This window comes from Dysgonomonas sp. HDW5A (genome assembly GCF_011299555.1).
Classification (GTDB): domain Bacteria; phylum Bacteroidota; class Bacteroidia; order Bacteroidales; family Dysgonomonadaceae; genus Dysgonomonas_A.
Genome location: NZ_CP049857.1, coordinates 749,731 through 1,211,103 on the forward strand (window position 1 = coordinate 749,731; position 461,373 = coordinate 1,211,103).

382 protein-coding genes, 6 tRNA genes, 3 pseudogenes and 2 riboswitches (2 of these 393 cut by a window edge) are annotated in these 461,373 nt (G+C 36.9%); of the genes and pseudogenes, 194 read left to right on the top strand and 197 right to left on the bottom strand.

The genetic code is table 11. The features are described from left to right. From coaBC to G7050_RS03130, 3 genes are all read left to right on the top strand, one after another. Positions 1-859: the 3' portion of a bifunctional phosphopantothenoylcysteine decarboxylase/phosphopantothenate--cysteine ligase CoaBC gene (gene coaBC, locus G7050_RS03120; RefSeq protein ID WP_166111068.1), read on the top strand. Its footprint begins 344 nt before the window's first position; only the last 859 of its 1,203 coding nucleotides appear in the window; its start codon lies off the left edge, out of view; its stop codon occupies positions 857-859. 306 nt (positions 860-1,165) lie between these two features. Further along, positions 1,166-2,863, top strand: a complete 1,698-nt coding sequence (locus tag G7050_RS03125; RefSeq protein WP_166111071.1) for a M23 family metallopeptidase — start codon at positions 1,166-1,168, stop codon at positions 2,861-2,863. Positions 2,864-2,899: 36 nt separating this feature from the next. After that, the gene (locus G7050_RS03130) at positions 2,900-3,517 is read left to right on the top strand and encodes a hypothetical protein (RefSeq protein WP_166111074.1); all 618 of its coding nucleotides are present in this window, start codon (positions 2,900-2,902) and stop codon (positions 3,515-3,517) included. Positions 3,518-3,519: 2 nt separating this feature from the next. Here the strand turns inward: G7050_RS03130 and G7050_RS03135 are convergent, their stop codons facing one another. Continuing rightward, on the bottom strand, positions 3,520-4,434 hold the full coding sequence (locus tag G7050_RS03135; protein WP_166111077.1) for a LysR family transcriptional regulator: 915 nt from the start codon (positions 4,432-4,434) through the stop codon (positions 3,520-3,522). Further along, complete coding sequence (locus G7050_RS03140; RefSeq protein ID WP_221412820.1) at positions 4,428-5,468, bottom strand: low specificity L-threonine aldolase; 1,041 nt, start codon at positions 5,466-5,468, stop codon at positions 4,428-4,430. The genes G7050_RS03135 and G7050_RS03140 overlap by 7 nt, the downstream gene beginning before the upstream one ends. Positions 5,469-5,682: 214 nt before the next feature. Between G7050_RS03140 and G7050_RS03145 the strand changes: the two genes are divergently transcribed. The 6 genes from G7050_RS03145 to G7050_RS03170 all read left to right on the top strand — a co-directional run bounded on the left by G7050_RS03145 (position 5,683) and on the right by G7050_RS03170 (position 11,761). Next, positions 5,683-6,336 carry a YceI family protein gene (locus G7050_RS03145; RefSeq protein ID WP_166111080.1) on the top strand — a complete coding sequence of 218 codons (654 nt, stop codon included), beginning with the start codon at positions 5,683-5,685 and terminating at the stop codon, positions 6,334-6,336. Between the two features lie 104 nt (positions 6,337-6,440). Then, complete coding sequence (gene ygiD, locus G7050_RS03150; protein WP_166111084.1) at positions 6,441-7,280, top strand: 4,5-DOPA dioxygenase extradiol; 840 nt, start codon at positions 6,441-6,443, stop codon at positions 7,278-7,280. A 44-nt stretch (positions 7,281-7,324) separates the two neighbouring features. After that, positions 7,325-8,041: a pirin family protein gene (locus G7050_RS03155; RefSeq protein WP_166111087.1), complete on the top strand. Its 717-nt coding sequence runs from the start codon at positions 7,325-7,327 to the stop codon at positions 8,039-8,041. A gap of 79 nt (positions 8,042-8,120) precedes the next feature. Continuing rightward, entirely contained in the window at positions 8,121-10,922 is a 2,802-nt protein-coding gene (locus tag G7050_RS03160; RefSeq protein WP_255499249.1) for a prolyl oligopeptidase family serine peptidase, read from the top strand. Positions 10,923-10,979: 57 nt separating this feature from the next. After that, on the top strand, positions 10,980-11,345 hold the full coding sequence (locus G7050_RS03165) for a hypothetical protein (protein ID WP_166111090.1): 366 nt from the start codon (positions 10,980-10,982) through the stop codon (positions 11,343-11,345). After that, the gene (locus tag G7050_RS03170) at positions 11,342-11,761 is read left to right on the top strand and encodes a hypothetical protein (RefSeq protein WP_166111093.1); all 420 of its coding nucleotides are present in this window, start codon (positions 11,342-11,344) and stop codon (positions 11,759-11,761) included. The genes G7050_RS03165 and G7050_RS03170 overlap by 4 nt, the downstream gene beginning before the upstream one ends. 69 nt (positions 11,762-11,830) lie before the next feature. Here G7050_RS03170 and G7050_RS03175 read toward each other — a convergent pair whose 3' ends face one another. The 3 genes from G7050_RS03175 to G7050_RS03185 form a co-directional block, all read right to left on the bottom strand. Then, on the bottom strand, positions 11,831-13,600 hold the full coding sequence (locus tag G7050_RS03175) for a hypothetical protein (RefSeq protein ID WP_166111096.1): 1,770 nt from the start codon (positions 13,598-13,600) through the stop codon (positions 11,831-11,833). Between the two features lie 127 nt (positions 13,601-13,727). Next, positions 13,728-14,381 carry a hypothetical protein gene (locus tag G7050_RS03180; protein ID WP_166111099.1) on the bottom strand — a complete coding sequence of 218 codons (654 nt, stop codon included), beginning with the start codon at positions 14,379-14,381 and terminating at the stop codon, positions 13,728-13,730. A gap of 67 nt (positions 14,382-14,448) precedes the next feature. Beyond that, positions 14,449-15,300, bottom strand: coding sequence for a mechanosensitive ion channel family protein (locus tag G7050_RS03185; protein ID WP_166111102.1), 852 nt, complete (start codon positions 15,298-15,300; stop codon positions 14,449-14,451). A gap of 317 nt (positions 15,301-15,617) precedes the next feature. On the opposite strand from G7050_RS03185, the gene G7050_RS03190 reads away from it, so the two are divergent. Both G7050_RS03190 and G7050_RS03195 read left to right on the top strand, forming a co-directional pair. Further along, positions 15,618-17,270: an AMP-binding protein gene (locus G7050_RS03190; protein ID WP_166111105.1), complete on the top strand. Its 1,653-nt coding sequence runs from the start codon at positions 15,618-15,620 to the stop codon at positions 17,268-17,270. 384 nt (positions 17,271-17,654) lie between these two features. Continuing rightward, positions 17,655-18,044, top strand: coding sequence for a hypothetical protein (locus G7050_RS03195; RefSeq protein ID WP_166111108.1), 390 nt, complete (start codon positions 17,655-17,657; stop codon positions 18,042-18,044). 69 nt (positions 18,045-18,113) lie between these two features. Here the strand turns inward: G7050_RS03195 and G7050_RS03200 are convergent, their stop codons facing one another. The 4 genes from G7050_RS03200 to G7050_RS03215 form a co-directional block, all read right to left on the bottom strand. Next, on the bottom strand, positions 18,114-18,494 hold the full coding sequence (locus G7050_RS03200; RefSeq protein WP_166111111.1) for a VOC family protein: 381 nt from the start codon (positions 18,492-18,494) through the stop codon (positions 18,114-18,116). 44 nt (positions 18,495-18,538) lie between these two features. Continuing rightward, a complete protein-coding gene (locus G7050_RS03205) occupies positions 18,539-19,258 on the bottom strand; it encodes an MBL fold metallo-hydrolase (RefSeq protein ID WP_166111114.1) in 720 nt (239 codons plus the stop codon). Between the two features lie 142 nt (positions 19,259-19,400). Continuing rightward, positions 19,401-20,189: a hypothetical protein gene (locus G7050_RS03210; protein WP_166111117.1), complete on the bottom strand. Its 789-nt coding sequence runs from the start codon at positions 20,187-20,189 to the stop codon at positions 19,401-19,403. 150 nt (positions 20,190-20,339) lie between these two features. Beyond that, positions 20,340-21,110: an XRE family transcriptional regulator gene (locus tag G7050_RS03215; RefSeq protein WP_166111120.1), complete on the bottom strand. Its 771-nt coding sequence runs from the start codon at positions 21,108-21,110 to the stop codon at positions 20,340-20,342. A 286-nt stretch (positions 21,111-21,396) separates the two neighbouring features. Here G7050_RS03215 and G7050_RS03220 point away from each other — a divergent pair, with 286 nt between their 5' ends. From G7050_RS03220 to G7050_RS03230, 3 genes are all read left to right on the top strand, one after another. After that, a complete protein-coding gene (locus G7050_RS03220) occupies positions 21,397-21,555 on the top strand; it encodes a hypothetical protein (RefSeq protein ID WP_166111123.1) in 159 nt (52 codons plus the stop codon). 67 nt (positions 21,556-21,622) lie between these two features. Further along, complete coding sequence (locus G7050_RS03225; RefSeq protein ID WP_166111126.1) at positions 21,623-21,877, top strand: hypothetical protein; 255 nt, start codon at positions 21,623-21,625, stop codon at positions 21,875-21,877. 78 nt (positions 21,878-21,955) lie between these two features. Next, a complete protein-coding gene (locus G7050_RS03230; RefSeq protein WP_166111129.1) occupies positions 21,956-22,579 on the top strand; it encodes a sigma-70 family RNA polymerase sigma factor in 624 nt (207 codons plus the stop codon). 69 nt (positions 22,580-22,648) lie between these two features. On the opposite strand, the gene G7050_RS03235 is transcribed toward G7050_RS03230, so the two are convergent. Both G7050_RS03235 and G7050_RS03240 read right to left on the bottom strand, forming a co-directional pair. Beyond that, complete coding sequence (locus G7050_RS03235; protein ID WP_166111132.1) at positions 22,649-23,287, bottom strand: DUF4377 domain-containing protein; 639 nt, start codon at positions 23,285-23,287, stop codon at positions 22,649-22,651. A 161-nt stretch (positions 23,288-23,448) separates the two neighbouring features. Beyond that, positions 23,449-23,940: a hypothetical protein gene (locus G7050_RS03240; protein ID WP_166111134.1), complete on the bottom strand. Its 492-nt coding sequence runs from the start codon at positions 23,938-23,940 to the stop codon at positions 23,449-23,451. 147 nt (positions 23,941-24,087) lie between these two features. Here G7050_RS03240 and G7050_RS03245 point away from each other — a divergent pair, with 147 nt between their 5' ends. Continuing rightward, a complete protein-coding gene (locus G7050_RS03245) occupies positions 24,088-25,614 on the top strand; it encodes a sulfatase (protein ID WP_166111137.1) in 1,527 nt (508 codons plus the stop codon). 72 nt (positions 25,615-25,686) lie between these two features. Here the strand turns inward: G7050_RS03245 and G7050_RS03250 are convergent, their stop codons facing one another. Then, positions 25,687-26,223: a C40 family peptidase gene (locus tag G7050_RS03250; protein ID WP_166111139.1), complete on the bottom strand. Its 537-nt coding sequence runs from the start codon at positions 26,221-26,223 to the stop codon at positions 25,687-25,689. Positions 26,224-26,587: 364 nt separating this feature from the next. Here G7050_RS03250 and G7050_RS03255 point away from each other — a divergent pair, with 364 nt between their 5' ends. Beyond that, positions 26,588-29,530 (top strand): tetratricopeptide repeat protein, encoded by a 2,943-nt coding sequence (locus G7050_RS03255; RefSeq protein WP_166111142.1) that lies wholly within the window; start codon positions 26,588-26,590, stop codon positions 29,528-29,530. Positions 29,531-29,993: 463 nt separating this feature from the next. Beyond that, entirely contained in the window at positions 29,994-30,269 is a 276-nt protein-coding gene (locus tag G7050_RS03260; protein ID WP_166111145.1) for a hypothetical protein, read from the top strand. An 84-nt stretch (positions 30,270-30,353) separates the two neighbouring features. Here the strand turns inward: G7050_RS03260 and G7050_RS03265 are convergent, their stop codons facing one another. After that, complete coding sequence (locus G7050_RS03265; RefSeq protein WP_166111147.1) at positions 30,354-30,821, bottom strand: lysozyme inhibitor LprI family protein; 468 nt, start codon at positions 30,819-30,821, stop codon at positions 30,354-30,356. Between the two features lie 240 nt (positions 30,822-31,061). On the opposite strand from G7050_RS03265, the gene G7050_RS03270 reads away from it, so the two are divergent. Next, positions 31,062-31,853, top strand: coding sequence for a tetratricopeptide repeat protein (locus tag G7050_RS03270; protein ID WP_166111150.1), 792 nt, complete (start codon positions 31,062-31,064; stop codon positions 31,851-31,853). Positions 31,854-32,159: 306 nt separating this feature from the next. Here the strand turns inward: G7050_RS03270 and G7050_RS03275 are convergent, their stop codons facing one another. Both G7050_RS03275 and G7050_RS03280 read right to left on the bottom strand, forming a co-directional pair. Beyond that, positions 32,160-33,617 (bottom strand): M56 family metallopeptidase, encoded by a 1,458-nt coding sequence (locus G7050_RS03275; protein WP_166111153.1) that lies wholly within the window; start codon positions 33,615-33,617, stop codon positions 32,160-32,162. Then, positions 33,614-34,003, bottom strand: coding sequence for a BlaI/MecI/CopY family transcriptional regulator (locus tag G7050_RS03280; RefSeq protein WP_185154943.1), 390 nt, complete (start codon positions 34,001-34,003; stop codon positions 33,614-33,616). Before G7050_RS03280 ends, G7050_RS03275 begins: the two co-directional genes overlap by 4 nt. A 279-nt stretch (positions 34,004-34,282) precedes the next feature. Between G7050_RS03280 and G7050_RS03285 the strand changes: the two genes are divergently transcribed. Next, complete coding sequence (locus tag G7050_RS03285) at positions 34,283-34,837, top strand: hypothetical protein (protein WP_166111155.1); 555 nt, start codon at positions 34,283-34,285, stop codon at positions 34,835-34,837. 173 nt (positions 34,838-35,010) lie between these two features. Here the strand turns inward: G7050_RS03285 and G7050_RS03290 are convergent, their stop codons facing one another. Next, positions 35,011-35,547 (bottom strand): PsbP-related protein, encoded by a 537-nt coding sequence (locus tag G7050_RS03290; protein WP_166111158.1) that lies wholly within the window; start codon positions 35,545-35,547, stop codon positions 35,011-35,013. Between the two features lie 228 nt (positions 35,548-35,775). On the opposite strand from G7050_RS03290, the gene G7050_RS03295 reads away from it, so the two are divergent. From G7050_RS03295 to G7050_RS03310, 4 genes are all read left to right on the top strand, one after another. Next, a complete protein-coding gene (locus tag G7050_RS03295; protein ID WP_166111161.1) occupies positions 35,776-37,020 on the top strand; it encodes a glycoside hydrolase family 88 protein in 1,245 nt (414 codons plus the stop codon). Between the two features lie 203 nt (positions 37,021-37,223). Further along, positions 37,224-37,946 carry a head GIN domain-containing protein gene (locus tag G7050_RS03300; RefSeq protein ID WP_166111165.1) on the top strand — a complete coding sequence of 241 codons (723 nt, stop codon included), beginning with the start codon at positions 37,224-37,226 and terminating at the stop codon, positions 37,944-37,946. 113 nt (positions 37,947-38,059) lie between these two features. Next, the gene (locus G7050_RS03305) at positions 38,060-38,779 is read left to right on the top strand and encodes a head GIN domain-containing protein (RefSeq protein ID WP_166111168.1); all 720 of its coding nucleotides are present in this window, start codon (positions 38,060-38,062) and stop codon (positions 38,777-38,779) included. Positions 38,780-38,933: 154 nt separating this feature from the next. Beyond that, positions 38,934-41,291, top strand: coding sequence for an ATP-dependent helicase (locus G7050_RS03310; RefSeq protein WP_166111171.1), 2,358 nt, complete (start codon positions 38,934-38,936; stop codon positions 41,289-41,291). Here the strand turns inward: G7050_RS03310 and G7050_RS03315 are convergent, their stop codons facing one another. The 5 genes from G7050_RS03315 to ruvA form a co-directional block, all read right to left on the bottom strand. After that, positions 41,292-42,011 (bottom strand): SGNH/GDSL hydrolase family protein, encoded by a 720-nt coding sequence (locus G7050_RS03315; protein ID WP_166111174.1) that lies wholly within the window; start codon positions 42,009-42,011, stop codon positions 41,292-41,294. A gap of 239 nt (positions 42,012-42,250) precedes the next feature. Next, positions 42,251-42,970 carry a response regulator transcription factor gene (locus tag G7050_RS03320; protein WP_166111177.1) on the bottom strand — a complete coding sequence of 240 codons (720 nt, stop codon included), beginning with the start codon at positions 42,968-42,970 and terminating at the stop codon, positions 42,251-42,253. A 7-nt stretch (positions 42,971-42,977) separates the two neighbouring features. Then, positions 42,978-44,525, bottom strand: a complete 1,548-nt coding sequence (locus G7050_RS03325; protein ID WP_166111182.1) for a sensor histidine kinase KdpD — start codon at positions 44,523-44,525, stop codon at positions 42,978-42,980. A gap of 223 nt (positions 44,526-44,748) precedes the next feature. Further along, a complete protein-coding gene (gene sprA, locus G7050_RS03330) occupies positions 44,749-52,221 on the bottom strand; it encodes a cell surface protein SprA (protein WP_166111185.1) in 7,473 nt (2,490 codons plus the stop codon). Positions 52,222-52,256: 35 nt separating this feature from the next. After that, entirely contained in the window at positions 52,257-52,838 is a 582-nt protein-coding gene (ruvA, locus tag G7050_RS03335; protein ID WP_166111188.1) for a Holliday junction branch migration protein RuvA, read from the bottom strand. A 389-nt stretch (positions 52,839-53,227) separates the two neighbouring features. Between ruvA and G7050_RS03340 the strand changes: the two genes are divergently transcribed. Continuing rightward, complete coding sequence (locus G7050_RS03340; RefSeq protein WP_166111191.1) at positions 53,228-55,342, top strand: M3 family metallopeptidase; 2,115 nt, start codon at positions 53,228-53,230, stop codon at positions 55,340-55,342. A 74-nt stretch (positions 55,343-55,416) separates the two neighbouring features. Here the strand turns inward: G7050_RS03340 and G7050_RS03345 are convergent, their stop codons facing one another. The 3 genes from G7050_RS03345 to G7050_RS03355 all read right to left on the bottom strand — a co-directional run bounded on the left by G7050_RS03345 (position 55,417) and on the right by G7050_RS03355 (position 60,222). Next, positions 55,417-57,348 carry an LTA synthase family protein gene (locus tag G7050_RS03345; protein ID WP_166111194.1) on the bottom strand — a complete coding sequence of 644 codons (1,932 nt, stop codon included), beginning with the start codon at positions 57,346-57,348 and terminating at the stop codon, positions 55,417-55,419. 192 nt (positions 57,349-57,540) lie between these two features. Continuing rightward, positions 57,541-58,548, bottom strand: coding sequence for an aspartate-semialdehyde dehydrogenase (locus G7050_RS03350; protein WP_166111197.1), 1,008 nt, complete (start codon positions 58,546-58,548; stop codon positions 57,541-57,543). A gap of 657 nt (positions 58,549-59,205) precedes the next feature. Then, positions 59,206-60,222, bottom strand: coding sequence for an LLM class flavin-dependent oxidoreductase (locus G7050_RS03355; protein ID WP_166111200.1), 1,017 nt, complete (start codon positions 60,220-60,222; stop codon positions 59,206-59,208). Between the two features lie 453 nt (positions 60,223-60,675). Here G7050_RS03355 and G7050_RS03360 point away from each other — a divergent pair, with 453 nt between their 5' ends. Then, positions 60,676-63,630, top strand: coding sequence for a PEP/pyruvate-binding domain-containing protein (locus G7050_RS03360; protein ID WP_166111203.1), 2,955 nt, complete (start codon positions 60,676-60,678; stop codon positions 63,628-63,630). A gap of 149 nt (positions 63,631-63,779) precedes the next feature. Here G7050_RS03360 and G7050_RS03365 read toward each other — a convergent pair whose 3' ends face one another. Continuing rightward, a complete protein-coding gene (locus tag G7050_RS03365) occupies positions 63,780-65,114 on the bottom strand; it encodes an NADP-specific glutamate dehydrogenase (RefSeq protein ID WP_166111206.1) in 1,335 nt (444 codons plus the stop codon). Positions 65,115-65,601: 487 nt separating this feature from the next. Here G7050_RS03365 and G7050_RS03370 point away from each other — a divergent pair, with 487 nt between their 5' ends. Then, positions 65,602-65,970 (top strand): hypothetical protein, encoded by a 369-nt coding sequence (locus tag G7050_RS03370; protein ID WP_166111209.1) that lies wholly within the window; start codon positions 65,602-65,604, stop codon positions 65,968-65,970. A gap of 193 nt (positions 65,971-66,163) precedes the next feature. Here the strand turns inward: G7050_RS03370 and G7050_RS03375 are convergent, their stop codons facing one another. From G7050_RS03375 to G7050_RS03400, 6 genes are all read right to left on the bottom strand, one after another. Next, positions 66,164-67,306, bottom strand: a complete 1,143-nt coding sequence (locus G7050_RS03375) for an OmpA family protein (RefSeq protein ID WP_166111211.1) — start codon at positions 67,304-67,306, stop codon at positions 66,164-66,166. Positions 67,307-67,337: 31 nt separating this feature from the next. After that, complete coding sequence (locus G7050_RS03380; RefSeq protein WP_304487126.1) at positions 67,338-68,438, bottom strand: GDP-L-fucose synthase; 1,101 nt, start codon at positions 68,436-68,438, stop codon at positions 67,338-67,340. A 6-nt stretch (positions 68,439-68,444) separates the two neighbouring features. Then, positions 68,445-69,596 (bottom strand): GDP-mannose 4,6-dehydratase, encoded by a 1,152-nt coding sequence (gene gmd, locus G7050_RS03385; RefSeq protein WP_166111215.1) that lies wholly within the window; start codon positions 69,594-69,596, stop codon positions 68,445-68,447. Between the two features lie 115 nt (positions 69,597-69,711). Continuing rightward, the gene (locus tag G7050_RS03390; RefSeq protein ID WP_166111217.1) at positions 69,712-71,241 is read right to left on the bottom strand and encodes a DUF4301 family protein; all 1,530 of its coding nucleotides are present in this window, start codon (positions 71,239-71,241) and stop codon (positions 69,712-69,714) included. A 143-nt stretch (positions 71,242-71,384) separates the two neighbouring features. Next, positions 71,385-71,717 (bottom strand): hypothetical protein, encoded by a 333-nt coding sequence (locus G7050_RS03395; protein WP_166111219.1) that lies wholly within the window; start codon positions 71,715-71,717, stop codon positions 71,385-71,387. A 135-nt stretch (positions 71,718-71,852) separates the two neighbouring features. Further along, the gene (locus G7050_RS03400; RefSeq protein WP_166111221.1) at positions 71,853-72,455 is read right to left on the bottom strand and encodes a hypothetical protein; all 603 of its coding nucleotides are present in this window, start codon (positions 72,453-72,455) and stop codon (positions 71,853-71,855) included. Between the two features lie 177 nt (positions 72,456-72,632). On the opposite strand from G7050_RS03400, the gene G7050_RS03405 reads away from it, so the two are divergent. After that, positions 72,633-74,840 (top strand): bifunctional (p)ppGpp synthetase/guanosine-3',5'-bis(diphosphate) 3'-pyrophosphohydrolase, encoded by a 2,208-nt coding sequence (locus tag G7050_RS03405; RefSeq protein WP_166111223.1) that lies wholly within the window; start codon positions 72,633-72,635, stop codon positions 74,838-74,840. Positions 74,841-74,953: 113 nt separating this feature from the next. On the opposite strand, the gene G7050_RS03410 is transcribed toward G7050_RS03405, so the two are convergent. The 6 genes from G7050_RS03410 to G7050_RS03435 form a co-directional block, all read right to left on the bottom strand. Then, positions 74,954-75,874: an NAD(P)-dependent oxidoreductase gene (locus tag G7050_RS03410; RefSeq protein WP_166117623.1), complete on the bottom strand. Its 921-nt coding sequence runs from the start codon at positions 75,872-75,874 to the stop codon at positions 74,954-74,956. Between the two features lie 39 nt (positions 75,875-75,913). Next, positions 75,914-76,984 carry a 3-phosphoserine/phosphohydroxythreonine transaminase gene (serC, locus tag G7050_RS03415; RefSeq protein WP_166111224.1) on the bottom strand — a complete coding sequence of 357 codons (1,071 nt, stop codon included), beginning with the start codon at positions 76,982-76,984 and terminating at the stop codon, positions 75,914-75,916. Between the two features lie 160 nt (positions 76,985-77,144). Continuing rightward, complete coding sequence (locus G7050_RS03420) at positions 77,145-78,704, bottom strand: phosphoethanolamine transferase (RefSeq protein WP_255499292.1); 1,560 nt, start codon at positions 78,702-78,704, stop codon at positions 77,145-77,147. A gap of 104 nt (positions 78,705-78,808) precedes the next feature. Further along, positions 78,809-79,273, bottom strand: coding sequence for a nucleoside deaminase (locus G7050_RS03425; RefSeq protein ID WP_166111228.1), 465 nt, complete (start codon positions 79,271-79,273; stop codon positions 78,809-78,811). A gap of 106 nt (positions 79,274-79,379) precedes the next feature. After that, positions 79,380-79,988 carry a ribosome biogenesis GTP-binding protein YihA/YsxC gene (gene yihA, locus G7050_RS03430; protein ID WP_166111230.1) on the bottom strand — a complete coding sequence of 203 codons (609 nt, stop codon included), beginning with the start codon at positions 79,986-79,988 and terminating at the stop codon, positions 79,380-79,382. A gap of 60 nt (positions 79,989-80,048) precedes the next feature. Next, entirely contained in the window at positions 80,049-81,224 is a 1,176-nt protein-coding gene (locus tag G7050_RS03435) for an MFS transporter (protein WP_166111232.1), read from the bottom strand. Between the two features lie 226 nt (positions 81,225-81,450). Between G7050_RS03435 and G7050_RS03440 the strand changes: the two genes are divergently transcribed. Beyond that, a complete protein-coding gene (locus tag G7050_RS03440) occupies positions 81,451-82,641 on the top strand; it encodes a M20 family metallopeptidase (RefSeq protein ID WP_166111234.1) in 1,191 nt (396 codons plus the stop codon). Positions 82,642-82,836: 195 nt separating this feature from the next. Here the strand turns inward: G7050_RS03440 and G7050_RS03445 are convergent, their stop codons facing one another. The 5 genes from G7050_RS03445 to G7050_RS03465 form a co-directional block, all read right to left on the bottom strand. After that, a complete protein-coding gene (locus tag G7050_RS03445) occupies positions 82,837-83,979 on the bottom strand; it encodes a fimbrial protein (protein ID WP_166111236.1) in 1,143 nt (380 codons plus the stop codon). A 37-nt stretch (positions 83,980-84,016) separates the two neighbouring features. After that, positions 84,017-84,322, bottom strand: coding sequence for a hypothetical protein (locus G7050_RS03450; protein ID WP_166111238.1), 306 nt, complete (start codon positions 84,320-84,322; stop codon positions 84,017-84,019). Between the two features lie 31 nt (positions 84,323-84,353). Then, the gene (locus G7050_RS03455) at positions 84,354-87,908 is read right to left on the bottom strand and encodes a T9SS type A sorting domain-containing protein (RefSeq protein ID WP_166111240.1); all 3,555 of its coding nucleotides are present in this window, start codon (positions 87,906-87,908) and stop codon (positions 84,354-84,356) included. Between the two features lie 775 nt (positions 87,909-88,683). Further along, a complete protein-coding gene (locus G7050_RS03460; protein WP_166111242.1) occupies positions 88,684-89,658 on the bottom strand; it encodes a hypothetical protein in 975 nt (324 codons plus the stop codon). 379 nt (positions 89,659-90,037) lie between these two features. Then, positions 90,038-90,481, bottom strand: a complete 444-nt coding sequence (locus G7050_RS03465; RefSeq protein ID WP_166111244.1) for a copper resistance protein NlpE — start codon at positions 90,479-90,481, stop codon at positions 90,038-90,040. 225 nt (positions 90,482-90,706) lie between these two features. Here G7050_RS03465 and pnp point away from each other — a divergent pair, with 225 nt between their 5' ends. Next, positions 90,707-92,893, top strand: coding sequence for a polyribonucleotide nucleotidyltransferase (gene pnp, locus G7050_RS03470; protein WP_166111246.1), 2,187 nt, complete (start codon positions 90,707-90,709; stop codon positions 92,891-92,893). An 84-nt stretch (positions 92,894-92,977) separates the two neighbouring features. Here the strand turns inward: pnp and G7050_RS03475 are convergent, their stop codons facing one another. From G7050_RS03475 to G7050_RS03485, 3 genes are all read right to left on the bottom strand, one after another. Beyond that, positions 92,978-93,886 (bottom strand): NAD(P)-dependent oxidoreductase, encoded by a 909-nt coding sequence (locus G7050_RS03475; protein ID WP_166111248.1) that lies wholly within the window; start codon positions 93,884-93,886, stop codon positions 92,978-92,980. A gap of 179 nt (positions 93,887-94,065) precedes the next feature. Further along, positions 94,066-95,700, bottom strand: a complete 1,635-nt coding sequence (gene groL / locus G7050_RS03480) for a chaperonin GroEL (RefSeq protein ID WP_166111250.1) — start codon at positions 95,698-95,700, stop codon at positions 94,066-94,068. Positions 95,701-95,772: 72 nt separating this feature from the next. After that, positions 95,773-96,042 carry a co-chaperone GroES gene (locus G7050_RS03485; RefSeq protein WP_110310987.1) on the bottom strand — a complete coding sequence of 90 codons (270 nt, stop codon included), beginning with the start codon at positions 96,040-96,042 and terminating at the stop codon, positions 95,773-95,775. A gap of 163 nt (positions 96,043-96,205) precedes the next feature. On the opposite strand from G7050_RS03485, the gene G7050_RS03490 reads away from it, so the two are divergent. The 4 genes from G7050_RS03490 to G7050_RS03505 all read left to right on the top strand — a co-directional run bounded on the left by G7050_RS03490 (position 96,206) and on the right by G7050_RS03505 (position 101,385). Further along, a complete protein-coding gene (locus tag G7050_RS03490; RefSeq protein WP_166111252.1) occupies positions 96,206-97,519 on the top strand; it encodes a deoxyribodipyrimidine photo-lyase in 1,314 nt (437 codons plus the stop codon). A 330-nt stretch (positions 97,520-97,849) separates the two neighbouring features. Then, entirely contained in the window at positions 97,850-98,953 is a 1,104-nt protein-coding gene (locus G7050_RS03495) for a TlpA disulfide reductase family protein (RefSeq protein ID WP_166111254.1), read from the top strand. A 78-nt stretch (positions 98,954-99,031) separates the two neighbouring features. Continuing rightward, positions 99,032-100,135, top strand: a complete 1,104-nt coding sequence (locus G7050_RS03500) for a TlpA disulfide reductase family protein (protein ID WP_166111257.1) — start codon at positions 99,032-99,034, stop codon at positions 100,133-100,135. A 122-nt stretch (positions 100,136-100,257) separates the two neighbouring features. Continuing rightward, entirely contained in the window at positions 100,258-101,385 is a 1,128-nt protein-coding gene (locus G7050_RS03505; protein ID WP_166111260.1) for a TlpA disulfide reductase family protein, read from the top strand. Between the two features lie 331 nt (positions 101,386-101,716). Here G7050_RS03505 and G7050_RS03510 read toward each other — a convergent pair whose 3' ends face one another. The 3 genes from G7050_RS03510 to G7050_RS03520 all read right to left on the bottom strand — a co-directional run bounded on the left by G7050_RS03510 (position 101,717) and on the right by G7050_RS03520 (position 104,381). After that, the gene (locus tag G7050_RS03510) at positions 101,717-102,073 is read right to left on the bottom strand and encodes a hypothetical protein (RefSeq protein WP_166111263.1); all 357 of its coding nucleotides are present in this window, start codon (positions 102,071-102,073) and stop codon (positions 101,717-101,719) included. Positions 102,074-102,145: 72 nt separating this feature from the next. Next, the gene (locus tag G7050_RS03515; protein WP_166111266.1) at positions 102,146-102,679 is read right to left on the bottom strand and encodes a TetR/AcrR family transcriptional regulator; all 534 of its coding nucleotides are present in this window, start codon (positions 102,677-102,679) and stop codon (positions 102,146-102,148) included. A 649-nt stretch (positions 102,680-103,328) separates the two neighbouring features. Continuing rightward, complete coding sequence (locus G7050_RS03520) at positions 103,329-104,381, bottom strand: CDP-glycerol glycerophosphotransferase family protein (protein WP_166111269.1); 1,053 nt, start codon at positions 104,379-104,381, stop codon at positions 103,329-103,331. 330 nt (positions 104,382-104,711) lie between these two features. Between G7050_RS03520 and G7050_RS03525 the strand changes: the two genes are divergently transcribed. The 3 genes from G7050_RS03525 to G7050_RS03535 all read left to right on the top strand — a co-directional run bounded on the left by G7050_RS03525 (position 104,712) and on the right by G7050_RS03535 (position 106,796). Next, positions 104,712-105,422 (top strand): hypothetical protein, encoded by a 711-nt coding sequence (locus G7050_RS03525; protein WP_166111272.1) that lies wholly within the window; start codon positions 104,712-104,714, stop codon positions 105,420-105,422. A 418-nt stretch (positions 105,423-105,840) separates the two neighbouring features. Then, positions 105,841-106,422: a hypothetical protein gene (locus G7050_RS03530; protein WP_166111275.1), complete on the top strand. Its 582-nt coding sequence runs from the start codon at positions 105,841-105,843 to the stop codon at positions 106,420-106,422. 158 nt (positions 106,423-106,580) lie between these two features. Next, positions 106,581-106,796, top strand: a complete 216-nt coding sequence (locus tag G7050_RS03535; protein WP_166111278.1) for a hypothetical protein — start codon at positions 106,581-106,583, stop codon at positions 106,794-106,796. 86 nt (positions 106,797-106,882) lie between these two features. On the opposite strand, the gene G7050_RS03540 is transcribed toward G7050_RS03535, so the two are convergent. Both G7050_RS03540 and fldA read right to left on the bottom strand, forming a co-directional pair. Further along, positions 106,883-107,224 carry a DUF2023 family protein gene (locus G7050_RS03540; protein WP_166111281.1) on the bottom strand — a complete coding sequence of 114 codons (342 nt, stop codon included), beginning with the start codon at positions 107,222-107,224 and terminating at the stop codon, positions 106,883-106,885. A 47-nt stretch (positions 107,225-107,271) separates the two neighbouring features. Then, complete coding sequence (gene fldA, locus G7050_RS03545) at positions 107,272-107,772, bottom strand: flavodoxin FldA (RefSeq protein WP_166111284.1); 501 nt, start codon at positions 107,770-107,772, stop codon at positions 107,272-107,274. Between the two features lie 846 nt (positions 107,773-108,618). On the opposite strand from fldA, the gene G7050_RS03550 reads away from it, so the two are divergent. Together G7050_RS03550 and G7050_RS03555 are read left to right on the top strand one after the other, a co-directional pair. Beyond that, entirely contained in the window at positions 108,619-110,742 is a 2,124-nt protein-coding gene (locus G7050_RS03550) for a Tex family protein (protein WP_166111287.1), read from the top strand. 63 nt (positions 110,743-110,805) lie between these two features. Beyond that, positions 110,806-111,711 (top strand): sugar phosphate nucleotidyltransferase, encoded by a 906-nt coding sequence (locus G7050_RS03555; protein ID WP_166111290.1) that lies wholly within the window; start codon positions 110,806-110,808, stop codon positions 111,709-111,711. A 49-nt stretch (positions 111,712-111,760) separates the two neighbouring features. Here G7050_RS03555 and G7050_RS03560 read toward each other — a convergent pair. Both G7050_RS03560 and G7050_RS03565 read right to left on the bottom strand, forming a co-directional pair. Further along, positions 111,761-112,918, bottom strand: a pseudogene (locus G7050_RS03560) (class I SAM-dependent RNA methyltransferase); the annotation flags it as partial. Positions 112,919-113,045: 127 nt separating this feature from the next. Continuing rightward, on the bottom strand, positions 113,046-114,596 hold the full coding sequence (locus G7050_RS03565) for a glycoside hydrolase family 10 protein (RefSeq protein ID WP_166111293.1): 1,551 nt from the start codon (positions 114,594-114,596) through the stop codon (positions 113,046-113,048). A 195-nt stretch (positions 114,597-114,791) separates the two neighbouring features. Between G7050_RS03565 and G7050_RS03570 the strand changes: the two genes are divergently transcribed. From G7050_RS03570 to G7050_RS03605, 8 genes are all read left to right on the top strand, one after another. Next, positions 114,792-115,031 (top strand): hypothetical protein, encoded by a 240-nt coding sequence (locus G7050_RS03570; protein WP_166111296.1) that lies wholly within the window; start codon positions 114,792-114,794, stop codon positions 115,029-115,031. 7 nt (positions 115,032-115,038) lie between these two features. Beyond that, positions 115,039-116,301 carry a metallophosphoesterase gene (locus tag G7050_RS03575; protein WP_166111299.1) on the top strand — a complete coding sequence of 421 codons (1,263 nt, stop codon included), beginning with the start codon at positions 115,039-115,041 and terminating at the stop codon, positions 116,299-116,301. 139 nt (positions 116,302-116,440) lie between these two features. Then, positions 116,441-117,691, top strand: coding sequence for a hypothetical protein (locus G7050_RS03580; protein WP_166111302.1), 1,251 nt, complete (start codon positions 116,441-116,443; stop codon positions 117,689-117,691). Continuing rightward, positions 117,688-119,247: an aldolase catalytic domain-containing protein gene (locus G7050_RS03585; protein WP_166111305.1), complete on the top strand. Its 1,560-nt coding sequence runs from the start codon at positions 117,688-117,690 to the stop codon at positions 119,245-119,247. The genes G7050_RS03580 and G7050_RS03585 overlap by 4 nt, the downstream gene beginning before the upstream one ends. A 4-nt stretch (positions 119,248-119,251) precedes the next feature. After that, positions 119,252-119,935: a cytidylyltransferase domain-containing protein gene (locus tag G7050_RS03590; RefSeq protein WP_166111308.1), complete on the top strand. Its 684-nt coding sequence runs from the start codon at positions 119,252-119,254 to the stop codon at positions 119,933-119,935. A gap of 1 nt (position 119,936) precedes the next feature. After that, a complete protein-coding gene (locus tag G7050_RS03595; protein WP_166111311.1) occupies positions 119,937-120,968 on the top strand; it encodes a glycosyltransferase in 1,032 nt (343 codons plus the stop codon). Then, the gene (locus G7050_RS03600) at positions 120,965-121,903 is read left to right on the top strand and encodes a glycosyltransferase family 2 protein (protein WP_255499251.1); all 939 of its coding nucleotides are present in this window, start codon (positions 120,965-120,967) and stop codon (positions 121,901-121,903) included. Before G7050_RS03595 ends, G7050_RS03600 begins: the two co-directional genes overlap by 4 nt. Next, a complete protein-coding gene (locus G7050_RS03605; RefSeq protein ID WP_166111314.1) occupies positions 121,896-123,299 on the top strand; it encodes a DUF6056 family protein in 1,404 nt (467 codons plus the stop codon). Before G7050_RS03600 ends, G7050_RS03605 begins: the two co-directional genes overlap by 8 nt. A 51-nt stretch (positions 123,300-123,350) precedes the next feature. On the opposite strand, the gene G7050_RS03610 is transcribed toward G7050_RS03605, so the two are convergent. Next, entirely contained in the window at positions 123,351-125,966 is a 2,616-nt protein-coding gene (locus G7050_RS03610; protein ID WP_166111317.1) for a valine--tRNA ligase, read from the bottom strand. 228 nt (positions 125,967-126,194) lie between these two features. Here G7050_RS03610 and G7050_RS03615 point away from each other — a divergent pair, with 228 nt between their 5' ends. The 3 genes from G7050_RS03615 to dinB all read left to right on the top strand — a co-directional run bounded on the left by G7050_RS03615 (position 126,195) and on the right by dinB (position 128,150). Continuing rightward, complete coding sequence (locus G7050_RS03615; protein ID WP_221412821.1) at positions 126,195-126,569, top strand: TM2 domain-containing protein; 375 nt, start codon at positions 126,195-126,197, stop codon at positions 126,567-126,569. Between the two features lie 7 nt (positions 126,570-126,576). Further along, positions 126,577-126,999 carry a DUF2752 domain-containing protein gene (locus G7050_RS03620; RefSeq protein WP_166111320.1) on the top strand — a complete coding sequence of 141 codons (423 nt, stop codon included), beginning with the start codon at positions 126,577-126,579 and terminating at the stop codon, positions 126,997-126,999. Between the two features lie 80 nt (positions 127,000-127,079). Further along, positions 127,080-128,150, top strand: coding sequence for a DNA polymerase IV (gene dinB, locus G7050_RS03625; RefSeq protein ID WP_255499252.1), 1,071 nt, complete (start codon positions 127,080-127,082; stop codon positions 128,148-128,150). Here dinB and G7050_RS03630 read toward each other — a convergent pair. The 11 genes from G7050_RS03630 to G7050_RS03680 all read right to left on the bottom strand — a co-directional run bounded on the left by G7050_RS03630 (position 128,131) and on the right by G7050_RS03680 (position 138,256). Then, the gene (locus tag G7050_RS03630) at positions 128,131-128,724 is read right to left on the bottom strand and encodes an RNA polymerase sigma factor (RefSeq protein ID WP_166111326.1); all 594 of its coding nucleotides are present in this window, start codon (positions 128,722-128,724) and stop codon (positions 128,131-128,133) included. The two genes, dinB and G7050_RS03630, sit on opposite strands and share 20 nt — an antisense overlap. Before the next feature lie 158 nt (positions 128,725-128,882). Next, positions 128,883-129,521: a pyridoxamine 5'-phosphate oxidase gene (gene pdxH / locus G7050_RS03635; protein ID WP_166111329.1), complete on the bottom strand. Its 639-nt coding sequence runs from the start codon at positions 129,519-129,521 to the stop codon at positions 128,883-128,885. A 354-nt stretch (positions 129,522-129,875) separates the two neighbouring features. Beyond that, the gene (tsf, locus tag G7050_RS03640; protein ID WP_166111332.1) at positions 129,876-130,700 is read right to left on the bottom strand and encodes a translation elongation factor Ts; all 825 of its coding nucleotides are present in this window, start codon (positions 130,698-130,700) and stop codon (positions 129,876-129,878) included. A 195-nt stretch (positions 130,701-130,895) separates the two neighbouring features. After that, positions 130,896-131,738 (bottom strand): 30S ribosomal protein S2, encoded by an 843-nt coding sequence (rpsB, locus tag G7050_RS03645; RefSeq protein ID WP_166111334.1) that lies wholly within the window; start codon positions 131,736-131,738, stop codon positions 130,896-130,898. A 193-nt stretch (positions 131,739-131,931) separates the two neighbouring features. After that, entirely contained in the window at positions 131,932-132,318 is a 387-nt protein-coding gene (gene rpsI, locus G7050_RS03650; RefSeq protein ID WP_050710317.1) for a 30S ribosomal protein S9, read from the bottom strand. A 5-nt stretch (positions 132,319-132,323) separates the two neighbouring features. Next, a complete protein-coding gene (gene rplM, locus G7050_RS03655; RefSeq protein WP_166111337.1) occupies positions 132,324-132,779 on the bottom strand; it encodes a 50S ribosomal protein L13 in 456 nt (151 codons plus the stop codon). Between the two features lie 237 nt (positions 132,780-133,016). Beyond that, positions 133,017-133,760, bottom strand: coding sequence for a hypothetical protein (locus tag G7050_RS03660; RefSeq protein ID WP_166111340.1), 744 nt, complete (start codon positions 133,758-133,760; stop codon positions 133,017-133,019). Between the two features lie 170 nt (positions 133,761-133,930). Continuing rightward, the gene (locus G7050_RS03665; protein WP_166111343.1) at positions 133,931-134,725 is read right to left on the bottom strand and encodes a hypothetical protein; all 795 of its coding nucleotides are present in this window, start codon (positions 134,723-134,725) and stop codon (positions 133,931-133,933) included. Between the two features lie 62 nt (positions 134,726-134,787). Continuing rightward, entirely contained in the window at positions 134,788-136,113 is a 1,326-nt protein-coding gene (locus G7050_RS03670; RefSeq protein WP_166111346.1) for a hypothetical protein, read from the bottom strand. Then, positions 136,110-136,658: an RNA polymerase sigma factor gene (locus G7050_RS03675; protein WP_166111349.1), complete on the bottom strand. Its 549-nt coding sequence runs from the start codon at positions 136,656-136,658 to the stop codon at positions 136,110-136,112. The genes G7050_RS03670 and G7050_RS03675 overlap by 4 nt, the downstream gene beginning before the upstream one ends. A gap of 182 nt (positions 136,659-136,840) precedes the next feature. After that, positions 136,841-138,256 carry an ATP-dependent RecD-like DNA helicase gene (locus tag G7050_RS03680; protein WP_166111352.1) on the bottom strand — a complete coding sequence of 472 codons (1,416 nt, stop codon included), beginning with the start codon at positions 138,254-138,256 and terminating at the stop codon, positions 136,841-136,843. Between the two features lie 121 nt (positions 138,257-138,377). Between G7050_RS03680 and G7050_RS03685 the strand changes: the two genes are divergently transcribed. The 6 genes from G7050_RS03685 to G7050_RS03710 all read left to right on the top strand — a co-directional run bounded on the left by G7050_RS03685 (position 138,378) and on the right by G7050_RS03710 (position 142,973). Continuing rightward, positions 138,378-139,202 carry a DUF3822 family protein gene (locus G7050_RS03685; protein ID WP_166111355.1) on the top strand — a complete coding sequence of 275 codons (825 nt, stop codon included), beginning with the start codon at positions 138,378-138,380 and terminating at the stop codon, positions 139,200-139,202. Further along, positions 139,199-139,747, top strand: a complete 549-nt coding sequence (locus G7050_RS03690; RefSeq protein WP_166111357.1) for an RsmD family RNA methyltransferase — start codon at positions 139,199-139,201, stop codon at positions 139,745-139,747. Before G7050_RS03685 ends, G7050_RS03690 begins: the two co-directional genes overlap by 4 nt. Further along, a complete protein-coding gene (locus tag G7050_RS03695; RefSeq protein ID WP_166111360.1) occupies positions 139,744-140,637 on the top strand; it encodes a glycosyltransferase family 2 protein in 894 nt (297 codons plus the stop codon). Before G7050_RS03690 ends, G7050_RS03695 begins: the two co-directional genes overlap by 4 nt. A gap of 105 nt (positions 140,638-140,742) precedes the next feature. Beyond that, entirely contained in the window at positions 140,743-141,285 is a 543-nt protein-coding gene (locus tag G7050_RS03700; RefSeq protein ID WP_166111363.1) for a DUF4924 family protein, read from the top strand. Positions 141,286-141,331: 46 nt separating this feature from the next. Further along, positions 141,332-142,285 (top strand): dTDP-4-dehydrorhamnose reductase, encoded by a 954-nt coding sequence (gene rfbD / locus G7050_RS03705; RefSeq protein ID WP_166111366.1) that lies wholly within the window; start codon positions 141,332-141,334, stop codon positions 142,283-142,285. Between the two features lie 97 nt (positions 142,286-142,382). Continuing rightward, positions 142,383-142,973: a MarC family protein gene (locus tag G7050_RS03710; RefSeq protein WP_166111369.1), complete on the top strand. Its 591-nt coding sequence runs from the start codon at positions 142,383-142,385 to the stop codon at positions 142,971-142,973. A gap of 86 nt (positions 142,974-143,059) precedes the next feature. Here G7050_RS03710 and G7050_RS03715 read toward each other — a convergent pair whose 3' ends face one another. From G7050_RS03715 to G7050_RS03730, 4 genes are all read right to left on the bottom strand, one after another. Then, positions 143,060-143,602 (bottom strand): acetyl-CoA carboxylase biotin carboxyl carrier protein subunit, encoded by a 543-nt coding sequence (locus tag G7050_RS03715; protein WP_255499253.1) that lies wholly within the window; start codon positions 143,600-143,602, stop codon positions 143,060-143,062. Between the two features lie 6 nt (positions 143,603-143,608). Beyond that, positions 143,609-145,111, bottom strand: coding sequence for an acetyl/propionyl/methylcrotonyl-CoA carboxylase subunit alpha (locus G7050_RS03720; RefSeq protein ID WP_166111372.1), 1,503 nt, complete (start codon positions 145,109-145,111; stop codon positions 143,609-143,611). Positions 145,112-145,128: 17 nt separating this feature from the next. Next, positions 145,129-146,673, bottom strand: a complete 1,545-nt coding sequence (locus tag G7050_RS03725; protein ID WP_166111375.1) for an acyl-CoA carboxylase subunit beta — start codon at positions 146,671-146,673, stop codon at positions 145,129-145,131. A gap of 248 nt (positions 146,674-146,921) precedes the next feature. Further along, positions 146,922-147,130: riboswitch (cobalamin riboswitch) on the bottom strand. A 45-nt stretch (positions 147,131-147,175) separates the two neighbouring features. Then, positions 147,176-148,033 carry a hypothetical protein gene (locus tag G7050_RS03730; protein ID WP_166111378.1) on the bottom strand — a complete coding sequence of 286 codons (858 nt, stop codon included), beginning with the start codon at positions 148,031-148,033 and terminating at the stop codon, positions 147,176-147,178. Between the two features lie 490 nt (positions 148,034-148,523). Here G7050_RS03730 and eno point away from each other — a divergent pair, with 490 nt between their 5' ends. Continuing rightward, positions 148,524-149,819, top strand: a complete 1,296-nt coding sequence (gene eno / locus G7050_RS03735) for a phosphopyruvate hydratase (RefSeq protein WP_166111381.1) — start codon at positions 148,524-148,526, stop codon at positions 149,817-149,819. 100 nt (positions 149,820-149,919) lie between these two features. On the opposite strand, the gene G7050_RS03740 is transcribed toward eno, so the two are convergent. Both G7050_RS03740 and xerD read right to left on the bottom strand, forming a co-directional pair. Continuing rightward, positions 149,920-150,543 (bottom strand): inorganic pyrophosphatase, encoded by a 624-nt coding sequence (locus tag G7050_RS03740; RefSeq protein WP_166111384.1) that lies wholly within the window; start codon positions 150,541-150,543, stop codon positions 149,920-149,922. A gap of 130 nt (positions 150,544-150,673) precedes the next feature. Then, positions 150,674-151,606 carry a site-specific tyrosine recombinase XerD gene (gene xerD / locus G7050_RS03745; protein ID WP_185154944.1) on the bottom strand — a complete coding sequence of 311 codons (933 nt, stop codon included), beginning with the start codon at positions 151,604-151,606 and terminating at the stop codon, positions 150,674-150,676. 110 nt (positions 151,607-151,716) lie between these two features. Here xerD and G7050_RS03750 point away from each other — a divergent pair, with 110 nt between their 5' ends. Together G7050_RS03750 and G7050_RS03755 are read left to right on the top strand one after the other, a co-directional pair. Then, the gene (locus tag G7050_RS03750) at positions 151,717-152,019 is read left to right on the top strand and encodes a septum formation initiator family protein (RefSeq protein WP_166111387.1); all 303 of its coding nucleotides are present in this window, start codon (positions 151,717-151,719) and stop codon (positions 152,017-152,019) included. Positions 152,020-152,038: 19 nt separating this feature from the next. After that, on the top strand, positions 152,039-152,386 hold the full coding sequence (locus G7050_RS03755; RefSeq protein ID WP_166111390.1) for a hypothetical protein: 348 nt from the start codon (positions 152,039-152,041) through the stop codon (positions 152,384-152,386). A 4-nt stretch (positions 152,387-152,390) separates the two neighbouring features. Here the strand turns inward: G7050_RS03755 and G7050_RS03760 are convergent, their stop codons facing one another. Continuing rightward, the gene (locus G7050_RS03760; RefSeq protein ID WP_166111394.1) at positions 152,391-152,828 is read right to left on the bottom strand and encodes a hypothetical protein; all 438 of its coding nucleotides are present in this window, start codon (positions 152,826-152,828) and stop codon (positions 152,391-152,393) included. Positions 152,829-153,072: 244 nt separating this feature from the next. On the opposite strand from G7050_RS03760, the gene G7050_RS03765 reads away from it, so the two are divergent. The 3 genes from G7050_RS03765 (at position 153,073) to G7050_RS03775 (ending at position 155,360) form a co-directional block, all read left to right on the top strand. Beyond that, positions 153,073-153,915, top strand: a complete 843-nt coding sequence (locus tag G7050_RS03765) for an RsiV family protein (protein ID WP_166111397.1) — start codon at positions 153,073-153,075, stop codon at positions 153,913-153,915. A 70-nt stretch (positions 153,916-153,985) separates the two neighbouring features. Continuing rightward, a complete protein-coding gene (rsmG, locus tag G7050_RS03770) occupies positions 153,986-154,606 on the top strand; it encodes a 16S rRNA (guanine(527)-N(7))-methyltransferase RsmG (RefSeq protein WP_166111400.1) in 621 nt (206 codons plus the stop codon). A gap of 109 nt (positions 154,607-154,715) precedes the next feature. Next, positions 154,716-155,360, top strand: a complete 645-nt coding sequence (locus tag G7050_RS03775) for an MBL fold metallo-hydrolase (RefSeq protein WP_166111402.1) — start codon at positions 154,716-154,718, stop codon at positions 155,358-155,360. A 109-nt stretch (positions 155,361-155,469) separates the two neighbouring features. On the opposite strand, the gene G7050_RS03780 is transcribed toward G7050_RS03775, so the two are convergent. The 5 genes from G7050_RS03780 to G7050_RS03800 form a co-directional block, all read right to left on the bottom strand. Further along, positions 155,470-155,928, bottom strand: a complete 459-nt coding sequence (locus G7050_RS03780) for a DUF4293 domain-containing protein (protein ID WP_166111405.1) — start codon at positions 155,926-155,928, stop codon at positions 155,470-155,472. Next, on the bottom strand, positions 155,929-156,261 hold the full coding sequence (locus tag G7050_RS03785; protein WP_166111408.1) for a DNA-directed RNA polymerase subunit omega: 333 nt from the start codon (positions 156,259-156,261) through the stop codon (positions 155,929-155,931). Positions 156,262-156,290: 29 nt separating this feature from the next. After that, entirely contained in the window at positions 156,291-157,154 is an 864-nt protein-coding gene (locus G7050_RS03790) for an outer membrane protein assembly factor BamD (RefSeq protein ID WP_166111411.1), read from the bottom strand. A gap of 120 nt (positions 157,155-157,274) precedes the next feature. Beyond that, positions 157,275-158,789, bottom strand: a complete 1,515-nt coding sequence (locus G7050_RS03795; RefSeq protein WP_166111414.1) for a GH3 auxin-responsive promoter family protein — start codon at positions 158,787-158,789, stop codon at positions 157,275-157,277. After that, on the bottom strand, positions 158,786-159,487 hold the full coding sequence (locus tag G7050_RS03800) for a Crp/Fnr family transcriptional regulator (RefSeq protein ID WP_166111417.1): 702 nt from the start codon (positions 159,485-159,487) through the stop codon (positions 158,786-158,788). The genes G7050_RS03795 and G7050_RS03800 overlap by 4 nt, the downstream gene beginning before the upstream one ends. Before the next feature lie 371 nt (positions 159,488-159,858). On the opposite strand from G7050_RS03800, the gene tig reads away from it, so the two are divergent. The 11 genes from tig to metH all read left to right on the top strand — a co-directional run bounded on the left by tig (position 159,859) and on the right by metH (position 175,797). Then, positions 159,859-161,229, top strand: a complete 1,371-nt coding sequence (tig, locus tag G7050_RS03805) for a trigger factor (RefSeq protein ID WP_166111420.1) — start codon at positions 159,859-159,861, stop codon at positions 161,227-161,229. A 331-nt stretch (positions 161,230-161,560) separates the two neighbouring features. Continuing rightward, positions 161,561-162,226, top strand: a complete 666-nt coding sequence (gene clpP, locus G7050_RS03810) for an ATP-dependent Clp endopeptidase proteolytic subunit ClpP (protein ID WP_166111423.1) — start codon at positions 161,561-161,563, stop codon at positions 162,224-162,226. Between the two features lie 127 nt (positions 162,227-162,353). Continuing rightward, positions 162,354-163,598 carry an ATP-dependent Clp protease ATP-binding subunit ClpX gene (clpX, locus tag G7050_RS03815; RefSeq protein WP_166111426.1) on the top strand — a complete coding sequence of 415 codons (1,245 nt, stop codon included), beginning with the start codon at positions 162,354-162,356 and terminating at the stop codon, positions 163,596-163,598. Between the two features lie 146 nt (positions 163,599-163,744). Further along, entirely contained in the window at positions 163,745-165,931 is a 2,187-nt protein-coding gene (gene recQ / locus G7050_RS03820) for a DNA helicase RecQ (protein WP_166111428.1), read from the top strand. A 27-nt stretch (positions 165,932-165,958) separates the two neighbouring features. After that, on the top strand, positions 165,959-166,420 hold the full coding sequence (gene coaD, locus G7050_RS03825) for a pantetheine-phosphate adenylyltransferase (protein ID WP_166111431.1): 462 nt from the start codon (positions 165,959-165,961) through the stop codon (positions 166,418-166,420). 177 nt (positions 166,421-166,597) lie between these two features. Next, positions 166,598-168,199: a S41 family peptidase gene (locus tag G7050_RS03830; RefSeq protein ID WP_166111434.1), complete on the top strand. Its 1,602-nt coding sequence runs from the start codon at positions 166,598-166,600 to the stop codon at positions 168,197-168,199. A gap of 33 nt (positions 168,200-168,232) precedes the next feature. After that, complete coding sequence (locus G7050_RS03835) at positions 168,233-168,670, top strand: hypothetical protein (protein WP_166111437.1); 438 nt, start codon at positions 168,233-168,235, stop codon at positions 168,668-168,670. Between the two features lie 49 nt (positions 168,671-168,719). Then, a complete protein-coding gene (gene smpB / locus G7050_RS03840; protein WP_166111440.1) occupies positions 168,720-169,172 on the top strand; it encodes an SsrA-binding protein in 453 nt (150 codons plus the stop codon). A 107-nt stretch (positions 169,173-169,279) separates the two neighbouring features. After that, positions 169,280-170,659: a DUF6056 family protein gene (locus G7050_RS03845; RefSeq protein ID WP_166111443.1), complete on the top strand. Its 1,380-nt coding sequence runs from the start codon at positions 169,280-169,282 to the stop codon at positions 170,657-170,659. A 23-nt stretch (positions 170,660-170,682) separates the two neighbouring features. Then, a complete protein-coding gene (locus tag G7050_RS03850; RefSeq protein ID WP_166111446.1) occupies positions 170,683-172,089 on the top strand; it encodes a DUF6056 family protein in 1,407 nt (468 codons plus the stop codon). A gap of 15 nt (positions 172,090-172,104) precedes the next feature. Further along, on the top strand, positions 172,105-175,797 hold the full coding sequence (metH, locus tag G7050_RS03855) for a methionine synthase (protein WP_166111449.1): 3,693 nt from the start codon (positions 172,105-172,107) through the stop codon (positions 175,795-175,797). Positions 175,798-175,908: 111 nt separating this feature from the next. On the opposite strand, the gene G7050_RS03860 is transcribed toward metH, so the two are convergent. From G7050_RS03860 to G7050_RS03925, 14 genes are all read right to left on the bottom strand, one after another. After that, positions 175,909-176,358: a GatB/YqeY domain-containing protein gene (locus G7050_RS03860; protein ID WP_166111452.1), complete on the bottom strand. Its 450-nt coding sequence runs from the start codon at positions 176,356-176,358 to the stop codon at positions 175,909-175,911. 63 nt (positions 176,359-176,421) lie between these two features. Beyond that, positions 176,422-177,714, bottom strand: coding sequence for a cell division protein FtsZ (gene ftsZ / locus G7050_RS03865; protein ID WP_166111455.1), 1,293 nt, complete (start codon positions 177,712-177,714; stop codon positions 176,422-176,424). Between the two features lie 160 nt (positions 177,715-177,874). Further along, entirely contained in the window at positions 177,875-179,278 is a 1,404-nt protein-coding gene (gene ftsA / locus G7050_RS03870) for a cell division protein FtsA (RefSeq protein ID WP_166111458.1), read from the bottom strand. A 162-nt stretch (positions 179,279-179,440) separates the two neighbouring features. After that, positions 179,441-180,175, bottom strand: coding sequence for a cell division protein FtsQ/DivIB (locus G7050_RS03875; protein ID WP_166111461.1), 735 nt, complete (start codon positions 180,173-180,175; stop codon positions 179,441-179,443). A 17-nt stretch (positions 180,176-180,192) separates the two neighbouring features. Next, positions 180,193-181,566: a UDP-N-acetylmuramate--L-alanine ligase gene (gene murC / locus G7050_RS03880; RefSeq protein ID WP_166111464.1), complete on the bottom strand. Its 1,374-nt coding sequence runs from the start codon at positions 181,564-181,566 to the stop codon at positions 180,193-180,195. A gap of 7 nt (positions 181,567-181,573) precedes the next feature. Further along, the gene (murG, locus tag G7050_RS03885) at positions 181,574-182,689 is read right to left on the bottom strand and encodes an undecaprenyldiphospho-muramoylpentapeptide beta-N-acetylglucosaminyltransferase (protein WP_166111465.1); all 1,116 of its coding nucleotides are present in this window, start codon (positions 182,687-182,689) and stop codon (positions 181,574-181,576) included. Positions 182,690-182,701: 12 nt separating this feature from the next. Continuing rightward, complete coding sequence (locus G7050_RS03890) at positions 182,702-183,907, bottom strand: FtsW/RodA/SpoVE family cell cycle protein (protein WP_166111468.1); 1,206 nt, start codon at positions 183,905-183,907, stop codon at positions 182,702-182,704. Between the two features lie 57 nt (positions 183,908-183,964). Next, entirely contained in the window at positions 183,965-185,299 is a 1,335-nt protein-coding gene (gene murD / locus G7050_RS03895; protein ID WP_166111471.1) for a UDP-N-acetylmuramoyl-L-alanine--D-glutamate ligase, read from the bottom strand. Positions 185,300-185,355: 56 nt separating this feature from the next. After that, entirely contained in the window at positions 185,356-186,618 is a 1,263-nt protein-coding gene (gene mraY, locus G7050_RS03900; RefSeq protein WP_166111474.1) for a phospho-N-acetylmuramoyl-pentapeptide-transferase, read from the bottom strand. A 56-nt stretch (positions 186,619-186,674) separates the two neighbouring features. Then, entirely contained in the window at positions 186,675-188,135 is a 1,461-nt protein-coding gene (locus tag G7050_RS03905; RefSeq protein WP_166111477.1) for a UDP-N-acetylmuramoyl-L-alanyl-D-glutamate--2,6-diaminopimelate ligase, read from the bottom strand. 40 nt (positions 188,136-188,175) lie between these two features. Next, positions 188,176-190,383 carry a penicillin-binding protein gene (locus tag G7050_RS03910; protein ID WP_166111480.1) on the bottom strand — a complete coding sequence of 736 codons (2,208 nt, stop codon included), beginning with the start codon at positions 190,381-190,383 and terminating at the stop codon, positions 188,176-188,178. Positions 190,384-190,410: 27 nt separating this feature from the next. Then, complete coding sequence (locus G7050_RS03915) at positions 190,411-190,749, bottom strand: FtsL-like putative cell division protein (RefSeq protein ID WP_166111482.1); 339 nt, start codon at positions 190,747-190,749, stop codon at positions 190,411-190,413. A gap of 91 nt (positions 190,750-190,840) precedes the next feature. Further along, positions 190,841-191,776, bottom strand: a complete 936-nt coding sequence (gene rsmH, locus G7050_RS03920; RefSeq protein ID WP_166117629.1) for a 16S rRNA (cytosine(1402)-N(4))-methyltransferase RsmH — start codon at positions 191,774-191,776, stop codon at positions 190,841-190,843. A 1-nt stretch (position 191,777) separates the two neighbouring features. Continuing rightward, on the bottom strand, positions 191,778-192,227 hold the full coding sequence (locus tag G7050_RS03925) for a division/cell wall cluster transcriptional repressor MraZ (protein ID WP_166111485.1): 450 nt from the start codon (positions 192,225-192,227) through the stop codon (positions 191,778-191,780). A 340-nt stretch (positions 192,228-192,567) separates the two neighbouring features. On the opposite strand from G7050_RS03925, the gene G7050_RS03930 reads away from it, so the two are divergent. From G7050_RS03930 to G7050_RS03945, 4 genes are all read left to right on the top strand, one after another. Continuing rightward, a complete protein-coding gene (locus G7050_RS03930) occupies positions 192,568-193,416 on the top strand; it encodes a 1-acyl-sn-glycerol-3-phosphate acyltransferase (RefSeq protein ID WP_166111487.1) in 849 nt (282 codons plus the stop codon). 86 nt (positions 193,417-193,502) lie between these two features. Next, positions 193,503-194,528, top strand: a complete 1,026-nt coding sequence (locus G7050_RS03935; RefSeq protein ID WP_166111490.1) for a GNAT family N-acetyltransferase — start codon at positions 193,503-193,505, stop codon at positions 194,526-194,528. A 113-nt stretch (positions 194,529-194,641) separates the two neighbouring features. Next, positions 194,642-195,868, top strand: a complete 1,227-nt coding sequence (aroA, locus tag G7050_RS03940) for a 3-phosphoshikimate 1-carboxyvinyltransferase (protein WP_166111494.1) — start codon at positions 194,642-194,644, stop codon at positions 195,866-195,868. A gap of 58 nt (positions 195,869-195,926) precedes the next feature. Then, complete coding sequence (locus tag G7050_RS03945) at positions 195,927-196,757, top strand: metal ABC transporter permease (RefSeq protein WP_166111497.1); 831 nt, start codon at positions 195,927-195,929, stop codon at positions 196,755-196,757. A 174-nt stretch (positions 196,758-196,931) separates the two neighbouring features. Here the strand turns inward: G7050_RS03945 and G7050_RS03950 are convergent, their stop codons facing one another. The 3 genes from G7050_RS03950 to G7050_RS03960 all read right to left on the bottom strand — a co-directional run bounded on the left by G7050_RS03950 (position 196,932) and on the right by G7050_RS03960 (position 202,958). Then, complete coding sequence (locus G7050_RS03950) at positions 196,932-198,809, bottom strand: carbohydrate-binding domain-containing protein (RefSeq protein WP_185154945.1); 1,878 nt, start codon at positions 198,807-198,809, stop codon at positions 196,932-196,934. A gap of 219 nt (positions 198,810-199,028) precedes the next feature. Beyond that, entirely contained in the window at positions 199,029-201,152 is a 2,124-nt protein-coding gene (locus tag G7050_RS03955; RefSeq protein WP_166111500.1) for a S46 family peptidase, read from the bottom strand. A 312-nt stretch (positions 201,153-201,464) separates the two neighbouring features. Continuing rightward, positions 201,465-202,958, bottom strand: coding sequence for a polysaccharide biosynthesis C-terminal domain-containing protein (locus G7050_RS03960; protein ID WP_166117631.1), 1,494 nt, complete (start codon positions 202,956-202,958; stop codon positions 201,465-201,467). 330 nt (positions 202,959-203,288) lie between these two features. Between G7050_RS03960 and G7050_RS03965 the strand changes: the two genes are divergently transcribed. Further along, on the top strand, positions 203,289-205,103 hold the full coding sequence (locus tag G7050_RS03965; protein ID WP_166111503.1) for a long-chain fatty acid--CoA ligase: 1,815 nt from the start codon (positions 203,289-203,291) through the stop codon (positions 205,101-205,103). Continuing rightward, on the top strand, positions 205,104-206,234 hold the full coding sequence (gene hemW / locus G7050_RS03970) for a radical SAM family heme chaperone HemW (protein WP_166111505.1): 1,131 nt from the start codon (positions 205,104-205,106) through the stop codon (positions 206,232-206,234). A gap of 55 nt (positions 206,235-206,289) precedes the next feature. Here the strand turns inward: hemW and G7050_RS03975 are convergent, their stop codons facing one another. From G7050_RS03975 to G7050_RS03985, 3 genes are all read right to left on the bottom strand, one after another. Next, a complete protein-coding gene (locus G7050_RS03975; protein WP_166111508.1) occupies positions 206,290-207,120 on the bottom strand; it encodes a hypothetical protein in 831 nt (276 codons plus the stop codon). A gap of 199 nt (positions 207,121-207,319) precedes the next feature. Next, positions 207,320-208,433, bottom strand: a protein-coding gene (gene prfB / locus G7050_RS03980) for a peptide chain release factor 2 (protein ID WP_166111512.1) whose coding sequence is annotated in 2 segments (ribosomal slippage) — positions 207,320-208,369 and positions 208,371-208,433 — 1,113 coding nt in all. Because the reading frame shifts where the segments join, the coding sequence is not laid out codon by codon here. A 70-nt stretch (positions 208,434-208,503) separates the two neighbouring features. Further along, the gene (locus G7050_RS03985; RefSeq protein ID WP_166111515.1) at positions 208,504-210,150 is read right to left on the bottom strand and encodes an alkaline phosphatase; all 1,647 of its coding nucleotides are present in this window, start codon (positions 210,148-210,150) and stop codon (positions 208,504-208,506) included. A 188-nt stretch (positions 210,151-210,338) separates the two neighbouring features. Here G7050_RS03985 and surE point away from each other — a divergent pair, with 188 nt between their 5' ends. Continuing rightward, complete coding sequence (gene surE, locus G7050_RS03990) at positions 210,339-211,121, top strand: 5'/3'-nucleotidase SurE (RefSeq protein ID WP_166111518.1); 783 nt, start codon at positions 210,339-210,341, stop codon at positions 211,119-211,121. A 39-nt stretch (positions 211,122-211,160) separates the two neighbouring features. Then, positions 211,161-212,303, top strand: coding sequence for a lipid-A-disaccharide synthase (lpxB, locus tag G7050_RS03995; RefSeq protein ID WP_166111522.1), 1,143 nt, complete (start codon positions 211,161-211,163; stop codon positions 212,301-212,303). Positions 212,304-212,313: 10 nt separating this feature from the next. Here lpxB and G7050_RS04000 read toward each other — a convergent pair whose 3' ends face one another. After that, positions 212,314-213,315, bottom strand: a complete 1,002-nt coding sequence (locus G7050_RS04000; protein WP_166111525.1) for a Stealth CR1 domain-containing protein — start codon at positions 213,313-213,315, stop codon at positions 212,314-212,316. 271 nt (positions 213,316-213,586) lie between these two features. Here G7050_RS04000 and G7050_RS04005 point away from each other — a divergent pair, with 271 nt between their 5' ends. From G7050_RS04005 to G7050_RS04020, 4 genes are all read left to right on the top strand, one after another. Beyond that, complete coding sequence (locus tag G7050_RS04005; protein WP_166111528.1) at positions 213,587-214,696, top strand: glycosyltransferase; 1,110 nt, start codon at positions 213,587-213,589, stop codon at positions 214,694-214,696. 152 nt (positions 214,697-214,848) lie between these two features. Then, positions 214,849-216,042 (top strand): aminopeptidase C, encoded by a 1,194-nt coding sequence (locus G7050_RS04010; RefSeq protein WP_166111531.1) that lies wholly within the window; start codon positions 214,849-214,851, stop codon positions 216,040-216,042. 236 nt (positions 216,043-216,278) lie between these two features. Continuing rightward, positions 216,279-217,796 (top strand): glutamate--tRNA ligase, encoded by a 1,518-nt coding sequence (gltX, locus tag G7050_RS04015; RefSeq protein ID WP_166117632.1) that lies wholly within the window; start codon positions 216,279-216,281, stop codon positions 217,794-217,796. A 104-nt stretch (positions 217,797-217,900) separates the two neighbouring features. After that, complete coding sequence (locus G7050_RS04020) at positions 217,901-219,139, top strand: 3-deoxy-D-manno-octulosonic acid transferase (protein WP_166111534.1); 1,239 nt, start codon at positions 217,901-217,903, stop codon at positions 219,137-219,139. A gap of 94 nt (positions 219,140-219,233) precedes the next feature. Here G7050_RS04020 and G7050_RS04025 read toward each other — a convergent pair whose 3' ends face one another. Beyond that, on the bottom strand, positions 219,234-219,764 hold the full coding sequence (locus tag G7050_RS04025) for an RNA methyltransferase (protein WP_166111537.1): 531 nt from the start codon (positions 219,762-219,764) through the stop codon (positions 219,234-219,236). Positions 219,765-219,788: 24 nt separating this feature from the next. Then, entirely contained in the window at positions 219,789-220,142 is a 354-nt protein-coding gene (gene folB, locus G7050_RS04030) for a dihydroneopterin aldolase (protein ID WP_166111539.1), read from the bottom strand. A gap of 183 nt (positions 220,143-220,325) precedes the next feature. Here folB and G7050_RS04035 point away from each other — a divergent pair, with 183 nt between their 5' ends. The 7 genes from G7050_RS04035 to G7050_RS04065 all read left to right on the top strand — a co-directional run bounded on the left by G7050_RS04035 (position 220,326) and on the right by G7050_RS04065 (position 227,883). Next, positions 220,326-220,676, top strand: a complete 351-nt coding sequence (locus G7050_RS04035; protein ID WP_166111542.1) for a polymer-forming cytoskeletal protein — start codon at positions 220,326-220,328, stop codon at positions 220,674-220,676. A gap of 104 nt (positions 220,677-220,780) precedes the next feature. Then, positions 220,781-222,565, top strand: a complete 1,785-nt coding sequence (locus tag G7050_RS04040; RefSeq protein WP_166111545.1) for an aminopeptidase P family protein — start codon at positions 220,781-220,783, stop codon at positions 222,563-222,565. A gap of 119 nt (positions 222,566-222,684) precedes the next feature. Continuing rightward, positions 222,685-223,206 (top strand): gamma carbonic anhydrase family protein, encoded by a 522-nt coding sequence (locus tag G7050_RS04045; protein ID WP_166111548.1) that lies wholly within the window; start codon positions 222,685-222,687, stop codon positions 223,204-223,206. A gap of 152 nt (positions 223,207-223,358) precedes the next feature. Continuing rightward, complete coding sequence (locus tag G7050_RS04050; RefSeq protein ID WP_255499254.1) at positions 223,359-224,171, top strand: endonuclease/exonuclease/phosphatase family protein; 813 nt, start codon at positions 223,359-223,361, stop codon at positions 224,169-224,171. A gap of 15 nt (positions 224,172-224,186) precedes the next feature. Continuing rightward, positions 224,187-226,556, top strand: coding sequence for a penicillin-binding protein 1C (gene pbpC, locus G7050_RS04055; protein WP_166111554.1), 2,370 nt, complete (start codon positions 224,187-224,189; stop codon positions 226,554-226,556). Between the two features lie 78 nt (positions 226,557-226,634). Next, a complete protein-coding gene (locus G7050_RS04060; protein ID WP_166111557.1) occupies positions 226,635-227,561 on the top strand; it encodes a DnaJ C-terminal domain-containing protein in 927 nt (308 codons plus the stop codon). Between the two features lie 7 nt (positions 227,562-227,568). Then, positions 227,569-227,883, top strand: coding sequence for a chaperone modulator CbpM (locus G7050_RS04065; RefSeq protein WP_166111560.1), 315 nt, complete (start codon positions 227,569-227,571; stop codon positions 227,881-227,883). 47 nt (positions 227,884-227,930) lie between these two features. Here G7050_RS04065 and G7050_RS04070 read toward each other — a convergent pair whose 3' ends face one another. The 3 genes from G7050_RS04070 to pepE form a co-directional block, all read right to left on the bottom strand. Beyond that, positions 227,931-228,299: a hypothetical protein gene (locus G7050_RS04070; protein WP_166111563.1), complete on the bottom strand. Its 369-nt coding sequence runs from the start codon at positions 228,297-228,299 to the stop codon at positions 227,931-227,933. Between the two features lie 30 nt (positions 228,300-228,329). Further along, positions 228,330-230,405 (bottom strand): HD family phosphohydrolase, encoded by a 2,076-nt coding sequence (locus G7050_RS04075; protein ID WP_166111566.1) that lies wholly within the window; start codon positions 230,403-230,405, stop codon positions 228,330-228,332. A gap of 122 nt (positions 230,406-230,527) precedes the next feature. After that, positions 230,528-231,241 carry a dipeptidase PepE gene (pepE, locus tag G7050_RS04080; protein WP_166117633.1) on the bottom strand — a complete coding sequence of 238 codons (714 nt, stop codon included), beginning with the start codon at positions 231,239-231,241 and terminating at the stop codon, positions 230,528-230,530. A gap of 190 nt (positions 231,242-231,431) precedes the next feature. On the opposite strand from pepE, the gene G7050_RS04085 reads away from it, so the two are divergent. Together G7050_RS04085 and G7050_RS04090 are read left to right on the top strand one after the other, a co-directional pair. Beyond that, on the top strand, positions 231,432-231,734 hold the full coding sequence (locus G7050_RS04085; protein ID WP_166111568.1) for a Dabb family protein: 303 nt from the start codon (positions 231,432-231,434) through the stop codon (positions 231,732-231,734). A gap of 3 nt (positions 231,735-231,737) precedes the next feature. Then, the gene (locus G7050_RS04090; RefSeq protein ID WP_166111571.1) at positions 231,738-232,406 is read left to right on the top strand and encodes a DNA alkylation repair protein; all 669 of its coding nucleotides are present in this window, start codon (positions 231,738-231,740) and stop codon (positions 232,404-232,406) included. On the opposite strand, the gene G7050_RS04095 is transcribed toward G7050_RS04090, so the two are convergent. From G7050_RS04095 to G7050_RS04120, 6 genes are all read right to left on the bottom strand, one after another. Further along, on the bottom strand, positions 232,403-233,134 hold the full coding sequence (locus G7050_RS04095; protein WP_166111574.1) for a biotin--[acetyl-CoA-carboxylase] ligase: 732 nt from the start codon (positions 233,132-233,134) through the stop codon (positions 232,403-232,405). The genes G7050_RS04090 and G7050_RS04095 overlap by 4 nt on opposite strands. A gap of 5 nt (positions 233,135-233,139) precedes the next feature. Beyond that, positions 233,140-233,511 carry an MmcQ/YjbR family DNA-binding protein gene (locus tag G7050_RS04100; RefSeq protein WP_166111577.1) on the bottom strand — a complete coding sequence of 124 codons (372 nt, stop codon included), beginning with the start codon at positions 233,509-233,511 and terminating at the stop codon, positions 233,140-233,142. 11 nt (positions 233,512-233,522) lie between these two features. After that, positions 233,523-233,888 (bottom strand): MmcQ/YjbR family DNA-binding protein, encoded by a 366-nt coding sequence (locus tag G7050_RS04105; RefSeq protein WP_166111580.1) that lies wholly within the window; start codon positions 233,886-233,888, stop codon positions 233,523-233,525. Between the two features lie 68 nt (positions 233,889-233,956). Continuing rightward, a complete protein-coding gene (locus G7050_RS04110) occupies positions 233,957-234,322 on the bottom strand; it encodes a YraN family protein (RefSeq protein ID WP_166111583.1) in 366 nt (121 codons plus the stop codon). A gap of 166 nt (positions 234,323-234,488) precedes the next feature. Beyond that, entirely contained in the window at positions 234,489-236,750 is a 2,262-nt protein-coding gene (locus G7050_RS04115) for a hypothetical protein (RefSeq protein ID WP_166111586.1), read from the bottom strand. 128 nt (positions 236,751-236,878) lie between these two features. Continuing rightward, positions 236,879-239,200 carry a glycoside hydrolase family 3 N-terminal domain-containing protein gene (locus G7050_RS04120; RefSeq protein ID WP_166111589.1) on the bottom strand — a complete coding sequence of 774 codons (2,322 nt, stop codon included), beginning with the start codon at positions 239,198-239,200 and terminating at the stop codon, positions 236,879-236,881. A 324-nt stretch (positions 239,201-239,524) separates the two neighbouring features. Between G7050_RS04120 and pyrH the strand changes: the two genes are divergently transcribed. The 16 genes from pyrH to yaaA all read left to right on the top strand — a co-directional run bounded on the left by pyrH (position 239,525) and on the right by yaaA (position 255,050). Then, a complete protein-coding gene (pyrH, locus tag G7050_RS04125) occupies positions 239,525-240,235 on the top strand; it encodes a UMP kinase (protein ID WP_166111592.1) in 711 nt (236 codons plus the stop codon). A gap of 66 nt (positions 240,236-240,301) precedes the next feature. Then, positions 240,302-240,862: a ribosome recycling factor gene (frr, locus tag G7050_RS04130; protein ID WP_166111595.1), complete on the top strand. Its 561-nt coding sequence runs from the start codon at positions 240,302-240,304 to the stop codon at positions 240,860-240,862. A gap of 249 nt (positions 240,863-241,111) precedes the next feature. Beyond that, positions 241,112-242,356, top strand: a complete 1,245-nt coding sequence (locus G7050_RS04135) for a DUF1015 domain-containing protein (protein ID WP_166111598.1) — start codon at positions 241,112-241,114, stop codon at positions 242,354-242,356. A 248-nt stretch (positions 242,357-242,604) separates the two neighbouring features. Next, positions 242,605-243,531, top strand: coding sequence for a ribosome small subunit-dependent GTPase A (rsgA, locus tag G7050_RS04140; RefSeq protein WP_166111601.1), 927 nt, complete (start codon positions 242,605-242,607; stop codon positions 243,529-243,531). 139 nt (positions 243,532-243,670) lie between these two features. After that, on the top strand, positions 243,671-243,922 hold the full coding sequence (locus tag G7050_RS17865) for a DUF2809 domain-containing protein (protein WP_255499293.1): 252 nt from the start codon (positions 243,671-243,673) through the stop codon (positions 243,920-243,922). Next, positions 243,923-244,315: a hypothetical protein gene (locus G7050_RS04150; RefSeq protein ID WP_166111607.1), complete on the top strand. Its 393-nt coding sequence runs from the start codon at positions 243,923-243,925 to the stop codon at positions 244,313-244,315. It begins immediately after the preceding gene. Continuing rightward, positions 244,312-245,754 (top strand): cardiolipin synthase, encoded by a 1,443-nt coding sequence (gene cls, locus G7050_RS04155; RefSeq protein WP_255499255.1) that lies wholly within the window; start codon positions 244,312-244,314, stop codon positions 245,752-245,754. Before G7050_RS04150 ends, cls begins: the two co-directional genes overlap by 4 nt. Position 245,755: 1 nt before the next feature. After that, a complete protein-coding gene (locus tag G7050_RS04160; protein ID WP_166111610.1) occupies positions 245,756-247,042 on the top strand; it encodes a folylpolyglutamate synthase/dihydrofolate synthase family protein in 1,287 nt (428 codons plus the stop codon). A gap of 319 nt (positions 247,043-247,361) precedes the next feature. Next, positions 247,362-248,426 (top strand): phosphate ABC transporter substrate-binding protein PstS, encoded by a 1,065-nt coding sequence (pstS, locus tag G7050_RS04165; RefSeq protein ID WP_166111613.1) that lies wholly within the window; start codon positions 247,362-247,364, stop codon positions 248,424-248,426. Positions 248,427-248,522: 96 nt separating this feature from the next. After that, a complete protein-coding gene (pstC, locus tag G7050_RS04170; RefSeq protein ID WP_166111616.1) occupies positions 248,523-249,371 on the top strand; it encodes a phosphate ABC transporter permease subunit PstC in 849 nt (282 codons plus the stop codon). Then, entirely contained in the window at positions 249,368-250,246 is an 879-nt protein-coding gene (gene pstA / locus G7050_RS04175) for a phosphate ABC transporter permease PstA (protein WP_166111619.1), read from the top strand. The genes pstC and pstA overlap by 4 nt, the downstream gene beginning before the upstream one ends. Further along, complete coding sequence (pstB, locus tag G7050_RS04180) at positions 250,231-251,010, top strand: phosphate ABC transporter ATP-binding protein PstB (RefSeq protein WP_166111622.1); 780 nt, start codon at positions 250,231-250,233, stop codon at positions 251,008-251,010. Before pstA ends, pstB begins: the two co-directional genes overlap by 16 nt. 67 nt (positions 251,011-251,077) lie before the next feature. Continuing rightward, on the top strand, positions 251,078-251,758 hold the full coding sequence (gene phoU, locus G7050_RS04185; protein WP_166111625.1) for a phosphate signaling complex protein PhoU: 681 nt from the start codon (positions 251,078-251,080) through the stop codon (positions 251,756-251,758). Further along, complete coding sequence (locus G7050_RS04190) at positions 251,742-252,437, top strand: response regulator transcription factor (RefSeq protein ID WP_166111628.1); 696 nt, start codon at positions 251,742-251,744, stop codon at positions 252,435-252,437. Before phoU ends, G7050_RS04190 begins: the two co-directional genes overlap by 17 nt. Positions 252,438-252,481: 44 nt before the next feature. Further along, a complete protein-coding gene (locus G7050_RS04195) occupies positions 252,482-254,209 on the top strand; it encodes a cell wall metabolism sensor histidine kinase WalK (RefSeq protein ID WP_166111630.1) in 1,728 nt (575 codons plus the stop codon). 79 nt (positions 254,210-254,288) lie between these two features. Next, the gene (gene yaaA / locus G7050_RS04200) at positions 254,289-255,050 is read left to right on the top strand and encodes a peroxide stress protein YaaA (RefSeq protein ID WP_166111633.1); all 762 of its coding nucleotides are present in this window, start codon (positions 254,289-254,291) and stop codon (positions 255,048-255,050) included. 72 nt (positions 255,051-255,122) lie between these two features. Here yaaA and G7050_RS04205 read toward each other — a convergent pair whose 3' ends face one another. Both G7050_RS04205 and G7050_RS04210 read right to left on the bottom strand, forming a co-directional pair. Then, complete coding sequence (locus G7050_RS04205; RefSeq protein ID WP_166111636.1) at positions 255,123-255,569, bottom strand: nucleoside deaminase; 447 nt, start codon at positions 255,567-255,569, stop codon at positions 255,123-255,125. Then, positions 255,566-255,781 carry a hypothetical protein gene (locus tag G7050_RS04210; RefSeq protein ID WP_166111638.1) on the bottom strand — a complete coding sequence of 72 codons (216 nt, stop codon included), beginning with the start codon at positions 255,779-255,781 and terminating at the stop codon, positions 255,566-255,568. The genes G7050_RS04205 and G7050_RS04210 overlap by 4 nt, the downstream gene beginning before the upstream one ends. 81 nt (positions 255,782-255,862) lie before the next feature. Here G7050_RS04210 and G7050_RS04215 point away from each other — a divergent pair, with 81 nt between their 5' ends. The 10 genes from G7050_RS04215 to G7050_RS04260 all read left to right on the top strand — a co-directional run bounded on the left by G7050_RS04215 (position 255,863) and on the right by G7050_RS04260 (position 267,773). Next, a complete protein-coding gene (locus G7050_RS04215) occupies positions 255,863-256,615 on the top strand; it encodes a CPBP family intramembrane glutamic endopeptidase (protein ID WP_166111641.1) in 753 nt (250 codons plus the stop codon). Positions 256,616-256,619: 4 nt separating this feature from the next. Continuing rightward, positions 256,620-257,831, top strand: coding sequence for a DUF763 domain-containing protein (locus G7050_RS04220; protein WP_166111644.1), 1,212 nt, complete (start codon positions 256,620-256,622; stop codon positions 257,829-257,831). 118 nt (positions 257,832-257,949) lie between these two features. Next, a tRNA-His gene (locus G7050_RS04225) sits at positions 257,950-258,025 on the top strand. A gap of 155 nt (positions 258,026-258,180) precedes the next feature. Beyond that, positions 258,181-258,627, top strand: coding sequence for a hypothetical protein (locus tag G7050_RS04230; protein ID WP_166111647.1), 447 nt, complete (start codon positions 258,181-258,183; stop codon positions 258,625-258,627). A gap of 163 nt (positions 258,628-258,790) precedes the next feature. Continuing rightward, positions 258,791-259,687: a hypothetical protein gene (locus G7050_RS04235; RefSeq protein ID WP_166111649.1), complete on the top strand. Its 897-nt coding sequence runs from the start codon at positions 258,791-258,793 to the stop codon at positions 259,685-259,687. Positions 259,688-259,843: 156 nt separating this feature from the next. Next, positions 259,844-261,136 carry a TolC family protein gene (locus G7050_RS04240; protein ID WP_166111652.1) on the top strand — a complete coding sequence of 431 codons (1,293 nt, stop codon included), beginning with the start codon at positions 259,844-259,846 and terminating at the stop codon, positions 261,134-261,136. A gap of 30 nt (positions 261,137-261,166) precedes the next feature. Further along, positions 261,167-262,258 (top strand): efflux RND transporter periplasmic adaptor subunit, encoded by a 1,092-nt coding sequence (locus G7050_RS04245; RefSeq protein ID WP_166111655.1) that lies wholly within the window; start codon positions 261,167-261,169, stop codon positions 262,256-262,258. 101 nt (positions 262,259-262,359) lie between these two features. Continuing rightward, positions 262,360-265,452, top strand: coding sequence for an efflux RND transporter permease subunit (locus G7050_RS04250; RefSeq protein WP_166111658.1), 3,093 nt, complete (start codon positions 262,360-262,362; stop codon positions 265,450-265,452). A 229-nt stretch (positions 265,453-265,681) separates the two neighbouring features. Continuing rightward, a complete protein-coding gene (locus tag G7050_RS04255) occupies positions 265,682-266,368 on the top strand; it encodes a response regulator transcription factor (RefSeq protein WP_166111661.1) in 687 nt (228 codons plus the stop codon). A gap of 52 nt (positions 266,369-266,420) precedes the next feature. Then, on the top strand, positions 266,421-267,773 hold the full coding sequence (locus G7050_RS04260) for a HAMP domain-containing sensor histidine kinase (protein WP_166111664.1): 1,353 nt from the start codon (positions 266,421-266,423) through the stop codon (positions 267,771-267,773). 30 nt (positions 267,774-267,803) lie between these two features. Here G7050_RS04260 and G7050_RS04265 read toward each other — a convergent pair whose 3' ends face one another. Beyond that, a complete protein-coding gene (locus tag G7050_RS04265) occupies positions 267,804-268,253 on the bottom strand; it encodes a GNAT family N-acetyltransferase (RefSeq protein WP_166111667.1) in 450 nt (149 codons plus the stop codon). A gap of 209 nt (positions 268,254-268,462) precedes the next feature. Between G7050_RS04265 and G7050_RS04270 the strand changes: the two genes are divergently transcribed. Next, positions 268,463-270,835 (top strand): DUF5686 family protein, encoded by a 2,373-nt coding sequence (locus G7050_RS04270; RefSeq protein ID WP_166111670.1) that lies wholly within the window; start codon positions 268,463-268,465, stop codon positions 270,833-270,835. A gap of 221 nt (positions 270,836-271,056) precedes the next feature. Here G7050_RS04270 and holA read toward each other — a convergent pair whose 3' ends face one another. Beyond that, positions 271,057-272,061 carry a DNA polymerase III subunit delta gene (holA, locus tag G7050_RS04275; RefSeq protein WP_166111673.1) on the bottom strand — a complete coding sequence of 335 codons (1,005 nt, stop codon included), beginning with the start codon at positions 272,059-272,061 and terminating at the stop codon, positions 271,057-271,059. Positions 272,062-272,067: 6 nt separating this feature from the next. After that, positions 272,068-272,847: an AMP nucleosidase gene (locus tag G7050_RS04280; RefSeq protein WP_166111676.1), complete on the bottom strand. Its 780-nt coding sequence runs from the start codon at positions 272,845-272,847 to the stop codon at positions 272,068-272,070. 94 nt (positions 272,848-272,941) lie between these two features. On the opposite strand from G7050_RS04280, the gene G7050_RS04285 reads away from it, so the two are divergent. After that, entirely contained in the window at positions 272,942-273,400 is a 459-nt protein-coding gene (locus G7050_RS04285; RefSeq protein WP_166111679.1) for a type I restriction enzyme HsdR N-terminal domain-containing protein, read from the top strand. Positions 273,401-273,458: 58 nt separating this feature from the next. Here G7050_RS04285 and G7050_RS04290 read toward each other — a convergent pair whose 3' ends face one another. From G7050_RS04290 to G7050_RS04345, 12 genes are all read right to left on the bottom strand, one after another. Next, positions 273,459-273,899: a carboxymuconolactone decarboxylase family protein gene (locus G7050_RS04290; RefSeq protein WP_166111682.1), complete on the bottom strand. Its 441-nt coding sequence runs from the start codon at positions 273,897-273,899 to the stop codon at positions 273,459-273,461. A 165-nt stretch (positions 273,900-274,064) separates the two neighbouring features. Next, on the bottom strand, positions 274,065-276,347 hold the full coding sequence (locus G7050_RS04295; RefSeq protein WP_221412822.1) for a GH92 family glycosyl hydrolase: 2,283 nt from the start codon (positions 276,345-276,347) through the stop codon (positions 274,065-274,067). Positions 276,348-277,034: 687 nt separating this feature from the next. After that, on the bottom strand, positions 277,035-278,162 hold the full coding sequence (locus G7050_RS04300; protein ID WP_166111687.1) for a metallophosphoesterase: 1,128 nt from the start codon (positions 278,160-278,162) through the stop codon (positions 277,035-277,037). Beyond that, a complete protein-coding gene (locus G7050_RS04305; protein WP_166111690.1) occupies positions 278,159-279,277 on the bottom strand; it encodes a metallophosphoesterase in 1,119 nt (372 codons plus the stop codon). The genes G7050_RS04300 and G7050_RS04305 overlap by 4 nt, the downstream gene beginning before the upstream one ends. 108 nt (positions 279,278-279,385) lie before the next feature. Next, positions 279,386-280,066, bottom strand: coding sequence for a zinc metallopeptidase (locus tag G7050_RS04310; RefSeq protein WP_166111693.1), 681 nt, complete (start codon positions 280,064-280,066; stop codon positions 279,386-279,388). Between the two features lie 124 nt (positions 280,067-280,190). Further along, entirely contained in the window at positions 280,191-281,465 is a 1,275-nt protein-coding gene (locus tag G7050_RS04315; protein ID WP_166111696.1) for an adenylosuccinate synthase, read from the bottom strand. Beyond that, positions 281,462-281,974 (bottom strand): Fur family transcriptional regulator, encoded by a 513-nt coding sequence (locus G7050_RS04320; protein ID WP_166111699.1) that lies wholly within the window; start codon positions 281,972-281,974, stop codon positions 281,462-281,464. The genes G7050_RS04315 and G7050_RS04320 overlap by 4 nt, the downstream gene beginning before the upstream one ends. Before the next feature lie 129 nt (positions 281,975-282,103). Continuing rightward, positions 282,104-283,510, bottom strand: coding sequence for a RagB/SusD family nutrient uptake outer membrane protein (locus G7050_RS04325; protein ID WP_166111702.1), 1,407 nt, complete (start codon positions 283,508-283,510; stop codon positions 282,104-282,106). Positions 283,511-283,549: 39 nt separating this feature from the next. Next, the gene (locus tag G7050_RS04330) at positions 283,550-286,570 is read right to left on the bottom strand and encodes a TonB-dependent receptor (protein WP_166111704.1); all 3,021 of its coding nucleotides are present in this window, start codon (positions 286,568-286,570) and stop codon (positions 283,550-283,552) included. 374 nt (positions 286,571-286,944) lie between these two features. After that, positions 286,945-288,360, bottom strand: a complete 1,416-nt coding sequence (locus tag G7050_RS04335; RefSeq protein WP_166111707.1) for a tetratricopeptide repeat protein — start codon at positions 288,358-288,360, stop codon at positions 286,945-286,947. Positions 288,361-288,371: 11 nt separating this feature from the next. Next, positions 288,372-290,063, bottom strand: a complete 1,692-nt coding sequence (locus G7050_RS04340) for a glutamine--tRNA ligase/YqeY domain fusion protein (protein ID WP_166111710.1) — start codon at positions 290,061-290,063, stop codon at positions 288,372-288,374. Between the two features lie 23 nt (positions 290,064-290,086). Then, positions 290,087-290,416: a hypothetical protein gene (locus tag G7050_RS04345; RefSeq protein WP_166111713.1), complete on the bottom strand. Its 330-nt coding sequence runs from the start codon at positions 290,414-290,416 to the stop codon at positions 290,087-290,089. A 345-nt stretch (positions 290,417-290,761) separates the two neighbouring features. Here G7050_RS04345 and G7050_RS04350 point away from each other — a divergent pair, with 345 nt between their 5' ends. The 4 genes from G7050_RS04350 to G7050_RS04365 all read left to right on the top strand — a co-directional run bounded on the left by G7050_RS04350 (position 290,762) and on the right by G7050_RS04365 (position 298,088). Beyond that, the gene (locus tag G7050_RS04350) at positions 290,762-293,173 is read left to right on the top strand and encodes a TonB-dependent receptor (protein WP_166111716.1); all 2,412 of its coding nucleotides are present in this window, start codon (positions 290,762-290,764) and stop codon (positions 293,171-293,173) included. A gap of 331 nt (positions 293,174-293,504) precedes the next feature. Beyond that, on the top strand, positions 293,505-294,626 hold the full coding sequence (locus tag G7050_RS04355) for a PepSY domain-containing protein (protein ID WP_166111720.1): 1,122 nt from the start codon (positions 293,505-293,507) through the stop codon (positions 294,624-294,626). Between the two features lie 190 nt (positions 294,627-294,816). Further along, positions 294,817-297,207, top strand: a complete 2,391-nt coding sequence (locus G7050_RS04360) for a transglycosylase domain-containing protein (protein WP_166111723.1) — start codon at positions 294,817-294,819, stop codon at positions 297,205-297,207. A gap of 11 nt (positions 297,208-297,218) precedes the next feature. Beyond that, a complete protein-coding gene (locus G7050_RS04365; protein WP_166111726.1) occupies positions 297,219-298,088 on the top strand; it encodes a beta-1,6-N-acetylglucosaminyltransferase in 870 nt (289 codons plus the stop codon). Between the two features lie 67 nt (positions 298,089-298,155). Here G7050_RS04365 and G7050_RS04370 read toward each other — a convergent pair whose 3' ends face one another. After that, positions 298,156-299,589, bottom strand: a complete 1,434-nt coding sequence (locus G7050_RS04370) for a CCA tRNA nucleotidyltransferase (protein WP_166111729.1) — start codon at positions 299,587-299,589, stop codon at positions 298,156-298,158. A gap of 191 nt (positions 299,590-299,780) precedes the next feature. Here G7050_RS04370 and G7050_RS04375 point away from each other — a divergent pair, with 191 nt between their 5' ends. Continuing rightward, positions 299,781-300,638 carry a hypothetical protein gene (locus G7050_RS04375; RefSeq protein WP_166111732.1) on the top strand — a complete coding sequence of 286 codons (858 nt, stop codon included), beginning with the start codon at positions 299,781-299,783 and terminating at the stop codon, positions 300,636-300,638. Here the strand turns inward: G7050_RS04375 and miaA are convergent. Further along, the gene (gene miaA, locus G7050_RS04380) at positions 300,618-301,538 is read right to left on the bottom strand and encodes a tRNA (adenosine(37)-N6)-dimethylallyltransferase MiaA (RefSeq protein ID WP_166111735.1); all 921 of its coding nucleotides are present in this window, start codon (positions 301,536-301,538) and stop codon (positions 300,618-300,620) included. The genes G7050_RS04375 and miaA overlap by 21 nt on opposite strands. Positions 301,539-301,855: 317 nt before the next feature. On the opposite strand from miaA, the gene rsfS reads away from it, so the two are divergent. The 5 genes from rsfS to mtgA all read left to right on the top strand — a co-directional run bounded on the left by rsfS (position 301,856) and on the right by mtgA (position 307,746). Then, on the top strand, positions 301,856-302,215 hold the full coding sequence (gene rsfS / locus G7050_RS04385; RefSeq protein WP_166111738.1) for a ribosome silencing factor: 360 nt from the start codon (positions 301,856-301,858) through the stop codon (positions 302,213-302,215). Between the two features lie 100 nt (positions 302,216-302,315). Continuing rightward, the gene (gene ftsH, locus G7050_RS04390) at positions 302,316-304,358 is read left to right on the top strand and encodes an ATP-dependent zinc metalloprotease FtsH (RefSeq protein WP_166111741.1); all 2,043 of its coding nucleotides are present in this window, start codon (positions 302,316-302,318) and stop codon (positions 304,356-304,358) included. 190 nt (positions 304,359-304,548) lie between these two features. Beyond that, positions 304,549-305,400 (top strand): phosphatidate cytidylyltransferase, encoded by an 852-nt coding sequence (locus tag G7050_RS04395; RefSeq protein WP_255493317.1) that lies wholly within the window; start codon positions 304,549-304,551, stop codon positions 305,398-305,400. 277 nt (positions 305,401-305,677) lie between these two features. After that, entirely contained in the window at positions 305,678-306,829 is a 1,152-nt protein-coding gene (locus G7050_RS04400) for a porin (RefSeq protein ID WP_166111744.1), read from the top strand. Positions 306,830-307,065: 236 nt separating this feature from the next. Then, the gene (gene mtgA, locus G7050_RS04405) at positions 307,066-307,746 is read left to right on the top strand and encodes a monofunctional biosynthetic peptidoglycan transglycosylase (RefSeq protein WP_166111747.1); all 681 of its coding nucleotides are present in this window, start codon (positions 307,066-307,068) and stop codon (positions 307,744-307,746) included. Between the two features lie 18 nt (positions 307,747-307,764). On the opposite strand, the gene G7050_RS04410 is transcribed toward mtgA, so the two are convergent. Further along, on the bottom strand, positions 307,765-309,057 hold the full coding sequence (locus G7050_RS04410; protein WP_166111750.1) for an MATE family efflux transporter: 1,293 nt from the start codon (positions 309,055-309,057) through the stop codon (positions 307,765-307,767). A 278-nt stretch (positions 309,058-309,335) separates the two neighbouring features. On the opposite strand from G7050_RS04410, the gene G7050_RS04415 reads away from it, so the two are divergent. From G7050_RS04415 to G7050_RS04445, 7 genes are all read left to right on the top strand, one after another. Continuing rightward, entirely contained in the window at positions 309,336-311,300 is a 1,965-nt protein-coding gene (locus G7050_RS04415) for a peptidylprolyl isomerase (protein ID WP_166111753.1), read from the top strand. Between the two features lie 143 nt (positions 311,301-311,443). Continuing rightward, complete coding sequence (locus G7050_RS04420) at positions 311,444-312,349, top strand: peptidyl-prolyl cis-trans isomerase (RefSeq protein WP_166111756.1); 906 nt, start codon at positions 311,444-311,446, stop codon at positions 312,347-312,349. A 96-nt stretch (positions 312,350-312,445) separates the two neighbouring features. After that, on the top strand, positions 312,446-313,816 hold the full coding sequence (locus tag G7050_RS04425; protein ID WP_166111759.1) for a peptidylprolyl isomerase: 1,371 nt from the start codon (positions 312,446-312,448) through the stop codon (positions 313,814-313,816). A 149-nt stretch (positions 313,817-313,965) separates the two neighbouring features. Then, complete coding sequence (locus G7050_RS04430) at positions 313,966-315,624, top strand: OstA-like protein (RefSeq protein ID WP_166111762.1); 1,659 nt, start codon at positions 313,966-313,968, stop codon at positions 315,622-315,624. 113 nt (positions 315,625-315,737) lie between these two features. Then, a complete protein-coding gene (gene mutL, locus G7050_RS04435) occupies positions 315,738-317,573 on the top strand; it encodes a DNA mismatch repair endonuclease MutL (RefSeq protein ID WP_166111765.1) in 1,836 nt (611 codons plus the stop codon). A gap of 134 nt (positions 317,574-317,707) precedes the next feature. Continuing rightward, entirely contained in the window at positions 317,708-318,796 is a 1,089-nt protein-coding gene (locus tag G7050_RS04440; protein ID WP_166111768.1) for a hypothetical protein, read from the top strand. A gap of 32 nt (positions 318,797-318,828) precedes the next feature. Continuing rightward, positions 318,829-319,854, top strand: a complete 1,026-nt coding sequence (locus G7050_RS04445) for a hypothetical protein (protein ID WP_166111771.1) — start codon at positions 318,829-318,831, stop codon at positions 319,852-319,854. 64 nt (positions 319,855-319,918) lie between these two features. On the opposite strand, the gene G7050_RS04450 is transcribed toward G7050_RS04445, so the two are convergent. The 7 genes from G7050_RS04450 to G7050_RS04480 all read right to left on the bottom strand — a co-directional run bounded on the left by G7050_RS04450 (position 319,919) and on the right by G7050_RS04480 (position 328,460). Then, a complete protein-coding gene (locus G7050_RS04450) occupies positions 319,919-320,521 on the bottom strand; it encodes a cysteine hydrolase family protein (protein ID WP_166111774.1) in 603 nt (200 codons plus the stop codon). A 1-nt stretch (position 320,522) separates the two neighbouring features. Next, positions 320,523-321,683 carry a nicotinate phosphoribosyltransferase gene (gene pncB / locus G7050_RS04455; RefSeq protein WP_166111777.1) on the bottom strand — a complete coding sequence of 387 codons (1,161 nt, stop codon included), beginning with the start codon at positions 321,681-321,683 and terminating at the stop codon, positions 320,523-320,525. A 129-nt stretch (positions 321,684-321,812) separates the two neighbouring features. Continuing rightward, the gene (rlmD, locus tag G7050_RS04460) at positions 321,813-323,222 is read right to left on the bottom strand and encodes a 23S rRNA (uracil(1939)-C(5))-methyltransferase RlmD (RefSeq protein ID WP_166111780.1); all 1,410 of its coding nucleotides are present in this window, start codon (positions 323,220-323,222) and stop codon (positions 321,813-321,815) included. Positions 323,223-323,402: 180 nt separating this feature from the next. Then, complete coding sequence (locus G7050_RS04465; protein ID WP_166111783.1) at positions 323,403-324,833, bottom strand: peptide MFS transporter; 1,431 nt, start codon at positions 324,831-324,833, stop codon at positions 323,403-323,405. 350 nt (positions 324,834-325,183) lie between these two features. Next, complete coding sequence (locus tag G7050_RS04470) at positions 325,184-325,864, bottom strand: porin family protein (RefSeq protein WP_166111786.1); 681 nt, start codon at positions 325,862-325,864, stop codon at positions 325,184-325,186. Then, positions 325,861-327,654 (bottom strand): LysM peptidoglycan-binding domain-containing protein, encoded by a 1,794-nt coding sequence (locus G7050_RS04475; RefSeq protein WP_166111789.1) that lies wholly within the window; start codon positions 327,652-327,654, stop codon positions 325,861-325,863. The genes G7050_RS04470 and G7050_RS04475 overlap by 4 nt, the downstream gene beginning before the upstream one ends. A gap of 71 nt (positions 327,655-327,725) precedes the next feature. Then, positions 327,726-328,460, bottom strand: coding sequence for a 1-acyl-sn-glycerol-3-phosphate acyltransferase (locus tag G7050_RS04480; RefSeq protein ID WP_166111791.1), 735 nt, complete (start codon positions 328,458-328,460; stop codon positions 327,726-327,728). A gap of 726 nt (positions 328,461-329,186) precedes the next feature. Here G7050_RS04480 and G7050_RS04485 point away from each other — a divergent pair. Further along, positions 329,187-329,990, top strand: a complete 804-nt coding sequence (locus G7050_RS04485) for a phosphorylcholine transferase LicD (protein WP_166111794.1) — start codon at positions 329,187-329,189, stop codon at positions 329,988-329,990. 4 nt (positions 329,991-329,994) lie between these two features. On the opposite strand, the gene G7050_RS04490 is transcribed toward G7050_RS04485, so the two are convergent. The 3 genes from G7050_RS04490 to G7050_RS04500 form a co-directional block, all read right to left on the bottom strand. Continuing rightward, complete coding sequence (locus G7050_RS04490; protein WP_166117636.1) at positions 329,995-330,645, bottom strand: SGNH/GDSL hydrolase family protein; 651 nt, start codon at positions 330,643-330,645, stop codon at positions 329,995-329,997. A 96-nt stretch (positions 330,646-330,741) separates the two neighbouring features. Further along, positions 330,742-332,661, bottom strand: a complete 1,920-nt coding sequence (locus tag G7050_RS04495) for a DUF3857 domain-containing protein (protein WP_166111797.1) — start codon at positions 332,659-332,661, stop codon at positions 330,742-330,744. 10 nt (positions 332,662-332,671) lie between these two features. Further along, positions 332,672-334,654 (bottom strand): DUF3857 domain-containing protein, encoded by a 1,983-nt coding sequence (locus G7050_RS04500; RefSeq protein WP_166111800.1) that lies wholly within the window; start codon positions 334,652-334,654, stop codon positions 332,672-332,674. Between the two features lie 450 nt (positions 334,655-335,104). Between G7050_RS04500 and G7050_RS04505 the strand changes: the two genes are divergently transcribed. Beyond that, a complete protein-coding gene (locus G7050_RS04505) occupies positions 335,105-335,464 on the top strand; it encodes a hypothetical protein (protein ID WP_166111803.1) in 360 nt (119 codons plus the stop codon). A gap of 66 nt (positions 335,465-335,530) precedes the next feature. Here G7050_RS04505 and G7050_RS04510 read toward each other — a convergent pair whose 3' ends face one another. The 3 genes from G7050_RS04510 to G7050_RS04520 form a co-directional block, all read right to left on the bottom strand. Next, the gene (locus tag G7050_RS04510) at positions 335,531-336,019 is read right to left on the bottom strand and encodes a nuclear transport factor 2 family protein (RefSeq protein ID WP_166111807.1); all 489 of its coding nucleotides are present in this window, start codon (positions 336,017-336,019) and stop codon (positions 335,531-335,533) included. A gap of 18 nt (positions 336,020-336,037) precedes the next feature. Further along, complete coding sequence (locus G7050_RS04515; protein WP_166111810.1) at positions 336,038-336,817, bottom strand: SDR family NAD(P)-dependent oxidoreductase; 780 nt, start codon at positions 336,815-336,817, stop codon at positions 336,038-336,040. Positions 336,818-336,922: 105 nt separating this feature from the next. Then, positions 336,923-337,213 (bottom strand): putative quinol monooxygenase, encoded by a 291-nt coding sequence (locus G7050_RS04520; protein WP_166111813.1) that lies wholly within the window; start codon positions 337,211-337,213, stop codon positions 336,923-336,925. A gap of 118 nt (positions 337,214-337,331) precedes the next feature. On the opposite strand from G7050_RS04520, the gene G7050_RS04525 reads away from it, so the two are divergent. The 3 genes from G7050_RS04525 (at position 337,332) to G7050_RS04535 (ending at position 339,312) form a co-directional block, all read left to right on the top strand. Further along, complete coding sequence (locus G7050_RS04525) at positions 337,332-337,637, top strand: MerR family transcriptional regulator (RefSeq protein WP_166111815.1); 306 nt, start codon at positions 337,332-337,334, stop codon at positions 337,635-337,637. 98 nt (positions 337,638-337,735) lie between these two features. Next, positions 337,736-338,371, top strand: coding sequence for a nitroreductase family protein (locus G7050_RS04530; RefSeq protein WP_166111818.1), 636 nt, complete (start codon positions 337,736-337,738; stop codon positions 338,369-338,371). After that, entirely contained in the window at positions 338,368-339,312 is a 945-nt protein-coding gene (locus tag G7050_RS04535; RefSeq protein WP_166111822.1) for a DMT family transporter, read from the top strand. Before G7050_RS04530 ends, G7050_RS04535 begins: the two co-directional genes overlap by 4 nt. 12 nt (positions 339,313-339,324) lie before the next feature. Here G7050_RS04535 and G7050_RS04540 read toward each other — a convergent pair whose 3' ends face one another. Continuing rightward, entirely contained in the window at positions 339,325-343,284 is a 3,960-nt protein-coding gene (locus tag G7050_RS04540) for a hybrid sensor histidine kinase/response regulator transcription factor (RefSeq protein WP_255499257.1), read from the bottom strand. A 402-nt stretch (positions 343,285-343,686) separates the two neighbouring features. On the opposite strand from G7050_RS04540, the gene G7050_RS04545 reads away from it, so the two are divergent. The 7 genes from G7050_RS04545 to G7050_RS04575 all read left to right on the top strand — a co-directional run bounded on the left by G7050_RS04545 (position 343,687) and on the right by G7050_RS04575 (position 353,791). Next, the gene (locus tag G7050_RS04545) at positions 343,687-346,791 is read left to right on the top strand and encodes a glycoside hydrolase family 2 TIM barrel-domain containing protein (RefSeq protein ID WP_166111828.1); all 3,105 of its coding nucleotides are present in this window, start codon (positions 343,687-343,689) and stop codon (positions 346,789-346,791) included. A 213-nt stretch (positions 346,792-347,004) separates the two neighbouring features. Next, positions 347,005-348,168, top strand: a complete 1,164-nt coding sequence (locus G7050_RS04550; RefSeq protein WP_166111832.1) for a glycoside hydrolase family 88 protein — start codon at positions 347,005-347,007, stop codon at positions 348,166-348,168. Positions 348,169-348,191: 23 nt separating this feature from the next. After that, positions 348,192-349,412, top strand: a complete 1,221-nt coding sequence (locus G7050_RS04555; protein ID WP_166111835.1) for a DUF2264 domain-containing protein — start codon at positions 348,192-348,194, stop codon at positions 349,410-349,412. Positions 349,413-349,584: 172 nt separating this feature from the next. After that, positions 349,585-350,040: a RagB/SusD family nutrient uptake outer membrane protein gene (locus G7050_RS04560; RefSeq protein WP_166117637.1), complete on the top strand. Its 456-nt coding sequence runs from the start codon at positions 349,585-349,587 to the stop codon at positions 350,038-350,040. Positions 350,041-350,154: 114 nt separating this feature from the next. Beyond that, positions 350,155-351,333: a glycoside hydrolase family 43 protein gene (locus G7050_RS04565; protein WP_166111838.1), complete on the top strand. Its 1,179-nt coding sequence runs from the start codon at positions 350,155-350,157 to the stop codon at positions 351,331-351,333. Next, a complete protein-coding gene (locus G7050_RS04570) occupies positions 351,330-352,619 on the top strand; it encodes a BNR repeat-containing protein (RefSeq protein ID WP_166111841.1) in 1,290 nt (429 codons plus the stop codon). Before G7050_RS04565 ends, G7050_RS04570 begins: the two co-directional genes overlap by 4 nt. A gap of 266 nt (positions 352,620-352,885) precedes the next feature. Further along, a complete protein-coding gene (locus G7050_RS04575; RefSeq protein WP_166111844.1) occupies positions 352,886-353,791 on the top strand; it encodes a sugar phosphate nucleotidyltransferase in 906 nt (301 codons plus the stop codon). Between the two features lie 112 nt (positions 353,792-353,903). Here G7050_RS04575 and G7050_RS04580 read toward each other — a convergent pair whose 3' ends face one another. The 15 genes from G7050_RS04580 to thiM form a co-directional block, all read right to left on the bottom strand. Continuing rightward, on the bottom strand, positions 353,904-356,240 hold the full coding sequence (locus tag G7050_RS04580) for an alginate lyase family protein (RefSeq protein ID WP_166111848.1): 2,337 nt from the start codon (positions 356,238-356,240) through the stop codon (positions 353,904-353,906). Positions 356,241-356,383: 143 nt separating this feature from the next. Beyond that, positions 356,384-359,032 (bottom strand): glycoside hydrolase family 2 TIM barrel-domain containing protein, encoded by a 2,649-nt coding sequence (locus G7050_RS04585; protein WP_166111851.1) that lies wholly within the window; start codon positions 359,030-359,032, stop codon positions 356,384-356,386. Between the two features lie 168 nt (positions 359,033-359,200). Then, positions 359,201-359,734: a hypothetical protein gene (locus G7050_RS04590; protein WP_166111854.1), complete on the bottom strand. Its 534-nt coding sequence runs from the start codon at positions 359,732-359,734 to the stop codon at positions 359,201-359,203. A 98-nt stretch (positions 359,735-359,832) separates the two neighbouring features. Then, positions 359,833-361,482 (bottom strand): RagB/SusD family nutrient uptake outer membrane protein, encoded by a 1,650-nt coding sequence (locus tag G7050_RS04595; protein WP_166111857.1) that lies wholly within the window; start codon positions 361,480-361,482, stop codon positions 359,833-359,835. A 106-nt stretch (positions 361,483-361,588) separates the two neighbouring features. Further along, positions 361,589-364,702, bottom strand: coding sequence for a TonB-dependent receptor (locus tag G7050_RS04600; protein ID WP_166111860.1), 3,114 nt, complete (start codon positions 364,700-364,702; stop codon positions 361,589-361,591). 275 nt (positions 364,703-364,977) lie between these two features. Continuing rightward, on the bottom strand, positions 364,978-365,340 hold the full coding sequence (locus tag G7050_RS04605; protein ID WP_166111863.1) for a DUF1801 domain-containing protein: 363 nt from the start codon (positions 365,338-365,340) through the stop codon (positions 364,978-364,980). Positions 365,341-365,355: 15 nt separating this feature from the next. Next, on the bottom strand, positions 365,356-365,811 hold the full coding sequence (locus G7050_RS04610; RefSeq protein WP_166111865.1) for a GyrI-like domain-containing protein: 456 nt from the start codon (positions 365,809-365,811) through the stop codon (positions 365,356-365,358). Positions 365,812-365,854: 43 nt separating this feature from the next. Further along, complete coding sequence (locus G7050_RS04615) at positions 365,855-366,583, bottom strand: YafY family protein (protein WP_166111868.1); 729 nt, start codon at positions 366,581-366,583, stop codon at positions 365,855-365,857. Between the two features lie 16 nt (positions 366,584-366,599). Continuing rightward, positions 366,600-367,121, bottom strand: coding sequence for a GNAT family N-acetyltransferase (locus tag G7050_RS04620; RefSeq protein WP_166111872.1), 522 nt, complete (start codon positions 367,119-367,121; stop codon positions 366,600-366,602). A 223-nt stretch (positions 367,122-367,344) separates the two neighbouring features. Beyond that, a complete protein-coding gene (gene bla / locus G7050_RS04625; protein WP_166111875.1) occupies positions 367,345-368,088 on the bottom strand; it encodes a subclass B1 metallo-beta-lactamase in 744 nt (247 codons plus the stop codon). 156 nt (positions 368,089-368,244) lie between these two features. After that, on the bottom strand, positions 368,245-369,294 hold the full coding sequence (locus tag G7050_RS04630; RefSeq protein WP_166111878.1) for a hypothetical protein: 1,050 nt from the start codon (positions 369,292-369,294) through the stop codon (positions 368,245-368,247). 139 nt (positions 369,295-369,433) lie between these two features. Then, positions 369,434-370,246, bottom strand: a complete 813-nt coding sequence (thiD, locus tag G7050_RS04635) for a bifunctional hydroxymethylpyrimidine kinase/phosphomethylpyrimidine kinase (RefSeq protein ID WP_166111881.1) — start codon at positions 370,244-370,246, stop codon at positions 369,434-369,436. 28 nt (positions 370,247-370,274) lie between these two features. After that, positions 370,275-370,928 (bottom strand): thiaminase II, encoded by a 654-nt coding sequence (gene tenA, locus G7050_RS04640; RefSeq protein WP_166111884.1) that lies wholly within the window; start codon positions 370,926-370,928, stop codon positions 370,275-370,277. After that, a complete protein-coding gene (gene thiE, locus G7050_RS04645) occupies positions 370,925-371,566 on the bottom strand; it encodes a thiamine phosphate synthase (protein WP_166111887.1) in 642 nt (213 codons plus the stop codon). Before thiE ends, tenA begins: the two co-directional genes overlap by 4 nt. After that, positions 371,566-372,360, bottom strand: coding sequence for a hydroxyethylthiazole kinase (thiM, locus tag G7050_RS04650; protein ID WP_166111890.1), 795 nt, complete (start codon positions 372,358-372,360; stop codon positions 371,566-371,568). Before thiM ends, thiE begins: the two co-directional genes overlap by 1 nt. Before the next feature lie 79 nt (positions 372,361-372,439). Next, positions 372,440-372,539: riboswitch (TPP riboswitch) on the bottom strand. Between the two features lie 110 nt (positions 372,540-372,649). Between thiM and G7050_RS04655 the strand changes: the two genes are divergently transcribed. The 7 genes and pseudogenes from G7050_RS04655 to G7050_RS17870 form a co-directional block, all read left to right on the top strand. Then, on the top strand, positions 372,650-373,102 hold the full coding sequence (locus G7050_RS04655; protein ID WP_166111893.1) for an aminoacyl-tRNA deacylase: 453 nt from the start codon (positions 372,650-372,652) through the stop codon (positions 373,100-373,102). Positions 373,103-373,121: 19 nt separating this feature from the next. Further along, a complete protein-coding gene (locus tag G7050_RS04660) occupies positions 373,122-373,556 on the top strand; it encodes a GNAT family N-acetyltransferase (RefSeq protein ID WP_166111896.1) in 435 nt (144 codons plus the stop codon). Between the two features lie 149 nt (positions 373,557-373,705). Then, on the top strand, positions 373,706-374,263 hold the full coding sequence (locus tag G7050_RS04665; protein ID WP_166111899.1) for a sigma-70 family RNA polymerase sigma factor: 558 nt from the start codon (positions 373,706-373,708) through the stop codon (positions 374,261-374,263). 10 nt (positions 374,264-374,273) lie between these two features. Then, positions 374,274-374,549: a hypothetical protein gene (locus tag G7050_RS04670; RefSeq protein WP_166111902.1), complete on the top strand. Its 276-nt coding sequence runs from the start codon at positions 374,274-374,276 to the stop codon at positions 374,547-374,549. A gap of 79 nt (positions 374,550-374,628) precedes the next feature. Beyond that, positions 374,629-375,066 (top strand): DUF417 family protein, encoded by a 438-nt coding sequence (locus G7050_RS04675; protein WP_166111905.1) that lies wholly within the window; start codon positions 374,629-374,631, stop codon positions 375,064-375,066. A gap of 6 nt (positions 375,067-375,072) precedes the next feature. Next, positions 375,073-376,164, top strand: coding sequence for a peptide-methionine (R)-S-oxide reductase MsrB (gene msrB / locus G7050_RS04680; RefSeq protein WP_166111908.1), 1,092 nt, complete (start codon positions 375,073-375,075; stop codon positions 376,162-376,164). Positions 376,165-376,635: 471 nt separating this feature from the next. Then, positions 376,636-376,875 (top strand): annotated as a pseudogene (locus tag G7050_RS17870) (VOC family protein); the annotation flags it as partial. 127 nt (positions 376,876-377,002) lie between these two features. Here the strand turns inward: G7050_RS17870 and G7050_RS04690 are convergent. From G7050_RS04690 to G7050_RS04700, 3 genes are all read right to left on the bottom strand, one after another. After that, positions 377,003-378,220, bottom strand: a complete 1,218-nt coding sequence (locus tag G7050_RS04690; protein WP_166111911.1) for a hexokinase — start codon at positions 378,218-378,220, stop codon at positions 377,003-377,005. Positions 378,221-379,160: 940 nt separating this feature from the next. After that, complete coding sequence (locus tag G7050_RS04695) at positions 379,161-379,532, bottom strand: nuclear transport factor 2 family protein (RefSeq protein WP_166111914.1); 372 nt, start codon at positions 379,530-379,532, stop codon at positions 379,161-379,163. Continuing rightward, entirely contained in the window at positions 379,529-379,735 is a 207-nt protein-coding gene (locus G7050_RS04700) for a 4-oxalocrotonate tautomerase family protein (protein ID WP_166111917.1), read from the bottom strand. Before G7050_RS04700 ends, G7050_RS04695 begins: the two co-directional genes overlap by 4 nt. 390 nt (positions 379,736-380,125) lie before the next feature. Here G7050_RS04700 and G7050_RS04705 point away from each other — a divergent pair, with 390 nt between their 5' ends. Beyond that, entirely contained in the window at positions 380,126-380,956 is an 831-nt protein-coding gene (locus G7050_RS04705; RefSeq protein ID WP_166111920.1) for an AraC family transcriptional regulator, read from the top strand. A gap of 285 nt (positions 380,957-381,241) precedes the next feature. Next, positions 381,242-382,159, top strand: a complete 918-nt coding sequence (locus tag G7050_RS04710; protein ID WP_166111923.1) for a hypothetical protein — start codon at positions 381,242-381,244, stop codon at positions 382,157-382,159. Positions 382,160-382,409: 250 nt separating this feature from the next. On the opposite strand, the gene G7050_RS04715 is transcribed toward G7050_RS04710, so the two are convergent. Then, complete coding sequence (locus G7050_RS04715; protein WP_166111926.1) at positions 382,410-383,594, bottom strand: MFS transporter; 1,185 nt, start codon at positions 383,592-383,594, stop codon at positions 382,410-382,412. An 85-nt stretch (positions 383,595-383,679) separates the two neighbouring features. Here G7050_RS04715 and G7050_RS04720 point away from each other — a divergent pair, with 85 nt between their 5' ends. Next, positions 383,680-384,099, top strand: a complete 420-nt coding sequence (locus G7050_RS04720) for a helix-turn-helix domain-containing protein (protein ID WP_166111929.1) — start codon at positions 383,680-383,682, stop codon at positions 384,097-384,099. Between the two features lie 80 nt (positions 384,100-384,179). Here G7050_RS04720 and G7050_RS04725 read toward each other — a convergent pair whose 3' ends face one another. From G7050_RS04725 to G7050_RS04735, 3 genes are all read right to left on the bottom strand, one after another. Then, the gene (locus G7050_RS04725) at positions 384,180-384,851 is read right to left on the bottom strand and encodes a class I SAM-dependent methyltransferase (protein WP_166111932.1); all 672 of its coding nucleotides are present in this window, start codon (positions 384,849-384,851) and stop codon (positions 384,180-384,182) included. 316 nt (positions 384,852-385,167) lie between these two features. After that, positions 385,168-385,716 (bottom strand): carboxymuconolactone decarboxylase family protein, encoded by a 549-nt coding sequence (locus tag G7050_RS04730; RefSeq protein WP_221412823.1) that lies wholly within the window; start codon positions 385,714-385,716, stop codon positions 385,168-385,170. A 69-nt stretch (positions 385,717-385,785) separates the two neighbouring features. Next, positions 385,786-386,361 (bottom strand): Crp/Fnr family transcriptional regulator, encoded by a 576-nt coding sequence (locus G7050_RS04735; RefSeq protein WP_166111935.1) that lies wholly within the window; start codon positions 386,359-386,361, stop codon positions 385,786-385,788. Positions 386,362-386,674: 313 nt separating this feature from the next. Between G7050_RS04735 and G7050_RS04740 the strand changes: the two genes are divergently transcribed. From G7050_RS04740 to G7050_RS04760, 5 genes are all read left to right on the top strand, one after another. Beyond that, a complete protein-coding gene (locus G7050_RS04740; protein WP_166111938.1) occupies positions 386,675-387,061 on the top strand; it encodes a Crp/Fnr family transcriptional regulator in 387 nt (128 codons plus the stop codon). After that, positions 387,027-387,437, top strand: a complete 411-nt coding sequence (locus G7050_RS04745) for a HEPN domain-containing protein (RefSeq protein WP_255499258.1) — start codon at positions 387,027-387,029, stop codon at positions 387,435-387,437. Before G7050_RS04740 ends, G7050_RS04745 begins: the two co-directional genes overlap by 35 nt. Positions 387,438-387,861: 424 nt before the next feature. After that, the gene (gene istA, locus G7050_RS04750; protein WP_255499085.1) at positions 387,862-389,385 is read left to right on the top strand and encodes an IS21 family transposase; all 1,524 of its coding nucleotides are present in this window, start codon (positions 387,862-387,864) and stop codon (positions 389,383-389,385) included. A gap of 35 nt (positions 389,386-389,420) precedes the next feature. After that, positions 389,421-390,167 (top strand): IS21-like element helper ATPase IstB, encoded by a 747-nt coding sequence (gene istB, locus G7050_RS04755; RefSeq protein ID WP_166111946.1) that lies wholly within the window; start codon positions 389,421-389,423, stop codon positions 390,165-390,167. Between the two features lie 232 nt (positions 390,168-390,399). After that, entirely contained in the window at positions 390,400-391,230 is an 831-nt protein-coding gene (locus G7050_RS04760) for a hypothetical protein (protein ID WP_166111949.1), read from the top strand. Positions 391,231-391,290: 60 nt separating this feature from the next. Here the strand turns inward: G7050_RS04760 and G7050_RS04765 are convergent, their stop codons facing one another. From G7050_RS04765 to G7050_RS04800, 8 genes and pseudogenes are all read right to left on the bottom strand, one after another. Beyond that, positions 391,291-392,049 carry a hypothetical protein gene (locus G7050_RS04765; RefSeq protein ID WP_166111952.1) on the bottom strand — a complete coding sequence of 253 codons (759 nt, stop codon included), beginning with the start codon at positions 392,047-392,049 and terminating at the stop codon, positions 391,291-391,293. Between the two features lie 10 nt (positions 392,050-392,059). Beyond that, on the bottom strand, positions 392,060-392,593 hold the full coding sequence (locus tag G7050_RS04770) for a hypothetical protein (protein WP_166111954.1): 534 nt from the start codon (positions 392,591-392,593) through the stop codon (positions 392,060-392,062). A 2-nt stretch (positions 392,594-392,595) separates the two neighbouring features. Then, positions 392,596-393,117: pseudogene (locus tag G7050_RS04775) on the bottom strand (type II toxin-antitoxin system death-on-curing family toxin); the annotation flags it as partial. Positions 393,118-393,167: 50 nt separating this feature from the next. Continuing rightward, positions 393,168-393,626, bottom strand: coding sequence for a hypothetical protein (locus G7050_RS04780; RefSeq protein ID WP_166111957.1), 459 nt, complete (start codon positions 393,624-393,626; stop codon positions 393,168-393,170). 37 nt (positions 393,627-393,663) lie between these two features. After that, entirely contained in the window at positions 393,664-394,764 is a 1,101-nt protein-coding gene (locus G7050_RS04785; RefSeq protein WP_166111960.1) for a site-specific integrase, read from the bottom strand. Positions 394,765-394,766: 2 nt separating this feature from the next. Further along, positions 394,767-395,693, bottom strand: coding sequence for a helix-turn-helix domain-containing protein (locus G7050_RS04790; RefSeq protein WP_166111963.1), 927 nt, complete (start codon positions 395,691-395,693; stop codon positions 394,767-394,769). Between the two features lie 256 nt (positions 395,694-395,949). Then, positions 395,950-397,341, bottom strand: a complete 1,392-nt coding sequence (gene mnmE, locus G7050_RS04795) for a tRNA uridine-5-carboxymethylaminomethyl(34) synthesis GTPase MnmE (RefSeq protein WP_166117640.1) — start codon at positions 397,339-397,341, stop codon at positions 395,950-395,952. 496 nt (positions 397,342-397,837) lie between these two features. Further along, a complete protein-coding gene (locus G7050_RS04800; RefSeq protein ID WP_166111966.1) occupies positions 397,838-399,682 on the bottom strand; it encodes a glycoside hydrolase family 13 protein in 1,845 nt (614 codons plus the stop codon). A 254-nt stretch (positions 399,683-399,936) separates the two neighbouring features. Between G7050_RS04800 and G7050_RS04805 the strand changes: the two genes are divergently transcribed. Together G7050_RS04805 and G7050_RS04810 are read left to right on the top strand one after the other, a co-directional pair. Beyond that, positions 399,937-400,845, top strand: coding sequence for an AraC family transcriptional regulator (locus tag G7050_RS04805; RefSeq protein WP_166111969.1), 909 nt, complete (start codon positions 399,937-399,939; stop codon positions 400,843-400,845). A gap of 96 nt (positions 400,846-400,941) precedes the next feature. Beyond that, a complete protein-coding gene (locus G7050_RS04810) occupies positions 400,942-401,934 on the top strand; it encodes an aldo/keto reductase (protein WP_166111972.1) in 993 nt (330 codons plus the stop codon). A gap of 105 nt (positions 401,935-402,039) precedes the next feature. Here the strand turns inward: G7050_RS04810 and G7050_RS04815 are convergent, their stop codons facing one another. The 5 genes from G7050_RS04815 to G7050_RS04835 all read right to left on the bottom strand — a co-directional run bounded on the left by G7050_RS04815 (position 402,040) and on the right by G7050_RS04835 (position 405,513). Beyond that, the gene (locus tag G7050_RS04815) at positions 402,040-402,597 is read right to left on the bottom strand and encodes a hypothetical protein (protein ID WP_166111975.1); all 558 of its coding nucleotides are present in this window, start codon (positions 402,595-402,597) and stop codon (positions 402,040-402,042) included. 267 nt (positions 402,598-402,864) lie between these two features. Further along, positions 402,865-403,296, bottom strand: coding sequence for a GNAT family N-acetyltransferase (locus tag G7050_RS04820; protein WP_166111978.1), 432 nt, complete (start codon positions 403,294-403,296; stop codon positions 402,865-402,867). A gap of 105 nt (positions 403,297-403,401) precedes the next feature. Beyond that, on the bottom strand, positions 403,402-403,968 hold the full coding sequence (locus G7050_RS04825; protein ID WP_166111981.1) for an alpha/beta hydrolase: 567 nt from the start codon (positions 403,966-403,968) through the stop codon (positions 403,402-403,404). 16 nt (positions 403,969-403,984) lie between these two features. Continuing rightward, positions 403,985-404,647: a vancomycin high temperature exclusion protein gene (locus tag G7050_RS04830; RefSeq protein ID WP_166111984.1), complete on the bottom strand. Its 663-nt coding sequence runs from the start codon at positions 404,645-404,647 to the stop codon at positions 403,985-403,987. Then, complete coding sequence (locus G7050_RS04835; protein ID WP_166111987.1) at positions 404,647-405,513, bottom strand: nucleoside phosphorylase; 867 nt, start codon at positions 405,511-405,513, stop codon at positions 404,647-404,649. The genes G7050_RS04830 and G7050_RS04835 overlap by 1 nt, the downstream gene beginning before the upstream one ends. Positions 405,514-406,130: 617 nt before the next feature. Here G7050_RS04835 and G7050_RS04840 point away from each other — a divergent pair. Then, positions 406,131-406,871 (top strand): hypothetical protein, encoded by a 741-nt coding sequence (locus G7050_RS04840; RefSeq protein WP_166111989.1) that lies wholly within the window; start codon positions 406,131-406,133, stop codon positions 406,869-406,871. Positions 406,872-407,125: 254 nt separating this feature from the next. On the opposite strand, the gene G7050_RS04845 is transcribed toward G7050_RS04840, so the two are convergent. Further along, the gene (locus G7050_RS04845; RefSeq protein WP_166111992.1) at positions 407,126-408,742 is read right to left on the bottom strand and encodes a SusD/RagB family nutrient-binding outer membrane lipoprotein; all 1,617 of its coding nucleotides are present in this window, start codon (positions 408,740-408,742) and stop codon (positions 407,126-407,128) included. A 139-nt stretch (positions 408,743-408,881) separates the two neighbouring features. Next, positions 408,882-412,088 (bottom strand): SusC/RagA family TonB-linked outer membrane protein, encoded by a 3,207-nt coding sequence (locus G7050_RS04850; RefSeq protein ID WP_166111995.1) that lies wholly within the window; start codon positions 412,086-412,088, stop codon positions 408,882-408,884. A gap of 542 nt (positions 412,089-412,630) precedes the next feature. Between G7050_RS04850 and rlmH the strand changes: the two genes are divergently transcribed. From rlmH to G7050_RS04870, 4 genes are all read left to right on the top strand, one after another. Further along, positions 412,631-413,104 carry a 23S rRNA (pseudouridine(1915)-N(3))-methyltransferase RlmH gene (rlmH, locus tag G7050_RS04855; RefSeq protein ID WP_166111998.1) on the top strand — a complete coding sequence of 158 codons (474 nt, stop codon included), beginning with the start codon at positions 412,631-412,633 and terminating at the stop codon, positions 413,102-413,104. A 383-nt stretch (positions 413,105-413,487) separates the two neighbouring features. Beyond that, positions 413,488-416,142, top strand: a complete 2,655-nt coding sequence (locus G7050_RS04860; RefSeq protein WP_166112001.1) for a carboxypeptidase-like regulatory domain-containing protein — start codon at positions 413,488-413,490, stop codon at positions 416,140-416,142. Between the two features lie 19 nt (positions 416,143-416,161). Next, complete coding sequence (locus G7050_RS04865) at positions 416,162-418,087, top strand: choice-of-anchor J domain-containing protein (RefSeq protein WP_166112004.1); 1,926 nt, start codon at positions 416,162-416,164, stop codon at positions 418,085-418,087. A gap of 251 nt (positions 418,088-418,338) precedes the next feature. Next, the gene (locus G7050_RS04870; protein WP_166112007.1) at positions 418,339-419,130 is read left to right on the top strand and encodes an RNA methyltransferase; all 792 of its coding nucleotides are present in this window, start codon (positions 418,339-418,341) and stop codon (positions 419,128-419,130) included. Between the two features lie 125 nt (positions 419,131-419,255). On the opposite strand, the gene secG is transcribed toward G7050_RS04870, so the two are convergent. From secG to G7050_RS04910, 8 genes are all read right to left on the bottom strand, one after another. After that, positions 419,256-419,618 (bottom strand): preprotein translocase subunit SecG, encoded by a 363-nt coding sequence (gene secG, locus G7050_RS04875; protein WP_166112010.1) that lies wholly within the window; start codon positions 419,616-419,618, stop codon positions 419,256-419,258. A gap of 9 nt (positions 419,619-419,627) precedes the next feature. Beyond that, positions 419,628-420,521 (bottom strand): hypothetical protein, encoded by an 894-nt coding sequence (locus G7050_RS04880; protein ID WP_166112013.1) that lies wholly within the window; start codon positions 420,519-420,521, stop codon positions 419,628-419,630. Positions 420,522-420,547: 26 nt separating this feature from the next. Beyond that, positions 420,548-421,054 carry an LptE family protein gene (locus tag G7050_RS04885; RefSeq protein WP_166112016.1) on the bottom strand — a complete coding sequence of 169 codons (507 nt, stop codon included), beginning with the start codon at positions 421,052-421,054 and terminating at the stop codon, positions 420,548-420,550. Then, positions 421,051-422,325, bottom strand: coding sequence for a sigma-54-dependent Fis family transcriptional regulator (locus tag G7050_RS04890; protein WP_166112018.1), 1,275 nt, complete (start codon positions 422,323-422,325; stop codon positions 421,051-421,053). The genes G7050_RS04885 and G7050_RS04890 overlap by 4 nt, the downstream gene beginning before the upstream one ends. 195 nt (positions 422,326-422,520) lie before the next feature. After that, positions 422,521-423,357, bottom strand: coding sequence for a lysophospholipid acyltransferase family protein (locus G7050_RS04895; RefSeq protein ID WP_166112021.1), 837 nt, complete (start codon positions 423,355-423,357; stop codon positions 422,521-422,523). Between the two features lie 140 nt (positions 423,358-423,497). Continuing rightward, positions 423,498-424,883 carry a phosphoglucosamine mutase gene (glmM, locus tag G7050_RS04900; protein WP_166112024.1) on the bottom strand — a complete coding sequence of 462 codons (1,386 nt, stop codon included), beginning with the start codon at positions 424,881-424,883 and terminating at the stop codon, positions 423,498-423,500. 23 nt (positions 424,884-424,906) lie between these two features. Continuing rightward, the gene (locus G7050_RS04905; protein WP_166112027.1) at positions 424,907-425,485 is read right to left on the bottom strand and encodes a DUF4827 domain-containing protein; all 579 of its coding nucleotides are present in this window, start codon (positions 425,483-425,485) and stop codon (positions 424,907-424,909) included. After that, positions 425,482-426,534: a bifunctional oligoribonuclease/PAP phosphatase NrnA gene (locus G7050_RS04910; RefSeq protein ID WP_166112030.1), complete on the bottom strand. Its 1,053-nt coding sequence runs from the start codon at positions 426,532-426,534 to the stop codon at positions 425,482-425,484. The genes G7050_RS04905 and G7050_RS04910 overlap by 4 nt, the downstream gene beginning before the upstream one ends. Positions 426,535-426,963: 429 nt before the next feature. On the opposite strand from G7050_RS04910, the gene G7050_RS04915 reads away from it, so the two are divergent. After that, entirely contained in the window at positions 426,964-427,692 is a 729-nt protein-coding gene (locus G7050_RS04915; protein ID WP_166112033.1) for a hypothetical protein, read from the top strand. Between the two features lie 46 nt (positions 427,693-427,738). On the opposite strand, the gene G7050_RS04920 is transcribed toward G7050_RS04915, so the two are convergent. From G7050_RS04920 to G7050_RS04930, 3 genes are all read right to left on the bottom strand, one after another. Next, positions 427,739-429,709, bottom strand: coding sequence for a ComEC/Rec2 family competence protein (locus G7050_RS04920; RefSeq protein WP_166112035.1), 1,971 nt, complete (start codon positions 429,707-429,709; stop codon positions 427,739-427,741). A gap of 21 nt (positions 429,710-429,730) precedes the next feature. Beyond that, a complete protein-coding gene (gene rpe, locus G7050_RS04925) occupies positions 429,731-430,381 on the bottom strand; it encodes a ribulose-phosphate 3-epimerase (RefSeq protein WP_166112038.1) in 651 nt (216 codons plus the stop codon). Between the two features lie 137 nt (positions 430,382-430,518). Continuing rightward, positions 430,519-430,686 (bottom strand): hypothetical protein, encoded by a 168-nt coding sequence (locus G7050_RS04930; protein WP_166112041.1) that lies wholly within the window; start codon positions 430,684-430,686, stop codon positions 430,519-430,521. Between the two features lie 142 nt (positions 430,687-430,828). Between G7050_RS04930 and G7050_RS04935 the strand changes: the two genes are divergently transcribed. Then, positions 430,829-431,650, top strand: a complete 822-nt coding sequence (locus tag G7050_RS04935; RefSeq protein ID WP_166112044.1) for an RsiV family protein — start codon at positions 430,829-430,831, stop codon at positions 431,648-431,650. A 91-nt stretch (positions 431,651-431,741) separates the two neighbouring features. Here G7050_RS04935 and G7050_RS17995 read toward each other — a convergent pair whose 3' ends face one another. The 6 genes from G7050_RS17995 to G7050_RS04965 form a co-directional block, all read right to left on the bottom strand. Beyond that, positions 431,742-432,017: a DUF1294 domain-containing protein gene (locus G7050_RS17995; RefSeq protein WP_166112047.1), complete on the bottom strand. Its 276-nt coding sequence runs from the start codon at positions 432,015-432,017 to the stop codon at positions 431,742-431,744. A 20-nt stretch (positions 432,018-432,037) separates the two neighbouring features. Then, on the bottom strand, positions 432,038-433,180 hold the full coding sequence (gene nspC / locus G7050_RS04945; RefSeq protein ID WP_166112050.1) for a carboxynorspermidine decarboxylase: 1,143 nt from the start codon (positions 433,178-433,180) through the stop codon (positions 432,038-432,040). Between the two features lie 110 nt (positions 433,181-433,290). After that, entirely contained in the window at positions 433,291-435,735 is a 2,445-nt protein-coding gene (gene thrA / locus G7050_RS04950) for a bifunctional aspartate kinase/homoserine dehydrogenase I (protein ID WP_166112053.1), read from the bottom strand. Between the two features lie 205 nt (positions 435,736-435,940). Continuing rightward, positions 435,941-437,329 (bottom strand): S41 family peptidase, encoded by a 1,389-nt coding sequence (locus G7050_RS04955; RefSeq protein WP_166112056.1) that lies wholly within the window; start codon positions 437,327-437,329, stop codon positions 435,941-435,943. Positions 437,330-437,388: 59 nt separating this feature from the next. Further along, positions 437,389-437,997: an L-threonylcarbamoyladenylate synthase gene (locus tag G7050_RS04960; RefSeq protein ID WP_166112059.1), complete on the bottom strand. Its 609-nt coding sequence runs from the start codon at positions 437,995-437,997 to the stop codon at positions 437,389-437,391. A gap of 166 nt (positions 437,998-438,163) precedes the next feature. Beyond that, positions 438,164-438,982, bottom strand: coding sequence for an enoyl-ACP reductase (locus tag G7050_RS04965; RefSeq protein ID WP_166112062.1), 819 nt, complete (start codon positions 438,980-438,982; stop codon positions 438,164-438,166). A gap of 763 nt (positions 438,983-439,745) precedes the next feature. On the opposite strand from G7050_RS04965, the gene rpsU reads away from it, so the two are divergent. The 20 genes from rpsU (at position 439,746) to G7050_RS05065 (ending at position 456,065) form a co-directional block, all read left to right on the top strand. Then, positions 439,746-439,937, top strand: a complete 192-nt coding sequence (gene rpsU, locus G7050_RS04970; protein ID WP_050708328.1) for a 30S ribosomal protein S21 — start codon at positions 439,746-439,748, stop codon at positions 439,935-439,937. Between the two features lie 59 nt (positions 439,938-439,996). Continuing rightward, a complete protein-coding gene (gene xerC, locus G7050_RS04975) occupies positions 439,997-440,881 on the top strand; it encodes a tyrosine recombinase XerC (protein WP_185154946.1) in 885 nt (294 codons plus the stop codon). A 26-nt stretch (positions 440,882-440,907) separates the two neighbouring features. Further along, positions 440,908-441,207: a ribosome hibernation-promoting factor, HPF/YfiA family gene (hpf, locus tag G7050_RS04980; protein ID WP_166117642.1), complete on the top strand. Its 300-nt coding sequence runs from the start codon at positions 440,908-440,910 to the stop codon at positions 441,205-441,207. A gap of 113 nt (positions 441,208-441,320) precedes the next feature. Continuing rightward, positions 441,321-441,394 (top strand) — tRNA-Thr (locus tag G7050_RS04985). A 45-nt stretch (positions 441,395-441,439) separates the two neighbouring features. Then, positions 441,440-441,522 (top strand) — tRNA-Tyr (locus G7050_RS04990). Positions 441,523-441,533: 11 nt separating this feature from the next. Continuing rightward, a tRNA-Gly gene (locus tag G7050_RS04995) sits at positions 441,534-441,606 on the top strand. A gap of 6 nt (positions 441,607-441,612) precedes the next feature. Continuing rightward, positions 441,613-441,685 (top strand) — tRNA-Thr (locus G7050_RS05000). Positions 441,686-441,781: 96 nt separating this feature from the next. Beyond that, a complete protein-coding gene (gene tuf, locus G7050_RS05005) occupies positions 441,782-442,969 on the top strand; it encodes an elongation factor Tu (protein ID WP_166112065.1) in 1,188 nt (395 codons plus the stop codon). A 55-nt stretch (positions 442,970-443,024) separates the two neighbouring features. Next, positions 443,025-443,097 (top strand) — tRNA-Trp (locus tag G7050_RS05010). An 18-nt stretch (positions 443,098-443,115) separates the two neighbouring features. Further along, positions 443,116-443,307, top strand: coding sequence for a preprotein translocase subunit SecE (secE, locus tag G7050_RS05015; RefSeq protein ID WP_166112068.1), 192 nt, complete (start codon positions 443,116-443,118; stop codon positions 443,305-443,307). Between the two features lie 22 nt (positions 443,308-443,329). After that, on the top strand, positions 443,330-443,875 hold the full coding sequence (nusG, locus tag G7050_RS05020; RefSeq protein ID WP_166112071.1) for a transcription termination/antitermination protein NusG: 546 nt from the start codon (positions 443,330-443,332) through the stop codon (positions 443,873-443,875). Between the two features lie 69 nt (positions 443,876-443,944). Beyond that, complete coding sequence (gene rplK / locus G7050_RS05025; RefSeq protein ID WP_166112074.1) at positions 443,945-444,388, top strand: 50S ribosomal protein L11; 444 nt, start codon at positions 443,945-443,947, stop codon at positions 444,386-444,388. Between the two features lie 18 nt (positions 444,389-444,406). Next, positions 444,407-445,105 carry a 50S ribosomal protein L1 gene (rplA, locus tag G7050_RS05030; protein ID WP_166112077.1) on the top strand — a complete coding sequence of 233 codons (699 nt, stop codon included), beginning with the start codon at positions 444,407-444,409 and terminating at the stop codon, positions 445,103-445,105. 16 nt (positions 445,106-445,121) lie between these two features. Continuing rightward, the gene (gene rplJ, locus G7050_RS05035; protein WP_166112080.1) at positions 445,122-445,634 is read left to right on the top strand and encodes a 50S ribosomal protein L10; all 513 of its coding nucleotides are present in this window, start codon (positions 445,122-445,124) and stop codon (positions 445,632-445,634) included. A 41-nt stretch (positions 445,635-445,675) separates the two neighbouring features. Continuing rightward, entirely contained in the window at positions 445,676-446,047 is a 372-nt protein-coding gene (rplL, locus tag G7050_RS05040) for a 50S ribosomal protein L7/L12 (protein WP_110310220.1), read from the top strand. Between the two features lie 106 nt (positions 446,048-446,153). After that, entirely contained in the window at positions 446,154-449,966 is a 3,813-nt protein-coding gene (gene rpoB / locus G7050_RS05045; protein ID WP_166112083.1) for a DNA-directed RNA polymerase subunit beta, read from the top strand. 85 nt (positions 449,967-450,051) lie between these two features. Then, the gene (rpoC, locus tag G7050_RS05050; RefSeq protein WP_166112086.1) at positions 450,052-454,335 is read left to right on the top strand and encodes a DNA-directed RNA polymerase subunit beta'; all 4,284 of its coding nucleotides are present in this window, start codon (positions 450,052-450,054) and stop codon (positions 454,333-454,335) included. Between the two features lie 229 nt (positions 454,336-454,564). Beyond that, on the top strand, positions 454,565-454,732 hold the full coding sequence (locus G7050_RS05055) for a hypothetical protein (RefSeq protein WP_166112089.1): 168 nt from the start codon (positions 454,565-454,567) through the stop codon (positions 454,730-454,732). Positions 454,733-454,814: 82 nt separating this feature from the next. Then, the gene (locus tag G7050_RS05060; RefSeq protein WP_166112093.1) at positions 454,815-454,982 is read left to right on the top strand and encodes a hypothetical protein; all 168 of its coding nucleotides are present in this window, start codon (positions 454,815-454,817) and stop codon (positions 454,980-454,982) included. A gap of 171 nt (positions 454,983-455,153) precedes the next feature. Continuing rightward, positions 455,154-456,065: a DUF4097 domain-containing protein gene (locus G7050_RS05065; protein ID WP_166112096.1), complete on the top strand. Its 912-nt coding sequence runs from the start codon at positions 455,154-455,156 to the stop codon at positions 456,063-456,065. Positions 456,066-456,167: 102 nt separating this feature from the next. Here G7050_RS05065 and G7050_RS05070 read toward each other — a convergent pair whose 3' ends face one another. After that, a protein-coding gene (locus G7050_RS05070; protein ID WP_166112099.1) for an alpha-2-macroglobulin crosses the window boundary here: on the bottom strand, positions 456,168-461,373 show its 3' portion. It continues 374 nt past the right edge of the window; 5,206 of the gene's 5,580 nt are visible here — the last part of the coding sequence; its start codon lies off the right edge, out of view; its stop codon occupies positions 456,168-456,170.

A 461,373-nucleotide genomic window follows, 5' to 3' on the forward strand; every position in this document is an offset into this window, starting at 1 on the left:
AGCGCCTGTATTTATTGCTCCGGCAATGGATCTTGATATGTTTGCACATCCATCTACAACACGCAATATATCATTGCTTCAATCATACGGTAATCATATAATAGAACCGGCATCCGGAGAACTAGCCAGTCACCTGATAGGTAAAGGGCGTATGGAGGAGCCTGAGAATATTGTTGCTTACATCAAAGAATATTTTGAGAAACAGGAATCTCTTTCAAAAAAAAAAATCCTGATAACGGCTGGACCGACGTATGAAAAACTAGATCCTGTTCGTTTTATTGGAAATTACTCTTCTGGAAAAATGGGTTTTGCCTTGGCTGAAGAATGTGCGGAAAGAGGTGCAGAAGTGGTGCTTATTGCCGGTCCTGTATCCTTAAAAACCACACACTCTAGTATCAGGAGAATTGATGTAGAATCGGCTGAACAAATGTATCAGGCTGCAACAACCGAATTTACGGATAGTGATGCAGCTATACTGTGTGCTGCCGTAGCAGATTACCGTCCAAAAGAGCAAGCGGATAATAAAATAAAAAGAAAAGAAGGAATTAACCTGACTTTAGAATTGATTCCCAATAAAGATATCGCCGCATCGTTGGGAAAGGCTAAAAAAGAAGGACAAACTTTGATTGGCTTTGCTTTAGAGACAAATAATGAAGAACAAAACGCACTCTATAAAATCACAAAGAAAAATTTAGATTATATTGTTCTCAATTCTCTGAATGATAACGGAGCCGGATTCCAGCACGACACCAATAAAATAGCCATTCTCAATAAAAATGGACTTCGTACAAATTTTGAATTAAAGAATAAAAAAGAAGTCGCTAAAGATATTATTAATTATACCTTGGGGCGCGATTAAGTTCGCAGAACTATGTATTGCTTTTTACTTACCTAAACCACAAGCAGGTCTGACATCTTGATAAGATTGAATATCATTCTTTTATCTATCAATAAAAGAGAGGAAAGACAAAAAAAGGTAACAGTAAAAAAAGAAAATAAAAAACTACTCAAAAAGTGTCACTTTTGTAACCTTTGTAACCTTTTGAATAATTATCAACTGATTACAAGATGATTACGAAAACAACAAAAGTTACAAAAGTAATATCAGTTTGTCACCTTTTTGACAACTTTTTGTACTCGATGAACTCTTGAAAATAAACTTACAATGAACAAAATTATCGTTATTATATCTCTATTATTATCGTTTCATACTTCCGCACAAGAATACCGAAGTCCTCTGGATATACCGCTATTATTAAGTGCTAATTTTGGAGAGCTTCGCAATAACCATTTTCATTCGGGAATTGATATAAAGACGCAAGGTGTAGAAGGAAAGCCTGTTTACAGTATAGCTGACGGCTATATTTCTCGGATAGGGGTTTCACCCAGTGGATATGGACTCGTTTTATACATAGATCACCCTAACGGACAAACTTCGGTTTACGGGCATTTGAGCTCTTATAATGTAAGGATATCCGAATATGTAAAACAAGAACAATATAAACAGGAAAGCTTTAGGATTGATGTAAAACTTTCTCCTTATCAAATCCCAGTAAAAAAAGGAGACTTAGTCGCCTATACAGGTAATACGGGCGGATCAGGTGGTCCACATTTGCATTTCGAAATAAGGGAAACTAAGACTGAGAAAGCATTAGACCCTTTAGTGTATTACAAAAAAATTATTGCAGATAATAAATCGCCTGAAGTTAAAGGAATTGCAGCCTACCCTGTTCCCGGAAGAGGTGTTATTAACGGAACAATTCTTCCCTTACACCAATCTGTAACACAATTAAAAGCCGGAGGCTATTCTCCCCTGAAACAATCTATTGAAGCATGGGGATTAATAGGACTTGGAATAAAAGCATACGATAGAATGGATGCTACATCTAATATCTATGGAGTACGGGTTGTAAGCTTATCAGTAGACAATAAAGAAGTTTTCAGATCCGAAGTGGCCGGTTTTCCTTTTGATCAAAGCCGTATGATAAATACGTTTACTGAATTTGCAGACTGGAGACTCAATAAGTCATTTTATATGCAGTCGTTTATTGAACCGGGAAACAAATTGCCATTTTATTCATCTATCAACAGTGGCTATATCAATATAAATGAGGAACGCCCTTATCAAATCTCTTATGAGTTAGAAGATCTTTACGGGAACAAGTCTGTCTATGATTTTACCGTTATTGGTAAAAAACAGAATATCATAACGCCCTCGGCTTGTAATCAAGTTCTAATTTGGGATAAGGATAACAAGTATAATACCGATCAGTTTACGTTATCGATTCCCAAGGGAAATTTATACAACGATGTATGTTTTACACTGTCTCAAGCATCCTCTACAGAATATTATTCAGATATTTATTCAGTAAATAAAACACCCGTGCCGCTTGATAAATCGGGAGAGGTAAGTATCAAACTATCATCCGATCCTTTGAGTAATAAGAAACAGTACGGTGTAGTCCAACTAACAAACAACAGGGCATCGTGGATAGGAGGCTCTTACAAAAATGGTTCTATTATTGCCAAAATACGCGAGTTAGGGATACGCTTGGCAGTTTCGGCTGACACTGAAGCACCCAAAATCACCCGCATAGAAACATCGGGAAAAGGGAAAAGAAGAATAGTTGTGCCCAAAGATGAGATAAGAATACGTATGAGCGACAATCTCAGTGGAATAGCAACATTCAAAGGAACTATAGATGGCAAGTTTGCCCTATTCACACATGATATGAAATCTTCGATATATACTTATAAGTTTGATCCTGCCCGATTTAAAAAAGGGATCACTCACAAAATTGTATTTACAGCCACCGACGGTTGCGGAAATACAGCTCAATATACAGGAGAATTTTTCTATTAAGTTCGCATAGCTATCTATTTTACTTAATATGCAATTATGAAGTTTGAGAAGACAATACGAAGATTGACCATTTTAAATATACTTTTTGTTTCGATTGTTTTCTTTGCTCAAGCACAGGAGACAACAGAACTGAAAGAAGTAAAAAAGAATGACAAAATGACTTCCGGTCAGGCGATTATTTACGGAAGCTTTATACAACGCTTATCGACTAACAGTATCGGTTTTCCTCAGGATATACGGATAGTTAATATAACGACCACCGAGGTATTTTCGTTCAGAGTAAAGCCAACCTTCAAGATGACAAAAGAAAATACCTTTTGTTACTTCCTCGAACCCGGCACTTATATGATATTGGATTATTGGTGGACAGATAGTAAATGGTATGGAGGCAATGGCATGATTGAGCCCGTTTACAAGGGAATCGATGCAACTGATAGTTTAAGAGAGAAAATAGACAGCAACAGAATCAGTCAACGTGACCTGAAACGTTTTGCTTTTACAATAGAAAGTAATACCCTTAATTATGTAGGAACATGGCACTTCGATACAGGTATGGTTTATTTTACCAACGATAAAGCTCAGTTAGACGAAAAACTAAAAAAGAAATATAAGAAACTCGACTTTCACAAAGCTGCAACAATTATTCCCGAATAAAATTATCTATCTCGAAAACTCTGCAAACCTAAATTCACAAAGTTTCTAATTTCATCTAATAGTTTAGGCTCTATTTTTGTTTTATCATGAGCAATATACAACTCATTCGTTGCAGGTTGGAAGCCTTTCCACAAGACCCTGACAGTACCGTTGTCCAAAGCCCTGCCGGCAATAAGGTCAGACGATACGGCTAAGCCATTACTATTTGCTACTGCTTCTAAAATCGCATTATTATCAGGTATCGCAGCCTGTAGTTTAAGCAAAGGACGCTTTTTGAAGTTCTCCCTCCAGAATCTTCTCACTAATACCAGATTACTATTGTATGCATACCATTGTTGAGCCTGTAACCATTTTTCGATTTGTTCTAAGTCAGCAGATTCAACTAAGCTATCAAATTCAGACGAATCGAATTCAGGACTACATACAATATTAAAAGATTCTGTCAATAGAGGTTCATAAGTCAGAAATTCATGTGTAGCATTACGCTGTGTTATTATAGCTACATCTAACTCTTTACTGACCAGTTTATCAATCAATTCGGAAGCTAATCCATATTCTACAATCAGGTAAGACTTCAGTTGTGATACGTTCTTAGCCAGATAGATACTGAAGAATTCGGCAGGACTGCCTAATTTTATAGTGGTATTCTTATTTAGGATCGTTTTTTTAAACTCAGCCTCAACCCTTTCCAGATTATCGATTGATTCTACAACCTGTGTGTAAAGCTGCTTGGCATAATCCGTAGGAACCATTTTTCGGGGTAGCCGTATAAACAAAGCATGACCAATATAACTTTCGAGTGCAGCCAACTGAACACTCACATTGGGCTGAGAAAGAAGTAACTCCTGAGCCGCTTTAGTTAATGTGCCATTCTGATAGATTGCCTTAAAAGTTCTGTACCATTCGAGATTTACCATAGTTTACATGTTTCTTTGAGGTCATTTATAAACATATCGACTTTCTCTTCCGGTGTTGCCCATGAAGTGACCATTCTTATGGCAGAATTGTCAACATCAACAGGCTCCCATACATAAAATCCGTATTTGAGGATTAGCTTATCAATCACCTTATTGGGTAAGATAGGGAATATTTGATTGGAATCCGATTCTGTAAGGAAAGAGTACCCTAACTCTTTAACTGCATCTGTAATCTTGGCGGCCAAAACGTTGGCATGATTCGCCAGTTCAAAAATCAAATCATCTTTAAATAGCTGCTCGAACTGAATACCAAGTACCCTACCTTTCGCCATCATGGCTCCACGCTGTTTTTGATGGTATTTGAAGTCTTTTTTCAGCGTATCATTTGTGATAACAACCGCTTCTCCAAGCAATGCCCCAGACTTAGTTCCCCCAATATAAAAGACATCTATCAAGCGAGCCACATCGGAAAGCGTAAGATCATTAGAAGCTGCCATCAAAGCCGAAGGAAGCCTTGCTCCATCCATAAATAGGATCAGATTATTTTCTTTACAAAAATTCGACAAAGTGGTTAATTCCTGTTTAGAGTAAACAGTACCTATTTCTGTTGAATTAGAAATATAGACGACTCTTGGTTTTACGGTATGATATTCGGGAAACTTATTCAAGACTGGCTTAATCAGCTCACAAGTCAATTTTCCATCGGGACTAATAACCTCTTCTATTTTATGCCCTGTTGCTTCTATCGCTCCTGTCTCGTGCGTACTAATATGCCCTGTATGGGCTGCTATTACCGACTCGAATGGTTTCAATATAGATGCCAAGACCAATAGATTAGTTAATGTTCCTCCAGAAATCAAGTGTACATCGACACTGTTATCGCCAATCTTACTTTTAATCGCCTCAACAGCATTCAATGTATATATATCATCACCATATCCCGTTTGTTGAACAAGGTTGCTTTGATTTAAGGCTTGCAAAATAGAAGGGTGACATCCTTCGCTATAATCATTTGTAAAACTGTGAATAATCATCTTCCGAATTAATTTAAGATAGGATATCTATTTAATAGTTATTAATATAACAGCAATAAAACACGATAATAAACAAACAAAACAGGTATTTATGCGTTATAATAAGAGTTCACACAAATTTATAAAAATTTTAATAGATAAGTATAAAAACATCTATTTTGAGAATAAATAAACTCCATTTATATTTGCATCAGAATAATAAACAAAAACAATTATGAAATCGTATTTATTAGTATTATCAATTGTATTATTTGCTGCGTCATGTAGCAATAGTCCTAAAAACAAAATTGAAGGAACCGACTCACAAGCAATAGCTGACGGTAGTGGCGAACAATTAGTAGTTGATACACAAGCATCATCTATCCATTGGGTAGGAACTAAACCGGGCGGAAGCCATCACGGAACTATCGGGATAAAAGAGGGTAGTCTGGCAATTAACGGAACAGAAGTAGCCTCAGGCTCATTTATCATAGACATGAATGCAATTGTAAACGAAGATCTTACTGATCAGAAAATGAATGAAATGCTGGTTAATCACCTAAAAAGTGCAGATTTCTTCGATGTTGAAAAATATCCAACAAGTAGTTTTGCAATTACTAAAGTAGAAGCTGTTGCGGGTAATGATTCTATTACACACCGTATAAGCGGTAATCTGAAAATGAAAGATGTAGATAAAAATATCACATTCGATGCTAAGATCACAAAAGAAGGCGATGCTTACAAAGCGGTAACTGTACCTTTCACTATCAACCGTACACAGTGGAACGTTCAATATGGCTCAAAAAGTATCTTTGCTGACTTAAAGGATAAGTTCATCGATGACAATATTGAATTACAAATAACTATTATAGCTAAAGCTGCTAAATAAGAGAGAGTTTTTTGACAGTGAATTTTTTCCTGATCGGCTTTAGCAACTGTTAGCTAAAGCCGATTTTTTTATTCTAAATATAATGGAGGAGGGTTATAAAAAATATGTCAACAAATAGTTTACAACATTTACATAAACAATTATCATACTTAAGCGATACCCCGCTGATGCCTGCATTATTCGTGGGTCATGGTACACCGATGAATGCCATTGAGGACAATGAGTTTGCAAAAAAGTGGATTGAGTTGGGACGAGAGCTTCCCCAGCCGCAAGCGATATTATGCGTATCGGCACACTGGGAAACTCGGGGAACATATGTTACGGCTATGGAAACCCCAAAAACAATTCACGACTTTTATGGCTTTCCCCGCGAGTTGTACATGCAACAATATCAGGCTCCGGGGTTTCCCGACCTGGCAAATGATATAAAATTAAACGCTCAGAATTTTACAATTGAAACAGATTACGAATGGGGATTAGACCATGGAACATGGAGCGTATTGAAATATTTTTATCCCAAAGCCAATATCCCTGTCCTGCAACTAAGTATTGATTATACCAAAGATATGCAGTACCATTATGATTTGGCTCAGGAACTAATGTATTTACGAAGAAAGGGGGTACTTATTATAGGCAGCGGCAATATGATTCACAATCTGCGCATGCTGCAAGTAGAAGGAGACGATTTCAATGCCCAACATGGTTACGACTGGGCTATTGAACTCAACAATCTTTTCAGAGAAAAAATAGAACTAAGCGATCACCGCTCTTTAATTCATTACAAGTCATTAAGCAAATGGACACAATTAGCTATGCCCACATTGGATCATTATATTCCGATGATATATGCTTTGGCATTGCAAACGAAAGGAGAAAAAGCCGATCTGTTTAATGACAAAATAGTAGCAGGTGCATTATCTATGACCTCTATCATTATTCATTAAGGTCTGCTAAAAATCAATTTTAATTAAAAGAAAGAAGAAAAATTATGAAAACTATTTTATATAAAGCAGAAACACGTGGTCACGCACAACATGGTTGGTTAAACGCACACCACACTTTTAGTTTTGCAAACTATTACGATCCCGAAAGAATACATTTCGGAGCATTACGTGTATTGAACGACGATATCATAGACGGAGGTAAGGGCTTTGGCACCCACCCGCATGATAATATGGAGATCATCACCATACCTCTATCGGGTAGCTTGCGTCACGAAGATAGTATGGGACACGGAGGTGTTATCGAATCGGGAGATATACAGGTTATGAGTGCAGGTACAGGAGTTTACCACAGCGAGTTTAATGCACAAAAAGATAAACCTGTAAACTTGTTTCAAATATGGGTATTTCCCAATAAAAAGGATGTAACACCCAGATATGAGCAAAAGACGTTGGATTTTTTGAACCATAAAAATACATTCCAATTGGTTGTATCTCCTACTCCTTCCGAAAACGCATTGTGGATACATCAGGACGCATGGTTCTCCATAGGATCTTTCGACAAAGGAGTAATAGAAAAATATGACCTGAAATCGAAGTCGAACGGAGTATTTGCCATGGTTATACAAGGCAGCTTTAATGTTTCAGGGACGGTTCTTGACAACAGAGACGGACTTGGAATATGGGATACGGAATCTCTTACCATCGAATCCCTATCCGACGATGCAAGGCTTCTACTGATGGAAGTTCCCATGGTATTCTAAGATCATATAGTTAAATACAAATCATTCGAGCCAATCTTATTTACAAAGGGATTGGCTCGTTTTATTTTATTAACTTTGTATGAAATCAATAAATATATCTTTTATGTTTAGAAAAGAGTATTCAAAATACCTGATTCTCTGTTTTTCAATAATCAGTTCACTCTCTATTACGGCACAAAAAAAAGTGTTAGATCACACTGTTTATGACTCATGGAAAAGTCTCTCTGAAATGGCAATTTCCAACGATGCAAAATATGCTGCAACAGTGGTTAAAGCACAAGAAGGGGACGATTATTTATTAATACGCAACCTATCAAATAAAAAAGAGTTGATTGTTCCTCGTGGATATAACTATTTAATCACACCCGATCAGAAATATATTGTAGCACAGATAAAAGCACCTTATGAAACGACACGTCAAGCTAAAATAAAGAAAACGGCTGACGAGAAAATGCCTAAAGACTCATTGGTTATTATTTCACTAGACCAGCTCTCGTTATCAAAGATTCCGAATGTAAAAACATTCAAAACAGGAAAAGATTTCTCCGACTATTTGGTATATACCATAGATGATACCCTTAAAATAAAGGATAAAGCGAAAGCTGATGCAAAAGCACGTACTTTAATAGTTCGCAACATCTATACAGCAAAAGAAGATACTGTAAAAAATGCGACTGATTTTATATTTAGCAGAAACGGGAAAAGTTTGGCAGTAGTTACCAAACCCGAAGCTAAAGACACAATAAATAAACCCTGTGTTATTTATTTCGACCTAGACAAATATAATCGAAAAACAGTTTCTACAGGTAAAACGCTTTATAAGAACCCTGCATTATCCGATTCAGGAGAAAGACTTGCTTTTTTAGCAACAACAGATAGTCTAAAAGCAGAGATAAAAAACTACAGCTTATATTATTTCTCAACACATGACGATTCTGCCAAACTTATCGTTGATAAGAATAAGGCTGGAATGCCAAGAGAGTGGAATGTGAGCGAAAATTACAACCCGGAATTTAGCAAGAACGGCAAAAGGCTTCTTTTGGGCACTGCACCTATAGCCCTACCCAAAGATACAACTATCCCCGATTTTGAAAAGGCTCAACTCGATTTGTGGCATTGGCAAGAGCCATTAATACAGCCTCAACAATTAATCGAGTTAGAAAAAAAGAAAAAGCAGACTTATCTTTCTTATGTTGATCTGGAGGATGGTTTTAAGTTCTATCAATTGGCAACAGAACAGATGCCAATAGTAAATATCTCGGACGAAAACAATGGTAAATACGCACTAGGCACATCTAATCTGAACTATCTTTTCGATACTCAATGGGACGTTGCCGCAAGATTAACCAATGATATTTGGGTTCTCGATCTTAATAATCACACCTCAAAACAAATACAAACAGGTTTACAGGCTGAACTAAGTCTTTCTCCTGATGGCAAATATCTTGTATGGTACAATGTTAATGACCGTCAATATTATGCCTATTCGTTTGATACCGGAAAAGAAATATGCTTGACTGATAAACTTAATATCAATTTCTGGGACGAGAAGAACGATACTCCTTCCATCCCCAATTCATACGGTTTAGGTGCTTGGATGGAAAAAGACGGTGCTTTCTTGGTGTACGATGCTTATGATATATGGAAACTTGATCCTAGCGGTGTAAAAACTCCTGTAAATATCACCCAAAATGTAGGTCGTAACAATAAGTTGACATTACGATATATCAAAACTGATAAAGAAAGCCGATTTATTAAAAATAATGAAAAGATATTACTCTCAGCTTTTGATAATGCAAGCAAAAAACATGGTTTTTACGAATTAGAGAAATCTAATTTAAAACCATTAATTATGGATGAATACATATTTTCGTCACCTGAAAAAGCGAAAGATAAAGAGGTTTATTTGTTTGCAAAGAGCAACTTCAATACCTCTCCCGATCTTTTTATCACCAATAATAATTGGAAAACAGATACTCGATTATCAGACATCAACCCTCAAATGAGAGAATACAATTGGGGAACAGCCGAACTTATGGAATGGACTACCTTTGATGGTAAACAATCGCAAGGTATTATCTATAAACCTGAAAATTTCGACCCGAATAAAAAATACCCGTTGATGGTATATTTCTACGAGAAGCACTCGGACAATTTATATCAATATTCCCCACCTGCACCAAGCCGTTCTATTATCAACATTCCGTTCTATTGCAGCAGAGGATATATTGTATTCACGCCTGACATTCAGTATACAACAGGACATCCGGGCGAAAGTGCATATAACTCAATAGTTTCGGGAGTAGAGGAGTTAGCTAAAAACTCTTGGATAGATCGTGATAACATGGCTATACAAGGACAAAGCTGGGGAGGCTATCAAGTAGCATACCTTGTTACTCGAACTGACATGTTTAAAGCTGCGGGATCAGGGGCACCCGTATCCAATATGTTCAGTGCATATGGAGGCATACGCTGGGAAACCGGACGAAGCCGTCAGTATCAGTACGAACAAACACAATCGCGCATTGGAGCGACTATGTGGGAAGCTCCCGAACTATATAAGGAAAATTCCCCTATATTCTTTGCCGACAAGGTAAAAACGCCTCTACTGATAATGCACAACGATAAAGATGGTGCTGTGCCTTGGTATCAGGGTATCGAATACTTTATGGCACTCAGAAGGTTACACAAGCCAGTATGGTTATTACAATATAACAACGAAGCCCATAATCTTAAAGAGCGCCGCAATTGCAAAGACCTGAGTATTCGTTTGCAACAGTTTTTCGACCATTATCTGAAAGGCGATCCAGCTCCTGTATGGATGAAAACAGGAATACCTGCTACCGAAAAAGGTAAAACATATGGATTCGAAATAGAATAGGGTTACAGATATTCTCAATTAAAAGAAAGTAGTAGTAATAAAATAAAGTTATCAGACATGGTTAAGCCCGGTTATAAATTATTATTTCATCTTGATAATGAAAAAGTTGAAATCGTAGAAGTTAGACGAAACGGAATTTTAGAGGAAGATAAGAACAAGCTCTATATATGGCTTTTATACGACAAGGTAAATGATATGATCAGCCGCCTTGAGTTTGTCTCTATGAAAAGTACAGAGAACAAAGAGTACCGCGAATTTGAAAACAGCAAATTGGTGATGGATAAAGTTTCGGGAACTTATACAGAGGGAAATAAAACATTCGAAATGAAAGTTATTCCATCAGATAAGCCCCTGTCTACAATTTTGCAGGATGCTGTAAGTGATTATCTGCTGTTATTAAACTTCAGAAGCGAGAGACGATGAAGTTTCTATTGATTATAATTACGCTACTAGGAGTTTCTCTTTCGGGTAAAACACAAAATACTCTACTCGAAAACAAAGAGTATTCGATTGTCATAAGCGAATCCTGCAAATCGTTTCAAGATGGAGGGTGTCTGGTTACGACGTACAATATTCTAAAATTCGAAAAAGATAGTGTATCCATAGAAGCGTATACGAAAGCAGATTGTGACTCTAAGGAACGAGATCAGTATTATAATCAGAGAAGTTTACTCGGAAAATTTCCTTATCAGATTCACAAGAAAAAAGGGAGTGCTAATCATTTTATACGTATCAACGGATATTCATTCACACTGTTGGAAGTATTTCCCGATTACCTGATAGAGTTAAATCCCGATCATACGACTAATTCGGATCACATTTTTAATCTCATAAAGTAAAATCGAAAGAAGAGAATAAAAAAAGATCGAGCCACAATGGTTCGATCTTTTTTATTTATCTTAGAAATGTTATCTCCAACCTGAAAGCCTGAAAGAATCAACCATACGATCATATTCTGTTTTCCAGAATGGATATTCACTCTCGGACGAAGTAAGTGTTACCTGCATCTGTATAGTGGGTGTATAAAAATAAGTTACACATATATGCTTAGGTTCGGTTCCGCTCAATTGTTGAGTATAAGAATAGCTGATAATACGACTCCCCTTTACCATGCACGAGTTAAAAGAGTCCCAACCAATCAGAGAATAACCTGTATTTTTCAAGTTTCGTTCCACAGAGGCTTTTATTTCAAATTCAATAGTACTCAGACTAATAGAATCGGGGTGACTTAATTTACTGAAGTCTCCTTCCTGTACATTTATTGTTATACTACTGAACGATTCTAATTGAGTCGAATCATTTTGATTAAAATCATCTTTAAGGAATAATAAAGCCGGACGGAAACGTTCGTAGTCAATCGAATCTCCCAGTTTCTTTTTAGATTCTTTATCCACTAAAACTTCGAATGGGATATCGCTTCTCTCTTCGAGATGAACAGGGTAATACATTGTTCCGACATTAGGTATATTAACCAAGCGTTGATAAGATTCCAATATTTTATCATAACGATTTTTCCAGTCGGGTAAAGTATTTATTGGAGAAGACATACTTATCTGAACTTGTGCCGGCTTATCGAATATGTATGTAGAGTGAACTTCCGAAGGCTGCTCATCCCTTAATTGTTGCTCGTATGAGTATTGTATGGCCGGAACTCCACCTAATTCTACCACTTTAAACTCGCCCCACTTATTAATCCGATAATCGGTAGAATCGATATTTTGTTGCACATTCAATTTAATATTGCTTTCCAAGACATCAACCTTTATCGAATCTTTCGATAGAGTTCTCTTTTTATACTCGGGCAACACATTAAACGAAAGACTACCGAAAGCCGGTACATTAGTTGTATCTGTTATTGCGAAATCACGATCCAAGAACAACAATCCGGGACGGAATTGTTCATAATCGACAGAGTCTCCCAATATTTTTTTAAATTCATTATCGACCAAATGTCTAAAGGGGATATCTTTCCGATCCTGAATTTCTGTCGGATATTCAAAGGTCGCTATATCGGCAATATTTACTTTACGATTGAACGTTTGTATCATCTGATTATAATATGCCAACCATTTCTTATATTCTTTTTTAGGAGCAGATAGTACAATCTGAAGTTGGACATCGGAATCATAAAGATTGGTAGTAATAATATTCGTTTGATCTTTACCTCTTAAAGTCTGTTCATACGAATACTGAATAGCAACCAAGCCATTGATATTTTTAAATTCGAAAGGATTCCATTTTTTAACCAAAAATTGAGTTCCTACGAGATTTGTATCAACATCTTGTTTGATATTACTTTCTATTTTAGCTTTCTGAATATCAGACATTTCTTTGGGAAAACGATAAGTACCCGATACTGCTGTTACGCTAATATATCCGAATGAAATCTTCTTATCGGGAAACTGAGGTGCTACGAATCCTTTTTCGAAGAATATCAATGTAGGACGGAATTTTTCATAATCAATCGAATCACTCATCAATTTTCGAAACTCTTCATCTACCAGAATTTTGAATGGAATATCGCTTCTCTCCTCCAAGGCCTGAGGATAAGCTATTGAGCCTATGTTTAGAATATCAATTTTATGAAGAGTAGTAGTCGGTATGTCTTTAGCGAAAATATAGTTCGTTTGAACAAGAAGTGATAGTAATAATAGTAGTGTAGTGTATTTTTTATTCATCTTATTTAGTAAGTAATTTCAACTATTTAATAATACATTATTAAAAGCATGATTATCTATTGTTATTGAACAGCTCTGCAAATCTAATTATAGAACTGATTTATAAAACCTTTGTCAATAAAAAGAATCAGTCAATCGAAACATTATTCAGTATGTTATCATAAATTGAAGCCCATTCTTTCAAATTTTTATCAGGCGACGATAAAGTTATCTCAACTTGTTTATCATTTTTAAATAGATAAGAGACAATAATATTAAGTATTTTCTTGTTTTGACTTTCCAGTTTATATTCAAACCTCAACACCTTTGCTCCATTTATTTGACTAATAGGTAATTCATTCCAATTAGATACGGTAGATGATGTACGGTCCGCATTCTCGTATATCATATTATGTATAGCCTTGCCTAAAGAGATTGCATATTCGGTTTCTAAAATTGATGCGTCAAAACTATCTATAGTCAATGCATTAACTATGATATTCGGAAACTCTTTTAGTTGAATACTGTCTTTCTCATTAAAGCCTTTCTTTAATAGAATTAAATTAGGTCTGAACTTTTCATAGTCAACGCTATCAGGTAATAATTTCTTATCTACAGGGTTAATCAACAATTCGAATGGTATGTCATTACGTACTTCAACACTTGCAGGGTATGAAACGACAGCAATTCCCTTTACATTAAACGATTGGTCTTTTGAATCCTCTAAACTCATTGTATGCAACTGAACCAGACCCCAGATTACAGCAGCAAATACAAATACAAAAATTACATTTTTTCTCATCTTACAAATTTATTAAATATTATCGATCTCTAACCGAGTCAATTTATTCAAATTGTTTTTGTTCTTTTTAGCTTATCATTTTCACAGAAATAGAAGATGACACAAAAACTCTTTTTTGAGACAAAGCATCATAAATTGCCTCATTCAAAGCAACGCTTACAATTCCATAGTCTTCGTTCAATACCCATGCACGTATTACAATATCAAAATTCCCATTATTGATATTGGTTATTCCGACAAATGGAGATGGAGCTTTCAGTATCTTCTCATTCTGATTTACAACATCTGCCAATACAGCTTTAAGCTCATCAATATTATTACCGTAGTTAATATTAAGAGTTATGTCAACCCTTCTGTTTTCCTGAGTAGAATAATTGGTTATACTTCCTGTCGAAAGTGGTCCGTTAGGAATATAAATAGTACGTCCATCGGCCGTAAGGAGTATAGTATAAAGGATACCAATTTCCATTACAACACCATCCATACCCTGAACCAAGATCCGATCATTCAATTTAAAAGGTTTATTCATCAGAATCATAATTCCTCCCGCAAAATTCGAGAGGTTATCTTTCATAGCCATACCAATGGCAAGTCCACCGGCTGCAATAATAGCAGCTAAAGACGTTGTCGGGATACCGAGAATACCAATAATAGCCACCACTAATATCACTCTTAGCAAAGTATTTACCAGGCTGTTTATAAATGTCGACACAGCACCATCCACCTGCTTTCGGCTCAGGAGTTTCCTCACCAATTTACGTAGCCAAGAGATAACCCAGGACCCTATAAAATATACAATGACAGCACCAATCAACTTTTCTCCCAATCCAACTAAACGCTCTAACAATCCTTGAACCAGAGGTTGCAGAGAAGAAGTACTAATCTGCTCAATACTTTGCAATAAAACCAGACCTAACATAAAAACTTATTATATTTTAAATTATTATTAACTGATATAAATCATACAAATATAATAAAAACCATTATTTCCATATCTATAAAGTCCAAACTAACAAAGTAATATCTCTAATCTAAGACCGAATCAGAGATATCCAGAGCTCAAGCAAACTGTATTTTTTTGATTTGATTCGCAGATTATTTCGTTATATTTGCACTAGATCAAAGCTTTATAATAAATATATGACATCCGCCAACTTATCGCTTTGGTTGGTGTTATAAAGAGATCAAGATAATAACAATTTATCGGTATAGAGCCGATTATATAGCATAGCAGTCATGGAAAATACAGATAGATTTTTAGGCCTAATAAAAAGCAGCATCAGCACCAACTGGGACAAGCCTGCTTTTAGTGATTATAATGGAAGTACTCTGCTATTTAAAGATTTTGCTCAGAAAATAGCAGAATTACATATCATTTTTGAAACTATAGAAGTACAGAAAGGTGATAAAATTGCACTTTGTGGTCGCAATTGTACCAATTGGGCAGTAACTTTTTTTGCTGCTATGAGCTATGGCGCAGTCGTAACTACCATCTTACATGATTTTGACGGAGAAAGCATCCACAATATTGTTAATCATTGCGATGCCAAAGTTTTTTTTGTAGGAGAACATGTTTGGGATAAGGTAGACCCTTTAAAAATTCCAAATGTAAAGACTATTATCACCATAGAAGATTATGCTATTCAAAAATCACGCTCTCAAGCACTCAATCAGGTGTGTGATAACCTAAGCATTGTATTCAAAAATAAATATCCCAAAGGATTTTCTCAAAACGATTTAATATTTCATCAGGAGCAGCCCGAAGAGATGGCTCTTATCAATTATACATCGGGAACCACAAGCAAACCTAAGGGTGTTATGATTCCTTATCGCAGCTTATGGTCTAATACTAAATTTGCAATCGAAAGTATCTCGTTTGTTAAGCCGGGAGATGGTATCGTGAGTATGCTGCCAATGGCACACATGTATGGTTTGGCTTTCGAGATACTATTATCTGTCGCCAAAGGATGTCATGTACATTTCCTTACCCGCTTGCCTTCACCACAAATAATAATGAGTGCATTCGAGAAGGTTAAACCAACTCTCATTATTGCCGTGCCTTTAATTATAGAGAAAATAATTGTGTCTAAAGTCTTTACCGAACTGAATAAGCAACCGACAAAGACTCTTATAAAAATTCCTTTTATCAGAGAGAAAATATTCTCTAAGGTTAAAGACAAACTAATCTCGGTTTTTGGAGGTCAGGTTGTAGAAATAGTAGTAGGAGGAGCAGCATTAGACAGTGAAGTCGGTAAATTTCTTTCCCGTATTAAATTCCCTTATACGGTTGGATACGGTATGACCGAATGCGGACCGCTTATTTCGTACGATTTCTGGGAAACCTACCGTGCAACATCTTGTGGAAAGCCTGTTGACCGAATGGAAGTAAAAATTGACTCTACTGACCCTCAAAACATAACAGGTGAAATTATGGTGAGAGGTACTAATACAATGCTGGGATATTATAAAAATCCCGAAGCAACAGCAGATGTATTGGCTTCTGACGGATGGCTTAGAACCGGAGATCTCGGAGTGATGGACGAAAGTCAATATGTTTACATAAAAGGAAGATCTAAAACAATGATATTAGGACCTTCCGGTCAAAATATATATCCCGAAGAAATAGAACAGTTATTAAATAACACCCATTATGTAGCCGAATCATTAATTGTTGAACGAGAGGGAAGATTGCATGCTCTGATTTTTCCTGATCAAGATGCAATACAAGCCAGTCACTCTAAAGAAAGCATAGAAAATCTTTTGAAAGCGGAAATAACTAATCTCAACAAACGTCTGCCTAAATACAGCCAGATTGCAGACTATACAATACAAAAAGTTGAGTTTGATAAAACACCCAAAAGAAGTATCAAACGCTTTTTATATAAATAATTGTGCTAACTGATATAAATTAAGGTCTAAGGTCTTTTTATTACTTTAGTAAGCATAACCTTAGCAACTTGTTATAATTAATATATGTAATTAAATACTTTTATTAACTTACTATCAGACAAGAAAGCCTGAGTTAGGAGAAACCTGGCAAGTAACAAACACTAAGATTTTATTGTTGCGATCGATAAATGAGTTGTTTTGCGAACAACACCATAATTAATTCATCCTCAACATGAGTGGTATTTTAAATTACTAACCTATGAATGATTACGATCTGCAAACCAATAAAACAGACTTATATTGATTTTATAAGAAAACAATATATGACACAAAACAAACACAATACTATTTTTCACTTTATTCACTCAAGGACTAATCAATATTATGGAAGAAGTAATTAATCCTTTATCAAATAACGCAATAAAAAATATTCTCCAAACCGCTCAAGCACTTATCGGGCGTAGTACTATAGCTTTAGAGCGAGAGTTTCCTCGATCGAGACGAAAGCATGCAGATTCTAATAGCTATTTTATAAAATACAAAGACTCTTCTATCATTTGGATACCCAATATCTTTAATGTCTGTGACATGAGCCTCGTACAATTCCATCATTTAATAGATGTACAGAGTTGCTGCAAGCTATGTAACAATACCATGGAGACATTAAAGCCAAACCTGTGGATAGATGAAGACACTATTATTCAATGTTATACTGAAGCCTCAGGACAAAACAATTTTCTGATCGGCTGGAAATATTCATGCCTTCTTCGATAATAGACCTCTCATAATATTTGTCTGCTATAAATAAAAAACCGGAATTAATTCCGGTTTTTTATTTATTCTCTATTTTACCAAAGGTAATATCTCAATCCAATAATCGTCAGGATCATTTATAAAATACAATCCCATCTTTTGGTTTTCAAAACAAACGCAATTCATTTCTTTGTGAAACTTACGGATTTCATCATAATCACCCTGTACTCTAAAGCATAAATGACTCTCATTCTCCCCCAGTTCATATGCTTCGGGGTGATCTCTGAGCCAAGTAAGCTCTAATGAAAAGGGACTTACTCCATCCGATAAATAAACCAATATAAATGATCCGTCAGGAGCCTCTTTTCTTCTGAGCTCAGACAGACCTAATGCCTTTTGATAAAATTCGATACTACGCTCCAAATTGGTAACATTGATATTGAAGTGGTCAAATCTGCTTACTATTTTCATATCACTTTTCCTTAATTATAATTATTAGGACCATAGCCCTCTCTTTATATTTCAATAACATCGCCTCTATGCAAGGGAACAAAAACCTCAGCTTTGCATTTTTCTGCTACAACCTCTATTGCTGCCGCTTTTTCATATGCCACATCAAAATGCATGGGAATAAACAAACCTGTTGGTATTCTTTCCATAAACTGACCTGCTCCCTTCATATAATCTTTACCTAATCGAGGATCAACAGGAAACATGGCAACATCTACAAAAGGGGTCAACGCAGCGATATGATCAAGTTCTCTTAAATAAAAATCCTCAGCATCCTTTATTTCCTCCTCTGTAGATTCTTCATTCCAATGCCAGTTATTTAAATCACCGGCATGAAAGATTACTTTGTTATCCGCTTTAATTCTGAATGAAATACCTAAGTCTGTAGAACCAAAAGCATCAATCTGTAATATATCATCTACGTATTGCTCATCCTTGTCGATAAAAATTACATCTGTAGAATCCATCTTGAGTGACTTTTCGACATCCTTCGAAAATATATACGTTATATCATGTCTATTCTTTCTCCATTTAAGAATTTCCGGATTAAAATGATCGGCATGCCCATGTGAAACCAAGACATATAGCTTCTGTGGACGATGTAATAATCTATCCACTACCACCCCATGCGTCTCACTGATGGAATCCTGATAATAATCAATGATAATAGTAAAATTTTCTGCTTCAATAGCAAACCCACTATGATATATGTAAGTTAATCTCATTTTTTTATTTATTTAAGTAGCACTAAATATATATTACTACATTTTACAACTATAACTGCCTCTCGCTATTATGCTTACCAAAGCAACAAATAGGTCTGAGACCTTAATTATATATTTTTCGAGGCAACAAAATAGCATAACACTAATCTCGGAACTGATCGGATGTAGCAAAACGCACACCTCGCTCTCTTGCCTTATCATACATGATTATTGCTCGCTCGTTCTCCGGATTAATCCATGAACAACAATCTGTTAGAATAATTATTCTTTCTGCTAGATGCGGTGCCACTTCCAACATATCATTTAACGAGTTGGCGACGCAATAATCTGCTGCCTCTCCCATTATTAAAATATTATCAAACTGCTCCAACTTGGATAACAATTTCTCATTTAGTTTTGTTTCCTCACTATCCTCATACTCTACTACAGCCTTAAAAATGCTGTAATGCTCGGTAGCCTGATGCATACCTTTATAGAATAAGTCGTAATTCACACCTTCGTTAATACTCCATGAGTAAAGCGCTTTTATCAGTATCTCATTTATAGCCCAACCTTTACTGCCCTGTATACAATGAGCAGGCCATATAGTACAAACTTCGCCCTTGCCCTCCAAATCCTGAAGATATTCCAAAGCTAAATCTTCATTAAATTGAGGCATCCATTTTCCGGCTTCAACATCAGCAGCATACACTACGGTAAATAATGCAGGTGGATAACCCTCTTTGTCTTGCCAATAATGCTGATTGGCAATGTGGATAGGCTGATGAGAATCCAGGGTAAGTGCAACATAATCAATACTCGACCCATACTCTTCTATGAAAGTAGCCATTCGTCTCACATCGGCATCGGCTCCATTCACAAACAAAGCTCCTGCTGGTTGCGTAAAATCATTTTGGACATCAATGCCTAGGACGGCGGTTTTTCCTTTCATAGCTGTAGTAATTTAAGGCCTCAGACCCATTTGTTTTTAATAAACAGAGAAACACCCGATCGTTATAATTCCGATGTCATATTATCTCATTCTTAATTAACAGATTCAGAATGATGCAATAAAGATAGAAAATAATTCAAAAGCCAAGCCTTAAAACTGTACCGATTGTCGGGCTACAATATTACAGAGTTGACTGATATCATTCATACTTAATTTAAAGTCTGCATATTCAGGAGATGAATTCAAAGAATGGCAGGTTATTTCGCAACGCTCCAAGTCCTGATCAATGATCTGTTTACAGACAATAGTATTACCTAGTATTACAATCCAGAATGGATATTCATCATTATGTAATTTATCGCGCCAATAATCTTTAGATAATTCGCGAGCAAGAACGATGTCCTTATCACAAATACTACGTTTCGATCCGTCATCCATACTATCTCCTTTTATCTCGAAAGCATAATAACGCCCAAGCCCTATTTTATCCACAATAAACTCAACTTCCTCCAAATCATTCACAAACTCAGCATCACGATACTCATCTATATACTTAGCATACGCCTTTACGGGAATCAGAGGTACCCGCATACGAAAACGACCGTTAGGCATTTCGTAATATTTCACACCTGAACTATTGACAAAATAAGGTTCTTGCTCTGTATCGACTGCAAGCTTTAGATTTATATCTTTCTCATCAGTACGATACATTTCACCTCGTCCGGTCAACAACCAATCAGGATTTATATTCGGTTCGGCACTCATTATTTTATCTATCAAACCAAATTTTGGCTCTGTTGAGCCTTTAATACAATCATTCAAGGTTGTCTGAGCTATATTAGCAAACTCAGCATAAGCCCTAACGGACTTAGAACTTTGCGATACAATCTTTTTAATACGCTCATTTATTGAATTTTTCATATCATATAATTTAGACTGATTCTAAACAGACGAAATATCGAACATTTATCCTTTAAGAACTTGCACATATTCGACAAACCGAATATATTTGCATTATCAATTCGAAACAACAAGACACAAAGATATAAATTTAAACAATAAAACCCTAATAATTAATGAATATTATAAACATCGCGCACAAAACAAAGAAGAAGAAGAAGAAGAAGAAGATTAACGAAAAACCGAATACTTATAATTCTTATTATTCTATATAAAAAATACAAATAACAAACCAAATAATCAAAATATGACAACCGACGAATTATTATGGAATGCCGCATTTGAACAAGAAAATCCAAAAATCCATAATTCTTATAACTACAATGAAGAATGGGCTATGGAACGATATTACGAAGACAAAGAATTATTTGAACGATTCGGCGATTTTTTCAAAACCGCCAGTTGAAAAAGACTCTCCTTGAACACAAACCAATTTTACAAACAGCCTTACAAACTTAAAGAAACAAATAATTATGCAAACCCAATCACCTACAACAAAAAGACGATACAAAACATTTGATCACTCAGAAGCAATCAAGCAAGCTCAAAAACTAATTGATCATGCCAATGAAAAGCAACAGAATCTTCGCTCAATACGAATTGATGCAGACACTATCGTACAAGTAAAAGCAGATAGCCCCAATATTGAGCGGATTATCGAACGATTCAAGCACAAGATACGAACAATCAATATAGTTGACCAGATTGAATACGGACAATATGCTTAACCCTCTATAAAAGCTGAAATATTCTACTATTCTGCGATTATTCACCTCAATTCGCAATAAATTAAAAACCACAAAACAATGAGACTAGGAAACAGTGGCGCAAACAATAAAGGCAAAAAATACATCAAAATAAAACCGGGCGCAGTGGCAACACCCGAAAATCAAGCAAAAGCCGATATATTCAAAGAATGGTTCGGGTCATTTTACCCCCGCCTTCAAACAGAACTAATCAATAAAGACACTTATGATGAAGATGTATTAAACGACACCTTCTTAAGGATATACGACAAAATACGCTTTGGCGGGTTAGAAATAGCCGATTATAAAGCATACTTTCATCGGGCATTTTTCACTAATTTTATGCAGATCAATATACAAGAATCCCAAAGCATAGTAACACCTTTGGATAATCACGACAAGATAGATGATTCTGAAAATGACGAAGAATTAATAAAGAGCAAATGGGAACTTGAGAATGATATATTTGATTTCGTATATTCGAAATACCCTATCCATGAGTTTGAATTATTCAAGATGTATGTACGTCTTAAACCCGCAATTACTTATGCCGATTTATCTGACATCACATCCCTATCTACAAGCAGGATAAGCGAAATTATTTCGAAAATCCGACGTGATATTTGCAAACAAAAGGACTTTACACAGAGAAGAAAGTCTACTTTACGGAAAACCGAATGTTGAGAAAACATTATAAATTAAAACAGCGATAGTTTATAAACCATCGCTGTTTCAGCTCATATATCATACCGTTTACCGTACCAAATCCTGCACATCAGTTTCCAACATATACACACCCAAAGCATGAGCCGGATGCATATCTTTCGCTTTGAAAACATACTCTCTTCCTACAATAGGCATAACTTTTGGTGAAGCCACAAGTTCGCAATGAATAGTATCTCCATCCTTAAACTCGTCAGTTTCGGAACTGGTAACCAACACCTCTAAAACAGTTACGCTCATTTTTCCCTTAGCAGCCCCACGTCCAATATTTTCTTCTGCAATCCTTAAAACGCGTCCACCCCATTGATAATTCGGAACAGCTGATTTTACAGACTCAGGTAATCCTTCAGAAACCGCAGGAGTCTTAGACACCTCTTTAACCAAAATATATTTCAACGATGATGCATCAGCAGGTACATTTTCAACTTTTTCCTCTTTTACCTCCAATACATACTCATACCCGGGTTCGTACTGAAACCCTTCTATCTGATTGTAGAAAAATGTCCAATTAGTATCCGTACCCATTTTTACCAGTAAACACTTCTGAGGTGCAACACCTACACAATCGCCCTGCTGCGAAGCCACAATCATTTTTACTGTTCCCTTATTTGAAGCACACGAAGCAAATAACAAAGGCAATAAAAACAATAGTCCAATTAATTTTTTCATATCTGAATATTTTATAAATAACTTCTTTTTAAACGATAGACACGTCAAAATGTTTTGTGCTTAATTATTAAATCTACAAGAAAAGCAGATTCAATCGACACTCAATCCCCCGGGTTAAACATTAGAGGATTAAAGAAGTCAACTTCAAGAATAAAATTACCCTATCCTATCCAAGTACCATTTTGGGTCTTCTTCCAAAAATCGATAAAGAAATATGTTTGAGGCAAAATAAACGCCAGCGAATAATAAGCAGTCTGCATATAATATTCTTTAGATGGAATTTGTGGCGATACAATCCAAAAAGCAATAAATAACGGTAGGAACAAGAAGGAAATAAACGACAGAAGAAAATTTTCCCGTACAGAACTTATCTTACACAGAAATATAGAATATGAAGCGAGAGCACAACTAAAACAAACAAAAAAGGGATAGAAAAACAGCTCTTTATTATCCACATTCATATACTGCTTCATATCCACACCATTAAAAATACTGCCTGATACAATCCATAAAATAAGAGCCAACCCCAAGCTTATCAAAAGCACCTTGAGAGGGGTATACAAGCAGAAGCGAGTCAACTTATTTGTAGAAAACAAACTAGTCAACAACCCCACAATCAACAAAACGGCTATCATAATAAGACGCACCTTCATTTAGCAAATATAAAAACAAAAACACGCAGATAGCATAATTAGAACTTTTTTTAATACAGTTAAGAGGTTATCTCTTATAAGGTTTAACCAAAGAAAAATTATACCTTTACAAATATAACCTATGAAAAACATTAATTGATCTTCGAAATGAAATGGAAATCTATTGTACCATTAATAGTATTTGTTCCCTTGACATCTCTTGCTCAGAAAAAAGTACAAGACCGCCCGAACATCATTCTATTTTTAGTTGATGATATGGGATGGCAAGACACTTCATTACCCTTCTGGACAGAGAAGACAACATGGAATGACCTCTACGAAACACCCAACATGGAGCGCTTGGCAAGCCGGGGAATGATGTTTACGCAAGCATACGCATGCAGTGTAAGCTCTCCTTCGAGAGTTAGCCTACTTACGGGAATGAATGCAGCCAGACATCGTGTTACAAATTGGACGCTAGAGAAAAATAAGACAAACGATGGAAAAAGCAGTATAATTCAACCTCCCGAATGGAATATCAATGGGATTTGCCAAATACCCGATATTGAGCACACTTATCAGGTGACATCATTAGCCCAAGTTTTAAAAGATAATGGCTACCATACTATACATTGTGGAAAAGCACATTTTGGAGCAATAGATACTCCGGGAGAAAACCCCTATCATTTAGGTTTTGAAGTAAACATAGCCGGACATGCAGGCGGAGGACTTGCCAGCTATTTGGGCAGTGAAAACTTCGGAAATAAAACCAATGGACAAAAAAGTCCGCTTCAGGCAATACCCGGACTCGATAAATATTGGGGACAAGATATATTTGTTACCGAAGCTCTTACTTTGGAAGCGAAGAAAGAACTTGATCATGCTCAAAGACTCGAACAACCGTTCTTCTTATATATGGCACATTATGCCATACACATCCCGATTCAAAAAGACATGAGGTTTTACCCAAAATATGCAAACAAAGGCATGACTGAGGTTGAGGCTGCATACGCTTCTCTTATCGAAGGCATGGATAAAAGCCTTGGAGATTTGATGGATTATCTGGAAGCCAACAATTTATCAGATAATACAATAATCTTATTCATGTCTGACAATGGCGGGTTGGCTGCCACCACACGCAGCGGAAAACTTCACACACAAAACTCTCCTCTCAATAGCGGAAAAGGATCAGCTTACGAAGGTGGGATACGTGAACCGATGATTGTTTCATGGCCCGGCAAAGTAAAAGCGGGCTCAAAGTGCAATGAGTATCTTATCATTGAAGATTTTTACCCGTCGATTTTAGAAATGGCAAAAGTAAAAAATCACAAAATAATTCAGCCGATTGACGGAAAAAGCTTTGTCCCATTATTGACTGAAAGCGGAAATCCGGCTAATGGGCGAAAACTATACTGGAACTTTCCCAATATATGGGGACCATCGGGACCGGGAATAGGTGCAACATGCTCTATCAGGGATGGTTATTGGAAACTAATATATTATTACGAAAGTGGAAAGAAAGAACTTTTTAATATTTCCGAAGATATAGGCGAAGTAAATGATCTTTCAGAAAAACATGCCGACATAGTAAAGAGCCTTTCGAAAGATCTGGGCAAACACCTGAGAAGTGTAGATGCTCAACGCCCCAGTTTCATCGCGACAGGAAAGCCGACACCATGGCCTGACGAGATCTAAACATTCTAAAGAATAAAAAAGCGAACATATCAAAAATATGTTCGCTCCTTGATTTTTTATATATGGGTCGAGTTATTTGACTCTACCTCCTTTTTGCCAAGTTTTTTTATAATAGTCCTCATTCAAACTGCTTACAATAACACCTTTGGAGGTAGAAGCATGTACAAAATAGCCATCTTTAAGGAAAATACCTACATGATCTATCTTTTTCGATTTTTTAGACGTTCTAAAAAACACCAAATCTCCGGGTTTAAGACCTCCTTTCCCAACTTTATGCACATCTTTTTTTGCCTGATCATCGGATGATCTCTCCAGATTCTTACCGTAAACCCTCCGATAAACCTGCCAGACAAAACCCGAACAGTCTGAACCCGCTTTTGTATTTCCACCATAACGATAAGGTACGCCCAGCCACAGCGATGTTTCAGCATAAAGAGGAATATTAGGATCATCATTATTAATCGGAATACGTAAAGTCCGGGATAATTGCTCTACTTCCACCGGATTATATAAAACCTTCTTGCTGCTTCCACATGAAGATAATGCTAGCAGTAAAGATAATCCTACCGTAAATACACCAAACCTTATTATCCTATAAATCTTACTCATACACATCCAATTCTCATTCTAATAAACAAATCAGAAGATAAAGATAGTAAAATGATTAAAGCTTATAATTAAAAGAATGCAACCTTGTGTTAAATTCTCTGATTCTTTTTCACATTTAAAAATTCTCTTTAGGCACCTAAATGTTAATGTTTTTTCTTATTTTTGTGTTTTCGAGAAAGATATATCTATTACACACGTAGATACATTTTTGATATTATAAATATACATTAACAACAAATGCATTAAATATAGATACCTTATTTAACATGTTATAAAGTCTCAGAACACTTTATAATATGCATTTATTGTAGAAATACATATCTATTTAGAATTTTCAATTTAACTATTATAAAAAAGCTGTATTATGGCTATTGACAAAAACAGGAAAACTTCTCGATTTATCAATTTTGGATGGTTTGCATGTATACTCATTGCACTTACTTTTGTTGCAGGAGGTATAAGCTATACAAATACTAAACGAATAGTAGATCGTGCCGAGCAAAATAACCAAGAACTGCAAGAGTTATTCGGAATGTTACGGGATAATTCACAATATGTAGTAGCAACCGATCAGGTAGGACGTCATTATATTGACAGTATTAATTTGGTTAAGACTCAAAAAGCTCAAAAAGCAGAAGAAGCTATTATCAAACAAGCCACTATTCAATTAACCGAATACTCAGGCATGTTGTCACGAACAGCCGACAATACAGTTATGCTGCTATTTGTCTGGGCAGCCGTATTAGCACTTATCACGCTCATTTTTTCATTCCTTGGATTTATGGAATTGAAAGACAGAATGAAAGCTGTTGAGGATACTTTAGATAAAGTAACCGATAAAAATGAAGAAATAGATCATAAGAAGAAAGACATTGATACGAAGAAACTTGAAATTGATGCTCAGAAAGAACAGATTGATGCAAAAACTCAAGAAATAGATGACCGAAAGGATGAAATAAATGCAGCCTTGGGTAAAGTAGAAAGTACGCTTTCGGAGGTTGAAAAGATAGGAATAAATATCAAAGAAGACGCACGTACTTCAAGTTACAATTTCGACATTCATGCTGCTATAAGCAAAGCTGATATGGCAACCAAAATAGGGTCACTAGAGGATATTGCAAAAAATATTGAAAAAGATGAGGTAATAGATAAAGACCGCAAAAGCAGCTTACTATATCAAACTTATTTTTATTTAGCACAAGCCTACTCTGCAAATAAAGACACGAATAAGTCTGTAGAAACATATACTAAACTGATCGAAATAAATGCTAATCAGCCTCAGGTTTTCAACAACAGGGGCAATGTATATAACAGCACAGGCGACTACGACAAAGCAATTGCCGACTATGACAAGGCTATCGAATTAAATTCTAATTATACGGAAGCTTACTACAATAAAGGAACTGCTTACAGCAGCAAAGGGCAATACGATATGGCGATTGAGAATTACAATCAGGCTCTACAATTAAAACCCGACTACGCCGAAGCATATTTCAACAAAGGAACTGCATATAGCGATAAGGGAGACTTCGATAGAGCTTTGGAGAATTACAATACAGCAATAAGCCTGAATCTGGATGATGCCGAAACCTTCTACAACAGAGGTACTACACTTAGCAACATGGGGCAATTTGATAAAGCTATCCAAGATTACAACGAAGCTCTACAATTGAATCCAAACTATACAAATGCATATTATAATCGTGCAAATGCCTATTTCAACCTAGGACTGTTTGATGATGCCATTCAGGATTATGATACAACCCTCAAGATGAATCCATACGATGCTAAAGCATACTTCAACAGAGGTTTGATATGTAAAAGCAAAGGATTATACGACAAGGCAATTGAGAACTTTGATGCAGCGTTACGAATTAAACCTAATAATATAAAGGCTTACCTCAACAGAGGTCTGGTTTATTTGGCACTGGACAATTACGATAGAGCTATTGAAGATTTTAATGCAACGCTCAGACTTAATCCGAATGACAAGGAAGCATACTACAACAGAGGGCTTGCATATTCGAAAGTGAACGAATTGGATAAAGCGATTAACGACTATAATGCTACAATTATTATCTCTCCTGATTATGATAAAGCGTATTACAGCCGAGGATTAGTATACTACACCAGAAACGAGTACGACCGGGCAATTGACAATTTCAATACCGTACTTCGATTGAATCCCGAAGATGCAGTGGTTTACAATCTTAGAGGAACAATTCTGCTAAAACGTGGTGAGATTGATAAAGCTATCGAAGATTTCAACAGAGCCATTGAACTGAATCCCGAAAATGCCGAAGCATACAACAACAGAGCTAGTGCATATAATACCAAAGGTGATCATAACAGAGCAATAGCAGATTGTAATGAGGCTTTACGCCTCGACCCCGGCAGTGTAGATATGCTTAGCCGTGGGAATGTATATTTCAGTATTGGTGAATATGATAAAGCAATTGCTGATTTTACGGAAACAATCGAGACTAAGCCTAATGAGGTTGGTGCTTATTTTAAAAGAGGTGAATCTTACTTTATAAAGAAAGAGTACGATAAAGCAATTGCTGATTTTGATGAAGTTCTTCGTCTAGATTCTAACAATACAGATGTATATGGATACAGAGCTGATGCGTACTTCCAAACTAATCAGTTTGCTTTAGCGATCAACGATTATAATCAAGTTATTTTCAATCAGAAAGCAGGACTCGAGACATATCAGAATTTGGCTACAGCCTATTTTAAACAAGAAGAATATCCGGAGGCAATTACCAGTTACGACAAAGTATTGGAGCTGTCGCACGACAACGAGGAGGCTTTTCTCAACAGAGGATTAGCATATGCATATCTTAAAGATTTTGATGCGGCAATCTTCAACTTCAATGAGCTACTGCGTGTATCTCCCGAAAATGCTGAAGGATACTTTAACAGGGGAAATGCTCATACAAACAAACAGGCATACGATGCGGCAGTAAAAGATTATACTGAAGCTATTCGTTTCAATCCCGAATTAGCAGAGACTTATTTTAACAGGGGAAATATTTACTATAATCATAGCCAACATAGTGTAGCTATTGAAGATTACAGCAAAGCTATCGAATTAAACCCCAACTATACTAAAGCATATTTCAATAGAGGTTTGGCGTGTAAAATAACTGAGCAATATCAACAAGGTCTTGACGACTTTATAAGAGTGATGTCTCTGGAGCCAAACAACCAACGATTGATCGAAAAAGCTCAAAAACAAGTTGATCTAATTACCAAATTGATGAAGGTACAATCTCCTGATTCAAATGATAATCTGGAAGAATAAGGATCAGATCATATTGTCATAATAAAAGAAGAAGAAATCAAAATTGGTTTCTTCTTTTTTTATCTATATGAAAAAACATCTCCTTATGCTAACATTATTTTTAGTTTGTATTTCGATAAATTTATCAGGTATTCTACTCGGAAAAGTATTAACCGAGCATCCAGATTTCTCACTAACACGATTTTCTAAAAAATTCAATCGCAAACCCTTCAACTGTAAACCCTGCTTAACTTTTCATCTTTTATGGATAATTTATACAATTGTGTCAATCACTTTATCCTCATGGTTAATATGGACTATTGGGCTTATATTTTCGGTCATCATATTTATAATACTATATCTTGATGACAATTCGAAAATTATTAAATAAGATTTTATTTCCTACTCTTACTGTAAACACGAGGAGCACTTATATCCAAAAACGCATCATTAAATATTCCCTATTCACTAAATTACATATAGTATGACACTTACAAAAACAAAACAAACGACAGATACATTAGTACAAAAAGTTGAATTTCTTTTAAAAGAAGTAAACTCAACCCATCGCTATAGCATGAGCCGCATTTATGGATTGTATAATGAGGTATTTGCTGTAGCCGAAATTCCCCAATCATGTGCCAGTTGCCTTATCCGAAAAGTAAACGAGTTAAAATCATGGCTAATCCAACAATCTAAAGACGAAAATAGTGTAGATATTAAAACCGATCTAAAAGTTGCAAAAAAGGGAAAGAAGTAAAGCAACCCAGACTAACATGCAAAATAAAAAGAAGGTTTACTCGGTATACGAAGTAGACCTTCTTTTTATTTTCGGAGCTGAGCTTCAATTAAGAGTCGAAAACATCAATAAATCATATAATTCAAAAACGCGTCGACGTGTAATATCAGCATCTGCACCCGCTGCAATGACATTCCATATAGTTCCTCCGCCCGAAGCCTCGTAGGTCTGATTCTTCATACCCCAAATCAATTTCTTCTCACTATCTCTCAACGAGATCCAATTACGCTGACTCATCCTCAATAATTCTTTATTCTCATCGTTTAAGATATTCAATAATACCTTATAATATTTATTGAGCAGTTTATCATATCCCTGCTCCAGATAACGTGAGGCTTCGATCATACCATATGTTGAATAGTCTTTATCCAACATCACTCTCACCGACTGTTCTACTTGTGCGGTGTCTTGCTTAAATTCGTTTTTTTTGCTCTCTGACCAATCATAGTCCTGTGCTTTAAGATCATTATTTAAACAAATTAAACTTAGTAAAAAAAATAAATAGACTCTCATTTCGTTTATATTAAATACATCAAAATAAAACAGACCTTCTGATTAATAATTAGAAAGTATATTCGGTTACTGCATTTTCTCCAATACAATAGTAAAGAGAAGATTCACGACTTTAAAGCTATAAAATATTAATGCTAATTTCTATATCCGGTAAGTTGATAATTCCTTATTGAGGCTATTTTAATTACTTTTGTATATATATTTAAATAAAAAACGGATAGGTCTCTGACCTTTTAATATATGGGTAACAACGGATTAAATAAAATATTAGGATTTTTAGGATTAGATAAATCCGAAAATAGCCAATCTTATGAGCAAGAGAACTACTCATCTCTTTACTCTGAAAAATTAAGAGATGCTTTATCTCAACCACCTGGTGCTGAGAAAGCCGGTGCTCTCAGAGAATTAATCGGAGAGATCGAGAATGAAAATTTATCTTTAGAAGAAGAATCTCCGGCTCAGAAAGTCGACAAATATAGTAGTGCCGGAGTAGCATATTCTGAATTACAGGAGTATGAAAAGGCAATACAATATCACAACAAAGCTATCGAAATAGCTAACAGCATTCCAGCTCTTTACTACAACAGAGCAAATACCTACAATAAACTTGGTGAATATCAAAAAGCTATAATCGACTACAAAAAGGCAATTACGCTGGATCCCGACAATGCTGATTATCATTGTAATTTAGGATATACCTACGACGATTTGGGTATGTACGAGGAAGCTGTTGATAATTACAATAAAGCAATCGAAATAAATCCGTATAATACAATCAACTTAAGTTGCAGAGCCGCAGCCTATGTCAATATTAAAGAATTTGAAAAGGCAATTAACGACTATAATCAAGCTATAGAGCTTGACCCTTTCGATCCGCAATTGTTTTTTAACAGAGGACTAGCTCTAGCCAATAGTGGACAAATAAATGATGCTATCAAAGATTTTGAAGAGTGTCTTGCGATTGACCCGCAGAATCACTTTGGACAGAAAGGTCTGGCAGTATTAGCTCTCGAAAAATTACGTCCCATTTGATTAGACTACTTCAATTTTCTCTTCATTCTTCAAGTTGTTCTTTCGCTTTAGAGTCTATCACTCGAAGTATTCAGATACTGATTGAAGTAACAGCTCAGGCAATTCAAATAATACTTTTTGATTATGCTTGTTACGTAATTTTCAGAATTAGTTTTCCTTTGGTGCTGCCTTATAATATAAGGATGAGTTTTCTATATAGATAAAAAACTCATCCTTAACTCAGAAATCCATTATGTTCGTAGTATTTATATGAAGTAAGGTCGTCTTAAATATATTTATAGCTATTATACCAGCTAAACTGCGACCTTAATTCTTTTTTAGAGTAACGAGTATTACACCGTCTTTAGCTCTTTCTCCGTATGATTCAATAGCCTTATCTCCTTTCAGAACTTCTATACGTTCTATTTTATCAGGGCTTAATGCTTGAAGGATCTCGCCTGTTGCCTCCTTACCATTTATAAAGACTATAGGTTTACCCGCTTTAATATTTGTCATTTTAAAACCCTCATCGTTATCAGAAGAAATTACAGATAATCCGTTCTTGTCTTCATTTACAGATATAGTGTTCGTACCGGACTGTCCTTGATCTGATGCTACAGGGTCACTAATATTTATCATTATCGGAACGGATACAGAAGCCCCTTTTTTAGTTGTAATTACGATTACCCCATTTTCGCCTTTGCTCCCATATGCCGCTATTGCAGACTTGTCTTTAAGCACTGAGACTGATTCTATATTTTTAGAGTCAAGCCCTTTCATTCCTGAAACTGACGATTCTTTACCGTCAATAATATAGAGGGCTTTATTCGCATCGGAATTATTATTAATATGGTCGGCTGCAAATCCAATAACCTTTACTGAATCCCGGGCAAAGACAGATGACACATTATCAGAGTTCTCTCCAGTAGATTTAAATATAAAACGAGGTGTTGCCGAAGCCCAGAAGAATAATCCAAAAGAAGGGATAAGAGCCAGCACAGCTGCTCTTCTCCAAGGTGAAGTTTTTTCTTTCTTAATCATAAATAAACGATTTAATTGGTTTGGATAAGTAAATGAATTAGAGAAAGAAAACACCGGGCCCTGAAATCTTTGATTGATAAGTGCAGCCTGATATATGGCAGGAGAAATACCCGCATCTATTACCGCTTTATCAGCTAAGAATTCGTGATTCTCTTTCTGTGAAGACACGTATAACCACATCAAGGGATTGAACCATTGCAGTAATAGTGCACATTCGCTGCATAATAGATCTATCCAATGTTTTTGAGATATGTGAGTTATTTCATGTTTTAATATTACGTCTTTTTCAATTTCACTCATATTCATTGTATTGATAGCAATGCAATTGAGTACTGTAAAAGGTGATTTTATCAGAGGGCTGTCTACCACTTTGTAGTAATCGGTTTTAGTTTGTATTCCGGATTTTATTAATCGAATTATTTTCCGGTATGATGTCAGATTACGTAACAATTGTATTATAATGCCGGTTATGTAAACAACGGACAAAAGAAACCATATATTTATTTCTGCCGTTTCTTCCACGAGGGGTATTGATGGATCAGAAAGTGAAGACACAGATACAGGAAGAACTACATCGTATGAAAAACGTATCGTTGGTAAAATGAATGAGGCTAATAATCCCGACAAGAGAAATATACGATTGAATCGGAAAAATGTGGAGGAGCGAAGGAACATTCTATAAATAATAAAGAATATTCCAATACAAATAGCGGATTGACCTATATATATGATAAACTCTTTCATAATCCTTTTTCTTTTTTGTTTTGATCTTCCTGTAATGACTGTCTGGTTTCCTCCAAAAGCTTATCCAAGTCATCTATTGATAAATTGGCTTCTTTGGCAAAGAAAGAAGTCATCGAAGAAAAAGATCCGTCGAAATAGTTTTTCAAAAAGCCGAATAATTGTTTTTTCGAGTAGTCTTCTTTTTTTATAATCGCCCAGTAAACATTCGATCGACCATCCGTTCTGTGAGCCACAAACTCTTTAGTCTCTAATATTCCTAAAATGGTAGCTATGGTAGTTCTTGCTGGTTTCTCTTTAATAAACTCCTTTAATATATCCTGCACTGTGCCCTCCCCTAGAGTCCACAGTATCTGCATAATTTGTTCTTCAGCCTTTGTCAGTTGCATAATTATTCGATGTTATGAAGCAAATGTATGTCTAAAAAATTAGACATACAATAGTCCACCTCTTTTTTCGTCTAAAAAGTTAGACATATAGAGATTTCAGTCCCCAATTTAGTTAAAATATATATTATTAATAAGCTATATAAATACCACGGAGTGCGTTTCGGCTAACGAGAAAACCCTTATATCGGATTTGAACTGCTTTATTAAAGAATGTAAATAGATTAAACCTCTACTCTTATTTCAGGTCAAAGATGCATAAACAATTAAAAGTAAGAAAATATGAAAAAGATATTATTGTCATTAGCATTATTAGCAAGTATTTCATTCGGGGTATCAGCTCAAGGCAAAGATGGCGGACGCAGAGGTGGCGACAGAACTAAAGCTCTTCAAGAGTTGAACCTGACAGCAGAGCAACAAGAGAAAATGAAAGCTTTGACAGAAGATTTTAAAACAAAGAACAGTGCATTACGAAGTCAGCAAAGAGATTTACGAAAAACTCATCAGGCAGATATAAAAGCATTACTTACACCCGAGCAGCAAGTAAAATGGCAAGCTATGGTTGATAAGAAAACAAAGGGAGATAATAGAGGTGGTAAGAATTTTGGAAACAGAAACAGAGGCGGAAAACAAATGAAGTTAGATGCTGCAACGACAGCTAAATTAGCAGATTTGAAATCGAATTTCGAAAAAGAAAAGAAAGCTGTAGAAATGACCCGCATAGCTCCCGAAGTTCAAAAAGAGAGAATTCAAGCTTTAAGAGATAAGTATAGAACCGAAAAAAGAGCAATCATAAAAGAAGCACGCCCTAAAAAAGACGAAAACCGTGTAGTGTAAATAAAGTTTATAGTTTAATACATGAAGAGGCTGCCCGCAAAAGTGGGGCAGCCTCTTTTATTTTCGACTCCGGATATTCTTATTATTTAAGTTCGCAGAACTATTTATTGCTTTGGCAAGCAAAACAGCGATAGGCTGTTATGCCTTTAAAATGTGTCATTAAATATTTCCTTTTACTTAAATGAGTTGAATATAGGAGAAATCATTGCATTATAAGTGTCTTTTTCTTCTTTTGGATATTTAAGAATAGCTGTAACTAAAGCTCCTTTCGTGAAAATTGTCTTTTGATAATAGAGCATGTCTCCATCCAGACCCGATATAACATAATAATTGGGACTCAATGCACTATGAGCAATCTGACGTCCTTTTTTATCGGCTATGTCTTCTTCATAAGCTGCATTAAAAGCCAGAGAGGCACCACTCTTATCTGTACGCTTATCGCTATAAATACGCAACTCTGCTTTTCCTTCGGCAGCCTTGAAAATTTGCTCTTCACTATTTGCTGAGGCATCCTGAGGTAAAAGTATATCTTTCGGATAGCTTATACTGTATCCCAAAAGTTCATTGGTATAAGTACCTGCTGCTACTTTGTTACTATCGGCAACCTGTTCAACAGATTCACTCTGTGCATTCTCTTTATTTGAATTTCCACCGCAACTAACAACCATTACGGCTAGTGCTAAGATAATTGTACTTTTAATAAGTTTCATATTATTTTATTTAAAGGTCTCAGACCTGTTTATTGATTAAGCAACAAAGAAACTATATCGAAATATACAGTCCCATATTTACACAGATGATAAAGATATAGAAAATCATCGTATCGGCATTACTTTTTCAGGTTCGATTATGCATATCAACTATTTATACCTTACAATACATGTTAAAAGATTATTTTTCCTATTTTTGGAATTATACAACCTTAATTTATTTATTATATGAAAACATCAAAAATAACAGTACTCACTTTTTTATTAATGGGTACCTTCTTTATCACTTCTTGCACAAAAGAAAAAAAGAAAGAAAAAGAAAACTTCATCAACGAAAATGTAGAGTTTGCCTCAGCACAAACAAAGCTTATGCTTGCTAATGTAGGAGAACCAACAGGCAAAAACTATCCACGCACGGCCAATGAGAACGGTACACTGAGAGTTACCGATATGTATGACTGGACTCCCGGATTTTTTCCCGGTTCGCTATGGTATTTATATGAATTGACCGGTGATACTACATGGAGATACAATGCCGAGAAATGGACACATTCGCTCGAACCTCTAAAAACGTATACTGGCAATCACGATCTTGGCTTTATGATGTATTGCAGCTATGGTAATGCCGAACGGTTGGCTTCTAAGCCTGAATACAAGGATATACTGATTGAGAGTGCCCGGTCTTTATCAACACGATATGATGATAAAGTACAATCGATAAAGTCCTGGAATGGGGGTAAGGCATGGGGAGATACTACAAAATGGACTTTTCCGGTTATCATTGATAATATGATGAATCTTGAGTTACTTTTCAATGCTTCGAAAATATCGGGAGATAAACAATTCTACGATATTGCTGTAAAGCATGCTAATACAACCATCAAAAATCATTTCCGGGAAGACTTCAGCTCGTATCATGTTGTAGATTACGATACCATAACGGGGGACGTCCGTTTCAAAGGAACAGCTCAGGGTTTTAGCGACAACTCTACATGGGCTCGCGGTCAGGCATGGGCAATTTACGGATTTACTATGGTCTACAGGGAAACAAAGGATTCAACTTATCTGAATACAGCTAAACAGTTGGCTGATTACTTCATAAAAAATTTACCTGCCGATTTTATACCTCTATGGGATTTTAATGTAGCCCAGACCGGATATACCCCTCAGGGAAAATCATATGCTGTAGAGTTTCAGGAAAAATTAAAAGATGCATCGGCAGCAGCCATTGTCTGCTCTGCCTTATTTGAATTAGGGGAGTTTACTCAGAATAAATCTTACACCGAAATGGCGATCAAAATGCTTCATAGCTTGGCATCTCCAAATTATAGAGCAACTTTAGGCACAAATGCTAATTTCATAATTATGCATTGTGTGGGAAGTATTCCTCATAAGTCAGAGATTAACGTTCCGTTATGCTATGCCGATTACTACTTCTTAGAAGCACTGGTTAGATATAAGAATCTTAAATAAGGTCTCCGACTAGTAAAAAAGAGGGTGTGACAAAAGAAGTTAGTAACGCATAACACACAGATACTATACTTTCTGTTTTTTCAGTGTAATCGTTGTTCTATCTAGACTTTTGGCACACCTTCTTTTTTTTTCGTGAATTTTCTTTTATTTTTTTGTAACCAATCACACTTCAAGGTAGTCATATAAGAAAAACCTAAACAATTATGAAAATACTAGTATGCGTCTTGATGAGTGTCATAGTTATGACTTCGTGTAACATGTCCGCTTTTAAAAACGGAGTCAAAGGAAATGGCAATATGGTTTCTAAAGAAATAGCCATAGACGATTACAATAGCATTTCAGTAAGTAACCAGTTTGATATTGTCTACACACAAAAAGTAGATGAGAAACCTTATTTACGTATCGAAATCGATGAAAACCTAGTTAATTATGTATCGGCAACAGTAGAAAACAACAAGTTAACGATAGAGTCTACCTCAGAGATTAATCCTAAGTATTATAAAATATATACTAACTCGACTTCTTTATCTGAGCTTTCGGCTGGTGGAATAAATGATATCGAATTAAAAGACTCGATCTATTCCGAAAATCTGCAAATATCAGGGTCGGGAGCCGGACATATTACAGCCAAAAATCTGCATTGTAAGAATATAAACATAAATATGTCAGGTATTGCAGATATAACTCTTGGTGGAGAAGCTTCTAATCTAAATATGTCTGTTAGTGGGAAAGCCAATATTAATGCATACGAGTTGGAATCGGAGAATGCAGATTGTTCTGTATCAGGAATGGGATATGTCGATATATATGCATCCCAAGTACTTTCTGCTCATGTTAGCGGTGTAGGGAAAATCAATTATAAAGGGAATCCGAAAGAAAAAAATCTATCAACCAGTGGCATCGGTAGTATAAAAGCAAAAGAATAGTCTAAAAAACTATTTTGTTGTAACATATCATCAAACAAAAGAGTCTTACATAAAAAGACGGGGAGAATTGCTATTCTCCCATACAAGATATTCACTTTACTTAAATTGCAATTATGAAAAAAATCTTAGCTGTCCTATGTGTACTAGTCGCAATCACATCCTGTAAGGCAAGTTCCAACTCTTCCACTAAAGGGAATAAAAAAATAACTTCTGTTGAAAAGTCTGTAACTTCATATTCTGAAATATCCGTTGCCGGATCTTGTGATATCATTTATGAACAGAAGTCCAATCAGAAACCGTATTTGCGTATTGAAATAGATGATAATCTTCAACAATACGTAAAAGCTCAAGTCAAGAATGGTGTCTTGCAAGTATCACTAGACGGTAGAAACATTCAACCAAGCAAATTCAGGGCTTATACAAACTCTGCCTCTCTAACTAAGGTAAGAATAGCCGGATCGGGAGATGTGACACTCAAAAATGAGCTTAAATCTCCTTCATTAAATATATCCATAGCAGGTTCGGGAGACCTAACTGCCGAGAACCTTCAATGCAACGATTTCTCTATTTCTATAGCAGGTTCGGGTGATGCTGAATTGAAAGGCAAGGCAACCAACAGCAATATTTCGATAAGTGGAAGTGGCGATATAGATGCCGGTAATCTGGTAACAAAAAACACAATCTGTTCAATACAGGGTTCGGGAGGAGCCAGAGTATATGCAACTGAAGAACTCACTGCAAAAATAAGTGGTAGCGGAGATATTCGATTTAAAGGAAATCCCATAAAACTCAACAAAACAGTTAGAGGATCGGGAAGTATATCTTCTTTTTAAAATATAAAACGCCCTTTTTTAAGTAAAGCCGATATTTGCAATATAGATTGCGAGTGTCGGCTTTATAAGTAGTTCAACAAACCTATCGAAATAAATTTACTCAATTTGTTTCAGTGGGTTTGTTGCATTATGTATCTTTGTCTTATATATGGATATGGATAATCTACTACAAGAACTCAACGGATCACAACGTGAAGCTGTTGAATATAATGACGGTCCCTCACTCGTTATAGCCGGAGCCGGATCGGGTAAGACACGTGTACTTACTTACAAAATTGCCTATTTACTACATCTGGGGCTTCCCCCGCACAATATATTATCGCTCACTTTTACCAACAAAGCGGCACGTGAAATGAAAGCACGTGTAGGACAATTAATGGGCGAAAGTGTAGCACGCCGTTTATGGATGGGTACATTCCACTCGATATTTTCAAGAATTCTCAGAACCGAAGCCGAAAAGATTGGATTCACGTCTAATTTTACCATCTTCGATTCAGCCGATTCACGTAACCTGATAAAGACCATTATCAAAGAATATCAGTTGGATGATAAAGTGTACAAGCCCGCCCGTATACAATCGATGATTTCCAATGCAAAGAATGCTTTAGTATCGCCTATTGCCTATGCCCAAAGTAAAGAGATGCAGGAATATGATATGAAAGCTAAAGTTCCGATGGTTAAGGATATCTACAGATCGTACAATGCCCGTTTGCAGGCGTCTAACACCATGGACTTTGATGATTTGCTATATTATACCAATAGATTATTCAGAGACCACCCTGAGGTCTTAAAGAACTACCAGGATCGTTTCCAGTTTATTCTAGTAGATGAGTATCAGGATACTAACTTTGCTCAATACCTTGTAGTTAAACAATTGGCTGATGCACATCATCGTGTATGTGTGGTAGGAGACGATGCACAAAGTATCTACTCGTTTCGTGGAGCTAATATCGATAATATTCTTAATTATAAGAGTAATTATCCCGAAGCTCGTATATTTAAACTTGAACAGAATTATCGTTCTACTCAGAATATTGTAAATGCAGCCAATAGCCTTATCAAACAAAATAAGGGGCAGATACAAAAAAATGTTTTTTCAGAAAATCAGGTAGGCGAAAAACTCGAAGTAGCCAGTGCATTCTCGGACTTCGAAGAAGGAGTAATCGTTGCCAATAAAATACAAGACCTCCGACGACATAGAGATTCATCTTACAGTGATTTTGTAATTCTTTACAGAACCAATGCACAGTCGCGTGTATTCGAAGAGTCGCTTCGTAAGAAGAATATACCGTATCGTATATATGGCGGACTTTCGTTCTACCAACGAAAAGAAATAAAAGATGTTATTGCCTATTTTCGTATGGTAGTCAATCCGAAAGATGAGGAAGCATTTAAACGTATCATCAATTATCCGACCCGGGGAATAGGAAATACGACAGTGGGTAAGATTGTAGATACAGCCCAGCTTCACAATCTCAGTTTATGGGAAACGATAAGTGATCCGTTAGGTCATAATCTGAATGTAAATGCAGGAACAGCTAAAAAGCTTAAAGATTTCCAAATTCTAATTGATGGCTTTATAAAGGAATTGCCTGTAGCTTCAGCATACGAATTAGCTACTAAAATAGTCAAGGAAAGTGGTATCGCCAGAGAAGCTTATCAAGACCAAACACCTGAAGGAATGAGCCGTCAGGAGAACTTACAGGAGCTTTTAGGTGGTATACATGAATTTTGTGAATCGAGAGTGGAGGAAGGCGAGCAAAATATCGGATTGATTGATTTCTTATCCGAAGTTTCGCTATTGAGTGATCAGGATACCGATAAGGAAGGGGATCATGAGAAAGTAACTATGATGACTATTCATGCCTCGAAAGGACTTGAGTTTAAGAATGTGTTTGTTGTTGGATTGGAAGAAGATCTTTTCCCGTCCTCTATGACTAAATCCGAACCCAAAGGCTTGGAAGAGGAACGTCGCTTATTTTATGTAGCCATAACCAGAGCCGAACAGTTTTGTATGCTTACCTATGCAAAGAGTCGTTTTCGTAACGGGCAGACCAACTCCTGCAATCCAAGTCGGTTCCTTAAAGATATAAATCCGGAGTACCTCAATGCCAATGCAGGTGTATTGGAAGGCAGTATGGGTGGATTCTCTCAACAAACACAAGGCAGCTTCTGGGATAATGTACGTAAAAACAGAGAAGAGAAAGAGGAAATTAGGCAGGTACAACTAAGAGAGGATTCGATTTTCGAAAGCCCCCAGATACCATCACGAGAAAATAAATACTCTAAGCCCAACTTTGTAAATGCACGAACCGCCGAGCCTAAAACGCCTCTAACAAAGGATATTTATGGTATACAAGTGGGTGCGGTAATCAAGCACGAACGATTCGGTATAGGTACAGTTAGTGCTATTGAGGGTGATGCCGCGAGTCGAAAAGCGACTGTCGAGTTCGAAAATGCTGGGGTAAAACAATTACTCTTAAAATTTGCCCGATTCGAGATTATCGGTTAATTATAAAGCCAACTCGTTATAAATGATACGGGCCATATCCTCATATCCTTTTTGATTGGGGTGTACGCCATCCATCGTAAAAACGCCTCTATTTGTGTGTACATCTGTTGGCGGAACCCAATATGGCTCTTTTGAAAAGTCCCAGTCACATAAGTTATAGAAGTCTATGCAATGAACCTTATATTTATTGCAACATTCAACAACTGCATCTCTTTTTCGGAGCCAATTGTCTGATCTTGAAAATTTATTGAATCTGTTACTTCGTTTTTGAGGTAAAGTGGTACAAAATACCAGAAATGGTCTTTCGGGAGAAATATCCTCAGCACTTAACATATGAGTACTGTCATCCATGTTATAATGCTTATCGATTTTTTCTATTATATGTGCTACTGCCTGTATAAAAGTATAACCTGAATAATCTTTTGTAATGTCGGTTTCTTTGACCGGAATTTCATCTGTTGCCCCAAAAGTACCTACTTCACCCTTTACTCCGGCATCATTTCCTCCTACTAAACAGATTATAATATCAGGCTTATAGTCAAAAATCAGCTGCAATTGTGCATCTCTGGCTAACTGACTTGTTGTGTATCCGGGAAAGCCTCCCGCATATACTTCGGCTCCTGTTAATTCTTCAAGTGCCGATTTATACCACGGGTATTCCGATGAAGAAATACTGTCGCCATATAAAAGAATCTTTTTTCCTTTTAATGGGATTTTCATGTTTTTACGGTATACTTTTAATTGATTGATATCTTTGCTCTTATGCCCATAGTTACAACTCGGTGCAGAGAGTATAAACATCAGCAAGATTATTGTAAACCTGACTACTGTAGATAGGTTATTAGACTTAGATAATATCATAAGATAGGTTCTCTAAAATTAGTAGGCAGACCTCATAAAAAAGAAAGCCACCTTTAAATTAAAGTTGACTTTCTTCTTTATAGTAGTAACGTTTTTATTTAAGCTTCGCTATCATCAGCGTCTTCGTTTACCGGAGCTATCAGCTTGTAACCTTTTCCGTGAATATTGATAATTTCAATTTCAGGATCAGCTTTTAACAGCTTTCTAAGCTTAGTAATATAAACATCCATACTTCTGGCATTAAAGTAGTTATCATCTACCCATATTTGTTTTAAAGCATGGTTACGTTCCAAAATATCATTAGCATGAGCACAAAGTAATCCTAAAAGTTCCGATTCCTTTGTTGTCAATTTGGTACTCTCTCCACTAATGGTTAGGATTTGTTTTTGAGTATCAAAAACCATTTTACCAAATTGATATACTTGACGATCTTTACCTTTTTTGCCTTTTACTCTTCTGAATATAGCTTCGATACGAAGCACCAATTCTTCCATACTAAAAGGTTTGGTAATATAGTCATCAGCTCCGGCCTTAAAGCCATCCAAGATATCATCCTTCATATTTTTAGCTGTTAAAAATATAATTGGAATATCCGGATTAATTGCTCTAATTTCTTTTACCAATGTTATTCCGTCTTTCTTGGGCATCATTACGTCTAAAACACATAAATCGTATTTTTCTTTAACAAAACCCTTATACCCGGCTTCTCCGTCCGGATATAAATCTGTGTCGAATCCTTTAGCTTGGAGGTACTCTCTGAGTAACATTCCTAGGTTTTCGTCATCTTCACATAAAAATAATTTCAACTTCTCTTCCATAATATCTCTACTTTATATTGAATAAACTTATAATAAATTTGGTTCCTTGTCCCAATTCACTTTCTACTTTAATAGTTCCTTTATGATCTTCAACTATTTTCTTAACATAAGCCAGACCTAATCCAAAACCTTTTACATCGTGTAGGTTTCCGGTAGACACCCTAAAGAAGCGTTCAAAAATCTTTTTAGCATCTTCTTTTTTTATACCTATTCCATTATCTTCAACACTTATATATATCTTATTGTTTTGATTCCATGTCCTTATCATCAATTCTAAGGTCACATCTTCGCGTCTATATTTAAGTGCATTATCTAACAAATTAAATAAAACATTTGTAAAGTGCATTTCATCTGCACTTATTAATGTATCATTTGCTTCGAGATCAATATCAATTTTTCCTCCGAATTTTTCAACCTTAAGCTGAAAAGTGTTCGCTACATTTACGATTACATCATTTGCATCTAACTCTTTGAATTTCAGCGTTGCCTTTTGCTTCTCGAAAAGAGACATCTGCAAAACCTTTTCTACCTGAAAACTCAGACGTTTAGTTTCATCATTTATAACACTTGATATGTGTTTAAATATTTCCGGTGACTTCATTATTCCCGGATCTTTTAGCATCTGGGCAGCCAAAGAAATTGTCGATACAGGAGTCTTCAACTCGTGAGTCATGTTATTCATAAAGTCGCTCTTCATTTCCGACAAACGCTTTTGTCTGAATATTAAATAGATTGATATTATAAATGTCACTAAAAGAATTAATGTAAATACAAAAGCCGGTACTATAAACGAAATCTCATCACTAAAAAGATAATCTTTCTTTGTAGGAAAAGATACCCTCAGGTAGTTTAACTTATCAATAGGATCATTAGGATATAATACCTGAGTATATAATGCATTCTTATCAGGCTCTCCATAATTCTCCTGTTTATATACAGGTTTATCATTTTTATCTACAATTTCGAACCGAAATGGTAAATCGATACCATTGTATCGGAGTTCGTCTTTTATATTATCGTTTAATGTTTTATAATTTAATTTTTCATCCAGAGGAACTGTACTTGATGTTTGAATTAATTTATAGATCACATTATCTAATAACTGCCTTTGATAATCGTAACGTTGCTTAAATAATTCTTGTATATTAAACGATGCCTGTGCTAAAGCATTTGCTCCTCCACGCGAAGCATTGTTGCTCTTTGGCGATTTTATACTGGTCGTTTGAGAAATATTATACTCCATATTCATGATCGGAGCACCCGTAGGGTCAGTAATTTGTATTTGCTGAGTATGTGTTACGGTTTTTTCTCCTCCTAATGGATCTTTATACCCATTTTTATTCTGAAAATCAATAATTTCCTGATCCAGATATTTTTTAGTCTGATCCAGTTCTAAATTTTTAGATACTTGGTAAAGGCTTCTGCTTACTGCCTCTTCAAACTGATCATTCCTCATTTTAAGGGAGATACGGAAATAACTAATCTGCAAGTACAGTAGACCGAAAAAGGTGAAAGCCATCACCCCTGCGAGTAACCATATCGTTGATTTTTTCATTTTCTTTTATTTTCCATATACATTATAACCGAGCAATTATCAAGTACCTATGATATCTTAAAACAAAGATAATCTATTTTTGTTTAACATTTAGACTTAAAAATCGAAGATCTCTTTTTTTTTATTTTATTAAAAATCTTAGACAAAAATAAAGAAAATAAATAGAATTCATCTATAAAACCCCATCAAAGTCTATTAATATAGAACACAGACGATTCATCTACTACTCTGTAAGAGTAAATCGAAGACTTATTCCGAAATTAGTATTGGATGTTGGGTAGGAACTTGATGATATTAGTGGTGAATTTACAACACGATCGTAGAAAGCCCGTAGTAATAAGGCTCTGCTTAATGTGTATTCGGCCGATAGTTTGAGTGTCAATATCGTACTACCGCTTGTAGCATCAGTAAATCCTTCGTCTATCCGGCGTATCAAAGCATGATTTGTTCTTCTGGAGATATCGGCGGTCACATTTAAATCATTATTAAATCCTCTGTCGTTTTTAATCGGCAGTCCTATCAATTTATTAAATTCGTTAATACGATACCCTGCACCCAAAACAAAATCCTTTTGGAGTGTCTCTACAATTTGGAATGATGTTATGCTGAGGTTCAACATTCTGGAATAATTATATCGTGCTTTCAAAGTCAGGTTATTAGTCATAGTACCTTCCGCTCCCAGTAGTGGATTGAACTGTTCGATAAGGTTAACAGAAGATATGTCGTATGCCGAGGTTGGAAGAGGCATAGCTACATCATCCAGACTCTTTATGAATCCTATATTATCACCGGCTTCAATCCAAGTTAGGAACGACGAATATGATCCGACACTGTATTGAGCTGTATAGGCATGTGATAGAATAAAATTCTTGAACTTATCTTTAAACCAAGGTAAGGTTGTCAATCCATCGTAATTTACTCGCCAGTTAGGCAACATCGACAATAATTTCGGGAATGCAGTCAAAGCAATATTATTGGCACTACCTCCACTTGTATAGGCTGAAAGAAATGCAGGAATCAGAACATCCGGTGAATTTGGATTCACAACTCCATTGGCTGGATCAAATAACTTATTACCTAATCCTGCCTCAGCGATAAAACCAACATTAGGATAATAAATACCCGAATATTTATCCGTCAATCGTTTTGCTATAATATCCCTGTTTTTTAAGAACTTACTAAATGATGCTGATTTATAGTTATTTCCAATATTACTACTTTCGAAACTCGATCCAATGGCAATTGTACTCATCGTAAAGCTACCTCCAAATATTTTTGTGACATTAGCCTGAGTATCGTACTGGAATGTGGTCCGGTCATTTTTTTCATGCAAAGCAGTCAGCCTGACTTTCAATCCGCGTATAGGTTCTATCTGGGCTTCGAAATCGAATTTACTAATTGAATTATATACCGCAGGACTTATGCTCATTTCATTCAACACCAGCCAGTCATTACGAAGCGATTTATCGATATACTGTTCACCACCGTCGAACCCAAAAGCAAACCCAACACCGGGGGTCATTCCATATTCGGTTTGTTTTTGTCCAAAGACATCTCCAATGCCCGGTCGGAAGCCTCCGATGGCTGTTTCTTCACGAGTAGAGTAATTAAATGAGACTGATCTTACTGACATTAATCCTCGAGCTGTATACTGGGCTATTTTATATAAAGTGGTCTCTTCCTGATCTCCTTTTTCGACAATATTGATTTTTATTTGTGCCGTATCCTTCGTTGTGATACGTATGGTATTTTCGTCAACACGCTTGTATTTAACTTTAAACAACTTAGTACCTTGTCTAGCTACAAGCTGAATATTCTTCGTATTCATCCCATGCTTCACGATGGTTGCAGAATCGGTATTTAATCGAACCTCCTGCTCGAAACGTTTCTTTCGGTTCTCGGAAGGGCGTCTCTCTCTTTGGGCATTCTGACGACGACGGTTAATATCGAATTTATCATTTACTTTCTTCAAGAAGGGAGATCTATTGTATAGTGATGTAAGGTCTAACCTATTATTGAATGTCAAGGTCAGATTATTAGTTATGGTATTTCCTACCTCTACAGTAGTATCTATAACCGCTCCCCGATCCCAAGTGTAGCCACTGTCGTAATTGGCCGATGAGCTGATCCAGTCTAAAAACGGTATATTATTTAGAGGCAATGCATATGTTACCCTGGCAGTCTGTCTGTATGCCAGCGGGTCTCCCAGATTACGTATGCTTCGCAAAACATCATCTCGCCAAAGCTCATAATCATCTCTATTCAATTTTTTATTCACCTGCAAAAAAGGCTCTTCTATTTCGGCTCGGGTACCTGTTTGAATACTTATTTTTAAGTTTCTTAATAGATCCCAATTAATACTAAAGTCTCGATCCCAATAAAAGTTCTGGCTCCAAGTCAAAAATAAGTTTTCATTAGTACTGCCTCCTCCTAAAATATATCCATCTAAATCTCTTACCAATGTTTCTGTATAAAAACGTGTCATATACGAATTGAAAGATATATTGCTCGGCAAATAATTTATTCCCAGAGACTTCGGATATTTAGCCAATGGTGCTTTGCTTTGCATGCTCTTAAATGGAGCCCAAGTCTTCATCGAAGGTGAATATGAATAGTTTAAGCTTGCTTTGTAATTCTTCGTCTGATCGTAAACTGTAGTCGGATTCTTCACTTCGGTCTGACTATATGCGTAGCCGAAAGTAAAGTTTGCAGGGTCATAAGGCATTGGAGTCTTACTCTGAATATTTACTTTCATATTGGTTAAGCTCAAATTCTTTGTCGTAGTTCGGTCTTGAGCTAAACTTTTTATTGAATCTTTTTCGGCTCTTGTTTCTACAATGCTCAACGATTCTTTCAAAGTTACATCCTGATCCAACGGATCATATTTAGGTGTAGTAGTTTGATTAGAATAAGAATAATAAAGGGGCAGATTCACTTTTGCTTTCTCGGGTAAGAACCTTCCTAAATCTACAGTTGTAGCAATATCATACGAATAAAAATCATCTAAACGCCGTTCCATCAGGTTTTGATCGATTGAACCAAATCCGGAGGTTTCTTTTCTTCCCGAAAAAGAAATTGTTCCAACATCCGACAATGCAATGTTCAGATTGCCTTGTGCCGCCCATCCATTCTCATCGTCATAGTCTGTCAATCGCAGTTCATTCACCCACACCTCGCCTGATTTTACCGTACGCGAATTATTACGTATACCGATCATTATTACGTTTACTTCCGAAAGACTTGGATTACCGATAACAGTTATCTTATTGGCAACCTTCTCCGGATCGTAATCCGAATATCGCTCTGTATACGAAACTTTCGACCCAACCTGTCTCTTCTCCTTATTTCTTTTAAGTTTCAGATTCTTTAAAATCTCCAAAGGAAAATCAAACATGTTATTAGTTGGCCATACGATCCGTTGGTCGGTGGGGTTATTCGTATTATAATTCCCGGCAGGAGTTATAGATAAAGGTATTTCGTATTCGTAATAATTACTTCTATAATCGGATCCTAATCTCAGAAAAACGGTCATCTCACCATCGGCAATTGGGGGACCATCGATAAGTTCCTCTGCATGAGTAAACATTTGCAAGCGTTTGTAGCGACGAAGATCATAACTGGTCGGCTTAAATACAGCTCTGGCATCTTCCGGCTCCAGTTTTAAAACCTGCAAAGCAAGTGCTTGCTCATTCTCTTGTCTTACCTGAGGTTGACTAGGATCTAAAATACGTGTAACTCCCGGAGGAAGAACATAATTAACAGGAGTTTTTGTACTGTTTTCTTCAATATTTACAGCGAATATATTTAGTGATCCCAATCCTTGATTTATACCATCCTGAAGGGTTTGTGTGTATACTCGCCAATCACCTCTCACTAAATCGAGTGTACCGAACCTCAAATACGTAGTTTGTTTGAAGCCGGTAAGAAACATACGCATAAAACGTATTGAAGTAAAATCTTTAATATTTCCTACTACTTCTTTTTGAGGCGTACGGATAGGTACCTGAAACTGATACCATGTTATATTTCCTTTCTGACCGTTACGTAACTCCACTTCAACAGTACGCTTATCTGAAATGAAATTTCTTCCCACCTCCATTTGGTCCGGCTGTAAATGTACCTTGTATTGGTAATACCGTTCGTTCTCGTTCATGGTATTATCCTGATCCAAATCTTCTACATCCGGATGAATGGTAGCTGCCATCGAAAAACCGTTTGCACCCGAATCTCCCTCTGCAGAGTTTCCTTCGGTTCCATTAAAGTATTTATACCTTGCAATAATACCCAGTCTCTCTCTATCATAATCTGCCCCACGATAATGGTGGTACTTATCGCCTGATAAGTCATTTAACGGCGAAAAAGGGTCTTGCAACATGGCAGCCTCTGTTGCTCCCGAAATCTTAGACCTAAAAGTTGCCAGATATTTTGCGTATGTTTCGAATTGAGCTTCTTCGGTTCTACTCAAACCGTTTAAACCCACATCTTGTTTAGCTATAGAAGCAGCTCCCCCCGAAAGGTCAAAGGCATATACCGTAGATTGACGGGTAGGAACCTTACCCCAAACATTATAGGTATAAGCTGATGGATCATCATCTAAAGGAAGCCCGTTTTCATAAAACTTCCGACCGTCTTTTAATATGTCTTCCGAGATATCTCCCAGATTAAAATATAAATCTCCTCCATCATTTTTATACTTCGCTTGATCATTATACACAAAAGGATCCATCAGCCAAAATTGGATATACTCAATATTGGTACTTTCAAAATCTCTGTTATCTATCTTGCGGGTAATCCCTCCCCATCTTTTGTCCGGGTTTAGCAATGTACCTTCGGGAGTGATATTTGTAGCATCGAGGTTATACATACCTCTTTCCTGAGGGTAGTAAGTTAAGTTAAGAGTCGAAATAAGCGGTGGTTCATTTGCCAAAATATCCCGATTTGGATAAATTTCTGATTGCTGAATCTCCCTCACAAAATGGTTAGATAAACTATCGGCATTAATATAATCGGGTCTCAATGATGAATTTTTACGAGTAAACAGGTTATCAATTGTATACCACGACAAATGAGCTCTGTTATTGCCATACTCAATATTATCATTCAGTTTTGACTCCGGAAACATCGAGGGTGTAGAAGATAGTTTCCATGCATAAGGATTATTCAAAGAAACAGTCGATTTAGCCGATTCGAAATCATCCAGATACGAGTATCCATGTAAATATTGGTTCTGGTAATGCCCTCCAATCATATGAGCAAACTCGGCATTCAAAGCTATCTGAGATGGTGCTGTTGCTGTAAGGAATGGAAGTTTATCAATCAAATTGGTTAACCATTGCGATTGTGCCCGATAGGAAGTATTCAAACCCCAGATTGTATTCTTGATCGCTTCTTCACCGATACCCACTTTCATGGTCAGTGGCCTTTCGTACATATGCATAACTGTAGCACCGACTGTAAAATCTTTGGTAAATTCGTAACTAAGATTCATCCCAAGCAGGGTTTTCCTCTGCATACTGAACAAGGCTTGATTTTCGAGAGTTACATTAATAGGTGTTCCGGCATCAATGAGTGCTTGATTGAGAATAGTAACCGTTCCGGCTGAATAATCGACCGTATAATCGGCATTTTCCACTAAAGGAATTCCATTGGCAGTAACCACCACCGATCCGCGTGCAACATTCATTGCATTAAGATTTATCACCGAATTAGATGCTGATGCACGATAAGAACCGCTTATCCTGAATTTATTTCTATCGGCAATTTGTATTGCTACAAATTGTGTTGAATCATATAACTGTTGATAAACAAATTGATCAGCAATAGCATCATTAGCTATTTGCTTACGGAGATGTGAACCAAAAGGCTCTACAACCGGAAATATGATCCTGCCCGTTTCGGGAAGAATTGTAAAACCCGGTAAAAAGTCAAAAATACCGTCCGGATGCGGGTTTTCCTGTGCATCCAAACGATCTAAGTTCATTACTCTTAGCAAGAGTTTATTCTGTATTGCGCCTGCCGGTAAATAGTTGATGTAAGTACCTGTTGTGTCACTTAAGTAGGTAATATTCAATCGGAACTTATCCTTTTGAATCTGTCTATCTCCAAGACGGTAGACGTTTTTCATCATCAAATCCCATGCATAAGAATTGGGCGATAGTGCTACGGGTTTTACCAGTTTTATAAACAAAGCTCCCGACTTGGTTCCCTGTTGTACTTTATTGGGAATCTCACTGGCAAACTCCCCTACTCTATATGCCTGACCATTCATAGTATACTCGAAGGCTACTGCCAAAACTTCATCATCGGCCAAGGCTGATTTTAGGGATACGAACCCGAGTTGTGTATTCACCGTATATTCATTGGCATCCAATAACCTGGCACTTTCCAGCTTCTCATAATCCTGTCCGCTTACCAAGCCTGCCTGATTAGTCAGAACCTCATTTACATCACTTATATTACGAGCTTTGGCATATGTACTGTTTACAACGCTATATAAATTATTTGCCGTGTTACTGGGGAAAATAGACGAACCTTGGCTAGTCCATTTATTCTTATTCTTTATATTATCACCATGCTCTCCCATATCCACAAATCCGACTATGTTACGAGCATTATCAAAATTACCTCGTTTATTAGTCACCCATAGTTCTATACGGGTTATCAGTATAGGTGAATTTACAAAGGGAAGCTTACTCATTCCGTCATCAAACTTATCCCTAAAGTATCGGGTTAAGAAAAAGTGCTGATTTTCATCGTATTTAGATGCATCAAACTGATAATTTGTGGTTTGTACGCCACCTTTCGATCCAACTGATTGTGTTTCTGATTCCTGTTGAGAAATTACCGTATTTACTCTTAATTTTCCGAACTGTAAATCGGCACGAATACCGAATAAGGATGCACCGCCACTAATAAGCGAATTGGTAGTATTCAGAGCTACGTTTCCTGCTCCGAGGTATTTTATTATTTCATCTTCGTCACCTTCATAGGCTAGCTTCAAGCGTTTTGAATCAAAGTCGAAGGTGGCTTCTGTGTCATAATTTAGCCCAAAATTGACTTTATCCCCAACCGAAGCGTTGACATTCATTTGTATTTTCTGTTGAAAATCGAACATCGTACGGCTCCTGTTTTTGAGAGCTAAAGTCGGATTTTCAGTAGTTGTATGCCTTATACCTGCCGAAACTTCGGTATACCCCTGAGTTTTAAGCTGAACTCCTCCGGGACCAAAAATACGTTCCAAAGATCCGAGGTTAACTTTAATATCTTTCAGTGAGAATTCTTCCTTTTTATCTTTTTGATCGAATGCTTCGGAATTTTTTGCCCTAAAATATTGTGACATGGATTCTTTAAGTGAGTAATCCATATACTGCTGAGGATTCAGCGTAAAAGGTGTAACCCACTCACCATCGTCAATCTTTGTACGGAATAAATAGATATTATGTTTTACGTCAAACTCTACTTCTGTTTTCACGTTCGACGGATCACGAAGATCAACAGGTGTTTTCTGTATAAGGTCTTCATAATTTGTGATCTGAGTTTTCCGTACCGGATAAATAGCTCCTGTATCCTGAGGTAAAGCTACTTCTGCATTTATATCCGGCAGTATATAGTCTATCCGTCCGGTAGTGCCGGAGAACAAACTTATACCACAAATAAAGAGTGATAAGAGAATAAAATATTTAAAATTCTTCTTCAACTAAATACAGCTTAAGCCCTTGATCCGGAAATTTCTCACAGTATTTTCAATGCAGCCTTTATTACTTGTTCTATTGTACTGTCTGGTTTGTCTTTCATCAGTTTCGACACTACTTTTTGAGAAGGAGCCTGATTAAAACCAAGCATCACCAGAGCGGCTATAGCCTCATTAGCAGTTTCGCTATTTATGGTGATATCGCCTTTCTCGTGATTACCCGATACTTTTATCTTATCTTTCAGGTCAACTATAACACGCTGTGCAGTTTTCAACCCAATACCTTTGACTGTTTTCAACATATCGGCATTACCTGATGATATTACAACCTCAAGTTCACTTGGACTCATCGAAGACAGAATCATACGGGCAGTGCTCGCTCCGATACCCGAAACGCTGATCAAATGCATGAACAATTCTCTTTCTTGCTTGTTTATAAAACCAAATAATTGATGTGCATCTTCACGAATTGACTCGTAAATAAATAATTTTGCATTCGCCTTATTCTCCAATGCCGAATAGGTGTTCAGAGAGATACTGATAAAGTATCCAATTCCATTAACATCCAGAGTTGCTGAAGCAGGTGTTAACTCTGCTATGTCTCCTTTTATATAATCAATCATAATTATAGTGCAGTAATTTGAAGTTTCTATCTAAATAGGTCTCAGACCTCCTTGTTTATTTAACTAGTAATATAACAACAATAGAGAGTTATGATTTTAAACGTATCATTACCTATTTTCTGTAATTTATTTAATCCATTAACATAGTCTAAATGCCGATTATCCTCTACTGCTTCAAGGCAGTCGGGACTATCCCTAGTTATGCAAAAGTAACTTTATTATTGTTTATTTTCAAGTATCGCCTTAGTTAATACAGACATTAATTTGCACTTACGAAGAAAAAAGAAGAACTTTGTTTACAAATTGAATCATTATTAACAAAAGATTTACTAACTTGATAGTATACATGTATGAGAAAAACCTTTATTTTAATTTTATTTATAGCAATTATGACAGCTAATATTAATTCTCAAAATCCTTTCTTTTCGACATATAAGACACCTCATGGAACGACTCCTTTTGACAAAATCAAAAACGAGCACTATGAGCCTGCATTTGAAAAAGGGATAAAAGAACAAGAGGTTGAGATCGACCAAATTGTTAATAATCCCGATCTTCCAACATTTGCAAATACAATTGAGGCTTATGAGAAATCAGGCGAACTATTGTCTAATGTAGGTTCGGTATTCTTCAATCTTCTGAGCTCTGAGAGTAATGACGAAATGATGGAGATTTCGCAAAGATTATCCCCTAAGTTATCGGAACATAGTAACAATATCGGCTTAAATGAGAATCTTTTTGCTCGTGTTAAGGCTGTATATGATAAACGTAATGATTCGGGGTTAACACCTGAACAAATACGTTTAACAGAAAAAATCTATGAGGGATTCGAAAATAAAGGGGTTACCCTTTCGGCTCAGGACAAAGAAACCTACAGAGCACTATCTACTGAACTTAGTAAAGTAACTTTAGATTTCGGTCAGAATGCTTTAAAGGAAAGTAACAAATACGAAATGGTACTGACCGATGAGGCAGATTTAGCCGGATTACCTCAAAGTGTGCGTGATGCTGCTAAAGCCAAAGCAAAGCAAAAAGGCAAAGAAGGATGGGTATTTGATCTTTCGGGACCAAGCTATATCGCTTTTATGAAATATTCGGATCGCCGTGACCTACGCGAAAAACTATATCTTGCATATACTACAAAATGTGTAGCTGGTGGTGAATTTGATAATCAGGAAAATGTTAGAAAAATAGCAAACCTTCGTCTTCAAATAGCTCAACTTCTTGGATACCCTGATTATGCGACTTTCACGCTGCGAAATAAGATGGCGAAAAACGAGAAAGGTGTATTCAATCTTTTGGATAATCTATATGATGCTTTTGCTGAGAGAGCTAAAGAAGATGTTGCAGACGTTCAGAATTATGCTTCGAAATTCGAAGGCAAGCAGGTAGACCTTCAACCTTGGGATTGGGCTTATTATTCTGAAAAGCTACAAACCGAAAAGTATGATTTGAATGACGAGATGGTACGTCCATACTTCGAATTGGAAAATGTAAAGAAAGGTGTTTTCGGCTTGGCTACCGATTTGTATGGTGTTACTTTCAAAAAGAATACAGATATACCGGTATACAATCCCGAAGTAGAGGCTTTTGAAGTATTTGATGCTAACGGAAATTACATTGCTGTATTATATACAGACTTCCATCCTCGTGAAAGTAAACGTCAAGGTGCGTGGATGACCGAATACAAAGGTCAGTATAAACGTGATGGTAAAGATTCTCGTCCTCATGTATCATTGGTAATGAACTTTACCCGTCCTACCGAAACAGATCCTGCTCTATTGACTTTTGACGAGGTAGAGACTTTCTTACACGAGTTTGGACACGGCTTGCATGGTATGCTTACCGAGTGTACTTATGAAACTCTGTCAGGTACTAACGTAGCTCGTGACTTTGTTGAGTTACCTTCTCAGGTAATGGAGAACTGGTTGACAGAGAAAGAATACCTGGATAGATTTGCGGTGCATTACAAAACAGGAGAACCTATTCCTGCCGAATTAGTAAATAAACTGATCGATGCTTCTAATTTCAATGCAGGATATATGTGTTACCGCCAGTTATCGTTTGGTTATCTGGATATGGCTTGGCACACTTTAAAAAATCCGTATACTGGTGATGTTAAAGATTTCGAAAAGAATGCAATGCTAAAGACGGCTCTTCTTCCTGTTGCTGACGGAACTAATATGTCGACCTCATTCGGACATATTTTCTCGGGAGGTTATGCTGCAGGATATTACAGCTACAAATGGTCGGAAGTGTTAGACGCTGATGCTTTTGCGGCTTTCAAAGAGAATGGAATTTTCAATAAAGAAACAGCGGAAGCTTTCAGAAAGAATGTACTTGAGAAAGGAAATACTGAAGATCCGATGGAATTATACGTTAAATTCAGAGGTCAGGAACCAACTATCGATGCATTATTGGAAAGAAGCGGGGTAAAAAAGAAAGCTACTCCTACAAATCCAAGCAATGTGGCAAAAGATGTTGATAAAAAGAGAAAGAAATAAATATTGGCAATTTCATATACGAAAAAAGGAGAATAGCTATCAAACTATTCTCCTTTTTTATGTTTCATTTGTTTCTATTTCAATCGGTACTTCTTTTCCTTATACAGATCGTCTGCTGCAATAACATGCCCTAATGCATCTTTTGCCAGTTCTGTATCTAATTCAACAGGAACAAGAGTTGTATCATTTTTAACCTCAAATTGCAGAGGCTGCTTATTGGGTTGCATAATAACCACTTGATTTTCTACTCTGAAAGCATTAATATCATGGAATTGCATGATTGCACGCCCCGGAATACTATCGGCAAGTTGAAGTATATTACGTCCCGGCATAGGAGTTTCGACTTTCATTCCGACAAAGGATAATAAAGTAGGTGCGATATCTATCTGACTTGATAACTTATCATATTTTACACCTTGTGGAACATTCGGTCCAACTATCAGAGCCGGAATACGGAATTTATTGATAGGAACTAAATTCTTTCCATAGGTGCGAGTATTATGGTCGGCAATTACAACGAATATGGTATTCTTGAAATAATCTTCTTTTTTTGCCAGTTCAAAGAATTTACCTATCGAGAAATCGGCGTATTTGATCGCATTATGAACCGTATTTTTGGGTTGTTCATAGAGTTCTATGCGTCCGTCGGGAAATTCAAACGGATCATGATTTGAACTCGAAAACATAAATGAAAAGAATGGCTTATCGCCCATGCTCTTGAAATATTCGTTTGCTTTTGTCACCAAGTCTTCATCCGAATATCCCCATGTGCCTTTGAAAGCATAGGTGTTTCCATCTTTATCAAATACCGACTCATCGATAATATTATCAAAACCATTCCCATTAAAGAATGATGCCATATTATCAAAATTAGCCATACCTCCATAGATAAAACTGGTATTATATCCGGCTTGTTTCAACAAAGCACCAAGTGTGAAAAAATCGGTTTGAGCTCCACTCAATTTGACTACACTTTCTGATGGTGAGGGCAAAAATCCGGTAGCCACAGCCTCTATCCCTCGTACACTTCGAGTACCGGTACTATAAAGCCGACTAAATAACAAACCTTCTTTCGCCAGTTTATCCAGCTCGGGAGTAAGGGGCATTCCTCCTAAAGAACCTACAAACTCAGCTCCCAGACTTTCCTGTAAAAATATCACCAGATTATAAGGTCTGCTCATTAAGGTATCAGGCATCTGTATATGCGTCAACGGTAAATTGGGATCTGTGAAATTATCCTCCGAAACATTCATATATTTCTTCACACGAAGAATAGCTTCTTCTGGGTCCATTTTTCCGTACATTTTACTGGCGTCCACTTCATTTTTCAGCCCATAAGCTGCATAAAAGAGTGTATATGTAGAATTTAATGCCAGACAATTGGTCAGCTGATCATTCGAAAACATTGCACTACTCGGGTTTACCGGTCTTTTGCTGGTTAGACTACCTCTGGCTCCCCAAAATAGAAAGAAACCTAGCAGAGGGAACAAAAGTAATCTGTACTTATAATCTGTCGGGCGAACCTGAAATAGTTTCGCTCCTTTTTTGAAGCCGAAATAAAGGGCTACTCCCGATAAAGCGAGAACAACAATAACAGTCCAGACACGTCCTTTAAGTAACATATTGGCTACCTCTTTGGGATATATCAGATATTCGAGGAATAATTTATTGGGACGTGTATCATATTGATCTATAAAGTCGGGGCTTACGATCTCCATAAAGAAGATAAGGAACAGAAATGTAATAAAATAAATGGTCAGAAACCGGCTGGTATACTTTGCTACTTTATCGGGTAAAAAGGATAAAAGCACGGCAGGGATAAATGATAGATAGCATATAAGAATCAAATCAATTCTCAATCCAATAGGAAATATTTCCCAATAGTTATCTACTGATATTACACGGTCTTTATACATCATGAATAGCACAAAACGGCTGATTGTGGTAATCAGCAGAGCTATAAATGCAAAGTTTAGCAGAGGTTTTAAGAATTGTAGTTTCTTCATATTATTAGTGCATTATTTATTCTTTATTTTTAGTGTCAGGTCTCAGACCTTATTATTTCCATTGGGCAGATAAAAAGCAAGATATTGTTATCGATAAATGCCAGTGTGAATATTTTACAGGACTTATAAGTAAAGGGAATACCTGTTGAGATACTCCCTTAATTATATTATAGTAATATATAGTTGACTTTCTTACAACGCATTTTCCTTGATAAGGTATTCTGCAATTTGAACAGCATTTAAAGCTGCTCCTTTTTTTATCTGATCGCTTACCGACCAGAATGACAGCCCGTTCGGATTGGTTAGATCTTTACGGATACGGCCTACATATACCGGATCTTGCCCTGCAACATGAAGCGGCATAGGATATACATTTTTATCGGGGTTATCCTGAAGAACAATACCGTCACCTTCGCTGAAAGCTTTGCGTGCTTCGTCTATAGAAATAGGGTTCTCTGTTTCGACCCAAGTAGCTTCTGAATGGGCACGTATAACAGGAACACGTACGCAAGTTGCACTGACCTCGATATCGGAATGCATAATCTTGCGGGTTTCGTTATACATTTTCATCTCTTCTTTTGTATAACCGTTCTCAGTGAAAATATCGACCTGAGGTATTACATTATATGCCAATTGAGCTACAAATTTCTCAACAACAACCGGCTCTTTATTTACAATTTGCTTAAACTGATTTACCAATTCTTCCATAGCGGTAGCTCCTGCTCCCGATGCCGCCTGATAGGTAGCCACATGTACTCGTTTGATCCGAGACAATTTCTCAATGGGCTTTAATGCAACCACTAGCTGAATTGTGGTACAGTTAGGGTTTGCAATTATATTACGAGGACGTACTTTTGCATCCTCACCATTCACTTCGGGTACAACCAATGGAACATCATTATCCATACGGAAGGCACTCGAATTGTCGATCATTACAGTGCCGTGTTTTGTGATTGTTGAGGCAAATTCAACAGAAGCACTTCCTCCTGCCGATACAAAAGCAATATCTATTCCCTTAAAATCGTCGTTATGCTTCAGTTCTTTCACCGTATACTGTTTACCCTTGAAGGTATATTCTTTTCCGGCACTACGACCCGAACCAAACAAGACTAATTCATCAAACGGGAAATTGCGTTCGTCAAGAACTCTTAAAAATTCTTGTCCGACAGCACCACTTACGCCAACAATAGCAATTTTCATTTTTGTAGAGAATTTGAATAAATAATATTTCTTTTATTTACAGTGCTTCTGTACCCACGAGGACATAGAAACCCAATATGCAAATATAGAAATTTTTATTCCTCTTAGTTATAAGTAACCTTAGATATTTATTTTTTTATATCAAGGACCTTTTCTCTGTTTAGTTTATAGTAGTATATTATGCTGCTAATAATTCGAGTTTTCAGTTAAAATAAACGTTCTATTTTTCACTACGCGTAATCAAAGATTACTTGTATTCCTTTTGCCCAAAGCCGCAAAAGGAATCAAAAAGGCTTTGTGCTGAGTGGCTCGTCTGTCTGACTTAAGCTTGCGGGCTAAACTAAACTTATTGCCTTTCGGCACGTTTAGTTTTACGCCTGCTTTGCTTGTCAGCCAACGGCTGTGCTAACGCCTGCAAATGGCTTTTGCCCGTCAGGCTTCTCGACCTTGCCGGTTGCACGGGGTACCCGCAGGATGAAGAAAGCGTTAAGAAACAAAAGGATATCAATAGTAAATGTTTTCTTTTGTTTTAGCTTTCGAGTCCGTAGCGGGTCGGGCAAAAAGGCACAGTCTTGATCTTTTGTTTCGTTTTGCATCAAGGCAAAATGAAAAACAAACCCAAAGGGTGCGTTAGTAAAAAACGTTTATATAGGCAAATCAATGACCTAACTGAAACATATCCGCTAAGATTTCATAGGAATGCAAGCGGTCTTCGAATCTTTCGGCATAAGTTACAAGCATTATTTCATCCACACCGTAATCTTCGGCTAAACCAATTAATTTTTCTTTCATTATTTCAGGAGTAGCAAATATAGTTCTGGCTCTGTTTATCTTAATCCTCTGAAGTTCAAATTCGGAATAAGGCATATGCTTAATATCTTCGTAAACGACAGGGGCAAGACCTCCTCCTCGTTCGAGTTGAATAAAGCGGTAATCCATTAACGCCTGCTGCTTTCTTACCACTTCTTCATCTTCGTTACAGAACGCAAATATGGCAACATTAGCTTGTGGAGTTTTCAAGTCTTCCGACGGCTTGAAGTTTTTGCGGTATGCCTGTATCACATCGGCTCCTAAATGTGGATTAATAAATTGAGCATAAGACAACGCCATTCCAAAATGTGCAGCAATCATTCCACTCTCGCCGCTCGAAGTAAGCAACCAACGGTGGGGAACTGTTGATATAGAGGGATATGCTTTTACTTTACTGTAAATGGTATCCTTTTTATCTGCATCATGAAAGAAATTATCCAGATGATAAAGCTGTTGTATAAAATCCTGCTCATCGAAACGATTACTTGGATTAAGCAATGAGGCAGTTAACCTATCCGTACCGGGTGCACGACCAATTCCCATATCTATCCGGTTAGGATATAAGGCTTCAAGTAACCTGAAATTCTCGGACATCTTCAATGCACTGTGATTGGGTAACATAATTCCACCCGAACCAACCCGTATATTTTGAGTATGATTAGCCAGATGAGCAATCAATATTTCGGGTGAAGTTCCGGCAAGACTCTCTGCGTTATGATGTTCCGATACCCAAAAGCGGGTATACCCTAACCGATCTGTTAGTTCTGCCAATCGGGTGGTTTCGGACAAAGCCTCTGAGGCTGTTTTATTTTTATTGATGGGTGACTGATCCAGTACACTCAATTTTAATCTTCTCTCTTCCATAATCTTTAATCTCTTTACTTCTCAGCCCTATTTGGAACTGAGGCAACTATAACAATGGTAGATTGTTATAGTTTTTGTCTAATGCTATTATTACATTTATTTATTTTCCTTAAACATTTCGATTCACTCGGACAAGAGGCAGCATTACTTTATCTATCTATAAAGAATACAGAATAATATGGAAGAAAAACAAAGAACTATGCAAAGAGTGTCACTTTTGTCACTTTTGTAATGTTTCCCGAGTCTAACTACTGATAAACAAATCATTAACAAATATACAAAAATTACACTTTGATGAACAGAACTGTAACCTTTGTTGCCTTATTGATTACTTTATGTAACTTATGTCACCTTATTTCAGAAGTTTTTCACGACTCGTTTTCCAACCCAAATTATTATTCCTATTTTTAAGCTTTAAGTAAAGCACCACTCATTAAGATCACTTATAAATATATGCAAAATATATCAGATATAAAACGGTACCAGTTTAAAGATACTTCATTTGCCAGCTTGATGAATAAACGTATCTATAATATATTATTGATAGCTACGAAATACGATATTTTTATATTGGAAGAGGATGGGCGTGTCGATGAGCAGATATTCGATGAATATACATCCCTAAACCTACGCTACCCTCCCCGATTTACCCAAGTGTCTACCGCTGAAGATGCCTTTGAGCATCTGAAGGAAAACCATTATGAGCTTGTCATCTATATGCCGAATATGGACGATGCTGATATGTTTGCAACAGCCAGAGAGATTAAACATTTACATTCGGAGATACCTTTAATCGTATTAACTGCCTTCTCTAAAGAAGTTTCAAAACGTTTTGCGACCGAAGACCTCACTTTTGCCGATTATGTTTTCAGTTGGTTAGGAAACTCCAATTTATTATTGGCAATCATCAAGTTGATAGAAGACTCGATGAACGTAGAGCATGATACCCAAATGGTAGGGGTACAAATCATACTCTTGGTTGAAGACTCTATCCGTTTTTATTCATCAGCTTTATCAGCTCTATTCAAAATTGTACTGAAAGAATCTCGCGAGTTCTCGAAAGAAGCGCTTAACGAACATCAAAAGATGCTTCGAATGAGAGGCAGACCCAAAATTCTTCTTGCTCGCAGCTATGAAGAAGCTGCTGTTATATACAAACAATACAAGGATAACATATTGGGGATAGTTACCGACATGAGCTATATGCATGGCGGAATCAAAGAAAAGCTTGCCGGTTATAATCTGGCAAAATGGATAAAGACACAGAACAGGTTCTTACCCATTATATTCAATTCATCAGAGGAAAGCAACAAAGTATATGCAGATGAGCTTGCGTGCAGTTTCATTGATAAAAACTCAAAAAGCTACCCTCTTGATCTTCGGACTCAAATTGTTGAACAGTTTGGTTTTGGTGACTTTATTATAATAGATCCGGATACTAAAGAAGAGATTGTGCGGATAAAAAACCTGAAAGATTTACAGAAATCGATATTAACAATTCCTGATAAATCACTGGCTTACCACATGTCTCATAATCATTTCTCGCGGTTTCTCTACTCCAGAGCGATGTTCCCCATTGCAGAGACTCTTAAGAAAATTGATGTTGATGATCTTTCGAATATAGATGAGGCTCGAAAAATCATTTATGATACTATAGTTGAATACCGTAGAATGAAGAATTCGGGTATAATTGCAGTTTTTGAAAAAGACCGCTTCGATGAGTTTTCGAATTTTGCACGTATAGGTAACGGATCATTAGGGGGCAAAGGGAGAGGTCTGGCCTTTCTGGGGAATATCGTAAAGACTAATTTCGAACTGAATGAGAATCCAAATTTCCCCGTTTTACTGCCTAAAACGGTTGTACTCTGTACCGATATTTTTGATGATTTCATGGAGTCTAATAACCTGTATCCCATAGCTCTGTCGGATAGAAGTGATGAGGAAATCCTGCAGCACTTTTTAGATGCCGATCTGCCGGAAAGTCTGGATGATGATTTCTTAACCTTTTTCGAGGCTGTTAAATCACCTTTAGCCATACGTTCTTCGAGCTTACTTGAGGATTCGTATTACCAACCTTTCGCAGGCATATACTCGACCTATATGGTGCCTGCTTTGGAAGATAAACATAAAATGATACAACTGGTCAAGGCTGCCGTAAAGTCGGTTTATGCCTCTGTATTTTACGCCGACAGCAAAGCTTATATGACAGCCACTCAAAATGTGATTGATCAGGAAAAAATGGGAATTGTTTTACAAGAAGTTGTAGGAAGCAGATACGGAGACCGTTTCTACCCAACAATGTCGGGAGTTACACGATCTCTTAATTTCTACCCTATCGGTCACGAGAAAGCCGAAGAAGGGATTGTAAATATCGCACTAGGACTAGGCAAATACATTGTTGATGGGGGTACGACACTTCGGTTTTCGCCTTACCACCCGAATAACATTCTGCAACTAAGCTCGGTAGACTTTGCCTTGCGAGAAACTCAAAGGCAGTTTTATGCACTTGACATGAAGGATATTACACAGGAATTCTCTATCAATGATGGTTTTAACTTACTGAAATTGAATGTAAATGATGCCATAGCCGATGACTCACTACGATTTATCGTTTCGACTTTCGACCCTATCGACCAAACTATATACGAGGGGTTTTATGAAGGGGGACGTAAGATTATCTCATTTGCCAATATTCTTCAACACGAATTATTCCCATTATCAAGCGTGCTTCAAAAAGTTCTGAAAATTACACAATTCGAAATGGGGAGGGCTGTAGAGATTGAATTTGCGGTTAACCTGAAAAGTAAAGATGAGGCAACTTTCTACCTACTTCAAATCAGACCGATTGTTCAGAATAAAGAAGTCTTAAATGAAGACCTTACAAAAATACCTGTAGAAGATACTATTCTGACTTCCAATAATGCATTGGGCAACGGAATTATTGACGATGTATGCGATATTGTATATATCAAAACCGAAAACTTCAATGCTTCGAACAATCAGTTATTAGCTTACGAGATTGAAAAGCTGAATAAGCGATTTACAGAGGAAGACAGAGGTTATATTCTGGTTGGACCCGGAAGATGGGGAAGCAGCGATTCATGGCTGGGAATCCCCGTAAAATGGCCTCATATAAGCAATGCACGACTCTTAGTTGAATCGGGATTAGAAAACTACCGGATAGAACCCAGCCAAGGCACGCACTTCTTTCAGAATCTGACCTCTTTTGGTGTGGGATATTTTACGATTAACTCTTATCTTAAAGAAGAGGGTACTTTTGATGAAGCATTTCTTAATAGCCAGCCGGCACTATACGAATCAGATGCAATTCGCCATGTACGATTTTCAAAACCTTTAGTCATAAAGATTAATGGTAAGAAAAAGTATGGAGTAGTACTAAAAGATTAATAAAAAGAGAGCCATTAAAAAATGGCTCTCTTTTATTTTAAGTAAAAGAAAATATTTAATGACTCATTTTAAAAGCATAACAACCTGTTGCTGTTTTGCTTGCCAAAGCAATAAATAGTTCTGCGAACTTAATATAAGATGGAGGTTAATTATAGTACCCCTTGTGCCATCATGGCTTTGGCAACTTTCATAAAGCCTGCAATATTAGCACCCTTTACATAGTTTATAAAACCATCTGCATCTTTTCCATATTTAGAGCAATTCTCATGGATATCTTTCATAATAGTCTTCAATCGATTGTCGACCTCTTCTATAGACCAGCTTAAACGCTCTGAATTTTGAGACATTTCTAAACCGGAAACCGAAACACCTCCTGCATTAGCAGCTTTACCGGGTGCATATAATATTTTAGCATCTAAAAATACATTTACAGCTTCAGGAGTAGAAGGCATATTAGCCCCTTCTGATACGGCAAAGACACCATTAGCTACAAGTAATTTTGCATCATCACCATTCAACTCATTTTGTGTAGCCGAAGGCAATGCAATATCTGCTACTTCACCCCAAGGACGACCACCTGCAACAAATTTACAGTTATATTTTTCAGCATATTCCTTGATACGTCCTCTGTAAAGATCTTTAAGCTCTTTTACATATTCTAATTTCTCTTTAGTTATTCCCTCCGGATCATAGATATATCCATCTGAATCTGACAATGTCATTGGAATAGCTCCCAATTCGATCAATTTCTCACAAGTATATTGAGCAACATTACCCGAACCCGATACTAAGCATTTTTTACCTTTAATATCGATATTTCGAGTTTTCAACATTTCAAGAAGAAAGTACACATTACCATATCCTGTAGCTTCAGGTCGAATTAATGATCCTCCAAAGGTTAAGCCTTTACCGGTAAATGTTCCTGTAAATTCACGAGCTAATTTTTTATACATACCAAACATGAAACCAACCTCACGTCCTCCAACACCGATATCTCCTGCAGGCACATCTGTATCAGGACCAATATGTCTCCAAAGCTCAGTCACAAATGCTTGACAAAATCTCATAATTTCAGCATTTGACTTTCCTTTAGGATTAAAGTCCGAACCACCTTTTCCTCCACCCATAGGAAGAGTTGTCAGCGAATTTTTGAAAGTTTGTTCAAAAGCTAAGAACTTCAGAATAGATAGGTTTACCGATGAGTGAAAACGTATGCCTCCTTTATATGGTCCGATAGCATTACTATGTTGTACGCGATATCCCATATTCACATGTACTTTCCCCTTGTCATCAACCCATGTTACACGGAATGAAAATATACGTTCTGGAATACAAAGCCTTTCGATAAGATTTACTCTTTCAAATTCTGGATGCTGATTGTATACTTCTTCAATAGATTCTAAAACTTCATGTACAGCTTGATGGTATTCGGGCTCATTTGGAAATCGACGTTTTAATTCAGATAAGGTTTGTTCTGTTTTCATTTAATAAAAATTATTCTGTTACTAATTCAAAAGATAAGTGTGATAACGAAAAGAATAAAGATAGTTTGTTTTTTACAGACTCGCAAATATAAAGTTCTGATATATTATTTTTCGATTAGCATAAAAACGTCATAAATAAAACAGAAACAATAGAAAAAAGACATTTCACCATGTCGATAAAGTATTTAATTAATGGTATATATTATTACTAAATAGTTACTATAATGTGACATATTCGTAAATACACAAGCAAATAACTATGTAGATAAATCAATATGATTCGTTATCGATATTTTCAATATCAAAACATCAATAAAAAGCTATAAATATTATCCCATCTAAGAAAAATGTACTATATTTGTAGTATAAATCTACAGACAGAATATACCATGAAGTTAAAAACTCGGGTGTGTTCTGTCTTTTTTTATTTAGGTTAGGTTATAATTAGGGTTATCAAAAGATTGTTTTATTTTTAAAATTTTAGGTTATGAAACGTTTATTTATTTTAGCAGTTGCTATATTCTCGTTAGGTTCAGTTACTTTCGCCTCAAATGGTGATTATGCTTTTTTATCAAAATTGAATGAAAAAGAAAAGTTCAATGGATTGGTTAATTATCTTGAAGCAGACTATGAGCAACAAAGATATTTGAAAGAGATTTTTGAATTATCTTCTCAAAAAATGGAAAGAGCATCTCGCAGTGGAGAAAATTCCGAAAAAGAGGTAAGAAAAGCACTTGCCTTCAACTTGGCAAATACAAAAAGTGTTTTATCTGCAGAACAATACAAAAAATATCTTATCGTATTGAACATGACTTCTATCAATAGCAATAACACAGCATTACTAGCTGAGAAATAAAGATTAATCTGTTACTCTCTCATGAAATAACAGATTAAATATATATTAGAAAGCCGTCAAAAGAATCTTTTGACGGCTTTCTAATATGTATCGCTTTATCAAGAGATAAACTTGAATCGTTTACATAAGCAGATAAAAAAAAGAAGCTACCTTAAGGCAGCTTCTTTTTTTTATCTGTTGTTCTACGCAAATATTATTGAGCGAAGAATATAGCAACACGGTTCCATGCGTTTTCTTTGTATGGTTGTTCAGAAGAACCTTTCCATTCAACTTGAACGCGATCGCTACTGATTTTGTATTTATCAGTAAGAACTTTAGCAACGTTTCTAGCACGTCTTTCTGAAAGCTTAAGGTTATATTCAGCTGTACCAGTTAATTTATCAGCATAACCAACAATCTTAACTTTAGCATTTGGATTAGCTTTCAAGAATTGAGCTGTGTTATAGATACTAACTTCTTGATTGTTGTCAATGTTAGCACTATTTAGACGGAAGAATACTACATTAGGAATGTAAGTATCAGGAGCTACAGCAGCTGGTTGTACCTCTGGGCATGGAACTGCTGGAGGACAATTAGGTTTGCGGTTTCTCAAGTCATCGTTTTCTCTTCTCAGTTTGTTGATTTGTCCGTTCAAGTCATTAAGTAGATCGTTGTCCATAAGAACAGCTTCGCTGAATCCAACTTTTCCAACTTTCAACATAAGACCTGCAGTACCTGTAGCGATACCATTCCAATGAGTTTTACCTTTAGGACCTCTATCAAATCTTTGTTCAACAATAAATCCACCAACTTCAGCAAAAGCAGATAATCTATCTGAAATTCTGAATGTATTCAATAAACTAGCATTGAATGTAGGACCGTTAAATCCACGTTGTTTGAATTTATCTTCAAAACGGTGATTATAACCAACACCTACAGTAGGGATAAAGTTATAAAAACGATTTTCATTGTATTTACCCAAGTAGTTTGTAACATTGAACATAAAGTCCACAGTAGCATTAACGTGAGTCATGCTGTACATGTTTTGACCTTGGTTGCCACTAAATGAATGGATTTTTCCACCTTGACCGCGGAAACGTGCTCCTAAGTATGGATTGAACCATTTACCAACGAAAACCGAAGGATTAACAGTCATACGATCTAGAAAATCAGCATGTTGATCACTTGGACCAAAATAAACACTAGCACCTGCACCTGCACCGACAAACCAGTTATCCCAGAATCCGTTACGAGCAAAAGTTGCTTTTCTTCCAGCCTCAGCACTAACACCGCTTTCTTGAGCAGTAGCACTTATGCCAGCAAGAGCTAAACACAAAAGTAAACTTACCTTTTTCATAATCAATTAATTATAGTTAAACAGTTTAATTCTATTTTTTCTGGTATCTCTTATACCAATTATAAATCAAATTTACACCTTCTTCGATTTCCACTTTATGCTTCCATCCCAAAGAATGTAACTTAGAAACATCTGTTAGTTTCTTTAGAGTTCCATCAGGCTTCTCGGTATTAAACCATAATTGACCTTTAAAACCCACTATTTTTTTCACCAGCAAAGCTAGTTCTTTTATAGAAATATCTATTCCTGTACCCACATTTATATGAGTATTGCGAACTTCCTTATCTATAGTAACATCTATTAACTCCAAAAAGTTCACAGACTCCATTATATGGATTGTTGCATCAGCCATATCCTCACTCCAGAGAAATTCTCTCATTGGCTTACCCGATCCCCAAATCTCAATACTTATATTTTGATCTGCAACTTTACCAATACCGTATTTATTTAATATATATAAGATCTCATCTTCAGTTGATTTGTCATCAACACCTTCAATTGGTCTATATTGAAGATCTAATCTGATGGCACTCCAATCATTTTCTTCCAAACATTTTCCTAAATGCACTTTTCTAATCAAAGCAGGAAGGACATGTGATTTTTCTAAATCAAAGTTATCATTTGGTCCGTATAAATTTGTTGGCATTACTGCTAAAAAATTTGTTCCATACTGAATGTTATAACTTTCACACATTTTAATCCCTGCAATCTTAGCTATAGCATAAGGCTCATTTGTATATTCCAAGGGAGAAGTCAATAATGCGTCCTCTGAAATTGGCTGAGAGGCTTCTTTTGGATATATGCAAGTACTGCCCAAAAATACAAGTTTTTTTACATTATTTAGATAAGCTTGATGAATAATATTGTTTTGAATCATCAAATTTTCATAAATAAAATCAGCTCTATATTTATTATTAGCTATAATTCCTCCAACTTTAGCCGCCGCTAAAATCACATAATCAGGCTTTTCTTCTTCAAAAAAACGAGACACTGCTAGTTGGTCTTTTAAATCCAGTTCACTATGTGTTCTTAATATAAAATTAGAATAACCTCGACTCTTTAAGTTAGCCAAAATAGCGGATCCAACCAATCCTCGATGCCCTGCAATATATATCTTTGAAGACTTATCAATCATTTTTCACTCAAAATAATTAAGTATCTTATAGCCTCCTTTTCTCAAGAATTCCTCTTTTTTCATCAAGGTAACATCATGACTCATCATATCTTCACACAATCCGTTTAAGTCATACGAAGGTTCCCATCCGAGTTTCTGCTTTGCTTTAGTATTATCACCAATCAAGATATCAACTTCGGTCGGTCTAAAATATGCAGGGTCTACACCTACTACAGAATCTCCAATTCTAGTTTTGAAGTCTGCCAAGTATTCGATTCCTACTTTATTAGTAAATTTAATATCGTCAACAGCAGTTATAAAACCTTCCTCCTGTTCATTTTCTCCTTTAAAATCAACAGTTACACCCACTTCCATAAACGACATTTTAATAAAATCTCGAATTGTAGTTGTTATTCCAGTAGAAATAACATAATCATCAGGTGTATCTTGTTGCAATATTAAATACATTGCTTTGATATAATCTTTAGCATGCCCCCAATCTCTTTTGCTCGAGAGATTCCCCATGAATACTTCATCTTGAAGACCTAGAACTATGCGAGACACTGCTCTTGTAACCTTTCTCGTCACAAAAGTCTCCCCCCTTAGAGGTGATTCATGATTAAACAAGATCCCATTACTTGCATGCATCCCATAAGCCTCTCGATAATTAACTGTAATCCAATAAGCATATAGTTTCGCTACGGCATATGGACTCCTTGGATAGAAAGGCGTAGTTTCCTTTTGAGGTATCTCCTGCACCAATCCGTATAATTCTGAGGTTGAGGCCTGATAAATACGAGTTTTATTAGTCAATCCTAAAAGACGAACAGCTTCCAGCAATCTCAATGTACCGATACCATCTGCATTGGCAGTATATTCCGGAATATCGAAACTAACCTTTACATGACTCATAGCAGCCAAATTATAAATTTCATCTGGCTGAACCTCTCCTATTATCCTGGTTAGATTCATACTATCAGTCATATCACCGTAATGAAGAATTAATTCTCTATGTTCTTCGTGCGGATCTTGATATAAATGATCAATTCTATCTGTATTAAAAAGAGAGGATCTTCTTTTTATCCCATGGACAATGTATCCTTTCTTAATCAGAAATTCAGATAGATATGCTCCATCCTGTCCAGTTACTCCCGTTATTAATGCTGTTTTTGTCATTTAAAGTTCTGTTAAAATCACCTGTTTGTGACTTTTTCAAGCCACAAATATAAAGATAAATATATTTTAAACAAAATAAACATTAACAAAAGAACAGTTTACCCCCAATTATAGCTTAAGATCGATGCTCTTTCCGCAATAGATCATTAACACTTTTAACCGGATTGAAAGTACTCAAAGGGACTTCCACAAATACCGTATTCCAATCTGACATAGCCCCATTCCACAATCCGGGCAGTTCTAATGCTTTTAGAGCCCTTCCCTCTTTTGTTTTTTTACTTATAAAGCCTGTATTTTCATCAATAAATGTTATAAGGTCAAATTTCTCACCATTAAAATCTTTTACCCCACAAACAACATCAACCGGATTGAAATGTGTTCCTTTAACAAACAAATCCTTTTTTCGAGGATCATCCAAGTCTATCTGGGAGCTTTCTAATATCTGCAAAGAAACAGTACCGTCTTCATTAACTGCAAAAAATGGACCTCCTCCAGCTTCACCAACATTCTTCACCATACCACAAACCCGAATAGGTCGGTTGAGCTTCTTCTGAAGATATAAAACAAGCTCGGCATCCTCTAAATATTTAGTATCTGGATTTTTCACATTCAATTTATCCTGTAAAAAATAAAGAATTTCTAAAAGCTCCTCTCTTGAATACACTCCCGAATTTATTAACTTCAAATAACCAAAAATACGACTCTGGACATCTACCAAATATCCGGCCAACATCTTTTTATAATAAGCTTCTTCATCCTTAAACTTATCAGGAACAACATTATCAATATTCTTAATGAAAATAATATCCGCTGACAGGTCATTTAAATTTTCAATCAACGCACCATGCCCTCCGGGTCTAAACAAGAGATCCTCACCATCACGAAATGGCTCATTATTATCATCAACAGCAATTGTATCTGTCTTCTTTTTTTGCTCACTGAAAGAAATGTCAAATTTCACGCCAAATGCCCGTTCATAGCTATCTGAGACTGTCGAAATCAACTCCTTAAACAACTGACGATGCTCTGGTGAAACTGTAAAATGCAAAGTAACCCCTCCATCATTTGATTTTGCATATAATGCCCCTTCAACAAGATGCTCCTCCACTGGAGTTCTATTACAATTTTCATATGCGTGAAATTTCAACAATCCTTTGGGAAGCCCGCCATAATTCAAGCCATTCTTAAGTAAAAGAACCTCTAAAACATCTTTATACCTACCATGCAGAATCAAAGACTCCACATCCTCACCTTTCTTACTTACACAAGCGGAATTAAGATCGTCAAAAAATGCAAATGCTCGAATATTATCAAAGAATATACTTATAGAATCATTATCCGGAGATTCTGATTTCCGTTGCAGAAACTCAAATAAATCTTTAAACATACGACTTGCCGCGCCTGATGCCGGAACAAATTTAACTACTGAATGTCCTGATCGAGAATAGCCATCCCATATATTTATATATATATCAGCTTCCTCGGGACTAAGGACGGTAATTCCTTTATCATTCGTTGCATAATTTATAATTTCAAGAAAAGGAAATCCTGTTTTGAAACGATCAATTTGCTTCTGAACTTCGATAATGTCTAGACCTTGAATATTTAGTTTTTCAATATCCTTTTTTGTAAATGTCTGATGCATAAGAAATCATATTTAGGATTAATAAACACAAATATAGAAAAGATATCAACGATCAGTGTATGATATACAAAAAAAAGCAAACCAAAAATGGTTTGCTTTTATATATAGGGAAGATATAATCTTAATTGATTTTCATTAAACTCTTAAAAAGAAGCATTTCTCGATTGTGAATTACGTCTAACAAACATCAAATACACTCCTGCAAGAAATATAAATGCAAGTATATCTGTTGAAGTAAAGTTAATATATCCATTTTGAGAAGATTGATTCCCTAAATTGAACGATTGTCTGTAAGGTTTAATATTCTCATTAACAAATTCGGGTGTAGATCGGGCAGCAGAAAATGCATCCTCCATTGGAAGAAAACTAGTTGGAGCTGCAAAAGATCCAGGTGCTGAATTAGCAGCAAATGGAATAAGTAGCAAAAACAACAACACTACTAATCCTTTCTTTATTTTGATACCTAAATTTAACATAGACTAACTTTATAATAGACGTGAATATTAACAATAAAAATCACGATTCTGCGACAAAGATAATCATTGGAAAATTCTAAAACAATATCTTTCAACTAATAACATACAAATTAGTTATTTTTTAACATTTATATATCAAGAAAAACTCTCCATCTCCCGAAGCGTTATATACCTGATCTTCTCCAAATTATCAAATATCACATATCTATTAACAGTTGAGGTTGTAGTTTTGTTTGATAGTCGATCCGAAAAAGAAGGATAAATCAAGTAAATATCGGTTTCCGGAACAGCCACCAAAAGCTTATTTGAGGGATTAACGCCCACAAAATCAGCATCTGGCCCAATTCTATCTAAAATCTCTTTTTTTTCTTTTTCCAAATAATATTTGTTAAGTCTGTTGCTTCCTGCCGAAAACATCATAATTGTTTTTCCATTCTTTTTCATTAAAGGAATAGATAGACAAATTGCAAAAGGTTGCTTACCTGATATTTTTTGATTTATAATGTATTTTCGTGTTGCCTTTAACCATATTGTCCCCAACAAAAGCAGAATTATAAAAGGTATAGCATACAAACTCATCAAATGATCAACATTAAACAGGTAAAGGAAACCAAATAATGCGACAAAAAGAATTCCAGACGGTGGCACTATAGCATAATTTCGCCAAACTCCTTTAGCATAAAATTTTCTTCTGAATTTTTCATTTCGTTCCAAACGCTGTATTTTATCTGTATTCATATCATTAATATAATTTAGATCAAAAGTACAAATGTTTTTCCAGTGAATAAAAGACTAGAAGTCCAATAATTAGTAAATTTGAAATAAAAAAAACAAAAACAAAACTTCAATTGGAATGAAAATATTATTTTTACATTTTAGGTATATATGTTTTAGGATAAATAGTAAATATAAGTAATGAAAGATCATATTGCACAAGAAGATGAATTTAAGTTGTTACTGCATCAACTTTCTGCAAAGTCAAAAGAATTACAAATATCTTCGAAGGAGGAAGCTTTTATTAGATCTACCGTAAAGGAGGGAATCGCTCAAGGGATCTATAAAGTAGATGATAATAAATATTTTCATCTCATTACTGTATTAAATACTGTACTCATTGTAATTAACGAAATAGGACTCCGAAAAGCTGCCGTAATAGCTAACTTACTATACAGACCTGCCGTTAATAAGATAATTACAATAGAGCAAATTAAACAGACATTTGATCACGAAGTAGCTGATATTGTAAAAGGTCTGATGAAAATAAATCATCTTGAGGCTAATCAAACAACTTTAGAATCTGAAAATTTCATCAAGCTTTTATTATCGTTCGCCGAAGACATGAGGGTCATATTAATTATGATTGCCAACAGACTGTATTTGATGAGAACAGCCAGTGAGGTAGATGAAGCAACTCGCTTAAAACTATCGATAGAATCTTCTTACATATATATACCTTTGGCACATAAGCTCGGGTTGTATAATGTAAAATCTGAGTTAGAAGATTTATATCTCAAGTACACCGATCGTGAAATATATGACTACATATCTCAAAAATTAAATGAGAGTAAAACTGTACGTGATCAATATATAGCCGAATTTATTGCACCTCTTGAAGAAAAATTTAAAGAAACAGGACTTAAGTACGATATAAAAGGTCGGGTAAAATCTATCTATTCGATAAATAATAAACTCAAAAAGCAGAAGGTTGAATTCGAATCTATATACGACTTGTTTGCTATCCGGATAGTACTTGATTCTCCACAGCCAAAAGAGAAGGCTGAGTGCTGGCAGATCTATTCTATTGTAACGGATTTATACCAACCTAACCCTAAAAGGCTTAAAGATTGGCTGTCTATACCAAAGAGTAACGGCTATGAATCCCTGCACATTACAGTAATGGGACCTCAATCTAGATGGGTAGAAGTACAGATCAGAACTCGACGCATGGACGAAATTGCAGAGAGAGGTCTAGCCGCTCACTGGAAATACAAAGGAGTGAAAAGTGAGTCAAATATTGACGACTGGCTGACCACTTTACGCGAGGCTTTAGAGAACAAAAGTGTGGCAAACAACGAGAAACTTGAAGATTTCAAACTGGATCTTTACGATGATGAAATTTACGTGTTTACACCCAAAGGTGATTTACACAAATTACCCAAAGGAGCTACCATCCTGGATTTTGCATTCTCAATACATACTAAGCTAGGGGCTACTTGCGTATCGGGTAAAGTGAATGGCAAAAATGTATCTATTCGTCATAAATTGAATAGTGGAGATCAAATAGAGATAATGACCTCTGCTAATCAAACTCCAAAACAAGATTGGCTGAATTTTGTAACAACTACAAAAGCCAAAAATAAGATTCGCCAAAAACTAAAAGAAGAAGCAAACAAACAAGTTGATTACGCCAAAGAATTATTAAAACGTCGCTTCAAAAACAGAAAAATAGATGAAGACGAAGGCGTATTGATGCGCCTGATAAAGAAAAAAGGCTTTAAAACTGTAACCGACTTCTATATCAAAATAGCGCAGGAAACTTTAGACGTAAACTCTGTTATCGATCAATATCTTGAATTAGAGAAACGAGAGAGTGAAGTACATGATAAACATGATCTGGTTAGTGCCGAAGGCTACACAATTCAGCCCCAGAGCACCACTCAAAGTAATGACAAGTCAACGGATGAGCTTATATTAGACAAAGACCTGAAAGGGATAGATTACGCTTTGGCTAAATGTTGTAACCCTATATATGGAGATGAAGTTTTTGGTTTCATTTCATCGCAAGGAATAAAAATACATCGGACTAATTGCCCGAATGCACACGATATGTTTTCACGCTTCGGTTACAGGGTTATACCTGCACGATGGTCGGGAAAATCAGGATCAAGTTACACCATTATATTGCGTGTTGTAGGTGCTGACGATATTGGTATTGTAACAAACCTGACTTCTATAATTTCTAAAGAACAAGGGATAACACTCCGCTCGATTAGTATAGACTCAAACGATGGATTATTTCAAGGCAATTTATCCGTAACATTGCAAGATACAAATACCCTCGAAAGTTTAATGAAAAAATTGCGGACGGTAAAAGGTGTAAAACAGATCTCTAGATTAAATTAAGGCTCAAATCTTTTTTTAAGAGATTTTACATATAGAACAAAAGTCCTCCCTATAACAAAACAAAATGAGGTTATTCAATATGAATAACCTCATTTATATAATATAATAAGATATTACTTATTTACTCTGAAACGTTCGTTTCCGTTCTTTATGAAATCAACGATCTGATTAGCAGCAGCTATTCCAGCATTAGTATTCGCCTCTGCAGTTTGAGCACCCATTTTTTTAGGTGTAGAAAAATATCTTCCTTCAAATTTCTCAGCCATTTCAGCATGATTGGAAGGCATAATATCTGTTACGTATTTCACATCCGTACGATCCTGCATCAACTTCACAATTTCGGCCTCATTGATAACTTCCTTACGAGCAGTATTTATCAATAATGCTTTTTTAGGTAGTTTATTCAACAATTCGTAATTGATCGAATTCTTTGTTTCTGCCGTAGCAGGTATGTGTAACGAAACAAATTCGCAATTAGAATACAATTCTTCAACTGTTTTCACAGCTTTTACACCTTCTTTTTCGATAGCTTCCGCAGAAAGGAAAGGATCAAATGCATATACTTCCATGTTGAATCCTTTTGCAATGCGGGCAACGTTACGTCCCACATTACCATACGCATGAATTCCCAGTTTCTTACCGGCCAACTCGGTACCCGATGTTCCATTGTAGAAATTACGCACTGCATATACAGCCAAACCGAAAGCTAATTCGGCTACTGCATTTGCATTTTGTCCGGGAGTATTCATTGCACATACTCCATGAGCAGTTGCAGCCTCCAAGTCAATATTGTCAAATCCTGCACCTGCACGCACAACTATTTTCAGTTGTTTGGCTGCAGCAAAAACATCTTTATCGAAAATATCACTACGGATAATAGCTGCATCTACATTAGCCACAGCATCCAATAGCTGTTGTTTTTCTGTATATTTTTCGAGCAAAACCAATTCATAGCCTGCTGCATCTATTACATTCTTAATTCCCTTTACTGCTTCTGCCGCAAAAGGTTTATCTGTTGCTATTAATACTTTTATACTCATATCTGATTTGTATGTGAGAAGGTCTGCAACCTCTTATGCATTTTGTTTTTCAAATTCTTTCATTGCATCTACTAATGCCTGAACACCTTCGATAGGCATAGCATTGTAAATAGACGCTCTAAATCCGCCAACTGATCGGTGACCTTTCAATCCGTCAAGACCTTTGCTTACTGCAAATTTCGAGAAATCGGCTTCTTTATCTTCGTGACCTTTTGCCATTACAAAACATACGTTCATCAATGAACGGTCTTCTTTAGCTGCAGTTCCTACGAACAATGGGTTTCTATCTATTTCGGCATACAATAAAGCAGCTTTTTCTTTGTTCTTTTTCTCCATTGCAGGAACTCCACCATTAGCTTTTAACCATTTAAGAGTTTGCAAAGCTGCAAAAATAGGTACTACCGGAGGGGTATTAAACATAGACTCGTTATCGATGTGTGTTTTATAATCCAACATCGTTGGTATCTTACGAGAAACTTTCCCTAAGATATCATCTTTTACGATAACAAATGTCAAACCGGCAGGAGCCAGATTTTTTTGTGCTCCACCATATATAATACCATACTTAGTCACATCGATTACTCGTGAAAATATATCTGATGACATATCGGCAACTAAAGGCACCGGAGAATCTAAATCGGTATGTAATTCTGTTCCGAAAATAGTATTATTGGTTGTTATGTGGAAATAATCCGCATCAGCAGGAATGGTATAATCCTTTGGTATGTATGAAAAATTATCGGCTTTTGAGCTTGCTACTTCGATAACTTCGCCAAACATTTTTGCTTCTTTCTGAGCTTTACTTGCCCATGTTCCTGTATTAAGATAAGCGGCTTTTTTCTCCAAAAGGTTAAAAGGAACCATGCAGAACTGCAAGCTGGCACCTCCACCTAAAAATATTACAGAATAGCCTTCAGGTATATTCAATAGTTCTTTAAACAATGCGATAGCTTCATCCATTACAGCGATAAAATCTTTACCTCTGTGGCTAACTTCCATAAGAGATAATGTGGACGAATTGAAATCTAAAATAGCTTTTGCTGTTTCTTCGATTGTTTGTTGTGGTAAAATTGAGGGACCTGCGCTAAAATTGATTTTTTTCATATTTGCAAGAATTTGAATCGTTCTTTTCTATTATGGTTTTAAGGTCTCAGACCTTTTTATTTCAGGATTAGATGACTTTATCAACTAAGAACTCCAAATTTAATAAATATATTTGAAAATGGCACTGTTAAAATAAAATGAGTATATATTACTTCTGATTTTATTTCTTTATGTCATTAAACAGATAGGTTTTACCATCTACATGATAATAATAAAGACCATCATTTTTAGCTTTTTCTATTCCTTTTTCTGAAATTTTATAGCCCATCACCTCGGAGAGGATATAATTGAAATTTGTAGTATTTAACCTTCCATCAACAAGATATTTATCGATAATACGGTTAGTATCAATTGTATCATTATAAGGTATCACAACAAAAGGAATCATAAACTGATCCATATCTTTATCCAGAAAGCCATGCCCTTTATTTATGATTTCTCCGTGATCCGAAAAATAAAAGACAAGAGAGGAAGAGGCAACTTTCGTATCTAGTTTATTAACTATTGTATTGTACAACAATCCGATAACCCGATCGCTATGATGTATGGTTCGATCATAATCTAAGGTTGTATTAAAATCATTGGTTAAGACTCGGCAATCTGCCTTATCGTATTTCTCCTTATACTCGAGATGACTCCCTTTAAGATGAATAAAAAATATCTGCTTAATTTTAGGATTATATAATTTTTCAATAATCGGGATTAACTCCAGATCATCTTTCTGAAAATTGAAGAAACAGGAAGTATCAGCATACGAAGCGATCAATCCGATATAACTGTCGTGCATCCCTATTTTATCCTGATTAGATATCCAATAAGATTCATACCCGGCATCATTAGCCAGAGCAACTGCATTCTTGTTATTGAGCAATGGTTGGCGATCCAACGGTGTAGCAAAACTCAAAGACAGTCCTAAAGCATCCCGTGTAATGGATGCAGGAGATACAGCATTGTAGTATGATAAACGATCAGCATTTTTCAGACTATCAAGAAATGGGGTCGTTGGCAAATTATAACCATATAAACTATAATGTGTTTGCAAAGAACTTTCGCCCATAACTACAAATATTGTATTAGGACTATTTGAGGTAGTGAAAAAGCTTATTTCTTGAGGTAAAGTTTTAGGCTTAGCTAATTCGGTTCTGAACCGATACATTTCCTGACAGTAAATTACAGAGGCAAATCCCACATTCGTAAGAAGAGGAAGCCTCACTCCTAAAACTGAATAAAAATGCATGAGTGGTGAGATTCTCAACTCTTCAGGAACTTTTCTCCTTTGCGACTCATCCATCAACAGGTAAACAGAACCATAACAAATACCGAAACCGGCAATTATAAATAAGATGGAGGCTAAGATGTAAGGCTTTCGACTCTTAAGTTCCCGATAAGCCAGATACAAAACAATACTTGTTACAATAATCAGAGGAATTGCTATGCCGGCATACATCCTGATTGCACCCAGAGCCTCATGTTTATTGGTTTCGATAATAGAAGAAAACAAACCTAATGTAACTTGAGACGAAAAAGCAATAGCTAAAGTTGCTTCTATAGATATGATTATTGCCAGTAATAACACAAATATTATGGCAACTCTTTTGATATGAGAGATAAGATTTAAAAAAGACAGTATGATAATAGCATTCAACGCAGCGTATAGTAAGCTGCTTGCATGTGTAGACAAACTGAATGATTGAAACAAAGGATTCCAATCAATATACACAGTTCTCAAATAAAAGGCTAATAAAAAAAAGTAGAGAAAACAAAAAACAGAAAATCTATATTGTTGTAATACTCTACTTATACGTGTTCGAAAATGCAATAGTTTCAATATTCTATTTTATCATCTTTTTCTTCCCACATCCGAAAAGCCGATAATGCTTCCTTATGTAGTATTTGGATAGAAGGGATACTTCTCTCTTCCGGTTTAAGTTCGATTTGTTCGTATATAAATGAGTCGTCAAAACCAATATTTTTGGCGTCTTCCTTACAACATCCGTAATATATACGGTCGATACGAGCCCAATAGATAGCTGACAAACACATTGGACAAGGTTCGCACGAAGTATATATTTCACATCCGTTCAAATCGAATGTACCGAGTTCTTTACAGGCTTTGCGGATAGTGGTTACTTCCGCATGAGCTGTAGGATCATTATCCAGAGTTACACAGTTGGAGCCTTCGGCTACAACTTCTCCGTTCTTCACAATTACAGCCCCAAAAGGACCGCCACCGTTTTTCACACTATTCTCAGCCAATTTAATGGCTTGTTGCATATATTTTGGATTCATTTCTAACAAGTTCCGTTTAAGTAAAAAATAAATTTTATTGGCATATTCTATAGTTATAACAATCATATTTGTTATACTTGCCAAAGCAATAAAAAGGTCTAGAAATTTATTTTCTGTGTTTCAGCTCTTTATTTATTTTTTCTATATAGCCTAAAATTTCCTCTCCGCCGATTCTATTTTCGGAAGAAGTTATAAATATGGGAGGTAGTTCTACCCAAGTCTCTTCGAGTTTTTCGGTATATTTTGCAATATTTTCTTTGGCTTTCGATTTGCTCAACTTATCTATTTTAGTGAAAACTATTGCAAATGGAATATCATTTTCGCCCAACCACTCCATAAATTCCATATCGATTTGTTGAGGATCATGGCGGCTGTCAAGTAATAAAAACAGATTGGTAAGATCGTCTCTATTCAGAATATAATCTTCTATTATAATACGGATGTTTTCTCTACCTTCCTTACCTCTTTGAGCGTATCCATAACCGGGAAGATCGACCAGATACCATTCTTCATTTATGATAAAATGGTTTATCAATTGGGTTTTTCCGGGTTTCGATGATGTCATTGCTAACCCTTTATGGTTAGTGATCATATTTATAAGAGAAGATTTACCTACATTAGACCGACCAATAAACGCATATTCGGGTTTACCGTCTGTCGGACATTGTTTATAATCTGTGTTGCTTATAACAAACTTAGCATCTTTTATAATCATTGTTTATATTTTGGGTGCTTTACAAATGTACAATACTTGGCTCTATATCGCAAAAAAATATTATCGAACATGCTTCAACGACCTGATTAAACTTACTAAAAGCGTAATACTTAGCCCAAACATCGAGACTACGGCATACGAATATCTCAGATTGGTAAGTTCGGCTATGTATCCGATAATAGGAGGACCGAGCAGGAAGCCGAAGAAACTCACACTCGAAACGATAGTCAGTGCAATACTTGGAGAACCTTTTGTATTACGTCCTGCTATACTATATATGGTAGGAACAATACTGGATATTCCAAATCCGACAATCATAAAGCCAATAGCCGAAGGGATAAGATAGGGAAATAATACAGAAATCATCAAGCCGGTAAAGATCAGTATACCACCCAATTGCAAAACTCTTTTCTTTCCTATTCTTACGGATAACTTATCGGTCAAGAACCGCCCGATAGCCATAAAAGTCATCACAATGGTAAAACCCATAACCGTAATCATTTCGGGAGCGTGTACCACTTCTTTAAAATAGACTCCACTCCAGTCGAACATGGCACCTTCGGAACACATCCCGAAGAATCCGATCAATCCTAACTGAACGAGTAATAGTTCAGGCTTTTTAAATATCGTTTCTTTCTGTTCTGTATTCTTTTTAGGCGGATCGGGTATTAAGTCTTTCAACCTGAAAACCATCAAGCCTAGCATAACTATGGCAATTATAATAAAATGAATATAAGGTTCGATCCTGAACGGAGCAATGGATAGTGCAAAAACAGAACTCAATGCACAGGCAAAACTCCATCCTCCATGAAAGGAAGACATTATGGGTCTGCCATAAATTTCCTCCATCCGCAAACCTTGTGTATTAACTGCTATATTCAGAAAATTAGAACACAAACCAAAGAAAAACAGGCTCACAAAAAGCATTATCGAGCTGGTTGCAAGTCCTAAAGTTACAAGTACAAAACAGTACAAAACCATAGCAATAGCCAACATACGGATACTTCCATATTTGGCAATCCAAGTTCCCGAAACCGGCATAGCTGCAAGTTGTCCCAAAGCGGGTGCAAATAAAACCGTACCCAGAGCAGCTTCGCTCATCGACAAAGAGGTTTTAATGTCGGGAATACGGCTCGCCCAACTGGCAAAACCAAGTCCTTGAATAAAATAAAAAGATAATATAGCTAAACGTGCACGTCCTTTTGTGGTTTTCAGCACGTATTCATATTCTGACATAACTAGAGGATTCGATAATTGATCTTGCAAAATTAGAATAACTTTTGCTTGATATGAAACTTCGAAGCCAATATATTTAGTAATTTTAAGGTCGCAAGGTCGCAGACCTTTTTATTGCTTTGGCATTTATAACAACCAGATGTCGCTATGGTGATAACACATCGTATTAAATAGTTGAACTTACTTATATCTTTAGACTCTCTTTTTTACTTAAATTACAGAAGTTATGTCCGAAAAACTAGTTGAAACCGTAACCGAAAAGGTCAAAAAATATCATCGTGATACAGTAGCCCATTACAAGCATCTGCATCAGAACCCTGAACTTTCTTTTGAAGAAAAGAATACCTCTCTTTATGTAGAAAAGCAACTACAGGAATGGGGGGTAGAATACCGGAATAAGATTGGAGGCTATGGCATTCTGGCTTGCATCAAAGGCTCGAAACCTTCTTCCAAAACAATTGCCCTTCGTGCCGATATGGATGCACTTCCGATTACAGAGCAAAACGACATTGATTTTAAATCGAAAAATGAGGGGGTTATGCATGCATGCGGACATGACACTCATACGGCAAGCTTATTAGGAGCGGTTAAAATAATCAACGAAATGAAAGATCAATTTGCAGGAACTATCCTTTTTATCTTTCAACCCGGAGAAGAAAAACATCCCGGAGGGGCAAGCCTCATGCTAAAAGATGGGATCTTTGATACTTATAAACCTGATATAATTATCGGGCAACATGCCTATATTGATTATCCTGTTGGCACAGTCGGTTTCGAACCGGGCACAGTTATGGCATCCGCAGACGAGGTTCATATTCAAATAAAAGGACAGGGAGGACACGGAGCCATACCACAAGATCTTAACGATACGGTACTTGCCGCATCTCAACTGGTGGTATCTATGCAACAAATAGTTAGCAGGCGTTCTAATCCGTTTAAACCTTGTGTGCTTTCATTCGGTAAATTTATTGCAGACGGTGCTACTAATGTTATACCCAATACGGTAACTCTGGCAGGTTCGCTTCGTTGCATGGATGAGGAAGAAAGAAACAAGCTGAAACCAATCATACGTGATATTGCCATTCATACAGCTAAAGCATACGGTTGCGAATGTGACATCGAAATATATGACGGCTACCCTTGTACTTACAATGATGAGGAAGTTACACGCATGGCAAAAGCTTTTGCTGCTGAATACTTAGGTGAAGACAAAGTTAGGGGTTTACCCAAAAGAATGACAGCCGAAGACTTTGGCTTTTTCTCACAACTCTATCCTACCACCTTTTATAGATATGGAGTTATTGGCGGACAGCATTGCACCGGATTACATACTCCAACATTTCTGATTGATGAGGAAGCCTTAAAAACTTCAGTAGGAACTATTGCTTATTTGGCTTTACGATATTGTCAGATATAAAACTAAAAAAATCATCTCCCTCTTCTTAACCGGATACAAACCTCCGGTCGTGAAGCAGGGAGACAACCCTCTAATATACAGTTATAACTGTCGTCGTCAATACTGTTTAACTTATAAAATACATAATTTATTTATAATTTTGACAGCATAACTGTATTTCTTAAAACACACTACACATATAATAAATAATTCTGATCACTCGAAAACTGCTGTTTGCGAAATATTCAAAGCCCAAGCCGCAACATTTACTTGTACGCTAAGTGACGATGGAGCTTCGGAGCTAAATGGATTGCTAACACCCAGACCTTTTACTACGGTTTTGATACTATAAGTATTGTTACGCTTAATATAAGTATGGCCATCAGTTGCTCCAGAAACGGTAGACGCTGTTCCTTCCTTATTTATAACTACAGGAAAATAAGTATATCCACTGGCATCTACACGCCCTGGTACATTGCTGATATAAACATTATTTTGTTTGACTTTTGCTCTTATCACCAAGATAGTAGGATAAGCCATCACATTATTTACGGGTTGGTTTTCATACAGATAAAAATAAGTATTATTATTGCTAGCTGCAGTTGTCAAGAAATTATCTGATCCCGACAATACAGTACTTATTGATGGGAACAAGTCGCCCGAACCTGAAAGGCCTTCATAATAAGCCGCTGGAGCAGATGCTGTTCCTACATTTGCGATTAGTGAGCTTTTTGATGCATTTATAACAAACGCAGTCAGGTCGTCAAAACTATATTCGCTACTTTGCCATTGCATATCTTCTATTTTCACACGAGAAACCAATCTTGTCAGAGAATAAGAATGAGGAGCCAAAGAAGTTCCGTCTGAAACGCTCGACGAATATCCAATATAATTTTTACCGGGTAGAATAGTTACATCAACTATATCTGTAGCCATAGTTAAACGACCGTTATCTTTTTCATTTTTCAAGTCTGCTACTGCTTTTTTCAAATCGTCCAATGTCTTTATCAAAGAAGCATCACTGGCATAATTAGCCAATACAAATATTTTTTTCGCACCGCTTGTAACTGCAATATTATCCACTTTTGTGATTGTATTAACCGTACTGGTTGCTGTTTTATAAGCCTCAAGAGACCCATCAGCATTAAACACAAAAGCATCTAATTTTAATACTTTCTCTTCTTGGGTAGGATTTCCGGCAGCTCTTGTTTGAACACCGTTTGTTCCTGCTATTTGCAAACTGATACTTGCCGATTCAGGAGATACAACAGGGGATACAGATGCATTATCATCTGCTTTCTCGCATGATACTGCTATAAATGCAATACCTATTAATAAGAATAATTTTTGTAATTTCATTTTGTATTTTTTTTATTTGTAATTTTTCTTTTGCTTATCACTGACTTACATAAAGCCTTTTAGTCATTTTTCTCTCTTTGTTCAAAGTACGAATAGTATAGAATACAATGAATAAAAACAATGGTGCCCAGAAGTCTCCGATGGGTGCCCCGACAGCTCCCAACTCTGGAGCATCGTTATCATCATTCGGATTATATCCTGCATAGACTGTTGTATTGGCATCACTTGTCTTTTGTTCTATTGTTTCCAATGTTGATGAAGATGGCAACTCATTATTAAACGGAGTTGATGTTGATTCAGATACATTTGGATCCAAACTATTTGCATAATCAGATGTAGTCATAACTTTTATTATTTGATTTCTTTATTTCGGTTTAGAGAATTATCTTAAAGGATTTTGACCCTTGCGATGTATCGGCTTTCAATAAATAGAAGCCTTTCTCCAATACGCCCTCGTCAATCAAATAAGTAGTATTATGAATTTTGTCTTTTCGAAATACCATACGCCCCATCACATCAAATAATTCGACTCTTTCCAACTCAAAATGAGCTGATTCTATCCGGATACCGTTTGCTGATGTTATAGTTATTTCGCCGTCAGAAGTTTCATCCTCAATACCGGATGTCGATTTAGCTGTCAATTGGATGGAGAAACGATCCTCCAAGTTTTTACTTGATGTTTTGTCAAATGATACAGATGATGTTTTTCGTAAATCATATTCTTTCTTTTGTAATTTATCTATTAATATAACATCGGAATATGCAGCAAAAGCCTCTATTCCTTTGATGGTGATTATTGCTTTTCCGGTTTTAGTGGTACGGATACCGATCGGGATAGTGATGCTTTGATCGCTGTTGCCAAAAAGATTAATTTCCAGTGCTTCGGTTTCATTAGCAATAGTATATATTTCGGGCACATCAGTTCCGGGTGAAAACATTTTCCGGATATCTTCCCCTGCTATATACTTCAATGAAGCTCCCTTACGTGCTGCTAAGATTGTCTTACTTTGAATCTTATTGAAATTCAGACCTAAATAAAGAACATCTGCAAGAGCTTGATTTGAAGACCTGAGTTCAACACCGGCACCGGCTTTTGCTACCGATATGTTTTGAGGTTTAAATACCAAACTTTTTTTACCGGGTTTCGTTTCTACAAAAAACGACTGCATAGGAGGAATAAATTGTGATAAACTTTCGGCTGTCGTTTCAGAAGATAAGCCTCCCAAACCGCTCCACACTTCACTACTGCCACTACTTATGTAGGCATAAAACTTACTTCCATCCCATATTCTGTAATAACCATACATGCTATCGGCATTATCTTCTGCAAACTTCGCAAAGTCGATATGCGACATAAACGGATTGCCCACAATATTAGTAGTTCCTGCTGCTACACCTACTGTAGAAACTCCATTGGAGTAGGATTCTTCAAAAACAAACCGATATCTGTTATTTTTTTGTTTATTGGTAAGGTTATTATGACCGACAGTCCATACCGAATCGTTAGGTATACTGGCTTCGTCTCCCCGATTAAGAGGCGCTACCTGAGTCAACCAAGCTCCGCTGGTTTTATCGTGATAGCTATAAGTGACATCACGACCATCAACTAAACGACGAGGAAATTTATAAGGAGTTCCTGTTGGAAAGTTTGTATCAGCATAATTCATTCCATTAGCTTTTCCATTAACCCACAATGCAAAACCTTTCGCCGTAGGTAGATTTTCTTCTAATTTTGAGAAAGGAGTAGAAAAATCACCTACCACATATCCCGTTCTACCATCCGGGTTTTGACTATTACCGACATTGAAGTACATCATAAATATTTTAGGAGATACTGCATTAGGCCAACTCATATCACCATGATAATCGGCTGAATACATGTATCGCAACGGATCAGATAACATATACCATCTGTTACGATCGGGAGTTAACTCAACAAAAGCTTTTCTATAGAGCAGTAATTGTATCTGCCCAACACTGGCACCATTTTTAAAGGTTATATCCCGGCATGCATCTCCGGCTTTCAACACGGGATAGGTTGATGCATCTTCAGATATGGTTACATCCGTACACCAGATAGGAGCTCCTTTACCCGTTGATGATTCCCAATTTGTTGAATCAGCCCATTCTGTTGTAGCAGAGTTTGTTTTCCATGTTGCAGCAGCAGGATGTACGGTCATACTGAAAGTTTTCACTTCATTTCCGGTTTCATCTTTAATTGCATATGTGAAAGTGCCGGAAGTACCCTCTGTAAATTCGAGTTTATATGCTGTATTGAAAGTTCCTTTCTTAACCGTTCCTCTATACAATGAGTAGTTTGTACCTTCCGACATACCTGTACCCGACATCGAAACTTTAATAGGACATAAAGTACATGATGCTTCAGAAGAAACAGTGATAGAAGTAACAACTTTTGCGATGATAGTTATTTTCACTTTAGCTGATGCTTGCCCTGCAGATGACTCAGCAATAACATAAGTTATATCAGGCACAGTGAAAGGTGCGGTTAATCCGGGTACCGATCTGAAAAGAAAAGTTCCATCCTGATTTAGTGTTATCGTTCCGACTAATACGCTATTTTTATTAATCTTAGCCGTTGTTCCTGCTGCATATTTAACACCGTTCACTTCATATTCCACAACCTTCAATGAAGCACCTCTATTGCCGGGAGCATCATTCGTGATAATATTACCCCCAAGATCAGTTGCTGCCAATACTGTATAGCTATCATCTTTGGCTACGGGAACAACCACTTCCAAGCAATTAGAAATCTTGGTAAGTGTTATTTCATTAGAGTACATACGACAATTTTTCGTAGTTTTAGTATACACCGAAAGACGGTAAACGCCTGCTGTACTGGCTGTATAAGTATTTTTGGTAGCTCCGTAAATATCACTAAATGTATTACCGTTTTTCTTTTGCCATTGGAATAAATAAGAGGCGTCAGGAAAAGCGTCGGGAGAAGACACTGTTAGCGTATAAGTACATTTAGTACAATCTTTAGATAAAGTTTTAATCTGTGGAATAATAGATTTCATACTCAAATTATCCAGTGCAAGATCATTACCATTACCTCCATTTACATTATTTCGGAATGCTATATATACCTTATTCACTCCGCAGGGAACAACATAGTCGAAATAGGTATTCTCCCATACTCCCACTTTCGACATAGTTATTGTTTTGGTAGCTTTCACTGTTGAAAGCTTTGTCGGATCACTATTTATAACCAGAGCTACAGAGGGAGCTATACCGGTACCATTCAGTTGAGCCAAATCCAATCCCATGCGATATGCCTGCCCCGACTCAACGTCAACCGCCTGACTATAGAATATTTTTGTAGGATCCTGGTCAGCATTTACAACCATAAAATAATTGCGAGGAGTAGTAAAGTCTGTCTCATAACGATCATACAAGACTACAGGCCAAGCCTTATCACTCAATGACGGCAGATTATACATTCCATTAGTAGAAGTAGCCACAACATAATATCCATTATTTGGAGCATGGGGTGTAATCTGCCATGAATTATTCTTAGATTTATCAGGTAAAGTATTTGCAAAACCCGAATACCAGTTTTCGGTCAGCCCCCATTTATAGGAAGTTGTAGAACCTGCAGTTGCAGTCAAAGGCCGTCCGATAGTTACTTTGGGATTAATCGCAACTTCTTTTAAGCTATTATTGTAAAACACTGTTTGTGCAGGTTGGTAATAAACCCCCAATTTAGAAGCATCCAGTAATGGGTAAATATTCTCACCAGCTCCACCATCTCCATTTTTTCCTTGTGAATCAACAGTTTCAAATGTTCCTCGTAGTACTTTTTCCGGTCCATATACTTGAGCCGAAGCAAAAAATGTAAAGAATGTAAAGAAATAAGCGAAAAAAGAGCATTTGTTAATAGTCATTTTTATAGTCTTCTCTATTTTCATAAAATTTATTTTATTGGTATCACTTGTCTTTTAAGAAACAAAACACTATAATTTTAGCAGTTATTACATCATTTTTAGCTTACAGACGTTAATTCCGGAAAAATTAACACAAGAGACCTGATAACCAAACCATAATAGGGTCAAAAACACCCCAACCTGGCTCAGCAAGACATAGAAAAAGCACTCAACATTAATAAATTAACATTGACATTCTATTTACTCAATAAATAATTTTGAAGAATCTAATTTAAGCGGTCTTTTACTTCAAGTAACATATTGCAAATTCAAATTTTGTTGATATATAATAATTTCCCTTTCCTACTACCTATTCTATATAAGCTGCCTTAACTGATTCACGGCAGTTTAAAACCCTTAATAATCATTCACGTACCAAAACCTAAATAGTTTGTGTTTCTCAATAACATTTTTTTGGTTAAATATTTTACATTTACCCAAAAGATGCTTGTCTCCTTACATCTTTCTATTTTTAATAACATAAGTTTGATTTATTACTTTTCAGGGAGTAAAATTATATATAAATTATCGCAACTCAATACTATCTTTAGTGTTTCTACTATGTTTATAGCGACCAATTTCGCAAAAATGCGTGTAATTATTTATGAAAAAAGAGTATTCTAGAAAAACACACACCTAAAAAGACACAAATCATTAACAAAAGACTCTGAAAACGACAAAACAGAGTATCATCTGCAATAATCACTAATATTCAAGAAATATATTTTAATTATAAAAAAAGGAGAAATTAAATAAAAAGTTAATCACGTCCGATAAGCGAGACTGCCGTCCGTTGTTTTCTAAAAAAAGCAAAACGATCTACCTCTCCACTTTGTGTTATTAATGTAGAGCATCGTTTCAGAGAGTCAATCCACTCTTTCTGAACATCCGATATCCTAGAGCTTTGAGAATCCAAGCCATTAATAGCCAACACCCTAAGATGAGACACTCCTATTGTTTCAGATTCAAAATGAGAATGAGAAGCTTCCAAATCAACATTGGCCAAATAGAGAGCGACCTTTGTTCCGTTTTTATAGACTCCCGATATTGCCAAAGTTTCTAACTCACTTATTAACTCTAACAGCTCATTCTTTAACAGCTCCAACTCTTCGACTGTTATAAGACTTAACTTGAAAAAATAATTTATATCTTTTATTATAGAGTTGAATATTTCGCGATCAAGTATATACACTGCTCTTTGTATACTGCGACTTTCTAGAATAAAGTTACGATGAGCTTGTATTGCCTCTTCAGACATTATAATTTCGGAGAAAGATATTGACGATTGTGATTTATTAACCTGGTAATACCACCGGTAAAGACGAAATCTAGACAAGTTCTCAAAAGGCAAATAAAAAGAATAAGGCAAGGTGCTAAATGCAAAGCGGGCTCTTACATTTTTTTGAGTACGTAATTTTCGAAAAAACTCAACATACTCATTTACTCTACTGCAGTAATCGTCATTAAGATTATCCAAATCTAATACATTAAGATCAAAAACTGCCCGTTCATGATTTTTAACCCCTACAATTGCATCTAATGAAAAACCCATCTTTAGAGATACTTTCGCTATTTCGTCAAATGTAAAAGGAACCTCACCTCTCAATCGTCTATAAATAGCTTCTCTACCAATAGGGAGTAATTCCATCAATTCACTGATCATATTACTTCCCGGTGGTATCGAGTTTTTTATCACAGAAACAACTTGCTCATTAAGATTGTATTTGTCTTTCATAAACTAAATAAATAACGAATAATATAAATAAATTCTAATGAATGAGCATTTATCTCCTCGAAAAAAGAAAATATCACCTCTTTCCTAAATACGATTCTACCAAACAGCCCCTCCCCATTATATCTCTCTTCACTTAAAATAATTGACTCAAATGTTTTCCCCCTATTAGATGCCGGCATTTATTAATCACACATCGACATAGAAACAGACAATAACAAGAATATGTTCAAGAAAACTTAACAAAAATAGATACCTGAAGATATATTTTGTTTTATTTCTCCTAAATATCAGAATAAACCCACGAAATAAAAATTTCAGAAATAAAAAAAGAGAGACACCTAATCGTAATTAGGCGTCTCTCTTTTTTTATTTTTTCCCCTTATTTTCTCAGGATATAATCCTCTTCAATTTCACCTTTTATTTTATTTCCATCAATATCTAATTGTGTCAGGGTATTCTCTCCTACAAAATATTGATTCGGTTTATCTTCACCTTCTAATGTGATCGTATTACCTTCTTTATTCCACGAATAAGCTCCTTTCGTATAAATAGCTTTATCTCCCTTACCAACATAAAGTATCTTCTTATTGTAGGTACTATCAGATAATTCGATCATTACATCCATACCGCTTCCCGAAGCAGTAGGCAATACTCCTTTATATACACCTTTATAATCCAATGAATTCATAGCATTGTGCTCGTCTGCCACTACCGTTACAGTATCAGCCCCTTCCAACACCGCACCATCAGCGGGTCCTTCTTTAGGTTTATTGTTACAACTAAATAAGGCTAATGCAAATATTAAAACTATTCCCTTTTTCATATAATATAATATTAAAAAAACTTTATGCTTGCGACTAGGTTAAACAGACGGTGAACTAAAAAAGTTTACCGGATATGAAAAACTTAACAAGTATATATATAAATTTTCAAAAAACACATTTCTGAACGAACTTTTATATATCAAGCTGTCTTTAATCTATTTGGCAGCACAATAATTAAAAAACTTTGAGTAACTTTATGCGATTTTAAGAAGTAAAAAAGAATTATGATTAAACCGATTACAAAAAGTATCGATTTAGGTGATGGAAGGTCTATCACCTTAGAAACAGGAAAACTAGCAAAACAGGCAGATGGTTCTGTAATGCTAAGAATGGGTGACACCATGTTATTGGCAACAGTATGTGCCGCAAAAGATGCAAATCCAGGTGTAGACTTTATGCCTTTGCAAGTTGAATATAAAGAGAAGTTTGCTGCGGCAGGCCGTTATCCCGGAGGTTTCCTTCGACGAGAGGGACGTGCTTCAGATTCTGAAATTCTAGTATGCCGAATAGTCGACCGAGTACTACGTCCTCTATTCCCTGATAATTATCATGCTGAAGTATTTGTTACTATAACCATGTTTTCTTCAGACGGTATAGATATGCCTGATGCATTAGCCGGACTTGCAGCTTCTGCAGCTCTTGCTGTATCGGATATTCCTTTCAATGGACCTATATCTGAAGTGAGAGTTGGTCGTATTGATGGCAAATTTGTAGTAAATCCTACATTCCAACAATTAGCGCAAGCAGATATGGACATCATGGTTGGTGCCACTATCGACAATATAATGATGGTAGAAGGTGAAATGAAAGAAGTTTCGGAAGCAGAAATGCTTGAAGCTATCAAAGTTGCACACGAAGCTATTAAAGTACAGTGCCAGGCTCAGATCGAACTGATGGAGCTTTGCGGAACAACTGTAAAAAGAGAATACTGTCATGAAGTAAATGACGAAGACCTACGCAAAGATGTTTGGGATAAATGTTATGATAAAGCATATGTAATTGCTGCATCATGTAACACAAACAAACACGAGCGTATTGCTAATTTTAAAGCAATTGTAGATGAATACAAAGCTGCTTTAACTCCAGAAGAATTAGCTGAAAAAGGAGCATTGATCTCTCGTTATTATCACGATGTTGAGAAAGAAGCTATGCGTCGTTCTATCCTTGATGAAGGAAAACGTCTGGATGGTCGTTCAACTACTGAAATCCGCCCAATCTGGTCTGAAGTAGATTATCTACCCGGAGCTCACGGATCGGCAGTTTTCACTCGTGGGGAAACTCAGTCATTGACAACTGTTACATTAGGTACAAAATTAGACGAGAAAATTATCGATGATGTTTTATTCAACGGTAAAGAACGTTTCTTGTTACATTATAACTTCCCTCCATTTTCTACCGGTGAAGCTCGTCCACAAAGAGGAGTAGGTCGTCGCGAAATTGGTCACGGAAACTTGGCCCACCGTGCTTTGAAACCAATGATTCCTGCAAATTATCCATATGTAATACGTATAGTATCTGATATCTTGGAATCTAATGGATCATCTTCAATGGCAACTGTTTGTGCCGGAACTTTGGCTCTGATGGATGCAGGGGTAAATATTAAGAAACCTGTAACAGGTATCGCAATGGGACTTATCTCTGAAAACAAAGGAACTAACTTTGCTGTACTTTCTGACATTTTAGGAGACGAGGATCACTTGGGTGACATGGACTTTAAAGTTTGTGGAACTAAAGATGGTATCACTGCGACTCAAATGGATATAAAGGTAGACGGTTTGTCTTTCGAAATCTTGGAGAAAGCATTAAACCAAGCTCGTGAAGGTCGTTTACACATCTTAGGTAAGGTATTGGAAACTCTATCGGGACCTAGAGAAGATCTTAAACCAAATGCTCCACGTATCGAAATAATAATGATCGCTAAAGAATTTATCGGCGCTGTTATCGGACCGGGTGGAAAAATCATACAAGGTATTCAAGAAGAAACAGGTGCTACTGTAACTATTGAAGAGATCGATAATCAAGGACGTGTAGAAATATCTGCAACCAACAAAGCTTCTATTGATGCTGCGATGGCTAGAATCAAAGGTATTGTTACTGTTCCTGAAATAGGAGAAGTATACACTGCAAAAGTTCGCTCGATAATGCCATACGGTGCTTTCTGCGAATTCTTACCCGGAAAAGACGGTTTACTTCACATCTCTGAACTATCATGGGATCGTGTTGAAACTATCGAAGAATCGGGTCTTAAAGAAGGTGATATGATTGAAGTAAAACTGGTAGATGTGGATGCTAAAACAGGCAAAATCAAACTATCTCGTAAAGCTCTTCTTCCTCGCCCTCCTCGTCCTGACAGACCTGTGGTGAAAAAAGATGGCGAAGCTCCTCAAACAGAAGCTCCTGCTGCTGAATAATAGAATATAAATTCTTATTATATAGAAAAAGGCTATTCCAAATGGAATAGCCTTTTTTATTTTCAGAAACCATAATCTAAAAATTTATTTTCCATCTTTCAAAAAAGCAACCATATTTTCTATTGCTTTTTGAGATAATCTTTCTTTTGATTCTCGTGTAAATCCTGCCGACTTATCATAAAGTACAATATTTTCCATTTCCGAAAATTCTTTATAATACACTCCTGCCCCATCCGCATCAAAGAAGGCAAAAGATGTTTTATCTGCATTCATCGACTTAACAAAAGCTTCTTTATCAAACAGAGGGCCAAAAGAGGTATTGATAAATACCGAATTTTTCTTTTTGCAGGCAAATTCTTCTTCATTGACCAAAACCGTATAGCGGGGCAAATGAATGGTAACTGCATCGCAAGTAGCCATTAAATCCTTAAGAGGTAAAAACTCTGAGCCTTTAGCCTCCTCATCGGGTTTCCGTGTTTTACTGTAATAGTAGACTTTCATTCCAAATGAGCGAGCTGCAACAGCAACCATCTTACCAAGAGTACCCATACCGATTATACCTATACTCTTTCCCCCAAGCTCGCAAGGTTCTTCCTTCCATTGATATTTACCATATCCTTTGCCTAAATTAATCAATTGACTAAAGATAAACTCAACAACACCTTCATCTCCATAGTCTTTCACGCCCTTTACTACGATTCCCCGTTCTCGTGAGGCAGGAATATCAACACTCGAAGTCTCTTCACTGAAAAGGCTACAACACATGCCGATATATTTCAGATTAGGGGCAGCGTTTATAATTCGGGGAGTAAGTCGAGTTTGGAAACTCACCAGAACACAATCACTATCACCAATTCGTTCTATCACCTCTTCTTCTGATGAAGGATAGCTCCAATATAACTTCAAAGGATCGTTAGATAGCTTCTGGATTTCTGGAATTGCATTTTCGGTTAAACGACAAGCATCAATCATCGTTATTTTTTGAAATTTCATAGAAAGATTATTTTAAAGGTCACAAACCCATTTATTTCGATTAGTCACAGTAAAATTCAAACATACCTAATAAAATCCAATTTACCTAAAATGACCTATACACACATAATGCAAAAACGCTTTCGGAAAATTCCGAAAGCGTTTTCTATCATTAATTGTTTATTACAGCGAATGATTTATTACATCATTCCACCCATTCCGCCACCCATAGGAGGCATAGCTGGACCTGCATTTTCTTCTTTCTTATCTGCGATAATACATTCTGTAGTTAAGAACATACCTGCGATAGACGCAGCATTTTCAAGTGCTACACGTGCTACTTTAGCAGGATCGATAACTCCTGATGCTACCAAGTCTTCATAAATATCAAGACGAGCATTGTATCCGTAGTTACCTTTTCCTTCGCGTACTTTTTGTACTACTACTGCACCTTCTCTTCCGCAGTTGTTTACAATCTGACGAAGTGGTTCTTCGATAGCACGTTTGATGATTTCGATACCTGTAGTTTCGTCTTCATTTTCGCCTTTCAAGCCATCAAGAGATTCAATTGCACGAATATATGCAACACCACCTCCGGGTACTGTACCTTCTTCGATAGCAGCACGAGTTGCAGAAAGAGCATCGTCTACACGGTCTTTTTTCTCTTTCATTTCAACTTCCGATGGAGCACCTACGTAAAGAACTGCAACACCACCTGCTAATTTAGCAAGACGTTCTTGAAGTTTTTCGCGATCGTAATCCGAAGTTGTTTTTTCGATTTGAGTTTTGATCTGACCTACACGTGAAGCGATAGCAGCTTTATCTCCTGCACCGTTTACGATTGTAGTATTGTCCTTGTTGATAGTAATTTTATCTGCAGTACCAAGCATTTCGATAGTAGCTGCATCTAATTTGATACCTTTTTCTTCTGAGATAACTACACCACCTGTAAGAACTGCAATGTCTTCCAACATTTCCTTACGACGGTCACCAAATCCGGGAGCTTTTACTGCTGCAATTTTCAACGAGCCACGAAGACGGTTAACCACAAGAGTAGTTAATGCTTCAGAATCGATGTCTTCTGCAATAATCAATAGAGGACGTCCTGATTGAACTGTTTTTTCAAGTATTGGCAGAATATCTTTCAATACCGAAATCTTCTTGTCATAGATAAGAACGTATGGATTCTCTAGATCAGCTTCCATTTTTTCAGTATCTGTCACAAAATATGGAGATATATAACCTCTGTCGAATTGCATACCTTCTACTACATCTACGTAAGTTTCAGTACCTTTAGCTTCTTCTACAGTGATTACGCCTTCTTTTTTCACTTTACCCATAGCCTCAGCAATCAGCTTACCGATTGTTTCATCTCCATTTGCAGAGATTTTAGCTACGTTTTCTATTTTTTGTAAATCGTCGCCAATAGCTACCGATTGTGTTTTAAGATTAGCAACAACTTTAGCAACAGCTTTGTCGATACCACGTTTCAAATCCATTGGGTTAGCACCTGCTGTTACGTTTTTCAAACCTACGCTGATGATCGATTGAGCCAATACAGTTGCAGTAGTTGTTCCATCACCTGCATCATCGTTAGTTTTAGAAGCTACTTCTTTTACAAGTTGAGCTCCCATGTTTTGGAATGGGCATTCCAATTCTACTTCTTTCGCTACAGTTACACCGTCTTTAGTGATATGTGGTGCACCGAATTTTTTTTCTATAATTACATTACGACCTTTTGGACCTAAGGTTACTTTTACTGCATTTGCCAATGCATCGACGCCTTTTTTCAGTTCGTCGCGAGCATCAATATTAAATTTAATTTCTTTAGCCATGATTTTTCTAATTCTTTAAAACGTTAGAGATAAATTTAAGGTTTCAGACCTTTTCATTATTACTTGGAATACTTAAATAATAGCAAGTACATCAGACTGACGCATGATCAGAAAATTTTCGCCTTCCAATTCGATTTCAGTACCGGCATATTTACCATAAAGTACCTGATCTCCTGCTTTTAATACCATCTCTTCATCTTTTGTTCCGTTACCTACGGCAACAACTTCGCCTTTCAATGGTTTTTCTTTCGCGGTATCAGGAATAATGATTCCTCCTACAGTTTTTTCTTCTGCCGCAGCTGGCTTAACAAGCACTCTATCTGCTAAAGGTTTAATACTCATAATTCTAGTTTTTTATTATTTGTTTGTTATATTTGATGTTGATATTCTCAGTTGTTCTATAGCTAAATCTGTGCCAAAAAGATAAACTGCCAAAAAGACAGAGAGACATTCTATTCAAAACGACAAGATGTCGTTTTACAATAATTAGACATAAATTACTTATATGAAATCTGACCCGATTGCGATTTTCTGGTTCCGAAGAGACTTAAGGCTTGATGATAATGCAGGACTTTTCCATGCTTTAAATAGTGGTTACCGCATTATGCCTGTTTTTATTTTCGATACAGACATTCTTAAACAGTTTGAAACGGCAGAGAATGCACAAGTTGAATTTATTCATCAACAGTTACAAATCTTACTAAAGGAGTTAAGTATTCACGGAAGTTCGATAGAAATAGGACATTCTACTCCGGAAGTCTTTTTTGAGAAGTTATGCCGGAAATATTCTATAAAAGCAGTTTATACGAATGAAGATTATGAGCTTTCGGCTCGAACGAGAGATAGTAAAATAGAAGAGTTACTAAAAGAAGAAGGCATTACTTTTGAAACATTCAAGGATCAGGTTATCTTCAGCAAAGACGATATTCTGAAAGATGATAAAACTCCTTATACCGTTTTTACACCTTATTCGAAACGATGGAAACAAAAACTTCGCCCCGAACATTTAGAGTCGTTCGACACTAAAAGCCTCTTCTCGAATTTCTACTCATTCGAAAACAATTACATTCCCAGTTTGTCAAACTTAGGCTTTACTAAAAAAAGAGGAGTCAGCTTTCCTTCAACAGAGGTTAGTAATGAGTTGGTATCTAATTATAGTCAACAGAGAGATTATCCGTCAATAGAAGGCACTTCCCGATTAGGTATTCACTTGCGATTCGGCACAATCAGCATACGTAAATTAGTAACTCAAGCACAGGCTTTGAACGAAACTTTTCTGAATGAGCTTATTTGGCGGGAGTTTTATCAGGCTATAACCTGGCACTTTCCTCATATCTGTGAGAGCAAAGCTTTTAAACCCAAATTCGACAACATAGTCTGGAGAAATAACGAGACCGAGTTTAAAGCTTGGTGTGACGGAAAAACCGGCTACCCGATTGTTGATGCCGGAATGAGGCAACTGAACGAAACAGGATTTATGCATAACCGCGTACGAATGATTACGGCTTCGTTTCTTATCAAACATTTGCTGATAGACTGGAGATGGGGCGAAGCTTACTTTGCCAATAAACTGCTCGATTTTGATTTCGCGTCTAATAATGGAGGGTGGCAATGGGCAGCCAGCAGTGGTTGTGATGCTGTTCCGTATTTCAGGATATTCAATCCTCAACTGCAAACCGAGAGATTTGACAAACGTTTGGACTATATCAAAAAATGGATTCCCGGATTTGATCCATTAAATTATATTCCACCGATTGTAAATCATGAATTTGCACGAAAAAGAGTGCTTAAGGTATACGATGATGCTTTAAATAAATAAATGTATCTATTTACTTCAGATATCCGACCTATTTATTGCTTTAGCTGTAGGGGTGAACCTATGTGTTCGCCTATTTCGGACAGACACATAGGTCTGCCCCTACCAACAAAAATGTGCCATTAAATACTTTCTTTCACTTATTATGGGCTAATAAAACTAAGATTACTTAAAATATACATGGTTCACCTTACGAATCAAATACTTTCTATACTTTTGTTGTTAAATTGAGTAAAGGTGAACACTTTATGTTAGTATTCAGTTATAATAGTGCGTATCACCTTTGCCTGTCAGAATAATCAAAAGGTCTCAGACCTTAATATAAAATCATTTATGTACAGAAAAGTATTAGGCTTATTTTTATTTATTTCATCAGCCCTTTGTGCTCAAAACAATACTTATACACTCAAAGGTAGTATTGAGGATAATCAATATAACGGTAAAAAAGTATACCTGCAACAGTTGAATGATACCAGAAATGGCTTCACGAATATTGATAGTACAATTGTTATGGGTAACAGATTTGAATTTACGAAAGCAACTCAAGGTAATGAGCCTGCTTTAAGGTTTATCTCAACGGAAGAACCTGTAACCTATGCGCCTGCATTCTTCTTAGCCGAAGCTGGAGAAATTAGCCTAGCCATCGGTAAACAAAACAAAGTTAAAGGTACTCTCCGCAACAATCGCTTTCAAGATTTCTCTAATTTGCAGGATTCTTTGAACAAACAAATAGAGAGTGTTGTTCAAACCTATTCTCAAATGCTTCAAACTTCAGGAAATCAAGCGAAAATGATGCAGGAAGGGCAAGCTATAATGAAACAATTACAAGAAAGCAGGTATGAATTCGCCAAAGAAAACATCAATAATGACTTAGGCGAATTTATTGCTCTATCGTCATTCGAAGTACTTACACCTGATCAAGTATTGGAGTTGACATCTTTGATGAGACCTGAGTTCAGAAACAGCGATTTGGGACAGCAGGTTATTTCGTATTACGAAGCTCAAAATCTTAAAGTTGCAGGTGGTATGTATAAAGATATCAAATTAAAAGATCCATTAGGTAATGACATCGCATTGTCTGACTATGTAGGTAAAAACAAAGTTGTTCTGATAGATTTCTGGGCATCGTGGTGTGGACCTTGTATCAAAGAAATGCCATACGTGGTAGACGCTTATAAACAATACAAAGACAAAGGTTTTGAGATTATAGGAATATCTATGGATGAGGATCAGGGCAGATGGTTAGGCACTATAGACCGCTTAGGTATGACATGGCCTCAGATGTCGGATCTTAAAGGATGGAAAAGTGCGGCTGCCAAGTTATATGGCATCGACAGTATTCCATACACTTTGTTACTGGATCAAGACGGAAAAATAATTGACAGTAACCTTAGGGGAACTCAATTGGTAAATAAATTACAAGAGTTATTGGACTAAGGAGATTCAATACTTCAAAATATCTCAACCAACAAAAAATCAAGAATTTCACAATTTTAAAAATAAAAAACAATTAACATGAAAAGATTCCTATACTTACTGCCTGCCATAGCACTTTTGTTATCAGCATGTTCGCAGAAAAGTCAGCTGAATGGTAAATTTGCAAATGCGGACAACGACGGGAAGCAAGTTTATCTGTTGACGATGAAAGATTTTAATGCTCCTTTTCAACCGGTAGATTCTACTATAGTAAAAGACGGTGCATTTAGCTTCGAACTTAACGACTCTACTGAAGTGGGTGTTGCTTACATCGTAGTTAAGGAAGCTGCTGCGGGAACTCCAAACGGAATACCTTTTGTTTACGAAAAAGGGAATATCGAAATGTATATAGATAGTGTACCTAAAGTAAAAGGAACACCTTTAAATGAAAAGAGTCAGGCATTTTTCGACAAACTGGCAGTCGTTGCTAAAAAGATGGAAACTGCAGATGCGAAGGCCGCTCAAGTTACTGATCCAAACGAACGTCAAGGCTATATAGACGAGATGCAGGGTCTACAAAAGGAAATGAGTACAATCGGATATGATTTCGTTAAAGAAAATATATCCAATAGAATAGGTGAATTTTATTTGGTTTCGTTTATCGACCTTTTTGATGACAATCAGGTTCAAGACTTATTAAAACTAGCAAGTCCTGAATATCAAAAACTGATCAACAATCTGTTAGGTCTGGATGATCAACCTCAAGCACAACAAGGTAGCTTTATTGGTAAAAAATTCATTGATATTACAGGTACAACTCCTGATGGAAAAACAATCTCTATATCAGAATATGCAGGAAAAGGCAAAGTTGTTCTTGTTGACTTTTGGGCTTCTTGGTGCGGGCCTTGTATCAAAGAGATGCCTAACGTAGTGGCTGCTTACCAAAAGTACAAAAGCAAAGGCTTCGAAATTGTTGGTATATCTTTAGATGATGATAAGAGCAAGTGGACTGCTGCAATCAAAAATCTGAATATGGCTTGGCCTCAAATGTCTGATCTTAAAGGTTGGGAAAGCCAATTGAGTGCTCCATACAATGTAACAAGTATTCCTTACACGGTATTAATTGACAAGGACGGTACAATTGTAGCCGAAAACCTGAGAGGACAAGAACTTGAGAATAAGCTTAGCGAATTATTGAAATAAACGATATTAAGCTCACAGTTCTATTTATTACTTTGGTTAGTGTAATAAATAGAACTGTTTATATTCATACAATATATAATTAATTACTTTTAGTTACTTAATTTATTAATCACGTAATATTAATGAAAAAGATTTTGTCTCTACTCGCTGCAACCATTGTTATATTGATGGTTGCATGCACAGGAAAACCCACACCTAAGGAGTATACTCTTACAGGTAACTTATCAGGTGGTGGATCCGACAGCTTGTTGGTATATTTACAGGCAATAGATGAAAATACAGGAGAATTTGTATCTGTTGATACTGCAACAGTACAAAACGGAACTTTTGTATTTAAAGGTTTGGCAGAAGACAGTCCTATGCTTCGCTTTATCTCGGCAGAAGGTTTATCAAAACCTGTACTGATTGCAATTGAAAGCGGAAACATTGATGTTTCTTTTGATACAGCATTTGTGGCTACAGTTAAGGGTACTGCCCTGAACGATAAATATCAGGAATTCTCTAATAAGAGAAATAAAATATCGGATGATCTTCGTGCATTATCTAAACTAAGCAAAGATGCCGAAAATGCAGGAACTCTTACGCCTGAATATGAGAAACAATTAGATGATAAATACGACTCCTTGTATAATGGAATGAAAAAAGAAGTGTTTGACTTTACTAAAGCCAATATCACAAATCCTCTTGGGGTATATGTACTTATAGACAGAGGTGTTTCTTTTGATGCTGCTCAACTAAAGGAATTATTGCCGGCTCTTGATCCCAAGACTAAAACGAATCCTCGAATTTTAAAATTGGAGAAACGATTGGAAGCTCTTGAAGGAACTGAAATCGGAAAACAATTTGTAGATATAAAAGGAACTACTCCTGATGGCAAAGAAGTTTCATTGTCCGATTACGCCGGAAAAGGGAAGTATGTACTTGTTGATTTCTGGGCATCATGGTGTCCTCCTTGTCGTAAGGAAATGCCTCTGGTAGTAGAAGCGTATAAGAAATATAAGAATAAAGGTTTCGAAATTGTAGGTGTATCTTTAGACGATGATAAGGCAGCATGGGAGAAAGGGATCAAAGATCTTAATATTACATGGCCTCAAATATCGGATTTGAAAGGATGGAAAACCGAACTTGGTGCAGCTTATGCCGTTAATAGTATCCCTCACACAGTACTTTTAGATAAAGACGGGAAGATTATAGCCAAAGATCTTAGAGGTGATCAGTTATCTGAAAAACTAGCTGAGTTATTAAAGTAAGTAAAAACTCAAATATCCAAAAAGCGCTGCAGATTATGTTCTCTGCAGCGCTTCTCTTTTTTATATTATATTTATATTTCTTAGTTAATTATATTTCCATTTATATCGGAAATATAAATTTGTGAGCATAATTACTAGATTCAATTTATTTTGTCATTCAATAAATATTGCATATTATGATCATTAAAATCAATGATTAAGAGTCAGTTATAATAAAATTTCAAATTATTTGTTTTATTTGATATAAACTCTAATATTGGTAACGTTATCTTTTGGGGAATTATGATTTTTATATATTTCATAAAACGAAAAACTTTGTCTTAGTAGGATTTTAACGATCTCCAACTAATACTTTTTTTAAATCTCCTTTTTCTTTTGTTATCAAATAGATGAGATAGGGAGCAAAAACTATAATACCAAGAATATTAGCTGCAATTCCCATTATGATTGATGAAATAGAGAATCTGTTTCGCCACATTATCCATAGCATAGACAAAAGTAGATAACAATGGAAATCAAGGCTGAATTGACCATTCCAATTTATTGAAACGACATTTTCAAAAAAGACTTTAGCAAAGTTTCCACCATCATTCAAATTAACAATGATTGTATAAATTAGCAGGACTAATGTTTGAATAGCCAGTAATGCTTTCAGTAAGATCTGATTGTTTTTTCCTTTGGGTTGCATATTTTTTTTTAAAAGTTTATGCAAATATATATGGAAAGATCTGATTATTTTAGACGCTACCGTACAAACACACTACACAAAACTTCCAATAACTCTCTTTAAATATGCGAAATAACTCAAAAGCCATTTATGATTTATGCTTTCGACTGTCGCTTGCAGATAAAAGTTTTCTAGAGCAAGTTCAAAAATTGCCTCTAATTGCTTCTCATTTAATCTTAGTTCCATGTCTTTTACCCAACGCATTGTAAAAGCATTTCCTATTATTAAACTTGACTTGGTGAGGGTATCAGAATATTTTTTTTGTTCTCTATTTATTCGTAACTGACGATTAAAAAGTAAATCAACCTTATGCTCGACTAATATATCTATCAAATCAGGATCAATATTTTGGGCTTTAACCTCCTTCTTCGCAATGATATACGACTGTGAAATATGAAATTCAAGCAAATATTGAATAAACAAATCAAGATCAACAAAATGATGATAAAATGATGATTTACTGATTCCGATTTTTTTCGCCAACCTTTCGATTTTTAATCCGGTTATACCGCTTTTTGCAAAAATATCATATCCTGTTTTTATCCAAAGTTCTTTAGTATCTACCATGAAATTATAATTACTGCAACAAATATATAGAATATTTTACTTACATATAATTAACTAATGCCAATCAGTAGTTGGGATTATATGTTCTATTAAATTATTCTTCTACGCGCAATCGAAGATTGCTTGTATTCCTTTTGCCCAAAGCCCCAAAAGGAATCAAAAAGGCTTTGTGTTGCGTGGCTCGCCTGCCTGACTTTAGCTTGCGGGCTAAACTAAACTTATTGCCTATCGGCACGTTTAGTTTTACGCCTGCTTCGCTTGTCAGCCAACGGCTGTGCCTCTGATGCACTGGGCTGACGCCTACAAATGGCTTTTGTCCGTAAGGCTCCTCGACCTTGGCGTTTGCACGGGGTACCCGTAGGATGAAGAAAGCGTTAAGAAACAAAAGGATATCAACAATAAATGTTTTCTTTTGTTTTAGCTTTCGAGTCCGTAGCGGGTCGGGCAAAGAGGCTCAGTCTTGATCTTTTGTTTCGTTTTGTATCAAGACAAAATGAAAAACAAACCCAATAGGGTGCGTTAGAATAATTGGACATTAAACAGATCAACTACTGATTCGCATTAATAAGAAAAGAATGATATCAATAGGATAATAAACAAAGAGAAAACTGTTGCAAATATTGTATTTTTCCTTTTCATTGTAATAGCTTTAATTTATTGCTTTGTAACGTGATCCGAACGGAAAATAACCTGCTTTTTTTCTTAATTTTAGTTTTCTGAAAAGATTCAATGGCTTCTTTTTTATTTTGCCCTTATAGTTTGCTGCAAAATCATCCACAGCATCAAGTATCCTCACTGATGCTTTTCCATCTCGGAATGGATGAACCTGATCCATAAATTGCTTGATATTCTCCATTAAATCAGCAGGATGCTGAAGTGCTTTTTCAATGGTATCACCTAATATTTCGGGATTGTCAATATCCAGAAGATGATTAGCCGGAAATGTATTCTTATAAGTAACAACAGGTTTGTAGAACCATAAAAATTCGTAGATAACAGACGATGTATCACTTAGCATAACATCTGCTTTCTGATACAAAGGCAGTTTGTCTTCTGTATCACAAAAAGTTACATTACTATATGTTTCAGCTAAATCCCTGTATCTATCGCTTGTCTCGTTATCCATTTTAGGATGAAAGGAAAAAAACCAATTCCAATTCTTTTGCTGAATAAGAGAGACTATCTGGGGATAGAGATCCTCCGTTGAATTTAATTTCTTAGTAAAAGTCGGAGCATATATAATATTTACGCCATTGTCTACATCATCCGATTTAGGTATTGTATAGCTGTCGAATTTACTCCAACCCGTTTCGTATACCTTGAAGAAACGATGTTTAGCTTCTAATTCTTTGAAAGTGGGTGTAAACAAGCCACTTGTAGTGCAATAAATATCAAAGAACCCTCGGATTTTATAATGATCTCCATAATCGGTTCGCTTATAATATAACCCATGAAAAACTTCAACTTTTATTCCGGGAAAGAAATCGTAAATATAATTACCCGGTGCAAAAATTGCATAAGGATTATAATCCATCACATCTTTTATTGTCTTCAGCTGTTTTTCATTCTCTCTAAGAAACAGAGGGGATGAGTCTTCAATATACCATGCTACATCATCGCCTCTTCTCCATATTTCTTCTTGAATAGGGCGAAGAATAGAATAGGCATAAGAATGAGAAACAAAAAGCAAATATTTTTTCATCAAATGTGGCTCTTAAGCTTTCATATTATACAACAAAGATATACTTTTAGCTGAAAATATGAGAATAGTCTCATGAGCTAAGGTATCAGTACTTTTTATTGATTGGATAAGTATTAAGTTCGCAGAACTATTTATTGCTTTGGCAAGTAAAACAGCGACAGGTTGTTATGCTTTTAAAATGAGTCATTAAATATTTTCTTTTACTTAAAACAACAATCAGTTATCATATAAAACATAACAATAAATAATTAAAGTTACTTATTATATATCTGATATCCGAAATTTAAACAAGGTCTACGACCTTCATTATACATATATACGAACACTTTTATGACAGAAAAAGAGCCTTACTACGGTGATTTGAAAAAAACTGAAATTTTGACAGAATTATTTAAAGTAAAGGGAGAATTACGAGACGAAGTATGGAGAGAAACATTTCTGGCAAATGTTGCCGATGCCAGTTTTGTATGTAGCGACCCTCAGGTAATTAGCGGTCCTGATGGCTTTCCTTATTTTGTACTAAATACACCTGAACCGAATAAACCTTTTCAATGCTATGTAATCAATAATATGATTCATGATTTTCTTTTAGAGCAGGGATTAGGTGTTGTTATAAATCCGGAAAAAGGAAATCCTGACTGGGTATTTTCTTATGGAGATATTGTAAATTTTCACCTCAGGAATGAATTTTACACGCAATCCAACAACTGGGATATGCAGAAAGCCGATGAAGTTTTAGAAAGCGAAGAAAAGGTATTGGTAGGTCAACCTTCAGAATATATTATACCTGAGCATACGAGAAGGATTTTACGACTGTTCTTCGAGAGTCTTCAAATCAATGATGCAAAAATAGCTTTATTAAACCGACCTAAGGGAGAAGAGTTTTCTCAGCAACTGGTCTTCAATCTTACTCCCGATAAGTTTAAAGACAGGGATCAATTTAATGGAATTATGGGATATGTTTCGTGGTTCTTACCCAAACATTATTCATATGCTTCGATGAATGAGTCGACTCTTGGAGAAAATTTCTTACCTATATAAGAAACTAAAGCCTCAGACCTATTTATTGTCCATCCGAGTATAACAGCGATTGGCAGTTACAACTTTAAAATACGACATTAAATATTTACTGTTACTTATAAAAATATAATGCCCCAAGCTATGATAACTTAGGGCATTGTATTTTACTCATAAATAGAATTAAAAGTCTTACACATACTGGCTATTTATACACTAACAAACTCCTTTAATATGTAAATAAGCCAAAACAAAACGCATACTAAAACTTATATTTCGAACCGAAACTGTATCCCGTAGTATTTTGTTCTGGCAGAATTATATATGCTTCCTTTCAAGAAAGTATAGTAAGGTGGAACTGACAACGGAATCTCTCTCCAAACCTTATATCTCAAGTTTTATTCTTACTTTTAGGCTTTATTAACAACACAAAACATATTGTATGAAAAAGACTTTCTTTTTAATCCTTTATTTAGGTATCACCAATCTACTATTTTCTCAAGAGATCTCTACCTTAACCACTATGGACTGGAATACTCTAAGGTATTCTGGATTTTACGAATCAGCAAGATCTAATTCTACAAATATACCTAATAAAGATTATGATTTATTCTGGGGTATAAATATTGCTCACTCTATCAATAAAAGCTTATTATCTAAGCCATATCATTGGGGAGGACAGATTGCATTCGGCATAAACAGATCTAACAGTTGGCCTGCTATGTATATCAGGAGTACAAATGAGTTGGGAGAAGGTAAATGGTCGAAAGTTCTTATTGAAAATGGAGATCAGAGCATTGACGGAAGCTTAGGAGTTACACAGAATATCAATGTTGGAAGTAACATAAAATTATCCGGTGGAGAGCTAACATATGTATATAATGATACTTTTACATATGATCAAAAAAAAATGGGAAACTATGCCATGAAATGGGTATATGATTCTTGGCAAACGGGAGCCCCAACATTATGGCACAGTGGACATGGAGGCATTAAATTTTCACAGCCGCACAATGTCGTCTAGGTATTACTTCTACTGGCAATGTAGGTATTGGAACAGATAACCCACAAAACAAACTTGATGTAGCTGGCACCATCCGTGCGACTGAAGTAAAAGTAGAGGCTTGACCCTGGTCTGACTTCGTATTCGATAAAGATTATAAGCTACCAACGCTTCAAGAAGTGGAAAATCATATCATTGAACACAAACATTTACCGGATATTCCATCTGAAAAAGAAGTAAAAGAAAATGGAGTAAGTTTAGGTGAAATGCAAGCTAAATTATTGCAGAAAATAGAGGAGCTAACTTTGTATACAATAGAGTTGAATAAAGTATTAAAGGAACAAGGAGAGAAAATACAAAAGCTAGAAACAGGCAGGGAGAATAAATTGGAATAAATGAAATACAGTAATATAATGCCCCAAGCTATCACAGCTTAGGGCATTTAATGATCAACTAAAAAACTATCAATAGAAATGATTCACTATAAACTGAATATGACGTTTGTTTCTTTTTTCCTTTTGCAATAACGTCTGCATTGCTCACTTACACTATACCCCAACAAAGTACCGATCATAAAATCTTCCTCTGCCGATAGTTGGTCTAAAGATTTATCTTTACATAGCTTGTCCACTACAACCAGACACTCTTTCTTGCCAAAAAAGACATTAATATTCCCGTTTCTCAATTTCTGTATCATATAGCTAATCTCATTCCTTTCGAGCTTAGCCTTTACTTTTTCCTCCAGTTTCCCTGAAAGCGTACAGAGTACCATGTCTCTGACTCCTTTTTTGAATTCGTAAATATGATGATTGAAAACTAGCATAATGGAGAATTCTAATGTAAGAAACTTATATTAAAGTCGTAAACCTTTTAAATTACTTTTCTTAAATCTTCTAACCACAAAGCAACACGTTGATCTGTGAGATTCGATTCATTATCCTCATCGATAAGTAATCCTACAAATTGCCCGTCAACGATTGCTTCCGAGCTGTCGAATGTGTATCCTTCAATAGATACTCTACCTATTATCTCACAGCCTTTATTTTTTATTACTTCGTAAATTTTCCCTAAAGCATCACCAAAAGTATCGCTGTATGAAGAAGAGTCTCCACAACCGAATAAAGCGACTTTCTTACCGTTAAGATCAGCATTTTTGACATCGTCGATATAAGATTCCCAATCGTCCTGAAAGTCTCCCATCCCCATTGTTGATGTTCCAAACAGAACCACATCATAAGCACTAAAGTCTGCCGAAGCCGATGCTACATCATATACATCTGCTAATGCTACATCCAATGCTTTTGCTAAACGTTCTGCTAAATCTTGAGTGTTACCGGTTGTAGAACCATAGTATATGCCTATCTTTGCCATGTCTTTATTCTTTTGTATTTAGAATTAATTGTATTGATTTTGAATAATACAAAGAAAGCAGGGTTTTAAGGTATACACAATACCTTGAAATAGGGATATTTTGATAATTTACTCATTATAAGTAGTTATATGATATGAGTTATACCAATCAATAATTACTTTGTTTTGTTTAAATGTTTAATTTTACTAACGCACCCTATGGGTTTGTTTTTCATTTTGCCTTGATGCAAAACGAAACAAAAGATCAAGACTGTGCCTTTTGCCCGACCCGTTACGGACTCGAAAGCTAAAACAAAATAAAAACATTTATCGTTGAATCCTTTTGTTTCTTAACGCTTTCTTCATCCTGCGGGTACCCCGTGCAAACGCCAAGGTCGGGAAGCCTGCCGGACAATAGCCATTTGCAGGCGTCAGCTCCAGTGCATCAGGGGCGTAGCCGTTGACTGACAAGCTAAATCGGCGTAAAACTAAACGTGCCGATAGGCAGTAGGTTTAGTTTAGCCTGCAAGCTAAAGTCAGACAGGCGAGCCACGCAACACAAAGCCTTTTTGATTCCTTTTGCGGCTTTGGGCAAAAGAAATACAAGCAATCTCTGATTGCGCGTAGAAAAGACAATTTAATTGAACGTTTTATCTATAAAAGAAAGTATTATGACAGTATTTAAAGTGACATAAGAAAAGGCTCGAAAAAGTTGTCACTTTTGTAATGTTTGTCATGTTTTTTTTCGCTATTCACTAAATATCAAACCTTTAAGAAAACACAAAAATTGCAGTAAATTAGATAATTTGTAAGGCATTTTTGTCATCTTTTGTAATTCTTTTGTCACTTCAAATATGTAAATTCGATATGACCATTAACAAGCTAATATCATCGGCTCTGAATATCAGAGAGAGCCAAATAGAAAAAACTATAGCCTTACTGAACGATGGAGCTACTATTCCGTTTATCAGCCGTTACCGAAAGGAAGCTACCGGAGGTTTAGACGAGGTTCAGATTGCCAACATCAAAGAACAATACGATAAACTGATCGAACTCACCAAACGGAAAGAGACTATCTTAAAAACAATTGAAGAACAGGAGAAACTAACACCCGAACTGAAATCGAGAATAGAAAACTGCTGGAATTCAACTGAACTCGAAGATATTTACCTACCCTACAAACCCAAACGACAAACTCGTGCTGAAATAGCCCGTAAGAAAGGGTTGGAGGGATTAGCACAGGCCTTGATGCTACAACAAAAATTTGATGTAGAATCGAAAGCTCTTGCTTTTGTAAAAGGTGATGTACAAGATACGAAAGAAGCTATCAATGGAGCTTGCGATATAATTGCAGAATGGGTAAGTGAAGATGAGGCTGCTCGTAACACCATCCGTAACCTTTTTCAGCGGGAGGCATTTATCACCTCCAAAGTAGTTAAAGGAAAAGAAGCTGAAGGTGATAAATACAGAGATTATTTCGATATGGAAGAACGATTGAGCCGTTGCTCCTCTCACCGCATTCTTGCCATGAGACGTGGCGAAGCCGAAGGCTTTTTACGAATCAATATTGCACCCGTAGAAGAAGATGCTTTGGAACGCCTCAACCGCAAATTTGTAAAGGGTGTAACCGAAGCATCGGAATATGTAGAATTAGCGGTAAAAGATGCTTACAAACGATTATTGAAGCCTTCGATAGAAACTGAGTTTGCCACCCTGTCAAAAGACATTGCAGACGAAGAGGCAATACGCGTATTTGTTGAAAACCTAAGACAATTACTTCTTGCAGCTCCTCTCGGACAAAAGCGTGTATTGGGTATAGATCCCGGATACAGAACCGGTTGTAAAGTCGTTTGCCTGGATGCACAGGGAAATTTGCTTCACAACGAAACCATATATCCTCACCCACCTCAAAACGAATCTTCTAAAGCAGCCGGTAAGATTTCTAAAATGGTATCTACCTACAAAATAGATGCTATTGCCATTGGTAATGGAACTGCAAGCCGTGAAACGGAACATTTCATAACAAATATCCGATACGAAAAAGAGGTACAAGTATTTGTTGTCAGCGAGAACGGGGCATCTATTTATTCTGCATCAAAAATTGCAAGGGAAGAATTCCCCGAATATGATGTCACTGTACGTGGAGCAGTCTCAATAGGTCGCCGTTTGATGGATCCTTTAGCCGAATTGGTAAAAATAGATCCAAAATCAATTGGGGTCGGTCAATATCAACACGATGTAGACCAAACAAAGCTGAAAAAATCATTGGATTTGACTGTCGAAAGCTGTGTAAATATGGTCGGGGTAAATGTGAATACGGCTAGTAAACATTTGCTGACTTACATATCGGGATTGGGTCCCACCCTAGCCCAAAATATTGTAAATTACAGGGCGGAGAACGGAGCATTCAGAACCCGTAAGCAGTTACTGAAAGTTCCTCGAATGGGTGAAAAGGCTTTTGAGCAATGTGCAGGATTTTTACGTATTGCCGATGGGGATAACCCTCTAGATAATTCGGCGGTTCACCCCGAAAGTTATGTCGTAGTAGAAACTATGGCTAAAGATTTAGGTTGTAGTGTAAAAGAGTTGATCGAAAATAAAGAACTGAAAAAGAACCTCAATCTGAATAAATACGTGAATGACAAAGTGGGACTACCTACTCTGAACGATATTATAGAAGAATTGGACAAACCCGGACGTGATCCCCGAAAAAGTATTCAGGCGTTTGAGTTTGACCCGACAATTAAATCCATTGCGGATTTAAGAGAAGGAATGATTCTGCCCGGTATTGTGACTAATGTTACCAACTTTGGGTGCTTTGTGGATGTCGGTATTAAAGAAAACGGATTGGTACATATTTCTGAATTGGCTGATCGATTTGTTTCTGATCCTACAGAGATTGTATCACTGCACCAATATGTTCAGGTGAAAGTGATCTCGGTTGATACGGATAGAAAACGTGTAGCTTTATCAATGAAAGGAATAAACTAAAGAAATAAAAACTTAACTTTGACGTTATAAACCTTATAATATTACAATATAAAATACATCAGAATGAAACCTACATTATTTGTGCTTGCTGCCGGTATGGGCAGCCGTTACGGTGGTCTTAAACAATTAGACGGATTGGGTCCTAGTGGCGAAACAATCATGGATTATTCGATCTATGATGCGGTAAAAAGCGGATTCGGCAAATTGGTATTTGTTATCCGTAAATCTTTCGAAAAAGAGTTCGTAGACAAAGTTGCATCTAAATACAACAAACATATTCCCGTTGAAATCGTATTTCAAGAACTCGACAATCTTCCCGAAGGCTTCACGGTTAGCCCTGAGCGTGTTAAACCTTGGGGTACTAATCACGCAGTGTTGATGGGTAAAGATGTTATTAAAGAGCCTTTTGCAGTAATCAATGCCGATGATTTTTACGGTCGTGATGGTTTTGAAACTCTGGCTAAATTCCTTACAAATCTCGAAGGAAGCAAAAATCATTACTGCATGGTAGGATATCGTTTATGCAATACACTTTCGGAAAGCGGATCAGTTGCACGCGGCGTTTGTGAAAGTGATGACAAAGGTTTCTTGACTACTGTTACCGAACGTACTCACATTGAGCGTAAAGACGGTAAAATCCAATATAAAGAGGGTGAAAACGAATGGCATGTATTGGAAGAAAATACGCCTGTATCTATGAATATGTGGGGATTTACTCCTGAGTACTTCCAATATTCGGAAGACTTCTTTGTGGACTTCTTGAAGAAGAATCAGGATAACCTGAAATCCGAATATTTCATACCTCTTATGGTAGATCATTTAATCAAGAACAAAACTGCTGATGTAAAAGTATTAGATACTACTTCGAAATGGTTTGGTGTAACATATGCCGAAGATCGTCAATCTGTTGTAGACAAACTTCAGGCGTTAGCTGATAGCGGTGAATACCCTACTCCACTTTGGAAATAAGAGATATTTATATAAAATAAAAAGAGAGGTTTTCACCTCTCTTTTTTTATTCTTGATCTTGTTGTTCTTCTCTATTTCTCTTATCGTATTTTTTACCTGCGAACAGATCGTACCTGCGAAATTCACATTCCAAAGAACCATTTATCAGTGGAATCTTTTTGGAGGGTCTTAGTCCTATTTTATCGAAGCAGTCTTTGCGATAACTCAATATCCATGCGGTATATCCGGTGAATACGTGTTTCAATCGCTCTCCGATCATTTCATACATCCCGAACAGGTCATTCGATTTGATACGCTCACCATAAGGAGGGTTAGTTATCAGAATACCTTTTTCGGAAGGAGCTTCTTTATATTGCTGAAAAGGCATCGCTTTAAGCTCTATGTATTTGGCTACTCCTGCACTTTTCACATTTTCGGTTGAAATAGCAATCGCACTTTTCAAAATGTCCGAGCCGTAGATTTTATGTTTAAATTCTCTCTCGTTACTATCATCCTGATAAATTGTATCAAAAAGGTCTTGATTAAAATCAGGCCATTTCTCGAAGGCAAAACCGGGACGATATATACCGGGAGGAATATTCATGGCAATCATGGCAGCTTCGATAAGTAAAGTTCCTGATCCACACATGGGATCAACAAAATCACATTCGCCTCTCCATCCTGTCTTTAAAATCATCCCTGCAGCCAGCACTTCATTCAAGGGGGCTTCGGTTTGAGCTATACGGTATCCTCTTTTGTGTAACGATTCTCCAGAGCTATCCAATGATACCGTACATTGATTTTCCGAGATATGTACATTAACAAATATATCGGGATTGGTAATACTTACCGATGGGCGTTTGCCTGTTTTTGCCAGAAAATAATCAGCAATCGCATCCTTCGAGCGATAAGCCACAAATTTAGAATGTGTAAACAACGACGAGTAAACCACTTCATCTATTACGAAGGTGTTTTTCTCGGACATATACTCATCCCATTTAAATTTCTTTATTTCTTCATATACCTCGTCGGCATCTTTTGCTTTGAACTTGAACAAAGGCTTCAATATTCGCAAAGCTGTACGACAATGTATATTTGCCTTGTACATTAACATCTGATCGCCTGTAAACGAAACCATTCGCCGCCCGATCTGAAGATTATCAGCTCCTAAAGCGGTTAATTCTTCTGCCAAGACTTCTTCGAGCCCCGACATTGTTTTAGCAACCATCTCAAAAGTATTCCTACTCATCTAATTCTATTTCTATTTTTAAGTAACTTCAATTTTCTTCACTGTAAGAGTAAACCTATGTGTTCACTCGGCATAGGGCAGACACATAGGTCTGCCCCCTGCACCGTTACAATGATAACTTTTTAGCAACGCCTTTCGACTCGTTATGAAAAGCATCTACTGCCGTCACAACATATTTATATTTCGTTTTGCCTCCTTCGTAAGGCAGAGAATATTTCGTATCACGCGTGACACCTACAATATTACGGGCATCCTCCAAATTCTCTTTTTGCCCTTGTGCAAATCGATACACAACAAAATAAGTGGCTGCAAGAGGATCGCCTTGTTCTCCATCCCTATCCCAAACTAAAAGGTGAGCAGCTTCGGTGTACTTTTCTTTTACATTTTTCACCTTCTTGGGACTTCCTTTATACATATGTGTATAAGCGGGAATAAGCGATGGGTATTTATGATAGTTCGATTTCAGGTTATCGGTAATACCTCGGTAATTATCCATCAGATTCTGACCATACCAGAAGCAGTTACCGTTTACCGTTTTGTAACTTCTCGAGAGTCTCATCTTTTCTGATAATTGATTATCTCCCGAAGGCATCACAGCATCCATAGTCCTTTTTATGTCTTGACCGATATACAAAGGTTGCTCGAAATTATTGTTTGCCCACCATTCGATAAGGGTTGAGTAATCGGCTGCTTTGTGTCCTATCTCCCAATAGATTTGAGGCATATTATAATCTATCCAACCATTCTTAACCCACAACTTTACATCGGCATATAAATCATCGTAGTTCTGCAATCCGGTCGTATTACTTCCCGTACCATTAGGAGTACTTCTTTTGTTACGATATATACCGAACGGGCTTATACCGAAACGTACCCAAGGCTTAGTTACTATAATGGTCTCTTTAATCTCTTTAATCAGAGAATTCACGTTATTACGACGCCAGTCGTCACGATGTGCCTGATCGAATCCCTGAGCTGCACCATAGGTTGCAAAACTTCTATCATCGGGAAACGGTTTTCCGGCAATAGGATATGGATAAAAATAATCATCCATATGTATTGCATCCACATTATAGCGTTTTACAATATCTTTTACCACCTTACAAATAAACTCTCTATTGGCTGGTATACCTGGGTCGAAGAAAATCTGAGTTCCGTATTTCACAAAACGATCGGGATATTGATAATAAATATGATTCTTAGTTAAGACCTGATTTTCGGAAAGTGATACACGATAAGGATTTAACCATGCATGTAGTTCCATATTACGTTTATGGCATTCGTCCACCAGAAAAGTGAGCGGATCGAATCCGTCGGCCATCGGCTTACCCTGAGTTCCTGTCAGGAAACTGCTCCAAGGTTCAAGTTCTGAATAATAAAACGCATCTGCCTGCGGACGAACCTGAAAAATGACAGCATTGATGCCTGCTGACTGAAATTTATCGAGCATATTACTAAAATAGGCCTTCATCTGGGCACTATTCATCGTCTTATACTGTCCCTGCCAAGCGGTTTGAATCCATGCTCCTCTAAATTCTCTTTTAGGATATTGAAGATCTGTATAACTAAGCTGAGGCTTCTTACTTCCACAAGAAGACAGGATAAGCCCTATTAGCAAAATAGTCAATAGATATTGATATCTGAAATACCTTTTCATTACTTATTATTGATGATTTTTAATTTTGTTTTGCAAAAATAGAATAATTAATGCGAAGACTAAAGCTTTTGAGCAGTAAACAAAAGATAATCTAAATCTTAACCTTCATTATAAGGCTAATTTATAATTTTTACGATATATATTATATCACTTTTCTTACTTTTGTAAAATTCGAACATTACAATTTCATAGATTATGATGCCTGAACAAATTTCCGAGATAATAATCATTGCCCGATATATTTTAATCGCCCTATCTGTTATAGGAGTTATAGTACTTGCCTTTGGTATATATCAGCGTAGAAGAAAACTAATAGAAAGAGGTGCATATATGCTCATCCTCTCTATAGTACTGAGTATTTGCGGATACCTGATCTACGAAAAAACGAAGCAACGAAGTTCTGAAATGCTACAAAATACATATATCACTTACTGACAAAAGAATGAGATACAATATAATCCTATACATAGTACTCTTCTTCGGATGGAGTTTTACGTCTTGTGCACAGGAATCCGAAAAAATCAAAATCGGAGTAATGAGCGATCCCCATTATCTATCGGAACAATTGATGGATAGAGGTTCAGCTATTCAAAATGCAGTAAATACAAGCGGAAAAGCCATATCGGATGTACCCCAGATTTTAGACCAGGTATTAGCCGATTATCTCAATAGCGACATAGAGGTATTGCTTATTCCGGGGGATATGACCAAAGACGGTGAAAGACAGAGCCACATCGATTTTGTAAAAAAACTGCAACCTCTTATTGACAAAGGGATAAAGGTATTTGTAATACCCGGAAATCACGATGTGAATGTACCTCGTCCGCTGAAATATGAAGGAGATAAAACATATCCGACTGAAAATGTAACTCCCATGCAGTTTAGGCACATATACGCAGATTGCGGCTACAACAGAGCACTCAAACGAGATACTGCATCACTAAGCTATGTAGCCCAACTGAATGACAAGACTTGGCTGCTAGCTATCGACGGTTGCCGCTATAAAGAATATACTACATCAACCATTTCTTCGGGACAGATACCTAGAGAAACCGAGCAATGGATTATGGGTGTAATGAACGAAGCCGAACAAAATGACATTCAGGTAATAGGCATGATGCACCATGGCTTGGTAGAGCACATTATGTTTCAGGCAACGTTTTTCAAAGATTACGTCATTAATGACTGGCAGAGGCTTGCTCCCCTTTTTGCAGATTCAGGCATGAAAGCCATTTTTACGGGACACTTCCATGCTAATGATATCACCGAATACAGATCGCCACGAGGCAATAAAATCTACGATATAGAAACCGGTTCGCTTTGTGCTTATCCGTTTCCTTACCGCTTTGTTGAATTGGACAGAAAAGGAATGACGATTTCCACGAAAAATGTAAATGCAATACCTAATAATCCCAATTTGGCGGAAGACAATAAAGCAATCATGCAAGAACGCGGGCGATATATAGCTATGAATAAGCTTAAATCTATGGGGATGAAGTTACCTGATTCAACATTATCGCTAATGACTGACATGATCGGCAGAATATTTGTCATGCATCTAGCCGGAGATGAGATAGTGGACGAAGAGTTAAAAAAAACAATGAAACAGTTGTCTCAGGAACTCGACTCGTCTGTTCCTGTGCCGATAGACAATATCGAACTGGATTTTTACCCTGCTGATAACAATGTAAAAATAACATTCTAAGGACATTGCAGTACGCACAAATAATCTGCTGATTACTAAAATTGTTCAAGATATATCGTTCTATAATGTGAATTGATTAACTTTGCTAATCAATAAGTAAAGTTTAACGCTTATTGCTATAAAAACATTCACTATTTACATGGATAAAAGGTATTATAATCGGTACAAATCTTTACTCGAAAAGTTAAATTACACCTACAAAGGGTATAATGTTAAGCATTTGGTTCCGGGTTATTTTACATTCCTGTTTAGTGACGATGCTATTTCGGCACGAGATGTCTTCAAAGAATTTTATATCGGAACTCAGATTACCGATCTAGGCAAAGTACTTGATAGTAAATCTAATTCAGTAATATCGTTCCTTATCGACAGGGACGACTATAAAGATCTGGCTAATTCGGTAAAAGCGATTTATCCCGATTCATCAATTGTTAAACTTTCAGGGCTGCCTAATAAGAAAGTTTCATTTCTGAGTTTCTCTTACATCAGACATCTACTTAAGGCAACTAAGCTCATTTTCAAACGCTCAATCAAGGAGTCTTTTATGACCAAACTATTTCTGGTTGGCTTGATTACGAAACTGTTTAACCAAATACATGCACTCGAAAAAACCTCATGTCCCGAAAACATAAAAAGATATATTTGTTTCAATGCAGCCTATAAAGAAGAAAGCTTGCTTACCCTTTATTTCAAAAACAGGGGAATAGAAACCATCTCTATGCAGCACGGTATTTTCTGCGATTTCAAATTGATTATACCTTTCGACTACATCAACTTCGACAATATGATTGCCGACAAACTTTTGTGTTGGGGACAATCTACTGTCGATTATCTGACTTCAAAAGGAATAGACCAATCGAGACTGATATTAATAGGGAATCCGAAATACAAGGATTTAACGATTGAGCACGTAGACCAATCTTTCACCAAATGCCTCGTTTTATTGGGTCGTGCTATCTACATACCCTCCAATGAAAAGTTACTTTTGCTATTAAAAGAGTTTAATAAGAAACATAACAACAAAATATTGTACTATATAAAAAAGCATCCCTTTTTGATGGATGTGGAGCATAAATCATTTGCCAGTATTTCCGACAATATGATTTTTCTCGGGCGGGAACATTCCGTACAGGAGGTTTTGCGATCAGACATGGTCAACTTTACCATTGCCGTCAATACAACCGCTTATTATGAGTCGTTAGCATTGGGCAAAATTTCGTTACGATGGTCTGAATCTGAGAACGAAGAGTTTATCGGTATGGATGATAAATTTGTAAACTTATCGGAATTTGAATCCAAACTAAAAGAGTTTAGCGAGAAACCCGAAACGGAAGTAAGACAGGAAATGAAAGATATTATTAAGTATGTATTTAATCCGGAATTGACATGATAGATATAGTAGATTGTACCCTTAGAGACGGGGGATATTATACAAATTGGGATTTTGACGGAAACCTGACTCTCAATTATTTTCAGGCAATGGAAAAACTACCTGTTTCATACGTTGAAATCGGATACAGATCTTTAGTTCACGATGGTTACAAGGGAGAGTACAACTATTGTCCCGACTATATATTAGAATATGCACGTCAGCAAATGCCTACTAAAAAAATAGGTATTATGCTGAACGAAAAAGAAGTGAAACCCGAAGATCTGGATAAGCTCCTATCTTCGTGCAAAGGCGTAATAGATGTTGTACGGATGGCTGCTGACCCTGCCAACATAAAACGTGCAGGAGAAACCGCAGCACGCATCAAAGCGATGGGCTTCGAAATGGGCTTCAATGTCATGTATGTTTCTAAATGGATGACCGAATATCCCGATTTCATGACCGAAGTAGCCAACCTTAATGGTAAAGTGGACAGTTTCTCTATGGTTGATTCTTACGGAGGTATATTTCCCGAAGAAGTCGAAACCATTACCCGACATCTTAGAACGGTGCTTCAATGCAAAATAGGATTTCACGGACATAACAATACTGAATTGGCTTTTGCCAATACATTGGCTGCCATAAAAGCGGGTTGTGAAATTATAGATACGACCATTACGGGAATGGGACGAGGTGCAGGTAATATGAAAACTGAACTACTGCTGTCCTACCTATCTTCGAAAGAAGGTGTAGCACTAGATTTCAACAGCCTAAGCACAACAGTTGCAGATTTTGAACGCTTGAAAGAAAAATACAGTTGGGGAACCAATCTACCTTATATGGTTTCGGGGTTCAACTCACTTCCTCAAAAAGATGTAATGGATTGGGTAACTCGCCGATTCTACTCGATCAATAGTATTTTGCAAGCTCTACACAATATGAAGGATAAAAAGGGTGATAATCTGAAACTACCTATCTTCAATGCCGAAAAATCACATTTCGACATTGCTCTTATAGTTGGTGGAGGTCCTAGCGGTGCAACTTGTGCAACAGCAATTAAACAACTGATAAAAAAACAAGCTGATAAAAAGGTTTGTATTATACATGCCAGCAGTAAAAATGCAGGTTATTATAATGATATAGATATTCCTCAGTTTTTCTGTCTGGTAGGAAACGAGGGACACCGTTTAGAGAAAGTATTTGCGAACTTCGATCTTAATAAAATTTCGTGCGTTCTCCCCTCTTATCCACGTAAGATGGGAACTTACATTCCTCAACAATTAGTTGACAAAAGTTTTGAGTTGAAAGAAGTGACTTTCTCTACTCTTTATAAGGATTCACATACGGCTTTGGCATTGCAAACAGCCATAGAACTCGCGGCAAAAGATATTTATATTGCAGGCTATGATGGATACGACGGTTTGATAAATGAAAATGAACGAATACTTACATCTGAAAACGAATACCTTCTTTCACAAATAGTGAAGACGAGACCCGATATAGAAATAGCTACCATAACAGCAACCAAATATCAAGGGGTGAAAAATTTATCAGTATATAGATTGTTAATTGACTAATTAAATGAAAATATCAGTTTTTCTGCCATGCAGAGCAGGTAGCGAGAGAGTTCCACATAAAAACACCCGCACTTTTGCCGGAATCGAAGGAGGACTCTTAAAAATTAAATTACAACAACTGATTGCTTGTAATGCAATTGATACTATAGTTCTATCGACTAATGACGAAGAAGTAATTCAACTGGCAGAAACATTATCAAGCGATAAAATAAAAATAGACAGACGTCCCGAACATCTGGCGACATCAAGCACATCTACCGATGATTTGGTAAAATATGTACCCACCATCATTAGTGAAGGAGCGGTTCTATGGACTCATGTAACGTCTCCTTTTATTGATGGTAAAATATATGAAGAAGCCATCAATGTTTACAAAGATGCTCTGTCAAAAGGTGAAAATGATTCACTTATGTCAGTTACCGCCCTTCGAACTTTCATATGGAATAAAGAGGGGGCTGTTAATTATGACCGAAACAACGAAAAATGGCCAAGAACCCAGACTATTGAACCTCTTTACGAAATCAATAGTGGAATATTCTTAGCAGATATAGATATTTACAGAAATTTGCAAGACAGGATTGGTCAAAAACCGTTTCTATTTGAGAATAACGATATAGATTCTTTTGACATCGATTGGGAAGAAGATTTCTTTATAGCCGAAGCCATTTATAACAAATTAATGCCTTAATATGACTCCTACTATCTCCATAATAATCCCCATCTATAACATGGAACAATTTCTGGGACGTTGTCTTGATTCTGTTGTGAGTCAGACATACAGCTCTTTAGAAATTATCCTTGTTAATGATGGTTCAACGGATTCTTCGGGAGATATTTGTGATAATTATGCTCAAAACGATAATCGGATTAAAGTTATACATCAAGTGAACTCTGGTGTATCGTCTGCTCGTAATGCAGGACTCGATGCAGCAACAGGCGATTATATAAGCTTTGTTGATCCCGATGACTATATTGAACTCAATACATACGAGACGCTAATTCCCTATCTAGCTAATGATATAGATATACTGAGATTTAATGCCAAAAGAAAAGGCGAGATATTAAATTGGCTGCCTTTCAAAGGCGAATACTCCGGTGATCGTTTCGAACAAGAAATAGTCCTTCCGATGATTGGTTCAGAAAAATTCGGAGGTATGTTTATACTTGGTGTTCTTTGGGTTCATCTATTCAAAAGAGATTTGATTGAGAAGAATCACATCCGCTTCAATAAGGAGTTGAGAAGGTGCGAAGATCGACTGTTTACCATAACATCCATGCTTCATGCAAACAAGATGTTCTTTATAGATGATATTCTTTATCACTATCAGGTAAATGACGAATCGCTATCCAACAGATACGACCCAATACGTTGGCAACAGGAACTTATCTTTCTAGATGATTTAAAGAAAAAGTATTTTGAAACCAAATCTCTTTCATTTATCATAAAAGCAAACCAACGTATTAGTAATGATTATGTATTAAGAGCGATAACATCTATCAACAACGAATATTTCACTAATAACGACAACAGTTTTTGGCAACGATATAAAAATATTAAGAAAATAATAAACAATCCGAATACCAGATTGTCTATAAAATATATACAAAGAGAAAAATCAGGACTAAAAGGAGATTTAATAATAGGGATGATTAAATACCGTCTTATTTTATTACTAAACCTTTTCAACTCCTTAATTTTATACAAAAACAAGGTTCTATGATGGATAAAATATCAGCAATCGTCCCGTGCTACAACGAAGAGCAAGCTCTTCCGTACTTGTATGAAGAACTTACGAGGGTAGCTCAACAAATGAGTGGACAAGATTTTGAGTTCATTTTTGTTAATGACGGATCAAAAGACAAAACACTTGAGGTTATTAAAGCTCTCAGAAAAAAAGACAATAGAGTAAGATACGTTTCTTTCTCTCGTAATTTCGGAAAAGAAGCTGCTATTTATGCAGGGTTAGAAGCTGCAACAGGTGACTATATTGCCATGTTGGATGCCGACCTTCAAGATCCTCCTCACTTGCTTATCGAGATGTACCAAACTCTTCAGGAAAAAGAGTATGACTGTGTAGCAACACGCCGCGAAGACCGTAAAGGAGAGCCTGTTCTCCGTTCGTTCTTTGCAAAGAAATTTTATCAGCTCATCAATAAAATATCGGATACCGAGATTGTAGACGGAGCAAGAGACTTTAGGTTGATGACACGTCCAATGGTTAATTCTATTCTAAAATTGGGAGAATATAACCGCTTCTCGAAAGGTATTTTCGGATGGGTGGGTTTCGATACCAAATGGATTGCATATGAAAATGTAGAACGTGTAGCCGGACAAACCAAATGGTCGTTCTGGGGATTGTTCTTTTATTCACTTGAAGGTATTATTGCTTTCTCGACCCGCCCCTTGGCTATTGCTTCTATTTTTGGGTTTGTATTTTTCCTTATCTCCCTTGTGTGGATTTGCATGATTATTACCAAGACATTGCTGTGGGGCGATCCCGTTCCCGGTTATCCGTCTTTGATCTGTGCTATATTCTTCATCGGAGGTATACAGTTATTGTGTTTGGGGATACTGGGACAATACCTGTCAAAAACTTACTTGGAAACAAAAAAACGTCCGATATACATAGCGAAAGAAACAGAACAGGATGCTTAAAGCTGATAAAATATATAATTATAAGGAATCCTTATGTAGTACGCTTCATAAGGCTGACTCTTTCTTCGGTAAGCCTCTTGTCAAAAGAGTATGCTTCGGACTGATTATTGTCTCATCCTTTATTCTTATATATATACTCAACATTTTACACCCAATATTCGGGGACGATTGGAACTATTGCCTCTTACCTGACGGCCAGACCAAAGTAAAAAGCTTCTCTGATATTTTATATACTCAATACGAGCATTATTTTACATGGGGAGGACGTACGGTAGTACATATAATAGCACAAAGCCTCCTTTTGGCAGGAATATCTATTGGCGATTTCATCAATAGCCTGGTATACATAGCCTTCACACTGGTGATCTATTATATGACTAACCAATCGAATAAGGTAAGACCATCATTGCTTTTATCGATTAACTTACTTATCTGGTTCTTTCAACCGGCTTTTGGGTCTACCATACTGTGGATTACGGGAAGTGCCAATTATCTGTGGGGTACACTTATTATTTTGTGCTTTCTAGTACCATATACTAAGCAAGCATTATCTCCCAATAGTAATAGTTATCTAAAAGCTGCCTTGTTCTTTCCTGCGGGTATTATTGCTGGTTGGACAAATGAGAATATGGCAGTTGCTCTTATAGTAATGCTGACCACCTTTGTGATATATTACAAAGTAAAATATAAACAGATTCCCTTATGGGCAATTACAGGGCTTATAGGTGCTGTTATTGGGTGCGTGATAATGATTGCTGCTCCGGGCAATTACGCCCGCATGAATAATGTTTTGTCGCAAGAACATATTAACGAATCATTTATAGTCATTTTTATCGGTCGGTTTGCTGCTGCAATTGCCGGATATTATTACTTTGTATTAGTACCTACATTTATATTTGCACTTACATTGTGCTTTTACCGTTCTTTTGGAAAGAAAACCGATAAACCGATTGTATTTGTCGCAGCAGTTTTCGTTCTGGGAGCAATTGTGGCTACGTTAGCCATGTCAGCATCTCCAATCTTTCCGGGAAGGGCAGCTTTCGGCATTATTACCCTATTCTTTGTCGCAATATGTATTTTGTATGCTAATCTTGATTTTTCGAAAGCTTTAGTTAAGCAGGTAATTTATACAACCATCGTTTTCGGATTATTATTCTTTATTGCCGATTATTACAGAGGATATCAAGAACTTAAGAATGCAGAAAAAATACTACAAGCAAGAGCAAGTGTCATAGAAAAAGGAAAGAAAGAAGGCATCAAGGACTTCGTGTTTAATGACCGAATATTTCCCGAAGGACGTTTCTTTCACTACTTCGAGCTTTCTTATGATCCGAATGACTGGCATAACAGAATGTTTTCAGCATATTATGAGATCAACTCTGTAGTTGTAAAATAAGAAAAGCTCTATCAAATGATAGAGCTTTTTTCATATAATAAATATAAAATTTTACTTTTTAAGACTCTGAATAGTTTCTTTTATTGTCTTGATTTTACTTTCAGCATCTGCTTGCTTTTTGCGTTCGGCATCTACCACATCAGCTTTTGCATTGGCTACAAACTTCTCATTCCCCAGCTTTTTCATAACTGAATTTAAGAAACCTTGTTGATATACCAAATCAGCCTCGAGTTTAGCAAGCTCAGCCTCAACATCAATATTATTACCCATAGGCACAGCAAATTCTGTTGTACCAACCAGAAATGACATTGCTTGAGGATTTTTCTCATTTACGGCTCTGATCTCTGTAATATTACCCATCTTAGCAATTACAGGATTATAAGCATCATTATGCTCTCCGATAATCTCCAATTCTAAAGAATCTTTATTCGGTATATTCTTTTGTAATCGGATAGTACGGATACCCGAAATAGTTTCCTTTACCTTTTCAAATGCATTCAAAAGATCGGTATCGACATTCTTAGCAGTTGGCATAAGAGCAACCATAATACTTTCCCCTTCTTTTCTTTCAGAAAGAGCCTGCCACAATTCTTCGGTTATGAATGGCATATAAGGATGTAACATTCTTAATAATGAATCAAAGAAATTCAGTGTTTCGTTATATGTCTTAGCATCAATCGGCTTTTGGTAAGCAGGTTTAATCATCTCTAAATACCAAGAAGAGAATTCATCCCAGAATAGTTTGTAAACAAGCATCAATGCTTCTGACAAACGATATTTTGAGAATAAATCATCTATTTCGGTAATTGTTTTAGACAATACATTATCAAACCATTTCACTGCAATAGCTGACGATTCGGGTTGTTCTATAGAGCTATCTACCTCCCACCCTTTTACTAGGCGGAAAGCATTCCATATCTTACTGTTAAAGTTGCGACCTTGCTCGCAAAGAGCTTCATCAAAAGGAATATCGTTTCCGGCAGGTGCTGTAAGCAATAATCCCATACGTACCCCATCAGCACCATATTTGGCAATCAGCTCAAGAGGATCGGGTGAGTTACCCAACTGCTTCGACATTTTACGTCCTTGCTTATCACGAACAATACCTGTAAAATATACATTCTGGAAACATGGTTTCTGACGATATTCGTACCCTGACATAATCATACGAGCCACCCAGAAGAAAATAATATCCGGACCTGTAACCAAATCACTTGTAGGGTAATAATATTCTATATCCTTATTATCCGGTTGATTTATTCCATCAAATACCGATATAGGCCACAACCACGATGAAAACCAAGTATCAAGACAATCTTCATCCTGACGAAGGTCTTCCATTTTCAGATTTGGATTCTTCTTTTGAGCTTCGATCAAGGCCAATTCGGGAGTCTCTGCAATTACATAACCGCCTTCGGGCAAGTAATAGGCAGGAATACGATGTCCCCACCAAAGTTGACGGCTGATACACCAATCTTTGATATTTTCCATCCAATGGCGATATGTGTTCTTATATCGTGCCGGATAGAATTTTATAGTATCGTTTTCAACTGCATCCAAAGCGGGTTTTGCTAGACCATCAATCTTCAAGAACCACTGCATAGACAGTTTAGGCTCGATAGGTACATTGGTACGCTCCGAGTAGCCTACTTTATTGGTATAGGCTTCGGCTTTTTCCAACAGTCCGGCATCCAACAAATCTTTTTCGATTTTCTTACGAACATCGAATCTGTCCATACCTTCGTATTGAAGCCCGTGCGCATTGAGAGATCCATCGTCATTGAAAATATCAAGAGCTTCCAGATTATGCTTTTCACCCAACATATAATCATTTACATCATGGGCCGGAGTCACTTTAAGGAAACCTGTTCCAAATTCCATATCGACATAATCATCTTCAATGATCGGCACAACACGATTTACAATAGGTACAATTACTTTCTTACCTTTCAGATGTGCTGTTTTCTCATCATTCGGATTGATACAAACAGCAACGTCACCAAAGATAGTTTCGGGGCGAGTGGTTGCTACAACTGCAAATCCATCTTCACCTTCAACTTTATATTTTAAATAATATAATTTACTGTTTTCTTCCTTGTGTATAACTTCTTCGTCAGACAAAGCTGTTTTGGCCGTAGGATCCCAGTTAACCATACGAACACCTCGATAGATAAGACCTTTTTTATAAAGATCAACAAATACCTTGAATACACTTTCGGAACGTTTCTCGTCTAATGTAAAACATGTACGTTCCCAATCGCACGAAGCTCCTAGTTTACGCAATTGCTGAAGAATAATTCCGCCATGTTCATCAGTCCACTCCCAAGCATGTTTCAAGAACTCGTCACGTGTAAGATCTTTCTTACTGATTCCCTGTGAAGCCAGTCGACCTACAACCTTAGCCTCTGTTGCAATAGATGCATGGTCGGTACCCGGAACCCAACAAGCATTTTTGCCCATCATACGTGCACGACGGACTAGTATATCCTGAATCGAATTGTTCAACATATGCCCCATATGAAGGACACCTGTGACATTGGGAGGAGGAATGACGACAGTAAACGGCTCGCGACTGTCTGGTTCTGAATGAAAAAGATTGTTCTTCATCCAATACTCATACCACTTATCCTCTACTTCCGCAGGATTATACTTACTTGCAATTTCCATAACTTAAAAATATTTTTCGAACTGCGAAAATACGAAAAATGTTTGTAGATAAATAAGGTCTCAGACCTTTTTATTGCTTTGACAAATATAATAACGATCAATAGTTATCACTTTTAGCTACAACATGAGATTTATAGTTTTACTTTGATGGCACACACCTTTTATGTTTTTTGTTTTGTGTGATTTTTTATTCTATATTTGATTCTTACAATATAATAAAGAACACATATGGAATATTCAGAACCTAAAGCATCTATTGATCAAGCCAGAGTAAATTTGTTTTTAGCTACTAACGGCAAAAAATTCTCTCCTTATCAATTGAATCAGATTATAGCTGAGCTACCAAATCTTACTGATGCTCAGTTCCAGGCTTTGCTGTCTCAAGACTTTAAAGATCCTACAATGATGCTGATTATATCTCTTTTGGGAGGTCTCTTAGGCATCGACAGGTTTATACTTAACGATACAGGATTGGGAGTGCTCAAATTACTGACCTGCGGAGGTTTTTATATTTGGATGATTATAGACTGGTTTATCATTCAAGATAGAACTAAGGAATATAATTATAATCTATTAGTTCAAACTGTAAATAGAATCAAGTAATATAGCCTTGAGATTCCATTCTCTGGTAATAAAATCACGCCAATACCCTTTCAATACAATCATAGCGATCCTTGCTATTATGGGAGGATATTTGGCGTTATTGTTCATGGACTATAATCTGCATCATGAACATATAACATCGTGTCCCTTTAAGTTGCTGACAAGTATCCCCTGCCCCGGATGTGGTATGGGACGGGCAACTCTCGCATTATTATCGGGAAATATTTCAGAATCTCTTTATTATAACATTCTGTGTATTCCCCTCAGCATGGTAATTGCACTCTCTTTATGCTGGCTCTTTTATGATCTGATAAGAGGTCGGGAAACTTTCTTCAAAACAATACGACGCCCTTTAAAGTTAAAATATAAGATTCCTCTTTTTGCAGTCCTTCTCATTACTTGGATCTTAAATATTGCCCATAAAATATAAGCAACTTTCCCCTGTTCTTTAACTAAAAGACACGCTCTATTTCACTAAATTTGCATGTGAGGAAAATCATTCACATAGATATGGATGCCTTTTATGCTTCTATTGAGCAAAGAGACAATGAGGAATATCAAGGCAAGCCACTTGCTGTAGGGTATGCCGGTGACAGAGGTGTGGTTGCCGCTGCCAGCTACGAGGCAAGGAAGTATGGAGTACGATCTGCCATGCCTTCTAAAACAGCTTTGAGAAAGTGTCCTCACTTGATCTTCGTTCCCGCCCGCTTCGATGTCTACAAATATGTTTCGAATCAGATTATGGATATATTCTTGGAGTATACCGACCTGGTTGAGCCTCTGTCGCTGGATGAGGCTTTTCTGGATGTAACCGAGAACCATAAAAACATTCCTTATGCCACTCAAATAGCTAAAGAGATCAAAAAGAAGATCTATGAAACTACCTCTCTAAACGCCTCTGCTGGGGTTTCATATAATAAGTTTCTAGCCAAAATAGCATCCGACTACAAAAAGCCCAATGCATTATTTGTAATCAGACCCAAAGATGCCGAAGCTTTTGTTGAAAGCTTGCCCATCGAACGTTTCTACGGAGTAGGTAAAGTAACTGCTCAAAAGATGCATCAACTAGGGATAAAAGACGGCTTAGAATTAAAATCGAGAAGCGAAACCGAATTAGTTGCCAATTTTGGAAAAGCAGGTCACATGTACTATATGAATGCACGAGCTATCGATGACCGCAAAGTAGAACCAAACAGAGAACGAAAGTCGGTAGGAGCGGAAAACACGTTCAGTAACGACATCGAATCGCTGGATGAACTTGCCATAGAACTGGATGAAATAGCCCAAGATGTAATCAATAGAGTTGAGAGAAGCGGATTTCTCGGACGTACAATTACCCTAAAAGCCAAATATGCTGATTTCAGAATAATTACACGAAGTAAAACTCTAATAGCCGCAGTTACCGACTATAGCACATTATACAATACAGGATTTGAATTAATGAAAGATATAGATCTTTCAGCCAAAGTACGCTTATTGGGTTTAAGTATAAAAAATGTAGATAACGTCATTTGGCACGATGCAATACAATTGTCTTTAGATTTTAAGGATTGGGATGATCTTAACCAACAGAAAGAATAATCCCGTGTTCTTCTGCCATTTTACGAATATTCAATATGGCATAACGCATTCTACCCAAAGCTGTGTTGATACTTATTCCGGTTTGTTCCGATATTTCTTTAAAGCTTAGTTCTTGGTAATATCTCATTTCGAGGACTTCACGCTGACTCGGAGGTAAGTAATGTATCAGCTTTTTCACATCTTCCAAGATCTGACTATAAATAAGCCTGTCCTCAATCGTATTATCGCATAGGTTTGCATTATTCAGTAAATCAATCTCAGTTTCATCATTAGAAACTGTATTCTCGCTTCTTTCCTGTCTGAAATAATCTATCACCAGGTTATGAGCAATACGCATTATCCATGCTCTAAACTTACCATTTTCGGTATATCGACCTTGCTTTATAGTTGTAATAGCTTTAATGAACGTTTCCTGGAAAACATCCTCCGCCATTTCTCTATTTCTTATTATAAAATATATGTAATTATATACATTCTTTTGATGACGAAGAAGAAGTTCATCAAAAGCTAGATTATTACCAATCGAATAAGAAATAACTAATTCTTCATCAGTCATGTCCTTTAATACATCCATTACTATATGTCTAAGTTACTATGAGTAATGATTTTTCGATAGGCTTTGTAATTTTGGTTTATAACTAAATACAAATTAATAGCATTTATCTCGTATTTGCAAATCTTTGACGGCTATTTTCCTGATATATTTTTAACTTTTCTTATTTGATTGCACAATTAAGGAGCTAATCTGTTAATTTCCCAATCGCCATTAACATTAGTATACTGAATTCTATCATGTAATCGACTTTTACGTCCTTGCCAGAATTCGACAAGAATAGGCCTTACCAAATAACCTCCCCAGTTATCAGGTCTTTTTACATCAACATCTGCAAATCTCTTCTCAAAATCAGCTACTAGCCCTTCTAAATATTCGCGGCTAGGAATAATCGAGCTTTGTGGAGAAGACCATGCACCCAATTTACTGCCAATAGGACGTCTTTCGAAGTAAGAATCGGATTCCTCCGGTAGTATCTTCTCAACTCGGCCTTCGATCCTCACCTGACGCTCCAGTTCGTTCCAGATGAAAGTCAATGCACAATTTGGATTCTCTTCTATTTGCTTAGCTTTTCGGCTATCGTAGTTTGTAAAAAACACAAAGCCTCCTTTTCTAATTTGTTTCAACAATACAACTCTTGACGATGGTTTCAAATCGAGTCCTACTGTTGCCAGATTCATTGCATTGGGCTCTAACACCTCGGCTTCCAGGCTTTCTTTAAACCAAATCTCAAACTGCTGAACCGGGTCCGGCAAAACATCTTGAGTGTCTAAGGTTTTCAGTGTAAAATCTCTTCGTAAATCTGATATATCAATCATTAGTTTTCTATTAAGTTCTTTTTAACTATCGATACATATTCAACTTGATTATTCAATGAATGATCAAGTAACAAGTTCAACACATTATCTACATTTTGTATAACCTCTATATTCTTTTCAACATTCAAATATATATCTTTTATTTCAAGAAAGTATATACACCTTATCATACATACCTACCCAGATAATACATTCAATTCTCATCAGCATCTGCTGTTTTCTGGAAAATACGATTGATCTGTAAAAACTAATGCAGAACAAGAACAATGCTTCCCCCATAGTTTACTTTTGCTAAAAAATAAAAAGCCGCTCCAAAACTTGGAACGGCTTTTTTATCAATTCTTTTTAACTGAATTACTCAGCATTCAAAGTAATACGTTTGAACTCAACAACTGTCAACTCTTTGTCTATAGATTGAAGATATTGTTCAATATTTTGTTTTGGGTTCTTAATGAACTCTTGTTGAAGAAGAGTAAACTCTTTGTAGAATTTAGTCAATGCACCTTCAGCAATTTTATCAATAAGATTTTCAGGCTTACCTGCTTCAAGAGCTTTTTCTTTTGCAAGATTCAATTCTCTTTGTTTGATTTCTTCCGATACATGCTCAGCTTTCAATGCTACAGGATTCATTGCTGCAATTTGCATAGCAACATCTTTTCCTACTTGAGCATCTACATTTGCCTTGTTGAAACCTACAATTGTTGCCAATTTGTTTCCTGGGTGTACATAAGCAACTACAGTTGGAGCAGTAATAGTTTCGTATGCACCAATTTCCATTTTCTCTCCTGTTATACCCATACGGTCTACAACAACATCAGAAATCTTACGACCTCCGATTTCAAGAGCATTTAAGGCATCCAAATTTGCAGGTTTATTAGCTAATGCCACATCTAAGATAGAAGTAGTCATACCAACAAACTCAGCGTTGATTGCAACGAAGTCAGTCTCACATCTTACTGCAACAATTGCAGCAAAATCATTGTTTGTACCAGCAAGTACACATCCTTCCGAAGCTTCACGATCGCCACGTTTTGCAGCAAAAGCTTGTCCTTTTTTACGGATTACTTCGATTGCTTTTTCGATATCACCCTCTGCTTCTGTCAATGCACTTTTACAATCCATCATACCCGCACCTGTTCTTTTACGAAGGTTTTGGATATCAGCCATAGTAATTGCCATATCTTTATATATTTTTGATTATTAATATTCTAGGTCTAAGACCTTTTTATTACTTTGGCAAGCATAATCTCGACTGGCAGTTATTACTTTCAAATACGATATTAAATACTTGCTTTTTCTTAAAAAAGCAAAAGGTCAAGAGTGAGCCCAAAAGATTTATCCCTTAGCACTTACTCTTAACCTTTAGTATAATTATTATTCTTCGTCTTTAACGAATTTGCTTGTAACAGCAGCTTTCAAAGCATCATCATCATCTTTAGATGTGCGTTCTTTTTTAGCTGTAGTTCTTTTGCGGTCTTTTTTAGCGCCGTCTTCTTGTGCTTCAGCTGCAGTACTGTCTGCTTTTTCTACTTTTCTTTCTTCCAAACCTTCTTTGATAGAATCGCAAAGGTGAGATAGAATTACTTCAATAGATTTAGAAGCATCATCATTTGCAGGGATAACAAAATCAATATCAGAAGGATCTGAGTTTGTATCTACCATAGCAAATACAGGAATACCCAAGCGTTGAGCTTCTTTAACTGCAATATTTTCTTTCAATACGTCAACGATAAACAAAGCTGCCGGTAAACGTGTAAGATCTTGGATAGAACCTAAATTCTTTTCAAGTTTAGCACGTTGACGAGTTACTTGAAGTTTTTCTCTTTTAGAAAGAGTATCGAATGTACCGTCTTTAATCATTTTGTCGATAGTCGACATTTTTTTCACAGCTTTACGGATAGTTGGGAAGTTGGTCAACATACCTCCTGGCCAACGCTCAATCACGTAAGGCATATTTATAGAAAGTGCCAGATCAGCAACAACTTCTTTCGCTTGCTTTTTAGTCGCAACGAATAAAATTTTCTTACCCGATCTTGCTATTTGTTTCATCGCAGCAGCAGCTTCATCAGCTTTTGCTATCGATTTGTAAAGGTCGATAATGTGAATGCCATTACGCTCCATAAAAATATAAGGAGCCATCGCCGGATTCCACTTTCTTTTTAAGTGTCCGAAGTGTACACCAGCTTCTAATAATTGGTCAAATTCTAATTTTGCCATTTTTGTTTTTTTAATGCGTTTACTTTCTTTTTCTGTAAATTGAATTGTCGGGTAGCTCTACTTATGAAGTCCCGTCAATTTAGATACTAAACGTAACTTTTGATCGATGTATCATCTACATCTATATTTCTACTCTCGCCTATGAACTTATGCAACCAAAAGCAAATGTCCGAGGGAGAAAGCCATATCCAAATTAACGTTTTGAGAATTGAAATTTCTTTCTTGCTTTAGGTTGTCCTGGTTTTTTACGTTCAACAACACGTGGATCACGAGTCATAAACCCTTCAGCTCTTAGAGCAGGTTTATCATCCGCATTGATCTTCACTAGAGCACGAGCAATACCTAGACGAGCAGCTTCTGCTTGACCTTTGTACCCACCACCGTTCAGATTAATCTTAATGTCATATTTCTCAGCAACACCTAATTTATTTAGAGGTTGGTTTACAACATATTGAAGAATTGTCGATGGAAAGTAATTTGCCAGTTCTCTTTTGTTGATAACAATTTTCCCAGTTCCTTCGCTTAGGTATACGCGTGCTACTGCAGCTTTGCGTCTTCCGATTGCATTTATTACTTCCATTGTTATTATTTAAGAGTGTTAATATCTATTACTTTTGGCTGTTGAGCATCATGTTTGTGCTCTGCTCCACCGTATACATAAAGATTTTTCAATAAAGCTGCACCTAATTTATTTTTAGGCAACATACCTTTAACTACTTTATGCATCAAACGATCTGCACCTTTACCCATCAAAACTTGAGGAGTTGTTTCACGTTGTCCACCTGGATAACCTGTATATCTCAAATATACGCGATCAGTCCATTTGTTACCTGTAAGAACTACCTTATCAGCGTTAATGATAACAACATTATCTCCACAATCAATATGGGGAGTAAAGCTTGGCTTGTACTTTCCTCTCAAAAGCATAGCCACCTTTGAAGCCAAACGGCCTAAAGTTTGACCTGATGCATCAATCACAACCCATTCTTTTTTAGCAGTTGCTTTGTTTGCAGAAATGGTCTTATAACTTAAAGTATCCACTTTCTTTATTTTTTTAATTTGGTTAATGACTTTTATTTGACAATATCGGTTTTACTTATTTACTAAGGACACTTATTAAGCAAACAACCAGCTATATATCAAATATTTATATTCACATTTATAATAATCGGCTCGCAAAGATACAGATTTCCTGCGAATTATCAAAAAAAGGAACAAGAAAGGTTGCACTAAATTATATAATGCAACCTTTCTAGACATTATAACCACACAGCAAATTCAATTCCAGGTTATTAGTATTGAAGATATAACTTCATTCCAGTCTTTAGAATGGCGAAAAAAACCAGGTTTAGTATGCTGGTATTTACTAAAGTCTGCTTCATTCAAAGTATTAAAATTCGAATAAGTTAAAGATTTGCCTTGATAATAAGGATTATCAAAAAACGTAGCAGTTAAACTATTATAACTTGAATTACTTGATTTAATCGTAACAGAAGTAAGAACATTATCAAATGACATAACTTGAGATACAGTCATTGGATAATAATTTAAATTATTAGCACCATTAGTGTTGGAAGCCGTAGTTCCCCCTAAAGGCATTAATGTAAAGGAAACCATTCTTCCCGAATAATTCGCCTTATCATACAGTTTAACTTCACAAGGAATCATAGGAGCAGCCCTCAATTTAGAAACAGAGTTCGTACCATCAAATCTTATACTTAACTCTTTTTGCAAATTCTCATAATCATCAAAATACTCATTTGGCTTATCTTTACTAACAAGAATTGCTACATTAGGTAATCCATTTATCTCTTCATAAATCTTGCCCACTTCCACATCTTCAAATACTGGAATTGAATCATTATCAAAATAGAATGGTGTAGAATACATTACTCCTTGATAAATAAACTCTAAATTGCCAGTCTCCTCAGAAGGCATACTTTTAGGGGCATTTTCAAAATCCTCATTAGAACATGCGATAAAGAAAAAAGTTCCTAATAAAATAAAGATTAATTTTTTCATGTTTGTAAGGTTTTAGTTATTAAATCAACATAAAATTGATATTTTACGAATATAATAAAAAAGTACCACCAAACAAATTACAAAATAAACATGTTACGTTTAGTCATATAAAATAAATAAAGGCCTGCACAATGCAAGCCCTTATTTCAGTCAAACTATATAAGTTCCGATTAATTTGATTTAGAATATAATAAATATCCGGCATTTTCGATATACGTTAATGCATATCCGGCATCAACTTTAGAATCTTCTCTCATTACTCTGAACCAAATACTTTTAGTTACATCAGTATCTAAATTAGAAGGTTGAAGAGCTCTTCTTAAAGAAGTCATATCAGCAACAATCATTTTATCCTCAGTTTTTGTAGTCGTCCCTACAGCTGTTCCACTTTTAGTCAAAACAACATCTACAATAGCGGCATTATCAGGTAGAGCTGTTTTATTCTTCCGCACCTGCTTAGTTGCATCATAATAAAATCTAGCAGTCAAAACTTCTCCATCTTTTAACCCTGCAGTATAGCTAAACAACCATCTGTCTGAAAAGAAATTATTTGATGAGTACTTATTCAGATTAAATGTTTTAAAAAATGCTGAATTTGCCTGCTTTGTAGTATCCACAACTTGAATATTAATATTTTTTTGATCAGCTACGGGGAACGACTCTCCTTCTGCCACTGTAGCATATTCAGCCATTAACACATTACCCGAGACTACATTATTACTATTAACTTTATATGTTAGTAATACAGCATCATCTTTACCATATGTAGAGATACCATCCCAAGTTACGTACATTCCCTGATTTAGACCGCTACCTACTGCAGCATATTTTACCCCATTATCAGCAATATTTATGACCCCAAACTCTCTGGTTCCTTGATAGGTTGACTCGTTATCTCCTAAGCACGAAGGTAAAATAATGGCTAACATAGCCACTGCACACACATATAAAAATGTCTTTCTCATGATTAATTAAGTATTTTATTATTATTCATATTATTTATTCTTAATACATCGTACCCATATCTCTAAAAACCAAACTTCAATCCAAGATTAAAGTTAAACAGCCACTTACGATCCGAAAATATAGTTTCATATTCATTATTTGCCTGAAAATAATAAGCTCCCCCAAAGGCTGTATAAACAGATAGCTTATTATACAACGGATAAGAGATACCCATCAATGCCGTAGCTGAAAATTGAGGTCTACTTTGAGATATGTTACGCTTCGACGAACGTTCCGAATTTAATAGATCATCAATACTACTCTTACTCTCTATTCGCCCGTAGAAATCTTTCTGAATCATTCCTCCCAGCGATGTGTAAAATTGAGCCTTCTTCCATTCTGCAAGCTTATAATTTACAGATAATGGAATACCGAAGTAGTGAAAATATTGTTGATCATTCTGATTGTATTCCGACTGCCCGTCCATTCTGATTCTGGCAGAAACATAAGTATAAACAATACCACTTTCAAGAGATATCTTATTGGTTAGTTTCTTATTCACAGCTACCCCGAAAGAGACGGGCTGATTATGTTCCAACCTGAACTGCTGGCTTCTTAGAGTATAAATTCCATCAGAAGCTAAAGCGGCATTCGCATATCGAAATGTGTTTGCAACATCATTCGATTTAGAAAAACCTCCTCCTCCACCAACACCAATAGCAATACCCTTAGAACCATCACCTTTCTTCTCTGATTTTACCCGGGTATTATTATCTGCTAATATATTTTTCGATTCATCCCCTGCGGCAGCAAATGCTTCAATTTTAGATTTTAATTCACGCTCAAAGTCCGGATCTTTCGGCTGAAAGTTTTCTTGTTTTGCAGCATCAGCAACATAAATATCTTGCACATCCTGTACTCTATTTTCTGCTATTGTATTCTCAACAGGAGCAACACCCTCTGAGGATATACTTCCTGACAATTTCCCGGCAGACGAGACAGTTTTCGTTTTAGCAACGAACTGACCAGAGGTAGTAGCCAACAAACTCAAAGTCGGTTGAGTTTTTACCTGTTTTATTATCTTATTATCGGAATTATCCTCCCGATCGTCAACTTTAAGCTGTGCAAAAGAACGGTTCTTCTCAATCGTTTTATCCTCTATTACCTTCGCTATATGAGTATTCTCACTATTCTGAGGTATAAAATATAGAACTGCAAAAATCACGGCAGCCGCTGCAGAAGCCCAACTCAGAATCCTGTAAACGGGTTTCTTTAGAGATGGCTTTATGGGAGCCTGAACCGGAAGGTCAGCCTCAATCTTATTCCACAATGACGGAGGAAGGTCAGCCTCAAAACCCTTCAGTTTCGAAGAAAAGACATCCTTTATGTGATCTTTATCCGCTTTCATTGTTTTTTTAAATATGCTTTAACCTTTTCTTGCAATAATAATCTCGCTCGAATATATTGTGAGCGGGATGTTCCTTCGGCTATACCCAAAGCCTCACTAATTTCTTTATGCGAATATTCCTCTATAGCATATAAATTGAAAACCGATCTATACCCCTGAGGCAATTCTTGTACCATCTTCATCAACTCCGACTCCGATATTTTGTCTATATCATCATCCGAATCATCCCTTATTTCATCTGCATCCGATAGATTTTCAATATCTTCCGAATATTGTTTCTTTATCTTATCTTTTCGAATTGTTTCCAACGCCAAATTTATAAAAATCCGTTTCATCCATCCCTCAAACGAACCTTTTCCTTCGTAAGAGACAATATGTGTAAAAACCTTTATAAATCCATCATGCAATAAATCCTGAGCCGTTTCGGCATCCGACGAATAGCGAAGACATATCCCATACATCACACGCCCATATCGTTCGTAAACGATTTGCTGTGACCTACGATCTTGTTTCTTGCATCCCTGTATTAGCTGCAATTCTTCCATCCGGATTTTTAGGTTCAATTATTAGATGAATACAACCCCAGAATGTTGCTTCCTGTTGTTGTATTTTTATTAAATTAACAAAATATTAAGAATTAAGGCTTCTGACTTATTTGCTTACTTTAGCTAATACAAACTATCACCCTCTGCTATTATCATGAAAGCACTATTGAAAGTACCTCCTCTTACAGAAATTCATCCGGCAAATTTACCAAATAAAGTCGTTTAGAGGCACGAGTTAAGGCAGTATATAACCAACGGTAGAAATTAATTCCTAAATGTTCTTCGGTAATATACCCTATATCAAGAAAAACATTTGTCCACTCTCCTCCTTGTGCTTTATGGCAAGTAACTGCATATCCGTACTTTACTTGAACGGCATTATAGAAAGGATCCACTTTCATTTTCTGCATTTTGCCATTCTTGGTTGTAATATCAGCATAATCCTCTAATATATTATAAAACAACTCGGCATTTTTTTCTTGCGAAAGACCTGTTGTTTCCGAATGCAAGGTATCTATAAGTATCTTTATCTCCAATTCGATATCATAATCGGGATGCTTCACCAAAACATCGCAAAACCGAAAACCATAAATTTCTTGTGTCCTTCTAACTCTTAAAATCTCAAGCAATTCGCCATTTGCCAAAAAATCGACCTGCTCAATATTTTCAGTCCAAAAATAATTATTTTTTGTGACCATCAACATATCTCCTGACGACAATTCTTCTTCACGATATAAGATTCGGTTACGTACTCCTTCATTATAAATATTGGCTCGCTTATTGGAACGCGATACAATCATAGTTTCCTCAATACCATCGCGATCATAGGCTGCCGATATTTCGTCAATCAATTCTTCGCCCGAAACCTTTCGTATATCATCAAAGCCATCCAGTTTCAGCTTGGGAAACAATTCAGTTGTATTCTCCAGCAACGCATTGCGTATATGAGTTGCATTAAATAATATCCCCGAATTTCCGGCTTGCCTCACAATCTGCGTCATTGTAGTACTCAAAACATCAAGTCCATACCCCTTCAAAATATCTATCTGCAAAGCCGGACTCGACTCCTGCATTACGGGGGGCAACTGAGCCTCATCTCCAATAAGTAACAAACGGCAATTTTCACCACCATATACATAATGAATTAAGTCGTCCAAAACACGTCCCGTTCCAAAACTAAAAGAGTCAATGCCATCATTACTAATCATCGATGCTTCATCTACAATAAATAAAGTATCTTTGTGTAGATTATCCATAGGAACAAATCCTGAAGCTTCGCCCGAAAACCGTTTTTGTCTGTATATCTTTTTATGGATCGTAAATGCAGGGTGACTGGAGTAGCTCGAAAAGACTTTTGCTGCACGTCCTGTGGGTGCAAGCAGCACTGTTTTTTGCTCAAAGTCAGTCATAGTTTTCACCAAAGCTCCAATTAATGAGGATTTACCCGTTCCGGCATACCCTTTCAAGAGAAATATACTATCAGATACTCGAGAAAACAAAAAGTCGGTAATCATATCCAGAGCTTCTGCCTGTTCGGAAGTTGGCTCGAACTGAAAATTCTTTTTGATCTGATTTAAGAAAAAACTATTTAAAGACATTTATATATTGATTAGGGGCATCCCTTTGGGGCGACTGCTGTACTTACCTAAGAGATATTAAGCTATAAAAATAGCACATAAAGTTTCTTTTTCTAAATTTGTAAACATTAAATAAGATATTATGTTTTTACCTGACAATATTGATCTCGGAAAATCGGAAAAATATATCCTGACAATCCGTATAACACCCAACGGTTTATCGTTCTCCATACATGAACCTCGCATGGGTGGTAACTATTGTTATCGGGAGAAATCTTTTTCGAACGAGTCTGACAGGCTTAGCAATATACAACGCATCATATTCGATTATAATTTTCTGACACAGGTCTTCAAACAAACAAATGTAGTTTTTGTTTCGAAAGAATATGACATTGCACCTCAATATCTGTTTGAAAAGAATAAGAAAGAAGCTTTATACAACTTTACTCATCAAGAACAAGTAGAGCAGGTACTGATAAGCCCCGATCCGATTCAACAAAATATCACATTATTTAATGCAGATAAGGAAATCTATAAATTCTTGATGCGCAGTTTATACAACCCCCATTTCTTTCATCATTCCAATTTACTGATGAAATACATCGAGGGAAAAAATCGTATGACAGAAAAGAGATCAAAAATGTACCTCAATTTTCACAACGAATTTTTGGATGTATTTTGCTATGATGAGGCATCACAACTTCTGCATGCAATAACCTTCCAACACGAAAATGAGCATAATCTGATATATTTTATCCTAAATATCTGGGATAAATGCAATTTTGACCAGAATCAGGATTACCTTTATATCCTTGAGGACTTTGCAGGTTCCGAGAAGTCGGTTATTCCACTCCTTCGCGATTATATCAAACGCATAGAAACCGTGGGAGTACCCAGTGAAGTTGAATTTATGGGAACAGACAGCAGAAAAGCCCCTCTTGATTTATTAATATTAGCAACCCTATGAGAATTGTTAGCGGACGATATAAAGGTCGTAGATTAGACCTTCCTAAGAACTTTAAAGCAAGACCAACTACCGATTTTGCCAAGGAGAATTTATTTAACATACTAAGTAATTCTATTGATTGGGAAGATGTAAAAGCATTGGACTTGTTTGGAGGAACAGGCAGTATAAGCTTCGAACTTGTATCAAGAGGATGCCCTCAGGTTACCTGTGTCGAAAAATACCCACCTAACTATTCATTTATCGAAAAGACTAAAGGTTTACTTGATGCCAAGGAACTGCGAATCTTCAAAATGGATGTTTTTAAGTTTCTTGAAATATCTAAAGACCAGTTTGATTTTATATTTGCAGATCCACCTTACGATTTGCCTTTCCTTAAAGAGGTTCCAAAACTCATTATAGAGAAAAATCTACTTAAACCGGGAGGTACCTTTATCATGGAACACTCTAAATCTGATGATTTTTCGTCTTCGCCTTTTTACAAAGAAAAGAGAGTGTATGGCAGTGTCAATTTTTCTATTTTCGAAAAAGAAGAAGATGCTGAATGATTTCGATATGTATTCCCATATATAACAATGACGTTACCACTCTGGTAACAGACCTATACCTGCAATGCGAGGCTCTGGACTGTTTATATGAAATAATATTGATTGATGACGCTTCGAGATCACACTTTCAAAAGATCAATCGAAAGTTAGCAGAATTTGACAACATATCTTACGAAGAACTTCCGATAAACATCAGTAGATCGGCTATTCGAAATTTATTTCCTCACAAGGCAGCATACCCTTACCTTCTATTTATAGATAATGATGCACTTTTGTGTTCTCCCCATTTCATCTCAACCTATCTCCGATTGCGGTCACCCGGAGTTATCTGTTATGGAGGTTGCAAATATTTGCCTTGTTATAGTCCGGAATATTATTTGCGATGGCTTTACGGTGTAGAGAGAGAGGCTATCTCGATAAAAGAACGCCAACAAGACTCTGATAAATTCTTTTCTACATTCAATTTCATGATAGATAAGAGGGTATTATTGCTTCATCCATTCAACGAGGATCTACAAGAATATGGGTATGAAGATGTAATGTTCCACTCAACAATAATAGAACAGGGGTTTCATATTACCCAAGTTGACAATCCTCTAATCCATACAGGACTGATATCCAATGAGGAGTTTCTTGAAAGAACCCGAATATCTATTCAAAACTTATATTCATTACAACAATCCAAAACAAGTAACAATTCCGATTTGTCAAACACGGTGAAACTGCTTCAAACAAAGAATCTGATTGACAAATTGAAACTCACTTATATAATTTCTATACTATTTAGATTGATGAAAAATCGTTTCATTAAGAATCTTTTAGGAAAGAAACCCAGTTTATTTATTCTCGATCTGTATAAACTCGGTTATCTTTGTAATTATTCTAAGTAGCAGAAGGTATTTAATGTCATATTTTAAGCAATAACCATCAATCGTTGTTATACTTGAATAGACAATAAATAGATCTGAGACCTTATATTATTTAAAGTAAACAGAATGCTGATAGCCAAACAAAAGAAAAACGAAAATATTGCAGAATATTTGCTATATATGTGGCAAGTTGAAGATATAATAAGGGCACATAAACTTGATATCGAATCTATTCAAAAGAATATTATAGACAAGTTTGAGCAACCGGATGATATAAAGAATGAAATCAGAGATTGGTACGAAGGCTTAATCGAGATGATGAAACTCGAAAGTAAGACAGAAAGCGGACATCTTCAGATCAATCAAAATATTATAATCGACCTTACCGATCTTCATTTGAGATTGCTTAAGTCGCCTAAAGAACCCGAGTATATTGCCAGTTACTATAAGACTCTGCCATTTATTGTAGAGCTGAGATCTAAATCAGAGGATAAAAGTACTCCTGAACTCGAAACTTGCTTTGCCGCGTTATACGGATTCTTATTATTAAGATTGCAACAAAAGGAAATTTCAGGTGAAACACAGGCTGCAATATCTCAGATAAGTTCTTTGCTTAGGATGCTATCTAACAGATATCATTTAGACAAAGAAGGTAAGTTGGAGATATAAGTTATCTCTACCAAAAGATATCAAATAACAATAAAAACTAACGATAATGGCATTTTTCTCAGGAAATAAACAAGCTGATGATGAAGACAAATCAGCAAAAAATATATTCGTTTTTCAATTAGTTCCCAAGAACGTACTGGTAACAGGTGCTAACGGTCAATTAGGCAGTGAACTTAGACGTGTAACAGCCGATCATGAGGCTAATTTGAATTTTATCTTCACCGACGTCGCCGAATTAGACATCACCAACCTACAAGCTGTTGAACAATTTGTAAAAGATAATAATATCAAATACATTGTAAACTGTGCTGCATATACAGCTGTTGATAAAGCCGAAGATGATATTGAGCTATGTTATAAAATAAACAAAGAGGCTACACGTAATCTAGGAATAGCAGCAACCAACAATGAAGCTAAAGTAATTCATACTTCTACCGATTATGTATTTGACGGTACAGGAAACCGACCTTATCTGGAAACCGATCCGGTAAATCCTAAATCGGTATATGGAAAATCAAAACATGAAGGTGAAGCTGCTTTACTCGAAGTATGCCCCGATTCTATTGTTATCCGCACAGCATGGTTGTATTCTATTTATGGAAACAATTTCGTAAAAACGATGATTAAACTGGGTAAAGAAAGAGACGCTCTGAATGTCGTTGCCGATCAGACAGGCAGCCCTACCAATGCTGCTGATTTAGCTAAAGCAATAGTGAAAATATTAGACCATAGCGAATCATACAATCACTTCAAAGCGGGTATTTATCATTATACGAACGAAGGAGTTACCTCGTGGTATGATTTTACTGTAGCCATTCACAAATTAGCGGGCATCACAACTTGTAAAGTGAGCCCTATTACTACTGACCAATACCCAACGAGAGCAAGTCGTCCGAATTATAGTGTTTTAGATAAAAATAAGATAAAAGCGACTTTCGAATTAGAAATCCCTCAATGGGAAGATAGTTTGAAGGTTTGTGTAGACGAACTAAACAAGTAAAGTTATCTTCATAAATAAATGCAAAGGTTGTACTAGTAGTGCAGCCTTTTTTGTAATATTGTAGTATCAATTCTCACATTCAAATAGAACCATAATCATGGATATAAATTTCACCCAGATACTAAGCGTCTTTGTTGTATTATTTGCTCTGATTGATGTATTAGGATCAGTTCCTATTTTTCTCAATTTTCAACAAAAGGGCGAAGATGTTAATCCAAAACAAGCTGCTATCTATTCTTTTGTAATAATGACTGCATTCCTCTTTGTGGGCGAATTGATCTTACATTTATTTAATGTGGATGTGTCTTCATTTGCCATTGCCGGAGCATTGGTTATATTTATTATATCTGTTGAAATGATCTTCGGAATAGAAGTTTTTAGGAATGATGCCCCTGCTGGGTCTACCACTCTGGTTCCTATTGTATTTCCCCTAATTGCAGGTCCTGGAACATTTACCGCATTATTATCGATGCGGGCTGAATTTCATGTCAGTAATATTATTATCGGACTTCTACTGAATATGATAATCGTATTCTTGGTTCTGAAAAATCTAAAATTTGTCAAACGACTTTTAGGGGTTGGAGGTGTGTATGTGATGCGTAAGTTCTTCGGTATCATCCTGATGGGTATTGCAGTAAAACTATTTACTACTAATTTGCATATTCTGTTACAATCATTTTCTAATTGAATCTCATTTAAATCTCATTTAAACCAAAATAATAAAGCACGAATCAATGGTTCGTGCTTTTTCTTTCATATATGCCTACAGCTTTTTTAGCTATCTTTTTCCAATTCTATAAGTAGGTCGCTTTTGCTTGTAGTATCACCCACTTTCACTACTACTTTTTTGACAATGGCTTTAGTACTTGCCAAGATAGCATTCTGCATCTTCATTGCTTCCAAGATTACTAAAGTATCGCCGGCTTTTACTGTATCGCCTGTTTTCACCAGTACATCCAATATTTTACCGGGCATAGGTGCTTTAAGTAAAATTGTAGAAGACTCACTAGCCTGCGAACTCAATACTTTTCTTCGCTGCAATGAGAATGGAGTCTCTACCGAAAAACAATAGCTGATACCATTGATCAGAATCTCGTATTCGTTTTGCTTCTGAGCAACTATTTCTACGGGATAACTTACACCATTGACATTCATAAAAGTAAATCCATCGGAAGTTTCTTCCATGTATGCGTTTAGCTTCTTATCGCCAATCGTATATGTATTGTTTTCTCCAATCTTAAACCCATATTCTTTAGAATTATCTAAATCCAGAGCAACCAATTGTTTTTGAGTTGTATTTTGCTTGTTCATTATCATTCCGGATTACATATTATTAATTCTGTTTCTCAAAGACCACATATCCAATACTTGTTTTTCTTCTTTGATCGGCTCATTCTCTTTTCGATAATTCGAGATAGCTAATAAGGCAGCAAAGAGAGCTTCATCTTTTTCATGAAAAACAAGAGAATCCATATCCTTTTCAATAAATGAGGTATCAAAACTTCCTCCTTTGAAAACTTCATTATGAAGAACAGCTTTACAGAATGGAATTGTTGTTTTGATTCCCTTAATATGAAAATCATTCAACGCCTTCAATGTATTTTCGATAACTGTCGGACGGTCTTTAGCATGTACAATCAATTTAGCAACCATCGAATCGAAATAGGGAGTAATTTCAGAACCGGCTATAACTCCTTTATCCACTCTTATGCCTTCGCCTTCGGGAGTTCTTAATCCTTTAATGATTCCTGTACAGGGTGAAAATCCCGATTGCACATCCTCGGCATTGATACGACATTCGATAGCCCAACCATTTAGTTTCACATCACTTTGAGTAATAGGAAGTTTTTCGCCATTGGCTATCCGTATCTGCAATTCGATCAAATCAAGACCTGTTATCATTTCCGTAACAGGATGCTCTACCTGAACACGGGTATTCATTTCCATAAAAAAGAAATTACCTTGTTTATCAAGCAGAAACTCAACTGTCCCCAGACTGATATATCCTGCACCTTTCGCTAGAGAAACGGCAGCAGTAGCCATTTTTTCACGAAGTTCTTCGGATAGAGCAGGTGATGGAGCTTCCTCTAACAGTTTTTGATGTTTGCGTTGTACAGAACATTCACGTTCTCCGAGATGGATTACATTTCCGTGTGAGTCACCCACTATCTGAAATTCGATATGTTTGGGATTCTCCAAAAAACGCTCAATAAATACCGACGGATTATTAAATGCATTTTGGGCTTCAGATGAAGCTGAGAAATACATCTGCTTCATTTCCGATTTCTTATAAACCACACGCATACCACGTCCACCACCTCCGGCAGAAGCTTTTATGATAAGTGGAAAACCTATCTTTTCGGCAACATCCAATGCTTCTTCTAGTGTATCAACACTTCCATTGCTTCCACCCAACATAGGAACATTATTTTTTGCAGCTATTTCTTTGGCAATTACCTTATCACCCATATTTTGAATAATACGGGGCGAAGGCCCTATAAATACAATACCTTCTTCGGTACAACGAGTTGCAAACTGTGCATTTTCAGACAGATAACCATATCCCGGATGAATAGCATCGATATGATTTCTTTTGGCTAATAACACCAATGATTCTATATCCAGAAATTCGGGAATACCGCCATTATCTATATCGGGAAAATCGACAACTTTATCTACTGCCGACAAATAAAGAGCATTGGGCTCTTTAAGTGTACGAATACCCACCGCAGTAATCCCCATTATTTTGGCAGTCTTAGCTATGCGAATAGCTATCTCACCACGATTGGCTATTAATATTGATTTTATCTTATTCTTTTGTTTCATCTTGATTCTTATCCAAATTAAAGAGGCATATTGCCATGTTTGCGTTTTGGCTTATATTCGGTCTTTCTTTCGAGAGTCTTTAAAGATCTGATTATTTTATGGCGAGTCAGAGCCGGATCAATAACCTCATCTACAAATCCTTTTTCATCAGCAATATAAGGGTTGGTTACCTCTTCCCTGTATTTCTGAGTCAGTTCCTTTTTAAGCACCACCGGATTTTCCGATTCGCTCAACTCTTTTCTGTAAAGGATGGCAATTGCTCCATCGGGTCCCATTACTGCAATTTCGGCTGTAGGCCATGCAAAACTAAAATCGCCACCAATACCTTTGCTATTCATTACGATATATGCACCACCGTAAGCTTTACGCAAGATTACTGTAATCTTGGGAACTGTTGCATAAGTATATGCGTATAGTAATTTCGCTCCATGACGAATAATACCATCATGCTCCTGATCTGTTCCGGGTAAAAATCCGGGAACATCCTCCAGTGTTATAATAGGTATATTAAATGAATCACAAATATTGATAAAACGAGCCGCTTTTATGGACGAGTCAATATCCAATGTACCAGCCATTACTTTAGGCTGATTGGCTACAATACCTACCACCTGACCATCCAGACGGGCAAATGCTGTAAATATATTGGCTGCATGGTTTTCGGCAACTTCCAAAAATTCGCCTTTGTCGACAATCAGCTTTACAATATCTTTTACATCATAAGGTTTATCGGGATCATCGGGTACGATATTTCTCAAGCTCTCCTCTACCCTGCTGACAGGATCTTCCGATTGTATCAGTGGAGGATTCTCCATATTATTGGATGGCAGATAAGAAAGAAGTTTCTTTACTCCCAAGATCGTATTTTCATCGTCATTGTAAACAAAGTCAGCAACACCCGATTTAGTTCCGTGAACAGATGCACCTCCTAAATCTTCGGTAGATACTGTTTCGTTCAGAACTTCTTTTACCACATTAGGACCTGTTACAAACATATAGCTTGTGTCAGCCGTCATAAATATAAAATCGGTAAGAGCTGGAGAGTATACTGCACCTCCAGCAGCAGGTCCCATTATTACTGAAATCTGAGGGATTACCCCCGATGACATTACATTCCGTTTGAAAATATCAGCGTAACCATTCAAGCTGCTTACCCCCTCTTGAATACGGGCACCACCCGAATCAATAAGCCCGACAACAGGTGCTCCGGTTTTTAGAGCCATATCCTGTATTTTTACAATTTTAGCGGCATGCGAAATACCCAATGAGCCTCCCAATACACTAAAGTCTTGTGAATAGGCATAGACCAATCTTCCGTTTACAGATCCGTATCCGGTAACGACTCCATCACCTAAAGCTTCAACCGATTTACCAAACGAACCGCCTCCTACTGGAGGTGTATAAGCATCTGTTTCTTCGAATGTTCCTTCATCGAACAATAACAGAATACGTTCGCGGGCCGTTAACTTTCCTCGCTGATGTTGTCTTTTATAGTATGCTTCACCATACTGTTTATTTAATAGCTTTTCGCGAGCTACAAATTGTTCGTAAATTTTTCTCATTTTATTACTATAAAGATCCAAGACCTATTTAATATTTTTACCTACTAATATCTTTACTATTAAATCAATACTATATAATCTGCTTAACTTTACTCTGTTTTATCCAAAATTAGCGGTACAAGTTATAAAAAAGAAAAATTATAATTCTCTCCTACCCCATAAAATGACAATATGTAAAAATAATGACAGAATATTTACCAATCGTAAACATCTATAGTTAAGATTCTTTGCTTTGTTTCCCGAAAGCATCCGAATTCATTTATTTTGGCAGGTCTTCTGACTTACTTCATCCTGAACATCCTTCCCGTTTCATATTAAGAAACAGTGGTATAGAGTATTGTTCGAGAACTGTTGGCGAAGCTTACAGCAGCGGGTCTGTTCCCGATTTTCACAGGATTCCCTTTTCATTATTCTTTCAGCAATGTGACCGAATAACACCAAAACGATGCTACAAATATAAGTCATTTATTTTATCTATATCTCCTGCTAAGTTCTTTCTGCTTCAGCAGCCAACACTTTCATGCAAACCTACGACTTTGACTAATTGATCTTTGTCGGCAAATGACGAAAGATAAACCGTTGGTCTATAAAGATTATAATTATATGTCGTATTTAAGACCAAATCTGGAAAGCCATCATTATCAATATCACCTATAAATAATACCCTAAATATAGCATCTTCAAAGGTAGGGGTAGATGCTATCAATTGATTTATTTCTTTTCCGTCCTTATTCCCCTTGATATATAGTTTATAATTACTTACAATCATTTCATCTTTATTATACTCAGCAGGTTTTAAATCACCTGTTGAATATAGTGTATACGATGAGCCATTATATGTAAATGTCATTTTCTCATTCGGTTCAATAAAATCTTTGTCTAATGGTATTGTCTTTATCTCGTGAGATGACAAACGAGGCGAACTACTTATCAAGACCAAAGAAGTATCAATATGAGAAGTCTTAACTTCCCACCCTGTCCACTCTGATGAGTTGTGTTCGTTTTCATCCAAAACAACATCAAAAGCTTTTTGAATGGTAAGTGTAGTAGGTGCAATATAATATTTTCCTCTATCCCGAAAAATACCAAACCAGCCTTTATGTATCATTACGGGAGAAGTTTCATCTCCATGAAAAATACCTGTCGATAATACAAACAAAGGTAAATCCTTGCTTTTAGGATAAAGCTCTTCATCTATCCACTCCATATTATTAAAAAGGGAATCCGAACCTGCAATGCTGTCTTTTACTGCCAGAGCATCTCCTGCCATCTGAAAATCACTTTCATTCTTCGTTTTTGACGTCTCTTTACAAGCTATTAACGAGACACATGCCAATACCAGTACTATTATTTTTTTCATTATGTTACCAAAATTATTTTAAGCAATAATCCGAATCAGTTATTGAATTATTTTATCTATTTATATAAGGATCATTGAATAGCTAGACAAAGAAAAAAAGAACTCGTAAAAAAATTGTCACTTTTGTTACTTTTGTAACCTTTTCAACTATTAATCACTAATAAACAACGAATTAACAAATATCAAAAAGTAACATTCAGTAGTCAACTTTGTCACCTTTATTGTTTACTTTTTGTAGCTAATGACACTTTTTCGTAACACTTTTCAGTTACTGATTGGCATTAATAGTAAATATATAATGCAACGTTATTTAAGTATAACACTTAGTTGCACTTATGCTTACCAGAGTATAACAAAAGGTCTAAATCCTTAAAAAGCATTTTAGACTACAAAAGTATTTCAATAAACGAAAAAAAGAAGTATTTTTGTTACGCAAACGTGAAAAGTAAAATTTAGGACATATTATTTATTCAAACTAAAATAAACAAACATGAGAATCGAACGTATTTTCGGACGTGAAATCTTGGACTCAAGAGGAAATCCAACAATCGAAGTTGACGTAACACTAGAGTGTGGTGCATTTGGACGTGCTGCTGTTCCTTCAGGAGCATCTACAGGAGAGCATGAAGCTCTTGAACTTCGTGATGGAGACAAAAAAAGATACTTAGGTAAAGGTGTACAAAAAGCTGTAGCGAACGTAAACACTGTTATCGCTCCTGCACTTATTGGAGACTGTGCTTTGGATCAAAGAGGTGTTGACCTTAAAATGATCGCTCTTGACGGAACTCCTACTAAATCTAAATTGGGTGCTAACGCTATTCTTGGTGTTTCTTTAGCTGTTGCTAAAGCTGCTGCCAATGCTCTAGATATTCCATTGTACCGTTATATTGGTGGTACTAATACGTATACTCTTCCTGTACCTATGATGAACATCATCAATGGTGGATCTCACTCTGATGCTCCTATCGCATTCCAAGAGTTTATGATTCGTCCGGTTGGTGCTGCTTCTTTCAAAGAAGGTTTGAGAATGGGTGCTGAAATTTTCCACGCTCTTGCAAAAGAATTCAAAAGCAGAGGTCTTAGTACTGCTGTTGGTGACGAAGGTGGTTTTGCTCCTAAATTAAACGGTACTGAAGATGCTCTTGAATCGATCCTTAAAGCTATCAAGGCTGCAGGATATGAGCCAGCTAAAGACGTAACTATCGCTCTTGACTGTGCTGCTTCTGAATTCTTCGATAAAACTGCTAAAGTTTACGATTACACTAAATTTGAAGGTCCTAACGCAGCAAAACGTACTTCTGCTGAACAAGCTGCTTTCTTGAAAGAACTTTCTGAAAAATATCCTATCGATTCTATCGAAGACGGTATGGACGAAAACGATTGGGACGGATGGAAAAACCTTACTGATGCTATCGGCGACAAAGTACAACTTGTTGGAGACGACTTGTTTGTAACTAATGTTGATTTCTTGAAAAAAGGTATCGAACTAGGTTGTGCTAACTCAATCCTTATCAAAGTTAACCAAATCGGTTCTCTTACTGAAACATTGGATGCTATCGAAATGGCTCACCGTGCAGGTTACACTTCGGTAACTTCTCACCGTTCGGGTGAAACTGAAGATGCTACAATTGCTGACATCGCAGTTGCAACTAACTCAGGACAAATCAAAACTGGTTCTTTGAGCCGTTCTGACCGTATGGCTAAATACAACCAACTACTTCGTATCGAAGAAGAATTGGGTGACAAAGCTGTATATGGTTACAAACGTGTACAACGCAAAAAATAAGAATTACTTCTTATTCTGATATATAGAAGAAGCCGATATTCATTTGAATATCGGCTTCTTTATTTTTTATTCTCTTTGATAAAAAGACGCTAGAGCTTTATCATATGCCACAGACACTAAAATACTCGTTATAATCATCTATCGAACGCCTTATTACTTCGTAAGCAACATCTACATTATACACATGCGTCAAAACACATTTACGCTCGGTATCCCCCGGAATATCTTTGTAGGTAGTAAAGTAATGCTTCAAACGATCTATTACAGCAAAAGGTACATCACTGATATCACGATACGAGCTATAAATGGCATCATTATCAAGAACCGCAATCAATTTATCATCGGCTTGCCCGTGATCTATCAGACGAAAGCCTCCTATTGGACGTGCATTTACAATAATATCTCCATGTGTAATATCTTTCTCGGTCAATACACAAATATCTATAGGGTCATTATCTCCGACTATATCGGTTCGGTCAAGCCTCACATTACTCAGTTCTGCCACCCGAGGACCACTTATAGTCTGAGGTAAAAATCCATATAAAGCAGGTATGATATTCGAATATTTCTGAGGACGGTCTATACATAAATATCCCGTCTGCTTATCCACCTCATATTTTACAGTATCGGTCGGAACAATTTCTATAAATGTTCTTACTACTTCGGGAGCGGCATTTCCCAGAGAGATACCATGCCAGGGGTGCGATTTATATTTTTTAATCATTCTATTATATGAATTTATTCGTTCTGCTTTATCAAAAGTAAAAAAATACATCAGTATATTTCAAATATAGAAACTATATTTTCTTCTTTTTATTATGTGTTATCATTATTCTTTTTACAAAAGGAAAGAATTATCGTTTATCCATATTTCGTGGATGATGCTCAATTATCTCCTGACGAAGGTACTCACGATCCATATGAGTATAAATTTCAGTAGTCGTTATTTTTTCGTGTCCCAACATTTGTTGTATCGCCCTTATGTTTGCACCGCCCTCCAATAAATGAGTGGCGAATGAATGCCTGAAAGTATGGGGGCTTATATTTTTTTTGATTCCTGCCTGATCTGCATATTGCTTTATAAAATGAAATACCATAATACGGGATATAGGAGTACCTCTTTTACTGAGAAACACCATATCTTCGGATCCTTTTTTCACATCAATATGTTTTCGGTCAAGCAAATAATTACCAATTTCTTTAATTGCCGTATGTGAGATTGGAACCAAACGTTGTTTACTTCCTTTGCCTTCGACTCGAATAAAACCATCATCAAGAAATAAATCGGAAAATTTAAGATTGGTCAATTCCGAAATACGTAGTCCGCAACTATAAAGCACTTCAATTATAGCACGATTGCGTTGCCCTTCTTTTGTAGAAAGATCTATTATGGATATAATATTTTCTATTTCCTGAAGACTCAAAACCACAGGAAGCTTAAGTCCAATCTTAGGTGTTTCCAACAACTCTGTCGGATCACTCTGGATATAGCCATCTAAAATCAAAAAGTTAAAGAAAGACCTCACGCCCGATAATATCCGTGCTACGGAACGGGCATTAATGCCCAAATCGTACAATTGAGTTACAAATTGCTGAAGATCTTCAAGACGGATTTGCTGCAATTTCAAATTTTCTGTTTCGAAATATTTTAACAGCTTCGTAAGATCATCCAGATATGCTTCTATAGAGTTCGGCGAAAGTGCTTTCTCTAACAGCAAATACGATTTATACTTCGATACTATATTTGCCGATTTATTTATGTCTTCTACAGATGCCATAAGCTTCATTCCTTAAACGAGATCTTCTACCTCGCTTATACAAAAATACACCTATTTATCTATCATCTGATTAAATATCTTTATATTTGTACAATCTTGACTTTTCAAATCATTCAGACATGGAACAATTAAAAAGAATCGGAAGATACATCCTGCGGAAATTCAGTAAAATACAGTTGGCTATAATTGCTGTTCTGATGATCTGTTGTTTTGTTATCGGAGATAGCAATATTTTTTCGCGTTTCGGTTACGATCTTGAAATCCGGGATTTGAAAAATCAAATCGAATATTATCAAGAAAAAACAGAAACTGACAAACGTAAATTAAATGAATTACGTTCAGATAAAGACAATATCGAAAAATTTGCAAGAGAAAATTATTTAATGAAACAGGAAAACGAAGAAGTATTTATCATCGAATAATTTTACAGAACTATAATTTATGAACAAACCCAAAGATTTTATATTTAAACTCTCGGCCTTACTTATTCTTGCTGCTGCAATATCGTACCTATTCAATCCGGTAGTTGCTGCATACATAATGGCTATAGGCGTACTCGGTTTTGCCGCTGTAACTTTCACAACTCCCTATCCGGGTAAAAGTTTAAGAGGAAAACGTTTATTCAGCATTCAGATATTTGGTATTGCATTTATGGCAATAAGCACCTATTTGATGTTTGTACAAAAGAATGAATGGGTTATTTCGATGCTCGCAGCAGCATTCCTTCTCTTATATACTACACTTATGCTTTCGAGAGAATACGAAAAGGAAAAAAAAGACAAGGAATAAATCCTCAATCTATTGAGTAAACATAGTTTGTTATTTGTAGCATTTTCCGTTTCCGCTTCTTGAACTTAGCAGCAGTAAACCATGCTTTCGGATTACTTAGATTCAATCCTCCAATTATTACTGCAGCACCACTATACGATGGTGGAGGTGAACCAACCGGCATATACTTAAGCTCTTCTTTAATTGACGCATTCAAGTAGTCAATCGAATACTTTTCTTTACCTACTTCATAAAGAGTTTTATAATTAGCATACCGATCTTCCTTAGGAGATATCTTTAGGTATTCCGTCTCCAATATAACATTCGTTTTTAACTGTAGCTTTCGTTCCTCTTTCAACCAATTTTTAGAAACTTCCACATTCTGTCCCCTCAGACTTAGAACCAAGGATAATAATATCCCCAGAGAGCAAGCAAACCTAGAATTAAGAAATCTCTTTTCCATCAGATAGGTGGTGTGAATAAATAGTATTAAATATTGTTCTAAAATAGTTATTCTTTTACAACAAGACAATATAATTAACACTATATAAGACTTCCAATAAAAGGAAGATACGCAACAATAAGATAATCAAATGCACTTCTCTTACCTGACAAAAAGCAGAAAATTAAGCTTTCTAAAATCGGTCTTTTTAACTAGATTAGTCTAATTTTATTGGTACATTTGCACATAGATTTATAAAAGTCTTATGAAACAGATCAACATCTATTTAGCGATATTGTGCGCAATTGCAATGTCTTTGTTTTCTTGTAATACGAAGAAAACACCAACTCGTGATAACATTATTGAATTTGACACAATCCATTCTGTACAAAACTATCACTGGGACAATGACTCTACTCAGCCTTCATGCAATTTAAAACTGACCTTTATCTATCCTGTATCTTATGATGATAAAGCTATTTTAGATTCATTGCAGCGTATCTTTGTATCTTGTTTCTTTGATGAAACATACGGTCTATACAATCCCAAAGATGCAGTAGCAAATTATGGAAAAGCATATATAGAGAATTACAAAGAGGATGTGAAAATATTCTCTGAAAATAACGATTCTCATGACGACAGGGAAGAGTTCTTCTCCTATTATGAAACAACATCTAACCAGATTAAATTTAATCAGGCAGATATTCTTGCATTTCAAGTTACTCAGTCTAACTACAAAGGTGGAGCCAGTTCTTATGAATTTCTAAAGAACTATGTAATCAATCTGAAAACAGGAAAGCTAATTACCGAAGACGATATTTTCAAACCCGGATATGAGAAGCTTTTGACCCCTATTTTTAAAGATTATTTGATAAAATCGAACAAAGTTCAGTCCATTAATGAACTGGAAGATTTAGGATATTTTGGTATCGACGAAATGGCTCCTAATGATAACTTCTTATTAGATACTAAGGGAATCACTTATATATTCAATAAAGGAGAATATTCTGCTTATAAGCTCGATGCCATCAAAGTTTTTATTCCATTCAATGAGATAGATCTTGCTTTGAAAGACGACTCTCCAATCTCACAACTTATCAATAAATAAAGCCTACGGCTTTATTTATTTGACACGACAGTTATAACAGCATTAAACATTGCATATCATTTAAGTACTGATGGATATACTATTAAAATATTTCCCGACTCTTACCGACTTACAAAAAAAACAGTTTGGTGCATTATACGATTTGTACTTAGACTGGAACTCTAAGATAAATGTAATTTCAAGAAAAGATATAGAGAACCTCTACATACACCATGTTCTACATTCCTTAGGAATAGCCAAAGTAATCAACTTTACCAAAGGCAGCCAGATTTTGGATGTGGGAACAGGTGGCGGATTTCCCGGTGTACCACTGGCTATACTTTTCCCCGATTCTCATTTCTTATTAGTAGATAGTATCGGCAAAAAAATCAAAGTAGCAACAGAGGTATCCAACGCGATTGGTCTGGAAAATATTAGCTTCAGGCATTGCAGGGCAGAGGAAGAAAAAGGCAAATTTGATTTTGTCGTTAGTCGTGCCGTAATGCCTTTAGATGATCTGATAAAGATTACCCGTAAAAACGTATCACACGAGCAAAAGAATCCTCTGCCTAACGGCCTTATCTGCTTAAAAGGCGGAGAACTTGAAGGAGAGATCCACCCGTTTAAGAAATATGCAGAGGTGGACGATCTAAAGAACTTCTTTGAGGAAGACTTTTTTGAAACTAAAAAAGTAGTATACGTTCCTTTATAAGTAAAGATAAATATAATGAGACATACAAGCTTGCTAACAAGTTAGTATGCAACTTCACAAGTTTATAACAGAAAGACCTACTCTATTTTTAGAATTTAATTTCACGATTATGAAGATTAAGACTTTTGAATTTAACCCAATAGCCGAAAATACATATATATTGTATGACGACACAAAAGAATGTGTTATTATTGATGCCGGAGCTTTTTATCAGGATGAAAAACAAGAGTTACTCGACTTTATTCTGGATAATAACTTAATTGTAAAGCATCTGCTAAATACACATCTACATTTTGACCATGTATTTGGAAACAGTTTCATTTTAGAGCAATTCCATCTACATACAAAAGCACATCAGGCTGATGAGTTTCTATTGGAAGGTATGCCTGCTCAAATGAGAATGTTCGGATTCCCAAATGCAGAGTCAGCACCGGCAATAGGAACTTATATAAAAGAAGGAGATACCATTGAATTTGGCAATCAGAAACTAATCATCCTTGAAGTTCCCGGACATTCACCCGGCAGTGTAGCTTTTTACAGCGAAAAAGGCAATTGTGTAATAGTAGGTGATGCTTTGTTCAGAGGCAGTATCGGTCGTACCGATTTAGCGCAAGGAAATCAGGAACAGCTTCTTGAAGCTATCCGACAAAAACTATTTACCTTACCTCCCGAGACAATTGTTTATCCCGGTCACGGTCCTGCAACAACAATCAAAGAGGAAATGAGAAGTAATCCGTTTTTTGCGGTCAGATAACCTTCTACTTTTTCAAATTATAGATATAAATAGGGCTTAGCCTTAAAATAAAAAGAGATTGCCATAAGCAATCTCTTTTTTGTATATATATATCTGTCGATAACTGATCTTATCTGATTCTATTCAATGACTGAACCAATCGCTCGTCTGCTTTAATTTTAGACAGTGCCAGTACCGTTAATATTAATGATATTGCAGGTAATGCCAAGCCATATTCAACTTTAGCGAATTTCGCATCCAATACTGCCTGTCCTGTGTATAAGTAAGCGGCAAATGCAGTATAAAAAAGAATAATGAAAACAATCGAAACATAAGACATTTTTATTTGCAGTTTTCGTTTCTTAAACAAGAATATGGAAACAAAACTAAGCAAAGCACTTATAACTGCACAGACAGCTATACCCCAAGACGGATATACGAGTGTTATGCCATTCTCAAAAACACCCATGCTTTTAAAAAGATAAAAGCTATCGGATGCTCCAATCAGTACAGCCAGAGGTGTACATACAACTACAGCCATAAGAATGGCTGCAATTAATAGATATACGGATTGTATACGTTGTATCATTTAGAAATTGTCTTTGTCCTTATTAGGGTTTCTATAATATACTTTTCCTTCAGTATATTCCTGAGCTGCAATTAAAGCTGCTTTCGGCAATTTTTCGTAATATCTCGAAATCTCGATTTGTTCACGGTTTTCAAAAACCTCCTCTAAGTTATCGCTATAAGAAGCAAACTCCTGAAGCTTTCTGTCCAAATCCTGTTTCATTTCCACAGCTATTTGGTTTGCTCTCTTTCCAATAATTCGTACTGTTTCGTAGACATTACCTGTATCAGCAGACAAGCTCATCATATCTCTCGTGATTGTATTGCTTGGTGCATTTGTCTTCTTGTAATCCATAACTTTATTCGCTATAATGAATGTGATGTTTATTTACCTTCTAATTTCTTTTCGTTTTCCAGTTCGTCATCTGTCAGACCTTCGATCTTAAGATCCAACGCCTTCACAGCCTGCCTGTAGTACCTGTTGGCTTCTCTTTTATACTTCCCTTCGGGAAACATATTCAAGTAGTTATAGTGCTCATCAACCACGTCTCTTAAACGTTCGGCTGTACGTTCGGCAACACTCTTCCAGGCCAATTCGTGGCGAGATCTCAGAATCAGAATCTGAAATTCTTCGTTATATTGTGAATAGGGATACGTTTTAAGAGCCTCTCTTGCTGTTACAACACAAGACTCATAATTATTACCCATGTAATTTCCTAAATTATAATACAAACGACATGCCAAAAGTTCTTTCAATGCCAACTTTTCCTGCATCTCAAATAAATAATCCTGTACCAATTGTACTTTATCACTTTGAGGATATATCTCTAAGAATGTTTGGAATTCCTGCATCGACTTATATGTATTAGTCTGATCTAATCTTACATCGGGAATATCCAGATACAATCCGTAAGCTGCATTATACCTTGCCAACTCTGTAAACTCCCCTTTTGGATAAGTCGTATAATAAGCTTTAAAATACTGTGTTGCTGTCACATAATCTTTATCATAGAAAAAACTCTGAGCAAGTAAAAACAGAGATTCTTCTGCATGAGCTGTACCTTTAAAGATCGGAACCAACTCCTCCAACAATGTGGATGCTCTACCGTATTTCTTTTCATCAAAATACTTCTTTGCGTAAGTGTACTTTAATTCATAATCGGTGCTTTTAAGTATTTTGTTGTATTCGCCACATGAAGTAGCTACCAACAGCGTAAGTACAAATACTAAGAGAATTCTTATTTTCATTAGTTCAGAATGAGATTTTGAGTCACAAATTTAAGTAAAGCTTTTAGATTTTGAAAATAAAGTTTTTTTTTTAAGTTATTTTGAGATACTTACCCGCACAGCACATCTCTCAAAAGAAATTCAACCCCTACTCATATCCAAGAAAATCAACATTTTATCTACATAATCTCTATTATTTGACAATCGGGGAACTTTATTCTGTCCACCTGCTTTTCCTCTATATTTAAGCCAATTATAGAAACTGTTCTTCGGTAAGACCCGAACAACCGGATCTTTTAGGGATAAATTGTGAGATCGCTTTGCCTCATAATCCGAATTCACCTTCTTCAAGGCATTATCCAAAGTTACTCCAAATAAATGAATATCGGCAGGTTCAACATCGAATTCGATCAGCCACTCATGGGCTCCGGCAGAATTATCCCCAAAATAAATGGGTGCCGCCGTATACTCAACAATGTGAGCTCCCGTTACCGCACAAGCTTCACTCAATGCACTTTCGGCATTATCGATAATAACCTCTTCTCCGAAAGCATTTATAAAATGCTTGGTACGACCTGTTATCTTAAATAAATAGGGTTCGGTAGATGTGAATTCGATAGTATCGCCAATCATATACCTCCAAAGTCCACCATTTGTAGTAATAAGTACTGCATAGTTCTGACCAATCTCCACCTCCTCTAAGGTAAGGGTTTCAGGATTCTCGGAATCCCATTCGGTCATCGGCACAAACTCATAATATATATTATTATCGAGCATTAATAGCATATCCTTTGAATCACCTGAATATTGAGAACCAAAAAATCCTTCTGAAGCATTATAGGTTTCCCAATAAACCATCGAATCTTTTTTGATCAATTTTCTGTATTGATCCTCAAATGGAGTAAAGCTAACTCCGCCATGAAAAAACACTTCTAAGTTGGGCCACAAATCGGTCAATTCCAGACCTGTATCAGAAGTTATTTTCTTCAATAAAACCAATAGCCATGAAGGAACGCCCATAAAAGCTCTTACATCCTTCTTTATAGCATATTCAGTAAGCTTTTGTAATTTTGTTTCCCAATCGGGAATCAAAGATATACTCTCCGGGGTTCTACTGAACTTTGCCAGAAAATTCAAATTTTTAATTAAGATGGCAGAAATATCTCCGGTAAAAATACCGTCTCCGATATTATTCACTTGTTTACTCCCACCCAACACAAGCGTTTTACCTAAGAAAAACTTAGCTTCGGGATTATTTTTCGCATACAATGCCAGCATTTGTTGCCCGCATTTATAATGACCTTGCGTAAGGGATTCTTGTGTTACAGGAATGTATTTACTCTTATCATTGGTAGTACCCGAAGACATGGCAAACCACTTAACAGGCTTATTCCACAATACGTTCTGCTGCTTATCAATAAGAATTTTCTCCAGATAAGGCTTGAGGTCTTCGTAATGAAACACCGGAACCATCTTTCTGAAGTCATCTTTATTCTTGACAGATGAGAAATTGTATTTATCTCCAATAAAGGTATTAGCACCTGATTGGGTAAGATAGTTAAGTATTTTTTCCTGTGTAAGAAACGGTTTATTAATAAATTGCTCAACCTCTTTGTACTTAAAATCTAGATATTTGTGTACTATAGATGAGATCATCCGATTTTACTAATTTTTCGCAACCTATCTTCGTCCATTATTTTTATTTTGCGGCCATCCAGTGCAATTATATGCTCATCTACAAATGTAGATAAAGTACGGATGGCATTCGAAGTAGTCATATTTGACAGATTTGCCAGATCTTCTCTTGACAAATAAATACTTATAGTAGCACCATCTTCTTCGAGACCATAGTTCTCAAGAAGAAAGACCAATGATTCGGCCAGCCTTCCACGGATATGTTTTTGAGTCAGACTCACAACCCGTTCGTCGGCAATACCCAAATCAGTAGATAATTCGGTTATAAAGTACCTAGCCAGTTTGGTGTTTACCATAACCAATTCTTCGATAAGGACCATAGGTATTAGACAAATCGTAGAGGCTTCGAAAGCCGAAGCATTTGTCACATAAGGTTCCTTAGCGAAGTAAGCACGATACCCAAAATTCTGGACAGGTCGTATCATCCGGATTATTTGGCTACGTCCACCAACCCCGTTCTTGAAGATTTTGACTTTCCCTTTCAGGAGACACATCAAATCTTTAGGGATCTCTTCTTCACAATAAATTATTTCATTTTTTTTGAGGTGGAGAATCTTCGCTGAAGCTTTTACAAGCTCACGTTCATTCTCTTCAAGAAGAGCCCACATACCAGGGATGCTAGCTTCAAAGCTGATTACATCTCCCTTGTCTTTTATCATATAACGCCATTTTTACTAAGTACCTAAGATTAAAGTACCAAATATAGGAGCAAATATAAATATTTTTTATTCATTATTTGAGTTTTTTGTAAGATAAAAGATATGTAGAGCAATTACACAGAGCAATCATCTGCATAGATTAAACGTGTAAGCAGACAAATAATAAATTAATATTCAATAAATTAATAATATTAACATCAGAATCAACCAATACTAAAATGAAAATGAGAAATAAATTTGAATATTGGAATAATAAAAACTATTTTTGTGCCACTAAAATTTATCTTTATTCTGAATTGAAAGCAGTACAGCTGGTATTTAGTAAATCGACTGAATTAATTACATAACAATATATAAAATATAAGCCAAAGATGGATACATCTCTTATTAAAGTAGATAGCGTAAATGCTATACTTAAGGTAGACGTAAAAAAAGCTGATTATCAAGTAAAAGTCGATGAGGCTATAAAAAACTTTCGTAAGAAAGCCAACGTACCGGGTTTCCGTCCGGGAACTGTACCTGTAGGTATGGTAAAAAAAATGCACGGAAAATCAATCCTTGCCGAAGAAGTAAATAAATTGGTTGGTGAGGGTATCTATAACTATATACAAGAAAACAAACTTAATATATTAGGTGAACCTCTTCCAAATGAAGAAAAACAACAACTGGTTGATTTTTCTAAAGAAGAAGATTTTGAGTTTTTCTTCGATATAGCTCTTGCTCCTGAAGTAAAATTAGCTTTGAGCAAAAAAGACAAAATCAATTATTACAAAATAGCTGTAGAGCAAGAATTGATCGACAAACAAATAGCTTCATACAAGGCCAACTATGGTAAATATGAAACTCTCGAAGAAGGCGCTAAGCCAACTGACCTTTTGAAAGGTGAAGTGGTAGAATTAGAAGGTGGAAAACCTAAAGATGGCGGTATCCGTGTAGAGAATGCTGTTTTAATGCCTTCTTATATGAAAGATGAAGAAGAGCAAGCTAAATTTGCAGATGTAAAGAAAGGTGCAACTATCGTATTCAATCCGGGTAAAGCTTACGACGGAAACGAAACTGAAATAGCATCATTCCTACATATCGAAAAAGATGCAGTAGAATCTATTGCTGCTGAATTTCAATTCTCGGTAAACGAAATTACTCGTTACAAAGAGGCTGATTTGGATCAAGCTCTATTTGACAAAGTATTCGGAGAAGGTACTGTGAAAGATGAAGCTGAATTCATTGCTAAAGTAAAAGAAACTCTTCAAACACAATTGGCTCCTGATAGCGATTACAAATTCTTATTGGATGCACGTGTATTGCTGGAAGAAAAAGCAGGTGATCTTGAATTTCCTGATGCATTCCTAAAAAGATGGTTAATGGCAACAGGAACTGACAGAACTGCAGAATCTCTTGAAGCTGATTATCCTCAAATCATCAACGATTTGAAATTCCACTTGATCAAAGAACAATTAGTAAAAGAAAACGATCTTAAAATCGAAGAAGCTGATGTTCGTAACGTAGCTATCCAAGCAGCACGTGTACAATTTGCTCAATACGGAATGATGGGTATGCCGGAAGATGTTCTTGCAAATTATGCAAACGAAATGTTGAAGAACAAAGAAACTTCTCGTAACCTGGTTGACAAAGCAATGGAAGAAAAAATTGTTGTATGCTTGAAATCTCTTGTTACATTAAACGAACAAGAAATGAGTCTTGACGAATTTAAAAAATTCTTCGAAGGAGAAGCTGAAGCTTAATAAAGACCCAAGCTTATAATATTGCAATAAAAAAATAAGGTCTATACGAAAAGACCTTTGCCTCCAATCTTAAGAAAGACAAAGCTTTTATTTGTTGGTTTCCAATAATTATTTATAACTTTGTTTTAGACTAAGCATCAATGGCAAAGGTCTTTTTTATTTACTGAAAGCATAGTGCTTAAGACTTTTTATTGCTCCGGATAAGTAATTGATAAGTGTCGGTTATAATTGCAAAATAATAGATTAGACGGTTACTCGTACTTACCATTAAAAGTTAGGCATAGAATTTGCAGTCTCCTAAGTGAATTAATAATTAAAGATATAAACAACTATGAATGATTTCAGAAAATACGCAACCAAACATATTGGTTTGAACGGATTGGCTCTTGATCAATACATGGATATAACCAGCAGCTATATTTCACCAACCATTATCGAAGAACGTCAACTAAATGTTGCACAAATGGATGTGTTCTCTCGTTTAATGATGGACCGTATCATTTTCCTAGGTACAGGTATTGACGATTATACTGCCAACGTTATTCAGGCTCAATTACTTTATTTGGACTCTGCCGATTCGGGTAAAGATATTTCAATCTATATCAACTCGCCCGGAGGCTCAGTATATGCCGGATACGGAATATATGACACTATGCAATTTATCGGAAGCGATGTGTCTACAATCTGTACAGGTATGGCAGCTTCTATGGCAGCAGTACTTTTGGTTGCAGGACAAAAAGGCAAGCGTTTCGGATTGAAACACTCACGTGTAATGATACACCAACCGTTGGGTGGTGCTCAGGGTCAAGCCTCTGATATCGAAATCACTGCTCGTGAAATCGCAAAAGTAAAACAAGAACTATATGCAATTATCGCTGATCACTCAGGACAATCAATCGAAAAGGTTGCTCAGGATTCAGATCGCGACTATTGGATGAACTCTGCCGAAGCTAAAGACTACGGTATGATCGACGAAATATTAGTTCGTACTAAATAATGCAGACACTACTGCCAAGAGCTTAATAATTGGCTGCTTATTATACTTAATAGGCAGTCAATTATTTATTTGTAGGCAGAGATAACAGATAGATTTCGAAACAGGTCTATGACCTAAAATAAAAAATATGGCAAAAAAAGGGACAAACGATTTTTGTAGTTTCTGTGGACGACCAGATAGTGATGTCAATTTATTAATAGCAGGAATATCTGCTCACATATGCGATAAATGTGTGGATCAAGCATATCTTATCGTAAAAGATTCATTAAAGTCCGAAAAAGGTATTGAAGACATACTTGACAAAAAGAATCTACCGAATCCAAAACAGATCAAAGAATTCTTAGATCAATATATTATCGGACAAGATGATGCAAAACGTTATTTGTCGGTTTCAGTATACAATCACTACAAACGATTACTTCAGGAAGTAGGTGAAGATGATATTGAGATCGAAAAGTCAAACATCATCATGGTGGGTCCGACAGGAACAGGTAAAACTCTTTTGGCACGTACTATCGCCAAACTATTACACGTACCATTCGCCATTGTTGATGCTACGGTATTAACAGAAGCCGGTTATGTAGGAGAAGATATCGAGAGTATTCTTACCCGCCTTTTGCAAGCTGCCGATTACGATGTAGCTGCTGCCGAACGTGGTATTGTTTTTATTGACGAAATAGATAAGATTGCCCGTAAAGGAGACAATCCATCTATCACTCGTGATGTAAGTGGCGAAGGTGTACAACAAGGTCTTTTGAAATTACTCGAAGGTTCTATTGTAAATGTGCCACCGCAGGGAGGACGTAAACATCCCGATCAAAAAATGATTGCTGTTAACACCAAAAATATACTATTTGTATGTGGAGGGGCTTTTGACGGTATCGAAAGAAAAATTGCTCAACGTTTGAATACTCGTGTTGTCGGATATTCGGCTGCTTTGAAAAATTCGGATATCGACAGAAATGAATTACTGAAATATATAACTCCTCAGGATTTAAAATCTTTCGGATTAATTCCTGAAATTATTGGTCGTCTGCCTATTCTTACTTATCTGAATGCTTTAGATCATTCGGCTTTGAGAAGAATTTTAACAGAACCTAAAAATTCGATCATCAAACAATATTTGAAGTTATTCACCATGGATGATGTGAATCTCACCTTTGATGATGCAGTATACGACTATATAGTAGACAAGGCTGTTGAATATAAACTAGGAGCAAGAGGACTTCGTTCGATAGTAGAAACAGTGATGATGGATGCTATGTTTACCATCCCATCTAGCGACGAAAAGAGCTTGCATATCACAAAAGAGTACGCTGTACGGCAATTGGAAAGCTCTAATCTGGACAGGCTGAAAAATTCTTATGAATAATTCTCATTTTTCTATTAAAAAAAAATCTTTTTCTATTGTATTTTTGACTTAAGAAGCTATCTTCGTAAGATATAATTACATTTTCAAAAATAACTAGTGTAGGTTATGTCTATTTTTGATATTCCATTTATGCGATTTAATTAACTATGTCAAAACGAGAAGATCTATTAATTGAAAATCTAAAAAAACATTTTGGGTTTGATAAGTTCAAGGGTAACCAGGAGGCTATCATACAGAATGTTTTGGAGGAAAAAGATACTTTTGTTTTGATGCCGACAGGAGGGGGAAAATCTCTTTGCTATCAGCTTCCTGCGATATTGATGGAGGGTACTGCGATTATCATATCCCCATTAATTGCATTGATGAAAAATCAGGTTGACGCCATGCGCAACTTCAGCGAAGAAGATGGTATAGCTCATTTTTTGAATTCATCCTTAAACAAAGCTTCCATTGAGTTGGTAAAAGCGGATGTAATATCGGGCAAAACAAAATTATTATATGTTGCTCCCGAATCTTTAACTAAAGATGAAAATATTGAGTTTTTGCGACAAATAAAAGTTTCGTTTTATGCAATAGACGAAGCTCACTGTATATCGGAATGGGGACATGATTTCAGGCCCGAATACAGACGCATCAAGCCCATCATCATGGAAATCGGTCAGCGGCCGCTTGTCGCTTTGACAGCAACAGCGACACCTAAGGTGCAGCACGACATCCAGAAGAGTCTGGGAATGTTGGATGCAAAAATTTACAAATCATCTTTTAATCGCGAAAATCTTTATTACGAAGTTCGACCAAAGACTGACAAGGTAGACCGGGATATTATCCGGTATATCAAATCTCAGGAAGGAAAATCGGGTATCGTATATTGCTTAAGCAGAAAAAAAGTAGAAGAATTTGCTGAAATTCTGCGGGCAAATAATATAAATGCGCTTGCTTACCATGCCGGCTTGGATGCCTCGACCCGTGGCGAGAATCAAGACTCTTTTTTGATGGAAAAAGTGGACGTCATTGTAGCCACAATAGCCTTCGGTATGGGTATCGACAAACCCGATGTAAGATATGTCATACATTATGACATGCCTAAAAGCCTCGAAGGATATTATCAGGAAACAGGACGTGCAGGACGTGATGGAGGTGAAGGTAGATGTGTAGCATTCTATTCGTATAAAGACCTTCAGAAACTCGAAAAATTTATGCAGGGTAAGCCTGTTGCCGAACAAGAAATTGGCAAACAGCTTCTTCTTGAAACAGCAGCTTATGCTGAAACAGCAATGTGTCGTAGAATTGTTCTACTACACTATTTCGGAGAAAAATATAATCAACATAACTGTGGTAATTGTGACAATTGTATAAACCCTAAAAAACAAGTGGAAGCTCAAGACTTATTATTAACAGCAATAGAAGCTGTATTAGCATTAAAAGAAAAATTCAAAACTGAGTACGTTATTAATTTCCTTAGAGGAAAAGAAACGTCAGAAATTGAGACCTATGGTCATCAGGATTTAGAAGCATTCGGATCTGGAGAAGATACTGATGAAGACACCTGGAATGCCGTAATTAAACAAGGTCTGATTGCCGGTTATTTAGACAAAGACATAGAAAACTATGGTCTACTTAAAATTACAAAAAAAGGAAAAGACTTTTTAAAGAAGCCGGTTTCATTCAAGATAGCTCAGGAAGAGGATTTTGATGATGAGAGTGATGATGAAGTGGTTATCAAAGGCGGGGGCGGAAGCTCGGCTGTAGATCCAGTATTATTCTCTATCATGAAAGACCTTCGTAAGAAGATGTCTAAAAAATTAAATGTTCCTCCTTATGTTATTTTCCAAGATCCTTCGTTGGAATCGATGGCAACCATCTACCCGACAAGTATCGACGAACTACAGAACATCCCCGGTGTAGGAGCAGGTAAAGCTAAAAGATACGGTGCCGAATTTGTTGAGATTATAAAGAAGCACGTAGAAGAAAATGAGATTGAGCGTCCAGAAGACTTAAGAGTAAGAACGGTAGCTAATAAATCGAAATTAAAAGTGGCTATAGTACAAAGTATCGACCGCAAGGTTGCTTTGGACGATCTTGCAGAATCGAAAGGTATAGAGTTTCCCGAATTACTGGCAGAATTAGAAGCTATAGTTTACTCAGGAACTAAGATAAACATTGATTATTTCTTGAATGAGGTAATAGATGAAGACCATATGGCGGATATCTTCGATTATTTTCAGGAAGCAGAATCAGACGATCTCGAAGATGCAATAAACGAACTGGGTATGTATACCGAAGAGGAAATACGTCTGGTAAGAATTAAGTTCATCTCCGATATGGCAAACTAAGGTCTAATGACCTTTTTATTATAAAAAATGAAGAGAGCTATTTTTCCGGGCACATTCGATCCTTTTACAATAGGACATGCTTCGCTGGTTCGCAGAGGATTAAATGTGGTAGACGAGATTATAATATCAATAGGAGTCAATGACAATAAGAGAAGTTACTTTTCTTTGGAACAACGAATCCATATGATAGAAAAATTGTACGCGGATGAGCCTCGGGTTTCGGTCGGTTCGTACGATTCACTTACTGTCGATTTCGCTAAAAAGGTAGATGCCGAATTTATCATTAGAGGAATCAGGTCAGTAAATGATTTTGAATACGAGAAAACAATTGCGGATATGAATCGCAATATATCGGGAATCGAAACATTAGTACTTTTCACAGAGCCTGAGCTGACTCATATCAGCTCAACAATCGTCCGCGAACTTTTGCGATACAAACATGACGTAAGTAATTTTGTACCGGATGGTATTGATATTAATACAGACTAAAACAGTTGAACAGAAATAAAAGAACTATCCAAAGAGTCAAGTAAGAGCCTTTGCTTGACTCTTTTGCATAATCTAAAGTCTTAAACCTTTATATATGTTGGTAGTATAATAAAACTATTAATTACAATCTAAGAATAACGCATTAAACATTTGCTGTTACTAAAAAGAAAATATAAGATGAGAAGAAAGACATTGTTATTGATAATAACCTGTACATTCATTTTTGTTAATACCATTTCAGCACAATACGGGATGAGTCAAGGAACTAAGAAATTAGCTACTACCATGACTTTAATCGAGAGGATGTATGTTGATACTGTTAATGATGAAAAATTGGCAGATGATGCAATTGTATCCATACTAAAAGAACTAGATCCCCACTCCTCGTATCTTAGTGCCGAGACTGTATCTGAAATGAATGAGCCATTAGAAGGCAACTTCGATGGAATAGGTATATCATTCAATATGATGTCTGATACTCTTTATGTTATCGAAACAATTGCCGATGGTCCATCTGAACGAGTAGGCTTACTTCCGGGCGATCGCATAATATCAGTGAACGATACTACCATCGCAGGTGTTAATATGAGTACACGTGATATTATGAAAAGGTTGAAAGGACCGAAAGGAACAAAAGTTACAGTAAAAGTTCTTCGCCGAGGTGGTCAAAAGCCTATAACTTTCCAGATAATACGTGCTAAGATTCCTATTTATAGTCTGGATGCAGCCTATATGATTGATGATAAAACAGGATATATTCGTTTGAGTCGTTTTGGAGCCACTACTGTAGCAGAATTTAAAGAAGCTTTGGTTAAACTGAATGCCGAAGGTTTGCAGAATCTGATTCTCGATCTTGAAAGCAATGGTGGAGGCTATTTAAACGCGGCAACCGAACTTGCAGACGAATTCTTGGGTAAAGATAAGCTTATCGTCTATATGGAGGGAGCTCATCAAGCAAGAACAAGCGATTCCTCAACAGAAAAAGGCTTATTCGAGAAAGGTAAACTAGTAATTCTAGTAGACGAAGGGTCGGCTTCTGCCAGTGAAATTGTATCCGGTGCTGTTCAGGATTGGGATAGAGGACTGATAGTTGGAAGACGAACATTTGGCAAAGGGCTTGTACAACGACAATTTCCCCTACCCGACGGATCAATGATCCGCTTAACGGTAGCACGCTATTACACTCCGACAGGTCGCTGTATTCAGAAACCATATACGCATGGAGATCAGGATTCTTATAACAGGGATTTGATAGCAAGATACAACAGGGGTGAAATGATGAATGCTGACAGCATACATTTCCCTGATTCTTTAAAATATAAAACGCTGGTAAATGAGCGTATTGTATACGGTGGCGGAGGTATTATGCCCGACTATTTTGTTCCGATAGATACAACCGAATATACCGAATACAGTGGACGTATTAATGCAATGGGTATTGTTTATAAACTTGCACTCAATCAAGTAGATGCAAATAGAAAGGAGCTTTTGAAGAAGTACCCTACTATTGAAAAGTTTAAAGATGAGTATGAAGCTTCGGACAAAGTACTAGCCGAAATGATACAAATGGCCACCGATGAAAAAATAGAATATAAAGAAGATCAGTATTTAAGATCTAAAGAGCAATTCAAAAGAAGAATAAAAGCTTTGATAGCCAGAGATCTATTCAACACGGCTGCCTACTTTAAGATTATCAACGATGAGAGTGAAATCTTCAGAAGAGGTCTTGAAATTATAAATAATGATACTGAATATCAAAAACTACTTGGGAAAGAGTAACAATAAAGCATAAGATTTAAATAGCAATCGATTATGACAGCAAGAAAAGTGTATAAAGAAATTTCAAAAGTTCTAACTGAAGCAATTAACAGTTTGAATGAAGGGTATACAGGCAGTTCTTTGACTGATATATTTCTTGTTGTAGATAAAGATAGTGGAAGCTTATCGGTATTTGATGACGAAGAAAATCTGTTGTCTCAGATAATAATAGAGGAATGGGCATCAGAAGATGACGATCTGGTAATAGCTCGTCAATTAAGAGAAGTTGTTGAGCAATTTGATATGGATAATAAATTCGACACTCTGGACGTATTTAAACCATTTTCTATTAATATTGCAGACGAAAACCTTATTGTTCAAGAAGAATTACTGGTAATAGAAGATGACTCTGTTATCAGAATCGAGAATGATTTTTTGAATCGCATCGATAAAGAATTTGATGATTTTTTAGACAAATTGCTTAAAGAATAAGGTAGATTCACTTTATTTACACGAGCAACTCTAAGATAGATTATTTACAATGAAACAATTAAATATAAATATAAAAAACAAACGGGCAACTTTTGACTATGAGTTGCTTGATACATATACAGCAGGTCTGGTATTAACCGGAACCGAAATTAAATCAATCAGATTGGGGAAAGCCAGTTTAGTTGATACCTTTTGTATCTTCGAAAAAGAGGCTTTATGGGTAAGAAACATGAACATAACTGAATATTTTTATGGTTCATATAACAATCACGTAGCACGCCGCGATCGTAAATTGCTTCTTAATAAAAAAGAACTCAAAAAAATTCAACGTTCAGTAAAAGAAACAGGATATACAATTGTTCCGACACGACTATTTCTTAATGACAGAGGTTTAGCTAAATTAAATATCGCTGTTGCCCGAGGAAAAAAACAATACGATAAGCGACAATCTCTCAAAGAGAAAGATGACAAAAGAATGCTTGATCGAGTAATGAAAAAATAGGGTCTCAAATCCTATATCGTCTAGATACATAGAGTAAACAAGTTCACAAATTTCGTATACTTGATTATCGAGCACTTCTAAACTTACTTTAATGCTACTTAAAAGAGATGGATAATAATAAAGCAGGGATAAAAGGGAATAATACAAACAAGGTTATTCTGGGCTTATTCCTTATTATTTTCTTCGTTTTAGTTTTTCTACTAAATAGATTATATCCCATCCATTCTGACGATTGGATGTACTCTTTTATATTCAATGAGAATCCACCGCAGCGTATTGGAAATGTCCTTGATATTATTGTTTCACAGTATAACCACTATCTATATTGGGGTGGGCGTAATATTGTACATTTTATCGATCAGCTTTTACTATTGCTAAATCCTCTTTTAAGAGAAATACTCAATAGCGTCGCTTATACAGCATTTGCTTTTATTATATATCGAATTGCAAATAAAGGAAAAGAAACAAATCCTTATTTATTTCTTCTGGTTAATTTACTCGTCTGGTTATTAACTCCTGTATTTCCACAGACAGTAATCTGGATTACAGGTAGTAGTAATTATTTATGGGGAACACTTATAATATTGGTATTCTTATCGTATTACTACAGCTTCTATGTAAACGAAAAATCAAAAGATAGCGTTCTTAAAAATATACTCTTCCTATTCGGAGGTATTATTGCCGGATGGACAAATGAAAATTCGGTAATAGCACTAATTTCGATATTATTCATTCTATTTTTATATTGTAAGGTAAGAAAAATAAAAATCCCCAAATGGACTATATATGGTTTTATAGGTGTTTGCATTGGGTGTGCTGTCATGTTATTAGCTCCCGGCAATTTTATTAGATCAAAAGATACCCATGCAGCTTTTAATTTAATCGACAAACCTTTCTTAGAGGTCTTAAGGTATAAAGCGAGAAACATATATTGGATTTATAAATATGTGAATTCCATAGGCATACTGATTCTCATATATATCTGTTTAAATTTTGTATTCTTCTGTCAGAATAAAGATAATAGAAACTATACTGCCTGGTTTGGCTCACTACTGTTTTTTACTGCTGCCCATATTTCGGCGTTAGCTATGATTGCATCACCCATATTTCCACTCCGTGCTGCTTTTTGCTTATCAAGTTTTATGATTGTATCCATCTGTATAATCTATGCAAATGTTAATATGAGTAATTTAGCAATGAAAATCATAAATATTTTGATATTGACAGCGTTAACTGTTATCTTCGCATTTACCTATTCAGAAAGATACCAAATACTAGTGTCGCTGGCCGATAGGTATGAAAAAAGAGAGTTATATATAGAAGAACAAAAAGAAATAGGTAATAAAGATATAGTTTTAGAAGAACCTCCTATTATACTGCCTGCCGAGTTTGATTTTGAAGATATTTCGAACGATCCAGACTCATGGCGAAATGGTATCTGTGCAGACTATTATAAGTTAAATTCGATAAAACGGATTAATCCGTAAGCACTACTAAAACCCAAGTGAAAATGAGAGAATATTACGAAAAGGTCATCTTCGGTTATCAAAAACTAGATGCTGCTCTTTCGAAAGAGAAATCAGCCAAATGTATTTTGCTGCTGCTTTCTCTATCATTTGGGATTCTTATCCTTTTGCTTAATATCATATACCCATTATATGCCGATGATTGGGGATATACTTTTATAACCGGATCTGAGTTAACCCAAAAGATAACTAGCTTTTCTGATATATTAAATTCTCAATATCAACACTACTTTCTACATGGAGGAAGAACGATTGTACATATCATAGCAGAATCTCTGCTTCTCCTCAAAGGATATTGGACTGATATAATCAACAGCATGGCATATGTTTTGTTTGCTTATATTATTTATAAGATTTCTAATCTTAACAAGAGAGCAAATCCGTCACTATTTTTCTTCATCAATATTCTTATTTGGTTTTTTCAACCAGCTTTCGCTCAAACCATATTATGGATTACAGGAAGTGCTAACTATTTATGGGGAACGTTGATTATTATTTCGTTTCTATACTTTTTCTGCCAATCTTTTATAAAACAAGATAACAACAACTCTATCTATAAATGTATCGTCTTTGTTCTTTTTGGCATTATTGCCGGATGGACTAACGAAAATACAGCTATCGGCATGATAATTCTGATAGGTATATTAATGATCTATCTTAAACATACACAAAAAAAGATTCCGGTATGGATGCTTTTCGGATTAACAGGTGCTATTATTGGTTTTATAATCATGATCGCTGCCCCCGGCAATTATCTTAGATACGAAAATGTTATTGAAGGCAATAAACTCCTTCAACAATCGAAAGTGAAGTTTTATTTCTCCCGCTTACTTCCTGTAATAGGTGATTTTTATAAATTCGCTCTCCCTCTTGTTATGATATACTCATTGACATTAGTCACTTACATTTATTTTGACAAGAAACGAAATACAAGGATTATATACCTATCGCTTTGTTTCTGTCTCGCCGGTTTAATGGCAGACTTAGCAATGGTAACTTCTCCTGAATTTCCACCACGAGCATGGTTTGGAATTATAACATTCTTCATTATTGCAATTGGGATTATATACGCTAATCTGAAAACAGATCATATATACATATCAGTAATAAAAACACTTTTAATATTTTTCGCGTCCATATATTTCATACTGTCCTATCAAAGAGGCTTCAAAGATTTGTATGCTATAAATAAAATATTCGAGAAGCGAGAACAGATCATAAATAGGCAACCCAATAAAACAGAGTTTGATTTTGTTACTCAAGAATCCATTAATCCTCAAACAGGATTTCCGATGATAGATGAAATTCCATCTAAACCCAATCACTGGATCAATATGTTTTATCTGAGATACCACAATATCAAGTCCTTTAAAATAGAATCCGACAAATAAACAAGAATACTAATAATGCCACAGATTAAAAATATACTAAAAGAAAGAATCCTGATACTGGATGGTGCCATGGGTACCATGATTCAGCGATATAAACTTACCGAAGAGGACTTTCGTGGAGACAGATTCAAAAACTCAACCACTCTTCTTAAGGGTAATAATGATTTGTTATGTCTTACACGCCCTGATATTATTGAAGCAATTCATTGTGAGTATCTGGCAGCAGGAGCCGACATTATAGAAACAAACTCTTTCAATGCCAACTCCATATCTATGGACGACTATAATATGTCGGATTTGGTAAAGGAAATGAACGTAGCTGCTGCTCGTCTGGCTCGTAAAGCTGCAGATGAGTATACTAAACGTACGCCAGATAAACCGCGTTTTGTTGCTGGCTCAATCGGTCCGACGAATAAGACTGCATCGATGAGTCCTAAGGTCGAGAATCCGATTTATCGTGCTGTCACTTTCGATGACCTTCACCAAGTGTACAAAGAACAAATAGAAGGCTTGATTGATGGTGGAGTAGATTTACTTTTGATCGAAACTATCTTTGATACACTGAATGCAAAAGCTGCCCTCTTTGCGGCTGATGAAGTACGCAGAGAAAGAAATATAGAAATGCCTATCATGATTTCGGTAACGTTATCCGATAAAGGCGGACGTACTCTTTCGGGGCAAACAACAGGAGCGTTTTTGGCATCAGTGAGTCATATCGATTTCCTTTCGATTGGTCTTAACTGTTCGTTCGGAGCATCTGATATGAAACCGTTCCTTAAAGAATTGGGGAGACTTGCTCCAACGTATGTATCTGCATATCCCAATGCGGGATTACCCAACCAGTTCGGAGAGTATGATGAGACTCCCGAAATTATGGCTAAGCAAATCAAAGAATATATAGACGAAGGTCTTGTTAATATTTTGGGAGGATGTTGTGGAACTACTCCTGACCATATATCTCAGTACGTAAGTTTAGTAGAAGGTGCAACACCTCATAAGCCTGCCGATAAGCCTAAATATATGTGGCTTTCAGGTTTAGAGCTATTAGAAGCTAAACCTGAAATCAATTTCATAAATGTAGGAGAGCGTTGTAACGTAGCAGGTTCTCGCAAATTTCTCCGTCTTATCAAAGAAGAGAAATACGAAGAAGCATTAACTATTGCACACCGACAAGTAGAAGATGGCGCTCAAATTCTTGATGTAAACATGGACGAAGGTCTGCTTGATGGTGTGAAAGAAATGACTACTTTTCTTAATCTTGTAGCATCTGACCCCGATGTTTCTCGTATTCCTGTAATGGTAGATTCTTCTAAATGGGAAGTATTAGAAGCCGGACTTAAATGCCTGCAAGGTAAAGCCGTGGTAAACTCAATCTCATTGAAAGGTGGAGAAGAAGAATTTCTTCGACAAGCACGTTTAGTAAATCGGTATGGAGCAGCCGTAATTATTATGGCATTTGACGAAACTGGACAAGCTGACAGGTTTGAAAGACGTATAGAAATATGCGAAAGAGCTTATAAATTACTTGTAAATGACGGATTCGATCCGATGAATATAATCTTCGACCCTAATATCCTAGCGATAGCAACAGGAATTGAAGAACATAGAAGTTATGCTGTTGACTTCCTGAAAACTATTGAATGGATAAAAGCCAACCTGCCTCATGCTAAAATAAGCGGAGGTATAAGTAACCTATCCTTCTCGTTCCGTGGCAATGATTATATACGTGAAGCCATGCACTCGGTATTCCTTTATTATGCCATCCAAAAAGGCATGGATATGGGTATCGTTAATCCCGGACAATCGGTAATATATGATGATATTCCAACGGACTTAAGAAATCTGATAGAAGATGTTATCTTTAACAGAAGAGAAGAAGCTACCGACGAACTTATTGATTATGCTGAGCGTATCAAAAATGAGAAATCGAATCAGCCTGAACAAAAGGTTGAGGAATGGCGTAGCTATGAGCTAGATCAACGCTTAGAATACGCCCTTATCAAGGGTATAAGCGACTTCATGGAGGAAGATTTACAGGAAGCTCTAAGAGTATATCCAAAAGCTGTAGATATTATTGACAAGCCTCTAATGTCAGGTATGAACAAAGTAGGTGATCTGTTCGGATCTGGAAAGATGTTCTTGCCACAGGTGGTAAAAACTGCACGTACAATGAAACGTGCCGTAGCTATACTTGAACCAACTCTTGAAGCTCAGAAAGATTCAAAATCAGTTTCTAACAGTGCCGGAAAACTGGTTATTGCAACCGTAAAGGGAGATGTTCACGATATTGGTAAAAACATTGTAGCTATCATTCTGGCTTGTAATAATTATGAGGTTATCGATCTTGGAGTAATGGTTCCACCCGAAGTAATTATCCAAAAAGTAATAGAGGAACAACCCGATATATTATGTCTTAGCGGGCTTATCACTCCATCTTTGGAGGAGATGAGTATTGTAGCTCATGAGATGGAAAAAGCAGGATTCACTATTCCTCTTATGATCGGAGGAGCTACTACATCTAAGTTGCATACAGCAATCAAAATTGATCCTAAATATAACAATGGATCGGTAGTATATGTGAAAGATGCTTCTCAGGCTCCTTCTGCTGTTGCCAAATTGATTAATCCGGCTTCTAAAGAGTCTTTTATTCAGGAAATAAGAGACGAATACCAAGATCTTAGAGATTCAATGGAAAGCAAGAAAGTCGAACTTACTCCACTTGCCGAAGCCATTAAAAATCCATTTAAAATCGATTGGGAAAACTATACCCCTTCAACTCCAAATAAGCTGGGTCGTCATGTTATTCCTCATATTCCAATAGAAGATATCCTACCTTATATCGACTGGAAATTCTTCTTCCATTCATGGAATCTTTCGGCTCGCTATCACACTGTTCAACATTTAGACGGTTGTCCAAGTTGTGATGCTGAGTGGTTGAATACTTTCCCTGAAAAAGAGAAGGAAAAGGCACAGGAAGGAATGAGTTTGTATCGTGATGCTAAAAAGATGTTGGATCATCTTATTTTTACAAAAGCTGAATATATAAAAGCTGTATATGCGATTCATGAGGCTTATGTAGATAACGAATGTATCTATATCAATGATATTTGCTTCCCGATGTTGAGACAACAAAAGAAGAATGATAAAGGGGTATACCTTTCTCTTTGCGATTTTGTCGTTCCTAAGAATAGCAGTAAAAAAGACTATGTAGCAGGCTTCACTGCTACCGCAGGTGTAGGCTCTAATGAGTTACTCAGCAAATACGAGCACGAAGGAGACGAGTACAGCGTGTTGCTCCTCAAATCAGTTTTAGACCGCTTGGCTGAGGCTACGACCGAATACCTGCATGCTAAAATAAGGAAAGAATATTGGGGATTTGCTCCCGATGAAAATATTACTGTGGATGAAATGTTCTCTTTGAAATATCAGGGAATCCGTCCGGCTGTAGGCTATCCTTCGATACCCGATCAGTCTATCAACTTCCTACTGAACAGCAATCTGTTACAATCAACCGAGATAGGTGTTGAACTTACTGAAAACGGCGTTATGTTACCGAATGCTTCTGTGAGTGGACTTATTTTTGCCCATCCTCAATCGAGGTATTTTAGTATTGGTCAGATTTCGGAAGAACAGGCTGAAAATTATATAGAACGTAGAGGAGAAAAGGCTGAGCTTACCAGAAAATTCTTAGCTGCTAATATGATGTAGGTCTCAGACACCGTTTTTATTGCTTTGCAGATAAAACTATAAACAAGAAGAGCCGATGAAATTATATTCATCGGCTCTTTTATTCTAGAATAAAAAGATATAAGTATCTCTTTAAGATAATAGTTTCTTAACTGTGTCTGAGATTGCTTTTCCGGGAGCTAATCCTGCTAATTGTTTTGTAGCAGCACCCATTACTTTTCCCATATCGGCAGCACTTGTGGCTCCAACAGAGGCTATAATTTCTTTCAATTTAGCTTCTAATTCTTGCTCTGACAGTTGTTTTGGTAAATAGTGTTCCAACACAGCTATTTCTTCCAATTCTTTCTCTGCCAGCTCGGGACGATCTTGTGATTTGTAAATATCGGCACTGTCTCTTCTTTGCTTTACCATTTTTTGAAGAATTTTCACCGCAACATCATCAGCAAGTTCTCCATTGCTATCTTTTGCAGTCTTTGCTTCAATAAACTCTTTTTTTGCACCCCGCAATGCTTCTAATTTGATTTTATCTTTAGCACGCATTGCATCCTTAATATCTTCACTTACTCTGTCAAACAAGTCCATCTCGTTCTATTTTTTGTTGTAAATTATTCTGTATATTGTTTTATTCAGAAATGAGGCGAGACCTTAATTAAATAAATCTGTCGATTTTTTTGATTCGGGTCTATAATCATTCGGATTAAAATCTTCTCCTCTTTTAAAAACAGGAGTATTTTCTAATGCTTCAACTATTTTATCATCATCCAGTTCTTCTGTCGATAAGATAATCGGGCGAGGAGTAAAGAATGATCTCACATCCATTGTCTTAACTCCGTCTTTGCCATAATGCTGCTCGATCATAGTATTGATACGGCGTTTTTCTTCCTCCTCTTTGATGAAACGTTCTTCTTCTAAGCGTTGCTCTTCTTCGGTCATTTCCCTCAGATGATCTCCGATACCCGGTATGCTTGACATTCCAAAACCTGTAGCCAATAAAGTAATCTTAACTTTACCTCCCAGACTTTCTTCTGTAGCAGTACCCCAGATAACCTCAATCTCAGGCCCAAAGCGTTTCATAAATTCAGATACTGATTCCATTTCTTCAACAATAAGTGGAGTATCTTCACCTGCATAAATATTGAAAAGTATCTTTTTCGCTTTAAATACATCATTGTTGTTCAACAACGGCGAATGTAATGCGTTTCTGATAGCTTCTTCTACCCTATTCTCTCCTTCTCCGATTCCGCTACTCATAATTGCAACACCTCCATCTTTAAGGATGGTTTTAACATCGGCAAAGTCGAGATTGATATGACCATGTACAGTTATAATCTCAGCTATACCTTTCGCTGCTATTGCCAACGTATCATCGGCTTTGGCAAAGGCATTCGGAATAGTTAGATCCGAATATATATCAATCAGACGCTCATTATTTATTACCAGTAGGGCATCTACATTTTGAGCAATATCTTCGACACCTCTAAGAGCTTGAATTATTTTTTTACGACCTTCGAATACAAATGGGATGGTAACAATACCAACAGTCAGAATATTCATATCCTTTGCAATACGGGCTACAACAGGGGCTGCACCCGTTCCGGTTCCCCCTCCCATACCTGCGGTGATAAATACCATCTTGGTACCATCTCCCAAAAGCTCCTGAATGTCCTGACGGCTTTCTTCAGCGGCAGCCTTAGCTACTTCGGGACGGTTACCTGCTCCAAGACCTTCGGTTGTACGTCGTCCGAGTTGAACACGGGTTTCGACCGGAGATTCGTGTAATGCCTGGTTATCTGTATTACAGAGAGCAAATGAGACGTCATGTATTCCCTCATTATACATATGATTCACGGCATTTCCTCCACCACCACCTACTCCTATCACTTTGATAATAGTTTGTGTTTTGCGCGGAAATTGAAATTCTAATATCTCGTCATTCATATAGCGTATCTTCTTTATTTTTCATGTTTGAGGTCACAGACCTTCTTATTGCTTTGGTAGATAAATAACTAAGGTCTCAGACCTTTTTATTGCTTTGGCTGGGCATCACAACTAGAGACCGTTATATTGATAAAATATCGCATTAAATAGTTAACGCTACTTAATCTTCATCTTTAAACATAGTTCCTCCCAAGTTCTGAATTTTCCCGAAGAAATCAAAAAGCCCCGGAGATTTTTTATCCTTCACCTTTTTTGTTTTTTTAGGTCTTTCTTCGTATTCAGGTTCCTCTTCTTCGTATTCGTCTTCATCATTGTCAACAACAGGTTGTTCATGATGTGCTGAAGCATTTTGGTTTCTTTCTGCAGACTCCGAATAAGTTCCACTTTGTGCATCTAGGGGACGAGGACGATTGATATAGTCAACTTTAGGAGCCTCTACTTTCTCGCAATTTTCATTTGCAAAAAGCAATAGTCCCAAGCACTGTGCATAAGCCGGATTCTGTAATAAATCGGCTGCATTATTTATATATAAACGTTTGGCTGCTCCTTTTTTTACTGGCATCTGTACTTTTTCTTCCAGAAACTCCGGCAAACCGGTCAATTGAGAAGCACCACCTATTATTATTATTCCCGCATCTAGTTTACCTGCATAACCCGATTCTTTAATCTGATTAAGAATGTTTAAAATAATCTCTTCCTGACGAAGTTGAATTACTTTATTCAATTCCTTCACATCAACCTCAGAGTTAGAAGAAGTATTTTGTTTATTTTTATCCTTACCGACTCTACCATATTTTATTTTATATGCTTCGGCTGCTGTATCTATAAATCCAAGTTCTTTTACATCTTTTGATACAGTACGTCCTCCAAATGGAATAACTGCCATATATCGCAGAAGTCCTTCCTTGTATATAGACAGTGTAGTTGTGCCTGCTCCAAAATCAATAAGGGCACAACCTGCCTGCTTATCGGTTTCATCAAGAACAATTGCTCCTGCAGCAACCGGTCCGACAATAAAGCCTGCAATATCTAACTGATTTTTATCGGTTATACATTTTATCAGGTTACTCTTAATATTGGGACGACCGACTATAAGACGGTAACGACCTTCTACCAAAGTAGCATTTTTCCCTATAGGGTCTTCTTCGGGATGCCCGTCCAGAAATATTTCGGGTGCAACAACACTATAATTTGTCAAAAAATCAGGTTTATTCTGGCGAGCTTGTTGTTCCATCTGGTCTATTACCGCAAACGAAACCTCCGACTCATCAATCAGATCCTTTGTTAAAGTATATTCTATTGCCCGCAGAGATTTCCCGGCAACCGACACGTATATTTTTCCTATTTTACGACCCGACTTGTTTTCCAACAAGTTTACTAACTTCTTTATTTTTCCTGCCGCTTCATCTATATTGTAAACCACTCCATGCTTTACACAATTATCAGATGGGATAGATTCTGATGCGAGAATAGATATTACTCCCTGCTCATTTTTCCGTCCTAACAATCCTACAATTTTCGAAGTCCCTAAGTCGATACCGACAATAAAACCTGATTGTTCCATATCTTCTTTCCTATATTAAGGTCTTAGACCTATTATAATGTTCTGGCAAGTATAACACTCCTAGTCTATTATGACTTTAAACAGATCATTAAATACTTTTATTTACCTATATAAATACTAAACGCTCTTTTCTAAGATTTATTTAATATTAAACTTTTATATTCAACGCTTTGTACCTACGACTTGTTTGTCGTATTTCAAATTTATTTTTGTATATCTATTCCATCCTGTAGCAGGCAAGGCCTGAGTATAGAATTTTTTGAGACGATCAAGCTTTGACTCAACGTTGTCTAACTTTCCCATAAGTACCTCCTGATTACCAATACGGGTTATTAAAGTTACTTCATCTTTGGGCTGAACAACAATCTGTTCGATCTGAGCATTCCAAAATTCATCTTTACACAAAAATAGTGCAAATTTATATAAATCAGTCTTTGCAAGCTCATCTTTTATTTCACCCGTAGCAATTGGCAGGTATGCTGTATTATGGCTCGAGAGTGGCATCTTCTCACCATCTTTATCAATATAGTAACTTTCGCCTGCTGAAGGAATTACCCTAAGAATGGGGATTCGCTCGATAATTACAGCTCTTATTCCTCCTCCACTGGTAATAAAAACCTCTGCCGATTTAATCAGTTTATTGGCCAATAAGGCCTCTTGTATAGCTAGAGTGTTAACTTCTTTTAGTTGTTTTCCATAAGGATTTAAGCCTTTCGCATCTATATCTTTTTCCAGATCAGCTATTTCTATAAATCGATCCGTATCTTCATTGTTTACTACAATCTCAAATTGATTACATATCTTATCCTGTGGCTTTCTCTCAAAAAAGAAAGCCGCAAAAATCAGGTATCCACCTAATAAACATAATCCGATAATAACTAATATTTTCTTTACCATTCAGTATCTTAAATCTTCTAGTATAAGCGAGCTTCTAAAATATCTTTTATAGCCGGCAACAATCTGTCAATATCTCCGGCTCCTATTGTTAATAGCACCTCAATATCTTCTTTTTGCTGTAGCAAATCTAATAATTCTTCTTTCTTACAAAGAGTTTTTTTACAAGTAACTTTCTCGAAAATTATTTCGGAGGTTACTCCTTCAATCGGTTTTTCGCGAGCCGGATAAATATCCAACAAAATTAATTCATCTAATAAGGATAAACTTCTAGCAAACTGATCTACAAAATCTCTGGTTCTTGAGTATAAATGAGGTTGAAAAATCCCCAATACTTTTTTGTCTGGATATAATTCTTTTACAGAAGATATGCTTGCCGACAGCTCATCGGGATGATGTGCATAATCATCAATCATCACCAGATTTTCGGTTTTCAAAAGAAAATCGAAACGGCGTTTTGCCCCTTGAAAGGTAGCCATTGCACGGCGTAACTCTTCATCTGTAGCTCCATTTAACCAGGCTAGAGCCATAGAGCCTATACCATTTTCGACATTAATACGAACCGGAACTCCTAATTCGATATTTCGAATTGTCGTTTTAGGTGTCACAAAATCAAAGCGAATGGTACCATCTCCTACTTTGACATTTTCGGCATGAAAGTCTCCTCTATCAATAGAGTAAGTGTATAGCCTAACACCTTCAGCTAATTGAGGTGAAAGGTTTATATTGTGCTTCATTACCAAAGCTCCTCCGGGTTGGATTAAGCTGGTAAATTTTTCGAAACTTTTCAAATATTCGGCTTCCGTTCCATATATATCCAAATGATCTGGATCTACAGAAGTTATCAGAGCCATATAGGGATGCAACCAATGGAAAGATCGGTCATATTCATCGGCTTCTACTACTGTTAACTCACTTGTATCGGACAGCATCAAATTACTGCTGTAATTCTTTAGAATTCCTCCTAAAAAAGCATTGCAATCGAGATGAGAACCTTTCAGAATATGAGCAAGCATACTCGATGTAGTCGTTTTACCATGAGTACCTGCACAACACAAGGCTTTACTGCTTTTAGTTATCAGCCCCAGTACCTCTGCCCGTTTTTTAAGATCGAAATTATTCTTTTGAAAATATTGTAGTTCATCACTTTCGGCAGGTAAAGCAGGAGTATATACAACTAACGTTGAGTCTTTAGCTGTAAAATCAGCAGGAATATTATTTACATTATCATCATAATGGATACTTGCTCCTTCTTCGACTAAAGTCTGTGTCAGCAAAGTTTCCGTTCTATCGTATCCGGCAACCTTTTTTCCTTTAGAAAGAAAGTAACGAGCGAGATTACTCATACCGATACCACCTATGCCTAAAAAGTATACTGACTTTATATTTTCCATAATTTTCCTATTGTTTGCCTTTGTTTACCAGTTTTTCTATCTCATCTACAATGTGCTCCGAAGCATTGGGGCGTGCCATTGTTTTTATATTCTTTGCCAACATGGCAAGGATATTATCATCTTTAACAATTTGCAATGCAGTTTTCAAAAGTTCATTTGGAGCATCTGCATCTTTTACCATTATTGCTGCATTCTTCTCTACAAGAGCCATCGCATTTTTAGTCTGATGATCTTCTGCAACATTAGGCGAAGGTATCAAGACTGTTGGTTTTCCTAATATGCTGAGTTCAGAAATAGAACTGGCACCCGCTCTCGAGACAACCATATCGGCAGCTCGATACGCAAGATCCATCCTATTAATAAAATCATGCAAATAAATATCTTTAGCCTGAGGTTTATTTGACAATTCGATAGTTAGATCGTATTGATAACGCTCGCCACACTGCCAAAGAATCTGTACTGCTGAGTCATCTAAAAGAGACAGATTCCTCATTATACTCTGATTCAAAGTACGTGCACCTAAACTACCTCCAAGAACAAGAATCGTTCTTTTCATAGGATCAAGCTTGAAGTAACGATACGCTTCTTCTTTTGATACCTCAGAAAGTAGATCCTGACGACAAGGGTTACCTGTTAACACAATCTTCTCCTTAGGGAAGAATGCTTCCATTCCTTCGTATGCGACACAAATTTTAGATGCTTTTTTCGCCAATAATTTATTGGTTACTCCGGCATACGAATTTTGCTCCTGAATAAGTGTCGGTACACCTTTTCTGGCTGCCACTTTTAATAAGGGACCACTAGCGTATCCACCTACACCAATCGCAATATCGGGATTAAATTTCTTTACTACACTATTTGCCTTAAAAAGGCTCGTAATCAATTTCTTTACTACTGAAATATTTTTGAATAAGTCTTTCCTGTTGAAACCTGCTACAGGAAGACCTACAATTTCGTATCCGGCTTTCGGTACACGGGTCATTTCCATTCTATCTTCTGCTCCAACAAAAAGAATAGCTGCATCGGGATAACGCAATTTTATAGCATTTGCTATAGATATGGCTGGAAAAATATGTCCTCCCGTACCTCCCCCACTTATAATTACCCTCATTTGTCGTTCCATAGATGCCCCCTTTTACTCGTATTCTACATTTGCAATATCTTCATCTACATCTTCATGCTGATCTTCTTTGGCATTAGAACATGCTAGTATTATCCCAAAGTAAATACATGTAATGATAGTAGATGTTCCTCCTCGGCTAATAAGCGGCAAAGGTTGCCCCGTAACCGGAATAAGATTTACCGCAACAGCCATATTGGCTAATGCTTGTACTGTTATGATCAATCCCGCCCCCAAAAGGAGGTAACGGGGAAATAATTTCTCACATTTAGATGCTAAAACACCTGCACGAATCATCAGTGCTACATACAAAAGTAGTGTAAACAGGCCACCCAACAATCCCATCTCCTCAAGAATTATGGCAAAAATGAAATCCGAATAGGCCTGAGGTAGAAAATCACGTTCATTTCCACTACCCGGAAGACCTATTATCTCTCCATTAGCTATTGCAATTTTTGCATGTGATACCTGATAATTATCATCTGTTATCTTATATTCTCCGGGAGAATTAATATTACTTTCATCCTCTTGCTCTGCAGAGTGTCTGTCGATACGGGCTTGCCATGTTGCAAAACGATCGGGCAGATAATCTTTCACCGTTGATTTAGGTATAAGGGTTAGAGAGCCTATTAACAGAACTAAAGCCCCAATTCCAAATAAGGCTATCATTCCCAACTTCTTAAAGCTAACCTGTCCAATAAACATCATTAGATAGCATACGCCAAACAATAGACAGGCGGTAGATAAGTTTTCGGTAATAATAAGGGCACAGGTTATTAATATGCCACCCATTAATATTTTAAATAGAAACGACTCATTCTCAGGTTTCAGTTTACTCAGAAAAAAAGCGACAAAACCCACCAAAGCCAACTTGGCAAACTCCGATGGCTGAATGGTAAATGCTCCAACACCTAACCATCGTTGTGCTCCATTCACATCCGTACCCATAAACATCGTCATTACCAGTAGCACCCACGAAACGGGCAGTAATAACAACAATGCTGCAAAATATCTTGTTGCCACTCTCTGAAGAAACATTACCGCACCAAAACCGATCAAAAGAAATACGGCATGACGCAAGATAGGTCCCCAGTGATTGTGCTGGCGATAAACAATAGTACTGGATGCACTAAATACTTCCAGCAACGATATAATGCATAATGCTATAAATATGCACCAGATTGTTTTATCCCCTTTAAATATCCTATCAAAGACGCTCATAAATTTATAGTTACAAGTTACAAGCTTAGTATACTCATTAACTCCTTTTTTGCTTTTCTAAAGTTTTCTGACCCAATATTTAAATTGGTCTCCCCTATCTTCGTAATTTTTAAACAAATCGAAACTTGCGCAACAAGGCGACAAAAGAACCGAATCTCCTTCAGTTGCCAATGCATAGGCTTTGTTCACAGCCTCTTCCATAGAACCGGCATCAACAATTGTTTCGATTTTTCCATCAAAAAATCTATGCAATTTAGAATTGTCTACTCCTAAGAAAACCAAAGCATGTACTTTTGTTTTCACAAGCTCCTCTATTTCTCGGTAGTCATTTCCTTTGTCTTTTCCTCCTAAAATAAGGACAACCTTTGTTTTCATGCTCTTTAAAGCATACCAACAAGAGTTTACATTAGTTGCTTTAGAATCGTTTATAAATTGAATCCCTTTTACAGAAGCAACTTTCTCTAAACGATGCACAACTCCTTTAAAATCACTCAACGATTGTCTTATCTTTTCATCTTTAATATCCAGCAACTTAGCTGCAATAGCCGAAGCCAACGAATTATATAAGTTGTGAGTACCCGTTAAAGCCAATAAATCTTGCTCCATGGTGAATACTGATTTTGATGTATTAATTACTATCTGATCATTATCTGCATAAGCCGACACACCGTCCGCCTTATGCTCCGAGAATGTAAACAACCTTGCTTTGGGTTGCTTCTTGCTCACTTCTTTACTTACCACAGGGTCTTCCGCCCAGTAAATAAAAGCATCTTCTGCTGTTTGATTTTGAGTAATACGCATCTTTGCGTCTACATATTTCTGAAAATCGTGATCGTACCGATCCAGATGGTCGGGTGTTATATTGAGTAATATAGCAATGTCCGCTTTAAAGTCGTACATATTGTCTAACTGAAAACTACTCAGCTCCAATACATAATAATCGAAACTATTTTCGGCAACCTGTCTTGCAAAGCTTTTCCCAATATTACCTCCTAATCCGACATTTAAACCTGCCGATTTAAGTATGTAATAGAGTAAGCTTGTAGTAGTGGTTTTTCCATTGCTTCCTGTTATACATATTTTTTTTGCATTGGTATATCTGCCTGCAAATTCAATTTCCGAAATGATCGATATTCCCTTCTGCTTTGCTTCCTGAATCAAAGGAACTTCATCAGGGATACCCGGACTTTTAATTATTTCGTCGGCGGAAAGTATATTCTCTTTGGTATGTCCTTTTTCTTCAAAAGGGATATTCTTATCGACTAATTCAGCCTTGTATTTATCTTGCAAAGCTCCATTATCAGATAAAAAAACCTCAAATCCTTTCGCTTGAGCAAGTATAGCCGAGCCGACTCCGCTTTCGCCACCTCCGAGTATTACTATCTTTTTCATTTCATCTAAAATCTTTATTCTTTAAATATCCAACGAACGTAATTCTTCTTTATGAATTATCGCATTTTCAATGTCGCTAAAGTTACAGCAGCCAAAATAATTCCTATGATCCAAAAACGAACCACAATTTTTGATTCCGGAACGGGATTAAATGGTTTCTGTATTAGTGCCTGTATTCCCGAATTACCTGCTTTTTGGAAATGGTGATGCAAAGGTGTCATTTTGAATATACGACGACCTTCACCGTATTTCTTCTTAGTAAATTTAAAGTAAAATACCTGCATCATTACCGACAAACTTTCAACAAAGAAAACACCGCACAATATAGGCAATAGTAACTCCTTATGAATAATAACAGCAAAAACTCCAATGATTCCACCTAGCGTTAAACTTCCTGTATCACCCATGAACACTTGGGCTGGAAAAGAGTTATACCAAAGAAAACCGATTGTTGCCCCCACAAAAGCGGCAGCATATACCACCAACTCTTCGCTACCGGGGATAAACATTATATTCAGATACGAAGCAAATTCCACATGACCCGATACATATGCCAGAATACCCAGTGTAACACCTATAATGGCAGAACTACCGGCAGCCAAACCATCCAATCCATCTGTCAAATTAGCTCCATTAGATACCGCTGTTACAATAAATATAACGATAAATACAAATAATATCCATGCGGCAGGAGTTGTATATTCTCCAAGAAAGGATACGAATGATTCGTAATCCAGATTGTTATTCTTTAAGAAAGGGATTGTTGTTTGAGTAGATTTCACTCCCTCTACGGTATATGTAACTCTCTCAATTACATTATCCTGATTTCGTATTTCAGTATTTTCACGGACAATTACGGTTGGACTTAGATACAGCGTTAATCCTACAATTAAACCCAATCCAACTTGTGCTATGATTTTAAATTTACCTTGTAATCCGTCTTTATCCTTCCTGAAAACTTTGATATAATCATCTAAAAAGCCAAGTGTTCCTAGCCATAAAGTGGTTATCAGCATTAATATAATGTAAACATTCTCGAGACGTGCCAACAATATAACCGGTACTATAATTGCTATGATTATTATAATACCTCCCATGGTTGGAGTACCCTTTTTGCTTAACTGTCCCTCAAGTCCGAGATTCCGCACAGTCTCTCCAATTTGCAGAACTTGCAATTTATCAATAATCCGACGACCTATAACGGTGGATATACCTAAAGAAAGTATAATAGTTATTACGGCTCTAAAGGATACATATCTAAACATCCCCGCACCGGGAAAGTCTAAGGAATCCAAATAATTAAAAAGATAGTATAGCATTATATAATATATTTTTATCGACTTTATCTGGTCGTTTATTAATTCTTAATCTTTACTTATAATCCAAGTAAGTTTTTGACAATCTCTCTATCATCAAAGTGATGTTTCACACCTTTTACATCTTGATAATCTTCGTGTCCTTTGCCCGCAATCAATATCACATCACCCGACTTTGCAAAAGTGCAAGCCGTTTTTATAGCCTGCTCACGATCTACAATGCACAAGGCTTTTTTCATTTGTACAGGGTCTAGTCCCGCCACCATATCATCTACTATTGACTGAGGTTCTTCGAATCGTGGGTTATCAGAAGTCAGAATCACCTGATCGCTTAATGATACAGCTTCACGAGCCATTATCGGGCGTTTTGTCTTATCACGGTTACCACCGCAACCAACCACTGTTATTACGCGACCTCCTCCCTCGAGCACATCATGTATAGCATTCAAAACATTTGTTAAAGCATCGGGCGTATGAGCATAATCTACGATAGCCGTAAATCCGTCTTTGGAGCGAATTGTTTCGAAGCGACCGGCAACCGATCTTAATGTGCTTAATACAATCAATACCTTTTCAATATCCTGACCCAGTAAAACTGAAGCACCGCATACTGCCAGAAGATTATACACATTAAAGACTCCGACAAACTGAACTTCGAGTTCTTTTCCATTTATTTCGATTGCAGTACCGTCAAAATGTTTTTCGAGAATACGAGCTTTGAAATCCGCTAAAGTTCTCAAAGAGTATGTATATTTTTTAGCTTTGGTATTCTGCAACATCACCAAGCCATTTTTATCATCTACATTTGTTAAAGCAAAGGCAGAAGAAGGCAGATTATCAAAAAATGCTTTTTTAGCTTTCAGATATTCCTGCATGGTATGATGATAATCCAAATGGTCTTGAGTCAGATTCGTAAATATTCCTCCTTTAAATTCCAGACCACTTATTCTTTTCTGATGAATAGCATGTGAACTAACTTCCATAAAGGCATACTCGCAACCTGCTTCAACCATCTTCGCTAAAAACTCATTCAACGAAATTGGATCAGGAGTTGTATGGGTTGCCGGATATTGATCTTCGTTCACATAATTACATACCGTAGAAAGTAATCCTGCACCATATCCTAATTTACGAAAAACATTATACAAAAGAGTAGCTGTAGTGGTTTTGCCATTTGTTCCGGTAACTCCTACCAGATTCAATTTCTGCGAAGGGTTACCATACCATGCTGAAGCTATTTTCCCGATAGCATCTGCCGCATCTTTTACTTTTATATAAGTAACCGACGAGTCAGATGTATCTATGTTTTCTTCAAAAACAATAACTTTTGCCCCCGATTCTATTGCTTTACCAATAAATTCGTGACCATCCACCTGCACACCTTTTAGTGCTATAAACGCATAACCTGAGGTTACTTTGCGTGAATCGGAAGTAATACCTGTTACATCTATATCTTTATGCCCAAGTATTTCTACTATATCTTCCGATAGTATATTTGATATCAATGCCTGCAATTCCATACTCTTTTTTTATTAAGTATCTTCTACTATATTTATTCCTTTATTTCAGACTTAATGTAACTTGTGAACCTTTAATCACCCTGCTTCCTGCCGGAATAGACTGAGAGGTTACCGAACCATACCCTTGCAAAGAGACACGAAGACCTGCTTTTTCCAATAAAAACAACGCGTCTTTGGCTCCCATTCCACGTACATCGGGTACTAATCCGTTTTGAACTACATTTTTACTTAACTCTATCTTATTCTGCAATGTACTAGCCATTACCCACTCTGCATCTCCTACAGGAAGCGTAAATGGTATATTTAATTGTGTAAAAACTGTTTGCATATCTTTCAATGATCCATTCTTCACGTAAGGCATAAGTGCGAGTACTGAGTCGGGCTTACATTGATCAGGAGATACGAAAACATTTCGGGCATACACTTCTTCTGCTATTCTTTTAAATACTCCACCCGGCATAAGCCCTCCCGAAGGAATACCTCTGGGTCGTCTGATACCGACAAAGCATGTATATAATGGTTTTTCAGCCGGAAAATATCCGCAAAACGAAACAAAGTGCCCATTGGCGTAATTACCTCCGCTTGCTATCTGAGCCGTTCCTGTTTTACCTGCAATCTGAAACGAAGAAGATGCCACCGCTTTACCTGTTCCCTCATTTACAACTCCTATCAACATTGATTTGATTTCTTCCAATGTTTTAGATGAACATAAAGACGGATTGATTATTTCTGTTTCGAACTCCTTCTCAACAGTTCCGTCTTTAATGAAAGCTTTGGTGATAAAAGGTTTTATCATCTTGCCTCCATTGGCGATACCGTTATAAAACATGAGGATATAAATAGGCGGAATTTGAGTCTCATATCCAAATGACATCCATGGAAGTGTAGTTCTCGACCAAGGGTTCGATTTATCATTCGGATGGCGAATAACCGCAGTTCCTTCTTTTCCGCTCAAAGGCACATCCCATTCTATTTTTTTTGTAATCCCGAGATCATACAAACGTTGTACATATTTTTCGGGGTTATTCTCATAGCCTTTCAATATTGTTTTTGCGACCACAATATTAGACGATATATACATACCTTCGGCTACTGTCAGGTCTCCTCTATCTTGTCCTTTTTGCCAGTAATGATCGCGAATCCAACTCTTTCCATATTGAAACAACCCATTTCCTACATGAAATTTATCCGTCGGAGTTACCACTCCATCTTCCAAAGCAATCATAATAGAAAGTGTTTTGAAAGTCGATCCCGGCTCATTCATATACGAAAATGCATTGGGGTTACCTTCTGCATAAACGCCTTCTGAGATTCTATCGAGATTCGAGATTGCTTTGATTTCACCCGTAGCAACTTCCATTATGATAGCCGTCCCTGACTCTGCATCTGTTTCCACCAGTTTAGAATACAATGCCCGTTCGGTTATATCCTGAATATCTACATCCAGCGTTGTTTTCACATCCCACCCGTCTTCGGCCGGAACTTCAACAATATCAATCCAACGACCTTGTACTTTCTGACGGCTCTTAACTCCCGGCTTACCTCTAAGTATCGAATCGTATTTCATCTCGATACCACTGGCTCCACCCTTTGCCATATCTTTATAGATAGACCCCACGGTACGTCCGGCAAGTCTTCCAAAAGGTTTTTCACGCATCGTTCTTTCCTCAACGATCAGCCCCGTTTTATTGGATCTCTGATTAAGGAATGGATAAGTACGTAATTCTTTCAGTTCTATATAGTTTACATCCCGCTTTATAATTCGAACATAACGACTTTTAAGTGTAATCTTCTTTTTAGAACCGCTTTCTTTATTTCGTTCTATTTCGGCAAGCTCCCTGCGACTTAACTCCCAGCCATTAAGGATAATATTTTTATATTGAGCTGCGGTTCTATCCGGAAATTTCTTAGATAAAGCAACAGACAAGTCACCTACATACTTCATCAGGGTATCTTTGCGTATACCCTCCGACATAAAATCCATATACACTCCATATAGAGGTTCACTCGTTGCCAACAAGCGACCATCGTCAGCATATATATTCCCCCGATTGGGCTTAATCTCTCGATCTTTCTTTACAGTTTCTTTTATACCTAAAGCCCGCCATTGTTCGCCTTCAACAAACATTATACGGATGATATAACCGAAGATAACAATAAAAACAATCAGAAACAGAATCACGATCAATCCATATCGATTGATTATCGTACTCTTTTTCTTCTTGATGTTATCCGCATCTTTTGACATGCTTCTACTTTAATATATATGGTTATCTTACTCTTGTTTCTTTATTTTATATGCAGGCACAGATGGTGTCTGTAAATCGAGCCCGTTTTTATCTATAAGCGTTTGCACCTGAGTCTGCCGGCTGACCCCTGTCAAGTCTGACGAAATAGTCAGCGATTCGTATTTGACATCCTTTAGCTCCTTTTTCAAAGACTCTATTTCTGCCATTTTAGATATGCAACTATAACGATTACTGATATAAAACACCATGATAATAAACACTACGAGCATAAAGCGGGTATTTTTCAGGAAGAAATCTTCCGTGAGAATAGTCCCACCTAATACGTGCATTATATTTTTCTTTATGTCTTTGATATTGACACGCATACTTCAAGTAATATTAAATATTCATTGCTATATTTCTAAATGTAACGACCTACCATTACTATATTTGCGAAAGCAATAAAGAGGCATGATCTTACTTTTTCTCAGCAATTCGCAACTTTGCACTCCGAGACCGCGGATTCGCATCCTGTTCTTCCAGAGATGGAGTTATTACCCTGTTATTTACCAATACAAAAGGAGTATTGATATTGCCATAAAAATCCTTATCCACCTCTCCTTCAAAATTTCCGGTTTTAAAGAAGTTCTTAACTAAACGATCTTCCAGCGAATGATATGTAATAACAGACAATCGTCCCCCCGAAACCAAAACCTCCAATGCCTGAGTCAACATATCTTTCAAAGTCTGCATCTCTTGATTTACTTCGATACGAAGAGCCTGAAAAGCCTGAGCCAACACTTTCTTTTCTTTCCCCCCTTTAGTATAAGGAGTTAAAATAGGCAGCAAATCCTTCACTTTCTCGAAAGCCTTTTCTTTACGCTGACGAACAACAGCTGCTGCAATCTGCCTCGATGGCTTTAACTCACCATACAGATATAGAATATTTGCCAAATCTTCTTCAGCATATTCATTCAATATTTTAGCCGCCGTAAGATCCGATTTCTGATTCATTCTCATATCAAGATATCCTTCTTCGAAGCGAAAAGAGAATCCACGTTCGCTATCATCAAAATGATGAGACGAAACTCCCAGATCAGCTAGAACCGAATTTACCTTTGTTACATTATGATACTTAAGGAATGTCTTCAAGAAACAAAAGTTACTACGAATAAACGTTTGTTTCTTATCATCTGCAATATTCTGAATTGCATCTTCATCCTGATCAAACACATACAAATGTCCTCCTGCTCCCAAACGGGATAAAATCTCACGGGAATGACCGCCACCACCGAAGGTTACATCCACACAAATATCGTTTGCCTGGATATTCATACCATCAACACTCTCCTTTAACAGAACAGGCACATGGTAACCATCAGCCGTCACTACATTTTTTTTATCTTTAGCCATATCAATCTTCTCCACTCATTATACGTTGAATCTCCACTCCGAAATCTTCGGGAGTAACCAGAGTTTCATTCAATTGATTTTTACCCCAGATTTCTATTGTATTATCTACACCCAGAAACTGAATTTCGGACACTACACCAATCATCTGCAAATAACGTCTGGGGATAAGAATACGCCCGCTTGCATCGATCTCCAATCTCTCGGCATCAACTACAAATTGACGAAAAAGTTGCTGTTGCGATTTATCCCAACGACTCAATCGCTGACGCAACCTTTGCACTTCACCATCCCAAACTTCTATCGGATACAATACAAGGCAGTCCTGAAAAATATCTTTACGCAATATCAATACAGATTGAGCTTCTGCTTGCAAAACCTTCCGGAAATTCGCAGGCACAAACACACGCATTTTTGCGTCAATCTTTGCATCTATACTACCTAAAAACTGCATTCTTTTTCAATTAAGGCATGAGCCATTTGTTAATCTCGCGGATATAAAACACCTTGATCACACTCTAAAACCACACTTACACTCCTTGTACTCTATATAATAGTGCGTAAAGGTATAAAATTATCCACTTTCCCCCACTTTTAAACACAAAGTTTTAGTAAAAAGTTTTCAACATACTCATTTATATTAAAATCAAGCTATTACAACGAAGTAAATCGAGACTAAATAATAGCCCCCACAAACCATTCAAATATAAAATTGAGAATAATAAGACGACTAAATCGTGACTTTGTATAAAATAAATTATCTTTACGGTTTCAGGAAATTCAGAGTGTAAGTAATGGGAGAAGTAGTAGAAAAGAATACTCCAAATTTAATAGATTTGGACAAGGTGTTTATGGATAAGGCTCCTAAGCTTTATGCCAAAACGCCTGCTTTTGCTCTCAACTACATAAAAAGGAAAATTCATCTGAATGAACTGAATGAAATCCTGACGATTTACGCTGACAAATATGGTGTAGATTTTATGGATTCGGTGGTTCAGTATTTCGATTTACGACTTGAGGTCAACGGACTGGATAACATCCCGAATGATAACCGATATATATTTGTATCAAACCATCCATTGGGAGGACTTGATGGCATTTGCCTGTCATCTATCATTGGAAATAAATTTGATAAGAAGATAAAATATCTCGTAAATGATGTACTTTATTTCATCAAAAATCTACGTCCAATATTTCTTCCGATCAACAAATATGGAGCCCAAGCAAAAGAAAAAGCTGCTCAATTAAACGAGGCTTATGCTTCGGACGATCAAATTATTACATTTCCGGCAGGTTTGTGTTCCCGAAAAATAAACGGGCGAATATATGATCTGCAATGGCAAAAATCGTTCATTCAAAAAGCTATACAAACCAAGCGTGACGTTGTTCCTATTTATTTTGACGCTAAAAACTCAAATTTCTTTTATAGATTTGCAAATCTCAGAAAGAAATTAGGTATAAAATTCAATATAGAAACATTTTTTCTACCCGACGAAATGTTTAAAAATAAGCATCAGACATTTTCTGTTACCTTTGGGAGTCCTATACCATGGGAATCTTTTGACGAGACAAAATCTCATCAACAGTGGGCAGAAACAGTAAAAGATATAGCATATAATTTAGCGGAAAGCAATTCGAAATAAGGTCGCAAATTGCTCTAAAGCTTCGTTAGCAGAATAACGATAAATCGGTATTCTTTTTTAAATAAATATTTGACGTTACTTAAAATATGGAAAGTATTATTCCGGCAATCGATAAGAAACTTTTAATAGCTGAACTTACAAAAGATAAATTCTTGCGTAAAACAAATAAAGCTAATAATGAAATTTACATTATCACTCACCATAACTCCCCTAATGTTATGCGTGAGATTGCACGTTTGCGCGAAATTGCATTCCGTTATTATGGTGGGGGAACAGGTAAGGAAATAGATATTGACGAATACGATATGATGGACAACCCATACAAACAACTAATTGTATGGAATCCTGAAGCTGAAGAGATATTGGGAGGTTATCGCTTTATTTGCGGCCCCGACATTAAATTCGATAAAAACGGAGAGCCCGAATTAGCGACATCACATCTTTTTCACTTTTCTCCTAAATTCATCAACGAATATCTTCCTTATACCATTGAATTGGGTAGATCGTTCGTTTCACTGGAATACCAAAGTACGCGAGCAGGCTCGAAAGGTATTTTTGCCCTCGACAATCTTTGGGACGGATTAGGTGCATTATCCGTAGCTGAACCAACGATGAGGTACTTCTTCGGTAAAGTAACTATGTACGATACATATGATGCTAAAGCCAGAGACATGATCTTATACTTCATGTTTAAGCACTTTCCTGATCCTGACAAATTAGTTTATCCAAAGAAAAGTCTGAACATCACTACAGATAGCAAAGTTTTGAAAAAGCTTTTCACCGAGGATGACTTGAAAACCGATTATAAAATATTGAATACGTCAGTCAGAAGATTGGGTATTAATATTCCTCCATTGGTGAATGCTTATATGGGCTTATCTCCTCAAATGAAAGTTTTTGGAACAGCCGTAAATGATACATTTGGTAATGTAGAAGAAACCGGGATACTTATTGACAAAGATGAAATTCTGGAAGAAAAACGCAAACGCCATATAGAGTCATATATTCTGGACAAACCATCCAAGCGCTTCTTAAAAAGACTACGCCAGATGATTAACTGGAACTGGAGTACATACCGTACTAAATCTACCAGAAGAGCAAATTCAAAATAATAAAAAGTTCCGAGAACTTAACTTAACTTTAATATTTATAAACTTTGATTTAAGCGAGCTTACCCAAGCAGGCTTTTTCATATCTTTGTAATACAATATATTTATAAATACGCATGAAATATAAAATTACAGCACCCAAGAATCCGATATATACAGATATAAAACTTCCTGCCTCAAAAAGCATCAGTAATCGAGCTCTTATATTAAAGGCGCTTAGCAACAGTTCTTTTCCTATCGAAAATTTATCCGATTGCGATGATACACGAGTAATGGTAGAAACATTTGCTTCTAAAGGCAATATTTTCGACATCGGCGCAGCAGGTACTTCGATGCGCTTTCTGACTGCCTATCTCTCCAAAAAACCGGGAGAGTGGATAATTACCGGAAGTGAAAGAATGCAACAACGCCCGATAAATACTTTAGTAGAAGCTCTTAATACTCTTGGTGCACATATTGAGTATTTAAAAAACCAGGGATTTCCTCCTTTGAAAATCAAAGGAAGTGCTCTGGATGGAGGTGATATCTTTCTGTCGGGAGGAATAAGCTCTCAATTTATTTCGGCGCTGCTAATGATTGCTCCAACAATGGAGAAGGGTTTAACCCTGCACCTCGAAGGAAATATTATTTCGATTCCTTATATCAAGCTAACGCTTCGTATGATGGAGCAGTTTGGTGTAAAATGCGATTGGGAAGGTAATGTTATTAAAATATTCCCCAATGAATACAGACCGATACCCTATCTAGTTGAATCTGATTGGTCTGCTGCATCTTATTGGTATTCGATTGCCGCATTAAGCACAGATGCCAGGATTGAATTAAAAGGATTATTTAAAGAGAGTGGACAGGGAGACTCCAAGGTTGCCGATTTATTTCTGGATCTGGGTGTTGAAACCGAGTTTACAAAAGAAGGTGTTATTCTGACTAAGACCGACAGGATTGCCAAAAAACTATTCCATAATTTCATCAATGAGCCCGATCTTGCCCAAACATTTGTGGTTACATGCTGCATGATGGCTGTACCTTTCCTTTTTACAGGACTTCAAACTCTTAAGATAAAGGAAACCGATAGAATAGAGGCTCTAAAGGCTGAAATGAAAAAACTAGGTTACGTCATTACGGATAGTCAAAACAGTATTCTTGAATGGGATGGAGAAAGATGCGAACCCGACTCAACTCCTATCATAGCAACCTATGAAGATCACCGCATGGCAATGGCTTTTGCTCCGGCAACACTAAAGCTTGAGAATTTATTAATAGCCGAACCGATGGTTGTTACCAAATCTTACCCTTACTTCTGGGAAGATTTACGTAAAGCCGGGTTCTCGGTAGAAGAACAATAAATCATACAAATTATGTGAGGTGTTTTATACCCTATACACCCAAACACCCCAAACTTAAATGGATTTTTTCGAACTGTTTCGATACGATTTTTTCACCAACGCACTTATAGGTGGAATATTTGCGAGCATTGCCTGTGGTATAATAGGAACTTACATAGTAGTAAAACGCCTTGTCTTTATCAGCGGAGGTATTACCCATGCTTCATTGGGAGGATTAGGCATTGGCTTTTATTTTGGTTTCAATCCTATTTTATCGGCAATGGTATTTTCGATATTCTCAGCCTTTGGCATAGAATGGTTGTCGGGCAGAAAAGGTGTACGCGAAGATTCTGCTATTGCATCCTTCTGGTCATTCGGAATGGCTATAGGTATTATATGCATTTATCTGAAAGCCGGATTTGCACCTAACTTATCGGAATACCTTTTTGGTAATATACTAACCATTACAACAGCCGATATATATGCTTTTGCTGCATTGTCAGTGGTATTAGCTGCCATATTTTTCTTCTTTCACCGTGAGATTCTATATGTAGCTTTTGATTCTGATTTTGCTAAAACCCGTAATTTCCCTGTTAAGTTTATAGAATATGCTATGATGTTTTTCATCGCAGTATCTATTGTTTTAACTATACGCTTAGTAGGCGTCGTTTTATTAATGTCGTTACTTACAATGCCTCAAATGACTGCCAATTTATATACTGCCAATTTCACCAAGATGATTTTTCTTTCTATCATTTTCGGATTGGTAGGATGTATCTCAGGGCTTATTCTTTCAGCATTCATCAACGTTCCTTCAGGAGCCTTTATTATATTTGTACTTATTGCAATCTATTTTATTTGTCGATTAATCAATCTGATATTTAAAAGAGATACTATCACGGCAAAATAAGGCTTCACTTGCCCAAACACTATATTGAAAAGAAAAGCTGTTAACCATCAGCTTTATATTAAAGCAGGGATGTCGTCCGACATCCCTGCTTCACACAACTTTGTTTGCTTCACACTAAAAAAAGAACATAAACACAATAAAACTATATTACTTTTTGCTTCCTTTTTTCTTCAATTAAGGGCGTCCTCCACCGAGGATTGTACTCACATTACCGACTGTAGTAACCATTGAGGTTGGTGTAAATGTTCCCGCTGATGTACCCTTCGTATAAGCTGCTCCGGTAAACAATCCATGAAAGTCTGTTCCTCCAGAGATACTACCACCTGTATAAATCGTATAAGTTGCACCTGACACCAAACCTGGACTACTAAATAACAAAGTCATTTGGCTATATGCCCGAGGTATCTTAAACGTCAGCACTCCTGTTCCATCACCGGATGCAATATGTATAAACTGATTGGATGAACTCGAACCCCCATATATTACAGTTCGTTGTGTACTTACATTTGATGTTGGTGTACTTGTACTCCCTCCGATTCCGATTAAAGTTCCACCTGTTATTTTGAAAGTATTGTTATCACAATCTAAACCTTCTTCGGGTGCAGTAGATCCTGATGACACCACTGTTCCTCCGGTTATAGTCAATGTTCCGTTAGAGTCTATCCCATCGTTCGTTTCACTGTAGCAATATATTGAACCTCCATTAATCTGAATATGCTTAGATGCATTAATACAATCGTCATACGCTTCTATTTCTATCTTTCCGTCATTTATCGTCAGCGTGGTTTTACTCTCCAGTCCTTCGGCTTCTGTTTTAGAAGTCTTAATTGTAATTGTTCCACCATTTACAGTCAAATCACCATCGCTCTTTATGGCTTTAGCAGCTGTATCATTACTACCATATTTAAACTGATCCCCTGTTGTTACAACCGAGATGGTTCCACCATTAACCGTAAGCGTTCCATCGATATTAATTCCTTTTCCTCCCGCTCCCGAACTTGTGATAACTAGATTGCCTTTCTCCATCAGGAAGTTCCCATCGGCTTTTAGGCCTGCCGATGAAGAGATATCCGCATCCTCAGTATCATAATACGCACTCCCTGTAGTAGCCAATTCAACATCACCATCAGCGATTGTAATATCACCCTTCGATTTTAAACCTTTCGAACCTTCACCTGTAGTTGTAATATCAATTGTTCCGCCACTGATCGTTATATAAGGTAATATAGATGTATCAGTACCACTGTATGAAGTTTTGATTGCGTCTCCCACACTATTGATATCTATCGCCCCTCCATTTACGGCAATATACCCTTCCTCACATTCTATACCATCACCTGAGGTTGTAATAGTCAATTGTCCATTATCGATACATACATAATCATTGGCATGAATACCATCTTTGACAGCTGTTTTGACAGTTATATTCCCACCGTTTATTCTTATGTAATCATCACTCACTATACCGTGCTTATTATAACCGTAAACTAAAAGGCTACCATTGCCATCAAAGTTCAGTTGACCTTCGCTAAATAGAGTCCCTTTCATATCTTCATCTCCACTAGCCGTGTAAGTCGCAGCATCAACCAATCTATTTGAAGTACCTCCAACCAATACAATCGACACCTTTTTACCTGACTGGATATTTATAGCCGGACCGTCTCCATTTACAATGCTGACACCATTCAGACCCACCCCAAACTTATAGTCACTGTATATCTTAAATGATCCGTCTTTAGTTGTTCCCGATAATACATAATTCACCTCAGTATCTACAAGTGTAGAAGTCACAACCACGTCCGCTCCATTTGTTGCTATAGATACGCCCTTATCTGCATAAGGGTTTGTTATTGTAACAGCATCCGACGAGTAAGCTATAACAACAGCATTTGAGAATGTAGTATCTTTGGTGTTAGTCGTAAAATCGTCACCCACTATAACACCTCCACCTTCGCTACCTCCATCGTCTGTATTATCATCATCGCTGCTACACGAAACTGCACATAAGGAGACTATACACATAAAACCAACTAAAAACCGATTATAACCCATATCCTATAAATTTTATTATTAATACAAAATCTTGTGATACTATTACCACTAAGACTTCAAAAAACATATTCCAATATTAAGACCTTTCTTTTTCTTATACAATTATATTCTACAAAGACGCACGTACAATCGACTAATCGAGATATTTGTCCGATAAAAGAAATAGCCTTACAGTATTCCTGCAAGGCTATTTTATGAATAGAAAGAATTATCCTAAGATTATCTTGTAATGCTTAGTTCTTCGATTAAGCGTGGACAGTTCATAATCTTGTCGATAGTGTAAAGTACATAACGAATGTCGACACTAATGGTACGTTGCAATTGTGGTTCAAAAACAATATCACCGCTCAATGCCTCCCAATTACCATCGAATGCTAGACCGATCAATTCTGCTTTACCGTTAAATACAGGACTTCCCGAATTACCTCCGGTAATATCATTATTAGAAAGGAATCCCACATGCATAGTTCCGTCAGCGTCAGCATACTGACCCCACTTCTCTGCACGAAGATTATCTAATATATAACCCTGTACTGCAAATTCAGGATCGTTTGGATTTTCTTTTTCCAGAATACCTTTACTGGTTGAGTAATAATCATACTCAATAGCATCAGCAGGACTATAACCGCCTACCGAACCGTAGCTAAGACGTTGAGTAAAATTGGCATCAGGAGAGAAAGCTTTATCAGGTTGCATTTCCATCAAAGCAGCCATGTATTTACGAGCATTCTTATCTATTATCGGATAGATTGGCGACAAATCATCGACCAATTTCAGACGACCGTCCGCTACCGATTTTGCTAAAATCATTGCCGGATCTTTATCTAAAGCCTTTAAGCCTCCTTCACTTATAGTAGAAGCCAGATCATCTATGTTTGTAAACTTCGTGTTTTTGTAAACCCACTCGGCATATTTGTCATAGTCGCCTTTAAATTTCTTATCAATAGTCTGATAAATACTTGGCAGATATTCAACAGGTACTCTTTCTCTGTAAAGTTCAAGCAAAGCAGGCATCAACTGTTTGTCAAGTTCGGGCACATAGTCTTTGTAAGTATCAGTCAGTTTTGCTCTTACAAACGCCATCAACTCTTCTTTATCTGCAATATTAGCATTATTTACAGTATTGGCTAAACGGATAATTTCTATTCCATTATTAAATGTTTCGCCAAAATATGTTCCTATTTTCACCGACTCCATAGAGTTCGTATAAGCTGATTGAAGGCTAGGTAAAACATCTGCATATTTTTCGGTAGATGCAGGAGTGCTTAATATCCAGTCTGCCAATTGAGATTCCAAAGCTTGTTTTTCTTCTACCACATTCAGTTTCTTTAATGCAGCATTCATACCCATTGCATTTTTCCAATAATTGGAGCTTCTGCTGAATTTCACCGAATACTTGATACGCACTGCATCATCGGCATTCATCGCTTTTCTCCAGATATCTTGTTTCACGGTACGAACCTCAATACGGGGAATGTTTTCAGATTCCATCATTTGAGTAATTCCCCAAGAAGACAAATAACGCTCCGTACTTCCCGGATAACCGATAGTCATTGCATAATCTTTATCCTGATATCCTTTCAACGAAACCGGAACCGAGTATTTAGGCTGGTAAGGAACATTATCAGCACTGTAATGTGCAGCTTGGTTATCTTTATTGGCATATACTCTGAATACCGAGAAATCGCCTGTATGACGTGGCCATTGCCAGTTATCGGCATCGCCTCCGAATTTACCGATTGACGACGGTGGAGCAAAAACCATTCTCACATCTTTAAACACCTCATACACCACTAAATAAAACTTATTCCCTGTATAGAAAGGAACTATACGTGCATTCAAGAACTCATTATTCTTGTATTGGCTCAAAATTTGAGTAGATAATGAATCAATGATATGATTTCTACCCTCTTCCGAAGTAGCATCGGTTACACCTACAGTTACCTGATCGGTAACATCTTCGGTTTTTTGAAGGAAAGATACAGTCAAGCCTTCAGTATATAATTCTTCTGGTTTCGACTGGCTTACAAATCCATCTTTCAGATAGTCGTGTTCTACCGAGCTGTGTTTTTGGATAGCATCGTATCCGCAATGGTGATTCGTAAAAATCAACCCTTCCTGAGATACGGCTACACCTGTACAACCACCTCCGAATATAACTACTGCATCTTTTAACGATGCATTTTTTTCACTATAAATACTATCAATAGGAAATGTAAATCCCAGCTCTTTCATACGAGCTGCACTTTGTCTGTTTAGCTCTTTCAACAGCCACATACCCTCATCTGCCTGAACAGAGGACAGCGAGAGTAAAACGCCTAGCAATAAAAAGATTTTCTTCATTTTCATTATTTAAATTAAGGTCTGAGACCCATTTGTTATTTCGAGATACGTACCAAATCAAAAAGTGACAATAGATGACAATAAACTCACCACCCGGTTACAAAACTAACATCCGACAGCCTGGCAGTGTACATTTTTGTCATTTTCACAAACCACTGTAAATCAAACCATAAAACAGAAAAACATTACAAAAATGACAAAAGTGACACTTCTTTTTATGTTTTATTCTTTCGTCTGTTTATATCTATTTTGTACAACTACTGTACTCGCCTACAGCTTCATGGTATAGATAAATAGCCACAGTAAAAAACATTATTTTTTCTTTAGCACTTTACCTATAATCGGAATTTCGGACAAAGGCAAGTCACGCTTGATAAGGACAAAAAAGAATATACCGAATAGAACCGTATTAAAGGCTAAACGTAAGGCTTCGGAGTCGAAGCGTACATAACAACTTATCGCATACAGAACTATAGCCAAACCAAAGTACAAACCGATTGCTTTAAAGTCGTAAGGCAGAGGTCTGTATTTTCGTTCGAAATAATACGAAAGAAGCATCATCACCAGATTACAGATCAAGGTAGCCCATGCACTTGCCATATATCCGTAAATAGGAACAAATATAATATTCAGCACAATGGTAATTACACAACCGGCAATAGAAAATATAGCTCCAAAATAGGTTTTATCGACCATCTTATACCAGAAAGACAGATTGAAGTAAATTCCAAACAGAATATATCCCATCATGACGATAGAAACCACATCCAATCCCTCATAAAAGTCTTTACCTATAAAATGTTTTATTATATCCATGTAAAACATAACACCGAGGAAGATAATCAACGAGAAGATAATAAAGAACTTCATCGCCTCAGTATATGCTTTATCATTATTAGCATCCTTATTTTTCGCAAAAATAAATGGTTCGTAAGCAAAACGGAATGCTTGGGTAAACATCATCATAATGATGGCTACTCGCGAACATGCTCCGTAAATACCCAATTGACGGAAAGCCTCTGCCTTGTCTTCAAATAAGAAAGGATATATTATCTTATCGACCGTTTGATTCAATATACCTGCTATACCAAGTATCAAGAGAGGAAAGCAATATTTAAGCATCCTTCTTAATAAATTAGTGTCCACAACATATTTAAAGCCTGTCAACTCGGGAAGTAACAATACAAGTGTTATTGCCGAACCTATCAGATTAGCCACAAATACATATCCTTCTTTATAGTGAGGATTGTAAAACCAGTCGATTAACGAAGGATTTGAGGTATAAATTTTAGGACAGATAATCAGAAAGAATATAGTAAATGCGATGGTTATAAAAATACTCAACAACCGAAGTGTTGCAAATCGAATAGGACGTTTTTTATACCTCAGATAAGCAAACGGAATAGTCATTACGACATCTATTCCGACCACCACAGCCATAATTGCAATATAGTCAGTATGCTGCCCATAGTCAAGAAACCCGGAAATTGGAGTCAAAAAGCTAAAGCAAAATCCAACAAACAGAATAGAGGTTGCAGTAATTGACAATAAAGTGGTCGAATATACCCGCATAGGGTCATCCTCTCCTTTATTTACAAAACGGAAGAAACCTGTCTCCATACCATAAGTAAGAATAACAGCCAACAAAGCCGTATAACTATACACATTGGTCATCACGCCGAACTCTCCGGTGGTCAAAACCCGTGTATAAATTGGTACAAGACACCAATTTATGAATTTACCCAAGATACTACTCACACCATAAATGGCGGTATCCTTGGCCAGACTTTTCATCCCTCCTGCCATATTTCTGATTTTTTCGGATGCAAAGGTAATACAAATCATATGTATATTGTAGTTAATATTAACGAAATACAAGACTTTTTCATGCTCCCGTTATCACGACAACTAATGTGTAGGCAATTATAAAAATCGAGCTATTAACATCAATTTATGATTTATTAGCTAACTTTGTAAGATCTCAGATATTTTTATTGCATTAGCTTGTAAAACAGTGACAGTAAGTTGCCTGAGAACATAGTATTAAATATCAGCTTCTACTGTCATACCACTAAAGCCTGAGAGAACTTTATATATGACATCCGGAAGACCTTACCAGAAGTAAAAAACATCGAAATGAGTTACTACCATTTAGCCGAATTGGTGCACAAAAGAGCAGCCAAATACAAATCAAGTACAGTTCTTAAGTATAGAGATGCCAATGAAAAACGTTGGAAAACCATTTCTTGGACCCGTTTTTCTGAATACGTCATGAAAACGGCATGGGCTATGGCTGAGGCAGGAATAGATACTCAGGAGAATATCGGTATCTACTCTCAAAACATGTATCAATACTTATTCGCCGAATTTGGTGCTTTTGCAAACAGGGCCGTTGTGGTTCCCATATATGCGACAGCATCGCCACATCAGGTAGAGTACATTGTTAATGATGCACAAATTCATACTTTATTTGTAGGTGAGCAATTTCAATATAATAATGCATACAAAGTACAGCAGCAATCTGAAACTTTAAAAAAGCTGGTAATATTCGATCCGAATGTAAAACTTCACCCCGAAGATCATACTTCGGTATATTTCAGCGACTTTATAGCTACGGGTGAAAACTCCGATGCCGAAGTGAAAGTTACAATCAGAATGAAAACAATCCGCGAAACGGACATTGCCTGTATTATTTACACCTCCGGAACTACAGGTGAACCTAAGGGTGTTGTCCTGCTACATTCGTCGTTCCTTGAGGTTTTCAGAATCCACGACGAGAGGTTGCCTCAGCTATCGAACAAAGATGTATCTATGAACTTCCTTCCTTTGGCACATATCTTCGAAAAAGCATGGACATACTATGCCATACATAAAGGTATGACAATAGCTATCAATACCGATGCCAAGGAAATACAAAAATCCATCAAGCAGGTAAAACCTACAGTTATGTGTAGTGTACCTCGATTCTGGGAAAAAGTATATCAGGGAGTTTTCGAAAAGATAGAAAGCTCTAAAGGCTTAATGAAGTGGCTATATACTGATGCTATTAAGACCGGAAAGAAATATAATCTCGATTATAAAAATAACGACATAAAGCCTCCGATTGGCAATGCCCTGAAATTCCACTTTTATAATAATACCATATTCCGTGTATTGAAAATGGTAATCGGTATAGAAAAAGGAATATTATTCCCATGTGCAGGCTCTCCATTATCCGACGAAATAAATATATTCCTAAAATCGGTAAATATTCCAATCATAATAGGATACGGTCTTACCGAAACTACAGCTACAGTAAGCTTTTACCCTCCCGTACACTTTAAAATTCATTCGGTAGGCTCGGTAATGCCCGGCTTGGAAGTAAGAATAGACCCATCAAATGACGAGATATTAGTCAAGGGTCGCACTATAATGAAAGAGTACTACAAGAAACCCGAAGAGACGGCTAAAGTATTTACCGAAGACGGCTTCTTCAGAACAGGAGATTCCGGCAAGCTATTAGATGGTAATGTGATTGTACTTACCGAGAGAATTAAAGACTTATTCAAAACCTCTAACGGGAAATACATTGCTCCGCAAGCTATAGAGACTATCATTGCAAATGATAAGTTTATAGATATGATTGCCGTTATTGGCGATGAAGTGAAATTTGTAAGTGCATTGATCGTCCCTAACTATGATGCCATCATCAAATGGGCTGAAGAGAATCAGATACCCTACAATAAGACGGAAGATTTACTCCAAAACAAGGATGTTAACTCTATGATATCAGGACGTATAGAAATGCGTCAGGCTGATTTAGCTCCTTATGAAAAAGTAAAACGTTTTACTCTTTTACCGGAACCATTCACTATGGAATCGGGAGAACTTACCAATACATTGAAAATAAAGAGAAAGGTTGTTGTAGAAAGATACAAAGACCTGATCGAGAAAATGTACGCCGAGCAATAAATGGCAGGTATATATATACATGTTCCCTTCTGTAAAACAAGATGCATATACTGCGACTTTTTTACAAGAACCGACATGAAGCAAAAGAATCCGTACGTATCATCGATATGTAAAGAATCTGTTCTTCGTGCCGATTACTTGGGTGGAGAAACTATCGAAACTATCTACTTTGGAGGAGGAACACCTTCGCAATTAGCAATAGAAGATTTACAGTTAATACTTCGTACGCTTCAAAATACCTTTGAGATAAGCCCACAAGCCGAGATAACTCTTGAGGCTAATCCCGACGATCTGAATGCAACCTATATAGGTCAGCTCTTAACATCGGGGTTCAACCGATTAAGCATGGGTGTACAAAGTTTTGATGATGCGCAACTAAAGTTTCTAAACAGACGGCATTCTGCCCAAAGAGCAGTGGAGGCTGTAAAACTGGCTCAGGAAGGTGGCTTTAAGAATATAAGCATAGACCTTATGTATGGTCTGCCCGAGCTGACAATGGATATATGGAGAGATACGCTTAACCAAGCAATAGAACTGAATATACAGCATATATCGTCTTATCACCTTATATATGAAACGGGAACTAAATTGTATCGATTACTGCAAAAAGGAGACGTAAGATCGGCTGATGAGGAATTAAGCCTTGATATGTTTTCTCTATTAATCGAAAAACTGAAAGAGGCCGGTTTTATTCATTACGAAATATCAAACTTCGCCAAAGACGGACTGGTTTCACGTCACAACAGCTCGTACTGGCTCGACAAAAAATATCTGGGATTAGGTCCTTCGGCACATTCTTACAATCAGATAAACAGATGCTGGAACATAGCCTCCATACCCAAATTCATTGAAGGAATAAAGGCTGGCAAGCCTGATATTGAAGAAGAAATTCTCGATACTCAATCTCGTTACAACGATTTTATTTTGACAGGCATGCGCACCATGTGGGGTATTGATCTTTCTGTTTTAAAAGAAAAATTCGGACAAGAAATGCTCGATTATTGTGAAGACAATCTTAAAAAGCATTTACAATCAGGCAATGTAATTCTCTCTGACAATCATTATAAGATAACACCACAAGGAATATTTATTTCTGACAGTATAATGAGTGACCTCATGTATGTCGAATAAAAAAGCACCTTAGCTGATATCAGCTAAGGTGCTTTTTTATAGATATCTTTTTGTATCAAAAATCAAAACCAATTTTGAACGTTATAGCGCCTAGATTAACTTTTGACTTCTCCCAACTGTAATCATTTTTAAAAATAAACCCATCTACATAATAATTTGTAAACCCTAAAATCAAATTAACACCTCCTCCAGAACGTTGAGCAAATCGTAAACCAAAACCCGAAAATGTATAAACACCTCTTAAGCTTTCTTCTCCAAGAGCATATCCAATCTTAAAATCAATCAAATAACCCATCTGTTCATTATTATTAAAATTGAATCTTGGATGTATGAACACAGGGTAAGACCCTCCTAACGACTCATAAAAGTAATTGTATCCCGCACCTGCTCCCAAATAAAAGAGATCATTAAACTGGTTACCTACAGAAAAAGACATCTCTATTCTATTCAGCTGTGATGATTCTACATTTATAAACTCTCGTGTATTTAATGAAAAACCTAAATCAAAAAAAGCACGAAAGCCTTTATCTAATGCATATTGATTATGATTCGTAGGATAATAATCATAATCCGGTTCGGAAGTAACTCTTAAAGGTTTTCTATATGTATTAGAACTCTCCGACTCCTCAACAACATTATTCGACACAGCTGGGGGGGTTACCTTTTTATACGCCGGATTCTCTTCAATACTCACAACTTCACTCATAAGATAAGTGTATAACTTACCATCCCCTGATTTTATTATTAAAAAATCATTTGGTACTATTTTGGTAATCCTACCACGAATAAAGTTTCCATTCTTGAGATGAACTATTTCAGGTAAATCTTGAGCATTTACGAAAATACTTACAAATAAAATTAATGTTAATAAGATTAGTTTATTCATTTTTTTTAGTGTTGTTAGTTTAAGGTCGCAGACCTTTTTATTGCTTTGGCAAGTATTACAGATATAGATTGTTATAACTATAAAATACACCCATAAATTTTATTCTTTACTTAATATCCACATAAAACATTACAATTTCACAAGAAAAAGGTCATCCATAATAATATGAATAACCTTTTTCTTATATATTATTACAATGTTACACTTCGGCACCAAATTCCATTAAGAAGGCTTTGATGAAACCATCAATATCGCCATCCATAACAGCATTTACATTCGATGTCTGGTAATTCGTTCTGTGATCTTTTACACGACGGTCGTCAAAAACATAACTGCGGATTTGTGATCCCCACTCTATCTTCTTCTTTCCGGCTTCTACTTGCGATTGCATACGGCTTCGCCTCTCTAACTCCATATCATAAAGTTGCGATTTCAATAGGCGTATCGCATTGTCTTTATTTCCGAACTGAGAACGACTTTCCGTATTTTCAATTACAATTTCCTTTTCTTCTCCAGTTTCCTCATCTTTGTATTTATAGTGTAGACGAACTCCCGTTTCTACCTTATTTACATTCTGACCTCCTGCTCCACTCGAACGGAAGGTATCCCATGTAATGCTTCCCAAGTTAACATCAATCTCAATTGTATCGTCAACCAAAGGCACAACAAAGACCGAAGCAAAAGAAGTCATACGTTTACCCTGTGCATTGTAAGGAGATACACGTACTAAACGATGTACACCGTTCTCAGACTTAAGATATCCATAAGCAAAATCACCTTCAACCTGAATCGTTGCAGTTTTGATTCCTGCCTCATCACCTTCCTGAAAGTTGGTGATAGTTACCTTGTAGCCTTTTGATTCGCACCAGCGTTGATACATACGGAAAAGCATCGAAGCCCAATCCTGACCTTCGGTACCTCCTGCACCACTATTCACTTTTAGTACAGCACCGAGCTTATCTTCTTCCCGACGAAGCATGTTTTTAAGTTCCATCTCCTCCAATACTTCTATTGTCTGGCTATAAACTTCGTCTACTTCTTCTTCGGAGGTGATTCCTTCTTTATTGAAATCGAAAGCCAACTGCAATTCTTCAACCGCAGCCTTTACTTTATTATAACCCGAAAGCCATCCTTTCAAACCTCTGATTATTTTCATCTGCTCTTCGGCAGCTTTATTATCAGACCAAAAGTCGGGATCCTGAGTTCGTATTTCTTCTTCTTCTAATTGGATTATTTTTGCATCGACGTCAAAGGTACCCCCTCAACGCTTGCTCGCGCTCCAACACTTCTTTGAGTTGGTCTACAGTAATCATATGCTATGATTGTTTAGTTATTATTCTTAAATTTTTCAGTTGGCAAAGATAACCAATTAATCCTAAAATCTTAATTCAATTGTTCTATCAAGTTTGCAGGTAGATAAAATGTATCATTTTTATCGATATAAACAGTTACCGAACCCAAATCGATTTCTTTACCATTAAGATATGCAACCGATTTAAACGCAGGAACAACCAATGTATTCTTACCCTTTTTCACTGTTAATTGAGCAAAATCTGTAGATTTATCAATTGTATATTTAAGTCCTGCAAAAACATCCTGATGTTTGGCAAAAACTTCTTTCGTCATTTCAGGCAGACTCTCATCGAGTCCTAAAACATCTGACAGATAATTATTGATTTGAACATTGGTATTCATCCCCAAAGGCACATCTCCCTGAGGATGGTAAGCCGCTAAGAAAACCTCCTCACCGGTATGTCCCCCGGTTGTAAAACCAAAATAAGTACGACTATTCATAATATCAACAATAGCATGTCCCATATTGGGGCTGTCAGCTTTTTTCATATAATCGGCTTCTTTGTAGTTCTTAGAACTCAATAAACTTGCCAATTCATCTTCGGTAAGATCTATATCAGTATACTTTTTAAATACCGCTTTAAAATTTTCGGGTTTTTCTTGTAAAAGGATTCTCTCCAACCCCTCTCCTGTTCGCTTGTATTTCGATACACTTCCGAAAAGTTGATCTATAGTAGCCTTATCGTAACTCTTCAAATCTCTGCGGCCGATAGTAAATCCGCTATTTCCATGATCGGGAAGTATAATAACCGCAGTTTCACCATCTTTCTTGGCAAACTCAATAGCTGCACCTACCGCTCTGTCAAAAGCCAGGTATTCGGTAATGCAACCAACTGCATCATTCCCGTGTGCCACCCAATCGACTTTACTACCCTCTACCATAAGAAAGAACCCGTTATCGTTTTCGGATAAATGATCTATTGCTTTCTTAGTCATCTCTTCCAGTGAAGGAATCACAGAAGGGTCTCTATCTAAATCATAAGGCAGTTCGCGGTCTTGGAACAATGCCCAAACCTTATTATCTCCATCAAATGATCGGAAAGCATTTATATCATTCTGAATCAATGTTGTATTATTCTTTTTAAAATGGTCTTTGATATCATCAGTCAATATAGAATTACCTCCTCCAAACATCACATCGAGATTATTGTACGCAATTTGAGGAGCAATATATTCGTATTTACCACGTGCATAATAATGTGACGAGCAATCAGCTGGTGTAGCATGAGGAAACTCTACAGTGACGACCATTCCTACAGCTTTGTTTTTTTGAATCTTCGCTGCTTCCAGAATAGTAACCAGAGGTTGATAAGCCATTGCAGGATCAACCTTCACCAAATCATTTTCAGGGTCGGCTACAGGATAAATCGCTACATTGCCCGTACGCTGAGGCATCCCCGTCATGTATGCAGAAGTAGTCGGAGCAGAATCTCCGATAGGAGCATTAGATGAAAATGTTTTTACCGTCCCGCAAATATAAGGGTCGATATTTAAGTTCTCACCACCTAATTTATTGTATATCTGATACCATCGGGCAGCAGAAACTACACCGATAGAAGTTCCATCGGGAATCATTACAATGACATTTTTTACAGGTTTTACCGGTCTGTGATATTGCTGAGACCAAACCAAGCCGCACGAAAGAATCAGAAGTAAGGAACAAATCGTTTTTTTCATAAAAATAATATTTAGCAAAATACTGTATTTAAGGTCTCAAACCTTAGATCAATTACACAAAAGTACAGATTTCAGATCAATATTCCACTCGAAAAATAGTAACTAAGTCTTTTATTAATCACTTATATCTCTACTGAAATATTTCTGTATCTTTGTAATTCAATGTAAAAATATAGAAATTATAAGATATGTCTGGAAAGAAACCATTAATACTCATCACTAATGACGACGGCTATAAAGCCAAAGGTATAAAAGCGTTAACACAATCATTAATCGGACTCGGAGAAATAGTAGTTGTAGCACCCGATGGACCTCGTTCGGGAATGTCAAGTGCTATTACATCGATACAACCCATAAGGTACTATTTAGCAAAAAAAGACATAGAAAATGACATTACTATTTATGCTTGTACCGGAACACCTGTAGACTGTGTAAAGTTGGGTATAAGTGAAATATTGGACAGAAAACCCGATCTTGTAGTTTCGGGAATCAATCACGGCTCCAATGCTTCGATCTGTGTTATATATTCGGGAACAATGGGAGCTGCTATCGAAGGATGCCTTTACAAAGTACCATCTATCGGGTTTTCGCTATTAGACCACCATTATGATGCTGATTTTTCTCACACCAACAAGATAACCCGCACTCTGAGTGAAAGCGTATTGAAAACCGGATTGCCTAAAGGCGTTTGCTTAAATGTAAACATACCTCATTCAACAAAAGAATTGAAAGGAATCAAAGTTTGCAAACAAGCTCCCGGTCAGTTTGTCAAAGAATTCAAAAAATCGGCAGACGGTGCTGATAACGAAATATATTGGTTAACAGGATATTTTGAGAATGATGAGCCTAATGATACTTCTACCGACGAATGGGCTTTAGCAAATGGCTATGCTTCCATCGTTCCTACGAAGGTTGATTTAACCGCTCATGAGTTAGTAGAGCAAATGAAAGGTTTGGAGAACCTAATCTAAGATTCCGAATACTTTTATCATACAACATAATATAACTATATGAAATATTTTCTTGTTGCGGGAGAAGCTTCGGGCGATTTGCATGCTTCTAATCTTATGGCGGCATTAAAGGTCACAGATCCTGAGGCAGAATTTTGCTTTTTGGGAGGAGACCTCATGCAGGCTCAAGGAGGCAAGCTTATTAAACATTACAGGGAGATGGCTTTTATGGGTTTCATTCCTGTTTTGCTCAACTTGAGGACTATTCTCCGCAATATGAAAATGTGTCAACAAGCCATTGTAGATTATCAACCCGATGTAGTTATATTAATAGACTATCCGGGATTTAATCTTAAAATTGCGAAGTTTGTTAAAACCAAAACCAATATCCCTGTTTACTATTACATTTCACCCAAAGTATGGGCTTGGAAAGAATACAGGGTAAAATCTTTCAAGAAATATGTAGACGAAATGCTCTGCATATTACCTTTTGAGGTTGATTTCTTTAAGAAACACAATTACAAAGTAGATTACGTAGGCAATCCTACCGTAGATGCAATAGCCGATTTTAAAGAGAGAAGTAAAGACGACTCTCGTGAGAAGTTTATACAGGAAAATAATTTAGCGAAAAAACCTTTCATTGCCCTATTAGCAGGAAGCCGCAAGCAGGAAATAAAAGACAATCTTCCTACCATGCTGGAAGTAGTCAAAAAGTTTCCCGATTATCAAGCCGTTATAGCAGGAGCACCGGGTATGGATCCTGATTATTATAATACTTATATAGCCGGCAGTAATTGTAAAATTATTTTTGATCAGACCTATCGTTTACTGTCCTATTCGAATGCAGCACTCGTGACATCGGGTACGGCAACTCTCGAAACCTCTTTATTCAGAGTTCCACAGGTAGTTTGTTACAGAATGCCTGTACCTCACCTTGCACACTGGGCATTCAAAAACATTTTACATACACCTTACATCTCTCTTGTAAATCTGATTGCAAATAAAGAAGTGGTAAAAGAATTATTTGCCAAATACTTCTCGAAGGAAAACATCGAAGATGAAGTAGACAGACTTCTAAATGACAAAGCATATAGAAATAATATGCTGGAGGGATACGACCGTATTATCAATATACTAGGAGAGGCAGGAGCTTCTAAAAAAGCGGCAAATATTATTGTGAAAAAACTACACACTCACCAATAAGTTCTTACCATTAATACTTCTCAAAAGCAGATTTTTGAGGAAATACCTCCTTAAAGCTTCGGCGAAGAGTATTCTTGGCTCTTTTGAAGTCCAAAATCTCTACACTATCATTTAAACACATGATATCGTACTCCTGACGTACAATCTGGTCACATATATGAAGTAGCGAATGGTCTGTCAGATCCACACAGGTAGTATCTTTTACGGTATTATATGGGTGAAATTTTCCCGCAGCCAACTGCCAGTAACGGATCAACCATTGATTTACATCCGAATTAGATCTGAATTTCGAACGACAGGTAAGATGCAATTTAGAGGTTGCCTGCGACCAAACATCATCATAAGTAGATTTCAAAAACGCATTAGGCAAATGAGGATCGACAAAACCCGAAAAATCACGCCAAGGGTATAGCAATATATTGCTTAACAGCTTCAAGCCATAATTAGGAGAAAACCACTTCTGCCAATACTTCCTAATCTGCTGATGTTTATCAAAATATGAATCAAGCACATCCAGGTCATTGATAGCCATATGAATAATACCTCCGCTAGAAGGCTTGGCAGTCATCACACCATAATCGCAAGGCAAGCCTTTCTTGAAGAAGCGCGACGGTTTCAGAGGATTCAAAACATACAAATCGTCATTGAAATAGATGAAATGCTCTGACAGTGCTTCTATACGATGCAGATTCAACTCTATGGTGTTTGCACTGAATGTAGGCAGGTATTCGCCGGGAATAAAGTCTTCGTGCTTCACCCAATTCAATTGGGGATGGTCGAGATTGAGCCATTCAGGGATATGCCCCGATGTTACAAAGTGAATTTTATTGACCCATGGCATAAACTTCTCTATCCCTCTGAACCAGTAACGTAGCAAATCCCAATCCCTAAAACGAATTGCATGAGTATCTCCTATAAGTGATTGACTGGCATATTGCCGAAAGCTTTGCTGCCACACTTTATCCTGTCCATCCACCCAAGGCAATACAATATCGATACCTGATGTATTCATTTATTTTTTGTAAACTATCTTAATAAGCATATTTTATTATTACACCCCTTATTTATAACCTATAATGTTATTGCATTTTCTATAGCAACAAAAGGTCTGCGAGCATTATTCTGCTATAAATATAAACAGAATAATTTTATAAAAGTTTATACCTTTGTTTACATATCAAGCAATGCCAAATATTAATTGCTATATTTAAAAATTATAACAACTTATTGGCATTACACTTACCATAAGAATAAAAAGGTCTGAGACCTCAATGCTATTTTGAATGAAAATTCTTTTATTAGGAGAATACAGCAATGTTCACTGGACTTTAGCTCAAGGATTACAAGCTTTGGGACATTCGGTTGTGGTGGCTTCTAATGGAGACCGTTACAAAAACTATCAGCGAGACATTGATATTACCCGCAACAGCAATAATTTAATTGATACAGTTAAATACATTTATCTTCTCAGTAAAAATTTCAGACAGTTTAAAGGATTCGATATTGTACAAATTATAAATCCTTTTTTTCTGGATCTCAAAGCAAATAAAAATCTCGCTGCATTTAATTATCTCAAAAAGCATAACGGAAAAGTATTTATGGGAGCATTCGGCAACGATGCTTATTGGCTGAAAGCTTGTTTAGATAAAAAAACTTTTCGCTACTCCGAGTTTGACATTCCAAACAGAACAGAATATCTAGACCCTGCCAAAGAATTAATCAAAATTTGGTCTGATAAAGATAAAGTAAAAGTAAACCGTGAGATAGCCGAAAATTCGGATGGTATCATTGCCTGCTTATATGAATATTTTGTTGCTTATCAACCTGAGTTTAGGGAGAAACTCACTTACATACCCGCCCCTATCAACACATCTGAAATAACCTTCAAGCAAAGAAGCAAAGACACTTCTAAAGTCGCTTTTTTCATTGGAATACAAAAACTCAGAAACGAGATCAAAGGAGCTGACATTTTGTACAATTGTTTAAAAGAAATACACTCTAAATATCCGAATGAATGCGTTGTCAACAAAGCTGAATCGGTACCTTATCATGAATACATAACGATGAGAGACCACTCGGACATATTATTAGATCAGTTATACTCATATACCCCCGGGATGAATGCCCTCACGGCAATGGCTCAGGGTTTAGTTGTAGTTGGGGGAGGCGAACCGGAGATGTACAACCTCTTAAATGAAAAAGATAATCACCCCATTATAAATGTGCTTCCTGATGAAAAAGATGTTTTTGAGAAACTCGAAAATCTGATTCTAAACAAATCGAAAATTGCCGATTTATCGAGTAACAGTCGACTGTTTATCGAAAAACATCATGATTATATAAAGGTAGCACAGCAATATTTAGATATATGGTCAAAAGAAAAACTCTTTTAAGATAAAAAAGACAAAATTAAACCTTATTTCTTTACCTTTGTGACATTAAGGTCTCAGACCTTTTTATTGCTTTGGCAAGCTTAGTAACAATTGTTAGTTCTAATTAAGAAACATAGCAATAAAGTAATCGTATCTAATTTAAATAACATAAAATGAAAAAACTTTTTGTCGCATCGGTTGCTCTCTTGATGGCTGTATCAGCATGGGCACAAAAAGACAGCACGGCATCATCCGGCTATCAGTTCTCGGTAGTAAAACAGAATCCCATAACTTCTATAAAAAATCAGGGAAGCAGCGGTACATGCTGGTCATTCTCGGGTGTCGGCTTTTTAGAGTCTGAACTATTGAGGATGGGAAAAGGCGAACAAGATCTTTCTGAAATGTATATCGTACGCCGCAATTATGAAGATAAAGCAGTAAAATATATCCGTTTGAACGGAAGCCTTAACTTTGCACAAGGCGGTTCGTTTGCCGATGTTATTGAAACAATTAATGAGTACGGAGTTGTACCTGACGCTGCTATGCCCGGACTCAGCTATGGAGAAACGGGACACAAACACGGCGAAATGGCTGATGGTCTTACCGGATACATCAACGGGGTAATGAAAAACGGTAACAAAAAGCTTTCAACAGCTTGGTACAACGGCTTTACAGGTATCCTTGATGCTTACTTAGGAGCAAAACCTGAGAGCTTCACATACAAAGGAAAAAATTATACTCCTCAAAGCTTTGCTCAGGAGTTAGGCTTAAACAGCAATAACTATGTGTCATTCACATCATTTACACACCATCCGTTTTACGTACCTTTTGCAGTAGAGGTCCCCGACAACTGGCGTTGGGCATTGTCGTACAATGTTCCTTTGGATGATATGATAAAAATCATAGACAACGCCCTCGAAAAAGGCTACACTGTAGCTTGGGCTTCGGATGTAAGCGAAATTGGTTTTTCGCGCAACGGAATAGCTGTCGTTCCTGATGACAGTGCTCCCGAAAACATCGGTTCAGATCAAGCACATTGGTTAGGTTTATCTGCTACAGAAAAAACCTCAACTATCAAAAAGAAAATTGAACAAGGTCCTGTTAAAGAACTTGCCATCACGCAAGAACTACGTCAAAAGGGCTTTGACAATTACGAAACGACCGATGACCATGGTATGCAGATTTTCGGTCTCGTAAAAGATCAAAATGGAACTAAATACTATTTGGTAAAGAACTCTTGGGGTGAAGCCGGTGCTTACAAAGGGATATGGTATGCATCCGAAGCTTTTGTAAAATACAAAACAATCAGTTTTGTTGTAAACAAAGAAGCTGTACCTAAAGACATTGCCTCGAAATTGAAATATTAAGAGTTTAGACTGTAAGTAAAGTTTGACGAAAACATATATAGGAGTGATAAAAATCACACCGCAGGCAATAGGGGCGTATAATCATACGCCCTTATTCGTACCTATCTAAATTAATCAGCCACATTCGGCACTTGAACCTGCCAGTTCTACATTTCGACCTTTTTCTATCTTTTATTGATATTTTTTGCCTATTTTTGTATCCATTTTTTCAAATTCGATTCACAGATATTTTTATCATTATGAGTTCAAAAGTAAGGGTGCGTTTTGCTCCCAGCCCCACAGGTCCATTACACATCGGAGGTGTACGCACAGCACTGTATAACTATCTTTTTGCTAAACAGCAAGGTGGAGATTTTATTCTTCGGATTGAAGATACAGATTCGCAACGTTTCGTTCCGGGTGCCGAGGATTACATCATTGAGGCACTAACGTGGTTAGGTCTGAATTTTGATGAAGGAACTCACATTGGTGGAAAATATGGTCCATACAGACAATCGGACAGAAAACATATCTACAGAGAATATGTGGATATTCTTCTGGATAAAGGTGCTGCTTATATGGCTTTTGACACTCCTGCCGAACTGGATGCCAAAAGAGCTGAAATCGAAAACTTTCAATACGATGCTTCTACGAGAGGTCAAATGAGAAACTCGCTGACTTTATCGAAAGAAGAAGTTCAGGAATTGATCGACAAAGGCGAAAACTACGTTATTCGTTTCAAAATAGAACCCAACGAAAATATTACTGTCGAAGACCTTATCAGAGGTAATGTGGTAATAAACTCATCGGAACTTGACGATAAAGTTTTGTTCAAATCGGCTGACAATTTACCCACCTATCATCTTGCCAATATTGTAGATGATCATTTAATGGAAATATCGCATGTGATAAGAGGCGAAGAATGGTTACCATCTGCCCCTCTACATGTATTGTTATATAGAGCTTTTGGATGGGCGGATACTATGCCTAAATTTACACACCTTGCTTTACTTCTGAAACCTGATGGAAAAGGAAAGCTAAGCAAACGCGATGGCGACCGTTTAGGCTTCCCTGTATTTCCTCTTCTTTGGACTGATCCTAAAACTCAGGAAGTATCTTCGGGATACAGAGAAAGCGGATATCTGCCTCATGCCGTTGTCAACTTCCTAGCCTTATTAGGATGGAATCCCGGTAATGATCAGGAAATTATGTCAATGAAAGAACTTATCAAGCTATTCTCTATCGAGAGATGTAGCAAGAGCGGTGCAAAATTTGACTTCGAAAAAGGAAAATGGTTCAACCATCAATATATTCAAGCTACATCAAATGAAGAATTAGCTAAATTATTTGCCCCTATTTTAGAGAAAGAAGGCATCCATACCAATATTGAATATATCGAAACGGTTGTAGGTCTTATCAAAGAACGTGCAAACTTAATCTCTGACTTATGGGATCAATCTTCGTTCTTCTTCAAAGCACCTGATAGCTACGATGAGAAAGTAGTCAAAAAACGTTGGAAGGAAGATTCATCGGCTCAGATAGGTGAACTGTGTGACGTATTAAATGGAATTTCCGACTTCTCGGCACACAATCAGGAAGAAATTGTAAAGCAATGGATCGAAGATAAAGGATATCATCTAGGTAATATAATGAATGCTTTCAGACTGGCTATCGTAGGCGAGTCGAAAGGTCCTCATATGTTCGACATCACAGCTACAATAGGCAAGGAAGAAACTCTTGCCCGACTGAAAACTGCCATATCTAAAATCAAATAAGGTCTCAGACCGTTGTATTGCTTTGGCAGACATAAGAAAACTATAGTCTGTTATAACCCAATAATATATGATTAAATATTATCTTTTACTTACAGAGCTTAAGCATGTATAATTTTATAATAGGTCTTTACGCTTTTGTCGTATACATCATATCTCCTTTTCATAAAAAAGCTCGATTGATGGTGAAGGGACACAGAGATGTATTCAAAAAACTTGAAGCCGAAATAGATCCCACCGCCAAATACATCTGGCTGCATGCCGCCTCTTTGGGTGAATTTGAGCAAGGTAGACCCATTATTGAAGATATAAAGGCAAAACATCCACACTATAAGATACTTCTCACATTCTTTTCTCCTTCGGGATACGAAGTTCGTAAGGATTATAATTTGGCTGACATAGTATGTTATCTGCCATTCGACAGAAAAAGCAAGGTAAAACGTTTCCTTAAGTTGGCTAATCCCTACATGGCAATTTTCATAAAATACGAATTCTGGTATAATTATGTCAATCAGCTAAACAAAAGAAACACGCCTATTTACATGGTTTCGGCAATCTTTCGCCCCAATCAGATATTTTTCAGATGGTATGGAAGACTTTATCAAAAGATGCTTCATTTTTACTCGTGCATTTGCGTACAAGACGAAAATTCGAAACAACTGCTCAATAATATAGGAGTAACTAATGTTGAAGTTTGCGGAGACACTCGCTTTGATCGGGTTCTCGAAATAAAAAACAATGCCAAACCTCTTCCTCTTGCCGAGGCATTCAGCAAAAACGAAAAGGGGGAAAAGCATATGACGCTAGTCGCAGGAAGCTCATGGCCAAAAGATGAAGATATATTTGTAAAATATTTCAACGACACTCCGGAGTTGAAATTAATCATTGCTCCTCACGAAATACACGAAGCTCATTTAAACTATATCGAAAGCATTTTGAAACGCCCTTCGATTCGTTATTCTAAAGCAACATTAGAAAATGTGCATCAATATGATTGTCTTATTATAGATTCATTTGGCTTATTATCATCACTATACGGATATGGTAAAATTGCTTATGTAGGCGGTGGATTTGGTGTAGGAATTCACAATATATTGGAAGCTGCTGTATACAGCATTCCTGTATTTTTTGGACCCAACTTTAAGAAATTCAGAGAGGCTCATCAAATAATCGAAGAAGGTGGAGGATATCCGATTCAGGATGAAGAAAACTTCTGGAGTCTGATGAATGAATTTGTAGAATACCCTCAGGTCTTAACTTCTGCCGGAAATCATGCAGGACGATATGTACAGGACAACGCAGGTGTAGTTACAAAGGTAATGCAGATTATTAATCTGAAAGACTGATCGTTTCTTCGCAATTTAAATTGCTTAAATATACTACTTAGCGATAAGTGACTTACAAACGAGACCAACCAAAACAATTGGGCAACCGTCAACATTAAGAGTGCAGTTGTTTAAAAAAGTCCCAGATAACAATTCCGGTAGTTACAGATACATTTAACGAATGCTTTGTTCCATATTGAGGAATCTCAATACATCCATCGCAAGCATCCACTACGGCTTGTTGTACACCTTTTACTTCATTGCCCATTACTATGGCATATTTCTTTTGAGAATCTAATTGAAGGTCATCTAACATAGTACTGTTCTCGACTTGTTCGATAGCAAAAACAGTATATCCATTTTCCCTCAAACTCTCTACTGCCTTTACAGTATCATCAAAATATTTCCATTCCACCGAATGTTCCGCACCTAATGCGGTCTTATGTATTTCAGGATTGGGAGGTATCGCAGTTATTCCGCACAGATAGATTGCTTCAACAAGGAAAGCATCCGAAGTTCTGAACACTGAGCCTACATTATTCAAGCTTCTGATATTATCCAACACAACTACTAAAGGAATCTTAGCAGTCTCTTTAAATTCGTCGGGGGAAATCCTATTTAATTCGGTTATTTTTAACTTTCTCATAATTTGCAAACAGGTCTGCGACCTTTAATCGATGATCATTACACTAGCATACTCGACCTGACCTCCAACGGGTGGATTTCGTTTAGAGATTTTTAGTTCTATTTGTTCAATTTTAGGGAATGTCTTTTTTAACACTCTGACGATGCGTCCGGCAACATGTTCTAGCAGCTTAGACGGAATAGACATTTCTTTTTTTACGAGATCAAAAACCTCAGCATAGCTGATAGTTTCATCCAAATCATCTGACTTAGAAGCACTTTCAAAATCGACTTTCAGTTTCAAATTGATAATAAAGAGATTACCAACGAGTGTCTCCTGAGGAAAGACTCCATGATTGGCATACATCTCAACGTTCTCAAGCAATATGTAAGTTTCCATATCCTAATATATATTAGTAGAAAAATAGAGGTGCAAAGCTAAGTTTTTTTTTTACATTTGTTATCTCATATAATCTCAATTAAGGTTTCAGTCCTTTTTAATAGTTTGGTAAGCATAGTAACCAGAGACCATTATGGGGTAAAATCCAACTATAAATATTTAATGTTACTTATAATTTGAAATATGCTAAATCGTAAGGAAATTGCACCGGCCCCCAGTGGCATGCATAATGTATTGTCAGCAGGAACTGTCCTGACTGGAAACCTTGTAACACAGGATGACATTCGTATCGATGGAGTTATTGAAGGTAATATCATCAGTCGCGGAAAAATCATCATTGGCAACAATGGTCATGTTTCGGGCGATGTTGAATGCCAAACTCTCGACTTACTAGGCAAGGTATCAGGCAATATATTATGTGAAGATACAATTGTACTTAGAGTTACAGCAAACCTCATCGGAGATATAACTACACAAGTTATAGAGATAGAGCCCGGAGCCCGCTTTACGGGATCCTGCAAAATGAAGAGCTAAATACTCAGTTAACAGTTATCGGCCAATAGCTAGCAATAAAATTGTTAAATGCTAACTGTTGCTTGTCAACTGATATAATTTCACTACATAAAAGAATACAAATCATGGCAAACCCAATACAACGCCATCTGGCTTCTCTAAGAAAGTTTCTTGAAGAAAAACAATTACATGCGTTTATAATCCCAAGTACCGACCCACATCTGAGTGAATATCCGGCTGCGCATTGGGCTTCGAGGGAATGGATTAGCGGATTTACAGGATCGGCGGGTACTGTCGTGGTTACACGAGATAAAGCCGGTTTATGGACTGACTCACGTTACTTTCTTCAAGCAGCAAAACAACTCGATAACACGGGTATCGACCTATTTAGAGAAGGCTTACCTACAACTCCAACTATTGAAGAATGGTTAATATCGGAACTCTCCGAAGGAAATAGTGTTGGTATAGACGGTAACGTATATGCTGCGAGCGAAGCTTTCCAATTAAACGTCAAATTAACAATGAACAGATTGCATCTGATAACAGACTATGATCCTTTTGCTGAAATTTGGAAAGACAGACCTCAGATCCCAACAAATACTATTTTTGAACTTCCTGTAAAATACAGCGGAGTTAAAGCATCTAAAAAAATAGCACAAGTTTGCTCTACAATAGAGAAACAAGGAGCAGACTCGCTTCTGGTAGCATCGCTCGATACTATTGCATGGTTATTTAATATCAGAGGCAATGATGTAAAGTGTAACCCCGTAGCTGTTTGCTTTGCTTATGTTTCAAAAAAGGAGACGGTAATATTTATCAATCCAAAGAAATTGACTCAGGAAATGGGTCAGTATTTCAAACAAGAAAATATACAGGTAGCCGATTACGATAAGATTTTCGATTATGTAAGCTCAATTCCTGCACATACCAAGATTTGCTTACAAGGTTCTAAAGTATCTTTTGCTTTATATAATAAAATACCGAAGATGAGTCGGATAATAGATGTTCTTTCTCCTGCCGATCTTATGAAAAGCAAAAAGAATGAGACTGAGCAAGAAGGCATTCGCAATGCTATGCAACGAGATGGTGTTGCTTTAGTTAAATTCCTCATGTGGTTCGAAAAGGCTGTACCAACAGGCGAAGTCGAAGAAATGACTATTGTAGACAAGCTAACCGAATACAGAAGTCAACAAGACTTATATGTAGGCGAAAGCTTCGATACCATTGCAGGATATGGACCTAATGGAGCTATTGTTCACTATCATGTAACGCCCGAAAGTTCGGCAAAAGTTAAACCCGAAGGACTTCAATTGATAGATTCAGGGGCACAATACTTTGATGGAACTACCGATATTACGCGTACTGTTGCTGTAGGTGCTTTAACAGAGCAAATGAAAAAAGACTATACGATGGTACTTAAAGGTCACATTGGTATAGCTACTTGTAAATATCCCGAAGGAACACGAGGTAGCCAGATTGATATATTAGCAAGAAAAGCCTTATGGGATAACGGACTCAATTATTTACATGGAACAGGACACGGAATAGGTCACTTCCTCAATGTACATGAAGGTCCTCAAAGCATACGGATGAATGAAAATCCAACTACATTACAACCAGGCATGGTAACATCCAACGAGCCGGGATTGTATCGGGCTAATCAATACGGTATTCGTATCGAGAATCTAGTATTAACAAAAGAAGATTGTGTAACCGAGTTCGGAGCATTCTATTCTCTTGAAACGCTTACACTTTGCCCGATAGATACTACACCGATAATTAAAGAAATGTTGACTAAAGATGAGATATCTTGGTTTAATAATTATCATCAATATGTATACGACCGTTTATCGCCCAGTCTTTCTACTGAAGAAAAAGAATGGCTGAAAGATAAAACAAAAGCAATATAATATTACGCATGATGTAGGGTCGAACCTATGTGTTCGCCCGAATAGGACAGACACACAGGTCTGCCCCTACGATAAAATGCAGTAATAATTTTCAGATTACTTAAAATGGAATTAAAAAAATGGCTTTAATAAAAGAAGTTAGAGGATTTACACCTCAGATAGGAAAAAATGCTTTTTTGGCAGATAATGCAACAATTATAGGAGATGTAATCATGGGTGACGATTGCAGCGTTTGGTTTAATGCTGTACTTCGTGGTGATGTAAACTCAATCCGCATAGGCAATCGTGTGAATATTCAGGATGGTACGGTTTTACATACTCTCTATCAAAAGTCAACTGTTGAAATTGGCGATGATGTATCCATAGGTCACAATGTAGTAATACACGGCGCTAAAATAGAAAGCGGTGCTTTGATCGGTATGGGAGCCATTGTTCTCGATCATGCAGTGGTAGGCGAAGGTTCTATCGTAGCTGCCGGATCGGTAGTACTGAGTGGAACAATCATCGAACCGGGAAGTATTTATGCCGGAGTTCCTGCTAAATTCGTAAAGAAAGTAGACGCTGAACAGGCTAAAGAAATGAATCAAAAAATAGCTAAGAACTATCTGATGTATTCGGGTTGGTTCAAAGATGAAGAGTAAAGACTCATATCTTAATTATAGCAAAACATAAATACAAAACGGAGCTTTTTTATTAAATTAGTTCCGTTTTCTTCACAAATAAAACACTAAACTGATAAACAATGAAAGCTAAATTTTTACTCATACTCTGTATACTAAGCTGTTCATATTTTATGAACGCCCAAACAATGACTGTGGCAACATACAACATTCGTAATGATGCCAATTCGGACGATGCCAAAAACGGAAACGGATGGAAACAACGTCTACCCGAAGTTTGTAATCTGGTAAAATACCATAATTTCGATATTTTCGGTACACAAGAAGGGTTATATCATCAATTGGAGAATATGAAAGAACAATTGCCTGAGATGGACTATATCGGTGTAGGTCGTGACGATGGTAAGCAGGCAGGAGAATATTCTGCTATATTTTACAAAAAAGACAAGTTTAAGTTACTCGATTCGGGTAATTTCTGGTTAGCCAATAATTCTTCGAAACCCAATATGGGATGGGATGCCGTATGTATCCGCATCTGTTCATGGGGTAAATTTAAAGAAAAAACATCCGGAAAAGAATTCTACATCTTCAATGTACACACCGATCATGTAGGAGTTAAAGCACGCAAAGAAGGAGCTAAACTGATTCTCGAAAAGATAAAAAAAATAGCTGGTAAAAAACCTGTTATATTGACGGGCGATTTCAATGACGATCAAACCAGCGACAGTTATTTGTTATTGAACACCACGCATCAGATACGTGATACTTACGAACTATCGCCTATTAAGTATGCTAACAACGGAACTTTTAACTCTTTCAATTTAACCCGAAAAACAGATGAGCGTATAGACCATATATTTGTCAACAACGACTTTAAAGTTATACGCTATGGTATTTTGACCGATATTTATTGGGATAAAAACAGCCTGCCCCGTATCCCTTCGGATCATTATCCGGTAGCAGCCGAAGTTGAATTCAAAAAGTAAAGGTTATAACCATCCATGAAACAGAAGATCAAAGAGTGGATAAACAGATATAAAACTGCCAAACTTAAATATAAGATAGCCATTCCGGCATGTACTATTTTAGTTATCTGGTATATCTTTTGTCTACCCTCTCCACTCTTTGATGTTCCATACAGCACCGTTGTTTCCGATAGAGAAAACGAACTCTTAGGAGCACGTATCGCCAACGATCAGCAATGGCGTTTTCCTTCGGTCGATTCCGTACCTGAAAAGTACCGCGTTTGCGTAACTCAATTCGAAGACCAATACTTCAAATACCATTGGGGAATCAATCCGGTTTCTCTTTTCAGAGCTATTAAGCAAAATATCACTCAAAAACGTATCGTAAGCGGAGCTAGTACCATTACGATGCAAACAATCCGCCTATCGAGAAAGGAGAAACGAACTTTCGGCGAAAAGCTTATCGAAATGATATTGGCTACCCGTCTCGAATTTTCGTATTCAAAAGACGAAATCATCAGCCTATACGCCTCTCATGCCCCTATGGGCGGTAATGTAGTTGGAATAGAAGCCGCATCGTGGCGATATTTCGGACATCAATCTTCTACCTTGTCATGGGCAGAAGCTGCCACTCTAGCCGTGCTGCCTAATTCTCCTGCAATTATGCACTTTGGTCGCAACAGAGAGAAACTCTTAAACAAACGAAACAACCTACTTAAACATCTAAAGGAAAAGGGTATCATTGACGAAGTCGATTATGAGCTTTCGATAGCTGAACCACTACCCTTCGAACCTTATGCTTTACCTCAAATTGCACCTCACCTTGTTACTAAAATATATGTGGAACAAGGCGGTAAACACATACGTTCCACCATCGATAAACGTCAGCAGTTACTTGTTGAAAATATTCTATCAAGATGGAATGCCGAATTCGCACAGAATGAAATAAACAATATTGCAGCTGTAGTTATTGATATTGAGAAAAACGAAGTGGTTGCTTATTGTGGAAACGTCAATTTCGACAAAAGCATCTCAGCCAATCAGGTGGATGTTATTCAGGCACCACGAAGCACCGGAAGTATATTAAAACCATTTCTTTATTGTGCAATGCTTCAGGATGGGCAAATACTCCCCAACCAACTATTAGCTGATATACCAATCAATATAAATGGCTTTAGTCCTAAAAATTTCAGTTTGAATTATGACGGAGCTGCACCAGCATCCGAAGCATTGGCTCGTTCGTTGAATATTCCTTTTGTTGTATCACTGCGTAAATACGGAATACCTAAATTTTATACTTTATTGAAAGATGCAGGTATGACAACTTTGTCACGTTCGCCTGATACTTACGGACTTTCGCTTATTCTGGGAGGTGCCGAAGGTAAATTATGGGACATTACCTCGATGTATGCTCATATGGCACAATCTTTGAACGATTACAATCGGGAACAGCGTTACTGGAAGCACAAACCGATCTCGTATATCTACAACGAGGATAATAATGAACCGATTGAACGTATTACGAGACCATTATTCGAAGCCGGTGCTATCTGGCTGACCTTTGATGCTCTGACGAATGTAAATCGTCCTGAGGAGATCGACTGGAGGTCAATACCATCTATGCAAAAAATTGCATGGAAGACCGGTACAAGCTTTGGCTTTCGCGACGGTTGGGCAGTAGGAGTCAATCCCAAGTATGCCGTAGGCGTATGGGTGGGAAATTCTGACGGAGAAGGTCGTCCGGGATTAACAGGAGCACGTACTGCCGGAATGGTAATGTTCGATATATTCAATTCATTACCTGCCTCCCGTTGGTTTGTTACTCCGGAAAATGATCTTACAAAAGTCGAAGTGTGTAAAGAAAGTGGTATGTTGACGGGAGTAAATTGCCCCGAAACATCTGCCGATACAATATGGATTACTAAAAAAGGAACGGAAACCGATGCTTGTAATTTCCATATCAGGATAAATGTATCCGAAGATTATAAATACAGGGTATATGAAAATTGTGCCGGAAACAGAGGTATAATACAGACTTCGTGGTTTGTTTTACCACCTTCGTGGGAATGGTTTTATAAGGAACAGCATCCGTCTTATCAGATGCTTCCGCCATTTTCGCCCGAATGTATGGATGAAGACCAGACCAAAACAATGGAGTTTATATATCCGTTTGCCAATGGTGTAATAAGCATACCCAAACAATTGGACGGATCGCCCGGTAAAGTGGTTTTTGAGTTGGCACATCGCAACCCGCAGACCAAAGTATTCTGGCATCTGGATGATACTTATGTAGGCGAAACTCAAAATTTTCACAAAAAAGAGTTAGCACCGGCAATAGGTAAACATAAATTGACTGTGGTAGATGAAACTGGTAGTTCGCTGGTTCTGAACTTTACTGTAAAATAATTACGTAAGCATGCTTATTTTGTGAGCTATTGAACGAATAGGTAACCCAAAATGTTAATAACATAAACTAAATAAAATATGGCATTTATTGATTATTACAATGTACTAGGGCTAAAAAAAGATGCCTCAGCTGATGATATCAAAAAGGCATATCGAAAATTAGCACGCAAATTTCATCCTGATTTGAATCCGGATGACAAAGAGGCGCATCAAAAATTCCAGCAGATAAATGAGGCTAATGAAGTTTTAAGCGACCCCGAGAAAAGAAAAAAATACGATACATACGGCGAACACTGGCAACATGGCGAAGAATACGAGAAAGCCCGTCAACAACAAGCTCAAAGCGGAGGTTTTGGTGGAGGATTCGGAGGTTTTGGCGGCGGTGCAAGCTACAGTTATTCCGGCGATGACAGCGAATTTTCGGACTTCTTTGAATCTCTATTCGGAAACAGAGGAGGCGGTGGTGCACGTTCTGGAAGGTCTCACGGCTTCAAGGGACAAGACTATACAGCCGAACTGCATCTCAGTCTAAAAGATGCTGCGGAAACCCATAAACAAACTCTTGCCGTAAATGGCAAAAATATACGAATAACCGTTCCTGCCGGTATTGCCGACGGACAAGTTATTAAACTACCCAAACAAGGTGGACCGGGTGCAAACGGAGGTCCCGACGGCGATCTGTATATAACATTCGTTATAGCAGAAGACCCTGTATTCAAACGTGTAGGCAACGATCTGTATGTAAACGAGTCATTAGATCTGTACACTGCCGTATTGGGTGGTGAAACCCTTATCGACACTTTATCGGGAAAAGTCAAACTGAAAGTTAAGCCCGAAACTCAAAACGGAACTAAGGTTCGGTTAAAAGGAAAAGGATTTCCTGTATATAAAAAAGACGGGCATTTCGGTGATCTCTACATCACTTATAATGTACAAGTACCAACAGGTTTGAATGAGGAGCAAAAAGAGCTCTTCAAGAAACTGGCTAGTTATCAATCAAAATGATATCACGATGAAAACAGAACTAATTATAATACAAGAATATTGCCGTAATTCACAGGTAGAACCATCTTTTATTGATCTGTTGGAAAACGAGGGACTAATAGAATTGGAAATCATCGAAGGTGAACAATATATAAGAGAGTCTCAGTTACCCGATTTAGAGCGTTTTGCGAATTGGTATTACGACCTGTCAATCAATATTGAGGGTATAGATGTGATACAAAACCTGTTGAAAAAGGTGCAGACTATGGAGCAAGAACTCTATTCTCTACGGAAATTGCATTCGACACGCTTCAGCGATATATGGGAAGATATAGACGAATAAAAAAAGGCATCGATTGATGCCTTTTTTTATTAAATAGAATGCGGTTATCAGTCCTTATTCGAGAAGTATAATTTTATATTGTCTTCCAAAAACAAGATCGCAATTAATACTCCAAATATAACCAGAGTACCGATACCTAGTTCTTTTGATATAACAAAACTGGCAATCCATGATCCTGCTACTGCCAGTATTAAGAGAAAACGCCCTAAGGCTTTACCTTTCAACAATAGCAAACCTGAAATTAAGATCAGCGGTCCTGCAATAAAATTCTCAATTATAAGTTGAGTTATTAAATTAGGATTTTCATCAAAAAAGCCCCTTAAACCAATCAAGCCTAAGGCTCCGGCAACTAATCTGATAACTCCTAGTACAATCAGTACTATACTTACAACTCTTAATGGCTTTGGTATATCCATTTCTTCAATACTATTTAGTGTGTTTAAAATCTATATGGTTCCTTTTTCGGCTGCATCTTCAATATTTTTCTCGGCTTCTTTACTCAACTCCGGATAAGCTATACGGGAGTGATATATGGTCATCAATTTCTCCTTGAATATATTCTTAGCAATCTCAATATCCCTAAAAGTAATAGGAGCATTTCTTAATAAGCCATCATGCATTTGAGAATCCACAAGTTTGTCTACCAAATGAGAGATGGACTCTTCGGTATATTCCTTCAAGCTGCGGGATGCTGCTTCTACTGTGTCAGCCATCATTAAGATAGCAGTTTCTTTGGTAAACGGATTAGGACCCGGATACGAAAAATCGGCTTCGCTTACATCCTCATCCGGATGTTCATTTTTATATGAATTATAAAAATATTTTACTTTTCCCGTTCCGTGATGAGTCGCTATAAAGTCTATTATCTGTTGTGGTAAATTATATTTACGGGCAATCTTTATTCCCTCAGGTACATGGTTTATTATTATTCTAGCACTCTCTTTATAAGAAAGTCCCACATGGGGATTCATTCCCGGAATCTGATTTTCAGTAAAGTAAGCAGGATTTGTCATCTTACCGATATCATGATACAAAGCTCCTGTACGTACCAGCGGTGCATTTGCTCCGATACGGGTAGCCACTGCCGCCGCCAAATTGGATACCTGCATAGAGTGCTGAAACGTACCCGGTGCCACTTCCGACAGTTGTTGCAGAAGGGGTTTATTGATGTTGGATAACTCGATCATACTTACTCCCGAAATAAAACCGAATACTTTTTCGCAGATATAAACCAATAAGTATGCAAACATTACAAACATAAAGTTAATCGCAAAATACAGGAACATCAAAGGATCTATCTGCTTAATATCGCCCTTAAGAGCCAAAGTAACACCGATATAAAGAGAGGCGTATGTGAGTAAAATGAAGAACGAAGATTTAATCAATTGTGATCTTTCAGATAAATCTTTCAAACTAAAGATACACATAAAGCCTACCGGAATCTGTAATAAAAGAAATTCCTGAGGAAAGGGCACCATCAACGAACAGATAATAGCCGTTATCAAGTGTATAAGCATGGCTGTACGTGAATCGATAAATGTACGTACCATTATTGTCGCCATAGCATACGGAATGATATATACATTGAATCCTAATTTGACAAATACTCCAGTCAGCACACATAGTACAACAATCATTGTCAACATAAAGAGGACGTTACGCCGATCGTAATACTCTCTGGGACGGAAAAATATCAGATACGTCATGAATGCCATTATAAGTGCCGCAATGAGTATAACATCTCCTACGACCATCCAATTTTTGCGGGTTCCCGATCCCTCTTTCTGCTCGGTAATCTTTTGTAAGGAATTAAGGATATGTACTGTTTTTGATGTTACAATTTCACCTCTATCTATAATTTTTTGCCCCGACAGAACATTTCCTTCGGCAAAAGGAACCTTCATCAATAGTTCGTCCTTTGCTTTCTTCGACAATTCATTATCTGCAATAACATTGTCATATAGATAATTATTTAGATTTAGCGATTGAATAACATACAATTGCAGGTTGTCAGGGAGGTCATTTATTAGTTTTTCGTAAGCCAGCTTCGAGGTATAAAACGAATTTACATTACGAATAGTGGCCACATTATCTTCATTAATCAAATATAGCTGCTTTAGATTACTGTCTTCCAACTTATCGTAATCTGTGGCAGAAATTAACCCTGCCTGATAAATTTCCTTCATTTTCCGCTGCACATACTGAATATATGCCGCAGGAGTTTCGGCAGCCTGTGCATCATTCGTGAACAGGGTTATTGCTCGCTCCGACCTGAATTTATCAACACTATAATAGGGGATATATTCCTTTAGAATACTATCGCGTTCCTGTTCCAGCTGTGCTTCGTCCTTATAAATAGGAAAATCGAAAGGAGCAGTCACAAGTCCATACCTCCAAGGTTTACCTTCGCTTTCATTATAACTTACCTTACTCTCTCTGGGCGAGAAGTATGCAATAAGTATAATTGCAAATATAAAAAAGGTGGGGGTTGGTATTCTTAGTTTCTTATTTAAATATCCCATATTAATATAATTAAGTTTTCTGACCTGTTTACAGCTTTTTTGCAATAATGAAGTCGTTTTTCGATACTCTAATCGTACTATCTATTGTGATGCATCGTTATAGTAACTATTTACTATAAGCTTTAGTTCATATTTACCAGAAAATCGAAGTCGTCTTTTGATGTCAATTCATAGGGTTCTTTTCCAAACTTGAATATTCGAGCCGAGCGATCACCTATCAACGATAACTTTCCGTTTTCGAAATGTAGAATAGTAGACTCTCTCAAACCTACCACATAAATATCTGGATTTTCGATAATGAACTCATTTATTCTCATTTCGCGTGTTTCTCCACCATGATTTTCAGGATGAGCATCCAGATAGTGAGGGTTCAATTGAAAAGGAACTAAATTCAATGTCTCGAAGCTTAAAGGTGCTACAATAGGCATATCATTGGTTGTTCTTAAAGTAGGACACGCAACATTAGAACCTGCACTCCATCCGATATAAGGCGTACCAGTATTCACCTTTTCACGAATAAGATCTATCAGACCATTTTCCTGAAGCATTCTGGTTAATTTCCAAGTATTTCCTCCACCTATCATAATGGCATCGGCGGTACGAATAGCTTCTTTTGCATTAACAAAAGTATGTATTCCTTTTACCTGAATTCCGACTTCTTGCAAACTGTCATTTACTTTTGCAGCATACTCGTCGTAAGAAAAAGTTACTGCTGCATAAGGTATAAACACTATATTGAGAGGTTTATCTCCTAAAAACTGCTTGATTGTTTGTTTAGGATAGCTCAAATATGGCTCTCCCGGATTAGTTGAATTGCTTAGTAATAATAATTTCATCATTATAATTATTGGTAATTTCTATACAAATTTAAGTATAATATGGTTGGCGTAGTGCATATTGCGAAATAAAGTTTAGTGATCTACCTCTATTTAAACTATCAAAGAGTATACAAACACATCAGATTAAACTCTTCTAATCATTGTTTTTCTATATATTTGCTTATTAATTATCCAAAAAAACTAGATAATGGTTAAACATATTGTATTCTGGAAACTCAAAGAGGAAGCTCACGGAAATGACAAAGCTACAAACGCATCGTTGATCAAAGAAAAGCTCGAAGCTCTTAACGGCAAAATTGAAGGTCTTGTTAAAGTAGAGGTAGGTATTAATTTTCTTGAATCTGCCGCAAATTACGATGTAGCCCTTTACTCAGAGGTTGCTTCTAAAGAGGCTTTAGATTTTTATCAAAATCACCCTTTGCATCAAGCCGTATTACCTTTTGTGAAAGAAGCAGTAAGCAGCCGTATAGCTGTGGATTATGAAATTTGATACATGCAGGAAGAAATTATAAGAGATATTCGCAAGCGATGCCGTATGGCAATGAACGGCATTGCTTCGGCGAGCATGAGAGGTTACGGGCTTAATTACAAGCTCAATTTTGGTGTATCGATACAAAAGATTAAGGAGATAGCTGCCCGTTATGGATCCGATAGAGATTTGGCTGAAGTTCTTTGGCTAGATGGTACACGTGAATTGAAAATATTGGCAACACTACTCTACCCTATTGATTTGTTTACAATAGAAACTGCCAATCGATGGGTTGCACAAATTCCTAATCAAGAGATAAGAGAGCAGATTTGTGTAAACTTGTTTCAAACGACAGACTTTGCTGATAATATAGGTATAGAATGGATAAACAGTGAGGATGAAAATGTAAGGTCTACCGGATATTGGCTTATTGTAAGACGTTTGCTTACGAAAGCATTCAATCGTACCATACAATTAGATACATTTCAATACATTTGGGAGGATATCTCTTCTGAAAATACATCGTTACGCAATGCTGCAAATCTGTTTTTGAAGAATGCAGGAAAGGTTACTCCTCAATTGGCTGATCAAATTCTGGAAAAGGTTATCATCTTTAAAGATTCAGAAAATCCAATCAAAAAAGAGATATACGACAGCCTGTCATTTGAGTTTGAGTTTTTCTATGGTCACTAAAGAATATATCTAATCTCTTTAAAGCCAAACTTACGGATTTCACCTGATTCTAGTCTTAAGACTAATAGACCGGAGTCTTCTACATCATATATTTCTGCAAGGAAAGTAGTATCTGCATCTCCAAAAAGGTGAAGTCCCTCTTTTCTAAATAGAGATTGTTTATATTGATTTTTTATCACCTCAGGAGATTGTAGTTTCTCATAATAAAACATCAATCGCTCCAGTACTTGCTTTAATATATTTTTTACGAGATAAGAATTACCTGTGATTTGCTTCAAAGATACGGGATTAGGAGCATTGCTGATAAAAGCGTCCTGATTGAGGTTAATTCCAACTCCTACAATTGCCTTTTCGACCTCATCACCCATAATATCATTTTCGATAAGAATACCTGTTATTTTTTTTTCTTTCCAATAGATATCGTTAGGCCATTTTATAGATATATCAGCCGTGTATTGCTCAAGCACGTCTTTAATAGCCAACGAAATTATCTGAGATACGATAAAAGAACGATCAGCTTTCAAGCCGATAGGATACAGAATCGTGCTGAACATCAAATTTTTTCCCCTAGCCGATTCCCATGAATTGCCTTTCTGTCCCCGTCCGGCTGTTTGAAAATCAGTATAAACTGTGCTTCCATTTAGTAACGGTTTTACATTACTGATGTTTTTCAGATAAAGGCTTGTAGATGTCACTTCTTCCAAGTAAATAAATAAAGGATCTTTCATGTATATTATTTTTCTATTGATGCATACGCTGCTTGTAACTTTTTCGGTAACTTCCTGATAACCTCATCTACCGAATGTAAGATGAGTTCCTTTATCAAGTCATCGGGGACATCGCTCTCCAAACAAATAGAATTCCATTCTAATGCTTTAGTATGCTGACCATTCATAACACCTTCATATTGTTCTCTCAACTCTACCGACTTATCCGGATCGCATTTTATACTCACTCTAAACAATGCATCTTTAGGTTCAATATTTACGTAAGCAAACATTTTACCCATTACTTTAAAGACTAATATTCTATCGTCTAAGAAAGGAAATGATTCGTCAGCCCCTTTAACCGACAAACAAAATTCTCTCAGTTCTTCTATATTCATACATCTTGGTTTTAATCCATAGCAGCATATTCTGCTTGTTGCTTCTTAGGTAGTTTCTTAATGACCTCGGCTACTGAATGGTCTATCCAATATTTAAGTTCATCGTCCGGCATATTCTGTTCTATAAAAACAGAATTCCAGTATTTTTTATTGGCATGATATCCGGGAAGTACACATTCATACTTCTCTCTTAACTCAACAGCCTTTTCGGGATCACATTTAAGGTTTAGCATAAAGCCTTCGTCTCTTCGCTCCAAACTCATATAGGCAAACATTTTACCCATTACTTTAAAGACCAATACCGTCTCGTCAAAAGGAAAACATTCTTCTGCTCCCTTTATCGAGAGGCAATATTCTCTCACATGCTCTATATCCATATTATTATCAATTATCTGTCAACAGTTATCAAAAAAAAGCTCCTCTAATTTTTAGCTGTCCATTATTACTAGTTTAAAGGTGCAAAAAAAGCGTCTTCTATATGTTCTATATCAATAGATCCTTTATTTATAACGACTGCTATTACATCAAATCTTGCAGGTTTATTTATATTCTTCTCATTCAGATAAAAGTCTGCCGCTGCAACAATCCTTTTGATCTTTGTAGCCGAAACAGCTTCTTCGGGATTTCCCCAATAAGCCGAAGACCGGGTTTTTACTTCCACAAAAATAATATATTCTGAGTTCGAAGCTATTATATCTATTTCATTCCTATCGTATATTGCATTACGTTGAATAATCTGGTAGTTATTTTGAACTAGATACGCTTCAGCTAGCTCTTCACCTTTTTTGCCGAGATCGTTATGTTGAGCCATTTATTAAATTTTAGAATTAAATTCTCAGATCTTATTATCATTTAGGTAAACATAATCCTATAAACAAGTCTGTGATCTCAAATATAAATAAAACGCCGGAATTATAACCAATAATTCCGGCGTTTACTGTCAGCTATTATTTGATATAATAAGTAAGTTTCAGTTTTTAGAAATTGTATTTAACACCAAATTCTACAGTGAAGGGGCGAATATATGTTCCCGACATTATCGTATTATATTTAGATTCTGCGGCCTCTGTTGTAGTAATCAAGTCTCCATCAGGAATAGAACCCGATGCTCCACGTTGATTTAGTAAGTTCACAACAGTTACATTGAAATCCAAAAACTTGTTCAGTTTATAATTTGCTCCTGCAAAAGTTTCCCAACGACCTTCCAAATCCAATGTATTGGGTTTGTTAAAGTATTGTTTACTAAAATATCTGGCACTACCCCATACTCTCAAATTCTCCCATGTGTAACTTGGATCGATTTCCAACAGAACTTTTGACACACCTGTAACAATTTTATCACTAAAATCATATTCTGCAATTGTTCCGTCAGGGAATGCGACTTTTCCGGCAAAGTTCTTATACTTTGGCGATTGAACAGTCACCAATAGGTGAAGATTAAACCCTTTGAATGGAGAAGCAAGAATATCTGTAGTCCAGCCCAAGGTCTGAATATCATAATTTGTAATCTCACGTCTTACATCTGTTGGATTATTGGGGTTCGAGAAGTTTACAGTTGTTCTGTACTCGTCGCGTTGAATGTAAGTAGCTTTAGAAACCAGGCTGATCATCGGATGATTAAAGTATACTCCAAAACCTGCTCCAGGAATCTTCGATTGTTTGATTTTAGGATCTTGTCCCACATTATAGTTTTCAAGGTGTCCTCCTTGTTCATTATAATTAACTTCTCCCAATAGTCCGAATGAGCTGGTCATCTTATAAACAGCATTCAACATAAAGGCTTTGTTTAGCCAATCTTTATTGATCTTGGTTTTAGTACCATTCAGGTTATCCAGATTTAGCTCACGATCTTGGTAATCACCTCTTAAGTTTTGATACTCAAGTCTTGCACCTAAACTTAAAGTGAAGGCATCAGCCACATCCCATTTATCAGTGATAAATAAAGCTGTTTTATTTTCAGAACCATTGTGATACTCCAATCCTCCCGACATATTGCCATAGTCATTGACCGGCGATCCGGCTTTTATCAGCTTTCGAGGATTCGCTGCAACCTCTTGATAATAGATTGCTCCTTCTGTAGCATATTTATTGATTTGGTAGTTCCATTGATTCAAGCCGATATTCCAGTCATGATTACCAGATTTCTTACCTACTTCGAAGGTAGACATCAATGATTTCAGAGGTCTTCTTTTAGTAGCCAAAACAAGTACCCCTTGTACATCGTTTCCGGCATACGCCTCGCCGGTATCGGCATAGGTATACTTATCATCTCCCACAGTATTCACACCTGTCATGATAGGTAAATAATTACCTATTTTTCCAGTATGGTAACGGGAAATCATATTCAGATGCAAGCCATTATCCAATGTATTCTTCCAAATAAAATCTAATGTATGAGACTCTGATCCGTAATCTTTTATAACATCACGATTTACATATTCTCCGGTAAAAGCATCTTTCAACATGATTTTTCCGGTATTTTCATAGTAAGAGTCTCCCCCCATTTTGAATCCGTCAATCTCTTCAATTTTGCCACCCTTTTTATACATGAACGGTGCATATGATTGACGAAGCCCTTCTGTATTGGTGTATTTATACATTGCAGTAATAGTACCTGTACCTCCCTGAAAAGAATAATCCTGAGTCAAGGCTCCTTTATACATCTGAGTTTTATCAGAATAATATTTAGGCAAACCTTGTGCTTTAAAAGCTCCCGGATCATAATTCAAGTAAGCTCCTGCTGAGAATTTCAATCCTTTTTTATTCAATGGACCGCTCAGATTAATATCACCACGCAACAATCCGAAATGATTTGAATTGAGTGTACCTACCCCATGAAATTGGTCGGTACCCAAATTATCAAATGTACTTACTGAAAAGCCAACATCTCCAATTTTTATCGCGGTTTGTCCTAAATCAAGCAACTGCACTTTATTGATCATTATATCCTGACGCCACGCTTTAGTCGGCAGCTCGGGCCAGAAAAAGTAAACTACAGGCAATCCGTTCTCAAGAACAGTTGTACCCCCTACCGAAGCAGGAAGTCCGATATTCACATCACGAGGCCCCGTATTGTTAGCTGCATTTAGCATCACATTACGATCACTTTTGTGCTCTTCACTCTTCGTCTTCACTTTTAGAGTATCAGCAACAGCTTTCTCCTGAGCAAATGCAGTAGTACTACTAAGTAATCCTGCTAGAGCCACTAAAGCTCCTATGTTTCTATAATTTTTATTCATGGCTAGGTTTTTTAGGTATTAAAGAAAGAGAGTATCATAGATCGAAGGCAAATAAAAAATCTCTCAATAAAAAGCTACAATCCTGCTCCTATGATACTCTTTCTGCTTATTTTTTAGTTAGTATGTAATTATTTCAATCCGTATTTTGCTGTACGGGCATCTTTTATGACTCCTTTCCAATTAAGCCCGTATCCGAAATTATATAAATTGCCTTCCGTATCTTTATGGCACTCCATATCAAAAGGTACGTCTTCATATTGTTTTTCAACAGCAGACATACTTGCAGGCATTTGCATAGGCAGTAAGCCCGAAGGTTCTGACTTTCCGGATATAATATCCAAAACAGGTTGTTCTGTTACACTGAAACGAACAATAATACCATCCACTTTATCTTCAAATTCATTAAAGATCATACCTCTTGAGACATTAGCAACAACGATGACCGGTTTATCACCCATCATTTCTTTAGTATCAAGTACCGTTTTCAAATCCATCGTATTGGATGCTGTTACAGTCTTATTTTTGTAAGAGCGGTTTGTTATCGTAGGATCTACAACAGGGTCACCTGCGGCAATACTATGCTCACGAGCATCAGTTGCTGTATAAGTTCCATACTGCAATGTGATAGGCACATAACCATTACCTCCTGCTTTACGATCGTTCTTATCGTATCCTCCCCCATCATTATTATTATATGGACTGGAAATAAATACAATAGCAAAATCAGCTTGCGAAGGGTCTTCTGTTACATTGTAATACTTTTTCAGCAATTCAGTATTCACCGGAGTTGTCAATCGTGGTTGTGACCAATTTCCCCACCAGTCTTTAACAGCCGGAATATATGTTTTTGGAATAAAGACAGTTTTCTTTTCAGTTATAGGTAATACATTATTTTTATTCTTCAGCATTACAATAGATTTTACCTGAGTATCATATCCCACTTGCATAAACTCGGGATTACCTACTACTTTAGCACTCTCCTGAGGATCCAGGTATGGATTTTCAAATAATCCTAAACGGAATATATTGCGAAGTAAGCGTACTGCCGATTGTTCAAATCTATTTCTTATGAATGCTTCTCCTTTTTCCTTCTCGCCCATTTTATAGGCTTCCAAGATAGGAGCAATTTCATTATTTCCTCCAAACTGATCCATTCCGGCCATAAGAGCTAAATAATGTCTCTCTGCAACTGTAAGGGTTTCTGCTCCCCAAGGTTTTCCTTCAAAATCACCGGGTGTTTTGCCTTCATTTTTTGTAATACCCCAATCGGTACACACAACTCCATCGTACTTATATTTATCTCTTAGCAGATCAGTTATAATGTATTTGCTAAAGCCGTTCCCATAGTTAGTTCCGTCTTTCGCTTGATTGTACGATATGGTATAATAAGGCATTACTGCAGAAGCCATACCCGTTTTTCCATTCAATTTAAACGCTCCTTCTGTAAAGGGTTTTAAATGTGTTTCGAAATTACTGCCCGGATATACTGCAAATTTACCAAAAGCCCAGTGACCATCGCGACCACCTTCTTCAGGACCTCCACTTGGCCAATGTTTAACCATAGCATTCACACTCTTATATCCCCAGCCGTCTTTGATTTCATCAACTCCTGTTGATGTCTGAAAACCATCGATATAAGCACGAGCCATATCAGTTGCCAATTCAGGGCTTTCACCAAATGTCATAGATGCACGATACCAACGAGGCTCTGTTGCCAAATCGATTTGAGGTGAAAGAGCTGTGGCTATACCTAAGGCTCTGTACTCCTGTGCTGCAATATGTCCAAATTGTTTCACCAAAGCAGGGTCAAATGTGGCCGCCATACCAAGACCATCAGGCCATACCGAAATATCTCCTCCGGCTCCTGCATTAAACTCGGCAACAGTAGAACCTGTTACTTGACCCGAGTGGCGTGGGTCGGAACTATTATTCGCAGGAATACCCAAACCAATACTTTCGACATATGCTTGCATTTCATTATTCCACTTGGCTGCAACTTCAGGGCTCTGCACCCCTACAATTAACACATGTCGTAAATTATCGTCTTTTAAAAATTTCTTTTGTGCATCCGATAAAGCCCAAGGCTGAAGGCCACTTTCTTTAAATGTTTTACCATTATAAGTTCCGGCTGCAAAGCCTTTAGCATTAGCAGGTATTGCCTGATGACCACTATATAGCATCAAACCTGCAATTTGCTCTACCGACATTTGTTTTGCTAAATCTTTAGCTCTCACATCAGCAGGCAAGCGCCAATCTTCATACGGATCAAGTTTACCATTTTTATTGAGGTCTTTAAATTTAAGTCCGTTAACGGTTAAAATTGTCACCCCCGAATTAGGAGAATATCCCAGAGTAGCTCCTTTTTTATTAGTTACTACCTCATAGCTATTTTGGGAGTAGCCAAGTGCTAACATCGAGATACCCAGAATACTTAGATATAATTTCTTCATGATGTTTGATTTTAAATATTAAGGTTTCATTCAATTACTATGTCGCAAATGTATCATTTTATTTGCGTCTACAATACGCATGAGGTGTTATTTTGACGCAACATGTTTTATAACATACAGATTTTAACAAATCATTATAAAACATAAATAAGCACAAACTCCTTATTATTGCAACTGTAGATAAGCTTTTACAGATTTAGTATGTTATAATCTGACAAAAAGTATTAGTTTTGCAATTATATAGTTACAACGAAGCTGTAGATAAGCTCGCCGATTTGAGTAAGCCTATTTACAATAATATATTTACGGTACTTAAACAACAAAATGGTAAAATACAACCGAATACTGCTTAAATTAAGCGGTGAATCCCTGATGGGAGACAAACAATATGGTATAGACGAGAAGCGTCTATCGGAATATGCCACACAAATCAAAGAAATAGCCGAAATGGGTGTGCAGGTCGGTATTGTTATCGGTGGAGGAAATATTTTTCGCGGATTGAGTGGTGCCTCGAAAGGCTATGATAGGGTCAAAGGTGACCAGATGGGAATGTTAGCAACCGTTATTAATAGTTTAGGTTTAAGCTCTGCGTTGACCGCTATCGGGCAAAAATCACGTGTCTTAACAGCTATCCGTATGGAACCTATTGGCGAGTTATACTCTAAATGGAAAGCTATAGAGGCTTTGGAAAATGGTGAAGTTGTAATTATTTCGTGCGGCACAGGTAACCCGTTCTTTACCACCGATACAGGTTCTGCTTTGCGTGGCATCGAAATTGAAGCCGATGTGATGTTGAAGGGCACTCGTGTAGACGGCATTTACACCGCCGACCCCGAAAAAGACCCTACCGCAACTAAGTTCGAAAATATATCTTATGATGATGTATACAATAAGGGACTTAAGGTAATGGACTTAACGGCAACAACCATGTGTAAAGAGAATAATCTACCTATTGTGGTCTTTGATATGGACACCGTTGGTAATCTCGCAAAAGTAATGAAGGGCGAAAACATAGGAACGTATGTTCACGCCTAATCAGCAATAAAAACAGCAAATAGAAGATAATATTCAATAGGTCTGAAACCTTAATTTTCACGAAAAATGGCAGATATTAAAGAGTTAGAAAAGAAAGCTGAAGCTAAGATGAAATCGACTATCGAATTCTTAGAAGAAACTTTGGCTCACATACGTGCAGGAAAAGCAAATCCTCGTATCCTCGATGGCATAAAACTAGATTATTACGGCAGTATAACCGCTCTTACAGGCGTTGCATCTGTAAACACTCCCGATGCAAGAACCATCGTTATACAACCTTGGGAGAAAAACATGCTTGGTGAGATAGAAAAAGCGATCATTAACTCTGATTTAGGATTAAATCCGGACAATAATGGCGAAATGATTCGTTTATCGATTCCTCCATTAACCGAAGAACGTCGTAAGACTTTGGTAAAACAATCGAAACAAGAGGCAGAAGAAGCTAAAATAAGTGTTCGCAACGCCCGTCGTGATGTTATTGATGCTGTAAAAAAATCAGTAAAAGACGGTACACCCGAAGATGTCGCAAAAGATGCTGAAGCAAATATTCAAAAAATCCACGATAAATATATCAAAGCGATAGACGAATTGTTTGCTGATAAAGAAAAAGAGATCATGACTGTATAAGTCGCAGACTTTAATTCTAACATAAAATACAGAGTAAAGAATTTAGAGACTTAATAGCCTCTATTCTTTACTCTTTTTGTATCTTAGAGAATTGATTCAAGATAATATTTTATCAGAACTATTTCTTGCTTTGGCAAGCAAAAAAAGCAATAGATAGTATGTTTACTAAATATGTCATTAAATAGTTACCTTACTCAATTGTCCGTGAAATAAAAACCATATATCAATACGAACTAAAAACACAAAATCATGGCTACAATAAAACCCTTTAAAGGGCTACGCCCACCAAAAAGCATCGTCAAAGAAGTGGCTTCTCGACCTTATGATGTCCTCAATTCGCATGAAGCCCGGTTAGAAGCTGAAAGTAATGAGAAATCGCTGTACCGAATCATCAAGCCTGAGATAGACTTTGAAGAACAGATAGACGAACATGATCCCAGAGTATACGAACGGGCATTGCAAAACTTCAATAAGTTTCAGAAGAAAGGATGGCTCGTACAAGATGAGCAAGAAAATTATTATGTATATGCTCAAACCATGAATGGCAAAACTCAGTACGGACTGGTTGTGTGCTCTCATGTGGATGAATACATGTCGGGCAAAATAAAAAAGCATGAGTTAACACGTAAGGATAAAGAAGAAGACCGCATGCTACATGTCAATATAAATGATGCCAATATAGAGCCTGTATTTTTCGCTTATCCTGATAATAAAGAATTAGGAGACATAATCACCCGAGTAATATCGTCACCAACAGAATACGATTTCATAACTCCCGATAATGTAGGGCATCATTTCTGGATCATCGATAACGACAAGGACATCCGCGATATAACAAATATTTTCGTCCAAATCCCCTATTTATACATAGCAGATGGGCATCACCGATCTGCGGCAGCAGCATTGGTATGTGCTGAAAAAGCCAAAAAGAACCCCAATCATACAGGAAACGAAGAATATAACTACTTTATGTCTGTTTGTTTCCCTGCAAGTCAATTGAACATCATTGACTACAATCGTTTAGTAAAAGATTTGAATGGATTGACTCCTTCTGAATTTATAAACCGACTCGAGACCTCTTTCATCGTTGAAGAAAAGGGATCTGACATCGTTCGTCTAAACTCATTGCATACTTTCTCGGTATATCTTGATGGTAAATGCTACTATTTAACAGCTAAAGAAAACACTTATAATGATAATGATCCGATTGAAGGGTTAGATGTTACCGTTTCATCAAAATATATTCTGGATGATATTTTGGATATCAAAGACTTGAGAACTGATAAGAGAATAGATTTCGTAGGAGGTATCAGAGGATTAAAAGAACTAAAACAAAGGGTAGACAGCGGAGAAATGGCTTTAGCAATTGTTCTTCATCCCGTTACAATGGAGCAACTGATGCGGATTGCCGATTCAAACAATATTATGCCACCTAAGACTACTTGGTTTGAGCCTAAACTAAGATCGGGATTGGTGATTCATAAGTTGAGTTAAGTAATCATACTGGAATAAATCATTGTTCGCACTTAATTTATACCTTTACAGACGAAAAGAAAAGTATAGACAGAATTTTCAACAGGTAATCATTTAAGGTCTCAGACCTATTTATAACTTTGGTAAGCATAATAGCAAGAGACAGTTATAGTTATAAAATTCAACTATAAATATTTAATGCTACTTATTTACTTAATTCATCTATACAGAATACAAATTTAGGAATAAAAAATAATGAAGAAGTTTTAATGAAAGGATTGGTTATAAAAAATACCGGAAGCTGGTATCTTGTACGCACGGATGAAAACAAAAACGTAGAATGCAAGATAAAAGGCAGCTTCAGGCTGAAGGACATAAGAAGTACCAATCCCATAACAGTAGGTGACAGAGTATCCATCATCATGAATGAAGATGGAACGGGTGTCATTACTGAAATACAAGATCGTAAGAACTATATTATCAGACGATCATCCAACTTATCGAAGCAATCACATATCATTGCTTCGAATTTAGACTTATGCTTTCTGATAGTAACAGTCTGTAAACCTATCACGACAACTGTATTTATAGACCGGTTTTTAGCCTCGGCCGAAGCCTATCGTATTCCTGTCAATCTGTTATTCAACAAAATAGACATATACGATGAAGCCGAAACCGAATACATGGAGGCTTTAATAAACTTATATGAATATATAGGCTATCCATGTTACAAAATATCAGCAAAAAACAGTACAGGGCTAGATATATTAAACAGCAGGCTTAAAGACAAAATAACGCTATTTTCGGGACACTCAGGTGTTGGGAAATCTACTCTTATAAATGCCATTGTACCCAATTCTACATTAAAGACAGGCGATATCTCGAATTATCACGGAAAGGGTATGCACACTACAACCTTCTCCGAAATGATGGAACTTCCCCAAGGTGGTTTTATTATTGATACTCCCGGAATCAAAGGCTTTGGAACAGTAGATATGAATCCTGAAGAAATAAGCCATTATTTTACTGAGATTTTCAAATTCTCACATAATTGCCGATTCAACAATTGCATGCATACAAACGAACCGGGGTGTGCAGTAAGAGAAGCTGTAGAAAATCATTATATAAGCGAAAGCAGATATAAATCATACATTAATATCTTAGAAGACGAGACTGATGACAAATACCGAAAATAGGACCACCATAAAATTTAGACTGGATCTTAAATCTTTTTTATGTTTTTTGCTTATATTTGTTATTGAGGTTATTATAGCATTGTTTGTAAAAGATAGTATCATTCGGCCTTATGGGGGAGATATCTTGGTAGTTATTCTGATGTACTATTTTTTCAAAAGCTTTGTAAAGATGAATCCCCTGCCTCTGGCTTTAGGTGTTCTGCTCTTTGCATACGCTGTAGAAATCGGACAATACTTCAACCTCGTAGAAGTTTTAAATATGCAGGATAATGCCATCATGCGAATTGTAATAGGTTCGTCATTTAGTTGGGGCGATATCTTTTGTTACACACTAGGTGCTATTATATGTTTATTTATAGATAGAAAAGAATTGAAAGCAATTTCGTACTAAATGATTCAGCAAAGAAAAAAAGATTATTTACAGAGGCTTATCGAAGAGTTCTTTGCCAAGTTACATGAACTGGCTAATGAAAATAAGAATTCGGATTCCAACTCGACAGAGAAGAAACGTATCCTAAGCGAGTGTTTTTTTCTTTTCAATAATGATTTTAATATCAGTCAGGAAGATTCATCTGAAACCATCGTAATAAAAATTGGTGACAATGATCTAATAGAGCAATATGCCAAACTTTTACAAACCAAATATGAAATAAGTGATATAAAAGAGATATATCAACTCCACACAGCTCTTGACCTCATAGAGTATCTGGAAGCTACGGATACAACATATTCATGGAACAGAACCATCTTAAAGGAAGATATACTTAGACTACTCGACGCATGAAACATTTAATGGAACTTTTTTCCGCAAACAACTTCATCTTAGTATTTCAATTGCTGTATGTACTTACGGCAATCGGAGTAGTAATTGTGGTTATTTCGGAAAACCGAAATCCATTAAAAACAATAGCATGGGTACTCGTTCTGTTGCTTTTACCTTTAGTAGGGCTTATTTTCTACTACTTTTTCGGAGAAGACCATCGCAAAAAAAGGTTGATATCCAGAAAAATGCACAAAAAAATAAATCGAAAAACGCTCGAGCGGATCGAATTATTAGAAACCCTCAATCCACCTGCTGAGTATAAAGGTTTGATCAATCTACTTAATAAGCTGAAAGATACCCCTCTTTACGGAGGCAACAAAATAACTTTCTATACCAACGGTACTGATAAATTTAATGCTCTTATCGAAGAGATAAAGAAAGCAACAAAATACATTCATCTACAGTACTACATCTTTATGGATGATGCGATAGGAACAAAGATAAAAGATCTTCTTATCGAAAAAGCCAAAGAAGGCTTAGAAGTCAGAGTTCTTTATGATGATGTAGGTTCGTGGACTGCTAAAAGAAAGTTCTACAAAGAAATGGCAGAAGCGGGTATACAGGTTACCCCCTTCCTGAAAGTTGCATTTCCATTATTAACCAGCCGTGTAAACTACCGTAACCACCGTAAAGTTGTGGTTATTGACGGCGAGGTGGGCTTTATGGGTGGAATGAATATTGCCGACAGATATATCAATGGTGCTAATGGCGGAGTATGGCGCGACAGTCACTTTAAGCTCGAAGGAAAAGCCGTACATGGCTTACAGACTTCTTTTATTATAGACTGGTATGCATCGCGATCAGAGTTTCTGGTTGCCAACAAATACTTTCCTACACTTGCAGCCGCAGGGGACAATCTCATGCAGATTGCAACCAGCGGACCTGTTGGCGAATTTAAAGAAATACATCAAGGCATATTTCAGGCAATAACCAACGCCAAAGAATATGTTTATATACAAACTCCTTATCTGATACCCACCGACGCCATTATGCTTGCCATACAAACAGCAGCCATGAGTGGTGTTGATGTACGTATTATGATCCCTAAAAAATCGGATACTACATTTGTTAGTATTGCCTCTCAATCGTTTATTAAAGACTTTTTGGATACCAAAGTTCAAATTTACTTCTTTACCGGTGGGTTTATTCACTCCAAACTTATCGTTATAGATGACGCCCTTACCATAACAGGATCGGCAAATATGGATGTTCGAAGCTTCGAGCATAACTTCGAGATTGACGCCTTTATTTACAATAATGAGACGGCTTTAACTGCCAAAAATATTTTCTTTGATGATATGGAATCTTCTGAACTGGTCGATCCCGAAATATGGGAAAAAAGATCACGTGTCAGACGTTTCTTCGAATCTATTTTCAGACTCTTTACCCCTCTTCTATAAAATGAACTATCAAGAAACCCTACAATACCTGTATAGCCAACTTCCCGTTTACCAAAATGTAGGAGGAAGTGCCTATAAGGAAGGCTTAGATAACAGCCTAGCTTTAGATAAGTACTTTAATCATCCGCATAAGAAATATAAAACCATACATATTGCTGGTACTAATGGGAAGGGGTCAACCTCTCATCTTTTAGCTGCTATACTTCAACAGGCAGGGCATAAGGTAGGACTTTATACATCGCCCCATCTTGTCGACTTCAGAGAACGTATACGGGTAAATGGCAATAAAATATCTCAGGATTATGTTGTAAATTTCGTAGCGAATCACAAAAGCCACTTCGAACCTATACATCCTTCATTCTTTGAACTGACTATGATGATGGCTTTTTGTTATTTTGAAGAACAAGAAGTAGACATCGCCGTGATTGAAGTAGGCTTAGGAGGACGATTAGACAGTACAAATATTATCACTCCCGAACTATCGGTTATTACCAATATAAGTCTCGATCATACGCAATTTTTAGGAGATACTCTCGAAAAAATAGCCAAAGAAAAAGCCGGTATTATAAAACCACACATTCCTGTAGTTATTGGTGAAGCCGAAGGCGAAGTACGTAAAGTATTCGAAGAAAAAGCTCAATCGGTAAATGCACCTATCATATTTGCAGAAGATGAGAATTGGATATATGCTGCCGATAAACTTGACAACGGTTCGTGGTTGTTTCAAACAAATGCTTTTCCAAATCTGAAAGGCGAATTAGGAGGTCTACCTCAGATCAAAAATGCGGCTACTGTACTTTCGTCTATCGATGCACTTCGCAAAAGAGGAATCCACACTACCATGCAGTCGGTTTATAGTGGTTTTGCTATGGTTACCGAGTTAACCGGACTTATGGGCAGATGGCAGATCATACAACAAGAAAATCCTAAAGTAATTTGCGACACCGGGCATAATGTAGGAGGAATTAAATATGTATCGGAACAACTCCTTTCTGAAACGTACAATCATTTACATATTGTAATAGGCATGGTCAATGACAAAGACATAAGCCATGTATTAGAACTCTTACCTAAAGAAGCAATCTATTATTTTACAAAAGCACATATCGCAAGAGCCTTAAACGAAAAAGAACTTGCAGAGAAAGGTGCAGCTTTCCAACTCACAGGAGATACCTTCGATAGTGTTGAATCAGCCGTTAAAGCGGCTCTTGCCAATGCTCAATCCGATGACCTTGTATTTATTGGAGGAAGCAACTTTGTTGTGGCAGAAGCTTTGGAATGCTTCTAAACCAAATTTTATCTATACAATTAAACATTTAACCCTCTTACGTCATTAAGCCTTCGTAGAATAACAACACCTATGAAGCCATAAAAACATACGTTTTGTATCAAAATTAAATTTGTTACATTTAACTCGACTTGTACCGTTTACAAACTTCTCTAATATCAATCTCCTCAGAAACAAAACCCTCCAATATCTGTTTATAAGTATATAGAGTTTAAACCTTAACAGTATTCTTAACCATTTCGTAACATTTCCTTGACGCCATTGTTGCAATTCTCCCATAATATTGCAACAAATAAAAGAAACTAAAGAAAAAAGAAATATGAAAAAATTACTATTTATTCTAGCAGCAGCTATTTCATTGACAGCCTGCAACTCAAACAAAGGCGAAACTGCAAAACTATCGGGAGCAGGAGCAACATTTCCGGCACCATTTTACAACATCGTATTCAAGAAGTTTTCCGAAGCATCAGGTAATAATGTTACTTACGGAGCTATCGGTAGTGGAGGAGGAATCAGAAGTTTAAAAGACAAAACTGTAGACTTCGGTGCAACCGACGTATTTTTATCGGATGAAGAACTGAAAGAAATGGGAGCAGATGTAGTTCACATCCCTACAGCATTGGGAGCCGTGGTTTTATCGTATAACCTACCTGGAGTTACTGACTTAAAACTAACTTCGGAAATTATATCAGACATTTTCAGAGGAAAAATAACCAATTGGAATGATGCAAAAATCAAAGCTGTAAATCCTGATCTGACATTACCAAATAAAGAGATAACTGCTGTTTATCGTTCGGATGGCAGTGGAACTACTTCGGTTTTCTCCGAATACATGGCAAAAACCAACGAAGCATGGAAAAATGAAATCGGTAGTGGTAAATCATTGAAATTTCCGGTAGGAGTAGCAGCCAAAGGTAACCCCGGAGTAGCCGGTATTATTTCAGGAACAGAAGGTTCTATCGGATACATTGGTTCCGAATATGCATTGGCTCTGAATATTGCTTCGGCATCGGTTCAAAACAGTTCGGGTAACTTTATTGTAGCCAACGATAAAAGTATTTCAGCATCTGCTGAAGCTGATCTTCCGGACGATACAAGACAAATCATTACCAATTCATCTAATCCAGAGGCATATCCTATAAGCACTTTTACTTGGATTATTGCTTACAAAGAACAAAGCTATAACAAGAAAACCGAGACACAAGCCCGTGCGTTAGTGGCATTGTTTGATTATGTTATCGGTAAAGAAGGACAGGAGATCGCAGTGAAAACGCATTATGCTCCCCTACCTGCTAAAGCTTTAGAGAAAACTACAGCAATCATAAAATCAATGACATTCGACGGCAAGCCGATAGAAGTGGCTCAACCTGTTGCACAAAACTAATACAGAGCGAAAAATTTCTCGCCTGAGTTTTAGACGGGCGTATAACTATACGCCCCTATAAATAACAGAAAGTACTAAAGACATCAACAAGTCGGAATGAAAGACAAGATTTTTAAATCAATATTATTTATAGCGTCATGCCTTATTTTGGTTTTGACAGCAGGGGTTATTTATGCTCTGGTCACACAGAGTATAAATGCTTTTTCTGCCTTTGGATTATTCAATTTCATTGGTTCGAGCAACTGGGATTCTGTGAATAACGACTTCGGAGCTCTCCCTTTCATTACAGGCACACTCATAACCTCGCTTCTGGCACTATTTTTCTGTATACCTTTTTCCCTTTCTATCGCATTATTCAATGGCGAGTATTTCAAGAAAACCAAGATAGCTACTTTAGTTAGTTCTATTGTTGATCTTCTGGCAGGAATACCCTCTATTGTTTTCGGTTTATGGGGATTTTATGTTCTACGCCCGATACTTATTGACATGGGATTCAGTGCACAGGGATTCGGCGTATTGCTGGCTTCCATAGTTCTTGCTATAATGATTATCCCTTACGCATCGTCACTCAGTACCGAATTTATATCGATGGTTCCGAGCGAACTCAAAGAGGCTGCATATAGTTTAGGTGCTACCAAAATGGAAGTTATCAAAACCGTTAGTTTACCCGTATCTATGTCGGGAATTTTTGCAGCATACATCCTGGCACTCGGCAGGGCTTTAGGTGAAACAATGGCAGTAACCATGCTTATCGGAAATACCAACAATATACCCACCCATCTATCCGATACAGGAAATACAATGGCAAGTATTATTGCCAATCAGTTTGGAGAAGCAGATGGTTTGAAATTGAGCTCGCTGATGGCTATCGGATTATTATTATTCCTGATAACAGCAACTATCAATTTTATAGCCAAGTACATATTGAAAATCGTAAATAAATGAAAAAGACACTATTTTCAACCTCACGATACAGACAATTAAAAAGTAAATTGTTTTTTTATACTGTTTGTACTTTTTGCGGAATTACCATGATTCCACTCTTCCTCATCTTGTGGGAGTTAATAAAGAAAGGATACAAACAATTCAACTTTAGTTTATTTACAGAAGTATCGCCCTCGTCAATGGACGCCATGTTGGCTAAAATAAGCGGCGAAGCTATTCCCGGAGGTATTTTAAACGGGCTGACAGGTACACTACTCATCCTTTTACTGGCTATGATTATAGCCATTCCCGTAGGTATCCTGACCGGAATATATCTGGCGGAAAATCAGAAAAAGACATTCAGCAAACTGATACGAAGCTTATCGGACTTGCTACAAGGTATTCCATCTATCGTTATCGGTATTATAGTATATGTATGGGTTGTAAAACCGATGCACAGCTATTCGGCTATTGCCGGAAGTATAGCCCTTGCCGTAATGATGCTACCCATGATTATCCGTGCAACGGAGGAAAGCATCAAGATGCTGCCCACCTCGCTCAAAGAAGCCGGTTTAGCATTGGGAGGTTCGTATACATCCGTGGTATTAAAAATTCTTGTACCTTCAGCCTTCGGAGGGTTATTTACCGGATCGCTGCTGGCTGTATCACGTGTAATGGGTGAAACTGCACCGTTATTGGTTACTGTGCTAGGCTCATCTACCGTCAATTGGCACATAACCGAACCCACTAGTGCAATTTCGTTGCTTATCTGGGAATTTTATAACGACCCCAATCTGGCTCCGCTGGTGTGGTCATCATCATTATTACTTTTATTAGTTGTACTTGGTATAAATCTTTTTGCTAAAAGCATTGCTAAAAAATGGAAAATTCAATAAATAACGATAAATATATTCTTGAGTTAAAAGACGTTTCGGTATCTTACAATCCCGAGAAAAAAGCGGTAAGAGACGTAAATGTTGCTATACGTGAACATACGGTTACAGCTATCATGGGACCTTCGGGATGCGGTAAGAGTACCCTTCTGAGAGCTATAAACAGAATGCACGAACTCTATCCCGACATTAAAACAACGGGAGAGATTTTGCTCAAAGGCGAAAACATTTTCGACATGAATGCGATGCGTGTAAGACGTCTTGCAGGTATGGTATTTCAACGTCCAAACCCTTTCCCTACCATGAGTATTTATGACAATGTTCTGGCAGGATACAAATTAAATAACATAGGGCTCAGCAAATCGGAGAAAGACGAAATTGTCGAAAACAGCCTGAAAAGCGTTGCTCTTTGGGACGAGGTAAAAGACTCGATGACCCAAAAAGGGAGCTTCCTTTCGGGAGGACAACAACAACGTCTCTGCATTGCCCGTGCCATAGCCCTAAAACCTGAGATACTATTGATGGACGAACCCACATCGGCTCTCGACCCTATATCAACAAATAGAATCGAAGACCTGATCCTTGAACTGAAGCAACAATATACCATAGTGATTGTGACGCACAATATGTCTCAAGCGGCTCGTATTTCGGATAATTCGATGTTTATGTATCTGGGGGAACTGATAGAATATGGTACAACCAAACAGATGTTTACCAAACCTAAAGACAAGCGTACCGAAGATTACTTAACCGGTGTATTCGGGTAAAAGTCACAGACTTTTTTATTCAACTATATCCTTAATAAAATTTATAACTGAATACAATTAACGAAATATGACAACCAATATAAAACTAAAGCAACTAAAGGTATTACTTAACGATTTTGAGTTACTCTCACGCACTGCTTTATTGCAAATGCAGATTGCAGAAAAAGTGTTGCAGGATTCAAGCCTAGACGCTCTTTATGAAGAAGCCGAAGCCAACGAAATTATTATGGACAGGCTCGAAATAAAGATCAGGGAAGAGGTCGTTTTTTCGATCTTTCAATTCTCACCTAAAGCTGCCGATCTACGATTGATTATCACCTATCAGGATATAACTACAAATCTTGAACGGATTGGAGATATGTTGCTGAATGTAATTCATTACACTAAAACAACCTATCAGCAACAACCTGAATTCGAAGAAGAGAAAAAGCAAATATACAAAATGCTCAAATTGGTGGACGAAATGCTCCGTAATGCAATTTTTTCATTCTCGAACGAAGATACTCGCCTTGCTTATCAGGTGATAAAGGACGATGATAAGGTGGACCATCTTTTTTATCAGATCAGCGAATCGCTACAAAGCTCTTTTGCCAACAAGAGTTTGACTAAAGAACAGATTATGAATATAATGCACACCAATGCTATATCTCAAAATCTGGAACGGATTGGAGACAGTGCAACCAATATTGCCGAAGCCACAATATATCTAATAGAAGGTAAAGACATCAGACATGGAAACAACGAATAAAGATATTTCGATACTTATTGTTGATGATGAAGTAGATATCAGGGAGATTTTACAGTTTAACCTCGAAAACGAAGGCTATAAAATAGATCTCGCCGAATCTGCAGAAGAAGCCCTTAAGAAGTTGACTTCCGATCATAAACTTATCTTGCTTGACGTAATGATGGGAGGAATATCGGGATTCAAAATGGCCGATCAGCTACGAAAATCGGGTAATTATACCCCCATCATATTCCTGACAGCGAAAGATACCGAGAACGATATGCTCACCGGATTCTCTATCGGAGGAGACGATTATATATCGAAGCCTTTTTCAATAAAAGAAGTTATCGCACGGGTAAAAACAGTATTAAAACGTACGTCATCGCCCGCTCAATTAACTCAAAGTCAGGTATTGGTTATCGGCAACCTGAGCATCGATATGGACATGAAGACGGTTACTGTAAACAGCAAACCGATAGACCTGACAAAGACCGAATTCAATATATTGACTCTTTTAGTAAAAAATACAGGAAAAGTATTCTCTAGAGCCGATATCCTAGCCAAAGCATGGGAAGGGGATGGTATTGTACTCGAAAGAACGGTAGATGTGCATATAGCCCGTTTAAGAAAAAAAATAGGTGTATATGGCGATCATATTATTAACAGGACAGGCTATGGATACAACTTTGTCTCCGAATGAAAATTTTGCATTATCTATATCACCTATAAAAACAATGAGACGCAATGAAACTAAACTATAAGCAACGGATATTCGGGTTTATGTTCATACTGTTTGCTTTCTTCTCGATATGTATTATTATATCGGAACAAAAGCAGGAGAAAAAATACAGAACGGAAGCCCTTGAATCGAAACTGGACAGTTATGTCGAAATCATTCATCAATATATTGCACTCAACCAATCGGGCGATGGCAATATGGCACATGTAGATGAACTGATTAAAATCTTACCGAAAGAAATAAGGGTTACCATCATTAATGGCGAAGGAAACGTTCTTTACGATAAAGATGTTTCCAACGTGAAGACTCTGGATAACCACCTCAACCGACCCGAAGTAAGAAAGGCTCAGTATCAGGATTTCGGAGCTAATATTCGTATGTCGTCATCAACACAGCACGAATATTTATACTACGCCAAATACTTTCAGACTTATTATATCCGGGTGGCTTTACCTTATAGTATAGAAACTCAAAGTGCATTGAAGGCTGATAACTTATTTATATACATCGTTATATCCTTATTTATCATAGTACTATTCTTAGTCAATATAGCAGCTAACCGCTTCGAGAAATCAATCACTAAGCTGAAAGACTTTACATCGAGAATAAAAACAGGCAAACCGCTTCCTGAGGATACTAAGTTTCCTGATGATGAGCTAGGTGACATAAGCAAAGAGTTGGTACATATATTTAATGAAATAGAGAAAAATAAACGGAATGTTGAAGTAGAACGTGAGAAGCTAATCCAACACTTTCAGTATTCGGAGGTTGGGCTTTGTATATTCAATGCCGAATTTCAGAAAATATATGCCAATACTCATTTCATTCAGTTTCTGAATCTTATAGCCAATCGTCCGACGTTTGATGTTAATTCATTATTCGAAAACGATGCATTTAAACCTGTATTGGATTTTCTGAATACAAGGCAAAAAGATCATAATTACTCTGCATCACAATACGAAGTAGGCGGAAAAATCCTGTCGATACAAGTGATTGTTTTCGATGACAAATCGTTCGAAATAACAATCAGGGATATAACCAGAATAGAAAAAAACCGTCTATTGAAACAAGAGATGACCAATAATATCGCACACGAACTCAGAACTCCTGTGACAAGCCTGCGTGGCTATCTCGAAACTTTAAACGAGCAACATTTACCCGAAGACAAGCAAGCATTCTTTATCAGCAGAGCCTACCTTCAATCTGTCCGCTTATCCAACCTCATCGAGGATGTAAGCCTTATCAGTAAAATAGAAGAAGCTCCTGCTCAATTTGTGATGGAACAGGTAAACCTTTCTCTTTTGCTTGACGAACTAAGGATAGACATGGCAAGCAAGCTAAAAGAAAATAACATAGCCCTTTCTATTTCAGTAGATAATGATTTGGTTATACATGGTAACTACACCTTACTATATTCGATATTCCGCAATCTGATGGATAACTCGATAAGTTATGGAGGATCCAATATAGAAGTACATATCAACAATTACATGAAAGATGATAAATATGTGTATTTCTCTTTTTACGATACAGGAAGTGGGGTTCCCGAACAATATCTAGGTCGTTTATTCGAACGGTTTTATCGTGTAAACGAAGGACGGACACGTGATTCGGGAGGATCAGGACTTGGACTATCCATCGTGAAAAATGCTGTACTGCTTCATAAAGGCGAGATCCAGGTTAAGAACCGTTTGGATGGTGGCTTGGAATTTCTGTTCACTTTGAAGCGATAAAAGCGATCTATTTATATCTTTGCTTTTTATAACGATAGAGACGTAATTAATTGCGTCTCTATCCTAAATATAAGAATCTATGATAATAACTATTTCCCCAGCCAAAATACTGGATTTTGAAAGTCCTGCAACAATAGAGAAAAAAACAAAGCCTCATTTCGAAAAAGATGCCGATTATTTAAACGACATACTAAAAGATTTATCAGCTAACGAAATAGGTACTTTAATGAACATCAATCCTAAGATAACACTTGATGTTTATCAGTATGTACAATCTTTTGGTATGGGTAGAGCACCGAAAAAACAAGCTGCTCTTGCCTATAATGGAATGGTATATCTGGGATTAGACAGTAAAACCTTTAGCGAAAGCGATTGGGAGTTTGCTCAAAAACACCTCACTATCTTATCAGGATTATACGGGGCATTGAAGCCTTTGGATGTTATACACCCTTATCGATTAGAGATGCACACCAAAGTGGTTAACGACAGAGGGGTAGACTTATATGCTTACTGGAAAAAGACTTTGACCGAACACCTAGCTAAACAGCTCAAAACCAATGGAAATATTTGGCTAAACTTGGCTTCGAATGAATACAGTAAAGTAATCGACAAAAAAGCTCTTGGTAAGAATGTACGTATAATAACACCATCTTTCAAACAAGATACCCCGAAAGGCTACAAGCAAATAGTAGTATATGCTAAAAAAGCAAGGGGGTTGATGAGCCGTTTTGTAATTCAGAACCGGATTACAACGATTGAAGATTTAAAGCACTTCGATACCGAAGGATACTCTTTTTCGCCTTCCTTATCAAATGGTGATGATTGGGTATTTATCCGCTAGGGTCACAGACCCTTTTATGGCTCCGCATCGCATACCTGCGACCCCGTAAATTAATAGAAGGGTCTGTGACCCTTAACGTTTGCTTTTGAAGAAGTCTTGCATCAATTGGGCACATTCCTTTTCGAGAACACCCGATACAATAGTAGTTTTTGGATGTAATGATTTTGGAGAAATCAATGAGTAACCTCTTTTAGGATCGGCAGCCCCATATACAATACGGGTGATCTGCGACCAACCTAAAGCTCCTGCACACATCGGACAAGGCTCTACTGTTACATAAAGAGTGCAATCAACAAGATACTTCCCTCCCAATACATTGGCAGCAGCAGTGATAGCCTGCATTTCGGCATGAGCCGTAACATCATTTAATGTTTCCGTAAGATTATGAGCTCTGGCTATAATTCTATTCTGACATACAACAACTGCCCCGATAGGCACCTCATCTTTCTCATATGCATATTTAGCCTCATTAAGAGCCTGACGCATAAAAGACTCATCGTTTAATATAGTTGTTGTCATCGGCGCATTTCATTTTCTCCGAAAAGGGTCGGATAATCCAGTTCGAGATTCTTGAGAACGTGAGCCAACACAGTTTCTCGCAACCAGCGCGATTTATTGGATATCTTATACTTCTTCATGTATAAAGATATCAGATTATACTCTTCGTCACTCAACGAAAAGTTTGCTTGCTTGGTACGAACCGCAGCTATCTGTTTCTGTTTTGGCTTCATCGGTGCAAAAATAGCTTGCTTTAAGCGAATATAAAAATAAATAGAATAATTTTACGTCTATATCTATATAAACTTGCAGTAATGGATAAACAACTTCTCAGATCTTTTTGGCAAAACATCCTTACCTATAATTGGAAATTGGGTATTCTGCTGATACTTTTATTCGGTATACCCCGATTTATTATCGTTCTCGAAGCCAATATTTCGGGAAATTATGGTTTGGTATCTATTATATTTATGCTCATGTGGATCACCCCTTTTATCCTACTGAATAAAAAAGGCAGAACGTATATCGGCATAAGAAAACCTCAGAATTACAAATGGTTGCTCTATTCTTTTCTTATTGGATCCGCCTTTTGCTCATTCATGTTTGTCAGCTCATATCTGTTATTCGGAGATTCCATCAGCAATAGTTTTGTATATATTTCAAAATCATATACACTTCCTACGGGTGAATTAACGGCAATTAACAAACTGATTCTCTTCACAACATTTTCTCTTACCGGAATGACTTTTAGCCCGATCGGCGAAGAGTTCCTATACAGAGGTGTTATTCACGGGAGTTTTGTAGAAAGATTCGGAGAACAAAAAGCATCCTTATTCGACAGCCTTGCTTTTTCGGTCACTCATTTGGCACACTTCGGCATTATCTATAATTTAGGCAAATGGGACTTTTTATTTTTCCCGGCTCTGCTTTGGGTATCAGGCATGTTTATTTTAAGTCAATTACTCTTTAGATGTAAGCAAATGACCGGTTCGATATGGGGAGCCGTAATCGGCCATGCAGGTTATAATTTTGGAATGATGTATTGGATATTCTATCACATATTTTGAGCCGATGAAAAGAGGACACGCCGATTTACCGCTGCATTACGGAACTGTACCGCCTTGGCTTGCACAACGCATGAGCCATCTGGGTGGGGCTATCGTAGAAGCTATTGTTATTGAATATGGACGCACTGCTCTATTACAAAAGCTGAGCGATCCGTTCTGGTTTCAGTCCTTAGGCTGCGTATTGGGTATGGACTGGCATTCGTCAGGCATTACGACTTCGGTTATGAATGCTTTAAAGAAAGCGATCAATGTACGTTCTGCTGAATTGGGCGTATATATCTGTGGTGGACGCGGAAAAGCATCACGCCAGACTCCTACCGAACTTATAGCTGTAGCCAACCGAACGGGATTAAACGGAACGGAACTTGTTACAGCCAGCCGCCTATCTGCTAAAGTAGACAATACCGCCATACAAGACGGATTTCAATTATATCTCCATTCTTTTGTTGTAACTGTCGAAGGCGAATGGGCAGTTATTCAACAGGGTATGAATCCCAATGAAAAGATGGCTCGCCGTTATCATTGGATGTCGGAAAACGTAAAATCTTTTACCGAAGAACCCCACTCCTATATTTATGGAAAGAATCAGGGATTGATACTGAATCTGACGGACAAAGATGCACGCCCTTTAAAATCGGGGATATTAGATTTGACTAAAGAAAATCCAGATAAATTGATGCGGGAAATATCTTTAATTATGCCCAATCATCACGAGGTACAAGCAAAAGATGTCAACCTGAAACGATTGGGAGCAGCTCTTGCCTTAGCACACGAAACAAATGTACAGGACATAGAATCGCTTTTATTATTGGAAGGTGTAGGACCTCGTACCGTACAATCGTTGACCTTGGTAAGTGAGGTCATACATGGTTCCCCCTCTCGCTTTTCGGATCCTGCCCGATTTAGTTTTGCTCATGGTGGTAAAGACGGTCATCCTTTTCCGGTTCCTTTAACCATATATGACGAAACTATCGAAATATTCGATAAGGCTGTTCACCTCTCCCGATTGGGAGAGAAAGACAAATCGGATGCATTACGAAACCTCTCAAAAATTGCTCAGGAGATGGAACGGGGATTTACCCCCAACAATAATTTTGATGCTATCGTTCAAAAAGAAAGAGACGAGTCATACCTTTACAGAGGTAAAACGGTCTTTGGTGATGCTAAAAAGCCCGATAAACCTAAAGGAAATATTCAACTCAATTTGTTTGATTGATCTGATTAACAGCCCTTATCTATCTTTAGAGAAAAGGATCTTCTTTTTTGATGATTTTTTTCATGCAAACATCTTGTTTCAGTAAAAAAAATATATATCTTTGCACCGCAAACAAAATGGTGATTGTAGCTCAGTTGGTTAGAGCGCCTGATTGTGGTTCAGGAGGTCGCGGGTTCGAGCCCCGTCTTTCACCCTCAGCATAAAAGCATTCTTGATTCATTTCAAGAATGCTTTTTTATTTCACTATTTTTACATACGTTTGTAATAATAAACTATACAACTAAAGGTCGCAAACCCTTTTATTGCTTTGGCAAGTATAATAACTAAGTCACTAAAAAAAACATCACATATGACTAAAAAATTACTAAACCTGACAAAAGTAGCCTTATTAATATTCTCAATTTCTTTTTTATTGGGATCATGTACGAAGGATAACTATATAGATAATCCCACTCAATGGGATGTTAGAGACTTTGTAGTTAGAGAAAATATGTGGCTATGGGATCCTGTTGATGAATGCTATTATTGCGAATTTACACATAATCAGCTAACTAATTTTGTTGCAGAGAATGGGGCAGTAACTGCTTCAACTCTTATCGATGCGACATTCAGACCATTAGCGTTTACAACTTACTTTTGGGATGAAAAGTCCCATTATGTCTCAGAAACAATAAATTTCGAATACGGTGCTAATTTTATCAGATTTAATATTACAGCTTCTGATTTATTCGACAATGTAAATGTTAATACATTTAAACCAGGAGAGTATATATTCAAAACAACTTTAATTTGGTGAAAAATATTTATGATTAATAAAAAAGTCTTCTCTATTAAGTTAGAGAGGACTTTTTTATTAAATAACAGTATAACAAACTCCACTTAATAAACAACCAGGATATAATTTAACTTAAATAATTTTCATTATCTTTGCTTTTAAGTTAAATTTTAATGCAAATTTTATGAGAAATCTATTTTTATTAGCTTTATCTATTTTCTTTTTTTCGTCATGTTCAAACGACGATACGATTCTTTCTAGCACTAATTTAAGTAATGAATCTACGGATTCAAAGCCGATATTAAAAACAATAGAGTTTATCTATAAAGGTAAATCCTATTCTTCTGAATATTATGAAAAAGGCGATTCTGTGGTTATTTTGGACTACGAAACACAGATAATCTATAACAATCTAGGGAAGAATGAGAATAAATTTGTACTTGTTAGCGATGATAATAAAATTACCTATTTTGATAATGAATCTGAATATTTAGAGAATCAAAAAACAAAACCCCAATTAAGAGCAACAGATTCAACACCTTATATGAAAATCGTTGTAAGATTATATAAAAACATAGACCCCTTGTTTAATTCTTCAACTACGATGGTTATAGAAAAAACGTACAAAGCACTAAATACTAGATTGACTACAGATGATAGAGAGTTGGGGTTAATTCCAGATTTAAGGGTTTATAGTCATAATGATAATATATCAATGGCAAAAGTCTCTTTATATATAGGTAATATGACACCCGATTTTAACTTTAGGGGACAAGCAGCTTTATGGATGTATGAACATATAAACTATGGAGGTGAATCTTGTGCTGCTTATGCTGCTACTGCTTGGAATGATTCGCAATATGGACCAATGAAACCAGGTGAAGAAAAGGGAGAAACTACTCAAATCGTACTTAAAGCTTTCAAAAAATATAATGGGGATAGCTTTAATGATATAATTTCATCATTAAAGATTATATTGACATATACAAACATGAATGAGGCCAGCGTCAGAGAGTCTGGAAGTAGAGAAGAATCTAGCACCCCTAGGACACCTTCTACTGGTTCCGGAGGTAGGTCTTAATAGATCTTATATAAAATAATAAACGCCTGTAAAATTACAGGCGTTTTCTTTTTCTAATCCAATTCTAATCTTGCCTTAATAAATATCTAATACACCTCAAAAACGCCTCTAATCTTAGGACGATATATTTGCAACACAAAATATTGATTCCGAAAGATGAGAAAATACCTATTACTACTAGTAAGCATTTTAAGTCTAGCCAATAGCTACGCACAAGAACCGCAAGTGCTAAAACTTTCAGCCGAACAGGTCGAAGCATTATTCCTAAAACAAAACCTGCAACTTATAGCCGAGCATCTGAATATTGATTTGGCAGATGCCGCCATTATACAAGCCAAATTATGGGATAACCCCGAAATATCTGTCGGATCGGTCAACCTATGGACTACCGATAAACAACGTGAAGGCGAAAAAGAAGTGATCCCCCCTCTGTTTGGTTCTTTCGCCCGAAACACCCAATTCTCTGTAGAACTGAGTCAACTGATTCAAACCGCAGGCAAAAGAGGAAAGCTAGTAAAACAAGAAAAGGTTTCTAAAGAAATAGCTATTCAGGAGTTCGAAGAAGTTTTCAGAGGACTAAAAATCGAACTTCGTAAATCAATCAACGAAATCGTCTATCTACAAGCTTATCAAAAAGTTCTCGCACAACAAGAAGAGTCTCTAGGGCAACTAATCACAGCTTATCAGAAGCAAGTAGCACAAGGTAATATAGCCAAAAGCGAATTACTCAGATTGCAATCGTCCTTACTCGAATTAGAAAACGAATCAAACGATACACAAATAGACCTTAACGAACAGCAAAAAGGTCTTAAAACACTACTCAATGTTACTCCTTCGGTTGTCATCGTGATAGAAGACAACGCACAAACTGTACAAGACCCAAACAATTTATCATTAGCTAATCTGCTTGACATGGCTTCAGAATTTCGTCCTGATGTAAAAGCTTCAAGATTACAGACGCAGTTTCATGAAAAGTCGCTGGCATACGAAAAGGCTCAACGTATTCCCGACCTTACTGTAAGTGCAAATTATGACCGTTATGGTGGTGTTTGGAAAGATTTTGTTGGCTTTGGTGTAAGTTTCGATATCCCTTTTTTCAACCGTAATCAGGGAAATATAAAAGCTGCACGTATCAGTCGAGATCAAAGTATTCACCTGGCAGAACTTCAACAAAATCAGGCACAACACGAAGTAGCCGAAGCTTATGGCAACTATGCTTTAGCCTATCGGTTCTACAAGCGTGTAAGCGAAAACAGTTTGCTATCGGAACTTGACGGTATGCTCACCGTATATACTAAAAACCTGCTGAATAAAAACATCAGTATGCTTGAATTTATCGACTTTATGGATTCTTATAAAACCAATAAAGAAACCCTTCTGTCGGCTCGTAAAAAGGTAAATACACAATTCGAGGAACTACAATACACGGTAGGATCGGATATAAAATAAGGCTATAAGTAATCGAAAGAACTAAAACATATGATAAAGAGACAAATCACATTCACCGTCGCAGCTCTACAAATACTGCTCCTTGCATCTTGTGGAGGCAAGTCTGATATAAACAGCGGAAATAATAAGCTGGAAATTAAGCAGGCCTTTCTTCAAAATGTACAAACAACCAAAGCCGTATTGAGCAACCAAGAGGAAGAATTAACTCTGACAGGAAAAGTTGAATATGACCCCGACAAGGTTATCAATTACGTACCTATGATCGGAGGGATTATAGAGCGTTCGTATTTTTCTCTAGGCGATAAAGTCCAAAAAGGGCAAACACTGCTCGACATCAGAAGTACCGAGTTGAGTTCCCTGCAATCGGAACGTGTTGGTCTCGAATCGGATGTTAAGATTGCAGAGCGTGAATTAAAAACCGCCAAAGCCATGTTTGACGACAATATGTTGTCTGAAAAAGAACTGATGGAGGCACAGGCCAAACTGAGTCAGGCACAAGCGGCATACAGTAAAATACAAACCGATATGTCGGTATTCGGGTCGAACAAAGGAAACGGAACATTCTCTATCAAAGCTCCCATGAGTGGCTATATTGTCAGCAAGAATGCTTCATCGGGAAGTACTGTATCAGCAGACGGCGACCCTTTATTCATTATTGCAGACCTAAGTACTGTATGGATTACGGCCAATGTATATGCAAGTAATCTGCTGTTTGTTAAAGAAGGGCAGGAGGTGAAAATTACCACCCTATCCTATCCGGGCGAAATTTTCTATGGAAAGATAAACTCATTGTCACAGGTATTTGATCCTGAAGAAAAAGTTCTTAAGGCTCGCATCGTGATGCCCAATAAAGACCTGAGGTTAAAACCTGAAATGTCTGCCGTAATCAGATTAAAGAATGAAACTCATAACAAACTGGTATCAATTCCATCAGAAGCATTGGTTTTTGATAACGACCGCTACTATGTAGTTGTCGAAGAATCACCCGATAATTTTGTATCGAAAGAGGTTACCCTCAGCGGACATCACAACAATGTATCTTATGTTACTTCGGGAATATCAGAAGGAGAAAACATAGTTATAAAAAATCAATTACTGATATATACTGGTCTTAAAGATTAATATATAGAACTGCTTACATATTCAGGCAAGCATAACAATCATAAACTAAACTGTTAGTGCTTTTCAATATATCATAAAACATTACTAGATATCTATATAGTATGCACAAATTTGTAGAAAATATAATAGCATTTGCCCTACGTAATCATATACTTGTACTTTTTCTGACAGGTATACTATTTATAGCAGGTATTGTATGCTACTTAAATACGCCTATTGAGGCCTATCCGGATGTAACCAATACCCGTGTCAAGATTATTACTCAATGGCAGGGACGTAGTGCCGAAGAGATCGAAAAGTTTGTAACCTTACCCATCATGCGGGAAATGAATACTATTCCCCGTAAAACAGATGTACGCTCGACGTCGTTATTCGGATTGTCAGTAGTATCTGTTGTTTTCGAAGATGGAGTAGATGATTTCTACGCACAACAGTATGCCTCGAACCGTATGCAGGGGCTGGAACTACCTGAAGGAGCAGAAGCGGGAATAGAACCTCCATCGGGTGCAACAGGAGAAATATATCGCTATGTCATCAAAAGCGATTTACCCATACGCGAAGTAGCTGCTCTTAACGAATGGGTCATCCAACGAGAACTATTATCTGTACCCGGAGTAGCCAGCATAGCTAGTTTTGGTGGAGAAGAGAAGATGTTCGAAATAAAAGTAAACCCTGCCGAACTCAACAATTACGATCTGTCTCCGTTAGCGGTATTCGAAGCCGTTTCGAACAGTAATATAAACGTAGGTGGAGACATTATACAAAAAGGAAGTCAGGCATTTGTTGTCAGAGGCGTAGGGTTACTCGAAAGCGTAGAGGACATCGAAAATATCCTTATCGAGGTAAAAGGCGGTACCCCCATCCGTGTAAAACAAGTAGCATCGGTAAGCGTTGCTTCAAAACCCCGGCTGGGACAAGTAGGTCTTGACGGAGATGATGACGTAGTCCAAGGTATCGTAATCATGCTTCGGGGACAAAACCCGAGTGATGTAATTGTCAATCTAAAAGAAAAAATAGCAGAACTTAACGAAAGAATATTACCCGAAAATGTAAAAATAGAACCTTTTCTCGACCGCACAACTTTAGTGGATTCCACTGTACATACAGTTATCCGAAATTTGCTCGAAGGCATAATCTTGGTTTCCATAGTGGTATTTATCTTCCTTTTCAACTGGCGAACAACTCTGATCGTAGCTACAGTGATTCCACTATCGTTTTTATTTGCCATCGTTATGCTCCGTATACAAGGATTACCGGCTAATCTTATTTCGATGGGGGCTCTCGACTTCGGCTTACTTCTGGAGGGGACACTCGTCATAGTCGAGATTATTTTCGTGGAGATGGAAAAACGATCTGCTTTACTTCAAGGCAGGTACGAAAATACGTTGAAAAGCGGACTTATCAAGAAAAGTGCCGGAACCGTTGCATCACATATTTTCTTTGCCCAATTGATTTTGGTTGTGGCACTGTTCCCCATCTTCTCATTCCAGAAAGTAGAAGGTAAAATGTTCTCACCACTCGCTTTCACATTAGGATACGCACTTTTAGGATCTCTTATCCTTAGTTTAACCTATGTTCCCGTGATGTGTAAAGTGCTATTGACAAAACCGTTGAAAGAGAGAACTAATTTTATCAGCCGATTTTTCACCTCAACTTTATATAAGATATACGAGTTCGGTACACGATATCGAAAAGGAACCATTATTGCGTTCTGTATCCTATTATCGTTATGCATTGCCAGATTCTGTTATTGGGGCACCGAATTTATACCAAGTATGAACGAAGGAGCAATCTATATCCGTGCGACTTTACCAAACAGTGTCAATCTGGACGAATCGGTAAAGATCACAAAGCAGATGAAAAAGAAACTGCGGAATTTCGGTGAAGTGGAGTTTGTTCTTTCACAAACAGGGCGACCTAATGATGGAACCGATGCTACAGGATTTTTCAATATAGAGTTTCATACTCAATTGAAACCCGAGAAAGACTGGAATCGCAAAATCAGTAAAGATGATCTGATTAACGAAATAAAGGATTCACTCGATATATATCCCGGTGTTATCTTTGGGTTCAGCCAACCCATCCAAGATAATGTCGAAGAATATGTCGCAGGAGTAAAAAGCTCATTGGTTATCAAAATATTCGGGAACGACCTGCACCAGTTAGAGGATCTTGCCAATCAAACGGCAGCTTCCATTAAAGATGTTAAAGGGATAGAAGATGTAAATGTCTTTAAAAGTATAGGTCTTCCCGAATTACAAATCAAATTAGACGAAGCACGCATGGCTCGCTATGCAGTATCTATGGCAGATGCACAAGCAGTGGTCGAAATGGCTATCGGAGGAAAATCGGCGACTAAATTCTACGAAGACGAACGTACTTTTGATGTAAATATCCGTTTTCAGAAAGAGTATCGTGATAATGAAGATAAAATAGGTAATATTCTTATTCCAACGATGGATGGAAAACAGGTTCCTTTAAAAGAGATTGCCGATATTACTTTCATTACAGGTCCTACATTTATTTACAGGGATGGTAACAGCCGATATGTTGGAATAGGATTCAGTATACGTGATCGCGATTTAGGATCTACCATTGCAGAAGCTCAAAAGAAAGTAGCGGAAAATGTGCAACTGAAACCTGAAAATAAGATGCAGTGGGCAGGTGAATTCGAGAGCCAACAACGAGCTACCAAGCGTTTGATGGTCATTGTTCCAGCTGCATTACTACTGATATTGTTTCTTCTTTATATGAACTTCGGCACCATTAAAGATACCCTTATTGCAGCCAGTGCCATGCCTTATGCCTTTATTGGAGGGTTTATATCGCTATGGGTAACCAATACGACATTCGGAATATCGGCAGGAATAGGCTTTATTATCCTGTTCGGCATAACGGCAATCGATAGTATTTTGCTGATTGCATTGATGAAAAGTAAAATGCAAAGAAGCCATAACCTACGACTGGCTATTGACGAAGCTGTACACAGCCGGGTAAGACCGGTACTGATGATTGCCCTTATGGGGTCAATGGGATTATTTCCTGCAGCCATGTCAACCGGAATGGGTTCTGAAATACAAAGACCGCTGGCCATTATGATTGTTGGAGGAATATTAATCTGTATGCTACTATCGTTTACGGTCTTACCACAGGTATTCTACTTTGCTTACAGACGAGATAAAAGACTAAGATAATACCTTTTTTTCTCATTGATAAGAGACAGACCTATGCGTTTGACCGTTGAGGACAGGCATATGGGTCTTCTCTACAACTAAAGAATGTTATCAATAAAAAAATTATTATTTTTAGATTTTAAACTAAAATAAACTGTTTATTGTTGTATTCCAAAGTTATAACTAACTTTAGCTATTATACTCACCAAAGCAATAAAAAGGTCTGAGACCTTAATCAAATGGCTGTTTTATGGAGTTACTTCTCGTAGAAGATAATATACGCATCAGCGAGTTCATAGTTAAAGGACTTGTGGAAAGTGGCTTTTCGGTCGTTCTGGCTGAAAATGGAACTGATGCACGAAGCCTGATCAGTCAACGGGAATGGGATTTGATTTTACTGGATATAATGCTACCCGATATCGATGGTATAGAGCTCCTACAATACACACGCTATAAAAAAATCAATACCCCTATTCTCGTTGTCAGTGCTTTGGGCGAACCCGATGACAAGGTAAAAGCTCTCGATTATGGAGCCGACGATTATCTGGCAAAACCTTTTCATTTCAAAGAACTGATTGCTCGTATAAATGCTTTGACACGCAGAGCCAAATTAAATTACAATACACCCTCTGAAATACTTGAATGTGACGATCTTAAACTTTATATAGACGAACATCGCATAGAAAGAGGCAATACCGAGATAAAACTGACCCTTCAGGAATTTAAGCTACTTAAAATTCTGATGGAGAATAAAAATAAGGTACTGCCCCGTAGCCAGATTCTCGATTCGGTATGGGGTATCAACTATGATTCAAATACCAATGTAGTAGATGTATACATATCGTATCTGCGAAATAAAGTTGATATCGAAGGTCATACCAAATTGATAGAAACAATCAAAGGAAGAGGATATATGATTAGAACTCACAATGAATGAGGTATCTGATTTTCAAATAATACTGCACTAGATACTTATTGTTACTCAACATATGAAAGTACAAACTCGTTTAAGTCTGTTTTGCTCTATTATATTCGGAGTGGTTTTTGCCATACTATCTCTCCTTATCTATGGATTATATTATAATAATGTTGAAAAATCTATCTATCAAAGCTTAAAAAAAACAGTTCAGATTACCGCTCTTTTTTACCTCGAAGAAGATGAGCTAAATAGCAAAGACTTTGCTAAAATTAGAAAGCAATTCGAAGAAGCGGTTTCTGATTCTTATTATCAGATATATAACGAAAACGACCAGGTTAGTTATGGAGCTAAACCTGCAGATATTCCACCACATATACTCGACCGTATACGTAAAGAAAAACAGTTGTCTTTTTCGACCGATGAATTTTTATGCAATGGGATTTTCTATGAAGATAACCAAGGTGATTTTGTAGTCATCACTAAAAAGAAGAAAGAAGATCTCAATGAGCAAGTAAATCAGCTTTTATGGGTTCTATTAGCAGCTTTTGTAATAGGACTATTAGCCATCATAGGATTAAGCAGATGGGTTTCACATGTGGCATATCGCCCATTCAGAAAGGTAATAGATCAGGTAAATAGCATCTCAACCAAAAATTTAGATGTACAGATAGAATCACCACAGACCAAAGATGAGTTACAGGATCTTACTGATACATTTAATGAACTTTTAAATAAACTATCCGAAACATTTATCATACAAAAGAATTTTGTGAATTATGTATCTCACGAATTTAAAACACCTTTGGCTTCGATATTGGGCAATCTCGAAGTCTTTTCGATAAAAGACCGTACCCCAGAGGAGTATAAACAGCTATCAAATAAATTGATACAACAAATTTATCAATTAGAAGAAATATTGAATATCTTAATTGTTATATCCGATCTAAGGGAAGACTCAGACATTAGAACACAAATACGGATTGATGATCTCATATGGGAAATAATAAGCAAAATATCGAACCGTTATACAGGATCAAAAGTTAGAGTAAACGTAGATATCCTTCCCGAAGATGAACAGCTATTGTCTATCAATAAAGATAAAACACAGTTACTTATGGCTATGTTTAATCTGATAGAAAATGCAGTAAAATACTCTCAAGGGAACACTGTGGATATTCAACTCTCGAAAAAAGAAGACCATCTTTGCATAGCAATTGCTGATAAAGGAATAGGCATACCTTCCGATCAATTAGACAATATTAGCAAACCATTTTATCGGGCAGATAATACCAATAAAATACAAGGCAGTGGCATCGGATTATCCATAGCCTTACGTATTCTTGAAAAAAACCGGATCAAGTATGAAATTATCTCAGAAGAGAATAAAGGAACTACAATTATCCTAATTTTTTCGGGTACTTAAAATATTTACAAGAGAAACCATACCTCACATTTATACCTGATCAATGTCTGAATCCAGACGATAAAGATCAAAACCTTCAGCCCAATAATCTTTAACTATTTCTCGGATCTTCAGTCCGAACTTTTCATAAAAAGGGTAAACCAATTGTGATGTTCTGACAGAAATAGTTTTTATACCATCAATCTCTTTCATTTTTTTGATCCTAAATCTGGTCAATGCACTTCCATACCCTTTTCCCTGTTTTTGGGTATCGAAAATATCCCACGAAATTCTCCCTATTTCTCCATCGTCCGACAGGTTGAATCCTCCGCACCCTACTATCACATTATCGACCTCTACCACATAATAATTATCTGCATAATTATCTAAATAATAGATAAGGTCACACTCTTCATCGGGAGAAAAATACTCCGGCGTATTCAATCTTAGCAAATCTATGATTTTCGTCCGATCTGATTCTTTATGCTTTCGTATAATCATATTAATATTAAGTACTGGAAAATAATCTGTAAGAATACAAAAATAAAGGTTTACAGATAAAATAGAACAACAAAAAGAGAGTAATGAATAAATAAAAATAGATATTTGTGTCAATTATAAAGGAATCGAGACGAACCATTACCCATTACCAATTGTTCTTCTCTGATGAGTAATCATAATTATGAACAATTTTATCTGATTAAAGCAGGATGATAGAGAAAATAATAAAATATCAGGTAATAAATTTACGCTATTTGCTTATTGTCCCCCTTTTACTATCCTGCATATTGGTTACAGCACAGGATACGGAACAAAGCAGGCAGATAATAAAAAATATTCAAGATCTATCCGAGAAAGACAGCCTGCCTGATGCTAAAGATATCATTTTAAAGGTTATAGTACAATATGATGAAAAAGGTTATAAGAGTGAGCCTTTTTATTTTCATAATCTCTACCGAAAAACATCGGTTGATGCTGTTTTGAACAAAGATTCTATAGAGTCTCAACTTGCTCATATGCGAAATAGTTCTGACCTTATATCAAGATTTGTTATCAGACCATTCGATTTTTCGTTTCAATATGCACGCTCTAATGGCAAATCGGATGAGGCGAACGTCACCGTTTTATTATTTGAAGACTATAAATCTATATTTGCAGATAACCTTAACAAAAAAAGAGGACAGACCATTCATGCGTCACAAAATAACGGAATCTTTGAAACTATTGGACATAAGAACATTTCCTATTTTCTGGACGAGATATTTGGGGATATCAACCTTTTTAAGGAGACCAATGACATTATGTTACTTGCTTTTAAGGGACCACTCCACAAATCAAATACAGAAACTTATACGTATAAATTACTTGGACAAAAACAAATCGATGGTCAGACCTGCAATGAAATTGCATTCTTCTGTACTAACATGAAAGAGAATGCCTTTGCCGGAAATCTATACACTTCCATTGGAGAAAACCCGAAGCTAATAAAAGCTCAATTTACCTTCAATAACAGAGAGAGTGCTAACTTTTTAAAAGATATACTCTTAACCCATAGTTTTAATTTGCAGGATTCAATCATTATTCCGGTCAAACAAGAAAGTATATTATTAATAGGAGACGATGCAAACAGAATGATGGCTGCCAAACGGACGGACATCTTTCTCAATTATAATTTTGACAAGCCCGACCACAACATCAGATGGGGAGTCAGTAGAGAGAAAGGCTATTTTAGAAGAGACACTTCTTTTTGGACAACTATCAGACCCATACCTTTAACTAACTCACAAAAGCAGATCGGTAATTTAGAACAGGCCGCAGATAGCAGCAAAAGGTTCAGACGATTAGAAAGAGTCATTTCATTGGTTCTCAGTGGCTCTTACAGCCTTGGTGGAATAGAGGGACCGGTTGAACTCGGACCTTTAACTCATTTTTTAAGTTACAATGATATGGAAGGGCTAAGGATCAGAGTAGGAGGAAATACCACCATCAGATTCTCTGATCAATTTCAGTTGGGAGGATACATAGCCTACGGAACTAAAGATACCAGAGTAAAGCACCAAGCCAATTTAGTATATTCGCTTTCTCCTAAACAGAAATATCTTTGGGAATACCCTAAAAAATTATTCTCTTTTACCTATGCATCGGATCTAAATATTCCGGGGCAGGATATGCTATTGATGAACCGAGATCATTTCGCACAATCTTTTACTCATGCTCCAACCAATAACATGTCGTTACAAAGAATTGGATTATTGACATTTGAGAGTGAGAACAGCAGTAACTTAACATATAAAATAGGTGGTAAGATCACCTATGATAAACCTTTAGGTGTTGTACAATATGTGAGAGCTATAAGTCCGACGGATACTACTGTTATCGACAATATAACAAGCAGCGATCTTATCTTATCATTACGTTTTGCTCCGGGAGAAAGGTTTATTCAAAGAAAAGAAAAACGAACAGCTATTCGCAGAGCCGCTTTCGAACTTGATGTTACCTACCGCAGAGGCATTAAAGGGTTATTTGGTGCTGATTATGGATATAATGCTGTTAATTTTAATCTTTTCAGAAGATTTGATTTTACTCGAAATATTGCTCAGGTAGATACCTATTTATCAGGAGGCAAAATCTGGGGGCGTGTACCATTTCCGCTTTTATTTATACCCGAGGGTAATCAAAGTTACGTATTTAACAGCAGAGCGTACAACGTAATGAATTTCTATGAGTTTGCTACAGACCGTTTTATAGCAGGTAGCGTTAATTCGACATTCGATTGGTCACCCATCCGATTATTCAACCCCAATAATAAAATAAAAATATGTGTGGGATCGAAAATAATATACGGACCGCTTTCTGAAGAAAATGATCCGGCATATCATCCTGATCTTTTCATGTTTAATAATGGCATCAGGGCTCTGGGTAATACGCCTTATGCCGAATTTAACATCGGGTTAGCCAATATATTTAATATGATCCGCATTGATTATTCTCGCAGATTAACATACCTCGATTCGGATGACACTACAGAGGGAAATAAAATAACAAGGGGAACTATTTTATTTTCGGGAAGTTTCTCTTTTTAGTTTCTAATACCAACGTAGTAGATTACCATTTTAAACCAATATATTTCGAATGCCTAGTAAAGTTTTCAAATAAGCAAGAAGCTCACTCTCTTGTGAAAACTTCATTCAAACCCACAGATAATATACTAAAAATATGCAATCTATAGATGGGAATCTGCTGAATATCGGAACACATAAAATTCCTGTCACACGTAATTTTCGGGATAAATAAATCTTAATAACTAATGCATTATTTTAAATAATAATTCACGCAGAAGTTCTCCATCAGGGGTCGATGGATTATCTACACCCTTGCATTTTGCATCATAGGTTCTTAAAAGAGACATGATTTCCATAGTCTTAAAAGCATTGTAACTCTTAAGAGCAAGTACATAATCTTTTGCTTGATAACTGTTTCTAAAACCAAGTTCAGCAGCAATACCATTCTCGGATTTGTCTTTTGCCCAATAACAAATCATCAGATTACTAAAGAAATTAAATAGCACAACCAGAGTTACTATTAAAGGATTATTTTTAGGATTTTTCTCAAAGTAATCAGCAATCTGATTCGCTTTAAAAGTATTCCTCTCCACAACTGCCTTCAAAAGCTCGTAGTTATTAAAATCCTTGCTGATTCCGATATTACGCTCGATCAGCTCGGCTGTAATACGTTTTTCGGCAGGAGGTATTGAAAGCAATAATTTGTCTACTTCATTGACAACTTTACTCAGATCGTTACCTAAAAAATCGGTCAGCATTTGAGCCGATTTCTGGTCGATTCCTAATCCCTTTGTACTAACAAAAGAAGTTATAAATGCAGGCATTTTATAATCGGGAATCTTTTTTGATTCAAAGACAACACCACATTTCTCTATACCTGCATAGAGTTTTTTACGCTTGTCTATAGTTCCGTTTTTATAGTTCAGCACCAATATGGTACTAGCCAGAGGATTTCTCAGATATATTTCCAAATCCTCAATTTTCTTTAGCCCCTGAGCCTCTTTTACAACAATCAATTGATGATCGGACATCATCGGAAAACTCCGTGCCAATGTTATTACTGTCGCTACATCAGTTTCCGATCCGTAAAGAATTGTTTGATTAAAATCACGCTCCGTTTCGGGAATTACCTTCTCCAAAAGGGCATTTGTGAGATCATCAATATAATAAGGTTCGTCCCCCATCAAAAGGTAGATGGGGTGAAACTTACGTGAAAGTATATCTTTTTTAATTTGTTCGAATGACATCTTTTATCAAAAGTCTTCGAAACGAAGATGTTTTACTGTAGATCCGTTATTTATCAATGTCGTCAAAGCTTTAATCCCGATCATTACATGTTCGTTCACAAAATTTTGAGTCACCACACTATCGCTCTTTTCAGTTTTTACTCCGTCCGAAATCATGGGCTGGTCAGATACCAAAAGTAAAGCTCCCGTAGGTATACCATTGGCAAAACCACAAGTAAATAATGTTGCTGTTTCCATATCAACAGCCATAGCTCTGATAGAACGCAGGTAATCTTTAAATTTATCATCGTGTTCCCATACTCGACGATTGGTTGTATAAACTGTTCCGGTCCAATAATCTTTATTGAAGTCACGTATATTAGACGATAATGAACGTAACAAATTAAATGCCGGTAATGATGGAACTTCAGGTGGAAAATAGTCATTGGATGTACCTTCTCCTCTGATAGCAGCAATAGGAAGGATATAATCGCCCAATTGATTATGTTTTTTGATTCCTCCGCACTTACCTAAAAACAAAACTGCTTTTGGTTTTATGGCACTCAATAAATCCATAATAGTGGCTGCATTTGCACTACCCATTCCAAAATTTATGATAGTAATCCCGTTGGCCGAAGCATTGGGCATATTTCCATCCAATCCTAATATCGGAACCTTGAAATGCTCTGCAAATATTTCGACGTATTTCGAAAAATTTGTCAGGAGAATATGTTTTGTGAACTGCTCTAGTGGTCGTTTAGTATACCGAGGTAACCAATTGTCTACAATTTCTTGTTTAGTCTTCATAATAAACCTATTTTTGTTTTATACAAAGAAGCTCTATTTCCTCTTCGGAAGAGATCGCTTCTTATGGTGTTATTACCAAACAAAGATAGCAAAAATGTTAGAACTAAATTTACCACCCTATACTCCAAAGATAAAAAAAAACGACAAGCTATACATTTGGGATCAAATACGCTCCAAATATGTGGCTCTTACGCCTGAGGAGTGGGTAAGGCAACATTTTATTAACTATCTGATAACAGAAAAACAATACCCCCCATCTCTTATTGCAAACGAAACCCAGATATCACTTAATACGCAACGAAAAAGATGTGATTCGGTAATATATGACAATAAGCTCAACCCTTTGGTCATTGTAGAATATAAGTCTCCTGATGTAAAGATTACTCAGGAAGTATTCGATCAGATTGCCAGATATAATATTGTACTTCGGGTTAAGTATCTAATTATATCGAATGGAATGGAACATTATTGCTGCTGCATCGATTATGATAATCTTAGCTTCGAGTACTTATCTGAAATACCTCTTTATACAGCTTTAGAAAATAGCCTCTAAAAAGAAATGAGGCTACTCAAAAGAATAACCTCATGCTTTCTTATAGCCCACAGTTGGTCTAATCTAAAGAAAGTAATGTACTTACACCTATTCGGTTCCATGCATTGATAGTTATAATTGCCATAATAACCTCTGCCAGCTTTTCTTTGCCGAGTAGAGCTTCTGCTTTTTGATAGGTCTCTTCCGAAACTCCCCCATCGCTTATCAAAGTTATCTCTTCTGTCAAAGTAAGAATGATCCTTTCACTTTCTGTATATAACTCAGTTTCATGCCAAACATTCAACAAATAGATACGTTGTTCTGTTTCTCCTAATTTCCGTGCATCTCTTGTATGCATGTTAAGACAATATGCACAGCCATTTATTTGTGATGCTCTGATTTTTATCAGTTCTTTTTCAATTGGAGACAATGATGTACCATGTAAATATGTTTCTAATTTGAGCATCGCCTTATAGGCTTCCGGAGCAACCTCATGTATTTTTATTCTTTTCGTTTCCATAATTGTTTGTTTTTTTGGTTAAGGCGAAGTTAAACCTATTCTAGTCTAATAAGATTAAACTGGTTTAAGAAAACAATATTGAATAGAAGTATTAACTTAAAACAAAAGAGCGGTTACCCCTCAAAGGATAACCGCTCTTTCATTTATTGATTTTATCTAATCTTTTTATTTCACAGAAACAGGTCTGTCGGCTTTATCAACTCCAAAAGTTTTTGAAGGCTGAGATCCCATTTCAAATTCTAAAGTACCACCCGCAACTACGTCTTTATGATTGATATAAGATTTAGTATAAGGCTTACCGTTCAATTTAGCACTTTGAATATATTTATTCTCAGGACTATTGTTGGCTGCAATCACTTTAAATGTTTTTCCGTCTCCCAGATTTATAGTAGCTTCTTTCATCTGAGGACTGCCAAAGATATAGTCGCCTCCGGCAGGAGCCATCGGATAGAATCCTAATGCCGAAAGAATATACCATGATGACATCTGACCCACATCTTCATTACCGCTCAATCCGGCAGGTTTGTCAAAATAAAGAGTAGTCAATACTTCACGTACTTTTTCTGCCGTTTTCCATTGTTGACCTACGAATGGATACAAGTAAAGAACTTGATGACTTGGCTCATTTCCATGTGCATATTGTCCGATCAATCCGCTAATGTCAGGAGAAGCTTCTGATCCCATATCTCCTTGTATAGTAAACAATGAATCAAGTTTTGTTACGAAAGCTTCTTCGCTTCCGAATAAGCTAATCAAGCCATTCACATCATGAGGAACCAACCAAGTATATTGCCAAGCATTACCTTCGGTGTAATCATCTTCACGGTGAGTAGAATGCAATGGGTTGAATGGTACACGGAATGTACCTGTAGAAGAAAGACCTCTCATAAACTGAGTCTCTTTATCAAAATAATTTTTATAAGACTCACTTCTTTTGATGAAATAATCATAGTCTTCGGTCTTACCCATTTCTTTTGCAACCTGAGCAACACTCCAGTCTGCGATAGCATATTCCAAGCCTTTAGCAACAGACTCGAATGTTTTTTCTTTATCGTAAGGAATATATCCATATTCTTTCAACCAGTTAAGACCTCTTTCGTCCAACATCATCGAAGTCTTCATTGCCTCATAAGCGGCTTCTTTATCCTTATCAGCAACAAAGCCTTTCAAGAATAAGTCTGCCAGAACAATAACTCCCGGATTACCCACCATACAGTCGGTTTCGTTACCCATCAAATGCCACACCGGTAATTTTCCCTGTTGTTTAAATATTTCAATGAAAGTACTGGCTACATCTTTTGCCAACTCGGGATGGATAATAGTTTGCAACGGCTGAGCTGCACGATATGTATCCCAAAGTGAGAAAGTTGTATAATTAGTAAAATCATTGTTGGTATGTACTTTCTTATCGCTACCCCAATAGTCGCCATTTACATCAGCAAATACCGATGGAGCTACCATAGAGTGATACATTGCAGTATAGAAATTGCGAAGATCGGTTTTACTATCCGATTTCACCACTATCTTATTCAATTCTTCATTCCAAGCCTTATCTGCATTAGCAACGGTTTTTTCGAAATCCCATCCGGGAAGCTCTGCTTGCATGTTCATTTTTGCATTTTCGATACTCACCGGCGACAGAGCAACTTTAGCATATATTTGTTCTCCGGTTTTAGTCGGAGCAAAGAATACCTGACCATAGATTTTACGCATAGGGGTTTTAGATCCTTCGTAAACTGCAGTAGTATCCGATAAAACAAATTTAGATATCGGTTTCGAGAAAGTCGCTGTAAAATAAACGCGTTGATCGTTTGCCCATCCCTTAGAGAAGCGATAACCCGAAATTACACTGTCATTTTCCTGAATCAAAGTAGCATCTACAGGCATATCCCATCCGATACCGTGCTCAAGATCGATAATAATTTTAGGATCTGATGACTCAGGGAATGTATATTTATGAAATCCCACTCGTTGAGTTGCTGTCAACTCCACATCGATACCGAATCGATCCAGATGAACCGAATAATATCCCGGTTTAGCTGTTTCTTTATCGTGTGAAAAGTAAGAATAGATGCCTGTTGATTCGTCGGGAAGTGTACCTCTTGTTAATTTAACATCTCCAACGGCAGGCATGAATGAAATATCGCCTAAATCGCCAATACCTGTTCCGCTTAAGTGCATATGTCCGAAACCGATAATGGTAGAATCGCTGATATGATATCCCGAACACCAATCCCATCCCTGACTATGCTGAGTAGGTCCTAGCTGTACGAATCCAAAAGGAACATTGGCTCCCATAAATACGTGTCCATGATCGCCTGTACCGATGTAAGGATCAACATACTGTGTCAGATTTTCAAGTTCAGCTTCTTTTTGCCCTTTTTCAGAACAAGCAATCGTACCCAGCATCAAGCCGGTACAAATACCCAATCCGAGAGCGTTTCTCATGATTTTTTTTGTTACCATACTTTAGTTAACTTATTTAAGATTTATGTCAATTACGCTAATTCGCATTATATTAAGGTCTCAGACCTATTTATTGTCCATCCAAGTATAACATTGATAGTTATTGCTTTAGAATACGACATTAAATACTTTCTTTTACTTATAAATAGGGAAAGAACTGCAATTTACGCCTTTTATTATGTCCCTCGGTAAAAATAGTAATAATTTTCCAAACAAAATGACAGTTTAAAGCCCTGATTATACTTTCAGCTCTTATTATTAGCTTAGTCACTCACTTACACTAAAGTGACAAAAGTCATACAATTAAGCTACAAAGGTTACAAGATACAGTACAATTACGTCACTTTCTCAAACCACTAATAATCAGACAACAAACTTATAAAAGGTGACAAAAATGACAAAAGTGACACTTTTTATGCTGCTTTTTTATTTCCCTTCAAACCTCATACGATTTAAACCTGTACTCTTACCTTTATAGATAAACTAAAGTCTCATACCTTTTTATCAATTAGATGAATACAGCAAATACAACCAGTTATAGTTGAAGGCATACCATCTCCCAACTAATCATAAAAACACTAATTAAGCTCACAGAACTATTTGTTACTTTGGTTAGCAAAATAACAACAGAGTATGATACTCTTTTAGAGTCTCACTAAATGTTTGCTTTTATTTAAAATGCAGATTTAAAACTACGATTTCAGAAATAGTTCCGATACGATACTGAGGGCCGGCAAGTCCTAGTCCCGAAGTAACATAAACATGTGTATTATCTTTCTTTTTATAGCCATGACCGACTTCATATATCAGACTCATCAATAAGTTATTGGGAAACAATTGTCCGTTATGAGTATGTCCATAAACAGCAAGGTCTGCCTGTTCATTTGATTCTTCTGATAGATTCTTTGGTTCATGATTCATCACAATTACAGGCAATTGCTTATCAACATGCTGCATCAGCTCAGTTAATGGTTTTCGATGTTCGGCATGATCGTCTTCTCGACCTACAATATAAAACTTATCAGCTATATTTATTGCCGTATCTCTTAACATGGTCATTCCTGTTTCGGAAGCTAGCCAAGCTATTTTCTCTTCAGAATTTAATCTGTATTCGTGATTACCTGTAGTCACATATACTCCATAAGGAACTTTTAAACGTTGGAACTCCTCCCCCATCCTCTGATCTACTAATGGAGACAGATCATAATCTATAATATCGCCAACCAACAGGATAACATCCGGTTTTTGTTCCATTATTTTATCCACATACATACTCAACACCTTTTTATCAATCAAATGTCCAACATGTATGTCTGCCACCATCACGACTTTAAGAGTTTTAAGCCCTTCTACTTTTTTATCAACAGCTAAATCCATCGTTGTTACAACAGGATGCCAAAAGCGATAATGTCCGTATGTCATCGAAGAAACTACAATAACCAGCGATAGTATGCTATATATTCTTCGGAATGAAACCTTTTGTAAGTTTAATCTTCGTATAGGCTGAATCCAGCGCCCTAAAAATTTAACAAAATCATAAATCAGCAGTAAAGCCGAAGTATAGCCAATAAATATCATCCATGAAGTTCCAATCAACAAAATAGGCTTCAAGATAGCAGATGGTAACATAACATTGAAAATCAACCCTACCAGATATACGATAAGCTCTATTGCAAACAGCGATGCATAAGGAATTCTGTATGCTTTACTCTTGGGTAAAAGCTGCCATCCTCGTACAAATACATATACATTAAATATAAGATGTACTATAAGTGCTTGAAATAAGAAGACTTTCATTTCGTTTTTACTTTAATTACAGCATATTCGGACTGCGTCCCTATACGGAATTTTCCACCCCAAAGCCCCATACCCGAACTTACATATATATTTGTATTTCCTTTTTTCAAATAACCATACGAGTCTTCATAAATCATATCGGTTATCAGCGAAATAGGCCATATCTGTCCGCGATGTGTATGCCCCGAAAATTGAATATCTACCCCTTCATTTTCAGCTTCTTCTAAATTATACGGTTGGTGATCCAACAAAATTATGGGCTTCGATTTATCTAAAGAACCAGTTAATGCTGCAAGAGGTTTTCGATTCGAATTCGACTTATCATCTCGTCCGACAATATAAAACATGCTATCAATTAAAACAGCAGAATCTCTAATTAGTTTAATGCCTGAGTCTTCTATGAATTTCGATGAAGCCAAAGCTCCGCTGATATACTCATGATTGCCCATAACGGCATATACTCCGTATTTCGATTTTATCTTTTTCAGATCATCCGACATATTCTGCTCAATCAGCGGTCTGACACTACTATCTATAATATCTCCTGCAATAAGAACAATATCCGGATTTTCTTTATTGATAAGCTCTACCCATTGTTGCAGCTCACTTTTACCGATGCCATATCCTAAGTGCATATCACTAAGCGCCACTATAGTAAGCGAATCGCCGCCTCCTATAGTTTTAGTAATTTCGATAGGCAGATCGACCCGTTCTTTAATGCGGTATTTTAAATAACCACACAGCATCAGTAAGCCGATAAAGCCCACTGTCAAGCCAAAACTAAGCCAATTATCTTTGGTATATTGGTTCAGTGTATCCCGAGGTACAAGATGGGAGGCACGAATCAAGTCGGTGAGTAAATTAAAAATGAGAAAATAAATAAAAATAAAGAACCACGAGGTTCCGATTGTATATAAAACAGATGTTACTCCAACCGGAAAATGTTCTCCTGCCAGAAATAACAAAAAAATAGAACCGATCAATACTACAGCTACCCCGATCAATAACGAACGCGTTACTACGCTCAAAGGGATAACCGTCCAAGCTCTGTAGAAAACATAATAATTACCTGCTAAAAAAAGTAAAAGAAAAATGATAAAAAAAAGATATTTCATAATCAGTCAGAGCTTGATAAAAATAAAATCCGATACTACACATCTGTATGTGCCATGAAAAAAAAGAGTAACTATAATGTTACTCTTTATATTTTAGAGGGATAAGGATTATCTCCTGCTCCCCAGTGCGATAAAGATATAATAAATAAGAGTGGCTAAAGAACCTAAAGCAGCTACAACATATGTATATGCAGCCCATTTTAAGGCATCTTTTGCTTTATCCTTATTAGAATCTCTTACAATACCGGCTGTATTAAGCCATACTAAAGCACGATTACTGGCATCAATTTCGACAGGTAATGTCACAAAACTAAAGATGGTAGTCATTGCAAACAAACCGATACCAATCCATAATAATATAGGGAAAGTATTGATCATAAATATACCTGCCAATAATACCCACATAACCCATTTCGAAGCAAAGCTAACCGTAGGCACCAAAGCCGATCTTAAAGTCAAAGGTCCGTACGCTTTAGCATGCTGTACAGCGTGTCCGCATTCGTGTGCCGCAACCGCAGCAGCTGCCACACTATTGCTATGATAAACACCTTCGCTTAAGTTTACCGTTTTGTTGCCCGGATTGTAATTATCCGTAAGCATACCTTGGGTCGAAACTACTTGTACATCATATATACCATTGTCATGCAGCATCTTCAATGCAACATCTCTACCTGTCAATCCGCTATCTAATGGTACCTTTGAGTATTTTTTAAATTTGCTTTGTAATGTTGCCGAAACTATCCAGCCTCCCAAAGCAATTATACCGAATAAAATCCAACCGAAATACATAATCTTACTATTTTAATTAATAACCTTTTCTACCTTATAATTATCTTTATCAAAAGATATGCCAAAGATATACATATTAATTGTTTGTAAATTTGATAATTACTTAAAAAAGGCTAATCAGAGATTATACGAAATATTGACGTTTAATAGTCTGATCACGATCAGGACCTACTGATACAATACTGATAGTAACATCTAACTCTTCCTCCAAAAAATTGACATAGTCTATAAATTCCTGAGGAAACTCTTCTTCACTCTGCATTTTTGTCATGTCCATATTCCATCCTGGAAGTTCCTTGTATACAGGTGTTACATTATCTCCTATTTCAAAAGGAAATTCGGTTGTTTCTTTACCATCGATTTTGTATGCAACGCATGCTTTGATAGTCTCGAATGTATCCAATACATCGCTTTTCATCATAATCAGTTGAGTCACCCCATTGATCATTATAGCATAACGCAATGCAACCAGATCAATCCAACCACAACGGCGGGGACGCCCTGTTACCGATCCAAACTCAAAGCCTAACTTGCGAAGTTTATCACCCGTTTCATCGAACAGCTCTGTAGGGAAAGGACCACTACCTACACGTGTGCAGTATGCCTTGAAAATACCAAAAACTTCACCTATATGACTGGGAGGAATGCCCAAGCCAATACATGCTCCCGAAGAGATCGTATTAGATGAAGTCACAAAAGGGTAAGACCCGAAGTCGATATCCAGCATAGTGCCTTGTGCTCCTTCTGCTAAGACCGATTTATGTTTTGACAAAGCATTATTGATATAATACTCACTATCTACAAATGTAAATTCTTTTAATTTTTCAACACCTTTAAACCATTCTTTTTCGATTTCAGCCAATGAACTGCAATCGAAGTTATATTGATTTAGTATTTCCAGATGTCTGTTTCTTACCTGTTGGTACTTTTCATCGAAACCGCATAAGAGATCTCCCACTCTCAAACCTCCACGTCCTACTTTCTCAGTATATGTCGGTCCGATACCTTTGCCGGTAGTTCCTATTTTAGAGTCTCCCTTAGCATTTTCATAACAAGCATCCAATAAACGATGTGTAGGTAAAATAAGATGAGCTTTCTTTGAGATCAACAGGCGTTTAGTGAGATCATGCCCCGACTTTTCAAGAGACTCAACTTCACCTTTAAATAATGCAGGGTCCAGTACCACTCCATTTCCGATGATATTTATCTTATCACCTTGAAAGATACCCGAAGGCACCGATCTTAAGACATACTTCTCACCCTCAAATTCTAAAGTATGACCAGCATTGGGTCCGCCTTGAAAACGGGCTACTACTTCATATTTTGGAGTTAATACGTCCACTATTTTGCCTTTACCTTCGTCACCCCATTGCAACCCCAGTAGTACATCTGCTTTCATTTCTTTTTATTGGTATTTATTTTATTTTCTTCTGATTTCTTTGATTTCTTCTCACTTTGTTGCTTTTCCTTTAAGCACTTGGCACATGTTCCGTATATATACATACTATAATAGCCAATCTTAAATCGGGCAAACCTCTTTTGCTGTGTCTGAGTAAATGGTGTTGCATTTTTATATTCCTTCACCTTCCCACATGTAGTACAAATTAAGTGATCATGGTTTTCAGCACCATATATACGTTCATACTGAGATATATTTGCTCCAAACTGATGCTTCACTAACAAACCACAATCCAATAACAATTCGATTGTATTGTACAGTGTAGCTCTGCTAACCCTCATACTTTGGGTATTCATTGTTTGAAAAAGCGAATCGACATCAAAATGTCCTTTTGTAGAATAGATATGATCAAGTATGGCAAAACGTTCGGGCGTCTTGCGATGTTTATGCTGATTGAGGTATTCAGTAAACTTATTTAAAACCTGTTCTTTTATCTTCTGATTATCCATTTTACCAGATCAAGAATAACAAATATACACTTTTTTAAGTAAAGAACAATTTGAAACTTTATTATTGAGAACATAAAAAAAACACGAAGAGTAATTTCTTCGTGTTTTTTTATTATAAGTATTCAATTATCAATATCCAGGATTTTGCTGTGTAGCAATATTTGGATTGGCATCAATTTCTCTTTGAGGTATTGGCCATGCTAATCTTGTATCACCGGGTTGAATAGTTTGCCCTAAAGCTCCGGTTCCGGTAGTAGCTGCAATAATTGGCAAATGCAATCGTTTCAAATCATGAAAATAATGTCCTTCAAAAGCTAGTTCTTTGCGTTTCTCTAGAAGTATAGCATCGATTAAAGCTTGTCCGGTAGCAGTTGTTGATGCCGCTGTAGGAAGAGCTCTTTGTCTTATTGCGTCCAAATATTTACGAGCTGTAGTCTCATCTCCTAGTCTTGCAGCTGATTCCGCTGCAATTAGATACATTTCAGAAACTCTAAGCATGCTATAATTATCCAAACCAGGTGTTCCTCGACCAGGATATTTACCTTCTACATAAATATTATCTTTTTTAGATGCTGCCTCACCATTTACAAACCAACCCTTTCGAACATCACCTTCGGCATAAAGAGCCGGAAACTTGGGTTCCACCAATAGATCTCCATAACCAGCTTCAATATAGATATATCCTAAAGCATTAGTTCCTTGATTATCCACAAGATTATGAGCTAAAGTGAATATCGACTCAGAGGTATATTCCTCCCCCCAAGAGGCCAGATATTTATCGTTGGGGATCAAACTATATTTAGGGATTACCAACTCAGCATACTCTTTAGCTTTGGCATAGTTACCCATATAAAGATATACCCTTGCATATAATCCATTTATAGCATTAGGAGAAAGCGTATAAGGTGCAACTTGACGCATTTTAGTTACAAGTTCAGCAGCCTTTCCTAAATCGGAAAGAATATTAGTATAAACCTCATTCACTGTATTTCTTTTAGGTTGCCCTGCTGCATCATGTTTTGTTATATATGGTACACCTAAATGAGAATGATCAGTAGTAAAATTATAGTCTTGAGCATACATCCGAACTAAATCAAAATGTAGTAAAGCTCTAAGAGCATATGCTTCACCAACAATCTGGTTTACAGCAGTCTGATCTCCAGAAATTTTTGCATTTATTATATTATTAGCCCTGTTTATTGTATTATATGTTTGATTCCAATAATAACCAAAGTCTGCTGTTGACACACTCCATGACCAAGCTGCCTCTGAAGTGAATCGATTAGAATTAGTAGGAGAGGCTTTTACGTTATTAGTTAAAACATCACCGTAAACAACAAAGTCACGTCCATAACTATAATAATACTGTAACCCATCATAAGTTCCAACTAATGCTGCTGTTGCACTTTGAACATTATTTATAGCATTTGCGGAATCGACAGAAGAACTTGGCTTCAAATCCAAGAAACTATCACAGGATTGCAGTGATACGGTAGCAATTACCGCTAAAGCAAACATTTTAATATATTTATTCATAATCTTTTCTTAATTTAAAATAGGTTCAAGAACTAAGATTTAAAAATTGTAATTAAAACCAAATGTCATGGTTTTAGCAACAGGATATCCAAACCATGGGTCTCCGTTAATTCCAACTTCAGGATCAAGTCCTTTATAATCTGTAAAAGTCAAAAGATTCGTTCCTTGGAAATAAATACGTAATCCTGGTACATTTGGTAATGTATAGCCGATATTTAAATTTCTCAAACGGATAAAAGAACCATCATATACATATCTAGTAGACATTGGAGCATATACTGAAGGAGATACACCATAGATAACTTTTGGAACATCTGTTATGTCTCCTGGTTTTTGCCATCTATTCAACACATCTGGTGATTGATTCCATAAACCTCTAGCACCAAAAGCATTCACCATGGCCAAAGTCTGGTCTGAAATCTTATTACCTTGATTGAAGTAGAACAATGCAGACAAGTCAAATCCCTTATATTTAAACGTATTTGTTAAACCGCCAAAGTATTTAGGAGCTGCAGATCCAACAATTCGTCTATTAGCTTTTGAAATACTTTTCACTTTACTTCCATCTTCCGCATACCACATTGGAGCACCATCTTCTGGATCTACACCAGCCCATTCATAAGTATAAATAGACTGAACATCTTCCCCTTCACGTTTGATTCGATTTGTAGTAATGATATCTTGTCCTCCATACAGTTCTGTTACTTTATTCTTATTATGACTTATATTGAAGCTAACAGTCCATTCAAAATCTTTAGTAACAACAGGAACCCCTGATATTGTCCATTCTACTCCTCTATTTCTCATACTTCCCACGTTTCTCATTGCTGTGGTAAATCCGGTAGTAGAAGATACTGGGACACGGAATAGTAGATCTGTTGTATTCTTATTGTAGAATTCAAGAGTTGTAGATAATCTATTATTAAAAGCAGAGAAATCTACACCTACGTTAAATGAAGCTGTTGACTCCCATTTCAAATCATTATTAACCATCTGCAATGGGTAAATACCTGATACTCCATTATAATTGGCTCCACCAGAATATAATCCTAATGCAGGGTGTCTTCCATCAAGTTCTGACCCAGCAGTCGTAAAAGTAGTAACATCTGAATTACCTGATGTTCCATAACTAGCTCTTAGGCCTAGATTTGTTAACCATTCTACATTTTGAAGGAAATTCTCCTGACTCATTCTCCATTGTCCACCAACAGACCAGAAGTTTGAATATAGATTGTCTTTAGAGAATCGAGAAGAACCGTCTCGACGGAAACTTGTTGACAAAATATATTTGTTATCATATGCATAGTTTACTCTAGTGAATAAAGAAAACAGTCTCACATGCTTATAATCACTTTCAGCTGTAACAGGATTGGCTCCTGCTGTCAACTCTTGAAAATCGGGAGTAGGAAAACCTTCCGAAGCAGCAATTTGATAGCGATAAGAGTCATCATTTGCTTCTTGTCCAACCATTACATTTAAATTATGAACTTTATCAAATACTTTATTATAATTCAATGTATTAGTAATGTTCCAAACTAAACTTTCTCCTCCTGTACGTGTAGCACGTCCTCCAAGAGTAGATGCTGTATTACCGGGAACCCTTGGATCATCCCACTGAGCCTCATTCACTTGCATAAAGTCAACACCCCATTGTGTTTTAAAGGTCAACCCTTCCAGAAGATCATATTCTACAAAAGCACTCTCAATAACTCTATAAGTTCTAGAGTTAGCATAGTTATATTTTATATTCGCCAAAAAATTTGCAGATAAAACAGTTAACTTCGTTGGAACTCCGTCTATTTCGCCTGGATCAAGAGCTGGTATTATAGCTGATGCCAATACTGGATTAGAATAATAAGAACTTGTTGTTAATGGAGTTTCTTGCTTAGTCAAAGATAGAGTACTACTCAATCCAAATCTAAGTTTATTTGAGTAGGCATGAGTTATATTGAATTTGTTCGAGATACGATTCATAGCCGATGCCTCTAAAATACCTTCTTGATTAAAATATCCTGCTGAAACAAAGAATTTAGTTTTCGCATTACCTCCATTTGCCGAGATATCAAATGAATAGGTAGGCGCATCATTTCTATATGTTCTATCCATCCAATTAAAATTATACGAATTTCCATTTGCATCTTTAGGAAAAGTATCAAATAAATCCTGTTGAGCTTCATCCAAAGAACTATATCCTCCACTATTAAACAAAGCCTCTGTCATATATTCAGTATATTGAGCTTTGTTCATTACCTTAAAATTATTGGTAGCTCTTCTTGACCAGCCATAATTAGAAGATAAAGAGAATCTGGTCTTGCCATCAATCCCTGATTTAGTGGTAACTACCACTACCCCATTTGCTGCACGAGCTCCATAAATAGATGTAGCAGAAGCATCTTTCAACACAGTTATGCTTTCGATATCATTCGGATTTATACCAGCCAAAGCATTCGAGTTATCAGAATAAGTAGTTTCTCCGGTAGAAGTCAATTGTCCAAAATTACCTGTAGCAATAGGAACTCCGTCTACAATCCACAAAGGTTCAGTACCTGCATTCACAGAACCAAGCCCTCTCACAACTATCCTCTGACCTGCACCAGGTTGTCCTGAAGCTGCTTGAGTAAGCAAACCGGCAGAGTTTCCTTGTAAAGCTTTATCTACTGAAGAACTGGTTATGTCTGTCAACGCTTTAGACTGAACAGTAGTCGCCGACCCTGTAAATGTAGCCTTCTTAACCAGACCATAACCTGTTACTACAACCTCATCCATTAATTTTGAATCATTTTCCATGATGATTTTCAAATTTGTTCCGGCTGCTACTTCTTTGGTTTTCATACCAATAAGAGAAATCACTAGCGTTTTTCTATCTGATGGAATATTCAAAGAGAAATTACCATCGATATCGGTCACTGTTCCTACAGTTGTACCTTTAGCTACGACTGAAGCTCCAATCACGGTTTCACCGGTATCATCTAAGATTGTACCTGAAACTCGTGTTGTTTGAGCTACTGATAACCCGACACTTGCAATGATACAAGTCAAAATCATTATCAATTTTTTCATAAACACTACTTTAAATTACTCAATTATTTTAATATCAATCAATTATCCACAAGTCCAAGGGAATTCTTTTACATTATTTCACAATGGGAGTCGCAAATGTATATTTTTTTCACAAAATACACAAAATTTGCCATGTTAAATGTTAGTTTTTCTTTATTTAAAAAAGATATTAGATACAAACGAAGACTCCCTACTCCATATTAATAGAGTAAAAAATGAAAAATAACATCAAATTGTCAAGAAAATCTCAAATGCATATTTATACAAACATAAAAAACCGTCAATCAAAAGACCAACGGTTTACAAATTAACAGATTACTCCAAAATCGTTTCTCACAAACACTTCAAAGTGTTAAGATACGACAATAAGAACCCTAGTATTTAATATTTTTATACAATAATCGGCATTCATAAGCTTCATTTAACCGAAGCAGCATTGATTCACGACTAGGAGGATCTGACATATCGTTAGGATAAAAAACTGAGAGAATAGAAAATAGCGATTCATCATCGAAAGATTCAATAGCAGCCTGAAAACTCTCTTTATCTCCATTCTCCATATATAACAATGCTAACTTTTCATGAGATTGAGTTGATTCTGTTATCTCAAACAATCTTTCCTGACATTCAATAGCATTTAGCAACTCGTCTTTACGAAGATATACCGAAACAAGCTTCTCCAGAACTTCCTCTGCATTCTCCTCATTAAGAGTAAGAGCCTTTTTATAAAAAATCTCAGCACCTGACGGAATATTTAATTTCAAATATACTTCGCCTGCAATCATATTTACGTCAAAAGAATCAGAGTCTGCATTCAACGCCTTATCTATAAATTCCACTGCCTCGTCAATCTTCCCCTGCAACAAATAGGCATGTGCCTTTTTAGCCATTGACTCAGGTGTTTCGCCAACCAAATCTTCATAAGCAGAAAGAGCTTTCAAAACATCTTTATACTGTTCAAGGCTCATATAGCATTCTGCCAGAGAAAGATATAACAAACTTTCATCCGGAGACATTTTAATACATTCTTTCAGCATTTCAATGGCTTCTTCTGACCGCTCAGATAATAACAGACAATGGGCTTTTAATTTGAGAATATTTATATTAGTCTCGTCCAGAGCTAAAGCAAAATCAAAAGCGTCAATCGCTTTCTCAAAATCTTCCTCAAGAGAATATAACTTACCCAGCATTATCCAGCTATCTATTGAATAAGGGTCTGCATCCAATATCTGATTACAGACTATAATAGCAGAAGCGAAATCGGATTTAACCTCATAAGCATATGCAAGGTCATTAAGTACTTCCATGTTATTAGGGTCATACTCTAAGCTCTTCTCAAAATAAAGAATTGCCTCATCATAATACTCTGCCCCTACATAAAGAAAGCCCAATTCCGATAATATCACATCCAGATCGGTATCTTCATCACTCAATATCTCAGCCGTCAATTCATATGCTTCTGCATACAAATCTAAGTGAAGCAAACACTCTATCTTCAATAGATAAAGCTCAAAATCATAAGAAGAAAATCGAGAATTAAGATAATGTAAAGCAGTAGTGTATTTGGCATCATAAACCAAATACTTCCCAAACCTCAACATTAAAGCCTCATTATCAGGATGAATACTCAGCCCAAGATCAACTATCTCACGGGCTGTTTCAATATCATCCAATTTATCATAGTACTCAGCCAAATCATCGTATTCATCGGCATCAAAGTACATGCTCTTACCCGTCAGAAGCATTTGCTCATAACGGGCTAGTAAATCAGAGATATCACGTTCTTCCATAAACAATATATTTACTTATCTTTCATTTTACTCCATGAATCTTTTAGTGTAACTGTTCTATTAAACACCAAATGATCGGGAGTAGAGTCTGGATCAACATTAAAATACCCAATCCTTTGAAATTGAAAATGATCGTAAGCTTTAGCTTCTTTCAAATAAGACTCTGCTTTACAGCCTGTTTTCACAATCAATGATTCGGGATTCAAAAAGTCTCTAAAATCACCCTCTTTTTCATCTCCCGGATTTTCCGATAGAAAAAGACGATCATACAAACGAGCATCTATATCTACAGCATCTTCAGTTGACACCCAATGGATAGTCCCTTTTACCTTGCGGTTACTTTCAGCCATACCACTTTTGGTCATCGGATCATATTCGGCATATACCTCTATAACATTTCCGGCTTCATCATGTTTACACCCTGTACATTTTATTATATAACCATGTTTCAAGCGCACTTCCTGTCCGGGAGTAAGGCGGAAATATTTTTTAGGAGCATCCTCCATAAAATCATCTTTCTCGATATATAGTTCACGAGAAAATACCACTTTATGGCTTCCTGAATTTTCATCTTCAGGATTATTTTGTGCATCCATTATCTCAGTTTGACCTTCGGGATAATTCGTCAATATCAGTTTTATAGGATCCATAACAACTGACACACGCGTTGCCCTTTTATTCAGGTCTTCACGAATAGCATATTCCAACAAAGCAACATCTATTACACCATCATATTTGGTATAACCAATCCTGTCAATAAAGTTACGTATCGATTCGGGCGTATATCCTCGTCTTCTAAATCCGCTAATGGTAGGCATACGAGGGTCATCCCAACCGTTTACCAATCCCTCTTTCACCAATTGTAACAGCTTGCGCTTACTCATCATTGTGTAAGTAAGATTCAAACGGTTAAATTCATATTGAGCCGGACGATAATCACTGGTAGCCAATTGATCTATAAACCAATCATAAAGAGGACGATGAACCACAAATTCCAAAGTACAAATAGAATGGGTAACACCCTCGAAATAATCACATTGCCCGTGAGCAAAATCATACATCGGATATGCATACCACTGGTTACCTGTACGATGGTGAGCTTGTTTGATGATTCTATATATTATAGGATCTCTAAAATGCATATTAGAAGAAGCCATATCTATTTTAGCCCTCAATACCATACTACCCTCTTCAAAAACTCCCTGATTCATTTTTTCAAATAAATCGAGATTTTCTTCAATCGGACGGTCTCTGTATGGACTATGAGTTCCGGCCTGAGTAGGAGTCCCTTTTTGTTTTGCAATTTCTTCTGCCGACTGCTCATCAATATAGGCTTTACCCTCCTTAATCAGTTGGATAGCAAAATCCCATAGCTTAGGAAAATAATCGGATGCATAATACACATTCGCCCAATCAAATCCTAACCATTGGATATCCTCCATGATAGCGTCAACATATTCTACATCTTCTTTCACAGGATTAGTATCATCGAAGCGAAGATTGCATATTCCCTTATATTTCTGTGCCAAACCAAAATCTAAACAAATTGCTTTTGCATGTCCTATATGCAAATAACCATTTGGCTCAGGTGGGAAGCGCGTTTGAATACGTCCTCCGTCTTTTCCCTCTTGCAAGTCTTTTTCAACTATTACTTCTATAAAGTTTAGACTTTTCTTTTCTTCTGTTGGCGTAATTTCTGACATTTGCTTATTCTTAGTTATGTTTTTTAATTATTAGGCGTTAAATCAGATCCGGACTCGGACGATATAGTTTGAGTTTTTTGATCCTCTAAAGCTGCACTTTCCTGCAAATAACTACTATATAGCTGATAAAACTCATCAAACTTACCATTCTGCCTGTATTTATTCATAATCTCCTGGGCTTCATTATACAATTTTCCGGCAGCACCCAAATCATTATCCATAGCTGAAATATTCGATAATCTCGACAATTCAGCTGCTTTCTGGGCATCATCCTGTATGCTTGGCTCTGAACAAGCCATGAAAAACATACTGAAAAAGATACCAAACAACAAAACTAACTTAGATCGACTCATTTTAAATTTCTTTTTGACAAAGATAAATAATTTCAATACAAACTAGACATAATTACAAAAGTGAAGTTACAAAGTCACAGACCTTTTTACAATCCCAGCAGATACAACCGAGATAAAAAGTGATAATTCTAATATAAAACAATACTCATTTTAGCGAGTATACAAATCTCAACTTCTTAATCAACCTACCTCAACACGAGCTATTACATATACCAAATACCTAGATTAAGCTATAATCGATATATAATATCATTATTTATTGCGATTGACACCAAGGTCTCGAATCTTGACCTTTGCAACTCTTTTCTAATTTATATCAATTTTAACTAAACCATAAATAAAATCATGTTCAAAAAAATTAATTTTTCACTTTTATTGCTTTTGATATGTGCAACATATGCCTCAGCACAAAGAGTGAGAGGAAGTGTTTACGACGAAAACGGAGAGCCGCTCGTTTCAGCAACAATTGTGATCGAAGGAACTAATTACTCAACGCTCACAAATGACAATGGAGAATTCAGATTCAAAAATCTGCCCAACGGTACATTTAAAATTTCGGCCAGCTTCATCGGATACGATTCAAAAAAGCAAGAGGTTACAATAACAGATGACTCCAGACAAACAATACGTTTTGATTTAAAAGTAAGTAATACATTAAATGAGGTTGAAGTCTTTGGCGAACGCCATAAACAACCTGAAAAGCTAGAATTGATCACCCGTATGCCCTTACGCCCAAGTGAGCAGATACAAACCATATCGGTAATATCAGAGAAAGTGATTGCGGAACAAGGAGCTTTAACCCTTACAGATGCCTTACGAAACGTACCTGGGGTTACTCTTTTCGGTTCATACGGTGGTGTAAAGGAAAGTATGTCAACCCGTGGCTTCCGTGGAATACCTGTATTGAAAAATGGCGTAAGAATGGACTCTCAGTTTCAAACGGCATCAGGTGTAGTAGATATGCAAGGTGTAGAGAGTTTGCAGATGATAAAAGGATCTGCTGCGGTAACACAAGGTGTTATTACCGATTTAGGAAATGCAGGAGGTGTTATCAATGTGGTAACTAAAACTCCTAAATTTGTAAATACCGGTGAAGCAACCCTTAGAGTAGGCAGTTGGGGTGAAGTACGCCCAACCTTTGACGTGCAAACTATATTGGACAAAAACAGAACTGTTGCTTTCCGTTTGAATGGAGCATATGAACGTGCAGATAACTACCGTAAATATGTATCATCAAGCCGGGCATATATAAACCCATCTTTAGAATGGCGTCCTGATGATAAAACCACAGTTAATCTTGAGTTAGACTATTTGAATGAAGACGCAACTCCGGTGACAAGTACCGTAAACCTTGCAGATATTGGTACAGAAGCCTTATACGAAATGCCTTTCGATAAGTTCTTAGGATTTAAAGGCATTGACAATGTGAACACAAAGATGTTGACTTATTCGGCTCGTCTAAACCGTATGATTACTGACAAGTTGAGCATCAGAGCTGCTTATTTCAATTCATCTTATAACTTCGACAATACATCAACAGGGCTTTCAACAGTATCTGAAAAAGGCAAACCGATTGATTATGATATAAGACAGCGTACTATATCCCGATCTCAAAGAGATGATAAAAATACAACATTCCAATTAGACTTCATAGGAAGGGATGTATATACAGGTTCAATTAAGCACACTTTTCAACTAGGATTCGATTATCGTATGGCTAATGCCTTCACTACAAGTCTAGGGTCTATGGTGGTTGATACTATAAACGTTTTAAATCCGGTAAACAATACACCTCCTTCTGCCGATAAAATAAAGAAAAGCGGATTAGGTAAGGAAGCTGCTCCTGTAAGATCTAAATATTCGACTTACGGTTTAATGGCTCAGGAAGTAATGACTATAAACGATTATCTGAAATTAATTTTAGGCGTACGTTACAGCTCTATATCGAACCTGAGTGCTACAGCAGGAAATGAGACAAGAGATGCGTGGAACCCGATGGTAGGGGTAATGGTGACTCCGATTAAGAATGTAAATGTATTCGCATCTTATACAACAAGTACAAGCCTAAGAGGAGCAGCAAGTATACTTACCGATAGCATTACAGAAGCAGGCCCTTCAGTTACTAAACAATTTGAAGCAGGATTTAAATCTGACTGGCTGGGAGACAGACTTCGCTTCAACTTTACTTATTTCGATATCATTACTGAAAATCTAACCAACAATGAGTATATCCCTGGAACAACCAATACTACAGGCTATGTATACAAAGCTGGTGATTTAAAAAGAAGAGGTGTTGAAGTTGAGTTAAACGGACGTATATTAAACAACCTGCAAGTCATGCTAGGGTATGCTTATTTAGATGCAAAATATGAAAACAGTCCTTCTTATGTAAACGGATCGGCTCCGATGAATGCCCCAAAACACACTGCCAATGGTTGGATACATTATACTCTAGACAGAAGTACATTAAAGGGCTTATCTATAGGTTTGGGAACATACTATGTTGGAAAACGTCCTGTTAATGAATTTAGCACTGCTTATGATGGACACATCTATGCTCCGGGCATTAAACCATTCGATATGCCTGCGTACACTACTGTAAATGTTCAGTTAGGATATACAACAGGCCCTTTTACTGCCCGAGTATTTATGAATAATATATTTGATGAGCTAGGATATAATTCTTATTTCCGTGGAGGATACATCAATCAAATTGACCCTCGCAATTTTGCAGCAATGGTAGCTTATAGATTTTAATGAAATTTATTTTTCATGAATAATTTACTAAAAAGGTTTCGCTCAAGAGCGAAACCTTTTTATTTCAATCACTATTTATGGTGATTGAACCCTTACAAATTCATCATTAATTGCGATTGCAGAGTAATTGGGTTACTCCTACCTTTGCTAATGTTATAATATAAATATTTTGACTTTAAATATAACTTACTGACTTAATGACAAAGTGTATCCGATGTTTTGAATAACAATTCAGAACATCGGTTCATTTTTTAAGGTCACAGACCTTTTATTGCTTTGCTATGGGCATAATATAGCCCATACATCAAATTCTAACTTTTACTTAAACCCAATGACAACTCGAAAATTTTTCAAAAAAGTACATTTATGGCTATCTCTGCCTGTGGGCTTAATAATTACAATAATTTGTATTACAGGCGCCATCCTTTCATTTGAAACAGAAATCCTTGAAGCATATTATCCCGAACGCTATTTTGTTGAAGAAGTAAAAGATAAAAAGATACCTATCGACCAATTAATACCGATAGTAAATACGCAACTCAAAGACAATACAGTTTCGGGCATAAAAGTAAGCTCCGACCCCAAACGTACCTATATAGCCTCTCTATCCAATGGATTCCGCATTTCGGCTTTTGTTGACCCTTACACGGGAGAACTAAAAGGAACATACAGTTTCAGAGACAGCTTTTTCTTCACGATGATGTCATTACACAGATGGCTTATGGACGGATCGCGCACATGGGGTAAATACACTGTTGGTATAACTACTATATTATTTGTATTTATCCTCATCAGTGGACTTGTATGGTGGGCTCCTACTGATAAGAAGAAGCTAAAAAGCCGATTCACAATAAAAACGAAATCAGGATGGAAGCGCTTCTTTCACGATCTTCACGTTAGTCTTGGAATATATGTATGTGTTTTCCTGCTCATTTCTGCACTTACAGGACTGATGTGGTCTTTTGAATGGTATCGAAATGGAGTGTGCAAATTATTCGGAGCAGAAATCCCTGCCGACAAAGGAGGACACGGGGGTGGCGAGAGAGAGAGCAAAAAACCAAAAGAAATAAATTACCAGTCGTGGCAAATGGCTTTGGATAATTTAGCCAAACAAGTTCCACAAAACGAATACATCACTATATCCGATGGCTCAGCAACAGTATTGGATAAATCGGCACCTCATTTAAGAGCTACAGATAAATACACTTTGGATAATAATTCGGGCGAAATTATCAAAGCATCTCTTTTTTCGGAGCAAAAATCGGTCTCTAAAATTATGTCATGGGCTTACGCTCTGCATGTAGGAGCATTCGGAGGGATTATTATACGCATTTTGACATGTCTGGCTTGTATCATCGGAGGCACATTACCACTTACCGGATATTATATATTTTACCTAAAAAGTATTAAGAAAAAACCAAGAAAGAATAGGTCAACACCACTTGTATCCTAAGCTTTTATAAAACTGAATCAATCTTTTGTGATATTTGATTGTTTTTGATTACTTTCGCACGGTTAAAACATTAATCGAGAAATTGATTTTCATTTATGTTTCGAAGATTAAGGTCTATTGCTTTGACTGATGAAATAACTAAAGGCAGTTATACTCATCGGAGTAGCAATAAATACTTGAAATTATTTATATGAGCAAACAGGATAAGAAAAAAGGAAAAGATTCAGGAAATAAGTCCAAAAAGATTGTGAAATTGCTGTGGATAATATTTATTACTGTAATATTAATTACGGCTACAGTTTTTACACTTATTGCCAGTGGAGCTATAGGCTACACCCCACCCATCGAAGATTTGGAAAATCCTATCGACAAGTACGCTTCACAAGTATACTCATCTGACAATGAACTACTAGGAACCTACTCTCAAAGTAAAGAGAATAGAATATATTCGAGTTACGATGAACTATCTCCCTATTTGGTGCAAGCTCTGGTTGCTACCGAAGATGCCCGTTTTTACGGACATTCGGGTATAGACGTATATGCAGTAGGACGTGCAGTTGTTAAGCGTGTTATTTTCCAGCAAGAAAGCGGAGGAGGAGGTAGTACCATTTCTCAGCAATTAGCAAAACAACTTTACTCACCTCCTGTAGATGACGTTGTAGACAGGGTGCTTCAAAAACCAATCGAATGGGTTATTGCCGTTCAACTGGAACGTAACTATACCAAAGAGGAAATCATCAATTTATATCTTAATAAATTTGACTTCCTAAATAATGCAGTGGGTATACAATCGGCCGCCAAGGTGTATTTCAATAAAAAGCCGAAAGATCTTACAATAGAAGAAGCGGCAACCCTTATCGGGATGTGTAAAAATCCGTCTCACTTCAATCCCAAAAGAAGACCCGATGCAACAAGAGGGCGTCGTAATGTTGTGCTGGAACAGATGTATAAGGCAAATTACATTACTAAAGCCGAACTGGATTCTTTAAAAGAATTACCACTGGTTCTTGATTACGTAAGAGTAGACCATAAAGATGGTTTAGCTCCTTATTTCAGAGAATATCTACGTGTGGCAATGACAGCCAAGAAACCCGATCGCGACAATTATGCATCATGGCAGCAAGAACAATATACGCTGGATTCTCTTTCATGGGAAACAGATCCATTGTATGGATGGTGTAACAAGAATAAAAAAGCAGACGGAAAACCATACAGTTTATATACTGACGGTTTAAAAATATATTCCACTATAGATTCTAAAATGCAAACTTATGCAGAAGAAGCTATGAAGGAACATTTAAGTAAAGACCTGCAACCATTATTCGATAAGGAGAAAAAAGGACGCTCATACGCTCCGTTCTCTTCCAGTGTTGCCAAGCAAGCCGATTCTCTGATCTACAAATCGATGAAAGTATCTGACCGCTATCGAAATATGAAGAGAGAAGGTTATTCTGATAGTGAAATACTTAAAGTGTTCAAACAACCTACCGACATGAAAGTATTCTCTTGGTCGGGAGATGTAGATACAACCATGACCCCATGGGATTCGATACGTTATCACAAAAGTTTCTTACGTGCCGGATTCATGGCTATGGAACCTCACAACGGTCAGGTTAAAGCTTACGTAGGTGGAATTGATTTCAAATATTTCCAATATGATATGGCAAGCGTGGGACGCCGACAAGTAGGTTCTACCATAAAACCATTCCTGTACACACTGGCTATGGAAGAAGGTATGACGCCTTGCGACCAGATGCTCCATGTGCAACAAGTGCTGATCACCGAAGATGGCAAAGAGTGGTCGCCACGTAATGCATCATCTTCACGAGTAGGCGAAATGGTATCTATCAAATGGGGGTTACAAAACTCGGATAACTGGGTAACTGCCTATCTGATGAAACAGACATCCCCCTACTCTTTTGTGCGTACCTTACATTCGTTTGGTATTACAGGAAAGATAGATCCCGTAGTATCGTTAGCTCTAGGTACTCCCGATGTATCCGTATCCGAAATGGCAGGAGCTTACACCGCTTTTGTTAATAAAGGAATCAGATCATTACCGTCCTATGTAACCCGCATAGAAGATGCTCATGGAAATGTTATTGCAACATTTGAGCCTCGAATGAAAGAGGTATTTAATGAAATGACCTCTGTAAAAATGCTTGATATGTTACGTGCCGTAATGGACGGAGGTACAGGTAGCAGAGTTAGATATAAATATAATCTGAGAGCTCCGATGGGAGGTAAGACCGGAACAACCCAAAATAACTCGGATGGTTGGTTTATGGGATTCACGCCTAAATTAGTTACTGCAACTTGGGTAGGTGGTGAAGATCGCTCCATCCACTTCGACCGTACAGCTCAGGGGCAAGGTGCCAGTATGGCTCTTCCGATCTTCGGATTATTTATGCAAAAGGTATATGCCGATCCTACTTTAGGCTACTCGGTAGAAGACCAATTTAGTAAAGTGACCGGTAATCCGAATCCTTGTGCAGGATCAACTGCTGACGGAGAACCTCTTATGAATGCTGCTGATATTCAGCAAGGAGGTGGTATTGACGACATGTTCAACTTTTACTAAACCACAATGCAATGAATGAGATCGCGATTCTAATCATAGCTCATAAAAATCAGACCCAGCTCGAATTACTGTTGAGTAATTTAGCAGATGATTTCGATTTATATGTTCATATTGATAAGACGTCAGCGATAAACAAAGAAGAACTTACAGCTAAGTATCCTAATATCCGGTTCTACTCGAAACTTCATGTCGTATGGGGAGGGTATAACTTATCAGCATGTTCTCTCTTTCTCTTTCAACAGGCTTATAAAGGAAACTATAAGTACTATGCTTTGATTAGTGGGCAGGATTTACCATTGCTCTCAAATGAAGAGATCAAGAATTTCATCTATAAAAATGACTCCAGCTATATTGTTTCAGACAAACTGCCAATAAAGCATTGGGCTTATAATGGAGGAATAAACAGATACGAGCTTTATTGGGAGCATGACATAACAGGCAATAGCCTTTGGGATACTTTTCGCAGGAAGCTGATCGGTAATATCCGAAAGATACAACTAAAATACAATACAAGAAGACCTTTCTACAAAGGAATGGATGTTTACGGGGGATCGAACTGGGTACTTCTAAGACAAGATGCAATGGATTATCTGATCTCTTTTATCGACGAAAATCCACGATTTATGAAAAGGCTAAAATATTGTTTCTGCACCGATGAGCTATGGATGCAAACGATCTTAGCCACATCAAACTGTAAAATAAAAAACGAACATATCACTCACCTTGATTGGGGTACGGGACCTGAATATCCTCGTACTTTAAGGATAGAAGATTATGATAATATCCGAAAAAAAACCTGCCCATTTGCTCGAAAATTCGACAGTGAAGTAGATAACGAGATCATTGAAAAATTGCTGGATTCACGTAATTCTAGCATATAAAAATAAAAAGCAAAGGTTTCAGACCTTTGCTTTTTATTTTTGACAAAACCGCTTATAATGATTTGCTTTATTTTATGGGTTTCAAATCTAAAGCATCTGCTTTATCAACCAGATATTTATAGGCGGCATCATATTCATTAGGTATTACACCATCTAATATGGCATCCTTTATGGAAGATTTAAGCCGACCAACCATCGCTCCCTGAGGAATATTGAAAATCTCCATAATTTCTTCACCCGAAATCGGGGGCTGAAAATTACGCACATGATCTTTCTCCTCAATATCTTTCATCTTCTGACGTACTATTTCGAAATTCTTCAGAAAACGGCGAACTTTATCAGGATTCTTCGAAGTTATATCTGCCTCACATAAGGTCATCAGATCTTCAATATCATCTCCTGCCTCAAATAACAAACGTCTGACAGCTGAATCCGAAACCACATCTTCAACCAAAGTAACAGGACGCATATGCAGCCCCACCAACTTTTGAACATATTTCATCTTTTCATTCAACGGTAATTTCATTTGACGAAATATACCGTGAGTCATTTTCGCTCCTACAAAGTTATGATTGTGAAAAGTCCAACCCAATTTAGGATCCCAACGCTTTGTTGCAGGCTTAGCAATATCATGAAGAATGGCTGCCCAGCGCAACCAAAGGTCATCTGTTTTTCTGGAGATATTATCCAGCACAGCCAATGTATGATAGAAATTGTCTTTGTGCCCTATTCCATCTTTTGTTTCAGCCCCTTTAAGAGCAACGAGTTCCGGAAATATAAGTTCCAACAAGCCTGTTTTATCAAGTAACAAAAAACCTACAGATGGCTTGGGAGATAATACTATTTTATTTAATTCATCAATAATACGTTCCTGAGAAACAATACTGATACGCTCTTTATTCGCACTGATAGCGTCAAAAGTCCGACCTTCGATATCGAACCCGAGTTGGCTCGAAAAGCGTATTCCGCGCATCATTCGCAAAGGATCGTCACTAAAGGTTATATCAGGATCAAGAGGTGTACGAATAATGCAATTCTCCAGATCCTCCAAACCTCCGAAAGGGTCAAGCAGTTTTCCGTAATGTTTTTTATTCAAACAGATAGCTAATGCATTTATCGTAAAATCGCGGCGATTCTGATCATCTTCGAGTGTACCATCTTCCACAAAAGGTTTGCGGGAACCTCTTTCATACGATTCTTTCCGGGCTCCGACAAACTCTACCTCTATATCTTTGTGCTTCACCTGAGCAGTTCCGAAACTCTGAAAGACCGATAACTTAGTGGGTCGACCCAGACGTTTGGCAACAGCTTGTGCCAAATCAATCCCTTTACCTACTGTTACCACATCTATATCTTTCGATTTGCGATGCAGGAATATGTCTCTCACATACCCACCAATTGCATAGCACTCCAATCCCATTTCATCTGCACATTCACTGATTATATCAAATATCTTTCCCGAAAAATGCTTCTCTATATATTTATTGTCTAAATAATTCATCAAGTATTCTTAAATATGTATTGTTCTATTTTTATTTGCGAGAGCATATCTATACGTCTGACCGATACGTGACAACCAGACAGTTTCGTCCTTACAACAAATAAAAAGGTCTGCGACCTACGGTACAAAATTACAACAATAAGGCGTACTTGCGGCAAAATAATATTATTTTTGTAAAAAACACGTTGGTTATGAAGAAGACTAAACATACTTTTATCCTACTTTTGGTAGTATTGGGAATAGTATCATGCGGAGAAAGGAAAAACTCTTTGGCAACAGAGTATCTCATCGATATACATTCGTTATATCAAAATGGTAAATACGAAGCTGCACTTCAAAAAATAGACAGTATTCAGATTTTATTCCCCAAAGCATTTCAGGAGATAAAAGATGCATTAGCTCTAAAACAAGAAGTGAGAAGGGCTTCTGACGAAAAACAAATAAACAACTGTGATTCTCTGATTGTTGCTTATCAGCCAAAAATTGATTCTATAAAGAAGCTATTCACCTACCGAAAAGAAAAAGAGGATGATTATGGTGTATATATTCCTAAAACTATTTCGGGTAATACACCTAATGTCAACACTCTACGATCGGGCGTTAATGACAATGGCTCGATGTATATCGAAAGTGTATATATCGGTGGACAGATACACAACAGCATAAAGGTAAATACCAAGGATGGTAAATTTGCAGAGACGCTACCGATTGAAGGCGATGGTTTTGTGTTCAGGTTCAACCATATGGGAAAACAATACGAAATAGTTCAGGCAACATCTGTTCACGATAATGGTCTGGCGAATTTCATTTTCGCCTATGCAGATAGTCCGCTTACTGTAACCCTTAAAGGGAAAAACACAACATCATTTGCTCTTCCCAACATTCAGAAGAAAGCGATTGCAGACTCTTACCAGTTATCAAGATTGATGCTTCAAAAAGACAGTTTAGCTACAGCCAAAGACAAAGCACAGATGCGTATAAAATATTTGAATGCCAAAAGAGACAGTATTCCTGTAGTATTACCTAGTTCACTTCAGGAAAAGAAGTGATTTTACTTTTGCAATCTTTTCGTCATCGGGCAGAGTTGAATCTATCCAATGAATATTGAGTCCTCGTTTTTCCATGCCCCTAAACCATGTCATTTGACGTTTGGCAAACTGATGAATGGCTATTTCGAGTTCAGAATACATTTGTGTATAAGAAATTTCTTTGAGAAGATATTGGGTTAGGAACTTATACTCCAATCCGTAGTATAAAATATCTTCGGCAGGAATTCCTGCATCAAGTAGCGATTGTACTTCTTCGATCATGCCTTCTTCGAGTCTCGCTTTCAATCGGGTCGAAATTCGGGTACGTCTTAACTCACGATCAATATCAACTCCTATAATCAGGCTGTTTAATGGAGGGTATTCATTACAATCGGTATCATTTGCTTTTTTATATTCTTCAATTTCAATAGCTCTGATTGCTCGCTGAGCGGTATCAACATCCGTATTGTTGTGCAACGATTTATAAGAGGTAAGTATAATTGTCAACTCGGCTAAAGACTTGCCTTCTAATTGTTGACGAAGCTCTTTATTCTCTGGAACATTTATCAAATTATACCCTTTCAATACCGATTCGATATACAATCCCGAACCTCCGCACAAGATGGGCAACTTATTCTTTTCTTTTATCGATTTGTATGCCTCCTGAAAGTCATGCTGATATTCGTATATATTGTATTTATAGCCTGCATCACGTATATCTATCAGATGATAAGGAATCGGTTTACCATTAATAACATAGTCAGATAAATCTTTACCCGTACCAAGATCCATCCCCCGGTATACCTGACGCGAATCGCCACTAATAATTTCTGTATCCAGATCATTAGCCAGTTTACAGGCAAAAGAGGTTTTTCCTGATGCAGTAGGTCCTAATATTGTAACTAAATCGAATAAACTCATACTATAAAATAAGTCAGCTTTAATGCTATTGACCAAAGGTATCTATTTTCCTTCGGATCATAAACAGTTTAACGATTTTAAGATAACCGACCTTTTTATTAAATTGATCAGTACCTGATAATCTGAAAGAAAGTGCCGCTATACAGATATTCTTTATATGACGTTAACCACATTAGACTCAATTTAATAAAAAAAACAGCTATATTTGTATCCAATAAGGTATCGAGCCTCTTACATTATTATCTTCAGCATAACAGATTAGTATTGTTGCACTTGAGATAGTAGTATTAAACTTAAAAACAATTGATCCTCAAATAATGAATGACGTAAAAAACTTAGTTAATCACATAATTGCTGCTTGTCAGGATAAAAAAGCTAAAAACATAGTAACTATCGACCTTTCGGAACTCCCCGGTGCTATTTGTAAATATTTTGTTATTTGCGACGGAAATACTCCGATGCAGGTTTCTGCCATTTCGGACGAAATAGTAAATAGTATCAAAAAGAAAATACAAGACAGACCTATTACTACTGACGGCTTGAAAGAAGCCAGATGGGTAGGTATTGATTATGGCACAGTTATTGTTCATGTATTTATACCGGAACTTAGAGACTTTTATGATTTGGAACACCTGTGGGCTGATGCCAAAATTGAACGGATTCCCGACATAGACTAAATTCCAAGAATGAACAATCACTTTTTTTAGATGTTATTCAATACACGGAACATAGCATTAAAAAAAATCTAAACAATTAGTCAGTTCCTGATTTTACTGTATGGAAAAAAAAGATAATAAAAATTTACTTCAGAAAGGTGGAAAAGGACCTAAAATTCCCGTTTCGAGCTACTGGATATATATCATTGCTTTAGCGTCTATAATTGGGATATACTTCTTCTCACAAGATGCTGTAGTGAAAGAAGTCGGATGGTCTGACTTTCAAAAATACACAGAAAAGAACTATGTAGAAAAAATTGTAGTATTCAATAAAAAGAATTCACTGCAAGCCTATATACGCCCCGATTCGGCACAGTATATCTTTCAGGAAGGAGCTGCCAAAATGGGCAAAAATCCTTCTATCATAGTTAGTATTCCTTCGGCTGACAAATTTTCTGATTTTTATGATAAAGTCATAGCCAACAATCCGTATAAGATTGATGTGAGCTATGAAACAGGAAGTGATTTTACGGATATTCTCGTAGGATTATTGCCTTTTGTTCTACTTATCGGACTTTGGATATATATTATGCGCCGTATGTCGGGAGGTGGTTCCGGCGGAGGTGGCGGAGTATTCAGCGTCGGAAAATCGAAAGCTCAACTATATGACAAAGGTTCACCCGATGCCAAAACGACATTTAAAGATGTAGCCGGATTAGCCGGAGCTAAGGAAGAACTTGAAGAGATGGTTGAATTCCTTAGAAACCCGACAAAATATACCGAAATCGGTGCAAAAATACCTAAAGGAGCCCTACTAGTAGGCCCTCCGGGAACAGGTAAAACTTTATTAGCTAAAGCTGTAGCAGGTGAAGCTGACGTACCTTTCTTCTCAATGTCAGGATCTGACTTTGTGGAAATGTTTGTGGGAGTCGGAGCATCTCGAGTAAGAGACTTGTTTAAGCAAGCTAAAGAAAAAGCACCTTGTATCATCTTTATTGATGAGATTGACGCTATAGGTCGTGCCAGAGGAAAGAACCCAAATATGGGATCTAATGACGAGCGCGAAAACACATTGAATCAATTGCTAACAGAAATGGATGGCTTTGGTACTAACAGTGGAGTTATAGTACTTGCTGCAACCAACCGTGCTGACATTCTAGATAAAGCGTTGCTTCGTGCAGGTCGTTTCGACCGTCAGATTTATGTAGATCTACCGGATATTAATGATAGAAAGCAAATCTTTAAAGTTCACCTTCGTCCTATTAAAATAGACGATTCGGTTGATCTGGATTTCCTTTCACGCCAAACACCCGGTTTTTCGGGAGCTGATATTGCCAATGTCTGTAACGAAGCTGCGTTAATAGCTGCCCGTAACGGTAAAAAGGTAGTAACAGAAGGCGATTTCACAAGTGCTATCGACCGTATAGTTGGAGGACTTGAAAAGAAAAGTAAGATAACAACTCTTAATGAGAGAAGAACAATAGCTATTCACGAAGCTGGTCACGCAACGCTAAGCTGGTTCCTTGAGCATGCCGATCCGTTGGTAAAAGTTACCATTGTACCACGAGGTAAAGCACTCGGTGCAGCATGGTATCTACCGGAGGAAAGACAAATCACGACGAAAGAGCAAATGCTGGACGAATTGTGTGCTTTGTTAGGCGGACGTGCTGCAGAAGAAGTCTTCATCGGACATATATCTTCGGGAGCAATGAATGATTTGGAACGTGTTACCAAACAGGCTTATGCTATGATTTCATACATGGGCATGAGTGATGCACTTCCTAACATCTGCTATTATGATTCTTCAGGGCAAGGATATGGATTTACCAAGCCATACAGTGAAGAGACATCGTTACTTATTGACAAAGAAGTACAGGCGATGATCAATTCTCAGTATGAAAGAGCCAAGCAACTCCTTAGAGAACATACTGAAGGCCACAATAAGCTGGCTGATTTATTACTCGAAAAAGAGGTCATATTTGCTACCGATCTGAAAGATATCTTCGGAACACGACCATGGATATCTCGTTCCGAGGAAATCCAAAAAGAAGTGGAGCGTAATACGGCTAAAGCCGAGGAAAAAGAGAAACAAGAACAAGAAGCAAAGTTAACCGAAATAGGTTCTTCTACAGGATTAGTTGCCGAAGAAGATCAGTCAGAGTAACTTTTTAAAAATAAACAAAAAAGGTATAGTTTTCACGAGCTATACCTTTTTTATTATATTTGCAGTCATAATGCATAAAAACAGGGTTATTTCATAGCTTACTCTCAGAGTATACTAAGTGCCATAGTTAAAAGCATAACATAATATTAGTATTGTAATTTTATTACATATCATAAAAACTATCAAATAAGTGTTGAATATAAAGAATCTTGGACTCCGAATTGCCACAGGTATCGTATTTATAGCTGTCTTAATGGCGGGAATTTTATATAATCAATACTCTTATCTGATCGTATTTTCACTGATTACCACCTTAGCCTTGTACGAATTCTATGGACTACTTTGTAAGACAAAGAATGCAGAGTTAAATCGGGTCTTAAATACATTAGGAGGTCTATCTCTTTTTATTGGTGGATACTTCTTCTTCTCTTCTCCCGATAAGCAACTTATTACTCTGGTTCCTTATGGAATCTATATACTTGCATTATTTATCTCCGAACTGTTTTTAAAAGGAACTAACCCGATTCAATCATTGGCATATGCCGTATTGGGACAAATATATCTAGCAATTCCATTATCATTGCTCAGCTATCTTGCTTTTGGTTATGATATGGATAGTAGGTCATACCATTATGCATTTCTGCTTGCTCTATTTGTTTTTATATGGGTCAATGATTCCTTTGCTTATCTCACAGGATCTTTGTTCGGAAAGCATCGGATGTTTGAGCGAATCTCTCCAAAAAAATCGTGGGAAGGCTTTATTGGAGGTGCAGCATTCACAATTGCCGCATCGGTTATTTTTGCGAACTATTTTACTCAGCTTCCGCTTTGGGGATGGATTGGTTTTGCTATTGTGATGATTATTTTCGGAACACTAGGCGATTTAGTAGAATCTCTTTTCAAAAGAACTCTCAATGTAAAAGACTCGGGAAATATACTTCCGGGACATGGAGGTATTCTTGATCGTATAGACAGCGTTATTTTTTCTATTCCTGCCCTGTTTATATATGTTGAGGTTATATCTTTCTTCATCCATAGATAAATCTAAAGCTTTATTATATTCTCTTTTGCCCTACTTTTATCCGACAACCTAAAAATTGCCTCTTTTGCTAAATAGGTTAAATTTTAATTTCACTTACATCCCACTCTATTGTTTACAATATTCTTTTAAATATTGCGTATTATTTGATGTACAGACGAAAGTATCTTCAATTTTAACATCAAAAGCAAAAAATAGATTCTATTTATACACTATCGATAAAAAAAGATCTTCGTATTTTTGTACATTCGCACACTTATTCATTTTATACACCATGATCATGAAAAAACTATTCATCATCTCCTTTTTACTTTTGTCAGTTATGACCATGTATGGTCAGGATTCAGACACAACCTTACTTCGAAAACTAGTAGAGAAACAAGTATTAACTCAACAGGAAGCTGACGAGATAATGCTAAAAAATCAACCAAAAACTCAAAAAAAAGAAACAGAATTGATTCCCCATAAAATCAGGGAAGCTTTTAATAGTCCTTATGTAAATTTTGGAGGCTATGCATTATTGATGTATAAATACAGTGATGTTTCGAACGTGAAACATGATCTAACCCCCCGACTTGTTTTCATAAGTATGAACGGAAAGCTTAATAATAATATTGGCTACACCGTTTTATTCGATTTTGCCAATCCTCTTGTACACGAACTCTATGGTATATGGGCTCCATCTGCTGCTCTCAATTTAAAGTTAGGACAGATGAAAGTGCCTTTTACTATCGAAAACCAATTTTCACTGACTCAATTAGAGACTGTATATAATACAAGATCAATCTCCAGCCTAGCAAGTATGGCTGATGATGTTATGAAGCTACAGAATGGAAGAAATAATGGAGGACGTGATATAGGTATCAACGCCTCGGGTAGTTTAATCAAAATGAAAGGTTATAACTTGCTCGAATATGGTATCGGTGTGTTTCAAGGGTCCGGTATATCTTCTCCTGAAAAAGATAATTACAAAGACTTCTCCGCACAAGTACTTTTACAACCCATAAAAGGTTTCCGTTTTGGAGGTAGCGTCTACTTTGGCTCTGCAACTTATACTTTGGACAAAGAAATAGCACCTGTAGCCACTCATGTCAGAGACCGTTGGGCATTAAGTGCTGAGTATAGAGGTGACAGATTTTATGCACGTTCGGAGTGGCTTCATGGAAATGACGGAGGCATTAAAAAAGAAGGGCTTTACGGAACAGTTCTTTACAATGTGGTTCCAAAGAAAGTAAATGTAACAGGTAAAGTAGACTACTTCAATAAAAATAAGGATACTAATGCAGAAGTAATTGATTACACTATCGGTGCTAATTATTATTTCTACCAACAATGCCGGGTGCAGCTCAATTACACTTATTCTGATTACTCAAATAAATGGGCAGCACGTAATTCTAACGTTGTATACGCTCAATTCCAAGTGGTATTTTAAAGATATAATTAAATCTTACAATAACGAAAGGATGGTATCAGTGAACTACTGATACTATCCTTTTCTCATTTACAAACCAGATAAAGGACGATACAAATAGATGATTATTTACTACTTTTGCACCTGAATGGGTTCTCTGAACTATTTATTACTTTGGCTAGTGCTAAAACAACAGACAGCTCTGATTTTTAAAATGTATCAGTAAATACTTTAATCACTTAAAAGATTAAGCCTCAATGAAGAAATTCTGGAAATGGGTCCGCAATATCATTATATGTCTTTTCGTATGCAGCATTCTACAGGTGCTGATATTTAAATTCGTTCCCATATATTATACACCTTATATGGTAACTAATAATATTGCTCAGTTATTTACGGAAGGAAAAATTGACTGTGAGCATACTTGGGTACCACTTGAAGAAATTTCGAAATATTTGCCTTCAGCAGTTGTTGCTTCCGAAGATAATTTATTTATGGATCACTCCGGATTCGATTTCAATCAAATAGAAAAGGCTCAGAATGAAGCTGAAAAAGGGAAACGGGTACGGGGAGCAAGTACAATTACCCAGCAGACCGCAAAGAATGCTTTCTTATGGCATGGTAAATCGTATATCAGAAAAGGATTGGAGGCTTATTACACAGTGTTGATAGAGTTACTATGGGGTAAGAAGCGTATTATGGAGGTTTATCTGAACTCTATAGAAATGGGAGAAAACATATATGGAGCGGAAGCTGTAGCTCAAAAGCATTTTAATAAATCGGCAAGTAAACTTACTGCCGGAGAATGTGCGTTGATAGCAGCAACACTACCTAATCCCAAAAGATTCAATTCCGCAAAACCCTCTAATTATATGCTCAAACGAAAAGCTAAAATACTTAGCTTGATGAGTAAAATTCCACCTGTGAATTTTGATTAAGTATAGAGAATTCTGATCCTAAAATGAGGCTTTTATTTTTCGATACAGAAAGGCCTGCATTATACCACGCATACCCAGATAAATAATAAAGGCAAACCAAAGAGCATTATTCCCCCAGCTACTATATAAAGAATAATAGATCACAAAAAAGCAGGCAGCAGCTACAAACATCGAATTTCGCATTTGCTTGGATGCTGTAGCTCCAATAAATATTCCATCCCAGAGAAAAGCAGAAAAGCCTGCGATAGGAATCAACAATACCCATATCTGATATTCTTTACAAGCGGCAATCACATCCACCTTGTTGGTCAGCAATTGCAATATCTGATCCGTAAAAAGTCCATACATACAGGTAAAGAAAACAGTAAGTATAGCCCCCCAAAGAAAAAGATATCTAATTAACTTGCTTAACACGTCATGCCTTTTAGCTCCAATAAACCTGCCAGTTAATGCTTCCGCAGAATAAGCAAAGCCATCCATGATATATGAAAACAAGGTGAACATCTGCATTAACAGTGCATTTGCAGCCAAAGTCGTATTCCCCATTTTAGCAGATGATGATGTAAAAAAAGTAGTAACAGCTATAAGCAGCATTGTTCGTAAAAAAATATCGGAATTAACTCTAAAAAAAGGAATGAAGGCAGCAATATTATTTAATCTATCGAAATCTAAATTCAGTCTTACCACCTTATATTTGAAGTACCAAATAGTAAATGCAATCACAAAACCCATAATTTGAGCAATAGTTGAAGCCAAAGCAACACCTTCGATATTCATATTCAAAACATATACAAAAACCAGACTTAAACTAATATTGATTATATTAACAGCTATGGCAATATACATAGGCGTGCGGGCATCCTGCATGCCAACAAACCAGCCTGAGAAAGCATACATACCCAATACCGCCGGCGCTGCCCAGACATAGATATGAAAATAATAACCGGCATACAACCGCACATCACTACTAGCTTTAATTACCTTAAAAGCCAGGTCGAATATTATATTCTGAAACATGATAATCAATAGCCCTGCAATCAAAGCAATAAGCAAAGAACGCAGTAAAACTGTAGCGGTTTCTTTATTATTTTCGGCTCCATATGCCTGAGCAGTAAAGCCACTGGTACCCATTCTAAGAAAAGAGAAACTCCAGTACATAAAATTAAAGATGATACTTACTGTTGCAATTGCTCCAATATATACTTCGAGGCTCAGATGTCCAACAATAGACATATCTACCATACTTAGAAGAGGTACTGTTATATTGGATATTATATTGGGAATGGCAAGCCGTAGTATATTCTTATTCATTTCTCAAAAGAGTAAGGTCGTTGACCTCTTTTATTTATAAAAAACAGAAGCAACTTTAGATTTTTACAAATTTAGTATTTTATAATAACTTTCCTATTTGTTAAAAATTAAGATTCATTGTAATAGCTTATATGTCAATGCTCGAATAATTCTCAGAAAATCTTAATATCTTTGTCTTTGGATAAAAGTTTAATCTGAGGTCTCTGACCTTTATATTATTATTGAATAATCTTGTTACAAAAAAAATTACTACTCTTAATTTTTATCTGAACTAATTTATGAATACAGTTAAATGTTTCGCTACACTCCTTCTCAGCTTGTCTTGCTGTATTACATACGGACAATCTGATCCAATATTGATGAAAATCAATGGTGAAAAAATCACTAAATCTGATTTCGAATATGCCTATAAAAAGGCAAATAATACAACTTCATCAGAGAGTCAATCGATTGATCAATTTCTTCGATCGTTTATTGATCTTAAATTAAAAGTAGAAGAGGCTAAATCATTGCAATTAGACCAGGACGAAATATTCAAAACAGAATATTCCAGATATCTAGAACAATCACAAAGTCCATACATAACAGATAGTATTTCTCCCGAGATAGTTGCTCGAAAAATATATGACAGATTAGGTCAAAATATACAAATCAGCCAACTTTTCATTGCATTACCCACAGAAGATGTCTTCCCTAAAGATACACTTGAGGCATACAAAAAAATCGTATCCATAAGAGAATCAGCCATAAAAGGAAACGATGAGAAATTTGAAGAACTAGTAGTCAAGTTTTCGGAGGACAGCGTAAGCAGAAAATCTAGCATACCGGGATATCTCGGTTGGAAAACAGCTTTAATGCTCGATCCGAAAGTCGAAGAGGCGATGTATACAACTGAACTGGATTCAATATCGCAACCGGTAAGAACCAATAAAGGTTATTACCTCATAAAGGTATTTAACAGACGTCAGGATTTAGGCCAAATTAATTTATCCCATATTTTCTTTCCTTATCCATATGAAGACTCCGACACAGCTCAAAAAGACAGTGTTCGCAGTCAAGCGCAAAAAATATACGAAGAATTGCTGTCAGGAGCTAACTTCGCTCAAACTGCAGCACAATATTCTTTAGATCAGCAAACTGCCTCAAGAGGGGGGGCCTTGGGATGGTTTGGAATCAGCAATCCTTTACCTCCGGTATTTGAAGAGCCTCTTTTCAGTCTGAGAGAAGGAGAAATATCTCAGCCTTTAGAAATGGACTATGGTTTTCATATCTTTAAAATAGTCAACAAAAGCTACCAGCTACCTTGGGAAAACTTGAAGGAACAAATAATCAAGGCTATTTCTCAAGATGACAGAAATGAGTTAATCAAAAAGCTAAAGAGAGAAAAATTAGTAAAGGAGTTTCCTTATAACTTAAATACATCCGTATATAATCAGTTAGAAGCTATTGCCAGCACCTATCATATAGCAGATTCTAGTTATTTCGAAAAAATAACACCTCTGGACGACCTGCCTCTACTATCTATAGGCAACAAAGAGTATAAGGTTATGGATTTTGTGGATTTTTTAGCTGAAAACCCAAATACGAACTTTACTTTGTCAACAGATATTTTATCTCATAAAGTGAATGACTTTATCCTTCGGAAACAACAAGAGGTGCAGAAAGCAAGTTTAGATGAAAGATATCCGGAGTTTCATCACTTGACCACAGAGTATTATGACGGGATTCTATTATTCGATGTCATGAATCAGGAAATATGGACTAAAGCCCAAAACGACACAAAAGCTCTACAAGACTTGTTTGCTGAAAATCCTTCGAAATACCAATGGGAATCACTCAAGTATAAAGGATATGTTATACATGCTAAAGATAAGAACACTCTTAAAAAGGTAAAGGAATTAATCAAGAAGTATCCTGATCAGGATGCTTTGGGGCCAATTTTGACTCAACAACTAAACTCCGATTCAATAAAAAATATTTATATAGAAAAGGGTCTTTGGGGAAAAGGTGAAAATGGTTTTATCGACAGAAAAATATTCAAGATCAAAAATAACAGAGAAATCATAGGATATCCTCAATTTGTAGTTTCAGGAAAATTGATCAATAGCCCTGAAACCTTCGAGGATGTAAAGGGACAAGTAATTTCGGAATATCAAACTATCTTAGAAAAGGAATGGATAGAATCTCTTCGCAAAAAGTATAAGGTAGAAATAAACGATGATGTTCTCAACAGCTTGAAATAAAGCAACAGTTTTTTCATCGTTTCATTGTAGCTAAATGGGTAGAGTAACTCCTACTTTTTCAACATATACGAATGATCAATAAATAGGTCTAAGACCTTTCACTTAATATAAAATTCTATATTTATATTTCTAAAAACAGCAAAATGATTAAACAGAGAAAAAAGATATCATACTATATTATACTTACGGCATCGATTACGCTCTCCATATTTGCTGCCTGTTCCTCTAAGAAAGAAGCAAATCCGGATAAAGCTAACAACCCTATAGTGTCGGTAAACCAAAAAACATTATACCAATCCGATATAGAAACTGCGATTCCCGAAGGATTAAGTTCGGCAGATAGTACAGCGGCAGCAGAGGCGTATATCAAAATGTGGATTAATGACGAATTGATTTACGAAAAAGCTAAACAAAACGTAACAGATCAAGACAAGATAAACGAATTGGTCGAAAACTATCGTCAGTCCCTTACCGTATTTACTTATCTGGAACAACTTCTTAAAGAGGAATTATCAAAAAAAATATCAGATAAAGACCTCAAAGAATATTATGATCAACATCCGGAAAGTTTTGAGTTAGAGTCTAACCTAATCAAAGGACTATTTTTAAAGATACCACGTTCATCCAATGAAGTCAACAATTTCAGGCAGTGGTACCAATCGACTTCGGAAGCATCTAAAGAGAAAATCGAAAAAGCTTCTTTCCAGAATGCCGTTATCTACGATTACTTTTATGACCGTTGGGTCAATTTCGATGATATTGTAACAAACATACCAACTCCTATAACTAATGTTGACCAGTTTGTAAAGGCAAATAAAAACTTCGAGACACAAGATTCGTTATACGTCTATCTTTTGCATATCGAAGAGTATGCTCCATCGGGAACTACGGCTCCTTACGAATATGCAAAACCTCAAATAACGGATATTTTAATCAACAAGCATCGCGAATCTTTCTTAAAACAAATCGAAACCGATTTATATAAGAAGGCGACAGACAATAATGAGATAAAATTCTACCAGAAAAAGGAAGAAAAACCAAAGAAATAATAAGCAGGCAAAGGCTTATAACTTCTTTTAATATATTCGAAATATAACTTCAACCTATTATTGCTATATTTACGCCTCTTTTAATAATATACAAGGATGACCGTTTTAAAGAAAGCAGTACTTTTTTTTAGCTTATTAAGCTTTATTTCATTTAATTTGAAGGCACAAGACAATGTTATTGATCAAGTGGTTTGGGTAATCGGAGATGAAGCTCTTCTTAAATCAGATGTAGAGGGAGTAAAATTACAGATGCAACTTGAAAAAGAGCATTTTGATGGTGATCCATATTGTATAATCCCCGAACAATTAGCCGTTCAGAAACTATTTCTACACCAAGCAAAGGTAGACAGTATTGATGTTGGTAACAATGTCGTATCAAGAACTGTCGACAGACGTATAAATAATGCCATAGCTTCTTTGGGGTCGCAAGAAAAACTCGAAGAATATCTGGGTAAATCGATCAATCAGCTTCGTGAAGAATGGAGGGAACAAGTTCGTGATAACGAAATTGTGACTGAGGTTCAAAGAAAAATTGTAGGTAATATAAAGCTGACTCCTTCCGAGATCAGAAACTATTACACACAATTGTCACAAGACAGTTTGCCTTTTATAAATACGACAGTAGAAGTAGAAATCATCACCATGAATCCTACTATACCTATTACAGAGATAGATGCAGTTAAAAATCGCTTAAGAGATTTTACGGATCGTATCAATAAAAAGGAATCGAGCTTTTCAACACTGGCATTACTCTACTCTGAGGACATAGAATCTGCGAAACGAGGAGGAGAACTTGGTTTTATGCCTCGAACTCAACTTGTTCCTGAGTATGCTAATGCTGCATTTATGCTGAATGACCCAACAAAAGTCTCTAATATAGTAGAATCTGAATATGGTTTCCATATCATACAGCTTATCGAAAAAAGAGGTGATCGTATAAATACACGACATATTTTGCTTAAACCTAAAGTTCCGACGGAAGAGTTAAAAAAAACAACTGTACGCATGGATTCTTTATTAGTTGACTTAAAAGCTAATAAGTTTACATTCGAAGAGGCAGCAACCCATATTTCGGCAGATAAAGATTCTCGTAACAACAAGGGGCTTATGCTAAATAAAAGTGAATACAGTAATTATTCAGGTACAGCTCATTTCGAGATGAAAGATCTACCTCAGGAGGTAGCCAAAGTTGTAGATAAAATGGCTGTCGGAGATATTTCTCAACCCTTCACGATGCTTAATAGCAGCGGTAAAGAAGTAGTTGCTATTGTAAGATTAAAAGAAAGAATAAATGCTCACAAAGCCAACCTTTCGGATGACTATCAGGTAATGAAATCGATTGTTGAAGGAAAGAAAAGAGAAGATGTTCTAAAAAAATGGGTACAAGAAAAAATAAAAACTACCTATGTGAGAATTAATGATGATTGGAAAAATTGTGATTTCCAACACGAAGGCTGGATTAAATAAAATCTAATTCTTAATGAGAGCCTAAGTCTTTTATTAAAAAGTACAGCATTAATATCTTACATTACTCAAATTATAATAAAAAGGTTCGAGACCTTAATTTACATCTTTGCTACAAAAAGTATAATCTTCTTATAGCAATCACCTGAAAGATGAATAACGATATAAAGAATTCTCCAAGAAACAGGCGCAAAATGCACATAGCAGCTATTTTGTGCCTGCTTATTATATATGTTTCGGCTCAGGCTTTGGTACAACAGAAAAAGCCCCAGCACCCGATTGGTCCTCAAACAGCCGCATCGGCAGGTAATAAGAAAGTTATACAATTAATAAAAGCATTAACTCTCGATAAACGTATTGGATTCGATCCTCAGATATTAATAGACAGCGTAGTCTTGTATCACGATGGTGCCTTTATGTATTGTGACAGTGCCTATCTCGACGAAGCGACCAATCAGTTTGAAGCATTCGGTACGGTACGTGTCGAACAAGGAGATACACTCTTTCTGTATGGCAGTTACCTGCAATACGATGGAAATACCCAACTGCTAAAAGTTAGAAATAATGTACGATTAGTAAATCGTGATGTAACCTTGTTCACCGACAGCCTCGATTACGACAGGCTCAATAATATAGGATACTACTTTGATGGAGGAATGCTTGTAGACTCTCTCAATGAGCTAACGTCATACTGGGGACAATATGAGCCGTCGAAACAGCTTGCTTTATTTAGAGACAGTGTAAAACTTACTAATCCTAAATTTGTAATGTTTACCGATACTCTCTTATACAATACCAATAATAAAGTTGCTACCATATTAGGACCTACCCGAATAGAATCTGACAGTGCTATTATATATTCAACAAAAGGATGGTATGACACTAATACCGAGCAATCATTATTGTTAGACCAATCGAGAATTGTAAACAAAGAAGGAAACAGAACTCTTATAGGAGATTCCATATCGTACCATAAAAAAGAAGGTTATGGAGAAATATTCGGTAATATGTTTTTACAGGATACTATCAAAAAGATTATACTGACGGGCAATTATGGTTTTTATAACGAAATTACCAACTATGCTATGGCTACCGACTCGGCTCGTGCCATTGAATATTCTCAGCCTGACAGCCTTTTTCTGCATGCCGATACTCTTAAACTTATTACCGATTCGGTATATAGAGAGATTAAGGGTTATTACAATGTTCGTTTCTATCGTACCGACTTGCAGGGTGTATGCGATTCGCTGGTATTTAAAACCAAAGATTCTATTCTGTACATGTACAAAAATCCGGTTCTATGGAATGAAACAAATCAGATATCAGGAGATTCCATTAGTATCTTTTTCAATGACAGTACAATTGACAGAGCCCATATAAGACCTAATGCTTTTTCGATAGAACAGAAAGATTCCACACATTTCAATCAACTCAAAGGACGAAGCCTAAAAGCCTTCTTCGAAGATAAGCAGATTAAACACATATTGGTTGAAGGTAACGCCGAATCGATATTCTATCCTGAAGAGAAAGACAAGTCGATGATGGGAATGAATCAGACAGAAAGTGGTTATCTGTCTATTGATTTCAAAGATAAGAAAATAGAAAAACTAAAGCTCTGGCCTCAATCCACAGGAAAAATGATCCCTCTTTCGGATTTGAAACCCGATCAAGGTAAACTCCGGGATTTTGAATGGCTCGATTATATACGCCCTCTTGATAGGGATGATGTATTCAGGAAGGTTAAAAGAAAAGGAGGAAACAGCCCCGGCAAACGACGATCCAATAAACCGGCGGTCGAGACTGTCGAATAGGCTCTCCAAACTGACTTTACCTTTTAGTAAAGGTATGTTTCCGACACAGACTATAATCATGTTATAAACTGTGTAATATGTAACGAAACAAAGCTAACTCAACGACTAAAGCAATGAATGATATTATACATTTACTACCCGATTCAATAGCTAACCAGATAGCAGCGGGTGAAGTTGTACAACGCCCGGCATCTATAGTCAAAGAGCTTCTCGAGAATTCTATTGATGCAGGGGCAACCAGCATTCAACTTATAATAAAAGATGCCGGACGCACACTTATACAGGTAATAGATAATGGAAAAGGTATGTCTGCCACTGACGCTCGACTTGCCTTTGAAAGACATGCCACATCCAAGATTCGTACTGCAGAAGATCTGTTCGCTCTTCGCACGATGGGATTTCGTGGAGAAGCTTTACCGTCTATTGCGGCAGTAGCACATGTTGAGCTAAAGACAAAACGCAAAGAAGATCAAGTGGGTACACATCTGGTTATTGCAGGATCTGCTGTTGAAAAACAGGAAGAAATAGCTTGTGCCGATGGTAGTAATTTTGCTATTAAAAATATCTTCTTTAATGTACCTGCACGCCGGAAATTTTTAAAATCGAATGAAACCGAACGTAAAAATATACTTACCGAACTAGAGAGGGTTGCGATGGTAAATTCTGAAATTGAATTTTCGTTTATCGAGAATGATATAGAAGTTATCAAATATCCGGCTTCCAACCTTAAGCAACGTATTATAAGTGTGATTGGAAAAAGCTTCAATCAACAACTGATTTCGATAGAAATAGAAACTACCATCGCTAAGATATACGGTTTTGTAGGTAAGCCCGAATCGGCTCGAAAAGCCCGTGCTCAACAATACTTCTTTGTAAATGGCAGATATATGAGACATCCTTATTTTGCTAAAGCTATCACATCTGCATTTGCACCATTGATTCCGGTCGGAGAAAATCCTAATTTCTTCATTTATATAGAAGTTAGTCCTGATACAATTGATGTCAATATACATCCGACCAAGACCGAAATTAAGTTTGAAAACGAGCAACCCATCTGGCAAATACTTGCAGCAACTGTAAAAGAGGCTTTAGGCAAGTTTAATGAAGTACCTACTATTGATTTTGATACATTAGATGCCATTGACATACCTATACATAATCCGAATACCAATGCTACCCGTCCACAGATAAATGTAAACCCTGCATACAATCCTTTTAAATCATCATCAGGAGGACAAAGCTCTGGTAGTAGCAGCTATCAGCGTCCTAACTTCGATTGGGAAAGTTTATACAAAGGGTTCGAAACTGATACCAATATAGAAAGTTCAGAAGTTAGAGAAGCCATCGAAATACGATCATCAGATTCTGACCTATTTGAAGAAAACCCAGCCTCATTACACTATCAATACAAAAATAAGTATATCCTGACATCAGTAAAATCAGGATTAATGATGATTGATCAGCGTAGAGCACACGTGCGCATATTATTCGATCAGTTCCTCCAAAATATAAAGCTCAAAAGAGGAATTTCTCAACGGACATTATTTCCTGAGATTGTAGAATTCTCATCGTCAGAAGCCGCTATGATCCCCTACTTGCTCGATGATATTGAAGCTGTGGGTTTCGATCTCAGTAATCTGGGTAATAACTCGTATGCTATAAACGGTGTGCCTTCGGAAATAGACAAGATAAATTCGGTTGAACTTATCCACAATATGGTTTCTAAAAGTATCGAAACCGGAAGCGATGTAAAAGAAGAGATACAGGAAGCATTAGCATTATCTCTGGCCTATGCAGCAGCAATTCCATATGGACATAGGTTGACGAATGATGAAACAAGCGATATCGTAAACCGCTTATTAGCATCACCATCACATAAATATACACCTGATGGAAAGCTGATCATTTCAATTTTAGATGATATTGAGGTCGATAAAAGATTTAAATAAATATTTAACCATTAAAAACAGGCACCAGCACACGAATTAACACTTTTATATCAAAAAATGTAAATACTTTTTAACCAAAGAAGTATAGTTACATCTTTATTTTATTATGTTTGTAATCACAAACATAACTAATTATGAAAAAAACACTCTTTTTGGGGATATTAAGCACTCTTGTGCTTTTAAGCTATTCATGCAATAGTGATGATCTGCCTAATACATCAGTAGATGAATTCTATGAGGTAACATTTAATATCAGTAATTTTACTTCCGAGGTTTCAGAGATGTCAACAAGATCAACTCTGGCTGAGAGCGAGGTTAAATATCTTCGCTACGTTATTTTAAATAAAGCTGTACCTATCAATCAGGTAGTTGAAGAAAAAACATTAGAAGGAGCCGCTATAACCTCTCCTCTGAAACTCAAATTAAGAAAAGGTAATTACACGATCGGAATTTTTGCATCTGAAAAACCTATTGTTGCAAACAAAATTCCAGCTAACCCCGGAGGTCTGACAGGAGCCGACTATATTGATGCAATTGCTATTGAGAACTTAACAAACCCAAATCAATTTCATGGTTCGGTTGATATTGAAGTAGCAAGCGCTGATATCCAGAAAAATATTGAATTAAAAAGACCTATCGGTAAAATTACACTGGCAATATCAGATCTTGATAAAGCTCCAAATAATGTACAAACGATCGTACCAATACTTGTGTTAGCAGGTAACGAATCTCAGTATGATTTCACTTATTTTGCTCCTGGTTATATTGCAACAAATAGTGGAGCCTCTATCTTCCGAGGACAGAGTGCGACAGCCATGTCAACTAATTATGCTTGCATTAACAGAAGTCGATTTATTACGATTGGTGAAGATAACCCCTTTGATTTTTACTTACCTCAGACGATAAATATAGATTATCAAGCTGGTCCTAAACCTTTCTCGAATGCCCGGTATGATTTATATCTACAGGGAGTTACAACAAACAAAGCTGAATATCAAAATATTATTCTCCTTGAGAATCCGGAGTTGCTACTTACTGAACCTACTTTTATAAATGACCCAAATGCAATGAATCCGAATATTGTCTTTATGACTTGCATCAAAAGAGGACTTGTTGTAAAACCAAATGAGCAGGTAATTATTAAAGGACAACTTTTCAGAGACAGCGAACTCTCAGTTGTTGTAAACAATACATGGGGAGAAACAGCCAACACCAATTTTTAAGTAGATTCTTATAAAATATAAAACATCCGATTATGAAAAAAATATTCTTCATATTTTCCATTATATCTTTAGGTATGTTGTCTTCATGCAGCAAAGATGATAACAGTGTCTTAACGGAAACTCCCTCATTAATAAATAAGCAAAAAGTAGTACTTAATATAACGAATATTAATGACGCAAACAATTACACCAGAAGTACAACTGAAACTGACCCGACCATAAAGAAAGTAATATATGCTGTTTACAAGACTGGAGACGGTATTACTTCGGGTAATGAAGAGTTAGTTTTGAAAGACAATGTCGAAGTTGGCAGCACTCCGGTATCCGCTATCAGTTTAGATTTACAACCGGGTAAATACCTGATTGCTGTATTCGCCTCGGGTAGAACAAATGCCGAGGTGAAGACTTACGAGGAAACCGGTAAGACCATATTAAAAAATTCATATTTAAATACCTCCGACTTAACCAGTCCTACAGAGTTTTACGGAACAACTAATATAGAAGTTGTCAGCCAAAGTGTTAACGCCAATGTTACCCTACAAAGGGTAGTAGGTAAAGTCGAGATTGTAATAAAAGACCTTAACAGCCTTCCGGCAAGTATAACATCTGCAACTCCGGTTATGAAAACTTATACAATAAGTAGTAATTGGGCTGATATAGCACCAAGCAATATGAGAATGACAAATATTGATGCCTCAATCTTCAGATTATCGGACTTAGACCAACCTAACCCGTTTGATCAATTGACGCTTAGTAGAAGCTTATTTTCAGCTCACAATGAAAACAATCCGATTGTATTCTATTGTATGCAAACTGCTACTAATTTTAGTGCAGAGAATTTCAGATATTCTACTCCATTTCTTTATATTCATCTTAATCCTCAGAATGGTAACCCATCCAACACAATTTTGATCACTCCTCAATTGAAAGTGTATCCGAATAAGATAACCAGATTTACGGGTACTATCGTTGGTCAGAATAACCAAGGGTTCACGATGTCTGTTGTTGACCAATGGGGTAATGACACAGAAACTGTAATAGTAGACAAAGTTCTTTAAATTTGAATAATACAAAAAAGAGCCCTAGGAATTCCTATGGCTCTTTTTTATATCATTTAAAATCCTAGTTATTCAAATAGTCTTCAGCATTCACGACCGTAGCATAAAAATAGCTTAATGCTGCTAAAAAAGCTTCGTGCACATTCTCGCCAGGAATAGTTTTTCCATTAAGCTGTAAATTAGGAGCTGCACACGCATCACCTATTACCGTACAGTTGTAACCAAAATCTTTGGCTGCACGTGTAGTTGCATCAACACACATACTTGTCATCATCCCACAAATAACAAGATCCGATATACCCTGTTCCTTCAAATAAGCCTGAAGCTCAGTTTCTCTAAAGCTATTGGGAAAATGCTTTGTAATTACTTTCTCGCTACTCAGAGGAGCTACTTCCGAATGAATCTCTACACCTTGTGTACCAGGCACAAAAAATGTAGAACCCGGACGATCCGAGATATGTTGTATATGTATAACCGGCAATCCTTCTTTTCGAAATTGCTCCAATACCGATTTGGCGTTTAAGACCGCTTCGTCACTTCCTATTAGAGGCATATTTCCTCCCGTAAAATAATCATTCTGTATGTCTATTATAACCAATGCTTTTTGTTGTGCAGTCATCATTAATGTGGTAATTAGTAATAATACAATTAAACTTATCTTTTTCATTTCAATCTATTCCCAGTGTTAATTTACAGATTTCAATTTCTCTTTCGTTACCCGTATTTTTACCCATAACATCCGAAAGCTTCACTGCTTGAAGAAACTCTCCTTTAGGGTTCGCTTTTATAGCTGATAATTTAATCACGATATTCAAAGGCTTTACACCTACATCATTGGTAAAATAAGTACCTATTCCATATGTATCGTGGACACGGTCTCCCACAAAGTCTTTGATTCGTTTTACTTCTTCCAGATTTAGCGAATCACTATACACTATGGTTTTAGATGCAGGATCAATCCTGTTTTCTTTATAAAATTGAATTGCCTTTTCTGTAAATTCAATAACATCACCGCTATCGCAACGTACTCCATCGAATAGTTTAGCCTGTTTCAAGCTAAATGATTTGAAAAAAGAGTCCGTAGTATACGTATCGGTCAATGTAATCCCTAAGCTTCCTTGAAACACCTCTACCCAAGCTTCGAGTGCCTTTATGTTTGCAGCTCGATAACCGAACAATGCACCGTGATACATAAACCATTCGTGCGGCATAGTACCGATAGGTGTAGTATTGTGTTTCATCGCCAGATATACATTGCTTGTTCCTTTGAAGTACTCTCCCGAATTTTCACGAAGGGCTCCTACCACTTCATCGTGTACATCGAATGAGAAACGACGACGTGTACCAAAATCCGAATAATCGGCTTTCATTGCGACCAATCCTTTGGCTTTCTCCACAGTCTTTTCCTTTACACCCTGCGGAGCCTGCCCCGTCATTATAAAATACAATTCCGAGATCATTGCCATAAGCGGCACTTCCCAAAGAACGGTACGATACCAATAGCCTTCAATAGAGACTTTCAAATCACCACCTTCTTGAGTTATAAGAACTTCATCCGGATTGTATTGATATCCTTCGAGAAAGTCTATAAATGCCGGATCGAAGAAATAACAACGTCTTTCGATGTATCGCTTTTCCTCTTTGGTCATTTTCAGCTTTGTCATTGCTACAACCTCTTCTTTAAGACGTTCAGCAAAACCTTCCGGAAATTCGGTATGACCTCTATTTATAAATTCGTATCTTACATACGAACGTGGATACAGTTTTTGAATAGCTAGCATTACAGAAAACTTATATAAGTCGTTGTCTGTAAAATGTTTTATAATCATAATCGGCTGTGTTCGAGGTCTCAGACCTTTTTATTACTCCGGCAGATGTAACTGCCATTATTTAGATATAATAGATTAAATCCATATAGATTTACTTCTTTACTAAATAACACCGTAAACCTGATATTGTTATTTCTTAATTAACAAAACTACATTTTCGACATGATGCGTATGTGGGAACATATCCACCGGCTGAACTTTCTCCACCTTATATTTAGCATCCAACAGATTCAAGTCTCTTGCCTGAGTTGCAGGATTACAGCTCACATAAACCACACGCTCTGGTTCTGCAAACAAAATAGCTTCGATAACATTATCGTGCATACCTGCACGGGGAGGATCGGTTATAATCACATCGGGCTTACCATGTTCATTGATAAAATCCTGTGTTAGGATATCCTTCATATCACCTGCATAAAACAGGGTATTTTCTGTTTTATTATTTTGAGAGTTGAATTTTGCATCTTCAATAGCATCTTCAACATACTCTATACCTACAACTTTTCGGGCATTACGAGCCACAAAATTAGCAATAGTACCTGTTCCTGTATATAAATCATATACAAGTTCATTGCCTGTTAATCCGGCAAAGTCACGAGTTATTTTGTACAGATTATAAGCCTGTTCGCTATTGGTTTGATAGAATGACTTAGGGCCTATTTTAAATTTCAGACCTTCCATCTCTTCATATATATAGTCATTGCCTTTCCATGTCAACACTTCCTGATCGGTTATTGTATCGTTGGCTTTTTGATTGATAATATACAATAAAGAAGTTATTTGTGGGAACTTCTCTGCAATAGCATTTAGCAGGTCTTCATGTTTCTCTTTCTCATCATCGTAGAATACCACAATCACCATTAGCTCTCCTGTAGTAGATGTACGAATGATTAAGGTACGCATCAATCCTCCTCTGTTTCTCAGATCGAAGAATGTATATTCTTTAGCATAGCAATATTCACGTACGAAATTACGCAGTTGATTAGACACATCGTCTTGTAACCAACACTTATTAATCTCTAATACTTTATCGAAACAGCCGGGAATATGAAAACCGACAGCATTCATATTATCGAACGTTACTCCTGACTGAACCTGCTCCCAAGTCAGCCATTTTTTATTGGAGAAAGTAAACTCCAACTTGTTTCTGTAAAACTCTGTTTTCTCAGATCCTAAGATCGGTTGAATCTCCGGCAAATCAACTTTACCGATGCGAGTCAAGTTATCCTCTACTTGTTTATGCTTGTATCTTAATTGCTCCTGATAAGGAAGAATCTGCCACTTACAACCTCCACAAACCCCGAAGTGTTCACAAAATGCTTCGGTACGTATATCCGAGTATTTCTCGAAACGAACAGGTTTTCCTTCAGCATAGTTCTTTTTCTTACGGCTCAGTTGAAGATCAACGATATCACCGGGAACCACGAAGGGAACGAACACGATCATGTTATCGATCTTGGCAATAGCCTTACCTTCGGCAGCAATATCTACTATCTCCACTGATGGATATATAGGTTGGGGTTTTCTATCTTTTCTCATTTCTATTTAGGTCTTAGACCTTTTTATTTATTTTGTAGTTGATAACTTTACTTATTCATAGATAAACAATGTGAGATTCTATTGTTTAAGCTTATGCTGCAAAAGTAATATAAAAAAGTAAGAAGCTTATATACATCAAAAAATCCCCAAGTAAAACTTGAGGATTTCTCTGTATCATGATTATGCCATTCCGGCTTTTTCGGCGTCCATCTTTCGGGTTATCTTTCCATAGATAACAAGGGCAATAGCCGAGACCAGTCCTATACCAAAGAAGAAAAACCAGATATAATGTGCATGTTCTGTAGCTGCTGCATATGCTTCGGGAGATGAAAACCCTTTCGGATCGGGGCAATATCTTTGCAATAAAAATCCCGAGATACCAAACGCAAGCAACGACGACACAAACGAGTGTAAGTGACTGAATCCTAAGTAAAGTCCTTCTTCTCCTTTAGGTGATTGGAAAGAAAAATACTCCAAGAAACGGGGTGAGATAAAACATTCCGCCAACGCCTGAAATGCAATACCTACAATCATCATGAACGTTACAGGGTGAATAGTACCGAACAGCAATTCGTTGCCCATCATAGAACCTCCAGCCATGATAGCCGCAGATATAGGGATGATAAACATACCCACTGTCATGGATGCTAGAGCCGAACGCTTTTGCATTAGAGTAGTTACCAAATTGACCAATAGGAATACGACCAACGGATTTACGTTTGCAATCCATCCGGGAGAAGCCTCCTGCCCTACCAAACGAATTACATATTTAGGCATGGTAGCATACATTTGTTGTTGTACCATCCAGAAACCGCTGACAATAAGGATAAGAACGATTAAACGTCCGTTCATACACACTTTTCCTAATGCTTTCAATATATCGGAGAAGGTTTTACCTTGTCCTGATGTATTTGACGACTGGTAAAAGAAATAAACAGCTACCAAAGCCAGTAATGTCATCGAAGCCGAGAAGTAGTTCAGATACACCAAACCTAAATCTCCAAGACTTTTACGAAGCGGGTCTACTACAGTTTTTCCTGTAAAAGCTCCGATATTTACCATCATATAAAATATGGCAAATCCTCTCGCACGAGTGCTTTCAGTTGTTTCGCGAGCTACCGTTCCCGATATTACCGATTTTATAAATGCTCCACCAATCACAATCAATAGAAGGATAGGTACTATTGCCCATCGTTGCGAACTTTCGAGAAGTCCTGTGAACGTAGTGTCATGACCAAAGGTAACAAAACCTCTTTCTTCGAAAAATGAAGAGAACATACCTTCTCCCGTTCCTGCACCATAGCTAACCAAGCCTGCATTTTCGAACATGGTAGGAAATATCCCCAGACCAAAATATCCGACAGTAAGTAGTGTAAAAGCTATAATAATGGATGTACGGAATCCTATTTTATCAGCGTATGCACCAACAAATGTAGGGAGGAAGTAAAGCAATGCGGAAAATGTTCCTGAGATTAAACCCGATTCAACATCGGAAAAACCCCAAACATTGGACAGATAAATAGTAAGAACGATGAAGACGGCATAATAAGCCAGCCTTTCCAACAATTCGACGGAGTTGGCAACCCAAAAGGCTTTAGAGAATTTAGTCATAATAGTCTAGAGTCTGTTTTATATTTAATGTTATTGATATTTAAGACATTTAAGGTATCAGTTCCTAAGTTGACAGCAGGCTTACAAAGCTATACAGTCTCATTACAAAAGATGACAATCGGACTATAAAAAGAGTACATTTTCGTCACCCACACAAACCATTGAAGGTCAATCACAAAACCCTAAAAACATTACAAAAATGACAAAAGTGACACTTTTTTCGCCTGTTCTTTTTTCTTGGCCTGTAACTTTCAGCAGTGTAATCATTCCCTTAATATATAGATAAATAAGAGAGTCTAATTATTGATGATTCCCACCTTCTTTCTTTTCAGCAATAAAAAACAGAAACCTTAAAACGGTTTCATGTAGTAGGTGGCAGCTATAGATATAACTCTGTTGGCCGACCTTGAAAAAGGATCTGTTTTATGACTGCTGTAAATATCCGAAAATCCCATATAATAGCGTCCCTCTAAGGCGAAATTACCGGCTCCCGTACGTAGCTCAAAACCCAGTCCGAAAACTAATCCGTAATCGAATTTATTCTGAACTTTTTGATTATAATGTTCCCATGCTTTTGATTCATCATAATCTGATGTTGATAAATCTCTTGTTTTTTGTTCACCGACCAAAAAGCTAATCTGAGGTCCGAGATTTACAAAAACACGCTTTTTATCTCCAAAGTAAATATGCGTAAGAAAAGGAATCTGTATATAAGCTAACTTCTGCGTAAATCTTGAAGAATCTGTATTTTCTACAGGAAATTTTTGCTCATACCCTTGTTGGCTGTAATTTAGCTCGGCAATAAAACCTAAATTTTTCTCCGAAATATATCGTGCTGATACTCCACCTTTATATTGTTGCAACATTTTAGTATCCAGTCCTTGACTTGGATCAGTAGTTACAAAACTCATATTAGATAAGTTGACTCCAAAATTGGCTCCAAAATTCCATTCGGGAGTAAATTTAGTTTGAGAGTATCCTTTCACGCATATTAAAGCGAAAAGTAAAACAGCCAGGGTTCTTTTTATCATTTGCCGTATTCTATTTTATCAACGCTACCATTCGCTTTGTAATGAATTATATAAAATCCATTGTTCATATAGCCGCCATTCGCATTGGTTTTATCAAAATTAATAGGAGTTTGCAAGGCAGGTACTGATACTGAATTGACAGCAGACTCGAAGTTCTTTCCGTATTTAAGCAGTGCCGTAAGAAAATAAATTCCTGTATCATATCCTAAAGCAGCGTATTTGGGATAAGTATTAATTAACGATTTGTTATTATACCATCTCTGATAATTCGATACAAACTGTTTGGTTTTGTAGTCGTCATCAGATAAATAAAACGGAGTAAATATATACGTATCGTTTTTATAAAAATCATTAAAGAACTGAGCATATGTCTGCCACTCGGTATATCCGAATAATGAGATACTGGTATTAGGTTGCTCTTCTTTTATCGAATTGAGAGCGGGCAATAGGTTTTGTAGTAATTGGGCTGAACCCGAAGCGGCCACTATGACATTTTTGCGGTTACGATCTAACGCCAAAGATAAGTTGGATGTCAGATTTTGATTGGCTGCAATAGAATTAGCCTTCATCCCTCTTTGACTCAATTGCATATTCAGGGCAGAAACAAAATCTTTTTTGTCATTACTTCCTCCACTTTCTGTTACATAGATAACATTCGCATTGCCAAACATATCTGCAAATGCTTTTGCCGTATTTGCATACAGAATCTCGTGAGGTGAGTTTAATTGAAATATTTGATTATTCCTTTGAGTTTCGTCTGTTTTAGTTGGAAAAGGAATGGCGTATTTTATTCCTTGCTTTTTGGCAAAGTTCGAAATTACATCTATCTGATCAGAAGAAACCCCACCGATAATAAGATCTAAATCTTTCATTTCGTAAGTATCCAATAAACTTTTGAGTTTGGTAGTCCCTGTTTCAGACCCCATATCAAAAACATATACATTTGCCGAAAGCCCTTTTGCTTTCATTTCTTCCAAAGCCAACAAGAAGCCTTCGTAATACTCTACAAATCGGGCACTCTTGCCTTGTGATTTATTCAGGAAAGGAAGAACGACACCTATCTTAATAGCATCAACATCTCTCAATGTACTCACCGGGGTCTGACCGCTTGGAGAAGATGAGACACCACTTCCGCTTTGTAAAGTTGGTATGAGAATAGTCATCCCCTGCTTCAAACCGTCTTTCAATACAGGATTAAAGTCCGTTAAAGCCTCGGGAGTTGTATTGTATTGTTTTGCAATACCATAAAGAGTTTCTTTAGCAGCAACATTATGTTCTATAAAATGGCTTTTAGAAGCTGGTGCAGGCGTTATAGGTGCTTGTGCTGTATATTTTCCGGTTGGAATAACCAATGACTGACCTTCACTTAAAGGTTTCACTTTCAATTCGGGATTAGCATTTACCAGATCATCCACTTTTATATCGAACTGTTTAGCTATCGAATAGAGTGTTTCTTTCGATTTCACTAAATAAGATTTGCCTGATGCACTTGCTATTTGTGTTGAAGGTGAGCTTTTTGTAGGTATCTTTATTTCTTCACCCAGTTTCAGCCCTTTATCCGACTGAGGGTTCAAAGCATAAATGTCTCCTACCGAAATATTATATAAGCGTGCTATAGAGTAAGCTGTTTCGCCCTTAGTGACCGTATGCTTTTTATATTTTCCATTATCTTGCAGAATTTCAATTTTTAAAATCGATGCATGAATCCCTTCTGTTGCAGACATAGAAAATGTAGTTGCTATAACCAGATAACAACCTGCAATAATGGATTTAACGTATTTAAAGTTCATTTGAGTGTGTATTTATTATTGTAGAAACAAAGGTATAAAAATTAGTGATATTTTTCAGTAAGGTATATGACCTATTTGTATTTATCCCAAAGTGCCGATTCTATTACACTGCGACTTGTTTCTATTAAACCCGGAATATCAGCCTCAGTCATTCCTGCTGTAGAAATAGGATCGTGAATGACTATTTCCAAGTCCTTTCCCGGATGCATGATTCTCGAATGTATTTTCAATATATCGTAGGGACCATTTAAAGTTATGGGAACAATAGGCAATTGCATCTGAGTAGCTATGATATATGCCCCCTTTTTGAATCGACCCATTTTGCCCGTATACGTACGTTGTCCCTCGGGAAATATTGCCATAGAAACACCTTCTGCCAATTCACGCTCGGCTTTGTCTATCGTTTGACTCATTGCTCGTGTATTGGAGCTGTCGACAAAAACATGTCCGGCTATTTCTGATGCCTTTCCTACAAATGGAATTTTTCGTAACTCGTACTTTTGCACCCATTTAATATTCTGATCCAAGTATCCATAAGTCAAAAAGATGTCAAATGCTCCCTGATGATTAGCCACAAACACATAAGACTGATTGGGATCTATCTTACTATTGTGCCGAACTTTTATTCTACACAATGCAGCTCTACAGACTATTTTCGACCAGTATTTAGGAGGAACGTATCCCCAAAACTTATTATTTCCGACAGAGCAACCCAGCATAACCAGAATTGCTGTAGCAACAGTAGTCACAACAAGAATCGGAATAAATATCAGCCATTGATATAAAAAGGAAAGAATAGCTTTCATGTTATTCTAAATCTAGATGTTTTCATTCAAATAAGCAAAAATACATTTTTTTACTCTTTCGTGAAACAAGGGTTCCTACCTTTTTATTACATATACCGTTATGGAGCATAGTTATCAAGACATTCCGGAAATAAAATAGTAGTTATCTCGATCAGTGGTTGATATTATATGTTCAATTTTCCTAACGCACCCTTTGGGTTTGTTTTTCATTTTGCCCAAAGCCGCAAAAGGAATCAAAAAGGCTTTGTGCTGTGTGGCTCGCCTGTCTGACCTAAAGCTTACAGGCTAAACTAAACCTACTGCCTGTCAGCACGTTTAGTTTTACGCCCGTTTCGTTTGTCAGCCAACGGCTCCGCCACTAATGCACTTCGGCTGACGCACGCAAACAATTTTTGTCCGTCAGGTTCCACGACCTTGCCGGTTGCACGGGGTACCCGCAGGATGAAGAAAGCGTTAAGAAACAAAAGGATATCGTCCGTTAAATGTTTTTCTTTTGTTTTAGCTTTCGAATCCTTAGCGGGTCGGGCAAAAGGTACAGTCTTGATCTTTTGTTTCGTTTTGCATCAAGGCAAAATGAAAAACAAACCCAAAGGGTGCGTTAGGAAAATTGAACATATAACATGGACTACTGACTCACAACAACTACAGCTGATCAATAAAAAGCCGATTGGAGATTACCATACACAGTTAAATTCTTACATTTGCCATGTTTTTCACAGCTATATTATGGAAGAAAATTTAAAGAAATATAACCCTGAAGGTTCGGAATTACGGAAATTACAACTCAAAATGCTTGACATTCTGGAGATCGTAACATCTATTGCCGATAAGCATAATATACCTTATTGGTTAAGCGGAGGCACCCTCTTGGGAGCAGCACGACATGGAGGTTTTATTCCTTGGGACGACGATATTGATATTGAATTGCTTCTGCCCGATTATAAAAAGTTACTAAAGATTCTCCGTAACGAACTTCCGGCAGACCTATATCTGCAAACCCCTAAAGACAAAGGGTATCGCTTGCTGTTTTCGAAAGTAAGAGATCGAAATTCTGTCGTATATGAAGAAGATGATGCTATTGACGATTATACGGAAAAAGGCATCTATATAGATATTTTCCCGGAAGAGAGGAGCTATAAACCCTTAAAGAATATTGTTGATTTTTTTTACGGAAGATCTTTTCGCCGACTAAAACGAGGAAAGCCATTCCATTCTTTTACTTATTTTTACGAGTATACCTTATCACTCGTTCTATATCCTATTGGAATTATATTAATAGGGTTGGCGCGTGGTTTATGTGCAATAACGCGACCTGATAATATTCTTCACAGCTATGGCATTGGCAATACCACCAATCATCATGCCGGTTATATGTTTCCACTTAGCAGTATCGTATTTGAAGGAAAAACATTTTCGTCGCCCGGTAATACACATGCTTACCTTACAAAGCAGTACGGAAATTATACGCAAATTCCCCCCGAAGACAAACGAGCAACTCACCTTTTAAAAGTCAGTTATATAAACCGTTAAGCCTTTATTTATTTAACAGTTTATTTATAGCATCCTGTATAAGGGGTTTCATAATAAGGTAACCTTCTCTATTAGGATGCACCCCATCCTCACTATATTGGGGGTTAAAAGATCCGTTCTCATCAGCCAAATGAGAATAATAATCTACATAAGTTAGATTATTAGCTTCGGCATATTTCTTAATACACGAGTTTAATGATTTTACCTTTGTCGGTGCACCTTGCACCTTCCTACTCCAATCGAATGTCACAGCAGGAAGAACAGAAGTAAGAATAACTTTTATATTATTTGTCTGCGCCAGATCGACCATCGAAATAATATTATCCACGGTACGTTCTTCGTCATATTCACCCGTATTTTCGGCAATATCATTGATTCCGCCACCTATTACAACAATACAAGGATGCAAATTAATTACATCTTCTCTAAAGCGGCCTAAGATTTGAGGTGTGGTCTGACCGATAATCCCTCTGTTGATATAGTGATTGGAAGTAAAGAAAAGAGAGTCGAACCCAAACCAGTGTTTGGTTATAGAATTACCTATAAATACAACCCTGTTGGAATCTAAAGGTTGTTTCAGTAATGCCTCATTTTGTTCCTGATAATAATGAACTAAAGCCCATTCCTTCGCTTGTTCTTTTCTCCGGTCTTTCATGAAAAAGAATCCGGCAACTAAAACGACTACACCAACAACAACTAACAAATAAACAACAGAACTTCTCTTCATATACAATTCAAAACTACTGATATCTTAAAGCTTCTTCAATACAATATTTCTTTTTACCGCAGCATTAATCTGAGCAAAGAAATCTTTGACCTCTGTGTATTGAGAACGGTTATAGCGTCCCGATATTATATCAATATCCTGAATATAGACAATTTTATCACCATCCACCTTCGCTTTTGTCTTTATAGACCCGAATGCTGTGTTTACATCCATATCTTTAGGCAAAGCCTCTAATGTATATGTTTGAGGAATAGTAATAGTTATAGTATCCGATTCCGAAAAGCCGGTTCCCAAAACGATATCCAAGTTGCGGGTAGATGCTGTAAAGACATTAAAACTGGTTTTAGCCAAGGGACATGCAGGTATAAATAAGCGGCTTCCTGTTCTATTCGCAAAATCAGGGACATCAATAACTGCTTCGACACGTGTAGAAGGAAAGACCGACTTATCTTCTGACACCACAAATTTTCCGATCTTCACCTGTGGAAGCTTCAGATTGCCATTGATAAATTTTAAAATCCTCTCAGTATCATTCGATCTGAAACCATAAACAGTACTTTCATACCCATCCAGATACTGAGTGAAGGCGGCTTTTCCTGTTGCACTACCCTCCTCGCTAACCACAACCTCCACTACGGATTCCTGACGATTTTGCTTGTCCGTATAAGAAGGAAGTCTAACAAGTTGTCCTCCCTTATCGGACACTACAATGGCATTATGTCCGGCTATATCTTGATGAATATACCCAAAAGGCAATGTCTGACTTGTACATTCGAGCCAAATGCTATCGTTCTTCTGAGGTACCATTAATATGACATGGTTTAATTGATAAAAACTGGGAAAATCGGGATATAAATCCTTATCCTTTGCATCCAAACGTATCACACAATAGTTAGATGCTATCCCCACCGAAGTGAGCATGGCTTTCATCAGATTGGTTAAACCTTTGCAATCACCGAATCCCATTTTCGAAACAGTCAAAGCATCTATGGGCTGATAACCTCCAATTCCGAGTTGTATACTCACATAACGAGTATTCTTCTGTAAATAGTCGTAAATGATCTGAACCTTCTCTTTATCCGTCTTAGCCCCTTTTACCATATCTTGTAATTTGGCAGCTAAATCGGGTGATAACTGATCTCTTCCTTTCAACAGATTGGCAATCCATAAGCCATAACTATTCCAATCTTTCATATTGCCGCAGAATGAGTCATAACACATATCTACAGGAGCAGTCATCATAACAGGCAACACTTCTCCAATAGAAGGACTGAGAGGCTCTCCCAATATTGCCTTCAGATTATTTAGTGATATGGAATATATGTTTTTATCGCCTACAGTTTCTTTCTTCAAACTTCCTCCAAAGTTATTTCGCTCACGCATTTCGACATTCAGAGGGGTTTCTATTCTCAAGTCAGACTTTTCCACCGACACAAAGTACCTATCCTGAGGTGCAAATACAGGGTACGAAGCTATGCCGTTTTTCCATTTTTCCTGATAGGTATACTCTACCGTACAAGGATAACTGGGTAAACTGCATATATATGTTATACTGAAATTATCATCCGTACCTGCCCCTTCCGATACCGAAGAGAATCTTAAATCGCTTTTCTTTATCTTTTTTATAACATTACCTGAAGCATCCCGTATTGTTCCCGAAAAATCGGAAAGTTCACGAAATTTATCACCGTAGAGTGCAAAGTGTGCAAAACCATCACCTAATTTACTTAGAATAGTGACTACTCTGGTCACCTTATAGGTTGCATGATTAACATCGTTCTGAATAAAAACTTCAGAATTTTCTCTGACAACAGCAGATGCTCCTTGCTTAAGACTGTCGGCAATAGCTGCTGCCGGATACTTCGGATCATCGGCTCCAAACAACAGTGCCGGCAATAAACTAAAGCAAATTGCCAGCAACAAAATTTTATAGAAATTATTCATAGACAGAATTTTACTGTACAGTTTTCTTAAGAACAATTTGTTCTGAGTTTTTCGAAATTATTTTAGCGAAAAACTCACGCAATCCGGGATACAGATCTTGCCCTACCATCAGTTCTTTTATCTGAAAATGATATTGCAATGAAATAAGGTTTCCGGCTTGAGCTACTCTGTAAGTAAATACAAGAGCATCATCATCTCCAAACACAAACTTCTGAGAAGTCGGCAACTCTTCTACCGTATATCCCTCAGGAATTGCGATGGTAACCATTTGCTTGTAGGTCTCGAGATAGTCAAAATTCACCGGAAATTTACGTTCTTCTTTTGTAAACGGATTATCGGAAAACAGTTTATCGATCATCGGGCTGATATATATAAACTCATCGCCCAAGACAACATCTTTTATCAATTTGTATTCCATCTTAACATCGCTTCCGGCTTTACTCTCTCCCGATATCGTAAAATCTTCTACCTTTCCGTTCAATCTGCCAGCCAGTTTCTCAATATACTCATTCTGATCTTTGTGATTGAAATAATCTACTTTAAAATCATAAGATGAATTACCTCTTCTAAAATCGGCAACAGTGCTTACCTGCCCTCTGTCATCAAACAGAATTTGTGCATTCATCAATGTAGCTCCCGAAGATGTGGTCGATAAATCTATCCAATCAGGATTATTTTGAATCATAACACGGGCTCTTGTCACCATACATTTTTCAGGAAGAAGATTCCAATCTCCAAACTTAGCAGAAGCATCGGTATAATAATAAAGAGTATCTATTTTTAAACCCGTAATTGTATAATTTAAAGCCGTGATAGATGGATGGGCAACAGGCAAATGTCCGTTTCCACGTGTACTCAATATTACAGGAAACGCATCAAAGCCACCTGCTTTAAGAGCATTAATAAGTAAAAAGTTCATATCGGCACTATTTCCGACACCATCTTTCAATGCATCTTTTAGACTATTGGGATAGAAGGCATTTTTTTCGTTCCATTTAACTTTACTCTTCACCAAGTCTTGAATAGATTTCGCCTGAGCCAGCGTTAAATCAGACTTGGTTATTTCGTCTTTAAAAAGTCCTGCTTTTTTCAAATTTCCGCCAAAATCTCCAAGACCAAATAATTCTTTATCGATATCTGCCCATGTGGTAGTGATATTCTTAATAGTTGTCCATGGATATCTGATGCTTTGCAATTCGAAACTCACTTTACTTATATAATCATCCAATGACCACAAGTAAGAATCGTTTTTAATGGCCGGTAAATCTTTTCCTACAAATTTCATTTCCTGAGCACTACAACGTACATTATCCATTTGCATGCGACCCGAATCGTCTTTATAACGCACACTGAAAGTCTCATTTACAGGAGTTTTCTTTGTAATAATATTTTCATATCCCTGCATATTTACATTATAATAAAAATATTCAGGCATCGTTATTTTATAAGAAGTATAAGCTGTAGGAACCCATGTTTGAAATACAAAGTCTCTCAAATCATAGAAGTACATCGATGTAATAGTATATTTAAATTCGACAACCGAACCTACTTTGGCTGCAGGCATGGTAAACTTCTTCAATTTCCACTTTCTATCTGTGGCCTCATCAAAAATAGCGTCTTTCGATAATTTTGTTTTAACAATTTTTCCATCTTCCAGATTATACGTTGTACCATTCAATCCGGTTATTTTCTCTCCAGTAGCATTTGTTTCCTGATAAAATGAAATATTCTGGTTACATAGTTCCAGTCCTTCATTCTTAAGGATTTTGACTTTCATCTGAAGCGTATATTCAAACTGGAAGCCTAATAATTCACTGTATACAAATCGTGTTTCTCCTGTTTTAAGAAGAACAACTGCAGCTGCTGTAGTATCTTGAGGATATACAGTCATGTTTAATTCATCCATTGTTGCCTCCCCGTATTTTGATTGGGCAAAACAGACCTCCCCCAAAAGGAGGAACATTAAAACTAAAAGGCTTGAAAGTGTTTTCATCACTAGATCAATGTTGTTTTGTTTAAATTTGCAAATCTATCCAAAAAATGAATAAAATACACTTTTTCTAACAAAAATTTATCAACAACCGACAATCGTATTCCTCAATCGTATTGAAGCGTAAAAACACAATAACATCATTCCGATACGAACAACATCAAAAATATGAAAACCAGAAGAAGCTATATAGTTTATATTAACTTACATTGATAGCCCTGGTGATTTTGAAATATATAGTTGATATCTGAATCATACCTTAAACAACACGAACACAAGCAAAACACTCTAAATAAAACAATTAGAAAAACATGCAGAAGGTGCGACAAGCAAGCAGGAATAGTTTTTCAATAAACCGCATATATGAAAATTCATTTTTAATAGACGAGAAAGCATTGCGTTTCATCAATTATTTCTATATTTGAAGATCACTCATTTATAAAATAGTTTAATATGATTTATGCAATAATTTTAATTGTGCTGGGGCTCATTGCTACTTTATTCAATAAAAAGCCTGTAAATAAAAAAGCAATAACCGTCAAAGCTTGGCTTGCACCCTTGTTTATTATCTGGGGAACGGTAGGAATTGTAATTCTGAATACTATCAGATACAGTGTGATTGACGAAAATGCAACGTACTGGGCTTTGCTGATTTTAGGTAGTTCGATCGAAATAATTATAGCTCTGTTCTTTATTTACAGATCGATAAAATTAAGGAAGAACCCTCAGCCGGATGATAAGCTTTTTCTACCCCAAAATATTCTGGGTATTCTTGCCATTTTGACCGGTATAGCAACCATCATCGTTAAATAACGATATAACGGCATAAAAAATAAAAAGTCCCTTAACCATTACGCTTAAGGGACTTTTTCGTATAGATCAGAATGGTTTCTCGACGTGTGCATAAGGTACTTTGGCGACAATTTTCCAGGTACCATTAAATTTAAGCAACGAAATATAATCAGTAGCAATCAATTCACTATTTCTGAATAACAAGACTTTAACGGCGGCGGCATTACCTGTAACATCAATCGACGCAAAATCATAGGTTAGTGTTCGCAATTCGGGATTTCCCTTATTGTCAAGCTTATAATCATCTACTGCTTTCTTCCATTCCAAAAGAGGAAACCTCTTCAGTTCCTCACCATCTGCCGAGAAGATTGCAAAATCAGGATGAAATAACTCCAACATCTTATCTGTCTCCAGTTTATTGGCAACTGCATTGATGTATTTCTCTTCTAACAATTCTTTAATATGTTGTTTTTCCATATCGTTTATAGTTTCGGTTTGTTGCTTCGCTATCAGAGGTGTCATTAATAACACCAGAGATAGTATTGTTAATAGTTTTCTCTTTATCATTATCTTCATGTGTTTCGAATTATTTACTTAATTAGTTGTTAATCCTCCGTCTACAGCTATTATTGATCCGGTAATCCATTTGGCCTGTTCCGAAGCTAAGAATAAAGCTGCTTGTGCAACATCCTCCGCTTCTCCGATTGTTCCCATAGGATAAATAGTCTGAATCATTTCCTTAAACCGTTGCTGTTCATGAGACGAAAGCTTTTCGATATTCAGATTTAATTGTGGAGTCTCGATGCTTCCCGGTGCTATGGCATTTACACGGACTCCTTTTTTACCTATCTCGAAAGCGAGCGATTTTGTAAAAGAATCTATTGCTCCCTTAGTTAAGGAATAAGCTGTGGAATCTCTTCCCGATAGCATCCTGTGAGAAAAATAAGATGAAATATTGATTATATTTCCTTTTGTATCAATCAATGATTCCAGTAGATATTGAGTCAAAAAATAAGTCGCTCTGATATTTAAGTTCAGGTGCATATCTAATGCCTCTTCACTTGTTTCCGAAAAAGGAATAAAGCGTCCAATCCCTGCATTATTCACCAATATATCCACTTGTGGAATTGCTTTCAAGGTCTTCTCCGATACAGTTTTAACGGAAGAAAGTACACCTAAATCAGCAGCAAATATGTGTACTTCTTTTCCTATTGCAGATAATTCGCGTTTTACTTGTTCCAGTTTATCTTCATTTCGGGCAATAAGTACGATATGAGCTCCATTGATTGCAAATATTTTAGCAATCGCTAAGCCAATACCATCACTTCCGCCTGTTATTACAGCATATTTGTCTTTTAAAATTTGTCTATCCATTTTATTTATTGTTATTAAGTCCTCAGAACTGTCTATTGCTTTGGCAAGCAAAACAGCAATAGATTGTTATGCTTTTAAAATGTATCATTAAATAGGTGATTTTACTTATATTACCTCTGTATGATGAGTAGCTGATACAACCTCAAACAATCCTAAAGAGAAACACTCTTGAGTATATTCACTTTTCATATGTAAATCGAGAGATGCCTCGTCTTTAAATATTTCCCAAAGGATAAATTCATCCGGCTGTGCTTTATTTTGAAATATCTTGAAAATTTCGCATCCCGGCTCTTTTACGGTCTCATGTACCAATTGAGAGACTGCAATCTTAAATTGCTCTATTTTATCTGCTTTACATTTCAGAACTACTGTTGATTCTACTTTTCCGCTATCCATTCTTTTTAATTAAATTACATTTTAAGTTTTTTATCGGCAATCATTGCAAATAATTTACAATTGCAAATTAAGGATATATTATTTAGATTTGCAACAATAATTGTAATTAATTTACAAAATGGAAAAGAAGACAGATTTATCCTTTGATTTTGAGTTTCTTGACAAACTGATTGTAGGCATCGGCGAAGTATCGCAGATAACAGGTATTCCTACAAGGCAAATCAGGTATTGGGAAGACAAAGGCATCATTACAAGCCTTACTGAGGAAGAAGGGAAAAACCGCAGATACGATTATAAGAACATCAAAAGAATGCTCTTAATCAAAGAATTGCTTGACGAGGGATACACTCTTGATGCTGCAACAAGCAAAATTCAGAACCGAATGGAAATGATAGAAGAGACTCTTAAGAAACTAAAGAGGTAATATTCAATAAAAATATATCCAAACGGAAAGGCTTTCTTCCATTTAATTCAGTAATTTTGACGACTTAATTAGGATATCATCTTTATTTCAAATACACTATGGATTTTCTTGAACTCGCAAGCAGAAGACAAAGCACCCGCAAATACGATATAAACAGACCTGTAGAGCCTGAGAAAATCGAACGAATTATTGAAGCTGCACGCTTAGCACCTTCCGCATGCAATGCACAGCCGTGGCATTTTGTGGTAGTAAATGAAACCGAATTGATGGATGAAGCTATTGATGCTATTTCAAATCCAGCCGAAGGAGAAACCCAGCCCGTACACTTCGTCATTGTTGATGAACCGGAGTTAAAGAATAAGGTGGCCGATGCTGCATCTGCACGGTTATTAGGGATGAACCACTTTACAAAACAAGCCCCCATACACATTCTTCTTGTTGAAGAAAAAGTCAACCTCAGTTCCGGAATCGGAGGTGTTATTAAAGACAAGCATTTTGCTTATGTCGACATAGGTATTGCTGCTTCTCATATATGCCTTGCTGCCGAAGCCGAGGGATTAGGAAGTTGTATACTGGGCTGGTTTAATGAATCGAAAATTAAAAAACTATTGAATATACCCGATTCGAAAAGGGTAATACTGGATATACTCATAGGCTATCCTGCTCAGGAATTAAGACCTAAGAAACGTAAATCTACGGACGAAATAGTATCATACAATACATATAAGAAATGAAACTTTCTCAAAAGCAAGCAGGGCATATAACTATGTTCTGCGTTGTATCTTTCTTTGCGATCAATATTCCGATCAGCAAATATTTACTTCAAGCAGGATATATCAGCCCATACGGACTAACTATTGCCCGCATGGTATTTGCAACTATTGCTTTTTGGATAGCTTCGCTTTTTGTCACCAAAGAACGTATCGACCGCAAAGATCACATCACCATTTTTCTGGGAGGACTTTTGGGAATCACCTTCAATCAGGGACTTTTCATTTTCGGGTTGAATAATACCTCTCCCGTCGATGCATCCATAATTACCACAAGCACTCCGCTTTTCGCCATGGTTATTGCTGCTCTTGTTCTAAAAGAGCCTATAACAACCAAGAAAGTTTCGGGTGTATTATTAGGCGGAATCGGTGCTATTTTTCTGGTTTACACAAGCCATCACGGAGATGTCTCAACTGATTCGAGCACTATCGGTAATATTGCTGTAGTATGCAGTTCGCTCAGTTATGCTTCTTATCTGGTTGTAACACGTCCTTTGAGTGCAAAATATTCGTCTATTACACTCATGAAATGGATGTTCTTGTATTCTACCATCATATTACTTCCATTCCTTTATAAAGATTTGCTGAATGCTCCATTGTTCTCACAATCCGATGTCTTACCTTATATCCTTATCAGCTATACATTATTGTTTGCAACATTCATTGCATACACACTTATCCCTGTGGCACAAAAGAGGATCAGAGCAACTACCATTTCGATGTACAACAACCTCCAACCTCTTATTGCATCATTTATAGCCATTGGTTTGGGGCAGGATCACTTTTCGGGAACTAAAGCCATATCAGGAATTATGATTCTAGTGGGTGTATATCTGGTTACACAAAGTAAATCAAGAGCCGATGTGGAGGCCGAACAACAGACTGTAACTTCAGAAAGTAAATAAGACTCTTTACTCTCACCTCTTCTGATATTCGCTAGGTGTAATATTAAATTCGGTTTTGAAACAAGACGTAAAATATTTCGGGTCTGAGAATCCAACGGAATAAGCAACCTCTGAGATTGAGATCGATTTATCTTTAAGCATCTGACAAGCATGCTTCAAACGGATATTACGTATAAATTCTATCGGAGACAATCCGCTCATAGTCTTTATTTTACGATACAGAGACGACTTTGACATATTCAAATATTCAGCAAAAGTATTCACATCAAATTCAGTTTCCGAAAGATACCTCTCTATAATTTCTATTGCATTCTTTAAGAACTGTTCGTCAAGAGTCGGATATTCAAGTGTTGAGATGTTTATCTCCACATTCGACTTAAATTCCTGCTGCTTGTCTTTCTTGTTGGTTATAAAATTATTGATTCTTGCCTCCAAGACCTTCAAATCGAATGGTTTCGAAATATAACCATCGGCTCCTGCATTATAACATTCGATACGATCGTCCACACTATTCTTTGCTGTAAGCAATAAAATTGAGATGTGGCTTGTTTCTATATTCCTCTTCAATGTACGGCAAAGTTCCAATCCATCCATTTCGGGCATCATTACATCACTGATAATTATATCTATATTTTCTGCTTTCAAAACCCCCATTGCTTCAACACCATTCGAAGCCGTAAGCACATGGTAGCGACCTGATAAAATTTTGCTCATAGTATGCAACAAATCTTCATTGTCCTCAACAAGCAATAGATTGGCATTACCCTTGTTGCTATTCGTATTTACATCTTCCCATTCTTCTATCGGAGGTAAATCGAAACTTTCTTCTGCAATAAGTACTTGTGACGATTCTACCAATTCGAAGTCTTTAAAACTCTCTCTATCAACCGGAATCTTAACAATAAAGCTTGTCCCCTCATTTAATCGGCTTTCCGCCGAAATAGTCCCGTGATGCAATCCGACCAAATCTTTGGTCAGCGAAAGCCCTATCCCATTGGTTTCACTGGCATCGGTTCGGCTATTGTAATAGAAACGGGTAAATACATTATTCAGGTCTTCGGGAGCAATCCCTACCCCACTGTCACTGATACTTATCGTTAACCACTCGTGATTATCTTCTTTCTGAAACCGTAATTCCACTTTTATATTCCCATTCTGAGGTGTGTATTTAAAAGCATTTGACAAAAGATTAAATACTACTTTATCAATCTTATCTGCATCAAAATAAGCCTGCTTCGAATTTACCTCCGACGAAAAAATAAAATCAATTTTCTTCTTCTGGATCAACGGAGAGAAGTGCGTATGACAAACATCCTTTATAAAAGTTACCACATCACCGCTTGTTATTTTGAGTTTCATATTTCCACTCTCCACCTTTCGGAAATCAAGAACCTGCTGCAATAAACGCTTCAAGCGATTCACATTCGATCGCATAATTGAATACTGCAGCAACTGCTTCCTGGATGATGTTTCGATATCATCAATCAGGCACGAAATTATAGTCAGAGGAGTAAGAAAGTCATGCGAAATATTGGTAAAATAGCGTAGCTTGGTTTGAGTAAGTTCCTCCGATTTTTCTTTTTCAATCTGAGCTATTTTCAGTTCATTACGCAATTTTAAACGATTCTGAACAATCCGCAATGCCCAATAAAGAATTATTAAAACAAGAATGCTATATATTAGATATGCCCATAAGGTTTCATAAAATGCAGGAAGTTTCTCAATCTTAAACATAGTAACTTCACTACTCCACAAGCGATTTTCGTCTGTGGCTTTTACATAAAACGTATACGATCCTTTTCCCAATTGATTATACGTAGCAAACTGGCGGTTGTTGCCCGTATATACCCAATCATCGTCCACACCTTCCATTTTATACGCATATTGTATCTTTCCCGGAAAGGTATAGTTGAGAGACGAAAAATCAATTTCTATATTTCTGTCATCGGGATAAATAGTCAAAGTCTGAGAAATTGCATTAAACCGTGAATCGGAGAATCCTTGAAGTACCGATTGATTTTGAATCTTAACATCAGTAATCAACACTTTTGATGGCTTGGGATTTTCCGATAATTTATCGGATGACGCAAAAGAACTTATACCCCGATTACCTCCAAAATATATTTTATCGGAACCACTCTTAAAATACGAACCTTTCAGAAACGAGTTTACTAGCAATCCATCCGAAACCGTATAATCTCTCGAAGCACCGTTTTCGGGGTTATATTCGGTAATCCTCTTGTTGGTAGATATCCAGATACGATTATAATTATCCACTACAATATCAAGAATAGCTTCGCCGAACATTCCACACGATTTTGTATAATCCGTAAATGAGTTTTTACTTTTATCATATACTATAATATTCCCCTCCTTGGTTCCAATCCAGATCCGATTACTTCCATCGGCATATATCGACTGTATATTATCACTAATCAGGTTATCCGATTTTTCATTGTAGTTTCTTATTTCAGATTTGCTGTAATCAATACCATCAGCAGATGTGAGTTCATACACACCACTATTCTCGCTACTAACCCAAATAGAACCGTCACGATCTTCGGTTATACCCGTCAATGCTCCGAAAGAACTGTCAATATGTACAATTTTATCCTTACCAAAAGGTTTCATAAACAGTCCCCCCGAAGTAACAACCCAGATATTCTTTTTCCTGTCCTCAAAAAACATTCGGGGAAGACCGGGGTTAGACTGATATAAAGCCAGATTAATTTCTTCTTCTATGGTAACTACTCCACCTTTTCGATTCAACACATATATAATAGGTTCGTTCTCTAACCCCGCCCAAATATTATCGGTACTTGTAAAGCCTTTTATACAAGCCGTGTTTCGAAACCCTTGAATATCTCGAAGCTGTGGAAAATCGCTAAAAAGTTTTATTTCTTTCTGCTGGGGATAATAAAGAACCAGCCCCAAACGGTTTTGATTTAACCACATCACCCCGTCTTTATCTTCATAAATAGAGGTCACATTGGGTACTACACCTACCTTCTGAGTTATGACCTTTAAAGGATAATTATGAATCTCTGGCTTATTGAAATTTATAGTCAACGCCCCTTCACTGAAAGCCCCGATCCAGAGATTACCACTTCGGTCTTTAATAATTTCACTGAATATATTATTTGTCTCTTTAAACAGGTGCGATATATCAGCCTGCTTTACCGATCCGTCATTTGCGTATTCGAGAGCATACAATCCCGAAAATGACATCGCCCAGATATATCCTTGCAAATCGTCCTGCACTATACTGAAAAATGTATCTTCGGGTTGCTGCCGTTCCTTGTTGAAAATCTTCTGACTTACGTACATATCCTGTCCGCTTCTGGAAGGGTAAAATTTATAAATCCCATCGCCCCATGTACATATCCAATATTGCTTATGATTATCCAGAAATATCCGAAACGGATTATTGGTTGTTCCTATATTGGGATAATGAATAAAAGAATCGGTCGTTTTATTGTATTTATGCAGTCCGCCTCTCCACAGTAATACCCAGATATTCCTCTCCGAATCTTCGGTGATAGAATTCACCCCGTTAGAGGGTAGCGAAGCGTTTGTTGCATCCGACGTATAATGCTTTATCCTTTTAAAATTAGAATCATATCTATAAATACCATTACCCACGCCCACCCATATCGTACCATCGGAGGCTGTCAATATAGACCGTATATGCTCTCGCCTGATAAGGGAGTCCTTTAAATGAACAATCTGAAAAGTTTCCCTATTCAAGATATTCAGCCCCTCTCTGGTTCCTATCCATAAGTTATTATTCTTATCTTCCGAAATACAGGTAATCTCATTATTTGTCAACAGATTCGGATTATTCAGATTCGACCTAAAGGTCAATAACCTATAGGCATCATATCTGCATAAACCATCTAAAGTGCCAAACCAGATATACCCGTCCTTATCCTGAAAAATCCGTTGAACCGAATTTGAAGGAAACTGAGCCATAACTGGTATTGGATTAATAGAAATGGAATTGGAATATAAATCGGATATTACTCCCAGAATAAAAAAAACGGCAATAAAAACGGCAATAAAAACAGACTTGTGTCTTAGGTTTAAGGTAAACATGAGTAAGGGGATTTTTGATAAAGGTTATCACAATATTAGAAATAATTTTCTTGAAATAGTATATAGATAATTCAAAAAAGGAGACCTTTATAGGTCTAAAGCCTTAATTGACCGATTTGTTATCCTTCGAGTGAATGATTTGTCTACCTCTATATAAAATTTTGGATGTATTTTTGTTTATCACTATATTAGATGTCCAATACTTTCTACTGTTTACCGATAAAACCAAGAATCGAAATTCAAGTTGTCAAGATATAAAATACTTTAAATTATTAAACCATGAAAAAAAACATCTATCTGCTTCTATTTGCAGTCATCTGTGGTAATCTATATGCCCAGAACAATGTACCTGACTGGGAGAACCCGGAGGTATTTGCTGTAAATAAGGAAAAAACCAGAGCTACATCCCTGCCATTTGCGGACGAAACTTCGGCTCTCAAAAATGAGTCTATGTCTTCACCTTACTTTAAGTCGCTGGACGGAATCTGGAAATTTTATTGGGTACCCAAAATCAGCGAAGTTCCTGCCGGTTTCTACAAAGAGAACTACGATGTTTCGAAATGGGCGGATATGAAAGTTCCCGGAAACTGGGAGTTTAACGGATACGGCATACCTATGTATGTAAACGTAGGCTTCGGTTTCAAAGCAAAACCACCTCACATCGACAGAGAAGATTCGCCCACAGGAGCATATCGCAGAGAGTTTACAATTCCTGAAGACTGGGATGGTCGCCGCGTATTTATCCACTTCGAAGGCGGAACCAACTCGATGTATGTATGGGTGAATGGCGAAAAAGTAGGATATACAGAAAACGCAAAAAGCCCTGCTGAATTTGATATCACAAAATACGTCCGTAAAGGAAAGAACACCCTTGCTTGTGAAGTACACAAATATAGCGATGGTTCGTATCTCGAAGATCAGGACATGTGGCGTTTAGGTGGTATCAACAGGAGTGTATATTTATACTCGACAGATCAAACACGTATCTTGGATTTCTTTGCACACCCCGATCTGGATAAAAATTACAAAAACGGATTATTCTCTTTAGACCTTGTATTGAAAAACTATACCAGTTCGGCAAAAGATCAAACCGTAGAAGTTTCCATCTTAGACAAAAATGGTAAAAAGGTATTTAACAGTAATCAGAAAGTAAATATTCCTGCCGATAATACAGCAGAGACTACCATCAAAGGAACTGTTTCGTCTCCCCTTAAATGGACGGCAGAAACTCCTAATCTGTACACTTTGGTTATAACATTAAAAGATAACAAGGGCAAGGTTATAGAATCGACTTCTCACAAAATCGGATTCAGAAAAATAGAAATCACCGACGGACAAGTTTTTGTTAACGGTAAGAAAGTATACTTCAAAGGTGTAAATCTACACGAATTCAATACTCAAACAGGACAAGTCGTAAACCGTGAGGTGATGATGCGTAATATTCAGTTGATGAAAGAACTAAACATAAATGCAGTACGCACATCACACTATCCTCAACCTCCCCTTTGGTACGAATTATGCGATCAATATGGTATCTATTTAGTAGCCGAAGCAAATATGGAATCGCACGGTTTGGGGTATGGACCTGATAATGTATCCAATCTACCCGAATGGCTGGGTGCTCATATGGATAGAATAATCCGTTCGGTTGAAAGAGACAAAAATCACCCATCCGTAATATTCTGGTCGTTAGGAAATGAATCGGGTAACGGCAAAGCCTTTTTCGAGATGTATAAATGGGCTAAAGAAAGAGACAACAGCCGCCCTGTTCAGTACGAGCAAGCACATCAGAAAGATCCTAATACCGATATTCTTTGTCCGATGTACCCATCTTGGGAATCTATGAAAAGGGATGCCGCCAAAGATTTAGGACGTCCTTACATTATGTGCGAGTATGCTCATGCCATGGGTAACAGTATGGGGAATTTCCAGGAATATTGGGATTTGATGCGTAGCAGTAAAAATATGCAAGGTGGTTTTATCTGGGAATGGTACAATCACGGATTCAAAACTCAGGATGAACAAGGACGTCCTTATTGGGCATACGGTGGAGACCTTAAGGGATACAATAAAATGAATGATGGTAACTTCTGTATTGATGGTATCATAAGTCCCGATCAGAATTACCTGCCTCATACTCATATTGTAAAGAAAGTATATCAAAATATTCTGTTCGAACCTAAAGATTTGAATAACGGTATTATTACTGTAATCAATGACTTTAAATTCACAGACCTTACCAACAAGAATTATACTTACAAATGGGTACTTCTTAAAAATGGAAAAGTATTCGGTGAAGGTAATTTTGATGCAGTAATCCCTGCTGATACTAAAAAAGACATCAAACTGAATCTACCGGCAATCACACCCGAAGCAGGAGCAGAATACTATCTGCAACTATTTGCTTATAATAAGGAACAAACACCGTTTACCCCTGCAGGATTCGAGGTGGCTAAAGAAGAATTTGCATTCGATTCGAATAACTACTTTACACCTGCAACTTATACAGGTTCTTTAAACGTAGAGAAAGGGGAAGATAAGATTACTGTAAAATCGGGTACAATCAGCTACGAATTCTCGACTAAAAACGGTAAGAGCCTTCTATCAGTAGAGAATGACGGAAAAAGAGTATTTCGTGAACTTCCCCGCTTGAATTTCTGGCGTGCTCCTATCGATAACGATTTCGGATCATGGGAACAATACGCTTTACGTATATGGGATGCCGCCGGACAGAACGTTATTTATACATACAAAGGGTCTCAGGAAAACGGTGGTGCCATATCATTCAATTATGAGGCAAAACTCAGAGGTATTGAAGCAAAAGTTGATTTCACTTATACCGTAAATAAAGACGGTAGCCTTACTACTGATGCTCATTATAAAGCCTTATCGGATGACCTGCCCGAAATGATGCGTTTCGGTATGCTCATGACTCTACCCCAAGAATACAATGACTTCACTTGGTATGGTCGTGGTCCTTGGGAGAATTATGTAGACCGAAACGGCGATACCTTTATGGGCGTTTGGAACGGTGCTGTTGAAGATCAGTATTATCCATACATCCGTCCTCAGGAAGGTGGTAACAAAACCGATGTACGCTGGTTATCCTTAACAGACAAATCAGGTAAAGGCATTCTTATAAAAGGAGCACAACCTTTATCGGTGAGTGCGACCAATAATCGACCCGAAGACCTCGATCCGGGAATGACTAAGAAGCAACAACATGCTTCCGATGTATTACCTCGTAAAGAAGTAGTTCTTTGTGTTGACTTATTCCAACGCGGAGTTGCCGGGCTAGATTCTTGGGGAGCAAAACCTCTGGATGAATACCGATTCAGTGATAAAGAATACAAGTACAGTTATACAATCAGTATTTTGAAATAAGGTATCAGACCTTTCTGATAGGTTATCTATTTCTTAAAGCCTCACTTCAAACAGTGAGGCTTTATTTATAAAAATGGCGGATTTATAACTATGAATTAATTATACTCCTCTTTTGAATTATTCATACACTATCTGTTATTAATGTCTTTCACATCTTTGCTTCCATCAAAAAGACAATAATAAAAAGGTCGGAGACCTTAATAAATAGACACTATGAGAAAATTCAGAACATCTTTTTTATTTCTTATTCCTCTTTTTACTTTCTCCTATATAGGATGTAGTAATAATAAAACCGCCACACGGTCAGAATCGAACTTACCCGCCCGAACTGAGGTTATCGAAATCATTCAAAAAGTAAACGGGAACTGGCAGGCATCACACCCCAATCACGAAAATTCATTCTGGCATCGGGCAGCCTATCATACTGGAAACATGGCAGCTTATGAGGTCACCAAAATTGAGAATTACAAAGCTTATTCCGAAGCGTGGGCAGAACATAATCTTTGGATGGGGGCTCAATCGAACGATACTTCGAAATGGAAATACAGTTATGGAGAAAGTGACGAATATGTGCTTTTCGGAGATTTCCAGACTTGTTTTCAAGTATATATCGACTTATACAACTTGAATCCCGATGAGAAGAAAATAGCCAGAGCCAAACAAGTAATGGAATACCAGATGTCAACACCAAATAACGATTATTGGTGGTGGGCAGACGGTCTGTACATGGCAATGCCTGTAATGACTAAACTCTATAAACTTACAGATAACGAATTGTATCTCGATAAATTATACGAATACTTTTCGTTTGCCAGAGATCTGATGTATGACTCCGAAAGTAAATTATTCTATCGAGATGCCAAATATATTTATCCGAAGCATAAAACTGATAACGGACTAAAAGACTTTTGGGCGAGAGGTAACGGATGGGTTTTCGCAGCCATGCCCAAAACGTTGGAAAATCTCCCTGAAACCAATGCACATCGGGCAGAATACATCAAAATCTATCAGGATATGGCAATTGCCATTGCAGACAGTCAACAGGAAGATGGTTCGTGGACACGGTCTATGCTCGACCCTCAACATGCACCGGGACCTGAAACCAGTGGAACGGCTTTCTTTACTTATGGCTTCTTATGGGGGATAAACAATGGAATCCTTGATAAAGCAACCTATTTACCTGTCGTAGAAAAAAGCTGGAAATATCTATCGGAAACAGCTTTACAACCCGATGGTAAAATTGGGTATGTACAACCCATTGGAGAAAAAGCAATACCGGGACAAGTGGTAGACGTAAACTCGACTGCCGATTTTGGTGTAGGAGCATTTCTTCTGGCAGCCTCCGAATTAGTAAAATATCTGGATAAGCAGCAGTAAACAACACAAAAATTCAACTTACTATGAAAAAGATTCTCACCTTACTTTTTTTCGCTTGTACTTGTTATTCTGTGCAGTTACAAGCAGCAGAACCAACTCCCGACCGCACTTATTGGGCAAATCTGCTTTATAAAATATCCGAGCCTGTATTGAGTAATATGAGTAAAGGCGAACTCGTAAAAAACATGCAGGTAGAAGTAAGCCCCACGTGGGATGGTCGCCGTACCAGAGTAACGTATATGGAAGCTTTCGGACGCCTGATGGCAGGTTTAGCACCTTGGTTAAGTCTGCCCGATGACAATACTTCCGAAGGAAAACAAAGAAAGCAATTAAGAGAATGGGCTTTAAAAAGCTATGCACATGCAGTAGACCCTGATAGTCCCGATTATCTGCAATGGGATAAAGAAGGGCAAGCTCTTGTAGATGCAGCCTATGTAGCAAATAGCTTTTTAAGGGCACCCAAACAATTGTGGGAACCTCTGGATGAAGTGACAAAAAAACGCTATGTTGACGAATTTCAAAAACTACGTTGGGTAGATCCACCCTATACCAATTGGTTACTGTTTTCGGCAATGATCGAAACATTCCTCCTGTCAATAGACGAGCAATACGACGCATACCGCATTCACAGTGCCATTCGTAAAATAGAAGAATGGTATGTGGGAGACGGATGGTATGCCGACGGAACCCATTTTGCATTCGATTACTACAACAGCTATGTTATTCAACCAATGTATGTTGAAGTTCTGGAAGTATTGGTAACTAAAAACAGAATGGTAAAACAAGAGACCTTAGATATTGCCCGCAAGCGTATGCAACGATACGGACTTATTTTAGAACGTTTTATATCACCCGAAGGATCATTCCCTGCTTTTGGGCGGTCTATGACATACCGCATGGGAGCTTTTCAACCGTTAGCTTTATTATCGTGGCGACAAGAATTACCCGAAGAGCTAAGCGAAGGGCAGGTTCGAAGTGCATTGACATGCGTTATGAAAAGAATGTTTGAAGCTAAAGGCAATTTCAATGAGAAAGGATTTCTTCAACTGGGGTTTGCGGGACACCAACCCAATCTTGCCGATTGGTACACCAACAACGGTAGTCTGTACCTGACCTCCCTCACATTTCTACCGTTGGGACTACCTGCTGATCATTCGTTCTGGGCGGCTCCCGCTGAAGATTGGACTGCTAAAAAAGCTTGGTCGGGAGAAGATTTCCCCAAAGATCATGCTATCGGATTTTAACGTTTCAAATCTTCACAACCATATTATAGCAACAGATTTTATTCTCTACTAAACAAAAAAGGAGTTGATCTATAATTCAACTCCTTTGATCTGATTCTCCCCTATTCTCCTTATTCCTTTTATCTAGTTTTGGGAAAATTAACCTCAAAATCCATACTACAATGCTGCATAAATTAACCTTCGCCTTAACAAATGGGGAGCTTTTGATCCAAATGACACTTTCGGATGGGCTACGGTTAAAGACTGGATTTTGATGCGATGGGGAGAAACTTACCTGCTACTTGCCGAAGCTCAGTTTAAGCAAGGTAAAACAACGGAGGCTGCCAATACAATCAATGTGCTTCGCGAACGTGCATTTCCTAATTATCCGGCACAAGGAAAAGTTTCGGCATCCGACATTACATTGGATTTTATACTTGATGAACGTGCCAGAGAGCTTATCGGTGAAGAAAACCGCCGCATGACATTGATGCGTACAGGAACCTTAGTCGAACGGGCTAAACTGAATACCACCAAATATAAACCGATAGTGGGGATAAGCAAAACAAATCTTCTACTGCCTATACCTCTGACTGAAATTCAATTGAATAAAGATGCTGTATTGGAGCAAAATCCGGGATATGATTAAGCCGGTAAATAAATAAAATGGTACAGGGGTTTCTCTTCTCCAGAAAGAGAAATCCCATTCCTTGAAAACTATCTCTCTCAAATCAAAACTTTGTTCTCTTAAAGAATAATCAATATGATAAAGTTAAAATATCTCCTAGTAGCCTTCCTTTTTATTCTTGATGTAAATGTTTTGTTTGCCTCTACTTCTTATATAGAATCTCCATCGGGAAATAATAATGTCTCTTCGCACCAATCATTCCAACCCGGAAAAATATGGACGGATACAGATGGCATCCACATAAACGCTCATGGAGGAGGAATGCTTTATCACAACAGCAAATACTATTGGTTTGGAGAAAATAAGGGAGAAAAAAGCAATAACGCCTTAGTGGGTGTTATGTGCTATTCGTCAGACGACCTTTACAATTGGAAAAACGAAGGAGTTGCCCTTTCTGTTGTAGAAAGTGACGAAAACAGTCCTATTGCAAAAGGCTGCATTATGGAACGACCTAAGGTAGTGTACAATCAAAAGACAAAACAATTTGTCATGTTCTTTCATCTCGAACTGAAAGGCAAAGGATACGAAAGTGCCCACGTAGGAATTGCGACAAGTGATAAACCAACCGGACCATTTCGGTTTGTGAAATCATACCGTCCCAATGCAGGATATTTCCCTATAGATATGTCTGAGAAGCAAAAGAGCTCTAAAGTTACACCTGAAAATTTCCCTAAGTGGTGGACTAAAGAATGGACTACCGCCGTAAAAGACGGAATGTTTGTCCGCCGTGATTTTCAAGGAGGGCAAATGTCACGTGATATGACCGTATATGTAGATGACGATGGCAAAGCCTATCATATATATTCGTCGGAAGAAAATCTGACTATACAATTAGCAGAACTGACTGACGACTACCTGAGCCACACTGGTAAATATATACGGATAGAACCCGCAGGTCATAACGAAGCTCCTGCTATTTTCAAGAAAGACGGGCGTTACTTTATGATTACCTCAGGATGTACAGGCTGGGCTCCTAATGCTGCACGTTTACTTGTTGCAGACAATATCTGGGGACCTTGGAAATTATATCCTAATCCTTGTGTAGGCAAAAACTCCGAACTGACTTTTCATTCACAAAGTACCTATATATTACCTGTTGCAGGCAAGAAGGATGCTTTTATTTTTATGGCAGACCGATGGACTCCCAAAAATCCGATAGATGGCAGGTATGTATGGCTACCTATTCAGTTTGAAAATAATTTACCTGTATTGAGATGGTTAGATAACTGGACTTTAGATATCTTTGATTTATGAAAAACCTTATTGTACTTATTCTGGGCTTATTACCTCAACTCATTTATTCACAGCAGTTAGTGCCTGTTGGTGATGGATGGGCAAACAATTCGTTGAATGTAACCGTATTCCGAAAAAATTCGCTTGTCACATACAAGGACACACAGTTTATAGCGTATTATGACAATGATGGATTCCTAATCTTGGGTAAGAGAAAACTTCCTAAAAGAGAATGGACTATACATAAAACTCAATATACAGGTAATGTGAATGATGCTCATAATTCTATCAGCATTATGGCTGATGGTGACGGATATCTGCATGTATCTTGGGATCATCACGGACACCCTCTGCGCTATGCTAAGAGTATTGCACCTCTATCTTTAGAATTAGGCGATAAACAATCGATGACAGGGGAATTGGAGGAAAATGTCACTTATCCTGAATTTTACAAAATGCCTAATGGAGATTTGATATTTATATATCGGGATGGGCAATCGGGAAAAGGAAATCTCGTCTTAAACCGCTACAACGTAAAAACCAAGACATGGAATCAGTTACAGAAAAACCTGATCGATGGCGAAGGCAAGCGAAATGCTTATGCCCAATCGTGCGTAGACGATAAAGGTGTTATCCATATTTCGTGGGTATGGCGTGAGACTCCCGATGTGGCAACTAATCATGACCTATGTTATGCAAAATCATTAGACGGAGGTATAACATGGATGAATTCAAAAGGAAAAATATATATATTACCGATAATTGCCGAGACATCGGAATATGCAGCATTGATTCCTCAAAACAGCGAACTGATCAATCAAACTGCAATGACTACCGACAGTAAAGGTAATCCTTACATTGCAACTTATTGGAGAGAAAAAAACTCTGATATCCCACAATATCATATTGTTTATAACAAGCATAACGAATGGAGAGTGCTGAACCTTAATTTCCGAAATACATCTTTCTCTCTTAAAGGGGGAGGAACAAAACGTATACCTATTTCACGCCCTCAACTGATAGTTGACACTAAGGGTAAAAATACAAATTTATTTCTACTGTTTCGGGATGAAGAAAGAGAGGGAAAAGTCTCGATGGCTGTTTGCAAAGACGTTGATGGAAATAAATGGACAGTCCGTGATTTAACTGATTTTTCGGTCGGCTCATGGGAACCCTCTTTCGATACAGAACTATGGAGAAACAAGAAACAACTGCATATTTTCGTTCAGAAAGCAGATCAGGTAGATGGAGAAGGCAAAGCTGATATAGCACCTCAAAAAGTACAAGTATTAGAAGTCTATCCGTAAGATTAGAGGGTTATGAATCTCATTAATAATGAACAATAGAGCTATAGGGAATGTTAAAAGATAGGATGATAGTAGAGTAATTATTTATCGGGATTACCTTATGCCGAAGGTAAACTTAAGGCGGCACGTAGGGACAAAGATGATAAAGAAATTTGTATCTTTGTTATTCAGTCTATAAGATAGATTCGACTTCCAAAGAGAAGTAAATTTTATCCGTCTTAGACTATACAGAGATTATTATTAACATCAAATAGAGAAAAAGAACTATGAAACCTACATTATTTGTACTGGCAGCCGGAATGGGTAGCCGATATGGTGGACTAAAACAGCTCGACGCTTTGGGTCCTAATGGGGAAGCTATTATGGATTACTCCATATACGATGCATTACAAGCAGGATTTGGTAAAATTGTATTTGTAATACGAAAAGCTTTTGAAGAGGAATTCAGAAAAAAGATTCTCTCCAAATACGAAAAATCAATACCTGTAGAAGTAGTGTTTCAGGAATTGGATGACCTGCCCGAAGGGTTTACTCCCAACCCCGAGAGAGAAAAACCATGGGGTACAAATCATGCGGTATTGATGGGTAAAACGGTTATTAACGAACCATTCGGAATCATAAATTCTGATGACTTTTACGGCAGAGAGAGCTTTCAACTTTTAGCAGGACAACTCAGAAACATGGAGGGTAAAACCGCTCATTATTGTATGATGGGGTACATGTTAGGCAATACATTGTCCGACAGCGGATCGGTAGCCAGAGGTATCTGCGAAGTAGACAAAGACAATATTCTTCTCAAAATAGTAGAGCGCACCGAAGTTAAAAGAGCGGAAGGTACTCCTCAGTTTAAAGACGAGGATGGTACTTGGAAAAATCTGACTGATACAACTCCCGTGTCTATGAATATGTGGGGATTCACTCCCGATTATTTCGACCTTTCGGAAAAATATTTCGTCGAATTCCTAAAAGAAAATAAAGACAAGGTGAAGGCTGAATTCCTGATCCCGACTTTAATAAATACGCTGATCGAAAAGAAACTGATCGAAGTGAAAGTATTCAACACACCATCCAAATGGTTTGGTATTACTTATGCTAAAGATCGCCCCGAAGCTATTTTGAAAATAAAAGACCTTGTAGCAAATAAGGTATATCCTGATAAACTTTTCAGTTAAGATCGAAAACCTGTTTATTGCACATTACTTAATATCAGAATGAAAGATAAGAAAAAGAGGAGAGCCAAACGGTTCTCCTCTTTTCACAAATACCCAAAAGAAACCTATCACTTTAATACACCTTTTGGTTATTCTTTAAATTCTTTTTTCTGTTGAGTGCTTCCAGGAAATAATAATCAGCATATACAATCGGAGCATCAATCTCATCCGACTTAGGATAATTCCCTGTCGAATGCAGCAACAAGAATCCTTGCGCAGTACCCTCCTGAGCCATATAATTATCAATCAGATTACTCAATATGGTATCAGCCCATGTTGTATATTTTTCCTTGTTCGTATTACTATAGTGTGCCAGCTCATACAAAGCCGATGCTATAACACAAGCCGCAGAAACATCTCTCGGAGCATTTGGTATAGATGGATCATTAAAATCCCAATATGGAATCAGATCGGCAGGGAGATTTTTATTCGAGAAGATAAACTTGGCAACCTCATCCGCTAATTTCAGATAATCAGCATTCTTCGTATAACGATAAGTCATTGTAAAACCATACAACGCCCACGCCTGACCTCTTGCCCATGCCGAAGAATCGGAATATCCCTGATGGGTTTGTTTCTTCTCCACCTTACCAGATATTGTATCGTAGCTAACCACGTGATAAGACGAATAATCGTCTCTGAAATGGTTGTTCAATGTGGTCATGGCATGCTTATCTGCAATATCGTAGTACTTCTTATTGCCCGAAGTTTCAGCCGCCCAAAACAAAAGCTCTAAATTCATCATATTGTCTATGATTACAGGAAATTGCCATTTATCGGCATTGTGATCCCACGAACGGATAGCTCCAATCTTAGGATTGAATCTTTTAGATAAAGTTTCAGCCGATTGCAAAAGTATTTCCTTGTAATGATTGTCATTTGTCAACCTATAACCATTGCCAAAAGAGCAATATAATTTAAAGCCAAGGTCATGTGTGCCTCTGTCCATTTTCTCACCCTCAATAAGGAGCGATTGCTTATTGGCTTTTTCTTTCCATTGATTGTTTTTACTATAACCATATACATACCACAGCGATCCGGGGAAGAAACCCGAACACCAGTCACGAGGTGTTACCATTCTAAGGCTTCCGTCCTTTTCTACTGTACGTGGATTAACCAGATTCTTTTTATCGGTAGTAGCTAAAACTTTATCCATACACTCAAAAGCATAATCGTACTGACGTATTGTAAAGTTGAATACTTCATCTATCACATCGGGAGCACCAAAAAGTAATCGGTTGCGATCGGACATTTTTTGTTTACTATACTTTTTATAAAGTGCTAAGTAATTTTGCTTTGACGGATCTAAAGCCACAATTCGATAAAGGTCTTCACACAATTCCTGTTGCTTGCCTTCCCATCCGCTTATTTGTTGATATGGCCACTCCGAAACTTCTTTGCCCAGATAAGTAGTCAGGAAATCTACCGCTTTATAAAAGGTTCTGCCATCCGAAGATTCTACTTTATTCAGTTCTTTTCCAAAATGTTTAGCAATGGCAAACATATCTATCATGTGACGGATATTGTACTGCGAATAACCGAAAGCCAATGTTCGACGCAATTCCTGAGGTTGTTTTCCATCGGGTTCTATTTGAGTGAAAAGACGTTTTTCGGCAAATTCATCCACAACCTTTTGTGCCCCTTTATCGTTACCCGAAAACAAGTGGTATATCGCTAACTGAACATCGTATGCTAAGGCATGATTATTTTTCGCATTGCGCTCTTCAACACCCTGTTTACTGGTTTCGAACCACTTTGTGAATTCACCGAACCATTTCTGTAATACGGCTTTGTCTTTTGCAGTATAACTCTTCGAACTTTCGAGAAGTTGTACACTATTCAGCATATCCACAAACGAATAGGTATCAATCAATCCCATAGGACGACCTTTAGAGTCATTTACACCGGGAACGAACTGTGCATAATTGAGATTGGGATTCATTTTAGTTTTCGGATCTAAAAACCATGTACGAAGAAATTCCACAGCCTTTGCCGCATAACGTTCGTCACCACTAAAGAAGTAAGCCAACGATAGCGTATTTACAGCATTAGCCATCTCTCCTAATGGGTTTCTGTCATAATTCTCTAATTCGGGATTAGATTCCCCATCTCTATGTATATAAGGCAATCCGTCTGATTTTGCAGGATCGGGCCAAACATATCTGCTAAGGCTCACATAATCGTGTTTATCGCCACTCGGAGCTATTGCTTTTTTGTCTGTAACCGATAGTGTTTTCTTCTGCATAACCTTATCAGCATCCTGCAAAAGGTCTCTATAGGCACTCGAATAAGTGAGCGAATGGATATTTGCTTTAACGGATGTCATTGTGTTGATATCCCATATCCATTGAGCATTAACGGTGGATATCATTCCCAGAAAAAGCAGGAATAAAATATACGTTTTTTTCATAATTAAGAGTTTAAGGTCTCAGACCTTGTTATAACTTTTAGCTCAGAAAGTGAATTAAGTAACACTGAAAAATAATAGAACTCTATATCGGGTGGAGTAGAACTCCACCCCTACAAAAGGTGTCCTCAAATACTTTCGACTACTTATAATTTTCTAACTTTTAATGCATTTATAAATGATTTTCCTGAAAGAGAGATTAATTTGATTTCGATATAATTTTGTTCGGACACTTCTACAATGAATCGTTTTTTATCTACTCCGTAAAATCCGACATTTCTTGCAGGATTTACTTTTGATTCTACCACTTTTCCGTTAATAACAATATCGAATACATTCTCATTACTGACTGCCTTCTGAGAGTTTTCGCTCAGATCATAAGCTACTTTTTCTTTAGGGAGGAATATATCCGAAAAAGATAATTCTACTTCATATCTTCCTGCGGGAACATCAAAACGGTATTGGTCGGGAGATTCCCGCAAACTTTGATACAGAGGATTATCTGCCGTGCCCATTATTTGTGCTACAGTTTCAGCTGTTTTCCCTCCGATAAATCCCCAGCTTCCGGGTTTATATTCTTTATCGGGAACCCAAGTAAGATTGCTCTCCGAAGATGTGAAAAATGAAGTACTACCTGCATTTATGGCAAGTTCAAGTTTTTCCAGATTCTGATTATTCAAGACTTCGGGTACCGAGTTAAACGAGATGGTTAATCCTGTTTCGATTGGCTTTCCTTCAAACACACCTTTGGCTGTAAAAAAATGTTCTCCGTCTGTAAATGGAACATTCCATGTAGCCGTGCGATTGTGACACTTCTTGATTCCGAGTGATTTTCCATTTTGGAATAACTCGACCTCATCCATATTCGAATATACTTTCACGGGTTGCATACAAGGCTCTCCCGTACGAGTAATACCTGTTCTGTTTTGCCAGTCGTGAGAAGCAATATGAATAACAGGAATATCTTTTCTATAAAAAGACTTGAACAAAAAGTACACATCTTTAGGAGTCCTATCCGAATATACAAGCCCTTTATTATTGATTCGAGGCATAGATTCGTCACGTGCTGCCGACCCAAAATCTATAAAATTCCAATAAGTAGCACCGCTTATATATTTTTCTTTCTCGATCACGGGAAGATAATGTTCGATATATTCCTGCTGATATTCGATACTGAAATCGAATCGCTGAGGGGTCAGAGAATGAATACGCTTGTCAGAGCCTGCACCGTATTCGCTTACAATTTTAGGATTATCGGGATGCTTTGACTGCTGATCTCTTAAGAATTTCTCGAATCCTGTAAAATCATCAGAGTACCAACCTTGATACAGGTTCCATCCTACAACATCCACAATATCATTAAATCCCGCTTTATTATACGAATCACTTCCGTGAAAAGCCATTGTACTCGGGCGATACAGGTCTTCTTCTTTCAATACTTTTTCGAGATGATTAGCCAAAACCAAAGCTCGATCAGTAGGAGCTTTCAATGCATCTCCCTGATATTTACGTTGTGTCATCAGCAATATTTCGTTCATATATCCCCACATAATAACCGAAGTATGGTTGTAATGCTGGCGAATCATTTCCCGAAGCATGTTTTCGCAGTTTGCGGTAAAATCTTTATCCTCTGGCACGATATCAATAACGGGAATTTCTTCCCATGTCAACAGCCCTAATTTATCGCACTGTTCCAATATGGCATCATCTTGCGGATAATGAGAAATGCGGATAAAATTCACACCCATATCTTTTATCATCTGCATGTCACGTCGGTGTATCTCGTCACTCAAAGCATTGCCTATCGGCTGTTGATCCTGATGACGGCATACTCCGTTTAGTTTATACGGTTTTCCATTCAGGAAAAAGCCTTCTTTTCCATCGAACTTGTACCAACGAAATCCTGTATTGTTATTGACTTTGTCTAATACCTGCTTTGTTTTAGGATCATAAACGGATGTTTCAATAGCATATAAATTCGGATGCTCAGGCGACCAAAGCTGCGGATTATCAATTTTCCCTGTATAAGAAAACGAGCTTTTTGAATTAGGTTGAATAGTGATTGTATTCTTATCCGTTTTGATAATTTTGCCTTGTGGGTCTTTTAGGGTATAAGTTACTTCTATCTTTTTCGATAGTGATCCATCATTCTTTACATTGCCACGTATGATATAAGAAGCTGCCGACTGCGAAACGTCTTTGGTATCAATATATACTCCGTTCGAACCAAAATCGGACAGGTCGAAATGTTGTTTTGGTGTAGTAATCAACCACACGTCCCGATAGATTCCGCCGAAGATTGTAAAATCGCCGGAAACGGGAGGTACATCTGTCAATGAATTATCGACTTTAACGGCTATCTGATTATCTTTGCCAATCAAACAATAGGGCGTAATATCGAATGTAAACGATGTGTAGCCTCCTTTATGCTCTCCTACAAAATTGCCGTTGACATACACCGAAGCGACTGTATTTGCAGCTTCGAAACGGATAAAAACCTGCTTATCTTTATATTGATCCGATATGTATAAGTTTTTACGATACCACCCTATGCCTCGGTAATATTGCTTATCAACATAAGCATCACTATTCCAAGTATGAGGTATAGATACATGCTCCCATTGTTTATCATTGAATTCCGCATCAGATGCCTGAGGTATATCTTGTTTAATAAACCGCCATCCGTCATTTATGGTTTTCAGCTCTCGTTGAGCACTAAGCGTTGATGGGAACGATACTAAATAAATTAAAAGTGTGATGACCACAATGAATGGTGTCTTGCAAGTTTTTTTCATCCGATAGTTTTTAAGAGTTAAGGTCTCAGACCCTTTACGTAAAAATAAGAGAAAAAGAGACAGAATACAAATCATACGAATTAGCTTGTAATTCTGCCTCTCTCAAACTCAGCTATAAAAAATCCATTAAGAAAAAAACACGCCTAAGGTCGCAGACCTTTTTATTACTTACTTCTTAATATTAACCGTCACTTTATAGTTTTGAGTGAACGATCTTACTTCATAATCGTTCGTTATACTATTAGTAATATTTGTATACGAAATCTCCTGCTTCGGATCGAAGGTCAATACATTGAGTGAACCGACCGAAGCATTGAGAGCTTTTACATATACATTTTTCACTCCTTTTATAGCCTGCGGCCAATTTATTGAGAATGCTCCGCTTGTATCGGGTTGCAGGACATTGCCTGCTTCGTCAACAATCTGATAGTCTGTGCCACGCACCAAAGTTCCTCCGACATAATAGTATGTAACCACATTGTAAGAGCGGACACGCTCACTATGAAACTGTATGGCGATAGTTGCTGTCTCTCCTTGTTTTATATTAAATACAACATCATTTTTGAGTTTGCCCCAATCCAGGAAGCCTACATAATAGATATGTTCCATAGCCGGATCTCCATTGCCCCATTCATCATCGCTACAAGCGGTGAATGTATAACAGGCAGCAATTGCCATTAGTATTAATATTATCTTTTTCATATTTCTTTTTAAGTAACGCTAAATATTTATTGTTATACTTTACAACATAACTGTCTCTCGCTATTATGCTTACCAAAGCAACAAATAGGTATGAGACCTTACCAGTTAGGATTTTGAGTAATATTTCCTTTCGAAAGAGCTACTTCATTCAATGGAATCGGATACAAGTAATCCCTATCAGCATCAAACCTCCGATCATCAGCCAGTTCGATCACATACATATCGGCTTCGTCATACACCTGTTTCCCTTTCAGTTTTCCCGTAGAATCAGTTAAACGGGCTTCTAAGTCTTTACGTAATTTACTTGTTTCGGAATCTACAAATTTTGCACCTATGAGATAGGTAGGTAATACTTTCTCGGCTATTTTCCAACGCATGATATCATCATATCGAAAACCTTCGTCAATAAACTCAACTGTCCGTTCACGGCGAATTTCATCCAACATATTAAGACCGTTAGCGGTAGTGAAGTCATTGGTCAGTTTCACATTAAACCCGACTCTGCTTCGTAATTTATTCACGGTTTTATCCAACTGATCATTTGTTATCGAACCATTGTATTCATATAAAGCCTCTGCATAGGAGATCAGTATTTCAGCATAACGAATCAGCATTTTATCTACTGTCTCCCGTCCTACCGTAATCCATTCATCCATCATAAAACCTTTCTTTATCGAATAACCATATCCATGCTGATTAGAAAAGGGTATGTATGCCCCTTTGAAAGCGTCTTCTCCCAGACTGAAAACAGTCATTTTGAGACGAGGGTCTCTATTAGTCAAAGCATCATCGAAACTTTTTTCGGGAGTTACTTTAAGTGGTGATTTTTCACGAGGCAGCCCATCGTTATAAAGGAATAAATCGACCATCTGACGAGTTATCGAAACGCTGTTTTCCATTGCTCTGGCATTACCATGAACTGTGGTTCCTGCTCCATTGGGACCGTATACTTTCACAAATACATTCTCCAGATTCTTCGGACCTTCGCCGTCAAATGTGAATAGCTTCTCGAAATTAGGATAAAGGTCATGCCCTTCTTTCATCAATAACTCTGCTGCATCTATCGATTTCTTCAGATGCGCTTTATAATCATTGCCCAGATTATGATACTTAACAAAAGTCCCTTCATATAATCCGATTCGAACAATCATACCTAATGCCGACGAATGGGTAACACGTCCCCAGTCTTTCTCCGGTAATTTGGCTCTTGTAGGTAACCATTCGGCAGCAAACTCAAGGTCTTTATAGCATTGCTGAATAACCTGCTCACGTGAGGTTCGCCCCGAATACATAATGGGGTCATTGGGATCATCAAATGACTTTAACACTAAAGGGATATCGCCATACAGTTTCACGAGCATAAAATTATGATAGGCTCTAAAGAAATAGGCTTCGGCCATCCACCTATTCAGAACGGATTCTTCGATAGCTGCTCTTGGAGCTTTGTCGAGAATATTATTAGCTGTGAAAATACGGGTATAAGGTTTATTCCAGTTATCATCGGAGGTAGACGGTACTGTACGGCTTCCTGCCGACACATTATCAGCAGCCGTTCTCACTAATTCATCGCCACGTGTATCGTGCGAAAAGCCTTGCAGCTCGTCATACAATCGGTTACATGCAGCACGCACATCGGTCTCAGTCTTCCAGAATGCTGCATCTGTAAAATTCGTTTCCGGAAGTTTATCTAAATCGCACCCTGAGAGGCATAGAGCCCAAGCGATCAGTAAAAAATATATTTTTCTCATAATGTATATCGCAATTTAAGGTCGCAGACCTATTTATTACTTTAGCAAGTATAAATACCACTCATCGTTATAATTAACTCAGGTTATACCGAATACTTGCTGTTACTTAGAATGTAATATTCAGCCCCATACTCCAGGTTCGGAAGAATGGGTAATAACTGGCACTTGCATTGTTCCCTACCTCGGGGTCAAATACCGACAACAAGTCGCTATGCTCCCAAATATCATCTCCCGATATATATACTCTTACTCTATCGGCTATTTTTTTCTTAATCGGGATATTATAACCCACCTGCACATTCTTCAAACGTATATAGGCTGCATTTTGTACCCACTTATCCGAAGGGTAGTAGTTGAATGTATTGGCATTATACAAACGTGGCCAATATGCATCCTGATTATCTTCCGTCCAATAATTACGGTGTATTGTCCATGGCATATTTGCGGTAGATTGGAACGGGGCTATCGTATTGGTATCTATAAGCAGCTTACGCTTGGCTACTCCTTGCCATAACATCGAAAAATCGAAGTTGTTCCATTGCAATGCTATATTAAGGCCATAGAGATAGCGTCCGTTAGAGTCTCCCAAGTAAATAAGGTCTCCCGGATCTTCGGGTGTACCACCTCCGGCTCCAATAATATGGTTTGGCTCACCTTGCGCCAGATATTTTACATCTCCTCCGCTTACATTGGCATCATTAAATGACTGAAAACCGGGATTTGCTTTTTTAAATGCAAGGTATTCCTCTCGGCTCGACCAGAAACCATCGGTTTCGTATCCCCAAAGCGTATTCAATGGGAAGCCTTCCAAAAACTGCTTTGATCCGGGGGCAATCGTATTGGTTCCGTTTAGCTGCACCAGCCTGTTCTGGCTATCAGACAGATTAAATCCTAGCTGATAATTTACATCTCCCACTTTATCTCTCCAATTAAGTTGGAACTCCCATCCCCATGTTTTCAATCTTCCTATATTACCATAAGGTGCTTTTACTCCGGCCAGATTAGGCAGATTGTATTCTATCAACATATCGTTGTTAAACTTCCAGTAGTAATCTCCGGTAAAGCTTAAGCGGCTCGATAGTATATCCAAATCAAATCCAATATTGGTTGTCTCAACCACTTCCCATGTTTTGTCTTTGGCCGCAAGCCTGTCCTGATAGTAGTATTTATCGCCCATGAGTGTACCATCGTTAAGAATAGGCAGGTAATCATAAAACCCAATAATTCCGCCGATACCCAATTGTCCCCACGATGCACGTACTTTAAGATTATCGATCTGGGGAATATCGAACCAGCTTTCCTGATTCATACGCCACCCGAATGAAAATGAGGGAAAGGCTTTCCAACGGTTACCGGGAGCTAAACGAGAACTTCCGTCATACCGAATATTCGCTTCAAACAGATACTTATCTGCATAGTTATAGTTTATACGTCCGAAGTAAGACATCATACTCCATGTCTCCACCAAATCGCTTAAGCTTGTATTTGTAGCTAACGAGGCATCGTAAGCGTTAAAAGAGAAGAAATCGTTCGAGTTAAGATTCCGTGCAATTCCTTTCATTTCATCCTTTCGGTAGTCTTCGTACGAAGTACCCAGTAAGAGATTAAACGAATGCTTATTCAAACTGAAATCATAGTAGGCTAAAGCATCAAAGTTATTGTGATAGTCGTAGTTCTTGGTCTTCTCTAAAGAATTAGGGTTGTTTGCCTGAAAACGGATAGTAGTACCCAATCTGTCATACCAGATAAGTGTACGCCTTGCGACCTCACTATTATAATAAGCAGCTTGACGAGATGCACTCAACTGGAATCTAAGTCCGCGAACAAAGTTATGTATAGTCAGTTCCCCCCGACCCATATAGGCCTCGTAACGAGTTTCGTTATATCCACCGTTTCTCATTAAGTCAATTGCATTTACCTGCAAATCGCCATTATACGGATTGGTTTTAAAGTTGATATCTTCCTGAGGGTTATAAATCGGTTGACGTCCTCTCACCCGATACAAACGCTCTAATATATTTGTCGCACCATATGGGTTGGTTTCGGTGAACTGCCCGTTATAACTTGTATTTATGCCTAAACTCATGTACTTATTCAATTCAGAGTTTAACTTAACACGCAGATTATAACGTTCATTTTTGTCGGGTCCGTATTTTAGAATACCACTTTTAGTAAAGAAGCCTGCCGAAATCAGATAATTAAGTTCTTTGGTTCCTCCGGCAATAGATACGCCATGGTTCTGTTGAGTAGTATGATCGTTTGTACCTTCGGCAATCCAATTGGTGGCTTCGAACAGATCCCAGCGACCATTGGTATTATTAGGACGATAGTTAAAGTTAGGATTTCCCACCCACGACGATTGTTCTTCGTTCCACTCGGGAGTTCCTCCGGCATTTATACGCGATTCGTTTATAAATTTTTGCTCTTCCCATGCAGGTAGACGTTTTGGCATGAGACCCGGAGTGTTGATCGCATAATATCCATTATATGATATTTTGACTTTTCCTTCTCCTCCTGACTTTGTGGTGATTAGAATGACTCCTGCCGCCGCACGTGCTCCATAAATAGAACTGGCTGCAGCATCTTTCAAGACGGAAACGCTGGCTATATCATTCGGATTTAAGAGATTCATATCCCCTTCAACACCATCAATTAAGACCAAAGCCTTGGTATCGTTGGCTGACGAAAAACCACGGATACGTACTCCCGAGGTTTCCTTTCCGGGTTGTCCACTACTTCGTAAAACGGCAACACCCGGCATTTCGCCTTGCATAGCCGACAGTACATCCGACGACGATTTATAGGCAATGGTAGAACCGTCTATGGCTGCAACCGACCCGGTAAGATTTACTTTCTTTTGTGTACCATACCCAACAACTACTACATCCTCTAACATTTTAGAGTCTTCTTTCATTGTCACATTAATCTGGTTTTTATTGGCTACCACTTCAACCGGTACATACCCCAGAAATGTAAAAACCAATGTTGCTCCGTTTTTTGTATTAATGGTGTAGTTTCCATCTATATCCGTCAATGTACCATTGGTTGTTCCTTTCTCGTGTACAGTGAGTCCGATCAGGGGCTCTTTCATAGTATCATCTATTACCCGTCCGTGTACAGTGATTGTACTCTGAGCATAGAGATTTACATCAAATAGCAGTAGCAGCAGAAAAACAAGGGTATAGCTTTTCCTCCATCTGCTTAACAGATTTTTTTCCATGAATATTAGATTTTGATTATTGCTAACTTTTGCTGAGATGGCCAACTCTCATTGCAACAAAAGTAAAATCAAGGGCATATGCATAATTGGAGGAGTGGTCAAATAGTGGATTCAGCACAAACGAGAACCATCATAACAGAATGATAATAAATGAAATACAAAAACTATTATTGTATAAAAAAGTGGATTACATATAAAGTTTGCAGCTTGTAGAAAGAGGTCAAAATGAACTAAATATGATAAGATCGACTTTCGCATTCATAAAAAAGATTCGCCTACTTAGCAGGCGAATCTTTATGTAATGAGAGTGAATCTTTTAGAATTGTATCTATTGCTTCCAAATCAATATCTTTGGTTTGATCAACTAATAAGATCTTCATCTTTACTCTGTTTTCTCTGAGTAATTGAGGATGATCGAGTAGTCCGCCATTTTCAATACCAATATAGGGCTGCTTGTATTTTTTGTGTATCCAAAAATAGCAAAACGGCTTCTTCTTATAGTAGTAGAAAGGCAATTGATACTTCCATGCTTCGGTTATATTCTCATCGAAACTGAGAATATGCTCTCGGAGGAACTGCAGGCAACTGTTAGTATCCTCATCATGTTCTAAAAAAAATTCATCGATAGGTCGAAGCATAAATTACTATATCATTTATTTAATAGAAACGAAAATACCAATCTCGGCATTATCCATTTCGCATGACTTTTCGGGATAAATTTCGAAATCAGCCAGATAAGCTCTGTCCAGATCCGACTTCCATATTTCAGTCCATTTGTTAAATACAATGTCATCCGATAGTTTTCCTTTGGCAGTGAACTCCTCGTAATTGGATGTTTCGATAGTCAAACCGATAAGCCCCTCGGGAATATTATCCAGACTACTTACTTTATAACCAACAATGGTTGTGTAAGGTTGCATAAAATCGCCTTCATATTCGGTATATATCCCATAGAGATCAGTGCTCGCTTTATTGGGTATTTTAGATTCAATATCTTCCGATACAAATCGATCCCAAAGCTGAGGAATGTCTTTTGCTGCCTGACCTCCTTCGTTGGTTGTTCTTACTGAGATACCGATAACATAGAATTTTTCGATTGTTGTTTTCATTTTTCTTTCAATTTTTATGATTTACTGCAAAGAAAGCCTATCGTTATGACAACCCTGTGTCAAGGGTAGCCAGATATTTTACTTTGCACTCCTCAAAATAATCCTGAAAAGTAAAATTATATGATTCGAACTTTTCCGATAGCACTTTCAACTCCTGTATTCGATCGAGGCGAAATGCTCGTTTTTCGTTTCTTAACCGGCAATGTGCTATCAGTATCCAATTTTCCTGTGTGCTGTATAAAGCCAGTGGTTCGATTATCCTTTCCGTGTCTTCACTGATTTCGGAAGTATAAGAAATATCTATTAATTGAAAATTAGTAATTGCCAATTGTAGTAAAGATAAATAATCGCTCGTAGTTTTGCCTTCCGAATTATTACGAATTTGAATACGATCCGATAGCAACTCGGCTTTGCTCTTGGTATTATGTTTTAATACCGCTTTTATTTTCGTGATCGCCTCCGTGTAATTCTTTACAAACGATTGGTCTTTGTTTGTTTTTACTATCTGTTCTGCTGTAATCAATGCATTCGCTTCACTCTCGCTAAACATTACAGGGGGTATGGCATACCCTTGCATGAGAGAGTAGCCTTTACCCTCTTCGGTAAGAATGGGAACTCCTGCTTCTTCCAAAGCTTTGATATCCCGATAAACGGTACGCGTACTTATCCCAAACTTATCTGCAATGAATTTAGCCGTGATAATCTGACGCGATTGCAACAATATCAGTATGGCGGTTAAGCGCGATAGTCGGGAAGTATCTTGATGAATCATTTCTAATTATTAAAATTTACACTACTGGAAAATAGCTGTATAAGGGATGAACCAACCCTGTGGGTTCATAAAATTCAGTAGTAAAAGCCTTGAATCCCAGCTTTGCTAATAACTTAGCAGAAGATTCATTTTGAGGATGATGCCCTGAGAAAATATTCTGAGCCTTCGATACTTCTAAAGCATAGTTAACGCTGAATCGGGCAGCTTCCGACGCATATCCTTTATTCCAAAAGGCAGGCAGTAATTGAAACCCGAGTTCGTAAATATCTGTTTCGTCGTGATAAGGCTTCAAACCACAACACCCTATAAACTCTGAGGTTTCGAGATTGTAAAGTTTCCAGTACTGAACACCATACAATGCTTGATTTTGTATTTCTCGTGTCAATCTTTCGGCTATCTGCTCAGGGGTGTATGTCCCTGTAGCAGAAAGTAACCTCATCACATCGGGGTGACTCCACAGAGAAGTTGCCACCTCAGTGTCACTTTTGTTCCATACGGAAAAACCCAGTCGTTCGGTCTTAAAAATATACTGATCCATAAAGACTTACTTATCGAATTATTCTTTTTTACGAGCCTAAAAAAGTGACAACAATTACATATTATCTAATAATATCTGTAAACTATGTCACCACTCATTTTCAACACCTTACACTATAAAAGGTTACAAAGGTAACAAAAGTGACACTTTTTTCGATGTCTTTTATTATCTCTTTATATTTTAGGAGCTAATCCGGTGTTGTAGTAAAGATAAATAAACAGCACTACTTTTCTAACAATTTCAAAGTATGTTCTATCAAATCAGTTCCACCCATATTCCCATGCCCGGGAATGACTGTTTTGACTTTAGGAAACCTTTTTGCTATTTTCGTTATTGTTATTGGCCACGCTTTAATATCTGCATCTGCAATATTTCCTAAACTTTTGGAATTTATATCTTTGAGAACATCTCCTGCGAATAGAATATCTTCAGTAGGTAACCATACTTCAATAACATCTATTGTATGGGCTCCCCCGAAATAATAACATTCTACAGGAATATTTTGAAAATTAATCGAAAGAGAATCTGTAAAGCTATACTGAGGCACGGATAAGTTTTTCTCCTTAGCAATATTAATAGTGGCTTGACTGGCATAAGATTTTACATCTTGGCTGTGCAAATATCCTAATCCTCCCATACAGTCTTCGTGCCAATGAGTGGGAATAATTGCTGTTATTGTCGCATTCAGAGAATCATTTATCCAAGAGGTTAATTCTTCTGTTTGCTTATCATCCCAAGGTGTGTCAATCATCAAAGCTTTTCCATCTTTAACCAATAATAATCCATTAGCTCCGACCTTACCCCAAGATTTTGTTTGCACGTATGATGTATGCAGATATACATTTTCTGATAACTTAATGAGATCAATTTCATCAGAGACTCTTATGGTATCATGCTTACCTTGCCCTAAAATAGGGAGAGCCAGAAATTGTAGTATTACGATAACTTTTAAAATTCTTGCTTTCATCTACTTTTTGTAATAAATCACTCCGGCTCCCTATACTCTACGATTTTACCCCTCACAAATGTGCCAAGTAATATCCCGAAACAAGACCGAATTGTTACATGAATCGATTTGGCGAGTAAAGCCGCTATTTAGAAAAGACATTAATTCCTTAAAACATTACTCACTCAGATATTTTTCGTATGCCTTTACCAAGGCTTCTTTTTTAGCAGGATCTTTTACAAATTCATAGATGGGTATCAGACCATTATTATTTCTAAAAGCTACCAATGTGAGATTATCATCGGTAATAGTATTCCATCCATCAAATATGATTCTTTCTCCCTGAAAGTTGGTAATATCCACCATCCAAGTATTAGGATTGGGTAGTGTACCATCAACGACTTCTACATAGAGATTCTCCTTTAATGGAGCATCACTTGTGGGTGCACTTCCCCATATCGTAGGCCCGTGCGAAAAATATCGGGGTATATTGTATAAAAACCATGAATAGCTATTAGAGTGCTTGTCTTCAGCATAACGATACAGGTAATCCATTCTTTCCCCGACCTTTATACTACTCAAAATATGTGTTCCGTAAATCTTTATGATTTCTTCGGGCGATTTTGTTTCAAGATCGGCTTTAAACCCATCATTCAAATAGCGTGACTGGAACTGCTCCTTCCTATAGCTCGAATAGAAGAAATATAAATGATAAACTACATGTACCTGAGAAATACCCAGATAATTATAGGATAAGTCGGGAAATGACGAATCACTTTTGAAAGGGGAATCGAATTTCTCTTTAAACAGGTTCTTATATTTAGAGATTTCATTACTGCTGAATCCTGCACTTTCCCCCAGAGTTTCGATACATTCTTGTCGAGTTCCACCAATAGACCATTCGGGTCCGCTCGAAGTACTTTTGAAAAAGGACACACCATCCCCATCTTTGTTATATGCTTCTAAATCCAGAACCTTATTTCGAACTGCCGAAGGGTGAGCATATTTACCCGTAACATCGTATCCATATCCCAGCATAAAATAGGCATCATCCATACCCTTATTATTCCACTTAACGAGGCTCGACGAAGAAAGATCTTTACCTGTTTTATACGGATTTTGTTTTTCACCTCCACCATTCGGATCCGGGTCTGGATCGGGGTCATTATCGGAACATGAGGCACATGCAAAAACGAAGATAAGCAGGATAGATAATAAATTTTTCATACTATTACTTTAATGTCAATATTCAAAAATACGCAATAGATCTGACAAACATTCAAAGTAAAACTGAAATTTGGTTAAAGCCTGCCTAATTTCCACATCACTGATAACACTTCTATATCATTCTTAAGTATTTAAATCCTTACTCCCAAAAGCCGAAGAAATGATGCACCGGACCATGCCCTTTTCCAATCTCGTATTCGGCTCCTATCTCAATTGCTTTAGTCATATACTCTTTGGCTTTCGTTACAGCATCATTCAATGGTAATCCATGAGCTAAAAAGGCAGCAACAGCAGACGAAAACGTACAGCCTGTACCATGCGTATTGCGGGTTTGAATGCGTTTCGATTTCAGCTCTATTACCTCATCGGTTTCAGCATTATAAAATACATCGACTAATTCATCTTCGGTCAAATGCCCTGCCTTCAGCAAAACCGAGACCGACCGATTGAAAGACAAATCTTTTACGACCAAAGGTAAATCGTGCTGACTTGTAATTTTTTGTCCGATCAAAATTTCCGCTTCGGGAATATTGGGTGTTATCACCCGAACATAGGGTATCAATTCGTTTTTAAGAGTCTCTATAGCTTCATCTTGCAACAGCTTATCACCCGAAGTTGCTACCATTACAGGATCCAGAACTATATTATTTACATTGTATTTAGAGAGAGTTTCTCTTACTGCCCGAATCAAGTCCGAGGAATGAAGCATACCTATCTTGATAGCATCGGCTCCGATATCATCCAATACAGATTTTATTTGTCCTGAAACAAATGATACGGGTATCGGGTGTACGTCAGTCACTCCAACCGTATTTTCATCTACTACTGCCGTAATAACTGTCATTCCATAGCACCCACATGCCGAGAAAGTTTTCAAATCAGCTTGAATACCTGCACCACCACTAGGATCACTACCGGCAATAGTTAGCGCACGTTTATATTGTTTCTTCATTTGTTTATCTTATACCAATTAAATGAATTTATATTTGCCACTGTTCTTGTTTGTAAGCACTATCCCAAAACATCCATTCCATTTTGGAACACATTATAAATGCTTCTGTCATAGCCGAACGCTGATCCGGTGTACAAGTTTCGGCTATTTCGTCACATATCGAAATTGCAGTTTTAACCGATTCTGTAAAGCCTTCGCCACCATAAGTATCTATCCAGCTTTGGTATGGATTATTTTCTTTGGTTTGATTAGCAAGAATATAGTCTCCTATCTCTTTATATATCCAAAAACATGGAAGTACTGCTGCCAAAGCAACTTCAATGGGAGAATTTGCTAATTGTTTCATCAGGTAAGAAGTATAAAGAAGACAGCTAGATGAAGCACTCACTTTTATTTTCTTATCTAATGCGCCTAGAAAGGATTCATGCAATGCTTTTTCGACCTCAACACTCTCTCCCGCAAAATGAATAAAGGCTTCAATATGATCGGGCTTGCTTAGCTTTGATGCTATAGCAGTCAGTACTTTACCATAATCGGCAAGATAAAGTGCATCCTGCCGGATATAAAATATAAATTTATTGTTATCCAATGTGCCATCCATCAGTTCTTTTATAAATGGCAGTTCTTTTATTTTCGTGTAGACAGGCTCAATAGCCTTCCATGCTTCATCACTCCACTTCATATATTTATCTTTGATTTTTGAATTATATTCATCAGTTGAAAAGCCGCTTGTTTCGGATCGCTTGCCGACATAATTGCCGACACCACCGAAATACCGTCAGCCCCGGCTTCGATAATATCTGCTGCATTTGCCTGATTGATTCCTCCGATACCGACAGCCGGATGCCTGCTTATCTTCACGATTTCCCGTATCCCCTCCAAGCCAAGAGCCGGAGCTGTATCGGTTTTGGTTGGCGTGCCGAATACAGGAGAGATGCCGATATAGTCAACATCGAGTTCGTTTGCATCCACAGCATCCTGCAAACATTCGACAGATAAGCCGATAATTTTATCTTTCCCCAGTAATTTTCGGGCAATATCATAAGGCATATCACTTTGTCCGATATGTAGACCTTCGGCATCACAAGCAAGTGCAATATCCAGACGATCATTGATAATCAATGGAATACTATAGGGATGTAAACATTCTTTTAAGAGCATCGCTTGTTGATAAAACTCTAAAGTAGAGCAGTCTTTCTCTCTCAATTGTACCATTGTTACGCCTCCTTCTACAGCCTGTGCCACGACAGACTCTAATGAGCGTCCTAAAGAAAGCGATCGGTCGGTAACCAGATAAAGACTTAAGTCAAATGATTTCATTACAGTCTTATTTTATTTCTAAGCATACTTCCGTTCATATTGAATAGTTCGTCTAAAAAATGAACCTGCATACTGCCATTTCCTTGCGATTGGGCTGCAGCCATTTCTCCGGAGATACCCATTACAGCCATGCCGTGAGTTGCAGCCTGAAGCATGTCCGTATTAATAGCAGCAAATGCGGCAACAATGGCTGTGGCAGTACACCCCATTCCTGTTACACGAGCCATTAATGTACTTCCGTTGGATACTGTTTCTGTTGTTTTTCCGTCGGTTATATAATCCGTTTGCCCACTTATAACAACTACCGCACCTGTTTCGCCGGCCAATACTTTAGCAGAATCCAATGCCAAATCGGATGAATTGGTACTGTCTACCCCTTTGGTTTTCACATTATTGTTTACCAAAGCCATAATCTCCGAAGCATTCCCTCTGATTATCGAAGGCTTGCATTCTTCCAATATTTGCTGGCACACTTTTCTACGATATGAGGTAGCCCCTGCACCCACCGGATCGAAGATGACAGGTATTTTCTTTTCTTGGGCAGTTTTTCCGGCAATAAGCATCGCTTTGACCCACTCGGCATCTAATGTTCCGATATTGAGAACAAGAGCAGAAGCGATACCGGTCATTTCAGCCACTTCATCTACCGAATGCGCCATTACCGGAGATGCTCCGATAGATAAAAGAGCATTTGCAGTATTATTCATTACTACATAGTTGGTAATGTTATGAATAAGAGGTGATTTTTCTCTGACCAGACTTAAATCCCGTTCTAAATGTTGGATATTTATCATAAATTTTAGAATCTAAATAAAAAAAGCCGCTTCGTACAATACGAAACGGCTTTATAAATAATATATCGATGATGATTATTCAAAAAGTCTACCGTTTCCCTACGATGTCAATTACAACATATCAGGTTCAAGGGTTTAATCTCAGCTCTTTCTTCGAAAGAACACCCCCAACAGTGATGGCTACAAACTTATAAAAAATATCCGAACTGAGTAGATTTATATCCGAAATATAAATTCATTTAATAAATTGCACTTTTTTTGTAACGGTATAAAACAAACCTGAAAATATATGCTGACTTTAGATGAATTGGCGGAATTACTCATCAACTCGGAATGTGATTATGAAATAATCGAACATGACAAACCAATACTCAAAACCGATGATGCCAATGAGTATTTTGACAGCAGTAAAGCCGCTCCCGTTTTTATTGTTAAAACAGAAAAAGGATTTTATGCCCTCGTTGCAAGCAATCAATATAATCGTTTTGATTTTAAAAAGCTTGCACTAGATTCAGGCTTTTCTAAGATCAAACTGGCTGATAAATCAGACGTATTGAAAGTTACAGGATATGAGGTCGGGACAGTTCCTTTAATCGGACACAATCTACCTTGCCTCTTCGACAGTAAATTGTTAGACTTCACCTATATCTATGGAGGTACGGGCGACAAATATCACACCCTTAAAATAGCCCCGCAAGACATTCTCAGATTAAATAAGAATGTGTTGGAAATCGAGATATAATAAATCAGGTCTTAACATCATGGGAAATATCATAATAAGAAAGGCAGAGCAGGCAGATTTGGATGCGGTTTATGGGTTAGTTTGCGAATTAGAACAAACGGCATTGGATAAAGGTGCTTTTACGCACATTTATAACAGACAAATTTTCGATTGCCACCATTTGCTCATAGTAGCTGAATTGAATCAGCTGGTAATTGGATTTTTATCTCTCCAAGTAAAGGAGCACCTTCATCATGCAGGGAAAATAGCAGAAATAATAGAGTTAATCATTCATGAGCCATCTCGTAGCCTGAGAATCGGAGATACACTTTTTCAGGCGGCTAAAAAGTTTGCTAAAGAGAATGATTGTTCACAACTCGAACTTTGCACAAATGTCCGGCGATTGAGAGCACATCAGTTTTATGAAAGAAAAGGCATGAATAAGTCCCACCATTGCTTTACAATATCTCTGTAAAAGAAGTTAGAGAAACCAAATTAATATTGATACGAAATGGATAGAATGAAAAAACTTATTAATACCTAAACCAGGAAAGATATTTCGACACAACTAATTTTCAAAAAAATTAGAAGCTTGCTCCCAATAATATCCAAAGACATAACAGGATGGAAAGAGACAAAAAGATAAAAGACATTCAAACCTGGATAGAGATCTACAGTTTACCGTTGCTCAACAGAGCTGTCTATCTGGTGTCTGATGAACAAGATGCTAAAGACTTGGTACAAGATGTTTTCTTAGCAGCATTGGAATCGTATGATAGCTTTAAAGAAGAAAGTAACCCAAAAACATGGTTGATGGCTATCTTGAATAATAAGGTTGCCGACTTTTACCGAAAAAAATATCGAACTACCGGGCAGATTCGTTTAGACTATTTTTTTGACGAATCAGGAGCTTGGAGGCGAGATGATGTACTAAATGGGTGGGTCGATAAAGAAACCTCATTGTTAAATGATGACGAGTTTAATGGTACGTTGGAAAATTGCTTGGATAGTTTACCTTTAAAATGGAGAATACCTATAAAATTATATTATTTAGAAGAAAAAAAAACAGATATGGTTTGTCAGGAAACGGGGATTTCAACTACTAATTTATGGAAAATTCTCCAACGTGGTAGATTGCAATTGAGAGAGTGTTTAGAAATAAACTGGTTTAATACACTTTAATTTTTGTATTATGTTTCGTAAAATAATTCATTGGTTAATTATGCCATGCTCTAAAGCTACCCAAGAAATTGAAAAGCAAGAAGGCGGATATAAAATGTCTTTGTTACAAAGACTGAGACTAAAAGCCCATCTGGCTATCTGTAAATGGTGCTCTGCATATAGGAAAAAGGTTGTTTATTTAGATAAAAAATTAAGTACAATCATTCGAAAAGAACAAAATACACTTTTAAAAGATATTGATATACAAAATTTTAAAGATAATATAAAAGAAAAAATCAAAAAATGAATCTCTTTTTGTCAGGATTTAAAAGAAACTGCGACTATGTATTAAAATAATCCGAATTTTAATATAAAAAATTACAGCAATGAAATTAAATCGCACAAAAGACTATTCTCAAACAGGGTATTATATTTCTTTGTTTGGCTCCGTAGTTATACTACTATGGATTGGCATATTCAAGTTTACTGCGACAGAAGCAAACGCAATAAAGCCACTGATTGAAAATCATCCTCTTTCATTTTGGATGTACAATGTTTTTAGTGTAAAAACAGTTTCTAACATTGTCGGTACTACCGAACTCTTTGTAGCTGCACTACTTCTTTTGACTTTAAAATTCAATAAATTGAAGGCATTTGCAGGCATTGGTCTATGTATCATTTTCTTAATGACACTCAGTTATTTATTCACAACTCCCGGTATTTGGAGAGTTGTAGATGGAGTCCCTATTACAGATTTCTTTATACTGAAAGACATCATGTATTTAGGATTTGGAGTCACACTTGTTCTATCATTAAAAAAGTAATTAGTTATGAAAAAAATATTGATTATTGGGGGACTAGTTTTTACGAGTATTCTGCTCGTTAGCTTTAGCTGTACAGCTAAAGTGGATAGTAGTACAAAAAATAAAAACGAAAATATTATGAATGGTAAAGGGAATGAAATATATTTTGCGGGTGGATGCTTTTGGGGAACAGAACATTTTTTTAAGCAAGTAAGAGGAGTCACGTCAACTACAGTCGGTTATGCAAACGGAAGAACAGAAAATCCAAGTTATAAAAATGTAGTTACAGGAGAAACAGGCTTTGCTGAAACAGTAAAAATAACATATGACCCTCTAGTTGTAGACTTAGGTTTATTGATCGATTTGTATTTTAAGACAATTGATCCTACCAGCCTGAATAAGCAAGGCAATGACAGAGGTACTCAATATAGAACAGGAATCTATTATACCGACAAAGAAGATGAAGATCTGATAAAGGAAAAAATTGATAAATTGGGAAAGCAAAACGAGAAAAAAATAGTAGTAGAAGTAAAACCTCTACAAAATTTTTATGATGCAGAATCTTACCATCAAGACTATTTGGATAAAAATCCGGGGGGCTATTGCCATATCCCATCACAATTATTTGATGTAGCCCGTAAAGCAAATATAGAGGCAAAAAATATTTATGTAAAAAAAGATAAAGCTGAGTTAAAGAAAGAATTAACAGCATTGCAATATGAGGTTACGCAAAACAATGCGACAGAAAGACCTTTTAGCAATGAGTATAACGATGAGTTCAGAGAAGGTATATATGTTGATGTAACAACAGGAGAACCCTTATTTGCATCATCTGATAAGTTTGAGTCGGGATGCGGTTGGCCTAGTTTTTCTAAGCCTATCAGCTCTACACTAATAGAAGAGCGGTATGATAATTCTTTAAGAATGGTTCGTACGGAAGTAAGAAGTAAAACAGGAGACGCACATCTGGGGCACGTTTTTAATGATGGTCCCAAGGATAAAGGTGGTTTGAGATATTGTATCAACAGTGCTTCTCTAAAATTTATTCCTCTGGATGAAATGAAAGCCAAAGGCTATGAAAAATACATTCATCTGGTAGATAAGAAAAAAACTCATTAAAAAACAACGACTTATCTTATTATAAAAAAATGAAAACTACAAGCTTTTAGACTTGTAGTTTTCTATTTGGACATAGATTTTTGGGCTTCTTCAAGGAAAACCTTCGCTTCTCCTTTACTAAAACAGTGACTATCTTGTTGATATGTAACCCTAAAGATTTACTTTCATTTGGTCTCGAATAAGTAATATAGCTAATAAAAAATACTTTTTATTTTCGATTAATATTGATAACTTATCATTTGCTGATACTAAACTTGAGATTAATAACAAAAAATATAATAAGACTAGCGAATATTCTTGCATTTCATAAATGAATAAAATAATACAATTATGAAACCAAATATCACGAAAATCAATATCGTTATCGATTGTGCCGATGCCGGAGCAGTGGCTAATTTTTATCATAAACTGCTCGTATGGGAATGGACTCACCTTCAAGCTAACTGATGGGCGGCAGTTGCATCACCGACAGGTTCAGTTATCGCTTTTCAGGAAGTGGAAGGATATGAGCCTCTTGTCTGGCCTTGGCAGAAAGGTAAACAAGGTCAGATGTTTCATCTCGATTTTTATGTAGATAATCTGGAAGAGGCAGTACAATATGCGATTGAATGTGGTGCTAAAATTACAGATACTCAATACTTCTGGACTTCGAGAACCATGTTTGATATGTCTAGGCATCCGTTCTGTCTCGATAAGGATGTGCCGAAATAATCTTTAGAGTCTGTTTAAGATTTATAAAAAACAACATATCGAGTCTAATTTGGTACAATCACTTTTAGTACAGACAAAAAAATAGCACTAATCAGATTAGTGCTAAAATCGAAATAACTATATAAGATTACGATAATGCCGCAATAGCCGAACCTATTAAGTTAGCATTCTTAATACCGGCAATATACACTTCTACGTAACCTAAATCCATTTCATCCAATAGATCTCTCAGCACTTTCGCAACTATTGTATGGAAGTCATTCTCGTTTACACGTTCCATCACGCTCCAAAAAAGGCTTCCTTCGGCAACTACACGTATAGTTTTGATAGAAGGATCGTGCATCACCTGAACAGCAATTAAGCCTGCCAGAGAAGCGGCAACCAATTTGGCCGAACGTTCGTATATCCATCGAGCAACGGATACATGGCTCTTACGTTTGGGCGTAGAGCTGTTAATCAAATCGGTCAGGCTCTTTCCGTCAAACGATTCGTCATAGTCATCATTCGGATAAACGGCTCTGAACACCTTACCCAAATACATACCGGATACTGCCTTCTCGAAACGTTGTGAGCCGGGAACTTCACCTTCGCCTCGGTCTACAATACTGTCGTACTCGGTGAGATACGAAGGGAAAAAGTTACCCGATTCAAGATTAACAGGAATCATATTCTGGCTATCAGGTTTGTTGAGCTTGGCTACTTTATTTTCACGAGCCAGGAATGCCATATTTGTACCCGTACCCACTATAAGTCCTATATAAGCGTCACACTTATCTTTACGTGAAAGTCCAGCCAACAGACTAGCTACCGTATCGTTGATTACCTTTATGCTTTTAAACTGAACGTTGTTACGATCGTTTAAATAATCCAATAAGTCTTTGCCGATAGGTTTGCCTACCATCTTGTCTATATTTACACCTTTAGTCCAACGCAATAGTGTAGCGTCTCCATCGGTTTCGCATTTGGCAGGATACGAGAAACAATATCCGATAGCAGAATCATCTGGTAGTTCAATCTTGTTGATCAGGTTTGCTTGCTCGGCAAACAATTGTTCTTTGGTATAACCGGGGGTTTTCATCACCGAAAGGTCTTTTTCCCAACCGCTTTTAGGAGTTATGATAGTTTCGCCCCCTTGTATTTCGACTTTAGCAGTACGATAATTAGTTCCTCCCAAATCTAAAACGACAGATTTACCCTCTACTCCTTCTTTAGGTGGATATACGTAGGTAGGCAGACAGAGAATTTCGGTATTGTCGGTCTGTAATCCTTTTTCTACCTTATCTTTCAAATCTAAAGCAATTTCTTTCAATTGCGCTGTACTAAGTTCAAAAACATTTGTTTCCATAGAGTAAAAGTCTGTTTAAATTTTGTAGAGGAAAAATAATACAAGGTTTTTGTATTTAATCAGCAGGTCATTTCTTTAAAGTGGCTATACTAAAGAGAAATGTATCCTTCAGATTTAACGAAAACCCAGTTACAATATATAGAAAAAGTTTTGTTACCGCAAGCACACAAGTGAAAACATGATTTGACAGCAACATAGAACAGTTTATTTTATTGGTTAAGAACAAGTTGCGAGTGGAGTATTATCTAAAGATTAGCAGTGCAACTCGGTTATTAGCTGATATAAATATAGAAAAGAAAAAGTCGCTATATAATAGCGACTTAGTTGTACATTATAGGTAATACCTATTAATATTAATTAGTTATCATTTGCAACGACACAACAAATACAACTTATATAATATCACTGCTTTAAATTTATGACGGTACAAGCTGATTTATAAGTTCCGTTTGCATTTTATTCTGTATCGGAAAGTTACGTATTTTTCACCAATTCTCTAAATTTTCATTGATTAGATGAAATATTATGTGGGAAGTGATGAATATATTATCCAATATTTCAGCTATCAACAAATATTCAGATTTTAATTTTTATTGGGTAGTACTACTCAATAAAAACTACCCAATTAACTACCCTGAATCGAAATTGTTTTCTAACTGTGTTGAATGTCATATATACCACCATATAGGATAACACCAAAGATTATCGACCTCGTTTCTAAGATAAGCGAAGCGGTGGGTAGCTTTTATGCTCGAGAGGAACTGCGACTACATCGTAAGTATAGCTTCTCCATAAACTTTGCTTGCAACAGCATCCCTCAGACCGGTCTCTTTGGTATTACCATTAATAATATAGTTATCCGGTTCATATATTATTTTTTGTAAATAAGAAAAAGCATCTTTATCCAATTCAATCGCCGTATAGGTATTCGGTTTCTTTTTTATAGTATATGAGTGAAAAGTTTATTTACAATAAGCCATTGGCCATCGACTTTCGACAATGATAGCAAATCGTAATAATTGAAACCCAGCATCGGTACATGAAGTTTTGCAACCGCATTATTTCCCAGTATTTCGATGCTGATGATCTCCATCTTGAAATTCTCGTTGTTTTCTTTAGGGCTTTTCCTATTGTTAACAATTTCCAAATATTCATCAACGTGCTTAAAGTAGGCTTCGTTTGCAATATCTCCAAAAAGCAAAGCGTTTGGATGAAATATACTTTTTAATTTCGAAACATCGCCTTCAAAGATTCCTTTAAAATAATTGTCTATTACAGCAATTATTTTTTGATTTTCTATACTATACTTCATATTTTGCCTTTCTTTCTTAGTTCTGCGACTTGTTCTCCTGCAACACCCCAATCTTCAGTACTGATCTCCTGAATGATGACGTGGGTTAAATGCGCTTCCTTATTGAGCACATCTTGCAAGAGTTGAGTGACTCCTTTTATTAACTGTTGTTTTTGTTCTTTTGTAACCCCATCGCGTGTTACCTGAATATTTACAATTGGCATAATCATTTACTGTTTAATGTGAGTAATAAATATAAAGAATAAATTTGGTAAAACCTTACTTCTGTTTTTGCATTATACAGAAGACAGCGTGCATCAGCCATGTTGGTATTGAAATATTTACATCAATTGCCCGCTGTAAAAACTCAGGAGTCTTTGTCAACTCCGGTATCTTGTATGATAATATGTGCTCCTCTTTGGGATAACAGTTTTGCCTATTCGAGACCTAAGCCTCTGGCTGCTTCAGTAGTCAAGGCAAGCTGATTGTCTACGCTTCCAAATTCTTTTAATATAATTGCTTTCATCTTCTTAAAATAAATTATCTGACAAATATATACTAATAAACGCCCGGTTTTCTTGTATATATATTCGTTATTTATGTACATTTACATCATGATAAAAGATAAACTGCATGAACCGTTCGAAGTTCTATTCAAGAAAGTAGATGAATGCCCGATAGATGGACAAACCTTTAGCTTTTTTCGGCTTGTATATATTGTTTCGGGCAATGGGAAGCAACGAGTAAACAATAACCAATCGAATTATAAAGCCGGAAGCCTATTTCTACTTACTCCCGATGATTACCATACATTCGATGTAGAATCGACTACCGAATTCCTACTTATCAGTTTTAATAATATCTATATCCAGGATAACGGGCTTGATTCAACTTGCAAACAACGCATGGAATTTATACTACAAAATGCAAATCACAATCCCGGATGTATTTTATATAATAAGTCTGATAAGTTATTGGTAAAAACTATTGCTGAGTCGATTATCCGGGAATATGTTAACCGTGACTTGTATAGCAAGGATTTAGTACAACAGTTAATAAATACGTTGATTGTAATTGTTGCCAGAAATATAGCAGCATATCTTCCCGAAAAGATTAGTGAAAATACAGATGAGAAAGCGTTCGATATCCTTCAATATATCCAGACGCATATAGCCTCTCCTTCAAAAATCAGAATGAATGAGATAAGCAGGCATTTTGGAATTTCAGAGTCGTATGTAGGGCGTTATTTTAAGAAACATACCAATGAGACTATGCAACAGTATGTAACCAATTACCGAACTAAGATGATCGAAAATCGTTTGTTGCATAGTGATATGCGGATTACGGAGATTGCTTTTGAGTTGGGTTTTACAGACGAGAGCCATTTATCTAAGTTCTTTAAAAAGCAAAAGGGTATGGCTCCAAGTGAGTTCAGAAAAAAATGAGATTAGTAGATAGCACCTTTTCTACTCTTAAAGCTGTCACTTCATTTTTTGCTTTTTGTACCAATCTTAGCTTTTTACTTGACCTTCGGTTTTCCGAGCCTATATCCCAAAGAAGCTTCTTATACAAGAATTTTATACATTCAGTGCTCGAATGTTGTATAAGGAATTGACCAATCCCAGTATTTGGGTATAAAAGAAGTTGTCAATAAATTTTATTTTATATTTTTGCCTTCTAGTATGTTGTACAACATAAGTGAAATCTTTACTTACTTAAAAATTATTTACATGCAAAAATTATTGATCCTATTTGTGTTAATCGCCATTATGAGCAGCTGTTCCGGTGGTGATCCCTTATTCAAAATAGACAATCCTACGTCTAAAACGATTAAAATGGAAGTGGATGGAAGCCCTGTGGATATTACTCCCGGAAACTTTGTCGAAATTACGCTCAAAGGCGGCGAACACACATTCAAACTAATAGAAGGTACGGCTGCCGATGGAAAAAGTGTAGTCGTATATGTCTACCCTGAGAGTGAGGGGGGAATTATCAATCCTACTCTGAGTGATTATGTTACGGTACAGGCTTTATATGTTAAAGATGAAGCAAGTGTGAAAAACTTTGGAGTATCGAATAAAAAAATCATCGTAGACGCAAAAGAGTATATCGGTCCGTTTAAATTGTATAATGGCTTCGCGATTGGAAAAGGTATGGGCAGGTCTCTTTGGAAATACGACATCAATGAAGATCTACCCGATGTGGATAAGATATATGATGCAGGAAACGGAGGAAATTTTCAGACCAAAATATTTAGAGGAACCGATTTTGTCAACTTCTACAAGCAAGAGTTTGTACCTTACGATGGGCAACCTCGAGAGCTCACAGAAGAAGAGTTTGCTTTAATAGAGAAACCTCAGTTAGTTGCAGTCAACAGGCTTGATAGTATAGATTTAGAACGATTTAACGAACACCCTCAACTAAAAGAGGCTGCCGGAGCCTACTTGGAGGTTATTAAGAAGCGGGAAGCATCGCATTCTCAAAGCGAACGTCAAGACCTTCACAAAGAGAGCGTTCAACTTATTTCGAAAATAACGCAATATATCAACAGTTCTCTTCCCAAGAATCTTCACGAAGCTTATAACGATCTGATAAATTCGACCTCTTATAACGAAGAGATGGGAGTCAGGGTTAAAGACGTTTTCTGATATTGTGCCACAAGGAGTGTACAGCACACTCCTTGCCCCATATAAAAGATTAAAAGCATCCTCAAAAACTTTCGCAGGTTTGGGATGCTTTTTTATTTATCTGCATGATGTACTGTTCGCTGTGGAAATGGGAAATTAATTCCGGCTTCATTGAACGATCTATATACATTCTAATTAACATCAAAATACACGTTCCTAAAGTCCCACTCCTTTTACCCAAAGCCGCACAACGATGTTTACAGAACTTGTATCAAGTTTTTACAGATTTGATCCAAGAGATTAAAGCCAAAAGACCAAAAACAAGACCTAGCATACAAACTCCCGTCCATCCATATTTCGAGAATACAAATGTTGAAGTTACCGAACCTATTGCACTCCCAATAGAGTAGAATATCATATACCCTGCTGTAATTCTGCCACTGGCTTCCGGGTCAATTTTCAAGATTATGCTCTGATTTGTTACGTGGACAGCTTGTAGCCCCATATCAAAAATAATGATTCCAAAAATCAGGAATAGTAATGATTGATAAATAAATGCGGTAAATATCCACGATATAATCATAAGTATGAGAGCAATAAGCGATGTCCATTTGGCATAACCTCTGTCAGCCAAACTACCGGCTTTAGAAGCTCCGATAACACCCATTACACCGGCTAGTCCGAATAGACCAATAGTCATATGGGAAAAAGAAAATGGAGCTTGGCTTAGTGGTAAAACCATAGGAGTCCACAAGACTTGTCCTGCGGCAAATATAAATAGACCTACAAACGATCTCATTGTCAGTAGCCGATGTCTCCTGAACAAAGTAAACATCGATAATAGCAATTTGGGATAAGATAAAGCGGCCCTTTTGTTTCGATTAGGCGGCGGCAAGACTAGAAAAAAGGTAAGACCCAGAATCAATGACAGTATTGCGGAGAAGAGATACACAGATCTCCATCCCGTAAATTGAGTCAATGTACCCGCAACAGTTCTCGCCAATAAAAGACCGACAACGACTCCGCTCGTTACAGCTCCCACTACCTGTCCCCGACTCTGGTGATCAGACATGCTTGCTGCGTAAGCTACCATGCTTTGTGTTACAACAGCCATGGTTCCGACTAAAAACATTCCAGCCAGAAGAACAATAAAAGATGAAGCAAGGCTCACTACCATCAAAAATAATGCTAATAATATGAATTGATAAATAATCAACTTCCGGCTATCAGCCAAATCACCCAGAGGCACCAGCAAAAATAAACCTAAGCCATAACCTATTTGTGAAATTGTTACTACAATTCCGAGTTTTGCTTCATTTATGTTGAATGTTTCTCCTATAATATCCAGCAAAGGCTGAGCATAGTAGACGTTAGCAACTGAAAATCCACAGCCTACAGCCAATAATAATATAATGCCCGAGGATAAAATAGTTGTTTCTAATTTTATATTTTCCATAATTTACAAGTACTTTTGTTTTGCAAGTACAATGTAAGCAATAACTTGTTAATTGCAAGTGCAATATTCATTAAAACAATGAGCTATGGGTAAAATAAATAAAAGATCAAATTGTCCAATCGGTATTTCGTTAGACTTAATTGGAGACAGATGGACATTATTAATAGTAAGGGATATAATTATAAGAGGAAAACGATCTTATGGAGAGTTCCTTAAATCGGATGAAAATATTTCAACCAATATTCTAGCCAGTAGGTTACAATTCTTAGAAGTTAACAATCTGGTCACTAAAAAAATAGCTGCAGATAACAAATCAAAATTTATTTATTCGCCTACCGATAAGATGATTGCCTTATTTCCCACACTGTGTGAGTTAATGCTTTGGGGTAACAAATACGACTCCGATTCTTACACAGAGCCGTCCAATTTATTGCAAGAGTTGAAAGACGACAAGAAAAAGGTAATAGAAAAATACATACTATTAGCTCAGAAAAGTAAACAATAACATAAGATTGACAAAAGTATTATTGAAAGCTTTCTCAGGTAGGAATATCTCATTTGTTTTCTCTGATTCAGAATTTGTTTTTAATAAATGAACTTGTTACATTTTATCGCTGTTACAATAAAAAAAGGACGCTCCACTCTTTGTCCATCTTTGCTGATGGCATCTTCGGCTAATAAGATTGATTGGACATTACAAAAGCCTGATTTATTAAGAAATAACTCAATATCTTCTATCTCGTAAAAAACAAATCCTTTTTTGGTAAATGGTAACATTTCCCCAAAAGATTTACTGATAAAGGTGATAGCGATTTTCCCTCCATCCTGTAAGACACGATATATCTCATCAATATATTTCTGAGGATTATCCCAAAAGTAAAGAGTATTAACAGAAAAGCAATAATCAAAGGATGAATCGGTAAAGCATAAAATATCTGATTCAGTTATATGTTTAAAAGCAACCTTACCTAATTTCACTAATTCATAGTTATTCAAAGTAGCCTCATCTACCATAGCCTTAGAAATATCAATCCCCTCATACATTAACAGACACTCTTTTTCAAAGATATAAGATAAATGCATTCCATTACCAAATCCTATTTCCAATACTTTAGTGTTAGGTAGAATTTCTAAAATATCTATTGTTTTAAATATCATATTGCTATTTGACTGAAACATACTTTCGCCTACTTGACGTGCTTCTGCTCCAACAGGGCATCGGAGTTGTTTATACAAATCTTCGTTATCATATTTCATTTTAGTCTTACATTTCGGTAGATTTCCAGATTTCGATTTATACTCAAAAAAGAATCGAATAACTACTCCATCTTTGTATTGTTATTATTACTTATAAAATTATCTGAAGATTCAGAGTACCGCAATACCTAATAATGGGGATTTTAGGATGAATTCTAATTACTTATAGCTATCTGTATAGGCTTGCAAGTTTTTTTTTCTATATCTTTGTGCATTAAAAGTCCATTACTTAAATATGGACAGTTGATTTAGAAACCCTATTTCTGACAACTAAAATAGGGTTCTCAATTTATCTTTTATAATCTTTTACTATTGTTTAGAGAGTGCAATCATCTTCCATATGGGTCGCTACACCAATTCTGTTCCAGACATTGATTACAATAATAGCCGTCATTATTTGTGCTACATAGTTTTCTGAAAACAGAGCCATAGCTTTATTATATGTTTCATCGGAAAGCCCATTGTAGATAAGTGTTATTTCTTCAGTCATCTGCAGTATAACCAGTTCCTCTTCGGAATAAAAATGAGGAACGGTTTTCCATAATGGAAGCATATAAATTCTTGCTTCGGATTCTCCAGACTTCAAGGCTTCTTGGGAATGATTATTCAAGCAGTATCCACAGTTATTCAATTGTGATGCCCTGATTTTAATCAGCTCTTTGTGGGTTGTAGATAAATCACTTTCTTCCAGATATTTTTCAAATCTGCTCATGATACCATATACTTTAGGCTCTACATCTTTAATCCTTATTCTCATTTCTTTTTGATTTAAATTATTACGGTCTGATTTATTTGTAATTTCCTCTGCATAAACAACAGAAATTACTAATAGAGAAAGACTTAAAATTATTACTCTCTTCATCATCTTAAATTCTTATTTATTAAATAATAAAGCAAAGCTATGAGTAAAAGAATACAAGAATCTTAATCCAGTTTAAGAAATGATGCGTTTGCGAATTACGCTCAAATATTCGGGAGTGAAGTTGAGATAAGAGGCAATCATGTAGTCAGGAATACGCTCTATAAATTCGGGAAAGTTTTCTGAAAAGTGTAAGTATGCCTCCTCTTTAGTAAACTCGAAATTATATCTGATTTTCGTTAGAAAGGCTGTTCGTTCTCTTTCCAGTATCTGTCTAAAATACGTCTCAAAATTGTGAATTCGATTGTATAGTTCTAACTCTTTTGCTCTTGTTAAGGAGAGAATCTCACTGCTTTCTACAGCATCAATATAGAGGGTAGAGGGTAATTTCCGTTCCAGGCTTTCGTAGTCTGCTATCCACCAGTTTTCGATTGCAAATTGCAATATCTGTTCTATTCCTTTATCATTAATAAAATAGGAACGGAGACAACCTTTAGAGACAAAATATTTAGAAGTGGCTACCTTACCTGTTTGATGTAGTATTTCTTTCTTTTCAAGTCTAATAGGTTCGAAACTATCTGTTAGAATATCAATCTCTGATTGGCTGAGTGTTACAAATCTATTGATATGAGAAATAAAACTATTTATCATAAAGCATATATTTTCAGAAAGATATGCATTTTTATATTTTCTCAATGATTTGTTTCTCTATATTTTCTAATTTACGAAAAAGAACTTCTATCACTCTTATACCTAATAGTTAAATAAATAATTATTTATTTACCAACCCAAAGTGGATAATTCAAATATTATTAAAGCACAAAAGAGAAAAGAAACTTTTGATTAAGAAAAGGATAATAATTGACAACTCAAAAGAAAAACATATTGACCCTTAGTCATATTTAGACTACCTTACGCATAAATTTTATTGAAGAGTAAAAGATTATCGAATTGACTATTAATCATGAAAAAAGAAAATCTGCTTAATTTATTACGAACAGAATTTTTAGAAAGTATAGACAACTATTCGGAAATAAAAAGTTTCGCGAAAGGAGACTTTCTTTTTCGGCAGGAAAATATATGCAAAAATTTATTTTGGATAAAAAAGGGCATTTGCCGAAGATACTATTTACACAATGGAAAAGAAATTACTACTGAATTTTTATTTGCAGACGATTTCATTGTTTCGTCAAAAAGTTTTGTGCTTTCCAAACCCACCGATGAGTTTGCTGAAACCTTGACCAATATTGAAGCCTTGGTTATCAGTCAGGACAATTTCAACAAACTGAAAACCGAATACCCTGAGCTTGCCAATATTGATTACAAAAAAATATCGGAAAGAAGAGTCTAATTTGATTGATGTTTTGAAAGAATACAATGTTGTTGTGCATCGTCCCGATGATGTCATTCCGCAAGTCGGTGAGCCTTTGGGTTTGGAACGTTTGGTTTTTACATTGGAGAATCCTAAACAACATAATCTCACCAAACTTTTAAATTCGGTAAAGAAATATTCTAACGAGTTTATCAAAGTCTTTCCACAGGACACTCCCGAAGAAAAACGGTTATTCGAACTTATAAAAGCTGCTTATGTGAATGGTCGTTACGATCCTGATTTTGTAGTTACAAAAGAGGATATTGATGCACTCGTTCCGAAAGTGGAGTTATTGAGGGATATAACAAAGAGGATTTGTGAGGAGAAGATAGGGGAGTATGGGGAAAGGGAGTGAGAGATAATACCTGCAACTTAGAGTATTTTCCTTTAACGGAAAAGGGTGATTTGTCCCGATGTGTTTTATTTATAGAGTAATATTTTTCTTTGAAATTTTTTATTAACTTTAAAACGAAAATAGAATAAAAACAGACTAACTTAACATCAAAATGAAGCTAAAATATCTCTTATTTGTGATTATGTGGAAAAAACGGATAAAATGACCCCTTAAAAACGGAGGAAAGTGAGCAGCGAAAAACGGGTGAAATTGACCACCCTAAAACGCTTGAAAATGACCCCTTAAAGCCAGAGGAAAGTGACCCCTGTGATTGTGTTCTTAAAATAGTTTTAAAGTTCTTGTTATTGATGGGCTTTGATTTAGTTAGTTTGATGTTCAGACTAACTAAAAGCGATCTAATATTATGCCCAACAAATTTATAACAATGACCAAATTAAGAACGATTATCCGTTTGTATGAGGACCATATGGGTCTTAAAACTATTGCCGTAATGGCTCGCACCTCCCGCAATACTGTTAAGAAGTATATCCATAAATGGAACTCTTTAAAGATTAGTTTTGATGATTTTGTGTCTAAGAGTGATACGGAACTTCACGCGTTATTTTGTATTACAGATGCTCCCGGTATGCCTAACCCACGTCGGGATACACTGGAGTCTCTTCTTCCGAGCATCAGTAAGGACCTTGGTCGTAAAGGGATGACTACGATGCAGCAATGGCAAAAGTATATCAAAGAACACCCCGATGGGTATGGCTTAACTCAGTTTCGCATCTCAGTTCAACGTTATCGAATGATTAATAACCCCTCTATGCGTATGGAACATAAAGCAGGGGATAAAATGTTTGTAGATTATACAGGAGATAAGCTTTGGATTTATCCTCATGGTGAATCCCCTCGTGAGGTGGATGTATTTGTGGCAATCTTGGGTTGTAGCTTGTTGACTTATGTGGAAGCAGTATCAGGGCAGAGCAAAGAAGATTTTATCTCTGCCTGTGAGAACAGTTTTTATTTTTATGGAGGTGTTCCTCAAGCTGTTGTTCCTGACAATCTAAAAGCTGCTGTAACCAAAGCTTCTCGCCATGAATCTATCTTGAATGAAGAGTTTGAGCGTTTTGCTGAACATTATGGAGTCACAGTGTTCCCCGCTCGTGTTCGTAAACCCCGAGACAAAGCTCCTGTGGAGAATGCCGTTAAACTAACCTATAAGGATATTTACACTCGCACCAGTCATCTTCATTGCCCTGATCTAAAGAGTTTAAATGCAGCTATCCTGTCTGCTTTAGACCTGCATAACAATAATCTGTTGACTAATCGGAACTACTCTCGTCGTTCCTATTTTGAAGAGATTGAAAAAGAATCCTTAGGACCATTGAATCCAATCCGCTATCAGATTAAAAAACACGCGATGGCTACCGTAGGTAAAGATGGTTATATCCGCTTGAGTGAGGATATCCATTATTACAGTGTACCTCACACGTATATCGGTAAAAGGCTTAAGCTCTCTTACTCAGCGGATGATGTGCATATCTTTGACGGCTATAGCCTTGTGGCATCTCATACCCGCAGTCGTTTGCAGTTTAAGCATACCACCAATACAGATCATCTGCATCCCAAACATAAAGCCGTATTGGAATGGTCCCCTGAAGTATTTATCAAAGAAGCAGCCGACATCCATGAGGATGTGGAGCGTTACATCCGTAAAGTGATGGAAAAGAAACGCTATGTGGATCAGGCTAACAAGAGTTGTTCGGGTATCCTTTTATTGGCCAGGAAGGTCGGAGCGGCTCGTTTGACGGCAGCCTGCCGATTGGCTGAGAGTTATGACAGATACAGTTATAACGAGATCCAGGATATCCTTAAAACTAAATCTGAGTTTGTAGAAGTACCTGAAGAAACAGTGGATATACCCGAACATGAAAATATCAGAGGCAAAGATTATTATAAATAGACAAACAAATTAATTATTAAAAAACAATGAACAACATGAACAATCAAACATTAGAGAAACTGCGTCAGATGCGTTTCTTAGGGATGCACGATGCTTTTAAAACTTCTTTAGAGAACACTTTAAAAGAGCAGATGACACAAGATCAATTTATCTTCCATTTGGTATCCAGTGAATGGGATAATCGTCGCAATCGTGCCATCAAAAGAGCAACCAAGCTGGCAGCGTTTCGGTACACTGCTTTCTTGGAAGAGATTGATTATAGCTTCGAAAGAGGCTTGGATCGTAATCAGGTAGAACGCTTGGCGGGCTTGGATTTTATCAAAGACAACAAGAATATCTTTATTACAGGACCCACCGGGACAGGAAAAAGCTATCTGGCTACTGCACTAGGAAACAAAGCCTGCCAAGATGGATATAAGGTCTTTTATGCCAATACCGCTAAATTGATGAGCAGCTTAAAGATAGCCAAAGTAAAAGGGACTATACTAAATGAATTTAAACGTATCGAAAGGGTGGATCTTCTAATCCTTGATGATTTTGCAATGCAAGCCTTTGACTCTCAGTCCAGAGGTATAATGATGGATATTATAGAGGATCGGCATCAGAAAAAATCAACAATGATAACCTCACAAGTACCTGTTAAAGATTGGTATGATGCCATAGGAGAAAAAACTGTAGCAGATGCCATACTCGATCGCCTGGTACATGACTCACTAAGAGTAGAATTAATTGGAGAATCAATCAGAAAAAGAAAATCGAAGAATGAAAATAGCTATCTATAATTAAAACAGTAGTAGGTCCTATCTAAATATAGAGACTTATTACTAAGTTTGTAAAAACTTAAGTGGACCTAAAAACAGGAAAACTAAGAAAAGAAAGAAAAGTTTAACTCGGGCAAAATCTGCAACTTCAAGACCCTGAAACCGACGATAACTTTTGACTGTTTTGAACACATAACTTTAGGGGGGCACTTTCCTCCGTTTTTAAGGGGTCTATTTTACCGTTTTTTCCATTATGTCTCTTTTGTGGTTATTCCCATCATGTAGTGATGAAGATACAAAAATAAACCCTGAAGATAAAATACCCGAACTTATCCGGAAAGATATTAATTCTCGTTTTACAAAAGCCGAGATAAAATACTATTCGTTCGACTCTAACGATTTATTATATATTAATTTAATTGACGAAAACAATAATTCTGCTGAGTTACGCTATAAAAATAATGAATTTGACGCTGAACATAGAAGAATACCCGATTTGAAAGATTTACCTCTAGTGGTACAAACAACTTTTAATAGTCTATCAATACAGGGCATAAGCGATTTGAAGATATATAAGACACGACGGTCTTATTTAAAGCACGATTTATATACTTTTTGTTTTCTGCAAACGACAAACAAAGTGATAAATTTGCAATATAGTATCTTTATTAATGAAGATGGAATGGTATTATACACAATCAATCATACAACAAACGATAATGTAATGCTTTTTCCTAATTATCTAACAGAATTTGATTATGTCCAAAAAAACTACAAACAAGCTGATGTACGCTGTCAGTTAAATACTTCGGGATATTATACCTTGATTATTAAACATGATGGCTATACAAAATTTGTCGCATTCGATAGAAACAATAGTACTAATGTTGTTTTTTGGAAAGAAACTAGATACGAAGTTCCGCTCGATTATCCTATTCCTGAGAATGTTTTAGCTAAACTAAAAGACATAGATCCTGACTTTATTTATACTAGTGTGACTATAATTGAAACATCAGAGGGTAATGCGTACAGTTTTGTTGATAAAAGTAAAGAGAATCAACCGGGCTACATTATTAGTCAATAAAGTATAAGTTCTCTTGAATAAAGAAGAATCATTCAATAAGCTATCAGCACTAATAGGATATCATGCTAGTGCTGATAGCTTATAGTTTTTTTCTAGCTTAATCTTATATTTCCCCTGATTAAAAGTTAGTTTCTTTTTTATTGTTTGCATCTCTATATCTGCTAGCGAGTTCTTAAAAACGATTTTTAGAAAAACAGCGATATCTTCCTGCTTATTTCCTCTGACAAGTTGAAAACGATTCCAAATATTCCAACCAAAATGGAAAAGGTCGCCATTGCTCAATCCTTTTATTGTAACAGATTTAGGAACTATAACTTTCATCCCATTCATATAGTCAGTAACAGCCTGACAAATAATAGCTATATTTTCATCAGATGTATATGGAGCAAAGGTTTCTTGGGTGTATTGGATTGCTGTTTCAAGTAATTGTTCTTTTCGCTGTTGCTCTTCAAGGTTGTGCTTTTCTCTTATTACATCAAGTTCATTGATAAGAGGTGTTTCATTTTCGATAGGTTCTTCTAGCTCTGGCTCAATGGTGGGTTCGATATCTTCAACCGTATCAGATTCGGGTATTATATCCTGGTTTTCTATTACTTGCTGTTGTCTTTTGAATAGTGGAGGGATAACTTTCTGAATAACTTCAAGATAAGAAATAAAAAAGACTAGCCCGATTATAAATATAATAATGAATACAAGGTTTGCCCCGAAATCATCAAAACCTAACCCTATAAAGAGATAGCGAAATATCAATGCAGATGCAGCTATCCCCATGCTTCCGCATATGATAAGCAATATATTTTCAGGGTCTTTGTAATTCATTTTATCAAAATTAGATTTTTTGTAAACTCTTTCCTTTTGACATGGCTTGCAAGATATTTTTACGAGTAGCTCGTATAGCAGGGCATAGATCGCCTTCCATCATTTCGAGCATTGTTTTCAACTCTTGCATCAATTCAGGAATAGGGCGACATAATTCGTAAGCTATTTTCATACACAGAGACTGTACTCCGGGTAATTCTTTTACTGAGATCATTCGTTCTAAACAAAAATCCAGAAAATCAACTCGGGGTGGATTGGCTAGTGGTTGTTTATAAAGCAAGTTGAGTATCACTCTTCGTTTTCCTCCGTGCTTACAGGCTAATACTTCATCAATCAATTCGTCTTGCTTATTGTATAACCACTTATTGTCCTCTGACGAAAAGTGAGTGAGTATCCATGTTGCATGATACCCAATAGCTTCATCTTCGCCAATAACTAAATTATATAACTCTTGCTTTCGGCTATCGCTATCATGAGTCAGACGAAGTATCTCATGGATATCATTCATTCCGATACGCTCAGAAAGTTTTGCTTTGAAATACATTCTTAGTTATTCTTATTAATCAGATTAACAACAACTTTCACCATAATATCTTTTTCTTCTGTTCTACTTTCGGCAATCATAAGAGTAAGTGCTACAAGTGTATTGTTTTCGATAAGCCTAGTGTTGTCACTTCTATATAAAATACCGTTTTGCTCTAAGAACCATAGAAATAGAAATGCGGCAATCCGTTTATTTCCATCACTGAACGAATGATTCTTGGTAACCAAGTACAATAACATAGCTGCTTTCTCTTCTATACTCGGATATAACTCCTCTCCTCCAAAGGTTTGGTATATTGTACTAATCGAACTTTTGAATGATTGGTCTTTTTCGTTACCGAATAAGCCACCACTACCGAACTTATCTCGAAGTACATAGATTGCCTCCATCGCATTATTATAATCAGCTTTGAATGGCTCTTCTGTAGTAGTTCTTTCGATTTCAAGTTTTTGGTAATCGTATCTGTCTAAAGTATCAAGTGCATAAGTGTAATCTGTTATGATACGTAACAACCCAACTCTTTCATTCTCTGATAGACTATCGCCAATTTTTAGTTTTTCTTTATCCATCATGTTTAGTATTGTTCGTTTACATTCATTAAAATAACTTCAGGTTCACTTTCTGGAGTCAATATCACTTCTTTATTCAGGATTGTTGACAAATCAGTCATATATTTTAATACATGCTCATGGTCTTTAAGTGAATTAATTTCTCTTGGATCTATATCATTTTCAATTTCAGACTCAGAGAAAAAATGACAATTTATTTGAATTTTATCAATAAATATTTTTGCAGTAGAGCAAAGATCATGTTCCCTATCGAAATATTCTTTTATTACATCATAATTGATTTGATTCTCTTCTATTCCAGTTTTGCCATTATACCAATTGACTATATAATGCTGATTTACATACTTAACCCATTTTATCCAATCTTCTTTGTTGGTATTTAGAATATATAAATCTCTCCACGATCCATCCCAATAATAAATCTGATCTTTTAACTCATCCCATTTTTTATCTAAATTTCCCATAATCATAGTATTATGTATTTACGCCTTGAACGCAAAATTATTTCAAACTTATTTTATTAGCAGATTCTCTTTTCTTCGCATTCACCAAATCAGCGTATATCTGTGTTGTAGACACGTTTTTATGTGTTAGCATCTTGCTTACAGTATAGATATCAGTACCCAAAGCAACCTGCAAGGTAGCAAAAGTATGGCGAAAACAATGGAATGTGATGTGCTTTGTTATCCCTGCATTGGCTACCCAATCTTTCAGAGGTTGTTGTGTCATGGACTTTGTCAATCCCTTGAATACTTTACCTTTGCCTCTTTCGCCACATAGTTCCAATGCTTCATCACTAATGGGTAAAGTAGTTTCGGTTTCCGTCTTTTCGGTTCTTAGTCGCATACAATAACCACCATCGGAAGCAGGAAGTATTTCTTTCCAATCCAACTTTAGCACATCACTTATCCGTAAGCCTGTCATACACGAAAATATAGATGCCGATTTCAATATTGGGAAGTCGCAAGGTGTATTGGCTAATGCCTTTAATTCGTCTAAAGTCAGATATTCTTTCTTTACATCTGTGGTGTCGATTGAGTCCAGATATTCATTGAGATTCTCTCTGAAAAACTTTTCTCTATATGCTATTTTCAGTAAAGCTCTGAATGTAGAAAAATACCCTGACGCTGAATTTTGTGATATGCGAAGGTCTTTGTGCTTCAATTGTTTTGCATCCATCAGATAATCCCGAAAGCGGTTGCAGAGATCAACGTTTATATCTCCGAAGGTACATTTACCTTTGACAAAATTGGAAAAGTGCTGATAGACTTTCATCCATTTCTGGTCTTTCTTTTCGGCTTTCAGTTTGTAATAAGTGAGAAAGTCGGCTTTCTTTTTATTCTTATCCAGAAAACCATATTCCTCATTAATTATTGCCTGTACTCTCATGCTGCGGATGACTTCGGCTTTCATCAGCATTTCATTATTGTACTCCTTCTCAATTTCGTTGCGTGGTCGTCCATAAATATAGATGCCTAAATATTCCCTTCGTATCATCTTCATCGAATGAGGGTCACGAATGGCAGGGTAATAGTCGAGATACAGACTTTTTCTTCCTGCTGTAATATCACGCTGCCGAAGTGCTACTTTGCTTACTCCCATAGTTACAGTGTTATTTGAGGTTGAAACAATTTATCTAAGTCAGGCTTTGATATTTTTACATATCGTCCTTCTTTTACTTTAGGTATATTATGATACTTCACATAATGGTAGAGAGCATCACGAGTGAGGCTATACTTTTGCATGGCTTCTTCTGTGGTATAATATTCGGCTTCTTTGGGTTGCTCGTAACCTTTGGCTATGTCGAAGTCATTCTTTGAATACAGCACTTTGCGACCTTCTTTCTTTCGGGGAATATTCTGCTCAGATACAAAACTGTATATGGCTGCCGTTGAGAGATTATACTTCTCTTGAATCTCTTCTACTGAGTACCATTCTTTAATATCCTGACTTTCGTTAAAACCTTTCTTTTCAAAATATTTATCGATATGCTCTTTACTGAAATATGATTTACCTCTGATTAATGTTTTAGGTATATTGTTTTCTCGGGCAATCTTGTAGAGCCATGATTCTTTGATATTGAATTTATCTTTAATCTCGGCTACTGTATATAATTCGGTTAATGGTTTTGGCTCAACAGTAGGTCTGGCTTTAGATTCATATTCTTCTACATTATCAAACATTTCATCAATATCGGATCTACGGATAAATGTTTTGCCATTTGTTTGTACAGCTTTAAGAGTTCCATCGTGTAAATAGCGATAAATAGTAGTTCGACCAGCACTTAATAAAAATGCAGTTTCAGAAACAGAGAGATATTCTTTATCTTTTATTTTTTCATACTTATCACTTAGTTTTTCTATTTCCTGCATGGTAGAGTAGTTTATACCTACCATCTTGAACTGTCTCTTACCTTGCTTGTACGCTTTGGAGTTACATTTATGCGAACAATAACGTGTAGTCGTTTTTTGTGCTGTGAAAGTTTTCCCACAGCACTCGCATTTCTTTTTTATTTGCATTTTACTACTCATAATTTCTCCTTTATTTCTCCCTGTTTTTGTTCCATGATGTTTCACTGTGTTTCATGGAGTTCCAATCATGTATTATCTATGAACAAAAATTATGCCTATTTTGTATTTTGACAAAAACGGTACAACTGTGACACAAAAGATGTCACATCATTCATTAATATTGATCTCCAAAGATAAAAATAGAAAAGAAAAAGTCGCTATAAAATAGCGACTTAGTTATACATTATAAGCAATATCTATTAATGTTGATTAGTTATCATTTGCCGATACAGAACTTACTAAATATATTTCCCAAAATATCATCAGTAGAAATTTGACCTGTTATCTCTCCTAAATAATGCATACACTCACGAATATCCTGAGCCAGAAAATCACTGGATAAACCGGATTCCATTCCATCCGAAACACGAGTAATTGCAGCCAAAGCATTTTTCAGAGCTTCATAATGGCGCATATTGGTAACAATAACATCCTGCTCTCCAAATTCAGGAATATTAGCTGCTTCCACTAAAATATCCTGTAGATTTTCTGTACCCTGATGATACTTTGCCGAAATAAAAATTCGATCGGGAATCAAGTCGCTTAACAATTGCTCCTTATGCTCCTTACGGGCAGCAGGAATTATATCGACTTTATTAAATACCAAGATTAGCTTCTTATCTTCCGTTAGTGGTAATATTTTTTTAGATAAAGCAATAGTACGGTCATCTTCTGTTTCAGCATCAATAACCCAAAGAACTATATTTGCCTGCTCTAACTTCTTAAAAGTACGCTCTATACCGAGACTTTCTACAACATCATCTGTATCACGAATACCTGCTGTATCGATTAACCGGAATATAAGCCCATCAATATTTATAGTATCTTCGATTACATCACGGGTTGTACCATGAATATCCGAAACAATCGCCTTTTCTTCTCTTAGCAATAGATTAAGTAATGTAGACTTTCCTGCATTCGTCTCCCCTATTATTGCTACAGGAATACCCGTTTTTACTACATTCCCTAAAGAAAACGAATCAGCCAATTTTGCTATCACTTCATGAATATGGCTTGCTAATTTTTTTAAATTATCCCGGTTTGCAAACTCAACATCTTCCTCTGAGAAGTCTAACTCTAATTCTATCAAAGAGGCAAAATTGAGTAAATCAGTACGGAGTTCGACCAGTTTATTACTGAAACCTCCTCGCATTTGATTCAATGCCAATCGGTGAGTAGCAGCAGAAGTTGAAGCGATAAGATCGGCAACAGATTCAGCCTGTGACAAATCCATCTTTCCATTCAAAAATGCTCTTTGAGTAAACTCACCTGCACCGGCCAAACGAGCACCTTTCTCTAATAGCAACTGCAAAATCCCCTGTTGTATATATATAGATCCATGGCATGAGATCTCTACACTATCTTCTCCTGTAAAAGAACTTGGATTATGAAAGACACTAACCAACACCTCATCCAAGGTCGTATTATCTTTCACAATAGAACCAAAATGAATTGTATTGGCTTTCTGATCTACTAATTTCTTACCTGATGGAGAACGGTAAACCGCATCAACCAATCCAATACACCCTTTACCCGATAAACGAATAACGGCAATCCCTCCTACCCCTGCAGGAGTAGAAATAGCTACAATAATATCCGACTGTTGCATCATAAGTTTAATCTTTATCAGTTAGTACAATATTCATTTTAACAGCCCCCATTTTAAAACCCCTACTCTAGAATACAATAATATCTCATCTAAGATTTAGATATAACAATACACCCTCTAAAACCACAAAAAACTAATTGAAAACAAATTAACAGACCACCAACAAAACCCATACAAATAGAATAAATCTAAATTCGAAGGAGAGTTATAATAAAATCACATCAATTTGCCGGCACTGAAAAATTCCGACTGCATACCAAAGATAAGAATATTCTTGAAATCTAAGGACAGGTCAACTACTCAATATAGAATATCTCTCCCTGAAGAAAAAAAATCAATAAAACAGGACACAAGAAAGGGATGAATAATATTCATCCCTTTTCCCTCACGTAACCAAATAATCTAATTACCTAAAATTTTCCTGAACCTAAAAATATCTTAGTTTTCGGGAATGATAGTTTACGAAAAGGATATCACCCCAAACTGATTTTCAACTTTAAAATTCGAGTACAATCACATCCCGTGGAGCAATAGCCAGAGAAGTTCCGCTAACGTCAATTGTTTTTCCCGTTATAACATCTTTCGATTGAGTTTTAGGCAACACCTCTCTATAATTTTCCAAATTTAATGTTTTCTCACTATCAGAACCACTCAAAAATACTACCACCGATTTGCCATTATATTTACGTTCATAAACATAAACTCCATCAATAGGTACGTAATGTTTCAGAGAACCCTTAGCTATAACATCATTGCCTTTACGCCATTGAAGGATCTTTTGTGTAAAATCATAAGCAGCATTTTGCTTATCGGTTCTACCGTCACGTGAAAAAGCATTTTGCTTATCACCTGCCCATCCTCCCGGAAAATCCTCTCTCAATGTGCCGTCACCATTGGCCTTATCGGCAGCCATAAGAATTTCGGTTCCATAATATATCTGAGGAATGCCGCGAGTTGTTAATAGAAACGCCAATGCTTGCTTATACTTTTTCATATTATCTGCTTCCTCATCAGTTTTAAAGAAGCGAGATGTATCGTGATTATCGAGGAATGTTAATAAATTCGATGGATCGGCATATACAATATCCTGTGCCAAATAATCATGTAAACGGGCAACACCTTTATCCCAGTTACTCTCTTCATCAAAAGCTGAATTCATAATTCCCATTAAAGGGAAATCCATTACAGTTCTTAGATTTGAATTAAGAGGATAAGCCAGCTTACTATCTTTCTGCCAAAACGAAATACCGACATTACTACTCAACCATGTTTCACCTACAATATTAAAATCGGGATATTCCTCTGTCACCTGCTTGCACCACTCCGACATCATATCAAAATCGGCATATGGATGTGTATCCTGACGGATTCCGTCTATTCCGCCATGCTCTATCCACCAAATACTATTCTGTATAAGATATTTTGCCACATGCGGATTTCGTTGGTTAAAATCGGGCATAGGCTCTACAAACCAACCATCCAAAGCCATTTTTTTATCATGGGCAGAGGTATATGGATCGTATTGAGTGGTTGTTCGGTAAGTTGTTTGGATGTATTTATCAGGAAAATTAAACCAGTCTTTTGCAGGCTTATCTTTAAATAAAAAGTTCTCACTTCCGCAATGGTTGAAAATCATATCCATAACCACTTTCATCCCTTTAGCATGCGTTTTATCTACTAATGAGATAAACTCGTCATTCGTCCCAAAACGTGGGTCAGCCTTGTAATAATCGGTAATGGCATACCCATGATATGAACCATGAGGCATATCATTCTCTTGTGTAGGATTCAGCCAGATAGCTGTAACTCCCAGGTCTGCAATATAATCCAAATTATCGGAAATACCTTTAAAGTCTCCTCCATGGCGACCATACTGGTCATTACGATCAACCTTATTATCAATCATACCTTTTATGACATCATTCGAAGGATCTCCATTTGCAAATCGATCAGGCATAATTAAATACAAAACATCACTCGTATTAAAGCCTACTCTTTCTGCCGATCCGGCTTTTCGCTGCTTTAATTCGTAAGGTATTGTCTTTTTTTCTTTTCCTCTTTGCAGAACTATATCAAATTTTTCGGGCTTAGCATCAGCTAAGTCCACATATAATAATAAGTAGTTTGGATTATCGAATCGCACCAACTCTTTTATTTTAGCACTCTGAGAAGTTATTTTGGCATCGCACTTAGCGATATTATCACCATACATTAATATTTGAAGCTCGGTGTTTTTCATTCCTGCCCACCAAAATGCAGGTTCTAGTTTTTTTACATCAATAGCATTAGCTGTTCCGTAAATTAAAACTGTCAACAGTAAAATTAAATACGATTTTTTCATTCTCTTTTGGTATTAAGATCCAGATCCTTTTAATACTTTGATTAACAACAAACCAAAGTAGCCTGATTTTTAGTTTAATAAACACACAGAATATCTGATGTTAGCAAAACTAGATAATAAATAACAAACTTTTATTCAGGATTTTATTTTTCACAACAAAAAATATTGCAAACGATTGCAAGAACCAACCTCTTTTAATTGAAAATGTAAAAAGATGATATGTCTGAAACGAAAAACTCACTATATTTATACGCATGAAAATATTTGAAAACATTAATGATTTCTACATAAGGAAGCAAGCCGACTTTTCGTTTCAAAACAAAGGAACATCACCCAAATATGGACATTTCAATGTTTTTGAGAGAAAAAATGGCACAGGAAATTCGGGGTACAGCAGACGCGATTTCTACAAAGTTTCTTTAATTATAGGCGAAGTAAAACTATTCTATGCAGATAAATGGGTTTTAATAGACCGCCCTGCACTTCTGTTTTCCAACCCCCTGATACCATATGCCTGGGAAACTGTCAGCGAAAGGCAAGAGGGATTCTATTGCCTTTTCACAGAAGAATTTATACAGCCATCCGAACGAAACGACAGTCTGGCAGATTCTCCTTTATTTAGAATAGGAGATAATAAAATATTTTTCCTCGATGATAAGAAAGTGGAAGAGATATCTGTCATATATCGGAAAATGATAGAAGAAATAAACACCGAGTATATTCATAAGTACGATATCTTACGCAATTATCTTCATTTGATTATCCATGAGGCAATGAAGATGCAGGTTCCTGACAAGAATACCTTTCAGAACAGTGCATCGGAACGAATATCCGGTTTATTCTTAGAACTTCTCGAAAGACAATTTCCCATAGATATACCCGAACACACCCTTAAAATGAGATCGGCAAATGATTTTGCCCGTCAGCTTTCGGTACATGTAAATCACCTGAACCGTACTATCAAAGAAGTTACAGGAAAAACAACGTCAGAGCATATTTCTGAACGGATTACAAAAGAGGCTCACGCTCTTTTAAACCATACCGATATGACGGTAGCTGAAATTGCTTTTGGCCTTGGATTCGAGCACCCCAGCTATTTCAATAATTTCTTTAAGAAAAACTCCGGAGTATCTCCCGGATCGATACGCAGCAACAATAAATAATCGCTATTGTTTGAATTTTATAATATCTTCTTTGAATTTCGTAGCAACGGACCAATGGTCTATATGTACTTTTGTCATATCAAAAAACAAAAGATTATGAAATACAGAAAACTTGCGAAAACGAATGAACAATTATCCTCTTTAGGATTGGGTTGCATGGGCATGAGCTATGCTTATGGTCCTACAAATGAATCGGAAAGCTTAGCTACTTTACATAAAGCATTAGATCTGGGCATTAATTTTTGGGATACTGCCGATGTGTACGGAGCAGGAGCAAACGAAGAGCTTATCTCGAAAATATTAGCAGAAAACAGAGATAAAGTATTTATAGCTACCAAATTTGGATTTAGATACGATAAAGAAGCCGGACTAGGAGCAGCAGGTGTTGACTGTTCTCCGAAATGGATGAAACAAGCTGTTGAGAAGAGTTTGAAACGATTAAAGATCGATACAATAGACCTTTATTATGCTCATCGAATAGATGCAAGTATTCCTGTTGAAGAAACGGTTGGTGCAATGGCAGATTTGGTACAAGAAGGCAAGGTTCGCTACTTAGGACTAAGCGAAGCTTCAGCCGAATCTATACGCAAGGCAAATGCAGTACACCCCATTTCAGCTCTGCAATATGAATATTCGGTATTAACGCGTGATCCTGAACGTGAAATATTGCCGACTGCTCGTGAACTGGGAATTTCACTTATCCCCTACTCTCCATTATCAAGAGGATTAATCACAAACAGATTGGATGTTTCGAAGATGGATGCAGGAGACGACTTCCGCAAACACCTACCTAGATATCAGGGCAAGCATCTCGAAAACAACAATAAGCTCGCTGCCGCATTTGCAGAGTTTGCACAGCAAAAAGACATCACAGCTTCGCAACTGGCCTTAGCTTGGGTACTGGCTCAAGGAGAAGATATTATACCGATTCCGGGAACAAAAAGAGTTAAATATCTGGAAGAAAATGCCAAAGCTGTAGACGTTGTACTTTCGCCAACCGACCTGAAAGCAATCGAAGATATATTAGCTAAATATCCCGAAGTAGGCGACCGATATACCAGTGAACAATTGAAATACACAAACCATTAAAGTTCAATCTCTTTTGAAGGACTTGTAACTTTAGCAGGTAATTACAATAAAAGCACGTAACTGTTCAGTTACGTGCTTTTGTTTATCTTGTCAGTTTCTTTGAATTCATTCTTTCACGATTTCTTTTCTATAGACTGTCTTCTTATTCGGCACATCGTATATTTCCATAATAGATCCCTTATCACTGATTGCATGTTCTTTAATATATTTATCTATCTGAGGATAAACTTTCATCAAACCGATCATTATTGATATATGCCCTTTAAACGGAAATTCTGCTGTAATATAATTTCCCTTGGGATATGTGCGTACTTTATATTTAGTTGCTAATTTCGCGATTTGAGTACTATCCAGACCTTCAACAATGCAGCCGACCTCAGAACGAAGCTTGCTTTTTTCCACTTGCTGCGGATCGTCAAGAAAAACACCAAACCCTTTAGTTGTAGCAATCCCCTCATTATTGAGTAAAGCATAATATACTTTATCTGTAAATTTTCCACTTTGGGCATAATCCCCTACAACCTCTTCATAGACCAATACTTCTCCGCCTTGTACCTCTTCTTTCACTACCACTTTACTTAGTCCGCCATAATAGATATAGGCTACTACAACTATTGCAATAAGTAGTGCAATTACAATCAATACAATTTTCAATATTTTCATAGTAATTTGTTATAAATCAAAAACACATCGTCATCCTATCTCTTTTCGCATAAAGCATACCCTGAAAGGTAAGTGATCGAAGTCTTTAAACCCGCTTTCGGCAAACCCTTGATCCGCATACCAGTTTTTGAGTTTTGCATTTGAATCAATCAAAGAAATCGAAACTGCTTTTGAACCCAGTTTTTTAATTTTAGAAGTTGCAAAATTCCATATAAATTATCTTTTGATGTAATTTGTATAAAGTCCATTAGTGTCAATTATTCGTTATCACTTAAATTCAAATCGGTAGACATTTGTATCTCTCTGCTCGAAACCTAGCTTTTTATACAAGGCATTAGCGGCAACACGGTAGGGGCTTGAGGTTAAATCAAGCTTACTAACTTCCAACTGTGTATTGGCGTATTCAAGGGCAAACTCAATCATTTTTTCACCAATCCTCTGACCTCTCCTACTAACATCCACCACAACATCTTCAAGACTGGCTTTAAGCCCTGTCGGTATTTTATACAAGACTAAAGAGAATGTTCCGACTATTTGATCTCCCTGTTTTGCCACAAAAAGAAATATATTAGGCAAATCTATTATTTCTTGAAGATATTCTCCTGATAAAGGCTTACAATCGGGAGCCAACTGAACCATTAATTGTCCTAAAGACTCTACAACATCATCCGATACTCGGGTTAATCGTTCTATTTTCATATCTAATATTCAATTTAAGTTCGCAGAACTATTTATTGCTTTGGCAAGCAAAACAGCGACAGGTTGTTATACTTTTAAAATGTATCATTAAATATTTTCTTTTACTTATATTGAAAAATCAAGCATTTTATTTAACTCAACCTCAACTAAGCGAAAATCAAGATATCCATCCCTATCAAGGAAATGCTTTCCCTCATCCAGAAGATAGAAATCTGCTTCTAACCGAGATGCCATCTGCTCGGTATATTCGTAAGGAACAATATCATCATCCTTTGCTGCAATGACAACCCTTTTACACACAAGTCTCTTGACAGCATCACAATCCAACTTGCCCTGCACAAACTCTTGAAGTTGGGGCAAAGGTGTTGAATCGATAAAACCCGAAACGAGAATAACGCCTTTTATTTTTTGATTATTCTCTATAATAAATTTGAGGGAAGCTACGCAACCCAAACTATGACCTATAAAAATAGTATTTTCATTGATTCCTGTAGTATAATCTCTCAAATGATTCATCCATTTATCCAATTCGGGATTCATAGAATCGGGCATATCTAAAATAGACACTTCGACATCAGCAGAATTAAATTGTTCTTTAATCCAAGGAAACCAATGAGATTGAGCCGAAGCTGTGTACCCATGCACTATATATATCTGTGTCTTTTTACTCATATTACTTTCCTAATGTTTATTTTATTTCGACCGGCTTACCTAAAAACTTAGGCTGTTTATCCAACAGAATGTCAACGAAGACTTTCACGCGGGCAAATTTTTCCCTAACGATTGTTTTATATGATACACGTCCCAAGGCAACATCTTTGGCATTATAACCATAGGCGGTAAACCCATAATATTGTGCAAGGAACACAGCTCTTTCGTTATGAAATTTTTGAGATACAACTATAAATGAGTCCTGCCCGAATATGGCATTCATCCGAACAACCGAATCTAATGTACGAAATCCTGCATAATCAAGATATATTATACTATCGGGAACACCCAATGCCAGAAGTGCGTCACGCATATCCTCAGGCTCGCTATAGCCTTCACGCCCGTTATCGCCACTCATCACAAAAGCCTCAACCTTGCCTGCCTCATATAGCTCATAAGCGGCTTGGATACGATTGTCGAAATATGGATTTGGCAAACCACCACGTATGTATTTAGATGCCCCTAATACTAATGCAACCTTTTGTGGAGGAATACTATCCACATTATTATACAACCAAGGTTTTGTATCATGAGGAATCTTCCAGTTTGCAAATAACAATACAGCTACTATAACAAAAAGAGCAGCAGTTAAAAAAACGGCTACTCTTTTAATTCTATTTTTCAATTTCCGTTTATCCATTAAATTCGATCAAGTACCGTTTTTATTAAATCTTCTATTGATCCTTTGTAATTAGAGTTCGACTCTCCTGCTAAACGGTTGGCTATAATTGTACAAACCGTCATAGCTCTATGTCCCATCAAACGACCCAGACCGGCAAGAGGAGCACTCTCCATTTCGTAGTTGGTTATAACATCCGACCCAAATTTAAAGCTTTCAATACGACTATTCAGATCGGGATTTGCCAAGGGTATACGCACAGTACGACCTTGAGGTCCATAAAAACCGATTGCAGAAATGGTAACTCCTTTGATCATATCATGCCCTATTTGCTGTACCAATCCTTCGTCTGCTTTGACAACATAAGGGGCACAATGCAGAGGAGACCAGTTTACATGTTTCTTGAAAGCCTCTTCGAAATCAAGTTCTGCTACAGAGTTTCGTCCTTCGTAATAGTTTAAAACTCCGTCGAAACCTATTGATTTTTCAGAAACTACATACGAACCGATAGGACAATGGGGTTGTAATCCTCCGGATGTACCCACACGTACCATAGTCAGCTGTTTAAAGTCTTTCTTTACTTCACGCGTCTTGAAATCAACATTTGCCAATGCATCCAGTTCAGTAATTACGATATCGATATTATCGGGACCTATACCATGAGACAAAGCCGTAATGCGCTTTCCTTTATATGTTCCCGTAATGGTATGAAACTCGCGACTTTGTACTTCACATTCTATGCTATCAAAAAAAGAAGCTGTAAGTGTAACCCTGCCAGGATCGCCCATCATGATGATCTTATCGGCAAGTTGTTTGGGTTTTATATGCAAATGGAATACACTGCCATCATTATTGATGATTAATTCCGATTCTGGTATTATACTCATGTCTATTACTTTTTATACGTTTAAATACAAATATACAGATTTAGATGGATGTAAAAGCCTTTTCTATAAACATTCTGATGATTCGATATTTGTTTTTATCACCTTACTAAAGAATGAATACTGGTCAAACACAACCGAATATTTTTTGATATTTGCATCTTCACTATCGCAAATATTACCGCCTTCAAGAACCTCCTTACATAAACGATCTTATAGGCATATAATGCTTCTTATCAAACATTTTGAATGTATTATTTTCAATATAAACAAATTGTACATTTTGGAATTAATTTACAATTTGACTAAAAAAAGCCAAGTCTGTTTTTTACTATTTGCCTAATTTAATTATACGTTTTGGTAAAACTGAACGAAAAAAATCATACTTAATTTGCAGTGTATAATTCGAATGGCTAATCGTCAAAGAATTGAGATTGAGATTGCATCCTTATCATTTTGAAATGAAAGAGGATTTTTGATCAGAGGGTTTGCTTAAGGAAAAGCTATCATTGCCGTCTGGTCCAACTCATTAGAATCAAGCAAACTCATTTTAAATATCATATATATATCTACATCTTTCGATGTGGATCTAAGTCTAACTTAAATAAATATAAATTACGATGAAAATATTCTTAGCTCTAACACTAGTATTTACCACTTATTTACAAGCCTACACACAAGTTGGCATTAACACCGAAGATCCAACTGAGATGTTAGATATTAATGGAAATATACGGCTTCGCAGGTCGGTAAACCTTGATTCGATATCGGATCCTTCTGATTATACAAACATCCTAAGGATGAATTCAAGCGGAGTTTTCGGATATACAAAAGAGAAAAAGGCCCTGGGTGGGTATACATTTTACGATGTATACTCTCAAGAAATGCCTGCTCCTGTTACCAGCATGCTTGCCAATGGCTCTGTTCCACTAAATGTATCTATTAAGGCTCAGGTTCCGCCTAATTCTTCAGCTATCTTTTTCATTGATTATAATATTCCTATCAGTGCTGATAAAAATAAAAATGAACCTATTGAGTCTTTTTCCTTAAATTATTTAGGTATTGCGCTATTCAAAACAGGTGATATTGAACTTGAGGAAGGATCTCGTAAATTTACAGTCTTTAGACCGGCAAATACAACTACTTCCGCCATCGGAATGCCCGTGTTGGGAAAATCGGTTCAAAAAGTCAAAAACACAACAGACAATACAATGTATATAGACTATTATTTGCATGGTTATATCGAAGGTAACACTTCAAATAACCCCGTTCGTTTTGGGATGTATTCGGCTACAGGCAGCAACTTTAATTGGGGAAGAGGGTTGATGACCATCATGGCTTATGTAAAAGACATTGAATAATGCATAAAAGCCAATATTTAGAACCCGTCTTAAATATCGCCAAAATCGTTTATTACTGAGTATTACCACTATTCTTGAGAACATGGTAAGTTCACCTAAACATTCCCCGCTTATTACCAGCATGCTCTGCCGACTAAATCTGATAGTAATAAGTGAAAAATTAAAATAATGAAGCTGGAATGGCCTCTATAGAAAAGTCCCGAAAGAATATTTTCCTTCGGGACTTTTCTATAAAATGAATATTTTTTACTGCATTATTTATCCCACCATACTCTGGAAGTCATTTTATCTCCACCCACAAGATTGGCTACAGCTGCCTGATAGTTAGCTGCATTGATATTAGCCTCTGATGTTGCATAAGTAAACCTACGAGGAATAGTCCCATTAGTAGCATTACCATAATAATCGACTTGTTTCAACACCGGATAACCTGATCGTCTCCAGTTAGCCCAAGACTCGTATTCATCGACAAAAGTTACCACCCAATACTGCGTATTGATTTGATTCAGTGCATCTGCATCATTATATGGATTATTTGCCAAATAACGGGAAATCTGATCCGAAGTGATTCCTCTCACTCCATAATCGGCAAATTGCTCCATAGCAGCTTTAACCCCTGCCTCGTAATAATCCTTTGCACTACCACTGATCCAGCCACGATAAGCTGCTTCTGCCATTAATAATAAATTCTCTGCATGAGTTATTACAAATGTGGGAGCATCCAAACGTGCATATGTATAGCGGTTAACAACCGAATACTTAGTCATCCCCGAACGGGTTACAATTACTTCTCCGGGATGGTCAGGGTCTGGTGCCGTATCATCACCCGGCCAGTTTGGAGCTTTAGATATATCTGTAAGACTGTTTTTGCCTAATTGATCATATCCATTTGGCATACCCAACTGTATTACTGCAGTAGTATCTCCATACTCAAACTTAGGATCAAGAGCTCCGTATTTAGGATTTTCACATACGGTTGCAATATAAGTCAGACGCGGATCTTTACTATTTCTCAAATGATCAATAAAAGTTTGGCTTACACGAGATGCATCGGGATCAAGATAACACAAAACTTTTCCACTAGCATCGGCTGCATCATCAGTTGTTGCATCATGTTTTATAATTGCATTGTCGGCATTACTGGTATACAACCCTCCGTCTACAGCCTTCTTTACCCACTTTTGAGCTTCGGCAGGATCTACTTTCGACAAACGCATACCCAATCTCAACATAAGTGAATAAGCCGTTTTCTTCCAACGATCAACATCTCCCTGATACATTATATCAGCCGATTTTATATTGTTGGGTTTTGTAGCATCCAAAGTTTGTGCTGCTTCATCCAACTCCTTCAACATATCGGCATAGATACTTTGCTGAGTATCGTATTTAGGATATTTAATTCCTGAGATATATCCTTGTCCCGCTTCGGAATAAGGCACATCACCATACATATCGGTCATTCGGTGCATCAGAATAACTCTCACGATACGTGTCATCTGAAATTCGTTAACTCGGGTTGCATCGTCTTTCCATGCAAAATAGGTCTCCATCAATGTTTTTATACCCGAATCATACGAATCGAAATAGGCTGCATTATAGCCCGAATTATAGGTGTATTTATCTCCGGCCCAATATCCTTGAGTTGATGACAGATGCTGCATCATAGTACTGCAGTATATCAAATTGTTACGCCATGCAGCCCAGTCTCTTCCGGCAACAAATACTTGCGCACCCGTAAACATCATTTCGAACTTCATCTTATCGCCTGTCACGTGCTGAGGGTCGTTGTTTACATCACCAAAGTCTCCACAACTTGATGAACCGAACAACAAACTTACAGCCGCCAATATATATACTATTTTATTTTTCATATTGTTCTTATTTAAAACTGTTTTGAGGTCTCAGACCTTTTTAATGTTTTGGTAAGTAACATACTATAGTTTGGCATGATTCTTAAATCTATCATTAAGCTTTAGTATTAACTTACTTAAAACCTGCTCTTCGGATTTCTTAGAATTTTACATTCACATTGAAACCAATGCTTCTTGTTGGTGGATAACCATTCAATTCCAGTCCTTGTCCGTTTGTATTATTGTAAGCAGATTCAGGATCAATATTAGGAGTATGTTTCAACAATGTCCAGATATTACGTCCCACTAACGACAGACTCAAAGCCTTTACAAATGAACCGCGAATAAATGATTGAGGAACACGATATCCAATAGACAACTCTCTCAATTTGATAAAGCTTGCATCATACACAAATTCCTCATCGATTGCATTTTCGGATGAAATACGCCTCCAATACAATTGAGCATCTACCGCTGTTGTATTAGGAGTCCATACAGGATTATCGCTTGTACCTGTATTTACAACACCTTTACCAACATAACCGCCTTCACGTCCACCTAAAGTTTCCTTTTGCAAACCTGTTGAATATAGATTTAGGTTTGTTCCCGAAAATATCTTAGCACCAAATTTATAGTCAAATAACAGAGACAAAGAAAAATCTTTATACGTAAAGTCATTACGGAATCCTCCGGTTACTTTATAAATACCATTACCTAACACTTCTTGTTTATCGGTACGTATAGGATATCCGTCTTTATCATAAATCCGGTCACCATTTTCATTTGTTTTATATTTATATCCAACAATTTGACCATAAGGATCACCTACAATATTCATAATTACAGCATTCCCGTTACGTGCTTGAGCTCCATCAATAGATAGAGACTCTACACCTCCCAGATACAATATTTTACTGTTGTTATTGGCAATATTAAACGAAGTATTCCACATAAAATCTTTCGTTTTTACAGGCACGGCATAAACCATTGCTTCGATACCTTTATTTTGAATCTCACCGATATTCATTACAGCACCGTAATAGCCTGATGTATAACTGGTAGTTACAGTAGTAATGTCATCAGTCGTTTTCTTTTTGTAAACTGCCATATCGAAACCTAAACGATTATTCAAAAATTGAACATTCAATCCTGCTTCCCATTCCTGTATTTTAACAGGTCTCAAGTCCGCATTAGGAATATTTCTGTTTGTTACTTTTCCGACTGACTGACCTTGAATCTTGAAAGTTTCCAATGAATAGGTCAGGTAATTTTGATAAGGAATAGTTCCATTCGAAGATTCCGCATAAGATGCTCTTAGTTTACCTGAGTAAACCCAATCGGGCATTTTAAATGCTTCACTAAACATAAAGCTGGTACTTACCGATGGGTAGAAATAATGGTTATTATTCGGATTAAGAGTCGAGAACCAGTCATTACGACCTGTAAAATTCAAGAACAAATAATCTTTGAACCCAAAATCAGCAGTTCCATATACCGAGTTTACACGATATTCTGAATAGGTTTGTGTATAAGGTCTGTTTGCTACGTTATTGGCTGAATAAAAATAAGGAATAATAAATGGTCCTATCATACCATCTGTTCCGTATGATTTATTAACGGTTCTCTGCATATTCCCTCCGAATGTTGCATTGATAGTAAACGTCTCATCCACTTTTTTATTGAAACCGATCAAGTAGTTACCATTCAACTCGTAATAATTTCTTTCCCACTCTTCGATCTTTCCACCGGGGTCAGCACCCGACCCTGTTGGAATTATCAATTGATAGTCCATTACATATCCGTCACGAGTCACCTGTCCTTGAGCGTATAACCAATCGGTTATGTCGTATTTAAGAGTTGCTCCTGTAGTAAAACGATTCCTACGAGTTGAATTACTTCGTTCACGTGTCAAGAAATAAGGGTTATTAAAGTAAACATTATTACCTGGAAGTAATTCGGCACGATCGGCATCAACTGCAGGTTTTAACCACCTTACGTCATACGAATTAGCCAGATAAAGTAAAGTAGCATTTACGTTAGCATTACCATCCGAAAGATTAGCTCTGTTTCTGACCTTTTCGAAAATATAATTGGCAGTAACCGTAAGATGCACCTTAGGAGTAATATTATAAGTGGTATTCATATTGATCCCTTGTTGTTTCAATCCCGAATTAGGAATAACCGAGGCATCTGTAATGTTTGAAAAACCAATACGATATACAATCTTATCTCCGCCTTTTCCACTTAAAGCTACCGAAGTTTGATTGGTAATACCTGTATTATAAAAATGTTTCCAATTATCTACCGGATTATAAGCATATTCATCACCTAGGAAATTTACGGCTTTACCACCATCCATTTTTTCTCCCCAACTCGAAGAATAGGACTCTATAGCGGCACTCTGAGACAAAGGTCTGCTATTTTGTGTTCCCTGCCCATATACCTTTTGAAATTCACGATGGTCGTAAATAGTATTAAAGGTTAAGTTGTTATTCACTTCAACACCTATACCTTCGGTTGCTTTTGATCCCGATTTTGTAGTAATAAGTATTGCTCCATTACCTCCCCGATAACCGTAAAGAGCCGAAGCGGCAGCCCCTTTCAGAACCTGAATATCTGCAATATCATCGGCATTGATATTTGATAGTCCATCGCCCATTTCGGCACCACCCCATGTTCCGGCATTACCCTGAGTACTGTTATCAAAAGGGATTCCGTCTATCACATACAAAGGCTGATTATTTCCTGTCAATGAAGCATTACCACGAATCACAACACGGCTACTTCCACCGGGGCCTGTAGAATTATTCGATACGCTTACACCGGCAATCTTTCCGGTTAATGCATTTCCTAAATTTATATCCCGAGATTCTGTAAAGTCCGACCCCGAAACTTGTGTAGTTGAGTATCCAATAGATCGGGCTTGTCTTCTGATCCCAAGGGCTGTTACGACAACTTCACCCAGAACCTGAGTATCTTCGTTCAAAGTAACATCTATAGTAGATTTACCTTTTACCGATACTTCCTGAGGCGTAAACCCTAAATAACTAAATACAAGAGTAGCATTTTGATCAGGGACATTGATAGAATACTTTCCATCCAAATCAGAGATTGTTCCGGTAGTAGAACCTTTGACCGTAACAGTTACACCCGACAATGGCTCACCTGTTTTATCAATTATTCGTCCCTGTACTTTATTTGTTTGTTGCTGATCACTAACTGTACTTCCATCAAGTAGGTTGAGTGAATTAGGAGCTGCAGATAAAAAATCACCAGAGCAACAAATAGATAATGCTATAGTTGCCAATGCAGTCCGTTGAAAATATTTCCCCAAAGAGATATGGGGCAACTGGAATTTGTGTTTCATAAAATGAAGAGTTTAAAAGTTTTTCACGCAATTGTTTTCAAAACATCTCACATGTTCAAAAAAAACATACTACTAACTACAACATGAAGAGATATTTCCGTTTAGCAGAAGTTACTTTAAGAAGTGTTTATCATGATTTCAATTATATTAAGAATTACATATATGATCTACATCTACCCTCTACTAGGAAAGTCATATATATGGTCAACAGATGCAAATAAAAGAATTTCCCCCTTATTAATCGAACATTTTAATATAAATACGTCAATAAAACGCCAATGATCAAAAAATCAACAACTTACACCCAAAATGCTAATAAACAATAAAATACATAAGTCAAAAGAAAATAATTAGAAAAAAGAGAGTAATATTACAAAAAAGAAATATTGACATTATGTCAATATAATTAAAAGATTAAGGAAATAATGGTGCGTTAAAATAGCCTATCATATTATTCATATGTAATCAGATAAAAAATCTATTCTTTTATGTCCAATGGGTATAAAGAAAAAACTTACTTTTGTTCTTTAATTCTTTAGAATATGAAAATAAGTCTTCTTGTTATAGGAAAAACCGATGCCGGATATTTTGTGGATGCCATCCGTGAATACGAGAACCGCCTGGGCCATTATATACCATTTGAAATGCTAGTAATACCAGACATAAAGAACACAAAGAGTCTAACTGAAAGTCAACAAAAAGAGAAGGAAGGCGAACTGATTCTAAAACATCTTCAAGCCGGAGACTACCTCGTATTATTGGATGAACGAGGTAAAGAATTTTCTTCACTACAATTCGCAACCTATATCGAAAAAAAGACACATACCGTAGCCAAAAGACTTGTATTTATCATTGGAGGTCCTTATGGTTTTGCCGAAACAATATACGATAAAGCTTCTGAAAAAATCTCCTTATCAAAAATGACTTTTTCTCATCAAATGATCCGCCTTATTTTTATAGAACAGCTCTACAGGGCAATGACCATACTAAATAACGAACCTTATCACCACGAATAAACCTAAATCACACGCCTCCTCAAAATGTTAATTATTTTAGCTTATGGGGATTTATTTTATTATTTGTTCAGGATTAATTATAAAATACCTTACCTTTGCCATTCATTTAAGTTATTAAGAATCTTATGTGGAGCCATCTCTCCAGACAATATATATTTTTGTTATTTAGATCTCTGATTATTAAGCGAGTCTACAAACTCGGGCACCTGAATATAGATACAATCCAACCCAAGTCGAACTTTCATTATTATTCTTATTGAATGGAATGCTTGAGGAAATATAAAAACACAAATATGGTTGAGCAATCCGAATCTCGACCCTTACTACCGGAGCATAAAAGAAATCTATTACATTATATAATCCCTAAACTATCAAATTTTATCATGAGGAGAAAACTATTTTTTCTGCTTTTCGCTATTTTATTTGGTTCGATATCAGCCTTTTCACAAAATGTGATAAAAGGTATAGTAATCGACAAAGACACCAAAGAGGCCTTAATTGGCGTATCTGTTTATTCGGAAGAAAGCAAGGTTGGAACTTCTACTGATCTTGACGGAACTTTCAGTCTGCATGTATCATCAATAAAAGGTAAAGTTACATTTACTTATGTAGGGTACAGTCCGTTAAAACTAGACGCGAAAGCCGATTTAGGTACAATCGAATTAGAAAGTAATGCTATAGGTCTTAAAGACGTGGTAGTAACATCATCTGTTGCTATCAGACGTAAAACTCCCGTAGCAATTTCGGTGATTGAACCTGAAATGCTTGAGACAAAACTTAGTTCTCAGGAGTTTCCCGAAATCCTGAAATCAACACCGGGTGTATATGCCACAAAACAGGGTGGAGGTTATGGTGATTCACGTATCAACTTACGTGGTTTTGAATCTGCCAACATCGCAGTAATGGTGAATGGTGTTCCTGTTAATGACATGGAATGGGGAGGTGTTTACTGGTCTAACTGGGCAGGACTTCAAGACGTAACACGCTCACTACAAGTACAACGTGGTCTTGGAGCATCTAAAGTTTCTGCTCCATCGGTAGGAGGAACAATTAATATTGTAACCAAATCAACCGATTCTGAAAAAGGAGGAGCTGTACTATACAGTATGGGTAATGACGGATACAATAAAATTGCATTTAATGTATCAACAGGTCTTAGTAAAAACGGATGGGCGATGAGTTTCCTAGGTTCTAAAACTTGGGGAGACGGATATATTTTAGGTACTGAATTCGAAGGCTATAGCTGGTTTCTTAATATATCAAAAATAATAAACGAGAATCACCAGTTGTCTTTTACAGCTTTCGGTGCACCTCAATGGCACAACCAACGTTATAATGGTGACAAAATGTTGATTACTGAATGGCAACAACAAAAGGATAAATATAAATTTAATCCAACTTATGGTTTTGATGCTCAAGGTCAACGCGTAGAAGCAAACCGCAACCGCTACCATAAACCTCAGATTTCATTGAACCATTTCTGGACTATCAATGATAAATCGAGTTTATCTTCTGTCGTATACATGTCTATCGGAGACGGTGCAGGACGTGCTTGGAGAGGTAATTCTTCGGTATACTCGAACCTATATGGAACAACGACTGCAACGGGAATGCTAAATACAAAATACCGTGATCCCAGAACCGGATACATGGATTATGGTAAATTGCAACAAGAAAATTCCGATGACCCTAATGGTTCTCAGGCAGTACTTACCGAATCGCGCAACAACCATATATGGACAGGTTTAATCTCTACATATACAACCAAACTGACCAATGAAATTGATGTGTATGGAGGAGTAGACCTTCGTTATTATGCAGGATTACATGACGGAAAAATTGTAGATCTTATGGGAGGACAATTTTTCATAGATCCGTCTCGCGCTAAAATAAATGAAGCAAACAGACCCGGACTTACAAGTTCATTCATTAATGAAAAGCTACAAGTCGGAGACATTGTATATCGCGATAATACCGGATATGTTGTTCAAGAAGGTGTATTTTCTCAAGCAGAATACAATAAAGATAAATTAAGTGTATTTATTTCAGGATCTATTTCGAACAGTACTTACTGGAAAATTGATAGATTTTACTACAGTAAAGAAAACCAAAAGTCGGATGTAAAGAGCTTTCTTGGTTTTAATATCAAAGGCGGAGCCAATTACAACTTAACTGAAGAACATAACGTATTCTTCAATACAGGTTATCTATCTCGTGCGCCATTTATGAGTGGTGGTTATTTCACTTCTATACATACTAGTAATGCAGTAAATAAAAATGCAATTAATGAAAAATTATTTTCAGCAGAATTAGGCTACGGATATCGTTCCAGATTTTTCACTGCTAACCTGAATGTATACTACACCAAATGGATGGACAGAACAACAGTAAGAACATTTGGTAACGACCAGAATGCATTTGTGAACCTTAGCGGACTTGATGCACGCCACCAAGGGATAGAACTAGACTTCGTTCTAAAACCAACACATAATCTGGAGATCACAGGTATGGTATCTTTAGGTGACTGGATATGGGATAGCAGAACTCAAGGATTTGTATATGACTCTTACGGTCAACCAAGTGATGGGAATAATCCTGTTGCCCCAGAAGATCAAAAGCCTATTACTATCGATATGAAAGGTGTTAAAGTAGGTAACTCGGCACAAACAACATTTGCAACAGGTGCCAGCTACCGATTATTAGACGGTCTTACGGTAGGTGCTGATTTCACTTTTTATGCTAATAACTATGCTGACTACGCTATCGAGGTACCAGATATTGGCGGAACTTATAAATACAATACTCCTTACAAAGTTCCTAATGCCGGACTGTTAGACCTAAGAGCTAACTATAGATTTAAAATCGGTCCATTTGATGCCAATTTGATGGGTAATGTAAACAATGCCTTAGATCAGGTATATATCTCCGACTCAAGAGACTTGAATCCTAGAACCGAAGGCGCTCACGACTGGAAACAGGTTGCTGTTATGTATGGTTTCGGAAGAACATATACTACAACATTGAAAGTGAAATTTTAATTCGAAATAGAATATAAAAATGAAGAAATATATATTATTACTCGCAACAATACTCACAGCAACATTCTCGGGTTGTGATTATAACGAACGTAACTTCGATGGTTTTGAGGATTTATCAAAACCTCAGAATGTCGCGACTTACGAATATACTTTTGCAGAGTCAGACATACCTACTATTGTAAAAGCATTAAATGCCAATAAAAATGCACAGGACTCGGCTACTGCAAAAATTCTAAATGCAGACAAAATGTTTTCTGCGTCTGCGGAAGCCAGTACACTCATTCCATACTTCTTGACAACAAAATATTATGCAGCAGACGTTAAGTCATCTGCAAAGGTTACTTATAAGTACAAGGAAGGACGTAACGAAACTGTAACCAACCTATCTACAGCTCCCTATACTCTTACGGAAAATGATTACAAATTAATCTGGGGCGAGAATGTAATAACAGCTCTTACCCCGGAGAAATCTCCGGAGAAATCTATACCTACAATTCTCACTAAAAATATTGCTTCTCCTACCGAAGGAATGTTTAAGAACGTAGAGTATTATTACTCAAAAGAGGAGCCTGTTAGCACTACTGTGGAAAACAAAATTATTGAAGCAGATTTTGATGCTTATCCTGCCGGCTCGGGTATATTAGTTGCCATAGACGGATGGATCAACAAAGATCTAAAAGGTAATATCGGCTGGCAAAATATCGCTTACTCAAATAATAATTATGCCCAGATATCATCTTATAATTCAAAAACGGTGAATGATGTAAGATTAATTACTAAAGTAATTGATTTAACAAAAACAACCAACCCTAAATTTTCATTTGATATTGTAGTTGGTAAATTTTCCGCTAATTGCTTATCAATCGAATTATCTGAAAATTTTGATGGTAAAGAAGCCAACATTACAACTGCAACATGGAAAGATGTAACTTCCAGCTTTACAATACCTCAACCGGCCAGTGGATATACTAAATGGGCTAGTGCAGGTACATTGGATTTGAAAGCATATAAAGGCAAAAAAATCTATATATCATTCAAATACTCAGGAGACGATACTTCAACTCCAAAGAAAACTACAACTTATCAAATTGATAATGTAAAGGCTTTTGATGAAATCATAGGTAAGGATGTAAAAAACAAAGAATTGCAATATGCGGCATACGAATACAAAAGTTCGAAATGGCAACTTGCATCTTCTGTTATATCTCTTCAACCGTCCGATTATGATGCAATGGGCCTTAAGTTCTTAACTACAGCTCAAGCGCCTAATTACCTTCCTGCATATCTAAAACTTAAGTTCCCTTTTGCACAAGAAGGAAATACCAAAACAATAGTATATAAAACATCTGCAACATCATGCTATGCTGATGAATACGTATATACAGCAGGAAAATGGGCTCCTAATACTTTCATCATAGAAAAAACCGAACAATTTGTATTCTCAAATAAAGGTTGGGTATTTGATCCTACTTTACATGTAGTAATGCAAAAAGGGAAAGCAGATACAGACGATTACATGATGATTGTAAACTATGTGAAAGCTCATCAGGCAATAGATAATCCTGCGCTAATTAGCAGCTATGGAGACTCTGAATACTATTATGGCTTCAGTGCAAACTATGGTAATATCACTTATCGTGATAAAGACAGGTCTCTGGATACAACATATCCTAAATCGGGAACTGCTGCCGAGAAAGCTGCATTCATGGATCAACGAACTATAGAGGCTATAAAGATATTTTTAACCCTAAAGTATCCGAATGCTCAGACTCAAGTAAACGGTATTGACCAAATGGCAGAAGTTACAGGACTAGTCTATTCTAATCCGGTAAGTAACAATACCAATGAAAACTGGACATATACCATGCAATGTGTTGGTAATAAAGAATGGAAATACATACAAAGAGAGTCGGAATACGGCACAATAGAAAAAGCCGGAGAATAAAATAACTCCAAACTATATAATTATATAATAAAGAGCTTGCCTATAATGGGCAAGCTCTTTTGTTTTTCGTCTTTTATTCGTATACATCAGGAAAATTATATTCCTTTGCAAATCATTTAAGTTCGCAGAACTATTTGTTGCTTTGGCTGTAGGAGTGAACCTGTGTGTTCACCTATTTAAGACAGACACACAGGTCTGCCCCTACCAACAATAATATATCATTAAATATTTTCTTTTACTTATCCTCAACTATGGAACGAATCAGCAGTCTACAAAATAGTCGTATAAAAAATATAGTAAAGCTAAGCAAGGCAAAAGAACGAAAAGCCCAGAACCTTTTCATACTCGAAGGAGCCAGAGAACTTATGCTTGCTTTATCCGCAGGATATACTATTGATTCGGTTTTTATATGTCCTGAACTTTTTGAGAAAACCGATTATCCTAGAGTACTTGATACATTATCAGACAACATCAAATACGAGGTATCTCAACAAGTTTTCGAGAAGATTGCTTATCGCGAAGGTTCGGATGGTTTAATAACCCTCGCAAAACCTAAGAAACATACATTGGATGATCTTAATCTGAACAACAATCCATTTATCATTATACTGGAAGCCGTAGAAAAACCCGGAAATCTCGGTGCTATACTTCGCAGTGCCGATGCTGCCAAAGTAGATGCAGTTATCATTTGTGACCCATTAACGGACATTTACAACCCGAATGCAATCAGATCAAGTGTTGGATGTATCTTTACCGTACCCACTGCTGTTTGCTCTTCGGAAGAAGCCAGAATGTGGCTAAAAGAAAATAAGATTAAATCTTATGCGGCCGAGTTGAAAGCTTCGAATTGGTATCATGAGGAAGATTACACACAGCCTTCAGCCATTGTTATGGGAACTGAAGCAGATGGATTAACCTCATTTTGGCTGGATAATGCAGATCGAAGAATAAAAATACCGATGCGTGGCAAAATAGACTCTTTGAATGTATCAGTATCAACTGCTGTTATTACATTTGAGGCCATGCGACAACGAGGTTTCTGATCTATTTATAAAGATAGAGAAATCTCGAAGAATAAATACTCCTCACTCCCTATAGGACAAAAAGAAGAGGAAAGCAACATTTATGAAGCTTTCCTCTTTATATTTTCAGAACTCTGAGTGCTTAATTAATTAGCTGGCTCAGGAGTTGTAGATTCTGGTGCTTGTGGCAACTGAGGCACAGCAGTTGGCTGTGGCGATTGCATATCCGGTGCTTCTGTATTATCAACCGGAGCTGTTATTTGAAGAGGCTGTCTGTCTTGAGCATTGCTAGTTATCACTTTAGTACTGATCATACTTAAAACAATAACAGTTCCTGCCAAAACCCATGTTGTTTTTTCCAAAACATCAGCTGTTTTAGGAGCTCCCATAAATTGGTTCGATGAAGAAAAGTTTGAAGACAAACCTCCACCTTTTGATTTTTGAACTAAAACAACCAAGACCAAAACAATAGACACTATAATGGTCGCAATAGAAAGAACAATTTCCATATCTTTTATTTATTTTTTATTCGAATTTTTTATTACTTTTTCCAAGAATGATAATTGGTCTGCAAAGTAAATATTTTTTTCGGGATAATTCAAGCTCAAACGCTTAATAATTTCATATGCCCGATTATATTTCTTTTGTTTAATATAAATATTAGCAAGAGTTTGCGTAAAAAAGAAATCATCGTCTAATTCTTCTTCGGTTTCTTCCTGTAAAGGAACATCATCACCATCATATAAATTCTCCTGAACCGATGGATCAAAGGTTATTCTTAAGTTTTCTTTATCCTGAGCTTTAGTTATAAAGTTATCGATTATGCTTTGATGCTTCATCTGCACCGTATCTTCAATCGGCTCCAAACCTTCTCCGGTTTCCAGTTCATTTTCGACCTCTACTGAAATAACTTCCTGAGAATCTCCATAATGAATATTGATATCCTCTATCGAAAATGAAGGAATACTATCTAAATTCACATTGGTATCAGGTTCCGTATTTTCCGAAGATTCGAGATAAGAAAAGTAATCTAAAGAAGCCATGCTCGAATTTACAATAGCGTGCTCCAATTCGCGTTGCATATCGGTGTTATCAAGCGTTTCAAAGAAAGCACTGATCAGTGCTTCTGTTCTGCTCTCCGGTAAGCTATGACCTGATTGCTTTTGAAACTCTTTATACTCGGCACTCATTACGTAATAGAACAACGCCTTTCTGTCCATAACGAAAGGTGCTAATCTATTCAGTTCTGACTGGAAATTATCTGATTCATTCAGATATAAGCACTTAATATAGGTGTATAGTCCGGCCTGAAAAAACGGATATTTTTTTGTAAGAAGTTGCAACTTAAGAAGCATCGACCCGTCGGGCTCCTTTTTCAACTCCACCAATTCGTAAAAATCCTTTATATTCATAGCCTTTTCTTATTTCAGGTTCTAAATTACCAATTTGCCATTGTAGCATTAAATATCTGGTCTACAATCTCCTTATTCAATTCTTCTACCAATTGAGCCTGTATATTATCCAACATTTCGCTACTGTTGAAGTTCTGATAGGCAGAGAATGTCTCCTCTTTATCTTCCTGCGGATTTACATTATTACGAAAACGCATTCTCACTGTCATTGTCAAGCGGGTTTGTGAGGCAAACTGCCCCTCCTGAACAGCTAAAGCCATAAGATCATAGCCTATTATTTCACCCTCTATTTCTAAATCTGCTCTACCATTATTAACCAATTGCAACTTTGTATTCCGAAGAAATACATCCCGCATATGCTCACTGAACATTTGCGATAATGGCGGATAAACCAATCTGGCCTGATTCTGAAAATCCTGAATCTGAATTGTTTTTACTTTACTATAATCTATCGAAGCTCCATTGAACTGATACGACATACGACATGAAACAGCAATAAACAATATAACTAAACAAGAAATAAGTTTTCTCATAAATTTTCTAGATTGTATTCTTTAATTTTCCGATATAATGTGCGTTCTGATATTTTAAGATCCTGAGCTGCGTATTTTCGCTTTCCACTATGTCGTTCCAAAGCTTTCTTGATCATATCTTTTTCTACATCCTGAAGTGATACTGCTTCCTCCTCATAATCATTCGAATCTATATCTTCGGCATCCTTTGATATTGGAAGCGATGAAACAGAAGGAGCATCATTGTATTTGACCGGAACCGTTATATTCGTATTACTATCTTTATCAATTACAGTAAATGCCGATGATGACGGAATTACAGAATCATTATTCAAATGTGGTGCATCTTTACCCGAAATTAAATCGTGTACGACTTTTTTCAGCTCATTCATATCCTTTCTCATATCGAAAAGCACCTGATAAAGAATCTCCCTCTCGCTATTAAATAGCTTCTGATCGGTGGCACCGGCATTGATTGTTCCTATCGGAACTATACCAACCTCATTTGCGGGTAAATATAGTTTCAATATATCCGAATTAATCTCTCTTACCTGCTCGATAATAGAAATCTGTTCTGTAATATTTTTCAATTGGCGGATGTTTCCCGGCCATCTGTAATTTTTGAGAACCTCTCGTGCATCATTAGTTAATGCAATAGAAGGCATTTGATATTTTTCGGCACATTCACTCGCAAATTTCCGAAATAATAATGGAATATCATCCTTGCGCTCGCGTAATGCAGGTACACGGATAGGCACAGTATTTAGCCTGTAATACAAATCTTCGCGAAAGCGTCCGTTTGCAGTAGCAGTGACCATATCCAGATTGGTTGCAGCAACTACTCTTACATCCGTTTTTTCGACTTTCGAAGAACCTACTTTCATATATTCCCCACTCTCTAAAACACGCAATAAACGAGCCTGCGTCGACAGAGGTAACTCCCCTACTTCATCCAGAAAAAGTGTTCCGCCGTTGGCAACTTCAAAGTACCCTTTACGTTCTCCTGTAGCTCCAGTAAAAGATCCTTTCTCATGCCCGAAAAGCTCTGAATCGATAGTTCCCTCGGGAATCGACCCACAGTTAACAGCAATATAGGTACCATGCTTACGTCGGCTGAATTGGTGGATTATCTGAGGAAAGCTTTCTTTTCCGACTCCACTTTCACCTGTTACCAGCACAGACATATCTGTTGGAGCAACTTGTAAGGCTATATCAATAGCCCGGTTGAGATCGGGACTATTTCCTATAATACCAAATCGTTGCTTTACCTGTTGTATATCGGGTTTTGCCATATTTTCGTATAATTTGAGGTCTCAGACCTTTTTAGTACTTTGGTTAGTATAACAGAAACAGATCGTTAGACTGTCGAAATATCATTAAATACTATCAATTACTTCATTAGCCAGCTATACTGACAAATTTACATATTTAATTCGATCTCGTACAAACGAACCATTAAAAAGAATTTGATGTTCGTGTCATAAAACTTATTCACCCTCCTTAGCCAGAGCATAAGTTTTATCTTTCAAGAAATTCCCGAGTTCTTCTAAGTCGGTATGCTTTGCAATCTCATCCGGCATAATCGGTTCCCCGAAAACAACACGAATTGTTTTTCCTTTTTTATTATATACTTCATGTCCTAAACGAAGACTTCTCAATCGCCAGTCAACTAAGTCTAGAAAATTGAAAAACCATGAGTTCTTTCCACTAAAGTACATGGGTATAACTGGTACTTTTGAGCCTTTTATTAATTTTATAACCGAAGGCTGCCATTCTCTATCGCGAACGATCATTTTCCCTTTCCGTATCTTGGTTTTAGATACTGCTCCGGCGGGGAAGAAACCTAGCGGATGACCTTCTTTCAGGTGGGTAATACATTGTTTTACACCATCAAGGCTCGATTTACTTGCCAGCTTTCCACTCTGGTAGGGATTAACGGCAATAAAGTGCATCGACATAGTATCTATCATTCCCAAGATGAAATTAACCATCATTTTATAATCGGGGCGAATAGAACCTACCACGTCAATAGCTGTAATACCATCAATATGACCGTATGCGTGATTAGATACAGTTATAAAAGCCTGATTGTCGAATTGCTTCAAAACCTCAGAGTTTTCAACTACAATATTCACACCTACATCTTTTAGGAGATGGTTGCAAAACTCAACCCCTTCATATTGCTTGGATGTATCATAGACCCGATTGACCTTATTTAAGCCCGTCAAACTCATTACGAGCTTGATAAGGGTATTGCCAAAACGCCCTCTGAATATAGGATGCATGCTCCGAATTTCGTCTGCACTTATTAGTTTCTCTTTCATCTGATCTTATTTAGCCTAAGGTCCACGACCTTGTATTACTGTGGCAAATATAAATATAAATCCTGTTCCTTTCAGACAGAAAAATCGACCTGCATCATTTTGTAATGACACAAGCCGATTCTATTTCGTTTTTTAAAATTCTATTTCGCCAGTGATTTTATAATTTCAATAATCTCAGCCCCTGCGATTTCGGCATCTTCCATAGTAGAAGCTTCCGAATAGATACGGATAATAGGTTCTGTATTTGATTTTCGCAAATGTACCCATTTGTCCGGAAAGTCTATTTTCACCCCATCGATATCGGTTACATCATACGATGAGAATTTTTCTTTAACCGCTTTCAATATAGCATCTACATCTATCTCAGGAGTTAACTCGATCTTTTGTTTTGCAATATAGTATTCCGGATAAGTTGCTCGCAACTCACTTACAGTTTTCTTTTCGTGTGCCAAATGTGACAGGAACAATGCAATACCTACCAAAGAGTCACGTCCGTAGTGGCTGGCAGGATATATTATTCCTCCATTGCCTTCGCCTCCAATTACAGCATGGGTTGCTTTCATTTTTGCAGTCACGTTTACCTCTCCTACTGCAGCGGCATTGTACTGCATACCGTAACGATTGGTTACATCACGCAATGCACGACTCGAACTTAAATTCGAAACGGTATTACCGGGAGTGTGTTTCAACACATAATCGGCTACAGCTACCAATGTATATTCTTCTCCAAACATCTCACCCTTTTCGTCTACGAGCGCTAAACGGTCAACATCGGGATCTACCACGATACCAACATCCGCTTTTCCTGACTTCATCAAATCTGAAATTTCAGTCAGATTTTCGGCTAAAGGCTCGGGGTTATGAGCAAAATTGCCTGTAGGCTCACAGTTAAGTTCTATTATATGATTTACACCTAAGGCCTTAAGCAACTTAGGCACAACAATTCCTCCTACTGAGTTTACACAATCTATTGCCACTTTAAAATTGGCAGCTTTAATAGCGGCAACATCAACCAACTTAAGGTCGAGTACTGCTTTGATATGTGCATCTGAATAATCTTTATTGGTTACTTTTCCGAGATTATCAACATCTGCGAAAATAAATTCTTCAGCCTCTGCTATTCGAAGTACTTCAGCTCCTTCTTCTGCATTCAAAAACTCTCCGTCTTGGTTAAGCAATTTCAAAGCATTCCATTGACGAGGGTTATGACTTGCAGTAAGAATGATTCCGCCACAAGCACCTTCCATTGCAGTAGCCAATTCGGTTGTCGGAGTTGTCGCCAACCCTATATTTACAACGTCAAAACCTATTCCCATAAGAGCTCCAACTACAACTTGTTCCATCATAGCTCCGGAAATGCGGGCATCACGTCCAACAACTATTTTATTACTTTTAGATGTTGTATTTTTCTTAATGAAAGTGGCATAAGCCGATACAAATTTAACAGCATCAAGTGGATTCAGTCCTTCGCCCGCAAGTCCACCGATAGTACCTCTGATACCTGAGATTGATTTTATTAATGCCATAGCAATAAATACTTTATAGATTATTAGTTAATAATTCGTGTATAATGTAATTCGGGGTAATACGCAGGTGTAAATGTATTCAATTGGTAATTAGAGCCACTTGCAAAAGGTACTATCAAACTGACTCTTGCATTTTCTCCCACATACTGCAAAGGAGCAGTTATACCTGTAGACAGTGAAAAATAATCAAGAGTTGCGTCATTAGAGTTACTATAAGTAGCAACAATACCATATGTAAATGAAATTGGCTGAGAAGAATTAGCATCCAAATTACCACGAAGTGTATCTGAGGGCAAAAAAATGGTATTCGCAAGTCGGACATTCACTTCCGAGCGTTTCGAAACACTGGCTCTCTTTCCATTACCTGAATCAATTACATTTATATAAACACCTGTTAATGGATCTCTAAAGTATTCATTTTCTTTAAAAACGCCACTGGCAGGATATTGATTCAAAACAACAATATTATGTTCATTGATAAAACGGCTAATATTTTTACGCTCATTCTTCAATTTATCTGCATATGTTTCACTACTGCTACATGCAGCAAAGACAACGCATAAAACGATAATAAAACAAATCAGTCCTAATACTTTTCTCATTTTTTCTCTAGATTATTTTTATTATTTATCAATAAATCGGCATATTCTGGAAGAGTATTTTCAAAAAGTGCCATTGCCTCCACTAATGAACCATAGAATTCACCACCCGAAGCATTCAGATGACCTCCTCCATTGAAACATTGTGCAGAAAATGTATTACAGGGAAAATCGCCTTGCGAACGAAGTGATATTTTTATCATACCATCGTCTTCTCTCATAAATACGGCAAAGGTTACGCCTCTTATATTCAGAGGTAAATTAGCAAAGCCTTCGGTATCTCCTTTCTGCGAGTTGAATCTCTTCTGATCGTCATTATCCAACCAGATCAAACCGGCTCCGTACTCTTCATATATTTTCATACGCTCCGACAGCATGTGACCCATCATACGATATCGGTCAGCCGTATAACTATGGTATACTTTAGAGTATATATAATCTTTGTCTATGCCTTTATTTAAAAGCTGAGCAATGATATAATATATTTGCGAATCGTTTGAGTTATATGTAAATGCACCTGTATCGGTCATCATTCCCATATAGATGGCCTCTGCCGAGTCTTTACTCATCATTTCAAAATCTCCCATGCGGCAGATCAATCTGAAAACAAGTTCGCTCGTAGACGATATTTCGGGATGAGAAATACAAACATCACTAAAATCCGATGGGTATGGGTGATGATCAATCAACACCTTTTTCGCTTTAGATTCTTCAACCGCCAGTCCGACATTCTTAATGCGGCTCAAGACATTAAAGTCTAAACAGAAAATAAGATCAGTTTCACTGATTAGCTTTTCTGCAAAGTCGGGATATTTCTCATAAATAAGAATATCTTTCGAACCCTTTAACCATTTTAGAAAATACGGAAACTCATTAGGTACGATTATAGTAGCATCCAGACCCTGATCGATCAGATAATGATATAATCCTAAAGAAGAACCAATAGCATCGCCGTCGGGAGAAACATGAGTCACAATAACAGCTTTGTCCGCTTTATCAATTAGGTCAGCTACTTTAGTTATCTTATCCTGATCTATTATTTTTGTAAACATTCTAAGTAAAATAAATATATTAAGCTCTGTGAGCTATTTTTTGCCGGGGTAAACAAAAGTCGAAAAGAGTGTTATCCATAGAAAACAATCATTAAATACTTTCAGTTACTTTAAATAGACAATTGTAACAAACAGTGTTTACTACAATCATTTAATAGCAAATCGGTCATATGACCTTAGTTAAAATACAATCGTACAAAAATACTAAAAAAATATCCGTAAAACCCCATTACCTCAACATCGTAATAGAGAATTCGCAATTTTTCACATTCTAAGACAATTGCATCTACTTAAATTATTTATAGCCAGATACTACTTTATTCTAAGGAAATCAATCATTTTTTAATCTTGCAATAATATTGATACTTTGGCTTTTTTATTATATGTTTGTAGTTCATTGTATTTTTAACAAACTATTAACAAACTATTATGAAGAAAAAAAAACTACTATTTTTTTATGTATTAAGTCTGCTATTTACAGTTTCATGTTCAAATGAAGATCTAGATTTAGGGAAAAATGAGTCAAAGGATATTGATAAGAACGGATCAATTGAGTTTATCTATAAAGGTAAATTATATTCTTCAACATACTTTTCAACCCAAGACTCTCTAATTATCCTAAATGACAAGATTGCGAATGAAGTGTATCGCAACTTAGGATTAAATCCAGCCTTAGCAGTTGTTATTAATGAGGATGGGGTTCTAACTTATTATGACAGTTATGATGAAATCCCCTCTTATACCTCAACACAAACTAATCTAAGAAGCACTTATGTTCCAACTTCTTTTACTGTAGATCTTTTTGAAGACTCAAGTTATAATGGAAAAAGAATAAGCTTTACGATTGACAAAAATAATACAAAAGTTTATATTCCTTCCCTAAGAGCATATGGTATGAATGATAAAATATCATCATTAAAATATAGACTTGCTCGCACTTACTCGACAGAACCACCTAGATATCCATTCCCCTTCAACATTCAATTTACCTTGTTTGAGCACGATAACTATGAAGGTAAATCTATCACTTTTGCATCTACAAAATTATACACAAGTGACACAGATCGTGAGGATACAGTTAGACGCCTTAAAGAAGTCTCTTTTGGTTCTGGCAAAAACTGGAATGATGTGGCTAGTTCGGTAATAATTGGACAATAAAATACATATTATATTATAAATAAAGCCAAGCAGTAAATGTTTGGCTTTATTTATAATTCTCATTAAAAAATATCCGTAAAACTCCATTATCCGATACATCGTAATAAGGAATTCGTAATTTTTCACATTCTAACACAAATCTTTGGAGAGTTTTCTTTGACAAAGAACCGTCAAGAATAACTTTATCTATTTCAAACACCTGATTAAGAGAATATAATGACAATGAATTATTCTCAACTAAATGAAGATAATCAACTTTCATTTTTTGATTAGGAGATCTCCCTTTCCATGTATCGTTTGTTACTATCAGGTATTTTGATCCCTTTAACCAGATAAGCGTATTGTTTTTCACTTCGGTTATTTCCTCCTTATGATATCCTATTTGATATATAACTTGTGTTGACTCCGGTCTGTTATAAACCACCAATGTATCTTTATTTTTGATAATCGTACGGAAATTCACACCTATAAAAACAAAAATACAGACCAATGATACAATCAGAACCTTGGGCTTCTTTTTTAAAAGAAAGGACATAAGTGATATAATAATTAACCATAGCAGAACCAAACCTACCGTAGACGGTTTTAGATTCTGTAGCGAAGCGTATGGTAAATTCTCGAAAAATGAAGAAGTGGAAGTTGCTGCTTTTACCAATATTTTAAATAAGCCAATCGGCAAATACTGAAGATATGTAGCAACGGCAGGTAGAAAAACTCCTACCCCCTGTAAGAAAACGATAACAATTGCATCGTACAGAGCCAATGTTATCAGTGGAATAATAATCAAATTAGTTATGAAAAAATAAACAGGAAACGTACCGAAGTAATATAAGCACAGCGGAAATATACCTATCTGCACGGATAAGGATACATTGAATATATCACGGAAATATCTTACATACCTATTTTTTACAGGCATTGCATCCGACAAAACAGGCATAAGAAGGAGCATAGATAATACGGCAAGAAAACTCAACTGGAAACCCATATCAAACAACCACAGAGGATTCCAGACAAGCATAAGAAAAGCCGTCATAAATAAAGTATTATAAGAATAGCTCTTGCTTCCGAACAATGCAGCAACACAGAGGGCAGTAAGCATAAGACAAGCCCGAAGTGCCGAAGGCGGAAAACCGATGACAAACACATAGATCCAGAGTAAAAGAATAATAATGATTTGCTTTATCCAATTGTATTTTGAGTGACGGTGTACAAAACTCAACAAAGAAGAAATAACTACAAAAATAATTCCCACGTGCATTCCACTGACTGCCAGAATATGTGCGACACCCGTAGTCCTAAAAGACTCTACAGTCTCATCAGACAAGGCATCTGTATATCCTAATGTGAGAGCCGAAAGCATACCATATTCTTCCGTAGTCAGACCTAACGATTTATATAATTGAAGTATATATTGCCTACTTTGTGCTGCCTTAATAAATAAATCGGAATTGGACACTTGTTCTTTCTGCCACCTGTCTGATCTGACGAATGTCATCCCCGAATAGCCTTTATTATACATATAACGGGCGTAGTCAAATTCATCGGGATTACCTCTATTTTTGAAAGCTTGTATTTGAGAAAAGAAAGTAAAGGTATCTCCCTCTTTTAAATCTTCTAAATTATCCTCTTTCGAAAAATAACAAACAATCTGCTTATTGAAATCTTTTAGTTTAACCTTGTAAGTATACGAGCTTGGTTTTTCCTGAGGTATATCGACAACAGTGGCTGTATAGGTTTCACTGACATCAGGAAATGTAAAGGCTGACATTTGCTGCCTGAGCATAGTCGAAACAATTCCTACACCTAACAACATAAAACAAACGCCATACCCAAATCGGAATTGGTGACCTAATATTTTAGACTTTGGAACAAAATACGAAAAGAGTATAATACCGAGTCCTAAGACAATCGGAATTATACTCCATTTTCCTATATGGTAATAATATTGAATTACAATACCTAAAAGAAGAGGTAACAACAGTCTAAAAAACGGAGCTTTCGTAATTTTCTCCATACCTCAACTTATTGATGCACCTTATAAATTTTTCAATTCATGGATCATCTGAGTAGGATTCGGTGCCGAAAAGACTGCATTACCTGCGACAAGAACATCGGCTCCTGCATCGAGTAAGCGTTTACCTGTTTCAAGATTCACACCTCCGTCTACTTCTATGAGAGTAGAGAGATTGCGCTCTTGTATCATTTTTTTTAAACGCGATACCTTAGATAAGGATCGTTCAATAAACCTTTGTCCTCCAAATCCCGGATTAACAGACATGATCAGAACCATATCTAAATCCTCGAGAATATCTTCCAGAAATTCAACCGGTGTATGTGGATTTAGCGTTACTCCCGCTTTCATCCCTGCATCATGGATAGCTCCTACTGTACGGTGAAGGTGTGTACACGCTTCATAATGCACAGTCATCATATAAGCATTTATATCTTTTACCTGCTGAATAAATTTTTCGGGTTGCACAATCATCAAATGCACATCCAGAGGTTTCTTGGCTATTTCTTTAACACGTTCCAATACCGGAAAACCAAAAGATATGTTAGGAACAAACACTCCATCCATTACATCACAATGCAACCAATCGGCCTCACTGTTATTTAACATTTCAATATCTTTTTGCAGATTCAAAAAATCGGCAGAAAGAAGCGAAGGTGATATTTTATGACTCATAATACAATTTTATAGATTCGAAACGTAGCATTGCCTTAGATGCTTTGCTGTAAACAAAGATAATAAAAAAACAGTCTTTCCTTTTAAATGAAGGAAAGACTGTTATCTCTTAGATTTTTAATTCATTACTACAATACTTAGTTTAAACATGTAGCTCTGATCTCTTCCGGCAATGATGGATCGGCATAGTAACTATGCGCAAACATCTTCAAAAAACTCAAAGTCTTTGCTGATGGTCCTTGTTCGTCTGTCAACATTTCCAATAATTTTTCATCGCCTGTTACTTGTGTAGATTTCTCATCCATAGGCTTTCCCCTTTTAAATACTTTTGATTTCCCTTTATTACTACTTATTACATTTTATAAACGTTAGTTAATTGAACTTATTATGTCCGTCATGCGTTTTTATGCTAAATTTGTTCTTAATAAAATATAAATTTGTTCAATTATGAAAAAGATTAGTTTTGCTATCTTAATGGTGATCATAGCAATCACTTCTTGTAAAAAGACACAACCAAACATGCCGGCAACCGAAAAGTGGAAGTTTGACAAGCTTAGTCTTGAAAAGAAAGTCTTTCTAGATAATGACTCGACAAAAGGAGGTATAAAATTAAGCTTCGAATTTAATTATCCATCTAAAATAGGAAATGATTCTCTCCTTTCTGTTATACAATCACACTTTGCAACTGCTTTTGCCGGAGATGATTACAAAAACCTCAACCCTCAAAGTGCATTCGACACCCTTACCAACAGATCAATCAACGAGAGTCTTGATATTGCAAAATTAGCAATTAAAGACCGAAGCGATCTTTCTGATTATTATAAAAATGTTGTAACATCGGTATTTGACACTACCGACATGACTATTACAGCCAGAACCGAAACCAATGAATATATGGGAGGGGCTCACGGCTCACAATATATTTCCTATTACAATATCGATACTCGCAACGGATCTGTCATAAAAGGAGATAAACTATTCAAAAGTGGAAGTCAAGACAAGCTTACTCAATATATTAAAGAAGATTTAGCTAAAACCCTGAATTCTCAAGGGGATACTATCACCTTGCTTGATCCTGAATCAATTGTACCCAGTGACAACTTTTACTTTAATAATCAAGGCATTGTATATGTATATAATAGTTATGAGGTTGCTCCTTATTCTGACGGATTAGTAGAAGTCACTCTTCCATATGCTAAAATCAAAGACATGATTACAAGCGAATATATACCAATAATATCCTTAAAGACTAAAGAAGGAACAAAATAAGATTAAACCATATAATCGAAAAAAGCCTTCGGATAACCAGATTATCCGAAGGCTTTTTTTCATATATCAAATGTCGATTCTCTATTTTAAGTTAGAATTTCATCAAAAGATAATCTCTAAAATAATAAAAGCAGACACAATTAAACAGCAATGATACAGGTATTAAAATTTTAAACTTCGCATGCTTTGTCTTATGGCGAAAAATATTCATACCCAAAACTGCTCCTATTGCACCAAAAAGAAAAGAACTAAGGATTAGTATTTTTTCGCTGATCCTATATGTATGAGCTTTTGCTTTACGTTTATCGAGTCCGTATAAAAAGAATACGATGATATTCCAGATAATTAAGAAATAGAATATATACATAATATTAATTATGTGAGACCTTAGCTCATTCTGTTTTTATAATCCGTATAATCAAACTCCTTATATATTTCAAGTTGGTTATCCTGACGCCACAATGCGATAGCCGGATGTGATATTCCATTAAACATGGTTGTTTTCACAATAGTATAATGAATCATATCCTCAAATACAATTTTATCTCCTATCGCTAAAGGTTCATCAAAAGACCAATCGCCCATAAAATCGCCGCTCAGACAGCTGTTCCCCCCCATACGGTATGTTGGTTTTCCTTCAACAGGATCATGGTATGCACCTCGTATCTTTGGCTTGTAAGGCATTTCTAAACAATCGGGCATATGACAGGCAAACGAAACATCCAGAATAGCTGTTTTTATTCCCTGATTTTCTACTACATCTATAACAGAAGACACTAACACGCCTGTTTGCCAAGCAAATGCACTTCCGGGTTCCATTATAATTTCGAGATGTGGATATTTCTCTCTTAAAGAAAGTAGCAATTCGACCAGATGCTCTACATCATAATCGTCACGGGTCATCAGATGGCCACCACCCATATTCAACCATTTAGCCTGTTTAAGCCATTTATCGAATTTAGTAATTACTACATTTAGAGTTTTCTCCAGATCAAAAGAAGATGATTCGCATAGTGTATGAAAATGCAGTCCTTCAACACCTTCAGGTAATTTATCTCCCAAAGCCTCGGGAGTTACTCCAAAACGTGATCCGGGTGCACATGGATTATACAAATCGGTTTCTACCTCCGAATATTCGGGGTTAATTCGAATTCCACACGAAACCTTATTTCCATCCGCTACAACCTGAGGGTAAAACCTTTCAAATTGCGTCAACGAATTAAAGGTTATATGATCGCTATATTTTAAGAATGTAGGAAAATTCTCATTGGTATAAGCAGGTGAAAAGGTATGTGCAGGACTTTTCATTTCCTCAAAAGCCAATTGTGCCTCAAACACCGAACTGGCTGTCGAATAGGGTACATATTCGCGGATAATAGGGAAAGATTTCCACATGGCAAAAGCCTTAAACGCCAATATAATATTAACGCCGGTACGATCTTTTACCGATTTGATCAACGATAAGTTTTTTCGTAACAATTCTTCTTCCATCACAAAACATGGAGAAGGTACTTTATGTATTTCTATCATCTTTTTTACGTCCTTATTTGAATATACAAAGATATTAATAAAAAAATTGCTTTATCCTTTTGATCGGATAAAACAATTTTGAGTTATTCTGGAGGTCTAAAACTCAGACCTTATCTCACATTGGCAATACTGATAATATCAGAAAACACACCTGCCGCAGTTACACTAGCTCCAGCACCATATCCTTTTATAATCATCGGATACTCATTATAACGCTCGGTTGTAATCTGAATTATATTGTTGCTGCCTTCCAATTCATAAAACGGATGGCTCATATCAACTTCCTGTAAGCCTACTTCACATTCGCCATTTTCGTATTTGGCTACGAAACGAAGGTGCTTTCCTTCGACTTCCAAATTTTGGCGACGGTCTTCAAAGCCTTTGTCAACTTCAGCAATACTACTCCAAAACTCATCGAGTGTTCCATCAAAATATTTCTGAGGAACAAATAGTTTTACTTTCACATCTTTTTGCTCGACTTTATATCCGGCTTCGCGACTAAGAATAACCAATTTACGGATTACATCCTGTCCACATAAATCAACACGCGGGTCGGGTTCAGCATATCCTGCTTCCTTTGCCATCTGCACAGCTTTACTAAATGGAATATCTTTACTTATGGTATTGAATATAAAGTTAAGTGTTCCCGATAATACAGCTTCAATCTTGATGATTTTATCCCCCGAGTTAGTTAGCGAATTCATTGTATTGATAATTGGAAGACCTGCCCCCACATTGGTTTCAAACAGAAACTTCACATTACGCTCACGAGCTGTATTTTTCAATTTCAAATAATTGTCGTAAGCCGACGAAGCGGCAATCTTATTGGCAGTAACTACCGAAACATTATTTGCCAATAAACTGTCATATAATGAGGCAATTTGTTCACTCGCTGTACAATCGACAAAAACAGCATTGAATATATTCATATCCAAAATTTTGTCTTGCAATATACTGGGGGAACTTGCGATACCTTCTTTGTCGAGAAGCTCCCTGTAATTATCCAGGTCAATACCTTCTCTGCAAAACAAGGCTTTACGTCCGTTGGCAATACCTGCAACATTTAACTTTAAAGAATACTGTTGCTTTAATTTCGGCTGTTGCTTTTTGATCTGTTCGATCAAATGACCACCGACAATACCCGTACCTCCAACAATAAAAAGATTCAGTACCTTATATTCTGATAAGAAAAACGAATCGTGAATCGAGTTCAACGCCTTTCTCAAATATTTATTTTTGATAACAAAAGAGATATTTACTTCCGAAGCTCCCTGAGCACAGGCAACTACGCTGATACCACTTTTACCCAGTGTTTCGAATAGTTTTCCGGCAATACCGGGAGTATATTTCATATTCTCACCAACAATAGATACTGTTGCCAAGTCACGCTCCAACTGAACCCTATTGATACTACCCAGAGCTATTTCATTTGCAAATTCCTCTTCCAATACACTCGCTGCTAAATCGGCATCTACCGAACGAACCCCTATCGAGGTACTGTTTTCGGATGAAGCCTGAGAGACCAAAAACACACTGATAGCATTTTTTGCCAATGCTCGGAATATTCGGTAATTGACCCCAATAATACCTACCATACCCAAACCTTGAACGGTAAGCAAACAAGTATCATCTATGGATGAGATACCTTTTATCAGAGCCTTGCGTTTATTTTCGCCCCCATCGTGAGAAATAAAAGTTCCGGGCAATTCGGGGTGAAATGTATTCTTTATACGGATAGGTATATTCTTATGGTAAACAGGGAATATTGTAGGTGGGTAGATAACCTTTGCCCCAAAGTTGCAAAGCTCGGTGGCTTCCGTAAAAGTCAAATGCTCTATCACATACGCTCCACTGATTACTTTCGGATCAGCCGACATAAAACCATCTACATCTGTCCATATTTCTAAGACATCGGCATCTAAAGCAGAAGCAAATATGGCAGCAGTGTAATCCGAACCGCCTCTTCCCAGATTGGTAATCTCATTTCTCGATTTGCAGGCAGAAATAAAACCTGCCACCAATACTTTGCCTGACGATGTTGCAAAAGCATTTTTAATCAGAGAGCTCGACAATTCGATATCAGGAGTATGTTTTCCGAAAGCCGAATTAGTCTTTATCAATTGAATAGCATCCAGATGCTCGAAATCACTTAATACATAACTTACAATAAGAGACGATAATCTCTCGCCATAACTTACAATTTTATCAGACGTACGTTGCGAAAGGTCGTTTATTAAAAAAACACCTTTAAATATATTACTAAGTTCGTCTAACAAGACATTGATTTTAGATAAAAGGTCGGATTCTGTTTTCCTGTCAAAATTCAAACCTTCTATTATCGAAAGATGAGTATCAATAATTCCCTTAAAACTCAATTCATAATCGGCATTCCCGTCGGCAGCAAGCAATGAGGTTGCCATCAGTTTGTCCGTTATTCCTCCAAACGCAGACGCCACAATAACCAAAGAGCCTTTTTCGGCATCTATTATCTTTTTTACATTGAGTATATTTTGAGCCGATCCCAGAGAGGTTCCGCCAAATTTCATTACTTTCATAGCTATGTCGGGTCTAAAATTTATTGTTTTTCGTTCGAAGGTCTCAAACCTTTTTTATTATCATTTTATGTATGACGTTAACCTACAAATATAAAGATTTAATCTTTGTTTACAAAATTAAGAAAATGACACACGCTTAAATACAAAAAGTGACGGAATCAGTTTAGATTCCATCACTTTTCTATTTTACGATCCTATATTCTTATTATTGTAGATCTACCATAGTTTCATTAGCTCCGATTCTGTTTGATAAAGATGTTTTAAGTTCTCTTTCAAATCCGGTCGATCTTGTTTCTACAGATAGCGTTGATTTTGCACCGCCTATAGTTGCTAATATTTGAGAGAGGATAACTTCCTTATCAGTACCCAATTCTCCTAAAAGTATCTTCTTTTCTGCAGCAACTTTAACTTCCTGAATTGGAGTATTAGGAGCAAAACCTGCTGTGTAGTTATAGTTCTTATTAACGTCAGCCATATACAAATATGCCAAAGTCAAATTCCATTTACCGGCTGTTCCATTTTCGGTAGTTCTTGCAGTTGCAATATTACGCCCTTTTGTTTTTTCTCCAACAAGTACAACATCATTTGCTCTATATGCTTTAATAGCATTGATTAAAGCCTCTGAAGCACCCGCTGTCGTTTGTCCTGTTATTATATAGATCTTACCTAACTGATCCCCTAATGTAGGAATAGCAACTCCTTTACCTTCCGCTGTTTTATCTTGAAAGTTCAAGGGTCTAACAGGTGTTGGCAGATCCGGACGATATACTTGCTGAATAAAAGCCTTATTTATATCACGGCCTTTTACCAAAGCACTACCTAATGCCTGAACTCCGCTAAGACTTCCTCCTGAATTATAGCGTACATCAAATACAAGATCAGTTACTCCCTTATCTTTGAACTCGGTCAACTTAGCTGCTAAGCTGTTGTCATAAGCATAATTTGCTCCTGCTGAAAAATTATTGTAAGCAATATAACCAACTTTCTTAGATCCCGCAGTCAAGATACTAGACGTATGCATCGGAGCTTCTGAGTAGTTTGCGACAGGCGAAAATGACACAGATTTCTCCTCTGTAATCATAGGGGTTCTTATAGATAGTGTTATTTTTTCACCTTTACTATATGCACTTGCCAATAGAGTAGATGCATTAGCTGCAGTAACAGCAGTACCATTTACTTTTGTAATATACAATCCACGTGCCATAAAGTCTTTCGCTGGGGTATTAGGCTTTACGTATAAAACCACATAATAGGTCACCCCACTGATATAATTATTAATAGCATATTCAAATCCCGGATCGTATACTGTTACAGCCGGTTCGCTTGTTGATGAGATTCTTGAATAATTATACTTATTTCCTCCGTCTGTGTAAACATCATTCGCACTTAACAACGACTTGAAAAAAGCCGGAGTTTCTTGTTCTAAAGATACATTGTTTGGAGTCCAGAGGTAGTTATTTTTCATAACTGTTAATACCTGCTCATTGGTTTTCGTATCAACCGGTGGTGTGGGTACTGGATCGTCTCCACCACAAGATACCATAAACATAGTGCCTAAAACAACAGACAGTATTGTAAAAAGTCTTTTTTTCATATTTTCGCTACTTAAGTATTATATTAATGTTGGTGCAAAATTAGATATTTTATTTATTTCTACCAAATTAGCTCCCCTCTGCCTTGCCGTACGATAGTAGGCTCACCATCTGTACAATCGACTATGGTTGAAGCTTCGAGACCTCCATATCCCCCATCAATAATAAGATCTACAACATTTTCATACTTTTCCTCCATTAATTCGGGGTCTGTTGTATACTCTATGATCTCATCATCGTTTTTAACAGATGTTGTCAAAACAGGATTACCTAGGATTCTAACAATTTCCCTGATGATATTGTTGTCCGGTATCCTGATACCAACTGTTTTTTTATCTTTATATATTTTAGGCAGAGAGGATGTTGTATTTAACAAAAAAGTAAAGGGTCCTGGCAAATTTTTCTTCATTAATTTAAACGTAGAGGTATCTACCTTAGCATATTCGCTGATATTACTCAAGTCATAGCATATAATCGATAGATTACTCTTTGCCGGATTTATACCTTTCATCTTACAAATTTTCTCTACGGCTCTCACATTTAGAGCATCACAACCAATTGCATAAACAGTATCGGTAGGATAGATAACCAGTCCTCCATCTTGAAGAACCTTCACCACTTTATCAATTTCTTTTTGATTGGGATTTTCCGGATATATTTTTATTAACATAATTATTCCTAAACTTTTTCTTTGTACAGAAGAGTGTATCCTATTCTATTTATTTGTGTTTCTTCAAAACACGACAAATATATAAAAAAAGAGACAGAAAACTCTTGTTTTCTGTCTCTTAAGACTTATAACCTTTTATTCTTTTTCCTTACGAATAAATTCCGGCTTATTTATTTGCATTAAACTCATCCATCACGGCTGCAGTAAGTCCCATATTAGAGAAACCTCCATCGTGAAATAAGTTTTGCATGGTTACTTTGCGAGTCAAATCCGAGAACATAACAATACAATAATCGGCACACTCCTCGGCATTGGCATTACCTAGAGGCGACATTTTTTCGGCAAATTCAAGAAATCCGCCCATACCTCCGATACCTGCTCCGGCAGTGGTCATTGTAGGTGATTGTGAAATTGTATTCACACGTACACCTTTATCACGTCCATATACATAACCAAAGCTACGACCTATCGATTCTAACAACGATTTAGCATCAGCCATATCATTATATCCTGCAAAAGTACGTTGTGCTGCAATATGAGTAAGAGCTAAAACCGAACCGCCTTCAGCAATCGCATCCATTTTTTTCGCAACCTGCATCATTTTGTGAAAAGAGACAGCCGAAATATCTAATGTTTTATCTAAAAATTTATAGTCTAAATCATCATAATCGCGTCCTTTACGTACGTTTGGAGACATACCTATTGAGTGAAGAACGAAGTCAATCTTACCACCCAGAATTTCTTGCGATCTTGCAAAAACAAGCTCAAGATCTTCTACGATTGTAGCATCTGCAGGAATCACTTCTGTCTTTAATTTGTCAGCCAATGCATTAGTTTCTCCCATCCTCATTGCCATAGGAGTATTTGATAATGTAATTGTTGCTCCTTGCTCTACAGCTTTTTCTGCAACTTTCCATGCTATTGACATTTCATTTAGAGCTCCAAAGACGATACCTCTTTTGCCCTTTAATAAGTTATGACTCATTTTTATTTTTCTATTAGTGAATAATATTCTTTTTGATTGTTGAATGGCACAAAAATACTAAAAATGTGCAATATCTATATTCTTTTACCTAAAATTTCCCATAAATAAGAAATTACTCTTAATAAACAGCCTTCTTAAAAAGCAGCAGAATCACTTATAACCAAATGAATATCTTTCGATTATAGTATATATTTAGAAATAAGAAATCTACAACCACGAAATATGCATATCCTGCTTTTTTAGCTTTCTTTTTACCTATTCAACTCAACATTCTATTTGAATGAGGTTAGAATTTACCGCCACTTCGGTTCTTTAAACAGATCAATTATAAAGCATATAAGCTCCAATAATTAGCAAAGGTTTTTATTTAATACAATTGATTAAGACAAACAACCTGTGCCATAAATCATTTTAGGCGTCACGTAAAACATAAAGGAAATTGCTGATAGAAGATCGTAATATAAATAGTTATTTTCTTGGAAATAAATCCGTATCAATAGCTATGTATCAATCGAAATAAGAAGAGGTTTGGAAGAATTTATTAAATATCTTTTGTGGTTCTCATTGAAACATATATCTTTGCAACCCGAAAAAGAAGGGAGGTTTTGATTAATACTTAGAATAATATAGTACTGAAACATAGGCTTTACAATAAGAATAAAGCATTATGTATGTATCCGGATCAATTAGATTAGATTGAGATGGACTTATTTTAATAAATCAAAACGTATTTTTTATAAACTGAAATTTAAAAATTAAAATTATGATAGTTGTTCCTATAAAAGAAGGTGAAAACATCGAAAAAGCACTTAAAAAATTCAAAAGAAAATTCGAAAAAACTGGTGTCGTAAAAGAACTAAGACGTCGTCAAGCTTTTGAAAAACCATCTATTACAAATAGAAAACAAAGAATTCACGCTGCATACGTACAAAAACTTCATCAAATAGAAGATTAAAACATTTGTATTTATAACAACGATTGTATAACTTCGTCTCTGAACCAGAAAGGTAAATAATGACGATAGTTGACAAATATATAGATTATCTCCGTTATGAAAAGAACTACTCTTCTCACACGGAGATTTCTTATTATAGTGACCTTATCCAATTCAGAGATTTTATAGACACTAATTATCCTGATGTGGAGCTGGAAACTGTAGATGGCGATATCGTCAGAGCATGGATCATCTTTTTAATGGAGACCAAAACCTCCGCCCGTTCAGTAAACAGGAAATTGAGTTCTTTGAAATCATTTTATCGGTACCTCCAAAAGATGGGGCTAGTATCCATAAGTCCCTTAAAAAAGATAAGCGGACCTAAAGCGAAAAAGCCAATACCATCGTTTGTGAATTATGCGGATATGGAAAAGGTGCTTGATCTCGAAGTTTTGGACAATGACTATGAATCATTCCGAGACAAAGTTATCCTCGAGTTATTCTATGTAACCGGTATGCGAAGAGCAGAACTTATCGGACTAACTGATAAAGATGTGGATCTTTATTCGGGCAGTATAAGGGTTACGGGTAAACGTAACAAACAGCGAATCATACCTATTAGCAAGAACACCATAGCACTAATAGATGATTATCTTGAAATACGCAACCAAAATTTCGAGAACCAAACAGTCTCTTTCTTTGTTAAAAAGGACGGAGAACCAATCTATCCCATGTTAATCCATCGGATAGTAAGCAGTCACCTCAAGTGGATTCCGACTTTAGCGAAAGCAAGTCCACACGTTTTAAGACATTCGTTTGCTACAGGAATGCTTAACAACGGAGCTGACATAAATGCGGTAAAAGAACTGCTGGGACATTCGAGTTTAGCATCTACTGAGATTTACACGCATACATCTTTTGACGAACTTAAGAAAATATACAATAAAGCTCATCCTCGAGCATAACTATTAAAACAAAAGGAGGAATCATGATGGACATTAAAATTCAAGCGCTACACTTTGACGCTAGTGAAAAACTTAGAGAGTTTATCCAAAAGAAGGTAATTAAGCTAGAAAAATATTCAGACGACATATTAAGTGCAGATATTATACTTAAGGTTGTAAAACCAGAAACCAGTAATAATAAAGATGCATCAATAAAGTTAAATGTCAAGAATGATGAGCTTTACGCAAATAAAACAGCCGAAAGTTTCGAAGAAGCAATCGATTTATGCTCAGAGGCTTTGGAAAAGCAACTGATCAAGTACAAAGAAAAAGTGCAACCTAAGTAAAAATAACTGATATTTTCTTGGGAGTTAAGAAATTTCTTTCTATTTTTGTCGCCGTTTCGCATAAAGCACATCTGCGAAGCGGCGATTATTATTTGGAGAATAATCAAGCCCATGCCTCTTTAGCTCAGTTGGCCAGAGCACGTGATTTGTAATCTCGGGGTCGTTGGTTCGAATCCGACAAGAGGCTCAAAAAAAGAAAGGCAAAAGCCTATTTTTTTTCAGTGAGAAAAAGGGGCAGTTACCAGAGTGGCCAAATGGGTCTGACTGTAACTCAGATAGCGTAAGCTTACGGTGGTTCGAATCCATCACTGCCCACTTTTTATTTTGCGAAAGTAGCTCAGTTGATAGAGCATCAGCCTTCCAAGCTGAGGGTCGCGGGTTTGAGCCCCGTCTTTCGCTCTCATCGCCAATGTAGCTCAGTTGGTAGAGCACTTCCTTGGTAAGGAAGAGGTCACGGGTTCAAGTCCCGTCATAGGCTCTAGAGATTGCAGCAGGCAATATAATAACGGTGGTTTTATTATCACCATAGAAAAGAATTAGAAAAGCAATCATTAATTAATAAGTACACTTTATTATGGCAAAAGAACATTTTAACCGGTCGAAACCACACGTAAATATCGGTACAATCGGTCACGTTGACCACGGTAAAACTACTCTTACTGCTGCTATCACTAAAGTATTAGCAGATAAAGGGTTCTCTGAAGCTAAATCTTTTGATCAAATCGATAACGCTCCTGAAGAAAAAGAACGTGGTATCACTATCAATACTTCTCACGTAGAATATCAAACAGCTAACCGTCATTACGCTCACGTTGACTGTCCAGGTCACGCTGACTACGTAAAAAACATGGTTACTGGTGCTGCACAAATGGACGGTGCTATCATTGTAGTTGCTGCAACTGATGGTCCTATGCCTCAAACTCGTGAGCACATTCTTCTAGCACGTCAGGTAAACGTACCTCGTCTAGTTGTATTCATGAACAAATGCGATATCGTTGAAGACGAAGAAATGTTGGAACTAGTTGAAATGGAAATGAGAGAACTTCTTTCATTCTACAACTTCGACGGTGACAATACTCCAGTTATCCGCGGATCTGCTCTTGGAGCACTTAACGGTGTTGAGCCTTGGGTTAGCCAAGTTATGGAGCTTATGAACGCAGTTGATACTTGGATTGAACTACCTCCACGTGATGTTGACAAACCATTCCTTATGCCCGTTGAAGACGTATTCTCGATCACAGGTCGTGGTACTGTAGCAACAGGTCGTATCGAAACAGGTATCATCAAAACTTCTGAAGAAGTTCAAATCATTGGACTTGGATCTGAAGGAAAAAAATCAGTTGTTACTGGTGTTGAGATGTTCCGTAAAATCCTAGACGAAGGTCAAGCTGGTGATAACGTAGGTCTTTTACTTCGTGGTGTTGATAAAGACGATATCAAACGTGGTATGGTTATCACTCACCCAGGAAAAGTAACTCCTCACACTAAGTTCAAAGCTGAGGTATATATCTTGAAAAAAGAAGAAGGTGGACGTCACACTCCATTCCACAATAAATATCGCCCTCAATTCTATATTCGTACATTAGATGTTACAGGTGAAATCACTCTTCCAGAAGGAACTGACATGGTAATGCCAGGTGATAACTTAACAATCAATGTAGAATTGATCTACCCAGTAGCATGTAATGTAGGTCTACGTTTCGCTATCCGCGAAGGTGGTCGTACAGTAGGAGCTGGTCAGATTACAGAAATTGTTGAATAATATTTATTCAATCAAATAAAGCCAAAGTCGGCTAATAAATAGCCGACTTCAGTTTACGGGTTTAGCTCAGTTGGTAGAGCACTGGTCTCCAAAACCAGGTGTCGGGAGTTCGAGTCTCTCAACCCGTGCAAATCTCTTAATGGGTAATGAAAAAAATAATTCAATACGTAAAAGACTCATATAACGAACTTGTACACAAGGTTTCTTGGCCTACACGTGCAGAGCTCACAAACAGTGCTGTTGTTGTCATGATAGCTTCCTTTATTATGGCTCTAATAGTGTTTGGAATAGATTCTGCTTTCGAATGGGCACTTAAGTATTTTTACAATCTTGTATAATAATCCTCTTTAATTTATTAAAATGACTGAAATCGAAAAGAAATGGTACGTACTGCGTGCTGTTAGCGGAAAAGAAAATAAAGTCAAAGAGTATCTTGAGGCGGAAATAAAAAAAACCGAGTTAGGAAAATACATTTCTCAAGTTCTTATACCTACCGAAAAGACTTATATCATGCGTAATGGGAAAAAAGTTCTCAAAGAAAGAGCTTATCTCCCCGGATATATATTGATAGAAGCTGCTTTGGTGGGTGAAGTTGTGCATGAACTCCGCAATATAAATTATGTTGCAGGTTTTCTTCCTAATGCTACAAATCCTCAACCGTTAAGCCAATCTGAAGTAAATCGCATTTTAGGCACGATGGATGAGTTGGATGAGCAAAGCGAAGAAATGGATGTTCAATATATCGTAGGTGAAACGGTGAAGGTCAATAATGGACCATTCAATGGCTTCTCGGGTATTATTGAAGAAGTGAATGCAGAGAAAAAGAAACTCAAAGTGATGGTAAAGATATTCGGACGAAAAACTCCTCTCGAATTGAATTACTTACAAGTCGAAAAAGAACAATAAATTTGGTTACGCATTTTTTATTGATTTTCCACTAAGTTTTAAACAAAAACAAAAAAATTTAAAACAAAAATGGCTAAAGAAATTGCTGGACAATTAAAATTACAAATTAAAGGCGGTGCAGCAAATCCATCTCCTCCCGTAGGACCTGCTTTAGGTTCTAAAGGGATCAACATCATGGATTTTTGCAAGCAATTTAATGCCAGAACTCAAGACAAGGCAGGTAAAATATTACCAGTAGTAATTACTTACTACGCTGACAAGTCTTTTGATTTTATAATCAAAAATCCTCCTGTAGCAATACAACTACTTGAGCTTACTAAGCAAAAAAGTGGTTCTGCTGAACCTAACCGTAAAAAAATCTCTGAAATAACTTGGGAACAAGTACAAGTTATAGCTGAAGATAAAATGGGTGATTTGAATTGTTTTACGATCGAATCGGCTATGAAAATGGTTGCCGGAACAGCAAGAAGTATGGGGATCACTGTAAAAGGGGCTTTCCCTGATGTTAAATAAATAAACTTCAATTGAGAAATGGGTAAACTTACAAAAAATCAAAAGTTAGCTTTTAGCAAGATTGAAGCAGGGAAATCTTATTCACTTAAAGAAGCATCGGCACTTGTAAAAGAAATTACTACAAGTAAATTTGATGCATCTGTTGACGTAGATGTACGTCTAGGTGTAGATCCACGTAAAGCTAACCAGATGGTAAGAGGTGTAGTATCTCTTCCTCATGGAACAGGAAAACAAGTAAGAGTTCTTGTGTTATGTTCGCCAGACGCCGAAGCTGCTGCAAAAGAAGCCGGAGCAGACCACGTAGGTCTTGATGAATATATCGAAAAAATAAAAGGTGGCTGGACTGATATTGATGTTATCATCACTCAACCTGCCATTATGGGTAAAATCGGAGCTTTAGGTCGTGTACTAGGTCCTCGTGGTCTTATGCCGAATCCAAAGAGCGGTACTGTTACAGTAGATGTAGCAAAAGCTGTTACTGAGGTTAAAGCAGGTAAGATTGACTTTAAAGTAGACAAAACAGGTATTATCCATGCATCTATAGGTAAGGTATCATTTACTGCTGATCAAATCAAAGATAATGCGAAAGAATTTATCAATACGCTTATCAAATTGAAACCAAGTTCGGCTAAAGGTACTTATGTGAAGAGTGTATTTCTTTCTAGCACTATGAGTCCGGGTATTAAAATAGACCCTAAATCAGTAGACGAAAACTAATTAAAACTACGGAATTATGAGAAAGGAAGATAAAAGCACTATTATAGATACCATTGCAGCTACAATAAAAGGATATGATTTCTTTTATTTGACTGATATCTCTACACTTAATGCAGCAAAAACCAGCGCTTTAAGAGCTGAATGCTTTAAGAGTGATATCAAGCTGATGGTAGTTAAAAATACCTTATTGCAAAAAGCACTAGAATCATTAGATACTGATTATTCTGAATTGACTCCGGTCTTGACAGGTAACACTGCTATCATGCTTTCTAACGTTGCAAATGCTCCTGCTAAATTAATCGACAAATATAGCAAAGAAGGTATACCAGCGCTTAAGGCTGCATACGTGCAAGAAAGCTTCTATGTAGGAGCTGAAAACCTAAAAGCGTTAGTAAATATCAAGAGCAAAGAAGAACTTCTTGGAGAGGTTATCGGATTGTTACAATCGCCTATCAAGAATGTTGTATCTGCTCTTCAATCAGGTGGTAACACCATCCACGGAGTACTTGAGACTCTATCGAAAAGATAAATTAAACAAAAGAAGTAATAACAATTTTAATACATACAAAAATGGCAGACGTAAAAGCTATTGCTGAACAACTAGTAAATTTGACAGTTAAAGAAGTTAGCGAATTGGCTGAAACTCTTAAAACAGAATACGGTATCGAACCAGCTGCTGCAGCTGTTGCCGTTGCTGCTCCTGCTGCTGCAGCAGAAGCTGTAGAAGAAAAAACAGCATTTGATGTTGTTTTGAAATCTGCTGGTGCAAACAAACTAGCTATAGTAAAAGCTGTTAAAGAACTTACAGGTTTAGGTTTGAAAGAAGCGAAAGATCTAGTAGATGCTGCTCCTTCTGAATTGAAAAAAGGTGTTAGCAAAGACGAAGCTGATGCATTGAAAAAACAATTGGAAGAAGCTGGAGCTGAAGTTGAACTTAAATAAAACAAAAAAATCCTGTTAATCAGGATGTTGGTTGAGAACCTTCTGAGTAAGGAGGTTCTTGACCTTTTTGCGTCAAAAGTAATTAGTTCAAAAAAAAGAGTATTCCATGTCTTCAACTACAACAAATCAAAGAATCAACTTTGCTTCAATAAAAAATCCTCTTCACTACCCAGATTTTCTTGAAGTACAACTAAAGTCTTTCAGAGACTTTTTACAGCTTGATACACCTCCTGAAAAAAGAAAGAAAGAAGGCTTATATAAAGTTTTTGCTGAGAATTTTCCTATCGCAGATACTCGTAACAACTTTGTATTAGAATTTTTGGACTACTATATCGATCCTCCCCGCTACACTATCGATGAGTGTGTTGAGAGAGGTTTAACGTATAGTGTTCCTCTTAAAGCGAAGCTAAAACTTTACTGTACAGACCCTGATCATGAGGATTTCGATACAGTAATTCAAGACGTATACCTTGGACTAATTCCATACATGACAGAAAAAGGTACTTTTGTCATCAATGGAGCTGAGCGTGTAGTTGTATCGCAACTTCACCGTTCGCCAGGTGTATTCTTCGGACAAAGTGTACATGCCAATGGTAGTAAATTATACTCTGCTCGTATCATTCCATTCAAGGGTTCTTGGATTGAATTTGCAACAGACATCAACAGTGTCATGTATGCGTATATCGACAGAAAAAAGAAATTACCGGTAACTACTCTACTTAGAGCTATCGGTTTCGAAAGTGATAAAGATATTCTCGAAATATTTGACCTTGCCGAGGAAGTTAAAGTTAATAAGCAAAATCTAAAAAAGATTGAAGGACGCAGGCTTGCTGCCCGTATCCTTAAGACATGGATGGAAGATTTTGTAGATGAAGACACTGGTGAGGTTACTTCTATAGAACGAAATGAAGTTATAATCGAACGTGAAACTATTGTTGAGAAAGACCATATGGATGCTATTCTTGACTCGGGTGTAGCTTCGATATTGTTGCATAAGAGCAATCAGAATGCTTCAGATTATACTATAATCTATAACACTTTACAAAAAGACCCTAGTAACTCGGAAATAGACGCCGTGCGTCATATCTACCGCCAATTACGTAGTGCCGAGCCTGCTGATGATACTAGTGCACGCGAGGTTATCAACAGTTTATTCTTCTCTGAAAAACGTTACGATTTAGGAGAAGTTGGTCGATACAGAATCAATAAGAAACTTGGTTTGAATACGAGCGTAGATGTTCGTGTTTTGACCAAAGAAGATATAATTGAAATCATAAAATACTTAATTGAGCTTATCAACTCCAAAGCAATTGTAGATGATATTGACCACTTAAGCAACAGACGTGTACGTACTGTAGGAGAACAACTTTACAACCAGTTTGGAGTTGGTCTTAACCGTATGGCCCGTATCATTCGTGAGAGAATGAATGTGCGCGACAATGAGGTATTTACTCCTATTGACTTGATCAATGCGAAAACTATTTCATCTGTTGTGAATACATTCTTCGGAACGAATGCACTTTCTCAGTTCATGGATCAAACCAACCCTCTGGCTGAGATTACTCACAAACGCCGTATGTCGGCCTTAGGACCAGGTGGTCTTTCTCGTGAAAGAGCAGGTTTCGAGGTTCGTGACGTTCACTTTACCCACTATGGCCGTTTGTGTCCAATTGAAACTCCTGAGGGACCAAATATCGGTCTTATCTCTTCTCTTTGTGTATATGCTAAAATCAACGAACTAGGATTCATCGAGACTCCTTATCGTAAAGTTACCAATAACAAAGTAGATCTTTCTGAGGATGGTATTATTTACCTTGCAGCAGAAGAGGAAGAAGAAAAAATTATCGCTCAAGGAAATGCTCCTTTAGATGATAACGGAAGTTTCATTAATACTCGTGTAAAAGCTCGTCAGGACGCCGACTATCCGGTAGTAGGCCCTGAGGAAATCGAATTGATGGACGTATCTCCTACTCAGATTGCATCTATTGCAGCATCTTTGATTCCTTTCTTGGAGCATGATGATGCCAACCGTGCACTGATGGGATCTAATATGATGCGCCAGGCAGTTCCTTTACTTCGTACCGAAGCTCCTATCGTGGGAACTGGTATCGAAGGCTTGCTTATTAAAGATTCGCGTACACAAGTTGTGGCAGAAGGTCCCGGCGAGATTGTGTATGTGGATGCGAGTACTATTAAGATTAAATATGACCGTACAGACGACGAAGAATTTATAAGCTTCGACAGTGCTGTTAAGACACATATAGTACCTAAATTCAGAAAGACTAACCAGAATACTACTATTGACCTTCGTCCAACATGCAAAAAAGGTCAACGTGTAGAAACAGGTGATATCCTGACTGAAGGGTATTCTACTGAAGATGGTGAATTGGCAATCGGAAAGAACCTTAAGGTTGCTTTCATGCCTTGGAAAGGTTATAACTTTGAGGATGCTATCGTATTGAACGAACGTATTGTTCGCGAAGACGTATTTACATCTGTTCACGTAGAAGAGTTTTCTCTTGATGTACGTGATACTAAACGTGGTGTGGAAGAATTAACTTCTGATATTCCTAACGTTAGTGAAGAAGCAACCAAAGACTTGGATGAAAGAGGAATCGTTCGCATAGGAGCTCGTGTGGGTCCCGGCGACATTCTTATCGGTAAGATTACTCCTAAGGGAGAATCGGATCCTTCTCCTGAGGAAAAACTTCTTCGTGCCATATTCGGAGACAAAGCCGGAGATGTGAAAGATGCTTCATTGAAAGCTTCTCCATCATTGAAGGGTGTTGTTATCGGAACTAATTTGTTCTCTAAAGCGGCTAAAAAAGGAAAAACAAAACTTTCGAGCAAAGCATTGCTTCCTAAATTAGACGAAGAGTATGAAGAAAAAATGGCTAAACAAAAATCTATCTTGGTAGATAAGCTATTGGTTCTGACCGAAGGTAAAGCATCTCAAGGAGTAAAAGATTATTTGAATACAGATGTTATTGCTAAAGGTGCTAAATTCACAAAATCGGCACTTGACAGCATCGACTTCGAATCGATACAAGTAAGTAAATGGACTGCGGACGATAACAAAAATGAGCTTATTAAGAGCGTTATTGTAAATTATCTACGTAAGTACAAAGAACTTGACGCTGAATTGAAACGTAAGCGTTTCGATCTTACAATCGGTGATGAACTTCCATCGGGTATTGTACAAATCGCAAAAGTATACGTAGCTAAGAAACGTAAAGTGCAGGTAGGTGATAAGATGGCAGGACGTCACGGTAACAAAGGTATCGTGTCTCGTATCGTTCGTCAAGAAGATATGCCATTCTTACCCGACGGAACACCGGTTGATATTGTGTTGAACCCACTTGGTGTGCCTTCTCGTATGAACCTTGGACAGATTTTCGAAACTGTACTTGGTTGGGCAGGTAAAGAACTGGGTGTTAAGTTTGCAACTCCAATTTTTGACGGTGCAAGTCTTGATGACCTGAATGAATGGACTGACAAAGCAGGTGTGCCTCGTTATGGTAAAGCTTATCTATACGATGGTGGAACCGGAGATCGTTTTGACCAAACTGCAACTGTAGGTATTATCTACATGTTGAAACTGGGTCACATGGTTGAAGATAAAATGCACGCTCGTTCTATCGGACCATACTCACTTATTACGCAACAACCTCTTGGAGGTAAGGCTCAATTCGGGGGTCAACGTTTCGGAGAGATGGAGGTTTGGGCACTTGAAGCATTTGGTGCTGCACACATCTTACAAGAAATACTTACAATCAAGTCGGATGATGTGATGGGACGCTCTAAAGCTTATGAAGCTATTGTTAAGGGCGAACCAATGCCACAACCGGGTATACCTGAATCATTGAATGTATTGTTACATGAAATGAGAGGTCTTGGTTTAAGCGTAACTCTTGATTAATAAAACATAGGATTTGTGGAGTATTTCCCCGTGAAATACTCCATATACTTATAAATATACTTTAACTCTTTATATAATTTGATATATGGCTTTTAGAAAAGATAGTAAAGTAAAGAGTAGCTTTTCAAAAATCACAGTAAGTCTTGCTTCTCCGGAAGAAATTCTGGAAAATTCAAGCGGTGAAGTCTTGAAACCCGAAACTATAAACTATCGTACCTACAAACCCGAACGTGATGGTTTGTTCTGCGAACGTATTTTTGGTCCGGTAAAAGACTACGAATGTCATTGCGGTAAATACAAACGTATCCGATATAAAGGTATCGTCTGCGACCGTTGTGGTGTAGAGGTTACTGAGAAAAAAGTAAGACGCGAGCGTACCGGTCACATCCACTTGGTAGTGCCTGTTGCTCACATCTGGTATTTCCGTTCTTTACCTAACAAAATGGGTTATCTTCTTGGTATACCAACCAAGAAACTTGATATGATCATTTATTACGAACGTTATGTTGTAATACAAGCTGGTATCAAAGAAGAAGAAGGTGTTGCTTATAAAGATTTATTGACTGAAGAAGAATATCTAAACCACTTGGATACACTTCCTAAAGACAATCAACTGTTGGACGACATGGATCCAAACAAGTTTATTGCCAAAATGGGAGCTGAAGCGGTTTACGATCTATTGGCTCGTTTGAATCTCGATTCATTGGCTAATACACTTCGTCACAGAGCTAATACAGATACTTCTCAACAACGTAAAAACGAGGCTTTGAAACAACTTCAAGTTGTGGAAGCTTTCCGTGGATCGAAAGCAAAAAATCGCCCGGAATGGATGGTTGTTAAGATTGTACCTGTAATACCACCCGAACTTCGTCCACTGGTTCCTTTGGATGGAGGTCGTTTTGCTACATCTGACTTGAATGACTTGTATCGTCGTGTTATCATACGTAACAACCGTTTGAAACGATTGATCGACATTAAAGCTCCGGATGTAATCCTTCGTAATGAGAAACGTATGCTTCAAGAGGCTGTGGATTCATTGTTTGATAACTCTCGTAAATCGAGTGCAATCAAAACAGAATCGAACCGTCCTCTTAAATCACTTTCCGATAGTTTGAAGGGTAAACAAGGACGTTTCCGTCAAAACCTTTTGGGTAAACGTGTTGACTATTCGGCTCGTTCGGTAATTGTCGTTGGACCTGAATTGAAGATGCACGAGTGTGGTCTTCCAAAAGATATGGCTGCTGAGCTATTCAAACCATTTGTGATCCGTAAATTGATTGAGCGTGGTATCGTGAAAACGGTAAAATCTGCTAAAAAGATTGTTGATCGCAAAGAACCTGTAGTATGGGATATTCTTGAGCATGTGATGAAAGGTCACCCCGTATTGCTCAACCGTGCCCCTACTCTTCACCGTTTGGGTATTCAAGCATTCCAACCTAAAATGATCGAGGGTAAAGCAATCCAATTGCACCCACTTTCATGTACTGCCTTCAATGCCGACTTTGACGGTGACCAGATGGCTGTTCACTTACCTTTGGGTAACGACGCTGTATTGGAAGCTCAAATGTTGATGCTTGCTTCTCATAATATCTTGAACCCTGCTAACGGTGCACCTATTACTGTACCTTCTCAGGACATGGTATTGGGATTGTATTATATCACAAAAATACGTCCGGGAGCACAAGGGGAAGGTCTTACTTTTTACGGACCTGAAGAGGCTATTATTGCTTATAATGAGAAGAAAGTGGATATACATGCCCTTATTAAAGTGTATGTAAGAGACCTTGACGAGAACGGACAAGTGGCTACAATTATGCGTGAAACTACGGTTGGACGTGTACTTGTAAACCAAAATACTCCGATCGAAGTAGGATTTATCAACGAAATCTTATCTAAAAAATCACTAAGAGATATTATCGGTAATATCATCAAATTGGCAGGAGTTGCTAAAACAGCTCAGTTCCTTGACGATATTAAAGATCTTGGATATACAATGGCATTCCGTGGAGGATTGTCGTTTAACCTTGAGGATGTAATTATCCCCGCAGAAAAAGAAACGCTGGTTAAACAAGGATATGATGAAGTTGAACAGATTCTAGGAAACTACAATATGGGATTCATCACCTATAACGAGCGTTACAACCAGATTATTGATACCTGGACACACATCAACTCTAAGTTGTCGAACATTTTGATGAAACAACTTTCGGAAGATGACCAAGGTTTTAATGCTGTATACATGATGCTTGATTCGGGAGCCCGTGGTTCTAAAGAGCAGATTCGTCAGTTGTCAGGTATGCGTGGATTGATGGCAAAACCTCAGAAAAGTGGAGCGGAAGGTGCTCAAATTATTGAGAATCCTATCCTTTCTAACTTTAAAGAAGGTCTGTCGGTGTTAGAGTACTTTATCTCTACCCACGGTGCTCGTAAAGGTCTTGCCGATACAGCATTGAAAACAGCCGATGCAGGATACTTAACACGTCGTCTGGTTGACGTATCACAAGATGTGATCATCAATGAAGAAGACTGTGGTACACTTCGCGGACTTGTTTGTACAGAACTTAAAAACAACGAAGAAGTTGTAGCTTCACTATACGAACGTATATTGGGTCGTGTTTCGGTTCATGATATTCAACATCCTTTGACAGGAGAAGTCCTTGTTGAGTCTGGAGAACAAATCAGAGAAGAAGCCGCTACAATTATTCAAAATTCACCAATTGAGCGTGTTGAAATCCGTTCGGTATTGACTTGCGAATCTAAAAAAGGCGTATGTGCTAAGTGTTACGGACGTAACCTTGCTACAGGTCGTATGGTTCAAAAAGGAGAAGCCGTTGGAGTTATCGCTGCTCAGTCTATCGGTGAGCCTGGTACACAGCTTACACTTCGTACGTTCCACGTAGGGGGTATCGCTTCGAATATTGCTACTGAAAACAGCATCATGACAAAATACGATGGTATTTTGGAAATTGATGACCTGCGTGTTGTTGAAACTATCGACGAAGCAGGTAAGAAAGTACAAATCGTTGTGAGCCGTCTGGTTGAAATACGTGTGGTTGATCCTAATACTAAAATCGTATTACTTACTCACAATATTCCTTATGGTGCTAAACTTTATTTCAAAGAAGGTGCCAACGTTAAGAAAGGTGATGTAATTTGCGAATGGGATCCATTTAATGCTGTTATCGTATCGGAAGCAACAGGTAAGATTAAGTTCGAAAACGTAATAGAAAATGTTACTTACAAAGTAGAGTCGGATGAACAAACCGGTTTGAAAGAAAAGATCATTATCGAATCGCGTGATAAGACTAAAGCTCCTGAAGCACACATTCTGGATGAAAAAGGCAATATAATCAAAACATACAGTTTACCTCTTGGTGCTCACGTTGTCAAAGAAGATGGCGACACTATGAAAGCCGGAGATGTACTGGTTAAGATACCTCGTGCTGTAGGTAAAGCGGGTGATATTACCGGGGGTCTTCCTCGTGTTACCGAGCTATTCGAAGCACGTAATCCGTCTAACCCTGCTGTTGTATCTGAAATTGATGGAGAGGCTTCGTTTGGTAAGATCAAACGTGGTAACAGAGAGGTAATTATTACATCTAAAACAGGTGAAATAAAGAAATATCTGGTTCCACTTTCTAAACAAATTCTGGTACAAGAGAATGACTTTATCCGTGCAGGTATGCCTTTATCGGATGGTGCTACTACTCCTTCGGATATTCTTGCTATCATGGGACCAACTGCGGTACAAGAGTATATTGTAAACGAAGTACAGGATGTATACCGTCTGCAAGGTGTGAAAATCAATGATAAACACTTCGAAGTTATCGTACGTCAGATGATGCGTAAGGTAGAAGTGGTTGATCCGGGAGACACTCGTTTCCTTGAGCAACAAGTGATTGATAAGCATGAGGTAATGGAAGAAAACGATCGTATCTGGGGTAAAAAAGTGGTTGTAGATGCAGGTGACTCTTCTACATTCGAACCCGGACAGATTGTTACAGCTCGTAAACTGAGAGACGAAAACTCGATGTTGAAACGACGTGACCTTCGTATAGTAGAAGTTCGTGATGCAATTCCTGCAACTGCGAATCAGATACTTCAAGGTATCACCCGTGCGGCTCTTCAAACACAAAGCTTCATGTCGGCTGCTTCGTTCCAGGAAACTACTAAGGTTCTTAACGATGCTGCTATTCATGGTAAGGTTGACAGATTGGAAGGTCTGAAAGAAAACGTTATTTGCGGTCACTTGATTCCTGCAGGTACAGGTCAACGAGATTTTGATAAGCTTGTTGTTGGTACTAAAGAAGATTTTGACAGAGTAATGGCTAACAGAAAGACTGTTGTTGATTTTGACAGTGTAGAGTAGTTCACTCTTACATTATAATACCGAAAGGGGACGAATAATATTCGTCCCCTTTTTTATTTCAAAGTCTCAGACCTTTTTTATTGCTTTGGTAAGTAAAAAACATCCAAAGCCTTTCATAAGCCCAAAGTGCATCATTACACACTTTCTTTTACTAATAATCCGTTAAATAATACTTAGGAAAGAACATTACTGATTATTAAGGCGTTTATAAAGGATAAACATTAACATTATGAAGATACTTAAGAAAACAGTTAAAGCTAGAGACTTCAAGTCATATGAAAGTGCTAGAATAGTTAAGAACTCAGGAGAGATTCCTGACAAAGTAACTAACAGTGAAGTAAAGGCTGCCACAAACAAGATTAATCCTGACGAGGCTAGTATGGAAAGCAGAGGGTAATCAACAAAGCTTCATATAACTTTACATAAGCACAAATATTTTTCACAATGCTAAATATTAGAAACCTAAATATTTAAATGCGATGAGTAATAGACGTGAAGAACTTGAGAAAGAAATAGAGATAGTCCAAGACAGAATTGACAGTCCGCCTGCGGGTACACCTAAAGATGTTATGGAATCTTGGATAAAAGAGCTAGATAGTTTATCTTTTGAGTTGAATAATCTTTATGATGACGATGATAATGATTAGTGCTGATTGATTGGGCGTATTTCGACAGAATATACCCACACATAATACGGAAAAGGACGGATGAATATATCCGTCCTTTCTTGTTTGAATAAATGAATCACTACAGAATCTCTTCAGAATGTTTAGCCACTTTTGTTCTTATTAAAAGAACACACATCTAAAATTATTTTTATGAAAACCAGAATTATTAGTGGCTTAGCTCTATTTTGTTTACTTACTGTATTTTACTCTTGTAGTGATAGTGATGATAATAATACTCCATCCATACCGGGAGATATTAGTGAGGAAGGTAAAGGACCTTCGGCTGACGACAGGCTAGATATACCTGTGAGTGAGGCTTTTTTAGGTGATTCGATTCAGTCGATGCTTAGATATTCGTTACAGACTAATCCTGTAAGTATTGTAAATGCGTCTACGACTCAAAACGGGCATATCGAAGTATTAGGCGGATATAAATCGGAAGCGGCAGTATACATTTATGCCAAGGCAGATGACCAATCTTCTTTATCTAAGGAACAAATCAATACTATATTAGACAAATATTATGATGTAAAGTCAGAGGTAAATGGAAAAACAATCAATGCTTCTGTCACCGAGAAGACAGGTATAAATCATGGTACTGACTACCATCAGTTAAGGGTATCGATGAAAATCTTTACGCCTCAAAGTGTTTCTTCGCAGTTAAGCCTTCAGAACGGAAGTATCTTTGTACAGTCTCTTACCGGCCCGCAACATACAGCAACTACAACGAGTGGTGCCATAAAATATTTACATACAGAGGCTACTACAATTACAGCCAACTCAACCAATGGCTATATTGCTTTTATTAATTCAAAAGCATCTGAAGCAATGAGTGCTAAGACTCAAAAAGGAAGTATACAGATTGCAGTGCCTTCAACAACAAAAGCTCATCTCAATTTGTCTTCAACAAACCATGTTACAGCTTCGGTATTAACGGCTAGTAATTTTGATGGTACAAAGACTAAAAATGTTGTAAAAGGAGAATTAAACGGAGGAGGAGCCAACATTAATGCATCTGTCGGTTATGGATCTGTTATCTTCAGATGGTATACGAATAATTAAATAATATAGCAATACATATTTCAATTGCTTAATTCGAAGTTTTGTCAATGAAAAAGCCGCATACATATATTGTACGCGGCTTTTTTATTTAGAATATAAGTTTTACTGTTTTACCTCAACCCACATGCCCGAAGTGCGGCTTTGAGTTTGCGGTTTATACATAGCCTCGCAAGACACTGCCGGAAGATAGAATCGACCGCAATAGGCAGCTTGTAAGCGAACTTTGATTGCTGTTGAATACCCATTACCCAAATTGAAGAATGTCATCACCCTATCGTCTCGTATATCCTGATAGTTAAACGATGGATTGGTAGCATTAGCGGCTGCATTAAATAAGCGGCTATTGAATATTTCCCAACCCGAAGGGAATATCTGGGTAAGTGCTAAGTCGGTGATAGATTCGCCCGAAACATTCTGAACAATCACATTAGCAAAGAACTCTGTCCCCTGTTGAAGTGAAGTCACATCAATCTCGTTATTATTATCATCCACATATTTCACATACAGATTTATCCCGTCATTTTTAGGCTGAGATTTGTCTACCAGAGGTTGTGTACGTCCAATCAAACGAACGTATAATTGCCCTTGACCTTTATTTGTGAAATTGATATTCACAGCTTCCTGTGGTTTAATCGTATATTCATTAAATACCAGAGATGAACTTTCGACCTTTTGAGCTACGCCATTCAAACTCCAGTCATAAGCTATCACTCCTTTACCCATCTTTTCGGCTAATTGAGACATGGCCATCAAACCAAATGCAGCCGTTTGGGTAGAAATGTAATCGGAGCTTAATGCAGCCGATATCTGAGATGCTAACGAAAGGGCTTTCTCGGTTCTGCCTAACAATAAGTTAGTTTCCATTATCATCGCCATATCACGAGCGGGGCTACCGTAGGTATTGTTGAATGCCGAATAATTATCGACAGTTAAAGGAACATTCGTCACAATTTGCTGAGCTGCATCTTTTTTACCTGCAATGGCATACGCGGCAGCTAATCTCCAACGAGCTTGTATCGAAAGCTCTTTCATTTCTTTCAATCGATTCATAGCTCCTAATTCCGGTTCACCGGCTAAAGCCAATGTATACAAACGGTATGCTTGTTGCAGATCGTTCATCGAATACGAGTAATAAGAACTGTAAAGATCTCCCCTGTTCCAACGCTGAGCTGTTTTTTTCTGGAATTGTTTCCACTTACTGATAACTGATTCGGGTACATTATAGCCTTTATTCTTAGCTTCGATAAGGAAATGACCTGCATAGGTACTCACCCACTCTGTTGGATACGAACTACCCGGCCAATAAACTATACCCCCATCTCCTAATTGACGTGATGACAATATTTTGATGGCTTCGTTGATATTGTATTTCATCTTCTCGGTTTCTTTTTCCGAGAATTTACGGAATGCTCCGACATATAACAGAGGGAACACGCGTGATGTTACTTGCTCCGAACATCCATAAGGATAATCATAGAGATAGGCCATATTCTTACTCAGATCAACAGCCGGCATACGAGAAACTTCGAGTCTAACCCAATCATCTGCTGTGGGCGAATCCATATCAATATTTAATTCGTGCGATTGTCCTGCCGGAACCAAAGCATCGGAAGTTAATATAATAGGTGGATTAGGGTTCCGTACCATTATATCGATAGTTTCGTTTGAGCTTTCGCCTCCGCCACTCGCTTTTATGGTTACTTTTTCAGCTCCTGTTTTCTTGGCTACTTTTACTTTAAAGTAAATCACCTTATCGCCTGTTTCGGTAAATGTTACCGACTTGCTTGTTCCGTCAACAAACTGGAATAATCCATTGGCTGCCTGAACAGTTACATTTACTGTCTTCACTTTTTTATCCATTGCAAATACATTCACAGGAAGTAGTATCTCCTCGTCAGGTCCTGCAACTCTTGGAAGTGTTGATAAAACCATCAACGGATTCTTCACTGCAACCGTTTTTTCGGTACTTCCGTAAGCTCCGTCTTGTGAACCTGCAACCACCATCACTCGTACCGAACCGATATACGGATCGAGTTTTATCTTATGCGATTGTGTTTCGCCTTTCTTCATGGTGAATGGTCCTAAGAATTTCACCACAGGTTTGAATCGGTTCAAAGGATTGCTCGATGGTTTAAGAGTCTCGTCACCACCGATACTCAACAATGGACCCAGTTTTCCGGCTTGTGCACCTACTACCATATCGAACATATCCCATGTACGAACTCCTAATGCCTGATAAGCATAGAAATCGGTCCACGCATTGGGTGTTTTAAATGAAGTCAGATCAAGCAGACCTTCATCCACTACAGCCAGAGTATAGGTCATTGCCTTCTTATTCTTCTCCGATACCGAAACGGTAAATTCTTTTTCGGGTCGCAGTTCATCAGGCATGGTTATGACGGGAGTCAATATGGTGTTTTTATTCTCCACTTTGATATTCAACACACCATACAAACGAATAGGCAAATCATTGTCCGTTTGAGCATGTGGTTGTAAAAGTGTTGCGAAGATGAAGAAGTTAGGATTCATTTCGTCCGTTACTTCAAATGTGTATTTGGTATCTTCTTTTGCACTGGTTTTAGCCCAATCGCGTTGTATGACTTTGGTACCGTCTTCGATACTGATAAGCACTCGTCCATCCGAACTTTTAGGAATGGTCACCGTTACTTTTTCGCCCACCTGATAAGGTGTCTTTTTATCTGTTGAGAAAGACAGCATGGTTAATCCCGAAGCATCTTCTTTATCCGAACGTCCTTTCCATGCAGGCCAGTCAACATAGATCACTTTTCCTGAGATATGACCGCTTTGACGATCGGTAGCCATCACCAGATAGCGTCCCCACTCTGCATCTTCGACTTTAAAACTAACTTTGGCTTTTCCTCCGACTGTCGATACATCCTTATCCAATACTACATTTGCCGATGTATTGTTGACATAGGAAGACAGGTCGTCGTTATTACGATTCCACCACCACGACCATTTGATCTTATATATTTTGACATTGACATCCGATCTGCTAACAGGTTTTCCTTCGGGAGTCAATGTTATTATATCCATCACATTGTCTTTGCCTGTTTCCAACATTTCATAGTCTGATTCATTAGGCGATTTTATACCTACATAAGCCGAATATGGAGAATAGGCTGCTGTTTGCGAATAGATACTTGCATCGCCTCCTGTTTCGAATACCCTCGATACCAATGTTGCTTTAAGCATTCCCGGAGCATTGGACGCCGGAGGTAGTTTCGCTGATATGGAAGCATTTCCACTCGCATCCAATCGACCTTCGTATATGGTATAGGTATCGGTAGTAAAGTTGCTTGCCGGATTGTTAAACGAATATGCTTCATATCCTTTAAACGGATTACCGGCTAATGACAAGGTCATTTCAACACTCGCTTTCAGATTGGATGCTGCTGCACCGTGCAACCATTGCGAAGATAAGGTACTGTTCAAGACACCTTTGCTTGCATCAATCAGTTCACCAACATTTAAACGGACTTTCAGCCTGTTGGGTTTTACGGTTTCGATTCGTATTGTTTTTGAGAAGGTAGCTCCTCCTACTTTTATATCTGCCCGCCAGTTACCGGTTATAGCTCCCGGATCGGTTGCCAGTTTGAAAGTATAGAAGCCATCTTTTCCCGATGTATTTACAAATTTCTGATAGAGTTGCCCTGTGGGTGTAAACATGTCTAATGATACGGGATGCCCTTTAGGCAGGGGATTTACTTTATCATCCAAAATAAATGTCAAGTAAATAGAATCGCCCGGACGCCAGACTCCTCTTTCTCCGTAAATATACCCTTTCAATCCCTTTTGTATCTCTTTTCCACTCACATCAAAATTGCTGAGCGATAGGGATAAATTAGAAGTCAGTTTCAGATATCCTTTGTCTTTATCTTTTGATGCCACTACCACAAAAGGAATGCCTCCTTTGTAGTCAATAGTGGCGAAACCATCTCCGTCGGTTTTAGCCGATCCTATACGTTGCATCTGGAAATTATATACATCAACAACTGCTCCTGATATGGGTTTTGTTGTAAGTATGTCGGTAAGTGCAACTGTTACTTTTTTGTCTGAGCCTATTTTAGCGATCAAACCTATATTAGAAGCATATACTATACAATCGGATGAACGGTTGCTGTAATAGCTGCTTTTACAAGGATCTTCTCTTTCCTCCCAATTGTAATCCTCCCAATCTATAGGATCATAATAATAGGTTTGAGGTATGTCCCAAACAGCTTCGTCTTCTTCCGTCATACGGTTGTCGAATCGCTCCAAACCTGCCTCTTGAGGGACTTGGGGAACTATTCCGCTACATGGGTATAATGAATATTCTTTCTTCATGGTAAACTTAATCCGATAGATTGCACCCGGATCTTGTTTAATAAGTGTTGATAAGTCTATCGAGAAATTATTCCATTGATCCAATCGCATGGTATGGTCTTCATCGAGCCTTATTTGCTTTTTAAGCACCAAACGCCCGAAGCGTCTCAATTCATTATCACCTCCAAAATCATTTGATTGAAGGTATCCTAATACATTGTTTTCAAATATCTTGACAATGGTAATATCTACTGCCCACAGATTGACTGCCTGAAAGGGTATATTCAGATTATCGGAACTTGGAAGGATGTTACCCGAGTTGAGTAATTTAATTTCGGGTTTATTTTTTTCAAGTGAGAGCTGATAATTATAATTTTTATCTAATGTTTTATTCTCGGAGCTTTTCAGCTCTTTAAAGATATTCAGATCGACACTGGTATTATTGCTGTTGGCATCTAAATAGAGTTTCAATACATTTTTTTGTATATCGTACGAGAAGTTTTCGATTCCATTCGGATTAACCAATCCTTGTATATTCTGATTGTTCGATAAAGGATCGCTGAATGTAATACGTATACATTCCGATGGTTCGTAAGCCGTGCGTACATCAATCACCGAAAAGGTGGAAGCATTGATAGCCGGTAATACAATGGGCAATTGCTCTGCATCTCTTTTTGCTCCGATAGGCGAACCGTCTACCTTCAACGTATAGGTCAAATCCTGAGTTGTTCTTTTTAAACTGTCAATAGTAAAGGCATATCGTCCTTTTACGTCTGTAGCTTCTATTTTCACAACGGCTGTGTTGGAATTTCCTTCTACCGAAAGCATTTTCTCGATATCGGGCATAGCTGCCTCATCTGCCAGAGAAAGTGTACCTCTTACCGTGTTCCATGTCAGGTCATTGTCCTTTGTTGGGGAATAGGGTAAGATATCTACGGCAAAATTTTGCTCCGGTACTTTAAAGTAGAAATAAAACTCTTTG

What these genes read in the sequence shown, in the direction of transcription:
- G7050_RS03125 (WP_166111071.1), top strand. Translation starts at nt 1,166, where the DNA reads ATGAACAAAATTATCGTTATTATATCTCTATTATTATCGTTTCATACT.
- G7050_RS03130 (WP_166111074.1), top strand. Translation starts at nt 2,900, where the DNA reads ATGAAGTTTGAGAAGACAATACGAAGATTGACCATTTTAAATATACTT.
- G7050_RS03135 (WP_166111077.1), bottom strand. Translation starts at nt 4,434, where the DNA reads ATGGTAAATCTCGAATGGTACAGAACTTTTAAGGCAATCTATCAGAAT.
- G7050_RS03140 (WP_221412820.1), bottom strand. Translation starts at nt 5,468, where the DNA reads ATGATTATTCACAGTTTTACAAATGATTATAGCGAAGGATGTCACCCT.
- G7050_RS03145 (WP_166111080.1), top strand. Translation starts at nt 5,683, where the DNA reads ATGAAATCGTATTTATTAGTATTATCAATTGTATTATTTGCTGCGTCA.
- ygiD (WP_166111084.1), top strand. Translation starts at nt 6,441, where the DNA reads ATGTCAACAAATAGTTTACAACATTTACATAAACAATTATCATACTTA.
- G7050_RS03155 (WP_166111087.1), top strand. Translation starts at nt 7,325, where the DNA reads ATGAAAACTATTTTATATAAAGCAGAAACACGTGGTCACGCACAACAT.
- G7050_RS03160 (WP_255499249.1), top strand. Translation starts at nt 8,121, where the DNA reads ATGAAATCAATAAATATATCTTTTATGTTTAGAAAAGAGTATTCAAAA.
- G7050_RS03165 (WP_166111090.1), top strand. Translation starts at nt 10,980, where the DNA reads ATGGTTAAGCCCGGTTATAAATTATTATTTCATCTTGATAATGAAAAA.
- G7050_RS03170 (WP_166111093.1), top strand. Translation starts at nt 11,342, where the DNA reads ATGAAGTTTCTATTGATTATAATTACGCTACTAGGAGTTTCTCTTTCG.
- G7050_RS03175 (WP_166111096.1), bottom strand. Translation starts at nt 13,600, where the DNA reads ATGAATAAAAAATACACTACACTACTATTATTACTATCACTTCTTGTT.
- G7050_RS03180 (WP_166111099.1), bottom strand. Translation starts at nt 14,381, where the DNA reads ATGAGAAAAAATGTAATTTTTGTATTTGTATTTGCTGCTGTAATCTGG.
- G7050_RS03185 (WP_166111102.1), bottom strand. Translation starts at nt 15,300, where the DNA reads ATGTTAGGTCTGGTTTTATTGCAAAGTATTGAGCAGATTAGTACTTCT.
- G7050_RS03190 (WP_166111105.1), top strand. Translation starts at nt 15,618, where the DNA reads ATGGAAAATACAGATAGATTTTTAGGCCTAATAAAAAGCAGCATCAGC.
- G7050_RS03195 (WP_166111108.1), top strand. Translation starts at nt 17,655, where the DNA reads ATGGAAGAAGTAATTAATCCTTTATCAAATAACGCAATAAAAAATATT.
- G7050_RS03200 (WP_166111111.1), bottom strand. Translation starts at nt 18,494, where the DNA reads ATGAAAATAGTAAGCAGATTTGACCACTTCAATATCAATGTTACCAAT.
- G7050_RS03205 (WP_166111114.1), bottom strand. Translation starts at nt 19,258, where the DNA reads ATGAGATTAACTTACATATATCATAGTGGGTTTGCTATTGAAGCAGAA.
- G7050_RS03210 (WP_166111117.1), bottom strand. Translation starts at nt 20,189, where the DNA reads ATGAAAGGAAAAACCGCCGTCCTAGGCATTGATGTCCAAAATGATTTT.
- G7050_RS03215 (WP_166111120.1), bottom strand. Translation starts at nt 21,110, where the DNA reads ATGAAAAATTCAATAAATGAGCGTATTAAAAAGATTGTATCGCAAAGT.
- G7050_RS03220 (WP_166111123.1), top strand. Translation starts at nt 21,397, where the DNA reads ATGACAACCGACGAATTATTATGGAATGCCGCATTTGAACAAGAAAAT.
- G7050_RS03225 (WP_166111126.1), top strand. Translation starts at nt 21,623, where the DNA reads ATGCAAACCCAATCACCTACAACAAAAAGACGATACAAAACATTTGAT.
- G7050_RS03230 (WP_166111129.1), top strand. Translation starts at nt 21,956, where the DNA reads ATGAGACTAGGAAACAGTGGCGCAAACAATAAAGGCAAAAAATACATC.
- G7050_RS03235 (WP_166111132.1), bottom strand. Translation starts at nt 23,287, where the DNA reads ATGAAAAAATTAATTGGACTATTGTTTTTATTGCCTTTGTTATTTGCT.
- G7050_RS03240 (WP_166111134.1), bottom strand. Translation starts at nt 23,940, where the DNA reads ATGAAGGTGCGTCTTATTATGATAGCCGTTTTGTTGATTGTGGGGTTG.
- G7050_RS03245 (WP_166111137.1), top strand. Translation starts at nt 24,088, where the DNA reads ATGAAATGGAAATCTATTGTACCATTAATAGTATTTGTTCCCTTGACA.
- G7050_RS03250 (WP_166111139.1), bottom strand. Translation starts at nt 26,223, where the DNA reads ATGAGTAAGATTTATAGGATAATAAGGTTTGGTGTATTTACGGTAGGA.
- G7050_RS03255 (WP_166111142.1), top strand. Translation starts at nt 26,588, where the DNA reads ATGGCTATTGACAAAAACAGGAAAACTTCTCGATTTATCAATTTTGGA.
- G7050_RS03260 (WP_166111145.1), top strand. Translation starts at nt 29,994, where the DNA reads ATGACACTTACAAAAACAAAACAAACGACAGATACATTAGTACAAAAA.
- G7050_RS03265 (WP_166111147.1), bottom strand. Translation starts at nt 30,821, where the DNA reads ATGAGAGTCTATTTATTTTTTTTACTAAGTTTAATTTGTTTAAATAAT.
- G7050_RS03270 (WP_166111150.1), top strand. Translation starts at nt 31,062, where the DNA reads ATGGGTAACAACGGATTAAATAAAATATTAGGATTTTTAGGATTAGAT.
- G7050_RS03275 (WP_166111153.1), bottom strand. Translation starts at nt 33,617, where the DNA reads ATGAAAGAGTTTATCATATATATAGGTCAATCCGCTATTTGTATTGGA.
- G7050_RS03280 (WP_185154943.1), bottom strand. Translation starts at nt 34,003, where the DNA reads ATGCAACTGACAAAGGCTGAAGAACAAATTATGCAGATACTGTGGACT.
- G7050_RS03285 (WP_166111155.1), top strand. Translation starts at nt 34,283, where the DNA reads ATGAAAAAGATATTATTGTCATTAGCATTATTAGCAAGTATTTCATTC.
- G7050_RS03290 (WP_166111158.1), bottom strand. Translation starts at nt 35,547, where the DNA reads ATGAAACTTATTAAAAGTACAATTATCTTAGCACTAGCCGTAATGGTT.
- G7050_RS03295 (WP_166111161.1), top strand. Translation starts at nt 35,776, where the DNA reads ATGAAAACATCAAAAATAACAGTACTCACTTTTTTATTAATGGGTACC.
- G7050_RS03300 (WP_166111165.1), top strand. Translation starts at nt 37,224, where the DNA reads ATGAAAATACTAGTATGCGTCTTGATGAGTGTCATAGTTATGACTTCG.
- G7050_RS03305 (WP_166111168.1), top strand. Translation starts at nt 38,060, where the DNA reads ATGAAAAAAATCTTAGCTGTCCTATGTGTACTAGTCGCAATCACATCC.
- G7050_RS03310 (WP_166111171.1), top strand. Translation starts at nt 38,934, where the DNA reads ATGGATAATCTACTACAAGAACTCAACGGATCACAACGTGAAGCTGTT.
- G7050_RS03315 (WP_166111174.1), bottom strand. Translation starts at nt 42,011, where the DNA reads ATGAAAATCCCATTAAAAGGAAAAAAGATTCTTTTATATGGCGACAGT.
- G7050_RS03320 (WP_166111177.1), bottom strand. Translation starts at nt 42,970, where the DNA reads ATGGAAGAGAAGTTGAAATTATTTTTATGTGAAGATGACGAAAACCTA.
- G7050_RS03325 (WP_166111182.1), bottom strand. Translation starts at nt 44,525, where the DNA reads ATGAAAAAATCAACGATATGGTTACTCGCAGGGGTGATGGCTTTCACC.
- ruvA (WP_166111188.1), bottom strand. Translation starts at nt 52,838, where the DNA reads ATGATTGATTATATAAAAGGAGACATAGCAGAGTTAACACCTGCTTCA.
- G7050_RS03340 (WP_166111191.1), top strand. Translation starts at nt 53,228, where the DNA reads ATGACAGCTAATATTAATTCTCAAAATCCTTTCTTTTCGACATATAAG.
- G7050_RS03345 (WP_166111194.1), bottom strand. Translation starts at nt 57,348, where the DNA reads ATGAAGAAACTACAATTCTTAAAACCTCTGCTAAACTTTGCATTTATA.
- G7050_RS03350 (WP_166111197.1), bottom strand. Translation starts at nt 58,548, where the DNA reads ATGAAAATTGCTATTGTTGGCGTAAGTGGTGCTGTCGGACAAGAATTT.
- G7050_RS03355 (WP_166111200.1), bottom strand. Translation starts at nt 60,222, where the DNA reads ATGGAAGAGAGAAGATTAAAATTGAGTGTACTGGATCAGTCACCCATC.
- G7050_RS03360 (WP_166111203.1), top strand. Translation starts at nt 60,676, where the DNA reads ATGCAAAATATATCAGATATAAAACGGTACCAGTTTAAAGATACTTCA.
- G7050_RS03365 (WP_166111206.1), bottom strand. Translation starts at nt 65,114, where the DNA reads ATGAAAACAGAACAAACCTTATCTGAATTAAAACGTCGATTTCCAAAT.
- G7050_RS03370 (WP_166111209.1), top strand. Translation starts at nt 65,602, where the DNA reads ATGAAACGTTTATTTATTTTAGCAGTTGCTATATTCTCGTTAGGTTCA.
- G7050_RS03375 (WP_166111211.1), bottom strand. Translation starts at nt 67,306, where the DNA reads ATGAAAAAGGTAAGTTTACTTTTGTGTTTAGCTCTTGCTGGCATAAGT.
- gmd (WP_166111215.1), bottom strand. Translation starts at nt 69,596, where the DNA reads ATGACAAAAACAGCATTAATAACGGGAGTAACTGGACAGGATGGAGCA.
- G7050_RS03390 (WP_166111217.1), bottom strand. Translation starts at nt 71,241, where the DNA reads ATGCATCAGACATTTACAAAAAAGGATATTGAAAAACTAAATATTCAA.
- G7050_RS03395 (WP_166111219.1), bottom strand. Translation starts at nt 71,717, where the DNA reads ATGTTAAATTTAGGTATCAAAATAAAGAAAGGATTAGTAGTGTTGTTG.
- G7050_RS03400 (WP_166111221.1), bottom strand. Translation starts at nt 72,455, where the DNA reads ATGAATACAGATAAAATACAGCGTTTGGAACGAAATGAAAAATTCAGA.
- G7050_RS03405 (WP_166111223.1), top strand. Translation starts at nt 72,633, where the DNA reads ATGAAAGATCATATTGCACAAGAAGATGAATTTAAGTTGTTACTGCAT.
- serC (WP_166111224.1), bottom strand. Translation starts at nt 76,984, where the DNA reads ATGAAAAAAATCAATTTTAGCGCAGGTCCCTCAATTTTACCACAACAA.
- G7050_RS03425 (WP_166111228.1), bottom strand. Translation starts at nt 79,273, where the DNA reads ATGAATCCAAAATATATGCAACAAGCCATTAAATTGGCTGAGAATAGT.
- yihA (WP_166111230.1), bottom strand. Translation starts at nt 79,988, where the DNA reads ATGATTATAAAAGATGCTAAGTTTGTTATAAGCAACACAGATTATAAA.
- G7050_RS03435 (WP_166111232.1), bottom strand. Translation starts at nt 81,224, where the DNA reads ATGTCAGAATATGAATACGTGCTGAAAACCACAAAAGGACGTGCACGT.
- G7050_RS03440 (WP_166111234.1), top strand. Translation starts at nt 81,451, where the DNA reads ATGTCCGAAAAACTAGTTGAAACCGTAACCGAAAAGGTCAAAAAATAT.
- G7050_RS03445 (WP_166111236.1), bottom strand. Translation starts at nt 83,979, where the DNA reads ATGAAATTACAAAAATTATTCTTATTAATAGGTATTGCATTTATAGCA.
- G7050_RS03450 (WP_166111238.1), bottom strand. Translation starts at nt 84,322, where the DNA reads ATGACTACATCTGATTATGCAAATAGTTTGGATCCAAATGTATCTGAA.
- G7050_RS03455 (WP_166111240.1), bottom strand. Translation starts at nt 87,908, where the DNA reads ATGAAAATAGAGAAGACTATAAAAATGACTATTAACAAATGCTCTTTT.
- G7050_RS03460 (WP_166111242.1), bottom strand. Translation starts at nt 89,658, where the DNA reads ATGAAAGACAAATACAATCTTAATGAGCAAGTTGTTTCTGTGATAAAA.
- G7050_RS03465 (WP_166111244.1), bottom strand. Translation starts at nt 90,481, where the DNA reads ATGAAAAAGGGAATAGTTTTAATATTTGCATTAGCCTTATTTAGTTGT.
- pnp (WP_166111246.1), top strand. Translation starts at nt 90,707, where the DNA reads ATGATTAAACCGATTACAAAAAGTATCGATTTAGGTGATGGAAGGTCT.
- G7050_RS03475 (WP_166111248.1), bottom strand. Translation starts at nt 93,886, where the DNA reads ATGAAATTTCAAAAAATAACGATGATTGATGCTTGTCGTTTAACCGAA.
- groL (WP_166111250.1), bottom strand. Translation starts at nt 95,700, where the DNA reads ATGGCTAAAGAAATTAAATTTAATATTGATGCTCGCGACGAACTGAAA.
- G7050_RS03485 (WP_110310987.1), bottom strand. Translation starts at nt 96,042, where the DNA reads ATGAGTATTAAACCTTTAGCAGATAGAGTGCTTGTTAAGCCAGCTGCG.
- G7050_RS03490 (WP_166111252.1), top strand. Translation starts at nt 96,206, where the DNA reads ATGAAATCTGACCCGATTGCGATTTTCTGGTTCCGAAGAGACTTAAGG.
- G7050_RS03495 (WP_166111254.1), top strand. Translation starts at nt 97,850, where the DNA reads ATGTACAGAAAAGTATTAGGCTTATTTTTATTTATTTCATCAGCCCTT.
- G7050_RS03500 (WP_166111257.1), top strand. Translation starts at nt 99,032, where the DNA reads ATGAAAAGATTCCTATACTTACTGCCTGCCATAGCACTTTTGTTATCA.
- G7050_RS03505 (WP_166111260.1), top strand. Translation starts at nt 100,258, where the DNA reads ATGAAAAAGATTTTGTCTCTACTCGCTGCAACCATTGTTATATTGATG.
- G7050_RS03510 (WP_166111263.1), bottom strand. Translation starts at nt 102,073, where the DNA reads ATGCAACCCAAAGGAAAAAACAATCAGATCTTACTGAAAGCATTACTG.
- G7050_RS03515 (WP_166111266.1), bottom strand. Translation starts at nt 102,679, where the DNA reads ATGGTAGATACTAAAGAACTTTGGATAAAAACAGGATATGATATTTTT.
- G7050_RS03520 (WP_166111269.1), bottom strand. Translation starts at nt 104,381, where the DNA reads ATGAAAAAATATTTGCTTTTTGTTTCTCATTCTTATGCCTATTCTATT.
- G7050_RS03525 (WP_166111272.1), top strand. Translation starts at nt 104,712, where the DNA reads ATGACAGAAAAAGAGCCTTACTACGGTGATTTGAAAAAAACTGAAATT.
- G7050_RS03530 (WP_166111275.1), top strand. Translation starts at nt 105,841, where the DNA reads ATGAAAAAGACTTTCTTTTTAATCCTTTATTTAGGTATCACCAATCTA.
- G7050_RS03540 (WP_166111281.1), bottom strand. Translation starts at nt 107,224, where the DNA reads ATGCTAGTTTTCAATCATCATATTTACGAATTCAAAAAAGGAGTCAGA.
- fldA (WP_166111284.1), bottom strand. Translation starts at nt 107,772, where the DNA reads ATGGCAAAGATAGGCATATACTATGGTTCTACAACCGGTAACACTCAA.
- G7050_RS03550 (WP_166111287.1), top strand. Translation starts at nt 108,619, where the DNA reads ATGACCATTAACAAGCTAATATCATCGGCTCTGAATATCAGAGAGAGC.
- G7050_RS03555 (WP_166111290.1), top strand. Translation starts at nt 110,806, where the DNA reads ATGAAACCTACATTATTTGTGCTTGCTGCCGGTATGGGCAGCCGTTAC.
- G7050_RS03565 (WP_166111293.1), bottom strand. Translation starts at nt 114,596, where the DNA reads ATGAAAAGGTATTTCAGATATCAATATCTATTGACTATTTTGCTAATA.
- G7050_RS03570 (WP_166111296.1), top strand. Translation starts at nt 114,792, where the DNA reads ATGATGCCTGAACAAATTTCCGAGATAATAATCATTGCCCGATATATT.
- G7050_RS03575 (WP_166111299.1), top strand. Translation starts at nt 115,039, where the DNA reads ATGAGATACAATATAATCCTATACATAGTACTCTTCTTCGGATGGAGT.
- G7050_RS03580 (WP_166111302.1), top strand. Translation starts at nt 116,441, where the DNA reads ATGGATAAAAGGTATTATAATCGGTACAAATCTTTACTCGAAAAGTTA.
- G7050_RS03585 (WP_166111305.1), top strand. Translation starts at nt 117,688, where the DNA reads ATGATAGATATAGTAGATTGTACCCTTAGAGACGGGGGATATTATACA.
- G7050_RS03590 (WP_166111308.1), top strand. Translation starts at nt 119,252, where the DNA reads ATGAAAATATCAGTTTTTCTGCCATGCAGAGCAGGTAGCGAGAGAGTT.
- G7050_RS03595 (WP_166111311.1), top strand. Translation starts at nt 119,937, where the DNA reads ATGACTCCTACTATCTCCATAATAATCCCCATCTATAACATGGAACAA.
- G7050_RS03600 (WP_255499251.1), top strand. Translation starts at nt 120,965, where the DNA reads ATGATGGATAAAATATCAGCAATCGTCCCGTGCTACAACGAAGAGCAA.
- G7050_RS03605 (WP_166111314.1), top strand. Translation starts at nt 121,896, where the DNA reads ATGCTTAAAGCTGATAAAATATATAATTATAAGGAATCCTTATGTAGT.
- G7050_RS03610 (WP_166111317.1), bottom strand. Translation starts at nt 125,966, where the DNA reads ATGGAAATTGCAAGTAAGTATAATCCTGCGGAAGTAGAGGATAAGTGG.
- G7050_RS03615 (WP_221412821.1), top strand. Translation starts at nt 126,195, where the DNA reads ATGGAATATTCAGAACCTAAAGCATCTATTGATCAAGCCAGAGTAAAT.
- dinB (WP_255499252.1), top strand. Translation starts at nt 127,080, where the DNA reads ATGGATGCCTTTTATGCTTCTATTGAGCAAAGAGACAATGAGGAATAT.
- G7050_RS03630 (WP_166111326.1), bottom strand. Translation starts at nt 128,724, where the DNA reads ATGGATGTATTAAAGGACATGACTGATGAAGAATTAGTTATTTCTTAT.
- pdxH (WP_166111329.1), bottom strand. Translation starts at nt 129,521, where the DNA reads ATGATTGATATATCAGATTTACGAAGAGATTTTACACTGAAAACCTTA.
- tsf (WP_166111332.1), bottom strand. Translation starts at nt 130,700, where the DNA reads ATGGCAATTACTATGGCTGATATCCAAAACCTTCGTAAAAGAACAGGT.
- rpsB (WP_166111334.1), bottom strand. Translation starts at nt 131,738, where the DNA reads ATGGCAAAATTAGAATTTGACCAATTATTAGAAGCTGGTGTACACTTC.
- rpsI (WP_050710317.1), bottom strand. Translation starts at nt 132,318, where the DNA reads ATGGAAGTAATAAATGCAATCGGAAGACGCAAAGCTGCAGTAGCACGC.
- G7050_RS03660 (WP_166111340.1), bottom strand. Translation starts at nt 133,760, where the DNA reads ATGAAAAAATTAATCTTTATTTTATTAGGAACTTTTTTCTTTATCGCA.
- G7050_RS03665 (WP_166111343.1), bottom strand. Translation starts at nt 134,725, where the DNA reads ATGAGAAAGACATTTTTATATGTGTGTGCAGTGGCTATGTTAGCCATT.
- G7050_RS03670 (WP_166111346.1), bottom strand. Translation starts at nt 136,113, where the DNA reads ATGAAAGCGGATAAAGATCACATAAAGGATGTCTTTTCTTCGAAACTG.
- G7050_RS03675 (WP_166111349.1), bottom strand. Translation starts at nt 136,658, where the DNA reads ATGGAAGAATTGCAGCTAATACAGGGATGCAAGAAACAAGATCGTAGG.
- G7050_RS03680 (WP_166111352.1), bottom strand. Translation starts at nt 138,256, where the DNA reads ATGTCTTTAAATAGTTTTTTCTTAAATCAGATCAAAAAGAATTTTCAG.
- G7050_RS03685 (WP_166111355.1), top strand. Translation starts at nt 138,378, where the DNA reads ATGTTTTTACCTGACAATATTGATCTCGGAAAATCGGAAAAATATATC.
- G7050_RS03690 (WP_166111357.1), top strand. Translation starts at nt 139,199, where the DNA reads ATGAGAATTGTTAGCGGACGATATAAAGGTCGTAGATTAGACCTTCCT.
- G7050_RS03695 (WP_166111360.1), top strand. Translation starts at nt 139,744, where the DNA reads ATGATTTCGATATGTATTCCCATATATAACAATGACGTTACCACTCTG.
- G7050_RS03700 (WP_166111363.1), top strand. Translation starts at nt 140,743, where the DNA reads ATGCTGATAGCCAAACAAAAGAAAAACGAAAATATTGCAGAATATTTG.
- rfbD (WP_166111366.1), top strand. Translation starts at nt 141,332, where the DNA reads ATGGCATTTTTCTCAGGAAATAAACAAGCTGATGATGAAGACAAATCA.
- G7050_RS03710 (WP_166111369.1), top strand. Translation starts at nt 142,383, where the DNA reads ATGGATATAAATTTCACCCAGATACTAAGCGTCTTTGTTGTATTATTT.
- G7050_RS03715 (WP_255499253.1), bottom strand. Translation starts at nt 143,602, where the DNA reads ATGATAATGAACAAGCAAAATACAACTCAAAAACAATTGGTTGCTCTG.
- G7050_RS03720 (WP_166111372.1), bottom strand. Translation starts at nt 145,111, where the DNA reads ATGAAACAAAAGAATAAGATAAAATCAATATTAATAGCCAATCGTGGT.
- G7050_RS03725 (WP_166111375.1), bottom strand. Translation starts at nt 146,673, where the DNA reads ATGAGAAAAATTTACGAACAATTTGTAGCTCGCGAAAAGCTATTAAAT.
- G7050_RS03730 (WP_166111378.1), bottom strand. Translation starts at nt 148,033, where the DNA reads ATGAAAAAAATAATAGTACTGGTATTGGCATGTGTCTCGTTAATAGCT.
- eno (WP_166111381.1), top strand. Translation starts at nt 148,524, where the DNA reads ATGAGAATCGAACGTATTTTCGGACGTGAAATCTTGGACTCAAGAGGA.
- G7050_RS03740 (WP_166111384.1), bottom strand. Translation starts at nt 150,543, where the DNA reads ATGATTAAAAAATATAAATCGCACCCCTGGCATGGTATCTCTCTGGGA.
- xerD (WP_185154944.1), bottom strand. Translation starts at nt 151,606, where the DNA reads ATGAAGCTTATGGCATCTGTAGAAGACATAAATAAATCGGCAAATATA.
- G7050_RS03750 (WP_166111387.1), top strand. Translation starts at nt 151,717, where the DNA reads ATGGAACAATTAAAAAGAATCGGAAGATACATCCTGCGGAAATTCAGT.
- G7050_RS03755 (WP_166111390.1), top strand. Translation starts at nt 152,039, where the DNA reads ATGAACAAACCCAAAGATTTTATATTTAAACTCTCGGCCTTACTTATT.
- G7050_RS03760 (WP_166111394.1), bottom strand. Translation starts at nt 152,828, where the DNA reads ATGGAAAAGAGATTTCTTAATTCTAGGTTTGCTTGCTCTCTGGGGATA.
- G7050_RS03765 (WP_166111397.1), top strand. Translation starts at nt 153,073, where the DNA reads ATGAAACAGATCAACATCTATTTAGCGATATTGTGCGCAATTGCAATG.
- rsmG (WP_166111400.1), top strand. Translation starts at nt 153,986, where the DNA reads ATGGATATACTATTAAAATATTTCCCGACTCTTACCGACTTACAAAAA.
- G7050_RS03775 (WP_166111402.1), top strand. Translation starts at nt 154,716, where the DNA reads ATGAAGATTAAGACTTTTGAATTTAACCCAATAGCCGAAAATACATAT.
- G7050_RS03780 (WP_166111405.1), bottom strand. Translation starts at nt 155,928, where the DNA reads ATGATACAACGTATACAATCCGTATATCTATTAATTGCAGCCATTCTT.
- G7050_RS03785 (WP_166111408.1), bottom strand. Translation starts at nt 156,261, where the DNA reads ATGGATTACAAGAAGACAAATGCACCAAGCAATACAATCACGAGAGAT.
- G7050_RS03790 (WP_166111411.1), bottom strand. Translation starts at nt 157,154, where the DNA reads ATGAAAATAAGAATTCTCTTAGTATTTGTACTTACGCTGTTGGTAGCT.
- G7050_RS03795 (WP_166111414.1), bottom strand. Translation starts at nt 158,789, where the DNA reads ATGATCTCATCTATAGTACACAAATATCTAGATTTTAAGTACAAAGAG.
- G7050_RS03800 (WP_166111417.1), bottom strand. Translation starts at nt 159,487, where the DNA reads ATGATAAAAGACAAGGGAGATGTAATCAGCTTTGAAGCTAGCATCCCT.
- tig (WP_166111420.1), top strand. Translation starts at nt 159,859, where the DNA reads ATGGATACATCTCTTATTAAAGTAGATAGCGTAAATGCTATACTTAAG.
- clpP (WP_166111423.1), top strand. Translation starts at nt 161,561, where the DNA reads ATGAATGATTTCAGAAAATACGCAACCAAACATATTGGTTTGAACGGA.
- clpX (WP_166111426.1), top strand. Translation starts at nt 162,354, where the DNA reads ATGGCAAAAAAAGGGACAAACGATTTTTGTAGTTTCTGTGGACGACCA.
- recQ (WP_166111428.1), top strand. Translation starts at nt 163,745, where the DNA reads ATGTCAAAACGAGAAGATCTATTAATTGAAAATCTAAAAAAACATTTT.
- coaD (WP_166111431.1), top strand. Translation starts at nt 165,959, where the DNA reads ATGAAGAGAGCTATTTTTCCGGGCACATTCGATCCTTTTACAATAGGA.
- G7050_RS03830 (WP_166111434.1), top strand. Translation starts at nt 166,598, where the DNA reads ATGAGAAGAAAGACATTGTTATTGATAATAACCTGTACATTCATTTTT.
- G7050_RS03835 (WP_166111437.1), top strand. Translation starts at nt 168,233, where the DNA reads ATGACAGCAAGAAAAGTGTATAAAGAAATTTCAAAAGTTCTAACTGAA.
- smpB (WP_166111440.1), top strand. Translation starts at nt 168,720, where the DNA reads ATGAAACAATTAAATATAAATATAAAAAACAAACGGGCAACTTTTGAC.
- G7050_RS03845 (WP_166111443.1), top strand. Translation starts at nt 169,280, where the DNA reads ATGGATAATAATAAAGCAGGGATAAAAGGGAATAATACAAACAAGGTT.
- G7050_RS03850 (WP_166111446.1), top strand. Translation starts at nt 170,683, where the DNA reads ATGAGAGAATATTACGAAAAGGTCATCTTCGGTTATCAAAAACTAGAT.
- metH (WP_166111449.1), top strand. Translation starts at nt 172,105, where the DNA reads ATGCCACAGATTAAAAATATACTAAAAGAAAGAATCCTGATACTGGAT.
- G7050_RS03860 (WP_166111452.1), bottom strand. Translation starts at nt 176,358, where the DNA reads ATGGACTTGTTTGACAGAGTAAGTGAAGATATTAAGGATGCAATGCGT.
- ftsZ (WP_166111455.1), bottom strand. Translation starts at nt 177,714, where the DNA reads ATGAATGACGAGATATTAGAATTTCAATTTCCGCGCAAAACACAAACT.
- ftsA (WP_166111458.1), bottom strand. Translation starts at nt 179,278, where the DNA reads ATGGAACAATCAGGTTTTATTGTCGGTATCGACTTAGGGACTTCGAAA.
- G7050_RS03875 (WP_166111461.1), bottom strand. Translation starts at nt 180,175, where the DNA reads ATGGTAAAGAAAATATTAGTTATTATCGGATTATGTTTATTAGGTGGA.
- murC (WP_166111464.1), bottom strand. Translation starts at nt 181,566, where the DNA reads ATGGAAAATATAAAGTCAGTATACTTTTTAGGCATAGGTGGTATCGGT.
- murG (WP_166111465.1), bottom strand. Translation starts at nt 182,689, where the DNA reads ATGGAACGACAAATGAGGGTAATTATAAGTGGGGGAGGTACGGGAGGA.
- G7050_RS03890 (WP_166111468.1), bottom strand. Translation starts at nt 183,907, where the DNA reads ATGAGCGTCTTTGATAGGATATTTAAAGGGGATAAAACAATCTGGTGC.
- murD (WP_166111471.1), bottom strand. Translation starts at nt 185,299, where the DNA reads ATGAAAAAGATAGTAATACTCGGAGGTGGCGAAAGCGGAGTCGGCTCG.
- mraY (WP_166111474.1), bottom strand. Translation starts at nt 186,618, where the DNA reads ATGCTATACTATCTTTTTAATTATTTGGATTCCTTAGACTTTCCCGGT.
- G7050_RS03905 (WP_166111477.1), bottom strand. Translation starts at nt 188,135, where the DNA reads ATGGAATTGCAGGCATTGATATCAAATATACTATCGGAAGATATAGTA.
- G7050_RS03910 (WP_166111480.1), bottom strand. Translation starts at nt 190,383, where the DNA reads ATGTCAAAAGATGCGGATAACATCAAGAAGAAAAAGAGTACGATAATC.
- G7050_RS03915 (WP_166111482.1), bottom strand. Translation starts at nt 190,749, where the DNA reads ATGCGTGTCAATATCAAAGACATAAAGAAAAATATAATGCACGTATTA.
- rsmH (WP_166117629.1), bottom strand. Translation starts at nt 191,776, where the DNA reads ATGGCTAAAGATAAAAAAAATGTAGTGACGGCTGATGGTTACCATGTG.
- G7050_RS03925 (WP_166111485.1), bottom strand. Translation starts at nt 192,227, where the DNA reads ATGCAGTTTTTAGGTAGTATAGATGCAAAGATTGACGCAAAAATGCGT.
- G7050_RS03930 (WP_166111487.1), top strand. Translation starts at nt 192,568, where the DNA reads ATGGGAGAAGTAGTAGAAAAGAATACTCCAAATTTAATAGATTTGGAC.
- G7050_RS03935 (WP_166111490.1), top strand. Translation starts at nt 193,503, where the DNA reads ATGGAAAGTATTATTCCGGCAATCGATAAGAAACTTTTAATAGCTGAA.
- aroA (WP_166111494.1), top strand. Translation starts at nt 194,642, where the DNA reads ATGAAATATAAAATTACAGCACCCAAGAATCCGATATATACAGATATA.
- G7050_RS03945 (WP_166111497.1), top strand. Translation starts at nt 195,927, where the DNA reads ATGGATTTTTTCGAACTGTTTCGATACGATTTTTTCACCAACGCACTT.
- G7050_RS03950 (WP_185154945.1), bottom strand. Translation starts at nt 198,809, where the DNA reads ATGGGTTATAATCGGTTTTTAGTTGGTTTTATGTGTATAGTCTCCTTA.
- G7050_RS03955 (WP_166111500.1), bottom strand. Translation starts at nt 201,152, where the DNA reads ATGAAGAAAATCTTTTTATTGCTAGGCGTTTTACTCTCGCTGTCCTCT.
- G7050_RS03960 (WP_166117631.1), bottom strand. Translation starts at nt 202,958, where the DNA reads ATGGCAGGAGGGATGAAAAGTCTGGCCAAGGATACCGCCATTTATGGT.
- G7050_RS03965 (WP_166111503.1), top strand. Translation starts at nt 203,289, where the DNA reads ATGAGTTACTACCATTTAGCCGAATTGGTGCACAAAAGAGCAGCCAAA.
- hemW (WP_166111505.1), top strand. Translation starts at nt 205,104, where the DNA reads ATGGCAGGTATATATATACATGTTCCCTTCTGTAAAACAAGATGCATA.
- G7050_RS03975 (WP_166111508.1), bottom strand. Translation starts at nt 207,120, where the DNA reads ATGAATAAACTAATCTTATTAACATTAATTTTATTTGTAAGTATTTTC.
- G7050_RS03985 (WP_166111515.1), bottom strand. Translation starts at nt 210,150, where the DNA reads ATGAAAAAAACGATTTGTTCCTTACTTCTGATTCTTTCGTGCGGCTTG.
- surE (WP_166111518.1), top strand. Translation starts at nt 210,339, where the DNA reads ATGTCTGGAAAGAAACCATTAATACTCATCACTAATGACGACGGCTAT.
- lpxB (WP_166111522.1), top strand. Translation starts at nt 211,161, where the DNA reads ATGAAATATTTTCTTGTTGCGGGAGAAGCTTCGGGCGATTTGCATGCT.
- G7050_RS04000 (WP_166111525.1), bottom strand. Translation starts at nt 213,315, where the DNA reads ATGAATACATCAGGTATCGATATTGTATTGCCTTGGGTGGATGGACAG.
- G7050_RS04005 (WP_166111528.1), top strand. Translation starts at nt 213,587, where the DNA reads ATGAAAATTCTTTTATTAGGAGAATACAGCAATGTTCACTGGACTTTA.
- G7050_RS04010 (WP_166111531.1), top strand. Translation starts at nt 214,849, where the DNA reads ATGAAAAAACTTTTTGTCGCATCGGTTGCTCTCTTGATGGCTGTATCA.
- G7050_RS04020 (WP_166111534.1), top strand. Translation starts at nt 217,901, where the DNA reads ATGTATAATTTTATAATAGGTCTTTACGCTTTTGTCGTATACATCATA.
- G7050_RS04025 (WP_166111537.1), bottom strand. Translation starts at nt 219,764, where the DNA reads ATGAGAAAGTTAAAAATAACCGAATTAAATAGGATTTCCCCCGACGAA.
- folB (WP_166111539.1), bottom strand. Translation starts at nt 220,142, where the DNA reads ATGGAAACTTACATATTGCTTGAGAACGTTGAGATGTATGCCAATCAT.
- G7050_RS04035 (WP_166111542.1), top strand. Translation starts at nt 220,326, where the DNA reads ATGCTAAATCGTAAGGAAATTGCACCGGCCCCCAGTGGCATGCATAAT.
- G7050_RS04040 (WP_166111545.1), top strand. Translation starts at nt 220,781, where the DNA reads ATGGCAAACCCAATACAACGCCATCTGGCTTCTCTAAGAAAGTTTCTT.
- G7050_RS04045 (WP_166111548.1), top strand. Translation starts at nt 222,685, where the DNA reads ATGGCTTTAATAAAAGAAGTTAGAGGATTTACACCTCAGATAGGAAAA.
- G7050_RS04050 (WP_255499254.1), top strand. Translation starts at nt 223,359, where the DNA reads ATGAACGCCCAAACAATGACTGTGGCAACATACAACATTCGTAATGAT.
- pbpC (WP_166111554.1), top strand. Translation starts at nt 224,187, where the DNA reads ATGAAACAGAAGATCAAAGAGTGGATAAACAGATATAAAACTGCCAAA.
- G7050_RS04060 (WP_166111557.1), top strand. Translation starts at nt 226,635, where the DNA reads ATGGCATTTATTGATTATTACAATGTACTAGGGCTAAAAAAAGATGCC.
- G7050_RS04065 (WP_166111560.1), top strand. Translation starts at nt 227,569, where the DNA reads ATGAAAACAGAACTAATTATAATACAAGAATATTGCCGTAATTCACAG.
- G7050_RS04070 (WP_166111563.1), bottom strand. Translation starts at nt 228,299, where the DNA reads ATGGATATACCAAAGCCATTAAGAGTTGTAAGTATAGTACTGATTGTA.
- G7050_RS04075 (WP_166111566.1), bottom strand. Translation starts at nt 230,405, where the DNA reads ATGGGATATTTAAATAAGAAACTAAGAATACCAACCCCCACCTTTTTT.
- pepE (WP_166117633.1), bottom strand. Translation starts at nt 231,241, where the DNA reads ATGAAATTATTATTACTAAGCAATTCAACTAATCCGGGAGAGCCATAT.
- G7050_RS04085 (WP_166111568.1), top strand. Translation starts at nt 231,432, where the DNA reads ATGGTTAAACATATTGTATTCTGGAAACTCAAAGAGGAAGCTCACGGA.
- G7050_RS04090 (WP_166111571.1), top strand. Translation starts at nt 231,738, where the DNA reads ATGCAGGAAGAAATTATAAGAGATATTCGCAAGCGATGCCGTATGGCA.
- G7050_RS04095 (WP_166111574.1), bottom strand. Translation starts at nt 233,134, where the DNA reads ATGAAAGATCCTTTATTTATTTACTTGGAAGAAGTGACATCTACAAGC.
- G7050_RS04100 (WP_166111577.1), bottom strand. Translation starts at nt 233,511, where the DNA reads ATGAATATAGAAGAACTGAGAGAATTTTGTTTGTCGGTTAAAGGGGCT.
- G7050_RS04105 (WP_166111580.1), bottom strand. Translation starts at nt 233,888, where the DNA reads ATGGATATAGAGCATGTGAGAGAATATTGCCTCTCGATAAAGGGAGCA.
- G7050_RS04110 (WP_166111583.1), bottom strand. Translation starts at nt 234,322, where the DNA reads ATGGCTCAACATAACGATCTCGGCAAAAAAGGTGAAGAGCTAGCTGAA.
- G7050_RS04115 (WP_166111586.1), bottom strand. Translation starts at nt 236,750, where the DNA reads ATGAATAAAAATTATAGAAACATAGGAGCTTTAGTGGCTCTAGCAGGA.
- G7050_RS04120 (WP_166111589.1), bottom strand. Translation starts at nt 239,200, where the DNA reads ATGAAGAAATTATATCTAAGTATTCTGGGTATCTCGATGTTAGCACTT.
- pyrH (WP_166111592.1), top strand. Translation starts at nt 239,525, where the DNA reads ATGGTAAAATACAACCGAATACTGCTTAAATTAAGCGGTGAATCCCTG.
- frr (WP_166111595.1), top strand. Translation starts at nt 240,302, where the DNA reads ATGGCAGATATTAAAGAGTTAGAAAAGAAAGCTGAAGCTAAGATGAAA.
- G7050_RS04135 (WP_166111598.1), top strand. Translation starts at nt 241,112, where the DNA reads ATGGCTACAATAAAACCCTTTAAAGGGCTACGCCCACCAAAAAGCATC.
- rsgA (WP_166111601.1), top strand. Translation starts at nt 242,605, where the DNA reads ATGAAAGGATTGGTTATAAAAAATACCGGAAGCTGGTATCTTGTACGC.
- G7050_RS17865 (WP_255499293.1), top strand. Translation starts at nt 243,671, where the DNA reads ATGTACTATTTTTTCAAAAGCTTTGTAAAGATGAATCCCCTGCCTCTG.
- G7050_RS04150 (WP_166111607.1), top strand. Translation starts at nt 243,923, where the DNA reads ATGATTCAGCAAAGAAAAAAAGATTATTTACAGAGGCTTATCGAAGAG.
- cls (WP_255499255.1), top strand. Translation starts at nt 244,312, where the DNA reads ATGAAACATTTAATGGAACTTTTTTCCGCAAACAACTTCATCTTAGTA.
- G7050_RS04160 (WP_166111610.1), top strand. Translation starts at nt 245,756, where the DNA reads ATGAACTATCAAGAAACCCTACAATACCTGTATAGCCAACTTCCCGTT.
- pstS (WP_166111613.1), top strand. Translation starts at nt 247,362, where the DNA reads ATGAAAAAATTACTATTTATTCTAGCAGCAGCTATTTCATTGACAGCC.
- pstC (WP_166111616.1), top strand. Translation starts at nt 248,523, where the DNA reads ATGAAAGACAAGATTTTTAAATCAATATTATTTATAGCGTCATGCCTT.
- pstA (WP_166111619.1), top strand. Translation starts at nt 249,368, where the DNA reads ATGAAAAAGACACTATTTTCAACCTCACGATACAGACAATTAAAAAGT.
- pstB (WP_166111622.1), top strand. Translation starts at nt 250,231, where the DNA reads ATGGAAAATTCAATAAATAACGATAAATATATTCTTGAGTTAAAAGAC.
- phoU (WP_166111625.1), top strand. Translation starts at nt 251,078, where the DNA reads ATGACAACCAATATAAAACTAAAGCAACTAAAGGTATTACTTAACGAT.
- G7050_RS04190 (WP_166111628.1), top strand. Translation starts at nt 251,742, where the DNA reads ATGGAAACAACGAATAAAGATATTTCGATACTTATTGTTGATGATGAA.
- G7050_RS04195 (WP_166111630.1), top strand. Translation starts at nt 252,482, where the DNA reads ATGAAACTAAACTATAAGCAACGGATATTCGGGTTTATGTTCATACTG.
- yaaA (WP_166111633.1), top strand. Translation starts at nt 254,289, where the DNA reads ATGATAATAACTATTTCCCCAGCCAAAATACTGGATTTTGAAAGTCCT.
- G7050_RS04205 (WP_166111636.1), bottom strand. Translation starts at nt 255,569, where the DNA reads ATGACAACAACTATATTAAACGATGAGTCTTTTATGCGTCAGGCTCTT.
- G7050_RS04210 (WP_166111638.1), bottom strand. Translation starts at nt 255,781, where the DNA reads ATGAAGCCAAAACAGAAACAGATAGCTGCGGTTCGTACCAAGCAAGCA.
- G7050_RS04215 (WP_166111641.1), top strand. Translation starts at nt 255,863, where the DNA reads ATGGATAAACAACTTCTCAGATCTTTTTGGCAAAACATCCTTACCTAT.
- G7050_RS04220 (WP_166111644.1), top strand. Translation starts at nt 256,620, where the DNA reads ATGAAAAGAGGACACGCCGATTTACCGCTGCATTACGGAACTGTACCG.
- G7050_RS04230 (WP_166111647.1), top strand. Translation starts at nt 258,181, where the DNA reads ATGACTAAAAAATTACTAAACCTGACAAAAGTAGCCTTATTAATATTC.
- G7050_RS04235 (WP_166111649.1), top strand. Translation starts at nt 258,791, where the DNA reads ATGAGAAATCTATTTTTATTAGCTTTATCTATTTTCTTTTTTTCGTCA.
- G7050_RS04240 (WP_166111652.1), top strand. Translation starts at nt 259,844, where the DNA reads ATGAGAAAATACCTATTACTACTAGTAAGCATTTTAAGTCTAGCCAAT.
- G7050_RS04245 (WP_166111655.1), top strand. Translation starts at nt 261,167, where the DNA reads ATGATAAAGAGACAAATCACATTCACCGTCGCAGCTCTACAAATACTG.
- G7050_RS04250 (WP_166111658.1), top strand. Translation starts at nt 262,360, where the DNA reads ATGCACAAATTTGTAGAAAATATAATAGCATTTGCCCTACGTAATCAT.
- G7050_RS04255 (WP_166111661.1), top strand. Translation starts at nt 265,682, where the DNA reads ATGGAGTTACTTCTCGTAGAAGATAATATACGCATCAGCGAGTTCATA.
- G7050_RS04260 (WP_166111664.1), top strand. Translation starts at nt 266,421, where the DNA reads ATGAAAGTACAAACTCGTTTAAGTCTGTTTTGCTCTATTATATTCGGA.
- G7050_RS04265 (WP_166111667.1), bottom strand. Translation starts at nt 268,253, where the DNA reads ATGATTATACGAAAGCATAAAGAATCAGATCGGACGAAAATCATAGAT.
- G7050_RS04270 (WP_166111670.1), top strand. Translation starts at nt 268,463, where the DNA reads ATGATAGAGAAAATAATAAAATATCAGGTAATAAATTTACGCTATTTG.
- holA (WP_166111673.1), bottom strand. Translation starts at nt 272,061, where the DNA reads ATGTCATTCGAACAAATTAAAAAAGATATACTTTCACGTAAGTTTCAC.
- G7050_RS04280 (WP_166111676.1), bottom strand. Translation starts at nt 272,847, where the DNA reads ATGAAGACTAAACAAGAAATTGTAGACAATTGGTTACCTCGGTATACT.
- G7050_RS04285 (WP_166111679.1), top strand. Translation starts at nt 272,942, where the DNA reads ATGTTAGAACTAAATTTACCACCCTATACTCCAAAGATAAAAAAAAAC.
- G7050_RS04290 (WP_166111682.1), bottom strand. Translation starts at nt 273,899, where the DNA reads ATGGAAACGAAAAGAATAAAAATACATGAGGTTGCTCCGGAAGCCTAT.
- G7050_RS04295 (WP_221412822.1), bottom strand. Translation starts at nt 276,347, where the DNA reads ATGAGAAACGCTCTCGGATTGGGTATTTGTACCGGCTTGATGCTGGGT.
- G7050_RS04300 (WP_166111687.1), bottom strand. Translation starts at nt 278,162, where the DNA reads ATGAAAGTCTTCTTATTTCAAGCACTTATAGTACATCTTATATTTAAT.
- G7050_RS04305 (WP_166111690.1), bottom strand. Translation starts at nt 279,277, where the DNA reads ATGAAATATCTTTTTTTTATCATTTTTCTTTTACTTTTTTTAGCAGGT.
- G7050_RS04310 (WP_166111693.1), bottom strand. Translation starts at nt 280,066, where the DNA reads ATGTATTTCGGTTGGATTTTATTCGGTATAATTGCTTTGGGAGGCTGG.
- G7050_RS04315 (WP_166111696.1), bottom strand. Translation starts at nt 281,465, where the DNA reads ATGAAAGCAGATGTACTACTGGGGTTGCAATGGGGTGACGAAGGTAAA.
- G7050_RS04320 (WP_166111699.1), bottom strand. Translation starts at nt 281,974, where the DNA reads ATGGATAATCAGAAGATAAAAGAACAGGTTTTAAATAAGTTTACTGAA.
- G7050_RS04325 (WP_166111702.1), bottom strand. Translation starts at nt 283,510, where the DNA reads ATGAATAAATATATTAAAATGTTTGCTTTAGCGGTAATTGCTACCGTA.
- G7050_RS04330 (WP_166111704.1), bottom strand. Translation starts at nt 286,570, where the DNA reads ATGAAAAAATTGATAATGATTTTGACTTGTATCATTGCAAGTGTCGGG.
- G7050_RS04335 (WP_166111707.1), bottom strand. Translation starts at nt 288,360, where the DNA reads ATGGAAGAACGTGATATCTCTGATTTACTAGCCCGTTATGAGCAAATG.
- G7050_RS04340 (WP_166111710.1), bottom strand. Translation starts at nt 290,063, where the DNA reads ATGTCAGAAATTACGCCAACAGAAGAAAAGAAAAGTCTAAACTTTATA.
- G7050_RS04345 (WP_166111713.1), bottom strand. Translation starts at nt 290,416, where the DNA reads ATGAGTCGATCTAAGTTAGTTTTGTTGTTTGGTATCTTTTTCAGTATG.
- G7050_RS04350 (WP_166111716.1), top strand. Translation starts at nt 290,762, where the DNA reads ATGTTCAAAAAAATTAATTTTTCACTTTTATTGCTTTTGATATGTGCA.
- G7050_RS04355 (WP_166111720.1), top strand. Translation starts at nt 293,505, where the DNA reads ATGACAACTCGAAAATTTTTCAAAAAAGTACATTTATGGCTATCTCTG.
- G7050_RS04360 (WP_166111723.1), top strand. Translation starts at nt 294,817, where the DNA reads ATGAGCAAACAGGATAAGAAAAAAGGAAAAGATTCAGGAAATAAGTCC.
- G7050_RS04365 (WP_166111726.1), top strand. Translation starts at nt 297,219, where the DNA reads ATGAATGAGATCGCGATTCTAATCATAGCTCATAAAAATCAGACCCAG.
- G7050_RS04370 (WP_166111729.1), bottom strand. Translation starts at nt 299,589, where the DNA reads ATGAATTATTTAGACAATAAATATATAGAGAAGCATTTTTCGGGAAAG.
- G7050_RS04375 (WP_166111732.1), top strand. Translation starts at nt 299,781, where the DNA reads ATGAAGAAGACTAAACATACTTTTATCCTACTTTTGGTAGTATTGGGA.
- miaA (WP_166111735.1), bottom strand. Translation starts at nt 301,538, where the DNA reads ATGAGTTTATTCGATTTAGTTACAATATTAGGACCTACTGCATCAGGA.
- rsfS (WP_166111738.1), top strand. Translation starts at nt 301,856, where the DNA reads ATGAATGACGTAAAAAACTTAGTTAATCACATAATTGCTGCTTGTCAG.
- ftsH (WP_166111741.1), top strand. Translation starts at nt 302,316, where the DNA reads ATGGAAAAAAAAGATAATAAAAATTTACTTCAGAAAGGTGGAAAAGGA.
- G7050_RS04400 (WP_166111744.1), top strand. Translation starts at nt 305,678, where the DNA reads ATGAAAAAACTATTCATCATCTCCTTTTTACTTTTGTCAGTTATGACC.
- mtgA (WP_166111747.1), top strand. Translation starts at nt 307,066, where the DNA reads ATGAAGAAATTCTGGAAATGGGTCCGCAATATCATTATATGTCTTTTC.
- G7050_RS04410 (WP_166111750.1), bottom strand. Translation starts at nt 309,057, where the DNA reads ATGAATAAGAATATACTACGGCTTGCCATTCCCAATATAATATCCAAT.
- G7050_RS04415 (WP_166111753.1), top strand. Translation starts at nt 309,336, where the DNA reads ATGAATACAGTTAAATGTTTCGCTACACTCCTTCTCAGCTTGTCTTGC.
- G7050_RS04420 (WP_166111756.1), top strand. Translation starts at nt 311,444, where the DNA reads ATGATTAAACAGAGAAAAAAGATATCATACTATATTATACTTACGGCA.
- G7050_RS04425 (WP_166111759.1), top strand. Translation starts at nt 312,446, where the DNA reads ATGACCGTTTTAAAGAAAGCAGTACTTTTTTTTAGCTTATTAAGCTTT.
- G7050_RS04430 (WP_166111762.1), top strand. Translation starts at nt 313,966, where the DNA reads ATGAATAACGATATAAAGAATTCTCCAAGAAACAGGCGCAAAATGCAC.
- mutL (WP_166111765.1), top strand. Translation starts at nt 315,738, where the DNA reads ATGAATGATATTATACATTTACTACCCGATTCAATAGCTAACCAGATA.
- G7050_RS04440 (WP_166111768.1), top strand. Translation starts at nt 317,708, where the DNA reads ATGAAAAAAACACTCTTTTTGGGGATATTAAGCACTCTTGTGCTTTTA.
- G7050_RS04445 (WP_166111771.1), top strand. Translation starts at nt 318,829, where the DNA reads ATGAAAAAAATATTCTTCATATTTTCCATTATATCTTTAGGTATGTTG.
- G7050_RS04450 (WP_166111774.1), bottom strand. Translation starts at nt 320,521, where the DNA reads ATGAAAAAGATAAGTTTAATTGTATTATTACTAATTACCACATTAATG.
- pncB (WP_166111777.1), bottom strand. Translation starts at nt 321,683, where the DNA reads ATGATTATAAAACATTTTACAGACAACGACTTATATAAGTTTTCTGTA.
- rlmD (WP_166111780.1), bottom strand. Translation starts at nt 323,222, where the DNA reads ATGAGAAAAGATAGAAAACCCCAACCTATATATCCATCAGTGGAGATA.
- G7050_RS04465 (WP_166111783.1), bottom strand. Translation starts at nt 324,833, where the DNA reads ATGACTAAATTCTCTAAAGCCTTTTGGGTTGCCAACTCCGTCGAATTG.
- G7050_RS04470 (WP_166111786.1), bottom strand. Translation starts at nt 325,864, where the DNA reads ATGATAAAAAGAACCCTGGCTGTTTTACTTTTCGCTTTAATATGCGTG.
- G7050_RS04475 (WP_166111789.1), bottom strand. Translation starts at nt 327,654, where the DNA reads ATGAACTTTAAATACGTTAAATCCATTATTGCAGGTTGTTATCTGGTT.
- G7050_RS04480 (WP_166111791.1), bottom strand. Translation starts at nt 328,460, where the DNA reads ATGAAAGCTATTCTTTCCTTTTTATATCAATGGCTGATATTTATTCCG.
- G7050_RS04485 (WP_166111794.1), top strand. Translation starts at nt 329,187, where the DNA reads ATGGAAGAAAATTTAAAGAAATATAACCCTGAAGGTTCGGAATTACGG.
- G7050_RS04490 (WP_166117636.1), bottom strand. Translation starts at nt 330,645, where the DNA reads ATGAAAGACCGGAGAAAAGAACAAGCGAAGGAATGGGCTTTAGTTCAT.
- G7050_RS04495 (WP_166111797.1), bottom strand. Translation starts at nt 332,661, where the DNA reads ATGAATAATTTCTATAAAATTTTGTTGCTGGCAATTTGCTTTAGTTTA.
- G7050_RS04500 (WP_166111800.1), bottom strand. Translation starts at nt 334,654, where the DNA reads ATGAAAACACTTTCAAGCCTTTTAGTTTTAATGTTCCTCCTTTTGGGG.
- G7050_RS04505 (WP_166111803.1), top strand. Translation starts at nt 335,105, where the DNA reads ATGATTTATGCAATAATTTTAATTGTGCTGGGGCTCATTGCTACTTTA.
- G7050_RS04510 (WP_166111807.1), bottom strand. Translation starts at nt 336,019, where the DNA reads ATGAAGATAATGATAAAGAGAAAACTATTAACAATACTATCTCTGGTG.
- G7050_RS04515 (WP_166111810.1), bottom strand. Translation starts at nt 336,817, where the DNA reads ATGGATAGACAAATTTTAAAAGACAAATATGCTGTAATAACAGGCGGA.
- G7050_RS04520 (WP_166111813.1), bottom strand. Translation starts at nt 337,213, where the DNA reads ATGGATAGCGGAAAAGTAGAATCAACAGTAGTTCTGAAATGTAAAGCA.
- G7050_RS04525 (WP_166111815.1), top strand. Translation starts at nt 337,332, where the DNA reads ATGGAAAAGAAGACAGATTTATCCTTTGATTTTGAGTTTCTTGACAAA.
- G7050_RS04530 (WP_166111818.1), top strand. Translation starts at nt 337,736, where the DNA reads ATGGATTTTCTTGAACTCGCAAGCAGAAGACAAAGCACCCGCAAATAC.
- G7050_RS04535 (WP_166111822.1), top strand. Translation starts at nt 338,368, where the DNA reads ATGAAACTTTCTCAAAAGCAAGCAGGGCATATAACTATGTTCTGCGTT.
- G7050_RS04540 (WP_255499257.1), bottom strand. Translation starts at nt 343,284, where the DNA reads ATGGCTCAGTTTCCTTCAAATTCGGTTCAACGGATTTTTCAGGATAAG.
- G7050_RS04545 (WP_166111828.1), top strand. Translation starts at nt 343,687, where the DNA reads ATGAAAAAAAACATCTATCTGCTTCTATTTGCAGTCATCTGTGGTAAT.
- G7050_RS04550 (WP_166111832.1), top strand. Translation starts at nt 347,005, where the DNA reads ATGAGAAAATTCAGAACATCTTTTTTATTTCTTATTCCTCTTTTTACT.
- G7050_RS04555 (WP_166111835.1), top strand. Translation starts at nt 348,192, where the DNA reads ATGAAAAAGATTCTCACCTTACTTTTTTTCGCTTGTACTTGTTATTCT.
- G7050_RS04565 (WP_166111838.1), top strand. Translation starts at nt 350,155, where the DNA reads ATGATAAAGTTAAAATATCTCCTAGTAGCCTTCCTTTTTATTCTTGAT.
- G7050_RS04570 (WP_166111841.1), top strand. Translation starts at nt 351,330, where the DNA reads ATGAAAAACCTTATTGTACTTATTCTGGGCTTATTACCTCAACTCATT.
- G7050_RS04575 (WP_166111844.1), top strand. Translation starts at nt 352,886, where the DNA reads ATGAAACCTACATTATTTGTACTGGCAGCCGGAATGGGTAGCCGATAT.
- G7050_RS04580 (WP_166111848.1), bottom strand. Translation starts at nt 356,240, where the DNA reads ATGAAAAAAACGTATATTTTATTCCTGCTTTTTCTGGGAATGATATCC.
- G7050_RS04585 (WP_166111851.1), bottom strand. Translation starts at nt 359,032, where the DNA reads ATGAAAAAAACTTGCAAGACACCATTCATTGTGGTCATCACACTTTTA.
- G7050_RS04590 (WP_166111854.1), bottom strand. Translation starts at nt 359,734, where the DNA reads ATGAAAAAGATAATATTAATACTAATGGCAATTGCTGCCTGTTATACA.
- G7050_RS04595 (WP_166111857.1), bottom strand. Translation starts at nt 361,482, where the DNA reads ATGAGAAAAATATATTTTTTACTGATCGCTTGGGCTCTATGCCTCTCA.
- G7050_RS04600 (WP_166111860.1), bottom strand. Translation starts at nt 364,702, where the DNA reads ATGGAAAAAAATCTGTTAAGCAGATGGAGGAAAAGCTATACCCTTGTT.
- G7050_RS04605 (WP_166111863.1), bottom strand. Translation starts at nt 365,340, where the DNA reads ATGCTTCGACCTATCGATGAATTTTTTTTAGAACATGATGAGGATACT.
- G7050_RS04610 (WP_166111865.1), bottom strand. Translation starts at nt 365,811, where the DNA reads ATGAAAACAACAATCGAAAAATTCTATGTTATCGGTATCTCAGTAAGA.
- G7050_RS04615 (WP_166111868.1), bottom strand. Translation starts at nt 366,583, where the DNA reads ATGATTCATCAAGATACTTCCCGACTATCGCGCTTAACCGCCATACTG.
- G7050_RS04620 (WP_166111872.1), bottom strand. Translation starts at nt 367,121, where the DNA reads ATGGATCAGTATATTTTTAAGACCGAACGACTGGGTTTTTCCGTATGG.
- bla (WP_166111875.1), bottom strand. Translation starts at nt 368,088, where the DNA reads ATGAAAGCAAGAATTTTAAAAGTTATCGTAATACTACAATTTCTGGCT.
- G7050_RS04630 (WP_166111878.1), bottom strand. Translation starts at nt 369,294, where the DNA reads ATGAAAAATTTATTATCTATCCTGCTTATCTTCGTTTTTGCATGTGCC.
- thiD (WP_166111881.1), bottom strand. Translation starts at nt 370,246, where the DNA reads ATGAAGAAACAATATAAACGTGCGCTAACTATTGCCGGTAGTGATCCT.
- tenA (WP_166111884.1), bottom strand. Translation starts at nt 370,928, where the DNA reads ATGAAGTGGAGTGATGAAGCATGGAAGGCTATTGAGCCTGTCTACACG.
- thiE (WP_166111887.1), bottom strand. Translation starts at nt 371,566, where the DNA reads ATGAAATCATTTGACTTAAGTCTTTATCTGGTTACCGACCGATCGCTT.
- thiM (WP_166111890.1), bottom strand. Translation starts at nt 372,360, where the DNA reads ATGATAAATATCCAACATTTAGAACGGGATTTAAGTCTGGTCAGAGAA.
- G7050_RS04655 (WP_166111893.1), top strand. Translation starts at nt 372,650, where the DNA reads ATGCTGACTTTAGATGAATTGGCGGAATTACTCATCAACTCGGAATGT.
- G7050_RS04660 (WP_166111896.1), top strand. Translation starts at nt 373,122, where the DNA reads ATGGGAAATATCATAATAAGAAAGGCAGAGCAGGCAGATTTGGATGCG.
- G7050_RS04665 (WP_166111899.1), top strand. Translation starts at nt 373,706, where the DNA reads ATGGAAAGAGACAAAAAGATAAAAGACATTCAAACCTGGATAGAGATC.
- G7050_RS04670 (WP_166111902.1), top strand. Translation starts at nt 374,274, where the DNA reads ATGTTTCGTAAAATAATTCATTGGTTAATTATGCCATGCTCTAAAGCT.
- G7050_RS04675 (WP_166111905.1), top strand. Translation starts at nt 374,629, where the DNA reads ATGAAATTAAATCGCACAAAAGACTATTCTCAAACAGGGTATTATATT.
- msrB (WP_166111908.1), top strand. Translation starts at nt 375,073, where the DNA reads ATGAAAAAAATATTGATTATTGGGGGACTAGTTTTTACGAGTATTCTG.
- G7050_RS04690 (WP_166111911.1), bottom strand. Translation starts at nt 378,220, where the DNA reads ATGGAAACAAATGTTTTTGAACTTAGTACAGCGCAATTGAAAGAAATT.
- G7050_RS04695 (WP_166111914.1), bottom strand. Translation starts at nt 379,532, where the DNA reads ATGAAGTATAGTATAGAAAATCAAAAAATAATTGCTGTAATAGACAAT.
- G7050_RS04700 (WP_166111917.1), bottom strand. Translation starts at nt 379,735, where the DNA reads ATGCCAATTGTAAATATTCAGGTAACACGCGATGGGGTTACAAAAGAA.
- G7050_RS04705 (WP_166111920.1), top strand. Translation starts at nt 380,126, where the DNA reads ATGATAAAAGATAAACTGCATGAACCGTTCGAAGTTCTATTCAAGAAA.
- G7050_RS04710 (WP_166111923.1), top strand. Translation starts at nt 381,242, where the DNA reads ATGCAAAAATTATTGATCCTATTTGTGTTAATCGCCATTATGAGCAGC.
- G7050_RS04715 (WP_166111926.1), bottom strand. Translation starts at nt 383,594, where the DNA reads ATGGAAAATATAAAATTAGAAACAACTATTTTATCCTCGGGCATTATA.
- G7050_RS04720 (WP_166111929.1), top strand. Translation starts at nt 383,680, where the DNA reads ATGGGTAAAATAAATAAAAGATCAAATTGTCCAATCGGTATTTCGTTA.
- G7050_RS04725 (WP_166111932.1), bottom strand. Translation starts at nt 384,851, where the DNA reads ATGAAATATGATAACGAAGATTTGTATAAACAACTCCGATGCCCTGTT.
- G7050_RS04730 (WP_221412823.1), bottom strand. Translation starts at nt 385,716, where the DNA reads ATGATGAAGAGAGTAATAATTTTAAGTCTTTCTCTATTAGTAATTTCT.
- G7050_RS04735 (WP_166111935.1), bottom strand. Translation starts at nt 386,361, where the DNA reads ATGATAAATAGTTTTATTTCTCATATCAATAGATTTGTAACACTCAGC.
- G7050_RS04740 (WP_166111938.1), top strand. Translation starts at nt 386,675, where the DNA reads ATGAAAAAAGAAAATCTGCTTAATTTATTACGAACAGAATTTTTAGAA.
- istA (WP_255499085.1), top strand. Translation starts at nt 387,862, where the DNA reads ATGACCAAATTAAGAACGATTATCCGTTTGTATGAGGACCATATGGGT.
- istB (WP_166111946.1), top strand. Translation starts at nt 389,421, where the DNA reads ATGAACAATCAAACATTAGAGAAACTGCGTCAGATGCGTTTCTTAGGG.
- G7050_RS04760 (WP_166111949.1), top strand. Translation starts at nt 390,400, where the DNA reads ATGTCTCTTTTGTGGTTATTCCCATCATGTAGTGATGAAGATACAAAA.
- G7050_RS04765 (WP_166111952.1), bottom strand. Translation starts at nt 392,049, where the DNA reads ATGAATTACAAAGACCCTGAAAATATATTGCTTATCATATGCGGAAGC.
- G7050_RS04770 (WP_166111954.1), bottom strand. Translation starts at nt 392,593, where the DNA reads ATGTATTTCAAAGCAAAACTTTCTGAGCGTATCGGAATGAATGATATC.
- G7050_RS04780 (WP_166111957.1), bottom strand. Translation starts at nt 393,626, where the DNA reads ATGGGAAATTTAGATAAAAAATGGGATGAGTTAAAAGATCAGATTTAT.
- G7050_RS04785 (WP_166111960.1), bottom strand. Translation starts at nt 394,764, where the DNA reads ATGGGAGTAAGCAAAGTAGCACTTCGGCAGCGTGATATTACAGCAGGA.
- G7050_RS04790 (WP_166111963.1), bottom strand. Translation starts at nt 395,693, where the DNA reads ATGAGTAGTAAAATGCAAATAAAAAAGAAATGCGAGTGCTGTGGGAAA.
- mnmE (WP_166117640.1), bottom strand. Translation starts at nt 397,341, where the DNA reads ATGCAACAGTCGGATATTATTGTAGCTATTTCTACTCCTGCAGGGGTA.
- G7050_RS04800 (WP_166111966.1), bottom strand. Translation starts at nt 399,682, where the DNA reads ATGAAAAAATCGTATTTAATTTTACTGTTGACAGTTTTAATTTACGGA.
- G7050_RS04805 (WP_166111969.1), top strand. Translation starts at nt 399,937, where the DNA reads ATGAAAATATTTGAAAACATTAATGATTTCTACATAAGGAAGCAAGCC.
- G7050_RS04810 (WP_166111972.1), top strand. Translation starts at nt 400,942, where the DNA reads ATGAAATACAGAAAACTTGCGAAAACGAATGAACAATTATCCTCTTTA.
- G7050_RS04815 (WP_166111975.1), bottom strand. Translation starts at nt 402,597, where the DNA reads ATGAAAATATTGAAAATTGTATTGATTGTAATTGCACTACTTATTGCA.
- G7050_RS04820 (WP_166111978.1), bottom strand. Translation starts at nt 403,296, where the DNA reads ATGAAAATAGAACGATTAACCCGAGTATCGGATGATGTTGTAGAGTCT.
- G7050_RS04825 (WP_166111981.1), bottom strand. Translation starts at nt 403,968, where the DNA reads ATGAGTAAAAAGACACAGATATATATAGTGCATGGGTACACAGCTTCG.
- G7050_RS04830 (WP_166111984.1), bottom strand. Translation starts at nt 404,647, where the DNA reads ATGGATAAACGGAAATTGAAAAATAGAATTAAAAGAGTAGCCGTTTTT.
- G7050_RS04835 (WP_166111987.1), bottom strand. Translation starts at nt 405,513, where the DNA reads ATGAGTATAATACCAGAATCGGAATTAATCATCAATAATGATGGCAGT.
- G7050_RS04840 (WP_166111989.1), top strand. Translation starts at nt 406,131, where the DNA reads ATGAAAATATTCTTAGCTCTAACACTAGTATTTACCACTTATTTACAA.
- G7050_RS04845 (WP_166111992.1), bottom strand. Translation starts at nt 408,742, where the DNA reads ATGAAAAATAAAATAGTATATATATTGGCGGCTGTAAGTTTGTTGTTC.
- G7050_RS04850 (WP_166111995.1), bottom strand. Translation starts at nt 412,088, where the DNA reads ATGAAACACAAATTCCAGTTGCCCCATATCTCTTTGGGGAAATATTTT.
- rlmH (WP_166111998.1), top strand. Translation starts at nt 412,631, where the DNA reads ATGAAAATAAGTCTTCTTGTTATAGGAAAAACCGATGCCGGATATTTT.
- G7050_RS04860 (WP_166112001.1), top strand. Translation starts at nt 413,488, where the DNA reads ATGAGGAGAAAACTATTTTTTCTGCTTTTCGCTATTTTATTTGGTTCG.
- G7050_RS04865 (WP_166112004.1), top strand. Translation starts at nt 416,162, where the DNA reads ATGAAGAAATATATATTATTACTCGCAACAATACTCACAGCAACATTC.
- G7050_RS04870 (WP_166112007.1), top strand. Translation starts at nt 418,339, where the DNA reads ATGGAACGAATCAGCAGTCTACAAAATAGTCGTATAAAAAATATAGTA.
- secG (WP_166112010.1), bottom strand. Translation starts at nt 419,618, where the DNA reads ATGGAAATTGTTCTTTCTATTGCGACCATTATAGTGTCTATTGTTTTG.
- G7050_RS04880 (WP_166112013.1), bottom strand. Translation starts at nt 420,521, where the DNA reads ATGAATATAAAGGATTTTTACGAATTGGTGGAGTTGAAAAAGGAGCCC.
- G7050_RS04885 (WP_166112016.1), bottom strand. Translation starts at nt 421,054, where the DNA reads ATGAGAAAACTTATTTCTTGTTTAGTTATATTGTTTATTGCTGTTTCA.
- G7050_RS04890 (WP_166112018.1), bottom strand. Translation starts at nt 422,325, where the DNA reads ATGGCAAAACCCGATATACAACAGGTAAAGCAACGATTTGGTATTATA.
- G7050_RS04895 (WP_166112021.1), bottom strand. Translation starts at nt 423,357, where the DNA reads ATGAAAGAGAAACTAATAAGTGCAGACGAAATTCGGAGCATGCATCCT.
- glmM (WP_166112024.1), bottom strand. Translation starts at nt 424,883, where the DNA reads ATGGCATTAATAAAATCAATCTCAGGTATCAGAGGTACTATCGGTGGA.
- G7050_RS04905 (WP_166112027.1), bottom strand. Translation starts at nt 425,485, where the DNA reads ATGAGAAAAGTATTAGGACTGATTTGTTTTATTATCGTTTTATGCGTT.
- G7050_RS04910 (WP_166112030.1), bottom strand. Translation starts at nt 426,534, where the DNA reads ATGTTTACAAAAATAATAGATCAGGATAAGATAACTAAAGTAGCTGAC.
- G7050_RS04915 (WP_166112033.1), top strand. Translation starts at nt 426,964, where the DNA reads ATGAAGAAAAAAAAACTACTATTTTTTTATGTATTAAGTCTGCTATTT.
- G7050_RS04920 (WP_166112035.1), bottom strand. Translation starts at nt 429,709, where the DNA reads ATGGAGAAAATTACGAAAGCTCCGTTTTTTAGACTGTTGTTACCTCTT.
- rpe (WP_166112038.1), bottom strand. Translation starts at nt 430,381, where the DNA reads ATGAGTCATAAAATATCACCTTCGCTTCTTTCTGCCGATTTTTTGAAT.
- G7050_RS04930 (WP_166112041.1), bottom strand. Translation starts at nt 430,686, where the DNA reads ATGGATGAGAAATCTACACAAGTAACAGGCGATGAAAAATTATTGGAA.
- G7050_RS04935 (WP_166112044.1), top strand. Translation starts at nt 430,829, where the DNA reads ATGAAAAAGATTAGTTTTGCTATCTTAATGGTGATCATAGCAATCACT.
- G7050_RS17995 (WP_166112047.1), bottom strand. Translation starts at nt 432,017, where the DNA reads ATGTATATATTCTATTTCTTAATTATCTGGAATATCATCGTATTCTTT.
- nspC (WP_166112050.1), bottom strand. Translation starts at nt 433,180, where the DNA reads ATGATAGAAATACATAAAGTACCTTCTCCATGTTTTGTGATGGAAGAA.
- thrA (WP_166112053.1), bottom strand. Translation starts at nt 435,735, where the DNA reads ATGAAAGTAATGAAATTTGGCGGAACCTCTCTGGGATCGGCTCAAAAT.
- G7050_RS04955 (WP_166112056.1), bottom strand. Translation starts at nt 437,329, where the DNA reads ATGAAAAAAAGACTTTTTACAATACTGTCTGTTGTTTTAGGCACTATG.
- G7050_RS04960 (WP_166112059.1), bottom strand. Translation starts at nt 437,997, where the DNA reads ATGTTAATAAAAATATATCCGGAAAATCCCAATCAAAAAGAAATTGAT.
- G7050_RS04965 (WP_166112062.1), bottom strand. Translation starts at nt 438,982, where the DNA reads ATGAGTCATAACTTATTAAAGGGCAAAAGAGGTATCGTCTTTGGAGCT.
- rpsU (WP_050708328.1), top strand. Translation starts at nt 439,746, where the DNA reads ATGATAGTTGTTCCTATAAAAGAAGGTGAAAACATCGAAAAAGCACTT.
- xerC (WP_185154946.1), top strand. Translation starts at nt 439,997, where the DNA reads ATGACGATAGTTGACAAATATATAGATTATCTCCGTTATGAAAAGAAC.
- hpf (WP_166117642.1), top strand. Translation starts at nt 440,908, where the DNA reads ATGGACATTAAAATTCAAGCGCTACACTTTGACGCTAGTGAAAAACTT.
- tuf (WP_166112065.1), top strand. Translation starts at nt 441,782, where the DNA reads ATGGCAAAAGAACATTTTAACCGGTCGAAACCACACGTAAATATCGGT.
- secE (WP_166112068.1), top strand. Translation starts at nt 443,116, where the DNA reads ATGAAAAAAATAATTCAATACGTAAAAGACTCATATAACGAACTTGTA.
- nusG (WP_166112071.1), top strand. Translation starts at nt 443,330, where the DNA reads ATGACTGAAATCGAAAAGAAATGGTACGTACTGCGTGCTGTTAGCGGA.
- rplK (WP_166112074.1), top strand. Translation starts at nt 443,945, where the DNA reads ATGGCTAAAGAAATTGCTGGACAATTAAAATTACAAATTAAAGGCGGT.
- rplA (WP_166112077.1), top strand. Translation starts at nt 444,407, where the DNA reads ATGGGTAAACTTACAAAAAATCAAAAGTTAGCTTTTAGCAAGATTGAA.
- rplJ (WP_166112080.1), top strand. Translation starts at nt 445,122, where the DNA reads ATGAGAAAGGAAGATAAAAGCACTATTATAGATACCATTGCAGCTACA.
- rplL (WP_110310220.1), top strand. Translation starts at nt 445,676, where the DNA reads ATGGCAGACGTAAAAGCTATTGCTGAACAACTAGTAAATTTGACAGTT.
- rpoB (WP_166112083.1), top strand. Translation starts at nt 446,154, where the DNA reads ATGTCTTCAACTACAACAAATCAAAGAATCAACTTTGCTTCAATAAAA.
- rpoC (WP_166112086.1), top strand. Translation starts at nt 450,052, where the DNA reads ATGGCTTTTAGAAAAGATAGTAAAGTAAAGAGTAGCTTTTCAAAAATC.
- G7050_RS05055 (WP_166112089.1), top strand. Translation starts at nt 454,565, where the DNA reads ATGAAGATACTTAAGAAAACAGTTAAAGCTAGAGACTTCAAGTCATAT.
- G7050_RS05060 (WP_166112093.1), top strand. Translation starts at nt 454,815, where the DNA reads ATGAGTAATAGACGTGAAGAACTTGAGAAAGAAATAGAGATAGTCCAA.
- G7050_RS05065 (WP_166112096.1), top strand. Translation starts at nt 455,154, where the DNA reads ATGAAAACCAGAATTATTAGTGGCTTAGCTCTATTTTGTTTACTTACT.